This window comes from Amycolatopsis sp. WAC 01376 (genome assembly GCF_003947415.1).
Taxonomy (GTDB): Bacteria; Actinomycetota; Actinomycetes; order Mycobacteriales; family Pseudonocardiaceae; genus Amycolatopsis.
This window is the reverse complement of sequence record NZ_QHKL01000002.1, coordinates 958,945-1,414,557: the sequence shown is the minus strand read 5'-3', so window position 1 is coordinate 1,414,557 and position 455,613 is coordinate 958,945. Positions and strand designations below refer to the sequence as shown.

At 68.8% G+C, this 455,613-nt stretch carries 417 protein-coding genes, 2 tRNA genes, 3 pseudogenes and 1 riboswitch (2 of these 423 cut by a window edge); of the genes and pseudogenes, 181 read left to right on the top strand and 241 right to left on the bottom strand.

Features of this window, described 5'->3' with window-relative positions:
* A protein-coding gene (locus DMH03_RS15955) for an NAD(P)H-binding protein (RefSeq protein WP_125792725.1) crosses the window boundary here: on the top strand, positions 1-545 show its 3' portion. The gene continues 313 nt to the left of window position 1, outside the view; 545 of the gene's 858 nt are visible here — the last part of the coding sequence; its start codon lies off the left edge, out of view; the stop codon is at positions 543-545.
* 244 nt (positions 546-789) lie between these two features.
* Here the strand turns inward: DMH03_RS15955 and DMH03_RS15950 are convergent, their stop codons facing one another.
* From DMH03_RS15950 to DMH03_RS15925, 6 genes are all read right to left on the bottom strand, one after another.
* The gene (locus DMH03_RS15950; protein ID WP_125792724.1) at positions 790-1,650 is read right to left on the bottom strand and encodes a Ku protein; all 861 of its coding nucleotides are present in this window, start codon (positions 1,648-1,650) and stop codon (positions 790-792) included.
* Between the two features lie 50 nt (positions 1,651-1,700).
* Positions 1,701-2,093 carry a hypothetical protein gene (locus DMH03_RS15945; protein ID WP_125786515.1) on the bottom strand — a complete coding sequence of 131 codons (393 nt, stop codon included), beginning with the start codon at positions 2,091-2,093 and terminating at the stop codon, positions 1,701-1,703.
* 90 nt (positions 2,094-2,183) lie between these two features.
* Positions 2,184-3,026 (bottom strand): EamA family transporter, encoded by an 843-nt coding sequence (locus tag DMH03_RS15940; protein WP_125792723.1) that lies wholly within the window; start codon positions 3,024-3,026, stop codon positions 2,184-2,186.
* Positions 3,027-3,070: 44 nt separating this feature from the next.
* Positions 3,071-5,380, bottom strand: a complete 2,310-nt coding sequence (locus tag DMH03_RS15935; protein ID WP_125792722.1) for a [protein-PII] uridylyltransferase — start codon at positions 5,378-5,380, stop codon at positions 3,071-3,073.
* 9 nt (positions 5,381-5,389) lie between these two features.
* Positions 5,390-5,728, bottom strand: coding sequence for a P-II family nitrogen regulator (locus DMH03_RS15930; RefSeq protein ID WP_125786517.1), 339 nt, complete (start codon positions 5,726-5,728; stop codon positions 5,390-5,392).
* Positions 5,725-7,119, bottom strand: coding sequence for an ammonium transporter (locus tag DMH03_RS15925; protein ID WP_199748884.1), 1,395 nt, complete (start codon positions 7,117-7,119; stop codon positions 5,725-5,727). Before DMH03_RS15925 ends, DMH03_RS15930 begins: the two co-directional genes overlap by 4 nt.
* A gap of 175 nt (positions 7,120-7,294) precedes the next feature.
* On the opposite strand from DMH03_RS15925, the gene DMH03_RS15920 reads away from it, so the two are divergent.
* Together DMH03_RS15920 and DMH03_RS15915 are read left to right on the top strand one after the other, a co-directional pair.
* Positions 7,295-8,155: a putative RNA methyltransferase gene (locus tag DMH03_RS15920; protein WP_125792721.1), complete on the top strand. Its 861-nt coding sequence runs from the start codon at positions 7,295-7,297 to the stop codon at positions 8,153-8,155.
* Entirely contained in the window at positions 8,155-8,778 is a 624-nt protein-coding gene (locus DMH03_RS15915) for a (2Fe-2S)-binding protein (RefSeq protein ID WP_125792720.1), read from the top strand. Before DMH03_RS15920 ends, DMH03_RS15915 begins: the two co-directional genes overlap by 1 nt.
* Before the next feature lie 544 nt (positions 8,779-9,322).
* Here DMH03_RS15915 and DMH03_RS15910 read toward each other — a convergent pair.
* Complete coding sequence (locus DMH03_RS15910) at positions 9,323-9,748, bottom strand: LuxR family transcriptional regulator (RefSeq protein ID WP_125786520.1); 426 nt, start codon at positions 9,746-9,748, stop codon at positions 9,323-9,325.
* 223 nt (positions 9,749-9,971) lie between these two features.
* Here DMH03_RS15910 and DMH03_RS42060 point away from each other — a divergent pair, with 223 nt between their 5' ends.
* The 7 genes from DMH03_RS42060 to DMH03_RS15875 all read left to right on the top strand — a co-directional run bounded on the left by DMH03_RS42060 (position 9,972) and on the right by DMH03_RS15875 (position 17,079).
* Positions 9,972-10,874, top strand: a complete 903-nt coding sequence (locus DMH03_RS42060) for a hypothetical protein (protein WP_158633089.1) — start codon at positions 9,972-9,974, stop codon at positions 10,872-10,874.
* Positions 10,858-12,201 (top strand): hypothetical protein, encoded by a 1,344-nt coding sequence (locus DMH03_RS15900; RefSeq protein ID WP_125792719.1) that lies wholly within the window; start codon positions 10,858-10,860, stop codon positions 12,199-12,201. The genes DMH03_RS42060 and DMH03_RS15900 overlap by 17 nt, the downstream gene beginning before the upstream one ends.
* Positions 12,198-12,662, top strand: a complete 465-nt coding sequence (locus DMH03_RS15895; RefSeq protein WP_125792718.1) for a hypothetical protein — start codon at positions 12,198-12,200, stop codon at positions 12,660-12,662. The genes DMH03_RS15900 and DMH03_RS15895 overlap by 4 nt, the downstream gene beginning before the upstream one ends.
* A complete protein-coding gene (locus DMH03_RS15890) occupies positions 12,659-14,044 on the top strand; it encodes a hypothetical protein (RefSeq protein WP_125792717.1) in 1,386 nt (461 codons plus the stop codon). The genes DMH03_RS15895 and DMH03_RS15890 overlap by 4 nt, the downstream gene beginning before the upstream one ends.
* Positions 14,045-14,068: 24 nt before the next feature.
* The gene (locus DMH03_RS15885; RefSeq protein ID WP_125786524.1) at positions 14,069-15,253 is read left to right on the top strand and encodes a hypothetical protein; all 1,185 of its coding nucleotides are present in this window, start codon (positions 14,069-14,071) and stop codon (positions 15,251-15,253) included.
* Positions 15,254-15,316: 63 nt separating this feature from the next.
* The gene (locus DMH03_RS15880) at positions 15,317-16,606 is read left to right on the top strand and encodes an O-acetylhomoserine aminocarboxypropyltransferase/cysteine synthase family protein (RefSeq protein WP_125792716.1); all 1,290 of its coding nucleotides are present in this window, start codon (positions 15,317-15,319) and stop codon (positions 16,604-16,606) included.
* The gene (locus DMH03_RS15875) at positions 16,603-17,079 is read left to right on the top strand and encodes a CoA-binding protein (RefSeq protein ID WP_125792715.1); all 477 of its coding nucleotides are present in this window, start codon (positions 16,603-16,605) and stop codon (positions 17,077-17,079) included. Before DMH03_RS15880 ends, DMH03_RS15875 begins: the two co-directional genes overlap by 4 nt.
* 4 nt (positions 17,080-17,083) lie before the next feature.
* Here the strand turns inward: DMH03_RS15875 and DMH03_RS15870 are convergent, their stop codons facing one another.
* A complete protein-coding gene (locus tag DMH03_RS15870) occupies positions 17,084-19,201 on the bottom strand; it encodes an RICIN domain-containing protein (protein WP_125792714.1) in 2,118 nt (705 codons plus the stop codon).
* 107 nt (positions 19,202-19,308) lie between these two features.
* Between DMH03_RS15870 and DMH03_RS42315 the strand changes: the two genes are divergently transcribed.
* Positions 19,309-19,485 carry a hypothetical protein gene (locus tag DMH03_RS42315; protein ID WP_199746417.1) on the top strand — a complete coding sequence of 59 codons (177 nt, stop codon included), beginning with the start codon at positions 19,309-19,311 and terminating at the stop codon, positions 19,483-19,485.
* Here the strand turns inward: DMH03_RS42315 and alc are convergent.
* Positions 19,482-20,498 (bottom strand): allantoicase, encoded by a 1,017-nt coding sequence (alc, locus tag DMH03_RS15865; protein ID WP_125792713.1) that lies wholly within the window; start codon positions 20,496-20,498, stop codon positions 19,482-19,484. The genes DMH03_RS42315 and alc overlap by 4 nt on opposite strands.
* Before the next feature lies 1 nt (position 20,499).
* Positions 20,500-21,828 carry an allantoinase AllB gene (allB, locus tag DMH03_RS15860; protein WP_125792712.1) on the bottom strand — a complete coding sequence of 443 codons (1,329 nt, stop codon included), beginning with the start codon at positions 21,826-21,828 and terminating at the stop codon, positions 20,500-20,502.
* 104 nt (positions 21,829-21,932) lie between these two features.
* Between allB and DMH03_RS15855 the strand changes: the two genes are divergently transcribed.
* Genes DMH03_RS15855 through pucL form a run of 4 tightly spaced genes read left to right on the top strand, consistent with a single transcriptional unit; the run spans position 21,933 to position 24,158 of the window.
* Positions 21,933-22,409: a helix-turn-helix domain-containing protein gene (locus tag DMH03_RS15855; RefSeq protein ID WP_125792711.1), complete on the top strand. Its 477-nt coding sequence runs from the start codon at positions 21,933-21,935 to the stop codon at positions 22,407-22,409.
* A 58-nt stretch (positions 22,410-22,467) separates the two neighbouring features.
* Positions 22,468-22,959 carry a 2-oxo-4-hydroxy-4-carboxy-5-ureidoimidazoline decarboxylase gene (uraD, locus tag DMH03_RS15850; RefSeq protein ID WP_125792710.1) on the top strand — a complete coding sequence of 164 codons (492 nt, stop codon included), beginning with the start codon at positions 22,468-22,470 and terminating at the stop codon, positions 22,957-22,959.
* Positions 22,956-23,273, top strand: coding sequence for a hydroxyisourate hydrolase (gene uraH / locus DMH03_RS15845; RefSeq protein WP_125792709.1), 318 nt, complete (start codon positions 22,956-22,958; stop codon positions 23,271-23,273). The genes uraD and uraH overlap by 4 nt, the downstream gene beginning before the upstream one ends.
* A gap of 6 nt (positions 23,274-23,279) precedes the next feature.
* On the top strand, positions 23,280-24,158 hold the full coding sequence (pucL, locus tag DMH03_RS15840) for a factor-independent urate hydroxylase (RefSeq protein WP_125792708.1): 879 nt from the start codon (positions 23,280-23,282) through the stop codon (positions 24,156-24,158).
* Here pucL and DMH03_RS15835 read toward each other — a convergent pair.
* Positions 24,155-25,660: an alpha/beta hydrolase gene (locus DMH03_RS15835; RefSeq protein WP_125792707.1), complete on the bottom strand. Its 1,506-nt coding sequence runs from the start codon at positions 25,658-25,660 to the stop codon at positions 24,155-24,157. The genes pucL and DMH03_RS15835 overlap by 4 nt on opposite strands.
* Before the next feature lie 114 nt (positions 25,661-25,774).
* Complete coding sequence (locus DMH03_RS15830; protein WP_125792706.1) at positions 25,775-26,773, bottom strand: SGNH/GDSL hydrolase family protein; 999 nt, start codon at positions 26,771-26,773, stop codon at positions 25,775-25,777.
* Positions 26,774-26,919: 146 nt separating this feature from the next.
* On the opposite strand from DMH03_RS15830, the gene DMH03_RS15825 reads away from it, so the two are divergent.
* The gene (locus tag DMH03_RS15825; RefSeq protein WP_125792963.1) at positions 26,920-27,471 is read left to right on the top strand and encodes a TetR/AcrR family transcriptional regulator; all 552 of its coding nucleotides are present in this window, start codon (positions 26,920-26,922) and stop codon (positions 27,469-27,471) included.
* A gap of 102 nt (positions 27,472-27,573) precedes the next feature.
* Entirely contained in the window at positions 27,574-28,263 is a 690-nt protein-coding gene (locus DMH03_RS15820) for a hypothetical protein (RefSeq protein ID WP_125792705.1), read from the top strand.
* 304 nt (positions 28,264-28,567) lie between these two features.
* Here DMH03_RS15820 and DMH03_RS15815 read toward each other — a convergent pair whose 3' ends face one another.
* From DMH03_RS15815 to DMH03_RS15785, 7 genes are read right to left on the bottom strand one after another with little or no spacing between them, the layout of a single operon-like run.
* Positions 28,568-28,939 (bottom strand): gamma-glutamylcyclotransferase, encoded by a 372-nt coding sequence (locus DMH03_RS15815; RefSeq protein ID WP_125792704.1) that lies wholly within the window; start codon positions 28,937-28,939, stop codon positions 28,568-28,570.
* Positions 28,930-30,372 (bottom strand): NCS2 family permease, encoded by a 1,443-nt coding sequence (locus DMH03_RS15810; protein ID WP_125792703.1) that lies wholly within the window; start codon positions 30,370-30,372, stop codon positions 28,930-28,932. Before DMH03_RS15810 ends, DMH03_RS15815 begins: the two co-directional genes overlap by 10 nt.
* A gap of 36 nt (positions 30,373-30,408) precedes the next feature.
* Positions 30,409-30,903: a nucleoside deaminase gene (locus DMH03_RS15805; RefSeq protein ID WP_125792702.1), complete on the bottom strand. Its 495-nt coding sequence runs from the start codon at positions 30,901-30,903 to the stop codon at positions 30,409-30,411.
* 33 nt (positions 30,904-30,936) lie between these two features.
* Complete coding sequence (gene pucD, locus DMH03_RS15800; RefSeq protein WP_125792701.1) at positions 30,937-33,219, bottom strand: xanthine dehydrogenase subunit D; 2,283 nt, start codon at positions 33,217-33,219, stop codon at positions 30,937-30,939.
* Complete coding sequence (locus DMH03_RS15795; protein ID WP_125792700.1) at positions 33,216-34,565, bottom strand: 8-oxoguanine deaminase; 1,350 nt, start codon at positions 34,563-34,565, stop codon at positions 33,216-33,218. Before DMH03_RS15795 ends, pucD begins: the two co-directional genes overlap by 4 nt.
* A complete protein-coding gene (locus tag DMH03_RS15790) occupies positions 34,562-35,032 on the bottom strand; it encodes a (2Fe-2S)-binding protein (RefSeq protein WP_125792699.1) in 471 nt (156 codons plus the stop codon). Before DMH03_RS15790 ends, DMH03_RS15795 begins: the two co-directional genes overlap by 4 nt.
* Positions 35,023-35,892, bottom strand: coding sequence for a xanthine dehydrogenase family protein subunit M (locus DMH03_RS15785; RefSeq protein ID WP_125792698.1), 870 nt, complete (start codon positions 35,890-35,892; stop codon positions 35,023-35,025). The genes DMH03_RS15790 and DMH03_RS15785 overlap by 10 nt, the downstream gene beginning before the upstream one ends.
* A 136-nt stretch (positions 35,893-36,028) precedes the next feature.
* Between DMH03_RS15785 and DMH03_RS15780 the strand changes: the two genes are divergently transcribed.
* The 5 genes from DMH03_RS15780 to DMH03_RS15760 all read left to right on the top strand — a co-directional run bounded on the left by DMH03_RS15780 (position 36,029) and on the right by DMH03_RS15760 (position 40,462).
* A complete protein-coding gene (locus DMH03_RS15780; protein ID WP_125792697.1) occupies positions 36,029-37,450 on the top strand; it encodes a PucR family transcriptional regulator ligand-binding domain-containing protein in 1,422 nt (473 codons plus the stop codon).
* Position 37,451: 1 nt separating this feature from the next.
* On the top strand, positions 37,452-37,934 hold the full coding sequence (locus tag DMH03_RS15775) for a MarR family winged helix-turn-helix transcriptional regulator (protein WP_125792696.1): 483 nt from the start codon (positions 37,452-37,454) through the stop codon (positions 37,932-37,934).
* 36 nt (positions 37,935-37,970) lie between these two features.
* Positions 37,971-38,573 carry a DsbA family protein gene (locus tag DMH03_RS15770; RefSeq protein ID WP_125792695.1) on the top strand — a complete coding sequence of 201 codons (603 nt, stop codon included), beginning with the start codon at positions 37,971-37,973 and terminating at the stop codon, positions 38,571-38,573.
* A 10-nt stretch (positions 38,574-38,583) separates the two neighbouring features.
* Positions 38,584-39,063, top strand: coding sequence for a GNAT family N-acetyltransferase (locus DMH03_RS15765; protein ID WP_233611519.1), 480 nt, complete (start codon positions 38,584-38,586; stop codon positions 39,061-39,063).
* 145 nt (positions 39,064-39,208) lie between these two features.
* Positions 39,209-40,462, top strand: coding sequence for an HNH endonuclease signature motif containing protein (locus tag DMH03_RS15760; protein WP_125792694.1), 1,254 nt, complete (start codon positions 39,209-39,211; stop codon positions 40,460-40,462).
* A 471-nt stretch (positions 40,463-40,933) separates the two neighbouring features.
* On the opposite strand, the gene DMH03_RS15755 is transcribed toward DMH03_RS15760, so the two are convergent.
* Both DMH03_RS15755 and aceB (DMH03_RS15750) read right to left on the bottom strand, forming a co-directional pair.
* The gene (locus DMH03_RS15755) at positions 40,934-42,130 is read right to left on the bottom strand and encodes an aldolase/citrate lyase family protein (protein WP_125792693.1); all 1,197 of its coding nucleotides are present in this window, start codon (positions 42,128-42,130) and stop codon (positions 40,934-40,936) included.
* 4 nt (positions 42,131-42,134) lie between these two features.
* Complete coding sequence (gene aceB, locus DMH03_RS15750) at positions 42,135-43,712, bottom strand: malate synthase A (RefSeq protein ID WP_125792692.1); 1,578 nt, start codon at positions 43,710-43,712, stop codon at positions 42,135-42,137.
* Between the two features lie 103 nt (positions 43,713-43,815).
* Here aceB (DMH03_RS15750) and DMH03_RS15745 point away from each other — a divergent pair, with 103 nt between their 5' ends.
* Positions 43,816-44,592 (top strand): IclR family transcriptional regulator, encoded by a 777-nt coding sequence (locus DMH03_RS15745; protein ID WP_125786550.1) that lies wholly within the window; start codon positions 43,816-43,818, stop codon positions 44,590-44,592.
* On the opposite strand, the gene DMH03_RS15740 is transcribed toward DMH03_RS15745, so the two are convergent.
* A complete protein-coding gene (locus tag DMH03_RS15740) occupies positions 44,582-45,313 on the bottom strand; it encodes a TetR/AcrR family transcriptional regulator (protein ID WP_125792691.1) in 732 nt (243 codons plus the stop codon). The genes DMH03_RS15745 and DMH03_RS15740 overlap by 11 nt on opposite strands.
* A gap of 107 nt (positions 45,314-45,420) precedes the next feature.
* Here DMH03_RS15740 and DMH03_RS15735 point away from each other — a divergent pair, with 107 nt between their 5' ends.
* Complete coding sequence (locus DMH03_RS15735) at positions 45,421-46,920, top strand: MFS transporter (RefSeq protein ID WP_125792690.1); 1,500 nt, start codon at positions 45,421-45,423, stop codon at positions 46,918-46,920.
* Positions 46,921-46,983: 63 nt separating this feature from the next.
* On the opposite strand, the gene ftsY is transcribed toward DMH03_RS15735, so the two are convergent.
* Entirely contained in the window at positions 46,984-48,303 is a 1,320-nt protein-coding gene (gene ftsY / locus DMH03_RS15730; protein ID WP_125792689.1) for a signal recognition particle-docking protein FtsY, read from the bottom strand.
* A gap of 152 nt (positions 48,304-48,455) precedes the next feature.
* On the opposite strand from ftsY, the gene DMH03_RS15725 reads away from it, so the two are divergent.
* Positions 48,456-49,664 carry an anhydro-N-acetylmuramic acid kinase gene (locus DMH03_RS15725; protein WP_199748883.1) on the top strand — a complete coding sequence of 403 codons (1,209 nt, stop codon included), beginning with the start codon at positions 48,456-48,458 and terminating at the stop codon, positions 49,662-49,664.
* Positions 49,665-49,673: 9 nt separating this feature from the next.
* Complete coding sequence (locus tag DMH03_RS15720) at positions 49,674-51,257, top strand: sodium:solute symporter (protein WP_125792688.1); 1,584 nt, start codon at positions 49,674-49,676, stop codon at positions 51,255-51,257.
* Between the two features lie 72 nt (positions 51,258-51,329).
* Here the strand turns inward: DMH03_RS15720 and smc are convergent, their stop codons facing one another.
* Both smc and DMH03_RS15710 read right to left on the bottom strand, forming a co-directional pair.
* A complete protein-coding gene (gene smc, locus DMH03_RS15715) occupies positions 51,330-54,929 on the bottom strand; it encodes a chromosome segregation protein SMC (protein WP_125792687.1) in 3,600 nt (1,199 codons plus the stop codon).
* An 88-nt stretch (positions 54,930-55,017) separates the two neighbouring features.
* Positions 55,018-55,314, bottom strand: a complete 297-nt coding sequence (locus DMH03_RS15710; protein ID WP_199748882.1) for an acylphosphatase — start codon at positions 55,312-55,314, stop codon at positions 55,018-55,020.
* Between the two features lie 189 nt (positions 55,315-55,503).
* Between DMH03_RS15710 and DMH03_RS42055 the strand changes: the two genes are divergently transcribed.
* The gene (locus tag DMH03_RS42055; RefSeq protein ID WP_158633088.1) at positions 55,504-56,145 is read left to right on the top strand and encodes a hypothetical protein; all 642 of its coding nucleotides are present in this window, start codon (positions 55,504-55,506) and stop codon (positions 56,143-56,145) included.
* Positions 56,146-56,409: 264 nt separating this feature from the next.
* Here the strand turns inward: DMH03_RS42055 and DMH03_RS15700 are convergent, their stop codons facing one another.
* The 6 genes from DMH03_RS15700 to kdpF are packed head-to-tail and all read right to left on the bottom strand — an operon-like array spanning position 56,410 to position 64,166.
* Positions 56,410-57,111, bottom strand: coding sequence for a response regulator (locus DMH03_RS15700; RefSeq protein ID WP_125792684.1), 702 nt, complete (start codon positions 57,109-57,111; stop codon positions 56,410-56,412).
* Positions 57,108-59,693: a sensor histidine kinase KdpD gene (locus DMH03_RS15695; protein WP_125792683.1), complete on the bottom strand. Its 2,586-nt coding sequence runs from the start codon at positions 59,691-59,693 to the stop codon at positions 57,108-57,110. Before DMH03_RS15695 ends, DMH03_RS15700 begins: the two co-directional genes overlap by 4 nt.
* A 5-nt stretch (positions 59,694-59,698) precedes the next feature.
* A complete protein-coding gene (locus DMH03_RS15690; RefSeq protein WP_125792682.1) occupies positions 59,699-60,310 on the bottom strand; it encodes a potassium-transporting ATPase subunit C in 612 nt (203 codons plus the stop codon).
* Between the two features lie 3 nt (positions 60,311-60,313).
* Positions 60,314-62,407: a potassium-transporting ATPase subunit KdpB gene (kdpB, locus tag DMH03_RS15685; protein WP_125792681.1), complete on the bottom strand. Its 2,094-nt coding sequence runs from the start codon at positions 62,405-62,407 to the stop codon at positions 60,314-60,316.
* The gene (gene kdpA, locus DMH03_RS15680; RefSeq protein WP_125792680.1) at positions 62,404-64,065 is read right to left on the bottom strand and encodes a potassium-transporting ATPase subunit KdpA; all 1,662 of its coding nucleotides are present in this window, start codon (positions 64,063-64,065) and stop codon (positions 62,404-62,406) included. The genes kdpB and kdpA overlap by 4 nt, the downstream gene beginning before the upstream one ends.
* Complete coding sequence (gene kdpF / locus DMH03_RS15675) at positions 64,065-64,166, bottom strand: K(+)-transporting ATPase subunit F (protein WP_020630647.1); 102 nt, start codon at positions 64,164-64,166, stop codon at positions 64,065-64,067. The genes kdpA and kdpF overlap by 1 nt, the downstream gene beginning before the upstream one ends.
* Before the next feature lie 344 nt (positions 64,167-64,510).
* On the opposite strand from kdpF, the gene asnB reads away from it, so the two are divergent.
* On the top strand, positions 64,511-66,343 hold the full coding sequence (gene asnB, locus DMH03_RS15670; RefSeq protein ID WP_125792679.1) for an asparagine synthase (glutamine-hydrolyzing): 1,833 nt from the start codon (positions 64,511-64,513) through the stop codon (positions 66,341-66,343).
* Positions 66,344-66,364: 21 nt separating this feature from the next.
* On the opposite strand, the gene DMH03_RS15665 is transcribed toward asnB, so the two are convergent.
* Genes DMH03_RS15665 through DMH03_RS15650 form a run of 4 tightly spaced genes read right to left on the bottom strand, consistent with a single transcriptional unit; the run spans position 66,365 to position 69,362 of the window.
* The gene (locus DMH03_RS15665) at positions 66,365-67,285 is read right to left on the bottom strand and encodes an ABC transporter permease (RefSeq protein WP_125792678.1); all 921 of its coding nucleotides are present in this window, start codon (positions 67,283-67,285) and stop codon (positions 66,365-66,367) included.
* Between the two features lie 14 nt (positions 67,286-67,299).
* Positions 67,300-68,097, bottom strand: coding sequence for an ABC transporter permease (locus tag DMH03_RS15660; RefSeq protein ID WP_125792677.1), 798 nt, complete (start codon positions 68,095-68,097; stop codon positions 67,300-67,302).
* A 9-nt stretch (positions 68,098-68,106) separates the two neighbouring features.
* Entirely contained in the window at positions 68,107-68,970 is an 864-nt protein-coding gene (locus DMH03_RS15655; protein WP_125792676.1) for an ABC transporter ATP-binding protein, read from the bottom strand.
* Positions 68,967-69,362: a GntR family transcriptional regulator gene (locus tag DMH03_RS15650; RefSeq protein WP_125786566.1), complete on the bottom strand. Its 396-nt coding sequence runs from the start codon at positions 69,360-69,362 to the stop codon at positions 68,967-68,969. Before DMH03_RS15650 ends, DMH03_RS15655 begins: the two co-directional genes overlap by 4 nt.
* Before the next feature lie 430 nt (positions 69,363-69,792).
* Here DMH03_RS15650 and DMH03_RS15645 point away from each other — a divergent pair, with 430 nt between their 5' ends.
* Positions 69,793-72,771 (top strand): BTAD domain-containing putative transcriptional regulator, encoded by a 2,979-nt coding sequence (locus tag DMH03_RS15645; RefSeq protein ID WP_125792675.1) that lies wholly within the window; start codon positions 69,793-69,795, stop codon positions 72,769-72,771.
* Here the strand turns inward: DMH03_RS15645 and DMH03_RS15640 are convergent.
* The 3 genes from DMH03_RS15640 to DMH03_RS15630 form a co-directional block, all read right to left on the bottom strand.
* Entirely contained in the window at positions 72,768-73,304 is a 537-nt protein-coding gene (locus DMH03_RS15640) for a hypothetical protein (protein ID WP_233611518.1), read from the bottom strand. The two genes, DMH03_RS15645 and DMH03_RS15640, sit on opposite strands and share 4 nt — an antisense overlap.
* Before the next feature lie 618 nt (positions 73,305-73,922).
* Positions 73,923-74,924, bottom strand: a complete 1,002-nt coding sequence (locus DMH03_RS15635) for a Gfo/Idh/MocA family oxidoreductase (protein ID WP_125792674.1) — start codon at positions 74,922-74,924, stop codon at positions 73,923-73,925.
* A gap of 4 nt (positions 74,925-74,928) precedes the next feature.
* Positions 74,929-75,933: a LacI family DNA-binding transcriptional regulator gene (locus tag DMH03_RS15630; protein ID WP_125792673.1), complete on the bottom strand. Its 1,005-nt coding sequence runs from the start codon at positions 75,931-75,933 to the stop codon at positions 74,929-74,931.
* 117 nt (positions 75,934-76,050) lie between these two features.
* Between DMH03_RS15630 and DMH03_RS15625 the strand changes: the two genes are divergently transcribed.
* From DMH03_RS15625 to iolD, 7 genes are read left to right on the top strand one after another with little or no spacing between them, the layout of a single operon-like run.
* Complete coding sequence (locus DMH03_RS15625; RefSeq protein WP_125792672.1) at positions 76,051-76,950, top strand: sugar phosphate isomerase/epimerase; 900 nt, start codon at positions 76,051-76,053, stop codon at positions 76,948-76,950.
* A gap of 24 nt (positions 76,951-76,974) precedes the next feature.
* Complete coding sequence (locus tag DMH03_RS15620; protein ID WP_125792671.1) at positions 76,975-77,964, top strand: sugar ABC transporter substrate-binding protein; 990 nt, start codon at positions 76,975-76,977, stop codon at positions 77,962-77,964.
* On the top strand, positions 77,961-78,995 hold the full coding sequence (locus DMH03_RS15615) for an ABC transporter permease (protein ID WP_125792670.1): 1,035 nt from the start codon (positions 77,961-77,963) through the stop codon (positions 78,993-78,995). Before DMH03_RS15620 ends, DMH03_RS15615 begins: the two co-directional genes overlap by 4 nt.
* Entirely contained in the window at positions 78,992-79,777 is a 786-nt protein-coding gene (locus DMH03_RS15610; protein ID WP_125792669.1) for an ATP-binding cassette domain-containing protein, read from the top strand. The genes DMH03_RS15615 and DMH03_RS15610 overlap by 4 nt, the downstream gene beginning before the upstream one ends.
* The gene (iolC, locus tag DMH03_RS15605) at positions 79,774-80,706 is read left to right on the top strand and encodes a 5-dehydro-2-deoxygluconokinase (protein ID WP_125792668.1); all 933 of its coding nucleotides are present in this window, start codon (positions 79,774-79,776) and stop codon (positions 80,704-80,706) included. Before DMH03_RS15610 ends, iolC begins: the two co-directional genes overlap by 4 nt.
* Positions 80,703-81,593 (top strand): 5-deoxy-glucuronate isomerase, encoded by an 891-nt coding sequence (iolB, locus tag DMH03_RS15600; RefSeq protein ID WP_125792667.1) that lies wholly within the window; start codon positions 80,703-80,705, stop codon positions 81,591-81,593. Before iolC ends, iolB begins: the two co-directional genes overlap by 4 nt.
* A complete protein-coding gene (gene iolD, locus DMH03_RS15595) occupies positions 81,590-83,434 on the top strand; it encodes a 3D-(3,5/4)-trihydroxycyclohexane-1,2-dione acylhydrolase (decyclizing) (protein WP_199748881.1) in 1,845 nt (614 codons plus the stop codon). Before iolB ends, iolD begins: the two co-directional genes overlap by 4 nt.
* Positions 83,435-83,438: 4 nt before the next feature.
* Here the strand turns inward: iolD and DMH03_RS15590 are convergent, their stop codons facing one another.
* The 4 genes from DMH03_RS15590 to DMH03_RS15575 form a co-directional block, all read right to left on the bottom strand.
* Positions 83,439-84,305, bottom strand: coding sequence for an NAD(P)-dependent oxidoreductase (locus tag DMH03_RS15590; RefSeq protein WP_125792665.1), 867 nt, complete (start codon positions 84,303-84,305; stop codon positions 83,439-83,441).
* Positions 84,306-84,403: 98 nt separating this feature from the next.
* The gene (locus tag DMH03_RS15585; protein WP_125792664.1) at positions 84,404-84,982 is read right to left on the bottom strand and encodes a TetR/AcrR family transcriptional regulator; all 579 of its coding nucleotides are present in this window, start codon (positions 84,980-84,982) and stop codon (positions 84,404-84,406) included.
* A 47-nt stretch (positions 84,983-85,029) separates the two neighbouring features.
* Positions 85,030-85,776: an arylmalonate decarboxylase gene (locus DMH03_RS15580; protein WP_125792663.1), complete on the bottom strand. Its 747-nt coding sequence runs from the start codon at positions 85,774-85,776 to the stop codon at positions 85,030-85,032.
* Between the two features lie 20 nt (positions 85,777-85,796).
* Positions 85,797-89,573, bottom strand: a complete 3,777-nt coding sequence (locus tag DMH03_RS15575) for an amino acid adenylation domain-containing protein (protein ID WP_233611517.1) — start codon at positions 89,571-89,573, stop codon at positions 85,797-85,799.
* Positions 89,574-89,748: 175 nt separating this feature from the next.
* Between DMH03_RS15575 and DMH03_RS15570 the strand changes: the two genes are divergently transcribed.
* Positions 89,749-90,615, top strand: coding sequence for an alpha/beta fold hydrolase (locus DMH03_RS15570; RefSeq protein ID WP_125792661.1), 867 nt, complete (start codon positions 89,749-89,751; stop codon positions 90,613-90,615).
* On the opposite strand, the gene DMH03_RS15565 is transcribed toward DMH03_RS15570, so the two are convergent.
* The 6 genes from DMH03_RS15565 to DMH03_RS15540 all read right to left on the bottom strand — a co-directional run bounded on the left by DMH03_RS15565 (position 90,584) and on the right by DMH03_RS15540 (position 97,493).
* Entirely contained in the window at positions 90,584-91,642 is a 1,059-nt protein-coding gene (locus tag DMH03_RS15565) for an NAD(P)-binding domain-containing protein (protein WP_125792660.1), read from the bottom strand. The two genes, DMH03_RS15570 and DMH03_RS15565, sit on opposite strands and share 32 nt — an antisense overlap.
* Before the next feature lie 42 nt (positions 91,643-91,684).
* The gene (locus tag DMH03_RS15560; protein WP_125792659.1) at positions 91,685-92,323 is read right to left on the bottom strand and encodes an SRPBCC family protein; all 639 of its coding nucleotides are present in this window, start codon (positions 92,321-92,323) and stop codon (positions 91,685-91,687) included.
* Between the two features lie 21 nt (positions 92,324-92,344).
* Positions 92,345-93,199, bottom strand: a complete 855-nt coding sequence (locus DMH03_RS15555; protein WP_125792658.1) for a xanthine dehydrogenase family protein subunit M — start codon at positions 93,197-93,199, stop codon at positions 92,345-92,347.
* Positions 93,196-95,634, bottom strand: coding sequence for a xanthine dehydrogenase family protein molybdopterin-binding subunit (locus DMH03_RS15550; protein WP_125792657.1), 2,439 nt, complete (start codon positions 95,632-95,634; stop codon positions 93,196-93,198). Before DMH03_RS15550 ends, DMH03_RS15555 begins: the two co-directional genes overlap by 4 nt.
* Entirely contained in the window at positions 95,634-96,164 is a 531-nt protein-coding gene (locus tag DMH03_RS15545; RefSeq protein WP_125786585.1) for a (2Fe-2S)-binding protein, read from the bottom strand. The genes DMH03_RS15550 and DMH03_RS15545 overlap by 1 nt, the downstream gene beginning before the upstream one ends.
* 411 nt (positions 96,165-96,575) lie before the next feature.
* Positions 96,576-97,493, bottom strand: coding sequence for a threonine/serine dehydratase (locus DMH03_RS15540; RefSeq protein ID WP_125792656.1), 918 nt, complete (start codon positions 97,491-97,493; stop codon positions 96,576-96,578).
* 70 nt (positions 97,494-97,563) lie between these two features.
* Here DMH03_RS15540 and DMH03_RS15535 point away from each other — a divergent pair, with 70 nt between their 5' ends.
* The gene (locus tag DMH03_RS15535; RefSeq protein WP_125792655.1) at positions 97,564-98,043 is read left to right on the top strand and encodes an Lrp/AsnC family transcriptional regulator; all 480 of its coding nucleotides are present in this window, start codon (positions 97,564-97,566) and stop codon (positions 98,041-98,043) included.
* Here the strand turns inward: DMH03_RS15535 and DMH03_RS15530 are convergent.
* The 4 genes from DMH03_RS15530 to DMH03_RS15515 form a co-directional block, all read right to left on the bottom strand.
* Positions 98,021-99,133: an XdhC/CoxI family protein gene (locus DMH03_RS15530; protein ID WP_125792654.1), complete on the bottom strand. Its 1,113-nt coding sequence runs from the start codon at positions 99,131-99,133 to the stop codon at positions 98,021-98,023. The genes DMH03_RS15535 and DMH03_RS15530 overlap by 23 nt on opposite strands.
* Positions 99,126-100,229, bottom strand: a complete 1,104-nt coding sequence (locus tag DMH03_RS15525; protein WP_125792653.1) for a VWA domain-containing protein — start codon at positions 100,227-100,229, stop codon at positions 99,126-99,128. The genes DMH03_RS15530 and DMH03_RS15525 overlap by 8 nt, the downstream gene beginning before the upstream one ends.
* Before the next feature lie 81 nt (positions 100,230-100,310).
* Entirely contained in the window at positions 100,311-101,522 is a 1,212-nt protein-coding gene (locus DMH03_RS15520) for an FAD-dependent oxidoreductase (RefSeq protein WP_125792652.1), read from the bottom strand.
* A gap of 57 nt (positions 101,523-101,579) precedes the next feature.
* The gene (locus DMH03_RS15515; RefSeq protein WP_125792651.1) at positions 101,580-102,146 is read right to left on the bottom strand and encodes a TetR/AcrR family transcriptional regulator; all 567 of its coding nucleotides are present in this window, start codon (positions 102,144-102,146) and stop codon (positions 101,580-101,582) included.
* Positions 102,147-102,252: 106 nt separating this feature from the next.
* Here DMH03_RS15515 and DMH03_RS15510 point away from each other — a divergent pair, with 106 nt between their 5' ends.
* Complete coding sequence (locus DMH03_RS15510; RefSeq protein WP_125792959.1) at positions 102,253-103,272, top strand: aldo/keto reductase; 1,020 nt, start codon at positions 102,253-102,255, stop codon at positions 103,270-103,272.
* Between the two features lie 3 nt (positions 103,273-103,275).
* Here DMH03_RS15510 and DMH03_RS15505 read toward each other — a convergent pair whose 3' ends face one another.
* From DMH03_RS15505 to DMH03_RS15460, 10 genes are all read right to left on the bottom strand, one after another.
* Positions 103,276-104,148, bottom strand: a complete 873-nt coding sequence (locus tag DMH03_RS15505) for a MoxR family ATPase (protein ID WP_125792650.1) — start codon at positions 104,146-104,148, stop codon at positions 103,276-103,278.
* A 31-nt stretch (positions 104,149-104,179) separates the two neighbouring features.
* Positions 104,180-104,749, bottom strand: coding sequence for an NTP transferase domain-containing protein (locus DMH03_RS15500; RefSeq protein WP_125792649.1), 570 nt, complete (start codon positions 104,747-104,749; stop codon positions 104,180-104,182).
* Complete coding sequence (locus DMH03_RS15495) at positions 104,742-105,548, bottom strand: IclR family transcriptional regulator C-terminal domain-containing protein (RefSeq protein WP_125792648.1); 807 nt, start codon at positions 105,546-105,548, stop codon at positions 104,742-104,744. The genes DMH03_RS15500 and DMH03_RS15495 overlap by 8 nt, the downstream gene beginning before the upstream one ends.
* Before the next feature lie 172 nt (positions 105,549-105,720).
* Complete coding sequence (gene pcaC / locus DMH03_RS15490; protein WP_125792647.1) at positions 105,721-106,125, bottom strand: 4-carboxymuconolactone decarboxylase; 405 nt, start codon at positions 106,123-106,125, stop codon at positions 105,721-105,723.
* A complete protein-coding gene (gene pcaD / locus DMH03_RS15485) occupies positions 106,122-106,919 on the bottom strand; it encodes a 3-oxoadipate enol-lactonase (RefSeq protein WP_125792646.1) in 798 nt (265 codons plus the stop codon). Before pcaD ends, pcaC begins: the two co-directional genes overlap by 4 nt.
* Positions 106,912-107,460 carry a protocatechuate 3,4-dioxygenase subunit alpha gene (pcaG, locus tag DMH03_RS15480; RefSeq protein WP_125792645.1) on the bottom strand — a complete coding sequence of 183 codons (549 nt, stop codon included), beginning with the start codon at positions 107,458-107,460 and terminating at the stop codon, positions 106,912-106,914. Before pcaG ends, pcaD begins: the two co-directional genes overlap by 8 nt.
* The gene (gene pcaH / locus DMH03_RS15475) at positions 107,460-108,194 is read right to left on the bottom strand and encodes a protocatechuate 3,4-dioxygenase subunit beta (protein WP_125792644.1); all 735 of its coding nucleotides are present in this window, start codon (positions 108,192-108,194) and stop codon (positions 107,460-107,462) included. The genes pcaG and pcaH overlap by 1 nt, the downstream gene beginning before the upstream one ends.
* A 28-nt stretch (positions 108,195-108,222) precedes the next feature.
* Positions 108,223-109,401 carry a thiolase family protein gene (locus DMH03_RS15470; RefSeq protein ID WP_125792643.1) on the bottom strand — a complete coding sequence of 393 codons (1,179 nt, stop codon included), beginning with the start codon at positions 109,399-109,401 and terminating at the stop codon, positions 108,223-108,225.
* Positions 109,398-110,153: a CoA-transferase subunit beta gene (locus DMH03_RS15465; protein WP_125792642.1), complete on the bottom strand. Its 756-nt coding sequence runs from the start codon at positions 110,151-110,153 to the stop codon at positions 109,398-109,400. The genes DMH03_RS15470 and DMH03_RS15465 overlap by 4 nt, the downstream gene beginning before the upstream one ends.
* The gene (locus tag DMH03_RS15460) at positions 110,150-110,959 is read right to left on the bottom strand and encodes a CoA transferase subunit A (RefSeq protein WP_125792641.1); all 810 of its coding nucleotides are present in this window, start codon (positions 110,957-110,959) and stop codon (positions 110,150-110,152) included. Before DMH03_RS15460 ends, DMH03_RS15465 begins: the two co-directional genes overlap by 4 nt.
* A 282-nt stretch (positions 110,960-111,241) precedes the next feature.
* On the opposite strand from DMH03_RS15460, the gene DMH03_RS15455 reads away from it, so the two are divergent.
* Both DMH03_RS15455 and DMH03_RS15450 read left to right on the top strand, forming a co-directional pair.
* Entirely contained in the window at positions 111,242-112,207 is a 966-nt protein-coding gene (locus tag DMH03_RS15455; RefSeq protein WP_125792640.1) for a D-glycerate dehydrogenase, read from the top strand.
* The gene (locus DMH03_RS15450; protein ID WP_125792639.1) at positions 112,204-113,328 is read left to right on the top strand and encodes a glycerate kinase; all 1,125 of its coding nucleotides are present in this window, start codon (positions 112,204-112,206) and stop codon (positions 113,326-113,328) included. The genes DMH03_RS15455 and DMH03_RS15450 overlap by 4 nt, the downstream gene beginning before the upstream one ends.
* Positions 113,329-113,581: 253 nt before the next feature.
* Here the strand turns inward: DMH03_RS15450 and DMH03_RS15445 are convergent, their stop codons facing one another.
* The gene (locus DMH03_RS15445) at positions 113,582-113,893 is read right to left on the bottom strand and encodes a hypothetical protein (RefSeq protein ID WP_005153325.1); all 312 of its coding nucleotides are present in this window, start codon (positions 113,891-113,893) and stop codon (positions 113,582-113,584) included.
* Positions 113,894-113,974: 81 nt separating this feature from the next.
* On the bottom strand, positions 113,975-114,190 hold the full coding sequence (locus DMH03_RS15440; protein WP_125792638.1) for a hypothetical protein: 216 nt from the start codon (positions 114,188-114,190) through the stop codon (positions 113,975-113,977).
* Positions 114,191-114,362: 172 nt separating this feature from the next.
* On the opposite strand from DMH03_RS15440, the gene DMH03_RS15435 reads away from it, so the two are divergent.
* The 4 genes from DMH03_RS15435 (at position 114,363) to shbA (ending at position 116,385) form a co-directional block, all read left to right on the top strand.
* Positions 114,363-114,818 (top strand): GtrA family protein, encoded by a 456-nt coding sequence (locus DMH03_RS15435; protein WP_125792637.1) that lies wholly within the window; start codon positions 114,363-114,365, stop codon positions 114,816-114,818.
* A 10-nt stretch (positions 114,819-114,828) separates the two neighbouring features.
* Complete coding sequence (locus tag DMH03_RS15430; RefSeq protein WP_125792636.1) at positions 114,829-115,179, top strand: YidH family protein; 351 nt, start codon at positions 114,829-114,831, stop codon at positions 115,177-115,179.
* Positions 115,176-115,478, top strand: a complete 303-nt coding sequence (locus DMH03_RS15425; protein WP_125792635.1) for a DUF202 domain-containing protein — start codon at positions 115,176-115,178, stop codon at positions 115,476-115,478. Before DMH03_RS15430 ends, DMH03_RS15425 begins: the two co-directional genes overlap by 4 nt.
* 250 nt (positions 115,479-115,728) lie before the next feature.
* Positions 115,729-116,385 carry an RNA polymerase sigma factor ShbA gene (shbA, locus tag DMH03_RS15420; protein ID WP_233611516.1) on the top strand — a complete coding sequence of 219 codons (657 nt, stop codon included), beginning with the start codon at positions 115,729-115,731 and terminating at the stop codon, positions 116,383-116,385.
* A gap of 99 nt (positions 116,386-116,484) precedes the next feature.
* Here shbA and DMH03_RS15415 read toward each other — a convergent pair whose 3' ends face one another.
* The 4 genes from DMH03_RS15415 to DMH03_RS15400 all read right to left on the bottom strand — a co-directional run bounded on the left by DMH03_RS15415 (position 116,485) and on the right by DMH03_RS15400 (position 118,933).
* Positions 116,485-116,724 (bottom strand): hypothetical protein, encoded by a 240-nt coding sequence (locus tag DMH03_RS15415; RefSeq protein WP_125792634.1) that lies wholly within the window; start codon positions 116,722-116,724, stop codon positions 116,485-116,487.
* 102 nt (positions 116,725-116,826) lie between these two features.
* On the bottom strand, positions 116,827-117,666 hold the full coding sequence (locus DMH03_RS15410) for an amidohydrolase (RefSeq protein WP_125792633.1): 840 nt from the start codon (positions 117,664-117,666) through the stop codon (positions 116,827-116,829).
* Complete coding sequence (locus DMH03_RS15405; RefSeq protein WP_125792632.1) at positions 117,663-118,634, bottom strand: aldo/keto reductase; 972 nt, start codon at positions 118,632-118,634, stop codon at positions 117,663-117,665. The genes DMH03_RS15410 and DMH03_RS15405 overlap by 4 nt, the downstream gene beginning before the upstream one ends.
* Entirely contained in the window at positions 118,631-118,933 is a 303-nt protein-coding gene (locus DMH03_RS15400; RefSeq protein ID WP_125792958.1) for an L-rhamnose mutarotase, read from the bottom strand. The genes DMH03_RS15405 and DMH03_RS15400 overlap by 4 nt, the downstream gene beginning before the upstream one ends.
* A 106-nt stretch (positions 118,934-119,039) precedes the next feature.
* Between DMH03_RS15400 and DMH03_RS15395 the strand changes: the two genes are divergently transcribed.
* Positions 119,040-119,750: a FadR/GntR family transcriptional regulator gene (locus tag DMH03_RS15395; RefSeq protein ID WP_125792631.1), complete on the top strand. Its 711-nt coding sequence runs from the start codon at positions 119,040-119,042 to the stop codon at positions 119,748-119,750.
* Between the two features lie 102 nt (positions 119,751-119,852).
* Here DMH03_RS15395 and DMH03_RS15390 read toward each other — a convergent pair whose 3' ends face one another.
* Genes DMH03_RS15390 through DMH03_RS15365 form a run of 6 tightly spaced genes read right to left on the bottom strand, consistent with a single transcriptional unit; the run spans position 119,853 to position 126,367 of the window.
* On the bottom strand, positions 119,853-120,866 hold the full coding sequence (locus tag DMH03_RS15390) for an ABC transporter permease (RefSeq protein WP_125792630.1): 1,014 nt from the start codon (positions 120,864-120,866) through the stop codon (positions 119,853-119,855).
* Positions 120,863-122,383: a sugar ABC transporter ATP-binding protein gene (locus tag DMH03_RS15385; RefSeq protein WP_125792629.1), complete on the bottom strand. Its 1,521-nt coding sequence runs from the start codon at positions 122,381-122,383 to the stop codon at positions 120,863-120,865. The genes DMH03_RS15390 and DMH03_RS15385 overlap by 4 nt, the downstream gene beginning before the upstream one ends.
* Positions 122,380-123,423 (bottom strand): sugar ABC transporter substrate-binding protein, encoded by a 1,044-nt coding sequence (locus DMH03_RS15380; protein ID WP_233611515.1) that lies wholly within the window; start codon positions 123,421-123,423, stop codon positions 122,380-122,382. The genes DMH03_RS15385 and DMH03_RS15380 overlap by 4 nt, the downstream gene beginning before the upstream one ends.
* A gap of 27 nt (positions 123,424-123,450) precedes the next feature.
* Positions 123,451-124,209: an SDR family NAD(P)-dependent oxidoreductase gene (locus tag DMH03_RS15375; RefSeq protein ID WP_125792628.1), complete on the bottom strand. Its 759-nt coding sequence runs from the start codon at positions 124,207-124,209 to the stop codon at positions 123,451-123,453.
* The gene (locus DMH03_RS15370; protein ID WP_125792627.1) at positions 124,206-125,507 is read right to left on the bottom strand and encodes an enolase C-terminal domain-like protein; all 1,302 of its coding nucleotides are present in this window, start codon (positions 125,505-125,507) and stop codon (positions 124,206-124,208) included. The genes DMH03_RS15375 and DMH03_RS15370 overlap by 4 nt, the downstream gene beginning before the upstream one ends.
* Positions 125,507-126,367 carry a fumarylacetoacetate hydrolase family protein gene (locus tag DMH03_RS15365; protein ID WP_125792626.1) on the bottom strand — a complete coding sequence of 287 codons (861 nt, stop codon included), beginning with the start codon at positions 126,365-126,367 and terminating at the stop codon, positions 125,507-125,509. The genes DMH03_RS15370 and DMH03_RS15365 overlap by 1 nt, the downstream gene beginning before the upstream one ends.
* A 230-nt stretch (positions 126,368-126,597) precedes the next feature.
* On the opposite strand from DMH03_RS15365, the gene DMH03_RS15360 reads away from it, so the two are divergent.
* Complete coding sequence (locus DMH03_RS15360) at positions 126,598-127,851, top strand: Bcr/CflA family multidrug efflux MFS transporter (protein WP_125792625.1); 1,254 nt, start codon at positions 126,598-126,600, stop codon at positions 127,849-127,851.
* 77 nt (positions 127,852-127,928) lie between these two features.
* On the opposite strand, the gene DMH03_RS15355 is transcribed toward DMH03_RS15360, so the two are convergent.
* Positions 127,929-129,152 (bottom strand): NAD(P)/FAD-dependent oxidoreductase, encoded by a 1,224-nt coding sequence (locus DMH03_RS15355; protein ID WP_125792624.1) that lies wholly within the window; start codon positions 129,150-129,152, stop codon positions 127,929-127,931.
* 197 nt (positions 129,153-129,349) lie between these two features.
* On the opposite strand from DMH03_RS15355, the gene DMH03_RS15350 reads away from it, so the two are divergent.
* From DMH03_RS15350 to DMH03_RS15340, 3 genes are all read left to right on the top strand, one after another.
* Positions 129,350-129,568 carry a hypothetical protein gene (locus DMH03_RS15350; protein ID WP_039922712.1) on the top strand — a complete coding sequence of 73 codons (219 nt, stop codon included), beginning with the start codon at positions 129,350-129,352 and terminating at the stop codon, positions 129,566-129,568.
* A gap of 57 nt (positions 129,569-129,625) precedes the next feature.
* Entirely contained in the window at positions 129,626-131,599 is a 1,974-nt protein-coding gene (locus DMH03_RS15345) for an SDR family oxidoreductase (protein WP_125792623.1), read from the top strand.
* A 113-nt stretch (positions 131,600-131,712) separates the two neighbouring features.
* Positions 131,713-133,521, top strand: a complete 1,809-nt coding sequence (locus tag DMH03_RS15340) for a hypothetical protein (protein WP_125792622.1) — start codon at positions 131,713-131,715, stop codon at positions 133,519-133,521.
* A gap of 71 nt (positions 133,522-133,592) precedes the next feature.
* On the opposite strand, the gene DMH03_RS15335 is transcribed toward DMH03_RS15340, so the two are convergent.
* On the bottom strand, positions 133,593-134,909 hold the full coding sequence (locus DMH03_RS15335) for a PLP-dependent aminotransferase family protein (protein ID WP_125792956.1): 1,317 nt from the start codon (positions 134,907-134,909) through the stop codon (positions 133,593-133,595).
* A gap of 128 nt (positions 134,910-135,037) precedes the next feature.
* Between DMH03_RS15335 and DMH03_RS15330 the strand changes: the two genes are divergently transcribed.
* On the top strand, positions 135,038-135,865 hold the full coding sequence (locus DMH03_RS15330) for an ABC transporter ATP-binding protein (protein ID WP_125792621.1): 828 nt from the start codon (positions 135,038-135,040) through the stop codon (positions 135,863-135,865).
* Between the two features lie 75 nt (positions 135,866-135,940).
* Positions 135,941-136,597 carry an O-methyltransferase gene (locus tag DMH03_RS15325; RefSeq protein WP_125792620.1) on the top strand — a complete coding sequence of 219 codons (657 nt, stop codon included), beginning with the start codon at positions 135,941-135,943 and terminating at the stop codon, positions 136,595-136,597.
* Positions 136,598-136,670: 73 nt separating this feature from the next.
* On the opposite strand, the gene DMH03_RS15320 is transcribed toward DMH03_RS15325, so the two are convergent.
* The gene (locus tag DMH03_RS15320; protein ID WP_125792619.1) at positions 136,671-138,605 is read right to left on the bottom strand and encodes a transglycosylase domain-containing protein; all 1,935 of its coding nucleotides are present in this window, start codon (positions 138,603-138,605) and stop codon (positions 136,671-136,673) included.
* 146 nt (positions 138,606-138,751) lie between these two features.
* Between DMH03_RS15320 and DMH03_RS15315 the strand changes: the two genes are divergently transcribed.
* Both DMH03_RS15315 and DMH03_RS15310 read left to right on the top strand, forming a co-directional pair.
* Positions 138,752-139,081 carry a helix-turn-helix transcriptional regulator gene (locus tag DMH03_RS15315; protein ID WP_125792618.1) on the top strand — a complete coding sequence of 110 codons (330 nt, stop codon included), beginning with the start codon at positions 138,752-138,754 and terminating at the stop codon, positions 139,079-139,081.
* Between the two features lie 4 nt (positions 139,082-139,085).
* A complete protein-coding gene (locus DMH03_RS15310; protein WP_125792617.1) occupies positions 139,086-140,762 on the top strand; it encodes a SulP family inorganic anion transporter in 1,677 nt (558 codons plus the stop codon).
* Here the strand turns inward: DMH03_RS15310 and DMH03_RS15305 are convergent.
* The 12 genes from DMH03_RS15305 to DMH03_RS15250 form a co-directional block, all read right to left on the bottom strand.
* Positions 140,736-141,458 carry a FadR/GntR family transcriptional regulator gene (locus DMH03_RS15305; protein WP_125792616.1) on the bottom strand — a complete coding sequence of 241 codons (723 nt, stop codon included), beginning with the start codon at positions 141,456-141,458 and terminating at the stop codon, positions 140,736-140,738. The two genes, DMH03_RS15310 and DMH03_RS15305, sit on opposite strands and share 27 nt — an antisense overlap.
* A gap of 88 nt (positions 141,459-141,546) precedes the next feature.
* Positions 141,547-142,920 (bottom strand): L-serine ammonia-lyase, encoded by a 1,374-nt coding sequence (locus DMH03_RS15300; RefSeq protein WP_125792615.1) that lies wholly within the window; start codon positions 142,918-142,920, stop codon positions 141,547-141,549.
* A gap of 16 nt (positions 142,921-142,936) precedes the next feature.
* Positions 142,937-143,938: a lipoyl synthase gene (gene lipA, locus DMH03_RS15295; RefSeq protein WP_125792614.1), complete on the bottom strand. Its 1,002-nt coding sequence runs from the start codon at positions 143,936-143,938 to the stop codon at positions 142,937-142,939.
* Entirely contained in the window at positions 143,935-145,203 is a 1,269-nt protein-coding gene (gene glyA, locus DMH03_RS15290) for a serine hydroxymethyltransferase (protein WP_125792613.1), read from the bottom strand. The genes lipA and glyA overlap by 4 nt, the downstream gene beginning before the upstream one ends.
* A gap of 1 nt (position 145,204) precedes the next feature.
* Positions 145,205-145,582: a glycine cleavage system protein GcvH gene (gene gcvH, locus DMH03_RS15285; protein WP_016336369.1), complete on the bottom strand. Its 378-nt coding sequence runs from the start codon at positions 145,580-145,582 to the stop codon at positions 145,205-145,207.
* Between the two features lie 17 nt (positions 145,583-145,599).
* On the bottom strand, positions 145,600-146,691 hold the full coding sequence (gcvT, locus tag DMH03_RS15280; protein ID WP_125792612.1) for a glycine cleavage system aminomethyltransferase GcvT: 1,092 nt from the start codon (positions 146,689-146,691) through the stop codon (positions 145,600-145,602).
* A 7-nt stretch (positions 146,692-146,698) separates the two neighbouring features.
* Positions 146,699-149,530: an aminomethyl-transferring glycine dehydrogenase gene (gene gcvP, locus DMH03_RS15275; RefSeq protein WP_125792611.1), complete on the bottom strand. Its 2,832-nt coding sequence runs from the start codon at positions 149,528-149,530 to the stop codon at positions 146,699-146,701.
* A 43-nt stretch (positions 149,531-149,573) separates the two neighbouring features.
* A riboswitch (glycine riboswitch) is annotated at positions 149,574-149,674 on the bottom strand.
* A 257-nt stretch (positions 149,675-149,931) separates the two neighbouring features.
* Positions 149,932-150,306, bottom strand: a complete 375-nt coding sequence (locus tag DMH03_RS15270; RefSeq protein ID WP_125792610.1) for a hypothetical protein — start codon at positions 150,304-150,306, stop codon at positions 149,932-149,934.
* Between the two features lie 154 nt (positions 150,307-150,460).
* The gene (locus DMH03_RS15265) at positions 150,461-151,228 is read right to left on the bottom strand and encodes a 3-oxoacyl-ACP reductase (RefSeq protein ID WP_125792609.1); all 768 of its coding nucleotides are present in this window, start codon (positions 151,226-151,228) and stop codon (positions 150,461-150,463) included.
* Positions 151,229-152,593: an aldehyde dehydrogenase gene (locus DMH03_RS15260; protein ID WP_125792608.1), complete on the bottom strand. Its 1,365-nt coding sequence runs from the start codon at positions 152,591-152,593 to the stop codon at positions 151,229-151,231.
* The gene (locus tag DMH03_RS15255) at positions 152,590-153,303 is read right to left on the bottom strand and encodes a gamma-glutamyl-gamma-aminobutyrate hydrolase family protein (protein WP_125792607.1); all 714 of its coding nucleotides are present in this window, start codon (positions 153,301-153,303) and stop codon (positions 152,590-152,592) included. Before DMH03_RS15255 ends, DMH03_RS15260 begins: the two co-directional genes overlap by 4 nt.
* Complete coding sequence (locus tag DMH03_RS15250; protein WP_199748880.1) at positions 153,284-154,648, bottom strand: glutamine synthetase family protein; 1,365 nt, start codon at positions 154,646-154,648, stop codon at positions 153,284-153,286. The genes DMH03_RS15255 and DMH03_RS15250 overlap by 20 nt, the downstream gene beginning before the upstream one ends.
* Positions 154,649-154,875: 227 nt before the next feature.
* Between DMH03_RS15250 and DMH03_RS15245 the strand changes: the two genes are divergently transcribed.
* Positions 154,876-155,400 carry a general stress protein gene (locus DMH03_RS15245; RefSeq protein ID WP_125792606.1) on the top strand — a complete coding sequence of 175 codons (525 nt, stop codon included), beginning with the start codon at positions 154,876-154,878 and terminating at the stop codon, positions 155,398-155,400.
* Between the two features lie 76 nt (positions 155,401-155,476).
* Here DMH03_RS15245 and aspS read toward each other — a convergent pair whose 3' ends face one another.
* The 3 genes from aspS to DMH03_RS15230 form a co-directional block, all read right to left on the bottom strand.
* Complete coding sequence (gene aspS, locus DMH03_RS15240) at positions 155,477-156,730, bottom strand: aspartate--tRNA(Asn) ligase (protein WP_199748879.1); 1,254 nt, start codon at positions 156,728-156,730, stop codon at positions 155,477-155,479.
* Between the two features lie 1,168 nt (positions 156,731-157,898).
* Positions 157,899-159,128: a DUF1700 domain-containing protein gene (locus tag DMH03_RS15235; RefSeq protein WP_125792604.1), complete on the bottom strand. Its 1,230-nt coding sequence runs from the start codon at positions 159,126-159,128 to the stop codon at positions 157,899-157,901.
* The gene (locus tag DMH03_RS15230; RefSeq protein WP_005160429.1) at positions 159,125-159,448 is read right to left on the bottom strand and encodes a PadR family transcriptional regulator; all 324 of its coding nucleotides are present in this window, start codon (positions 159,446-159,448) and stop codon (positions 159,125-159,127) included. The genes DMH03_RS15235 and DMH03_RS15230 overlap by 4 nt, the downstream gene beginning before the upstream one ends.
* Positions 159,449-159,612: 164 nt before the next feature.
* On the opposite strand from DMH03_RS15230, the gene DMH03_RS15225 reads away from it, so the two are divergent.
* From DMH03_RS15225 to DMH03_RS15215, 3 genes are read left to right on the top strand one after another with little or no spacing between them, the layout of a single operon-like run.
* Entirely contained in the window at positions 159,613-159,990 is a 378-nt protein-coding gene (locus tag DMH03_RS15225; protein WP_125792603.1) for a GntR family transcriptional regulator, read from the top strand.
* Positions 159,987-160,880 carry an ABC transporter ATP-binding protein gene (locus DMH03_RS15220; RefSeq protein ID WP_125792602.1) on the top strand — a complete coding sequence of 298 codons (894 nt, stop codon included), beginning with the start codon at positions 159,987-159,989 and terminating at the stop codon, positions 160,878-160,880. Before DMH03_RS15225 ends, DMH03_RS15220 begins: the two co-directional genes overlap by 4 nt.
* Positions 160,877-161,566 (top strand): ABC transporter permease, encoded by a 690-nt coding sequence (locus DMH03_RS15215; RefSeq protein WP_125792601.1) that lies wholly within the window; start codon positions 160,877-160,879, stop codon positions 161,564-161,566. Before DMH03_RS15220 ends, DMH03_RS15215 begins: the two co-directional genes overlap by 4 nt.
* Before the next feature lie 30 nt (positions 161,567-161,596).
* Here DMH03_RS15215 and DMH03_RS15210 read toward each other — a convergent pair whose 3' ends face one another.
* From DMH03_RS15210 to rsmD, 13 genes are all read right to left on the bottom strand, one after another.
* Positions 161,597-162,781: an MAB_1171c family putative transporter gene (locus tag DMH03_RS15210; protein WP_125792600.1), complete on the bottom strand. Its 1,185-nt coding sequence runs from the start codon at positions 162,779-162,781 to the stop codon at positions 161,597-161,599.
* Positions 162,778-163,341 carry a hypothetical protein gene (locus DMH03_RS15205; RefSeq protein ID WP_125792599.1) on the bottom strand — a complete coding sequence of 188 codons (564 nt, stop codon included), beginning with the start codon at positions 163,339-163,341 and terminating at the stop codon, positions 162,778-162,780. Before DMH03_RS15205 ends, DMH03_RS15210 begins: the two co-directional genes overlap by 4 nt.
* On the bottom strand, positions 163,342-163,782 hold the full coding sequence (locus tag DMH03_RS15200) for a helix-turn-helix domain-containing protein (protein ID WP_125792598.1): 441 nt from the start codon (positions 163,780-163,782) through the stop codon (positions 163,342-163,344).
* 67 nt (positions 163,783-163,849) lie between these two features.
* On the bottom strand, positions 163,850-164,710 hold the full coding sequence (gene mutM, locus DMH03_RS15195; RefSeq protein ID WP_125792597.1) for a bifunctional DNA-formamidopyrimidine glycosylase/DNA-(apurinic or apyrimidinic site) lyase: 861 nt from the start codon (positions 164,708-164,710) through the stop codon (positions 163,850-163,852).
* Positions 164,711-164,790: 80 nt separating this feature from the next.
* Positions 164,791-165,537: a ribonuclease III gene (gene rnc, locus DMH03_RS15190; RefSeq protein ID WP_199748877.1), complete on the bottom strand. Its 747-nt coding sequence runs from the start codon at positions 165,535-165,537 to the stop codon at positions 164,791-164,793.
* Positions 165,538-165,552: 15 nt separating this feature from the next.
* Complete coding sequence (gene rpmF / locus DMH03_RS15185) at positions 165,553-165,735, bottom strand: 50S ribosomal protein L32 (RefSeq protein WP_005160412.1); 183 nt, start codon at positions 165,733-165,735, stop codon at positions 165,553-165,555.
* Positions 165,736-165,807: 72 nt separating this feature from the next.
* Positions 165,808-166,425: a DUF177 domain-containing protein gene (locus tag DMH03_RS15180; protein WP_125792596.1), complete on the bottom strand. Its 618-nt coding sequence runs from the start codon at positions 166,423-166,425 to the stop codon at positions 165,808-165,810.
* 740 nt (positions 166,426-167,165) lie between these two features.
* The gene (locus DMH03_RS15175) at positions 167,166-167,891 is read right to left on the bottom strand and encodes a DivIVA domain-containing protein (protein WP_125792595.1); all 726 of its coding nucleotides are present in this window, start codon (positions 167,889-167,891) and stop codon (positions 167,166-167,168) included.
* 126 nt (positions 167,892-168,017) lie between these two features.
* Positions 168,018-168,785 carry a hypothetical protein gene (locus DMH03_RS15170; RefSeq protein ID WP_125792594.1) on the bottom strand — a complete coding sequence of 256 codons (768 nt, stop codon included), beginning with the start codon at positions 168,783-168,785 and terminating at the stop codon, positions 168,018-168,020.
* Positions 168,785-169,300: an RNA polymerase sigma factor gene (locus DMH03_RS15165; protein ID WP_125792593.1), complete on the bottom strand. Its 516-nt coding sequence runs from the start codon at positions 169,298-169,300 to the stop codon at positions 168,785-168,787. Before DMH03_RS15165 ends, DMH03_RS15170 begins: the two co-directional genes overlap by 1 nt.
* Before the next feature lie 67 nt (positions 169,301-169,367).
* Positions 169,368-170,060, bottom strand: coding sequence for a ribonuclease domain-containing protein (locus DMH03_RS15160; RefSeq protein WP_125792592.1), 693 nt, complete (start codon positions 170,058-170,060; stop codon positions 169,368-169,370).
* 99 nt (positions 170,061-170,159) lie between these two features.
* Positions 170,160-170,642 (bottom strand): pantetheine-phosphate adenylyltransferase, encoded by a 483-nt coding sequence (gene coaD / locus DMH03_RS15155; protein ID WP_125792591.1) that lies wholly within the window; start codon positions 170,640-170,642, stop codon positions 170,160-170,162.
* Positions 170,643-170,695: 53 nt separating this feature from the next.
* Positions 170,696-171,250, bottom strand: coding sequence for a 16S rRNA (guanine(966)-N(2))-methyltransferase RsmD (gene rsmD / locus DMH03_RS15150; RefSeq protein ID WP_199748876.1), 555 nt, complete (start codon positions 171,248-171,250; stop codon positions 170,696-170,698).
* Positions 171,251-171,372: 122 nt separating this feature from the next.
* Between rsmD and DMH03_RS15145 the strand changes: the two genes are divergently transcribed.
* On the top strand, positions 171,373-173,487 hold the full coding sequence (locus tag DMH03_RS15145) for an AAA family ATPase (RefSeq protein ID WP_125792590.1): 2,115 nt from the start codon (positions 171,373-171,375) through the stop codon (positions 173,485-173,487).
* Between the two features lie 259 nt (positions 173,488-173,746).
* Here DMH03_RS15145 and DMH03_RS15140 read toward each other — a convergent pair whose 3' ends face one another.
* Positions 173,747-177,535, bottom strand: a complete 3,789-nt coding sequence (locus tag DMH03_RS15140; RefSeq protein ID WP_158633091.1) for a helix-turn-helix domain-containing protein — start codon at positions 177,533-177,535, stop codon at positions 173,747-173,749.
* A gap of 195 nt (positions 177,536-177,730) precedes the next feature.
* On the opposite strand from DMH03_RS15140, the gene DMH03_RS15135 reads away from it, so the two are divergent.
* The 12 genes from DMH03_RS15135 to DMH03_RS15080 all read left to right on the top strand — a co-directional run bounded on the left by DMH03_RS15135 (position 177,731) and on the right by DMH03_RS15080 (position 189,104).
* Positions 177,731-178,726, top strand: coding sequence for an LLM class flavin-dependent oxidoreductase (locus DMH03_RS15135; RefSeq protein WP_199746407.1), 996 nt, complete (start codon positions 177,731-177,733; stop codon positions 178,724-178,726).
* A 476-nt stretch (positions 178,727-179,202) separates the two neighbouring features.
* Positions 179,203-179,997 (top strand): ABC transporter permease, encoded by a 795-nt coding sequence (locus DMH03_RS15130; RefSeq protein WP_037311541.1) that lies wholly within the window; start codon positions 179,203-179,205, stop codon positions 179,995-179,997.
* Positions 179,997-180,851 carry an ABC transporter permease gene (locus tag DMH03_RS15125; RefSeq protein WP_125792589.1) on the top strand — a complete coding sequence of 285 codons (855 nt, stop codon included), beginning with the start codon at positions 179,997-179,999 and terminating at the stop codon, positions 180,849-180,851. Before DMH03_RS15130 ends, DMH03_RS15125 begins: the two co-directional genes overlap by 1 nt.
* Entirely contained in the window at positions 180,848-182,113 is a 1,266-nt protein-coding gene (locus DMH03_RS15120) for an MCE family protein (RefSeq protein WP_125792588.1), read from the top strand. The genes DMH03_RS15125 and DMH03_RS15120 overlap by 4 nt, the downstream gene beginning before the upstream one ends.
* Positions 182,110-183,117 carry an MCE family protein gene (locus DMH03_RS15115; RefSeq protein ID WP_125792587.1) on the top strand — a complete coding sequence of 336 codons (1,008 nt, stop codon included), beginning with the start codon at positions 182,110-182,112 and terminating at the stop codon, positions 183,115-183,117. Before DMH03_RS15120 ends, DMH03_RS15115 begins: the two co-directional genes overlap by 4 nt.
* Complete coding sequence (locus DMH03_RS15110) at positions 183,114-184,103, top strand: MCE family protein (protein WP_125792586.1); 990 nt, start codon at positions 183,114-183,116, stop codon at positions 184,101-184,103. Before DMH03_RS15115 ends, DMH03_RS15110 begins: the two co-directional genes overlap by 4 nt.
* Complete coding sequence (locus DMH03_RS15105) at positions 184,100-185,092, top strand: MCE family protein (protein WP_125792585.1); 993 nt, start codon at positions 184,100-184,102, stop codon at positions 185,090-185,092. Before DMH03_RS15110 ends, DMH03_RS15105 begins: the two co-directional genes overlap by 4 nt.
* Complete coding sequence (locus DMH03_RS15100) at positions 185,092-186,147, top strand: MCE family protein (protein ID WP_125792584.1); 1,056 nt, start codon at positions 185,092-185,094, stop codon at positions 186,145-186,147. The genes DMH03_RS15105 and DMH03_RS15100 overlap by 1 nt, the downstream gene beginning before the upstream one ends.
* Positions 186,147-187,340, top strand: coding sequence for an MCE family protein (locus tag DMH03_RS15095; RefSeq protein WP_125792583.1), 1,194 nt, complete (start codon positions 186,147-186,149; stop codon positions 187,338-187,340). The genes DMH03_RS15100 and DMH03_RS15095 overlap by 1 nt, the downstream gene beginning before the upstream one ends.
* Positions 187,325-187,828 carry a hypothetical protein gene (locus DMH03_RS15090; RefSeq protein ID WP_125792582.1) on the top strand — a complete coding sequence of 168 codons (504 nt, stop codon included), beginning with the start codon at positions 187,325-187,327 and terminating at the stop codon, positions 187,826-187,828. Before DMH03_RS15095 ends, DMH03_RS15090 begins: the two co-directional genes overlap by 16 nt.
* Positions 187,825-188,397, top strand: coding sequence for a hypothetical protein (locus tag DMH03_RS15085; protein WP_125792581.1), 573 nt, complete (start codon positions 187,825-187,827; stop codon positions 188,395-188,397). Before DMH03_RS15090 ends, DMH03_RS15085 begins: the two co-directional genes overlap by 4 nt.
* 50 nt (positions 188,398-188,447) lie before the next feature.
* Positions 188,448-189,104, top strand: coding sequence for a hypothetical protein (locus DMH03_RS15080; protein WP_125792580.1), 657 nt, complete (start codon positions 188,448-188,450; stop codon positions 189,102-189,104).
* A 180-nt stretch (positions 189,105-189,284) separates the two neighbouring features.
* On the opposite strand, the gene DMH03_RS15075 is transcribed toward DMH03_RS15080, so the two are convergent.
* On the bottom strand, positions 189,285-190,205 hold the full coding sequence (locus DMH03_RS15075; protein WP_125792579.1) for a hypothetical protein: 921 nt from the start codon (positions 190,203-190,205) through the stop codon (positions 189,285-189,287).
* Positions 190,206-190,550: 345 nt separating this feature from the next.
* On the opposite strand from DMH03_RS15075, the gene DMH03_RS15070 reads away from it, so the two are divergent.
* The 3 genes from DMH03_RS15070 (at position 190,551) to DMH03_RS15060 (ending at position 193,243) form a co-directional block, all read left to right on the top strand.
* A complete protein-coding gene (locus DMH03_RS15070) occupies positions 190,551-191,177 on the top strand; it encodes a DUF6801 domain-containing protein (protein ID WP_125792578.1) in 627 nt (208 codons plus the stop codon).
* 70 nt (positions 191,178-191,247) lie between these two features.
* Entirely contained in the window at positions 191,248-191,868 is a 621-nt protein-coding gene (locus tag DMH03_RS15065) for a DUF6801 domain-containing protein (protein ID WP_125792577.1), read from the top strand.
* A gap of 16 nt (positions 191,869-191,884) precedes the next feature.
* Entirely contained in the window at positions 191,885-193,243 is a 1,359-nt protein-coding gene (locus tag DMH03_RS15060; RefSeq protein ID WP_125792576.1) for a DUF6801 domain-containing protein, read from the top strand.
* A 76-nt stretch (positions 193,244-193,319) separates the two neighbouring features.
* Here the strand turns inward: DMH03_RS15060 and DMH03_RS15055 are convergent, their stop codons facing one another.
* The 5 genes from DMH03_RS15055 to DMH03_RS15035 all read right to left on the bottom strand — a co-directional run bounded on the left by DMH03_RS15055 (position 193,320) and on the right by DMH03_RS15035 (position 201,304).
* Positions 193,320-194,600: a CdaR family transcriptional regulator gene (locus DMH03_RS15055; RefSeq protein WP_125792575.1), complete on the bottom strand. Its 1,281-nt coding sequence runs from the start codon at positions 194,598-194,600 to the stop codon at positions 193,320-193,322.
* Positions 194,601-194,820: 220 nt separating this feature from the next.
* Positions 194,821-195,615, bottom strand: a complete 795-nt coding sequence (locus DMH03_RS15050) for an arginase family protein (protein WP_125792574.1) — start codon at positions 195,613-195,615, stop codon at positions 194,821-194,823.
* A 93-nt stretch (positions 195,616-195,708) separates the two neighbouring features.
* Complete coding sequence (locus DMH03_RS15045) at positions 195,709-199,086, bottom strand: pyruvate carboxylase (protein WP_125792573.1); 3,378 nt, start codon at positions 199,084-199,086, stop codon at positions 195,709-195,711.
* Between the two features lie 88 nt (positions 199,087-199,174).
* Positions 199,175-200,074, bottom strand: a complete 900-nt coding sequence (locus DMH03_RS15040; RefSeq protein ID WP_125792951.1) for a S8 family peptidase — start codon at positions 200,072-200,074, stop codon at positions 199,175-199,177.
* 69 nt (positions 200,075-200,143) lie between these two features.
* Positions 200,144-201,304: an erythromycin esterase family protein gene (locus DMH03_RS15035; RefSeq protein WP_125792572.1), complete on the bottom strand. Its 1,161-nt coding sequence runs from the start codon at positions 201,302-201,304 to the stop codon at positions 200,144-200,146.
* A 31-nt stretch (positions 201,305-201,335) separates the two neighbouring features.
* Here DMH03_RS15035 and DMH03_RS15030 point away from each other — a divergent pair, with 31 nt between their 5' ends.
* Complete coding sequence (locus tag DMH03_RS15030) at positions 201,336-201,944, top strand: TetR/AcrR family transcriptional regulator (protein WP_125792571.1); 609 nt, start codon at positions 201,336-201,338, stop codon at positions 201,942-201,944.
* A gap of 141 nt (positions 201,945-202,085) precedes the next feature.
* Complete coding sequence (locus DMH03_RS15025; RefSeq protein WP_148106383.1) at positions 202,086-202,271, top strand: hypothetical protein; 186 nt, start codon at positions 202,086-202,088, stop codon at positions 202,269-202,271.
* Positions 202,272-202,803: 532 nt separating this feature from the next.
* Here the strand turns inward: DMH03_RS15025 and DMH03_RS15020 are convergent.
* The gene (locus DMH03_RS15020) at positions 202,804-204,057 is read right to left on the bottom strand and encodes an HNH endonuclease signature motif containing protein (protein ID WP_125792569.1); all 1,254 of its coding nucleotides are present in this window, start codon (positions 204,055-204,057) and stop codon (positions 202,804-202,806) included.
* Between the two features lie 195 nt (positions 204,058-204,252).
* Between DMH03_RS15020 and DMH03_RS15015 the strand changes: the two genes are divergently transcribed.
* Positions 204,253-204,660, top strand: a complete 408-nt coding sequence (locus DMH03_RS15015; protein ID WP_125792568.1) for a hypothetical protein — start codon at positions 204,253-204,255, stop codon at positions 204,658-204,660.
* Here the strand turns inward: DMH03_RS15015 and DMH03_RS15010 are convergent.
* The 5 genes from DMH03_RS15010 to DMH03_RS14990 form a co-directional block, all read right to left on the bottom strand.
* A complete protein-coding gene (locus DMH03_RS15010; RefSeq protein ID WP_125792567.1) occupies positions 204,650-205,153 on the bottom strand; it encodes a GNAT family N-acetyltransferase in 504 nt (167 codons plus the stop codon). The genes DMH03_RS15015 and DMH03_RS15010 overlap by 11 nt on opposite strands.
* A 2-nt stretch (positions 205,154-205,155) precedes the next feature.
* Positions 205,156-207,231 (bottom strand): caspase family protein, encoded by a 2,076-nt coding sequence (locus tag DMH03_RS15005; protein ID WP_125792566.1) that lies wholly within the window; start codon positions 207,229-207,231, stop codon positions 205,156-205,158.
* The gene (locus DMH03_RS15000; protein WP_125792565.1) at positions 207,228-207,608 is read right to left on the bottom strand and encodes a hypothetical protein; all 381 of its coding nucleotides are present in this window, start codon (positions 207,606-207,608) and stop codon (positions 207,228-207,230) included. The genes DMH03_RS15005 and DMH03_RS15000 overlap by 4 nt, the downstream gene beginning before the upstream one ends.
* A 98-nt stretch (positions 207,609-207,706) precedes the next feature.
* Positions 207,707-209,860: an ATP-dependent DNA helicase RecG gene (gene recG, locus DMH03_RS14995; protein ID WP_125792564.1), complete on the bottom strand. Its 2,154-nt coding sequence runs from the start codon at positions 209,858-209,860 to the stop codon at positions 207,707-207,709.
* 4 nt (positions 209,861-209,864) lie between these two features.
* Positions 209,865-211,451, bottom strand: coding sequence for a DAK2 domain-containing protein (locus tag DMH03_RS14990; protein ID WP_125792563.1), 1,587 nt, complete (start codon positions 211,449-211,451; stop codon positions 209,865-209,867).
* 133 nt (positions 211,452-211,584) lie between these two features.
* On the opposite strand from DMH03_RS14990, the gene rpmB reads away from it, so the two are divergent.
* Positions 211,585-211,776 carry a 50S ribosomal protein L28 gene (gene rpmB, locus DMH03_RS14985; protein ID WP_007031450.1) on the top strand — a complete coding sequence of 64 codons (192 nt, stop codon included), beginning with the start codon at positions 211,585-211,587 and terminating at the stop codon, positions 211,774-211,776.
* Between the two features lie 271 nt (positions 211,777-212,047).
* Here the strand turns inward: rpmB and DMH03_RS14980 are convergent, their stop codons facing one another.
* Genes DMH03_RS14980 through DMH03_RS14970 form a run of 3 tightly spaced genes read right to left on the bottom strand, consistent with a single transcriptional unit; the run spans position 212,048 to position 213,746 of the window.
* Positions 212,048-212,725: a uracil-DNA glycosylase gene (locus tag DMH03_RS14980; protein WP_125792562.1), complete on the bottom strand. Its 678-nt coding sequence runs from the start codon at positions 212,723-212,725 to the stop codon at positions 212,048-212,050.
* 20 nt (positions 212,726-212,745) lie between these two features.
* Complete coding sequence (locus tag DMH03_RS14975) at positions 212,746-213,267, bottom strand: gamma carbonic anhydrase family protein (RefSeq protein WP_125792561.1); 522 nt, start codon at positions 213,265-213,267, stop codon at positions 212,746-212,748.
* 8 nt (positions 213,268-213,275) lie between these two features.
* A complete protein-coding gene (locus tag DMH03_RS14970; RefSeq protein WP_125792560.1) occupies positions 213,276-213,746 on the bottom strand; it encodes a GNAT family N-acetyltransferase in 471 nt (156 codons plus the stop codon).
* A 52-nt stretch (positions 213,747-213,798) separates the two neighbouring features.
* Between DMH03_RS14970 and DMH03_RS14965 the strand changes: the two genes are divergently transcribed.
* Entirely contained in the window at positions 213,799-214,545 is a 747-nt protein-coding gene (locus DMH03_RS14965; protein ID WP_125792559.1) for a GNAT family N-acetyltransferase, read from the top strand.
* On the opposite strand, the gene DMH03_RS14960 is transcribed toward DMH03_RS14965, so the two are convergent.
* On the bottom strand, positions 214,542-215,498 hold the full coding sequence (locus DMH03_RS14960) for a thiamine-phosphate kinase (protein WP_125786685.1): 957 nt from the start codon (positions 215,496-215,498) through the stop codon (positions 214,542-214,544). The genes DMH03_RS14965 and DMH03_RS14960 overlap by 4 nt on opposite strands.
* A 133-nt stretch (positions 215,499-215,631) precedes the next feature.
* On the opposite strand from DMH03_RS14960, the gene DMH03_RS14955 reads away from it, so the two are divergent.
* Positions 215,632-215,865, top strand: a complete 234-nt coding sequence (locus tag DMH03_RS14955) for an Lrp/AsnC ligand binding domain-containing protein (RefSeq protein ID WP_005160289.1) — start codon at positions 215,632-215,634, stop codon at positions 215,863-215,865.
* 19 nt (positions 215,866-215,884) lie between these two features.
* A complete protein-coding gene (locus tag DMH03_RS14950; protein ID WP_125792558.1) occupies positions 215,885-216,427 on the top strand; it encodes a DUF3515 domain-containing protein in 543 nt (180 codons plus the stop codon).
* 4 nt (positions 216,428-216,431) lie between these two features.
* Here the strand turns inward: DMH03_RS14950 and DMH03_RS14945 are convergent, their stop codons facing one another.
* On the bottom strand, positions 216,432-217,400 hold the full coding sequence (locus DMH03_RS14945) for a zinc-binding dehydrogenase (protein WP_125792557.1): 969 nt from the start codon (positions 217,398-217,400) through the stop codon (positions 216,432-216,434).
* A gap of 33 nt (positions 217,401-217,433) precedes the next feature.
* Positions 217,434-218,792, bottom strand: a complete 1,359-nt coding sequence (locus DMH03_RS14940; RefSeq protein WP_125792556.1) for a PLP-dependent aminotransferase family protein — start codon at positions 218,790-218,792, stop codon at positions 217,434-217,436.
* 89 nt (positions 218,793-218,881) lie between these two features.
* Between DMH03_RS14940 and DMH03_RS14935 the strand changes: the two genes are divergently transcribed.
* Positions 218,882-219,535, top strand: a complete 654-nt coding sequence (locus DMH03_RS14935; protein ID WP_125792555.1) for a pyridoxamine 5'-phosphate oxidase family protein — start codon at positions 218,882-218,884, stop codon at positions 219,533-219,535.
* A gap of 57 nt (positions 219,536-219,592) precedes the next feature.
* Here the strand turns inward: DMH03_RS14935 and DMH03_RS14930 are convergent, their stop codons facing one another.
* Positions 219,593-221,047: a cell wall metabolism sensor histidine kinase WalK gene (locus tag DMH03_RS14930; protein ID WP_125792554.1), complete on the bottom strand. Its 1,455-nt coding sequence runs from the start codon at positions 221,045-221,047 to the stop codon at positions 219,593-219,595.
* Positions 221,044-221,739, bottom strand: coding sequence for a response regulator transcription factor (locus DMH03_RS14925; RefSeq protein WP_125792553.1), 696 nt, complete (start codon positions 221,737-221,739; stop codon positions 221,044-221,046). Before DMH03_RS14925 ends, DMH03_RS14930 begins: the two co-directional genes overlap by 4 nt.
* Before the next feature lie 136 nt (positions 221,740-221,875).
* Between DMH03_RS14925 and DMH03_RS14920 the strand changes: the two genes are divergently transcribed.
* The 6 genes from DMH03_RS14920 (at position 221,876) to DMH03_RS14895 (ending at position 226,764) form a co-directional block, all read left to right on the top strand.
* Positions 221,876-223,231, top strand: coding sequence for a ferric reductase-like transmembrane domain-containing protein (locus DMH03_RS14920; protein ID WP_199748875.1), 1,356 nt, complete (start codon positions 221,876-221,878; stop codon positions 223,229-223,231).
* Positions 223,232-223,248: 17 nt separating this feature from the next.
* The gene (locus DMH03_RS14915) at positions 223,249-223,665 is read left to right on the top strand and encodes an FMN-binding protein (protein ID WP_125792552.1); all 417 of its coding nucleotides are present in this window, start codon (positions 223,249-223,251) and stop codon (positions 223,663-223,665) included.
* Entirely contained in the window at positions 223,662-224,399 is a 738-nt protein-coding gene (locus DMH03_RS14910) for an FAD:protein FMN transferase (RefSeq protein ID WP_125792551.1), read from the top strand. Before DMH03_RS14915 ends, DMH03_RS14910 begins: the two co-directional genes overlap by 4 nt.
* A gap of 42 nt (positions 224,400-224,441) precedes the next feature.
* Entirely contained in the window at positions 224,442-224,822 is a 381-nt protein-coding gene (locus DMH03_RS14905) for a VOC family protein (RefSeq protein ID WP_125792550.1), read from the top strand.
* Positions 224,819-225,643 carry a bifunctional 2-polyprenyl-6-hydroxyphenol methylase/3-demethylubiquinol 3-O-methyltransferase UbiG gene (locus tag DMH03_RS14900; protein WP_125792549.1) on the top strand — a complete coding sequence of 275 codons (825 nt, stop codon included), beginning with the start codon at positions 224,819-224,821 and terminating at the stop codon, positions 225,641-225,643. The genes DMH03_RS14905 and DMH03_RS14900 overlap by 4 nt, the downstream gene beginning before the upstream one ends.
* A gap of 107 nt (positions 225,644-225,750) precedes the next feature.
* On the top strand, positions 225,751-226,764 hold the full coding sequence (locus tag DMH03_RS14895; RefSeq protein WP_125792548.1) for an asparaginase: 1,014 nt from the start codon (positions 225,751-225,753) through the stop codon (positions 226,762-226,764).
* Positions 226,765-226,780: 16 nt separating this feature from the next.
* Here the strand turns inward: DMH03_RS14895 and DMH03_RS14890 are convergent, their stop codons facing one another.
* From DMH03_RS14890 to DMH03_RS14880, 3 genes are all read right to left on the bottom strand, one after another.
* The gene (locus tag DMH03_RS14890) at positions 226,781-227,260 is read right to left on the bottom strand and encodes a cysteine dioxygenase family protein (RefSeq protein ID WP_125792547.1); all 480 of its coding nucleotides are present in this window, start codon (positions 227,258-227,260) and stop codon (positions 226,781-226,783) included.
* 262 nt (positions 227,261-227,522) lie between these two features.
* Positions 227,523-228,536, bottom strand: coding sequence for an NAD(P)H-dependent glycerol-3-phosphate dehydrogenase (locus DMH03_RS14885; RefSeq protein ID WP_199748874.1), 1,014 nt, complete (start codon positions 228,534-228,536; stop codon positions 227,523-227,525).
* Positions 228,536-229,279: a 1-acyl-sn-glycerol-3-phosphate acyltransferase gene (locus DMH03_RS14880; protein ID WP_125792545.1), complete on the bottom strand. Its 744-nt coding sequence runs from the start codon at positions 229,277-229,279 to the stop codon at positions 228,536-228,538. The genes DMH03_RS14885 and DMH03_RS14880 overlap by 1 nt, the downstream gene beginning before the upstream one ends.
* A gap of 99 nt (positions 229,280-229,378) precedes the next feature.
* Between DMH03_RS14880 and cofC the strand changes: the two genes are divergently transcribed.
* The 3 genes from cofC to DMH03_RS14865 are packed head-to-tail and all read left to right on the top strand — an operon-like array spanning position 229,379 to position 233,296.
* Positions 229,379-229,984: a 2-phospho-L-lactate guanylyltransferase gene (cofC, locus tag DMH03_RS14875; protein ID WP_125792949.1), complete on the top strand. Its 606-nt coding sequence runs from the start codon at positions 229,379-229,381 to the stop codon at positions 229,982-229,984.
* Positions 229,985-230,042: 58 nt separating this feature from the next.
* On the top strand, positions 230,043-232,364 hold the full coding sequence (locus tag DMH03_RS14870) for an RNA degradosome polyphosphate kinase (protein WP_199748873.1): 2,322 nt from the start codon (positions 230,043-230,045) through the stop codon (positions 232,362-232,364).
* Positions 232,361-233,296, top strand: coding sequence for an NUDIX hydrolase (locus tag DMH03_RS14865; RefSeq protein ID WP_125792543.1), 936 nt, complete (start codon positions 232,361-232,363; stop codon positions 233,294-233,296). The genes DMH03_RS14870 and DMH03_RS14865 overlap by 4 nt, the downstream gene beginning before the upstream one ends.
* A 682-nt stretch (positions 233,297-233,978) precedes the next feature.
* Here the strand turns inward: DMH03_RS14865 and DMH03_RS14860 are convergent.
* The 3 genes from DMH03_RS14860 to leuC all read right to left on the bottom strand — a co-directional run bounded on the left by DMH03_RS14860 (position 233,979) and on the right by leuC (position 236,953).
* The gene (locus DMH03_RS14860; RefSeq protein ID WP_125792542.1) at positions 233,979-234,647 is read right to left on the bottom strand and encodes an HU family DNA-binding protein; all 669 of its coding nucleotides are present in this window, start codon (positions 234,645-234,647) and stop codon (positions 233,979-233,981) included.
* 253 nt (positions 234,648-234,900) lie between these two features.
* Positions 234,901-235,503, bottom strand: coding sequence for a 3-isopropylmalate dehydratase small subunit (gene leuD / locus DMH03_RS14855; RefSeq protein WP_125792541.1), 603 nt, complete (start codon positions 235,501-235,503; stop codon positions 234,901-234,903).
* 31 nt (positions 235,504-235,534) lie between these two features.
* Positions 235,535-236,953 carry a 3-isopropylmalate dehydratase large subunit gene (gene leuC, locus DMH03_RS14850; RefSeq protein ID WP_125792540.1) on the bottom strand — a complete coding sequence of 473 codons (1,419 nt, stop codon included), beginning with the start codon at positions 236,951-236,953 and terminating at the stop codon, positions 235,535-235,537.
* Positions 236,954-237,033: 80 nt separating this feature from the next.
* Here leuC and DMH03_RS14845 point away from each other — a divergent pair, with 80 nt between their 5' ends.
* Positions 237,034-237,735, top strand: coding sequence for an IclR family transcriptional regulator (locus DMH03_RS14845; RefSeq protein ID WP_007031477.1), 702 nt, complete (start codon positions 237,034-237,036; stop codon positions 237,733-237,735).
* Positions 237,736-237,808: 73 nt separating this feature from the next.
* On the opposite strand, the gene DMH03_RS14840 is transcribed toward DMH03_RS14845, so the two are convergent.
* The 4 genes from DMH03_RS14840 to DMH03_RS14825 all read right to left on the bottom strand — a co-directional run bounded on the left by DMH03_RS14840 (position 237,809) and on the right by DMH03_RS14825 (position 241,288).
* On the bottom strand, positions 237,809-238,201 hold the full coding sequence (locus DMH03_RS14840) for a hypothetical protein (protein WP_125792539.1): 393 nt from the start codon (positions 238,199-238,201) through the stop codon (positions 237,809-237,811).
* Positions 238,202-238,313: 112 nt separating this feature from the next.
* On the bottom strand, positions 238,314-238,976 hold the full coding sequence (locus DMH03_RS14835) for a response regulator transcription factor (RefSeq protein ID WP_125792538.1): 663 nt from the start codon (positions 238,974-238,976) through the stop codon (positions 238,314-238,316).
* 9 nt (positions 238,977-238,985) lie between these two features.
* Positions 238,986-240,635, bottom strand: a complete 1,650-nt coding sequence (locus tag DMH03_RS14830) for a right-handed parallel beta-helix repeat-containing protein (RefSeq protein ID WP_125792537.1) — start codon at positions 240,633-240,635, stop codon at positions 238,986-238,988.
* Positions 240,635-241,288: a helix-turn-helix transcriptional regulator gene (locus DMH03_RS14825; protein WP_125792536.1), complete on the bottom strand. Its 654-nt coding sequence runs from the start codon at positions 241,286-241,288 to the stop codon at positions 240,635-240,637. Before DMH03_RS14825 ends, DMH03_RS14830 begins: the two co-directional genes overlap by 1 nt.
* Positions 241,289-241,447: 159 nt before the next feature.
* Here DMH03_RS14825 and DMH03_RS14820 point away from each other — a divergent pair, with 159 nt between their 5' ends.
* The gene (locus DMH03_RS14820) at positions 241,448-242,113 is read left to right on the top strand and encodes a response regulator transcription factor (RefSeq protein WP_199748872.1); all 666 of its coding nucleotides are present in this window, start codon (positions 241,448-241,450) and stop codon (positions 242,111-242,113) included.
* Positions 242,110-243,363 (top strand): sensor histidine kinase KdpD, encoded by a 1,254-nt coding sequence (locus DMH03_RS14815; protein ID WP_125792535.1) that lies wholly within the window; start codon positions 242,110-242,112, stop codon positions 243,361-243,363. Before DMH03_RS14820 ends, DMH03_RS14815 begins: the two co-directional genes overlap by 4 nt.
* Before the next feature lie 11 nt (positions 243,364-243,374).
* On the opposite strand, the gene DMH03_RS14810 is transcribed toward DMH03_RS14815, so the two are convergent.
* From DMH03_RS14810 to DMH03_RS14785, 6 genes are all read right to left on the bottom strand, one after another.
* A complete protein-coding gene (locus DMH03_RS14810) occupies positions 243,375-243,947 on the bottom strand; it encodes a hypothetical protein (RefSeq protein WP_125792534.1) in 573 nt (190 codons plus the stop codon).
* A 142-nt stretch (positions 243,948-244,089) separates the two neighbouring features.
* Positions 244,090-258,852: a toxin glutamine deamidase domain-containing protein gene (locus DMH03_RS14805; RefSeq protein ID WP_125792533.1), complete on the bottom strand. Its 14,763-nt coding sequence runs from the start codon at positions 258,850-258,852 to the stop codon at positions 244,090-244,092.
* A gap of 15 nt (positions 258,853-258,867) precedes the next feature.
* On the bottom strand, positions 258,868-259,194 hold the full coding sequence (locus DMH03_RS14800; RefSeq protein WP_125792532.1) for a hypothetical protein: 327 nt from the start codon (positions 259,192-259,194) through the stop codon (positions 258,868-258,870).
* Positions 259,191-259,556, bottom strand: a complete 366-nt coding sequence (locus DMH03_RS14795; protein WP_233611514.1) for a YbaB/EbfC family nucleoid-associated protein — start codon at positions 259,554-259,556, stop codon at positions 259,191-259,193. The genes DMH03_RS14800 and DMH03_RS14795 overlap by 4 nt, the downstream gene beginning before the upstream one ends.
* Positions 259,557-260,549: 993 nt before the next feature.
* Positions 260,550-260,852, bottom strand: coding sequence for a hypothetical protein (locus tag DMH03_RS14790; RefSeq protein ID WP_125792531.1), 303 nt, complete (start codon positions 260,850-260,852; stop codon positions 260,550-260,552).
* 14 nt (positions 260,853-260,866) lie between these two features.
* Positions 260,867-261,187, bottom strand: coding sequence for a hypothetical protein (locus DMH03_RS14785; protein ID WP_125792530.1), 321 nt, complete (start codon positions 261,185-261,187; stop codon positions 260,867-260,869).
* Between the two features lie 127 nt (positions 261,188-261,314).
* Between DMH03_RS14785 and eccCa the strand changes: the two genes are divergently transcribed.
* From eccCa to mycP, 6 genes are all read left to right on the top strand, one after another.
* On the top strand, positions 261,315-265,277 hold the full coding sequence (eccCa, locus tag DMH03_RS14780; protein ID WP_125792529.1) for a type VII secretion protein EccCa: 3,963 nt from the start codon (positions 261,315-261,317) through the stop codon (positions 265,275-265,277).
* 99 nt (positions 265,278-265,376) lie between these two features.
* Positions 265,377-265,751 (top strand): hypothetical protein, encoded by a 375-nt coding sequence (locus tag DMH03_RS14775; protein ID WP_125792528.1) that lies wholly within the window; start codon positions 265,377-265,379, stop codon positions 265,749-265,751.
* Between the two features lie 41 nt (positions 265,752-265,792).
* Positions 265,793-267,160, top strand: a complete 1,368-nt coding sequence (locus DMH03_RS14770; protein WP_125792527.1) for a hypothetical protein — start codon at positions 265,793-265,795, stop codon at positions 267,158-267,160.
* A gap of 10 nt (positions 267,161-267,170) precedes the next feature.
* Positions 267,171-267,605, top strand: coding sequence for a hypothetical protein (locus DMH03_RS14765; RefSeq protein WP_125792526.1), 435 nt, complete (start codon positions 267,171-267,173; stop codon positions 267,603-267,605).
* Between the two features lie 10 nt (positions 267,606-267,615).
* Positions 267,616-268,839 (top strand): hypothetical protein, encoded by a 1,224-nt coding sequence (locus DMH03_RS14760; protein WP_233611513.1) that lies wholly within the window; start codon positions 267,616-267,618, stop codon positions 268,837-268,839.
* 131 nt (positions 268,840-268,970) lie between these two features.
* Positions 268,971-270,257 carry a type VII secretion-associated serine protease mycosin gene (gene mycP, locus DMH03_RS14755; RefSeq protein WP_233611512.1) on the top strand — a complete coding sequence of 429 codons (1,287 nt, stop codon included), beginning with the start codon at positions 268,971-268,973 and terminating at the stop codon, positions 270,255-270,257.
* A 353-nt stretch (positions 270,258-270,610) separates the two neighbouring features.
* On the opposite strand, the gene eccB is transcribed toward mycP, so the two are convergent.
* Both eccB and eccD read right to left on the bottom strand, forming a co-directional pair.
* Positions 270,611-272,044: a type VII secretion protein EccB gene (eccB, locus tag DMH03_RS14750; protein ID WP_125792525.1), complete on the bottom strand. Its 1,434-nt coding sequence runs from the start codon at positions 272,042-272,044 to the stop codon at positions 270,611-270,613.
* A 4-nt stretch (positions 272,045-272,048) separates the two neighbouring features.
* Positions 272,049-273,425, bottom strand: a complete 1,377-nt coding sequence (eccD, locus tag DMH03_RS14745; protein WP_125792524.1) for a type VII secretion integral membrane protein EccD — start codon at positions 273,423-273,425, stop codon at positions 272,049-272,051.
* A 102-nt stretch (positions 273,426-273,527) separates the two neighbouring features.
* Here eccD and DMH03_RS14740 point away from each other — a divergent pair, with 102 nt between their 5' ends.
* On the top strand, positions 273,528-274,946 hold the full coding sequence (locus DMH03_RS14740; RefSeq protein ID WP_125792523.1) for a protein kinase: 1,419 nt from the start codon (positions 273,528-273,530) through the stop codon (positions 274,944-274,946).
* A gap of 749 nt (positions 274,947-275,695) precedes the next feature.
* Here the strand turns inward: DMH03_RS14740 and DMH03_RS14735 are convergent.
* From DMH03_RS14735 to DMH03_RS14720, 4 genes are read right to left on the bottom strand one after another with little or no spacing between them, the layout of a single operon-like run.
* Positions 275,696-277,867, bottom strand: a complete 2,172-nt coding sequence (locus tag DMH03_RS14735) for a transglutaminaseTgpA domain-containing protein (protein ID WP_125792522.1) — start codon at positions 277,865-277,867, stop codon at positions 275,696-275,698.
* Entirely contained in the window at positions 277,864-278,991 is a 1,128-nt protein-coding gene (locus tag DMH03_RS14730; protein ID WP_125792521.1) for a DUF58 domain-containing protein, read from the bottom strand. The genes DMH03_RS14735 and DMH03_RS14730 overlap by 4 nt, the downstream gene beginning before the upstream one ends.
* A gap of 2 nt (positions 278,992-278,993) precedes the next feature.
* Positions 278,994-279,947 (bottom strand): MoxR family ATPase, encoded by a 954-nt coding sequence (locus DMH03_RS14725; protein WP_125786723.1) that lies wholly within the window; start codon positions 279,945-279,947, stop codon positions 278,994-278,996.
* Positions 279,944-282,076: a fibronectin type III domain-containing protein gene (locus tag DMH03_RS14720; RefSeq protein ID WP_125792520.1), complete on the bottom strand. Its 2,133-nt coding sequence runs from the start codon at positions 282,074-282,076 to the stop codon at positions 279,944-279,946. The genes DMH03_RS14725 and DMH03_RS14720 overlap by 4 nt, the downstream gene beginning before the upstream one ends.
* A gap of 301 nt (positions 282,077-282,377) precedes the next feature.
* Between DMH03_RS14720 and DMH03_RS14715 the strand changes: the two genes are divergently transcribed.
* Positions 282,378-283,694, top strand: a complete 1,317-nt coding sequence (locus DMH03_RS14715) for a type VII secretion protein EccE (protein WP_199748871.1) — start codon at positions 282,378-282,380, stop codon at positions 283,692-283,694.
* On the opposite strand, the gene DMH03_RS14710 is transcribed toward DMH03_RS14715, so the two are convergent.
* Positions 283,687-284,163, bottom strand: coding sequence for a TspO/MBR family protein (locus DMH03_RS14710; RefSeq protein ID WP_125792519.1), 477 nt, complete (start codon positions 284,161-284,163; stop codon positions 283,687-283,689). The two genes, DMH03_RS14715 and DMH03_RS14710, sit on opposite strands and share 8 nt — an antisense overlap.
* A 270-nt stretch (positions 284,164-284,433) precedes the next feature.
* Here DMH03_RS14710 and DMH03_RS14705 point away from each other — a divergent pair, with 270 nt between their 5' ends.
* Complete coding sequence (locus tag DMH03_RS14705) at positions 284,434-286,572, top strand: tetratricopeptide repeat protein (RefSeq protein ID WP_233611511.1); 2,139 nt, start codon at positions 284,434-284,436, stop codon at positions 286,570-286,572.
* Here DMH03_RS14705 and DMH03_RS14700 read toward each other — a convergent pair.
* Both DMH03_RS14700 and DMH03_RS14695 read right to left on the bottom strand, forming a co-directional pair.
* A complete protein-coding gene (locus tag DMH03_RS14700) occupies positions 286,473-286,850 on the bottom strand; it encodes a hypothetical protein (protein ID WP_125792518.1) in 378 nt (125 codons plus the stop codon). The two genes, DMH03_RS14705 and DMH03_RS14700, sit on opposite strands and share 100 nt — an antisense overlap.
* On the bottom strand, positions 286,835-288,037 hold the full coding sequence (locus tag DMH03_RS14695) for a hypothetical protein (protein ID WP_125792517.1): 1,203 nt from the start codon (positions 288,035-288,037) through the stop codon (positions 286,835-286,837). The genes DMH03_RS14700 and DMH03_RS14695 overlap by 16 nt, the downstream gene beginning before the upstream one ends.
* 270 nt (positions 288,038-288,307) lie before the next feature.
* Between DMH03_RS14695 and DMH03_RS14690 the strand changes: the two genes are divergently transcribed.
* The 4 genes from DMH03_RS14690 to DMH03_RS42865 all read left to right on the top strand — a co-directional run bounded on the left by DMH03_RS14690 (position 288,308) and on the right by DMH03_RS42865 (position 293,086).
* The gene (locus DMH03_RS14690) at positions 288,308-291,370 is read left to right on the top strand and encodes a tetratricopeptide repeat protein (protein ID WP_125792516.1); all 3,063 of its coding nucleotides are present in this window, start codon (positions 288,308-288,310) and stop codon (positions 291,368-291,370) included.
* A 334-nt stretch (positions 291,371-291,704) separates the two neighbouring features.
* Positions 291,705-292,049 (top strand): hypothetical protein, encoded by a 345-nt coding sequence (locus DMH03_RS14685; protein WP_125792515.1) that lies wholly within the window; start codon positions 291,705-291,707, stop codon positions 292,047-292,049.
* A 59-nt stretch (positions 292,050-292,108) separates the two neighbouring features.
* Positions 292,109-292,870, top strand: a complete 762-nt coding sequence (locus DMH03_RS14680; protein WP_125792514.1) for a nucleotidyltransferase domain-containing protein — start codon at positions 292,109-292,111, stop codon at positions 292,868-292,870.
* Between the two features lie 90 nt (positions 292,871-292,960).
* Positions 292,961-293,086: a hypothetical protein gene (locus DMH03_RS42865; RefSeq protein WP_007031507.1), complete on the top strand. Its 126-nt coding sequence runs from the start codon at positions 292,961-292,963 to the stop codon at positions 293,084-293,086.
* 342 nt (positions 293,087-293,428) lie between these two features.
* Here DMH03_RS42865 and DMH03_RS14675 read toward each other — a convergent pair whose 3' ends face one another.
* Both DMH03_RS14675 and DMH03_RS14670 read right to left on the bottom strand, forming a co-directional pair.
* Positions 293,429-293,608 carry a hypothetical protein gene (locus DMH03_RS14675; protein WP_125792513.1) on the bottom strand — a complete coding sequence of 60 codons (180 nt, stop codon included), beginning with the start codon at positions 293,606-293,608 and terminating at the stop codon, positions 293,429-293,431.
* 77 nt (positions 293,609-293,685) lie between these two features.
* Complete coding sequence (locus DMH03_RS14670) at positions 293,686-294,291, bottom strand: HSP18 transcriptional regulator (RefSeq protein ID WP_125792512.1); 606 nt, start codon at positions 294,289-294,291, stop codon at positions 293,686-293,688.
* Positions 294,292-294,408: 117 nt separating this feature from the next.
* Here DMH03_RS14670 and DMH03_RS14665 point away from each other — a divergent pair, with 117 nt between their 5' ends.
* The 3 genes from DMH03_RS14665 to DMH03_RS14655 all read left to right on the top strand — a co-directional run bounded on the left by DMH03_RS14665 (position 294,409) and on the right by DMH03_RS14655 (position 296,275).
* Positions 294,409-294,849: an Hsp20/alpha crystallin family protein gene (locus tag DMH03_RS14665; RefSeq protein ID WP_125792511.1), complete on the top strand. Its 441-nt coding sequence runs from the start codon at positions 294,409-294,411 to the stop codon at positions 294,847-294,849.
* A 79-nt stretch (positions 294,850-294,928) separates the two neighbouring features.
* The gene (locus tag DMH03_RS14660; protein ID WP_125792942.1) at positions 294,929-295,309 is read left to right on the top strand and encodes a DUF6292 family protein; all 381 of its coding nucleotides are present in this window, start codon (positions 294,929-294,931) and stop codon (positions 295,307-295,309) included.
* 216 nt (positions 295,310-295,525) lie between these two features.
* The gene (locus tag DMH03_RS14655) at positions 295,526-296,275 is read left to right on the top strand and encodes a decarboxylase (RefSeq protein ID WP_125792510.1); all 750 of its coding nucleotides are present in this window, start codon (positions 295,526-295,528) and stop codon (positions 296,273-296,275) included.
* Here DMH03_RS14655 and DMH03_RS14650 read toward each other — a convergent pair.
* Positions 296,265-297,122 (bottom strand): SigB/SigF/SigG family RNA polymerase sigma factor, encoded by an 858-nt coding sequence (locus tag DMH03_RS14650; RefSeq protein ID WP_125792509.1) that lies wholly within the window; start codon positions 297,120-297,122, stop codon positions 296,265-296,267. The two genes, DMH03_RS14655 and DMH03_RS14650, sit on opposite strands and share 11 nt — an antisense overlap.
* Positions 297,123-297,295: 173 nt before the next feature.
* Between DMH03_RS14650 and DMH03_RS14645 the strand changes: the two genes are divergently transcribed.
* Both DMH03_RS14645 and DMH03_RS14640 read left to right on the top strand, forming a co-directional pair.
* Positions 297,296-297,628 carry a plasmid stabilization protein gene (locus DMH03_RS14645; RefSeq protein ID WP_125792508.1) on the top strand — a complete coding sequence of 111 codons (333 nt, stop codon included), beginning with the start codon at positions 297,296-297,298 and terminating at the stop codon, positions 297,626-297,628.
* Positions 297,629-297,639: 11 nt separating this feature from the next.
* Positions 297,640-299,082, top strand: coding sequence for an aminotransferase class I/II-fold pyridoxal phosphate-dependent enzyme (locus DMH03_RS14640; protein WP_125792507.1), 1,443 nt, complete (start codon positions 297,640-297,642; stop codon positions 299,080-299,082).
* Between the two features lie 257 nt (positions 299,083-299,339).
* On the opposite strand, the gene DMH03_RS14635 is transcribed toward DMH03_RS14640, so the two are convergent.
* Positions 299,340-299,690 (bottom strand): STAS domain-containing protein, encoded by a 351-nt coding sequence (locus DMH03_RS14635; RefSeq protein ID WP_125792506.1) that lies wholly within the window; start codon positions 299,688-299,690, stop codon positions 299,340-299,342.
* Positions 299,691-299,739: 49 nt separating this feature from the next.
* Positions 299,740-300,291, bottom strand: a complete 552-nt coding sequence (locus DMH03_RS14630; RefSeq protein WP_125792505.1) for a hemerythrin domain-containing protein — start codon at positions 300,289-300,291, stop codon at positions 299,740-299,742.
* 91 nt (positions 300,292-300,382) lie between these two features.
* Between DMH03_RS14630 and DMH03_RS14625 the strand changes: the two genes are divergently transcribed.
* Both DMH03_RS14625 and DMH03_RS14620 read left to right on the top strand, forming a co-directional pair.
* On the top strand, positions 300,383-300,775 hold the full coding sequence (locus DMH03_RS14625; RefSeq protein WP_125792504.1) for a VOC family protein: 393 nt from the start codon (positions 300,383-300,385) through the stop codon (positions 300,773-300,775).
* 67 nt (positions 300,776-300,842) lie between these two features.
* Positions 300,843-301,625: a GAF and ANTAR domain-containing protein gene (locus DMH03_RS14620; RefSeq protein WP_125792503.1), complete on the top strand. Its 783-nt coding sequence runs from the start codon at positions 300,843-300,845 to the stop codon at positions 301,623-301,625.
* A gap of 337 nt (positions 301,626-301,962) precedes the next feature.
* On the opposite strand, the gene katG is transcribed toward DMH03_RS14620, so the two are convergent.
* Both katG and DMH03_RS14610 read right to left on the bottom strand, forming a co-directional pair.
* Positions 301,963-304,194, bottom strand: coding sequence for a catalase/peroxidase HPI (gene katG / locus DMH03_RS14615; protein WP_125792502.1), 2,232 nt, complete (start codon positions 304,192-304,194; stop codon positions 301,963-301,965).
* 25 nt (positions 304,195-304,219) lie between these two features.
* Positions 304,220-304,645 carry a Fur family transcriptional regulator gene (locus DMH03_RS14610; RefSeq protein WP_125792501.1) on the bottom strand — a complete coding sequence of 142 codons (426 nt, stop codon included), beginning with the start codon at positions 304,643-304,645 and terminating at the stop codon, positions 304,220-304,222.
* A gap of 126 nt (positions 304,646-304,771) precedes the next feature.
* Here DMH03_RS14610 and DMH03_RS14605 point away from each other — a divergent pair, with 126 nt between their 5' ends.
* Positions 304,772-305,827: a hypothetical protein gene (locus DMH03_RS14605; RefSeq protein WP_233611510.1), complete on the top strand. Its 1,056-nt coding sequence runs from the start codon at positions 304,772-304,774 to the stop codon at positions 305,825-305,827.
* Here the strand turns inward: DMH03_RS14605 and DMH03_RS14600 are convergent.
* The 4 genes from DMH03_RS14600 to DMH03_RS14585 are packed head-to-tail and all read right to left on the bottom strand — an operon-like array spanning position 305,710 to position 310,458.
* Positions 305,710-307,092, bottom strand: coding sequence for an MATE family efflux transporter (locus DMH03_RS14600; RefSeq protein ID WP_125792500.1), 1,383 nt, complete (start codon positions 307,090-307,092; stop codon positions 305,710-305,712). The genes DMH03_RS14605 and DMH03_RS14600 overlap by 118 nt on opposite strands.
* Positions 307,089-308,141 carry a cysteine synthase family protein gene (locus DMH03_RS14595; RefSeq protein WP_125792499.1) on the bottom strand — a complete coding sequence of 351 codons (1,053 nt, stop codon included), beginning with the start codon at positions 308,139-308,141 and terminating at the stop codon, positions 307,089-307,091. Before DMH03_RS14595 ends, DMH03_RS14600 begins: the two co-directional genes overlap by 4 nt.
* Positions 308,138-309,484: an alanine racemase gene (locus DMH03_RS14590; protein ID WP_125792498.1), complete on the bottom strand. Its 1,347-nt coding sequence runs from the start codon at positions 309,482-309,484 to the stop codon at positions 308,138-308,140. The genes DMH03_RS14595 and DMH03_RS14590 overlap by 4 nt, the downstream gene beginning before the upstream one ends.
* Positions 309,475-310,458, bottom strand: a complete 984-nt coding sequence (locus DMH03_RS14585; protein WP_125792497.1) for an ornithine cyclodeaminase — start codon at positions 310,456-310,458, stop codon at positions 309,475-309,477. Before DMH03_RS14585 ends, DMH03_RS14590 begins: the two co-directional genes overlap by 10 nt.
* A 289-nt stretch (positions 310,459-310,747) precedes the next feature.
* Between DMH03_RS14585 and DMH03_RS14580 the strand changes: the two genes are divergently transcribed.
* Positions 310,748-312,022 carry an amidase family protein gene (locus DMH03_RS14580; RefSeq protein WP_125792496.1) on the top strand — a complete coding sequence of 425 codons (1,275 nt, stop codon included), beginning with the start codon at positions 310,748-310,750 and terminating at the stop codon, positions 312,020-312,022.
* Between the two features lie 483 nt (positions 312,023-312,505).
* On the opposite strand, the gene DMH03_RS42310 is transcribed toward DMH03_RS14580, so the two are convergent.
* Positions 312,506-312,649 (bottom strand): hypothetical protein, encoded by a 144-nt coding sequence (locus DMH03_RS42310; protein ID WP_199748870.1) that lies wholly within the window; start codon positions 312,647-312,649, stop codon positions 312,506-312,508.
* 81 nt (positions 312,650-312,730) lie between these two features.
* Between DMH03_RS42310 and DMH03_RS14575 the strand changes: the two genes are divergently transcribed.
* A complete protein-coding gene (locus tag DMH03_RS14575; RefSeq protein WP_125792495.1) occupies positions 312,731-313,210 on the top strand; it encodes a hypothetical protein in 480 nt (159 codons plus the stop codon).
* 55 nt (positions 313,211-313,265) lie between these two features.
* Entirely contained in the window at positions 313,266-313,514 is a 249-nt protein-coding gene (locus DMH03_RS14565; protein ID WP_199748869.1) for a hypothetical protein, read from the top strand.
* Positions 313,515-313,526: 12 nt separating this feature from the next.
* Here the strand turns inward: DMH03_RS14565 and DMH03_RS14560 are convergent, their stop codons facing one another.
* On the bottom strand, positions 313,527-314,264 hold the full coding sequence (locus tag DMH03_RS14560; RefSeq protein WP_125792494.1) for a GAF and ANTAR domain-containing protein: 738 nt from the start codon (positions 314,262-314,264) through the stop codon (positions 313,527-313,529).
* A gap of 200 nt (positions 314,265-314,464) precedes the next feature.
* Here DMH03_RS14560 and DMH03_RS14555 point away from each other — a divergent pair, with 200 nt between their 5' ends.
* Together DMH03_RS14555 and DMH03_RS14550 are read left to right on the top strand one after the other, a co-directional pair.
* Positions 314,465-315,301, top strand: a complete 837-nt coding sequence (locus tag DMH03_RS14555; RefSeq protein ID WP_233611509.1) for an SDR family oxidoreductase — start codon at positions 314,465-314,467, stop codon at positions 315,299-315,301.
* 167 nt (positions 315,302-315,468) lie between these two features.
* The gene (locus tag DMH03_RS14550) at positions 315,469-315,969 is read left to right on the top strand and encodes a DUF4188 domain-containing protein (RefSeq protein ID WP_199748868.1); all 501 of its coding nucleotides are present in this window, start codon (positions 315,469-315,471) and stop codon (positions 315,967-315,969) included.
* Here the strand turns inward: DMH03_RS14550 and DMH03_RS14545 are convergent.
* Entirely contained in the window at positions 315,960-316,985 is a 1,026-nt protein-coding gene (locus DMH03_RS14545; protein ID WP_125792491.1) for an AraC family transcriptional regulator, read from the bottom strand. The genes DMH03_RS14550 and DMH03_RS14545 overlap by 10 nt on opposite strands.
* Before the next feature lie 647 nt (positions 316,986-317,632).
* Positions 317,633-319,066, bottom strand: a complete 1,434-nt coding sequence (locus tag DMH03_RS14540) for an MFS transporter (protein ID WP_125792490.1) — start codon at positions 319,064-319,066, stop codon at positions 317,633-317,635.
* Positions 319,067-319,277: 211 nt separating this feature from the next.
* Here DMH03_RS14540 and DMH03_RS14535 point away from each other — a divergent pair, with 211 nt between their 5' ends.
* Positions 319,278-320,186 carry a LysR family transcriptional regulator gene (locus DMH03_RS14535; protein ID WP_158633087.1) on the top strand — a complete coding sequence of 303 codons (909 nt, stop codon included), beginning with the start codon at positions 319,278-319,280 and terminating at the stop codon, positions 320,184-320,186.
* A gap of 9 nt (positions 320,187-320,195) precedes the next feature.
* Here DMH03_RS14535 and DMH03_RS14530 read toward each other — a convergent pair whose 3' ends face one another.
* Positions 320,196-320,834, bottom strand: coding sequence for an RNA polymerase sigma factor (locus DMH03_RS14530; protein ID WP_233611508.1), 639 nt, complete (start codon positions 320,832-320,834; stop codon positions 320,196-320,198).
* Positions 320,835-320,930: 96 nt separating this feature from the next.
* Here DMH03_RS14530 and DMH03_RS14525 point away from each other — a divergent pair, with 96 nt between their 5' ends.
* The 5 genes from DMH03_RS14525 to DMH03_RS14505 all read left to right on the top strand — a co-directional run bounded on the left by DMH03_RS14525 (position 320,931) and on the right by DMH03_RS14505 (position 324,893).
* The gene (locus DMH03_RS14525; protein WP_125792487.1) at positions 320,931-321,620 is read left to right on the top strand and encodes a TetR/AcrR family transcriptional regulator; all 690 of its coding nucleotides are present in this window, start codon (positions 320,931-320,933) and stop codon (positions 321,618-321,620) included.
* Positions 321,621-321,642: 22 nt separating this feature from the next.
* Positions 321,643-322,524 (top strand): LysR family transcriptional regulator, encoded by an 882-nt coding sequence (locus DMH03_RS14520; RefSeq protein ID WP_158633086.1) that lies wholly within the window; start codon positions 321,643-321,645, stop codon positions 322,522-322,524.
* A gap of 75 nt (positions 322,525-322,599) precedes the next feature.
* Positions 322,600-323,547: an alpha/beta hydrolase gene (locus DMH03_RS14515; RefSeq protein ID WP_125792485.1), complete on the top strand. Its 948-nt coding sequence runs from the start codon at positions 322,600-322,602 to the stop codon at positions 323,545-323,547.
* Entirely contained in the window at positions 323,544-324,587 is a 1,044-nt protein-coding gene (locus DMH03_RS14510; protein ID WP_199748867.1) for a quercetin 2,3-dioxygenase, read from the top strand. Before DMH03_RS14515 ends, DMH03_RS14510 begins: the two co-directional genes overlap by 4 nt.
* 45 nt (positions 324,588-324,632) lie before the next feature.
* The gene (locus DMH03_RS14505) at positions 324,633-324,893 is read left to right on the top strand and encodes a hypothetical protein (protein WP_125792484.1); all 261 of its coding nucleotides are present in this window, start codon (positions 324,633-324,635) and stop codon (positions 324,891-324,893) included.
* Here DMH03_RS14505 and DMH03_RS14500 read toward each other — a convergent pair.
* Positions 324,868-326,727 (bottom strand): P-loop NTPase fold protein, encoded by a 1,860-nt coding sequence (locus tag DMH03_RS14500; protein WP_233611535.1) that lies wholly within the window; start codon positions 326,725-326,727, stop codon positions 324,868-324,870. The genes DMH03_RS14505 and DMH03_RS14500 overlap by 26 nt on opposite strands.
* Before the next feature lie 86 nt (positions 326,728-326,813).
* On the opposite strand from DMH03_RS14500, the gene sigJ reads away from it, so the two are divergent.
* From sigJ to DMH03_RS14480, 4 genes are all read left to right on the top strand, one after another.
* Entirely contained in the window at positions 326,814-327,749 is a 936-nt protein-coding gene (gene sigJ, locus DMH03_RS14495; RefSeq protein ID WP_233611507.1) for an RNA polymerase sigma factor SigJ, read from the top strand.
* Between the two features lie 41 nt (positions 327,750-327,790).
* Positions 327,791-328,396 carry a DoxX family protein gene (locus DMH03_RS14490; RefSeq protein ID WP_125792482.1) on the top strand — a complete coding sequence of 202 codons (606 nt, stop codon included), beginning with the start codon at positions 327,791-327,793 and terminating at the stop codon, positions 328,394-328,396.
* Between the two features lie 59 nt (positions 328,397-328,455).
* Positions 328,456-328,953, top strand: coding sequence for a hypothetical protein (locus DMH03_RS14485; protein WP_125792481.1), 498 nt, complete (start codon positions 328,456-328,458; stop codon positions 328,951-328,953).
* Between the two features lie 96 nt (positions 328,954-329,049).
* Positions 329,050-329,457, top strand: a complete 408-nt coding sequence (locus DMH03_RS14480) for a hypothetical protein (RefSeq protein ID WP_199748866.1) — start codon at positions 329,050-329,052, stop codon at positions 329,455-329,457.
* Here the strand turns inward: DMH03_RS14480 and DMH03_RS42050 are convergent.
* Positions 329,423-329,698: a hypothetical protein gene (locus tag DMH03_RS42050; RefSeq protein WP_158633085.1), complete on the bottom strand. Its 276-nt coding sequence runs from the start codon at positions 329,696-329,698 to the stop codon at positions 329,423-329,425. The genes DMH03_RS14480 and DMH03_RS42050 overlap by 35 nt on opposite strands.
* 607 nt (positions 329,699-330,305) lie before the next feature.
* Between DMH03_RS42050 and DMH03_RS14470 the strand changes: the two genes are divergently transcribed.
* The 3 genes from DMH03_RS14470 to DMH03_RS14460 all read left to right on the top strand — a co-directional run bounded on the left by DMH03_RS14470 (position 330,306) and on the right by DMH03_RS14460 (position 332,858).
* Positions 330,306-330,506, top strand: a complete 201-nt coding sequence (locus tag DMH03_RS14470; RefSeq protein WP_125792479.1) for a cold-shock protein — start codon at positions 330,306-330,308, stop codon at positions 330,504-330,506.
* A 223-nt stretch (positions 330,507-330,729) separates the two neighbouring features.
* Positions 330,730-331,770, top strand: coding sequence for an acyl-CoA desaturase (locus DMH03_RS14465; protein WP_125792478.1), 1,041 nt, complete (start codon positions 330,730-330,732; stop codon positions 331,768-331,770).
* Positions 331,771-331,892: 122 nt separating this feature from the next.
* Positions 331,893-332,858: an acyl-CoA desaturase gene (locus DMH03_RS14460; protein WP_233611506.1), complete on the top strand. Its 966-nt coding sequence runs from the start codon at positions 331,893-331,895 to the stop codon at positions 332,856-332,858.
* A 6-nt stretch (positions 332,859-332,864) separates the two neighbouring features.
* On the opposite strand, the gene DMH03_RS14455 is transcribed toward DMH03_RS14460, so the two are convergent.
* The 3 genes from DMH03_RS14455 to DMH03_RS14445 all read right to left on the bottom strand — a co-directional run bounded on the left by DMH03_RS14455 (position 332,865) and on the right by DMH03_RS14445 (position 334,651).
* Positions 332,865-333,788, bottom strand: coding sequence for an NADP-dependent oxidoreductase (locus tag DMH03_RS14455; RefSeq protein ID WP_125792477.1), 924 nt, complete (start codon positions 333,786-333,788; stop codon positions 332,865-332,867).
* Between the two features lie 106 nt (positions 333,789-333,894).
* On the bottom strand, positions 333,895-334,290 hold the full coding sequence (locus tag DMH03_RS14450) for a MerR family transcriptional regulator (protein ID WP_125792476.1): 396 nt from the start codon (positions 334,288-334,290) through the stop codon (positions 333,895-333,897).
* A 22-nt stretch (positions 334,291-334,312) separates the two neighbouring features.
* On the bottom strand, positions 334,313-334,651 hold the full coding sequence (locus DMH03_RS14445; RefSeq protein ID WP_125792475.1) for a helix-turn-helix domain-containing protein: 339 nt from the start codon (positions 334,649-334,651) through the stop codon (positions 334,313-334,315).
* A gap of 118 nt (positions 334,652-334,769) precedes the next feature.
* On the opposite strand from DMH03_RS14445, the gene DMH03_RS14440 reads away from it, so the two are divergent.
* The 5 genes from DMH03_RS14440 to DMH03_RS14420 all read left to right on the top strand — a co-directional run bounded on the left by DMH03_RS14440 (position 334,770) and on the right by DMH03_RS14420 (position 338,755).
* Positions 334,770-335,468, top strand: coding sequence for an alpha/beta fold hydrolase (locus tag DMH03_RS14440; RefSeq protein ID WP_125792474.1), 699 nt, complete (start codon positions 334,770-334,772; stop codon positions 335,466-335,468).
* A 343-nt stretch (positions 335,469-335,811) separates the two neighbouring features.
* A complete protein-coding gene (locus tag DMH03_RS14435; RefSeq protein WP_125792473.1) occupies positions 335,812-336,207 on the top strand; it encodes a hypothetical protein in 396 nt (131 codons plus the stop codon).
* Positions 336,208-336,400: 193 nt separating this feature from the next.
* Positions 336,401-337,423 (top strand): C40 family peptidase, encoded by a 1,023-nt coding sequence (locus tag DMH03_RS14430; RefSeq protein ID WP_233611505.1) that lies wholly within the window; start codon positions 336,401-336,403, stop codon positions 337,421-337,423.
* 37 nt (positions 337,424-337,460) lie between these two features.
* Complete coding sequence (locus tag DMH03_RS14425) at positions 337,461-337,823, top strand: BlaI/MecI/CopY family transcriptional regulator (protein ID WP_125792471.1); 363 nt, start codon at positions 337,461-337,463, stop codon at positions 337,821-337,823.
* Positions 337,820-338,755 (top strand): M56 family metallopeptidase, encoded by a 936-nt coding sequence (locus DMH03_RS14420; RefSeq protein ID WP_125792470.1) that lies wholly within the window; start codon positions 337,820-337,822, stop codon positions 338,753-338,755. Before DMH03_RS14425 ends, DMH03_RS14420 begins: the two co-directional genes overlap by 4 nt.
* Before the next feature lie 179 nt (positions 338,756-338,934).
* Here DMH03_RS14420 and DMH03_RS14415 read toward each other — a convergent pair whose 3' ends face one another.
* Positions 338,935-340,371 carry an MFS transporter gene (locus DMH03_RS14415; RefSeq protein ID WP_125792469.1) on the bottom strand — a complete coding sequence of 479 codons (1,437 nt, stop codon included), beginning with the start codon at positions 340,369-340,371 and terminating at the stop codon, positions 338,935-338,937.
* A 299-nt stretch (positions 340,372-340,670) separates the two neighbouring features.
* Between DMH03_RS14415 and DMH03_RS14410 the strand changes: the two genes are divergently transcribed.
* The 3 genes from DMH03_RS14410 (at position 340,671) to DMH03_RS14400 (ending at position 342,478) form a co-directional block, all read left to right on the top strand.
* On the top strand, positions 340,671-341,228 hold the full coding sequence (locus DMH03_RS14410) for a carboxymuconolactone decarboxylase family protein (RefSeq protein WP_125792468.1): 558 nt from the start codon (positions 340,671-340,673) through the stop codon (positions 341,226-341,228).
* Entirely contained in the window at positions 341,218-341,754 is a 537-nt protein-coding gene (locus DMH03_RS14405; protein ID WP_125792467.1) for a DUF4396 domain-containing protein, read from the top strand. Before DMH03_RS14410 ends, DMH03_RS14405 begins: the two co-directional genes overlap by 11 nt.
* Positions 341,755-341,926: 172 nt before the next feature.
* Positions 341,927-342,478 carry an alpha/beta fold hydrolase gene (locus DMH03_RS14400; RefSeq protein WP_199748865.1) on the top strand — a complete coding sequence of 184 codons (552 nt, stop codon included), beginning with the start codon at positions 341,927-341,929 and terminating at the stop codon, positions 342,476-342,478.
* A gap of 449 nt (positions 342,479-342,927) precedes the next feature.
* Here DMH03_RS14400 and DMH03_RS14395 read toward each other — a convergent pair whose 3' ends face one another.
* The 4 genes from DMH03_RS14395 to DMH03_RS14380 are packed head-to-tail and all read right to left on the bottom strand — an operon-like array spanning position 342,928 to position 346,740.
* Positions 342,928-345,183 (bottom strand): cation-translocating P-type ATPase, encoded by a 2,256-nt coding sequence (locus DMH03_RS14395; RefSeq protein ID WP_125792466.1) that lies wholly within the window; start codon positions 345,181-345,183, stop codon positions 342,928-342,930.
* Between the two features lie 26 nt (positions 345,184-345,209).
* The gene (locus DMH03_RS14390; protein ID WP_125792465.1) at positions 345,210-346,178 is read right to left on the bottom strand and encodes a hypothetical protein; all 969 of its coding nucleotides are present in this window, start codon (positions 346,176-346,178) and stop codon (positions 345,210-345,212) included.
* 52 nt (positions 346,179-346,230) lie between these two features.
* Positions 346,231-346,437: a heavy-metal-associated domain-containing protein gene (locus tag DMH03_RS14385; RefSeq protein WP_125792464.1), complete on the bottom strand. Its 207-nt coding sequence runs from the start codon at positions 346,435-346,437 to the stop codon at positions 346,231-346,233.
* Positions 346,438-346,458: 21 nt separating this feature from the next.
* On the bottom strand, positions 346,459-346,740 hold the full coding sequence (locus DMH03_RS14380) for a metal-sensitive transcriptional regulator (RefSeq protein ID WP_125792463.1): 282 nt from the start codon (positions 346,738-346,740) through the stop codon (positions 346,459-346,461).
* Between the two features lie 186 nt (positions 346,741-346,926).
* On the opposite strand from DMH03_RS14380, the gene DMH03_RS14375 reads away from it, so the two are divergent.
* Positions 346,927-347,208 (top strand): metal-sensitive transcriptional regulator, encoded by a 282-nt coding sequence (locus DMH03_RS14375; protein WP_125792462.1) that lies wholly within the window; start codon positions 346,927-346,929, stop codon positions 347,206-347,208.
* Positions 347,209-347,259: 51 nt separating this feature from the next.
* Here the strand turns inward: DMH03_RS14375 and DMH03_RS14370 are convergent, their stop codons facing one another.
* From DMH03_RS14370 to DMH03_RS14350, 5 genes are all read right to left on the bottom strand, one after another.
* Positions 347,260-347,481, bottom strand: a complete 222-nt coding sequence (locus DMH03_RS14370) for a CDGSH iron-sulfur domain-containing protein (RefSeq protein ID WP_125792461.1) — start codon at positions 347,479-347,481, stop codon at positions 347,260-347,262.
* A gap of 5 nt (positions 347,482-347,486) precedes the next feature.
* Positions 347,487-347,693 carry a heavy-metal-associated domain-containing protein gene (locus tag DMH03_RS14365; RefSeq protein ID WP_125792460.1) on the bottom strand — a complete coding sequence of 69 codons (207 nt, stop codon included), beginning with the start codon at positions 347,691-347,693 and terminating at the stop codon, positions 347,487-347,489.
* A gap of 1,222 nt (positions 347,694-348,915) precedes the next feature.
* Positions 348,916-348,988 (bottom strand) — tRNA-Glu (locus DMH03_RS14360).
* Positions 348,989-349,119: 131 nt separating this feature from the next.
* Positions 349,120-349,191, bottom strand: a tRNA-Gln gene (locus DMH03_RS14355).
* Between the two features lie 51 nt (positions 349,192-349,242).
* Entirely contained in the window at positions 349,243-349,977 is a 735-nt protein-coding gene (locus DMH03_RS14350) for an HAD family hydrolase (protein WP_199748901.1), read from the bottom strand.
* A 555-nt stretch (positions 349,978-350,532) separates the two neighbouring features.
* Between DMH03_RS14350 and DMH03_RS14345 the strand changes: the two genes are divergently transcribed.
* Positions 350,533-351,771, top strand: coding sequence for an FAD-dependent oxidoreductase (locus DMH03_RS14345; protein ID WP_199748864.1), 1,239 nt, complete (start codon positions 350,533-350,535; stop codon positions 351,769-351,771).
* A 70-nt stretch (positions 351,772-351,841) separates the two neighbouring features.
* Here the strand turns inward: DMH03_RS14345 and DMH03_RS14340 are convergent, their stop codons facing one another.
* From DMH03_RS14340 to DMH03_RS14315, 6 genes are all read right to left on the bottom strand, one after another.
* Positions 351,842-352,612 (bottom strand): fumarylacetoacetate hydrolase family protein, encoded by a 771-nt coding sequence (locus DMH03_RS14340; RefSeq protein ID WP_125786767.1) that lies wholly within the window; start codon positions 352,610-352,612, stop codon positions 351,842-351,844.
* Positions 352,613-352,621: 9 nt separating this feature from the next.
* The gene (gene cimA / locus DMH03_RS14335; RefSeq protein WP_125792458.1) at positions 352,622-354,256 is read right to left on the bottom strand and encodes a citramalate synthase; all 1,635 of its coding nucleotides are present in this window, start codon (positions 354,254-354,256) and stop codon (positions 352,622-352,624) included.
* 289 nt (positions 354,257-354,545) lie between these two features.
* Positions 354,546-355,589 (bottom strand): 3-isopropylmalate dehydrogenase, encoded by a 1,044-nt coding sequence (locus tag DMH03_RS14330; RefSeq protein ID WP_125792457.1) that lies wholly within the window; start codon positions 355,587-355,589, stop codon positions 354,546-354,548.
* A 236-nt stretch (positions 355,590-355,825) separates the two neighbouring features.
* A complete protein-coding gene (locus DMH03_RS14325; RefSeq protein WP_125792456.1) occupies positions 355,826-359,230 on the bottom strand; it encodes a S8 family serine peptidase in 3,405 nt (1,134 codons plus the stop codon).
* 305 nt (positions 359,231-359,535) lie between these two features.
* Entirely contained in the window at positions 359,536-361,134 is a 1,599-nt protein-coding gene (gene serA / locus DMH03_RS14320; protein WP_125792455.1) for a phosphoglycerate dehydrogenase, read from the bottom strand.
* A gap of 101 nt (positions 361,135-361,235) precedes the next feature.
* The gene (locus tag DMH03_RS14315; protein WP_125792454.1) at positions 361,236-361,802 is read right to left on the bottom strand and encodes a TetR/AcrR family transcriptional regulator; all 567 of its coding nucleotides are present in this window, start codon (positions 361,800-361,802) and stop codon (positions 361,236-361,238) included.
* 96 nt (positions 361,803-361,898) lie between these two features.
* Between DMH03_RS14315 and DMH03_RS14310 the strand changes: the two genes are divergently transcribed.
* The 3 genes from DMH03_RS14310 to DMH03_RS14300 are packed head-to-tail and all read left to right on the top strand — an operon-like array spanning position 361,899 to position 364,580.
* Positions 361,899-362,807 carry a TIGR03620 family F420-dependent LLM class oxidoreductase gene (locus DMH03_RS14310; protein WP_125792453.1) on the top strand — a complete coding sequence of 303 codons (909 nt, stop codon included), beginning with the start codon at positions 361,899-361,901 and terminating at the stop codon, positions 362,805-362,807.
* Positions 362,804-363,640, top strand: coding sequence for a TIGR03620 family F420-dependent LLM class oxidoreductase (locus DMH03_RS14305; protein WP_125792452.1), 837 nt, complete (start codon positions 362,804-362,806; stop codon positions 363,638-363,640). Before DMH03_RS14310 ends, DMH03_RS14305 begins: the two co-directional genes overlap by 4 nt.
* Positions 363,624-364,580, top strand: coding sequence for an ankyrin repeat domain-containing protein (locus DMH03_RS14300; protein ID WP_125792451.1), 957 nt, complete (start codon positions 363,624-363,626; stop codon positions 364,578-364,580). The genes DMH03_RS14305 and DMH03_RS14300 overlap by 17 nt, the downstream gene beginning before the upstream one ends.
* An 84-nt stretch (positions 364,581-364,664) precedes the next feature.
* Here the strand turns inward: DMH03_RS14300 and DMH03_RS14295 are convergent, their stop codons facing one another.
* Both DMH03_RS14295 and DMH03_RS14290 read right to left on the bottom strand, forming a co-directional pair.
* Complete coding sequence (locus DMH03_RS14295) at positions 364,665-365,279, bottom strand: hypothetical protein (protein ID WP_125792450.1); 615 nt, start codon at positions 365,277-365,279, stop codon at positions 364,665-364,667.
* The gene (locus DMH03_RS14290; protein ID WP_158633084.1) at positions 365,243-366,736 is read right to left on the bottom strand and encodes a reverse transcriptase domain-containing protein; all 1,494 of its coding nucleotides are present in this window, start codon (positions 366,734-366,736) and stop codon (positions 365,243-365,245) included. Before DMH03_RS14290 ends, DMH03_RS14295 begins: the two co-directional genes overlap by 37 nt.
* A 362-nt stretch (positions 366,737-367,098) precedes the next feature.
* Here DMH03_RS14290 and DMH03_RS42305 point away from each other — a divergent pair.
* Positions 367,099-367,288 (top strand): annotated as a pseudogene (locus DMH03_RS42305) (NADP-dependent oxidoreductase); the annotation flags it as partial.
* 152 nt (positions 367,289-367,440) lie between these two features.
* On the opposite strand, the gene DMH03_RS14280 reads toward DMH03_RS42305, so the two are convergent.
* Positions 367,441-369,666 (bottom strand): AAA family ATPase, encoded by a 2,226-nt coding sequence (locus DMH03_RS14280; protein WP_125792448.1) that lies wholly within the window; start codon positions 369,664-369,666, stop codon positions 367,441-367,443.
* Entirely contained in the window at positions 369,663-370,493 is an 831-nt protein-coding gene (locus DMH03_RS14275; protein WP_125792447.1) for a hypothetical protein, read from the bottom strand. Before DMH03_RS14275 ends, DMH03_RS14280 begins: the two co-directional genes overlap by 4 nt.
* Before the next feature lie 920 nt (positions 370,494-371,413).
* Here DMH03_RS14275 and DMH03_RS14270 point away from each other — a divergent pair.
* Positions 371,414-372,281, top strand: a pseudogene (locus tag DMH03_RS14270) (IS5 family transposase).
* Between the two features lie 15 nt (positions 372,282-372,296).
* Here the strand turns inward: DMH03_RS14270 and DMH03_RS14265 are convergent.
* The 4 genes from DMH03_RS14265 to DMH03_RS14250 all read right to left on the bottom strand — a co-directional run bounded on the left by DMH03_RS14265 (position 372,297) and on the right by DMH03_RS14250 (position 376,069).
* Positions 372,297-372,560 (bottom strand): DUF397 domain-containing protein, encoded by a 264-nt coding sequence (locus DMH03_RS14265; RefSeq protein WP_125792446.1) that lies wholly within the window; start codon positions 372,558-372,560, stop codon positions 372,297-372,299.
* Between the two features lie 75 nt (positions 372,561-372,635).
* Complete coding sequence (gene ilvC / locus DMH03_RS14260) at positions 372,636-373,649, bottom strand: ketol-acid reductoisomerase (protein ID WP_125786780.1); 1,014 nt, start codon at positions 373,647-373,649, stop codon at positions 372,636-372,638.
* A gap of 42 nt (positions 373,650-373,691) precedes the next feature.
* Positions 373,692-374,198 carry an acetolactate synthase small subunit gene (ilvN, locus tag DMH03_RS14255; RefSeq protein WP_076162709.1) on the bottom strand — a complete coding sequence of 169 codons (507 nt, stop codon included), beginning with the start codon at positions 374,196-374,198 and terminating at the stop codon, positions 373,692-373,694.
* Positions 374,195-376,069 (bottom strand): acetolactate synthase large subunit, encoded by a 1,875-nt coding sequence (locus DMH03_RS14250; protein WP_125792445.1) that lies wholly within the window; start codon positions 376,067-376,069, stop codon positions 374,195-374,197. Before DMH03_RS14250 ends, ilvN begins: the two co-directional genes overlap by 4 nt.
* Before the next feature lie 322 nt (positions 376,070-376,391).
* On the opposite strand from DMH03_RS14250, the gene DMH03_RS14245 reads away from it, so the two are divergent.
* Positions 376,392-376,850 (top strand): PH domain-containing protein, encoded by a 459-nt coding sequence (locus DMH03_RS14245; protein WP_125792444.1) that lies wholly within the window; start codon positions 376,392-376,394, stop codon positions 376,848-376,850.
* 63 nt (positions 376,851-376,913) lie between these two features.
* Positions 376,914-378,758: pseudogene (ilvD, locus tag DMH03_RS14240) on the top strand (dihydroxy-acid dehydratase).
* Between the two features lie 112 nt (positions 378,759-378,870).
* Here the strand turns inward: ilvD and DMH03_RS14235 are convergent.
* The 3 genes from DMH03_RS14235 to DMH03_RS14225 form a co-directional block, all read right to left on the bottom strand.
* On the bottom strand, positions 378,871-379,413 hold the full coding sequence (locus DMH03_RS14235) for a DoxX family protein (RefSeq protein ID WP_125786961.1): 543 nt from the start codon (positions 379,411-379,413) through the stop codon (positions 378,871-378,873).
* Positions 379,414-379,501: 88 nt separating this feature from the next.
* Complete coding sequence (locus DMH03_RS14230) at positions 379,502-380,326, bottom strand: DUF72 domain-containing protein (protein WP_125792936.1); 825 nt, start codon at positions 380,324-380,326, stop codon at positions 379,502-379,504.
* A 32-nt stretch (positions 380,327-380,358) separates the two neighbouring features.
* Positions 380,359-381,264, bottom strand: a complete 906-nt coding sequence (locus tag DMH03_RS14225) for a 2-hydroxyacid dehydrogenase (RefSeq protein ID WP_125792443.1) — start codon at positions 381,262-381,264, stop codon at positions 380,359-380,361.
* 62 nt (positions 381,265-381,326) lie between these two features.
* Here DMH03_RS14225 and DMH03_RS14220 point away from each other — a divergent pair, with 62 nt between their 5' ends.
* Positions 381,327-382,553, top strand: a complete 1,227-nt coding sequence (locus tag DMH03_RS14220; RefSeq protein WP_125792442.1) for a sorbosone dehydrogenase family protein — start codon at positions 381,327-381,329, stop codon at positions 382,551-382,553.
* Positions 382,554-382,559: 6 nt separating this feature from the next.
* Here DMH03_RS14220 and DMH03_RS14215 read toward each other — a convergent pair whose 3' ends face one another.
* The 6 genes from DMH03_RS14215 to gatC are packed head-to-tail and all read right to left on the bottom strand — an operon-like array spanning position 382,560 to position 388,568.
* On the bottom strand, positions 382,560-383,957 hold the full coding sequence (locus DMH03_RS14215; RefSeq protein ID WP_125792441.1) for a S9 family peptidase: 1,398 nt from the start codon (positions 383,955-383,957) through the stop codon (positions 382,560-382,562).
* A 26-nt stretch (positions 383,958-383,983) separates the two neighbouring features.
* The gene (locus tag DMH03_RS14210; RefSeq protein WP_233611504.1) at positions 383,984-384,724 is read right to left on the bottom strand and encodes a cupin; all 741 of its coding nucleotides are present in this window, start codon (positions 384,722-384,724) and stop codon (positions 383,984-383,986) included.
* Between the two features lie 26 nt (positions 384,725-384,750).
* Positions 384,751-385,260: a hypothetical protein gene (locus DMH03_RS14205; RefSeq protein WP_125792440.1), complete on the bottom strand. Its 510-nt coding sequence runs from the start codon at positions 385,258-385,260 to the stop codon at positions 384,751-384,753.
* On the bottom strand, positions 385,253-386,758 hold the full coding sequence (gatB, locus tag DMH03_RS14200) for an Asp-tRNA(Asn)/Glu-tRNA(Gln) amidotransferase subunit GatB (RefSeq protein ID WP_125792439.1): 1,506 nt from the start codon (positions 386,756-386,758) through the stop codon (positions 385,253-385,255). Before gatB ends, DMH03_RS14205 begins: the two co-directional genes overlap by 8 nt.
* Entirely contained in the window at positions 386,755-388,272 is a 1,518-nt protein-coding gene (gene gatA / locus DMH03_RS14195; RefSeq protein WP_125792438.1) for an Asp-tRNA(Asn)/Glu-tRNA(Gln) amidotransferase subunit GatA, read from the bottom strand. Before gatA ends, gatB begins: the two co-directional genes overlap by 4 nt.
* Positions 388,269-388,568, bottom strand: a complete 300-nt coding sequence (gene gatC / locus DMH03_RS14190; RefSeq protein ID WP_005162012.1) for an Asp-tRNA(Asn)/Glu-tRNA(Gln) amidotransferase subunit GatC — start codon at positions 388,566-388,568, stop codon at positions 388,269-388,271. Before gatC ends, gatA begins: the two co-directional genes overlap by 4 nt.
* A 244-nt stretch (positions 388,569-388,812) precedes the next feature.
* Here gatC and DMH03_RS14185 point away from each other — a divergent pair, with 244 nt between their 5' ends.
* A complete protein-coding gene (locus DMH03_RS14185) occupies positions 388,813-389,466 on the top strand; it encodes an ACT domain-containing protein (RefSeq protein WP_007031618.1) in 654 nt (217 codons plus the stop codon).
* A gap of 178 nt (positions 389,467-389,644) precedes the next feature.
* On the opposite strand, the gene DMH03_RS14180 is transcribed toward DMH03_RS14185, so the two are convergent.
* The 4 genes from DMH03_RS14180 to DMH03_RS14165 are packed head-to-tail and all read right to left on the bottom strand — an operon-like array spanning position 389,645 to position 394,030.
* Positions 389,645-390,142, bottom strand: coding sequence for a GNAT family N-acetyltransferase (locus DMH03_RS14180; RefSeq protein WP_125792437.1), 498 nt, complete (start codon positions 390,140-390,142; stop codon positions 389,645-389,647).
* Positions 390,135-392,267 carry an NAD-dependent DNA ligase LigA gene (gene ligA, locus DMH03_RS14175; protein ID WP_125792436.1) on the bottom strand — a complete coding sequence of 711 codons (2,133 nt, stop codon included), beginning with the start codon at positions 392,265-392,267 and terminating at the stop codon, positions 390,135-390,137. The genes DMH03_RS14180 and ligA overlap by 8 nt, the downstream gene beginning before the upstream one ends.
* Positions 392,268-392,277: 10 nt before the next feature.
* On the bottom strand, positions 392,278-392,970 hold the full coding sequence (locus DMH03_RS14170) for a hypothetical protein (protein WP_125792435.1): 693 nt from the start codon (positions 392,968-392,970) through the stop codon (positions 392,278-392,280).
* A gap of 22 nt (positions 392,971-392,992) precedes the next feature.
* Positions 392,993-394,030, bottom strand: a complete 1,038-nt coding sequence (locus DMH03_RS14165; RefSeq protein WP_125792434.1) for a methionine synthase — start codon at positions 394,028-394,030, stop codon at positions 392,993-392,995.
* A 120-nt stretch (positions 394,031-394,150) separates the two neighbouring features.
* Between DMH03_RS14165 and DMH03_RS14160 the strand changes: the two genes are divergently transcribed.
* From DMH03_RS14160 to DMH03_RS14150, 3 genes are all read left to right on the top strand, one after another.
* A complete protein-coding gene (locus DMH03_RS14160) occupies positions 394,151-394,957 on the top strand; it encodes a phospholipid scramblase-related protein (RefSeq protein ID WP_125792433.1) in 807 nt (268 codons plus the stop codon).
* A gap of 722 nt (positions 394,958-395,679) precedes the next feature.
* A complete protein-coding gene (locus DMH03_RS14155) occupies positions 395,680-396,717 on the top strand; it encodes an MBL fold metallo-hydrolase (RefSeq protein WP_125792432.1) in 1,038 nt (345 codons plus the stop codon).
* A complete protein-coding gene (locus DMH03_RS14150; protein ID WP_125792431.1) occupies positions 396,714-397,157 on the top strand; it encodes a GNAT family N-acetyltransferase in 444 nt (147 codons plus the stop codon). The genes DMH03_RS14155 and DMH03_RS14150 overlap by 4 nt, the downstream gene beginning before the upstream one ends.
* 37 nt (positions 397,158-397,194) lie before the next feature.
* Here the strand turns inward: DMH03_RS14150 and mnmA are convergent, their stop codons facing one another.
* From mnmA to DMH03_RS14130, 4 genes are read right to left on the bottom strand one after another with little or no spacing between them, the layout of a single operon-like run.
* Positions 397,195-398,286 carry a tRNA 2-thiouridine(34) synthase MnmA gene (gene mnmA, locus DMH03_RS14145; RefSeq protein ID WP_125792430.1) on the bottom strand — a complete coding sequence of 364 codons (1,092 nt, stop codon included), beginning with the start codon at positions 398,284-398,286 and terminating at the stop codon, positions 397,195-397,197.
* A gap of 5 nt (positions 398,287-398,291) precedes the next feature.
* Positions 398,292-399,488: a cysteine desulfurase family protein gene (locus DMH03_RS14140; protein ID WP_125792429.1), complete on the bottom strand. Its 1,197-nt coding sequence runs from the start codon at positions 399,486-399,488 to the stop codon at positions 398,292-398,294.
* A 49-nt stretch (positions 399,489-399,537) separates the two neighbouring features.
* The gene (locus DMH03_RS14135) at positions 399,538-400,908 is read right to left on the bottom strand and encodes an MFS transporter (protein WP_125792428.1); all 1,371 of its coding nucleotides are present in this window, start codon (positions 400,906-400,908) and stop codon (positions 399,538-399,540) included.
* Positions 400,909-400,941: 33 nt separating this feature from the next.
* Positions 400,942-402,198 (bottom strand): LuxR C-terminal-related transcriptional regulator, encoded by a 1,257-nt coding sequence (locus DMH03_RS14130; RefSeq protein ID WP_125792427.1) that lies wholly within the window; start codon positions 402,196-402,198, stop codon positions 400,942-400,944.
* Between the two features lie 134 nt (positions 402,199-402,332).
* Here DMH03_RS14130 and DMH03_RS14125 point away from each other — a divergent pair, with 134 nt between their 5' ends.
* Entirely contained in the window at positions 402,333-403,223 is an 891-nt protein-coding gene (locus tag DMH03_RS14125) for an NADP-dependent oxidoreductase (protein ID WP_125792426.1), read from the top strand.
* Between the two features lie 176 nt (positions 403,224-403,399).
* Here DMH03_RS14125 and DMH03_RS14120 read toward each other — a convergent pair whose 3' ends face one another.
* The 4 genes from DMH03_RS14120 to DMH03_RS14105 all read right to left on the bottom strand — a co-directional run bounded on the left by DMH03_RS14120 (position 403,400) and on the right by DMH03_RS14105 (position 407,035).
* Positions 403,400-404,308, bottom strand: a complete 909-nt coding sequence (locus DMH03_RS14120; protein WP_125792425.1) for a 1-acyl-sn-glycerol-3-phosphate acyltransferase — start codon at positions 404,306-404,308, stop codon at positions 403,400-403,402.
* Positions 404,305-405,087 carry a GNAT family N-acetyltransferase gene (locus DMH03_RS14115; RefSeq protein WP_125792424.1) on the bottom strand — a complete coding sequence of 261 codons (783 nt, stop codon included), beginning with the start codon at positions 405,085-405,087 and terminating at the stop codon, positions 404,305-404,307. The genes DMH03_RS14120 and DMH03_RS14115 overlap by 4 nt, the downstream gene beginning before the upstream one ends.
* 176 nt (positions 405,088-405,263) lie before the next feature.
* The gene (locus DMH03_RS14110) at positions 405,264-406,223 is read right to left on the bottom strand and encodes an electron transfer flavoprotein subunit alpha/FixB family protein (RefSeq protein WP_125792423.1); all 960 of its coding nucleotides are present in this window, start codon (positions 406,221-406,223) and stop codon (positions 405,264-405,266) included.
* Positions 406,224-406,249: 26 nt separating this feature from the next.
* Positions 406,250-407,035 carry an electron transfer flavoprotein subunit beta/FixA family protein gene (locus tag DMH03_RS14105; RefSeq protein WP_016336566.1) on the bottom strand — a complete coding sequence of 262 codons (786 nt, stop codon included), beginning with the start codon at positions 407,033-407,035 and terminating at the stop codon, positions 406,250-406,252.
* Positions 407,036-407,278: 243 nt separating this feature from the next.
* Between DMH03_RS14105 and DMH03_RS14100 the strand changes: the two genes are divergently transcribed.
* Positions 407,279-408,130, top strand: coding sequence for a DegV family protein (locus tag DMH03_RS14100; protein ID WP_125792422.1), 852 nt, complete (start codon positions 407,279-407,281; stop codon positions 408,128-408,130).
* On the opposite strand, the gene DMH03_RS14095 is transcribed toward DMH03_RS14100, so the two are convergent.
* Positions 408,111-408,551: a hypothetical protein gene (locus DMH03_RS14095; RefSeq protein ID WP_125792421.1), complete on the bottom strand. Its 441-nt coding sequence runs from the start codon at positions 408,549-408,551 to the stop codon at positions 408,111-408,113. The genes DMH03_RS14100 and DMH03_RS14095 overlap by 20 nt on opposite strands.
* Positions 408,552-408,686: 135 nt before the next feature.
* Between DMH03_RS14095 and DMH03_RS14090 the strand changes: the two genes are divergently transcribed.
* The 5 genes from DMH03_RS14090 (at position 408,687) to DMH03_RS14070 (ending at position 413,041) form a co-directional block, all read left to right on the top strand.
* Positions 408,687-409,460 carry a class I SAM-dependent methyltransferase gene (locus DMH03_RS14090; RefSeq protein ID WP_125792420.1) on the top strand — a complete coding sequence of 258 codons (774 nt, stop codon included), beginning with the start codon at positions 408,687-408,689 and terminating at the stop codon, positions 409,458-409,460.
* Positions 409,457-410,968 carry a glycoside hydrolase family 57 protein gene (locus tag DMH03_RS14085; protein WP_125792419.1) on the top strand — a complete coding sequence of 504 codons (1,512 nt, stop codon included), beginning with the start codon at positions 409,457-409,459 and terminating at the stop codon, positions 410,966-410,968. The genes DMH03_RS14090 and DMH03_RS14085 overlap by 4 nt, the downstream gene beginning before the upstream one ends.
* 14 nt (positions 410,969-410,982) lie before the next feature.
* Positions 410,983-411,471: a glutathione peroxidase gene (locus DMH03_RS14080; RefSeq protein ID WP_125792418.1), complete on the top strand. Its 489-nt coding sequence runs from the start codon at positions 410,983-410,985 to the stop codon at positions 411,469-411,471.
* Between the two features lie 281 nt (positions 411,472-411,752).
* On the top strand, positions 411,753-412,814 hold the full coding sequence (locus DMH03_RS14075) for a serine protease (RefSeq protein ID WP_199748863.1): 1,062 nt from the start codon (positions 411,753-411,755) through the stop codon (positions 412,812-412,814).
* Positions 412,814-413,041: a hypothetical protein gene (locus DMH03_RS14070; RefSeq protein WP_125792417.1), complete on the top strand. Its 228-nt coding sequence runs from the start codon at positions 412,814-412,816 to the stop codon at positions 413,039-413,041. The genes DMH03_RS14075 and DMH03_RS14070 overlap by 1 nt, the downstream gene beginning before the upstream one ends.
* Here the strand turns inward: DMH03_RS14070 and DMH03_RS14065 are convergent.
* Positions 413,029-414,795: a glycoside hydrolase family 2 protein gene (locus DMH03_RS14065; protein ID WP_125792416.1), complete on the bottom strand. Its 1,767-nt coding sequence runs from the start codon at positions 414,793-414,795 to the stop codon at positions 413,029-413,031. The two genes, DMH03_RS14070 and DMH03_RS14065, sit on opposite strands and share 13 nt — an antisense overlap.
* Before the next feature lie 108 nt (positions 414,796-414,903).
* On the opposite strand from DMH03_RS14065, the gene DMH03_RS14060 reads away from it, so the two are divergent.
* Positions 414,904-416,157 (top strand): glycosyltransferase family 4 protein, encoded by a 1,254-nt coding sequence (locus DMH03_RS14060; protein ID WP_125792415.1) that lies wholly within the window; start codon positions 414,904-414,906, stop codon positions 416,155-416,157.
* A gap of 183 nt (positions 416,158-416,340) precedes the next feature.
* Here DMH03_RS14060 and DMH03_RS42860 read toward each other — a convergent pair whose 3' ends face one another.
* The 3 genes from DMH03_RS42860 to aceA all read right to left on the bottom strand — a co-directional run bounded on the left by DMH03_RS42860 (position 416,341) and on the right by aceA (position 419,930).
* Positions 416,341-416,472, bottom strand: coding sequence for a hypothetical protein (locus DMH03_RS42860; protein WP_255431241.1), 132 nt, complete (start codon positions 416,470-416,472; stop codon positions 416,341-416,343).
* A 467-nt stretch (positions 416,473-416,939) separates the two neighbouring features.
* A complete protein-coding gene (gene aceB, locus DMH03_RS14055) occupies positions 416,940-418,544 on the bottom strand; it encodes a malate synthase A (protein ID WP_125792414.1) in 1,605 nt (534 codons plus the stop codon).
* Between the two features lie 99 nt (positions 418,545-418,643).
* Positions 418,644-419,930, bottom strand: a complete 1,287-nt coding sequence (gene aceA, locus DMH03_RS14050) for an isocitrate lyase (protein WP_072030536.1) — start codon at positions 419,928-419,930, stop codon at positions 418,644-418,646.
* A gap of 227 nt (positions 419,931-420,157) precedes the next feature.
* On the opposite strand from aceA, the gene DMH03_RS14045 reads away from it, so the two are divergent.
* Complete coding sequence (locus tag DMH03_RS14045; protein WP_125792413.1) at positions 420,158-421,585, top strand: short-chain fatty acyl-CoA regulator family protein; 1,428 nt, start codon at positions 420,158-420,160, stop codon at positions 421,583-421,585.
* Between the two features lie 4 nt (positions 421,586-421,589).
* Here DMH03_RS14045 and ilvA read toward each other — a convergent pair whose 3' ends face one another.
* Positions 421,590-422,846 (bottom strand): threonine ammonia-lyase IlvA, encoded by a 1,257-nt coding sequence (gene ilvA, locus DMH03_RS14040; RefSeq protein ID WP_125792412.1) that lies wholly within the window; start codon positions 422,844-422,846, stop codon positions 421,590-421,592.
* A gap of 92 nt (positions 422,847-422,938) precedes the next feature.
* Here ilvA and DMH03_RS14035 point away from each other — a divergent pair, with 92 nt between their 5' ends.
* Complete coding sequence (locus DMH03_RS14035; protein WP_125792933.1) at positions 422,939-423,505, top strand: NADAR family protein; 567 nt, start codon at positions 422,939-422,941, stop codon at positions 423,503-423,505.
* A gap of 227 nt (positions 423,506-423,732) precedes the next feature.
* Here DMH03_RS14035 and DMH03_RS14030 read toward each other — a convergent pair whose 3' ends face one another.
* On the bottom strand, positions 423,733-424,491 hold the full coding sequence (locus DMH03_RS14030; RefSeq protein ID WP_125792411.1) for an acyltransferase: 759 nt from the start codon (positions 424,489-424,491) through the stop codon (positions 423,733-423,735).
* 53 nt (positions 424,492-424,544) lie between these two features.
* On the opposite strand from DMH03_RS14030, the gene DMH03_RS14025 reads away from it, so the two are divergent.
* Positions 424,545-425,504, top strand: a complete 960-nt coding sequence (locus DMH03_RS14025; RefSeq protein ID WP_125792410.1) for a nucleoside hydrolase — start codon at positions 424,545-424,547, stop codon at positions 425,502-425,504.
* Positions 425,504-426,631 carry an NlpC/P60 family protein gene (locus DMH03_RS14020; protein ID WP_125792409.1) on the top strand — a complete coding sequence of 376 codons (1,128 nt, stop codon included), beginning with the start codon at positions 425,504-425,506 and terminating at the stop codon, positions 426,629-426,631. The genes DMH03_RS14025 and DMH03_RS14020 overlap by 1 nt, the downstream gene beginning before the upstream one ends.
* Here DMH03_RS14020 and DMH03_RS14015 read toward each other — a convergent pair.
* On the bottom strand, positions 426,601-427,554 hold the full coding sequence (locus DMH03_RS14015) for a TetR/AcrR family transcriptional regulator C-terminal domain-containing protein (RefSeq protein ID WP_233611503.1): 954 nt from the start codon (positions 427,552-427,554) through the stop codon (positions 426,601-426,603). The genes DMH03_RS14020 and DMH03_RS14015 overlap by 31 nt on opposite strands.
* 104 nt (positions 427,555-427,658) lie before the next feature.
* Between DMH03_RS14015 and DMH03_RS14010 the strand changes: the two genes are divergently transcribed.
* Entirely contained in the window at positions 427,659-428,879 is a 1,221-nt protein-coding gene (locus DMH03_RS14010; protein WP_158633083.1) for an FAD-dependent monooxygenase, read from the top strand.
* Positions 428,880-428,888: 9 nt separating this feature from the next.
* Here DMH03_RS14010 and DMH03_RS14005 read toward each other — a convergent pair whose 3' ends face one another.
* The gene (locus DMH03_RS14005) at positions 428,889-430,025 is read right to left on the bottom strand and encodes an NAD(P)/FAD-dependent oxidoreductase (protein ID WP_125792407.1); all 1,137 of its coding nucleotides are present in this window, start codon (positions 430,023-430,025) and stop codon (positions 428,889-428,891) included.
* 129 nt (positions 430,026-430,154) lie between these two features.
* Here DMH03_RS14005 and DMH03_RS14000 point away from each other — a divergent pair, with 129 nt between their 5' ends.
* On the top strand, positions 430,155-430,598 hold the full coding sequence (locus DMH03_RS14000) for a MarR family winged helix-turn-helix transcriptional regulator (protein ID WP_125792406.1): 444 nt from the start codon (positions 430,155-430,157) through the stop codon (positions 430,596-430,598).
* Between the two features lies 1 nt (position 430,599).
* Here the strand turns inward: DMH03_RS14000 and DMH03_RS13995 are convergent, their stop codons facing one another.
* Complete coding sequence (locus tag DMH03_RS13995) at positions 430,600-431,034, bottom strand: hypothetical protein (RefSeq protein WP_125792405.1); 435 nt, start codon at positions 431,032-431,034, stop codon at positions 430,600-430,602.
* Between the two features lie 128 nt (positions 431,035-431,162).
* Here DMH03_RS13995 and DMH03_RS13990 point away from each other — a divergent pair, with 128 nt between their 5' ends.
* A complete protein-coding gene (locus tag DMH03_RS13990; RefSeq protein WP_233611502.1) occupies positions 431,163-431,624 on the top strand; it encodes a nuclear transport factor 2 family protein in 462 nt (153 codons plus the stop codon).
* Positions 431,602-432,258 carry a transcriptional repressor LexA gene (lexA, locus tag DMH03_RS13985; protein ID WP_125792404.1) on the top strand — a complete coding sequence of 219 codons (657 nt, stop codon included), beginning with the start codon at positions 431,602-431,604 and terminating at the stop codon, positions 432,256-432,258. The genes DMH03_RS13990 and lexA overlap by 23 nt, the downstream gene beginning before the upstream one ends.
* 41 nt (positions 432,259-432,299) lie before the next feature.
* Here lexA and DMH03_RS13980 read toward each other — a convergent pair whose 3' ends face one another.
* Complete coding sequence (locus tag DMH03_RS13980) at positions 432,300-432,647, bottom strand: DoxX family protein (RefSeq protein WP_125792403.1); 348 nt, start codon at positions 432,645-432,647, stop codon at positions 432,300-432,302.
* A gap of 173 nt (positions 432,648-432,820) precedes the next feature.
* Between DMH03_RS13980 and DMH03_RS13975 the strand changes: the two genes are divergently transcribed.
* Genes DMH03_RS13975 through DMH03_RS13960 form a run of 4 tightly spaced genes read left to right on the top strand, consistent with a single transcriptional unit; the run spans position 432,821 to position 435,883 of the window.
* Positions 432,821-433,429, top strand: coding sequence for a TetR/AcrR family transcriptional regulator (locus tag DMH03_RS13975; RefSeq protein ID WP_125792402.1), 609 nt, complete (start codon positions 432,821-432,823; stop codon positions 433,427-433,429).
* Between the two features lies 1 nt (position 433,430).
* Positions 433,431-434,087, top strand: a complete 657-nt coding sequence (locus DMH03_RS13970) for an enoyl-CoA hydratase-related protein (protein ID WP_125786831.1) — start codon at positions 433,431-433,433, stop codon at positions 434,085-434,087.
* Between the two features lie 18 nt (positions 434,088-434,105).
* A complete protein-coding gene (locus DMH03_RS13965) occupies positions 434,106-435,083 on the top strand; it encodes a sigma-70 family RNA polymerase sigma factor (protein WP_233611501.1) in 978 nt (325 codons plus the stop codon).
* A gap of 20 nt (positions 435,084-435,103) precedes the next feature.
* On the top strand, positions 435,104-435,883 hold the full coding sequence (locus DMH03_RS13960) for an alpha/beta hydrolase (protein WP_233611500.1): 780 nt from the start codon (positions 435,104-435,106) through the stop codon (positions 435,881-435,883).
* Between the two features lie 5 nt (positions 435,884-435,888).
* Here DMH03_RS13960 and DMH03_RS13955 read toward each other — a convergent pair whose 3' ends face one another.
* Both DMH03_RS13955 and DMH03_RS13950 read right to left on the bottom strand, forming a co-directional pair.
* Positions 435,889-436,875, bottom strand: a complete 987-nt coding sequence (locus DMH03_RS13955; protein WP_199748862.1) for an acyl-CoA desaturase — start codon at positions 436,873-436,875, stop codon at positions 435,889-435,891.
* A gap of 459 nt (positions 436,876-437,334) precedes the next feature.
* The gene (locus tag DMH03_RS13950) at positions 437,335-438,186 is read right to left on the bottom strand and encodes a nitroreductase/quinone reductase family protein (RefSeq protein WP_125792401.1); all 852 of its coding nucleotides are present in this window, start codon (positions 438,184-438,186) and stop codon (positions 437,335-437,337) included.
* 568 nt (positions 438,187-438,754) lie between these two features.
* On the opposite strand from DMH03_RS13950, the gene DMH03_RS13945 reads away from it, so the two are divergent.
* Positions 438,755-440,011, top strand: a complete 1,257-nt coding sequence (locus DMH03_RS13945) for an HNH endonuclease signature motif containing protein (protein WP_125792400.1) — start codon at positions 438,755-438,757, stop codon at positions 440,009-440,011.
* Positions 440,012-440,256: 245 nt separating this feature from the next.
* Here the strand turns inward: DMH03_RS13945 and DMH03_RS13940 are convergent, their stop codons facing one another.
* Complete coding sequence (locus tag DMH03_RS13940) at positions 440,257-441,129, bottom strand: aminoglycoside phosphotransferase family protein (protein WP_125792399.1); 873 nt, start codon at positions 441,127-441,129, stop codon at positions 440,257-440,259.
* Positions 441,130-441,157: 28 nt separating this feature from the next.
* Between DMH03_RS13940 and DMH03_RS13935 the strand changes: the two genes are divergently transcribed.
* A complete protein-coding gene (locus DMH03_RS13935; protein WP_125792398.1) occupies positions 441,158-441,679 on the top strand; it encodes an N-acetyltransferase in 522 nt (173 codons plus the stop codon).
* Here the strand turns inward: DMH03_RS13935 and DMH03_RS13930 are convergent, their stop codons facing one another.
* Positions 441,680-442,105, bottom strand: coding sequence for a thioesterase family protein (locus DMH03_RS13930; RefSeq protein ID WP_125792397.1), 426 nt, complete (start codon positions 442,103-442,105; stop codon positions 441,680-441,682).
* Positions 442,106-442,133: 28 nt separating this feature from the next.
* A complete protein-coding gene (locus tag DMH03_RS13925; RefSeq protein ID WP_125792396.1) occupies positions 442,134-442,910 on the bottom strand; it encodes an AraC family transcriptional regulator in 777 nt (258 codons plus the stop codon).
* Positions 442,911-442,976: 66 nt separating this feature from the next.
* Here DMH03_RS13925 and DMH03_RS13920 point away from each other — a divergent pair, with 66 nt between their 5' ends.
* Positions 442,977-443,696 (top strand): hypothetical protein, encoded by a 720-nt coding sequence (locus tag DMH03_RS13920; protein ID WP_125792395.1) that lies wholly within the window; start codon positions 442,977-442,979, stop codon positions 443,694-443,696.
* A gap of 6 nt (positions 443,697-443,702) precedes the next feature.
* Here the strand turns inward: DMH03_RS13920 and DMH03_RS13915 are convergent, their stop codons facing one another.
* The 5 genes from DMH03_RS13915 to DMH03_RS13895 form a co-directional block, all read right to left on the bottom strand.
* Entirely contained in the window at positions 443,703-444,077 is a 375-nt protein-coding gene (locus DMH03_RS13915; RefSeq protein ID WP_125792394.1) for a DUF427 domain-containing protein, read from the bottom strand.
* 179 nt (positions 444,078-444,256) lie between these two features.
* Positions 444,257-445,426 (bottom strand): class I SAM-dependent methyltransferase, encoded by a 1,170-nt coding sequence (locus tag DMH03_RS13910; RefSeq protein WP_125792393.1) that lies wholly within the window; start codon positions 445,424-445,426, stop codon positions 444,257-444,259.
* A gap of 1 nt (position 445,427) precedes the next feature.
* Positions 445,428-446,390, bottom strand: coding sequence for a class I SAM-dependent methyltransferase (locus tag DMH03_RS13905; RefSeq protein WP_125792392.1), 963 nt, complete (start codon positions 446,388-446,390; stop codon positions 445,428-445,430).
* A 5-nt stretch (positions 446,391-446,395) separates the two neighbouring features.
* Entirely contained in the window at positions 446,396-447,175 is a 780-nt protein-coding gene (locus DMH03_RS13900) for an enoyl-CoA hydratase/isomerase family protein (protein WP_037304671.1), read from the bottom strand.
* Between the two features lie 55 nt (positions 447,176-447,230).
* The gene (locus DMH03_RS13895; protein ID WP_125792391.1) at positions 447,231-448,043 is read right to left on the bottom strand and encodes an ABC transporter ATP-binding protein; all 813 of its coding nucleotides are present in this window, start codon (positions 448,041-448,043) and stop codon (positions 447,231-447,233) included.
* Positions 448,044-448,363: 320 nt separating this feature from the next.
* Here DMH03_RS13895 and DMH03_RS13890 point away from each other — a divergent pair, with 320 nt between their 5' ends.
* Entirely contained in the window at positions 448,364-448,912 is a 549-nt protein-coding gene (locus DMH03_RS13890) for a cysteine dioxygenase family protein (protein WP_125792390.1), read from the top strand.
* A 76-nt stretch (positions 448,913-448,988) separates the two neighbouring features.
* Positions 448,989-449,384, top strand: a complete 396-nt coding sequence (locus tag DMH03_RS13885; protein ID WP_125792389.1) for a rhodanese-like domain-containing protein — start codon at positions 448,989-448,991, stop codon at positions 449,382-449,384.
* Here DMH03_RS13885 and DMH03_RS13880 read toward each other — a convergent pair.
* Both DMH03_RS13880 and glgP read right to left on the bottom strand, forming a co-directional pair.
* Positions 449,381-450,214: a hypothetical protein gene (locus tag DMH03_RS13880; protein ID WP_125792388.1), complete on the bottom strand. Its 834-nt coding sequence runs from the start codon at positions 450,212-450,214 to the stop codon at positions 449,381-449,383. The genes DMH03_RS13885 and DMH03_RS13880 overlap by 4 nt on opposite strands.
* Positions 450,215-450,329: 115 nt before the next feature.
* Complete coding sequence (gene glgP / locus DMH03_RS13875; protein WP_125792387.1) at positions 450,330-452,870, bottom strand: alpha-glucan family phosphorylase; 2,541 nt, start codon at positions 452,868-452,870, stop codon at positions 450,330-450,332.
* Between the two features lie 144 nt (positions 452,871-453,014).
* On the opposite strand from glgP, the gene DMH03_RS13870 reads away from it, so the two are divergent.
* Positions 453,015-454,478, top strand: coding sequence for a neutral zinc metallopeptidase (locus DMH03_RS13870; protein WP_199748861.1), 1,464 nt, complete (start codon positions 453,015-453,017; stop codon positions 454,476-454,478).
* 175 nt (positions 454,479-454,653) lie between these two features.
* On the opposite strand, the gene DMH03_RS13865 is transcribed toward DMH03_RS13870, so the two are convergent.
* Positions 454,654-455,613, bottom strand: partial view of a tetratricopeptide repeat protein gene (locus DMH03_RS13865; protein WP_125792385.1) — the 3' portion only. It continues 12 nt past the right edge of the window; only the last 960 of its 972 coding nucleotides appear in the window; the start codon falls outside the window, past its right edge; the stop codon is at positions 454,654-454,656.

Here is a 455,613-nt window from a genome sequence, read left to right as displayed (position 1 = left end):
ACCACCAGCCGTCGCGTTTCCAGGGCGACCGGAACAAAGAGGTCGAAGAGGCCGCCGTCGCCAGCGGCCTGGAGTGGGTGAGCCTGCGGGCGTCCTTCTTCGCGGCCAACACCCGGCTGACCTGGGCAGGCCAGATCAGCGCGGGCGACGTCGTCTTCGGCCCGTTCGCGGACTTCGCCGAAGCGCCGCTGCACGAGCGGGACCTGGCAGACGTCGCGGCCCGCGCCCTGCTGAGCGACGAGTTCACCGGGCGCAAACTCGAACTGACCGGCCAACGGTCGCTCACCCACGCGGAAATGGTGGACGTGATCGGCACGGTGCTCGGCAAAACCTTGCGATACCAAGAAGTTCCGGCCGACGTGGCCGCGAAGACGATGATCGCGCGAGGCTTCCCCGAAGCGTTCGTCGAGGCGTTGATGAACAGGTATCGGCGGCTCGCCGGTCAGCCCGGCCTCGTCACCGACGGAGTGGCGGAGGTGCTCGGGCGCCCGCCGCGAAGCTACGCGGACTGGGTCGCGGACAACGCCTCGGCGTTCCGGGCCTGACGCAGAACAGGGCTCCGGGACCGGCCGCCCCTCGCAGACCGGTACCGGAGCCCCTACGGAAGGCTCGCTCCCCGCGAGCCGACCGTAAGCACACTTGGCGAGTTTCGCGGGACTTCGTATCGCCGGACCCCCAGTACCAGGCGATTCGCTGCCCGCGCTCTCTCCGCGCGATGACATGACAATGCCCGGTCACCGCGGGGTCACGGCAGCGTGAAGACCCCCAACTATCCCTGGGTAGAACTACTCAGCTGGTCTTGGCCGACGATGAGGCCTTCTTCGCCCGCGTCCGCGCCTGGCGCGCCTTCGCCGCCGCTTCCTTGGCCTTCTCGACCGGAGCGCGGTCTGCCTCGACGGCGCTCTGCTGCAAGGCAGCCAGCAGTCGCGTGACGCCCTCCGCCTGTTCGGCCGCGGTCGGTTGCAGGACGTCGTCCCCGTCAACCTTGGCCTGGATCAGCGCTTCGAGCGCCTCCCGGTAGCGATCGGTGTACCGGCCGGGTTCGAAATCCCGCGTGAGGTCCTCGATCAGCGAGACCGCGTTCCGCAGTTCCCCGCGCCGCAGGTCGACGTCCTCGTGCAGGAACGGGAAGTCGGGCCGCCGTATCTCGTCGGGCCACAGCATCGTCTCGAGCACGATCACCTGATCCCGTACTCGCAGCGCGGCCAGCGTTTCGCGTTGCCGCAACGTCACCTTCACGATCGCGATCCGCCCGGACTGCTGCAGCGCCTCGCTCAACAGCACGTACGGCTTGGTGCCCGCCGGCTCCGGTTCGAGGTGGTAACTGCGCGCGAAGTACGTCGAGTCGACCTGTTCGGCCGGGGTGAAACCGACGACGTCCATCGACTGGGTGGTCGGCGCGATCAGCGACGCGAAGTCCGCGGAGGTCAGCAGGACGACGTCACCGTTGGGGACGGGATGGCCTTTGACGATCTCGGCCGCGGGCACCTCGGCGCCGTCGACCTCGCAGACCCATTTCACCCGCACCCGGCCACCGTCGGGCTCGTGCACCTGGTGGAGGGGGATGTCGTGCTCTTCGGTCGCGCTGTACGCCTTCACCGGAATGGCATAGGTCCCGAAGCCGATCGTGCCTTTCCACACCGCTCGCATGGCCCACCTCCGCCTGGTCAGCGTATCCACGCGCCGAAGCGGCGGGACAGCTACAAACGGGTGTCAGGGGCGACTGAATCGCTCACACATTCGAATGACGGACGCGATTCGGCGAGTGCTTCGGCCGAACAGTCGACAGCGGTGGCCGCCGCCCGGAGTACTTCCGCGACGACCTCGACGTCGATCATCGGGGCGGTGGCCAGCGCACCCTGGCCGCCGCCTTCGACCCGGCCGGCCATCCCTTCGAGCGCGATGGCGAGCGCCTGCTGGCCCGCGACGAGGTGCCGGACCACTTTGAGCAGTTCGGGCACGGTCGCCGCGGTGCCCGACGCGGTCAGGCTGACGGCGAGGTCGTCAGCGCATGCGCGCAGGTGGGAGGCGACCACGGTCGGCGGCAGCGTGATCCGCTGTGGCCCGGGCGAATTCGGCTCGTGACCGAGCACGTGCTCACCGCCCTCCGGATCCTTCGGGTCTCGACGGCGGACATCCTGCCACCATTACCCTCCGCCACTCGCGCGACACCCTGGGAGAGGTCAGCCGAAGCCGAGCAGGACCACCGCGGCCGCCGCTCCGGCGAGTCCGGCGGCCTGGATCCTTGACGGCCGCTCACGCAACGCCACGATGCCGAGTACCACCGGCACGACCGGGTAGAACGACGCGAGGACGACGGCGATCGTGGTCAGTCCTTCCCGGGTGGCGAACAGATAGAGCATCAGCGAAAGCGCCGCGAAGCATCCGTTCAGCGCGGAAAGTGCCGCCAGGCGTGGAGGAAGGCGAAGGCTGCTTCCCGACGGCAGTGCCATGGGCAGGACCGTCAGCGTCGCGGCGAGCCTGCTCGCCACCAACGGCCAGAGACCGGCTTGCGGCGCCGCCTGCGCGAGGGCGAGGTACTGGACGGCGAAACCCACGCTCGCGATGAGCGCGACGCGAGCGGCGGGCGTCGCCCCCGGCCCGTCGCCGTGGCCGGAACGCGACACCGCCCACAGCGCGCAGATCGCCAGTCCGATTCCGAACCAGGCCGGCGCCGAGGGACGTTCGCCGAGTAACGCCACCCCGGCGATCACCGGCAGGGTCACGCTCCCCACGGCGCTGACCGGAACCACGATGCTCAACGCGCCACTGGCCATCGCCCGGAACAAGAAGACCATGCCGAAGCCCGTACCCACCCCGGAAGCCGCGCCCCAGCCGAGATCCGGGAGGGACGGGACTTCCGGCGTCAGCAGCAAAGCCGCGCCGAGCATGAAGACGAAACCGGCCGCCTGCCCCGCGAACGCGATGGCGACGGAGGCCGCCCTCCGCGCGAGCAGGCCGCCCGCGAAGTCGACCAACCCGTAGGACAGCGCGGACCCCAACGCGAGCAAGGTGGGATCCGGCATGCCACTGGCCTACCCGGCGGCCCTGGGTTCAAACGATCAGCGGGTCAGGACGCGGCGGCCAGCAACGCGGCTTCGATCTTCGACCGCCACGCCTGGTCGACGCGACCCGTCCGTGGCGCGATGGCGAACGAGTCGACGACCGCGCCACCGAGGGTGGCCACCTTCGCCCAGCGCACCTCGGCCTCACACCGCCGCAACGCGCCCGCGACCCGGTACAGCAACCCGATCCGGTTCGCGGCCCGCAGTTCGACGACGACCGTGTCGTGCCCGCTGGTCTCGTCGTCGAACCAGATCACCTTCACGTTCGCCGTGGGAGTCTCGCCGTAGTCCCGTTCCTTCGCCGCGAGCCGCTGGGTGAGCGGGAGCGTCCCGGCCACCGCCCGCGCGAACTGCTCACGCAGCAAGGTGACGTCGGGCAGCGAGCCGAACTTCGGCGACGCAGTGAACACACCCGCCCGTCCCCCGTCGTGCCCGCGCAGCACCGCCGCGTGGACCTCGAGCGAGTTCAGCGCGAGCACCCCGGCCGCGGGAGCCAGCAGTTCGGCGCGGGCCGGGACGGCGAGCACCACGGTCACGACCTTGCCGGCGGCCGTGATGCGCACCTCGCCACGGCCGGACGCGACGGCTTCGGCGACGAGCTCCCGTTGCTCGGCGCCCATCGGCTCCGGTGGTACGAAGCCTTTGCCGTGCAACGCTTCCTCGCAACCGGACACGAGTTCGGCGAGCAGGCGCGCCTTCCAGTCGGTCCACACGCCCGGCCCGGTGGCCAGCGAATCCGCCGTCGTCAACGCGTGCAGGAGTTCCAGGAGGACGAGATTGTCGTCGAGCGTCTTCGTCACCCGCTGGATCGTGGCGGGATCGCTGATGTCCCGCCGCGTCGCGGTATGCGGCAACAACAGGTGATGCCGGACCATCGCCGACACCAGCGCGGAATCCGCGGGCGACAACCCGAGCCGCGCCGCCACCTGGGCACTGATCTTCGCGCCGAGTTCGGAATGGTCCGCGTCGCGTCCCTTGCCGATGTCGTGCAGCAGCGCGCCGATCAGCAGCAGATCCGGCCGCGAAACGGTGGTCGTCAGTTTCGACGCCTCGACAGCGGCACGCACGAGATGCCGGTCGACGGTCCACGAATGCACCGGCGACCTCGGCGGGAGATCCCGCACCGCCCCCCATTCGGGGAACAGCCGCGCCCACAGCCCGGTGCGGTCCAGCGCCTCCACTGCGGCGACGAGCCCCTCGCCCGCGCCGAGCAGCTCCACCAGCGCCTTGAGGGCGTCGGCCGGCCATGGCGCACGCAGTTCCGGCGCGGTTTCGGCGAGCGCCCGCAAGGTCCCGTGCGAAATGGGCTTCCGGATCCGGGCCGAAGCCGCGGCGACCCTCAGCAGCAGCGCCGGATCCTTGGCCGGTACCGCGTCCCGCGCCAGCGCGACCTCGTTCCCGTGCAGGACGACACCTTCGTCGAGCGGGGAACGCACCGGCCGCCGCCCGAACCGCGCTTTGGGTGGCTCCACAGTGGACCGAAGTGCCACGTCGACCGCGTACGCGATCGTCCGCCCGGCGCCGGAAAGCTTGCGCGCCAAGGTGAACCGGTCACCGAAGCCGAGTTCACCCGCGACCGTCTCGGCCTCCGGCGCGCTCAGGATGTCCCGTTCCCGGCGCAGTTCGCGGCGTAACTCCGTCCGGACGTCCAGCAGCAGACTCTTCGCCGCCAGCAGTTCCTCGCCGGGCCTCGCCGTCAGCTGAGCCGCCGCCAACGCCTCCAGGATGGCGAAGTCGCGAAGCCCGCCTCGGCCGTGCTTGAGATCCGGCTCGGCGGACTGCGCGATCTCACCACTACGAGCCCAGCGCTGACGCACCGCGTCCGACAGTTCGCCGAGCCGTTTCCTGGCGGTCCGCCGCCACTGGTCCCGTGCCGCGGCTGCCAGCCTGGCGGTGATCTCGGCGTCCCCGGCGATAGGCCGGATGTCGAGCAGCCCCATCGCGGTCCGCAGATCCTCGGACGCCACCTTCAGCGCCTCACCCGGCGTGCGAACCGAGTGGTCGAGGCCGATCTTGGCGTCCCACAACGGATACCAGATCGCGTCGGCGATCTCGCCGACCTTCGAGTTGCCGTTGTGCAGCAACAAGAGGTCGAGGTCGGAGAAGGGCACCAGTTCGCTGCGCCCGAGGCCACCGACGGCGGCCAGCGCGACACCGGGTTCAGCGGTGTCGACGCCGGCCGCCGCGGCGCCCTTGCCCAACCAGAATTCGTAGAGGTCGACCAGGGCCGCCCGCAAAGCGGACGCCCCCAGCCTCCCGTGCCTGCCCTCGAGCAAACGCTCGGTGGCCTTGACCAGTTCACCCCCGTCGGCCATCCGTGGCGCCTATAGAGCGTCCGAGCCGCGTTCGCCGGTGCGTACCCGGATCACCGTCTCGACCGACGTCACCCAGATCTTGCCGTCGCCGATCTTGCCGGTGTGGGCGGCCGTGGTGATCGCGTCGAGGACCTTCTCCACGTTGGAATCGTCGGTGACGACCTCGACCCTCAGCTTGGCCACGAAGTCCACGGAGTACTCCGCGCCCCGGTAGACCTCGGTGTGGCCCTTCTGCCTGCCGTAGCCCTGTACCTCGCTGACCGTCATGCCGAGCACGCCCAGCTGCTCCAGCGCGGAACGGACGTCGTCGAGCGTGAACGGCTTGACGATCGCGGTGATCAGCTTCATGCCTTGCTCTCCTCGAGTTTCGTGGCCGCGTTGCCGGTGGACGACTTGACCGGGATGGAGCTCGGCTGGCCGAGGCCGCCGCCCGATCCGGTGAAGTCGTACGCGCTCTCCGCGTGCTGGGCCTCATCGATACCACTGACCTCGTCCTCCGCGCTGACGCGGAACCCGCCGAGCTTCTTGATCACCCAGCCGATGACGAAGGTGAGCACGAACGAGTACACGAGGACCGCGGCCGCCGCGAGCGCCTGCTTACCGAGCTGGCCGAGGCCGCCGCCGTAGAAGAGGCCGTCGACCCCGAGCGAGTTGACGCTGGTGGTGCCGAAGAAACCGATGAGCAGCGTACCGACGAGACCACCCACGAGGTGGACGCCGACGACGTCGAGGGAGTCGTCGAACCCGAAGCGGAACTTGAGGCCGATCGCCAGTGCGCACAGGGCACCGGCGATGAGACCGATGGCGATGGCACCCAGCGGGCTGACGAACCCGGCCGCCGGGGTGATCGCGACGAGACCCGCGACGGCACCGGAAGCGGCGCCGAGAGTCGTCGGTTTGCCGACCTTGATCTGCTCGATGATCAGCCAGCCGAGGATGGCGGCCGCGGTCGCGACGGTGGTGTTGGTGAACGCGACGGCGGCGAGGTCGTTGGCGGCCAGCGCCGAACCGGCGTTGAAGCCGTACCAGCCGAACCACAGCAACGCGGCGCCCAGCAGCACGAACGGCACGTTGTGCGGACGTCCGGTGCCCTTCGGCCAGCCCTTGCGCTTGCCGAGCACGATCGCGAGCGCCAGGCCCGCCGCGCCGGCGTTGATGTGGACCGCGGTACCACCGGCGAAGTCGAGCGCCTTGAGCTGGTTGGCGATCCAGCCGCCGACCGAATCGGCGCTGATGAAGCCGTTGAACGAGAACACCCAGTGCGCGACCGGGAAGTACACGACGGTCACCCACACCGCGACGAACAGCGTCCAGCCCCAGAACTTGGCGCGGTCGGCGATGGCACCGGAGATCAGCGCGGGCGTGATGATCGCGAACATCAGCTGGAACATCACGAAGGCGAACAGCGGCAGCGCGTCCGCGCCGGGCCACGCGACCTCGGGCGTACTACTGGTCGCGGCGGTCGCGAATCCGGCGAGTTTGCCGGAAATGGTCGAGAGACCCGCGAAGTCGAAATTACCGAGCAACCCGCCGCCCACGTCGTTGCCGAACGCCATCGTGAAGCCGTAAAGCGTCCAGAGGACGCCGACCACGGCGAGCGCGATGAAGTTCATCATCAACATGTTCAGGACGCTCTTCGCGCGGACCATGCCGCCGTAGAAGAACGCCAATCCCGGTGTCATGAGCATGACCAGCGCGGCGCTGATCAGTACCCATGCCGTGTCTCCTGCGTTCAGCACAATCTTCCTCCCGTGCCTGGGGTGTACTGCGCAGGAATTTTTGGACCGCGGTGTTTCCTCGGGCGGCGATTCAGGTTTCACCCGCGTGAACTGTCGGTGCGGCGTTGTTACGTCCAGGTTTCCGGAGACCTGGTGCGTTCTGTCCGGTTGCGAAACCTCGTGGTCGAATAGGGCCATGAACGCACGTGTATCCGGCCATGACCCGCTGCCACCGGAGATCGTCCGGTCGCTGCGGTGTTCGGTCTGCGGTGACCCGGTCGGGGCAATCGACCGCACGGTGCGTTGCGGGAGAGGCCACTCGTTCGACGTAGCGAAGCAGGGTTACGTCAACCTTCTGCACGCGCGCATCCCGGCCGGCACCGCGGACACGGCGCCGATGGTCGCGGCTCGCGTCGACCTCCTCTCTTCGGGTGCTTATCTACCTCTCGCCGACGCCCTCGCGAAGGTGGCTTCGGACCATGTCGAGAGCGGGATGGTCATCGACGCCGGCGCGGGCACGGGGTACTACCTCGCGCACGTGCTCGACGCCGTCCCCGCCGCGTACGGACTGGCGCTCGACGTCTCGGCCGTCGCCCTGCGCCGGGCCGCTCGCGCACACACACGCGCGGGCGCGGCCGTGTGGAACCTGTGGGAACCCTGGCCGGTGGCCGACTCGAGCACGTCACTGATCCTCAACGTCTTCGCGCCCCGCAACGCCCCGCAGTTCCACCGCGTCCTGACCGCGGACGGCCTGCTCGTCGTCGCGACGCCGAACCCGGGGCACCTCCGGGAACTGGGCGACCTGGTGATCTCCGTCGACGGCGGCAAGGACGCGCGGTTGGAAGACACTCTGGGCGAGCACTTCACCCGGGTAGATAGGCACGACGTCACCCAGCGGGTGACGTTGTCGCCCGCGCGGATCCGCCAGGTCGTCGAGATGGGCCCGAGCGCGCATCACCTCCACCGAGACGGACGCCGTGAACGGCTCGACGCGATCAGCGAACCGGTCGACGTCACCACGTCGTTCAGCGTCACGCTGTACCGGCCGGTGCCCTGATGGAGGCGCCCGCGACCCTGCTCGCCGACACCGCATGGGTCAGCGCCCGCATCGGCGGCGCGGCGAAGCTCTACGGCTGCTCCCGGCCCGAAGTGCTCGGCACGATCTGGTGGTACTCGCTGTCTTCGGTCCTCGTCGCCCCCTCCATCGAATCACTCGTCCGTGGTGAACCGCTGGATCCCTCGCTCGACGCCGTCACCATCGATCTCGTCCCGGATGGGCGCTTCACCGGTGCCCGATCGTCACGGGTCCTCCCCGGCGGTCTTGCCGAACTCGGCGCCGCGTTCGCCGGAACGCTGGACACGGCGATCGGCACGATCTCGGCCGTCACCGGGGCGAATCCGCGCGCGCTGGGCGCGATCGCGACGGATTCGATCGGCAACCGCCTGCTGTGGACCGGCGACACCGAACGGGCGGTCGCGCTGGCGGCACCGCTCGTGGCCGCGATCGGACTCGGCATGCCGGAGCCGCGGTTCACCCGGATCGGGCGGAACACCGTGGTGCGGCGTGCTTCCTGCTGCCTGATCTACGAGGCGGGCAACCCGAAGTGCACCAGTTGCCCCCGGCAGACCCCGGAAGAACGAGACCGGCGACTTCGCGGAGCCCTCGGCCAGGTGTCGTGAGATCAACCGCAGCGGAACCACGCAGGAACCTAAGACACCCGTGGCTCTATTGAGGGGAAGCCAAGGTGTCGTGGTGCGGGGCCGGTATCGCTTCTGCGTGGGCGTTCGCCTGGTAGTGAGGGCCTCCTTTCCTACTCTGACGGTAGCGAAGGAGGCTTTCGCTACCGTCAGATGTGGTCCCTGGTGGCAGTGGGCAAGGCGTGACTCGCGTGTTTGGGGACGTGACTCGCGTGTTTGTAGACGGAACTCGCGAGTGCGGAGTCTGAACACGCGAGTTACGTCTCTGAACACGCGAGATCCGGGTTTGAGCACGCGAGTGCGGTGTCGCGTCACCCAGACCGCCGTCTCGCCCGAGACACGACACGTTTGCCTTACCACTCACGACCACCCCGGAGAGCGGGCCTGGCCGCATCGCGGTCCAGACAGCGCCCCCACGCACTTCCTCGCACCGCGAAGGACGCCATTCCCGCATGCCATGCGACGAAAGCGCCCTTCACCACATCAGACGCGGGAAAGTCCCGTCCGGCCCGTGTCGCGGTCCCTTTCACACCGCCGCGAGATTCTCCCCCGTCAACGCGGCCACCATCGCCGCACGGGTGCCGACCCCCAATTTCGTGAAGATCCGCCGCATATGCGCGGAAACCGTGTTCAGGCTGATTTCCAGCACACCGGCGATCTGCTTGTTCGTATAGCCCCTGCTCACCATGCGCGCCACTTCGTGCTCGCGCGGGCTGAGCAGGTCGTGCGCCTCCGGCGTCACCGGTACGAGCAGGCATCTGACGCCGTGCTCGGTGAGGTCGAGCAACGGTCTCCGCATCGCGGCGTCCCCGTCGCACAGTTCCGTGACCCGCCGGACGAGTGATCTCGCCAGGCTTCGCACGGTTTCGTCGTCCGAAACGACCTTCCTCCGCTGCCGCGCGAGATCGTGTATCGGTGCCGCAGGAAATCCCACCGCCGGGCTCGTGGACATAGACCGGCCTCCCCCCTCTTGGTTTCCCTCCCTCTCTAGCAAACCCCTCCGACAGGAAAAGCGCATCGTCGATTTGTGTGACAAGTCCGAACTAGTCGATTCATGTCACACAGGAACGTGTGACTACCGGTGTGCCCCGGTGTGCGGGCAGTGTCGGGTCCGTGCTCACCGACGCACCGCGCCGGGGACCGCGGGATTTTCACCGGAGCAGAGGAGAACGGTTATGAGCCGTGGCTATGCGGCAGTGGACGGCGAGTTGGAAGACGAGCTGAGCCGTGAGTTCGAGGACGAGTTCGAGGACGAGCTGGAGGGCGCGCTCGGCGAACTGGCCTATGAGCTGGAGGACGAGCTCGAAGACGAGGACGAGGCGCTCTACGAGTTCGAGGACGAAGACGAACTGGGTGAACTGGCCCAGGAGCTCGAAGACGAACTCGAGGACGAGGACGAAGCGCTCTACGAGTTCGAGTTCGAGGACGAGGCCGAATTCGAAGCGGAGTTCGAGAACCTGGTCCGCGAGCTCGAGGCGGAGTTCGAGTTCGAGGACGAGTTCGAAGGAGAGGACTTCGTCAATCCGCTGCGTCGCCTCTATCCCGACGCCGATCAGCTGGCCAGGCTGGCCTTCCAGGCGGAACAGGCCGAGACCGAGGAGGAGGCCGAGGCGTTCATCGGACCGCTGGCGGCGCTGGCCGTCCGCGCGCTGCCCCGGCTCGCCCCGATCGTGCGCTCGGTGGCCCCGAAGATCATCCGCGGCGCCGCCGGCCTCGGCCGCAGGCTCTGGCGCAATCCCGGCACACGGCACCTCGTCCGGCGTATTCCGCAGATCGTCAAGCGCACCGCGAAGAAGGTCGGTGCCCGCCTCAAAAACCCCCTGCAGATGACGCCCGGCTGGCTGTCGAACGCGTTGATCGGTGGCGCTGTCAGCTTCGGTGCGGACAAGCTGCTGAAGCGGCCGAAGAAGAAGAGCACGCGCCGCAAGCAGCCCGCTCGACGGCGTGCGGCGGCACAGCGGCCGGGAGCACAGCGTCGCCGGACCGCGCGGCGTGTCCCGGCGCGGACCGCGGCACAGCGCAACCGGCGTCGTGCCGCACAGAGCAAGCGGGCGCGCGGCCGTGCGCGCCGCCGTTAGGGCGCTCCCCGCGGCATCCGGTGCCCCGGTCCCTCCCGCCGGAGCGCGGCGGGCGAGGCCATCCGGCGGGAGGGAACTGGAGGCATGGGTCCTCTCCCAGGCCACCAACGTGGAGCGGCATCTGGACGCGTTGCGGCCGTTCCGCTGGTCGGAGTTCGGCGATCCGGCGACCGGGCCGAGCCGGGCCCATCTGGCGGCGGTCAACCGCATGATGGCGACCCTGCGGGGACCGTTGTCCACCGCGACCCGCGTGGCCCGCAGGAGCGCGCAGGAGGCGGTGGAGCGGCCGGAACAGGCCGAGCTCGCCCGGCTCCTGCTGGCGAAGTCCCGCGCCCAGCGCTGGGTCCGGACCACCGAACGGGTCTGGGACTTCTACCTCGACCTGTTCAACCAGCGGCAGGGCGCGTTCGCCCCGTGGCTGGTGGCCTGCGACCGGGTGGCGCTCGACTGCTATCAGTACGCGTACCTCGGGATCGGGCACTGGCGGTCGATCCCGACTCCGCCACCGTTCTGCTACCTGCGCACCGGCTCCGGCCCGGCCACCTCGCGCCGCGGGATCCCCTTGCGGCGGCTGGGAAACCGGCTGAACCCGTTCCCGCTGATCCAGCTTCCGTACCACCGGCTGGTGAACCCGTGGACGCTCGGCGCGGTCCTGCACGAGGTGAGCCACAACCTGCAGAACGACCTTGGCCTCGCCAGGGCGATCCCGCTGCAGGTCGCGGCGAGACTCGTCGAGGCGGGGGTGCCACGGGCGGTGACCGGTACCTGGGTCAGGTGGAACCGCGAGACCTTCGCCGACCTGTCCGCGCTGTTGCTGGGCGGTCCGGCGGTCGTCGGTTCGCTGTTCGACGTCATCGGGCGCACCGAACTCGAAACGACGGTGTTCTCCCCACGCGCGGTGCACCCGGTGCCGTACCTGCGGGCGAAGATCTCGGTGGAGTTGTTGCGCCGCATGGGTTTCACCCAGCACGCGGAAGCATACGCGGCGCTGTGGCGGAAGCTGTACCCGAGGGCGAAGCTGATCAACGCACCGCCGGCACTGTTGAAAACGGCGGACAAGGCGATCCCCGTGGTGGTGGACGCGATGTGCTTCACCTCGTTCCCCTCGCTGGGCCATCGCCCCCTCGCGAAGGCGCTGCGGTTCGAAGCCAAGGAACAGGCGATGATCGAGGAAGCGGCGGAAAGGCTGGCCGACGGCGTGTCCCCGGGCGTGGTGCCGGAACGGTTCCTGATCGGCGCGGTCCGGTTCGCGCTCGAAGAGGGAATGGCCTCGCCGAAGCGGCTTTCCGGTTTCTTCATGGAAGAGCTCGGCAGGAGGTCGAGATGACCATCCACACCGAATTCTCCCGGCTGGGCAAGGAAGTGAACCAGGTGGCGGCGTGCTGGCGGGCGCTGGAGATCAGCGTCTCGGAGGACAGGCCCGACGGCGTCGGGCTCGCCGCGGCGGATCACCTCGCCGAGGTCGTCCTCGACGGTACCGGTGAGGTCGAAGCGGCCACACGTGCCACACAGCGCCCGGTGAGCGCCGAGTCGTTGCACACCACAGCGTCGTCGCTGCTGAAGCTGCGGCGCCGGGTGGACGGGCAGTGCCGTTCGCACCACGCGGTTTCCGGGCTGCTGCGCGCGGTGCACGGGCGGGAACAGGAATGGCGGGGCTGGGCGAAGAGCTTCCACGCCGGGGTGGACCAATGCGCCATCGCCTTGTCCTCGGCGGAGGACGTGATGGTGCGGTGCTGGCGTGAAGCAGTGGAACTGGCCGAATTCAAGGGATGTGGGGCGACCCGATGACGATCAACGACGACCGCGGCGCGACGTTGCCGCGTGCACAGGACATCGACAGCGCGTATCCGCTGTCGACCGGGCAGTACCCACCGCCGTCGGCGGCACCCGGCGCACTCGCCGCACAGACGATCAGCGACATGCTCGGCTGGAAGTGGCGCGAGGGTGACACGAAAGGGTTCGTGGCGGCGCTGACCGGCAGCTTCGAGCTGAAAGAAGTCCAAGGGCGAACCGAGGCCAAGTGGACACCGCGCGGGTACGCGATCCAAGCCGACCTCGGCGCCGTCACCGGCGGACAGGCCTCGCTCGCGGCGAGGGCCCGGAGCGCGGTCAAGGACTCGCTCGCACTGCTCGACTCGCTCCGTCCACTGAGGACGGATTCGGACCCCGAGAACGCCGAAGGCTTCCGTGCGCTCGTCCGGCACGATCTCGAACAGATCCGGCAGGAGCTGGAGAGCCCGCTGCTCCGCGTGGCACGGGTCGATCAGCTCTTCCTGCTGCTGCTCGGAGACGGGACGCGAGGGCACCTCGGCCAGTTGCGGGACGAGCTCGGCCTGGTCTCGGGCAAGGTCAACACGATCGAGGAAGAACGGATCCAGACCTCCTTCATCACGCTGACGGATTGGGTGGTCTCGTTGTTCAGGGGCTGGCAGGACGCACGCGACAAGATCGATCCGTTCTCGCAGCCGGCAGGCGGTCAGCCGTTCTTCGGTCCCGCCGTGGTCGCCCTTTCCCGGCTGCTGTCCGCGGCGGCGTCCCAGGTCGACGAGGTCGTCGCGATGCTGCGATCGGTGTTCATCCAGCAGGAAGACCTGGAAGTGCTCCGTGTCCCGGACCCGGAGGGCGGGACCATGTCGCTCGGCGGGCTGCTGCGCTGGATCCGTGAATTCGCCACCTTCGAGGGCGGCAAGCTGATCGAGTCGGCGGGCAAGGAAGGTGTCGGCACGTCGTTCATCCAGATCGCGAGGCGGCTTCAGCGGATCGTGGCCAACCTGCCCCGGCAGAGCACCGGCGGCCTCAACGGGGACATCCCCGGCAACTTCCGCGCGTCACTTCCCCCGGGCTTCTTCAGCTCCCGCGTGCAACGGGCCATCGACGAACTCGACGACCATCTGCAGGAGGTCGTCCGGATCGCCGAGCCGATCGGGCGGCCCGGCACGCCGTCGCCGTCGTCGTCCGACCCGAATCCACCGGCCCCGCCCACCCCGCAGCTCATGCCGCAGCCGACGCCCCCGCCGCCTCCGCTGCCCCCGCCGTCGTCCGGGCGGACGCCGGCGGTGCCGTCGGTCGCCGAGCTGCGCGAAGGGCACGCCGTCCAAGAAGAGCAGACACCACCCGAGGCGGAGGAACCGCCGAAACCCCGGACCACGCGCAAGCGGACCGGGCAGTAGCCGGACCCGTACGGGAGGAAGACGATGGGCACGGAAAAGGAATACCGGGAACTCTTCGACCGGGTCGCGGCACTGCGCGGCCAGGTCGCCGGGAAGCTCGCCAATGAACTGGGCAGCGATCCGAAGCTCGGCGACGCGGTCCTCAAACAGCTGGACGACATGCTCACCGCGGTCGAGGCCGAACAGCGGGGCAGGCCAGGTCCGGCGGACGGCGGGATCGCGCAGCTCGTCGGTCTCGGCGACAGTTCGGCCGCGGACCTCGGGGCGACGGCGATGCCGCCGGGCGTCGATGCCTACGACGAGACGGTCGCTTCGGAGCGGGTCATCGCGGTCGGCGACCTGTACTACCTGTATCAGCACGAGCGGATCGGCGTGTTCCGCGTGGTGCAGAAACTGCAGGAGCTGTTCCAGGGCGGCGCCATCCGGCTTTCCGACGGCCCCGGCGCCTTCGGCCTGTACCGGTTCGACCGGCGGGACGTGCTGCGCTACACCCGGCGGGACCGCATCAGCGCGTACCGGCGAGTGCTCGGCTACGGCAAGGGGCTCGGCTCGGCGAACTCGCGGCCGAACACCGACTTCCACCAGCTGTTCACGCAGTTCAGCAACCAGGTGGCGTTGTTCTGGCGGGACAAGCGGATCTCCGACGTCGTCCGGGAACGCGCGTACGACCCGAGCTTCGGCAGTGTCGCCGTCGTCCGGCGCAGCGGGCTGGACCTGCGGAACAACCTGAAGTTCACCTCGTACGGCCATCTGAACGTGCTGCGGGTCGAGGTCATGCAGCTGTTGACGGAGGCGTTCAAGATCCTCGGCTCGGAGGACGTGCTGGATCTGTTCGGCGCCGCCAACGCCTGGGACACCGTGGACGAGGTGCTGATCCGCCACTTCGACCAGCGGCTGGTGTCTTCGCCTCGGCAGCGGATGGCGGTCACCGGACGTCAGGTGCTGCGCTGGCTCGCGGCGCCGCACATCCTCGAAACCACCCGGTCGGAGTTCGAGGCTTTGCTGCTCGAGATCGCCGAGCCCGCCGAAGAGTGGCTGACCTCGGCGCAGTCCCTGCGGCTGGCGGACCGGACGAACTCGCGCGAGGTGCTGCCCGCCGACCGGCAACGGCCGGCCGGGGTCGCGGTGTCCCGCGCCGAATCGCGGCCGGTCACCCCGCGGCGGAACGGTCACCGCCCTGGCACGGTGATCACCCTCGACCGCCAGTAGGACGGGTGGCCACGGGATGGGAACGATGGTCACCGGGTGGGACGCGAGGTAGCGTCGGGCGCGATGAGTGAACGCACCTGGGGCTTCCGCACCCGCGCCCTGCACGCGGGCGGGACGCCCGACCCGGCGACCGGCGCCCGCGCCGTGCCCATCTACCAGACCACGAGCTTCGTCTTCGAGGACGCGGCCGACGCGGCGAACCTGTTCGCGTTGCAGAAGTACGGCAACATCTACAGCCGCATCGGCAATCCGACGGTCGCGGCCTTCGAGGAACGCTTGGCCAGCCTCGAAGGCGCGATCGGCGGGGTCGCGACCAGCAGTGGCCAGGCGGCCGAGTTCCTGACCTTCTCCGCGCTCGCCGAGGCGGGAGACCACATCGTCTCCGCCGGCGGGCTCTACGGCGGGACGGTCACGCAACTCACCGGGACGCTGCGCCGCTTCGGGATCGAGACCACCTTCGTCAGCGGTGACCGCATCGAGGACTACGCGGCCGCCATCACCGACCGGACGAAGCTGATCTTCACCGAGATCATCGGCAATCCCGGCGGCGGGATCGCCGACCTCGCCGGGCTGGCGGAGCTCGCGCACGCGCACGACATCCCGCTGGTCGTCGACGCCACCCTGGCGACGCCGTACCTGTGCCGCCCGATCGAGCACGGCACCGACATCGTGCTGCATTCGGCCACGAAATTCCTCGGCGGACACGGCACCACGCTGGGCGGGGTGGTCGTCGAATCCGGGAAGTTCGACTGGGGGAACGGGAAGTTCCCGCGGATGACGGAGACCGTCGAAAGCTACGGCGGCCTGAAGTACTGGGAGAACTTCGGCGAGTACGCCTTCTGCACCCGGCTCCGCGCCGAGCAGTTGCGCGACATCGGCGCCGTCCTCTCCCCGCACTCGGCCTTCCTCCTGCTGCAAGGCGTCGAGACGCTGCCGCAGCGGATGGACGCCCACGTCGCCAATGCGCGAGCCGTCGCGGAGTACCTCGCGAACGACAGCAGGGTGGCCTGGGTGAACTACGCGGGCCTGCCGGACCATCCGCACCACGACCGCGCGAAGAAGTACCTGCCCGCCGGGCCAGGCGCCGTGTTCTCCTTCGGTGTCGACGGCGGCCGCGCGGCCGGGGAGACGTTCGTGAACTCCGTCGAGCTGCTGTCGCATCTGGCGAATGTCGGGGACGCGCGGACGCTGGTCATCCATCCGGCGTCCACCACCCATCAGCAGCTTTCGGAGGACCAGTTGCGCGCGGCGGGTGCCGGCCCGGACCTGATCCGCCTGTCGGTCGGGCTGGAGGATGTCGACGACATCCTGTGGGATCTCGATCAGGCACTCGGCAAGGCGGTGGCGGGATGAGCCATGACGTCGGCGCGGTCGAGCGCCGCCGCATCCTTTCGCGGACGAAATCGGTGACCATCGTCGGCGCCTCGAACAATCCGGCGCGGCCGAGTTATTTCGTCGCGACGTACCTGCTCTCCTCCAGCAAGTACCAGGTCAACTTCGTGAACCCGCGGCTGGACGAACTCCTCGGACAGCCGGTGTACCCGTCACTGGCCGACGTTCCCGGCGAAGTCGACCTGGTCAGCGTGTTCCGCAAGCACGACGACCTCCCCGGCGTCGCCGAGGAGGTCGTCAGGGCCGGAGCGCGCACGCTCTGGCTGCAACTGGGCCTGTGGCACGAACCCGTCGCCGACAGGGCCCTGGAGGCCGGACTGGACGTGGTGATGAACCGCTGCGTCAAGATCGAGCACGCCCGGTTCGCCGGTGGGCTCCACCTCGCCGGTTTCAACACCGGCGTGATCAGCTCACGACGCCAGTCCGCCCCCTGAGGCGTTACTCCGCCGCGGTGTTCACCGTGAACGGCAGCCACTGCACGGTGACCCCGTTCGCCGGCGAGACCGGCATCCGCCAGTTCTGGCAGCCGCGACCGGGGATCCGGTCCCAGATGAACAGCGGTGCTCCCTGGCCCGCGGTGCAGCCCTGGTCCAGCAGCTTGCCCGCGTTCTGGACGGCGTACCGGTACACCCCCGTGCCGACCGTCTGCGGTTCGATCGTCCACTTCTGGCACGCGCCCGCGACGCGGTCGTAGGTGGTCACCGGGTTCCCGCTGGCCGTATGACAGCCGGTGTTGTCCAAGACCTGCCCGGAATGCTTGGCACGGAACTGGTAGTAGCCGTCACCGGTTCCCCACGGGAAGAACTTCTGGCAGTCCGCGCCGTTCGACGGCCACTGCTGCACCTTGGTCCCGTTGTTCCAGCCGCACGCGGCGACATCGGCGTAGAGCCCGCTCGACACCGCCTGCAGTGAGACCCAGGCGTCGTCGGCGAACTCTTCACCGGGGTCGAATGTGGTGGCCCGGAACCGGTAGCTGTGGTTGTCCTGCAACAGTCCTGGCGGCACCGTCCAGGTCGCGGCGGTGCCGGAGGGGACGTCCCACTTCCAGTAGTCCCCGATCATCGTTTCGCCTTCGTAGACGTAGAAGACCGCGGTGACGTTGCCGCCGTCGGGGTCTGTCGGCGTGAAGCGCAGCGTCGGGGTGAGGGACTTCGTGTGGGTGACGCCGCCGATGTCGACGCGGTCCGAGATGTCGTGCCCGGCGGCGGGATTCGGCCGCTGGTTCCGGTAGGTCACCTCGATGTACGGCGACTTGCCGCCCTCGCCGGACGAGAACTTCTTCCAGCCGAAGGAATCCGACTCGTTCTCCGCCTTCAGCACCATCGATCCGGTGGTGACCCCCGAACCGGCCCAGGCACCGACCAGGTTCCCGATCGGGGTCCGGACCCAGTCGGCCGCGCAGGCCGCGCTGTAGCCACGGGTCGCGTTCGTCGTCGCCCATCGCGTGCGGGGCGGCGGCTGGTTCGACCAGCGCGTGCCCGTGTCGGCGGGCAGGGAGTCCCAGATCTCCCAGTTACGCGGCGAGCAGGAGTAGGAATGGTTGCCCCACAACGACAACGTGGCCGAATCGATCGCGGCGCCGCGGAACCGCGCCACGTCGAAGTGGAGATACGACCGGGCCTTCGTGGCTCCGCCGTCATAGGTGCCGATGCGGAGTTCGGTGGCACCCGACTGGTCGGTGGTCGCGATGTTCGACTGCGTGAAGGTGTCGAAGTTCGTCCACACCGACACACCCGGATCGACGATGACCGGATAGGACCGCGCCGGGTCGGCGAAGTAGCCCGCGTCCGGCGTCACGTTCAAGCCGAGTGTTCCGCGTTCCTTGGCGGACACCACTTTCCCGACCTTCACCTTGGCGACGGGGTCGCCACTGCGCTGGTCGATCCGCGAGTCCCACATCTCGGCGGCGGGCACACTGCCCACCACCGCGCCGGACGCCGTGACCAGCTGCGTGTTCCCGTCCGCGTCGGTGCGCGGCGTGAGCCCGGTCGCCCGCAGCGGGAGAGCGAACGTCAGCGCGCGATCGGGACGCCGCTTGACGACGAAGAACTGCTCGAAACCGGTCCGCGTGGCCTTGACCTGCAGGTCGACGCCGGGCTGGATCTCCGGGTACGTGGCGGTCTCGCCGGTCAGCACCGGCTCGGGCAGCGCGCCCGGGTACTGCAGGGCGACCTTCCCGTCCCGGCTCTGCACGGTGGCGAGATCACCGCTCTTGGCGCTCGCGCCGGCCAGCACGAGTTCGCGTGGATGCGCCTTCGGCCGGACGAGCCCGTCGGCGCTCTTCTCAAGCGTCAAGTCGACAGGCACCCAGTCACCACCGCGGCGGACGTGGACCGGACCGCCGTGCACCTGGGTGGTGCGGGAACCGTCGGGATTGGCGAACGTGGACGAGTTCTCGGTGCGTTCCGAGCGCATCTCGACCGGCTTCTGCTGCGAACGCGCCACGGTTTCGGGCGACGTCGCTTGCGCGGGGGCGGCGAACACGGCGCTCCCGGCCAGGCAAGCGGCGAAAAGCGCGAGGCCCCGCCGCGGAATTCTTCGGGTTTCGGCTTGCACTTCGGTCTCCCCAGCAAGTGGATGAAGTTGACATGTCGGTTACGCATGTCACACCCGTGGGGTTGCCCGCCGCTCGAAAAAATCCGGACGCGTGAGAAGGTGGCGGTATGGCCAAACCGACGCCGCTGCAGATCAGGAACATCGTCATGGCACTGCTCATGGCGGGTGCCCTGGTGTGGAACCTGTCCATCGGCGGCGCTTGGTGGCTCACCGCGATCTTCTCGGTCGGGATCGTCCTCTCGCTGTTCTCCGCCTACCTGAACCGGCCGGGCGCCCGTCCTTAACCCCGCGTTTCTTCGAAGCGCGAAGCGAGGTCAGCGCGACCCCGATCGGTCAGCGCGCCGAAGAGACGCAGGCGCGCCATCCCGCCGTCGGGATAGATGTCGAGCCGCACTTCGGTCACCTCGGGTCCCTCGGCGAGCGCGAACCGGTGCCGGGTGTCCGGTTGCAGACGTGTCTTCGGCAGCAACTCGACCCACTCGCCGTCGCCGTCCCGGCCGCTCAGCGCCGCCCAGCCCGGCGCGTTGCCCTTGAGGTTGCTGTTGTCCAGTTCGGCGAACCGGACGACGCCCGCGCCGGCGAGCCGCACCGTGACCCAGTCGTTCCCGTCGTCCCGGCGCCGCGCGGTCTCCCAGCCTTCGGCCTGATGCGCGGCGAGCCCTGGCGAGAAGAGGTTGTTGGGCGAGGAATAGAACATGTCGCTGCATCCGGTGACCACCGCGCCGTTCTCCAGCGCGGCGAGGTCGAGCGCGCCGGGATCGAGCAGACGAGGGTCCGGGATCGGCGTGCCGTGCACGCGCAGCCGGGCAACGCCGCCGTCCGGATGCATGGTCAGCCGGACGTGCGTGTAGCGCTTGCTCCCGCCGATTTCGAAGAAGTTCTCCGTGTGCCCCGCCGCCGCGCCGCGTTTCACCAGCACGTCCCAGTCCAGTTCGGACAGTTCGGCGGCGTTGGGATAGCCGTCGACGGCGCACGCCTCCACCGAGACGAACGGCGGGTAGTTGCCCTTGAAGAACGCGGTGTCCACGATGATGCCGGTGATCGCGCCCGCCAGGCCGAGCCGGCCGACGGCCTGGTCGTCGCCGGGCTCACGGTGCCGCCGGGTCTCCCAGCCGTCGTAGACCTGCCCCTTGGGCCCGAAGGTCTCCGTCTGGTGCGCGGGCACCCAGGGGTTGACCAGGTTCTCCTTCTCGGCGAACAACTCGTCCGTCGCCCACATCACGGTCCCGCCGAACTTGCGCGAGGCCAGATCGGGCAAGGCTGTCCACTCAGGACGGTCGTTCACGGCATCCTCCATCTCAGCAGTCACCCCGGGTCAGCAGAACGCCTGCCGGGTCTTCGCCGGTGATCTCCTCGCCCCGCAGCCACGTGCTCCGGACGACACCGGCGAGCGGCCGTCCGTGGTAGGCGCTGACCGGGTTGCGGTGCTTCAACTTCGCGACGTCGACGACGAAGGCCTCGTCGGGTGCGAACACGCTGAAATCGGCGTCGTAACCCGGCGCGAGATGACCTTTGCGGCGCATGCCCGCCTGCGCGGCCGGATGTTCGGCCATCCAGCGGACGACATCGGTGAGGGCGAACCCGCGCTGCCGCGCCTGGGTCCAGACGGCGGGCAGGCCGAGTTGCAGACCGGCGATCCCGCCCCAGGCGAGCCCGAAATCGCCGCTGTCGAAGCGTTTCAGCTCCGGGGTGCACGGCGAATGGTCGGTCACCACGCAGTCGATGACGCCGTCCGCGAGGCCCTGCCACAACAGTTCACGGTTCCCCGCCTCGCGGATCGGCGGGCAGCACTTGAACTGCGTGGCGCCGTCGCCGATCTCCTCCGCGGTGAAACTCAAGTAGTGCGGGCAGGTCTCGGCGGTCAGCCGCACTCCGTCGCGCCGCGCGCTCTCGACCATCGGCAGCGCGTCCGAAGAGGACAGATGCAGGATGTGCGCGCGGACACCGGTCTTCCTCGCGAGCTCGATGACCTGCGCGATCGCCACGTTCTCCGCACCACGCGGACGCGAGTGCAGGAAGTCTTCGTACTTCTCGCCGTGGGGGTCTGGCGCGTGATCGATCGCGTCGGAGTCCTCCGCGTGCACGATGATCATGCCGTCGAAGGTCCGCAGTTCGGTCATCGCTTCTTCGAGTCCCCGCGCGTCCAGCGGCGGGAACTCGTCGACCCCGGAATGCAGCAGGAAGGACTTGAAACCGAACACCCCGGCCTCGTGCAGGCCGCGCAGCTCCGCGATGTTGCCGGGGATCGCGCCGCCCCAGAACCCGACGTCGACGTGCACCCGGCCCTCGGCGGTCTTGCGCTTCACCTCCAGCGCCGCGACGTCGACCGTCGGCGGCAGGCTGTTCAGCGGCATGTCCACGATCGTGGTGACCCCGCCCGCCGCGGCAGCGCGCGTCGCCGAAGCGAAACCCTCCCATTCGGTGCGGCCCGGGTCGTTGACGTGCACGTGGGTGTCCACGAGCCCCGGCAGCAGGACGACGTCCTCGCCGAGTTCGAGCACCCGATCGCCGTCCAGACCGGCTCCGGCGGGTTCGACCGCGACGATGCGGCCGTCGTCGACACCGATGGTCGCGGGTACCTCTCCGGCAGCCGTCACCGCTCGGGCAGCCTTGATCACCAGGTCCATCTAGAGCCTCCAATTTCCACTCAGTGGAATCGAGGTTTCGCACTTCGACATTAACTCCGGCCACCCTGCTCGTCAACGAGCTCCGGCGGCGCTACCTTCGCTGGGTGCAGTTAGAAGCCGAGTTCACCAGCGAACCGTTCCACGGCGAGGGCCCGCCACCCGAGCATGCCGTCAAAGCCCGCGACACGGCGGAAGACGCGGGCCTGTCGACCGACTTCGGCCCGCTCGGCACTCTCGTCCGCGGCGACGCCGACGCCCTCCTCGACGCGCTCCCCGCCATCGCCAGGGCGGCGCTGAACGGCGGCGCGACCCGCGTGACCCTCCAGCTCCGCCAGGTCGGCGACGACTCGACCGAACCCGCCGTCGAACTGCACAGCGCACTGTCCCGGCTCATCGGCGACGTCGAACGCGAACTCGGCGGCAAACTCGACACCCTCGACCGCGCCACCAAGCAGCGCGCGGTGCGGCTGCTCAAGGAACGCGGGGCGTTCGGCCTCCGCAAATCGGTGTCGACCGTCGCCGAGGCGCTGGGGGTCACGAGGTTCACGGTCTACAACTACCTCAACCGCGACCAAGAATGAAGAGCTGTTTCAACAAAATGTTGACGACACCGGAAGCGTCGCCGTACCGTCGGTTCCCGTGCCGCTCACCATTCGAGAGTTCAACCAGGCTCCCGCTCAGGACGTCCGGCCGGCGCTGACCGCCTGCCTCGACGTCCCGCGCTGGGTGGAAACCCTGCTGGCCAGGCGTCCGTACGCCGACCTCGCCGCGCTGCCCGCCGCGGCGGAGACGCTCACCCCGTTGCGTCCCGAAGAGGTCCGGCGCGCCATGGCCGCCCATCCCCGGATCGGGGAGAAAGCGGGGGGCGCGAGCACCGAGGCCGGCTGGTCACGCTCGGAACAGTCCGGTGTGGACGGTGCCGCGGCGCGCGAGTTCGCCGCGGCCAACGCCGAGTACGAGGCGACGTTCGGGCATGTCTTCCTGGTCTGCGCGAGCGGCCGGAGCGGCGCCGAACTGCTGGAAAACCTGCGTTCGAGGCTCTCGAACGACCCCGAAAAGGAACTCGAAGTGGCCGGCCAAGAGCTGGCAAGGATCGCCGCGCTGCGGCTGGAGAAGGCGGTGACGGCATGAGCCTCGTGACCACGCACATCCTCGACACCGCCGCGGGACGGCCCGCGGCAGGCGTCGCGGTCCGCCTCGAAACCGGCGCGGGCGACCCCGTCGCCGAAGGGCGGACCGACGCCGACGGCCGGATCCGCGACCTCGGCCCGGAAACCCTGGAACCCGGGGTGTACCGGCTGGTCTTCGACACCGGCGCCCACCTCGGCCCGGACTCCTTCTTCCCCGAAGTCACCCTGACCTTCCGCATCGCCGACGGGACCGAGCACCACCACGTGCCGTTGCTGCTGAGCCCGTTCGCCTATTCCACCTATCGAGGGAGCTGATCGCCCGTGGCCATCACCCTGGGCCCCAACCAGTACGGCAAGGCCGAAGTCCGGCTCGTCACCGTCCGGCGCGAAGGCACCGTCCACCACCTCAAAGACCTCACCGTTTCGACGTCGCTGCGCGGCGATCTCGCGGCCACGCACCTCACCGGCGACAACGCCGACGTCGTCGCGACCGACACCCAGAAGAACACCGTGTACGCCTTCGCCAAGGAGGCACCCGTCGGCGAGATCGAGGACTTCGCGCTGCGGCTCGGGCGGCATTTCGTCGGCTCGTTCGAGCACATCACCGGCGCCCGGATCCTGATCGACGAACACGGCTGGAACCGCATCTCCGGCCACGACCACGCGTTCTCCCAGGCGGGCAGCGAAAAGCGCACGACCGCGGTCACCGTTCAGGGTGACCAGGCCTGGGTGGTGTCCGGTTTGGACGATCTCGTGGTGCTCAAGTCGACCGGGTCGGAGTTCCACGGCTTCCCTCGCGACGAGTACACGACGCTGGCCGAGACGAACGACCGGATCCTCGCGACCGCCGTGACCGCGCGCTGGCGCTACCAGGGCGACGGGATCGACTGGGCCACGAGCCACGCCGAAGTGCGGCGGATCCTGCTGGAGACCTTCGCGGACAAGCACAGCCTCTCCCTGCAGCAAACGCTGTACGCGATGGGAGAGGCTGTGCTCAAGGAACGCGAAGAGGTCGCCGAAGTCCGGCTTTCACTGCCGAACAAGCACCACTTCCTGGTGGACCTGTCGCCGTTCGGGCTGAAGAACGACAACGAGGTCTTCTACGCCGCCGACCGCCCGTACGGCCTCATCGAGGGTGTCGTCCTCCGCGATGACGCGGAGGACGCAGGCCTGGCCTGGCACACCCTCGCCGCCTTCTAAGGCACCGGCAGCGGCATACCGGGGACGCTCTGGTCGGCGTCGACGACCCCGTCGACCAGGAAGGCGTTCACGATCTTGTCCACCGCGGGGTTCCCGTCCGCGTAGAGCCCGTGGTCGCCTTCACCGGTCACGGTCAGCATGCGCGAGTTCGCGAACCCCGCGTGCGCCTTCCGGGCGCCCTCGATCGCCGTGGCCGGGTCGTGCTCGGAGTGGACGATCAGCACCGGCGGGACCCCTTTGCCGTCCAGCTTCGGCAGCGGACGCGGTTCCTTGTCCCAGAACAGGCACACCGAGGCGTTCAACGTGCCGCCGCCCGCCAGGAGCAGACCGCGGTCGAGGTTCCGCTGCGAAGCGCGGATCAGCGACTCGCGGGTGCCGGTGAAACGCCCTTCGCCACAGACGGTGTTCCAGAAGGTGGCGTCCGCCGCGTCGGACTGGTCACCCGCGGCCTCGACGGCGGCTTTGGCCTCGGGCTTGGCCTGCTGGTTCTCCATCGCGTCCCGGACCTTGACCAGCAGATCGGCCAGCGCCGGGAAGGTCGCCTTTTTGTAGAGCAGGTAGATGATGGCGGTGTCGAGTTCCATCGGCCCGGTCCCGTCCATCGGGTTGCGGGACAAGGCATAACGGACCCGCTCGTAGGTCTGCCGGACCTCTTCGCCATTGGTGCCGAAGTGGTACTTGGCGTCGTACCGCGCCATCCACGGCAGGAAGTCCTGCCGCCAGCGCCGTTCGAAACCGACCGGCTGCCGGTCGAACGTCTTCTGCCAGTCCGTGGTGAACTCCGTCGAGGAATCCAGCACGAACCGCCCGGTCCGCTGCGGGAACTGCTGGGCGTAGTGCGCGCCCAGCCAGGTGCCGCCCGAGTACCCGACCCAGTTGATCTTCTCCCGGCCGAGCAGGGTCCGGAGCAGGTCGAAGTCCTTGATCGTCTGATACGTGGTGATCAGCGGCCCGAGTTCGCCGCCGGCGCTCTGGCAGGACTTGGCCGCGTACTCGGCGTTCGCCAGGATCTGGTCCAGATTGCGCGGATCCCGGTCGCGCGGATCCAGCTTCCGGATGCCGTCGACGGCTCCCCGGCAGGTCACGTTGGTGCTCTTGCCGGTCCCTCGTACGTCGATGCCGATGATGTCCTGGTGCTCGCGCAGTTTCTCCTGCCCGCGGAACATCGTCGGCTGCCAGCGGCCGGGTCCGCCCGGCCCACCGGGGTTGGTGAGCAGCGAGGCCGTCGACGGGCCGGTCGCCTTCAGCCTGCTGACCGCGATGGTCAGATCCTGCCGCTCCCCCGCCCGATCCCAGTCCCGGGGAGTACGGAACGTCGAGCATTCGAGCCCGCTGATGTCGGTGCCCGGCGGCAACGAGATCAGGTCCGATTCGGCGCAGGGATGCCAAACCAGCTTCTGATCGGCGTAGTGAGCCGGGACGCTCGCCGAAGCCGGTGTGGCTCCGGCGAGCAGCCCGCCCACGATCACCGGGAGCATCCCGGCGGCCAAGAGCCGTTTCATCTACTTCCCCCTTCTTCCTTGGATTCCCAACGGCTCACGACGCTAGGGCCGGGTGTACCAAGCGAACATCGACCGCAGGTAGCGCCGGAAGGTGAACCAAGGAACGAGGGACGGCTAGGACCGAGGCACAAGTCCCGCCGCGGCGGCCTTGCGCTGGAGTTCGTCCGCAGTGGTCGCGTTGCGTGCGTCCGGGGCCTTCGTGGACACCGCGGTGGTTCCGCCCAGTGCCTTGAAGATCAGGTCGGCTTCGGCCTTCATACCCGCCGCGTACGGGTGATAAGCCACCGCCCGGAACAGGTCGGTGGTCTTGCCGCTCACCCAGGCCGCGTCACCCGAACAGGCGTCGTGCCCGAGGCTCGGCCCATAGGTGTCGACGTAGCGGGCGCCCTGTTTGCGGGCGGCCGTCGACACGGCCTTGTTGAGCGCGCGCTCGACCTCGTCGGCCCAGGCGTAGTCACCGTCGGCGAACGGGACCACGCTGGGGCAGTAACCCGTCGGCGGCACGATCCGCGGGTAGCCGACCAGCACGATCGTGGCGGCGGGCGAACGCTCCCGGACTCCCTTGACGACGCGTTCGAGGTTCCGACGGGTGTTCTCGATCGCCGCGAGCAGGGTGTCGGTCCCGTTGATCGTGAAGTGGTCCTTGCACGGTGAGCCGGTCGGATCGCTGTCGCGCAGCTCGGGACAGGTGCCGATCAGGCTGCCGAAGACGCCGTAGTCGTTGCCGCCGATGCCGATGGTCACCAGGTCGGTGTCCAGCGTCAGCGCGTCGAACTGCGGCGGCGCGCTGGCCAGGGCCAGGCTCGGCGAGGGCACCGTCTGCGGTTTCGTCATGTTCGTGGTGTCCGCCGACGAGCAGCTGACGTCGGTGAAAGCGCCTGATTTGTAGTAAAGCCCGAGCTTGGTGGCGAGCCAGGCCGGATAGTTGTTGTTCGACCGGAAGCACCAGCTCGCCTGCTGCCACGGGATCAGCGGACCCGCGGTGTAGGAGTCGCCGAGGGCGACGTACTTGCGGAAGGACGGGGTCTCCGCGGCGTTCGCCGGTGTCCCCAAACTCGCTAGAGAGACGACAGCCACCAGGGTGGCGAGGACAAGTCGGGCGGTACGGCGCATGGCGACCTCGTGATCCGTCGTTGGACTACCCGCCGATCCTGGCAAGTTCCCACCGTGATCCACAATAGATGTGAGCATCTTTCACGTTTCAGGGGTTAGATAGAACGCTCTATCATGGAGACGTGACTGGAACGCGGGAACGCATCGTGAACGCCGGCGCCGAACTGCTCCGCCGGAACGGGTACACCGGCACCGGGGTGAAGCAGATCGTCGAAGCCGCGAAAGCGCCCTTCGGCTCGCTCTACCACTTCTTCCCCGGTGGCAAGGAACAGCTCGGCGAGGAGGTCATCCGCACCTCGGGGATGATGTACCTCGCGCTGTTCGAGATCTTCTTCGCCGACGAACCGGACCTCGTCCACGGCATCGAGGCATGCTTCGCCAGCGCGGCCGAGACGCTGAAAGCGACCGACTACGCCGACGCCTGCCCCATCGCGACGGTCGCGCTCGAGGTCGCCGGCACCAACGAGAAGCTGCGGATCGCGACGGCCGACGTGTTCACGGCGTGGATCGAGACCGGCGCCGAGAAGCTGGGCAAGTACGGCCTCGAACCCGCGGCCGCCCGGCAGCTCACGATCGCTTTGGTGAACAGTCTCGAAGGAGCGTTCGTGCTGAGCCGATCGCTGCGTAACACCGAAGCGCTCGAGGTCGCGGGGCTGTCGTCCGTCGCCTTGGCGCGCACACTGCTCCCGGCTGCGTGAAGCACCGACGGCGGACTGCTGAACACCGGGTTCTTCCCGCAACGGGCAACGACTTCCGGCCGACCTAGCGGTCACAGAAGCCGAAATCCGTTTGGGGAGCACATGATCATCAGGAAGCTCGTGATCGGCACCATCGCCGCCGCCGCACTGCTCACCGCGGGCGCCGTACCCGCGTCCGCCACCGAAGTCCAGCCGTCCACCCTCACCACGACCACCGGCAGCACGCGGATCGACGCCGGGCAGAGCGTCACGATCTCCGGCAAGCTCACGAAGGCCGACGCCACGCCGATCGCGGGCGCCGAGGTGGGGATCTCGTTCTGCTTCAACGGCTTCTGCGGCGAGGCTCAGGCCAAGCCGGTCACCGACGCCACCGGCGTCTACAGCGCGACGCTGACCCCGATCCGCACCGGCAACTACCACGCCGACTTCTTCTCCACCGACCCGTCGATCGCGAACTCGCGCGCCGACACCCCGAAGATCGTCGTGCTCCACCCCGCGGCGATCACGTCGTTCGCGGCGGGCCGCGGCACGGACAAGGCCGTGACCGCGTCCGGCACGATCGAGTTCCCCGGCCGCTACACCGCGAACCCGATCCCGGTCGACCTCCAGTACTTCTCGCTCGGCACCTACCGCTGGACCACGGCGGCGACGGTCGAGGCCACCTGGAACGGCACCACCTGGGCTTTCGCGGCTTCGGCCGAGCACCGCAAACCCGGTGTCTGGCGGGCCTTCTACGCGGGCGCGCCCGAGATGTTCCACCCGGCGGCGAGCAACCTCGTCTTCGTGCTCTGACACTTTCGGGACATCAGACGTTGCGAAAGTGGCTTTCGCAACCCGCCACCTTTGCCTTACCCCTTGATAAAGGCGACACTCGCGTGAGGGGAGACGGAACTCGCGAGGTCGCCGTTCAATCACGTGAGTGTCGCCAGTGTCCCGAGTCGGAAGTGCGGTGAAGATGCTGCCGGCTGAGGCCGTGAGCACTTCGCTGACTTCAAGGTAGCCAGGAGGCCTTCATGGGAGCCGGGTCGTGAGTGGTAAGTGTCGTTAGAACGACACTTACCACTCACGACCTTCCGCGAACTTCCGACCCGGGACACTAGCGGGACGCGAGATACGCCCGCCAGTCCCCCACCGCGGAGATGTCCGTCAGCTCGGCGGAGTCCACAAAGGACGATCGCAGGACGGTCGCGAGACAGGCCGCGCCGTCCTCCAGTTCGACGACGCCGAGCTCCAGTTCCGGTGGTTCGGCGGGGACCAGGTGGTCCCGCAACACCGAAAGCGGCAGGTCGTAGACCTCGCCGACCACGGAGGCGGAGCCGCCTTCGTACATCGCCGGGAACCGGTCGCCCACGGAGAAGTAGCGGTACTTGGGCGCGGATCGGGCCACGCAGCACAACGGTGCGCCCTGCAACTGTTCGTGCAGCGGTCCGCCGCGCATCCCGCCGCCGTTGAGGAACATCAGAACCACGACATGATCCCTTCGATCCCGAAGTACACCCCGAACACCGCGGCCAGGATCCCGAGGATCCAGCCGATCTCGCGGATCTTGCCCTTGCAGATCTTGATCAGCACGTACGCGACCAGTCCGGCGCCGATCCCGTTGGTGATCGAGTACGTGAACGGGATCAACGCGATGGTCAGGAACACCGGGATCGCGAAATCCAGATCCTGCCAAGGGATCCGGCGACATTGCGCCATCATCATGCCGCCGATGACCACCAGTGCGGGCGCCGCGGCCTGCGCCGGGACGACGGCCGCGATCGGGGTCAGGAACAGCGTGGCGGTGAACAGCCCGCCGGTGACGATGCTCGCCAGCCCGGTCCGCGCCCCCTCGCCGACACCGGCGGCCGATTCGAGGAACACCGTGTTCGGCGCCGATCCGGTGACACCGCCGGCGAGCGCGCCCGCGCCGTCGACCAGCAGGATGCGGCCCATCCCCTCGACCTTGCCGTCCTTGACCAGTCCCGCTTCCTCCGAGACGGAGGTGATCGTGCCCATCGCGTCGAAGAACCCGGAAAGCACCAGCGTGAACAGGAACACCGCCGCCGTCACCGCGCCCGCCGACCCGAAGCCGCCGAAGAGATCGATGTCCCCCAGCAGGCTGAAATCGGGATGCGCCACCACCTGGTCGGGCACCTTGGGTTCGACCAGTCCCCAGCCCTCGACATGGAACACGCTGTTGACCAGCACCGCGAGCCCGGTCGCGACCGCGATGCTGATCAGCACCGCGCCCGGCACCCCGCGGCTCACGAGCACGATCATCAGCAGCAGCCCGAGACAGAAGATCGCGATCGGCCAGCCCTCCAGATGGCCGGCGACGCCCATCCGCACCGGCACCGTCGACTGGGCGGAGTCCGGTGTCCTGGTCACGAAGCCGGCGCTGACCAGGCCGACCAGCGCGATGTAGAGCCCGATGCCGACGGTGATCGCGACCTTGAGCGCCATCGGGATCGCGTTGATGATCCGTTCCCGGATGCCGGAAACGGCCATCAACACGATGCAGAAGCCTTCGAGGACGACGAGCCCGAAGGCCTGCGCCCACGTCATGGCCGGAGCCATCTGGAACGCGACGACACCGTTGACGCCGAGGCCCGCAGCGAGGGCCAGCGGCGCGTTGCCGACGAGTCCCATCAGGATCGTGGTGACCCCCGCCGCCAGCGCGGTCGCGGTCGTGATCGCCTCGGTGCTCAGCCGGGCGCCGGTGATGTCGGCCGACGCGCCGAGGATGAGCGGGTTGAGCAACACGATGTAGCACATCGCGACGAAGGTGGTGATCCCGCCGCGCACCTCGCGGCCGATCGTGCTGCCGCGGTGGGAGATCTTGAACCAGCGGTCGAGCCCGGACAGCCGCCCCGGTTCGGGCGAGGGCAGCGGGGGACGCTCTGTACCTAATTGGGTCATGCCTACTCCACAACGTTGTGGGGCGGGAAGGAAGAACTAGTAGGCCTTCTTGTCGGGTTTCGACAGCCAGGCCTGGAAAGGCGCGAAAGAGTCCGCAAGGGACAGTTGGCCGACGGGTAGTGACCAGGTCTCGCGCGGGCGGGAAAAGAGCTCGTAGAACTCGCGGTCGTCGAAGCCCGCCTCGGCCGCATCGTGGCGGTCCGCGGCGTAGACGACCTTGCCGACACGCGCCCAGAGCGCGGCGGAAAGGCAGAGCGGGCAGGGCTCGCAGGAGGTCACGAGGACACAGCCGTCGAGTTTGTAGTCGCCGATCGCCTGGCAGGCCGCGCGGATCGCGACCACCTCGGCGTGTGCCGTCGGGTCCAGCGTCGGCGTCACCTGGTTGGTGCCGGTGGCCAGCACCGAACCGTCACGGACGATCATCGCGCCGAACGGGCCGCCGCCGCGTTCGACGTTCGTGGTGGCCAGCTGGACGGCTTCGGCGAGCCATTTCTGCTCGTCGGACTCCGAAATGGACAGACGGGTACCCACGGATGTGCTCCTAGCTCGAAAAAGTACGGATTGTCAGGTGCCGGTGAGGTGTTCCGGGCGCACCGGCACGCGGGGCAGCGCCAGTCCGGTGGCCGCGCGGATGGCCGCGACGATCGCCGGGGTGGACGAGATCGTCGGCGGTTCACCGACCCCGCGCAGACCATACGGTGCGTTGGGGTCTGGCCGTTCCAGCACGTCGATGTCCATCGGCGGCATGTCCAGCACGGTCGGGATCAGGTAGTCGGTGAACGACGGGTTGCGGATCTTCCCGCCGTCGATCTGGATCTCCTCCATCACCGCGAGCCCGAGCCCTTGTGCGGAGCCGCCCTGGATCTGGCCGAGCACCGCCTGCGGGTTGAGCGCCTTGCCGACGTCCTGCGCGCAGTCGAGCGCGACGACCTTGATCAGCCCGAGTTCGGTGTCGACGTCCACGACCGCGCGGTGTGCCGCGAAGCCGTACTGGACGTGCGCGTTCCCTTGTCCTGTCTCGGGATCGATGGGCACGGTCGGACGGTGGCGCCATTCCACGGTCTCGTCGAAGACCTCGTCGCCGAGGACGTCGGCGAGGTCCGCGAGCACACTGCCGTCGGCCGAGACGACCTTGTTCCCGACGACGTTCAGCTTCCCGTTCGCGTCGAGCTTGCCCGCGAGATGCTTGTACAGCCCGGATCGCACCGCGACGCAGGCGGCCTGGACGGCGCCGCCGGTGACGTAACTCTGCCGGGAGGCCGACGTCGAACCGCCGTTGCCGATGGTGGTGTCCATCGGCAGGATCGTCACCTGCTCGATGCCGAGTTCGGTCCGCACGATCTGCTGCATGATCGTGACCAGGCCCTGGCCGACCTCGCAGGCCGCGGTGTGCACGGTCGCCGCGGGTTCGCCGCCGACGAGTTGCAGCCGGACGCGGGCCGTCGAGTAGTCGTCGAATCCCTCGGAGAAGCAGATGTTCTTGATGCCGACCGCGTATCCGACGCCGCGGACGACGCCCTCGCCGTGGGTGGTGTTGGAGACGCCGCCGGGCATGCGGCGCAGGTCGAGCTCCTCGTGCGTGACCGGCAACGGCTTGGCGCGCAGGCGTTCCAGCAGTTCGGCGACCGGGGCGGCCGAGTCGACGATCTGACCGGTCGGCATGACGCTGCCTTCGGCCATCGCGTTGCGGATCCGGATGTCGACCGGGTCGAGGCCGCAGGCTTCGGCGAGCTTGTCCATCTGGGACTCGTAGGCGAAACCCGCCTGCACCGCGCCGAAACCACGCATCGCGCCACAGGGCGGGTTGTTGGTGTACACACCCCAGCAGTCGACCGAGGCACTGTCCACATTGTACGGACCGACGCCGAGCGTGGCGGCGTTCGCCACCACCGCGCCGGTGGACGAGGCGTACGCGCCGCCGTCCAGGTACAGCTTCGCCTTCACATAAACGAGACGGCCGTCCTTGTCCGCGCCGTGCTCGTAGTACATCTTCGCCGGGTGGCGGTGCACGTGGCCGTAGAAGGATTCCTCACGGTTGTAGACCATCTTGACCGGCTTGCCGGTGTGCAGCGCCAGCAGACACGCGTGGACCTGGATCGAGAGGTCCTCGCGGCCGCCGAACGCGCCGCCGACCCCGCCGAGCGTCAGCCGCACCTTGTCCTTTGGCAGCCCCAGCGCGGCGACGATCTGCTGCTGGTCGACGTGAAGCCATTGCGTGGCAACGTAAAGGTCGACGCCGCCTTCGGTGTCCGGGATCGCCATACCGGACTCGGGACCGAGGAAGGCCTGGTCCTGCATGCCGACCTCGTAGACCCCGGACACCACGACGTCGGCCTTCACCGACTGGTCGCCGTGCCGGATCTTCGCGTACCGCACGACGTTCCCGCCGGGGTGCAGCTCGGCGCCCTCGCCGGCGGCGGCCTTCTCGGAATCCGTCACCGGTTCGAGGACCTCGTAGGAGACCTTGATCCGCTTCATCGCTCGGCGAGCGGTCTCGGGGTGGTCGGCGGCGACGAGCGCGACAGGCTCGCCCTCATAGCGCACGACGTCGACGGCGAGCACCGGCTGGTCGGAGTGCTCCAGGCCGTACTTGTTCACGCCGGGTACGTCTTCATGGGTCAGCACCGCGTAGACACCTTGCACGGCAAGGGCTTCGGTGATGTCGATCCCGGTGATCCGCGCGTACGGATGCGGGCTGCGCAGTGTCGCGCCCCACAGCATGTCCTCATGCCACAGGTCCGAGGAGTAGGCGAATTCGCCGCGCACCTTGACCGTGCCGTCGGGCCGCTGCGGGCTCGTGCCCACTCCGTTGCCGGTGGTCTGCTTGGAGACTTCAGTGGTGGTCATACCGTCTCCCTCAGCCGCGCACTGGCCACGGCCAGCTCGCGGGCGATCTCGTCTTCGGATTCCTCGCGCAGCGTTCCGCCGTCGACGACGGTCGCGCCGCCGACGTACAGCCGCTCGATCGGCGGGGTCGTACCGAGCACCAAGGCGGCGACCGGGTCGGTGATCCCGGCGTAGTTCAGGCCGTTCAGGTTCCAGACAGCGAGGTCGGCGAGCTTGCCGGTCTCGATCGAGCCCAAATCCTTCTCGCGGCCCAGGCAGCGCGCGCCGCCCATCGTGCCCATCCACAGCGCCTCGCGTGTGGTCAGCGCCCGCGGTCCGCCGCGCTGGCGCGCCTGCAGCAGCGACTGGTGCAGTTCCTCGCCGAGGCCACCGGATTCGTTGGACGCGGCGCCGTCGACACCCAGCCCGACCGCGACCCCGGCGTCCAGCAGCTGGCGGACCGGGGCGATCCCGGCGCCGATCCGCCCGTTCGACGTCGGGCAGTGCGCCGCGCCGGTGCCGGTGGCGCCCAGCCTCCGGATCGCTTCCGGGGCGAGGTGGATGGAGTGCGCGAGCCAGACGTCGCTGGCGAGCCAGCCGAGTTTGTCGGCGTACTCCGCGGGCGTGCAGCCGACTTCGGCGAGACACTGGTTCTCCTCGTCGACCGTCTCGGCGAGGTGAGTGTGGAGCCGGACTCCCTTGCGGCGCGCCAATTCCGCCGCGCCGGTCATCAGCCGCTCGCTCACCGAGAACGGCGAGCACGGGCCGGCCGCGATCTGCAAATGGGCGCCCGTGGAGCTGTCGTGGAACCGGTCGATCGCGGCTTCGGTGCCGAGCAGCGCGGCCTCGGTCTCCTCGACGAGGTTGTCCGGCGGGAGCCCGCCCTGGGACTCGCCCCGGTCCATCGAGCCGCGCACGACGTGCAGCCGCACCCCGACGCGGATCCGGGCGGCGGCCAGGGCTTCGACCTGGTCGCCGCCGTCACGCGGGAAGACGTAGTGGTGGTCGGCGACGGTGGTGCAGCCGGTGGTCGCGAGCCGGGTGAGGCCAGCCGTGGCGGCGGCGTGCGTGATCTCGGCGTCGAGCCTGCCCCAGATCGGGTACAGCGCGACGAGCCATTCGAAGAGCGTGTGGTCGGCGGCGAGGCCGCGCGTGGCCCACTGGTAGAGGTGGTGATGGGTGTTGATCAGACCGGGCGTGACCAGGCATCCGGAGCCGTCGACGCGTTCGTCGTACTCGCCGTCGGGCGCCTTCCCCGCGCCGACCGCCGCGATGCGGTCGTTCTCGATGACGACGTGGCCAGAGGCATGCTCGGTGCCCGCTCCGTCGACCGTGGCGATCGCGGCGTTCTCGATGACGGTCTTCACGTGGTCTCTCCCCTGGTCGCGGCCAGCCGGACGGCGTCGAGGATCTTCTCGTAGCCGGTACACCGGCAGAGGTTCCCCGCCAGCGCCTCGCGAATCTCCTCGTCCGCGGGGTTGTCGACGCGGTTGAGCAGATCGTGCGCCGCGACCACGAGGCCGGGCGTGCAGAAACCACATTGGACCGCCCCCGCGTCCACAAAGGACTGCTGGACGCGGTCCAGCTTGTCGCCGTCGGCGAGCCCTTCGACCGTGCGGACGTCGCGGCCCTCGACCTGACCGGCCGCGACCAGGCACGAACACACCGGGACGTCGTCGAGGTACACCGTGCAGGAACCGCATTCGCCCTGTTCACAGGCGTTCTTGGAGCCCGGGAGGCCGAGCCGCTCGCGGAGGACGTAGAGCAGGCTCTCGCCCTCCCAGACGTCGTCGGCCTGGCGGGACTCACCGTTGATCGTCACGTTCACGCGCACTCGCGTTCACCCTTCTGGAAGTCGTTCCACGCCCAGGTCAGCGTTCGCCGCGCCAGGACGGACAGCGCGTGTTTGCGGTAGTCGGCGCTGCCGCGGACGTCGTCGATCGGCGACGACGCCCGCGAGACCAGCTCGCCGAACCGGCGTTTGACCGAATCCGTGAGGGAAGCCTTGGTGGACCAGGGAAGTTCGGCGGTGAGGAACTCCTCGGCGGCGGTCGCGCGGCGCGGCGTCGGCGCCGCCGAACCGACGGCGGCGCGGATCTCGCGGGAGTCGAGGTGCAGCGCCAGCGCGAACGAGCAGACCGCGATGACCATCGCGTTGCGCGTCCCGACCTTGGCGAACTGCTGCGGGCCTGCCTCGGCGGGCAGATGCACCGCGGTGATCAGCTCGTCGGGTTCGAGGGCGTTGCGTTTGACGCCGAGGTAGAACTCCTCCGCCGGGATCCTCCGCGTGCCGCGCACCGACGCGGCCTCGACCTCGGCGCCGAGCACGAGCAGCACGGGATGGGTGTCACCGGCGGGCGAAGCGGCGCCCAGGTTGCCGCCGACGGTGCCTCGGTTGCGGATCTGCGGCGAGCCGACGGTGCGCGAGGCCATGGCCAGCGCGGGCAGAACTTCACCCAGCTCAGCGATCACCCGGACGTAGGGCACCGAGGCGCCGAGGCGGATCCTGCCGTCGGTCTCGGTCCACTCGGCGAGTTCGGTGACGCGGTTGAGGTCGAGCAGCGCGCCGGGGCGGCGGTGGTCGAAGTTGAGCTCCACCATGACGTCCGTGCCGCCCGCGATGGGCACCGCGTCGGGTCGCTCGGCCTTGACGGCAAGCGCCTCGGTCAGCGAGCTGGGGCGCAGGAAATCCACTCTCGGGCTCCTCGGTTCGGCGGTGTGCTGTGACGGCTGCCTCAGTAGACGCCCTGCGCCCGTATGGCGGCAACGGTGCCGAAGCATGAAATCTCCCCTGCACACACCTGTCGTTTTGTGCTTTCCTACAAACCTGATGACGACCGTGAAAACTCTGCTCGCGCTCCCCGGGCTGCGCTTGCGCGTCCGCGCCGGGACGGCTTTGCTCGACCGTCCGGTGTCCCGGATCTACGTCACGGAACTGCCCGACCCCGGGCGGTACGTGTCGGCGGGCGAGTTCGTCCTGAGCGGGTTGCTGTGGTGGCGCGGGCCGGGTGATTCGGAGGCTTTCGTCGCCGCGCTGGCGAAGGCCGGAGCGGCGGCGCTCGCGGCTTCCGGAGCCGATTCCGATGGAATTCCCGAAGACCTCGTCGAAGCCTGTACGCGGCACGGGATTCCGTTGCTGGAGGTGCCGGCGGACCTGTCGTTCTCCGTGGTCACCGAACGGGTGGTGCTGGCGTTGGCCGCGGCCGCGGACGGTGCTCGCAAACGTTTGCTTTCAGCGGCGACGGAAGACGCGTCGGTGGAAACGCTGCTGGAACGGGCACACGCGGAGATCGGCCTCCCGTGCCGGGTGGTGCCCGCCGGGACGCCGTCGGATCTGGTGCGGCGGTTCGTCGCGGCGGGCGGACGCTCCCTGGAGGCGGACGACGTCACCGTGCGGCCGATCGGCGGCAGGCACGCGCTGCCGTGGCTGCTCGCGATCGGCGGGCCGCTGACCGCCGCGCAGGCGGAGATCGCCGAGGAACTCGCCGGGCTGATCGGGCTCGCGCGCACGCGGGCGGACGAGGTCCGCGCGGTCACCGACAGAGTGCTCGAACCGTTGCTGGCCGCACTCGACGAGGGAAGCGATCCGCACGCGGCGCTGACCGCGACCGGGCTGCGCGGCGATCTGCGCGTCGTCGTCGCACGCACCGAGGGATCCGAAGCGGCACGCGGGATCCTCACCGAACTACTGCCGCCGGGCGCCCTCGTCGGGCCCGCGGGGGAAACGACCTGGGCCGTGGCCGAGGACGACGGCGAATGGCCGGAGGACTGGCCCGCGACGGTGACGACCACCCTCGAAGGGGTGGCGTCGCTGCTGCCGTGCCGCCGGGTGCTGATCGGGATCAGCGACCGTTCCCCGGTCTCCGTGCTACGAGGCGCGAAGGAGGTCGCGCGCTACGCGTTGGCCGTCGCGACGGAACGCCCCGGCACGATCGAAGTCGTGCCCGGCGGCGAAATCGGCATGCACCGGCTGCTGCTGGCGGGCGCGCCCGACGACCTCCGGGCGGCGTTGCGGCGACGGGTACTGGGTCCGCTGCTGAGCTACGACGCCGAACAGGGCACCGATCTGGTGCACACCCTGCGCGTCTTCCTGGAATGCTCCGGCTCCCCGACGCGGGCCGCGCGGGCGCTGCACGTCCACGTCAACACCTTGCGGTACCGGATCGGCCGGGCGAGCGAACTGCTCGGCGCCGACCTGACCGAGTTCACCGAACAGCTCGACGTCTATTTGGCCTTGTCGGCAGGGAGCTGAAATGGGCATCACCACGGCGAAAGAAGCCGCCTACGACCCGCGTGTCGTCACCTTCGGGCGGATGATGGGCGCGGCGAACCGGCTCGAATACCTGCTCGGCCGCGCACTGGAGGCCGAATGCGGGATCTCGCACCTGATGTTCGAAGTCCTGCTGATCGTCGGCAGGTCGGGCGAGGCAGGGATGAGCATGCGCGCGATCGCGCAGGAGCAGGTGCTGACCACCGGCGGCGCGACCAGGCTGGTCGACCGGATGACGACGCTCGGCCTGGTCTTGCGCTCTTCCGATCCCCAGGACCGACGAGTGCAACTCGTTCGGCTGACCGCGCAAGGCGAGGAGACGACCGTGCGGGCCGCGCGGGTGCACGTCGAGAACATCCAGCGGCTCTTCCTCGACCCGCTGCCCGCGGACCACCGCGAACGGTTCGCGCAGGATCTCCGGACGCTGAGCCATTCGGCACGTGACGCACTCCCCAAGCTCCGGTAGGAATATCTGACTGGTCAGACATCGTTGGAGCTCGACATGAAGCTCATCTATGTCTTCGACGCGTACTGCGGCTGGTCCTACGGCTTCGCCAGGACCATGGCCGACGTCGCGCACCGGCATCCGGACCTGCCGGTCGAAGTGGTGTCCGGCGGCCTGTTCCTCGGCGGGCGCCGGGTACCGATCCGGCAGTTCGGTTACGTCCAAGGAGCCAACGCCGAAATCACCCGCCGGACCGGCGCGCCGTTCGGGGAAAACTACGAACGGCTCATCGCGGACGGCGACTTCGTCATGGACTCCGGGGCCGCCGCCTGCGGAATGGCGGCGCTGCGCGAGGTCGCGCCGGACCGCGCTGTGCGGCTCGCGGCCTTGCTACAGGAGGCTTTCTACCTCGACGGCCTGAGCCTGTCCGAAGTCTCGACCTACCGCGTGGTCGCACAGCGGGCGGGCCTGGACGGCGACGCCGTCGCGGCCGCGCTGGACCGGGTCTCCGCGGCGGACGATTTCCGGCGGGCGCGGGAACTGGGCGTCACCGGATACCCGACCTTGCTCGCCGCTGTGGGGGAACGGGTCGTGACGCTGGTCGCCGGAAACGCGAGCGCGGACGAGGTGGAGCAGCGAATCGGCGCGCTGGTTTCCTAAACTCGTCGCCATGTCCATGACGCTTCGACCGGCTACATCCGCGGACGCCGACGCCGTCGCGAAGATCTGGTACCACGGCTGGCAGGACGGCCACCTCGGCAACGTGCCCGATTCACTCGTCCGGATCCGCACCCGCGATTCGTTCTGGACCCGGGCCGCGGACCGCGTCGGCGACACGACCGTCGCCGTGCTGGACGGCGAGGTGGCGGGATTCGTGATGGTCGTCGGCGACGAGGTCGAACAGGTCTACGTTTCTTCGGATCATCGCGGAAGCGGCGTGGCCGGCGTGCTGCTCTTGGAGGCCGAACGGCTGGTGAACGCAGGTGGGCATTCGCGCGCTTGGCTCGCCGTTGCGCCGGGGAACGCGCGGGCGCGGCGGTTTTACGAGCGGTGCGGGTGGGTCGACGAGGGCGAGTTCGACAATCGAGTACCCGGCCCTGGCGGGCTGATTTCGGTGCCCTGTCGGCGTTACGTGAAGACGGTCGCTTGAGTTTCGCAATTAGGTGACTAATTGCGCCGCGGCGTGTAGTAGTGAAGACTTCTCGGCGATTCACCCTTCAGTGGTAAACGTGTCGCTTCGGCGGTTGCTTAAAATTACGAACGCTTGTTCGATTGTTTTGCGGTATTCTTGAGGGGTGTCCGAGACCTTTCTTCCCGAGTTGCCGCAGGAACTGTGGCGTGCTGGCAAGCTGGAGCTTGCCCAGGGCGTGCAGCAGTCCTTGCAGGTGATCAGGATGGCCACCGCCGGACTGGGGCAGTTCCTGGCGGAGATCGAGTCTCGGGGTGTCAAAGACTTATACGGCTATGGCCGCACGGCCAGCTGGTTCGCTGATATAGCGGGGTTGTCGGTCGGTGAGGCGGGTGCGGTGGTGAACCGGGCCATCGCCCTGAACCCGACCCGGGCCTTAGATGGCACCGAGGTTCCGCCTGTGGCTCCCGCCACCGCCGCTGTCGCCGCCGAGGGGCTGGTCGGGGATGAGCGGATCGACCAGATCCTGGACATCTTGAAGAAGCTCCCCGTCGACACCTCGACTGAGGATCGGGCGAGTGCGGAGAAGATTCTCGCCGACCTCGCCCGCGACGCCGGACCCCGCCAACTCTCCGACGCCGAGCAGAACCTTCTCGCCTGGCTCGACCCCGACGGCAATGAGCCGAAGGATCCTGAACCCAAGGAACCGCGCCGCGAGATCACCCTGGAGCGCCGCAAGGACGGGTTCTGGAAGCTCACCGGGCTCCTCGATGACGAGACCGGTGCCCGCACCGCAGCAGCGCTCGAGGCGTATGCGCAACCACGGCCGGTGGACGAGTTCGGCCAAGCCGATCTGCGGATGAAATGCGAACGCATGGGCGATGCCTGGGTCGACATCCTGGACCTCGCGATCGCCTGCCCCGACCAGCCCGGCACCAGCGGCTACCGCACCCTGCTGCATGTCACCATCGGACTCGACGAACTCAAGTCCGGTCTCGGGACCGCCTGCCTCGACTTTGTCGGAACGATGACCGCTCGCGAGGCCCGGCTCGCGGCCTGCGACTGCCTGATGCTGCCGGTCGTGATGAGCGCCGCCGGAGAACCCCTCGACGTGGGACGACTCAGGCGGTTCGTCACCCCAGGCCAGAGACGTGCGTTGAACATCCGGGACGGCGGCTGCGCGTTCCCCGGCTGTCATCGGCGGCCCAAGAACTGCCACGCACACCACATTCACCACTGGGCAGACGGAGGCCCCACCGATCTCCGGAATCTCGTGCTGCTGTGCGGCTTTCATCACCGCCTGATCCACCACGGCGACTGGCAAGTCCGGATGGCGGGCGATGGGTTACCGGAGTTCATCCCACCCCCATACCGAGATCCACTCCGAAAACCCCGCCGCAACACCCTCCACCACGTCTGACCCCGAGGAGCCCGCCCGCCAGCCACACCGGCGACGGGCCCCTCGCCATGCCCGGGGGACAACACCGGGTCAAGGGAGCGTGTTCCGGCGGCCTGCTTGGGCACCCGCGATGCCCTCATCTCACGACAGAACGCTCGCGAGCCCGACCTCGCCCGCTCGAAGTACATGAAGGACCCCTTCCTTGCGCCTAGCTACAGGAAGGGGTCCTTCACGTACCCGGGAGCGCGTGAAGGACCCCTTCCCTCGGCTCAGCCGAGGAAAGGACCCCTTCACGCGCTCAAGTTCCGACCCGCCGGTGCCACCAAGATTTCCCGTTCCGTAAAGGCCTCCTTGAGGGACCCATAGTCCCTCAAGGGGCCCTTCACGGAACGACGAACAGGAGCGCCCCGCATGACCGGACCGATCACCCACGACCGTGTGGATTTCTGGTCATCCAACGCACCGAAATCCACACAGTCCACTCACCTCCGCTCACACGGTTCGCCGCGCGTAACCGTCCAATTCGGACCGGGTGAACGAAAGCTCCCCCGCGTCCAAGGCTCCGCAATCCAGCCCGCGCAACAGGAAGCTCGCCAGAGCCTGCGCTGTCGCCGGTTCGTCCAGTACCCCGCGCCCGGTCTGGTCGGCGTAGTCCCGCAACCGGCCCAATGCCGCCGGGAAACCCTCGCGGAAGAACGCGTACGTGGCGGCGAATCGGGTCGGCAGCTGGTGCGGGTGCAGGTCCCAGCCCTGGTAGAAACCCCGCTCCAGCGAGCGCCGCACCAAGCGCAGATGTTCGCGCCAGGCGGGGAGGATCGCGTCGCCGACGGGCAGCTTGTTCGTCGAGCCGTCCGAGAGGCGGACGCCGGTCCCCGCGGCCGAAACCTGCATGAGCTGCTTGGCGAAATCGGCGGCCGGATGCTCCATGCTCTGGTACTCGGCGCTGATCCCGAGTCCGGCGCTGTAGTCGTAGGTCCCGTAGTGCAGGCCCGAACAGCGGCCGCGAGCGGCTTCGATGATCCGCGGCACCGCCACCGTCCCATCGAGGTCCACAATGGACTGCGCGGTCTCGATCTGGACTTCGAACCGCAGCGTGCCGTCGGGCAGGCCGTACGCGGATTCGAGGCGCTCCAAGATCTCCGCCGCCACTTCGACCTGCTCGACAGCGGTCACCTTCGGCAGCGTGACGACGAAACCGTCCGGTAGCGGCCCGCTTTCCAGCAATCCGGCCAGGAAGAGGTCTAGCGTGCGGATGCCACGGCGGCGGGTCGCCTGCTCGAAGCTCTTGAACCGGATGCCGACGAACGGCGTCCCGCCCGTGACGGCGAGGGTCCGCCCCGCGGCGAGCGCGGTGGCGTCCTCCTCGTCGTCGCCCGGCCTGCCGAGGCCGTCCTCGAAGTCGATCCGCAGATCCTCGATCGGCTCGGTCAGGAGTTTGGTCCGGACCCGGTCGGCGATGTCCGCGTCCAGGTTCAGTTGATCGGCATGCTCGCCGAAGACCCGCAGTGCCTGCTTGCCCCAGTCCGCCACAAGCCGCGTCTTGTACTGCGACGCCGGCACGTACACGGTGTGCACGGGCTGGCGGCCGGGCGGCTCACCAGGATATTTGGCCGCGACGCGCGCATCGGCCTCGGCCAGACGCGCGTCAGCGGCGGTGTAAACGTCCTCGGTGAGCCGCCCGTTCCCCATCTGTCTACTTGATCCGTTCGTAGGCGGGCAGGGTCAGGAAGTCCGGGAACTCGTCGGCGAGCGCGACCTGCTCGAACAGCTCGACGGCGGGCTCCAGCAGTTCCGGCTTGATCTCGGCGGCGAGTTCGCCCCGGACCTCGGCCAGCACGCCACGCACGAGTTCCTCGGTGACCTTGTCGCCGGTGTCGAGCTGGGTGCCGTTGCGCACCCACTGCCACACCTGCGAGCGCGAGATCTCCGCGGTCGCCGCGTCCTCCATCAGGTTGTGGATGGCCGCCGCGCCGTTCCCGCCGAGCCAGGAGGCGATGTAGCGGATGCCGACGTCGACGGCGGCACGCAGACCGGCCGCGGTGGCGCCACCCGGCGTCGAAGCCGCGTCGAGGAGCTGGTCGGCGGTGACGGACACCTCGTCGCGGGCGCGGTCGAGCTGGTTCGGCTTGTCGCCGAGGACCTTGTCGAACTCCTCGCGGCAGATGTCCACCATGCCGGGGTGCGCGACCCAGGAACCGTCGAAGCCGTCGCCCGCCTCACGGCTCTTGTCCGCGCGGACCTTGTCGAGCGCGGCCGCGGTGACCTCCGGGTCCTTGCGGTTCGGGATGAACGCGGCCATGCCGCCGATCGCGAACGCGCCCCGCTTGTGGCAGGTACGCACCAGCAGTTCGGTGTACGCGCGCATGAACGGCGCGGTCATGGTGACCGAGTTCCGGTCCGGCAGCACGAACTTCTCGCCCGCGTCGCGGAAGTACTTGATGACGCTGAACAGGTAGTCCCAGCGGCCGGCGTTCAGGCCGGAGGCGTGCTCGCGCAGTTCGTAGAGGATCTCCTCCATCTCGAACGCGGCCGGGATGGTCTCGATCAGCACGGTCGCGCGGACGGTGCCGTGTTCGATGCCGAGCGTCTTCTCCGCGTGGGTGAAGACGTCGTTCCAGAGCCGCGCTTCGAGGTGGCTCTCCATCTTCGGCAGGTAGAAGTACGGGCCCTTGCCGCGGTTGAGCAGCTCCTTCGCGTTGTGGAAGAAGTACAGGCCGAAGTCGACCAGCGCGCCGACGGCCTGGCGTCCGCCGAAGGACAGGCCACGCTCGTCGAGGTGCCAGCCGCGCGGGCGGACGACGATGGTCGCGTGCTCGACGTCATCCTTCAGCGCGTAGCTCTTGCCGCCACTCTCCAGCGTGATGGTCTCGCGGACCGCGTCGTACAGGTTGACCTGGCCGGAGACGACGTTCGCCCAGTGCGGCGTGTTGGCGTCCTCGAGGTCGGCGAGCCAGACCTTGGCGCCGGAGTTCAGCGCGTTGATGGTCATCTTGCGGTCGGTCGGACCGGTGATCTCGACACGGCGGTCGCGCAGCGCGGGCGGGGCCTCGGCCACCTTCCAGTCGCCCTCGCGGATCTCCTTGGTCTCGGGCAGGAAGTCGAGTTTGCCGGTGGTCCTGGCCTCCTCGCGGCGCTTGCCCCTGGCCTGCAGCAGCTCGTCGCGGCGGGCGGCGAAGGCCTCGTGCAGGCCGGCGAGGAAGGCGAGGGCCTCCGGCGTGAGGATTTCGTCCCCGCGCTCGACCGGATCGCCGAGCACCTGAGCTTCAGACATGAGTAACACCCCGAGTTCGGATAAATAACGTCCCTACGGTTTTACATGACGGACTATAGTTTCTGCATAGCGGAACATCAACGCAGACGTAAGGAGTACCACGGTGGCAGCGGAGAAGAACGGGCGCGACGGCGGCGTCCAGTCCCTTCAGCGGGCCTTCGAGCTCCTCGAGCATCTCGCGGACACCGGCGGCGAGGCCAGCCTTTCGGAGCTGGCGACGCTGTCCGGGCTGCCGATGCCGACCATCCACCGGCTGATCAGGACGCTGGTGGACCTGGGCTACGTCCGGCAGAACACCAACCGCCGGTACGCGCTGGGCGCCCGGCTCATCCGGCTGGGTGAAAACGCCAGCATGCAGTTCGGCTCGTGGGCACGGCCGCTGCTCGCGGAACTCGTCGACGAGGTCGGCGAGACCGCGAACCTCGCCGTCCTGGAGCGCGACGAGGTCGTTTACGTCGCCCAGGTGCCGTCGAAGCACTCGATGCGGATGTTCACCGAGGTCGGACGGCGTCTCCTGCCGCACGGCACCGGCGTCGGGAAGGCGATGCTCGCGCACCTGCCGTCCGACGACGTCACGGCGCTGCTCGCCAGGACCGGCATGCCCTCCTACACCGAGCACACCTTCACCGATCAGGACGCGCTCCTGCGCGAGCTGGCGAAAATCGCCCAGCAGGGTTACGCGCTCGACGAAGCGGAGCAGGAACTGGGCGTCCGTTGCGTGGCCGTCGCGGTCCCGGGCGCGCCGGTGCCGGCGGCGGTTTCGGTGTCCGGGCCTTCGGGGCGGCTCACGATGGAGGCCGTCGAGCGGATCGCGCCGGTCGTCCAGCGGATCGCGAACTCGCTCGGCTCGACCCTTTCGCGGGACGGGGTCACCGTTTGAGCCTGGTCTCCAAGCCGTCGAGCATCCTTTCCAGCCCGTAGCGGAACTTCTCGTCGCGAAGCCGCTCCGGGTCGGCCTCCGCGTCGTTCCGCACGAGCATCTCCCGCTGGCGCGGGTGATCCCGTGCCGCTTCCTCGACGGCGGGACGCAGTCGCCGCGCCCACTCTCGCTCGCTCTGGCCGCTCTTCGCGACCGTCGTGAGCCATGCCGCCTCGGTCGTCCCCATGCCGATGACGTACGAGATCACCGCGCTGATCGCCTGATCCGCCTCGTCGCCGGGGAATCCCGCGGCCACGAAGACGGCCAGCAGCCGCTCGTTGAGCCGCATGACGTTCGGCCCGAGGTACGACAGGCCGACCGAGCCGAGCAGTGAAGCGACCCACGGGTGCCGCAGGATCATCGCGCGGACGCTCTGTGCCCCGACGACGGCCGCTTCCCGCCACCGCGCCGGATCATCGACGTCCGGCACGGTGATCTCGCCGTAGACCTCGTCGACGACGAGCTCGATCAGCTCGTCGCGGTTCGCCACGTGCCGGTAAAGCGAGGTCGCGCCCGCGTTCAGCGCGGTGCCGAGCCTGCGCATGCTCAGCGCGTCGACGCCTTCGACATCCAGGAGCCGGACGGCCTCGGCCACGATCTGCGCCTGACTCAGCGCGGGTTGATCCCGCTTCCGGCGAGGACGGGTCCACACCGACTGGATCGACTGTTCATCGACTGACATGCCGCCACCCTAGCGCACGAAGTACCCCCTTGCGTACGCCGTTTCGTTCTGCGTACAGTGTGCGCATCGACGGAACAACGTACGCAAACTCTTCTGGGGGTATCCCGATGAACGCATCACCCGCACGCGATCCACGCCGCTGGTGGATCCTGATCGTGCTGTGCCTGAGCACGCTCGTGCTGGTCGTGGACAACATGGTGCTGACGGTCGCCGTGCCGCCGCTGGCCGAAGACCTCGGGGCGAGCGCCCAGGACACGCAGTGGATCCTGGACTCCTACATCCTCGTGTTCGCCGGCCTGCTGCTCACCTCGGGAAGCCTCGGGGACCGGTTCGGGCGCCGGAAGGTGATGCTCATCGGGCTCGTCCTGTTCGGGGTGGCCTCACTCGTCGCCGCGTTCGCCGCGAACCCGCTCGAACTGATCGTGTCGCGTGCGGTGATGGGTGTCGGCGGCGCGCTGATCATGCCGAGCACCCTGTCGATCCTGATCACGGTCTTCGACGACGAGGAGCGCCGCAAGGCGATGGCGGCGTGGAGCGCGGTCGCGATGCTCGGCATGATCGGCGGCCCGGTGCTGGGCGGTGTGCTGATCGCGTGGTTCTGGTGGGGCGCGGTGTTCCTGATCAACGTGCCGATCGTCGTCATCGCGGTGATCGCCGCGCTCACGCTGATGCCGGAGTCCAAGGGTCCGTGGCAGAAGCCGGATCCGCTCGGCGCGATCCTTTCCGCCGTCGGCATGACGGCGCTGGTCTGGACGATCATCGAACTGCCCAAGCACGGCATCACCGAGGCCGGAACCCTCGTCCCGCTGACGATCGCGGTGGTGAGCCTGATCGGCTTCGTGCTCTGGGAGCGGCACACGCCGTCGCCGATGGTCCCGCTCAAGCTGTTCCGCAAGCGCAACTTCAGTGGCGGCAGCCTGTCGCTCACGCTGGTGCAGATCGGCAACGGCGGGCTGCTGCTGCTCCTGACCCAGTACCTGCAGTTCGTGCTCGGCTACACCCCGACCCAGGCGGGCCTCGCCTTCATCCCGATGGCCATCGCGTCGCTGCTCTGCAACACCCTCGGCGCCACGCTGGGCCAGAAGATCGGCAACCGCGCGCTGGCCACCGTCGGGATGACCGTGATGGCCGCCGGATTCGGCATGCTCGCGACGCTGTCGGCGAACGAGGGCTTCCTGCTGCCGGGGGCCGCGCTCTTCCTGCTCGGCGCGGGCGGTGGGCTGGCGATGCCGGCGGCGATCGCGGCGCTGATGGGCGAGGTCCCGGAGGAGCAGGCGGGGGTCGGCTCCGCGCTCAACGACACCATCCAGCAACTGGGCGCCGCGCTCGGCATCGCGATCCTGGGCAGCGTCGTGGCCGGCCTGTTCACCGCGCAGATGCCCGAGTCCGCCCCCGCGCGGGCGCGGCTTTCGATCAGTGACGCCTTCGCCACCGGTGACGGCGGGCTCATCACCGCGGCCCGCGAGTCGTTCACCTCGGCGATGTCGACGACGTTCCTCGTGAGCGCCGTGGGCGTGCTGGCCGCGGCAGTGGTCGCGTTCCTGGTGATGCGGGACAAGAAGCCCGCCCCGGTTTCGACCGACGAGAACGTCCCTGTCACGGCCTGACGCGCGCTATGAACGGTCCGTTCCTTGCAAATTTTGCAAGGAACGGACCGTTCATAGCATTGACTAGTTGCTGAGCAGGGCCTCGACGAACGCGCCCGGCTCGAACGGCGCCAGGTCGTCCGGCCCCTCGCCGAGACCGACCAGCTTGACCGGCACGCCGAGTTCGCGCTGCACCTGGAAGACGATGCCGCCCTTCGCCGTGCCGTCCAGCTTGGTGAGCACGATGCCGGTGACGTCGATGACCTCCGAGAACACGCGGGCCTGCATCAACCCGTTCTGCCCGGTGGTGGCGTCGAGCACCAGCAGCACCTCGTCGACCTTCGCCTGCTTCTCGACGACTCGCTTGACCTTGCCGAGCTCGTCCATCAGGCCGGTCTTGGTGTGCAGACGGCCGGCGGTGTCGACCAGGACCGCGTCCACACCCGCTTCGATGCCGCGTTTGACGGCGTCGAACGCGACCGCCGCCGGGTCCGCGCCTTCCTTGCCGCGGACGACCTCGGCGCCCACGCGCTCGGCCCACGTCTGCAACTGGTCCGCCGCGGCGGCGCGGAAGGTGTCGGCCGCACCGAGCACCACGGTGCTCCCCTGCGCGACGAGCACGCGGGCGAGCTTGCCGGTGGTGGTGGTCTTGCCGGTGCCGTTGACGCCTGCGACCAGTACGACGGCGGGCTGCTTCACGCCGTCGACGGTGTGCGGCAGCGCGCGGACGGCCCGGACCGCGTCGGTCGACAGGGCGGCGGTCAGCACCTCCTGCAACACCGTGCGCGCTTCCTCGGAGGTCCGCACGGCGCGGCGCTTCAGCTCCTCACGGAGCCGCTCGACGATCTCGGTGGTCGTCGCGGCGCCCAGGTCCGCCATGAGCAGTGTGTCTTCGACGTCCTGCCAGGAGTCCTCGTCGAGATCACCGGCGCCCAGCAGGCCGAGCAGGCTCTGCCCGAACATCGACCGGGACTTGCCGAGCCTGCCGCGCAGCCGCTCCAGCCGTCCGGTGGCCGGGGCGATCTCCTCGGCGGGCACGGGGGCGGGAGCGGGCGCCGCTTCCTCGGCCGGTTCGGGAAGTTCGATGTCACGCACCGTGCGCTGCGCGGAATCCCTCGGCACCGCCGCGTCGTCCCCGACGGCGGGCTGGCCGTCGGTCTCCGGGCGATCCTCGACCGGGTGCTCGGGTTCCTCGGCTTCTTCGGTCTTCTCGCCGCCGGGGGCGAGCGCGATCCCGCCTGTCGCGGTATAGCCGCCGCCCTTCGGCTTCTCGACGACATCGGCAGCCTTGGACTCGTCCAGGCTGATCCGGCGGCGGCGCGCGATGAACAGCCCGGCCACCAGAACGGCGACCAGGACCACGACGGCAACGACAACGATCCAGAACCAGGGGGTACTCGACACGGCGCCATCCTCGCATCCGCATACCGTCGCGTTCAGACGCCCCACGGGAAGCGAGCCGATCTTGTCAAGCACCCACTGGATAGGACTCATTTCGGACAAGAAGAAACGGTGTCGCTTGCGCGGCCTCCGGATCGAGGGCTAGACCACTCCGAATGACGGTTTTCTCCGGCTCTGGGGTCCGGGTGATCGGACTCATCTCCGGCACGTCGATCGACGGGATCGACGTGGCGGCCGCCGAACTGCGCGCCGACGGGGACACTGTGGTGCTCTCCCCGCTCGGCAGGCTCGAAGTCCCGTATCCCGAAACGCTCCGCGACACCTTGCTCGACGCCCTGCCGCCGAATCCCTGCAGTGCCGAACAGCTCACGAAACTCGACACCCTGGTGGGCCAGGCCTTCGGTGAGGCGGCCGCCCGCGGCGTCGAGGAACTGGCAGGCGGTACCGCGGACGTCGTCGCCTCGCTGGGCCAGACGGTGTTCCACTGGGTCGAGGACGGCGCCGCCCGCGGCACGCTGCAACTGGGGAATCCGGCGTGGATCGCCGAGCGCACCGGACTGCCGGTGGTGGCCGACCTGCGCGTCCGCGACGTCGCCGCCGGCGGGCACGGCGCGCCGCTCGCCAGCACGCTGGACGCGCTGTGGTTACGGGACATGGCCGCCTCCGGCCCGGTCGCGGCGCTCAACATCGGCGGGATCGCGAACATCACCGTGGTGCCTGCGAACGGTGCCGTGCTGGCCTACGACACCGGCCCCGGCAACGCGCTGATGGACATCGCCGCGCACCGCGTCACCGGACTGCGTGCCGACATCGACGGAGCGCTCGCGCTGCGCGGGAACGTCCGGCCCGACCTGCTGGCGAAACTCCTGCTCGACCCGTACTACGCGGCCGCGCCGCCGAAGTCCACCGGCAAGGAACTGTTCCACGGCGCGTATCTCGACGCGGCGCTCGACGGGCTTCCGCCGGTCGACGCGGAAGACCTCCTGGCGACGCTGACCGAACTGACCGCGGTGACGATCGCCGCGGAATGCCGTCGCCACTCCATCGCCACGGTGATCGTCTCCGGCGGCGGTGCCGACAACCCGGCGCTGATGGCCTCGCTCGCCAGGAACCTGCCGGGTGCGGCGCTGAAGACCAGCGACGACCACGGGCTGCCACGCGCGGGCAAAGAGGCATACCTGACCATTCTGCTGGGCTGGCTGACCTGGTCCGGTGTGCCAGGGAACCTCCCGTCGGCGACCGGTGCCCGCGGCGACCGGCTGCTCGGCAGCATCACCCCGGGCGCGGGGCCCCTGCGACTCCCCGCCCCGCACAGCTCAACCGTGACCCGGCTACGGGTAGCGGCGACGACCGGCGAGCGATAGGAGATACGGATGCGCGCACTTGACCTCGCGATCATCGGGCTTTTTCTGGTCGGCATGCCCTTGCTGGGCGTCTGGATCGGCGGCAAACAGAAATCCGGCTCCGACTACTTCGTCGGCGAAGGCAAGATCTCCTGGTGGGTGGCCTGCCTCTCGGTGGTCTCCGCGGAGACGTCCACCCTCACCGTGCTCTCCGTGCCGACGGTGGCCTACATCGCCACCCCCGGCGACGGCGGGATGACCTACCTGGCACTGGCGATCGGGTACATCGCCGGCCGGATCGTGGTGTCGATGGTGCTGTTGCCGCGCTACGTGGCGGGCAACCTGGTCACCGCCTACGCCTTCCTCGGCAAACGCTTCGGCGGCGGGTTGCAGGGCACCGCGTCGGTGACGTTCCTGCTCACCCGCACGCTGGCCGACGGCATCCGGCTGTTCGCCACCGCGATCCCGATCAAGGTGGTGATGGCGGCCTACGGCCTGAACGTCTCGTACTGGACCATCGTGATCGGCCTCGGCATCGCGATGGTGCTCTACAGCTTCTTCGGCGGCGTCCGCGCGGTCGTCTGGGTCGACGCGATCCAGATGCTCTGGTACGTCCTCGGCGCGGTCGTGGTGATCTGGGCTATCTCCAGCAGGCTGCCGGACGGCTGGTTCGACAAGGCCGTCGACGCCAACAAGTTCCAGATCTTCGACTTCTCCTCGAACATGCTCACCGGGCAGTACGCGTTCTTCACCGCGTTGATCGGTGGCGCCGTGCTCTCGATGGCTTCGCACGGCTCGGACCAGCTGATCGTGCAGCGCCTCCAGTCCACCAACGACCTGCGTGCGGCGCGGAAGGCCTTGGTCGCCAGCGGTTTCGTGGTGTTCATCCAGTTCGCGCTGTTCCTGTTCATCGGCGTGCTGCTGTGGGCGCTCTACAACGGCCTGGCCCCGACGAAACCGAAGCCGGAAGGCCTCGGACTGGCCAACAAGGACGAACTGTTCGCGAACTTCATCGTGAACGACCTGCCGAGCGGCCTGTCCGGCTTCGTGATCGCCGGAATCCTCGCCGCCGCACTGAGTTCCTCGCTCGGCGCGCTGGCCTCCTCGACGGTGACCGATGTCTACGAACGGGTGATCGGCAGGCAGCTGCCGGAAGCCGACCGGCTGAAGCACGGCCGGATCTGGACCATCATCTGGGCGGGCGCGCTGATCCTGTGCGCGGGTTTCTTCGCCTCCTCCAACAAGACCTCGGCCGACCCGATCGTGGTGCAGGCGCTCGGCATCACCGGCTACACCTACGGCGCGCTGCTCGGCGCGTTCCTGCTGGGCCTGCTGTTCAAGCGGGCGAGGCAGGCGGACGCGATCGTGGCGTTCGTGTCGACGGTGATCGTGATGGCGTTCCTCATCCTCGGCGTCAAGTTCAACAAACCGGACGGCAGCCTGATCGGCGTCGACTTCAGCAAGTCTTCGGGGAACACGGTGGCGCTGGCGTGGCCCTGGTACACGCTGTGCGGTGTGGTGATCACGCTCGTGGTGGGCGGGTTGCTGTCGCTGCGGCACGGGAGTGTCGACCCGCTGGCGGAGCCGGACGTGAAGGAGTCGACGCCGGTTTAGCCCCTCCCCCGAACGCTATGAACGGACCGTTCCTTGCAAATTTCGCAAGGAACGGACCGTTCATTGCACGCGCTAAGCGGAAACCGGCTCGTCTTCGGCGGTACGCAGCCGCTGCGAGATCACCTTCGTGATGCCGTCGCCCTGCATCGAAACGCCGTACAGCGCGTCGGCGATCTCCATGGTCGGCTTCTGGTGGGTGATGATGATCAGCTGCGAAGAGTCCCGCAGCTGCTCCAGCAGCCCGATCAGCCGTCGCATGTTGGTGTCGTCGAGCGCGGCCTCGACCTCGTCCATGACGTAGAAGGGCGAAGGCCGGGCGCGGAAGATCGCCACGAGCATGCCGACGGCGACGAGAGACTTCTCGCCACCGGAGAGCAGCGAGAGCCGCTTGACCTTCTTGCCCGGCGGCCGCGCTTCGACGTCGACGCCGGTGGAAAGCAGGTCGTTGGGCTGCGTGAGCACCATGCGCCCCTCGCCACCCGGGAACAGCACGCTGAACACGGTCTCGAACTCGCGCGCGACGTCCTCGTACGCCGCCGCGAAGACCTCGAGGATCTTCTCGTCGACCTGCTTGATGACGGCTTCGAGGTCCTTGCGGGTGTCCTTGAGGTCTTCGAGCTGGGTCGAAAGGAACTTGTACCGCTCCTCCAGCGCCGCGAACTCCTCCAGCGCCAGCGGGTTGACCTTGCCCAGCAGGCTCAGGTCCTTCTCCGCGCGCTTCGCCCGGCGTGCCTGGGTGTCGCGGTCGAACGGCATGGGCGGCGGCGGGGTGACGTCCTCGCCGCGTTCCTTGGCGGCCTCGTACTCGGCCATCTCGCCCGCGCTCGGCGGCACGGGGACGTCCGGGCCGTATTCGGTGACGAGATCCTCGAGGCCGATGCCGAAGTCCTCGGCGATCTTGGTTTCGAGCTGTTCCAGCCGCAGCCGCTGCTCGGCGCGCAGCACCTCGTCGCGGTGGACGGCGTCGGTGAGCTTCTCCAGTTCGCCGGTCAGCTCGCGGACCTTGCTGCGGACCTGGGTCAGCGCGGTCTCCCGCGACTGCCGCTGCGCCTGCGCCTCGTCCCGTTCGTGGGCGGCGCGCTGCACGGAGACCTCGATGCGCTCCAGCGCGATCTCGCCGCCGTTGACCACCGCGTTGGCGATCTCGGCGCCGCGTTTCCGTGCGGCCCTGGACTTTTCGGCGCGTTCGCGTGCCTGACGCTCGGCATGCGCGGCCCGGCGGAGCGATTCGGCCTTGCCCTGGATGCTCCGCGCGCGCTCCTCGGCGGTGCGCAGCGCGAGCCGGGACTCCATCTCCTCCTGGCGGACCGTGCCGAGGTCTTCGGCGGCCTGATCACGCTCGGCGGTGTCCGGATCCTCGTCGATTTCCTGATCGGCGACGGCGGCCAGCCGCTCTTCGAGTTCGGCGAGCTGCCGCAGCGCCTCTTCGCGGCTCTGCTCGACTTTGGCGCGCTGGTTGCTCAGCCGGTCCATTTCGGCCTGCGCGGCACGCGCGGCCTGCTCCATCCGGTTCAAGCGCTCGGACGAGCGGGCCTTACGGACCTTCGCGTCCCCGAGCGCTTCCTTTGCCCTGCCGACCTCTTCGCGCCGGGCGGCCTGTCCCGCGCGGGCGCCTTCGAGTTCCGCGGCGGTGCGTTCCAGCGCGCGCTCGGCGGCGCTCAGCCGATCACCTGCCTCGTCGACCGCGGCCTGCACCTCGATGACGCTCTCGCTGCGCGCGGAACCGCCGACCGCCCAGCGCGACCCGAAAACGTCGCCCTCCGGCGTGACCGTGCTGACTTCGGGATACACCTCGACGAGACGTCGCGCGGATTCCAGACCGTCCACAATGGCCACCCGGTCGAGCGCGTGCTCGACGGCCGAGCGCAGCGCGGGCGGCGCCGTGACGACTTCACGTGCCCAGCGCGCCCCCTCGGGCAGCGACGGCCACGAGCTGGTGTCCACAGTGGACTCCATCCCGCCGAGCAGAATACCCGCGCGACCGGAGTCGTTGTCCTTCAAGAACTTCAGCGCGGCGAGCGCGTCTTCGCCGCCGTTGACCGCGACCGCGTCGGCGACCGGGCCGAGCGCGGCGGCCAGCGCGACCTCGTGGCCCGCTTCGACGGTGAGCAGCGCGGCCACCGAACCGAGCAGGCCCGGCAGTTCGTGCTGCGCGCCGAGCAGCGCGCCGGCGCCGTCTTTGCGCCGCAGGCCCATCGAGAGCGCCTCGACGCGGGCCTTCTCCGACGCGATCTCGCGTTCGGCGGTCCGCTCGGCCTTGACCAGCTCCTCGACCCGCGCCTTGGCGGCGTTGTTGGCCTCCACCGCGCGGTCGTGGTGAGCCTGCAGGTCGGAGTCGTCGGATTCCTCGACACCGCCCGCGGCCTTGGCCTCTTCGAGCTCCTCGACGGCGATCTCCGCCCGCTCGGCGGCCTCTTCGAGCGACACGGTGAGCCGGTCGATCTCGTCGGAGGTCGCGCCGTTCTTGCTGCGCAACGCCTCGACCTGGCCGGAGAGCTTCGCGAGCCCTTCCCGGCGGTCGGCGATCGCGCGGACCGCGGCCATATGCGCCCGCTCGGCAGCCTGGACGAGATGTTCGAGCTGCTCACGCCGCTGGACGGTCTCCGAAAGCAGCATGCGGGCCTCGGCGACGGCCTCGTTGAGCTCCTGCTCCCGCTCGGCGTCCTGCTCCGCCTCGGCGAGCAGCTCGTCGGGGTCGCGGCCGGTGCTCGCCTGCTGCACGTCGGACGACAGATGCCGCTGACGCTCCAGCGCGAGCCGCACGGTGCCGCGCAACCGCTCCGTCAAGGCGGAGAGCTTGTACCAAGTCTCCTGTGCGGCGGCCAGCTTCGGCGCGTCCTCGGCGAGCGACGCTTCGAGCTCGGCCTCCTCCGCGGCGACGATCTCCAGCGCCTGCTCGACCTCGGCGCGCCGCTGACGGGCGACGCGCTCGTCGGCCTCTTCCTTGGCGATGCCTTCGCGCTGGGAGACCAGGTCGTGGGCGAACAACCGCAGCCGCGCGTCGCGCAGCTCGGACTGCACCCACTGCGCCTTGCGGGCGATCTCGGCCTGCTTGCCCAGCGGTTTGAGCTGGCGGCGGAGTTCGGTGGTGAGGTCGCCGAGGCGGTCGAGGTTGCCCTGCATGTTCGCGAGCTTGCGCAGGGTCTGTTCCTTGCGCTTGCGGTGCTTGAGGACGCCGGCGGCCTCTTCGATGAAGGCGCGGCGCTCCTCGGGTTTGGATTCGAGGATCGCCGAAAGCTGACCCTGCCCGACGATGACGTGCATCTCGCGGCCGATACCGGAGTCCGACAGCAGTTCCTGCACGTCCATCAGGCGGCAGCGGTCGCCGTTGATCTCGTATTCGCTCGCGCCGTCACGGAACATCCGGCGGGTGATCGACACCTCGGAGTATTCGATGGGCAGCGCGCCGTCGGCGTTGTCGATGGTCAGGGTGACCTCGGCGCGCCCGAGCGGGGCACGGCCGGCGGTCCCGGCGAAGATGACGTCCTCCATCTTGCCGCCGCGCAGATCCTTCGCGCCCTGGGTGCCCATGACCCAGCGGAGCGCGTCGAGGACATTTGACTTGCCGGAGCCGTTCGGTCCGACCACACAGGTGATGCCCGGCTCGAAACGCAACGTCGTCGCCGAGGCGAAGGACTTGAAGCCCTTGAGCGTCAGGCTCTTCAGGTGCACGTCGTGCTGACCCCTCTGGCTGCGGGAACCGGTCTTTCAATCGACCCAGGCTACCTGTGTGCTCACGGTGATCGTGGGACGCGGGGCCTCAGCGCTCCACGAACCCGCGAAGCCCGCCTTTCGCGGGCGACCACCGCTCGACGACGTGATCCACACTTCCGGGTGATTCCCCGGAGCGCAAAGCCGTCAAAAGCCGCTCACAGTGTTCACGAACACCCTCCGCTATCACCTCGACACGCCCGTCGGCCAGATTGGCCGCGCTGCCTGCCAACCCCAGCTCAAGCGCCCTACTACGGGTCCACCAGCGGAAACCGACACCCTGCACGCGACCGTGCACCCACGCGGTCAGCCTGATGTGCGTTACTTCTTCACTCACGTTCCCCATCGTGCACCATGCGAATGAACGCGGAGGGTGAACACGACGTTCGCTGTGGTTCGCAGACGGTTGAGCAGCGGTGATAATCTCCGCGCCGGGTCCCCACTTGGGCTACCTCGCCCGGGTAGCCGGAGCCGGCTTGGCATACTTGTCTGCCGTCTCGAACTCCCCGAAGTCCCCCATCCGAGGAGCCAGCACATGCCCCGTCCCGACGGGTCTGATTCGAGCGCACGCGTGTCCGTGGCACCCCCACGCGGCGCCACCGGCAAGCTCAACCGCGCCGGCTACGCCGTACTCGGCGTCAGCGGCCTCGTGGTGGCGACCGCCTTCGCCGCGATCGCCGAACTCGCGGGTCCCGGCGTCTCCACCACCGCGGGCGGCACCGGCGTCCCCGGCGGCGGACAGGGCATCGCCCCCGCCGGCGTGCAGGTGGTCCCCGGCAACGCCGTCCCCGGCGGCCCGATGACCGTCAGCGGCTCGCCGATCCCCGGCGCGCCCTCCAGCTCGACGGCGCCGCCGACCACGGTGACCTCGGTCGGGGCGGACGGCAAGGAGACGACGAGCGTCGTCACGCCGCCTCCGCCGGTCGTGCCGCCGAATCCGGGTGGCGGTGAGCCGACGCGTACGGTCCTGCCGCCGTCGTCGCCCCCCAAGCCCACCTCGCCGACCACGACCACGCCGACGAAGACGACCCCTCCGACCACGACACCCCCGCCGGAGACCACGTCCACCACCACCACGGGTGGCGGCTCCAGCTCCAGCGGCGCCCCCAGCGAGTCGACCCCGGGCCGGTCCAGCACCTCCGGCGCCAGCGACACCTCCACGAGCAGCGCTCAGTAAGCCTTGGGTCCGTGAAGGCCTCCTTGCCTACCTTGAGGGTAGGCAAGGAGGCCTTCACTACTTCGCGGCGGTGAAACGAACCTCCGACGGCCCCACGCGCGCCATGAACGGTCCGTTCCTTGCAAATTTTGCAAGGAACGGACCGTTCATGGCGTTCCCGCAGGTTCGTGGCGGCCGGGTGCGCCGGATGTCATGAAAGGGTCGTTCAGGACGAAAAACGTCCTGAACGACCCTTTCATGACACTCGAGCCCAGACCGCGAGCCTCACATTTCGAAGCGGTATCCCATCCCCGGTTCCGTCAGCAGGTGCCGCGGCCGCGAGGGTTCCGGTTCCAGCTTCCGCCGCAGCTGCGCCAGGTACACCCGCAGGTAGTGCGATTCGGTCTCATACGTCGGTCCCCACACCTCGTGCAGCAGCTGTTTCTGCGCCACCAGACGGCCGCGGTTGCGCACCAGCAGTTCCAGCACGCCCCATTCGGTCTTGGTGAGGTGCACTTCCTTGCCGTCCCGGCGCACCTTCTTCGCCGCCAGGTCGATGCGGAAGGATCCCGTGTCCACCACCGCGTCCGCACCGTCCACACCGGACGACGCGGATCGGCGCACGGCGGCGCGGAGCCGCGCCAGCAGTTCGTCCATGCCGAAGGGTTTGGTGACGTAGTCGTCGGCGCCGGCGTCGAGGGCCTCGACCTTGTCGGCCGAGTCGCCGCGCGCGGACAGCACGATGATCGGCACGGTCGTCCAGCCGCGCAGGCCCGCGATCACCTCGGTGCCGTCGAGGTCGGGCAGGCCGAGGTCGAGGACGACGACGTCGGGTTTGGTCTCGGCGACGGCCTTCAGCGCGGCCGTCCCGTCGTGCGCGGTGATCACCTTGTAGCCGCGGGCGGACAGGTTGATCCGCAGGGCTCGCACGATCTGCGGTTCGTCGTCGACGACCAGGACGGTCGCCGACGCGGTGTCTGCGCTCATCGCACTCGCTCCTCCTCTTCGTTCTCCAGTCCCTCGTCGTCGAACGCGAGGAGGCTCTTTTCCGGATCCTGACCAACATAGGCGGGCAGCGAGACGACGACGGTGAGTCCGCCGCCGGGCGTGTCCTCCGCCCGGATCCGCCCGCCCATCGCCTCGGTGAACCCCTTGGCGACCGACAGTCCCAGTCCCACGCCTGGCACGCTGTCCCGGTCTCCCCCGAGCCGCTGGAACGGCGCGAACGCCGAGTCCGCGGTGCCTTTCTTGAGCCCGCGCCCGTGGTCGACGATGCGCAGTTCGACATGGTCCGAATGCGTGCTGGCGCGGGCCGAGACCGGTTCGCTCGACCTCCCGTGGCGCAGCGCGTTGTCGATCACGTTCGCCACGACCCGTTCCAGCAGGCCGGGATCGGCGCACACCGACGGCAGCCGCGAGTCGATCGCGACCACGACCGAATCAGAGTTGTCCACATTGGACAAAGCGTGCGAGACCACCTCGTCGTAGCCGACCGGGCGCAGGTGCGGGCGCACCGCGCCGGTCGCCAGCCGCGACGAGTCGAGCAGGTTGTCGATCAGCCCGGCGAGCCGGTCCGCCGATTCCTCGATCGCTTCGAGCAGCTCGTCGGTGTCCTCTTCGGACAGTGAGATGTCGGTCGCGCGCAGGCTGCCGATGGCTGCCTTGATCGACGTCAGCGGGGTACGGAGGTCGTGGCCGACGGCCGACAGGAGGGCCGTGCGCAGTTCGGTCGCCTCGGCCTTGCGTTCGGCGCGGATGGCCGCCTTCGCCGTCCGCTGCTGCCGGAGGGCCAGCAACGCCTGCCCCGCGACGGCTTCCAGCACTCCCCGGTCCGACGCGGGCAGCGCGCGGCCGCGCAGCGTCAGGTGGACGTCGGCGGTGACCGCGATGTCGGCGTCGGCCTGGTCGGGGTCGGCGCAGGGATCCGTGCCGGCGTTCGCCACCCGTTTCCACTTCCCGTCCCGCTTTTCCAGCAGCGACACCGAAGTCAGGCCGAAGTTCTCGCGGACCTTCTCCAGCAGCCGCTCGATCGGGTTGGTGTGCGTGAGCACCGTCCGCGCGTACGAAGCGAGCAGCGCCGCCTCGGTTCGCGCCCGTGCGGCCTGCGTCGCGCGCCGGGCGGCGGTGTCGACGACCGCCGCGACGAGGACCGCCACCAGCACCATCGCGACCAGCGTGATCACGTTGCGCGGCTCGTGGACGGTCAGGTTGTACAGCGGCGGGGTGAAGAAGAAGTTCAGCAGCCCGGCCGAGAACACCGCCGCGAGCAGCGCGGGCCCGAGCCCGCCCGCGAGCGCGACCAGCACCGTCGCGAGGACGTAGTCGATCACGTCGGTGGAGAAGTCGAGCTCGTCCCTCAGCAGGACACCGAACAGCGTCGCCAGCGCGGGCAGCACCAGCGAAAGCACCCAGCCGGTCAAACGCCGCGAAGGTGCGAGCGGGCTCCGGTTGAAGCGGGCGCGCAGCCGCCCGCCCGCTTCTGCGTGCGTGACCATGTGGACGTCGATCGGGCCCGACCGCTGGACGACGGCCGCGCCGATGCCCTCGTCGAACAACCGCGCCACGCGTGACCGCCGCGAGGTCCCGACCACCAGCTGGGTCGCGTTCACCCCGCGCGCGAAGTCGAGCAGCGCCGTCGGCACGTCGTCGCCGACGACGGTGTGGAAGGTCGCGCCGACCTCCTCGGCCAGCTTCCGGTACTTGCCGACCGCCGTCGGCCCCATCCCGGCGAGCCCGTCGCCACGCAGGATGTGCAGCACCTGCAGTTCGGCGCCCGCGCGGTTCGCGATCCGGCTCGCGCGGCGGATCAGCGTCTCGCTCTCGGGGCCGCCAGTGATGGACACGACCACCCGTTCGCGTGCTTCCCACGTGTCGGTGATCTTCTGCTCGGCCCGGTACCGCTGCAGCGCCACGTCGACCTGGTCGGCGACCCACAGCAGCGCGAGTTCCCGCAGCGCGGTGAGGTTGCCGGGCCGGAAGTAGTTGCCCAGCGCCGCGTCGATCCGCTCGGCCGGGTAGACGTTGCCGTGCGCCAGCCGCCTGCGCAGTGCCTCGGGCGTGATGTCGACCAGCTCCAGCTGCTCGGCCCGCCGCACGACCTCGTCGGGCACCGTCTCCTGCTGGGTGACGCCGGTGATCCGCTCGACGACGTCGTTGAGGCTCTGCAGATGCTGCACGTTGACCGTGGAGAGCACGTCGATCCCGGCGGCGAGCAGTTCGTCGATGTCCTGCCAGCGCTTTTCGTTGCGCGATCCCGGCACGTTGGTGTGCGCGAGTTCGTCGACCACGGCGACCTCGGGGGCGCGGGCGAGCAGCGCGTCGAGGTCCATCTCCTCGAACTCGTGGTCCCGGTGCGCGGACCGGCGGCGCGGCACCGTCTCGAGCCCGTCGACGAGCTCCGCGGTCTTCTTCCGCCCGTGCGTCTCGACCAGGCCGATGACCACGTCGGTGCCCCGGTCGAGGCGTCGCCGCGCCTCGCCGAGCATCGCGTAGGTCTTGCCGACGCCGGGGGCCGCGCCGAGGTAGATCCTCAGCTCACCCCGGCGCGGCTTGGTCGTGTTCTCGTCCACGTCTGTCAGTGTGCTCCTCCGGCCGCGTCGCGCACGGCCAAGTTGACCTTCAGCACATTGACACCCGGCACACCGATCCCGGCGCCGCTCGTGTTCTCCGCCACGAGCTGCCGGACCTTCTCCTCGGACAGGCCCGTGTTCCTGGCCACTCGCGGGATCTGGAGGTCGGCGTAGGCGACGCTGATCGCCGGATCCATCCCGGAGCCCGACGCCGTCACCGCGTCGGCGGGCACCCGCGACTCCTGGACACCCTCGCGGGCGGCGATGAGCTTCTTGCGCTCACCGATCGCGGAGACCAGGTCCTCGTTGTACGGGCCCTTGTTCGACGCGCCGGACGACGACGGGTCGCCGGGGCCGAGGGCGTCCTTCGAACCCGCGGACGGGCGGTTGTGGAACCACGGATCCTTGGCCGGGTCGGCCGCGACCGGGTCGATGCCGATCAGCGAAGACCCGACGGCCTGCCCGTCCTGGGTGACGATCGAGCCTTCCGCGTTGCCTTCGAGGCCGGGGATCCGGGAGACCGCCCAAACACCCAGTGGGTAGACCACACCCAGCAAGACCGTGAAGACGAGCAGGACACGCAGCCCGGCGAGGGTCTGTTTCAACAGTGCGTTCATGGTTTACCCGATTCCAGGGATGAGACGGACGAGCAGGTCGATCAGCCAGATCCCGATGAACGGGCTGACGATGCCGCCGAGGCCGTAGACCAGCAGGTTCCGGCGCAGCAGCGCCGAGGCCGAGGACGGTTTGTACCGGACGCCGCGCAGGGCGAGCGGGATCAGCCCGACGATGATCAGGGCGTTGAAGATGACCGCCGACAGGATCGCCGACTTCGGCGTCGCCAGCTGCATGACGTTGAGCGCGCCGAGCTGGGCGAAGATGCCGGTGAACATCGCGGGCAGGATGGCGAAGTACTTCGCGAGGTCGTTGGCGACGCTGAAGGTGGTCAGCGCGCCACGCGTGATCAGCAGCTGCTTGCCGATCTCGACGATCTCGATCAGCTTCGTCGGGTCGGAGTCGAGGTCCACCATGTTCCCCGCCTCCTTGGCGGCGGAGGTCCCGGTGTTCATCGCGACGCCGACGTCCGATTGCGCCAGCGCGGGGGCGTCGTTGGTGCCGTCGCCGGTCATCGCGACCAGCCGCCCGCCCTCCTGCTCCTTCTTGATCAGCGCCATCTTGTCTTCGGGTTTGGCTTCGGCGAGATAGTCGTCGACGCCCGCGTCCTTCGCGATGGCCTTGGCCGTCAGCGGGTTGTCGCCGGTGATCATGACGGTCTTGATCCCCATCGCGCGGAGCTGGACGAACCGCTCCTTCATGCCCGGTTTGACCACATCGGACAGCCGGATCACGCCGCGTACGAACGCTTTCGCGCCGTCGTACTCCGCGACCACCAGCGGGGTCCCGCCCTGCTGGCTGATCTCGTCGACGACGCGTTCGGTCTCGTCCGGCATGTCGCCGCCGCGTTCGCGGACCCATTCGCGCACGGCGGCGGTGGCGCCCTTGCGGACCTGCCGCTCGCCGACGTCGATGCCGCTCATCCGGGTCTGCGCGGTGAACTCGACGAAGTCCGCGCGCTTCTCGCCGTCGGAGGCGGTCTCCGCGAGCCCGTGTTCCCTCGCGACGAGTTCGACGATGCTGCGGCCTTCCGGCGTGCCGTCGGCGAGGCTCGACAACCGGGCGGCCTGGGCGATGTCGTCCATAGTGGACTGTCCGACCGGGATCAGCTCGGTGGCCTTGCGGTTGCCGAAGGTGATCGTTCCCGTCTTGTCCAGCAGCAGCGTCGAGACGTCGCCGGCGGCTTCCACCGCGCGACCGCTCGTCGCAAGGACGTTGCGCTGCACCAGCCGGTCCATCCCCGCGATGCCGATCGCCGACAGCAGCGCTCCGATCGTCGTCGGGATCAGGCACACCAGCAACGCGGTCAGCACGATCACGGACTGCTGGCTGCCGGAGTAGCCCGCCATCGGCTGCAACGCCACCACGGCGAGCAGGAAGATGATCGTCAGCGTCGAGAGCAGGATCGTCAACGCGATCTCGTTCGGCGTCTTCTGCCGGGAAGCGCCTTCCACCAAGGCGATCATGCGGTCCACAAAGGACTCGCCGGGTTTGGTGGTGATCTTCACGACGACACGGTCCGAGAGCACCGTGGTGCCGCCGGTGACCGCGCACCGGTCGCCGCCCGATTCGCGGATGACCGGAGCCGACTCGCCGGTGATGGCCGATTCGTCGACCGTCGCGATGCCCTCGACGACGTCGCCGTCGCCAGGGATGACCTGCCCGGCCTCGACGACCACGAGATCACCGACGCGCAGGTCGGCACCCGGCACGGTCTCCTCGTCGCCGTCCTCGGTGAGACGGCGGGCGACAGTCTCCTTCTTGCTGCGCCGCAGGGTTTCCGCCTGCGCCTTGCCCCGGCCCTCCGCGACGGCCTCGGCGAGGTTCGCGAACAGGACGGTGAACCACAGCCAGATCGTGATGAGGATGGTGAACACGCTCGGGTCGGTGATCGCGAAGACCGTGGTCAGCGCCGAGCCGATCCACACCACGAACATGACCGGGTTGGCGAGCTGGTGCTTGGGGTTCAGCTTGCGCAGCGCCTCGGGAAGGGAGGTCAGCAGCTGTCGTGGGCTGAAGATCCCGGCACCGACGCGGCCCGTGTTCTCCACGTGGTGCTGCGTTATCTCCTCGGGAGTGCGTTCTTGAGTCATGGTCATGCGAGTGCCTCTGCGATGGGCCCGAGCGCGAGCGCCGGGATGAAGGTGAGGGCCGCGACGAGCACGATCGTGCCCGCGAGCATCGTGCCGAAGAGCGGTCCGGTGGTGGGCAGCGTGCCGGCGGTCTCCGGGACCTTCCGTTGCGAGGCAAGGGATCCCGCCAGGCACAGCACGGCGAGGATCGGGATGAACCTGCCGAGCAGCATCGCCACCGACAACGACGCCTGGAACCAGTCGTTCGTCGCGGTGAGCCCGCCGAACGCGCTGCCGTTGTTGTTGCCCGCCGAAGCGTAGGCGTAGAGGACCTCGGAGAGGCCGTGCGCGCCCGAGTTGGTCATGGCGGCCGGGGTGTCGGCCAGCATCAGCGCGATACCGGAGCCGAGCAGCACCACCGTCGGCATGGCGAGCATCGACACCGCCGCGCAGGTGACCTCGCGTTTGCCGAGCTTCTTCCCCAGGTACTCCGGCGTCCGGCCGACCATCAGCCCGGCGAGGAACATCGCGATCACGGCCATCACGAGGATGCCGTAGAGACCGGTGCCCACCCCGCCCGGCGAGATCTCGCCCAGCAGCATGTTGAGCAGGGTTCCGCCGCCGCCGAGCCCGCTGTAGCTGTCGTGCATGCTGTTGACCGCGCCGGTCGACGTGCCGGTGGTGGCGTTGGCGAACAGCGAACTCAGGCCGATGCCGAACCGCTGTTCCTTGCCCTCCAGGTTCGCCCCGGCGGCCAGCGACGCCGGCCCGCTCGCGTGGGCTTCGGACAGCCAGGTCACCGTGAGCATCGCGGTGAAGAGCCCGGCCATCACCGAAAGCAGGACGTAACCCTGCCGCGTGTTGCCGACGAGTTTGCCGAACGTGCGGGTGAGCGAGACCGGGATGACCAGGATCAGGAAGATCTCGATCAGGTTGGTCCAGGCGTTCGGGTTCTCGAACGGATGCGAAGAGTTGGCGTTGAAGATGCCGCCGCCGTTGGTGCCGAGTTCCTTGATGGCCTCCTGGCTCGCCGCGGGCGCGAGCGCGATCTTGCTCGTGCTCCCGTCCGGGTTGAGGACGTCGACGCCGCTCTTGAGGCTCTGGACGACGCCGAGCGCGATCAGCACGATCGCGGCCACGAAGGCGATCGGCAACAGGATCCGCACCGTGCCGCGCGTCAGGTCCACCCAGAAGTTGCCGAGGCGGTCGGTCTTCGAGCGGACGAAGCCGCGGACGACCGCGATGGCGACCGAAAGCCCGACGGCCGCGGACAGGAAGTTCTGCACGGTTAGCCCGGCCATCTGGACGAAGTGACCCATGGTCGCTTCGGGGCTGTAGGACTGCCAGTTCGTGTTGGTCACGAAGCTGACGGCGGTGTTGAAGGCGACCGCCGGGGAGACAGGTTCCTTGTCGAGGCTCCACGGCAGGATCGCCTGAAGCCGCTGAAGCAGGTACAGGAGAACGACGGAGACGAACGATAAGCCGATCACGGCGGACGCGTAGGTCTTCCAGTGCTGTTCCGATCCGGGGTTCACCCGGAAGAGGCGGTATAGGCCGCGCTCGGCCTTGGTGTGCTTCTCGGTGGAGAAGACGCGCGCCATGTAATCGCCGAGTGGCCGGTAGACCACGGCGAGCGCGACGAGGAGGAGGCCGGCCTGCAGGAGGCCGGCCATGACGTCTGACATCAGAATTTCTCCGGCCTGACCAGTGCGATGAACAAATAGACGATCAGCCCCAGCGCCAGCAGTCCGCCGACGACGTTGGCCACGGTTCCCGTGCCGGTCACAGCTTCTCCAGACCACGCAGGGTCAGAGCGAGAACCACGAATACGCCGATCAGGAGCACGGCGTAGAGCAAGTCGGCCACTAGGCACCTCTCAGGACAGGTCACCCCATCGGTGACCAGGACCTCGCAACACTGCGCCTGGTACAGACCGGCGCGACCCCTGCCTGACGGCCTCTTGATGCCCCGATCGGGTGCCTTTACGACTTCTTGATGCCCGGTGACGTGGCCCACAGACCGTGACGTACTGCGGACGGAGCGTGCAATTCGGGCAGACAAGCCCGCCGAAGCGTGTTACACCAGTGTTACGGGTAGTTGTATGTGCTAACTAATCACCAGGAGGTAGCGATGTGCGGAATCGCAGGGTGGGTCTCCTTCGACACGGACCTCACCCAACGCCGCGAGGTCGTCGACGCGATGACCGCGACCATGGCGTGCCGCGGGCCGGACGACTCGGGCACCTGGGTCCGGCCGAACGTGGCGCTGGGTCACCGACGGCTCGCGATCATCGATCTGCCGGGCGGCAGGCAGCCGATGGCCGAAGCCGGGCTGGCCGCGATGGTCTACAGCGGTGAGGCGTACAACTTCACCGAGCTGCGCGAGGAGCTCGCCAAGCGGGGCCACAAATTCGAGACCGACAGCGACACCGAGGTCGTGCTCCACGGTTACCTGGAGTGGGGCGACGAGGTCGTCGATCACCTCAACGGCATGTACGCCTTCGCGATCTGGGACGAACGCGACGAGAAGCTCGTGATGATCCGCGACCGCATGGGCATCAAGCCGTTCTATTACTACCCGACCCCGGACGGCGTCCTCTTCGGCTCCGAACCGAAGGCGATCCTCGCGAACCCCTTGGCACGCAAGGTGGTCGACACCGACGGCCTGCGCGAGCTCATGTCCATGACCAAGACCCCCGGCTGGTCGCTGTGGAAGGGCATGCACGAGGTCGGGCCGGGCACGATCGTCACCGTCGACCGCTCCGGGATCCGCACGCGGACGTACTGGAAGCTCGACGCGAAGCAGCACACGGACGACCAGGAGACCACGGTCGAACGGGTGCGCGAGCTGATGACCGACATCGTGCACCGTCAGCTCATCGCCGACGTCCCCCGCTGCGTCCTGCTCTCCGGCGGCCTCGACTCCAGCGCCGTCACCGGTCTCGCCGCCGCGCGGCTGGCCGAACAGGGCGAGCGGCTGCGCACGTTCTCCGTCGACTTCCAGGGCCAGGAAGAGAACTTCCAGCCGGACGAGGTCCGCGACACCCCGGACTCGCCGTACATCCGCGATGTCGCGCGGCTGGTCGGCTCCGACCACAAGGACGTCGTGCTGAATCCGGCCGAGCTCAGCGACCCCGAGGTCCGCCGCAAGGTGCTGGCCGCGCGGGACATCCCGGCCGGGCTCGGGGATATGGACACCTCGCTGTACCTGCTGTTCAAGGCGATCCGCGCCGAGTCGACGGTGGCGCTGTCCGGTGAGTCCGCCGACGAGGTCTTCGGCGGGTACCGCTGGTTCCACGACGAAGCCGCGGTGAACTCGGGGACGTTCCCCTGGCTCGCCTTCCGGATGGGGCTCACCAGCGAACGGGGCGCGCTCCTGCGCGGCGACGTCCAGGAGAAGCTCGATCTGCCCGGCTATATCGCCGACCAGTACAGCACCGCCGTCGCCCAGGTCGAGCACCTCGACGGCGAAAGCGAGCAGGACCGCAAGATGCGCACGATCTGCAACCTGCACCTGACCCGGTTCGTGCGGATGCTGCTGGATCGCAAGGACCGGGCGTCGATGGCCGTCGGGCTCGAGGTGCGCGTGCCGTTCTGCGACCACCGCCTCGTCGAGTACGTCTACAACACGCCGTGGTCGCTGAAGACGTTCGACGGCAGGGAGAAGAGCCTGCTGCGGCACGCGACCGAGCACGTGCTGCCGACGTCGGTGCGGGACAGGGTCAAGAGCCCGTATCCGTCCACTCAGGACCCCGGCTACGCGGCGGCGTTGCAGCAGCAGGCCAAGGAGGCGCTGACCGAACGGGACAACCCGGTGTTCGAACTGGTCGACCGTGACTGGCTGCACCGAGTGTCCGAAGTGGACCCGGCCACGATGTCCTCGGCCCAGCGCTCCGGGATCGACCGGGCGCTGGACCTCTACCACTGGTTCGACCTGTACTCCCCCGAGCTCCAGCTCGACTGAAGTACCCGGTCCGCCGCCGTCTCAGCGACGGCGGCGGACCGTGCCCCCAACCGCGACTCCCCCGAGCACCGCGGTCGCGGCCAGCAGGATGCCCGCCTCGGTCCATTGGAACCGCCAGAACCGGTCGACGGGCTGGTAGACGGTGAAGTCCTGATACCCGGCCGCCTGAGCGCACGCGCTCTTCCCTATCCCCACCGGGCAACCGGGCACGTTGTCCAGCGAACTCATCTCACGGCCGTCGGGCGTGACCCTGCCCAACTTGACGATCAGCGCCCCTTTCGTGGCCGCATCCGGGCCGAGCGTGCGCACCGGCTCGGCGTAATGCGGCCTCAGCAGCAGCAAGGCGATCGCTGCCGCGAGGAACACCGCGACCGTGATCGCGATGGCGGGCAAGGTCTTGCGCACCAGCACCCCGGCCGCCGTACCGAGGGTGAAGGCGAACAGCCACCAGGCTGCGGGCGCGACCCCGAGCGCGCCGAAGTAGGACGTCTCGGCGAAGCTCTCCGCCTTGCCAGGAAACATTTCCAGCCACGCGCCGAACATCTGCCCCGAAGCGAGCCCGGCCAGCATCGCGCACCCGGCGAGGACACCGAACTTGACGGCCAGCCAGTGCCCGCGGCCGACCGACTGCGTCCACGCGAGCTGGTGTGTGTTGCGCTCGTACTCCCTGGCGAGCAGCGGCGCGCCCCAGAAGACGCCTGCCAGCAAGGGAATGAACGGCACCATCGCGACCAGTGGGTAGACCTTCTGGTAGAGATCCTCCAGCCCCGCGTCGTACTCACGGCACGGGACGCCGCCGCCGTGACAGTACAAGGAGATCTCGCCGTTCGCGGCGCCGACGGCGACCTGCACGGAGAGGAGCAGGACGCCGCCGAGCACGGCCAGGAATCCCAGGGTGACCAGCAGCTGGATACGGTGCTGCCGCCAGGTGAGCCAAAGCAAGAAGATGTGCCTTTCTAGGAACGACGCCGGACGGCGAAGGTCGCGGCGACGGCGAGCACGAGCGAGACACCCGCGAGGATCGCGGCTTCGGTCCATTGGAAACGCCAGTAGAAGTCCGCGGGCAGGACCTTGAGCGCGGTGACCTCGCCGGCCGCGTCCGTGACCATTTCGAGGACCCGGCCTCCGGGGCCTTGGTCGCCGAAGCCCATGGGGACGAGTTTCGGCTCCGCGTAGAGGTCACGGACATTGGCGATGCCGATCATCAGGCCGACGGTCACCGCGATGGTGACGGCGATGGCGGGCAGCATCTTGCGGATGAACGCTCCCGCGACGGTGCCGAGAACGAACCCGAAGAGCCACCACGCGCCGGGCGCGACGCCGGTCATCGCGAACAGGACCGGATTGTCGAAGCGGCTGGTGAAGGCGGTGTCGCCGCGATCGGTGGGGAAGACCTCCACCCAGCGCTGCATCATCGTGCCGAACGCGAGACCACCGAGGGTGGCGAGCACGGCGAGGACGCCCAGTTTCACGCCGAGCCACCGGAATCGGGAGATCGACTGGGTCCAGGCGAGTTTCGTGGTGCCGCGTTCGTATTCCGCCGCGACCAGCGGGGCACCCCAGAAGACCCCGATCGCCACCGGGACGACCTGCAACCAGGAGAGATAGGTGTACAGATCCGCGAACAGACCCGCCGGATCCGGACTGCCGGCCGCGGCGTTTCCGTTGACCAGCAACAGGATCCCGACGGCGACGAGCAGACCGGCGGTGATCAGCAACTGCATCCGGTGCTGACGGTAAGTGAGCCAGAGCATCGTTCCCCCTTACGCCGAAGCCAGTGTCGGACGAGGCAGGCTCGCGGATTCGGGCCGCCGCAGGTAGGCGAGCACCAGTTCCTCCAGGGTCGACGGCCGATCGGTCCACTGTGGACCCAGCGGGACCGGTTCGGTGCGGGCGAACACGGTCGCCTGCCTGCCCGCCCTCGCCTCGTCCACGATCGCGACACGTTTGGCCAGCGCGTCTGCCTCGTCCACCGGCCCGGAAAGGATCCGGTGCCCGGCGACGAGTTCGTCGATGTCGCCGCTGACCTGCACCCGGCCGCCGTTGAGGACGATCAGCCAGTCGCAGGTGTTCTCCAGATCGGAGACGACGTGGGACGAGAGCAGGACGGTCATCCCGGTCTCGGCGACGGCCTCCATCAGGCCGCGCATGACCTCGTGACGGGCCAGCGGGTCGAGGTTCGCGAGCGGCTCGTCGAGCACCAGGAGGTCCGGGCGTTTGGCGAGCGCGAGGGTGAGCGCGACCTGCGCCCGCTGGCCGCCGGAAAGCTTGCCGACCTTGTGCTTCAAGGGAAGTCCGAGCGAATCGATGCGCTTGAGCGCGAACTCGTCGTCCCAGCCGGGGTTGAGGCGTCTGCCGAATTTGAGCATCTCGGCGATGCTGAAACCCGGGTACAACGGCTTGTCCTGGGCGAGGAAGGCCGTGGTCCCCTGGATCGAGACCGAGCCGAGGGACGCGTCCAGCAGCCCGACGGCCAGGTGCAGGAAGGTCGTCTTGCCCGCGCCGTTGGGCCCGACAAGGGCGACGACACGGCCTTTCGGGACGGAGAGGGAACAGTCGCGCAGCGCCCACTTGCGGCGGTAGCGCTTGCCGAGTCCGGTCGCCTCGATGACGGGTTTATCGGTCATGCCGTCCGCTCCCCTCGAAAGCCATCGACCACCACCGAGGTGAACAACGCCTCGACGTCTTCCTGATCCAGCCCCGATTCCCGCGCGTCGCGGACCCAGATGCCGAGGCTCTTTCGCAAGCGCGTGCGCTCCGCGAACGAAGCGCCTCCGAGCGTCTTCTGGACGAAGGTGCCGAGGCCCGGCTTCCCCTCGACGAGCCCTTCGCGCTCCAGCTCGCGGTACGCCTTGAGGACGGTGTTGGGATTGATCGCCAGCTCGGCGACCACCTCCTTCGCCGTCGGCAGCCGGTCCCCCGGCTCCAGCAATCCCAGGCGCAGGGCGTTCTTGACCTGCTGGACGAGCTGGACGTACGTCGCGACGCCCGAGCCCTTGTCCAAGTGGAAGGTGACCACCGGCAACACCCTTTCACTAATTAAGTAGTGAAAGGGTGCAGGCAGAAGCCCGCCGCTGTCAAGTGATCAAGTGGTGGTCATGCCGAAAGCCGTGAAGGCCACCTTGAGGGACTCTGAGTCCCTCAAGGTGGCCTTCACGGAAAAACCCCAGCCCCAGTCAAGAAGAAGCGCCAGTCCGACGACACGGGGGGAAGACGTCGAGCTGGCACTACCCCCAACCCCCACCGCCACTGGAGAAGGCGGTGCCTGTGCAAGGTGTAGGTGCCCACCGTCGTACCGGAACCGAATGGGGGGTCCTGCCCGTCTTGTTGGTTGGGCACGGTTCCGGCGACGGGTCCTCGGTGGACACCCGGCAAGGATCACGCGGGCCGGATGCAGGGCGCTTGCACTACGCTTGCAGGCTCTGACGAGGGTGAGCGGAGGTGGCCGGGTGGAGTTCCGCGTCCTCGGCGCCGTCGAGGCGTGGGCCGGTGGCGATCCGGTCGATCTCGGCTCGCCCAAACAACGGCTCGTGCTGGCGGTTCTGCTGCTGGAGGCGGGCAAACCGGTACCGCGCGACCGGATCATCGACCTGCTCTGGCCCGAAGAACCGCCCGCCAGTGCACGAAACACCGTTCAAGCGCTGGTGTCCAGGCTGCGTGCGGTGTTCCGCGGCGCGGGCGGGCCGGAGATCGTCTCCGAGGGGACCCGGTACCTGCTCAAACTCGATCCGCGCCAGGTCGACCTGCACCGCTTCACCGAGCTGACCGCGCAGGCCCGCGACGCCGACGACGAAACCGCCGTGGAGCTCCTGGACGAGGCGCTCGGGCTGTGGCGTGGCGAGGCGTTGTCCGACGTGGTGAGCGGCGAGGTCGCCCAGCGCCTTCGCGGCGGCATCAATGAAGAACGCTGGACGGCGTTGGAGGATCGGGCCGAAGCGCAGCTGCGGCTCGGTCGCGGCAGGCAGGTCCTCGCGGAACTGACCGAACTGGTCGCCGCGCATCCCCTGCGGCAGCGGTTCGTCGGGCAGCTCATGCTCGCGCTGCACCGCGAAGGCCGCACCGACGACGCCCTCGAGGCTTTCCGCGCCTTGAGGGACCGGCTCGGTACCGAACTGGGTCTCGACCCGTCCCCCGAACTGCGACGGCTGGAATCCGCGATCCTCGGCGCCGATCCCGCCCTCGAACCCGCGACCAGGCCCGAGCCGGTCCGCCCCGCGCAGCTGCCGCACGACGTCCGGGGGTTCGCCGGACGGGCGAGCGAGCTGGAGCGGCTCGACGAGGCGACCCGCCATGCGGCCGAGGGCACCGACATCTGGGTCATCAGCGGCACCGCCGGTGTCGGCAAGACCGCGCTCGCGGTCCGCTGGGCCCACCGCGTCCGCGACGCTTTCCCCGACGGCCAGCTGTACCTCGACCTGCGTGGTTTCGACCCGGACCACGAACCGCTCACCCCGGCCGTCGCGCTCACTCAGCTCCTGCAGGCACTCGGCACCGCACCCAAGGCCATTCCGCCGGACACCGACACGCGGGCCGCGCTCCTCCGGTCCCTCCTCGCCGACAAGCGGGTCCTCCTCGTCCTCGACAACGTGCGCGACACCGGCCAGGTGCTGCCGCTGCTGCCGCCGTCCGGCACCGTCCTGGTCACCAGCCGCCAGCGGCTCGGCGACCTCATCGCCCGCACCGGCGCCCGCGCGCTCCCGCTGTCCGTGCTGCCCGCCGAAGACGCGCGGCATCTCCTGGAAGCCGTGCTCGGCAGCGAAACCGTCGCCGCCGAAGCCGTCGCGGCCGCGGAACTGGCCCGGCTGTGCGGGCATCTCCCGCTCGCGCTCCGGATCGCGGCGGCCAACCTCGGCGCGAGCGGCGAACCCGAGATCGCCGAACTCGCCCGCGAGCTCGCCGGCGGCGACCCGTTGGCGGAGCTGACCGTCGACGGTGCCGAGGAAAGTGCCGTGACCACGGCGTTCGGCGTCTCCTACCGGACGCTTCCCGAGGAGCACCGACAACTGTTCCGCCGGCTCGCGCTCGTGCCAGGCCAGACGTTCACCGCCCCCGCCGCCCAGGCGCTGACCGGCGTCCCGCATTCGAAGGCGAACCAACAGCTCAAGGCGCTCGCGGCGGCGCATCTCGTCGAGCGCTACACCCCGGGGCGCTACCGATTCCACGACCTTCTCCGCAGTTTCGCGGCGGGCCGCACGCTGGCGGAGGACACGAAACCCGAACGCGACGCCGCGGCGAGGCGGCTCTTCGAGAGCTACCTGACCACCGCCGACGCCGCGGGCCGCACCCTCATCCCGCACTTCCTGCGCCTGCCACGCGAGGAACCGGCGGACAAACCCTTCGCCGACACCGAAGAGGCGCTGGCGTGGCTGGACGCCGAGTGGCCGAACCTCGCCGCCGCCGTCGAGCACAGCGCCGAACACGGCCCGCCCGAGTTCTCCTGGCACCTCGCCGACGCGCTCCGCGCCTTCTTCCACCAGCGCGGTCATCACGCGGAATGGATCGACACCGCCTCGACCGCGCTCAAAGCCGCCCGCCGCAGCGGGGCCGGGCAGGCGCAGGCGGCGATGCACCTGAGCATCGCGCTCGCCTGTGTCAACAGCGGCCGCTACGACGAAGCACGCGAGCACCTCACCAGTGCCCTGCGCGGAGACCTCCTCGAAGGCTGGGACGCCGGCCGCGCGGCCGTGCTCAACAACCTGAGCGCGGTGCACCAGCGCCTCGGCGATCCGCAGGAGGCGATCCGCTGCGGGCTGGAATCCCTGCGGCTGTGCGAAGAACTGAACATGCCGGCCGTCTCGATGGCACTGGCGAACCTCGGTTTCCCGTACTGGCAGACAGGTCAGCTCGACGAGGCGCTCACCAACTTCACCCGCGCGCTGAAGGTCTCCGAACGGGACGGCGCCCGGTTCAGCGTCGCGGTGCTGCTGGTCGACCTCGGCAACGTGCACCGCGACCTCGGCCTCCTCGACGACGCCTACGACTTCTACACCCGCGCGCTCGCGGCCAACCGCGAACTGGGCTACACCTACGGCGAGGCGACCGCGCTGTCCGGCAGGGCCGTGCTCGAAAGCAGGCGAGACCCGAGCGAGCAGAACCGCGCGGACGCGCTCGAAGCCGTCGAACTGACGCGCAAGATCGGCGACCGGGGCACCGAGGCCTGGACCCTCGTCGGACTCGGCGAGGTCTGCCTGCGGCTCGACTTGCCCGACGAGGCCGCCGAGCACTATCGGCTCGCGTTGTCGATCGCGCGGACGACCAGCTTCTTCTGGTGCGAGGCCGCCGCCCGGACCGGACTCGCGGAAACCCTGCTGCGACTGGGAAAACACCCGGAAGCCCGGACACACGGCGAGCTGGCACAAGAGCTAGCGGCACGCTCCGGCTACCGGCTCGTCGAGGAACGCGCGAAACTGATCCTGGACGAGCTTTAGTTCTTGGTGTCGTTCGACTTCACACTGGCGGCGATCGCCGACGTGATCGCCGTCAGGACAGCGAGGAAGATCGTCAGCGCCATGGCGGTGCTGTCGCTGTCGTCGAAGCTGAAGAGCCACTTGACCTGCGCGCCGAAGGGCGTGCCCCACACCAGTGGCGTCCCCACGAAGACCGCGACCACGTAGAACACGCAAAGCCCGAACAGAGTCCACGCGCCGGCAATCTTGCGGGCGAACGTGAATCCCGCCGCGACCACCAGCACTACGGCGGAGATGACGCCGCTGGCCATGTTCTGCACCGTGATGCCCGGCGAGCGGCCCTCCGCCTCCGCGGCGACGACGACGTTGTAGAGCGCGAACCAGACGAGCATGCCGGCGGCGAGCAGCGCCAGGACGCCGGCGATCACCGCCGCCACGGCGTTCGCCCTCGGCTTGGGCGGCGCGCCGCCCCACTGCGCGGGTCCGCCCGGCGGCTGCCCGTATTGAGGGAAATCGGGCTGCGGTGGGTTCGGCTGCGGTGGGTTGGGCTGCATCCGCACTCCTCGCGCGTTCGGCGACACGAATCTGGCGCCTGTCATGGTTCGCGGTCACCGTAGCGAACGGTGGCTCATGGTGTCCGGTCTTTGGCAGCAAGCTGCCTTCGCGCGCCAGCGGCCTGGGGACGTGTCGGGCGGGGTGAAGGGGACTTTCTGGCTGCGGTCGGTCACCGACCGGTCCGTGAAGGCCTCCTTACCTACCCTGAAGGTAGGGAAGGAGGCCCTCACTACGTCGGTTGGCGCCACGGCCGCCCCAGATGCACCATCAGCCACGGCGGCTGCGCGTGAAGGACCCCTTTCCTCGGCTCAGCCGAGGAAAGGGGTCCTTCACACCTTCCCCAGTACATGAAGGACCCCTTCCTGTACCTAGGCGCAAGGAAGGAGACCTTCATGTACTGGGGGAAGGCCTTCGCGCGCCATCGTTGTGACTGATGGACTACTGGGGCTATAGACGTGTGTTCTAGTCCGTGAAGGACTCCTTGAGAGACTCTGGGTCCCTCAAGGAGTCCTTCACGGACCGCGGTCCCGCGATCAGCCGAAGCCAGAATGTAGGTAACGGAGCCACCCTTGGCTCTAACCCGAATCGCCACTCACGCCCGTCGTGGCAACGCCACTTCAGACGCGGACCTCGTCTACGCGGACCGGGCGGCGTTCGCGGCGGGAGAGCTCGCACGCCTCGGCGATGTAGAACGCCTCCAGCGCGTCCGCCGCTCCGCACGGGCTCGGCGCGCGACCGGCGGCGACGTCGAGGAAAGCCTTCAACTCACTGGTGTACGCGGGCCGGAAGCGTTCCATGAATCCGGGGTAGGCCGGGCCGGGCAACGGCTGGACGCCGGGTTCGACCGAGGTCAGCGGCGCACGGTCGTCCAGGCCCACCACGGCGTTGCCCGCCGAGCCGAGCACTTCGAGCCGGACGTCGTAGCCCGCGCCGTTGTAGCGTGTCAACGAGACCACCGCCAGCGTTCCGTCGTCCAGCGTCAGGGTCGCGGCCGCCGTGTCGACGTCACCGGCGTCGGCGAAGAACCGCTCGCCCTTGTTCGTCCCGACGGCGTAGACCTCGACGACCTCGCGGCCGCTGACGAACCGGACGACGTCGAAGTCGTGCACCCCGCAGTCGCGGAACAGACCGCCGGAATGCGCGACGTACTCGGCGGGCGGCGGTGCCGGGTCGAGCGTGGTCGCGCGCAACGTGTGCAGCCAGCCGAGCTCGCCCGAAGCCACCGCGGCCCGGGCGGCCGCGTAGCCCGCGTCGAACCTGCGTTGGAAGCCGATCTGAACCGGCACGTCCGAACCGGAGATCTTGTCGATCACCGCGAGCGTGCCGGGGATGTCGGCGGCGACCGGTTTCTCGCAGAACACCGGGATCCCCGCGTCGACGGCCTTGAGGATCAGTTCCGGATGGGCGTCCGTGGCCGCGGCGATCACGAGACCGTCCAAAGAGGACGCGAACAGCGCGGGGATGTCCGTCGCCGCTTCGACGCCGAGTTTGGCCGCGGCCGCCTGGGCGCGTGCGGCGTCCACGTCGGCGACGACCAGGGACGAGACCTCGTCGAAGCTCTTCAAGGTCTCGGCGTGCGAAGTGCCGATCCGGCCGGCGCCGGCGAGTCCCAACCTCATGTGGTTACCTTTCTGGAGCGGCGGTGGTCGAACGGACCACCAGCGACGGATGCAGCAGATGCCGGACCGGTTCGGCGCGTTCGCCCCGGACCCGTTCGAGCAGTGCCTCGACGGCCAGCCGCCCCATTTCGGTCCGCGGCTGGTCCACAGTGGTCAGTGAGAGATGGCGCAGCGCGGCGAGCGAGGTGTTGTCGTAGCCGACCACGGAAACGTCTTCGGGGACTCGCAGACCCGCATCCTCCAGCGCGGAGATCGCGCCGACGGCGTTGAAATCGTTGCCCGCCACCAATGCTGTCGGCAGTCCACCCTGCGGCGGGTCGCCGAGCAGTTCGAGCACGGCCTTCTCCCCAGCGGTGTCGGTGTGCTCGCTGCGCACGATGATCGGATGCAGCCGGTGCCGCCGCATGGCCTGCTGGTAACCCCGGCGCCGGGCCGCGGCACCGGCGGCCAGACCACCGTCCAGATGGGCGATCCTCCGGTGCCCCAAGGAAACCAGATGGTCGACGGCGAGCGCGGAACCCGCCTCGCCGTCGTCGTTCACCGTGTCCACTCCCGGCGCGCGCGAAGTGCGCGACACCAGGACGACGGGTCCCTGGGCGGCCGCTTCCTCGATCGCCGACGCGGGCACCACCGGCGACAGCAGGATCACCCCGGCCGGACGGAAGGACAACAGGCTCTTCAACGCGGCCCGCTCGCGCGCGGGACTGCGGCCGCCGGTGTTGAGGATCAAATGGAATCCGGCCGCTTCGGCCGCCGCGTCGAGCCCCTCGACGACGTCGGCGAAGAACGCGTTGCGGAGATCGGAGACCATCACGCCGAGGACGGTCGACGTCCGGCTCGCCAGCGACCTGGCCATCGCGTGCGGTTCGTACCCCAGTTCGTGCGCCGCGCAAAGCACGCGCGTCCGCCGTTCGTCGGACACGTTCGGCGCGTTGCGCATCACCAGTGACACGAGCGCACGGGACACTCCCGCTTTCGCGGCGACGTCCTCCATCGTCGGTCGCGCCATTTCCATCCTCCCCCTGCCCTTGACTTTACTGTGACGGACGCTACATGATTAGAGCGCTCTAATCAATAGAGCGCTCTAACCCGATCCCCGAACCCCCGAACCTTCAGGAGGCCGCCGATGCCCGTGACGACATCCCGGATCCGCGTCGCCGCCGCCCCGATCTCCTGGGGCGTGTGCGAAGTCCCCGGCTGGGGCCGCGTGCTCGACGCGGGGACCGTACTGGGCGAAATGGCGGAGCTGGGAGTGCGCGCCACCGAACTCGGCCCGCCTGGTTATCTGCCGCGAGACCCGGCCGAGCTGCGCGCATTGCTCGGCGGATACGAGCTCGACCTGGTCGGCGGGTTCCTCGCCGTCGTACTGCACGAGAACCCCGAAGCCGCGTTGGCGGCGGCCGAGGAGTCGGCGGCGCTGTTCGCCGCCTGCGGTGGCGACGTGCTCGTGCTCGCCGCCGCCACCGGTCTCGACGGCTACGACGACCGGCCGAAGCTGAGCGACACCGAATGGGCGACCCTCGTCGAAACCTCCGGCGCGATCGGGGAAATCGCCACACGCCACGGACTTCGCACCGTGCTGCATCCGCACGTCGGGACGCACGCGGAAACCGAGGAGGAGGTCGAGCGCTTCCTCGCCGATTCCACTCTGCCGCTGTGCCTGGACACCGGGCATCTCCTCATCGGCGGGACCGATCCGGTGGCGCTGGCCGAGCGGTACCCCGAACGGGTCGGGCACCTGCACCTCAAGGACGTGCGGGGCGAACTCGCCGAAGATGTCCGCGCCGGGAGGCTTCCCTATACCGAAGCGGTGGGCAAAGGTCTGTATGTCCCGCTCGGTGACGGGGACGTCGACATCGAAACGATGGTCAGGTCCGTCCACGAGGCGGGCTACGACGGGTGGTACGTGCTCGAACAGGACACCGCGCTGAGCGAGGGGAGCCCGGAGGATCTGCCGAAGCGGGATGTGGCCAGGAGCCTGGCGCATCTCGACGGAATCGTCAGCCGGCTCCCGGCTGCCAGGTAACGGAAGAAGCGAGGAGAGACGACGATGTCCCATCGCTTGAGGAAGGCTTTGGTGGTCGTGGCGGGACTATTGCTCCTGTCCGCGTGCACCGGGCCGAAGGCCGAGGAGAAACCCGCCGAGGGCGCGGGCCCGGCGACGACGGCACAGCCCACCGGTCCGCTGCGGGTCGCGGTCATCTCGCATGGCACGGCGGGTGACGCGTTCTGGAACGTGGTCAAGAACGGCGCCGAGGAGGCAGGCAGGCAGCTCGACGTCCAGGTCGAGTACAACTCCGACGGAGACCCCGGCAACCAGGCCAAGCTGATCGACAACGCGGTCGCCCAGCGGGTCGGCGGGCTGGTGGTGTCGATGGCGAATCCGGAGGCGCTCAAGACCTCGATCGAGAACGCGGTCCGCGCCGGGATCCCGGTCATCACCATCAACTCCGGCGAGGACAAGAGCGCGGGCTACGGCGCGCTCACCCATGTCGGGCAGAACGAGACCATCGCCGGCGAGGAAGCCGGGAAGAAATTCCGGGAACTCGGCAAGAAGAAGCTGCTCTGCGTGGTCCACGAGGCGGGCAACGTGGGGCAGGCGCAGCGGTGCGACGGCGCCAAGTCCGGTTTCGCGGGCGACGTGCGGACCCTGCAGGTCGACATCAGCAACCCCACCGACGCCGAATCCCGGATCAGGGGCGCGGTGCAGACCGACTCTTCGCTCGACGCCGTTCTGACGTTGAACTCGCAGGTCGCGGCGCGGGCGGTGAGCGCGATCAAGGCGGTCGGTTCGACGGCCCAGGTCGGCACCTTCGACCTGAACACCGACGTGGTCGGCGCGATCAAGGCGGGTGACGTGGTGTTCGCGGTCGATCAGCAGCAGTACCAGCAGGGCTATCTCCCGGTGCAGTTCCTCAAGCTCTACCGGGACAACGCGAACGTCGTCGGCGGCGGGAAGCCGGTGCTCACCGGGCCCGACCTGGTCGACAAATCCACTGTGGACACCGTCGGCCAGTACGTGCAAAGGGGCACGCGATGACAACCACCATGCTCGACGAACGGATCGCGAAACCCCGGCTGCTCGACCGGCTGGTCGTCCGCCCCGAGATCGGCGCGCTGCTCGGCGCCGTCGTCGTCTTCCTGTTCTTCACCCTCGTCACCGACCAGTTCTTCAGCGGCAGCGGCGTGGCGACCTGGCTGGACGACGCCTCGACGCTCGGCATCATGGCGGTCGCCGTTTCCCTGCTGATGATCGGCGGCGAGTTCGACCTCTCGGCCGGCGTGATGACCGCGTCCACCGCGCTCGTCACCGCGACACTGGCGACGGAGGCGGGCTGGAACGTCTGGCTCGCGCTGTTCGCGTCGCTGGTCTTCGCACTCGCTGTCGGAGCGTTCAACGGCTGGCTGGTGATGCGCACCGGCCTGCCCAGTTTCATCGTCACCCTGGGCACGTTCCTGGCGCTGCAAGGGCTCAACCTCGGCGTGACGCGGCTGGTCACCGGCACCGTCCAGGTGTCGGGGATGCGGTCGACCGACGGCTACGAGTCCGCCGGTTTCGTCTTCGCGTCCACAGTGGACATCGGCGGGACGGCGTTCCAGATCTCCATCGTGTGGTGGATCGGGTTCGCCGTGCTGGCGGCCTGGCTGCTGGTCCGGACCCGGTTCGGCAACTGGATCTTCGCCGTCGGCGGCTCCGCGCAGAGTTCGCGCGCGGTCGGAGTCCCGGTGGTGCGCACCAAGATCCTGCTGTTCATGACCACCGCGCTCGCCGCGTGGCTGGTCGGCTCGATCAACATCCTGCGGTTCGCGAGCGTCCAGGCGAACCAGGGCATCGGGCTGGAGTTCCAGTACATCATCGCGGCCGTGATCGGCGGCTGCCTGCTGACCGGCGGGTTCGGTTCGGCGATCGGCGCCGCGATCGGCGCGCTGATCTTCGGGATGGCGAGGCAGGGCATCGTATTCGCCCGCTGGGACAGCGACTGGTTCATGCTGTTCCTCGGGGTCATGCTGCTGTCCGCGGTCCTGGTCAACAACGCCTTCCGGCGGCGCGCGGAAAGGGTGCGGCGATGAGCCATCTTCTCGAGGTCAAGGAAGTCGGCAAGACCTACGGCAGCGTGATCGCGTTGCGCGACGTGTCCACGGTGGTCGACGCGGGCGAGGTGACCTGCGTGCTCGGCGACAACGGCGCCGGCAAGTCCACCCTGATCAAGATCCTGGCCGGGGTCCACCAGCACGACCGGGGCGAGTTCCTGGTCGAGGGCGAGCCGGTCAAGTTCGCTTCGCCGCGTGAGGCGCTCGATCGCGGCATCGCGACGGTGTACCAGGATCTCGCGGTCGTACCGCTGATGAGCGTATGGCGGAACTTCTTCCTCGGCTCCGAACCGACAGTCGGCTTCGGTCCGTTCCGCGCGCTCGACCGGAAGAAGGGCCGGGAGACGACCAAGAAGGCGTTGTCCGACATGGGCATCGACCTGCGCGACGTCGAACAGCCGGTCGGCACGCTGTCCGGCGGCGAGCGGCAGTGTGTGGCCATCGCGCGGGCCGTGTACTTCGGGGCGAAGGTGCTGATCCTCGACGAGCCGACGGCCGCGTTGGGTGTCAAGCAGGCCGGTGTCGTGCTCAAGTACGTCGCGCAGGCCCGTGACCGCGGGCTCGGCGTCGTGCTGATCACGCACAACCCGCATCACGCGTTCCCGGTGGCCGATCGCTTCCTGCTCCTCAAACGGGGCGTGTCCCTCGGCGCCTACGAGAAGTCCGAGATCGACCTGGCCGAACTGACCAGGCAGATGGCGGGCGGCGCGGAACTGGAAGCCCTCGAACACGAATTGCGAGCTGTGGAGTCCCCTTCATGACCGCTCTCGAAGCATTGACCGTCGGCCGGGTCGGGGTGGACCTCTACCCCGAGCAGAGCGGCGTGCCGCTGGCCGGGGTCAGCACCTTCGCCAAATCGCTCGGCGGCACCGCGACCAACGTCGCGGTCGCCGCCGCGCGGCTCGGCCGCTCGACCTCGGTGCTGACGAAGGTCGGCCCGGACGGCTTCGGTGACTACGTGCGGCAGGCGTTGCGGGAGTTCGGTGTGTCCCCGGATCACGTGGGGACGTCGGCTGGGTTGCAGACGCCGGTGGTGTTCTGCGCGCTGGACCCGCCCGCGGATCCGCCGCTGCTGTTCTACCGGTCCCCCATCGCGCCGGACCTGACCCTCACCGAGACCGACGTGCCCTGGGACGTCGTGGAAACGGTGCCGCTGCTGTGGGTCACCGGAACCGGCGTCTCCGTCGAACCGGCGCGCGGCACCCAGCGCAAGATGCTCGAGCGGCGCGGACGCCGGTCGCACACCGTGCTGGACCTCGACTTCCGGCCGATGTTCTGGCCCGACACCGGGACAGCGCGCGAAGAGATCGGCTGGATGCTCGACCACGTCACGGTCGCCGTCGGCAACCGCACCGAGGCGGAGGTCGCCGTCGGCACGGCGGACCCCGACGAAGCCGCGTCCCGCATGCTGGCCAGGGGCGTCGAACTGGCGGTGATCAAGAAAGGCGCGGACGGAGTGCTGGTGGCCACCGCCGAGGGCCGCTGGACCGTGCCACCCCAGCGGGTCGAGGTCGTGTGCGGGCTCGGCGCGGGTGACGGGTTCGGGGGCGCGCTGATCCACGGTCTGCTTTCCGGCTGGGATCCGGTGCGCATCGCCACGTACGCCAACGCGGCGGGCGCGCTCGTCGCCTCCCGGCTCGCCTGCGCCGACGCCATGCCCACCGCCGACGAGATCGAGGAGTTGCTGTGAGCAAGCTGCACCGTCCACTCGGGACGCTTTCGGAAGAGCGGGACCCCGTCCGGCTCACCCCGGACTCGGCGGGCTGGACGTACAGCGGCCTGCGGGTGCTCTCGCTGGCCGCCGGTGAGACGAGGCTGGTGCGCACCGGCGAGTTCGAAGCGTTCGTCCTGCCGCTGTCCGGCGGATGCACCGTCCGGGTCGACAAGCAGGTCTTCGAACTCGCGGGGCGGGACTCGGTGTTCACCCGTGTCACGGATTTCGCGTACGTGCCACGTGATGCCGAAGTCGAGTTGTCGACACGAGAAGGGATCGAAGTCGCGCTGCCGATGGCGCGCTGCACCCGTCGTCTCGAACCGCGCTACGGACCTGCCGAGAACGTGCCGGTGGAGGTGCGCGGCGCGGGGCAGGCGACGAGACAGGTCACCAATTTCGGGGTACCCGGCGTCTGGGACCACGCGGACAGGCTGAACGCGTGCGAGCTGATCACCCCCGGCGGCAACTGGTCCTCGTACCCGCCGCACAAACACGACGAGGCGTCCGAATGCGAGGTCGTCAACGAGGAGATCTACTACTTCCGCATCGCGGGCCGCGACGGAGTGACACCTTCGCGCGAAGGGTTCGGCCTCCATCGGACGTACACCGCCGACGGTGAACTGGACGAGGACGTCGCGGTCCGGGACGGCGACGTCTTCCTGATCCCGCGCGGCTACCACGGTCCCTGCGTCGCCGCGCCTGGTTACCCGATGTATTACCTGAACGTCCTGGCCGGGCCGGCCGATGAGCGGTCGATGGCGTTCTGCGACGACCCCGCGCACGGTTGGGTCCGCGAGACGTGGAACGACCAGGAACTCGACCCGCGTTGCCCGGTCACGAGCCACGAAGGACGGGTGTCATGAAGCTGACCACGGCACAGGCCCTGGTGCGCTGGCTGCTCGCGCAGCGGTCGGAAACCCTGGACGGCCGGGAAGTCCCCTTGTTCCCGGGTGTTTTCGCGATCTTCGGGCACGGCAACGTCCTCGGTCTCGGCACCGCGCTGGAGGAGCACCGCGATGAGCTCCCTCTGTGGCGCGGGCAGACCGAGCAGGGCATGGCGCTCGCGGCGGTCGGCTACGCCAAGGCGACACATCGGCGTCAGGTCGGCGTGGTGACGTCGTCGATCGGGCCCGGTGCGCTGAACATGGTCACCGCGGCCGGGGTCGCGCACGCGAACCGGCTGCCGATCCTGCTGCTCCCCGGTGACACCTTCACCAGCCGCGCGCCGGATCCGGTGCTTCAGCAGGTGGAGCATTTCGGCGATCCGACGGCCACGGTCAACGACGCGTTCCGCCCGGTGAGCCGGTATTTCGACCGGATCGTCCGGCCGGAGCAACTGCTCTCGACGCTGCCCCAGGTCGCCAGGGTGCTGACCGATCCGGCGGACGCGGGGCCGGTGACACTGGCGCTCCCTCAGGACGTCCAGGCGGAGACGTACGACTTCCCGGACGCGCTCTTCGCGCCGGTGACCCACCGCCCGCCGCGTCCGCGGCCCGATCGCCGGACGCTCACCGAAGCGGCCGGCGCGCTGCGGGCGTCTCGGAAACCGTTGCTGGTGCTGGGCGGCGGCGTCCGCTACTCCGGCGCCGGTGAACGTGCGCTGGCCTTCGCCGAGCGGCACGGCATCCCCATCACCGAAACCACGGCCGGGCGCACCCTGGTGCCGCACGGTCATCCGCTGCACGCCGGTCCGCTGGGCGTCACCGGTTCGACGTCGGCGAACGTCCTGGCCGCCGAGGCCGACGTCGTACTCGCCGTCGGCACCCGCTTGCAGGACTTCACCACGGCGTCCTGGACGGTGTTCTCCCCCGACGTCCGGCTGATCACCCTGAACGCCGCCCGGTTCGACGCGGTCAAGCACGGTGCGCTGGCCGTCGTGAGTGACGCCGACGCGGGTCTCACGGACCTGGCCGCCCAGCTGGAAAGCTGGCAGGTTGATCCTTTGTGGACAGAGCGGGCGGCGGCGGAACGCGGCCGATGGGACGCGCATATCGACGTGCTGCGCGGTGCCGCCGGCGAAGTGCCGACCTACGCCCAGGTCGTCGGCGCGGTCAACGACCTCTCCGAGCCGCACGACTACGTGATGACCGCGTCCGGCGGGATGCCGGGAGAACTGATCGGCGGCTGGCGCGGTTCGGGATCGATCAGCATGGACGTCGAGTACGGCTTCTCGTGCATGGGGTACGAGCTCGCGGGCGCGTGGGGCGCGGCGATGGCGCACACCGGAGGCCTCGTCACCACGATGCTCGGCGACGGTTCGTACCTGATGCTGAACTCGGAACTGTTCTCGGCGGCCTTCGCCGGACATCCCTTCGTGGCAGTGGTCTGCGACAACGACGGCTTCGCGGTCATCGCCCGGCTACAGGAGGGGCAAGGCGGCAAACCGTTCAACAACTTCCTCGCCGACTGCCGGAGCGCGCACGCCACTCCCCCTCGGGTCGACTTCGCGCGGCATGCGGAGTCACTGGGCTGCGCCGTGTTCACGGCGTCCACAGTGGACGATGTGCGCGCGGCGTACGCGAAGGCACGGGAAGCCGCGGTGGCCGAGAGCCGTCCGGCGGTGGTCGTGGTGCGGACCCAGCCGGACTCCTGGACCGAGGCCGGCGCCTGGTGGGAGGTCGGCGTCCCGGAGCACCTTTCGGGACGCGAAGGTTTCGAGGAGAACAAAACCACGCAAGTGAGGTACTTGAAGGGCCGCATCTAGAGGACTAAATGCTGGAGTCGAAGGAGGCGAAGTAACCGGCGGCCATGTCCTCGTCGCCGTGTCCGGCTTCGGACGCGCGAGCGAAGCGGGCCCGCCCGGCTTCGACGGCGTCCATCCGGACACCGGCGCGAGCCGCGGCTTCCAGCACCAGCCGAGCGTCCTTCTCGGCGTTGTCGACCGAGAACGCGGTGGTGTAGTCGTTCTTGAGGATCGCGGACGATTTCGCCTGGAAGTAGCCGTTGTCCATCGGGCCGCCGGTGACGACGTCGACGAAGTGCCGCGGGTCGACACCGAGTCCTTCGGCCAGCGCCAGCGCCTCGCCGACGCCGTGGGTCAGCGCGATCACCCAGGTGTTCAGCACCAGTTTGAGCCTGCTCGCCGCGCCCGAGCGGCCGTCTTCGCCGACCCACAGCGTGCGCTTGCCGATCGCGTCGAACAGCGGCTGGACGGTCTCGCGCGCCTCGGCCGTGCCCGCCGCGAGCACGACCAGCTGGCCTTGTTCGGCGGGCTGGCGGGTGCCCTGGACCGGTGCGTCGACAAAGACGAGACCCTGCTCGTCTGCGTACGCGGCCAGTTCGTCGACCGCGTCGCCGACGGTGCTGAGCTGCACCCAGATCGTGCCGGCGGCGGGGGCGGCCGCACGGATCGCCTCCAGCACCGCCGGGCCGTCGGTGAGGACCGTGATCACGACCGGCGCACCCTCGACGGCGTCCGCGGCACTCGCCGCGACCTGGACACCGTCCCCGGAGAGCGCTTCGGCCTTGGCCGCGGTGCGGTTCCAGGCCCGGACCGCGAACCCGGCCTTGCTCAGGTTCCGGGCGACCGGGGCGCCGATGATTCCGGTGCCGAGCACCGCGACGGTCTCCGTCATGACTGGCTTTCACCCCTCAAGGTAGTGGAATGGTCGTTAAAGAACGAGAACGGCGGAAAACCGCGCGAGCGCGGGGTGCTGTCACGAAACCTGGAACATCACAACGCCTGGATGGTGGTTTCGACTACTTGGGTGAGCGCCTGCCGGTCCGCGGTCTTTCCCAGCACCCGCAAGCCGTACATCGCGGCGAGGGTGAACCGCGCCAGCGCCCGTGGATCCCGGCTCTCGCCGATCTCGCCCTCCTGCCGCGCGACGGCGAACTCGGCGTGGAACGCGTTCTCCACCCGCTCGAAGTTGTGGCGGACGCGGGCGGTGACCTCGTCGTCGATCCCGCCGAGTTCGAGGGCGGCGTTGACCGCGAGACAGCCGCGATGTCCGGCCGAGGAATCCAGCTCGTCGTCGACCACGTCCATCAACACGCGTCTGATCCGCGCGCGGATGGTCCCCGGCGCGGCCAGCATCTCCTCGACCCGGGTGGCGGACGTCTCCTCGTAGCGGCGCAGCGCCTCGCTGAACAGCTGCTGCTTGCCGGAAAACGTGTTGTACAGGCTTCCCCGCCCCAGGCCGGTGCCGTCGACGAGGTCCTGTGCCGACGTGGCCGAGTACCCCTTGCGCCAGAACGTACCGACCGCGGCGTCGAGCACCTCGGTGGTATCGAATCCCTTGGGACGGGGCATGCCGCCAGCATCCCACGTTCTGTAACGACCAGTCAAATACCGGCCGTTCAGTGCTCCGACAGCAGGGAGCCGAAGCCGCGCACACGGTCGGCGATGCCGTTCTGGCGCAGGGCATGCCAGTACAGGACGACGTTGTTCGAAAGGACCGGTTTGCCGAGCCAGAATTCGGCGGCCGCCGCGAGCCGCGCCATGGCGACGTTGGTGCCGACCTGGACGATGGCTTCGACGTCGGCGCCGTCGACCTCCTTGACCGCGTCCCGGAGTTCCGTCTCGGAGACGTGCGCGATCCTGGCCGGGCTGGGCATGCCGAGGCCGTGGAGGTTCAGCAGGTCGTAGCCGCTGTCGTCGAAGAACCGCCGCACCGAGTCGTCGCCGACCGGCAGATACGGCGTGATGACCGCGATGCGGCGGGCGTCGTGCGCCGCGAGCGCGGCGTTGATCGCGTCCGGGCTCATGGTCACCGGACGGCCGCCCGCCGCCTCCCGCATCGCGGTGTGGACACGCCCGTGCGCGGGCGTTCCCTCCCAATAACTCTCCGGTGAGACTCCGATGATCACGCAGCCCGGGTCGCAGCCGATGACGCCGCGGATCGCCGGCCGTGTCGACCGCCGGATACCGGCCATGACGTGGCCGAAGCCGGGTTCGTCGACCATCGGGGCGTCGTCGATGACCATCCGGCCGGTGTGATTGGTGACGCCGTCGGGGCGCAGCGCGTCCAGTTCCGGCTGGGCCGAGGTATTGGTGGACGGGACGACGACGCCGACCTTGAGGCGGGGACCGAGAGAGTCGGGCACGGAGGGTTCTCCTTCGCTGGTCAGAGCCGGGCGCGGATCGCCGACACCAGTTCCGCGACCCCGTTCTCCTTGAGGACGCTGTAGTGATCGCCTTCGAGCGTGACCACCTCCGGTGGCGTGGCCGAATACCCGGAGCTGTTCTCGACGAACGAGTAGTCGTCGCCGTCGGCCTTGAACAGCGTCACCCTGGCGGCGATCCGCCGCCGCGCGAGTTCACGAAAGCTGTAGTCGAACTCGTAGGTCTCCTCGACGATCCGGACGATCCTCCGGATCAGCTGCTCGCCGAGGGCGGGCATCAGCTTCGCCACGAACGCCACGAAGCCGTCTTCGTCGCGGACGGTCTCCCGGCAGGCCAGCGGTTCCGGTCCGGAGATCGTCCCGAGGAACACCGACAGCAGGATCGTCAGATACGCCGGGTTCGTGTAGCTCGCCACCCGGTCCCCGTTGCCCCCGACCTCGGGGTTGCCCGGGCAGATCAACAGCAGGTCGTCCACCCGCTGCCCTTGCCGTTCCAGCTGCCACGCCGTTTCGAAGGCGACCCGCGCGCCGAACGAGTAGCCCCACAGCGTGTACGGCCCCTCCGGCTGGACGCGCCGGATCTCGGCGACGTCGGCCTTCGCCATTTCCTCGACAGTGGCGTACGGCGTCTCGCCGGCGTTGATCCCGTGAGCCTGCACGCCGTAGAACGGCCGTCCCAGGTCGCTTTCCGAAGCCAGCGGCCGCAGGTTCATCGGATAGCCGCCGAGTCCCGGCCAGCAGAACACCGGGCGGCCGCCGCCTGTGGCCAAGGGGACCAGCCGTGACGAGGGCCGAGCGGGGCCCTCGCCGATGCGGGCTGCCAGGTCGGCGAGCTTCGGGCATTCGAAGACGACCTGCAGCGGCAGCCGGGTGCCGTACTCGCGATTGATCCGGTTCACCAGCGAGACCGCGGTCAGCGAGTTGCCGCCCGCGGCGAAGAAGTCGTCGCGGGCCGAGACGTCGTCGTAGTTCAGCGCCTTGCCCCACACCTCGGCCAGCCACCGTTCATGGCTCGTCGAGGGCGCGACGTACGGCGCGCCACTGCTCGCGGAGCGGACGGCGTCGGTCTCCGCCAGCGCGTTCGCGTCGACCTTTCCGTTGGCGGTCAACGGCAACGTGTCCAGCACCAGCACCCGGTTGGGGAGCATGTAGTCGGGCAGGGTGGTCGCGAGTTCGTCGCGGATGATCTCCGCCGGGCCCTTCATGTGCACTGCGTCTTCCCGCATGCCCTCGCTGCGTGTCTGCTCCGGGCTCACCTTGCCGCCGAGGAAGAAGTACGACGGTCCGGGGGCGATGCCCTGCCCGGCGAGGATGTCGTCGATCCGCCGGGCGGCGGGTAGCGGGTGACCGCTCTTCGAACTGTAGCCCGCCGACATGAAGCCGAAGCCGAAACCGTTGCGCTGCAAGTGATGCAGCTTGGCGCCGAGACCGACGTACTCCAGTCGCTCGTCGGCGGTGCGGCTGACCGCGGTGATGCCGAAGGCCGCGCGCCCGTACACCTGCTGGTTGATCGCGATCACGTGCTTGGACTCGATCAGCTCGGCGGAGATCCGTTCGAAGTCGCCGTCCCGCCAGCGGTAGGTGCCGGCGACCAGTCCTTCGACACACCCCGGATGGGTTTGCACGAACAGCTCGATGTCGTCCCGTCGTGGCTCGCCGTCGTTGGCGTGCAAGGAGAACGTGCCGAGATAGTGGTCGTCGGCGGCGGCCTCGGCGCGGACGGCGACCGCGGGGTCGAACGCCGCCGGGCTGATCGTGAGGCCGTATCCGGGAAGGATCTCCTCGAACACCCCGACCATATGGCCTGCCTCGAATTCGAGAACCTCGCGGATGTTGTTCTTGTAGACCGGCTCGATGGCGCCGGTACGGCCGATGAAATGCACCGAATGCCCGCTGTCCGCGCTCGCGCCGATCCGGACCAGGGTGTGGTCGATCGGGTGGTAGTAGTACATCCCGGCGCCGAGGCCATCGAGACCACTGGTCTCCAGGTACAGCTGTGTCGCGTAAAGCGCACCTGGCGAGGCGTAGGAGTACTTCGGCAACAGCCGCTCGTCGCTATTGAACCGGCCGAACCACCGCAGGAGCTCGCCCAGTTCGGCGAACGCGAGCTCGCCGGGTTCACGGGAGTACGTGCCGACGGGGCCCGGTGTCAGGAGCGCGGCGAGGTCGTCGCGGGTGACGGCGCCGCCCTCATAGTGGCGATAAGTCTTGCGGGCGAACACCTCCCGGCGCTGATGCCCGGTCTCCCGCTTGCCCGGCAACGCGATCACCGGACGATCCCCGCCGTCGCGTACGCCTGGATTCGACAGCTGCGCCTTGACCTGCAGCTTGTCGGCCTTCGACTGGTGGTGCCCGCCGTGGTTGCCCTGATCCATCACCGCGGCCTCGCGCGGATTCAGCTCCACGCAAGCGACGAGCGCCTTCGACCCGGTCCGCGGGTCGTCGGTCACCGCCGCCGCGGCCCGGCGCACCCAGGTGTGCTCCTCGATCGCCACCGCGATCTCGTCGAGTTCCACGCGGTAACCGCGTAGCTTGACCTGGTTGTCAGCTCGGCCGACGAACTGGAGGGTGCCGTCCGCGTTCCAGCGGACGAGATCACCGGTGCGGTACAACCGTTCGGTCGGGATGAACGGGTTCGGCACGAACTTCTCGCTCGTCTGCTCGGGCCGGTTCAGGTAGCCACGGGCCAGCTGGACACCTCCGATGTACAGTTCGCCCGTCTCCCCGATGTCGACCGGGGCGAGGTCGGCGTCGAGCACGAAGCACTGGGTGTTGTCGACAGGCACGCCGATCGGGACCGTCCCGGCGCCGTCGTCGAGCGTGTCCGGGTCGACGACGTGGGCGGTCGCGTTGATCGTGCATTCGGTCGGCCCGTAGAGGTTGACCAGTCGCGCCGACGGCAGCTCGCGGGCGAGTTCCTTGGCGAGCCGACGCGAAAGCGCCTCACCGCCGGAGAACAGCTTCCGCAAGGAGGTGCAGCCGTCGAGGCGTTCCGTGTCGAGCAACGCCTGCAGCAATGTCGGGACGCACTGCAGAGTGGTGACGTCGTGCTTCACCACCGTGTCGATCAGGGCTTCGGGATCCCGGAAACTCCCCGGCGCGCCCAGCACCACGCGGGCACCCGCGGCGGGCGCCAGGATCTCCCATTGCGCGGCGTCGAAACTCATCGGTGTCTTCTGCAGCACCGTGACGTTCGTGTCCAGATGTCCGCAGGCCTGGAGCCAACGCAGCTGCGACACGACACTGTGGTGCTCGATCATCACGCCCTTCGGTTTCCCGGTGCTGCCGGAGGTGTAGATGACATAGGCGAGCGAGTCCGGCGAAGGACCGCGCGGAATCCCGCCTCCGGCCTCGGCCACCGACACGATCCGTGTCCCGTCGGGCACCCATCCGGCGAGCCGCCCGGCGAGATGCGGCTGCGTGACGACGACGCCGGTATGGCTGTCTTCGAGCATGTACCGCAACCGGTCTTCCGGATACTCCGGGGACAACGGCAGATAAGCCGCACCGGAAAAGAGAATGCCCCAGACGCCGACCATCAGGTCCGCGGAAGGCTCGACGTACAGGCCGACGGTGTCGTTCGCGCCGATTTCCAGCCCGGCGAGGTGCGCGGCGAGTCCCGTACTCGCTTCTTCGAGTCCGCGAAAAGTCATTTCGCGATCGCCGTCGACGACGGCGACCGCGTCCGGCCGCGTTCCCGACCAGTGCCCGAGCAGCTCCGGAAGGCAGGTACCGGAACGGACGCGATCAGGCGGTGCGGCGTGGTGAATCGAAGACATGTTCATCCCCCATGGCGAATATCGCGGTTTTGTTCCCGGTCGAAAGGTGTGGGTGTGACCTTCCGGAGATACCGGACGGCGAACAGGAGTCCGAACAACGCCCGGCCGACCATTCTTTGCCACCCTTTGGGGCGACCGAGCTCAGCGGGTGCCGGAATACGCCACACTCGAAGGCATGATTCCCACTTTCGTTTTCGTGCACGGTTCGGGAAGTTCGGGACACTCCTGGTCGGCCACCCAGCGGGAAATGGCGGCACGCGGGCATCGGACGCTCGCCGTCGATCTCCCCGGCCGCGGCGCGGGTATCACCAGGGCCTATTACGAACAGGACCTCGCAACCTTCGCCGCCGAGCCGTCAGCGATGAGCGACGTGACCGCGGACGACTTCGTCGGGCAGGTCGTCGACGCGGTACGGCTGGCGCGCCGCCACGGCCCGGTCGTGCTGGTCGCGCACAGTTTCGGCGGGCTCCCGGTCACCGCCGCCGCCAACGCGATCCCCGAACTGATCGACCGGGTCGTCTACGTCGCCGCGCAATGCCCGGTGGACCGCGCGCCCGGTGAGTACCCGGGGTTGCCCGCGTGGTCGTCCTCCGATCTCTTCACCGCGACCGCGCCACTTCTCGTCGGCGACCCGGCGCGCCAGGGTTTCGTCCGCGTCAACTGGCGCGGCGCCGACCGCGCCCAGCGTGACGCGCTGCGCAGGGCCATCTCCGGCGAACTCACCGAAGAGCAGTTCCTCCAGGTCATCGTGACGAGCCAGCCGGACGAGGTGTTCTGGCTGGCCGGGACCGAGTGGGACCATCGCGCCGGCAAGGACACCTGGGGGCGCATCCCGCATACGTTCGTCAGGCTGACCAAGGACCGCTCGATGCCGCCGGCCGCGCAGGACCTCTACATCGCCGAGGGCGACGCGCTCACCCCGGAGAACCCGTTCGACGTCCGCGATCTCGAAAGCAGTCACGCCGGCTTCTTCCGGCGGCCCGCCGGGCTGGCTCGGATTCTCGACGACGTCAGCGTCCGAGCAGGCGCCGGATCTCGGTGACGGCCGCTCGCCCCGCCCGGTTCGCGCCGACGGTGCTGGCGGACGGGCCATAGCCGACCAGGTGCAGCCGCGGCTCGGCGACGACCCGGGTGCCGTCCATCCGGATCCCGCCGCCCGGCGCGCGCAGGCGCAACGGCGCGAGATGGTCGATCGCGGCACGGAATCCGGTGGCCCACAGGATGATGTCGGCGGGTTCGAAGGTGCCGTCCGCCCACTCCACCCCGTCCGGCGTGATCCGCTGGAACATCGGACGCCGGTCGAGGATGCCCGCGTCGATCCCCGCGCGCACCTCGGGCGTCACCGCCAGATCGGTCACGCTCACGACGCTTTTCGGCGGCAGGCCCTCCCGGACCCGCCGGTCGACCTTGGCGACGGCCTCCCGGCCCCAGTCCTCACTGAACGGCTCGTCGCGCCAGACCGGCGGACGCCGCGTCACCCAGCGCGTCGAGCGCGTGAAGGGCGCCATCTCCAGCAGCAGCTGGACGGCCGACGCGCCACCGCCGACCACGACGACGCGTTTGCCGCGGAAGTCGCCGACGCCGGTGTAGTCCGCGGTGTGCAGCTGGCGGCCGCGGAAGGTCTCCTGCCCCGGGTAGTACGGCCAGAACGGGCGGTCCCAGGTGCCGGTCGCGCTGATCACCGCACGCGCGGCCCAGCTTTCCGCAGCGCTCGCCACGACCAGCCGATCGTCCTCGGCGCTCACCGACAGGACGTCGACGGGCCGATGGACCGGAAGGTCGTAGGTGCGCTCGAAACGGCCGAAGTACTCGGCGACGGCCTCGGCCGCGGGCTGTTTCGGATCCGGGGTGCCGAAGGACATACCCGGAAGGTCGTGGACGCCGTGGACCTTCTCCATCACCAGCGAAGGCCAGCGGTACTGCCAGGCGCCGCCGGGTCGTTTGCCGTGGTCGAGCACGACGAAGCCCGCCTCGTTGGCGAATCCCGCGCGGCGCAGGTGATACGCCGCCGACAGACCGGCCTGACCGGCCCCGACCACCACCACGTCGACTTCGTGATCCGCCTTCATACGGGGTTCAACGGTGGCGGGCCCCGGCTATTTCCTTCTATGTCACTGTGCGCGCCGCGTCACAGCCCGCACGATCGCGACCACCAGGAGCACCCCGGCGAGGGCCACCAGCACCGGCGCCGCGCGTTTGACCACGGATTCGCCCACATACTCCATCAGGTCGATGGCTTCGCCCTCGGTCACCGGCTTGACCGCTTGCAACGGCGGGCGTTCCCGGGGTTTCTCGGGCTCGGGCTCTGGCGTGCCGAGTTTGCCGGACAGGCACTCCGCGAACGAGTCGAGGATCTTGCCGCCGACCTCGGAGATCATCCCGCGCCCGAACTGCGCGGGTTTACCGGTGACGGCCAGCTCCGTGGCGACCGCGCCATGGGTGACGCCGTCCTTCTCGGTCAGGGTGAGCGTCACCGTCGCAGACGCCGTGCCCGCACCGCGGGCGTCCTTTCCGGCGGCCTTGATGACCACCTTCTTCGCGTCGGCGTCCTTCTCGACGAACTGGCCGGTTCCCTTGTAGAGCAGGGAGATCGGCCCGAGCTTGACCTTCACCGTGCCTTTGAAGGCGTCCCCTTCGACTTCGGTGAGGGTGGCGCCGGGCATGCACGGCGCCACCCGTTCCGGGTCGATGACGGCCTTCCAGACCTCGTCGACCGGGGCGGGAACGGTGAATTCGTGGTCGAGCCGCACGGGCCGACCTCCCTTCTCTTGTCAGGCGCCTGCCGCGGCGAGAACCGCCCGTCCGGTCAGCACCCTGGCGAGGTGCTGCCGGTACTCGACATCGGAATTGCCGTCGGCCGTGGGGTTCGTGCCCTCGGCCGCGCGTTCGGCCGCGCCGCGGATCGCTTCGGCGGTGGCCGCGCAGCCGACCAGTGCCTCCTCGACCCCGGCCGCCCGCACCGGTGTCGAGCCCATGTTGGTCAGCGCGACCCGCGCCTCCTCGATGGTGCCCGCCTCGGTGCGGACGCAGGCCGCGACCGCGACCATCGACCACGCCTGGGCGACCCGGTTGAACTTCTCGTAGTGGGCGCGCCAGCCGGTGTGCTTCGGCACGCGGACCTCGATCAGGAGCTCGTCCGCGGCGAGCGCGGTGGTGAACATGTCCTGGAAGAAGTCCGCCGCGGCGACCGTCCGCCGTCCACCCGGCCCGGCGACGACGAGTTCGCAGCCGAGCGCGAGCACGGGGGCGAGCAGGTCGCCGGCGGGATCGGCGTGCGCGATGGCGCCGCCGAACGTGCCTCGATGGCGGATCTGCGGATCGGCGACCGTGTCGGTGGCGGCCTTGAGCAACGCGGCGTGCTCGGCGACCAGCGCGTCCCGCTGGACGTCGTAATGCGTGGTCATCGAGCCGATGACCAGCGCGTCGCCGTCGTCGGCGCCACCACGCAGTTCGGCGACCTTCCCGAGGTCGACCAGCGTGGTCGGCGTGGCGAGCCGCATCCGCAGCACCGGAAGCAGGCTTTGCCCGCCCGCCAGCACCTTGGCGTCCTCGCCCGCTTCGGCGAGCGCGCTGATCGCTTCGTCCACTGTGGACGGAGCGACGTAGTCGAACGGGGCCGGGATCACTGGGCACCTCCGGTGGCGTCGATCGAACCGAGACCGCCACCGGCTTCGGAACCCAGTCCGCCCTCGGCGGCCGACCGGTGCTGGATGGCGTTCCAGACCCGCATCGGGGTCAGCGGCATTTCGATGTCGTTCACCCCGAAGTGCCGGACGGCGTCGACCACGGCGTTGACCACCGCCGGGGTCGAGGCGATCGTGCCCGCCTCACCGACTCCCTTGGCGCCCAACGGGTTCGTCGTCGATGGTGTCTCGGTGCGGTCGGTGGTGAAGCTGGGCAGGTCCGCCGCCGACGGGAGCAGGTAGTCGGCGAACGTCCCGGTGGTCAGCGTGCCGCCTTCGTCGTGGACGGCCTCCTCGAACAACGCCTGCGCGATGCCCTGCGCGAGTCCGCCGTGCACCTGGCCTTCGACGATCAGCGGATTGACGGCCACGCCGACGTCGTCGACGCAGACGTAGGAGCGCAACCGCACACGCCCGGTTTCGGTGTCGACCTCGGCCGCGCACAGATGCGTGCCGTGCGGGAAGGAGAAGTTCTCCGGATCGAACGTGTCCGACGAATCCAGCGAGGGTTCGACGCCGTCCGGCAGGTTGTGCGCCGAGAACACGGCCCACGCGATGTCCTGGATGGATGTCGAGGAATCCGTGCCCTTGACCGAGAACTTGCCCGCCGAGAATTCGAGGTCGTCCTCGGCGCACTCCATCAGATGCGCCGCGATCGGCTTGGCCTTGGCGAGCACCTTGTCCGCCGCGTTGACCACGGCGATCCCGCCGACCACCAGCGACCGCGAGCCGTAGGTGTCCATGCCCTTGTGCGAGGACTGGGTGTCGCCGTGGATGACCTCGATGTCCTCGAACGGGATGCCGAGTTTGTCGGCGACGATCTGGCTCCACGCCGTCTCGTGGCCCTGGCCGTGCGCGGAGGCGCCGGTGATGACCTCGATCTTGCCGGTCGGCAGCACCCGGATCTCCGCGTGCTCCCAGCCGCCCGCCGCGTAGTCCAGCGAGCCGAGCACCCGTGACGGCGCGAGACCGCACATCTCGGTGAACGTCGAGATGCCGATGCCGAGCTGGACCGGGTCGCCCGATTCCCGCCGTTCCTTCTGTTCGCGGCGGAGGCCGTCGTAGTCGAAGAGCTGCTTGGCCTTGGCGGTCGCGGCCTCGTAGTCGCCCGAGTCGTAGGTCAGCCCGGCCACCGTGGTGAACGGGAATTCCTCGTGTTTGATCCAGTTCTTCTCGCGGATCTCCAGCGGGTCCATGCCCAGCTCGACGGCGAGTTCGTCCATCATCCGCTCGATGCCGAACGTGGCCTCCGGCCGCCCGGCGCCGCGATACGCGTCGGTGAGCGTGGTGTTGGTGAACACGTTGGTGCAGGAGAAGTGGTACGCCGGGAACTTGTAGATGGCGTTGAACATGAACGCGCCGAGGATCGGCACGCCGGGGCCGACCAGCCCGAGGTATGCGCCCATGTCGGCGAGCAGTTCGACCTTGAGGCCGGTCACCGTGCCGTCGCGGTTCGCGGTGATGGTGAGATCCTGGATCTGGTCGCGGCCGTGGTGCGCGGCGACCATCGTCTCCGACCGGGACTCGGTCCACTTGACCGGTTTGCCGAGCCGCTGGGCGATGAGCGTCGACATCATCTCCTCGGGCAGCACGGCGATCTTGCCGCCGAACCCGCCGCCGACGTCCGGCGCGATCACCCGCACCTTGTGCTCGGGCAGGCCGAGCGTGGCCGCGGTCATCGTCTTGAGGATGTGCGGGACCTGGGTGGCCGACCACATGACCAGCTGGCTGCCCGTCGGGTCGACGACGCACGCCCGCGGTTCCATGAACGCCGGCACCAGCCGCTGCTGACGGAAGCGCCGTTTGAGCACGACCTCGGAGTTCGAGATCGCGTCCTCGACGCTGGAGCCGGTGCCCGCGTCGGCGGAGTCGAAGACCCAGACCGCGTTCTGGTTGGTGCCGAGGTCCTCGTGCACCAGTGGCGCGCCCTCGGCGAGCGCGTTCTCGAGCCCGAGAACGACCGGCAGTTCGTCGTACTCGACGTCGATCGACTCGAGCGCGTCGTGCGCTTCGGCCGACGTCCGGGCGACGACCACCGCGACACCCTCGCCGGCGAAGTTCACCGTGTCCGAAGCGAGGATGGGCCGCCTCGGCGACTTCATGTCCGGGGTGATCGGCCACGCGCACGGCATGCCGATGGCGCTCTCCGGGTCGAGGTCCTTCCCGGTGAACACCGCGACCACACCCGGCGCGGCCTTCGCCTCGGTGACGTCGATCGAGACGATCTTGGCGTGCGCGAACGGGCTGCGGAGCACCGCGAGATGCAGCATGCCGGGCAGGGTCAGGTTGTCGGTCCAGCGGGTCCTGCCGGTGATGAGGCGCTCGTCCTCCTTGCGGCGACGGGACTTGCCGACCTCCGGTTCGATCGTGGAGGTCATCACTCACCACCCGCGCCGACACGGGAAGCGGTGTCCGAGGCGAGCCGCTCGGCCTCGGGACCGGCACCGGGCCGCATCTGGTGGGCGGCGTCGCGGACCGCGCGGACGATGTTCTGATAACCCGTGCACCGGCACAGGTTGCCTTCGAGACCTTCCCGGACGGCCTTCTCGTCCGGATCGGGATTGTCGGCGAGCAGGTCGATCGACTGCATGATCATGCCGGGCGTGCAGAAACCGCACTGGAGCGCGTGATTCTCGTGGAAGGCCTTCTGCACCGGATGCAGTTCGCCGTCGCGGGCGAGTCCCTCGATCGTGGTGACCTCGCAGCCGTCGGCCTGGACGGCGAGTACCGAACAGGACTTCACGCTGTGCCCGTCGAGATGGACGGTGCAGGCTCCGCAGTTGCTGGTGTCGCAACCGACCACGGTGCCTACCTTCCCGACCCGTTCGCGCAGATGGTGCACGAGCAGGGTCCGGGGCTCGACGTCGTCTGTGTAGGTGGTTCCGTCGACGGTGACGGTGATGCGCATCAGGCCTCCAAAAGCAAGAGAAACCCCGCGCTGGTCCGGGGTCGTTCGGGAGCGGCCGGTCATTCGGTTGTCACGGACCGACCCCGGGGCGACCGTGATCGGACTCACAGTCGAGCGTGCTACTCAGGGCCGGTCAGGGCAACCCCCACCAGGGGGTGACTCCTTGGCGGTGGCGCAGATGCGTTCAAAGGGGAGGAATGGCGGCGCAGAAGCGGAAATACGGCGAGTGTCCATTCGGTACTGACTCGTGAGTGGTAAGGACAGTTATTGAGCCGAAGGTCGACCGTGTCTTGTCGGGCGGAGTGTCCGAGGACCGGGGGCCGCTGGGTGGTCGTGAGTGTTATGTGTCGTTCTAACGACCCGAAACACTCACGACCGCGCCACGCTTGCCTTACCCCTCAATAACCGTCCTCACCATTCCGGAGGCCAGACGGCGTTCGCCCCGGTGACCACGGTGGCGACCCGGTCGCCGGGGATGTCGTGCACGGTCAGCGCGGCCAGGCCGGCGGCTCCCGCGGGTTCCGGCAGGACGCCGAGGGTTTCCGCGCCCAGCCGCATGGCCGCGCGCAGATCGTCGTCCTCGACCAGCACGAAGTCGTCCACGAGCGACCGCAGGCGCCGGATGGATTCGGGTTCCGGGGTGCGGATGGAGATGCCACCGGCGAACGAGTTCACCCGGTCGACGGTGACCGGCTCACCGGCCTGCCAGCTCGTCGCCATGGCCCGCGCCGACGTGGTCCCGACGCCGACGATCCGGACGTCCGGCGTCTGTGCCTTGAGCCAGAGCGCGACGCCGGCAATCAGCGCGCCGTCGCCGACCGGCAGCACGACCGTGTCGATCCCGCCCGCTTCCGCCAGTTCCAAGCCGATCGTGCCCGCCCCTTCGGAGATCGCCGGCTCACGGCCGTCGACCACGAAGACGCGATCCGGGGCTTCGGCGGCGAAGATGGCCGCGGCGACCTTCGCCTCGCCGTCGACCCGGCGCACCCGTGCGCCCAAGGTCTTCATCCGCCGCAGTTTGACCGGGGAGATGTCAGCGGGGACGAACACCTCGGCCCGCAGACCGTGTTTGGCGGCAGCGAACGCGACGGCCTGCCCGAAGTTGCCGCTGGTGCCGCACACCATCGTGGCGCCGGGTTCCAGCCCGGCCGCGAAGTAGTCCGCGCCCCGGCCTTTGAAGCTGCGCAACGGATTCAGCGTCTCGATCTTCACCAGCACGTTTCTGCCGAGCCGTTCGTTCAGCTGTTCGTCGCTGTACTGCGGGGAATTCAGGAAAACGGGATCGATCACCTTCGCCGCCTCGGCGACGTTGTCCAGCTTCAGGTCCATGACGCTCAAGCTAGGCCGGGAGTCGATCATGGCGATTGTAAATTTTCCCGCCCGCGTGCAAAAATCTTGCGTGCCTCTCGACGAGATCGACCACCTGCTGCTCGACCTCGTCCAGGCCGACGCGGCCCGTCCCCTGCACGACCTGGGTGATGCCGTCGGCCTCTCCCCCAGCGCGGTCCAGCGACGGCTGACCCGGCTGCGCGTCACGGGCGTGATCCGCGTCGACGTCGCCGTGCTCGATCCGGACGAGCTCGGCGCGGGGATGACGTCGGTCGTCCTGGTGGCGCTGACCGACGACGACGAAAAGCACCACACGGCCTTCCGCAAGCGGATGCTGGCCGAACGTCGCGTCCAGCACTGCTACAGCATCGTCGGGCAGTGGGACTACGTCGTCGTCCTGCTCAGCCCGGACCTCAAGGCGAGCCGGCACCTGTCCAGGAAGCTGTTCGACCAGCACGTCAAACGGTTCGAGACGCTGCCCGCCTTCGAGGTGGTCAAATCGAGCCAGTCGGTGCCGGTGCCCGGCGTCAGCCGTGGATCCGGCCGCTGAGTTCGGCGAGCCGCGAGCCCGAACCGCTCCACCGCAGCGCGATGATCTCCGCCGCGATCGACACCGCGGTCTCTTCGGGCGTCCGCGCGCCGAGGTCGAGGCCGATCGGCGAGGACAGCCGTTCGAGTTCCGTCTCGGTGACCCCGGCCTCGCGCAGCCGCGCGAACCGGTCGTCGTGGGTCTTGCGCGAACCCATAGCGCCGACGTAGCCGACGTCGAGGCGCAACGCGACCTCCAGCAACGGCACGTCGAACTTCGGATCGTGGGTGAGCACGGCGATCGCGGTCCGGCCGTCGATCCGGCCCGCGTCGGCTTCGGCCTTGAGATAGCGATGCGGCCAGTCGACGACGACCTCGTCGGCGTCCGGGAAACGGCTCTTCGTCGCGAACACGGGCCGCGCGTCGCAGACCGTGACCTGGTAGCCGAGGTACGCGCCCATCTTCGCCATAGCGGCGGCGAAGTCGATCGCGCCGAAGACCAGCAGGCGCGCGGGCGGTTCGAAGGAGTTGACGAAGACCGTCATCCCTTCGCCGCGGCGCTGCCCGTCCGGCCCGTAGCGCAGGGTTCCGGTCCGGCCGCCGCCGAGCATGCCGCGCGCGTCGTCGACGACGGCGTCGTCCATCCGCGACGAACCGAGCGAACCGGCGACCCGGTCCGGCCAGACGATCAGATGCTCGCCGACCAGGCCTTCCCGTTCGTGCTCGGTCACCGTGACCACGGCGACCGGCTGTCCACTGTGGACCGATTCGACGACATCGCCGAGCTCCGGCATCGAGTCGCGGTCGATGTGCTGGACGTAGATGTCGATGATGCCGCCGCAGGTCAGCCCGACGGCGAACGCGTCGTCGTCGCTGACGCCGTAGCGCTGCAGCACGGGCGCGCGGTCGGCGACCACCTGCTGCGCGAGTTCGTAGACGGCGCCTTCGACGCAGCCGCCGGAGACACTGCCGGTGACCGTGCCGTCCGAGGCCACGAGCATCGCCGCGCCCGGGCTCCGCGGCGCCGACGAGAACGTCGCCACCACGGTGCCGACCCCCACCGTCTCGCCTGCCGCCCAGCGGCGGTGCAGTTCGTCCAGTACGTCACGCATCGGCGATCTCCACCAGCAGTCGTTCCAATGTGGCCAAGCTGTGCCCGGCGAGCAGCCGATCGAGGTACGGGAGCGCGGCCACGATGCCGGACTGCACGGGAGCGTAACCCGCCCGCCCCGCGTGCGGATTCACCCAGAATACGACGTGCGCGAGCCGCCGCAGCCTGGCGAGCTGATCGCCGAGCAGGCCGGGGTCGCCCCGTTCCCAGCCGTCCGAGAACACGGTGACCACGGATCGCCTGGCCACGCCGCGTTGTCCCCAGCGGTCGAGGAACGCCCGCAGGGTCTCGCCGAGCCTGGTCCCGCCCGCGAAATCGGGGACCGCGGCGGCCGCGGCGAGCATGGCGTGCTCGGGATCGCGCAGCCGGAGCTGGCGGGAGACCCTGGTGAGCCGGGTGCCCAGGGTGAACACCTCGACCCGGCCCGGAGCGCGCCGCGTCACGACGTGCGCGAACCGCAACAGGGAGTCGGCGTACGGCCCCATCGAGCCGGAGACGTCGATCAGGAAGACGACGCGGCGTGGTTTGACGCCCTTCCGCCGATACGCCAGGCGCACGGGCTCGCCGCCGCCTGCCAGCATCGCCCGGAGCGTGCGAGACGGATCGAGAGTGCCCCGCCGGGCGGCACGACGGCGCGGCGACGACCGCGACGGGAGCGCGGGGTGCAGTTTCGCGAGCAGTTCCCGCAGGTGAGCGCGTTCGGCGACGCTCAGTTCGGCGAGGTCGCGATGGCGCAGGATCTCTTCGTCACTCGCCGCCACGCGGAGTTCGTCGGGCTCCGCGCCGGACTCGCCCTGTCCCGCCGCCTGCGCGAGGGTGGCGATCCTGGCGCGCTTCGGGGCCGCTTCCCGGCCTCGCCGTCGCGGTCCGGCTTCCTTTTCGGTGAACCAGCCGTCGAACGCGGCGTCGTAGCGCGGGAGGTCGTCGGGGTCGGCGCACAACGTCAGCCGTCCGGCCCAGTAGAGCTGCTCGGGATCGGCGAGGTCGATCGCGTCGACGGCCCCGAGGTATGCCTGCACTCTGTGCGCGTCGCACGGCAAACCGGCTTCGCGCAATGCCTCCGCGAAGCCGACGAAGCCCGCCAGTGGATCGCTCACCCCTCCATTGTGCGCGCGTTTCGTCCTCTGGATGCGGTACTTGCGCGTGCAAGTACCGCATCCAGAGGACGAAACGCGAGGTCAGCGGCGGGCGAAGACCGGGGTTTTCTCGCGCAGGGGGCCGATGCCGCCCATGACGGCCCCGAGGGCGGTGAGCTGCGGGAAGCGGTCCGAAATCCGGAGCGGCAGCGGCATGGTCCGCTCGTTCAGGGTCCCGTCGAGGGCGGGCTCGATGAGCATCTTGTGCTCCACCAGTTGCTGCTTCTGGGCGAGCGTGACGGCCACCGACCGACGGCGCTGCACCCGGGCGAGATCCCGCGCGGTCAGCGTGCCGCGCAGCAGCGGGGCGGCGAGGATCCGCGCGGCCGCCACGGCGTCCTGCACCGCGATGTTGACGCCCATCCCGCCGACCGGCGACATCGCGTGCGCGGCGTCGCCGATGCAGAGCACCCGGCCGGAGTACCAGTGCGGGAGCTTCGACATCCGGACCTTCAGCAGTTTGACGTCGTCCCAGTCGCGGATCTCGCTCACCTGCTCGTCGTTCCAGCCGAACAGGCCGCCGATGCGGGCACGGAACTTGTCGATCCCTTCGGCCCGCCGCGCGGCGTCCTGTCCCTTCCGGATCAGGTACGAGGTCTGGAAGTAGTCGCCGCGGTCCATGGTCACGCCGGCGAGCCCGCCCTCGAACCGGCCGAACACCTGGGCCTCTTTGCCGGTGTCTTCGAGTTTGGGCACCCGGACCCACCAGACATCCATCGGCACCTCGTACTCCTTCGGCACGAGTCCCGCTTCCGCGCGGATCAAGGAATCCCGGCCGTCGCAGCCGACCACGAGCGGCGCCGCCAGTTCCCGCTCCTCACCGTCGGAATCGCGGTAGCGCACGCCGCCTCCGTCGCGCAGGCCGAGCACCTCGGCCCCCATCCGCAGGGTGAACGTCGGTTCCCCCGCCGCGGCTTCGGCGAGCAGATTCAGGAAATCCCATTGCGGGACCATGGCGATGTACTTGTGCCGCCCGGGAACGCGGCTGAAATCGGCGGCGACGATCGTCCTGTCGCCGATCAGCATCCGCATCTTCTCCAGCCGTTTCGACGGCAGTTCCGCGAACCGCTCGCCGAGGCCGAGTTCGTCGAGCAGCATCAGCGTCGGCGGATGCACCGTGTCGCCGCGGAAATCGCGGAAGAAATCCTTGTGCTTTTCGAGAACGGTGACCTCGACCCCGGCTCGCGCCAACAGGAGTCCGAGCACCATCCCCGCCGGACCGCCCCCCACCACACAACACCGCGTACGTTCCATAATCGAGTTTTAGCCTGCCTCGTGGACCATTACCACGTATTCGGCTGCAAAGAGGACCTAGGTCCTGAGGCCCGCGATGAGGACACCGACCATTTTGCGCGCGTTGTAGCGCGGATCGCTTTCGGCGCCGATGCAGAGGTTCCCGACGCCGCGCATGACTTCGAGCGCCTGCAGATCGGAGCGGATCTCGCCCGCCTCCGCGGCGGCGTCGAGCAAGCGGGCGCACACCGGCAAGAGGGTGTCGAGGAAGTAGGCGTGCAGCGTCTCGAATCCGGCGTTGTCCGACTGCAGGACCGCCGCCAGGCCGTGTTTGGTGACCAGGAAATCGACAAACAGGTCGATCCAGCGCCGCAACGCCTCGTACGGGGAATCGCTCGACGCCAGCAGTTCCGGCCCGGCTTCGGCACACGCGTCGACCTGGTGCCGGTAGACGGCGATGATGAGGTCGGCCCTGGTCGGGAAGTGCCGGTAGATCGTGCCCATCCCGACGCCCGCCTTGGCCGCGATGTCGCGGACCGGCGCCTCGACACCCGAGGTGACGAAGACGGCGGCGGCCGCGTCGAGCAACGTCTTCTCGTTGCGCCGGGCATCCGCGCGTTTGGCCTTGGTGCCTTCTTGAGCCATCACGCCACTCCTCCACCGCCGAGCCGGGGTTGCCAAACGGAACACTGCTCCGTATGGTTAGCGGAGCAAGGTTCCGCTTGCTCATCTTGCCATGGAGGACATCGTCATGCAGTACCGCACCTTGGGCAGGACCGGTGTGCAGGTCAGCACCCTCGCGCTGGGCGCGATGAACTTCGGCGCGATCGGGCGCACCACCCAGGACGAGGCCACCGCCCTCGTCGACGCCGCGCTGGCGGCCGGCGTCAACCTCATCGACACCGCCGACATGTACGGCGACGGCGAGTCGGAGAAGATGGTCGGGAAGGCCATCGCGGGCCGCCGTGAAGACGTCGTGCTGGCCACGAAGGCGAGCATGCCGATGGGCGACGAGCGCAACCATCAGGGTGCTTCACGTCGCTGGCTGGTCACCGAACTGGACAACAGCCTGCGCCGCCTCGAGGTCGACCACGTCGATCTCTACCAGATCCACCGCTGGGATCCGAAGACCGGCGACGAGGAGACGCTCTCGGCGCTGACCGATCTGCAGCGCGCGGGGAAGATCCGCTACTTCGGTTCGTCGACCTTCCCGGCGTACCGCATCGTGCAGGCCCAGTGGGCCGCCCGCGAACACCGGCTGAGCCGGTACGTCACCGAGCAGCCGAGCTATTCGATCCTGCAGCGCGGGATCGAAACCCATGTGCTGCCCGTGACCGAGGAATACGGGATGGGCGTGCTGGCGTGGAGCCCGCTGGCGTCCGGCTGGCTGTCCGGCGCGGTCCGGGAAGGCCGCGAGATCAGTACGAACCGTTCCGCGGTGCTGCCGCAGCGTTTCGATCTGACCCGGCCCGGCAACCGGGCCCGGCTGGAAGCCGTCGAGCGGCTGGCCAAGGTCGCCGACCAGGCGGGGTTGAGCCTCATCCAGCTCGCGCTCGGCTTCGTCGTCGCGCATCCGGGCGTGACGAGCGCGATCATCGGGCCGCGCACGCTGGAGCATCTGGAGTCTCAGCTCGCCGCCGCGGACACGGTGCTTTCCGCCGACGTCCTCGACGCGATCGACGAGATCGTCGCCCCCGGCACCGATCTCGCCCCGGAGGAAAAGCACGACACCCCGCCTTCCCTGCTCGACGCTTCGCTGCGGCGCCGCTGACGCTCAGGCGAGCAGGTTGTCCAGCTTGGCCCGGACACGGGCGAGGTCTTCGCTGTACTTGAGCACCGAGCCGAGCGTCCGCGCGGCGGCCGCGGCGTCCAATTCGGACATCCCGAGGGCGAGGAGCGCCTGAGCCCAGTCGAGGGATTCCGCCACGCCGGGCGGCTTCAGCAACTCCATCGCCCGGAGCCGCTGCACCGCCGTCGCGACCTGCGCGGCGAGCGCTTCGCCGAGGCCCGGGATCTTGCGGCGCAGGATCTCGATCTCACGGCCGAGGTCCGGATGTTCGAGCCAGTGATAGAGACAGCGGCGCTTCAGCGCGTCGTGCACCTCCCGCGTCCGGTTGGAGGTGAGCACCACGAGCGGCGGATGTTCGGCACGCACCTCGCCGAACTCGGGGATCGTCACCGCGTTCTCGTCGAGGAGTTGCAGCAGGAAGGCTTCGAACTCGTCGTCCGCCCGGTCGATCTCGTCGACCAGCAGCACGCACGGCGCGGTCTGCAACGCCTTCAGCAGCGGCCGGGCGAGCAGGAAACGTTCGGTGTAGAGGGACTGTTCGGCGGCCTCGACGTCGAGGCCGCCGTCACCGGAGGCTTCCAGCGCCCGCAAATGCAGCAGCTGACGGGGAAAGTCCCATTCGTACAGCGCCTGCGCCGCGTCGATCCCCTCGTGACACTGGAGCCGGATGAGCGGTATGCCGAGCGCTTCGGCCAGTCCCAAGGCGAGCGAGGTCTTGCCGGTACCCGGTTCGCCCTCGCAGAACAGCGGGCGGCCGAGTGCCACGGCGAGGAATCCGGCCGTGGCGACGCCGTCGTCGGCGAGATAGCCGACCGATTCGAGGGCTTCGGCCAGTTTCTCGGGCGATTCGACGGTCACTTGCCGATCGTAAGCCTCGGCGGGCCGGAGATCAGCCTGGAAGATCCTCGCGGCGGTCCACGTCGTGGCCGGTGCCGAGGTCGCCGCATTCGACGAGCCGCAGGTCCTGGCGTCCCTTCAGCCAGTCTCGGGCACCCTTGTCCCCGGAAGCGCTCGCCACGATCTCCGGCCACCAGCGGCGGCCGAGCACGACAGGATGACCGGGAACGCCTTCGTAGGCGGCACGCGCGACGGTGTCCTCACCGGCCCCGGCGGCGACCCGGCGGACCACTTCGGCGCCGACCCCGGGCAGGTCCACGAGGTGCACGACAGCGGCTTCGGCGTCGGTTCCGGTGAGCGCGCTCAGGCCCGCCCGCAGTGACGCGCCCATTCCGGACTCCCAGTCTTCGGCCACAACGGCGGCTTCGGGAGCGGGCAGGAGCGCGCGGACTTCCGCGGCCGAGGCACCCAGCACCACCCGGACAGGCGCGCAGCCCGCGTCGGCGAGCACCCGCAGGGCCCGGACGACGAACGGCTCGCCGTCGAGGACGGCCAGCGCCTTCGGCCCGCCGAAGCGGCGCCCGGCGTCCGCCGCCAGGAGCAGCCCAGCGACCTTAGCCATGCCGCGCTTTGGTCGGCGGCGCCGATGCCAGATCGGTCTCGATGGCGCGCGCCGCCGCGAGGAGGGGCGGCAGCAGTTCCTGTTCGACCGACTCGCGTGTGGTGCGGCTGGCGTGAGTGGAGAGGTTGACCGCGGCCACGGCCTTGCCGTTCCGGTCGCGGATCGGCGCGGCGATCGAGCGGAGGCCCTCTTCGAGTTCCTGGTCGACCATCGCGTAGCCCTGCTCGTGGACCCTGATCAGTTCGGCGAGCAGTTCCTCCGGCCGGCTTTTGGTGCGCGCGGTGAGCTTGTCGAGCTTCGCCCCGGCGAGGTAGTTCCGCAGGTCGGCGTCCTCGAGGCCGGCCAGCAGTACGTGTCCCATCGAGGTCGCGTGAGCCGGGAAGCGGGTGCCGACGTTGATGCTCACGGTCATGATCCGCGAAACGGCCACGCGTGCGACGTAGACGATGTCCATGCCTTCGAGCACGGAGACCGAACTCGACTCGTGCACCTCGGAGGAGAGCCGTTCCAGATGCGGCTGGGCGACCTCCGGCAGCGACAGGCTCGACAGATACGAGTAGCCGAGTTCGAGGACCCGCGCGGTCAGCGAGAAGTACTTGCCGTCGGTGCGCACGTAGCCGAGGTCGACGAGGGTGAGCAGGAACCGGCGGGCGGCCGCCCTGGTCAGCCCGGTGGACCGGGCGACGTCGCTCAGCGTGAGTTCCGCCGCGTCCGCGTTGAACGCCTTGATCACCGCCAGCCCGCGCTCGAGCGACTGGACATGATGCGCTCCGCGCTCGGTGACCTCGCCTTCGTCCATATGAGAACCCTAAGGCGTGTCTGGCAAGTCTGTTCGATGGGCTTCGTGATCCAGGTGGTTCCTGGCGGTGCGGGCGGATCGCCCTCGTACCGGGTCGTACTCGGCCGCATCCGCCCGTGCCGTCAGGGACCGCCTGGGCACGGAGACCGCGAACAGACTTGCCGGACACGCCTTAGCCGCCACCGTCTTCCTGGGCGGCAGGCTCACCGAGTTCGGCCAGTACCCGCTGGGCGACGGCGAACGCGGTGTTGGCGGCCGGGGCGCCCGTGTAGACGGCGGTGTGGAGCAGGACCTCGGAGATCTCCTGCGCGGTGAGTCCATTGTGGACAGCAGCGCGGACGTGCATCGCGAGCTCGTCGTGGGCGTGCAGCGCGGTGAGCGCGGCCAGGGTGACGCAGCTGCGGGTCTTTCGGTCGAGCCCGTCACGCGACCAGACCGATCCCCAAGCACCCTTGGTGATGTAGTCCTGGAACGGGCGGCTGAACTCGGTGGTGCGGGCGACCGCCCGGTCGACGTGCGCGTCTCCGAGGACTTCGCGGCGCACCTTCATGCCGGTCTCGTAGCTGTCGTCGGTCATCGGGCGGCCTCCAGGTGTTCGAGGATCAACGCGGTGAACCGCTCCGGCTGTTCGAAACTCCCCAGATGCGCGGCGCCTTCGACGATCTCCAGCCGCGCGTCCGGGATGCCGTCCGCGATCACCTCGGCGTGCTCGACCGGGGTGGCCGGATCCTCGGTCCCGGCGATGACCAGGGTCCGCGCCGCGATCTTGGGTAGTTCGTCGACGAGGTCCATCCGTTCGATGGCCCCACAGCACGCCGCGTATCCCTCGGCGGGAACGCTCGCGATCATCTCCCGCAGGTACTCGGCCTGCTCCGGGTGGGCGGCGGCGTGACCGGCGGTCAGCCAGCGGCCGACCCCGGCCTCGGCGATCGCGGCGGTGCCGTTCTCTCGGACCGTCTGCGCCCTGTCCGCCCACATGCTCGGCGGCCCGAGCTTCGCGGACGTGCAGCACAGCACGAGGCTCCGGATCCGGTCCGGCGCGTTCACGCCCAGCCACATCCCGGTCATCCCGCCGAGTGAGAGGCCGACGACGTGGGCGCGTTCGACGTCGTGCTCGTCGAGCAGTGCGAGCAGATCACCGCCGAGATCCGCGAGCGTGTACGGCCCCGGCGGGACCGGGGAGGCGCCGTGCCCGCGGGTGTCGAACCGGATCACCCGGAAACCCTGCTCCACCAACGGTTTCACCTGCGGTTCCCACATGCGGTGGTCGCTGCCGAGTGATCCGCTGAACACCACGGCAGGGCCGTCCGCGGGCCCTTCCGCGAAGCTGTGCACCTTCACTGAACTGTGCACCTTCACCGGCTCAGACATCGAAGAACACCGTCTCCCCCTCGCCCTGCAACCGGATGTCGAACCGGTAGCCGTCGCCGGCCTTGGTGGCGACCAAGGTGCTCTGGCGGGCTTCCGGGACGGAGGCCAGCACCGGATCCCCGGAGTTGTCGTTGTCCTCGAAGTAGATCCGGGTGACCACCCGGTGCAGGAGTCCTCGTGCGAGCACCGAGACGTCGATGTGCGGCGCCTGCGTGCTGCCCGCCGGACCGGGCAGCGGACCGGGCATGATCGTCCGGATCTCGTAGTTGCCGTCCAGATCGGTGGGACAGCGGCCGAAGCCCCGGAACCCGCTCGCGACCGCTCCGCGCGGGTCGTCGGGGTGGTCGAACCGGCCGTCGGCGTCGGCCTGCCACGTTTCGATCATCGCGTCCGGGACCGGTTCGCCCGCACCGTCGAGGACACGGCCGTGGACGCGGATCGCGGCCGGTTCGTCCGCGGGGACGACGTCCGGCCCGTCCGGCCAGGGCAGGCCGATGGACAGGTACGGGCCGACGGTCTGGGAAGGCGTCGTCTCCGGCATCAGTGCTCGTCCTCCTCGTCTTCGAAGACCGAAGCCTCGCGGCCGCGCACGACGATGTCGAACTGGAAGGCCAAGGCCCACTCGGCTTCCGTGCGGTCGAGATCGAAGCGGGCGATCATCCGCTGGCGCGCCTTCTCGTCCGGGATGGAGTTGAAGATCGGGTCCTGCGAGAACAGCGGGTCTTCCGGGAAGTACATCTGGGTGACCAGCCGCTGGGTGAACGCGGTGCCGAACACGGAGAAGTGGATGTGCGCCGGCCGCCAGGCGTTGTCGTGGTTCTTCCACGGGTACGCGCCCGGTTTGATGGTGGTGAAGGTGTAGCGCCCTTCGGAGTCGGTGAGCGTCCGGCCCGCGCCGTCGAAGTTCGGGTCGAGCGGCGACGGCCAGCGGTCGCCGGTGTGCCGGTACCGGCCGCCCGCGTTCGCCTGCCAGATCTCCACGAGCGAATCCCGGATCGGCCGTCCGTCGCCGTCGAGCAGCCGCCCGGTGACGATGATGCGCTGGCCCTGCGGCTCCCCCGCGTGCCCCTTGGTGAGGTCGTTGTCGAACTCGCCGATCCGACCCTGCCCCAGCGCCGGCCCGGTGACCTCGGTCAGCAGATGCGGGAGCACGATCAGCGGTTGCTTGGGGTGCCGCAACGCCGTCGACCGGTAGCCGGCGTAGTCGAGCGGCGGATGCGTGCCCTCCGGATCGCGCCGGTAGCGCGGGAGCCTCAGTTCTGCGGGTGCGGACATGACTGTTCCTCCAGCGCGGGTCAGTGGATCACTGGGCTTCGAGGACGACGGCCAGCCCCTGGCCGACGCCGATGCAGATGGCCGCCAGCCCCCACCGGCCACCGGTGCGGCGCAGGTGATGGGCCAGGGTGCCGAGGATGCGGCCGCCGGAGGCGCCCAGCGGATGCCCGATCGCGATCGCGCCGCCGTTCACGTTGACGATCTCCGGGTCGAGCTTCGACCAGTCCCGCAGGCAGGCCAGCGACTGCGCGGCGAAGGCCTCGTTCAGTTCGACGGCCGCCAAGTCTTCCCAGCCGATCCCGGCCCGTTCCAAGGCGATCTCGGCCGCGCGCACCGGGCCGATGCCGAAGACGTCGGGGTCGACGCCCGCCGCGCCACGGCCGGCGATCCGGGCCAGCGGCGCCTTGCCGAGCCGTTTCCCGGCCGCCTCGTCACCGAGCAGCAGCGCGGAGGCGCCGTCGTTCAGCGGCGACGCGTTCGCGGCCGTGACCGTCCCTTGTGGACGGAAGACGGGCTTGAGCTTCGCGAGCTTCTCCGGGCTGGACTCCGGCCGGATGCCTTCGTCGCGAGTGAGTTCGACACCCTCGACGGGGACGACGTGGTCGTCGTAGAACCCCTCGTCCCAGGCGCGGGCGGCGTTGACGTGACTGCGGACGGCGAACGCGTCCTGCTCGTCGCGGCCGATGCCGTAGCGCTCGGCGAGCTGTTCGGTGGACTCGCCGAGCGACACCGTCCACTGTCCGGGCATCTTCGGGTTGACCATGCGCCAGCCCAGCGCGGTGGAGTACAGCGTCTGATTGCCCGCCGGGAAGGCCTTCTCCGGCTTCTGCATGACCAGCGGCGAGCGGCTCATCGATTCCACCCCGCCGGCGACGGCGAGTGAGGCGTCGCCGACCTGGACCGACCGGCTGGCCTGCATGACCGCGTCGAGGCCGGAGCCGCACAACCGGTTGACCGTGGCGCCCGGCACCGTGGTCGGCCAGCCTGCCAGCAGCGCCGCCATCCGCGCGACGTTGCGGTTGTCCTCACCGGCGCCGTTGGCGTCGCCGAGCACGACCTCGTCGACGGTGGCCGGGTCGAGGTCGTTGCGTTCGGCCAGCGCCCGCAGCACGGTGGCGGCGAGGTCGTCCGGGCGGACCCCGGACAGGGCGCCGCCGTATTTGCCGAACGGGGTACGGATGGCGTCGAACAGGAAGACGTCGGTCATGCGCTCGCCCTTGTGAGGTCTCGGAGGATGCGGAGTTCTGCCTCGGTCGGCGCCGGGGTGGTCGCCAGGTCGCCGGACACCTTCAGTTTCCACCCGGTCGCCTCGACGGCCTGATCGACCTCGACGCCGGGGTGCAGTTCGGTGAGGGTGAGCTCGGCGGTCTCCGGGTCGGGCCGCAGCAGGCCGAGGTCGGTGACCACCAGCGTCGGCCCGGCGCCGGGGAGGCCGAGGCGCTCGCGGTCGCCCTTGCCGGTGCCGTGGCCGAACGAGGTCACGAAGTCGACCTTCTCGACGAAGGTGCGGGTGCTCTGCCTGAGCACCACGAACACCTCGCGGCAGGAGGCGGCGATCTCCGGCGCGCCGCCCGCTCCTGGCAGGCGCACCTTGGGGTTGGCGTAGTCGGGGCCGATCACGGTGGTGTTGATGTTGCCGAACTTGTCCAGCTGGGCGGCGCCGAGGAAGCCGACGTCGATCCGGCCGGGCTGGAGCCAGTAGTTGAAGACCTCGGGGACGCTGACCACGGCGTCCGCGGTGTCGGCGAGTTCGCCGTCGCCGATGGACAGCGGGAGCCTGGTCGGTTTGGCGCCGAGGCAGCCGGATTCGTAGATCAGCGTGAGGTTCGGCGCGTGCCCGCGGCGGGCGAGGTTTGCGGCCGTGCTGGGCAGGCCGATGCCCACGAAACAGGACATCCCGTCGCCGAGGGCGCGAGCGGCGGCGACGCTCATCATCTCGTCTGAGGTGTACTCGGTCATGCCTTCACTCCCGTCAGCTCGTCGAGCCAGCGGGTGAAGGTCTCCCTGTCCCGGCCGATCTCGTCCCATGCCTGGTAGGCGTCGTTGTCCCGTTCGTAGTACCCCGCCGCGTACGACGGCTTCGCGCCGCCGGGAACCTCGGCGACGGCGGTGACCGCCCACGACGGCAGCACGATCGCGCCCGGCCGGGGTTCCAGCTCGTCCACGATCTCCTCGACGGTGACCAGCGAACGCTTCGCCGCGAGCACCGCCTCCTTCTGTACGCCCGTGATACCCCAGATCTGGACGTTGCCGGACCTGTCGGCCCGCTGGGCGTGCACGATCGTGACGTCCGGGTTGAGCGCCGGGACGGCGGCGAGCCGCTCACCGGTGAACGGGCAGGTGATGGGCTTGATCGTGTCGGTCTGCGCGGGGAGATCGGTGCCGGTGTAGCCGCGCAGGACCGCGAACGGCAGGCCCGAGGCGCCGGCGACGTAGCGATTCGCCATGCCGGCGTGACTGTGTTCCTCTATTTCCAGTGGCACGGGCCAGGCGTGCTGGACCGCGTCACGGAAGCGGTGCAGCGAGCCGACACCGGGATTACCGCCCCACGAGAAGATCAGCTTGCTCGCGCAGCCCGCGCCGATGAGCTGGTCGTAGACGATGTCGGGGGTCATCCGGACCAGCCTCAGGCCGGTGCGGCGCTGACGGATGATCTCGTGGCCCGCGGCGACCGGGATGAGGTGCGTGAAGCCCTCGAGCGCGACGGTGTCCCCGTCGCGCACCAGCCGCGCCACGGCATCCTTCAACGACAGCAGCTCCGCCATCCCCACTCCCGGCTTGTTCGTATCGCGCACACATGTTCTGCATATGAACATAGCATGGTTTGACGGGGCCGCGCACTCCTTCTTCGGGCGGGGATCGCCGCCGGATGTCATGAAAGGGGCGTTCAGGACACTTTTCGTCCTGAACGCCCCTTTCATGACATCCGCGCTCTCCACCTTCGCGAGCCCTGGACCGTGACGGATCCCCCGCGCAGGGGAAGCGCCTCCCTCACTTCGGGGATTCTCGCGTTTGGGATACCAACCGCTGCCCACTAGGCTGAGGACGTGACCTCGACGATCGCGGTGACCCGGTGGATCCCCGACGAAGCGCTGAAAGTGCTCGCCGAAGCCGGGGAGGTGAAACTGTCGCGTGCCGACCGGCCGCTGACGGCGGACGAACTGCGCGAGTTCGTGCGGGGCGCGTCCGCGATCGTCGGCATGCTGCACGACCGGATCGACGGCGAGGTCGCCGACGCGGCGGGCCCGGATCTGCGGGTCGTCGCGAACGTGGCCGTCGGCTACGACAACATCGACGTCCCGGCGCTGGCCGGACGCGGGATCACCGTCACCAACACCCCCGGCGTGCTCACCGACGCCACCGCGGATCTGGCGTTCGGGCTGATCCTCGCGGCCACGCGGCGGCTCGGCGAGGGCGAACGGCTGATCCGCTCGCGCACCCCGTGGTCGTTCCATCTGGGTTTCCTGCTCGGCTCCTCCCTTCAGGACAAGACGCTCGGAATCGTCGGGCTGGGCCAGATCGGGCAGGCGGTCGCGCGGCGGGCGCTCGGTTTCGGCATGCGGATCGTCTACTCGGGACGGTCGCGGGCCGCCGAGGACGTCGAGAAGACCCTGGGCGCGAAGTACGTTCCCTTCGGCGAACTGCTGGAAAGCTCCGACGTCGTTTCGCTGCACTGCCCACTGACGCCCGAAACCCGGCACCTCATCGACGCGGCCGCGCTGAGGTCGATGAAACCGGGCGCGTACCTGATCAACACCACGCGCGGCCCCGTCGTCCACGAAGCCGCGCTGGCGGACGCGCTCGAAGCCGGGCAGATCGCCGGCGCGGGACTCGACGTGTTCGAAGCCGAACCCGAGGTCGAGCCGCGCCTGCTGGACCGCGAAAACGTCGTCTTGACGCCTCACCTCGGATCGGCGACGGTCGAAACCCGAACTGCCATGGCCGTGCTCGCGGCCGAAAACGTCGCGTCGGTGCTCGCCGGCGGGAATCCGCTGACGGAGGTTCGTCCATGACTCGTGTGGTCATCGCGCCCGACAAGTTCAAGGGAAGCTTGACCGCGGTCGAGGCCGGCGAGGCGATCGCCCACGGCGTCCGCGACGCGCTGCCCGAGGCCGAGGTCTCCTCCTGCCCGGTCGCCGACGGCGGCGAAGGAACGCTCGACGTCCTCGTCGCGGCGGGCGGGCGCCTGGTGGAACTCCCGGTCCGCGGGCCGCTCGACGAAACCGTCGACGCGCGCTACGTGACCCTCGACGGAACGGCCTACATCGAATCGGCCCGCGCGTGCGGGATCGAGTTCGTCGAGCCGAGCCCGAAGGTGGCGCTCGCCGCGCACACCTGGGGTGTCGGCGAACTTCTCGCGCACGCGCTCGACAACGGCGCGCGGCGGCTGGTGCTGACCGTCGGCGGAACGGCGAGCACCGACGGCGGCGCCGGGATGCTGGCGGCATCGGGCGCCGGGGTCTTCGACGCGTTCGGCGCGCCGGTCGGGCTCGGCGGCGGCACGCTGGGCCGCGTCGCGCTGGCCGAACTCGGCCCGGTGCGGGACAGGCTCGGCTCCGTCGAGGTCGCCGTCGCCACCGACGTGACGAACCCGTTGCTCGGCCCCCGTGGCGCGGCCGCGGTCTTCGGCCCGCAGAAAGGCGCGGGCCCGCGCGAGATCGAGCAACTGGACGAGGCCCTGTCCCGCTGGGCACAGGCGTTGCGGAACGCCGGGGCACAGGACGTCTCGGACCTGGCCGGCGCGGGGGCAGGCGGCGGAGTCGCCGCCGGCGCGATCGCGGGACTCGGCGCGAGCGTCGGATCCGGTTTCCAGCTCATCGCCGGGCTCACCGGCGTCGCCGACGCCATCGAACGCGCCGACCTGGTCATCACCGGCGAGGGGTCGCTGGACGAACAGAGTCTCGACGGCAAGGCCCCGGCGGGCATCGCGGCCCGCGCACAGGAACACGCGGTACCGCTGATGGTGCTGGCCGGACGGATCCAGCTGGACCAGAGCCAGCTCGCCGGCCTCGGAGTCGTGGGCAGCGCCGCCCTGATCGATCACGCGCCTTCGCTCGACCACGCGCGTGCGCATGCGGCGGAACTCCTGCGCGAGCGCGCCGGCGAACTGGTCCGCGCCTGGGCCCGCGGTTAAGCACGAGAAGGCCAAAGGTGTCGTGACCGGGTCTCTGTCGCGAGGTCAGCTTCGCTAGCTCGGTGACCGGGAGGCCTTCGCGGCGCGGGTCCGGACTGGCTGACGGAGCCCAGCCACTCCTGGACCGCGGTCACGCAAGCCATGTTCAGGCGTCGCGAAAGCCACTTTCGCGACGTCGGACGTCCCGAAAGTGGCTTTCGCGACATCATCGTCGGAGGGCGACCAGGCTCGGCAAAGCCTGAATCCGCCGGGCTCAGCTGCCAGGCTGAGGCTGAGCCTGCGGGAGTACGGCGAAGGCGACTTCGCCGGTTTCGTCCTGCTGGACGTCGAGCACCTTGTCGTCGAGCAACGCGGCCGCTTCCGGCTCCAGGAACACCTTCGGGCCGCCGTCGGCGCCGAGCACCTTGTCGCCGCTCTCGGGTTCGGGAGCGACGGAAACCGCGAGCTGGGGACTATCCCCCTGCTGGGAGTGCATCGCGAACCGCAGTCCGCCTCCGTCTTGCCCGTTCTCCTGCCCGGTCAGTGCCGTGATCGCCTCGGCGGCGGCTTCGGTGACTGTCAGCATCTCTGCCCTTCCTTCGTCGCGGTCTTGCACTTGACGGACCACGCTAGGGGGTCCCGGCACGGCCTGCCGTCTGAGTGAAGATCATTTTTCGCCGACGTCGGGCACCTCCTCGGCCAGCCGCATGGCATGCGACTCCCCCTCGCGGATTTCCGCGGGAGTGGTTCCGAACCGGTCGGCCCCGCTCCAGTGTTCGGGCGGCTCGACACCCTCTTCGAGCGGATCGACGCGGAGTTCGTCCTCGTCGAGGGCCTCGATGGGATCCAGCGTTTCCGGCTCCGCGCTCTCACGGTCGTTCATCGGCCGCTCCCTCCTGGTCGGACGTCGGCCGGGGCGTGCTGTACTCGACCCGGCTCCTGTGGCTTACCCGACGTCTCCGCAGGCCAAACAGCGGCGCTGTCGCGGGGATCACAGTTTCTCAGGTAGTTCATTAGCTTCACAAGTTTGTGAAACAAGGAGTAGCGTCGTCGGTATGACCACCACCAGGTGGGCGCCAGGGCACCGGATCATCCGGCGCGCGCCGGAGCGACACCACGAACTCGGCAACCATGCCGCTTGGTACGTCGTCGCCGGGGTGGCCGCCACCGGCCTGCAGGCCGTGCTGTTCCTTTTCCTCCAGTCGATCCTCGGCGCCCAGGTGGCCAACCTGGTCGCGCTCGCGGTCACCACCGTCGGGAACACCGAGTTCCATCGCCGGGTCACCTTCGCCGGCCGCAAGAGCAATGCGGGCAAGCGGCACTTCCAGGACCTGGTGACGTTCGCCTTCTACGCCGCGTACGGCTCGATCGTGCTCGCGTCCCTCGACGCGGTGATCACCGAGCCGACCGCGCTCGAGCAGACAGGCGCCCTGCTCGCGGCCAGCGTCGTGGGCGGCATCGCGCGCTTCGCGGTCCTTCGCTGGTGGGTCTTCGCGCGCCGGAGCGCCTAGGCTTCGCCGCGTGGCAGAGATCAACGGACCGCACGACGGCGGTTCGGAACCCGACTACCGATTCACGCTCGCCAACGAACGGACGTTCCTCGCCTGGCTCCGGACGGCACTGGGCCTGCTCGCGGGCGGCGTCGCCGTCCATCAACTGGTTCCCGACCCGAGCACGCTGAGCACCGTCCTCGCGGGAATGTGCGTCGTGCTGGCCGCCGTTCTCGCGGCGAGCGCGTATCCGCGCTGGCGGCAGGTGCAGGCAGCGATGCGCGCGGGACGGCCGCTGCCGAAGAGCGGCATGCTGATCCTGCTGAGTGCCGGAATCCTCGCGATCACGCTGACGGCCGCGGCGCTGGTGGTCTTCTCGTGAACGCCGGCGATCACGGAGCGCAAGCGGAACGGACCGGGCTGGCCTGGCGCCGGACCGCGCTCGCGGCTACTGCCTGCACACTCCTGCTCTTGCACAGCTCGGCCCGGCAAGGCTGGGGGACGACGGTCATCCCGGTCGCGTTCGGAGGTGCCATGGTGATCACCTTCCTCGCCGCGGGCGCGTTCCGTGAACGAGCACTGCGCCGTCCGGGAACCCCGAAATCTCTTAACCCAACCCTTGCTGTCACTACATCGGCACTCGTCGTAGCGACAGCGGTCGTCCTGATCGCGGTGCGCTAACCGGCGCGCACATCCTGCGATCCCGGGGCCCTTTTTCGCGACGCAGAGTCTCGGTTGTATTAAGCCGACTCCGGCGAATGGGCTATCTCTAGTTGAAATCTTTACTGCCGTCCGATCGGCGCCTACGATTACGCTGCGTCGCAACGGCGGCAGATGGACCTGATCTTACGGAGCATCTGCCGCCCTCAATCGTTACGGAGTGTTGACCCCTCGACTGCGACGGTCGCAGGGTCGGCCGGGGAGGACGACCATGCAAGCAATCTCCAGCGCGTCCAGAACCGTCACCCCCGATGCGGTCCCCGGATACACCACTCCGGAGAACCTGCCTCGACCGGGCGGACGGCTGACGAAGGAGGATCTCGATCCTCTCGTCAAGGACGCGGGCGACGGGAACCCCGCCGCCATCCAAGCATTGCTGCGGATGATCGGGCCGGTCGTGGTCCGGTACTGCCGCGCCAGGATGGGTGGGCGCGACCTGTCCTACCTGTCGGCGGACGACGTCGCGCAGGAAGTGTGCATGGCCGTATTGAAGGCGCTGCCCGGCTACCAGGATCGCGGCGGTTCGTTCCTCTACCTCGTGCACGCCATCGCGGCCAACAAGGTCGCCGACGCCTACCGCGCGGTCTCCCGCGACCGGTCGGAGCCGGTACCGGAACTGCCGGAACGGCCCATCGGCGACAACGAACCCGAAACGCACGCCCTGCACCTGGATCTCGGTGCCCGGCTCAGCCGCCTGCTCTCCACCCTGCCGCGGGTGCAGCAGGAGATCCTCGCCCTCCGTATCGCCGTCGGCCTCTCCGCCGCCGAAACCGCCGAGGCACTCGGAATCTCCGCCGGCAATGTGCGTGTGACGCAGCACCGCGCACTGGCCCGCCTCCGGACGATGGTCAAGCAGGACGAATTCTGAGCTTTTCTCTCCCTGCCGAAGGTCGTCGACCGGCGGCTATCAGGCGCCTGGACCCCGCGCCTCCCACCTTTCTTTTCTTTCTCCGAGCCGTCCGGCGGTTCAGCGCCGCGACTCGATGAGGCCGACCGCGCCGAGCACTTTCGCGACCACCGACGGATCCGGCTCCGGCCGGTGTATCTCGTCACGCAGCCGATCGCCGAGCGCGTCGGCGTGGGCCCGGGCCTGCCGAGCCTGAGCGCGCGACTCCACCGCCCTGCGGTTCGCGACGAAGGCGACGCGCACCGCCACCGCGGCGACCACGAGCGCTACCGAAGCGAGTACCAATGCCGCGATGATCATCCGCGTCCCCGGCTCTCCAAAGAGGAAGTCACGAGCATCCGATACCCGTCCTCGCACCGGCCAAACCGGTAGAGCACGTGGTGCTTGGCACACCCGACTGGCTCAAACTCCTCCGGCGGCGGGAAACCGGTAAGCGCGCTTCGCGGTGCCGTCGAAGAACTCGAGCCGCTCGGCGTCGCTCAGCGAGCCCGTCAGCGAGATCGCCGTGTCCACGACGACCTCGTACGCGGCCGCGAGTTCGCAAACCGGCCAGTCCGAGCCGAACATCAGCCGCGAAGCCTCGAAGGACTCCAGCACGTGCTCGGTCCAGCGCGCCAGCTGTCCGACCTTCCATCGCGCCCAGTCCGCCTCGGTCACGAGCCCGGAAAGCTTGCAGTACACGTTGTCCAGCTCCCCCAGCGCCGCGACTCCGTCCGCCCACGGCTGCCACTCGCCCGAGGCGATCGGCGGCTTCGCGGCGTGGTCGAGCACGAACACCTGATCAGGCAACGCCTTCGCGGCGGCGAGGGCAGCGGGAAGCTGCGGTGGCTTCACCAACAGGTCGTACGCCAGCCCGGCGTCTCCCAGAGCCGCGAGTCCGCGCAAGACCTCGGGTCGCGTCAGCCACGACGGGTCCGGCTCGTCCTCCACTTGATGCCGGATCCCCACCAGGGGCCCGGAAAACGAGGCCACGCGCTCGGCGACGCCGGGGGCGGTGAGGTCGGTCCAGCCGACGACGCCCGCGATGAGTGGTTCGGCCTGAGCCAGGGAAAGGAATTCGCGTGTCTCCTCCTCCGACGAGACCGTCTGCACCAGCACGGTCCCCTTCACCCCCGCCGCCTTCGTCACCGTGCGGAGATCGTCCACTGTGTACGGACGGCGGATCGGCTCCAGTGCCGGACCGGTCATCCACGGGTAGTCGCGCCGCGAGGGGTCCCACAGGTGATGGTGCGCGTCGATCACGACTGTCCTTCCGGTCGCAGCACGGTGTCCTCACGCAACAGTCCCGCACGGATCAGGTCCGTCCACAACTCGCGCGGCACCGGGCGCCGGAACCGTTCGGCGTTGAGCCGGACCTGACCGGGATCGTGCGCGCCGACGACGACGGACACCACCGACGGATGCGCGGCGGGCAACGCCAAGGCGGCCTGCGGGAGTTCGACGCCGTGCCGCGCGCACACCTCGGCGATCCGCTGGGCGCGCTCGACGAGTTCGGCCGGGGCCTCGGCGTAGTCGTACATCGTGCCGGGTGACGCGGTGGCGAGGATCCCGGCGTTGAACGCGCCGCCGGCCACCACGTCCACTTCGCGTTCGGTGCACAGCGGGAGGAGATCGTCGAGAGCGGGCTGGCTGAGCAGGGTGTACCGGCCGGCCAGCAGGATCACGTCGAGATCGAACCGGCGGACGAACTCCGTGAGCATCGGCGCCTGGTTCATCCCGGCCCCGATGGCGTCGATGACACCCTGCTCCCGCAATTCGAGCAGCGCGGGGAACGCGCCGTTGACGGTGTCCTCGAAATGCTCGTCCGGGTCGTGCACGTAGACGACGTCCACGCGGTCGAGCCCGAGCCGCTCCAGACTGTCCTCAAGCGACCGGAGGATCCCGTCGCGGCTGAAATCCCAGCGGCGTTTGTACGCGGCGGGAACGACGAAACCCTGCGAGTCGGTGCGCGAAGCCCCGGCGGGATCGGGTTCCAGCACGCGGCCGACCTTGGTCGACACCACGAAATCCGCGCGGTCGTACGCCGAAAGCGCCGCGCCCAGCCGCCGTTCCGACAGCCCGAGGCCGTAGTGCGGGGCGGTGTCGAAGTACCGGATGCCTTCGTCCCACGCCTGCCGGACGGTCGCTTCGGCCGTCTCGTCGGCGATGGCGTGGTACAGGTTGCCCAGCTGCGCGCAGCCGAGCCCCAGCGGGGACAGGGGGATCTTCACGGAAGCTCCCACACCAGGCCGAGGCCCGAATCGTTGCCCGAGTAGTCGTCTTCGACGTCGAGCAGCTCCGACATCCGCGCCTGCCACGGGATGTTGGCCGGATGATCACGCAGGACCGCGCGCATCTTCGCGTAGTCCTCGACCTCCACGACGTGGAAAAGGTCGAGACCGTCCCGCCAGATCCGCCACGAACGCACGCCCGCACCGCGCAGGGCTTCGTCCAGTTCAGGCGGGATGACGGCGTGGACGGACTCGTATTCGGCCTCCTTGCCCAGCTTCAGCCGGGTGTGGAGCGCCACTCTTTGTAGTGCGACACCGTGGGTCACCGCGCCTCCTCAGTTCGAAACATGGCACTCTGTCACTTGACACTCAAACATCCGAGGTCTTCGGGGAGGGCGGTGGAACATGCCGGTCACCGATGTCGCGATCGACAAGATCAAGGACATGATCATCTCCGGTGAGCTTGCTCCGGGCGACAGGCTGCCGAAGGAGGCCGAACTGGCCCAGCGGCTCGGCCTGTCCCGCAGCTCGCTGCGCGAAGCGGTGAAGGCGTTGTGCCTGATCCGCGTGCTCGACGTCCGCCAGGGCGACGGAACGTACGTCACCAGCCTCGAACCGAATCTCCTCCTCGACGCGATGACGTTCGTGGTGGACTTCCACCGGGACGACACCGTGCTGGACTTCCTCGCCGTCCGCCGGATCCTCGAACCGGCGGCGACGGCGATGGCCGCGATGCACATGAACGACGAGGACATCGCGGAACTAGGCCGCCTGCTCGACGAACTGGCCGACTCGCCGACGGTGGAGGCGCTGGTCGCGAACGACCTGCAGTTCCACCGCAAGATCGCCGACGGCTCGGGTAATCCGGTGCTGTGCTCGCTGCTGGACAGCCTGTCCGGCCCCACCGCGCGCGCCCGCATCTGGCGCGGCCTCACGCAGGAGGGCGCGGTCGCGAAGACCCGCGAGCAGCACACGGCGATCTACGAGGCCATCGCCGCCCGCGAACCCGAACTCGCGCGTTCGTGGGCGACCGTGCACGTGGCGGGGGTGGAGCAGTGGCTCCGCAACGCCCTCGGCACCGCCGACGACCCCACCACGGCCGCCGAAGCTTCCTGACACAGCACCCTCCCGAGGCTTCCGATAGCTCTTGCGGCGTGCAATGAAGGGGCCTTTCATCGCAAAATTTGCAATGAAAGGCCCCTTCATTGCATCGGTGTACTACGTCTGCGCCTTCCCGCCGGCGTAGCGGGAGATGATCAACGCGACCAGGATGATCACGCCGTAGATCGCCTTCAGCCATTCCGGCGGCACCTGCGCGACCTGCAGCAGGTTGGTGACCGTCTGCAGGAGCAGCACGCCGGTGAGCGCCCCGACCAGAGTGCCCTTCCCACCGTCGAGTGAGACACCGCCGATCACCGCAGCGGCGAACACCTGAAGGATCAATCCGTCGCCCTGATCGGCGCCGAGCGCGCCGACGTAGCCGGTGAACGCGAGCCCGCCGAGCGCGGCCAGCACCCCGGCCACGACGAAGACGCCCCACGAGATCCGGTCGACGCGGATACCGGCGGCCCGCGCGGCTTCCCGGTTGCCGCCGATGGCGTACAGCGACCGGCCGATCCGGTGATACCGCAGCCCCAGCCCGAACACGGTGAACAGCGCCGCGGCCAGCCACACCGACATCGGCAGCCCGATGAACGTCGTCGTGGCGAGCGCGGTGAACACGTCCAGCTGGTCGAACAGCGTCTTCCCCTGTGTGGAGCCGATCTGCGTGCCGCGCAGCACCGTCAGCATCGCCAGCGTGACGATGAAGGCGTTCAGCTTCAGCTTGACGATCAGGAAGCCGTTCACGAAACCGACCGCGGCACCGGCCACCAGCACGGCGAGGATGCCCGCGAAGCCGGGGATCTCGGTGCCGAAGCCCGAAGACGCCACCGGGATGACCAGCATCGCGCCCAGCGCGGGCGCCATGCCCATGGTGGATTCCAGCGACAGGTCGAACTTCCCGGTCAGCAGCACGAGCGATTCGCCCAGCACCACCATCGACAGCGCCGCCGAAGCGGACAGGATCCCGACGATGCTGCCGAAGGTCAGGAACGTGTCACTGATCAGCCCTCCGATGATCAGCACCACGATCAGCGCCGGCACGAGGGCGAGTTCACGCAGCCAGCGGAACTTCCGGCGCTTCGGCGCCGCGAGTGTCGAAGTCTTCGGATCGGTCATCAACTCGGTCACCGTTCGACTCCTTCGATGTCGGCCACCAGGTCGCCGTCCGACCAGCCCGCCCGGTGTTCGGCGACCACGGCACCGGCGCACAGCACCAGCACCCGGTCGCTCAGGCGGAGATCATCGAGCTCGTCGCTGACGATCAGCACCGCCTTGCCCTCCGCCCGCACCCGGTCGACGACCGCGAGCAGCGCTTCCTTCGATTTCACGTCCACTCCCGCGGTCGGATTGATCAGCACCACCAGGCGCGGATCCCCGGCCAGCGCGCGGGCGAGGACGACCTTCTGCTGGTTGCCACCGGAAAGGTCGGACACCGGCTGGTCCGCGTCGGCCGCGACGATGCCGTAATCCTGCAACGCCTGGGCGGCCCGGCCGTATCGCGCGCCCGGTGACGCCAGGCCACCCTTCCCCATGCGGTCCAAAATGGACAGTGTGGCGTTGTCCATGATCGAGTGTTCGAGCACCAGTCCTTCGTGGTGCCGGTCTCTCGGCACGCAGCCGATCCCGGCCCGGATCGCGGCCGGGATGTCGCCCGGTTTCAACGGTTTCCCGTCCACCCTGATCGTGCCGGAGGCCGGGGAACGCAGTCCGTACACGGTTTCGGCGACCTGGTGCTTTCCGCTGGCGTTGCTGCCCGCGAGGCCGATCACCTCACCGCGGTGGATCCGGAAGGTCACGTCACCGAACCCGTCACCGGAAAGCCCGTCGACGGTCAGCACCTCGTCGGCGTCCGGCGCCAGCGCCTCCCGCGTCGAAGCGTCGCGGACGGAAAGCCCGCCCTGCTCGCCGGTCATCGCGTCGATCAGCTCGGCGCGGCCGACCTCCGAAACCGGCGCGGTCAGGATGTGCTTCGCGTCGCGCAGCACGGTGACCGCCTGGCACACCTCGTACACCTCGTGGAGGTGGTGCGAGATGAACAGGAACGTCACCCCGCTGTCCTGCATCTGGCGCATCCGCGCGAAGAGCCGCTCGATCGCCTGGCTGTCCAGCTGCGCGGTCGGCTCGTCGAGCACGATGAACCGGGCACCGTAGGACAACGCCCGCGCGATCTCGACGAACTGCCGGTCCTCGACCGAAAGCTCGCCGGCCGGGGTGTCGACGTCGACGTGGACGTCCCACGAGTCGAGCAGTTCCCTGGCCTGGCGGCGCAACCGCTGCCAGCCGATCGCGAAACCCTTGCCGGACTGGCGGTTGAGGAACAGGTTCTCCGCGACGGTCAGCTGCGGGACGACCATCGCGTGCTGATAGACACAGGCGACCGCGCGTTTCCAGTCGTCCTGTTTGGACAACGGCGGCGCGGGAACGCCACCGAACTCGACGTGACCGGTGTCCGTTTTGGACAGTCCGGTGAGGATGGAGACGAGCGTCGACTTCCCCGCACCGTTGCGGCCGACGAGCGCGTGCGACTCGCCGGGATACACGGTGAGGCTGACGTCGGACAGCGCCACGGTCGGGCCGTAGCGTTTGCCGACGCCCTGTGCGCTGACCACCGGCACGGCGGCGGATCCGGCGGGCAGCGCGCTCACAGGTTGTTCCCCCAGAGGGCCTTGTCGTCCACGTTGTCCTTCGTGACGACGGGCGCGGGGAGCTGGTCTTCCAAGATTCCCGGCCGGACCTCGACGACGGTGCTGCCGTGATCGGTCGGCCCGGCCTGGAAGGTCTCCCCCGCCATCGCCTTCTTGATCCAGTACATGCCGTACTTGGCGTAGTCGTCGGCGGGCTGGGAGACGGTCGCGTCGAGTTCGCCCGCGCGGATCGCGGCGAGCTCCTGCGGGATGCCGTCGTTGCTGACCAGCACGACATGTTTCGGGTCGCCGACCGGGAAGTAGAGGTTCTTGCGCTTGAGCGCCTGCTGTGTCGGCGCCAGGTAGACGCCACCCGCCTGCATGTACACGGCCTTGATGTCCGGGTTCGCGGTCAGCAGACTGTCCAAACCGGACGAAGCCTTGTCCGCCTTCCATTCGGCGGCAACCTCCAGCACCTGGACCTGCGGGTACTTGGTCTTCATGCACTGCCGGAACGCCTCGGAGCGGTCGCGGCCGTTGACCGAAGCCAGGTCGCCCATGACCTGTACGACCTTGCCCGACGTGACTTTCGCGCCGATCGCCTCGCAGGCCTTGGTGCCGTACGCCTTGTTGTCCGCGCGCACCACCATCGCGACCTTGCCGCCTTCCGGCGCGACGTCGACCGCCACCACCGGGACACCCTTGTTCTCCGCCGCCTTGAGCCCGGCGACGACGGCGGCGGAGTCGAGCGGCGTCACGACCAGACCCTTGATGCCCTGGTTGAGCAGGGTGTTGATGTCGGTGATCTGCTTCGCCGGATCGCTGTCCGCGTTGACCGTCGGCAGCGCTTCGACACCCTGCTCCTTGGCCTTCAGCGGTACGTAGTTGTTGTAGGCCTGCCAGAACGGCGAGGTCAGCAACGGGATCGTCGCGCCGACCTTGCCGCCCTGCGCCCCGCCGGACCCCGGCTTCGGCGCGTTGTCCTTCGTGGATCCACAGGCCGACAGGGCCAGCCCGAGCGCGGTGGCCGCGGCGGCCACCTTGATCACCCTCGTACGCACCGCATCCTCCTTGATGACAGCGAAAACCTACTGCTGGACCGGACCGCGCGGACGCAGCCCGTACATCCCTCCGTCGACGGCGAGCGCCGTTCCGGTGGTCGAAGCCGACAGCGGACTGGCGAGGTACACGACCGCGTTCGCGACCTCGTCCGCGGTCACCAGCCTGCCCATCGGCTGGCGGGCGGCCAGCGCGGCCCGCTCGGCCTCCGGGTCGCCCGCGGCGTCGAGCAGCCTGCCGACCCACGGGGTGTCGGCGGTGCCGGGGCAGACGCAGTTGACCCGGATCCGGTCGGCGAGGTGGTCGGTCGCCATCGCCAGGGTCAGCGACAGCACCGCGCCCTTGCTGGCCGAGTACAGCGCGCGATTGGGCAGGCCGGCCCACGCGGCGATCGAACACGTGTTGACGATCGCGGCCGACGGCGAGTTCTTCAGATGCGGCAACGCAGCCCGCGCCAGCCGCACCATGCCGACGACGTTGATGTCGAGCACACGGTGCCATTCGTCGTCGCTGTTGGCGGTGACGTCACCTTGAGCGCCGATCCCCGCGTTGTTGACCAGGACGTCGAGCCTGCCGAAGCGTTCAGCGACCGCGTCGATCGCGGACCGGACCTCGTCGTCGGAACCGACGTCGCAGCGGAATCCGGTCAGGCCTTCGGGAAGGTCGCCGGGATTCAGGTCGAGCACCGCGACCTTCGCCCCGCGTGAGGCGAGCAGATCCGCGGTGGCCCTGCCGATTCCCGACGCGCCTCCGGTGACGGCCGCGACGAGGCCTTCGAACTCACTCACTTGCTTGTCTCCGTCCATTCAGGACCGTCGGGGAAGGTGAACCGGCGCAGCGTCGCGTCGTGCATCCGTGCCGAGAAGCCCGGCGCCGACGGTGCGACGTAGCGGCCGTCGATCACGGCGGCCGGATCGGTGAAATGCTCGTGGAGGTGGTCGACCCATTCGATGGACCGGTCCACGTCCGAAGCGGACACGGCGACGTAGTCGAACATCGACAGGTGCCGGACGAGTTCGCACAGCCCGACACCGCCGGCGTGCGGACACACCGGGACACCGAATTTGGCCGCCAGCAACAGGATCGCCAGGTTCTCGTTGAACCCGCCGACCCTGGCGGCGTCCAGCTGCAGCACCGAGATCGCGCCCGCCTGCAGCAGCTGCTTGAACATCACGCGGTTCTGGACGTGCTCACCGGTGGCCACCCGGATCGGGGCGAGCGCTTTGGCGATCGCGGCGTGCCCGAGCACGTCGTCCGGCGAAGTGGGCTCCTCGATCCAGTACGGGTCGTACTGCGCCAGCGCCGTCATCCAGGTGATCGCGGTCGAAACGTCCCAGCGCTGGTTCGCGTCGACGGCGACCCGGATGTCCGGGCCGACGGTCTCGCGGGCGAGTTTCATCCGGCGGACGTCGTCCTCGAGATTGCCGCCGACCTTCAGTTTGATCATCTCGAAGCCGTCCGCGACCGCCTGCTCGGCGAGCCGGACGAGTTTCGTGTCCGAGTAGCCGAGCCAGCCGGGGGAAGTGCTGTACGCGCGGTACCCGTCACGCTCGATCCGGGCGATCCGCTCCGCGCGGCCGGGTTCGGCGGCGCGAAGGATGTCGAGCGCTTCCTGCTCGGTCAGCGCGTCGGACAGGTAGCGGAAGTCGACGAGGGAGACGAGATCCTCGGGCGACATCTCGGCGGCGAACCGCCAGACCGGGAGCCCGGCGACGCGCGCGGCGAGGTCCCAGGCGGCGTTGACCACCGCGCCGATCGCCATATGCGCGACACCCTTTTCCGGGCCGAGCCACCGCAGTTGCGAGTCGCCGACCAGTGCCCTCGACAGGTCACCGAGCTCGGCGGCGCCGGTGGGCACGTCCCTGCCGACGACGTGCGATTCCAGCGCGCGGATCGCCGCCGCCTGGACGTCGTTGCCGCGGCCGATGGTGAAGGCGAGTCCGTAGCCGTCCGGGCCGCCGTCGGTGTGCAGCACGACGTACGCGGCCGAGTAGTCCGGGTCCGGGTTCATGGCGTCCGAACCGTCCAGCTCCCGAGAGGTCGGGAAGCGGACGTCGAGCACCTCCATGCCCACGATCTTCGCCATCACGCCTGCCTGACGGTCTGGCGCTGGCGGCCGAGGCCGTCGATCTCGAGCTCGATGACGTCCCCTTCGCGCAGGTACGGCTTGGGGTCCGGCTGACCGAGGGCGACACCCTGCGGAGTGCCGGTGTTGATGAGGTCGCCGGGGCGCAGCACCATGAACTGGCTCAGGTAGTGCACGATCTCGGCGACCGCGAAGATCATGTCCTTCGTCGACGAGTCCTGCTTCTTCTCGCCGTTGACCCACAGCCGCAGGCCGAGGGCCTGCGGGTCGGCCACCTCGTCGGCGGTGACCAGCCACGGCCCGAGCGGGTTGAAGTTCTCGCACGACTTGCCCTTGTCCCACTGGCCGCCGCGTTCGAGCTGGAACTCACGCTCGGAAACGTCGTTCGAGACGGTGTAGCCGGCGACGTGTTCGAGGGCTTCTTCGACGCTTTCGAGGTAGCGCGCGGTCTTGCCGATGACGACGCCGAGCTCGACCTCCCAGTCGGTCTTGGTCGAACCGCGCGGGACGAGCACGTCGTCCTCCGGGCCGACGACGACATCGGAAGCCTTCATGAAGACGACCGGCTCGGCCGGGACGGGGGCGCCGGACTCCTCGGCGTGCTGCCGGTAGTTGAGGCCGATGCAGACGACCTTGCCCGGTCGCGCGATCGGCGCGCCCACCCTGGCCCGCGTGGCTTCGGGACCGGCTTCGGGCAGCTCGCCGTCGGCCAGCGCGGGCGGGACCCTGGCGACGCCGTCACTCGCGAAGAAGCCGCCATCGATATCGGCGGTCAGCCCCGAGAGGTCGCGCAGCGTGCCGTCTCCAGCACGTACGAACGGACGCTCACTTCCCGGCTCCCCGAGACGCAACAGCTGCACGGATTTTCCCTTCCGGCCGAACCGCCAACAATCAACGGCTCCAACAGCAACGAACAGACATCCGATGTATACCCGACGACCTTCGACCAGATCTAGAGGTCGCCTCGATTTGTCTCGAAAATTGATCGGATCAGTCGCGACAACCCGGAGTGCCATGGGTCACAGCGGGAATAGTTACCTACTCTAAGCAAGTTGTTGTCCGCGGAACCATCCCTGGGGAGAGGAAGAGCATGACCATCGCGCCCGAGCGAGTGGAAGAGTCCGTCGCGCGACCGAACGTGACCGGCCGCGCCCGATTCGTCCTGATCCTCGGCGGCCTGTCCGCCTTCGGGCCCCTGTCCATCGACATGTACCTGCCCGCGCTGCCGCAGATGGCGGGAGAACTGCGCGCGGCGGACGCGACCGTCCAGCTGACGCTGAGCGCGTTCATCATCGGGCTCGCCCTCGGCCAGCTGGTCCTCGGACCGCTGTCCGACGCCATCGGCCGCCGCAAACCGCTCGTGGCCGGGCTCGCCCTCTACATCGTCGGCTCGATCCTGTGCGCCGTCGCCCCGACCGCCGACCTGCTCATCGCCGCCCGCGGTGTCCAGGCCTTCGGCGCGGCCGCGGGCATCGTGATCGCCAGGGCGACCGTGCGCGACCTCTACTCCGGCACCGCGATGACGAAGTTCTTCTCGCTGCTCATGCTGGTCAACGGGCTCGCCCCGATCCTGGCGCCGATCATCGGCGGCCAGATCCTGAACTGGACCTCGTGGCGCGGCGTGTTCGTCTGCCTGACCGTGTTCGGCGCGATCCTGCTCGCCGTCGTCTTCTTCCTGCTGCCGGAACCCCTGCCCGAGGAACGCCGCACGCCCGCGCGATTCGGCTCGGTGATGCGGAAGTACGCGAGCCTGCTCCGCGACCGCAGCTTCCTCGGTTACGCGCTGGCCTCGGGGCTGATGTTCGGCAGCCTGTTCGCCTACATCTCCGGTTCGTCCTTCGCCCTGCAAGGCGTCTACGGCCTTAGCCCGCAGGCGTACAGCCTGGTGTTCGGGCTCAACGGCATCGGCATCGTGGCCGTCGGCCAGCTGAACGGCCGCATCGTCGGCCGCTTCCCGGAACGGACCCTGCTGACCGTCGGCCTCGTCATCGCGGCGGTCGCCGGCTTCGGCGTACTGGCCGCGGCGATGCTGGACCTCGGCCTGATCGGGCTGCTGATCCCGCTGTTCATCCTGGTGTCGAGCATCGGCATGGTGGCACCGAACGCGAGTTCGCTCGCGCTGGCCGAGCAGGCACGGTCCGCCGGTTCGGCGTCGGCACTGCTGGGCGTGCTGCAGTTCGTCGTCGGCGGGCTGGCGACGCCGCTGGTCGGGCTGGGCGGCGCGGGCACCGCCGTCCCGATGGGGATCACGATGGCGGCCTTCGGCGTTCTCGCGCTGCTGGCCTTCGGGACCATGACGCGGCCTTCGCGTGCTTCGCGGGCCTTGGTCGCTCAGGAGGTCTAACCCGCTTTCAAACGCTAGGAAAGGACCGTTCCTTGCAAATTTTGCAAGGAACGGTCCTTTCCTAGCATCCCAAGGGGTCAAACGAGCGACTTGAGGTCGCCGGTCCTCAACTGTTCCGCCGTCACCGCCGCGCGTCCCTCGACGAGGGCCTTCAACGCGTCCCCGTCGTCCCATTGGTTGACGTTCATCGCGGCGGTCACCTGTCCGTCCCGCAGCCAGAACGCCGTGAAGTCCCGCGCCGCGAGGTCGCCCCGCACCACGAGCTCGTCGCTTTCGGGGTCGGCGAGGCCCCGGTATTCGCAGCCAAGGTCGTACTGATCCGAAAAGAAATAGGGACTCCGCAGGTACGGCTCGTTCTCTCCCAGCAGGTTCCCGGCGACGTGCTCGCCCTGCCACTTCGCGTTCGACCAGTGCTCGACGCGGACGCGTTTTCCGTAGCGGGGATGGAAATGCGCGGCGATGTCGCCGATCGCGTAGACGTCGGGCGCCGCCGTCCGCAGGCCGGCGTCGGCGCAGACACCGCCGTCGTCGGACAGTTCCAGCCCGGCGGCGTGCGCGAGGTCGACCCGCGGCGCGGCGCCGACGGCCACCAGCACGACGTCCGCGGGAAGCTCGTCACCGCTCTGCAAACGAACGCCGGTCACCCCGTCCGGGCCGCCGGTGAACCCGGCGACACCTTCACCCAGCCGCCAGTTCACGCCGTGTTCCGTGTGCAGCTCCTTGAAGACCCCGGACACCTGATCGCCCAGCACCGCGAGCAGCGGCGAGCCGACCTGGTCGACCACGGTCACTTCGGCGCCGTGTTCCCTGGCGGCCGCCGCGGCCTCGGTCCCGATCCAGCCCGCGCCGACGATCACCACCCGTCCGGCGTCCTTGAACGCCGAACGCAGCGCCAGCGCGTCGTCGAGGGTGCGCAGGGTCCGCAGTCCCGGCAGGTCCCCACCGGGCATCGGCAGCGATCGCGGCCGGGAGCCGGTCGCGAGCACGAGACGGTCGAAGCGGTGTTCGCCGCCCGCGTCGTCGAGCACGTGCCGCGCTCCGAGTTCGATCTTGGTCGCGGTCGCGCCGCTCTTGAACGCGATGTCCTTCTCTTCGTAGAAACCCGCGTCGTGCACCCAGTCGGGTTCGTCGGTGTTGCCCATCAGGAGCCCTTTGGACAAGGGCGGCAGTTCGTACGGGCGATGCGTGTCGGTACCCAGCAGCAGGATCTCGCCCGGGTAGCCGCGTTCTCGCAGTGTCCCGGCGGCCGTCGCTCCCGCGAGACCGGCCCCGACGATGACGATTTTCCTGGGTTCGGACATCCATGACCTCCCAAGCAGTCCCCTCCCCCGGACGCTACTCCCGTTCCTCCCCTTCCGGCCTAGCGAGAGCGGAAGTCGATCACGATACGGAGGATCGGTTAACCCATCAGTAGGAATGTCGGGTAATCCGCGTCACGGCCCCGAAACCGCCCCGTCCCAGCCTCGGACGAGAAAGGGAGATCATGGGATACGGGAGGATGAGGACGTTGGCACCGCGGGACGAATGGTCGGTCGGCTGCCGGGATCTCGCGGGCAGGCGCAGGGACGTGACGGTGTTCGTGAGCAGCGACAAGATCGTGCTCGTGGCGCCGCCCGGCGAGGCCGCCGTGCTCGGGCCGCTGGATGTGGGACGCCTGCGCGCCGCGCTCCGCGACGCCGTGGTCGCGGTGGCCGAACATCCGGATCACAGTGAATGACAACTACCGTTCCTACTTCTGAGTAGGTAGAGTCGGCCCCTTCGGAAGGAGCCGGCCATGACCACCTACTTCGTGACGGGCGCGACGGGTTTTCTGGGCAAACGCCTGGTCGCGCGCCTACTACGGCGACCTGAGACCGTAGCCGTCCATGTTCTCGTGAGGGAGACCTCACGCGAGAAGCTCCCGAGCCACGAGAGGCTCGTTCCCGTCACCGGCGATCTGACCGAACCCTCGCTGGGCATCGATCCCGCCCGCGTGGGGCCACTCGACCACGTCGTGCATCTCGGCGCGATCTACGACCTCACCGCGGACGAAGCGGCGAACCGCGCGGCCAACGTCGACGGCACCCGCAACGTCCTGGAGTTCGCCGCCGCCGCGAAGGCCGGGCTCTTCCACCACGTCTCGTCGATCGCGGTCGCCGGGAAGTACGCCGGGCGCTTCACCGAAGCCGACTTCGATCTCGGCCAGAGCTTCGTGTCGCCGTACCACGCGACGAAGTTCGAGGCCGAGAAACTCGTGCGACGGCACGGGAAAACGCCGTTCCGCGTGTACCGGCCGTCCGCCGTGGCCGGTGATTCGCGGACCGGCGAGATGGACAAGATCGACGGCCCGTACTACTTCCTCCCCGCGATCTCGCGGCTCGCCACGCTGCCCCGTCGTCTCCCGCTGGCCGCCCCGGATCTCGGCGCCACGAACATCGTGCCGGTCGACTACGTCGTCGAAGCGATGGAGCACCTTATGCACGTCGACGCGCCCAGTGGCAGCACGTACCACCTCGCATCGCCTCGACCTCAGCCACTGCACGAGGTCTACAACGCCTTCGCGCGGGCCGCGGGCGCGCCGAAGATCTCCGCTGTCCTTCCCCCTCGCCCGTCCGGAGCGCTGAAGCGCGCCGGAACCCGGCTGGCGAAATCCGCCGCGGCCGGTTTCGACCGCGTTCCCGGCGGGCGGCCTGCTCGCGCGGCGGTACTGACCGAACTCGGCATCCCGCTCGAAGTCCTGCCCCATCTGAGCATGGAGGTCGACTTCGACACGAGCGCGACCACGGCCGCGCTCGAAGGCAGCGGGATCACCTTGCCCCCGTTGAAGGAGTACGCCGGTCCGCTCTACCGATACTGGCTCGGGCACCTGGACCCCGATCGCGGCCGCCGCCGTCCGGGCCCGGAACCGCTCGACGGCCGCAAGGTCCTGATCACCGGCGCCTCGTCGGGCATCGGGCGCGCGTCCGCGCTGGCCGTCGCCGCGAAGGGCGGCGAAGTGATCCTCGTGGCCAGGCGCGCCGACGAACTCGAAGAGGTCCGCGAGCAGATCGTCGCGGCGGGCGGGAAGGCGTCGGCGTATCCGTGCGACCTCACCGACGGCGGCGCGGTCGACGCACTGGTCAAGGACGTGCTCGCCGCGCACGGCGCCGTCGACATGCTGGTCAACAACGCGGGCCGCTCGATCCGGCGCTCGCTTTCGCTGTCCACCGAACGGTTCCACGACTTCGAACGCACGATGGCGATCAACTACTTCGGCCCCGTGCGGCTGACGCTCGGCCTGCTGCCGTCGATGACCGCGCGCGGGTTCGGCCACGTCGTCAACGTGACCACCCAAGGACTCCAGACCGACACCCCGCGGTTTTCCGCTTACCTGGCCTCGAAGGCCGCGCTGGAGGAGTTCGGGCTGACCGCCGGCCGGGAAACGCTTTCCGACGGCGTCACCTTCACCTCGGTCCGGATGCCGCTGGTACGCACCGACATGATCACGCCGACCGGGTCCTATCGCGGTATGCCGTCGAGCTCTCCCGAACGCGCCGCCGCGCTCGTGGTGAAGGCGCTGGAGAAACGGCCCGAGATCCTGAACCTGCCCGAGGGCACGGCCGCCGAACTGGTGACGCTCGTCGCACCCAGGACGGCGCGGTTCTTCGCGCACCTCGTCTACCGCGCGATGCCCGAATCCGCGCCGGAAACCCGTGGCCTGCCCCGGAAGGCTCCGCTCGCCTCGGTGGCGGGCGCGGTCACCAGGCTGGTCTGGCGCCGCCGTCCCTGACGTCCTCGCCGCCGGGCTCGATCGGGGGACGCCCCCGGCCGCTACCATCGGTTTCCGATACGCCGGGGGGTCGGCGGACTCGGGCCGAGGCAAGACGACCGGGAAGGGGCAGTGTGGACGTCGCCAGTCCCCCGCTGACGACCGGACCGGACGCCGGGGTGGTACGTCCGTCCAGGACAGTGCTGCGGCTTTCCCTGCACGTGGCGTGGGTGCTCGCGCTCGCCGTCGCCACCGAACTCCGGGTGGGGCGCTTCGGTTTCCACCCGTCGGACCAGGGTTTCATCCTCGCCCAGGCCTGGCGTGTGCGGCACGGCGAGGTCCCGCACTCCGACATCATCTCCGCACGGCCACTGGGTTCGGCGTACCTGCACATCGTCGACTTCGTGCTGCCCGGCCCGCTGTTCTTCGTCTCCAGCGTGCTCAGCATGCTGGAGATCATCCTGGCGACCATCGCGTTCGCCGTACTGGTCACCCGCCGCCGCGTCCGTGACTGGGGACCGGGGCTCACCGGGCTGACGGCGGCCGCGTCGCTGCTGAACCTCAACGCCTTCCCGCTGATGGCCTGGCACACGATCGACGGGATCTTCCTGACCGCCTGCGGTGCCTGGGCGCTGGATTCGGGGCTGCGCAACGGGAAGGCGTGGCCGCGGCGGCTCGGCCTCGTGCTGCTGGGCACCGCGGTGTTCGTCAAACAGAGTTTCGCGCCGGTGCCGCTGATCGCGTTGTGCTGGTTGCTGCTGCACCCGTCGCTGCGGGAAGGCGCGTTCCGCACCGGCCGCTGGTGGGGGCGCCTGGCCTGGGATCTGCTGGCGCTGGGCGCTTTCTTGGTGTTCTACCTCGGAATCGTCACGCTCGACGGCGGTCTCGGCGCGATGGCCGAGCAGCTCACCGGCGGTCTGCCCGCGTACGGCGAGCGGCTTCTCGGTCTGTGGCTGGAAAATCCCGAGACCCTGCTACAGCCGCCGGTGCGGGGCCTGACCTTCTTCGCGATCGCCGGGGTGCTTCTGGCCCTGCTCGGGGTCTTCCGCGAACGCGCCGGATTCACCGGGGCGATCCTCGCACGGCTGCTGCTCCTGGCGGGGGTGGCGGTGGTGGTCGGCACCGTCGTGGATGGACACTTCACCGGTGCTTCGCGCTGGGCGGACGTCCTCTGGTGGATCCTCGGTGTCGCGCTGCTGGTGAACTGGGTGGCGAAACGGCGCTTCCCGCGAATGGGCGCGCTCGTCTTCGCGACCGGCTTCATGACCAGCCTGTCCTGGGGGAACGACACCCCGACGTTGTTCACCGGAACGCTGGCGCTGACGGCGATCCTGGAACTGTCGGACGCGCTGCCCCCGCTGCCGGATCCGCCTCGGCGGATCGCCTTGGCTGGCGCCACCGCGATGGGCCTGGTCGCGGTGCTGGCGTCGGGCTGGGCCGTGGTCGTGCACCACGACGAAGCCGCGTACCTCGACATGGCGCGCGAGAAACTGACCGGTGACCTCGGCACGGTGACGCCGTCGATGCGCGGCATCCGGACGAACCCCGGCACTTTCACCTACATCTCCCAGATCCAGGACTGCGTCACGCGCTACCCCGCGGGGCGCACGGCGGTCCTGCCCGACAACCCGTTCGCCTATCCCGCCTTCGGCCTGCGCAACCCGTTCCCGCTGGAATGGCCGCTGCCGCTGGAGATCGTCGCCGACGCACCGCAACGCATGCTCGCGAGGGCCGACGAACTCAACCGCGAAGGCGACTACCTGGTGCTGTTCCAGACCGTGAGCATGCCGGTCCTGGCCAAGGGCGGTCCGGTGCCCGCCGAGGTCGCGCGCGACGCGCCGATCTTCGACTATCTCGGGCTGGAGAACGCGCTGCGGTCGCGGCTCACCGGGCAGACCGTCACTTGCGGCAGCTTCGTCGGCAAGTGGGCTCCGCGCCCCTGACGCATTTCGTCCTCTGAATGCGGTCCTTGCGTGTGCAAGTACCGCATTCAGAGGACGAAATGCGAGGTCAGTTACTCGACGCCGGCGTCCTCAGGGCGGCCGGAAGCGAGACCGGCGAGGACGTCCAACGCGGCCCCGAGCGTCTCGAGCGGCGGCGACGAGACGGCGAGGCGGACCGCGTTCGGCGCGTGGCCGGGGACGACGGCGAACGCGGCCGCCGGGGTGACCGCGATCCCGCGCCGCGCGGCCGCGGCGACGAAGGTCTCGGCGCGCCAGTGTTCGGGGAGTTCCCACCAGCAGTGGTACGCCTGGGGATCGGCGCGCACCGTGAACCCGGCCAGCCGCGCCGCCGTCACCCGCTGGCGTTCGGCGGCGTCGAGCCGTTTCGCCCGTTCGACGGTTTCCAGGGTGCCGCCGGTGATCCACCGGGTGGCGGCTTCGACGGCGAACGTCGGCGCGACCCAGCCGCCCGAGCGCACGGCCGCGGCCAGCCGTTCCGTCCATTCCGCCGGGACGGCGAGGAATCCGGTGGTCAGCCCCGGGGCGAGCCGTTTCGACATGCTGTCGGCGAACACGGTGCGTTCCGGCGCGTACGCCGCGAAGGGGCGGATCTCGGGGCGGAGGAAGGTGTAGATCCCGTCCTCGATCACCGGGATGTCCATCCGCCGCACGGTTTCCGCCAGCTCGACGCGCCGCGCTTCGTCCATTGTGGACCCGAGCGGATTGTGCAGCGTCGGCTGGACGTACAACGCGCGGACGGACGCGGCTTCGAGAGCCTCGGGAACGATCCCCATGTCGTCGGTCTCGATGGGCACCAACTGGACACCGAGCCGTCCGGCGAGCGCCTTGACCACCGGATACGTGATGGCTTCGACGGCGAGCCGTTCCCCCATCGGCACGAAGGCGGCGATGGCGGCCGCGATGGCCTGACGCCCGCTGCCGGCGAAGAGGATTTCGGGCGCCCAGCCGTCCTTCGCGAACAGACCGGCGGCGGCGTCCCTCGCCTGCTTCGAGCCGGACACGGTCCCCGGCCGCAGCGCCGCTGTCAGGACGTCTTCACGCAGGAGCGACTCCAGCGCCTTCCCGACCAGCGCAGTTTGCTCAGGCAGGACGGCGAAGTTGAGTTCGAGGTCGACGGTCGCGCCGCCCGGTTCGGCGAGCGCGGTCTCCAGCGGCGGCCTCCCGGCGCGGACGAACGTGCCGCGGCCGACCTCGCCGACCACGACGCCCCTCCGGACGAGTTCGCCGTAGACCCTGGCGGCGGTCGAGTTGGCGATCCCGCGTTCGCGGGCGAACCGCCGCTGCGGGGGCAGCCGGTCACCAGGGCGGAGCCTGCCCGCCTCGACGTCGGCGGAGATCTCGTCCGCGACTATCCGGTAGTCCTCCATGCCGTCCTTCGATCGCACCGAGTGCATTCAGGGGATTGCACTGGGGATGATGCCATCGAAGACCGTTGTGAGCCGACTGCGACCTACGGAACACCACAACGGCAGAGTCCTAGGTTAGCCTAACCTGCGTGGAGACCGTGGAAACCCTCACCGAGCAGAGCACGACGTCCCGCCTGCACGCGGACGCGCTGACGCTCGCCTACGACGGCCGGACCGTGGCCCAGGACCTCGGGGTGGTCATCCCCGACCGGTCGTTCACCGTCATCGTCGGCCCGAACGCCTGTGGCAAGACGACCCTGCTGCGCGCGCTCGCGCGGATGCTCAAACCCCGCCAGGGTTCGGTGTTCCTCGACGGCCAGGTGATCAGCTCGTTCCCGGCCAAGGAGGTCGCCCGGCGGCTCGGCCTGCTGCCGCAGAGCTCGATCGCGCCCGACGGCATCACCGTCGCGGACCTCGTCGCGCGCGGCCGGTACCCGCATCAGCGGCTGCTGCGCCAGTGGTCCCGCGAGGACGCGACCGTGGTCGCGGACTCCATGTGCGCCACCGGGGTCGACGACCTCGCCGAGCGGCTGGTCGACGAGCTGTCGGGCGGCCAGCGGCAGCGCGTGTGGATGGCGATGGCGCTCGCGCAGGAGACCGATCTCCTCCTGCTCGACGAGCCGACGACCTATCTGGACATCGCGCATCAGATGGACATCCTCGACCTGTGCGCGCAACTGCACCAGGAGCAGGGCCGGACGCTGGTCGCGGTGCTGCACGACCTCAACCACGCCGCCCGGTACGCGACACACATGATCGCGATGCGGGACGGAGAGGTGCTGGCGACGGGCGCGCCCGAGGAGGTCGTCACTGCCGCAAACGTCGAAAAGATCTTCGAGCTGCCCTGCCGCGTCATGCCGTGCCCCGAGACCGGGACGCCGCTGGTGATCCCGAAAGCCGGGCGCCGCGCCGCCTGAGGTTCGTCCGGACGGTCGCCCCGATGGACGCTTTCGTGACCGGTGGGCGGCATTAGGTTGGCCCGGGGAGGTTCCATGACTCAGGAAATCTGGTCCAAGGTCGACGAATACATCTTCGACGCGCTCATCCCGGCCGACCGCACCCTCGACGAGGCTCTTCTCGCTTCGGACGAGGCCGGGATGCCGCCCATCGCCGTCGCCCCCAACCAGGGCAAACTGCTCCATCTGCTGGCGAAGATGATCGGTGCCCGCTCGATACTGGAGATCGGCACGCTCGGCGGCTACAGCACCATCTGGCTCGCCCGCGCCCTGCCACCCGAAGGGCGTCTCGTGACGCTCGAGTACTACCCGAAGTTCGCCGAGGTCGCGCGGAAGAGCATCGACGCCGCCGGTGTCGGCGAGCTCGTCGACATCCGGCTCGGGGAGGCGCTGGACCTGCTGCCCGGTGTCGAGGGTCCACTCGACCTGACGTTCATCGACGCGGACCGGGTCAACAACCCGGCCTACTTCGAGGCGGCGCTGAAGCTGACCAGGCCGGGCGGGGTGATCGTGATCGACAACGTCGTCCGCGCCGGAGCGGTGGCCGACCCGGCGAACACCTCCGACGAGATCGAAGGACTCCGGCGGATGCACGAACTGATCGCCGCCGAACCGCGGGTCGACGCGACCGCGTTGCAGACCGTCGGCAAGAAGGGGTACGACGGGCTGACGATCGTCCTCGTGACGTCCTAGCGGATGGCCGTCACGCGTGTCTGGACGGACGGCACGTGTGTCGTCCGTCCAATCACGTGAGATCGCCCTGGCGTCAGCGCGGACGGGGAGCCGCCGTGGTCGCGGGGACCGGCCATCGCACCGGCAGTCCCTGGTGGAAGCCGTTCATGAAGCGCTGCCACATCTCGGCCGGGATCGTCCTGCCGGTCAGCTTCTCCCCGGCGGCGTCCCGCATCCGGCGTGGTTCGTCGGAGCCGACCCAGACCGCGGTCGCGAGCTGGGGCGTGTACCCGACCGCCCAGCCGCCCGCGTTGTCGTCCGTCTCGTTGAACTGGAAGTCGCCGGTCTTCAGCGCCACCGGACGGTCTTTCAGCCCGGTGGTCAGCACCTGGCTGATCGTGCCCGCGACCCGGCGGCTCAGCGCCTCGTCGCCCTTGAACGCGGGCGTCTTGTCCGGAGGCCGTTCCCAGACGACCTCACCGTTCTCGTCCCGGATCTTCGACACCAGATGCGGGGTGGCGCGCATGCCGTCCGCGGCGAAGGTCGCGTAGGCACCGGCCATGTCGCTGGGCCGCAAGGGATACCGGCCGACCGCGATCCCGGGTCCGATCAGGAACCCGTCCTTCTCGCGCAGGGTGACCGCGCCGTCGATGGCCTCGGGGATCCCGGCCGCGCGGGCGCCGTTCCGGACCGTTTCCGCGCCGAGTTTCTTCGCCAGATCGACGAAGGGGCCCTGCGCGTCCCGGCTCATCGCCTCACGAAGCGTGCATTTGCCGGTCTCGCCGCACTGGTCCTGGAATTTGAAGGTCTCGCCGAGGAAATCGACCTGCGCGGGCGCCTTCAGCGGTTCGTCCACGTTGACGCCCTGTTCGAGTCCGGCGGCGAGGGTGAACGGCTGGAAGGCCGAGCCGGTGCCGTACGGGGTGCCGGCGTAGTCGTGCACGCTCCAGCCGCCGCCGTTGTAGGCGCGGATGGCGCCGGTCCCCGGTTCGACGGCGACCAGCGACGCGCGGAAGTGCTCCGGCTGCCCCTGCAACCGCTCCTTGACCGCTTTCTCGGCTTCGGCCTGGGCACGCGGATCGATGGTCGTCTCGACCTTCATCGCGCCGCCGCGGAGCCGGTCCAGCGGGTAGCCGACCTGCTCCAGCTCGGCCAGGACCTGTTGCTTGACGTGGTACTTCTCGTAGGTGACGCGACCGGCACGGGTCTCCGATGGCGCCTGGATCGCGTCCTCCGGATAGGTCATGCCGACCGCTTCGGCCTGACTGACGTAACCCCGCGCGACCAGCTTGTTCACCACGTAGGACCAGCGCTTCATGGCGTGCTCGTGGGTGGAGGCGTACGGGTCGTGCACCGACGGCGATTGGATCATGCCGGCGAGGAAGGCCGCCTCGCTCCAGGTCATCGAGTCGTCGAGTTTGCGGCCGAAGTAGGCGTTCATCGCCGACGCCGGGCCGTAGGTGCCGCGGCCGAACGAGATGATGTTGATGTAGCTCTCGAAGATCTCCTTCTTGGTCTGCTGCTGGGTGATCTTCGTGGCGAGCACCAGTTCGGAGAACTTGCGGGTGAGGGTGGCGTCCTCGTTGCCGGTGGACTTCTTGATGTACTGCTGCGTGATCCCCGAGCCGCCGCCGACGCCGGTCACCAGCGCGCGGCCGAGCCCGGTGAGATCGAAGCCCTCGTTGTCCCAGAAGGTCGGGTCCTCGGTCGCGACGATCGCGTCACGCAGCTTCGCGGGGATGGCGTCGTAGGGCACGAACAATCGGTCGCCGCCGGGCGGGATCACCTTGAGCAGTTCGGAACCGTCCGCGTTCTGCAGGACGACGGTCTTGTCGAGCCCGGCGAGCACCTCCTCCGGGCTGCGGACGTCGAGCAGGACGTACGCGATCCCGAACGTGACCACCGGGATGCCGACGAGCAGGCCGAGCGTCCAGGCGGCGATCCGGCGCCACCTGCGCTTCTTCCCTTTCGGCTCGGGGGTGGCCGTGGTCTCCGACTCGGGTGCGACTGACTCATCCGGGTTCTCCACGCCAGGTAAGACGCCCGAACGAGTGAAAAGGTTGTGGGAAAATCACCGAACCGTGTCCCGGCCTTCCGCACGGGCAAGGTTGCGACTTGAAAAATTCTTCATTTGATAAAGTAGTCGTATCGGCAAGTCGAGCAAAGGAAGCCGGTATGCCCGTCCCCCTGTACCAGGCCAAAGCGGAGTTCTTCCGCATGCTGGGCCATCCCGTCCGGATCCGCGTGCTGGAGCTGCTCGCGGACGGTCCGAAGGCGGTTCGCGAGCTGCTCACCGAGATCGAGGTCGAGGCCTCCAACCTCTCGCAGCAGCTGGCCGTCCTTCGCCGATCGGGAATCGTCACTTCGACCCGGGAAGGGTCCACGGTGGTGTACGCGCTCGCGGGCGGAGACGTCGTCGAGTTGCTGCGCGCGGCCCGGCGCATCCTCACCGAGCTCTTGGCCGACCAGAACGCCCTGCTGGCTCAATTGCGCGACGCCGACTGACGCCATGGCGGGACCGAGGTTTTCCGGACTGCGCTCGCTCCTGCCGGGGCGGGACGACCTGCGCACGCTCGCCCGCGCTCCCCGCCGCGATCTCACGGCGGGGTTGACCGTGGCGATCGTGGCCCTCCCACTGGCGCTGGGCTTCGGCATCTCGTCGGGTCTCGGTGCCGAGGCCGGGCTCGTCACCGCGATCGTCGCCGGTGCGCTGGCCGCGATCTTCGGCGGCTCCAACCTCCAGGTCTCCGGGCCGACCGGGGCGATGACCGTGGTGCTGGTCCCGATCATGGCCACGTACGGCGCCGGCGGGGTGCTGACGGTGGGCCTGCTCGCGGGCGTGCTGCTGCTCCTGCTCGCGGTCGCCAGGGCCGGCCGGTACATGCGCTATGTGCCGATCCCGGTGGTCGAAGGCTTCACGCTGGGCATCGCCGGTGTGATCGCGCTGCAGCAGATCCCCGCCGCGCTCGGGGTCGCCACCCCGGAGGGCGAAAAGGTCGCCGTCGTCGCGGCGAAGGCGGTGGCGGACTTCGCCGGGCATCCGTCCTGGCCGTCGATCGTGATCGCGGCCGGGGTCGCCGTCCTGATGCTGCTCGGCGCGCGGTGGCGGCCGTCGATCCCGTTCTCACTGGTCGCCGTGGCGGTCGCGACCCTCGTATGCCACTTCACGCAGCTGCCGGTCTCCCGCATCGGAGCCCTGCCCGCCGGTCTTCCCGCGCCCTCGCTGGCCTTCCTCGATCTGTCCACTTTGGGCGCGCTGGCACCCTCCGCCGTCGCGGTCGCGGCGCTGGCGGCGCTGGAAAGCCTCCTTTCGGCCACGGTCGCCGACGCGATGAGCGTCAACGAACGCCATGACCCCGACCGGGAACTCTTCGGGCAGGGCCTCGCGAATCTCGTCACCCCGCTGTTCGGGGGTGTGCCCGCCACCGCGGCGATCGCGCGCACCGCCGTCAACGTCCGAGCCGGGGCGAGGTCCCGTCTCGCCGCGCTCACCCACGCGCTGGTGCTGGCGGTGATCGTCTTCGCGGCGGCGCCGCTGGTGGCCGCGATCCCGATCGCGGCGCTCGCCGGGGTGCTGCTGGCCACTGCCGTCCGCATGGTCGAGGCGGGCTCGGTCCGCGCGTTGCTCCGCTCCACCCGGCGCGACGCGCTGGTCCTCGTGCTCACCGCGGCCGCGACCTTGATCCTGGACCTGGTCACCGCGGTCATCCTCGGTCTTGTCGTGGCCGGCGCCCTGGCGCTGCGGGCGATCGCGAAGGCGGCCCGCGCCGAAGAGGTCCCCCTCGACCACGCCGATCACGGCGCCGAGGAGCGGGCGCTGCTGGACGAGCACATCGTCGCGTTCCGGCTCGACGGCCCGCTGGTCTTCGCCGCGGCCCACCAGTTCCTGCTGGAGCTGTCCGAGGTCGCCGACGTCCGGGTGGTCATCCTTCGGATGTCACGGGTGTCGGCCATCGACGCCACCGGCGCCCTAGTCCTGCGAGACGCTGTCGATCGGCTTGAACATCGGGGGATCACGGTCCTGGTGTCGGGGATCAAACCCGGCCACGAAAAGGTGCTCGACGAGCTCGGCGTCGCGGACCGGCTTCGCGCCGAGGGCCGGGTCTTCCCTGACACACCGCATGCCATCGAGTTCGCGCACGCCCTGCTGACCTCACCCTCAAGCGAGGAAAGCGCGAAGCAGTGAAGCGGTCCCTTCGACGTGCTCCGTCATCGCGCGGCGGGCCGCCTCCGGATCACCGGCCAGGATCGCGTCGACGATGGCCTCGTGCTGGGCGTTGGAGTGCTCCAGATTCGGTTCGAGCAGCGGGATCATGTCGAGCAGCTGGTTGACCCGCATCCGCGCGTCGGCCATCGCCGTGGTCAGCGAGCCGGACGCGGTGACCTCGGCGATCGCCAGGTGCAGCCGCGAATCCTTGCGCCGGTAATCGCCGACGTCGGCCGCCGCCGCCTCGGCGAGCGTGCTGGTCAGATGCTGTCGGTCGGCCGGGCTGAGGGACCGTGAAGCCGCCATCTCGGCGGCACCGGTTTCCAGGACGTGCCGCAGGCCGAGCGCGTCCTCCAGGGTGGCGTTGTCGACCTTCCGCCCGTCGGCGGCGGGCGGGTCGGGCAGGACGTCGTTGACGAAAGTGCCGCCGTAACGGCCACGCCGCGACTCGACGTAACCCGCGTCGGACAGCGCGCGGATGGCCTCGCGCAGCGTCACCCGGCTGACCCCGAGCCGCTCGGCGAGCTCACGCTCCGACGGCAGCCGCTCTCCCGCGCCCACCACTCCGAGCCGGATCGCCTGGAGCAGCCGTTCGACGGTCTCCTCGAAGGCGTTGCCCGCGCGCACCGGGCGGAACAGCGCGTCACCCGCGTTCGCGACCGTGCTCGACTCCACCCTTCGAGTTTAGGCCGCCCGCAATTCGTCCTCTGGATGCGGTACTTGCACACGCAAGTACCGCATCCAGAGGACTAAATGCGAGGGATCAGCATTCGATGACGTTCACGGCGAGGCCGCCGCGCGAGGTCTCCTTGTACTTCACGCTCATGTCGGCGCCGGTCTCACGCATCGTCTTGATCGCCTTGTCCAGCGTCACGATGTGCGAACCGTCGCCGCGCATCGCCATCCGCGCGGCGTGGATCGCCTTGGACGCGCCGACGGCGTTGCGTTCGATGCACGGGATCTGGACCAGCCCGCCGACCGGGTCGCAGGTCAATCCCAGGTGGTGTTCGACGCCGATCTCGGCGGCGTTCTCCACCTGCGCGGGCGAGCCGCCGAGGACCTCCGTGAGCGCGGCGGCGGCCATCGCGCTGGCCGAACCGACCTCACCCTGACAGCCGACCTCGGCGCCCGAAATCGAGCCCGTCTGCTTGAGGATCGAGCCGATCGCGCCCGCGGTGAGCATGAACGTCACGATGCCGTCGTCCGAGGAGCCCCGGATGAACCGCTGGTAGTAGTGCAGAACGGCCGGGATGATCCCCGCCGCGCCGTTGGTCGGCGCGGTGACGACGCGGCCGCCCGCGGCGTTCTCCTCGTTGACCGCCAGCGCGTACAGGCTCACCCAGTCCATCGCGTACAGCGGGTCGCCGACGCCGTCCTCGGCGAGCAGCTTCTCGTGCAACGCCTTCGCGCGGCGCGGCACCTTCAGCCCGCCTGGCAGGACGCCCTCGTGCTCGCAGCCGTTGCGCACGCATTCCACCATGACCTGCCAGATCTCCAGCAGACCTTCGCGGACCTCCTCGCGCGTGCGCCAGGAGAGTTCGTTGCGCAGCATGATCTCGCTGATCGGCAGCCCGGTGTCCTCGCAGTGCTTCAGCAGGTCCGCGCCGGTGCGGAACGGGAATTCCAGCCGAGTCGAGTCCTCGACGACGACAGTGTCGGTCTCGTAGGACTCATCGCGCACGAATCCGCCGCCGACCGAGTAGTAGGTCCGCTCGCGCAGCACCTTCCCGTCGGCGTCGAACGCGCGGAAGATCATCCCGTTCGGATGCGCGGGCAACGACTTCCGCCGGTGCATGGTCAGATCGGTGTCCTCGGTGAACACGATCTCGTGTTCACCGCGCAGCTTCAGCAGACAGGATTCGCGGATCTCCGCGATCTTGCCTGCCACCGTGTCGGTGTCGATCTCCTCCGGACGCTCCCCGGACAGCCCGAGCAGCACGGCCTTGTCGCTGCCGTGCCCGAACCCGGTCGCGCCGAGCGAGCCGAAAAGCTCACTCTGGACACGCGTCGTGGCCGTCAGATCACCGTCCGCGGCCAGACCGTCCACAAAGGTCAGTGCCGCCCGCATCGGGCCCACCGTATGGGAGCTGGAGGGGCCTATGCCGATCGAAAACAGGTCGAAGACGCTGATCGCCATTGATCTGCCCTCCTTCCTATCTGGCCAGCAGTGAGCTGGCTTCTTGGGCCGCGGGCCCTTCGGCGGCGAGATGGGCCAAGTTCTCCGACAGCGGCTCGCCGCGGTGGGCCTTCGTCTGGGCGAAAAGGCGACCGGCCCGATACGACGAGCGTACGAGCGGCCCCGCCATCACGCCTGCGAAGCCCATCGCCTCGGCGGCGTTCGAGTGCTCGACGAACTCCTCCGGCTTCACCCACCGGTCCACCGGGTGATGCCGGGGCGAAGGACGCAGATACTGGGTGATCGTCAGGATCTCGCAGCCCGCGTCGACCAAGTCCTTCATCGCCGGAGCCACCTCCTCCGGAGTCTCGCCCATGCCCAGGATCAAGTTCGACTTCGTCACCAGACCCGCCTCACGGGCCCGCGTGATCACTTCGAGCGACCGCGCGTACCGGAAACCGGGCCGGATCCGCTTGAAGATCCGCGGCACCGTCTCCACGTTGTGCGCCAGCACCTCGGGCCGCGAACCGAACACCTCGGCCAGCTGATCCGGATCCGCGTTGAAATCCGGGATCAGCAACTCGACACCGGTACCCGGGTTCAGCGCGTGAATCTGCCGGACGGTTTCAGCGTACAGCCACGCGCCGCCGTCTTCGAGGTCGTCGCGCGCCACACCGGTCACCGTCGAGTAGCGCAACCCCATGGCCTGCACCGACTCCGCCACCTTGCGCGGCTCGGTCGTGTCCAGCGCCGCCGGCTTGCCGGTGTCGATCTGGCAGAAATCGCACCGACGGGTGCACTGGTCCCCACCGATCAGGAACGTGGCCTCACGGTCTTCCCAGCATTCGTAGATGTTGGGACAACCGGCCTCCTCGCACACGGTGTGGAGGCCTTCACGTTTGACCAGCCCCTTGAGCTCGGTGAACTCGGGGCCCATCCGCGCGCGGGTCTTGATCCACGGCGGCTTCTTCTCGATCGGGGTCTGCGCGTTGCGGACTTCGAGCCGGAGAAGTTTGCGCCCCTCGGGGACCGCGCTCATCGGTTGAGGTCCGCGTACAACGGGTGCTTCTTGGCCAGCAGTTCGACCCTGGCGGACAGCGACTGGCGCAGGTCCTCGTCGAAGTCGGGCCGCAGCGCCTCGGCGATGATGTCGCCGACCTCGGCGAAGTCCTCGGCGCCGAAGCCGCGGGTCGCCAGCGCCGGGGTGCCGATTCGCAGGCCCGAGGTGATCATCGGCGGGCGCGGGTCGAACGGGACGGCGTTGCGGTTGACCGTGATGCCGACCGAGTGCAGCCGGTCCTCGGCCTGCTGACCGTCCAAAGTGGAGTTGACCAGATCGACGAGCACCAGGTGCACGTCGGTGCCGCCGGTCAGCACGCGGACGCCAGCTTCGGCGCAGTCCGTGCGCGAGAGGCGGTCGGCCAGGATCTTCGCGCCTTCGAGCACACGCTGCTGACGCTCGCGGAACTCCTCGCTCGCGGCGATCTTGAGCGCGACGGCCTTGGCGGCGATGACGTGCTCCAGCGGACCGCCCTGCTGGCCGGGGAACACCGCCGAGTTGATCTTCTTGGCGAGTTCCTGGCGGCACAGGATGATGCCGCCGCGCGGGCCGCCGAGGGTCTTGTGCGTGGTCGTGGTGACGATGTCCGCGTACGGCACGGGGCTCGGGTGCAGCCCGGCCGCGACGAGACCGGCGAAGTGCGCCATGTCGACCATGACCTTCGCGCCGACCTCGTCGGCGATGCGGCGGAACTCGGCGAAGTCGAGCTGACGCGGGTACGCCGACCAGCCGGCGATGATCAGCTTCGGCTTGTGCTCCTTGGCGAGGCGCTCGATCTCCTCGACGTCGACGATCCCGGTCTCCTTGTCGACGTGGTAGGCGACGACGTTGTAGAGCTTGCCGGAAAAGTTGATCTTCATCCCGTGCGTCAGGTGCCCGCCGTGGGCGAGGTCGAGACCGAGGATGGTGTCGCCGGGGTTGAGCACCGCGACCATGGCGGCGGCGTTGGCCTGCGCGCCCGAATGCGGCTGGACGTTGGCGTGCTCGGCGCCGAACAGGGCCTTCGCACGGTCGATCGCCAGCTGCTCGATGACGTCGACGTGCTCGCAACCGCCGTAGTAGCGGCGGCCGGGGTACCCCTCGGCGTACTTGTTGGTCAGCACCGAACCCTGCGCCTCGAGCACGCCCACCGGGGCGAAGTTCTCCGAGGCGATCATTTCCAGGGTCGACTGCTGCCGGTCGAGTTCGGCCGCGACGGCGGTGGCGACCTCGGGGTCCACTTCGGACAGGGCAGCGTTGAACATCTCAGTTCTCCTGGGTCAGGACGGCGTACGCCTGGGCGTCGAGCAGGGCGGGCACGTCGCCGGACAGACGCACCTTCAGGAGCCATCCTTCGGCGTACGGGTCCGAGTTGATGAGCTCGGGGGTGTCCGTTGTGGCCTCGTTCACCTCGACGACCTCGCCGTCCACGGGCGCGTACAGCTCGCTGACCGACTTGGTCGACTCGACCTCGCCGAACACCTCGCCCGCGGTGACGGTGTCGCCGACCGAGGGAAGCTGGACGAACACGATGTCACCGAGCGACTCGGCGGCGAAGGCGGTGATGCCCACGGTGGCGACGCCGTCGGCGACGTTCAGCCACTCGTGTTCCTTCGTGTACTTCAGGTCCTGGGGGATGCTCATGGTTGCGAAAGGGCCTTTCAGGCGCGGGAGTAGAAGGGCAGGGCGACGACCTCGACGGGCTCGATGCGGCCCCGGATGTCGACGGAAAGCTCGGTGCCGGGCTCGGCGTGCTCCCGGTCCACATAGGCCATGGCGATCGGGTAACCCAGGGTCGGCGAGAGGGCACCGCTGGTGACCTCGCCGATCTCGGTCTCGCCCGCCAGGACGGTGTAGCCGTGGCGCGGGGCGCGGCGGCCGGAGCCCTTGAGCCCCACACGCACGCGGGGAACGTCCTTCTTGGACAGCTCCTCGAGCGCGGCCTTGCCGACGAAGTCGCCGGGCTTCTCGAACTTGACGACGCGGCCGAGACCGGCTTCGAACGGGCTCAGCTGGAGGCTGAGTTCGTTGCCGTACAACGGCATCCCGGCTTCGAGGCGCAGGGTGTCGCGGCAGGCGAGACCGGCCGGGAGCAGACCGTGCGGCTCACCCGCGTCGGTCAGGATGCGCCAGACGGCGGGGGCCTCACCGGCCGGGACGTACAGCTCGAAGCCGTCCTCGCCGGTGTAGCCGGTGCGGGCGAGCAGGACGTCGTGCCCCTTCACGACGGCCGGGACGCTCGCGTAGTACTTGAGCGCCCCGAGGTCTGCGTCAGTGACGGCGCCGAGGATCTCGACGGCCTTCGGGCCCTGGACGGCGATCAGCGCGACGTCCTCGGACTTGTTCTCGACGACCGCGTCGAATCCCGAGACCCGCTCGGCCAGTGCCTCCGCGACCACGGAGGCGTTGCCCGCGTTGGCCACGACCAGGAACTTCTCGTCGGCGAGGCGGTAGACGACCAGGTCGTCGAGCACGCCGCCGTTCTCGTCGCAGATCATCGTGTAGCGCGCCCGGCCCGGTTTGACGCCGGACAGGTTGCCGACCAGCGCGAAGTCGAGGGTGTCGGCGGCCTGCGGGCCGGTCACCTCGATCTCGGCCATGTGGGAGAGGTCGAACAGGCCCGCGGTCTCGCGGACGGCCTTGTGCTCCGCCAGTTCGCTGCTGTAGCGGATCGGCATCGACCAGCCCGCGAAGTCGGTGAACAACGCACCCAGTCCTTTGTGGACTCCGTGCAGGGACGTCTCTTTCGACATCAGTGCCTCAGTTCTCGTAGGCGTTGAGCGGCGGGCAGGAGCAGACGAGGTTACGGTCCCCGCGCGCACCGTCGATGCGGCGCACCGGAGGCCAGTACTTGGCCTTGCGATTCACTCCGGCGGGGTACACCGCCAGTTCGCGGTCATACGGCAGGTCCCAGTCGCCGACCAGCGTCTCGGCGGTGTGGGGGGCGTTGCGCAGCGGGCTGTTGTCCGCGGCCCAACGGCCCTGCGCGACGGCGTCGATCTCCGCGCGGATGGCGATCATCGCGTCGCAGAAACGGTCGATCTCGCCGAGGTCCTCGGATTCGGTCGGCTCGACCATCAGCGTGCCCGCGACCGGGAACGACATGGTCGGCGCGTGGAAGCCGTAGTCGATCAGGCGCTTCGCGACGTCGTCGACGCTGACGCCGGTCTCCTTGGTGAGCCCACGCAGGTCGAGGATGCACTCGTGCGCGACCAGGCCGTCCTGGCCGGTGTACAGCACCGGGTAGTGCTGGTTGAGGCGCTTGGCCACGTAGTTCGCGGCGAGGACCGCGACCTGCGTCGCGGCGGTGAGCCCGCCCGCACCCATCATGCGGACGTACGCCCACGAGATCGGCAGGATCGACGCCGAGCCGAACGGGGCCGCGCTGATCGGGCCGACACCGGTTTCGGGGCCCGCCTTCGCCAGCATCGGGTGGTTCGGCAGGTACGGCGCGAGGTGCGCGCGGACCGCGACCGGGCCGACGCCGGGGCCACCGCCGCCGTGCGGGATGCAGAAGGTCTTGTGCAGGTTCAGGTGCGAGACGTCGCCGCCGAACTCGCCCGGCTTCGCGAGACCCAGCAGGGCGTTGAGGTTCGCGCCGTCGACGTAGACCTGGCCGCCCGCGTCGTGCACGATCTTGGCCAGCTCGTCGATGCCGTGCTCGTACACGCCGTGCGTGGACGGGTACGTGACCATGATCGCGGACAGCGTCTCGCGGTTGGCCTCGACCTTGGCGCGCAGGTCGTCGAGGTCGACGTTGCCCTCGTCGGTGCACTTGACCACGACGACGCGCATGCCCGCCATGACCGCGGAGGCGGCGTTCGTGCCGTGCGCGGAGGACGGGATCAGGCAGACCTCACGCTCCTGCTGGCCGTTCGCGTGGTGGTACGCGCGGATCGCGAGCAGGCCGGCGAGCTCGCCCTGGCTGCCCGCGTTCGGCTGCAACGAGACCTTGTCGTAGCCGGTGACCTCGGCCAGCCATCCGGACAGCTGCTCGACGAGGACGTGGTAGCCCTCGGCCTGGTCAGCGGGGGCGAACGGGTGGATACCCGCGAACTCGCGCCAGCTGATCGGCTCCATCTCGGTGGTGGCGTTGAGCTTCATCGTGCAGGAGCCGAGCGGGATCATGCCGCGGTCGAGCGCGTAGTCGAGGTCGGACAGGCTGCGCAGGTACCGCAGCATCGCGGTCTCGGAGCGGTGCGAGTGGAAGACCTCGTGCGTGAGGTACTCGCTCTCGCGCTGCAAACCGGCGGGAAGCGCCTGGGCGCTTTCGGCCTCGTTCTCGACGCCGAACGCGTTGAGCACCTTCGCGATGATCGCGGGCGTGGTGACCTCGTCGACGGCGATACGGACGTGGTCGGCGTCGACCGGGCCGAGGTTGATCCCGTGCTCGCGCGCGACCGCGACGACCGCTTCGGCCTGTCCGGGCATGCGGGCGAGGACGGTGTCGAAGAAGCCCTCGTGGACGACCTCGACGCCGGCCGCGCGAAGGGCGCCCGCGAGTGCGGCGGCGAGTTCGTGGACGCGGGTCGCGATGCGCTTGAGGCCGTCGGGACCGTGGTAGACCGCGTACATCGCGGCGAGCACGGCGGGCAGCACCTGCGCGGTGCAGATGTTCGATGTCGCCTTCTCGCGGCGGATGTGCTGCTCGCGGGTCTGCAGGGCGAGTCGGTATGCGGGGTTGCCGTCAGCGTCGACCGAGACACCGACCAGGCGGCCCGGCAGCGAACGCTCGAGCCCGGCGCGGACGGCCATGTATCCGGCGTGCGGCCCGCCGTAACCGAGCGGAACGCCGAAGCGCTGGGTGGAACCGGCGGAGATGTCGGCGCCGAACTCACCCGGCGCGGTGATCAGCGTGAGGGCGAGCAGGTCGGCGGCGACGGTGTACAGCGCGCCGGCGGCCTTCGCGGTCTCGGAGATGGCGGAGTAGAAGCCCGCGCCGCGCAGCACGCCGGAAGCGCCCGGGTACTGGACGACGACGCCGAAGAACTCGTCCGGCAAGCCGGTGAGCAGGTCGCGGACCTCGACCTCGACACCCATCGCCTCGGCGCGGGTGCGGACGACGGCGATGGTCTGCGGCAGGCACTCGGCGTCGAGGACGACCTTGTTGGACTTCGCCTTCGACGCGCGGCGCATCAGCATGACGGCTTCGGCGACCGCGGTGGACTCGTCGAGCAGGGAGGCGTTCGCGGTCGCGAGACCGGCCAGCTCGGAGACCATGGTCTGGAAGTTGAGGAGGGCTTCGAGACGGCCCTGCGAGATCTCCGGCTGATACGGCGTGTACGCCGTGTACCAGGCCGGGTTCTCCAGCACGTTGCGGCGGATGACCGCCGGGGTGACCGTGTCGTGGAAGCCGAGGCCGATCATCTGCGTCATCGGCTTGTTGAGCGCGGCGAGCGCGCGAAGCTCCGCGATGGCGTCCTCTTCGGACGCGGCGGGGGGAAGTTCGAGGTCACGGGTGACCCGGATCGCGGACGGCACCGCGGCCTGCACCAAGGCGTCGAGGCTGCCGTAGCCGACCTCGGCGAGCATCTTGGCCTGCTCGGACTCCGAGGGGCCGATGTGCCGGTCGTCGAAGGACGTACTGGTCAAGGGAGCTCCTTGGGTCAGGCGCCGGATAGACCGGTGCGCTGGGAACTCCCCCTCTGTCATGGCACCTGAGAGTTTCACCGCACGTGATGCGGCTTTCACCTTGGGTGAGGCGCACTTGCGCGCCTGCTTTCCAGAGTGGCCTCGCGGAAGCGGTAGTGAGTACCTGAGAGATTCCGGGGAGTTTGCTCCTTCGGTGCCCCACCACGTTCGTGAGGGCTCTCCCGCTCCAGCTCAACGGCCCTGTCTGTAGTTGTGCGCACACCGTACCTGGCGTGTTCGACGCGCGTCTACTTCCACCCGACGACGTCACTTGCGTGTCTGGGGCCGTAACTCACGTGCTTGGAGCCGCAACTCGTGAGTTACGCCTCCGATCACGCGAGTTACGCCTCCAAGCACGCGAGTTACGCGTTCTCCATCATCATCTCGGCGGTGATCGTGCCGCAGAGCTCGGCGCACCGCATCATCATGTCGGCCGCGTCGGCGAGCTCGGCGTCACCGGTCCTGGCGCACTCCTGGGCGCACATGCGCATCATCTGGGAGGCGAGGCCGCACATCTTCGCGCACATGCGCATCATCTCGAGGTCGGCGACCATGGCGGAGCAGCGCATCATCATGTCGGCGCACATGCGGGACATGTCCGCGCAGGTCACCATCATCATCCCGAGTTTCGCGCCGCCCATCTCCATGCAGCGCGTCAACATCTCCTCGCACCTGACGTGGCACTCGTTGCACAGGTCGATGCAGTCACGCATGGCGGTGCTCATCTGCCGGGTCATTCTTCGGGCCTCCCGCGCTTTCGGATCGCGGAACCGTGCGGCTCCGCGTCTCAGGACTACAGCGCAGGTCAGCGGCCCGCCATCCCAGCCACCGGGACGAGTGACGGGGGTGGCGGACCAGGACGACCGCATTTAGAGGACTAAACGCGCGGGATCAGAGCGGAGTGACGTAGGCGCCCGAGATCCCACCGTCCACCAGGAACTGCGAAGCGGTGATGAACGAGGCGTCGTCGCTCGCCAGGAAGGCGACCGCGGCCGCGATCTCCTCCGGCTCGGCGAACCGCCCGACCGGCACGTGCACCAGCCGCCGCGCCGCCCGCTCGGGGTCCTTCGCGAACAGTTCCTTCAGCAGCGGGGTGTTCACCGGACCCGGGCACAGCGCGTTGACCCGGATGTTCTCGCGCGCGAACTGCACGCCCAGTTCCCGGCTCATCGCCAGCACCCCGCCCTTGGACGCGGTGTAGGAGATCTGCGACGTCGCCGCGCCCATCACCGCGACGAACGACGCCGTGTTGATGATCGAGCCCTTGCCCTGCCGTCGCATATGCGGCAGGGCCGCCTTGCAGCACAGGTACACCGAGGTCAGGTTGACCTTCTGCACCTTCTCCCACGCGTCGATGCCCGTGGTGAGGATCGAGTCGTCCTCGGGCGGGGAGATGCCGGCGTTGTTGAACGCGACGTCGACCGAGCCGAAAGTGTCCACAGTGGTCTGGAACAGGGCATCGACCTGTTCGGCGTCGGTGACGTCGGCCTGCACGAACAGGCCGCCGACCTCGTCGGCCGCGGCTTTGCCCGCCTCGGCGGAGATGTCGCCGATGACGACCTTCGCGCCCTCGCTCGCCAGCCGCCGCGCCGTGGCGAGGCCGATGCCGCTGCTGCCGCCGGTGATGACCGCGACGCGGCCTTCGAAACGCTGAACCATTTAATCCTCCGTGCTGATGAAGACGTTTTTGGTCTCGGTGAAGGCGTCGACGGCGTCCGGACCGAGTTCCCTGCCCAGCCCGGACTGCTTGAACCCGCCGAACGGCGTCCAGTAGCGGACGGACGAATGCGAGTTCACCGAAAGGTTCCCGGCCTCGACACCGCGGGCGACGCGGAAGGCGCGGCCGACGTCGCGCGTCCAGATCGAGCCGGACAGGCCGTACTCGGTGTCGTTGGCCATGGTCACCGCGTCCGCCTCGCCGTCGAACGGGACCACCGCGACGACCGGGCCGAAGATCTCCTCCGAGGCCAGCGGATGCCGCAGATCCGGCGGGGTGACGACGGTCGGCGCGAACCAGTACCCGGGGCCGACGGGCGCGTTGCCCCGGAAGGCCACCGGCACGGTGTCGTCCACATAGGACGACACCTTCGCGTGATGCCCCGCCGAGATCAGCGGCCCCATCTCGGTCACTTCCAGCCGCGGATCCCCCACGACCACACCGTTCACCGCGGGTTCCAGCAGTTCCATGAACTTCTCGTACACGCTCGACTGCACCAAGATCAGCGACCGCGCGCAGCAGTCCTGCCCGGCGTTGTCGAAGACGCCGTACGGCGCGGTCGCCGCGGCCTTCTCCAGGTCGGCGTCGGCGAAGACGATGTTCGCGTTCTTGCCGCCGAGTTCCAGCGTGACCCGCTTCACCTGCGCGGCGCAGCCCGCCATGATCTGCTTGCCGACCTGGGTCGAGCCGGTGAACACCACCTTCCGCACCGCGGGATGGTCCACGAACCGCTGTCCCACCACGGATCCCTTGCCGGGGAGCACCTGGAAGACGTCTTCGGGGATCCCCGCCTCACGGGCGAGTTCGCCGAGGCGGATCGCGGTCAGCGGGGTGAGCTCGGCGGGTTTGAGGACGACGGTGTTCCCGGCGGCGAGCGCGGGCGCGAACCCCCAGCCCGCGATGGGCATCGGGAAGTTCCACGGCACGATCACCCCGACCACGCCGAGCGGCTCGTGGAACGTCATGTTCACCCCGCCGGGTACCGGGATCTGCTTGCCGCTCAACCGTTCGGGCGACGCGGAGTAGTACGTCAGCACGTCGCGGACGTTGCCCGCTTCCCAGCGCGCGTTGCCGATCGTGTGGCCGGCGTTGGCGACCTCCAGCGCGGCGAGGTTCTCGATGTCGGCGTCGACGGCGTCGGCGAAGCGGCGTAACAACCGCGCCCTGTCGCCGGGGGCCACCGCGCGCCAGGCGGGGAACGCCGCGTGCGCGCGGGCGATCGCCGCGTCGGTCTCCTCGGCCGAGGTCAGCTCGACCGACCTCACCACCTCTTCGGTGGCGGGGTTGATCACCTCGAACGTGGTCATGCGCGCTCCTTAGCTGCTTCTACCAGCGCCTCGAAAAGCCTGATGTCGTCGGGATTCTGTTCGGGATGCCATTGGACGCCGAGGACGAACCCGTCGCCGGGCAGTTCGGCCGCCTCGATGGTCCCGTCCGCCGCCCAGCCGACCGGGATCAGCCCGTCACCGAGCTTGTCGATCGCCTGATGGTGGTAACACGGCACCTTGGTCTCGGTGCCGAGGATCGCCGCGACCCGGCTCCCCTCGGCAAGCGTCACCGTAGTGCTGCCGAAGGTCCCTGGCGCGGGCTGGTGATCCGCACTGTCCAAAGTGTCCGGCAGGTGCTGGGCGAGCGTGCCGCCCAGCGCGACGCTGAGCACCTGTAGCCCGCGACACACGCCGAGCACCGGTTTTCCCGTGTCCAAAGCGGACCGCAGCAGGCCGAACTCGAACGCGTCCCGGTTCGGCCTCGTGTACGTCGTCGCGTGTTGCTCCTGGCCGTAGCGAGCCGGGGCGACGTCGGCGCCGCCGACCAGTACGAGCCCGTCCACGGCGGACATCAGCCGATCGTGTGCCCCGCTCACCGGCGGCAACAGGACCGGGATCCCGCCCGCCGCGACGATCCCGTCGACGTAGACCCGGTGCAGCAGCGCGGCTTCGGTCTCCCAGACGAGGAACTTCGCGGGTTCCAGATAGGAGGTGAGACCGATGATGGGGTCACAGCCGTTCGAAGCCACGGATCCTCTCCCAGTCGGTGACGGCGGCGTCGTACGCGGTGAGTTCGACCTTCGCCGCGTTCAGGTAGTGGTCGACGACCTCGTCCCCGAACGCGGTCCTGGCGAGTTCGCTCTTGTCCAGCAGCGTCGCGGCTTCCCGCAGGGTCGTCGGCACGGTCGGCTTGTCGGAACCGTAGGCGTTGCCGTGGAACTCCGGCTCCAGCTCCAGTTCGTTCTCGATGCCGTGCAAACCGGCCGCGATCAGCGCGGCCACCGCGAGGTACGGGTTCACGTCGCCGCCGGGGACCCGGTTCTCGGTGCGCAGCGAGTCCCCGTGCCCGACGACGCGGAGCGCGCACGTGCGGTTGTCGGTGCCCCACGCGACGGCTGTCGGCGCGAAGCTGCCGGGGACGAAACGCTTGTAGGAGTTGATGTTCGGCGCGAGGAAGTAAGTCAGCTCACGCAGCCCGGCGAGCTGACCGGCGAGGAAGTGCTCCATCAGCGGCGAGAACCCGCCGGGGCCGTCGCCTGCCAGGACGGGCTCGCCCTCGGCGGAGCGCAGGCTGATGTGGATATGGCAGGAGTTGCCCTCGCGTTCGTTGTACTTCGCCATGAACGTGAGGCTCTTGCCCTCCTGCGCGGCGATCTCCTTGGACCCGGTCTTGTAGACGCTGTGGTTGTCGCAGGTGGTCAGCGCGTCGGCGTAGCGGAACGCGATCTCGTGCTGGCCGGGGTTGCACTCGCCCTTGGCCGACTCGACGTACAGTCCCGCCCCGCCCATGTCGTTCCGGATGCGGCGCAGCAGCGGCTCGATCCGCGAGGTGCCGAGCATCGAGTAGTCGACGTTGTACTGGTTGGCCGGGCGAAGGTCCTGATACCGCTTTTCCCATGCCGACTCGAAGGTGTCGTCGAAGACGATGAACTCCAGTTCGGTCCCGACGTACGCGGCGAGACCACGCGCGGCGAGCCGGTCGAGCTGACCGCGCAGGATCTGGCGCGGCGAAGGGGCCACGGCGCCGCCCTGCACCCGTTCGAGGTCGGCGAGGACGAGCGCGGTGCCCTCCTGCCACGGAAGCAGGCGAAGCGTGTCGAAGTCCGGGCGCATGACGAAGTCGCCGTAGCCGGTCTCCCAGGATGACATCGCGTAGCCGTCGACAGTGTTCATGTCGACGTCGACCGCGAGCAGGTAGTTGCACGCTTCGGTGGCGTGCTCGACGACCTCGTTGAGGAAGTACTCGGCGGCGCAGCGTTTGCCCTGCAGCCTGCCCTGCATGTCGGTGACCGCCACCAGCACCGTGTCGACCGTGCCGTCCTCGACCAGTTCCCGGAGCCGATCCAGCGTGAGCATGCCGCGCCTGTTCGCCATCAGCCTCACCTAAAGGTTCGAAGCGGTACCTTTGCGGCTTCTTCCTACCGGGTGGGCCCAACCTGGTCAACTCGGCCAATGGTCTGACTCGTTACCCATTGCGGACTGTAGTTGATCCCTGGGCGGATTGTCTGCGATGCCCGGCTGAGAAGATGCTGTGAATCCCGCCGGACGGGAGGAGATCCGCACACCCGGAACGTTGTACGGATCAAGAGAGGTGAGAAGGAATGACACAGGCATTCACGCAGCAGACCACGTTCACCGAGCCCCAGGGGCGGGCTCAGCTCCCGACGCTGCCCAGCGGGTGGCCGATCGGCTCCTACGAGTCGTACTCCGAAGCGCAGCGTGCCGTCGACCACCTCGCGGGAACGGACTTCCCGATCACGGACGTCACCATCGTCGGTGTCGAGCCGATCCTGGTCGAGCGGATCGCCGGGCGGATGGGCTGGAGCAAGGTGCTGACCAGCTCGGCACTGTCGGGCGCGATGTTCGGTATGTTCCTCGGCCTCGTGCTGAGCCTGCTGAACCCGGGCGCCGGACTGGTGCCGATCCTCGTCGGCCTCGTCGGCGGTATCGCGTTCAACCTGCTGTTCGGCGCGCTGGGGTACGCGACTTCAAAGAACAAGCGCGGGTTCATCTCGCAGAGCCAGCTGGTCGCCCGGCGTTACGACGTCCTGGCCCAGCCGCGCAACGCCGAGAAGGGCCGCGCCCTGCTGGCCGACCTGGCCGCCAGGAGCGCGTTCCTCCACTGAGCCTCACCGGCCTGATGTGTCATGAAAGGGTCGTTCAGGACGTTTTTCGTCCTGAACGACCCTTTCATGACATCCGCTACGGGGTCAGGCGGTGCAGGTCACGCGGGAACAGCGCCGCCTGGCGGACGTTGGGCAGCCCGAGCAACCGGGCCGTCCAGCGTTCGAGACCCAGCGCGAACCCGCCGTGCGGCGGCATCCCGTGCGCGAAGACGGACAGATAGTCCCGGTACGGCTCGGTGGACTCCCCGCGCGCCGCCAGTGCGGCGACGTAGTCGGCATGCCGATGCAGCCGCTGGCCGCCGGTCACCAGTTCCAGCCCGCGGAAAAGCAGGTCGAAACTGTTGGAGTACCCGGGCCGCTCCGGGTCCGGATGCGTGTAGAACGGCCGCTTCACCATCGGATAGCCGGTGACGAACAGGAATTCCGATCCGTGTTCGCGCAGCGCCCACTCCGAAAGCAGCCGCTCGTGCGCGGGCGCGAGGTCCGGCTCGCCACGCGGGTCTTCGCCGGACAGCCGCGCGATCAGGTCCTGCGCCTCCGCGAAGTGGATTTCCGGAATCTCCTCGGGCACCACGACTTCCACCTCCGGAACGGCGGCGGCCATCCCGGCGACGACCTCCCGCAGCACCGCCATCACGTCGTGGTGGTCGTCGATGAAGCCGAGTTCGACGTCGAGGCTGGTGTACTGCGCGAGATGCCGCGCCGTGTCGTGCGGTTCGGCGCGGAAGACCGGGCCGACCTCGTACACCCGCTCGAAGACCCCGACCAGCGCCTGTTTGCAGAACTGCGGCGACTGCGCCAAGAAGGCCCGCTTGCCGAAGTAGTCGATGCCGAAGACGTTCGCGCCGGATTCCGTGGCCGACGAGACGATCTTGGGCGTATGCGTTTCGGTGAACCCGAGTCCGTCCAGTGTCGACCGGAACCCGGCGACGCTCGCCGCCGCGACCGTGAACACCTTCTTCAGCCGCGGATGCCGGAGCGCGACGCCGGCGTTGTCCAGCACCGTGGGCAACGCCGCCGGAACCGACGGCCGGTAGAGGTCGAACGGCGGTGGTTCGGCGGGTTCGGAAAGCGGCTCGACCGACGGCTCGGTCAGTTCCACACCGTCGGGTGCTCGAGGGTTCGCCGTGACGAGGCCTTCGACCTCGACCACGGTCTCCTCCGGCGGGCCGCCGGGTTCGGCGAGCACGACCTGACCGAGTCCGGAGCGGTCCCGGATCACCAGGAAGGTGACGGATTTCAAGCGGCGCCGGCGGTGCACCCAGCCGGCGATGCGGACGCGGCCGCCGACGTGCCGGGGCAGGTCGGCGACGAGGACACGCGAGATCATCACAACTCCTGTACGGATATGCGCGACCCCTTGGGAGTGCGGGCGAGAAGGGAACTCGCGGTACCACCGCACTTTCGCCGCCGCCCTGGACGAGCGGCGGCCTCGAAGGCCCGATGACGAGGGCCGGACGGCGGGGCATGGGGCGCGGACGCCGTTCCTCCCCGCACTCGGGAGGGTCTTCACCGCAAGGGCGCGAGGCCGCCTTCGCAGCTACCGGCGGCTCTCTGGGTCTCGCGTGGTCCTTCGGCTACTCGTCTCCGTCAACGCGTTGCCCCGGAGGTTACGTCTCCCTGGACGATCCTCGCATCCGCATTTCGTCCTCTGGATGCGGTGGTTCGTAGTCCCAACCACCGGCGTTCGCGGTTCCGAACTGGCCAACAGGGGCCAGCCGCGTCCGGAGTGTCCACAAGGGACACTCGCTGGCGGGTAAATGTCCGCTTGATGGCTAGATGTGCGGGTTCGCTTGGGGGTCGTGAGTGGCAAGTGGGGGTTCTATTGAGAGGTAAGGCAAATATGGCGTAGCTGGGCACCGATGAAGGGCTTCTTCGATGATTTCAAGGTAGGCAGGAGGCTTCCGTGGCGTAGCTCTGGACTGACCACAGGAGCCGGCCGCGTCTTGAGTATCCACAGGGGACACTGTCGAGCGGTGAAATGTCCGGTTGATGCCTGCATGCACGGTCTCACGTGGGGGTCGTGAGTGGTAATGAGCGTTCTAACGCTCATTACCACTCACGACCCCCACGCGAAATCACGCAAATACCCTAAACCGGGCATCCGCGCCCCGAAAAGCGTCCTTTGTGGATAGTCAAGGAGTGTCGCGGGCTCACTCAGGAGTCGCTGCCGCCGTCCAACCAGGCCCGAAGGCGTCCTTCACCGCATCAGACGCAGCGAAGGGAGCCTTCGCCCCACCCCTGACCTCGCCCGGGAACGCGACACGTTTGCCTTACGGGTCAATAACCCTCATCGCCACTCACGACCCCCGCGCAAAGCCGTGCGAATCGCCCACGTCGGGCACCGCCATCTCGACTGGTGTCCATTAAGGACAAGGGGAAGGCGTCGGATCGCGGGATTCGCTCGCGGCCGTTGGGCTCCCGACGTTGCCTTACCCTCCCGATCACCCACGAAACCGGGTGGAGGCGCCCCCGACGGCCGCCTCCACCCGGACCACCTAGCGCGTCGGCGGCGCCACCGAGGTGGACGACGGCGGGGCGGCCTGAGAAGTCGGCGGCACCGGCGCCCCCTTCGGGATCGCCGCACTGAACGGGATGTCGGTCCGTTCCTGGCAGTAGCCGCGGGAACCGTTGTAGCCGTCCAGGTTTCCGTCGTTGTCCTGGACGCCTCGTTCGAGCCGCGGCCGCGGGTAGCGGTTGTCGTCACCGACCTTCCGCTTCTCGCCCGTGCTCCTCTCGCAGGCGTACCGCGTGGTGCTGAGCGGACGGCCGTTCTCGTCGTAGAGGTAGATCTCGGTCAGCGGCTTGCCTTCGGCGTCGAACGCGTAGATGTTCTCCACGTCCTGGCTGCCGTACATCAACTGCGGGTTGCCGTAGTTGTCGCTGTAGTTCGGCGTGTAGCCGCTGTTGTAGGAGCCGTTGCCGTAGGACCGTTTCGCGATCAGGTCGACCGCCGCGCCCGCGCCGCCGAGCATGCTGCCGACGACGAACGCCGAGATCGGCACGGCCAGCCACAGCAGCCGCCGGTCGGCCTTCAGCTTCGGGCCCGCCCACACCACGGCGACGGCCGCCAGCAGCATCAGCGGCAGCAGCAAAACGGCCTCGGTGTCGCGGACAACGAGCAGCAGGCCGAACACGACCAGCACCGCCGCGCACAGTATCCACCACGCCGGCTTGAGCGTGCGGAAGTAGTTCAGTCCCTTGCTGTTCCGGTCTTTCTGGAACGAGGCCGCGATCTCGCGGAGTTTGCCCACCTCGGGCAGTTCCGCGATCGGGGCGACGCCCTTGCGGACCACGTAGGCGACGCTGATCGCGAACACGGGGGCGACGAAGAGCAGGCCCACCAACGGTTCCACCCGGACCCACACCGCGGCGGCGAAGCCGAACAGCGCGAAGCCGCCGACGGAGAACACCAGGCCCCAGAACGCGAACCGCGCTCCGCCGATCCCGGTCTTCACCTTCAGCACGGTGGTCTTGTCACCCGCATCGGCCGGACGCGGCGGATAGCCGCCCGAAGCCCGCAGTTCGGCGGCGTAGCTCTCGGGGCTGCCCAGCCGCTCGATCAAGGCGTCGACCTTGGGGTTCTCCCCCAGTTCCGCCTCCATCTCGGCGAGATGGGGCCGGACGTCTTCGAGGATCTCCTCGACTTCGCTCTCGGGAAGGTCGGCGAGCGCGCTCCTGACCCTCGCCAGATACACCCGCACGGCGGTCGGATTCTGCGTGCTCATGCTGCCTCTCCCAACAGGCTGTTCATTGTCGTGGCGAAAGTCCGCCAGGTCTGCCCCGACTCTTCGAGGCGCTGGCGACCCGGTTCGTTGAGGCTGTAGTACTTGCGGTGCGGGCCTTCTTCACTCGGCACCACGTACGACGTCAGCAGGCCTGCCTTGTACAGCCGCCGAAGCGTTCCGTACACCGAAGCGTCGCCCACTTCCTGCAACCCCGCGACGCGAAGTCTTCGGAGCACGTCATAGCCGTAGCCGTCCTCTCCGCGAAGTACCGCGAGAACGGCGAGGTCCAGCACGCCTTTAAGTAGCTGACTGATCTCCACAGTCGCGTCCCTCCCAGTCTTACGCAACAGAAGGTACCACGCATTGCGCAGTAGTGTGCACGGCGGAACCCGCTTGCGTCGGACGGGTGGTTCATGGGTTACTTACTCCAGTAATGAACCACTGCACCCGGCACGGGTGCACGAAGACTGGGAACGGAGGTGTCGTGCTCGACGAAGGAACACCCCTGTTCGTGCAGATCGCCGAACAGATCGCCGACGACATCGCCGAGGGAAGCCTGGCCGAGGGGGAACGCGTGCCGTCAACCAACGAACTCGCCGCCTTCTACCGGATCAATCCGGCGACGGCGGCCAAGGGGATCAACGTGCTCGCCGATGACGGACTGCTCGAAAAGCGGCGCGGTATCGGCATGTTCGTCGCCGGCGGCGCACGGCAGAAGCTGCTCACCGACCGCCGGCAACGGTTCGCCGAGCAGTACCTCGACCCGATGCTCATCGAAGCGCGACGCCTCGGCATCGACGACGAAACCCTGATCTCGCTCATCCGCGGGAACGGACACCGGACCGGAGGACCCGCCGCATGACGCCGACCATCTCGACCACCGGCCTGACCCGGCGCTACGGCGACCACCTCGCACTCGGCGATGTCTCGGTCGACATCGAAGAAGGCAAGATCACCGGCCTGCTCGGCCGCAACGGCGCGGGCAAGAGCACCTTCCTGCGCATCGTCACCGCGCAGGAGTTCGCCAGCACGGGCTCGGTCCGCGTGTTCGGCGAGAACCCGGTGGAGAACGAACGGGTGCTTCAGCGCCTGGTGCTCGTCCGCGAAGACCAGCAGTTCCCGGACTTCAAGGTCCGGCACGCCCTTTCGGCGGCGTCGTGGTTCTACCCGAACTGGGACGCGGAACTGGCCGACACGCTGCTCCGCGACTTCGACCTGCCGACGAAGCGCCCGATCAAGAAGCTCTCGCGAGGAATGCGCTCGGCGCTGTCGATCACGATCGGACTGGCGGCACGGGCGGAGCTCACGCTGCTCGACGAGCCGTACGCGGGCCTCGACGCCGTCGCGCGCCAACTGTTCTACGACCGGTTGCTCGACGACTATTCGACTCATCCGCGCACGGTCCTGCTCTCCACACACCTGATCGACGAGGTGGCGGATCTGCTGGAGCACGTGGTGATGATCGACAAGGGCCGCGTCGTGCTCGACGCGCCCGCCGACGAACTGCGCGGCTCGGCCGCCACGGTCAGCGGACCCGCCACGGCGGTGGAATCCTTCGTCGCCGGCCGCCGCGTGCTGCACCGGCGCAAGATCGGTTCGCGGGCTTCGGTCACCGTCGTCGACGCGCTCGACGCCGCCGCGAAGGCGCGGGCACAGGCCCTGCACCTGAAGCTCGAACCGCTTTCCCTGCAGCAGTTGATGGTGCACACCTCCAACACCGGACAGACGACAGCGGAGGAGGCGTCCGCATGAACACCCTGGTCAAAGTCGCGCGCTACCACCTGGTGGACCGGCTCCAGTTCCTGATCCTGCCGGTCGGCGTCACGTTCTTCGCGTTCCTGGTGAATCTCACCATCTTCTCGGTGATTCCCGAGACGCCCGAGGAGAACTACTCCGGCGGCCTGTTCACGCTGTACGTCTTCATGTTCGTCTGCGGTGCCTTGAGCATGACGAAGTCGCTGCCGTTCGGGCTCGCGCTCGGCGTGTCGAGGCGGTCGTACTACCTGGGCACGATCCTCCTGGTGGCCGGGCTTTCCGCGCTGTACGCGGTGGGGATCGTCGTGTTCCAGGCGATCGAGGAAGCGACTGGAGGCTGGGGGCTCGGCCTCAACTACTTCCGGGTGCCCTGGCTGCTCGACGGCTCCTGGTATCTGACCCTGCTCACGTCGTTCGTCTTCCTGGCGCTGATGTTCGTCTATGGCATGTGGTACGGCCTGATCTACCGGCGTGCCGCGGTACTGGGCGTGGTCGTGTTCGGTGCCGCGCAGGTCCTGGTGCTGGTGGGCGGGGTGCTGCTGCTCAGCTGGACCGATTCCTGGCCGAAACTCGGCACGTTCTTCAGCACGCTGACCGTCGGCGGCGTGACCGGGGTGCTCGCCCTGCTGGTCTGCGTCGCGGGGGCCGGCGGTTTCGCCACGATGCGCCGCGTCACCGTCTGACAGTCAGTCCGTCACCGCGATCGTTTCGGCTTAAGCAGCAAGCGTTCCGCGGGCTCGGTCGCGGATGCGTCCGACCACAGTGGACCGTCGCCAGGCGCGCGTGACCTCCACCAGCCACGCCGCTTCGGTGGCGATGTCCGGCTCGTCGAGGTAGGTCGCCGGAACGTCGTCGGGGGCGTACCGGCGACCCGCCTCGGAGGCGACCAGCGCGGCGGCCAAGGCCGCGGCCTCGATCGTCGCGGGGACCCGGGATTCGGGGATCTTCGCCTTGCGTGCTTCGGCTTCCGCGACCGGCGGCACGTCCGGATCGAAGTAGGGACGCAGCGCGAGATGGCCGTCCCGGATCTCGATCACCCTGCGGTACAAGGCGAACTCGACGCCGCCCGGCATTCCGGGACCCGGGTCCAGCGCGATTCCCGGGACGGCTTCGCGCATCGCGGTCCACAACGGCTCGATCCGGCGATACGTCCGGTACGTGCCGATCAGGCGGAACGGGGTGGCCAGCGCGGGCCCCCACACGCTGAGCGTCGCGCCCGCCCCGGCGAGCCCGACGCTAAGCGCCGCAAGGATCGACGAGACGGTTTCCTCACCGGCGTTGACCTCGCCGGTGGTGGCGAGGATGTAGATGTCGTCGACGTCCCAGAAGGTCCAGCCCAGCGCGGCGACCCCGCCGCCGACGAGCAACCACAGCCCGGTGCGAAGCGGGCCCGGATCGGCATGGCGCGCGAAGCGGGCGAAGACGATCGAGAAGGTCAGCAGGCTGATCAGACCGTAGACGAGGAAAAGGACGTTGTACGCGACGAACCAGCCGAGCCTGCCCGGCCCGGCGGCGGTGTGCTCGCCGACGCGGTAACTGTCGGAGAGGAAGAAGAGCACGATCTCGGCGGCCACGACGATCCAGGACAGCAGCGCGTGCCAGCCGATCCGCTTGCCCTCCCCCAGTTTCAGCGAATGCGCGAACGCGACCGCGAAGGCCATCGCGCCGATCTTGAGCAGATCGGCCCCCAGATTCAGCAGGCTTCCGATGGGTTCCTCGACGCCGACGGCGTTTTCCATGGCCGGGGTGAGCAGCATGATGCCGCCCGCGATGCACATCCCGAACGCGCTGAGGAACCACATCCGCCGCAGCGGCTGGGTGTGCCGGGCCTGGATCAGCTTGTACCCGAAGCCCGCGAAGGCCACCACGCAGCAGAAGTACGCGATGGTCTCGGTCACGGCCGGCGCCGTTTCCGGCTGCCGAAGAGGTTGTCGACCCTGGCCATCCCGCCGGCGAGATCGCTCCCGCTCTCGTCGAGACGCGCCGCTCCGCGCGCCGTCGTCCGTGCGACGCGTTGCGCGAGCAGACTGGCGAGCAATTCGGCCTCCTGCTCCTCGACGGCGCTGTAACTCGTACGGCCGAGGACACGGCGGACGAGTTCTGGCGACAGGTTCGGCATGAGGGTCTTGCTGGCGGCGGCGTCGAGCGCGATCCCGTCGGCGCCGACGTCCGAACCGGTGTGGCCGCACAACAGGTGGCCGACCTCGTGCAGGAGGATATGCCGCCGGTGCAGGGCGGTGGTGTTGGTCGGATAAAGAATGTAGTCCGCGCGCTCGGTGCTCATCAGCAGCCCGCACGGGCCACTGGAAGGGACGCTGACCTGCATCAACTCGATCGGACGGCCACGTTCGGCGGCCAGTTCGGCGGTGAAGGCCTCGGCGTCGAAGGGTTCGGGAAGAGCGACGCCGTCGGCGAGACCCCGGCAGCGGCGCCACAGCTCTTTACGGCGGCGGTCCACTCACGTCTCCTTCTTCGTGCCGCCCCGTCCGGATTCCCTGCGGGCGATCGCGTCGATCATGTCGCTGATGGTGTCGAGTCCATCGGGGGAAAGTGTTACGGCCCGCAGCGCGACATCCCGGACACCGGCGTCGCGGAGGGCGCCGAGCAGCGCGAGCTCCTCGGCGATCTTGGCGGTCTGCTCGTCGTCGAAGAAGTACGCCGGCGAGACACCGAAGAATTGGGCGAGCGCCTCGAGGTGGCGTTTCGTGGGATTGTCGCGGCGACCTGTGCGCAACTGCCACAGGTACGTCGTCGAGAAGCTCTCACCGGTGGCTTCCCGGCACGCCTTGGCGACCTCTTCGTGGCTGTACGGCTCACGATCGGGTCTCAGCACGATCTGGAACAGCTTGTCGATCTTCTCGGCGAGCGTCGTCTTGCCGGGCTCGGTCGCGGCCACCATCCCACTCCCTCAATGTCGTGCCCGTTCATGCTAGTTGACGCGACACCCGCGCCGTACACGACAGTTTTCACCTCAAGCGAGGACGCGGCTGGCATCGGGGGCACGAAAAGGACGAGCGGTTCATGAAGGGATCACGCCGGATCGCGGTTCCGCACCGGCCACACGGCAGGCCTTCCTGGCCATAGGCGTCGAGCGACCGGTCGAAATACCCGGACTCGCCGTTGATGTTGACGTACAACGCGTCGAACGACGTCCCGCCCGCGACGAGCGCGGCGTCCATGACCTCGCCGGCGGCGGTGAGGACCGTCCGGCCCTGTGCCGCGGTGAGCTTTTCGGTGGGCCGGGCCCAGTGGAGTTTGGATCGCCAGAGGGCTTCGTCGGCGTAGATGTTGCCGATACCGGAGACGAGGGTCTGGTCGAGCAGGGCGCGTTTGATCTCCGTCCGCCTCGACCGCAGCGCGCGGACGGCCTGGTCGAGGTCGAAGCGCGGGTCCATCGGGTCGCGGGCGATATGTGCGATGGTGGACGGCAACGCAGTCCCGTCGACCTCGGTGAGTTCCGCGAGCGCGAGACCACCGAAAGTCCGCTGATCGACGAAGCGCAGCTCGGGCCCGTTGTCAGCGAAGCGGAATCGCACGCGAAGGTGCTTCTCGTCAGGCGCTTCTTCGGGCTGGACCAGCATCTGGCCGCTCATGCCGAGGTGCGCGAGCATGGCCTGGCCGTCGGAAAGCTCCAGCCACAGGTACTTGCCGCGACGGCGGGCGGCGGTGATCTTGGTGCCGGAAAGGCGTCCGGTGAAATCCTCGGCGCCGAGTTCGTGACGGCGAATCGCGCGGGCGTGGAGGACTTCGACCTCGGTGATCGTCCGGCCGGAGGCATGCGCCTCGAGCCCGGCTCGGACCACCTCGACCTCGGGGAGTTCGGGCATGACGTCGATTCTCCCACCGGCCCTCGTGAGTGGTAATGACGGCCAGAACCGTTATTACCACTCACGAGGGAGTGCGGGACTCAGGTGGTCTTCGGCGGCTGTTCGACGTCGAGTTCGGCCGAAAGCTGTCGCCAGGCCGTCTCGGCGGCCTTCTGCTCGGCTTCCTTCTTGGTCGTTCCCGAGCCGTAGCCGAGTTCACGCCCGCCGACGAGAACGGTCGCGGTGAACTCCTTGCGGTGATCGGGACCGGTGTCCTCGACCTTGTACTCGGGCACGCCGAGCCCGGCCGACGCGGTCAGCTCCTGGAGGCTGGTCTTCCAGTCCAGTCCGGCGCCACGCAGCGGCGCTTCGGCGAGCAGACCGTCGAACAGGTGATGCACGAGCTTGCGCGCGATGTCGATACCGTGCTGCTGGTACGCGGCGCCGATGACGGCTTCGAGACCGTCGGCGAGGATGCTCGCCTTGTCCCGGCCGCCGGTGAGCTCCTCGCCCTTGCCCAGCAACAGGTGCTTGCCGAGCCCACCTTCGCCGAGGCCGCGCGCGACCCTGGCCAGCGCGTGCATGTTGACCACGCTGGCACGAAGCTTCGCGAGCTGACCTTCGGCCAGGTCGGGATGGGTGTTGTAGAGGTGGTCGGTGACGACCAGACCCAGCACCGCGTCCCCGAGGAATTCCAGGCGCTCGTTCGGTGGCAACCCACCGTTCTCATACGCATAAGAACGGTGGGTCAACGACAACGTCAGCAGCTCGGGTTCGATCGTGATCCCGAGTGCTTCGAGCAGTGGTGCGGTGTCCACGGGTGGTCCACCGGCCGACTTGCCCCCCATGTCGTCAGCTGCCGATCAGGCGGGCTCGACGACCTGGCGACCGTTGTGCTGGCCGCAGGCCGGGCACGCGATGTGCTGGAGCTTCGGCTGCTTGCAGGCGCGGTTGGAGCAGGGCACCAGCTGAACCGGAGCCGCCTTCCACTGGCTGCGGCGCGCGCGGGTGTTGGATCGCGACATCTTCCGCTTCGGGACGGCCACGAGTAGATCTCCTTCAGACGGTCTGCCCGCGGTCGCGAGCGAACTTGCTTCTCCGGAACGAGCTGGTGCTCGTCAGGCTTGCTTTCCGGGGCCATCAGCCTGGTCATCGGCCGTTTCGTCGCCGAAACGCCTCACCAGCGTGGCCCACCGAGGGTCTATCTTCTCATGCCCGTGCCCGGGCTCGAGATCGGCCCACTTGACACCGCATTCGATGCACAGTCCCCGGCAGTCCTCGGTGCACAGCGGGGCCAGCGGCAGAGCCAGCACCACCGCGTCCCGGACCGTCGGCTCGAGGTCGATCCGGTCGTCCACCAGGCGAGGGATCTCGTCCTCGTCGGTGGTCTCCTCGGTCGCGGAGCCGGGGTAGGCGAAGAGCTCGGTCAGGTCGACCTCGACGTCTTCCGTGATCGGGTCGAGGCACCGCGAGCAGTGCCCCGTCGCGACGGCGGACGCCGTACCGCTGACGAGCACACCCTCGACGACGGATTCGAGCATCAGGTCGAGTTCCAGGCTGGAGCCGGCGTCGATGGTGATGACGTCGGGCACACCGAGCGCGGTCTCGACGGGAATGGTGCGTTGGACGGCCTTGCTCAGGCCGGCGTGACGGCCGAGTTCACGGGTGTCGAGCACCCACGGGTTCCGGCCGTCCAGTTGCGCAGGCCTGGCCTGCGGCGACTTGTTCTCAGACATCGGTGACCAGGGTACGCAGTCCCCGCCACTTCTTTACGGGCACGTCCGTGAAGGCCCCCTTGAGGGACCCAGAGTCCGTGAAGGCCTCCTTACCTACCCTCAAGGCAGTGAAGGAGGCCCTCACTACCTCCGTTGCCGAACGGACCAGCCGGCTTGGGCCTGGTCAGGCTCGGCCGCTCGCGAAATCAGGGGCTGACCTGCGAAGTGATAGCAAAGGTCCCTTGCTCTCCCTGCTCCCGGGAGCAACCGTGAAGTACATGAAGGCCCCCTTCCGGCAACGTCGAGATCTGCAGGTCAGGCGACTATTCCTGCACCGTCGCGGGGCCGCATGTGCCGGTAGTGGAGCTTGATCAAGGGCGAGCCGAGGTGGGGCAAGCCTGATTCTGGACGCCGTCGGACTTCAGTGTCCACAAGGGACACCGCCGAGCGTTTGAGTGTCTGATTGATGCCGCTATGTGCGGTTCTGCGGGGGGGTCGTGAGTGGCAATGAGGGTTAGAGCAACAAAAATCACTCACGACCCCCTCGCAAAACCGCGCAAGTCGCCCAAACCGGGCACCTTTATCTCGAAAAGTGTCCCTTATGGACAGTCAAGAGCCGCGTGAGGCTCCTTGCCGGGGAGCCCGCTCCTGTCGACACGTTCGCCTTGTCCCGCCATGACGGCGGGCCGACCAGCGGTTATACGACTTTGCCGGGACCCTGCGCCTAGCGCGGTGAAGAGGGCCTTCATGTACTTGAGGGATTAAGACTGGTAGTCGTACAGCGACGTCCGGCTGTTGCCCGGCAGGTTGACCGGGGACCGCAGGTGGTTGCGCCCGGAGTCGACCGTCCGCAGCGTGGTCGCCAGCAGTTCGGAGAACTCGGCCAGCTTGCCGTCGACGTAGGCGTCGCAGTCGCTGCGCTGCTTGTCGGCCTCGACGTGCGCTTCGTCGACGATGCGGGCCGCCTCGCCGTGCGCGGCCTGGACGACCTCGGTCTGGGCGACGAGCCGGGCCTGTTCGGCGCGGCCGTCCTCGATGGCGCGCTCGTAGGCGTCGCGGCCGGCCTGGATCATCCGCTCCGACTCCGCGCGGGAGCGGTCGGTGAGGCTCTGGAATTCGGCCTGTCCGGCGGCGACCATGCGCTCGGCCTCGCCGTGCGCGTCGCTCATCATCTGCTCGGCGCGGGCGCGGGCGTCGGCGAGGATGCGCTCGGCCTCGGCCTGGGCGTCGGCGACCGTGCGGTCGGCCTCGGTGTTCGCCGTCGAGACGGTCTCCGCCGCTTCGGTGCGGGCGGTCTGGATCAGCTGGTCGCGCTTGTCGAGGACGTCCTGCGCGTCGTCGACTTCACCCGGGAGGGCGTCGCGGATGTCGTCGAGCAACTCGAGGGTGTCCCCGCGTGGCACGACGCAACTGGAGGTCATCGGCACGCCGCGGGCTTCCTCCACGATGGTGACGAGCTCGTCGAGCGCCTCGAAAACCCGGTACACGGCCCACTCCCTACCTGCTGCTACAGCGATCCCCACATTCCCTGAGATCAGTTTGCCCTCATCGCCGCCGTAAGGGGTGAAAGCGCGCGGTACCGGGCGTGTCCCCGCCGGTACCGCGCGCCATGATCACCGGAACGTGAAGGCCGGGTCGGTGACGAGCTTGACCAGCTGTTCGTCGGTCAGCGAGGGTCCGGAGTCCGAGGAGCCGACGTCACCGAGGTCTCCGACGTTGACCGATCCGCCGTCCGGCTGCCAGGCGATCGCCTGACGGCCGATGACCTTGCCGGTCGAAAAGCCTTGACCGGTCACCACCGGCTCGCCCACCTGGTCCGGGTTCTTGGGCGTGGTCTCGGAAATCGCCACCGGTATCCCCGACGGCGTGACCAGCTCTTCACACCTCATCGGCTTCCGGTCGGGCCCGATGGCGTCGCCCCGCCGACCCGGGTCGCAGTAGCCCTGGCGGGGATAGCCCTCCTTCGTGGTCACCGGACCGCTGATGGTGAGGTTGAGCTGCCGTTTGATCCCGGTGGCGTCGGTGTACTCGATCTCCGAGGTCATCAGGTCCCAGTCGTTCACCTGGACGAAATCCCGGACGGAGATGTCCTGCGCGCCGACCAGGATGCCCGGCAGCACGTCCTTCAGGTGCCGGAGATCGCGTGCCTTCTGCTCGGCCCGGCTCGGGGGCGCCGCCGGTGCCACCTCCACCGTCCTCTCCCTTGGTGCCACGAACGCCACCGCGGCCGCGATCACCGCCAGCGTCACGGCCCCCGTCCCCGCGACCGCCCGCCGGTTTCGCACCTTTTTCGCCGCCGTCCCGGCGACTTCGTCCGGGTCGAAGCCGAGCGGCGGCTCGGCCAGTTCGATCCCGCGCAGCCTGTTTTCGAGTTCGTCCATCACGCGCTCCTCCCGGAGACAGCCTCGTCGTGCTGTCTCTGCAGGGCCGCGCGGAGGGCGTCGAGCCCTCGCGCGGCCTGGCTCCTGACCGTCCCTTCCGAACAGCGCAGCGCGACGGCGACCTCCGCGACCGGGAGATCGGCGCAGTAGCGCAGCACGACGGCGGCGCGCTGTTTCGGCGGAACTTCGGCGAGGGCGTGAAGCAGCGAATCCGAGACCCCGGTATCGGCCGGGATGGCAGGCTCTTCGGGGACGACGCCGTCGCGGTTCTCTCTGCTCCGCCAAGGTCGTCGCCGCTCGTCGAGCCAGCAGCGCATCAGGATCTGCCTCGTGTAGTTGTCGACGGGCCCTTTCCGGCGGACCTTCGGCCAGACCCGGTAGAGCTTGATGAGCGCGGTTTGGACCAGATCCTCCGCGAGATGCCAGTCGCCGCAGAGCAGATACGCCGTCCGCCTGAGCGGTAGCGCCTTGTCCCTGGCGAACTCCCTGAAGCTCGCATCGTCCCCAGACCGCATCGTGCCTCCTCGTCCGTGTTCCGGTGTATCTCACGGACGAGGAGGCACGAAATGTTGCATGAGCGGATCAGCCGTTGAGGTTCACCAGCTTGAAGGTCGCGTAACGGTCCGGGGTGTAGATGATCTCGCCACCCTTGCCGGAGATCACGCGGTCGCTCGTGCCCACCGGGAACAGCTGGTAGTAACCGGCGGCGCACGACGGCAGCACGGCTTCGCGGTTCTCGTAGACCGTGCCGGTCGCGCCGCCGCGGGCCTTGTCCACCACGGACTTCGCCGCGGAGGACAGCGTCGAGTAGCCGACCTTCGTCAGCTTCGAGGTGTCACCGCACTTCGGAGCGGGCGTGCCGTCGGCGTCGATCACGGAGAAGGTCTTGTAGTGGTCGGCGGTGTAGAAGTGCTCGCCGGCGTTACCGGTGACGATGCGGCGCGCACCGCGATCGGGCGAGCCCGGCGTCGGGACCGTGTACTCGCGGTAGTAGCCCGAAGCGCACTTCGGGAGGATGTTCTCGCGGTTGGAGAAGACCGTGCCGTCCTTGTCCGGGTACGGGAACGGGCCACCCTTCTGGATGAGGTTGTAGGTCGTCGTCGCCTCGGCGGGCAGCGACGAGAGCGACACGTGCTTGAACCCGGTGAGATCCCCGCACGGGTTCTGCTGGATCGAGACGGGGGCGGCCGTGGCCTGCGCGGCACTCAGCCCGCCGAAGAACGTGACAAGCAGAACGAGCAGCGCGGCGGCGATCCGCGATCGTTTGTTGGTCATTTTCGGACCGTAACCCGATCGTGTATTCACCAGAAGGCGCCGAGATGAACTCTTCACCGCCGTTCACCGTTGACCGACCAACGGCTTCGGCCGTTCGGGTCAACCTCGTTCGGAGTGCTTCTCCATGAGGCGTTTGAACACTATCGGCGGGACGAGGTGCTCGATGTCGCCCCCGAGCGCGGAGACCTCTTTGACCAGCGAGCTCGACACGAACCCGTACGCCGGGTTGTTCGCCATCAGCAGGGTTTCGAGCCCGGTCAGCTCACGGTTCATCTGCGCCATCTGGAGCTCGTAGTCGAAGTCGCTGACCGAACGCAGCCCCTTCGCGACCGCGATGATGTCGTTCTCGCGGCAGTAGTCGACCAGGAGGCCTTGCCACGAGTCGACGCGCACGTTCGGCAGCTTCGCGGTGATCTCGCGCAGCATGTCCATCCGCTCCTCGGTGGTGAACAGGCCTTTCTTGCTCTTGTTCACCCCCACCGCGACGACGACCTCGTCGAACAGCTTGGCCGCCCGCTCGATGATGTCGAGATGTCCATTGGTGGCCGGGTCGTAGGACCCGGGACAGACCGCACGCCGCATGCGCGGACGCTACCAAGGAGAAGGGACCCCTGCGCGTTCATCAGTGCGCCGTCTCACACCTGATACTCCGCCCAGTAGAGCGCGGTGTCGCCGTAGCGCTTCGTGCGCATCGGTTCGAAGCCGGGCGGCCAGTCCGGTTCGCCGTCCCGCGCGGCCCGTTCGATCACCACCAGCGCCCCGTCCACGACCCACCGGCCCGCCGCGAGCGCGGCCATGACCTCCCCCAGGCGGGTGGAATCGACAGCGTACGGCGGATCCGCGAGGACGATGTCGAACGTTTCCGGCGCCGGAGCGGCGACGACGGACTCGACGGTCCCGGCCCGGACCGTGCCGCCGAGCCCCAGCGTGGCGACGTTCCCCTTGAGCACTTCGACCGCGCGCCGGTCGTGTTCGACGAACAGCGCGCCCGACGCGCCGCGGGACAACGCCTCCAGCCCGAGCGCGCCCGAACCGGCGTAAAGGTCGAGGACCTGGGCCCCCTGCAGCTCGCTGGCGACCTCCAGCGCGTTGAACAGCGCCTCGCGCACGCGTTCCGACGTCGGCCGCGTGCCCTTCGGAGGGACCTTCAACCGCCTGCCGCCCGCGGTCCCCGCCACGATCCTGGTCATTGGAGCATCGTGCCTCAACGCCTTCGGCCGTGACGTTGGCCGGGACTTGGTGAAGCCGCCGCCCAGCTCGCGTAGAGTCGTCCTTCGCCCTCGGAGGCGATAGAAGCGTTTAGGAGCGTTGCGTGTCCGAACCTCGGGTCAGACGGGCCGAGATCGCCATCGAGCAAGCCCATGTGGACACGGTCTACACCCGGCTCGCCGAATTGCGAGCCCAGGCTGAGGCCATGCGTACCAAGGGCTATGAAATCGGCCATGGCGCCGGGCGGGAAGCGATCTTCGAGCAGGCGTCGATGCTGTTCGAACGGGACATGATGGTGTATCACGCCAATCAGACCCTGCAGACCCTCGACGCGGAGTACGAAGGCCTGGTCTTCGGCAGGCTCGACCATCTCGACAACGACCACATCTACGTCGGCCGTCTCGGCATCCGCGACGCCGAGTTCGACAACCTCGTCACCGACTGGCGCGCGCCCGCGGCGGCGGCGTTCTACCAGGCGACGGCCGAGGAGCCGATGGACGTCGTCCGGCGCCGGGTGATCCGGTGCTCCGGCCAGAACGTGCTCGACGTCGACGACGACGTCCTGATCGCCGACGCGGTCCCCGAGAACATGCAGATCGTCGGCGAAGGCGCGCTGATGGCCGCGCTCGGGCGCTCGCGCGGCGAGAAGATGCGGGACATCGTCGCCACCATCCAGAAGGAGCAGGACGAGGTCATCCGGGCGCCGTGGCGCGGGGTCACGGAGATCACCGGCGGCCCCGGCACCGGCAAGACCGCGGTCGCGCTGCACCGCGCGGCGTACCTGCTCTACCGCCACCGCCGCCAGCTCGGCGGCGCGGGCGTGCTGGTGATCGGCCCGTCCGGGGTGTTCACCAGCTACATCTCGCGGGTGCTGCCGTCGATGGGTGAGACGAACGTCGAGCTGCGCGCGCTCGGCGAGGTCCTCGACGGCCTCGAAGCCACCCGTCAGGATCCGGCGCCGCTGGCGGCGATCAAGGGATCGCTGCGGATGCGCAAGATCCTGCTGCGCGCGCTGCGGGACACGCCGGAGGATGCGCCCGAGGACATGAAGATGGTCTACCGCGGCGAGGTGCTGCGGCTGAACGCGCGCGAACTCGACAAGGTGCGCCGCAAGGTGCACACCGCGGGCGGGCCGCCGAACCGGTCACGGATCCGCGCCGCCGAACTGCTGCTCGACGCGCTCGCCGCGAAGGCCGACCAGCACGCGAAGGACGACGGCCGTCAGATCGACAAGGCCGAGCTGATCAGCGAACTCGGCGAGCGCATCGAGTTCCACCGGTTCCTGGTGGTCTGGTGGCCGGTCCTGTACCCGGCGCAGATCCTGCGGTGGCTCGGCGTGGAGAAGCGGCTCGCCGCCGCGGCGAAGGGCCTGCTCAACCGCAACGAGATCAGCCTGCTCGCGGCCGACTTCGCCGACCGTTCGCGCGGCTGGACCATCGCCGACGTCGCACTGCTCGACGAGCTGCGCGTCCTGATCGGCGAGCCGCCGAAGCGGCGCAAGGGCAGGCAGACCATCGAGGTCAACCCGGAACGCGGCGGCGCCCCGACCCGGCCCCAGCACTACGACGAGTACTCGCACGTGGTCGTCGACGAGTCGCAGGACCTCTCGCCGATGCAGTGGCGGATGGTCGGGCGGCGCGGGAAGTACGCGAGCTGGACCGTGGTCGGCGACCCGGTTCAGAGTTCGTGGCCGGATCCGGCCGAGGCCGCGATGGCGCGTGACCAGGCCTTCGGGCTCAAGACGACGCGGCGCCGGTTCACCCTGCGCACCAACTACCGGAACTCGGCGGAGATCTTCGACCTGGCCGCGAAGGTCGTCGCCGGGCACGCCGAGGCCGACGAGCTCCCGCGCGCGGTGCGGCAGACCGGCATCACGCCGGAGGTCCGGCCGGTCGAGGCCGCCGGGCTGGAGGCGGCGACGCAGGCCGCGGTGAAGGAGCTGATGGGGGCCGTCGAGGGCACCGTCGGCGTGATCACCGCCATGGACCGGGTGCCCGAGGTCGAAGGCTGGCTCGCCGAACTTTCGGACGAGCGGCTCAAGGTCGTCGGCAGCCTCGACTCCAAGGGCCTCGAATACGACGCCGTCGTCCTGGTGGAGCCCAACGACCTCATCACGGAGTCGACCACCGGACGCCGCGTGCTGTACGTCGCGCTGACCCGCGCGACCCAGCAGCTGACCGTCCTGGCCTCGAACCCGGACTGGATCCCGGCCGCCTGACCCCCTACGCGTTTAGTCCTCTGGATGCGGTAGTTGCGTGTGCAAGTACCGCATCCAGAGGACTAAACGCGTGCGTCACAAAAAGCTGAAGGGCTCCTTCAGGACACTGGTGAATGCCCTGAAGGAGCCCTTCAGACCCCCGGTGAGTGAACGATGTGGGGACGCATCGCACGTCCAGGGGTATTTCTAGCGCCTCTTCGTTGTTCGGTGTCACGGCCGTTCCACCGAACAACAACGCCGAACAACGAATCGGCCGTGGTCACGGGCACGGAGGCCGGTAATCGAGCCCCGGCAGGTGTTGTTCCCACTCTTCGGGCGTGATCCGCGGGTACACGGTCGCGCAGATGCGTTCGGCGGCCCGTTCGGGGCTGGTTTCCCACAACCGCACGCTGCCGTCCGCGACGGAGCCCGCGAGGGTGTGCCCGTCGGGAGCGAACGCCACCGCGTTGACCCGATCGACGTCGTCGTTCAGGTTCGCCGATTCCCGGACCGCTCCGGGATCGGAGACATCCCATAGTCGCACGGACCGGTCGTAGCTGCCGGTCGCGAGCGTCTTCCCGTCCCCGCCGAACGCGACCGAGATGACGTTGTCCGTGTGCCCGGACAGCAGCGCCGCCTGCCGGGGAGCCGCCGGATTCGTCACGTCCCACAGCCTGCCGGTGCGATCGGCGCTCCCGGTGGCGGCGAGTTTTCCGTCCGGGCTGTAGGCCACCGAGAACACCGTGTCGGAATGTCCCTCCAGCACCGAAAGCTGCTTCGGCGCCTTCGCCATCGAGACGTCCCACAGCCGCGCGGTGTGGTCCCAGCCGCCGCTCAGCACGGTGCGGCCGTCCGGACTGAACGCGATCGAATGGACGTCGTCCTCGTGCCCGGTGAGGGTCGCGAGTTCGACGGGCCGCCGGATGTCGGCCACGTCCCACAGTTTCACCGTGTGCCCGCTGCCCGCGGTCGCGAGCGTCCGGCCGTCCGGACTGAACGCGACCGGGTCGATCTCCTCCTCCGGCCGGTAGAAGACGCCGGTGTCGACCGGCTTCCGCGGATCGGTGACGTCGATCAGCCGCATCGTGTGGTCCCAGGAGCCGGCGGCGAGCGTCCGGCCGTCCGGACTGAACGCGAGACCGCAGACACCTTGGCCGAAGCCCGCGATCTTGCCGAGCTCACGCGGGTTCCGGGTGTCGGCGACGTCGACCAGGCGCACCGCGCCGTCCTGACTGCCGGTGGCCAGCAGTTTCCCGTCGGAGCTGTAGACCGCCCGGCAGGCCGACCTCGCCGGGCCGCTGATCGCGGGCCCCGGCAGATCCCACAGCCGCACCGTCTGGTCGTCGCTCGCGGTCACCAGTGTGCGGCCGTCCGGCGAGAACACCGCCCAGACCACGGCCGCGGTATGCCCGACGAGCGCCGGTTTCTCGCGCGGCTTCGCCGGATCGGTGATGTCCCACAGCCGCGCGGCGCGGTCGAAACCAGTGGTGACCAACGTCGTCCCGTCCGGGCTGAACGCCACGGACCGCACGATGGTCCTGTGCGCGGCCATCGTCCCCAGCGGCGTCGGCGCCATCGGGTCGGCGACGTTCCACAGCCGTGCCGTCTGGTCGATGCTCGCGGTGGCGAGTGTCCGGCCGTCCGGGCCGAACGTCGCGGAGTGGACCCCGGCCGTGTGCCCGTTCACCACGCCGAGTGGCTTGGTCTTGAGCGGGTCGGCGACGTCCCACAACCGCGCGGTCTTGTCGGCGCCGGTCGAGACGAGCGTTCGCCCGTCGGGGGCGTACGCGAGACCGTTGACGTTGCCGGTGTGGCCGGTGAGGGTGGCCGCGAGCACCGGTTTCGCGGGATCGCGGACGTCGAACAGGCGCACCGTGCCGCCGCCGTCCGCGGTGGCGAGCACCGCCGCCTTCGGGCTGAACGCCACCGCGTTGACCCGGCTCGGATGCTCCCCGGCCACCACGCCCGGCCCGGGTTTCGCCGGATCGGCGACGTTCCACAGCCGCACGGTCTTGTCCCAGCCCGCCGTCGCGACCACGGCGGCGCCGAACGCCACCGAGTTGACGTTCTCGGTGTGCCCGGACAAGGTGGCCAGTTCCCGCGGGCGATGGGGATCGCCGACGTCCCAGAGCTTGGCCGTGTGGTCCCAGCTGCCGGTCACCATCACCTGGCCGTCGCCGCGCAGGGCGGCCGCGTTGACGCGGTGGCCGTGGCCGCTGACCCGGGTCGAGTACGGCGACTCGAACATCCCGAGGACGCTGCCGCGGGTGTCCACACTCGGATCGACGCGGTATGCCGCCAGCGCGAGCTGCGCGGCCAGCGCCGGATTCGTCGGCCGCATCTCGATGGCCTGCCCGGCGACCTTCTGCGCGAGGGCGTTGTTGCGCTGGCTCGTCGCGGTCTGTTCGGCTCGCACGGCGTACGCCATCGCGGCCGTCGCCAGCACCAGCAGCACGGCCAGGAGTGCGACCAGCTGGCGCAACCTCCTGGTGCGTCGCCGCGCGACGGTCTGTTCGTGGTTCTCGATCGCCACGCTCGCGTCGAGGAACCGGCGTTCACGCTGGGAAAGCGCGCTGTCGTGCTCCCCCGCCCACTCCCTGGCGATGGACAGCCGAGCGCCGCGGTAGAGCCAGCCGTCGTCGTGGCCGACCGATTCCCACGCGTCGGTCGCCTCGGTGAGCTGACGGTGCACGCGCAGGCCTTCACGGTCTTCGGCGAGCCATTCACGGAGGCGCGGCCAGCCCCGGATCAGCGCCTCGTGCGCGATCTCGATGCCGTTGTCGTCGAGGGTGACCAGCCGCGACGACGCCAGCCTGTCCAGCACGACGGCGACGTCCGGGTCGTCCGCGTCCACCTCGTCGCGGGTGATGCGGCGTTTGGTGTCCTCGGTGCCTTCGCCGAGCGCGGTCATCCGCAGGAAGATCTGGTTCGCCAGCCGTTGCTGGTGCTCGCTCAGCGCGGTGAAGGTGTGCTCGGAGGTCTGCGCGACCGACCGTTCGATCCCGCCGCTGGATTCGTAGCCGGTGAGGGTGAGGGTGTTGCCGTGGCGGCGGCGCCAGGTCTCCAGCAACGCGTGCGAGAGCAGCGGCAGGACGCCGGGCTGCCCGGTCGCGTCGGCGACGAGCCGCGAGACCAGCGCGTTCTCGACGCGGTACCCGGCGTCGATGGCCGGCCGTGAGATCGCCTGCCGCAGCTCTTCGGTGCTCATCGGGCCGACGAGGATCTGCGCGTCCTGCATGGCCTCGACCAGCTCGGGATGCCGCGCGCAGTGCGTGTAGAAGTCGGTGCGGATGCCGAGGACGACCCTGGTCCGGCTCTCCGGTTCGGTCGTCGCGGTGACGAGCGCGGACAGGAAGGCGGCCCGCTCGTCGACGTCCTGGCACAGCGTGAAGACCTCTTCGAACTGGTCGACGACCAGCACAACGTCACCCTCGCGGTCGGCGACCAGCTGACGGGCGGCGAGGCCGAGGTTGCGCGGATGTCCGGTGAACTCGGCGAGCAGCCCGCCGGGCGCGAGCCCGAGCGGGGCGCCGAACTGGACGGCGCACTCCTGCAGCGGCCGTGAACCGGGAGTCATCAGCAGGGTCACGGACGTCTCGCCCGCCGCCGGGAGCAGACCCGCCCGGAGCAAGGACGACTTACCGGAACCGGAAGCGCCCAGAACCGCCAAGAATCGTTGGTCCGAAAGCCTAGTGACGAGTTTTCGGACGAGTCGTTCGCGACCGAAGAATCGGCTCGCGTCAGCCGCCCCGAATGCGGTCAGACCGATATAAGGGGCAGATTCCCCATTCAGTGGAGCAACCGGTGAATCGCTGACTCCGGTGCGCGTCCGCTCGGTCACGTCGTGCCAGCGGGCCTCCCACTCCTCCTCGGGGCCGTCGCACGCCCGGACATAGGCCAACGTCACCGCCAAGCTGGGCATCTTCTTCCCGCCGGCCGCTTCGGAGAGGGTGCCCGCGGAGTAATGGGCACGCCTGCCCAGCTCGCGGTACGTCGGATTTCCGGCCTTCTCCCGCAGACGCCGGAGATCGGCGGCGAACTCCAGTAACGGATCGTCCCCTGGGTCCAAAGGTCGCTCCGGACGCGGCACCCTTAATCCTTTCTTTTCAGTGGTTTTCCCACGGTCGCATTCGGGGGCAACCGTACCTTGGAAACGGGGGAACTCCGCCGAGTACCGGGTACATCGAGTCGGTTAATTTCGATCGATTGACAGGTGCTCGACGTCACGGGAAGGGATCGGGTGCCCGCCGCGTTGTACCGATGCGTGACCTCTTTGCCTGACATCCCGCTGTCCGTGCTCGACCTCTCGCCCGTCGTGGCCGGGGGCGGCGTGAGCGACTCACTGCGCAACACCCTCGACCTCGCGCGCCGGACCGAGGCGCTCGGCTATCACCGGTACTGGCTCGCCGAGCACCACAACATGCCCGGGATCGCCAGCTCCGCGACCGCCGTGATGATCGGCCAGGTCGCCGCCGCCACCGAACGCATCCGGGTCGGCTCCGGCGGGGTCATGCTGCCGAACCACGCGCCACTGGTGGTGGCCGAGCAGTTCGGCACCCTGGAGGCCTTCCACCCCGGCCGGATCGACCTCGGCATCGGGCGCGCGCCGGGCACCGACCAGCGGACCGCGCTGGCGCTGCGCGGCCCCGGCGGACTCTCCGCGGAGAACTTCCCGCAACAGTTCGCGGAACTGCTGGCCTACTTCGAGCACTCCGACCAGCGCGCGGTCAACGCCGTGACCGCCGAAGGCAACAAGCCGCCGGTGTGGCTGCTCGGGTCGAGCGGCTTCAGCGCGCGGATGGCGGGCGAACTCGGCCTGCCGTTCTCGTTCGCGCACCACTTCAGCGCCGAGAACACGCTTCCCGCCGTGGCGCTCTACCGCGACGCGTTCAAACCGTCGGACGTCCTGGACGAGCCGTACGTGATGCTCGGCGTCTCCGTGGTCGCCGCCGAGACCGACGAGCGCGCCCAGTACCTGGCCGCCCCCAGCGGACTGACCTTCCTCAGCCTGCGCAAGGGCCGCCCCATCCCGCTTCCGACGCCGGAAGAGGCCGCGGCCTACCCGTACACCGACATCGAGCGCGTGTTCATCGAGGACCGGGCCGCGAGCAGCATCATCGGCTCGCCCGAGACCGTCCACAAGGGACTCGAGACACTGCTCGCCGACACGGGCGCGAACGAGCTGATGATCACGACCATGGTGCACGACCAGGCGGACCGGGTGCGGTCTTACGAGTTGGTGGCCGACCTGGCGCGCTGACGGGCGGTCCCGGTGCCATGAACGGTCCTTTACTTGCAAAATTTGCAAGTAAAGGACCGTTCATGGCGTCCGCAGGCCCGCCGGCGGCGCGCCGTGAGGGCCTCCTTGCCTACCTTGAGGGTAGGGAAGGAGGCCCTCACGGACCTTCACGACACTTGGCACCCCAGGCTGGTTCCGTGAAGGCGGCATAGCGGGCCACGAATGGACCAACGCGCCGCCGAGCACGAAAGAACGGACAAGATCCCCGTTCGCCTTTGTCACAAAAGAACAAGAATTCACCGGTTACCAGGACGTGACGTCTTGATCACACCGAAGTTCTTGTCACCAGGCAGGCACGTGATTAGCGTACCGACCAGTAGCAAACAGCACGGTAACACCCCGTTGACCCTATTCAACGATTCCGTTCCGCCATTCGGAGCAAAGGAATTGCGCAAGCTGGGGTGTATTCGCCGTGCCCGGAAAACTGGAGGGTCGGCGTGGGCGTCCGGACTAACGCACCCTCATTCCCCGGCGCGGGTGCGCTCCGGGAGACCGGCAGGCTCTACTCACTCGGTCTCGACGTCGTCCGCCTGACCTTCCGGCGGCCGTTCCAGGCCCGCGAGCTGATCCAGCAGTTCTGGTTCATCGCGAGTGTGTCGATTTTGCCGACGGCGCTGGTCGCGATCCCGTTCGGCGCGGTGATCGCGTTGCACATCGGTTCGCTGACCGCGCAGATCGGCGCGCAGTCCTTCACCGGCGCGGCCAGTGTGCTGGCGATCATCCAGCAGGCCAGCCCGATCGTGACGGCGTTGCTGATCGCGGGGGCCGGCGGGTCGGCGATGTGCGCGGACCTCGGGTCGCGCACGATCCGTGAGGAGATCGACGCGATGGAGGTGCTCGGGGTCTCCCCGATCCAGCGCCTGATCGTGCCGAGGGTGCTCGCCGCGATGGGGGTCGCCGCATTCCTGAACGGAATGGTCAGCGTGGTCGGCGTCCTCGGCGGCTATTTTTTCAACGTCATCATGCAGAACGGGACACCGGGTGCGTATCTGGCCAGTTTCTCCGCTCTCGCGCAACTGCCGGACCTCTGGATCAGCGAGATCAAGGCGGTCATCTTCGGTTTCGTCGCGGCGATCGTCGCCTCTTATCGCGGGCTCAATCCGAAAGGCGGCCCGAAAGGCGTCGGTGACGCGGTGAACCAATCCGTGGTGATCACGTTCCTGCTCCTGTTCCTGTTGAACCTCGTGCTGACGACGCTTTACCTGCAGCTCGTCCCGGCGAAGGGCAGCTGATGGTCACGACGACTCCCCCCAAACGCGCGGAACGGGTCCGCGAGGCCGTGGACCGCCGGTTCGGGTTCCTGGACACGCTCGGCGACCAGATCCTCTTCTTCCTCAAGGCACTCGCCTGGGTGCCGCGCGCGCTGCGCCGCTATCTCCGCGAGATCACCCGCCTGCTGGCCGAAGTCAGCTTCGGCAGCGGCGCGCTGGCGGTCATCGGCGGCACGATCGGCGTGATGATCGGGATGACCGTGTTCACCGGCACGGTCGTCGGGCTCCAGGGTTACTCGGCGCTCAACCAGGTCGGCACGTCGGCGTTCGCCGGGTTCGTTTCCGCGTACTTCAACACCCGCGAGATCGCGCCGCTCGTGGCCGGGCTGGCCCTGTCGGCCACCGTGGGCTGCGGCTTCACCGCACAGCTGGGCGCGATGCGCATCTCCGAGGAGATCGACGCGCTGGAAGTGATGGGCATCCCCAGCGTCCCGTACCTGGTGACCACCCGGATCATCGCGGGGTTCCTCGCGGTCATCCCGTTGTACGCGATCGGCCTGCTGACCTCGTATCTCGCGTCACGCCAGATCACCGTCTGGTTCTACGGCCAGTCCGCGGGCACCTACGACCATTACTTCCTGCTGTTCCTGCCACCGGGCGACGTGCTGTGGTCGTTCGGCAAGGTGCTGGTGTTCAGTGTCGTGATCGTGCTCGCCCACTGTTATTACGGCTTCCGCGCGAGCGGCGGCCCGGCAGGGGTCGGTGTCGCCGTCGGGCGCGGGGTGCGGACCGCGATCGTGGCGGTCAGCGTGCTGGACTTCTTCCTCAGCCTCGCGATCTGGGGCGCGACCACGACGGTGCAGGTGGCCGGATGAGCCGGCGCGGGCTGCGCAAGGCCGGGGTCAGGACCGCCGGGGTGCTGTTCCTCGTGGTGATGTCCGCCTTCGTGCTGCTGTCGATCAAGATCTACCGGAAGGATTTCGTCGAATCCGTGCCGGTGACGCTGCAGGCGGACCGGGTCGGCAACCAGTTGCGCACGGGCGGGCAGGTCAAGGCACGCGGCGTGGTGGTCGGCGAGATCCGCGACGTCCGCGCGACGCCGGGTGGCGCGGAGATCGACCTGGCCATGGAGCCCGGCAAGGTTTCGCAGCTGCCGAAGAACGTGTCCGCGCTGCTCGTGCCGAAGACCCTGTTCGGTGAGCGGTACGTGCAACTGTCCATTCCGGACGGATCACCCGCCGGACCGTTGAGCGCGGGCGACGTGATCACCCAGGACCGCTCGGCCAACGCGATCGAACTCGAGCGCGTCTTCGACAATCTGTTGCCGCTGCTCAAGGCGGTGCAGCCGCAGAAGCTCGCCACCACGCTGACCACGGTCGCCACCGCGCTGGAAGGTCGCGGCGACCAGATCGGCGACACACTCGCCACCGCGGCCGCCTATCTGAAGGACTTCAACCCGAACCTCCCGAAGCTGAACGACAACATCCGCGACCTCGCCACGGTCACGAAGCTGTACGGCGACATCGCGCCGGACCTGCTCGACGCGCTGAGCGCCTCGGCGGTCACCCTCGACACCGTCAAGGAGAAACGTGCCGAACTGGCGACGGTGTACCAGCAGGTGACGGCGTCCTCCCAGCACGTCACGACGTTCCTCCTCAACAACCGCGCCAACATCATCGCGCTCGCCGCCGACAGCAGGGCACCGCTGGAGGTCGGCGCGAAGTACTCGCCGAGTTTCGCCTGCACGCTGGACGCGCTCGCCAAGCTCAAGCCGCAGATGGACAAGGTGCTGGGCGCCGGCACGGACGAACCCGGGCTGCACGCGGAGATCATCGTCAGCCAGCCCCGCGGCAAGTACGTGCCGGGCAAGGACGACCCGGTCTACAACGCCACCGGCGAACCGCGCTGTTATCCGACGAACGGCCTGATGGGCCAGGGGATCGTGGCGACCGGTGAGAAGACCGCGGGGCTCCCCGGCGCGCAGGGCGACCTCGGCCTGGCGAACTCGCCGCAGGAACGGGAACTGATCTCCACGCTGGTCGCGCCCTCGATCGGTGTCCCTGCCAACCAGGTCCCCGCATGGGGCAGCGTGCTCGTCGGGCCGCTCTACCGGGGTACGGAGGTGACCGTGCGATGAGGAACTTCGTGAGCCCGCTGATCAAGGGGCTGATCTTCGTCGTCGTCACGACGCTGGCCACGGTGCTGCTGGCGGTGTCCATCACGAACACCGGCCTAGGCGACACCAAGACCTACAGCGCCAAGTTCCTCGACGCGACGTCGCTGAACGTCGGCGACGACGTCCGGATCTCCGGGGTGCGGGTCGGCCAGATCGCGGAACTCGAGATCGCCGACCACAGCCTGGCCCGCGTCCGGTTCTCCCTCGACTCGCAGCGCAGTCTGCCCGCCGACGTGAACGCGGTGATCAAGTACCGCAACATGGTCGGCCAGCGCTACATCGCGCTCGAACGGGGCAAGGGCACCCGCGAGACCCTGGCGCCCGGAGCGGAGATCCCGCTGGAGCGCACGACGCCCGCGCTGGATCTCACGGAACTGTTCAACGGCTTCAAACCACTGTTCCAGGCCCTCTCCCCCAAGGACGTCAACCAGCTCTCCGGCGAGATCGTCCAGGTGCTTCAGGGCGAAGGCGGCACGGTGGAAAGCCTCCTGGCGCACACCGGTTCGCTGACCACCACGCTCGCCGGCCGTGACAAGGTGATCGGTGACGTGATCACGAATCTGGACACCGTGCTGAAGAGCATCAACGGCAAGGGTGACGCACTGTCCACTCTGGTCTCCACGCTGAAGGAGCTGGTGTCCGGCCTCGCCGGTGACCGCACCGAGATCGGGGAGGCCGTCTCCGGGCTCGCCGACCTCACCACCGCCACGGCCGGTCTGCTCGAACAGGGCAGGAAACCGCTCAAGGACAGCATCGAGGGGCTCGGCCTGCTGGCCGGTCAGCTGACCACCGACGAGGCCAAGGCCGAAGTCGACCGCGTCCTGACCGTGCTCCCGGGGAAACTGAACGAACTGGGCCGGATCGGCTCCTACGGATCGTGGATGAACTTCTACCTGTGCTCGTCCGTGCTGCAGACCAAACCTCCGCGCGGGGTCCCGGCGACGGCGGAGAGGTGCACGGCGTGAAACCCTTCAAGGAGCGGAATCCGATCGTCATCGGTGTCGTCGGCAGCGTCATCGCCGCCGGGCTGCTGACCGCGACGCTCAACTACGAGGCCCTGCCGATCGTCGGCTCGGGGACCACCTACCAAGCCGAATTCTCCGAAGCGGCGGGCTTGCAGGCCGACGACGAGGTCCGCATCGCCGGGATCAAGGTCGGCACGGTGAGCGACGTCCGGCTCGCCGAAGACCACGTGGTGGTCAGCTTCCGGGTCAAGGACGCCTGGGTCGGCGACAAGACCGCCGCCGAGATCAAGATCAAGACCCTGCTCGGCCGGAAGTTCCTCGCGCTCCGCCCGACCGGCGAGACGGTGCAGAACCCGAAGCAGGTCATCCCGCGCACCAGGACCGTGACGCCCTACGACGTCACCGAGGCGTTCAACGGGCTGGCCGACACTGCGGGCGCGATCGACACGGATCAGCTCGCGGAAAGCTTCACCACACTCAGCGACACGTTCAAGAACTCGCCCGAGCACATCAAGAAGGCGCTCGAAGGGCTGACGTCGCTGTCGAAGACGGTGTCCTCCAGGGACAACGAGCTCGCCAGCCTGCTGTCGAACGCGCACGGGCTCACCACGACGCTCGCGAACTCGAACGACGACTTCGCCAAACTCCTCTCGGACGGCAACCTGCTGCTGACCGAACTGGACAACCGGCGACAGGCGATCCACGACCTGCTGACCGGCTCGCAGGAGCTCGCCACCCAGCTTTCGGGCCTGGTGAAGGACAACAAGGACCAGCTCGGCGGCGCGCTCGCCCGGCTCGGAGAGGTGACCGACATCCTGCAGCGGCAGAACGACAATCTCGCCAAGAGCCTGGACCTCGCCGCGCCGTACTTCCGTGTGGTGAACAACTCGCTCGGCAACGGACGCTGGGTGGACAGCTACCTGTGCGGGCTCGTCCCGGAGAACCGGGACCCGTGCCTGCCGAAGATCCCGGGAGGTGGCCGATGACCAGCCGCTTCGTCACCCTGGCACTGGTACTCGCGCTGGCCGTCGTCGGCGGTCTCTGGTGGATCTTCTCCGGCAACGGGCTCGACCGCGTCACGGTGTACTTCTCGCGGGCGGTCGGTGTCTACAGTGGATCGGACGTGCGGGTGCTCGGCGTCCGGGTCGGCCAGGTCGAATCGGTGACCCCGGAAGGGGAACAGGTCAAGGTCGTCCTGACCGTCGACGGGTCGACGCCGATCGCGGCCGACACCAACGTGCTGGTCGTGGCGCCGAGCGTGGTGGCCGACCGGTACGTCCAGTTCACCAAGCTCACCCGCGCCGGGAACCGGCTGGACGACGGCGCGGTGATCCCGGTGGAGCGCACCGGCACGCCGGTGGAACTCGACCAGCTCTACTCCAGCCTCGACACTCTCGCCAAGGCGCTCGGCCCCAAGGGCGCGAACGCCGACGGTGCGCTTTCGGAATTGCTGCGCACCGGCGCGAAGAACCTGCAGGGCAACGGAAAGCCGTTCAACGATTCGGTGCGCAACTTCGCCGACCTCGCGAGGACCTTGTCCGGCAACTCGCAGAACCTGTTCGCCACCGTCGACGAGCTTCAGCGGTTCACCTCGATGCTGGCGACCAACGACCGGAACGTCAGCGAGGTCAACAAGCAGCTCGCTTCGGTGACCGGCACGTTGGCGCAGAACAAGGACGAACTCGCCCGCGCGCTCAACGGCCTCGGCGGCGCCCTGGCGGAGATCCAGCAGTTCATCAAGGACAACCGCGCGCTGATCAAGTCCAATGTGGACAAGCTCGCGGTGACAACGGGGACGCTGGTCGACAAACGCGCCGCGCTGGCCGAAACCCTCGACACGATCCCGCTGGCGGTGACGAACGTGCTCGGCGCCGTCGACCCGAAGACCGGGAAGCTGCAGAGCCGCGGCAACATGCTCGAATACGCCCCGCTCCCGCTGCCGGTCGCCGGCGACACCTACACCGGGGGGCGCTGATGGCCACGAAACGGTCGATCGCCGTACTCGCCGCGTGCTGTGTCGCGCTCACCGCCTGTTCCTCCGATTTCAAGGGCGTCTACGACCTGCCGCTGCCCGGCGGCGCGGATATCGGTGACCATCCGTACCGGGTGACCGTGCAGTTCGCCGACGTACTCGACCTGGTCCCGCAGGCCGCGGTGAAGGTGGGCGACGTACCGGTCGGCCGGGTCGAGAAGATCCAGCTCGGCGAGGACGGCTGGACGGCCGAGACCGTTTTGGCGCTCAACGGCGACGTCCACCTGCCCGCCAACGCCATCGCGCGGCTGCGGCAGTCCAGCCTGCTCGGCGAGAAGTTCATCGAGCTCGCCCCGAGCGCGGCGAGGGCCGAAGGCAGGCTGGGCGACGGTGGGGTGATCCCGGTCGCGAGCACGAACCGCAACCCGGAGTTCGAGGAGGTCTTCGGCGCGCTGTCCCTGCTGCTCAACGGCGGCGGGATCGGCCAGTTGCAGACCATCAACCGCGAGCTGTCGAAGGTGATGGACGGCAACGAGGAGGAGATCCGCTCCTTCCTGTCCACTGTGGAACAGCTGGTGTCCAATCTGGACTCGCATCGGTCGGAGATCACCTCGGCGCTCGACGGGCTCAACCAGCTCTCGGCGACACTGGCCAACCGGAAGAAGCAGGTCGAAGGCGCGCTCACCGACCTCACCCCCGGTCTTCAGAGCCTTTCCGACCAGCGCACACAGCTCGTCTCGATGCTGCAGGCGCTGGACCGGCTTTCCGGGGTCGGCGTCGACGTGATCAAGAAGAGCAAGGCCGACCTCGTCGCGGACCTCACCGCGCTCGCGCCGATCCTCAAACGGCTGGCCGACGCCGGCGAGAACCTGCCCAAATCGCTGGAGATCCTGCCGACGTTCCCGTTCACCGACGCCGTCCGCGACGGGATCAAGGGCGACTACCTGAACGTCTACGCCTCGATGATCCCCGCACCGGGCGTCGAACTCCCACCACCGGGCGAAGGCGTCCCGCCGGACCTCCCGACCCTGCCGCTGCCGTCCTCCGGAGGTAGCTGATGCTCACCGCCCGTGTCCGGATCCAGGTGATCGCGTTCGTCGTCCTCGCGCTGGCGACGACGGCGTTCGTCGGCGCCAACTACGCGGGGCTCGACCGGCTCTTCGGGGCGAGCGGGTACACCGTGAAGCTCGCGCTGACCGACGGCGGCGGCCTGTTCACCAACGGCGAGGTGACCTATCGCGGCGTCGCCGTCGGCCGGGTCGGCGAACTGCGGCTCACCGCCGGCGGCATGGAAGCGGATCTCCTGATCGACGACGACGCGCCGCGGATCCCGGCGAACTCGCGGGCGGTCGTGGCGAACCGGTCCGCGGTCGGCGAGCAGTTCGTCGACCTGCAGCCGCGGACCGGCGACGGGCCGTTCCTCGCCGAAGGTTCGGTCATCCCGCGCGAGGCGACGAGTGTGCCGCTACCGGTGCAGCATCTGCTGACCGATCTGGACTCGCTGACCGCGTCCGTGCCGACCGAGGATCTGCGGACCGTGGTCGACGAACTCGACAACGCCCTGCGCGGTTCCGGCGCGAACCTGCAGGTGCTGCTGGATTCCACCACCGACTTCACCAAACAGGCCGCCGATCACCTGCCGCAGACGGAGAGCCTGCTCACCGACGGCTCGACCGTGCTGAAGACCCAAGTCGACTCGTCACAGGCTTGGCGGCAGTTCAGCGGCAACGCCAAGCAGTTCGCCGAACAGCTGTCCCGTTCGGACGGTGACCTGCGACGGCTGATCACGACCGCGCCCGAAGCGGCGACCCAGCTCTCCGGGCTGTTGCGGGACAACGAGCCGGGCCTGCCGATCCTGCTGGCGAACCTGCTCACCACGTCGCAGGTGTTCTCCGCGCGCACCGACGGCCTCCGGCAGCTGCTGATCAACACCCCGAAGGCGGTGTCCGCGGTCGACGCCTCCGTCGACGAGCAGTCCGGGAAGATCGAACTGGTACTGACCTTCTTCGACCCGATGCCCTGCACCAAGGGCTACGAGGGCACGAAGACCCGCAGCAGCGCGGACCTCGCGCCGCTGCCGTTCAACACCGGTGCCGCGTGCACGCTCGACAAGGGCAACCCGAGTTCGGTCCGCGGCTCGCAGAACGCGCCGAAGGGCGGCGTCCCGCCCGCCGCGATCCCCGGCGGCTTCGGCGCCGACGGCCAGCCGACGTCCACCAGCCTCGAGGAGATGTTGTGGCTGCGCAACTGAAGATCGCGATCGCCGTGTTCGCCGCGGCCTGCGCGTTCGCGGGATGGGCCGGGTACACCTGGTTCACCGCGACGGGTTCGACGGCGGTGGCCTACGGGAACTCGCGTGACGAAGCGCTGAAGAGCGGACGTGAACTCGTCGCCCGGCTGACCAGCCTCGATCACCATCGGGTCGACCAGGGCATCGCCGACTGGCTCGCCGCGTCCACCGGCCCGCTGCGCGATCAGCTTGGCAAGACCGACGACGCGACCAAGCAGACCCTGACCAAGGACGCGACGGTCTCGACGGGCAAGGTGCTGGACGCGGCCATCAGCGAACTGGACGACCACGCCGGAACGGCCAAGATGCTGGCTTCGGTGGAGATCACCATGGCGAAGGAAGGCGCGGCGCCGACGACGAAGCGCAACCGGTTCGCCGCCGGGCTGACCAGGACCGGCGAGGGCTGGAAGCTCAGCGCGCTCGACCAGCTCCCGGTGGGTGCGCGATGACCGCCACGGCCGACGCTTCCGTCGAACCCGAAGCCGAACCCGAAGTCGTCGCCGAGAAGCCGTCGCGCCGCCCGAAGCCGCCGCTGATCCTGCTGGTCGCGGCGGCCGTACTGGTGGCGGCGGGCGCGTGGTTCACGCTGGAGGCGAGGTCGATCTCGGCGGCGCCGTCGGCGGCCAACACCGCGCTCACCGACGTCGGCGCGACGGCCGAGGTGAACTCCGCGGTGACGGTGGCGCTCAACAAGATCTTCTCCTATTCCTACGACCGGACCGACGTCACCGAAAAGGCGGCCGCTTCGGCGCTGAGAGGTAAGGCGCTGGAGTCGTACAACCAGTTGTTCGCCCAAGTCCGGGAAAAGGCACCGGCACAGAAACTCGTCCTCACGACCCGCGTCTCCTCATCCGCCGTCCAGGAACTCGGCGGCGGTAAAGCGAGGCTGCTGGTATTCCTCGATCAAGCGGCGACAAGGGCCGACAACAATTCGTCGACGACGGCCGCGGCGCAGCTTTCGGTCACCGCTGAACGCGAAGGCGAGAACTGGGTCATCACCGACCTCGTCCCCCGATGATCCCTCATTCGTCCGCTTTGTAAAACAGGAGAGAAAACGAGGAGAAACCCATGTTCGGTCGAACGCGCCCGAAAACCGCTCGTCGCCGTCTCGGCACGGTCGTCGCGCTCACTTCCGCGATCGCCGTGGCGGGCAGCCTCGCCGCGTCGCCCGCCCTCGCGGACGACCCGGTGGAGATCCCGGTGTCCTACACCGTCACCGGGAAGACCACGGTCAAGAAGACCGGCGGCACCCTCGACCTCGGCCCCGGTCAGCTCGACGGTGCCCTCGTCATCGACGGTGACAACGTCGGCATCCGAGGGAACCTGTCCCTGCCGCCCTCGACGGCGAACATCTCGCTGGTCTCGGGGGTCTTCAAGATCAAGGCCCGCGTGCGGATCGAGCCGACCGGCCCGGTCACCGGCACGCTCGCCAACGGCGACCTGACCACCCATTCGCAGGCGAACATGCTGATCGACAACATCGTGGTCGGCCTGTTCTGGCCGGTCATCCCGCTGCCGACGGTGCCGAACGCCTGCAAGACCGTCAAGCCGCTGGACCTGACGCTGGTGTCGAAGAACGTCGACCTGTTCGCCCCGTCGATCCCGTCTTCGGGGACGTTCACCATCCCGGAGTTCAAGGACTGCTTCATCAACGACCTCGCGCTGGGGGCGTTGATCTCCGGTCCGGACAACACCATCACCCTGAACATGAAGTCCAACGTCTGAGGCTCGAGTCCGGTCCGTGAAGGTCTCCTTGAGGGACTCTGGGTCCCTCAAGGAGACCTTCACGGACTCGCGAGAGTGACCGCGGTCGTGGGGATGTCGTGAAGGGCCCCTTTGAGACGTTGATCGTCTCAAAGGGGCCCTTCACGACATAAGAGCTCGACGCCGGGTCCGCCTCGCAGTTCAGCAGAACTGCGGCGCGGCAGGGTCGACCAACGCGACGCCGGTGCCGTCACCTGCGGAAACGGCGTAGACCGGAGCACAGACGCCCGAGAACTTCCACATGTCCATCGGCGGTTCCGAGCTGGTGTCCCGGCTCTCCTGTTTCAGGTTGCTGCCCCAGGCGAAGACGCTTCCGTCCGCCTTCAGAGCCACGTTGTGGTTGTAGCCGGCGTCGATGGCGACGACGTCCGATTGCGCCTCGGGCGGCACGGAAGCCTGGCCGTAGGTGTTATCGCCCCAGGCGAGGACGCCGCCGTTCTTCAGCGCGATGCTGTGGCGGAACCCGCCCGAGATCGCCGTCACCCCGGAGGTCGCCGCCGCCGGCACGGTGATCTGGCCCTTCGAGTTGCTGCCCCACCCGATCACGCCGCCGTTCTTGAGCGCGAGGCCGTGGTCGACACCCGCCGAGATCGCGGTGACCCCCGAAGTGACCGTCGCGGGGACGGTGGTCCGCGAACCCCAGCTCAGCACGCTGCCGTTCGTCTTGAGCGCGAGGTTGAAGTAGGCGCTGGTGGAGATGGCCTTGACGCCGGAGGTGGCGGCGGCGGGTACGACGTTCTGGCCGTAGAAACCGTTGCCCCAGGCGATCACACCGCCGTTCTTGAGGGCCAGTTCGTGCGCCCAGCCCGAGGCGATCGCCGACACACCGGACGTGGCCGCGGCCGGAACGGTGGCCTGGCCGTAGTTGTCATTACCCCAGGCGACCACGCCTCCGTCCTTCAGGGCCAGATGGGTGATCCCGCCCGCGGAGACCGCGCTCGCGCCGAACGCCGAGGCGGGCACTGTGCCCTGCCCCTGCCCGTAGTCGTTGCTCCCCCACGGCCGCGGTTCGCCGGTCGGCGCGGCGTCGGCGATACCGGAAAGGGAAACCGTGGCGATCATTACGGCTATCGTGGATGTCGTCACGCGCCGTGTCGTGGATCGTCGATTGACTGAAGCCATGCGGGAAATGTTAACCCGGCTCCACCGATCGACCCCGTCTTTGTCATCGGCGGACAAACTTCATAATCGCATTCAGCGCGGACTGACAAGAAAGAACGGTTTCCGCCCCCACTGCGAAACCTGTCGACATGGATACTTGTTACGTACATAACTCGCGGGTAACCTCGGTTTACCCCACCACCGAGAAAGCCGCTCAAGTCGAGCATATTTGATCAGAAAAATTCGCCGAAAGGCGCATGGGGAAAGCCGTCCGAGACGTAAACTGGATCAAAGGAGATGACAGGTATGTCCCGCAGACTTGGCAAGTTGTCAGCCGGTGTCGCCACCACCGCCGTCGTGATGGGTGCCGTCGCCGTGCTCACCGCCGGCACGGCCGCCGCCGCGACCACCTACGCCACCGGCACGGTCGCGTACATGTGCAACTTTCCCGCTATCGGCCAGCAGCAGCTGGACGTGAAGGCCCAGTTCACCGGGCCCGATTCGGTCGCATCGGGCGGCACCTTCACGCCGTCGAGCATCAGTGGCACCGCGACGATCAGCGCCACCATCAACGCGCTGCTCAACAGCGCCAACTACGACGGTGTCCGCGGCAAGGTGAACATGCCGGTCACGGTCACCAACGCCACCCCCGCCTCGGCGTCGGTGACGAACCTCGACGTCCCGACCCAGATCAACCCGTACGTGCCGGGGCCGCGGACGTTCAACATCCTCCAGGACGCGGGCACCGGCGTTCCCACGTTCACGGCAGGCACGCCCGGCTCCGCGACCGCCTCCCTCGGCACCACGATCAGCGCGCCGCTGGAGTTCCACAAGAAGGACGGTTCCTGGACCAAGTGGAGCTTCAACTGCACGGTGAAGAACACCAACCCGGCGCAGAACCGCGCGTTCAGCCCGGCCGTCCCCATCACCTGATGAACCATCCGTGCGGGGCGGGGACGCCCGCCCCGCACGGTCTCCATCATCGGCCATGAGAGGAACCCTTATGGGACAGCAGGTCCGCCGGGCAGGCGTCGTCTCCGTCATCATGCTCGGCGCGGCCTCCCTGCTCACCGTCGGGCAGGCTTCGGCCGCCACCTCTCACACGACCGGGACCGTCACGTACATGTGCGGCTTCCCGATGATCGGCCAGCAACCGCTCGACATCACGGCGAGGTTCGACATCCCGGGCCCGGTGTCCGCGGGCGGCGCCTTCACACCGGCCGCGATCGCCGGCACCGCGACCTTCAGCGCCATCCACAACGCGACGATCTTCAGCGCCGCCAACTACGACGGCCTCCGCGGCAAGGTGAAAGCGCCGGTGACCGCGACGAACGCCACCCCGGCTTCGGCGACCGTCACCGGGCTGGACCTGCCCGAGCAGATCACCCCGTACGTACCCGGGCCGCGCACGGTCGGCTTCACCCAGGACTCGGCCACCGCCGTTCCCGTTTTCACGGCGGGCGCTCCCGGCCAGGCGACCTTCGCGCTCGGCACCACGTTCCGACTCGAAGTCGAATTCCACAAGCGGGACAACACATGGACCCCGTGGACACTCGGCTGTACGGTCAAAAACACCAACCCGGCACAGAACCGCGCGTTCGCCCCGGCGATCCCCGTCGTTTGACGCGAGAGGAAACCAGATGACGCAGCAGGTTCGCCGGACACTCGGGAGGCTTCCCGTACTGGCGGGCGTGATCCTGCTCGCGGGTGTGAACGGCGCCTTGGCCTCCTCGGCGGCGACCGATCCGGCGACCCCGCCGAAAGCGCCCTTGCAGGGGGCTTCCCCCGCGCACCAGACCCTGGCGAACACCTGTGCCTTCCCGGATCCGGTCGGCGAACGTCCGGTCACCATGGACGTCCAGGCCACGCTGCCCAAGGTCGTCCAAACCGGAAAACCGGTGCAGGTCAAGGATTTCTCCGTCACCTTCACCCTCGGCGAGGGAACGCTGGGCGCGCTCACCGAGGTGGCAGGCACGGCGAAGATCGAGCTCACGGCCACGCGCGAGGACAAGAAGGCCCAGATCCCGGTGACCCTTGAGATCCCGGCGACCAAGGTGCCCGCCACCGGTGAGCTGAAGCTGGTCGCGACGGGCAAGGTTCCCGACATCATGGCGACCCGCCCCGGCGAACTCCGGCTCACCACGGGTGCCCCGTCCCTCGAGCTTTCCGCGGCGCAGGCGGAGGCGCCGCGGAATCCGATCACCTGCACGCAGACCCCGGATCAGGACACCAAGCTGGGCAGCGTCACGATGCTCGAGATGGGCATCGCCAAACCGAAGACCGTCAAACCCGGGCAGAAACCCGGCGCCGGAACGCACGCCACGAACGAAGAGCCACCGCCGGACGCCGTGTTCCCCTTGCAGCCCTTCGAATCGCAAGGCACGTCGTCGGTGAAGAAGCTCGGTGCCTTCGTCCGGTTGACCCCGTCGTTCATCTTCAACGCCTTCTACTACCTCTACCCGGCGCCTCCCCACCGCAGCACCGGCTCCACCATTTTGCCGCCGAGCAAGATGACCATCCTCGGCTTCGGTTTCGTCCCGATCAACGGGACGATGGAGCTCCTGCCCGCCGACTACAAAACGGGCAACACCGTCATCGACGTCGAGACCATGCTGCACGGGGACACCACGACGACGGCCACCTTGCGGCTCGAACTCTTCGGGAAACTGAAGGATCTCACCATCAACGGTGTCCCCCTCGACGTCGGCGACAACTGCATGACCAGCGAACCGATCGTGCTGAACCTGCGCGGGCCGAACTGGAACGCGTTCACCGGCGGCGTGCTGCGGACCGATCCGAACGACCCGGAACCCGCCTACAAGGGCTTCACCCTGCCCAAGTTCTCCGGCTGCGGGGTCAAGGAGAACCTCGACTCCCTGCTGAGCGGAATGGGGTCAGGGCCGGACAACCAGGCGTGTATCGGGGTCAATCAGGTCGGCTTGCCCTGGGAAGCGGAACGCAAATGCCCGAACACGGACCCGCCGGTGGGGCGCCGCTGACCGCTTCCGGAGTGTCATGAAAGGGTCGTTCAGGACGAAAAACGTCCTGAACGACCCTTTCATGACATCCAGGTGGCTACGAGCCGCTCGGCGTCCACTGTGGACTCTTGCGCGGCGACGGCAGCACCTCCGGCAGCGCGAACCCCGCTGACGCCGACGCACTGACACCGGCCCGCAGCGCGAGTTCCATCTCGAACCGCGCTCCCGGGTCGCGCAGGTGCTCGCCGAAGGTCGCCTGCAACTGCCGCATGCGGTACCGGACGGTCTGCGGGTGCACCTGGAGGCGCTCGGCGATGTCGACGACGTTGCCTTGGCTGTCGAGCCAGGCGCGAAGGGTTTCGAGCAGCCTTTCCTGCTGTTTCCCGGTCATTTCGGCGAGCGGGGCGAACAGGCGGTCACGCAGCCGGCAGGTGAGCGCCGCGTCGGCGTTCACGAGCAGGGTGGCGAGGTGGTCTTCGGCGCGGATCACCCGCCGCGCCTGGATGATGCCGCGTTCGGAGAGATGCAGGGCGTCGCGCGCCCAGCGAAGGGAATCGGCGACGGAGTCCAGCGGACGGCACGGTCCGATCGACAGCCGGTAGTCCGGCAGCGCGGCCTGCAAGGTGGCCAGGCGGGCGCCGGAGATCTCGCCGGGGACGAGCAGACGCGGCTCAGCGGAGTCGAGTTCGGCGAGGACGTCCGAATCGACGGCGTTGTGCCGCCGGGGTCTGACGTTGTCGCCGAGCGGGTGCAGCACCACCGGCGTCGCTCGCTCGGGCACCGTCCAGCCGGTCAGCTGCGCGAGTTCCGCGATCGCCTTGGACGGCGCGGGCGGCGTTTCCAGCACCAGGTGCAGCAGTTTGCGGCGCCACGTGTCCAGTGCCCCCGCGGTGCGCGCCTTCGCTTCGAGGTACCCGTCCAGCGCGACGGACGCGAGTTCGTCCATGAACGCGAGCATCGCGTCGGCCAGTTGCGACATCACCGCGGACGAAAGCCCGCTGCGGCGGCCGACGCGCATGATGCGCCGCCACGAGACGCGGGCACCGACCCGGTACGCCGACTGGAGGGTGTCGAGGCTGCGGCCTTCCCGCATCTCGTTCTGCCCGAGCCGATGGTGGACCTCGTGCGACTGTTCCTTGGAGACACTCGGATCCGCGATCTGCGCGACGAACAACGTGATCGCGTATTCGACGCCTGCCCGGATGGACTTGCCGTAGGGCCCGTCGAGCGGGCGCGCGTACGCGGGGATGGTCGCCCGGATCTCGTCGACGATCTCGTTGGCGAGACTGCCCAGTTCCGGTCGCAAAATGTCGGCGAGCTTACGCGGCAGTGCTGCAGGAGGCTGCGCAGCGTGTTCGATCCCGCGCTCCACCGACATCGCAGCTCCTTTGCTCCGCCCAGCGTCCTGACATCCCACGATCGTCGTGAGGTGACAACGAACACATCGCGCGGTCGCTCGTGAATGTGTCACCTTTCGCAGAAGAAACCGATTTCTTGTCATCATCGTGACAAAATCACGGGGCATCCCTGAATTTTGATGACAAGTGCCCGGCAAACGCCTCGCGCGGTACGTACGAACGGCCGATGAATACGGAGCGTCACTGCTTTCCGGTGAGCAATTCCCCGAGTACTTCGAGCACGGGCTCCAGCACGCGGACCTCGGTGCCGGCGCATTCGGTGATTCCCGCGCCGACGACTTCGAAGCCGCTAAGCCCGCGAAGCATCGCCACCAGACGCTCGATCGTCAAGCCACCGGGCTCCGGATAGTTCAGCCCGTCGAACTCCGCCGGGTCGAGCACGTCGAGGTCGAGATGGACGTAGACCTTGTCCGCGCCCGCCAGGCCGGCGGCGACGTCGGCCGTCTCGACGACGAGCCCGCGGTCGACCACGGCCCGCTCGGCGTCGTCGAAAGCCCTTGTCCCGGCGAGGACGACGCGTCCGGGTTCGACCGGCGGGTTCGCGGCGAACTCCGGGTCGCCCTCGCCGAGCAGCGACCGCAGCACCATGCCGTGGAACGCGCCCGACGGCGACGTCTCCGCGGTGTTGAGGTCGGAATGCGCGTCGAACCAGGCGACGCCGAGCCCGGGCCCGAAGCGGTAGCGCGCGACCCCGATCGGGATCAGCTCGACGCCGCAGTCACCGCCGATGGTGAGCACCGGCCCGCCCGGCGCTTCGAGGGCGGCGAGCTGCGCGGCGCGGTTCGCGCCGGTGAGCACCGCGCGGTTGGCGATGCCGTCGACCGCGGGCGACGTCTCGCGGGTCTGCAGGATGTGGTGCACCGGCGCGCCCAGCACGTGGCCCGCCAGCTCGGCGAGCGCGACGCAGCCTTCGGGCAACTCGGGCGCGCGCTCGGTCAGAGCGCCCTGGAACTGGGGTACGGCGTTGATCAGCACCGGTCCACGTTAGCGGCGGCCGCAAGTCCGTGAAGGCCTCCTTGAGGGACTCTGGGTCCCTCAAGGAGGCCTTCACGGCACTCCGGGGGAAGGTCATTCCAGGACGAGCAGCAGGTCTCCGCCTTCCACCTGCTGGACGGCGTTGATCGCGCGCCGCGACACCTTGCCGCCGGTCGACGCCGTGATCGACGCCTCCATCTTCATCGCCTCGATGGTCGCGACCGTCGCACCGGCCTCGACCTCGTCGCCCTCGGACACCTGCAGCGTGACCACGCCCGCGAACGGCGCGGCGATCTGCTTCGGGTCGCCCTTGGCGGCCTTCTCCGTCGCCGGGATGTCCGACGCGATCGAGGTGTCGCGCACCTGGATCGGGCGCAGCTGGCCGTTGAGCGTGGACATCACCGTGCGCAGGCCACGTTCGTCGGCCTCGCCGATGGCCTCCAGCTCGATCAGCAGCCGGACACCCTGTTCGAGGTCGACCGAGTACTCCTCGCCCGGGCGCAGACCGTAGAAGAAGTCCTTGGACGGCAGGACCGAGGTGTCACCGTACTGCTCGCGGTGCGCCTCGAAGTCCTTCGTGGGCCCGGGGAACAGCAGCCGGTTCAGCGTCGCGCGCCGGTTCTCGGCCAGCCCCTTCCGGTCCTCTTCGGACAGTTCCTGCACCGGCTTCGGCTGCGCGCGGCCTTCGAGCGCCTTGGTGCGGAACGGTTCCGGCCAGCCGCCGGGCGGGTCGCCCAGTTCGCCGCGCAGGAAGCCGATCACCGAGTCGGGGATGTCGAACTTGTTCGGCTCCGCCTCGAAGTCCGACGGCGAGACACCCGCGCCGACGAGGTGCAGCGCGAGGTCACCGACCACTTTGGACGAAGGCGTGACCTTGACCAGGTGCCCGAGGATCTTGTCCGCGGCCGCGTACATCGCCTCGATGTCCTCGAACCGCTCGCCGAGACCGAGCGAGATCGCCTGCGTGCGCAGGTTCGACAGCTGACCGCCCGGGATCTCGTGGTGGTACACCCGCCCGGTCGGCGAGGAGAGCCCCGCCTCGAACGGCGCGTAGATCTTGCGCACGCTCTCCCAGTACGGCTCCAGGTCGCCGATGGCCTGCAGATCCAGCCCGGTCGGCCGGTCCGAGTGGTCGGTGGCGGCGACGAGCGCCGAAAGCGACGGCTGCGACGTCGTGCCCGCCATGGACGCGACGGCACCGTCGACGGCGTCCGCCCCGGCCTGGATCGCGGCGAGGTACGTCGCCAGCTGGCCACCCGCGGTGTCATGCGTGTGGATATGCACCGGGAGGTCGAACTCCTTGCGCAGCGCGGAAACCAGCCGCGCCGCCGCCGGCGCCCGCAGCAGGCCCGCCATGTCCTTGATGGCAAGGACGTGCGCCCCCGCGCCGACGATCTGCTCCGCCAGCTTGAGGTAGTAGTCCAGCGTGTACAGCTTCTCTGCCGGGTCCGACAGGTCCGAGGTGTAGCAGAGCGCCACCTCGGCGACCGCGGATCCGGTCTCGCGCACGGCTTCGATCGCCGGGCGCATCTGCTCGACGTCGTTGAGCGCGTCGAAGATCCGGAAGATGTCGATGCCGGTCGCCGTCGCCTCCTCGACGAAGGCGTGGGTCACCTCGGTGGGGTACGGCGTGTAGCCGACGGTGTTGCGGCCGCGCAGCAGCATCTGCAGGCAGATGTTCGGCACCGCTTCCCGCAGCTTCGCCAGCCGCTCCCACGGATCCTCCGCCAGGAACCGGAGGGCGACGTCGTAGGTCGCGCCGCCCCAGCACTCCAGCGAAAGCAGCTGCGGTGTGGTCCGCGCGACGACCGGCGCGACCGCGAGCAGGTCCTTCGTCCGCACTCGGGTGGCGAGCAGCGACTGGTGCGCGTCACGGAAGGTGGTGTCGGTGACGCCGATGGTCGGCGACTCCCGCAGCCAGCGGGCGAAGCCTTCCGGGCCGAGTTCGGTGAGCTTCTGCTTCGAGCCGGGCGCCGGTTCGGGACCCTTGGGCAGCTTCGGCAGTTTGACCTGCGGGTCGAGGGTGCGCGGACGCTCGCCGTGCGGTTTGTTGACCGTCTTGTCGGCGAGGTAGGTCAGCAGCCTGGTCCCGCGGTCGGCCGAATGGCGCGCGGTGAGCAGATGCGGGCGCTCCTCGATAAACGACGTCGTGACGCGGCCTTCGCGGAAGTCCGGGTCGTCGAGGACGGCCTGCAGGAACGGGATGTTCGTGGCCACACCACGGATCCGGAACTCGGCGACGGCGCGGCGGGCGCGGCCGACGGCGGTCTTGAAGTCGCGGCCGCGGCAGCTGAGCTTCACCAGCAGCGAGTCGAAGTGCGCGCTGATCTCGGTGCCGGCGAACGCCGTCCCGCCGTCGAGGCGGATGCCGGAGCCGCCGGGCGAGCGGTAGGCGCTGATCATCCCGGTGTCCGGGCGGAAACCGTTGGCGGGATCCTCGGTGGTGATACGGCATTGCAGGGCGGCACCGCGCAGGTACACCTTGTCCTGCGACAGCCCGAGATCGTCGAGGGTCTCGCCGGAGGCGATGCGCAGCTGCGACTGGACGAGGTCGACGTCGGTGACCTCCTCGGTCACCGTGTGCTCGACCTGGATGCGCGGGTTCATCTCGATGAAGACGTGGTTGCCGTCCCGGTCGAGCAGGAACTCGACGGTGCCGGCGTTGCGGTAGCCGATCTGGCGGGCGAACTTCACCGCGTCGGCGCAGATCCGGTCCCGCAGTTCCGGCGGCAGGTTCGGCGCCGGGGCCAGCTCGATGACCTTCTGGTGCCGCCGCTGGACCGAACAGTCGCGCTCGTAGAGGTGGATCACGTTGCCCTCGCCGTCGGCGAGGATCTGGACCTCGATGTGGCGCGGCTCGACGACGGCCTTCTCGATGAACACCGTCGGGTCGCCGAAGGCCGACTCGGCCTCGCGCGCGGCGGCCTCGATGGACTCGCGCAGCTGTGCGGGGTCCTGGACGCGGCGCATACCGCGTCCGCCACCACCGGCGACGGCCTTGACGAAGACCGGGAAGCCGATCTCCTCGACCGCGGCGACCAGCGCGTCGATGTCGGAGGACGGCTCGGAAGAGCCCAGCACCGGAACGCCCGCCTCGCGCGCGGCCTTGACCGCGCGGGCCTTGTTGCCGGTCAGCTCGAGGATGTCCGCGCTCGGCCCGACGAAGGTGATGCCTTCGTCCTCGCACGCGCGCGCGAGGTCCGGGTTCTCGGAGAGGAAGCCGTAGCCGGGGTAAACGGCGTCCGCGCCCGCCTTCTTGGCGGCCGCGACGATCTCCTCGACCGACAGATAGGCCCGCACCGGGTGACCGGGTTCGCCGATCTCATAGGCCTCGTCGGCCTTCAGCCGGTGGAGCGAATTGCGGTCTTCGTGCGGGAACACAGCCACCGTGCCCGCGCCGAGCTCGAATCCGGCGCGGAACGCGCGGATGGCGATCTCACCCCGGTTGGCGACCAGTACCTTGCGGAACATGCCGGTCCTTCCCATCATCGGATCGGTAGGTGAGGCACGTTACCTGTTCGGTCCCGCAGGGCGGGAGTTGTCGTCCAGGTGATGGACGTCATCCCCGCTTGAGTTGCGCGCCAGAGCTCTGCAGCACCCGGTTCGCGGTGCCTTCGTGGACACCGGTCAGCACGTCGACCGCGGCGAGGTCCACGAGCGCCTTCGCGACGTCCGGCGCGGAGACCGCGGGATGCAGGGACCGGTACAGCGCGGCCACCCCGGCGACGTGCGCGGCGGCCGACGACGTCCCGCTGAGCACCCTGCCGCCGCTGCCCCCGGCGTTGGGTCCCGGCACGTCCACCCCTGGTGCGAACAGGTCGACGACCTCGCCGTAGTTCGACGTCGACCCGACCTGGTCGCTCGCGTCGGTCGAGCCGACGGTGAGCGCTTCGGTGACCCGGCCGGGTGAGAACTTCCCCGCGTCGGTGGCCTCGCCGCCCGCCGGGAGGGCGATCGGGACGACCGCCGCGAGCGCGCGGACGGCGGCGTCGAGCTGGTCGTTGGCCGTGCCGCCGATGCCGAGGACGGCCACGGCGGGCTGCTGTGCGTTCTGCGTCACCCAGTCGATCCCGGCGATGATCTTGTCCGTCGCGCCGCCGCCCTGTGCGTCGATCACCCGGACCGGGACGATCTGTGCGCCCTTCGCGACACCGAAGGTCCTCGACGCGGCGACACCGGCCAAGTACGTGCCGTGACCGTTGGTGTCGGCGGTGTCCGTGCCGCCGTTGAGGAAGTCCTTACCGGGCTTCACCCGGCCGCCGAAGTCCGGATGCGCCGCGTCGACCCCGCTGTCGATCACGTAGACCGTGACGTCCTTGGCCTCGGTCTCGTAGTGGTAGAGCTGGTCGAGGCCCGTTCGCTGGTCGATCCGGTCCAGCCCCCAGTTCGGCGGGTTCTGCTGGACTTCCGTCGCGGAGGCGGGCTGCGCCACGAAGACCAGGAGCGCGAGCGCGGCCATGACCCGTACCAGTCGAATGATCATGCCTTGGCTCTACGCCTGTACCCCGGGGGCGGCAACCCCGGAGTGTCACCCGTTCGACTGGTCTTGCCCGATGTGGCCGCTGACCGTCGACTTCGGGAGGCAGACCAGCGCGTCGAAGGCGTTGACGACGTCGACAGGGTTGAACAGATGCGCGTGCCGAATGCTCTGGGGTCCCGCGGTTCCGCGTCGCGGACGAAGATCCACCAACCCGGGGCCTTCGGCTTCGACGCTGCCTTCCGCCGGTGCGTCCAGTTCCTGGCGGTACACGGTGAACCCGAGTCGCGCGGCCGGATCCGGTTTGAGGCCGGTGGTCTCACCCTCGACCGCGGTGAGGCCCAGCGCGAAGTAGTCGTCGCCGAACTCGGTCGCCAGGTGCGTGCCGGCCGAAGGTGAGGTGAGGCCGGGGAACGGCGAGAACGGCACGCGCTGGAGGTGTCCGTTGTGGAGCATCACGACGATCTTCGTGCCGTCGCCGTGCAGCCGCCGGATCAGCCGGACGGTTTCGGCCATGTACGCGTCGCGCGAACCACTCTGCAGGGCGGGCGCGTCGCCGGACATCATCGCGGCGACCTCGGCGAGGTAGGCGTCGACACGCAAAGCGCCTTCGACGTGGTGTTCCGCGACAGCGGTGTTCCCGTAGACGGGACGCAACGAGGTGAGGTGCGTCTTGAGCCGGGTGAGCGCCGCGGTCGCCTTGTCCTTGGCCGCGTCGTCGAGCGCGGCGTACTTGGCGGGCGCCTCCGCGCTGCTGACCGACGCGTACCCCTTGGTCGCCTCGATCGCCGCGTCGACAAGGCCCACCGCGGCCTCGTCCACAGTGGACAGATACGCGCGGACCGCGTCGAGCGACGGCACGGGCGAGCCCGCCGAACTCGGCACGTCGAGACCGAAGTACCGGACGTCACCCCGTTCGCGGAGCCACGTCAGCATTTCGTGCGCCTCGGGCGACTCCCCGAGCGAGAACGTGAAGCCGTCACGGCCGATGTCCGCGACGTCGCCCGGGGCGCCGTTGAGCCAGTCTTCGACGAGTTTTCCCTCGGCGAAGCCGGATTCGAAGGCCACCACCCGGAAGCCGTGCTGCTCGACGAGGTGCTGGAGCAAACGCTTGCGCAGGTCGCCGAACTCGTGGATGTGGTGGTTGTTCTCACCGATGGCGACGATCTTCGCGTCACCGATGAGTTCGGCGATCTTCGCTGGGTCTGACATACTGGCCACACTAACGCAACAGGAGTAGCAATTGGCAACCTCCGGTACCCAACGGCCCGGCGGCCGGACGGAACGCACCCGCCAGGCCGTCCTGCACGCCACCCTCGACCTGCTGGCCGAACGCGGTTTCGGCGAACTGACCGTGGACGCGGTCGCCGAACGGTCCGGCGTGCACAAGACCACGGTGTACCGGCGTTGGTCCTCACCCGACGGCCTCGTCGCCGCCGCGCTCCAGATGGGCGCCGAGGACGACTGGACCGCGCCCGACACCGGGTCGCTCGAGGATGATCTATACGAAGTGGCGGCGGAGGTCGTGCGGTACTTCACCGAGCCCTCGCTGAAGGAACTGCCCACCGCGTCGGTGCTGGCGGCGTTCCAGTCACCGCCGGCGGCCGAGGCACTGCACGACTTCTACGCCGACCGGCACGTACGCATGGCGCCGATCACGGAGCGGGCCGTCGCGCGGGGCGAGATCCCTTCCGGCACGGACGGGGACGAACTGGTGCGGGCGGTGTGCGGGCCGATGTTCTATCGGCTCTTTCTGTCGCGGGAGAGTGTCACGGTGGCGGAGGCGCGGGCCGCGGCGCGGGCGGTGGCCATCGCGGCGCGTGAAGGTGCTTTCGTGCGGTCGCGTGATTAGTCGCGGGGTGGGTGGCAACCTGCCGTGGCCGGCGGGCGTACTTCGGGCATGACCAGGGATGAGTCGCCGCGGCCGATGAACCGCAGGCAACGGCAAGCCGCGCGGGAAGTCCGTCAAGACAGGACCGCGGTCCACGCCGTCATGATCGTTCTCGGCTCCTTCGCCGCGGTGATCTTCGTCGCGGTCGGAATCGCAGGTCTGGCGAAGGTGTCGGAAGCGGCAGACCGGGAGGAAGCGCTCGAAACGGTGTTCTACTGCTTCGTCCTCACGGCCCTCGGCGTGGGGTTTGCCGTCGATGGACTCAGAAGGCGTAAGAAGCGCGGTTGAGCCTTGGGGGAAGGTGGTCGCGGGACCCGCTTCGGTGGTGCCGCACCAGTCCTCTCGATGCGGGCCTGTGTGGATTTTGGTGCGTTGGATGACCGGAAATCCACACGGTGGGGCGTGAACGGTCCGGTCAGGGCATTCTGCCGGCTCCGGATCGTTGTTCCGTGAAGGACTCCTTGAGGGACTCTGGGTCCCTCAAGGAGTCCTTCACGGAACGGGAACATTCCCACGAGGCTCAGCGGTACCGGTAGTCACAACTTGAGCGCGTGAAGGGGTCCTTTCCTCGGCTGAGCCGAGGGAAGGGGGCCTTCACGCGCTCCCGGGTACGTGAAGGACCCCTTCCTGTAGCTAGGCGCAAGGAAGGGGTCCTTCATGTACTTCGAGCGGGCGAGGTCGGGCTCGCGAGCGTTCTGTCGTGAGATGAGGGCACCGCGGGTACCCAAGCAGGCCGCCGGAACACGCTCCCTTGACCCGGTGTTGTCCCCTGGGCATGGCGAGGGGCCCGTCGCCGGTGTGGCTGGCGGGCTCCTCGGGGTCAGCGGTGGTGGAGGGTGTTGCGGCGGGGTTTTCGGAGCGGATCTCGGTATTGGGGTGGGATGAACTCCGGTAACCCATCGGCGGCCATGCGGACTTGCCAGTCGCCGTGGTGGATCAGGCGGTGGTGGAAACCGCAGAGCAGCACCAGATTCCGGAGGTCCGTAGGGCCTCCGTCTGCCCAGTGATGAATATGGTGAGCGTGACAGTTCTTGGGCCGCCGATGACAGCCGGGGAACGCGCAGCCGCCATCCCGGATGTTCAACGCACGTCGCTGGCCAGGAGTGACGAACCGTCTCAACCGCCCCACATCCAGCGGCTCACCAGCGGCGCTCATCACGACCGGCAACATCAAACAGTCGCAGGCCGCCAGCCGAGCCTCGCGGGCGGTCATGGTCCCGACAAAGTCCAAGCAGGCAGTCCCGAGACCGGACTTCAACTCGTCGAGTCCGATGGTGACATGCAGCAGAGTGCGATAGCCGCTGGTACCCGGCTGGTCCGGGCACGCGATCGCCAAGTCCAGGATGTCGACCCAGGCGTCACCCATGCGCTCGCACTTCATCCGCAGATCGGCCTGGCCGAACTCGTCCACCGGCCGTGGTTGCGCATACGCCTCGAGCGCGGCCGCGGTGCGGGCACCGGTCTCGTCATCGAGGAGCCCGGTGAGTTTCCAGTAGCCGTCCTTGCGGCGCTCCAGCGTGATCTCGCGGCGCGGTTCCTTGGGTTCGGGATCCTTCGGCTCGTTCCCGTCCGGATCCAGCCAGGCGAGCAGGTTCGCTTCGGCGTCCGCGAGCTGCCGGGGACCGGCGTCGCGAGCGAGGTCGGCGAGGATCTTCTCCGCAGTCGCCCGATCCTCCGTCGAGGTGTCGACGGGGAGCTTCTTCAAGATCTCCAGGATCTGGTCGATCCGCTCATCCCCGACCAACCCCTCGGCAGCGACAGCAGCCGTAGCCGGGGCAACGGCCGGAACCTCCGTGCCGTCCAGGGCCCGCGTGGGGTTCAGGGCGATGGCCCGATTCACCACCGCACCCGCCTCACCAACCGACAACCCCGCTATATCGGCGAACCAGTTCGCCGTACGACCATAGCCGTATAAGTCTTTGACACCCCGAGACTCGATCTCCGCCAAGAACTGACCTAATCCGGCGGTGGCCATCCTGATCACCTGCAAGGACTGCTGCACGCCCTGGGCAAGCTCCAGCTTGCCAGCGCGCCACAGTTCCTGCGGCAACTCGGGAAGGAAAGTCTCGGACACCCCTCAAGAATACCGCAAAACAATCGAACAAGCGTTCGTAATTTTAAGCAACAATCAAATCGAACGAACAACACTGAAGAGTGAGCGAGCCCGAACCACGCGCTCAGCGCCGAAGGAATGAGGACAGTTTTACCGTCAACACCAACGACTTCCAGGCCCCACACTGGCATCTCCATGTCAAGAGAGGGAGCCGTCATGACCGAAGAGGTCCGGAACCGGCCGCTGGAGATGCCGCGCCAGCTCAAGTTCGTCCGTGTTTTCCTTTGGGTGCAGGCGGTCCTCAACATCCTCGTCAGCGCGCTGGTGACCGCGCTCGCGATCAACGAGCTCGACCACGGCAACGAGGAAGCGGGGCTCGCCCTGGCGTTGGCGCTCCTCGGTTTCGTCGTCGCTGTCGTGTTGATCGCTTGCGCGATAAGGATTTCCCGCGGTTCGGCCTGGGTGCGGCCGACGGTGATCGCCGTGGAGGGGCTGGCTGTGGTCATGGGGGTGATCAGCCTGGTCAACGGCGGGGCGATCACACAGCTGATCGGGATGGGCATCGCCATCGGCATCATCGTCACCCTCAACAAGCCCGAGGAACGTGCCTGGTTCACCCGCTGACGAGGTCGATCCGGTAGCGCACTTCGGACAGCGGGATGTCTTCGCCGGGCATGGTGTCGGTCTTCGTCGCCCCGTCCGGCAGCCATCCCGCGGCCGCGTAGAAGCGCTGGGCGCGATCGTTGGTGTCGAGCACCCAGAGTGTCGCCTCGCGGTGCCCCGAATCACGCAGCGCGGCGACGGCGGTGTCGAGCAGCTGCCTGCCCAGTCCCGTGCCCCAGCGGCCGGGTTCGAGGTAGATCGCGCGCAGTTCCCCGCGGATCCGGTCGACGGCGGTGAAGCCGAGGAGCGAAGCGTTCTCGACGAGGACCAGGATGTCGCCCTGGTCGGCGGGATCGGCGAGGGTCCGCTGCCAGCGGGCGGCCCGGCCTTCGACCGACAGATCGCGCAGGTACAGCTCGGGCAGCAGGCCTTGGTACGCCGCCTGCCATGACCGGACGTTCACCTCGGCGATGGGCCAGGCGTCGTCGACGGTCGCGGGGCGGATCGTGGCCATCGTCAGCCGTTCACCTTGCGGGCGGTGAGACCGGTCACGACGGCGAGCGCGAGCACCATCGTCAGCGCGATCCCCCAGCCCGCGCCGGTCACGCTCGAACTGCTCGGCATCGCGTAGAAGAGCATGCACACCATGACGATGCCGCCTCCGGCCACACCGCCGAGGAACGCGACCCCGAACGCCGCCGGCCGCAGGGAGACACCGAGCAGCGTCCCGATGAGGAGGGTCACCGAGACGACGAGGTAGACCGCGCCCTCGTCGGCCCGGCTCGACGAGTAGCCGACGAGTTCGATCGCCTCCACCACGAGTCCGACGGCGCCGCAGGTCCCGGTAACGAGCGCCGCCACGGTGAGGGCGCCTCGCGGTTTCCCCAGCCCGAGCCGGAAACTCCGGTCACGCCGCACCGACACCAGCGCGCAGACGGCCGCGGCCAGCAGACAGCCGTCGGCGAGGACGAGGACGACCGGCCCGGACGGCATCACCGAGAGCAGCGCCAGCCCGCACAGCGTTCCCGGCCCCGCCATCCGGCGTGTCTTCGGAAGGAACATCGCGATCCCAGCCCCGATCGCGAAGACGACGAGCGGCAAGACGGTCCAACCGCCGTCTTCGAAGAAATCCTCCACGCTGGTACTGAACTGGGACGCGATGACCACCAGGTACACCGCGGCCGCGAAGGCGAGCAGCCCGGCGGCGACGGTGAACGGGTCGCGTTTCGGTCGCGCGGGCACGGCAGGCCTGGGCTTCGGGAGTACGGGTGGATCAGGGTTCCTGGAGGGTTCCGGGGTCGGCGCGGGCGTGTGCACCGGCCGCGGTTCCGGCACCGGCTCGGGCTCGGGTTCCTGGACGACCTGCCCCTCGACCCGCACCACCACCTCGCCGGTCGGCCCGGTCACGGTCACCTGCGCCTCGAACGCCCCGAGCTCCGCCAGGTCCAGAGAGATTTCGGCCCCATCGCCGGTCTCGGTCACCCGCAACCAGGAATGCGACGACGCGAACCGGCAGGCCCGCGCGATCGGCGGCCCTTCCAATCTGATCCGTGCCACCGGTGCCGATCCCCGGACGACCTCGCCGAACCGCACCACGTCGGGCTCGGCCCGCACGCGCGCTTCCCGCCGCGCCAGGTCGGCGGCCTCGGCGACGAGGTGGATGTCGGTCTGCGCCATCGTGGTGAGGACTTCGTGCGCGCCGATGGCGACGGAGAGGTTCTCGCTCGTCAGCCGTCGCTGGAGTTCCGTCACCGCGCCGAGGCGGGTGAACATGTTCGGATCCTCGCTCGCGGCGCGCAGGTCGGCAGGGACCGGCGAAGGTTTGATCCGGCGGCGTCTGCTCCTGGCGAGGTACAGCTCGCCCTGCATCTCGATGTCGCGGCTGGGCGTCTGGTTCGGGTTCCGTTCGCGGACGCTGTCGAACAAGTAGTCGTAGAGCTCGCTGAGCGCGATCCAGCCGTCTTCGTCGCGATCCGCGTCACCCGTCCGGAGCCCGTCGACCAGCGCCGAGGTGAACACCGACGGCCGGGCGTGGTCGTCGGCGAGGTGATCGCCCTCGAAGGCGTATTCGATGGAGTTCGACGCGGTGATCACCGCACGGCCGCGGCCGCCGAAACCACCGCCGGGGAACGCGTCGAGCACGTTGGCCTCACCGGAGGCGCGCACCGCGACCCCCTGGCTGAAAGCGCCGCCGTAGCAGCAGTCCAGCAGGAGGACGATGCTTCGCGACCGGCTCATCCGCATGCAACGCTGGACGAAATCGGCGGGAACGGCACTCGACGCCAGCCGCTCCGGCCGGGTGTTGCGGGCGGCGAAGAACAGCTCGCCCGACTCGCTTTTCAAGCCGTGACAAGAGAAATGCACCAGCAGGACGTCGTCCGGCGCGCTGTCGGCGAACAGGTCCTCGACCCGGCTCGCGATCACGTGCGCGGTCTCGTCGCGCACCACCTGGACGTCGAACTCGCTGATGTTGCGATCGGCGAGGACCTCGGCGAGCGCTTCGGCGTCGGCCGCCGGGGACCGCAGCGCGCTCAACCCGGGGTTGTCGTACTCCCCGTTGGCGATGATCAAGGCACGCCGCTCGCCGGTCATGACCCCGAATGCCTGCCCACGAAGAGGTCGACGAGCTTGTCCTGATCGGTGATGCTCGCTTCGGACAGCTCCAGCACGTCGCCGTCGATCTCCAGCCGCACCGTGCGTTTGACCCGGCCGCCGCGCGAAAGCCATTCCCGCACGGCCGTGACGACCGAGCGCAGGCCTTCGGCGGACTGTCCCAGCGTGACCAGCAGTCCGCCCACCATCGCGACGTCGAAGGCACGTGAGCCGGGCGGCGGCGGACCGGCGGGCAGCGCCTTGACCTCGGCGACCCCTCGATCGATCAGGTCGCTTCGGAGATACCCGGTGAGCTGGTCGACGCGCTCGGCGTCGGCCCCGTCCTCACCGAGCTGGACACGAACCGCTGACGTCATCCCCGGCCTCCCTCGCCCGCACAGAACGAGGCTGTGCAGAACAAGGGAACCCCTCGGCCCGTCCGGCGGCAAGGTCCGATCGGGCAGAGATGTCCATGTCAGCTTTTTTCCAGATACTCCACACGATCTTCGTCGACGACGTCGGCGATCATATGCGCCAGCCCCAAGTAATTCCCCAGAGCCGGGTCCTTTTCGACGATTTCCAACGCGCGGGCCCTCGCCTCGGCGATGACGTCCTCGTCGCGCAGCAGCGACAGCAGTTTCAGCGTCGACTTCTTCCCCGACTGCGCGGCACCGAGGATGTCGCCCTCACGGCGCAGCTCCAGGTCCATTCTGGACAGTTCGAAACCGTCCGTCGTGGACTCGACGGCGGCCAGCCGCTCGCGGGTCGTCGTCCCGTCCAGGGTTTCGGTGACCAGCAGGCACAGCCCCGGCACGCTGCCCCGGCCGACCCGGCCGCGCAGCTGGTGCAGCTGGCTGATGCCGAACCGGTCGGCGTCCATGATCACCATCGCGGTCGCGTTCGGCACGTTCACGCCGACCTCGATCACGGTGGTGGCCACGAGCACGTCCAGGTCACCCCTGGAGAACGCCTGCATCACGGCGTCCTTGTCGTCACTGGGCATCCGGCCGTGCAGGACGCCGATCTTCAGCCCCTTCAACTGTCCTTCGGCCAGCTCGGGCGCCACGTCGAGGACGGCGAGCGCGGGCCGCTTGTCGCCCTTGTCCGACGCCGGTTCGTCGCCGATGCGCGGGCAGACGATGTAGGCCTGGTGGCCCTTGCCGCATTCCTCGCGGACCCGCTGCCACGCCCTGTCCAGCCAGGCGGGCCGCTCCGCGACCGGCACGACCGACGTCTTGATCGGCGACCGGCCGACCGGCATCTCGCGCAGCGCGGAGATCTCCAGATCGCCGTAGACGGTCATCGCGACCGTGCGCGGGATGGGCGTCGCGGTCATGACCAGCACGTGCGGGCTGGTCTCGTCGGAGCCGCGGGAACGCAGCGCGTCCCGCTGTTCCACCCCGAACCGGTGTTGTTCGTCGACCACGGCCAGGCCCAGATCCGCGAAGGAAACCGTGTCCTGGATGAGCGCGTGCGTGCCGACGATGATCCCGGCCTCGCCGCTGACCGTCTCCAGCAACGCCTTCTTGCGTTCCTTGGCACCCATCGAACCGGTCAGCAGGGTCACGCGCGTCGCGTTCTCCGCGGCGCCGAGCTCACCCGCCTGCCCGAGGTCGCCGAGCATCTCGCGCAGCGACCGGGCGTGCTGCGCGGCGAGGACCTCCGTCGGCGCGAGCATCGCCGCCTGCCGCCCGGAATCGACGACCTGCAGCATGGCGCGCAGCGCGACCACGGTCTTGCCGGAACCGACCTCGCCCTGCAGCAGCCGGTTCATCGGATGTTCGGTGGACAGATCCCCGGCGATCTCCTCGCCGATCTCCTGCTGGCCGGAGGTCAGCGCGAACGGGAGCCGTTTGTCGAAGGCGTCGAGGATGCCACCCTCGGTGTGCGGACAGGCTTTCGCGGGCCGCGAGACCAGGGAATGCCGCCGCTGCGCGAAAATCAGCTGCACCGCCATGGCTTCGTCCCATTTGAGCCTGTCCCGCGCGGAGTTCAGCGCCTGCCAGCTCGACGGCCGGTGGATACCGCGCAGCGCGCTTTCCAGGCTGGGCAGGCCGTACCGGGCCAGCAGCTCGATCGGCATCGGGTCCTCGTCGACCTCCAGCACGTCCAGCACCTGCCGGACGGCCTTGCCGATCACCCAGGTCGGGATCCCCTGCGCCGCCGGGTACACCGGGATGATCTCGGCGAGGAAGTCGTCCATCGCCTCGGCCTGGCGCTCGGCGTCGAAGAGTTCGTACTCGGGGTTCGCCAGTTGCAGGACGTCGCGGAACGCGGTGACCTTGCCCGCGAACAGGCCGTTCTTGCCGGGCACGAGTTCCTTTTCGCGCCAGGCCTGATTGAAGAAGGTGCACTGAAGACGACGTTTGCCGTCGGTGATCACCATTTCGAGCAGCGTGCCGCTGCGTGCCTTCATCCGGCGTTTGCTGACCCGCTCGATCCGCGCCATCACGGTCGCGTGCTCGCCGAGTTCGAGCCCGGCGATGTCGGTGAGCTGGCCGCGTTCGGCGTAGCGGCGCGGGTAGTGGCGCAGGAGGTCGCTGACCGTCTCGATCTTGAGGCCCTTGGCGAGTGCCTTCGCCGTCGCCGCGCCCACGACCAGTTTGAGGTCCGCGCGCAGGTTGGTCATGCGGTCACTCCACCCCCATCAGCAGCACGGCGTCGGATTGGCCGCCGGCGTAACTCGTCAGTTCGACCTCGGGATGTTCCAGGCGCAGCTGATCGGCCAGCTCACCGGGCAACCGGACCGGCACGTCCACCCCGGTCAGCACGGTGACCAGTTCGCCGCCGAGGGCCAGCATCCGGTTCAGCACGCCGACCGCGGCCGCGACCAGGCTCGTCTCCGAGGCGGGCGCGGGCTCGATCAGGACGACCTCGCCGTCGACGAGGCCGACGACGTCACCGCCCTGCGCCCGGCCCACCCAGGTTAGCGACTCCTCCTGCGCGATCCGCAGTTCGCCACGCCTCGTGGCGGCGGCCGCTTCGGCCATCGCGACCACGTCGTCGTTGGTGCGGCGGTCCTTGTCGTGGACGGCCAGCGCCGCGAGCACCTGGACGGGTGACACGCACGGGATGACCACGACATCGCGATCCGCGGCCATCGCGTGGCTCGCCGCCGCGTCGGCCGCCGCGGTCAGCTCCTGACCACCCGGAAGAACGGTGACGTGATGCCCGGCCGCCTCGTTGATCAGGCCCAGCATCTCCTCGACCGTCGGCGCGGCACCCGGCGCCACGGACAGCACCGCGACCCCCTCCGCCCGCAGTAGTTCGGCCAGCGGCCCGCCGTGGACCACGGCGACCACCGAACGGTCGATACCGCCGCCGACCTCGACCGGCGTGGGCGTGATCAGCGGCTCGACCCGGACCCGGCGGGGACGGCCGAGCTCGATCCCGGCCTCCAGCGCCGCGCCGATGTCCGCGCAGTGCACGTGGACGGCGTACGCGCCGGCGCCGTCCCCGGCGACCGTGACGCTGTCGCCGAGGCCGCTGAGGGTCTTGCGAAGCCCGGGGAGACTGCCTTCGTCGACGTCGTCGAGCAGGTACATGACCTCCCAGGCCGTCGGCGCGTCGACCGTGTGATGGTGATGATGTGCCTCGAGCGGGTGCTCCGGCTCGACGAGGCTGCCGGAGATCACGCCGGAAAGGGCGTCGAGGACCGCGACCAGGCCACGGGCGCCCGCGTCGACCACACCGGCCACCGCCAGGACGGGCAGCTGCTTCGGGGTCTCCTCGAGGGCTTCGGCGGCGACGCTGGCCGCTGCGGCGGCCACCTCTTCGAGTGACCCTGTCGCGTCACGGACGGACGCGGCGACGGTGTGGAGCACGGTCAGGATGGTCCCGGCCACCGGACGGCTCACCGCCCCCGTAGCGGCCCTGTCCGCGCATCCGAGCGCCTCAGCGAGCCCGGGCCCGTCGATTTCCCTGGCCGCCGCCGACTCGGCGATCCCGCGCACGACCTGCGACATGATCACGCCCGAGTTGCCCTTGGCCGCCGCGACCGCGCCCTTGGCGAACACCGACAGCGCCTCGGCGGCCGTCGCCGGCTCGGCCTCCGCCAGCGCGTCACGGGCCGCGGTCAGGGTGAACAGCAGGTTGGAACCGGTGTCGGAATCGGCGACCGGGTAGACGTTGATGCCGTCGATCGCCGGCCGGAGCACCGCCAAGCTGTGCACACAGGCCGCCGACCAGGCCGACACCGCCGCCACGTCCAGCACCCGCACGCCGTAACCTCCTAGCTGTTCCAGCGAGGGTATCGACCCGGTGCCGGAGGGCTCTGAGCCACTGGTTACTATGGTCGAGTTGCCCAGCATGCTGGGCGCATCATTCTTTGTCCCAGATCCAGAGGAGTTCGACGTGGCTGCCGTGTGCGACGTCTGTGGCAAGGGACCGGGCTTTGGCAAGTCGGTCTCGCACTCCCACCGGCGTACCAACCGCCGGTGGAACCCGAACATCCAGACCGTTCACGCCAAGATCGGTCTGTCCCAGCGCAAGCGCTTGAACGCCTGCACCTCGTGCATCAAGGCGGGCAAGGTCGTTCGCGGCTGAGCCAGGTTTTGGGGAATGGCGGGTGCTCTTCGGAGCACCCGCCATTTTTTATGGGCAGGTGGGCTTTCCTCAGTTCCCGCCTTCCCCAGTACATGAAGGACCCCATCCTTGCGTCTAGGTACAGGAAGGGGTCCTTCATGTACTCCGAAGCGCCCCACCCCGGCCAGGACGTAGTGAGGGCCTCCTTCCCTACCCTCAAGGTAGTGAAGGAGGCCCTCACGGACTTCGGCGTCATCTCAGGAGTCACACCGGTCACTGCTGCAACAAAGGGTCAGGGGAGCTTCCAGTCCACGGGACCGGCGCCTTGCTGCTCCAGCAGCTCGTTCGCCCGGCTGAAGGGGCGCGAGCCGAAGAAGCCGGCGTGCGCCGAAAGCGGGCTCGGGTGCGCCGACTCGATGCACGGCACCTTCCCCAGCATCGGCTTCAGGTTCCGCGCGTTGCGGCCCCACAGGATCGCCACCATCGGCTCGTCCCGTGCGGCGAGGGCCTTGATGGCCTGCTCGGTGACCGCTTCCCAGCCCTTGCCCTGGTGCGAGTTCGACTTGCCGGGCTGCACCGTCAGCGACCTGTTGAGCAGCAGCACACCCTGGTCGGCCCAGGGCGTCAGGTCGCCGTTCGACGGCAACGGGTGCCCGAGGTCTTCGCAGTACTCCTTGTAGATGTTGATCAGGCTCTTCGGGATCGGCCGGACCTCCGGCGCCACCGAGAAGCTCAGCCCGACGGCGTGCCCGGGCGTCGGGTACGGGTCCTGGCCGACGATCAGCACCCGCACGTCGTGGAACGGCTGCTGGAACGCCCGCAGCACGTGTTCACCCGCCGGGAGGTAGGTCCGGCCCGCGGCGATCTCCGCGCGGAGGAACTCTCCCATCGCGGCGACCTGCGGCGCCACCGGTTCGAGGGCTTGCGCCCAGCCTGCTTCGACGATGTCCTGCAGCGGTCGTGCGGTCACGGCGTGCGAGCTTACTCACGTCACCCGAGCCGGCGAAGTTCGACCCGGAACCGAGCCGCACGCTCGACATAACCATCGACGACGAGCTTGATCATGTCCGGTCCGAAAGAAGTGTTCGGCCGCGTCTTCGCTGGGACGCCGAGCGCGATGTGCCCACTGTCCACATGGGACCCGTAGGAGAGAACCGCGCCCGCGCCGACCATCCCTCCGTCCTCGACGACGGTTCCGTTCAGCACCACCGATCCCGACGCGATCAGGCAGCCCTCGCCGATCCGGGCGCCCTCGATGTGCACGGAATGCCCGACGGCGGAGGACTTCCCGATGATCGTCGGCTCCTTGCGGGTGCAGTGCAGGACGCAGCCGTCCTGGACGTTCGACCGCTCACCGATCTCGATGTGGCCGTGGTCGCCGCGCAGCACCGTCTGCGGCCACACCGACGCGAACGCCGCGATCCGGACGTCGCCGATCACGGTCGCGTCGGGGTGGACGTAGGCGTCGGGGTGGATCGACGGTTCGAGGTCACCCAGTGCGTAGATCGGCATGCGTTCTCCTAGACCAGCGACTTGCCGAAGCAGATGCTCTCCGGTTCGTCCTTGTAGTACCCGAAACCCGGGATTTCCCGGTACCCCGCCGACAGGTACAGCGCGATGGCTTCCGGCTGCTTGTCACCGGTCTCCAGCACCATACGCAGCCGTCCGGCCTCGGCGGCCGTCCGTTCCAGGTCGGCGAGGATCGCCCTCGCGAAGCCTCGTCCCCTCGCCGAAGCCAGCACGAACATGCGCTTGATCTCGGCGTCACCGGGCAGCAGGGGATCCGGCCCGTCGTGCGCGCGCCAGGCACCGCACGCGACCGGGGCGTCGTCCAGGTACGCGGCCAGGAACAGCCCCCTCGGCGAGGCGAACTGCGCCGCGTCCATCGGCGTCTCGTCTTCGCTGCCGTACCGGGCGGCCAGTTCGAGCTGGGCTTCGGCCAGCAGCTTCACCGCGTCGGGGTGGTCGTAGGGCAGCACGCGAAGGTCCATGAGCGCGAGATTAGCGAGTGGACGAGCCGTCTCCCAACGTAGATTCGCACTCATGTCGATCGAGACGTCCATCACCGGCCTCGCCGAGGCTCCACTGCGCCAGGCCCGCAACTCCGCCGCGTTCTGGGCCGCGACCGGCCGTTCCCGCGGCCACGAGGTGATCCGCCGTCGTGGCTTTCTCGCCGTCGCCGGTGACGAGCGCGCGGGGCTGCGCGTCCTGATCCAGGAGCCCGACCTCACCGCGGAAGAACTGGCGGAGATCACCGAGCTCGCGGCGCGGGCGACGGGGCCGGTGGAGGCCGAGGATCCTTTCAGTGTCACCGATCTGAACCATCTCGGGGATATGCGCAGCTGGCAGATGCCCGTCATGCTGCGTCCGCCCGCCCCGGTCGCCGAACCCGCCATGGAAGTGGTCCGGGTGCACGACGAGGCGGATCTGCGGGCGGCCGAACGCGCGGTGATCGAAGGTTTCGAACTCGCGCGGTTCCGGCAGGGCGAGATGTTCCCCATGGCCATCCTCGAACAACCGGGGGTCGCCGTGTTCGTCGCGCGGCTCGACGGCGAGGTCGCCGGCGCGTGCGTCACGGTCGTCGAAGAAGGCTTCGGCAGCCACTACTGGGTCGGCACGCCGGAGGCCTTCCGCTCTCGCGGCGTCGGACGGGCGGTGATGCTCGGCTCCCTCGCCCCGCTGGCGGAGCTGCCGATCACCCTCACCGCGTCCCGCCTCGGCAGGCCGCTGTACGAATCGCTCGGTTTCACCGCCGCCGCACCCTCGACCTGGTGGGCCCCACGCGCCTAGCGCCAGTGCTGCCAGCCGCTGTCGTGCCCGTACCGCTTCCCGTCCACCGTCACCCCCGAATCCGGCATGGTGACGACGCCGATCTCGGTCCAGCCCTCCGGCAGGTCGGCGAACGAGGGGAAGGTCGCCGCGAACGCGTGGTCCTCGCCGCCGGTGAGGACCCATTTCAGCGGGTCGGCGCCGAGCGCGGTGCCGACCTCGGTCAGCCTGCTCGACACGTCGAGATCCGCCGTGCGCACGTCGATCCCGACGCCGGAGGCCGCGGCGATGTGGCCGAGGTCGGACAGGAGCCCGTCGGACACGTCGATCATGGACGTCGCGCCGCCGTCGGCCGCGCGGATCCCCGCCTCGTAGTCCGGTTCGGGACAGCGTTGCGCGTTGACCACGCTGACCGGTGAGCGGAAACCCCGCCCGAGCACGGCGAGCCCGGCGGCGGCCCAGCCGAGCCGTCCGCAGACCGCGACGACGTCGCCGGGGCGGGCACCGGACCGCGTCACCGGTTCCCTGCCGCCGAGGTCGCCGAGGGCGGTGACACTGATCACGATCTGATCGGCGCGCACCATGTCGCCGCCGACGATCCCGACGCCCGCGCGGTCGGCTTCGAGCCACATGCCCCGCGTGAGTTCGGTGACGAGTGCCGTCTCGGTGTCCGGCGGGCAGGCGAATCCCATGAGGACGGACGTCGGGCGCGCGCCCATGGCGGCGATGTCGGTGAGGTTCACCGCGACCGCCTTGCGCCCCACCTGTTCGGCGCTGGACCAGTCGAGCCGGAAGTGGACGCCCTGCACGAGGACGTCGGTGGAGGCCACCGTCCGGCCGTCGGGGCTGGCCACGACGGCCGCGTCGTCCCCCGGTCCGAGCAGTGTCGTCTCCGGCTGTTTCCGGTCGGCGGTCACCGCCTCGATCAACCGGAATTCACCGGTCCCGGCGACCGTGCCGTCTTTCGGTGACACCCGTCACCTCCACTTTCCCTTGTCCGGACAAATGTCGATCACCGATAGTCGGATGCCCTAGGTTTTTCCCGGGGCTGGCGATACGTTGCTACAACGTTCCTACCTTGAGCCGACTTTTACGAAGGGGCGCGCCGTGGTCCACGCATACATCCTCATCCAGACCGAGGTCGGCAAAGCCGCCGCGGTCGCCGCGGAGATCTCCACCATCTCCGGTGTCACCAGTTCGGAGGATGTCACCGGCCCTTACGACGTCATCGTCAAGGCCGCCGCCGACACCGTCGACCAGCTCGGTCAGCTCGTGGTCGCCAAGGTGCAGAACGTGGAAGGCATCACGCGGACACTGACCTGCCCGGTCGTTCATCTCTGACAAGTGGTGTAGTGGTCCGGTGGCTGACACGGACACCGGCGCTCCCCCGAAACCCCTGCTGATCGCGGCCGCCTGCCTGGCGGTGCTGCTCGTCGCGGGCGTGGCCGTCTTCGGGCTGACCCGCGGCGCGGATCCCGTCGCCCCGGCCGCCGACGGCCCGCTCCCGCTCGTCCCGGTCCCGGCGCCGCAGTCGGGGTCGCCCGAATGCGCGAAACTCGTCGGCGCGCTCCCGCACGAGCTCACGTCGTCCGGGAACACGCTGGTCCGCCGGAAGCTGGCCGATCCCGCCCCCGAGGCGACGGTCGGCTGGGGCACCGGCGACCCGGTGGTCCTGCGATGCGGTCTCGGCAAGCCGCCGGAACTCACCCGGACCTCGCAGCTGCGGACGATCAACGGCGTCCAGTGGCTGCAGGTCGAGGGCGAGGGCACCGCGACGTGGTTCTCGGTGGACCGTCCCGTCTACACGGCGCTCACCGTGCCGGACACCGCGGGGACCGGGCCGCTCCAGACCGTTTCCGAGGTCATCGCCGCCAACCTCCCCGCGGTGCCGCTGCGGTTCTGAGCGCTCAGGGCAGGAGCAGGCTCTTGCCGGTGTACCGCCGCGCCTCGATGTCCGAGTGCGCGACGGACGCCTCCGCCAGCGGATACGTCCGGCCGATGATCGGCGTCAGCTTCCCGTCGGCCGCCTGCCGCAGCACTTCCCGCACCCGGCGCGGGTTGTCGGGCCAGAACCCGACCAGCTGCGCCATGTCCACAACGGACAGCCGGGCGCGGTCGGCGTCGCCGATCACGGTCTCCGCACCGCTGGACATGCCGTAGCCGGAGAAGCGGCCGCCGTTCTCCAGCAGTGCCAACGAGGCGGCACCGAGTTCACCGCCGACGCCGTCGAAGACCACGTCCAGGCGGTGACCGCCGGTGCGGGCGAGGACCTCGCCCGTCCAGTCCGCCGCCGAGTAGTCGACCGGCTCGGCCCCCAGTTTCCGCGCGATCGCCGCCTTTTCGTCGCCGCGGACCGCCGCGATGACCGTCGCGCCCGCCGCGCGGGCGAGCTGCACCAGCACGCTGCCGAGCCCGCCGACGCCGGGCGCCACCAGGATCCGCTCCCCGGCCTTGACCGGAGTCTTCTCCAGCAAGGCCAGTGCGGTGCTGCCGTCGTCGAAAAGCGCCACCGCGTGCTGGGGATCCAGCCCGTCCGGAATCGGGAAGGTGTCGTCCGGGAGCGCGACGACCGTGTCCGCGTATCCCCCGCCGTAGCCGCCGGGCGCGTGGCTGAGGACCTGCTTGCCCAGCCAGGCTTCGTCGACTCCGGCACCCACCGCGTCGACGGTGCCCGCCACCGACCCGCCCGGTACGTACGGCGGCTCGATCGCGAACACCTCGGGTCCGTCGCCTCGTCTGATGAGGGCGTCGAGCCAGCCGACTCCGGCCGCCGTCACCGCGACGCGGAGCTCACCCTCCGCCGGTTCGGGGGTCGGCACTTCGACCTGTTCGAGCACGCCGGGATCGCCGAATCGGGACACTCTGATCTCACGCATGATCGCAAGCTATGACCTCCAGTTCGCTGGAGGTCAACCGAGCACGGCGATCAGCGGTTTGAGCGCCGATCGCAGCGCCTCCCGCGAGCAGCCCGCGTAGCCGATGAGGTTCCCGAACACCGTCGGCGTCCCGGCGAAATGCCGGGCCAGCCCGTCGAGCCGGATCCCGGCGTGTTCCGCCGCCGCCATCCGCGCCGCCTCGTCGGCGGCCGAGCGGCACGGGACGACCAGATGCGCGCCCGCGTCGTCGCCGAGCACGGGGATCCCCGCCGACGTCAGTGCGGCCGAAACCAGGGACCGGCGTTCCGACAGTTCCCGCCGGAGTTTCCGCAGATGCCGCCCCAGATCACCGTGCCGCGCCAGCTCGGCGAGCACTCGCTGCCCCGCGGGCGAAGGGCGTGTCCCGGTCGCTTCGCGGTACTCCAGCACCGCGGCCGCGACCGGGGACGGCGCGACCATCCAGCCCGCGCCCAATGCCGGGGTGAGGATCTTGCTCGTGGTGCCCAGATGCGCGACGACGTCGGGCGCGAGCGCGGCCAGCAGCGGCAGTGGCGCGACGTCGAACCGCAGCTCGCCGTCGTAGTCGTCCTCGATCACCAGCATGCCCTCGGCGCGGGCGAGTTCGACGAGGTCGACCCGGCGGGACGCGCTCATCCTGCTGCCGAGCGGATACTGGTGCGCCGGAGAGCAGTACACGGCGCGGACGTCGGCGGGGACGGCGTCCGGGCGCAGTCCCTCTTCGTCGACCGGGACGGGCACGACCTCCATCCCAGCCCGCCGGAACGCCTGCACCGCGCGCTGGTAACCCGGCTCCTCGATCGCGACCCGGTCGCCGCGCGAGAGCACCGCTCCCGCGAGTTCGATCACCGCCGCCGTCGTCCCGCCGGTGGCCAGCACCGTCCCGGCGGCGAGGCCGCGGTGGCGCAGGAGATGTTCGGACACGGCGTCCCGGTACGCGGGCAGGCCCGCCCTGTCCTCGCGATAGGTCGGGCGCGGATCGGCGGCGGCCCGCCACGCCCGGCGCCAGGCGGCCTTCTCGATGCCGTCGGCCCACGGGACACCCGGGGTGAGGTCGACCAGCGTGGGCGGCGCGGCGGGCGTGCCGGGCGCGGGACCTTTCGACGGCCTGTCCGCGGGCGGCGTGGTGGTGACGTACGTGCCCGAGCCATGGCGGCCCGCGATCCAGCCCTCCGCGTGAAGCTGCTCGTACGCCGCCGACGTCACCGTGCGGCTGACGCCGAGCCTGCTCGCGAGCGCCCTGGTCGAGGGCAGCCTGTCGCCACCGCGCAGATGCCCGTCGCCGGCGGCCGCGCGCAACGCGTCGGCCAGCTGGACCGCGAGCGGGACGAGCGAATCGCGGTCGAGGCTGACCGGCAGGGCGGTGTCGGACATGCTGTACTCCACACTTCCAGAAGTGGCCTTCTCAAGTATAGGAGAATTGGCCGTTATTACAGGCCACTCTCGTGGGTGAGACTGCTCGCATGTCCACCCCGCTCTCACCCACCGACAGGACCACTCTCGGCCGCAAGAAGAACCGCGCGCTCAGCGACCGCTCGGCGCTGTACGCGGTGCTCGACGAAGGCCTGATCTGCCACCTCGGCGTCGTGCGCGACGGCGCCCCGGTGGTCATCCCGACCGGCTACGGCCGCGACGGGAACACGCTCTACCTGCACGGATCCACCGGGGCGAAGAGTATGCGCGATTCCGACGGCGTCGAGGTCTGCGTCACGGTGACCCTGCTCGACGGCATCGTCTACGCGCGCTCGATCAACAACCACTCGATGAACTACCGCAGCGCCGTGATCCTGGGCAAGGCCGCCGGCGTCACCGACGCCGACCGCAAGATGCACGCCCTCCACGTGCTGACCGACCACCTCGCGCCCGGTTCGTGGGAGCACGCGCGCGACGTCAACGCGAAGGAGTTCGCGTCCGTTTCGGTGCTGGAACTGGACCTCACCGAGGCGTCGGTGAAGATGCGCGGCGAGGGTCCCGACGATCCCGAGGACGAGGTCGCGGCCGACCTCTCGTGGGCGGGGGTGCTGCCGGTGCGGACCGTGTTCGGGGAACCGGAGCCGTCGGCGGACCTGGTTTCGGAGTGGACGGTGCCGGAGCATGTGAAGGGGCGGGTCGGGTAGCGCTCGCGGATGTCATGAAAGGGTCGTTCAGGACAAAAAATGTCCTGAACGACCCTTTCATGACATCCGGGAAGGGACCGGGCGGTGGCGCGGCAGCCGCACGGTGAACGTCGTCGCCCCCGGCACGCTCTCGACCTCGATCGTCCCGCCGTGCGCGGAGACCAGCGAGAGCACCACCGAAAGCCCGAGCCCGGTCCCGCCGTTGCCGCGCGTGCGAGCGGTGTCCACGCGGTAGAACCGGTCGAAGATCCGCTCCCGCGCTTCCGGCGGGATCCCCGGCCCGGCATCGCTCACCCGCAGCACGACCTCCGAGTCCGAAGCCGAAGCCGACAAAGCGACCGCCGTCCCGGGCGGCGTGTGCACCGCGGCGTTGGCGAGCAGGTTGTCCAGCACCTGCCGCAGGCGCACCGGATCCGCTTGCAGGACAACACCTTCCGGTAATGCGCCGAGGCTCAGCGGATGCTCCGGGCGGCCGGCGGCGAAGGCCTCCCCCGCGTCGGTGATCAGCTCGGCGATGTCGACGTCCACCAGCCGCAGCGGCGCCTCGGTCTCCGGCGCGTCGAGGCGCGCGAGGAGCAGGAGGTCGTCGACGAGCACGCTCATCCGCTCGGTCTCTTCCCGGATCTTCGACAGATGCGCGTCGCGTTCGGCGGGTTCGTTCGCCGCGGCGTAGCGGAAAAGCTCGGCGTAGCCCCGGATCGACGTCAGGGGCGTGCGCAGTTCGTGGGAGGCGTCGGCGATGAACCGCCGCAGCCGTTCGTTCGCCTCGCGGCGCGCGACGAGTGAGGAATCGAGGTGCGCCAGCATCAGGTTGAACGCCGTCCGCAGCTCCTCGACCTCCGCGCCGCCGCCGTTCGCCCGCGCGCGCACCGGGAGATCGGCGTTCGTGGTGAGGTCGTGTGACGCGATGTCGTGTGCCGTCCCGGCCATGTCGCTCAGCGGCCGCAGCCCGCGCCGCAGCACCAGCCGTCCCGCGATCACCAGCACCGCCAGCGCCAGCAGGAACGCGACGACCTCGACCATCACCAGCTGGCTCACCGTCCGGTCCAGATCGGCCTGCGGGGCGGCGCTGACCAGCACGATGTTCCGGTCCGGCTCGATCGGGCAGGCCCGGACCCGGTAGGTGCCCTTGTCCTCGATGTAGACGGTGCGCAGCACTTCGGTCCGCGTCGCGTCCTCGGCGACTTTTTCGAGCGCCTTCGTGTCCGGTGGAAGGGAACCGCCGGCCTGCGGCAGCGCGTCGCCGTCCTGCACCGCGAACACCGCGGAGAACCAGCCGTAGGCCTGCTGCGGTTTCCCGCCGTGCGTGGTGCGCAGCGACGGCACCTGGCTGATCTGGGTCTTGGCGAGCTGTTCGTCGAGCCGGTCGTTCAGATAGCCCTTCATGATGCCGACCATCACGGTGCCGACGACGGCGAACACGACCAGCGCCAGTACTCCCAGCCCGAGCGCCAGCCGAGTCCCGAGCCTCGATCGGCGCCAGGCGTCGTACCACCGGCGCAGCATGGTCATCTCGCCGCCTGCCGGACGACGTAGCCGACGCCGCGCACGGTGTGGATCAGCGGTTCGTTGCCCGCGTCGAGTTTGCGGCGCAGATGCGAGATGACGAGTTCGACCACATTGGACCGGCCGCCGAAGTCGTACTCCCAGACGTGGTCGAGGATCTGCGCCTTGGTCAGCACCGACGGCGAACGCCGCATGAGGTAGCGCAGCAGTTCGTACTCGGTCGGGGTCAGCTCCGCGGGTTCGCCGTCGCGGACGACCTCGCGGGTGTCCTCGTTCAGGGTCAGGTCGCCGACCCGCAGCACCGCTGCCTTGGCCTGGTTGGTGCTCCGCCGAAGGACCGCGCGCAGGCGCGCCATCAGTTCCTCGACGGAGAACGGCTTGACGAGGTAATCGTCGCCGCCCCGGGTGAGCCCGGCGACACGATCCGCCGTCGCGTCCTTCGCGGTGAGGAAGACGACGGGCACCGCCGTCCCGGATTCGCGCAGCTTGTCCAGCACGGTGAACCCGTCGATCCCCGGCAGCATCAGATCGAGCACGACGATGTCGGGCGCGAATTCGGCGGCGCGTTCGAGCGCGGCCTCGCCCGATCCGGCGGTGACGGCCTGCCAGCCCTCGTAGCGGGCGACGGTGGCCACGAGGTCGGCGATATGCGGCTCGTCGTCCACCACCAGCAGGCGGACGGGGTTCTCGGTGTTCACCACGCCATCCTCCGTCAACGCGCGCGCGAGGGCGAGGCGGGAGCGCATACGACAGGAAGCCGACAGCTTCCGCCAAGAAAGGTCACAGGTTGGCGCAGGAGGCTCGGTTCTTGAACCGGACCGGAAGGAACCACGTGTGACCACCATGACGCAGACCGCCGTGAGACCGCGCCCGGCGATCCGTCCCAGGATCGCCGCACGCGCCGGGCTCTTTCTCTTCCTCGGGGCCAACGTGGCCACCGTCACCATGCTCTTCTTCGCCGCCGGGCCATCGGACAACGTGTTCATCAGTATCGGCAGACTCGCCGGGCTGTACGGGGCGCTGACGATGGCGTTCCAGCTGCTGCTGGTCGCGCGGCTGCCGTGGTTCGACCGCCGTCTCGGGATGGACAAGCTCACCGGCTGGCACCGCTGGACCGGGTTCAGCCTGCTGTGGACGCTGCTCGCGCATTTCGTCTTCATCGTCTTCGGCTACGCGCAGGTCGAGGACAGCGGCGTGGTGGACGAGTTCGTCACGATGGTGACCAAACTGGAGGGGATCCTTCGCGCTGTCGTCGCGTTCGCGCTGATCTTGCTCGTCGGCGCCGTTTCCGCTCGCTTCGCCCGCCGCCGGCTGGCGTACGAGACCTGGCATTTCCTCCATCTCTACACCTATGCCGCGGTCGTGCTGGCGTTCAGCCATCAGATCGCGCTCGGCGGATCGTTCGCGTCGTCGCCGGGTGCTCAGGTCTACTGGTGGGCGGTGTGGGGTGTCGCGCTCGGCTCGGTCTTCGCCGGCCGCGTGGCGCTGCCGCTGGCACGGAACCTGCGTCACAAGTTGCGAGTCGTCGCCGTGGTCCCGGAATCCGACGACGTCGTCTCGGTGTACATCTCCGGTGCGCACCTCGACAAGATGCCCGCGCGGGCGGGCCAGTTCTTCCTGTGGCGCTTCATGACCAGGGATCGCTGGTGGCAAGGCAACCCGTTCTCGCTGTCGGCCGCGCCGGACGGCCGCACCCTGCGGCTGACCGCGAAAGCCGCCGGTGACGGCAGCGCGTCCTTGCGGTCGCTGAAGGTCGGCACCCGCGTGTTCGCCGAAGGCCCGTACGGCGCGTTCACCACGATGCACCAACAGAAACCGGACGCGCTGCTGGTCGCGGGCGGCGTCGGGATCACGCCGATCCGTGCTCTGCTGGAAGAGATCTCCGGACACGTCGTCGTCCTCTACCGGGTCCGCACCCAGTTCGACGCCGTCCTGCTGCCGGAGCTGATCGGGCTCGCGCGGGCGCGCGGCGCGGTCGTCCGGGTCCTCAGTGGACCGTCCGATCAGGCCGGTCCGCACGGTCCGGTGCTCGGCGCGCACAGCCTGCGGCAGCTGGTGCCGGACATCCGGGAACGGGACGTCTTCGTCTGCGGTCCGCCAGGGATGACGTCGGCGACGCTGCGCAGCCTGCGGGAACTACGGGTGCCGAACCAGCAGGTCCACGCCGAACGCTTCAGCCTCGCCGCCTGAGTCAGGGAGACCCGATCATGAAGAAGACCATCGTCGCCGCCACGGTCGCGCTTTCGGCCGCGGGCTTCCTCGGTGTCTGGCTGTACGAACCGGGCCCGCTCGGATCGGAGACCGTGGCCGTCGCCGCGCCCGCCCCGACATCGTCTACTTCGGACGGTGGCGCTTCCGAAGGCGCCGCACGCACCATCGACGGCTCGGTCGAGAGCAACCGCTACGGCACCGTGCAGGTGCGGCTGGTGATCTCGGCCGAGGACAAGATCTCCGAAGTCCGCCTGCTGCAACGGCCGACCAGCGGCCGCGGGGTCGCCGCGATCCCGATTCTGCAGGAGGAGACGCTGACCGCGCAGAGCGCCGACATCGACACCGTCTCCGGGGCGACGTCGACGAGCGAGTCGTACGTCAAATCACTGCAGGCGGCGCTGGACGCCAGATGAACCGCGTCGAACAGGTGATGGGGCTGCCGGTCTCGGTCGACGTCCGGGCGGGCGGCGCTCTGGTCGACCACGCCATCGACGGCGTCTTCGGCTGGTTGCGGGAGGTCGACGCGCGGTTCAGTCCGTTCAAGGCCGACAGCGAGGTGTGCCGTTACGACCGCGGCGAACTCGCGCCCTCGGAGCTGAGCGACGACCTCCTGGAAGTGCTTTCGCTGTGCGACCACTACGAACGGCTGTCCGGCGGGGCGTTCACCGCCCGGCTCCCCGGACGACGGCTCGACCCGAACGCGGTGGTCAAGGGCTGGGCGGTGCAACGGGCGGCGTCCCTTCTACTGGCCGAAGGGCTGGACGTCTTCTGCCTCAACGCGGGCGGGGACGTCGTCACCGCGGGCGAACCGGAACCCGGCCGCGCCTGGCGGGTCGGCATCCGGCATCCCGAACAGCCCGGCGCGGTGTGCGCCGTGGTGGAATCGTCCGGCGGCGCCGTCGCGACTTCGGCGGAATACGAGCGTGGCGCGCACATCCTGGACGGGCGGACCGGGCGCCCGCCCACCGGGCTGCTGAGCGTCACGGTCGCGGCCGACGACCTCGTCACCGCGGATTCCCTGGCCACGGCCGCTTTCGCGATGGGGACCGAAGGGATCGCTTGGGTCGCGTCGCAACCAGGGTGCCAGGTGCTGGTCATCGACGCGGAACGGCAGGTGCATCGGTCGCCCGGGCTTCGCCTCGCTTAAACCGTTGGCCGGGCTTCGCGGGCTCGGGCAGACTGCGGCGTCATGACCTCTGTCGTACAGAACTTCTTCTTCGACTGCGCCGACGCCTACGAACTGGGGCGATTTTGGAGCGGTGTCGTCGGCAAGCCGATGGCCGACGACGATCAACCCGGCGACCCCGAAGCGATCATCGAGCTGGGCAACGGCGTGACCCTGTTCTTCGGGGAAGTCCCGGAGCCGAAGACGGTGAAGAACCGGATCCACCTCTGCCTCACGCCGGACATCCCGCGCGACGAGGAAATGGAGCGTCTGCTGAAGCTCGGCGCGACCCTCGTGCACGACCGGCGCAACCCGGACGGCACCGGCTGGGTCGTCCTCGGCGACCCCGAGGGCAACGAATTCTGTGTGCTGCGCAGCGCCGCCGAAAAAGCCGCCACTTCATGACGGACTACGTGACCGTCAACCGCGCGAACTGGGACGAACGCGCCCCCGCGCACGCGGCGTCGGCGGATTACGGCTACGAGAAGTTCGTCGCGGACCCCACGCACCTCAGCGGCGTGGTCACCTTCGACCGGCCGCTGCTGGGCGACGTGTCCGGCGCGCGCGGCGTGCACCTGCAGTGTCATATCGGCACGGACACGCTTTCCCTGTCCCGCCTCGGCGCACGGATGACCGGCCTCGACTTCTCCACGCCCGCGCTGGAGATCGCGCGACGGCTGGCCGCCGAGACCGGTGCGGAGATCGACTACCACGAGTCCGATGTGTACGGTGCCGCCGACGTACTGGGCGCCGGGGAATTCGACCTCGTCTACACGGGAATCGGCGCGCTCTGCTGGCTGCCCGACATCACCCGCTGGGGACAGGTCGTCGGCGCGTTGCTGCGGCCGGGCGGGCGGCTGTTCATCCGGGACATGCACCCGATGCTGGGCACCCTCGACGAGACCCAGCCGATGATCACGCCGCGCTATCCGTACTTCGAGCAGGCCGAACCGCTGGTGTTCGACGAGCCGGGGACCTATGTGGACACCGACGTCTCGTTCCAGCACAACCGGACGCACGAGTGGAACCACGGGCTGGGCGAGATCGTCACGTCGCTGCTCGACGCGGGGCTGACACTGACGCGTCTCGTGGAGCACGACAGCGTGCCGTGGAACGCGCTGCCCGGGTTCATGACCCTGAACGAGGCGACCGAGGAATGGCGGCTGACCGAGGATCCGCAGCGACTGGCGGCCAGTTTCACCATTGAGGCCGTGAAGGCGCGGTGAGCGGTGGGCGGTGGGCGAAGGTGGCGGTGGGCGTCGGTACAGGTGGTCGTGAGTGGTAAGTGTCGTTAGAACGACACTTACCACTCACGAGTTTCTAGACTCTCCGCATGAGCGTCTCTCCCGTGAATCGGCCCCTTGTCGCCGTCGCCGCCCTGGGCGGCACCATCTCCATGGTCCCCGGCGACGGTGAAGACCACGCCGTTCCCCGCCTCACCGCCGCCGATCTGCTCGGCGACCTGGGCGACGACCTCGAGATGGACGTCCGCGCGGAGACGCTCGCGGGGATTTCCAGCGCGTCGATGGACTTCGCGACCCTGATCCGGACACGGGACTGGGCCGCCAAAGCCGTCGACGAAGGCGCTCGAGGTGTCGTCGTGATCCAGGGCACGGACACGCTCGAAGAGACTGCGTACTTCTTCGAACTGACGTGGGCTTCCGAGGCGCCGATCGTGATCACCGGCGCGATGCGCAATCCCAGTCTGCCCAGTGCCGACGGCGCGGGGAACGTGCTCGCCGCGTTGACCGTCGCGGCCGATCCCCGCAGCCGGGGCCGCGGCTCGCTGGTCGTGTTCAACGACGACGTCCACGCCGCGCGCTGGGTCCGCAAGACACATTCGAGCCATGTCGAGGCTTTCTCCTCGAATCCCGCCGGGCCGCTCGCGCTCGTCAGCGAGGGCTTGGTGCACTACTTCCACCCGGTCGCCGCCCGCCCGGCGGCGTTACCACTGGGGGACGCGGACTTCTCCGGGCTGGTGCCGATCGTCGAGAGCGGCGTCGAGGACACCGGCGAGCTCCTGGAAACGCTGGTCAAGGCCGGGGTCAAGGGAGTAGTGCTCGCCGCGAACGGCGCCGGGCACGTTTCGGCGGGGTCCGCCGACGTGATCGAGCGGGTGCTGCCGGAGGTGCCGATCGTGGTCGCCGGCCGCACCGGCGCCGGGCCGACGTTCCGCGGTACCTACGGCTTCCGCGGTTCCGAGTCGGATCTGATCGCGATGGGCGCGACCATGGCAGGCTGGCTGGATCCGCGTAAATCCCGGCTCTTGCTGCACACCTTGCTCGCCACCGGCGCTCCGCGAGACCGCATCGAAGCCGAATTCCGGCTCCGAGGCGACCTCGCCTGACCCGGCATTCAGAGGACTAAATGCGGGTCGGGCCCGAGATGGGGTCCAGGTGGTACGGGCGCATGGTGCGGGTCTGGTGCCGGTAGACGTGCACGCTGACGGCCGGGTCCGGCCCGTCGTTGCGCACTTCGTGGATGTACCCGGGGCCGAAGACGCGAGACTGGCCCTCCGACAGCGAATGCAGCTCCGTCACCGCCCGCCCGTCGACGGCGCGCCGGGCGACGGTCTCGCTCAGCTGCCCGCTGACCACGGTGAACGCGCCCGCGGCGAATTCGTGGTCGTGCAGGTCGGTGCGCTGGCCGGGCAGCCAGCTCATCAGCCAGATCTCCTGCAGTTCGTCGGCGTCGACGAGGGCGGAGAATCGTTCCTCGGGGTCGTAGCGCAGCAGGTGGCGCCAGCGGTCACGGTCCGCGGCGAACTCGAGCGCGACGCGCACCGGGTGGCGCAGGGCGGGGTTTTCGGGGATGACGAGCGTGTTGTCCGGGACGGCGAACATGAAGAAGTCCTCGCAAAGGAAAGAAGGTGTCGAGCTGGGCCGGGGCTGAGTTCACCGACAACAGCGACACGACGCACACGAGACGGCGCCAAGACCCGAGAGGCCCCGCGACACAGTCATCTCACGTGCGAACATGCCCTCAGCGAACCAGGGCGGAACCCGGCGGTCAACCGATCTCATACCGTGGACCGTGAGTCCCTCACCTGGATCCCATGCTCGCAGCACGGATCCGCCCTGGTCTGTCGCGATAGTGCGGTCTTCCTCAGGACCACTCGTGCTTCTGCGACCGGCCGAGCAGTTCGGCTCCGGCACGGCGGGGGTCGACCCCTTCATGGCAGACGCGGTGCATCGCGTCGGTGATCGGCATGTCGACGCCGAGGCTCTGCGCGAGTTCCCGGATCGACGTGCAGGACTTGACGCCCTCGGCGACCTGGCCGCCGGTGGCCGCCAGCGCCTGCTCCAGCGTCTCGCCCCGGCCGAGCCGCTCGCCGAAGGTCCGGTTGCGCGACAACGGCGACGAACAGGTCGCCACCAGGTCGCCGACGCCCGCCAGCCCGGCGAAGGTCAGCGGGTCGGCACCGAGTTTCGCGCCGAGCCTGGCCATCTCGGCCAGTCCGCGGGTGATCAGCGTGGCCACGGTGTTGGCGCCCAGTCCGAGCCCTGCCGCCATCCCGCAGCTGAGCGCGATGACGTTCTTGCACGCCCCGCCCAGCTCACAGCCGACGACGTCGGTGTTGGTGTACGGCCGGAAGTACTGGTTGAAGCTCGCCTGCTGGATCGCCTTGGCGTTGTCGTGGTCGGTGCAGGCCAGCACCGCCGCCGCCGGCTGCCCCAGTGCGATCTCCTTCGCCAGGTTCGGCCCGGACACGACCACGATCTGCCCGGCGTCGACGCGGGCGATCTCGGCGATGACCTCGCTCATCCGCTTGAGCGTGCCCAGTTCGACGCCCTTCGCGAGGCTCACCAGGATCGCGTCGGAAGGCAGCAGACCGGACCACTCCGACAGATTGGTCCGCAGCGTCTGGCTCGGCACCGCGAGGACCACGGCCTGCGCGCCGTCGAGGGCTTCGGCCGGATCCGCCGTCGCGGTGATCCGCTCCGGCAATTCGATACCGGGTAAATAGGACGAATTGAGATGCCGCTCCCGGATCTCTTCCGCGACCTCGGGCCGCCGCGCCCAGATGGTCACGTCCCGTCCCGCGTCGCCGAGCACCTTCGCGAACGCCGTGCCCCACGATCCGGCGCCGAGCACGGTCACCCGCTGGACCTGGGTCATCAGGCGTCGTCCTCCGGCTTCTTCGCGGGCGGCTCCTCCTCGCGGATCTCCGCGAGCAGTGCGGTGATCTCGGTCATCATCAGGTCGGTGACCTCGCGCAGCTTGGAGGCGCTGCGGGTGGAACCGTTCTTGTACGGCGAAAGATCCAACGGCTCGCCGACCAGGTGCGTGATCGTCTTGCGCGGGAACGGCCTGAACTTCTTCGTGTAGCCGTCGAAGATGTGGTTCGTGCCCCAGCGCGCGATCGGGATCACCGGCACGTCGGTCTCCAGCGCGAGCCGCGCGGCCCCGGTGAACGGCTTCTTCGGCCAGCCGTCCGGATCCTTCGTGATCGTCCCCTCCGGATAGATCACCACGACCTTGCCGTCACGCAACGCCTGGTGGGCGGCCTTGAGGCTGTCGCCGGCGGCGGCCGATCCGCGGGAGACCGGGATCTGACCCGCGCCCACGAAGATCTTGCCGAAGACCGGTGTCCTGGTCAGGCTCTCCTTGCCGAGGAAACGGGGCACCCGCCGCTGGCGGTGCACGAACACCGCGTCCACCGCCGGATCCATGTGGGACACGTGGTTGAGCAGGAGCAGCGCGCCGCCTTCGCGGGGGATCCGCTCGGCGTTGCGGTAGACCCGCTTGCCGATGGCCGTCGCCGGGTAGAACAGTGCGGCGGCGATGCCCACCCAGATGCCGCCCTTCTCACGCCGGGCCAATTCGTCCTCCTCGAAGTCACACGTGTCGTCCCAGGCCACTGATCCTGCCGCGCGCACGCGAGCGCGGTCCAGGGAGGGTCGGGTAAGAAGAGAGATGTGGACAGTGCAGGCAGTGCGGGCATCGACCTGATCGTGCCGATGAAACGCCCCGCCGAGGGCAAGTCGCGGCTTCGTGGCGCGGTCGTGCCCGGGCGGCACCCCGATCTGGTGCTGGCGCTGGCCTACGACACGCTGGCCGCGGCGACCTCGGCGGACGGCGTCCGCCGGGTGCTGGTGGTCGCCGCAGACCCGGCGTCGGTGGCGGAGCTCACCGAACTCGGCGTCGAAATCGTCACCGAGCCGTCACGCGGCGGGTTGAACGCGGCCCTGCGTCACGGCGAAGAGCTGCTGCGCCGGGACACGCCGTCCGGTCTCGTCGGTGCGCTGCAGGCCGACCTGCCCGCGCTGCGCACCGAAGACCTCACCGCCGCCCTCGCCGAGGCCGCCGGGCGACGGGCGTTCGTCGCGGACCGGCAGGGAACGGGGACGACCCTGCTGCTCGCGGGAGCGGGCCGTCGCCTGGAACCCCGGTTCGGCGAGGGTTCCGCGCGGGCGCACACCGATTCCGGTGCGACGCCGCTCACGATCGCCGCGGAATCGCTCCGGGCCGACGTCGACACCGCGGATGATCTCGCTCACGTCCGCACCCTGGGTGCCGGAAAGCGCACTTCAACGCTGTTGGGGACACCCTGCGTGGCGATGTGACGAGAGTTCACCCCGGCGTCCCGCGCGCGGTGCACATAATCGCGCCGAGTGGTGAACAATGAAGTCCGTGAGCACAAATGACGGCGGCACCCCGAACTCGGCAAGGAAGCGGAAGACCTCCGCCGCGAAACCGGAACCCGACCACGGCACGGGTAAACCCGTCCGGGCGAGGAAGAGCGCCTCCGCGGCGAAGACGAGCACCCCGACTCCACGCGTGGCCGTCCGGGCGACGCGCGGCGGTTCGGCGAGCCGTCCCGCACAGGAGTTCCGCGCGCTGCCCTCCGCGCCGCCCGCGGTGACGTCGGCGCCCACCGCCGTCGAAACCCTGCCCGACGACCGGTACTTCAACCGTGAGCTGTCATGGCAGGACTTCAACGCGCGCGTGCTCGCGCTGGCCGAGGACGAGTCGCAGCCGCTGCTCGAGCGGGCCAAGTTCCTGGCGATCTTCGCGTCCAATTTGGACGAGTTCTACATGGTGCGGGTCGCCGGGCTGAAACGCCGCGACGAGACCGGCCTCCCGGTGCGCAGCGCGGACGGGCTCACCCCGCGCGAGCAGCTGGCCTACATCGCCAAACGCAACCAGGACCTGGTCGAGCGGCACACCAACGCCTTCGAGCTGCACCTGCGGCCGCAGCTGGCCGACGAGGACATCCTCATCGTCGGCTGGAACGACCTGACCGGCGCCGACCAGCTCCGGCTGTCGAACTACTTCAGCGAGCAGATCTTCCCGGTGCTCACACCGCTGGCAGTGGATCCCGCGCACCCGTTCCCCTACATCTCCGGCCTTTCGCTCAACCTGGCCATCACCGTCCGGGACCCCGAAGCGGGCACGGAGCGGTTCGCGCGCGTCAAGGTGCCGAGCAACGTGCCGCGCCTGATGCGGATCGAGCAGCAACCGCGGGAGAGCCACACCGCGACGTTCCTTCCGTTGGAGGAGTTGATCGCCGCCCACCTCGGCGAGCTGTTCACCGGGATGGAGGTCACCGAGCACCACGCGTTCCGGGTCACCCGCAACGCGGACTTCGAAGTCGAAGAGGACCGGGACGAAGACCTTCTGCAGGCGCTGGAACGGGAACTGGCGCAGCGCCGGTTCGGCCCGCCGGTGCGGCTGGAGGTGGCGCAGGACATGAGCGAGCACATGCTCGAACTGCTGCTGCGTGAACTGGAGGTCGACCCGCGCGACGTCGTCGAGGTCCCCGGCCTGCTGGATCTGACCTGCCTGCACCAGTTGTCCGGTGTCGACCGGAAGGAACTCAAGGACCGCCCTTTCGTTCCCGCCACGCATCCGGCGTTCGGTGAGCGCGAGACGCCGAAGTCGGTGTTCGCGACGCTGCGCGAGGGCGACGTCCTCGTGCACCACCCGTACGACTCGTTCTCCACCAGCGTCCAGCGGTTCATCGAACAGGCCGCCGCGGACGACAAGGTGCTGGCGATCAAGCAGACGCTGTACCGCACCTCCGGCGACTCCCCCATCGTCGACGCGCTGATCGACGCCGCCGAGGCGGGCAAGCAGGTCGTCGCGCTGGTCGAGATCAAGGCACGGTTCGACGAACAGGCCAACATCACCTGGGCCCGCACCCTGGAACGCGCCGGCGTGCACGTGGTCTACGGGCTCGTCGGGCTCAAGACGCACTGCAAGGTGTCGATGGTGGTGCGCCAGGAGGGTTCGACCATCCGCCGCTACTGCCACATCGGCACCGGCAACTACAACCCGAAGACCGCGCGCCTGTACGAGGACCTCGGCATCCTGACCGCCGACCCGACGATCGGCGCGGATCTGACGGATCTGTTCAACGTGCTCACCGGGTACTCCCGTCAGGACACCTACCGCAACATCCTCACGTCGCCGCACGGGATCCGCCGCGGCATCGTGCGCGCGATCGGCGAGGAGATCGAACTCGCCCGCGCCGGCCAGACCGCCGGGATCCGGATCAAATGCAACTCGCTCGTCGACGAGCAGGTGATCGACGCGCTGTACCACGCCTCGCAGGCGGGAGTGCCGGTCGACATCGTGGTGCGCGGGATCTGCTCGCTGAAACCGGGTGTGGAGGGACTGAGCGAGAACATCCACGTGCGGTCCATCCTCGGCCGTTTCCTGGAGCACTCGCGCGTCTTCACCTTCCGCGCGGGCGGCACGCGGTGGATCGGCAGCGCGGACATGATGCACCGCAACCTGGACCGCCGGATCGAGGCGCTGGTGCGGGTCAAGGATCCGAAGCTGACGGCGCAGCTGGACTACATCTTCGAATCCGCGCTGCATCCGTCGACCCGGTGCTGGGTGCTGAACTCGACCGGCGAGTGGACCCCGTTCCCGGCTTCCGGCGACGACGTCCGCGACCACCAGGTCGAGCTGGCGAAACGGCACGGGGCCGCGGGATGAGCGGGACCATCCGGGCGGCGGGAGCCGTTCTGTGGCGTCGTGACGGAGACCGGATCGAGGTCGCGCTGGTCCACCGGCCGCGCTACGACGATTGGTCGCTGCCGAAGGGAAAGCTCGATCCGGGCGAGACCATCGCGCGGGCGGCGGTCCGGGAGATCGAAGAGGAGACCGGATTCGAGGCCGTGCTCGGCCGGTATCTGGTCCGGACCGAATACACCGTGGCGGGACTGCCGAAGACCGTCGACTACTTCTCCGCGCACGCGGTTTCCGGCGCCTTCGCGCCGAACGAGGAAGTCGACGAGCTGCGCTGGCTCGCCCCGGAAACGGCGGAGAAACTGCTGACGCGGACGGAGGACGTGCGGGTGCTGCGCGAGTTCTCCGCGCTGCCGCCCGAACTCACCACGGTGATCCTGGTGCGGCACGCCAAAGCGGGTAAACGCGACGAGTGGAACGGTGACGACGACCTGCGGCCGCTGTCGGACGCGGGCCAGCGTCAGGCCGAAGCACTGCGTTCGCTGCTGCGGCACTACGCGCCCGGCAGGGTGCTCTCGGCGCCGCGGCTTCGTTGCGTCCAGACGGTGAACGGGCTCGCCGAGGATCTCGGTGTCGAGATCCGGCACGAGCCGCTGCTGTCGGAAGAGGGTTACTGGCCGGACCCGGTGCTCGGCGTCGCCCGGCTGCTGGCCATCGCCGGAGACGGCGGGACGCCGGTGATCTCCAGCCAGGGCGGGGTGATCCCGGACGTCGTCAGCGCACTGGCCGACCGCGACGGTGTCGATGTGCCGGCCGCACGCGGCGGCGTGGTGCCGTCGAAGAAGGGTTCGTTCTGGGTGCTGTCCTTCCGGCCCCCGACCGAAGAGAACGGGCCGGTGCTGGTGGCCGCGGACTATTTCGCGTCGCCTTTGCCCACCCCGGCTCCCGCCCATCCCTGACGCGGTCGTGAGTGTTTTGGTCGTGGGGATGTCGTGAAGGGCCCCTTTGAGACGTTGAAGGTCTCAAAGGGGCCCTTCACGACACCTGACACCCGTGTGATCGGTCGGCCACTCGCGCGACTCCCGGCGATGACGTTGCGAAAGCCACTTTCGCAACGTTGAAGGTTGCGAAAGTGGCTTTCGCAACCCCCAGTGAGCGAGGACCGGGGCCTGCCCATCCCTGACGCTTCGCCTGCGCTTACACCGCACACGCGTGTCTGGAGCCGTAACTCGCGTGTCTGGAGTCGTATCACGCGTGCTTGGAGACGTAACTCACGAGTTCGCCTGTACTGACACGGGGAAATGTCGCGAGGCTCCCCCACGTGGGTGACGCAAGCTACTCCGGCGGTGTTCCTGTCCGTCGCTCCACTGTGGAGGGCGGCACCGAGAAATCGCGGTGATGCGTCCATCGGAGTGACGGTCGAAGCGGATTCTTTTCCGCGACTTCGCCCAGCGGCACGAGAATCGCAGCACAGTCGGCCCCTGAAGGGCCGCGGATCCCTTCCGGGACAAGATCCCCCGGACATCGCGCGCGGGCGCGTCGGGGGAAACCAGGCGGCCGCACGGCAGACGGCCGGAAAATGCGGCAGGGCCCCGCGCGGTGCGCGGGGCCCTGCCGTTGGCTCTCTCGTGAAGAGGGAGCTTACTTCTTCTTCGCCGCGGCCGAAGTCCGCTTGGCCGGAGCCTTCTTCGCGGGGGCCTTGGCAGCCGTCGCCTTGGCGGCCGGCTTCGCGGCGGCCTTGGTGGCGGTCGCCTTCTTGGCCGTGGTGGCGCGAGTCGTGGCCTTGGCCGCGGTCTTCGGCGCCGCCTTGGCAGCGGTCGTCTTGGCGGCGGCCTTGGTCGCGGTCGCCTTGGCGGCCGGCTTCGCAGCCGTACGCGTCGTGGCGGCGGCGGCGCGGGTCCGCGTGGTGGTGGAACGCGTCGCGGCCGGGCGGCTGGCGGCCGTCCGGGTCGTCGTCGCGCGGGTGGTGGTGGCGGCGCGAGTGGCGGTGCCGGCGGTCGCACGCTTCACAGCGGTGGCCTTCGGCAGCTTCTTCGAACCACTGATGACGTCCTTGAAGGTCGTGCCCGCGCGGAAAGCGGGCACGTTGGTCTTCTTGACGCGAACGGTCTCACCGGTGCGCGGGTTCCGCGCGGTGCGGGCGGCGCGGGCGCGCTTCTCGAACACACCGAAGCCGGTGATGTTCACCTTCTCGCCCTTGTTGACCGTCCGGATGATGATGTCGACAAGGCCATCGACGGCCTCCGACGCGACCTTCTTGTCGCCCAGGCGCTCCGACAGCGCCTCGATCAGCTGGGCCTTGTTGGCCATTCCAGTCCTCCAAGAAGAACTACTTGTACACGGCCCCGTCGGCCGACTTAGCGCACACGGTATTACCAATGCAGCACAAATTCCAAACGACGCGCGGAAATTTCCCTTGTCTCGGGGGCTGTTCCGCCTCCCGAGGGACCCCTTCAGGGCCTCTCGAGGTGCCGTTCGGTGTGGTTTCGGGGCTGTGTCGAGTACCCCCGGCCGGGGTGCGGATTCCCTGCTCAGCAAGGGAATCCGCCCCCTTTGACCGGCCCTAGGAGTGGGCAGCCGGGAGGGTCACCGGCTTCCAGGAGGGGCGCTGGGTCTCGAAAGTGTCGATCTCCTCCGCGTGGCGGAGTGTCAGGGCGATGTCGTCGAGCCCTTCGAGGAGCCGCCAGCGGGTGTAGTCGTCGATCTGGAAGGGCGCGGTGAAGTCCTTGGCTCGTACCGTCTTCGACTCGAGGTCCACCGTGACCTCCGTCCCCGGCTCGTTTTCGAGCAGCTTCCACAGCAGTTCGACGTCCGCCTGCTCGACCTGAGCGGCGACGAGGCCCTGCTTGCCGGAGTTGCCGCGGAAGATGTCCGCGAACCTGGCGGAGATCACGACCCGGAAGCCGTAGTCCATCAAGGCCCAGACGGCGTGCTCGCGGGAGGAACCGGTGCCGAAGTCCGGGCCCGCGACCAGGACCGACCCGCTTTTGAAGGGCTCCTGGTTGAGGATGAACGACTCCTCGGAGCGCCAGGCGGCGAAGAGTCCGTCTTCGAAGCCGGTGCGGCTCACACGCTTGAGGTAGACCGCCGGGATGATCTGATCAGTGTCCACGTTGGACCTGCGCAGCGGGACCCCGACGCCGGTGTGGTGGGTGAACGCGTCCATGGTGGGAACTCCTTCGCGGATGTCAGCGATGTCAGCGGACGGTGGCCGGCTGCAGGTCTTCGGGGCTGGACAGGGTTCCCCGCACGGCCGTGGCGGCCGCCACGAGCGGTGAGACCAGATGCGTCCGGCCGCCCTTGCCCTGCCTGCCTTCGAAGTTGCGGTTCGAGGTCGACGCGCTCCGCTCGCCCGGCTTCAGCTGGTCCGGGTTCATGCCGAGGCACATCGAACAGCCTGCCTGACGCCATTCCGCGCCGGCTTCGGTGAAGATCCGGTCCAGCCCTTCGGCTTCCGCCGCCTGGCGGACCCGCATCGAGCCGGGGACGACGAGCATCCGGACCGAATCGGCGACCTTGTGCCCGCGCAGGACGTCCGCTGCGGCCCTCAGATCCTCGATACGGCCGTTCGTGCACGAGCCGAGGAAGACGGTGTCCACCGCGATCTCCCGCAGCGGCGTGCCCGGCTTCAGGTCCATATAGGACAGGGCCTTCTCAGCGGCGATGCGCTCGTTCTCGTCGCCGATCCGCTCCGGGTCGGGCACCTCGGCGCCCAGCGGGAGCCCCTGGCCGGGGTTCGTGCCCCAGGTCACGAAAGGCGTGAGCTCGTCGGCGTTCAGGTGCACCTCGGCGTCGAAGACGGCGTCGTCGTCCGTGCGGAGCTCGCGCCAGTTTTCGACAGCGGCGTCCCAATCCGCGCCCTGCGGCGCGTGCGGACGGCCCTTCAGATACGCGAACGTCGTCTCGTCCGGTGCGATGAGCCCGGCGCGCGCGCCCGCTTCGATGGACATGTTGCACACCGTCATCCGGGCTTCCATCGACAGCTTTTCGATGGCCTCGCCGCGGTACTCGAGGACGTAGCCCTGCCCGCCGCCGGTGCCGATCTTCGCGATCACCGCGAGGATGACGTCCTTCGCGGTGACGCCGGGGCGCAGCGCGCCGTCGACCGTGATCGCCATCGTCTTGAATGGACGGAGCGGCAGGGTCTGGGTCGCCATCACGTGTTCGACCTCGGAGGTGCCGATACCGAAGGCCATCGCGCCGAAGGCACCGTGCGTCGAGGTGTGACTGTCACCGCACACCACGGTCATTCCCGGCTGGGTCAGGCCCAGCTGCGGGCCGATGACGTGCACGATGCCCTGTTCGGCGTCGCCCATCGGGTGCAGCCGGACACCGAACTCCTTGCAGTTGGCGCGAAGGGTGTCGACCTGGGTGCGGGACACGGGATCCGCGATCGGCAGCTCGATGTCGATCGTCGGGACGTTGTGGTCCTCGGTCGCGATGGTGAGGTCGGGGCGGCGCAGTTTCCTGCCCGCCAGGCGGAGTCCGTCGAACGCCTGCGGGCTGGTCACTTCGTGCAGCAGGTGCAGATCGATGTAGAGCAGGTCGGGCTCGGCCCCCTCGCCGCGCCGCACCAGGTGCGACTCCCACACTTTCTCGGCCAGTGTCCGGGGCATTTTCCGGCTCCTCACATGCGGTGAAATCGGTACTTCCCACCATCTGGACATCTCAAACTTCGGGAAGATAGTATCGGCTTGTGGGACAGCATAGCGGTATCGGAGTACTCGACAAGGCCGTGGCCGTGCTTCAGGCCGTGGCCGAAGATCCTTGTGGCCTGGCGGAACTGTGCACGCGGACCGGTCTGCCGCGCGCGACGGCGCACCGGCTCGCGGTCGGCCTCGAAGTGCATCGCCTGTTACGCCGCGGCCCCGACGGCCGCTGGCGGCCGGGTACCGCACTCGCGGAACTGGCGGGCGGTTCGACCGACCCGCTGCTCGACGCGGCGAGTTCGGTGCTGCCGAAATTGCGCGACATCACCGGCGAAAGCGTTCAGCTGTACCGCCGCGACGGCGTCCAGCGCGTCTGCGTTTCGACCGCGGAGCCGCCGAGCGGGCTCCGTGACACGGTGCCGATCGGTTCACGGCTGCCGATGACCGCGGGCTCCGGCGCGAAGGTGCTCGCCGCGTGGTCGGATCCGCACACGCAGCGGACGATCCTCACCGAGGCGGTGTACGGAGAGCGCACACTGCTCGAGGTCCGCCGCCGCGGCTGGGCCCAGAGCGTGGCGGAACGGGAGCCCGGTGTGGCGAGTGTCTCGGCGCCGGTACGGGATTCGACGGGCACCGTCGTCGCCGCGGTGTCGGTTTCCGGGCCCATCGAACGGATAGGGCGTAAACCGGGGGCACGCTGGGCCGCGGACCTGCTCGCCGCCGCGGACGCGCTCCAGGAGCGCCTCTGAGCTCAAAACGAGTGAAGGCCCCCTGCGGCGGCAGGGGGCCTTCATCGTTTCCGTCCTGAATGGACGAGAGGGCTCAGAACTCGTCGGCCTTGGTCAGCTCGTGTTCGAGGGCGTCGGCACGCGCGACGAGGGACTTCAGCGGGTGTTCGAACTCGTTGACCAGGTTCAGGTCGACCAGCGGGACCGTGTGCTTGAGCAGCGCCACACCGTCCACCACCGCCGCGCCGCCGACCGAATCGCCGCCCGCCAGTTCGAGCAGGCGCCGCAGATCGATCTTGTCGGCCCAGCCGACCGGAGACGAGATCTCCACCCACTCCGCGCCGTCGTGTTCGGGCAAGTGGTGCAAGGACACCTGCTGGCCGCGGCCGTCACCGGTGTCGACCCGGAACCGGAGCCAGCCGTCCCGCTCTTCGAGCACCTCGTACCGGCCCCGGACGAAATTGATCACGCCTGCCCAGATGGACACCCTCGTCACCTCTCGGTTTCGCCGCCTCGTGCGCTGTCGAGCATGGCACATCCGGGGCGGAGGAGTGTCGATGGTCTCGTTCAGCTCAGGTGCGGAGGGCCCGGCGCCGGGGTCAGAGCGGCGCCATCCGGTAGCCCGACCCCCGCACGGTGTGGATCAGCGGAGGATCCTTGAGCTTCCGCCGCAGCCGCGCGATCACGACGTCGAGCACGTTCGACGCCGGATCCGCCATCTCGTCCCACGCGTACCGGATGAGTTCCCGCCGTGAGACCGGGCGTCCGGTCGCGGCCATCAGCCGTTCCATGACGAGGTACTCCTTGCGGGTCACGGTGAGCAGCACCCCCGCCCGCGAGAGCTGGTGCCTGCCGGTGTCGAGTTCGACGTCGGCGCAGCGCAGGATCACCGCCTGCCCGGCCATGTCACGGCGGCACAGGCTGCGCACCCTGGCGATCAGTTCCGGCATCGCGAACGGCTTGACCAGGTAGTCACCGCCGCCGACGCGCAAGCCGTCGATCCGGTCGGCGACGCTGTCGCGCGCGGTCAGGAACAGCACCGGCAGCGGCCATCCGGCGCTGCGCCGGTTGCGGACGTACGCCAGCGCGTCGCCCGAAGGAAGCATCCGGTCGAACACCGCGCAGTCGTAGGCGTTCACCATCAGCGCCTCGTCGGCGCCGGGCAGATCGGCGGCGGTGTCCACCGCGAAGCCGTCGCCGCGCAGGGCGAATTCCAACGCCACCCGCAAGTTCTCGTCGTCCTCGGTCACCAGCACCCGCACCGGGCCACGCTATCGTGCGATGGCCGCCTCCACGTCGGCCACGTGCAACCCGCGCAGTTCTTCGAGCGCGGGCATCCGGCCCAGCAGCCGCAAGCGTTGTGACTGAGCCGTGCGCGCCTTCTCGAACAGCAGGCGCGCGTCGCGCGCGTTGCCGAAGTTGACGTCGCCGGAAACGCGCCGGAAGTGGCCGGTCAGCACGGGGCCGGCGTCGGGATCGAGTTCGTAGTCCCCGGCGGACGCCATCCGCCCGAAGATGGCGAGAAGTTCGGCGGGGCTGTAGTTCTTGAACTCGATCGTCTTGCCGAAGCGCGACGCGAGACCGGGGTTGGCGGCGAGGAAGTCGACCATCTCGTCGGTGTACCCGGCCACGATCACCGCCACCTCGTCACGATGTTCTTCCATCAGCGGGACCAGGGTGTCGATCGCCTCCTGGCCGAAGTCGCCGCCGGAGCCGGCGAGCCGCGTGAGCGTGTACGCCTCGTCGATGAACAAGACGCCGCCCTTGGCCTCTTCGAACACCGTCGCGGTCTTTTCCGCGGTGTGCCCGATGTACTGCCCGACGAGATCCCGGCGCGACACCTCCCGGAACTGGCCGACCGGCAGGACTCCCAGCGCCTTCAGCAGTTTGCCGTAGATCCGCGCGACCGTCGTCTTCCCCGTGCCGGGGGCGCCCGCGAAGATCAGATGATGCCCGGCCGCGCCGACCGGCAGCCCGGCCCGGCGGCGCCATTCGTTGACCTGCAACTCGTCGACCAGCGAACGGACCTCTTCCTTGACCCCGGGAAGGCCGATCATCGCGTCGAGTTCGGCGAGCATCTCGTCCAGCGCGTTGTCCCCCACGGTGCCGGGGTCCGCGGCCTCGGCGATCGTCGGCGTCGCCCCTTCGGCGATCGCGATCCCCGGTTCCGCGGTGTTCGAGACCCGGCATCCGGAGATCTCGCCGCCGCAGCCGGAGGCGAACGAGATCCCCGAACCCCTGGTGTCGGTGACCGTGCACCGCTTGAGGACGGGCACCCCGTGGTGCGCGACGGCGATGCCTTCGTGGCCGGTGTGCGAGACGGTGCAGCCTTCGATGACCGGCCTGGCGTACTGGTAGACGTAGATACCGCGCAGGCCGCAGCCGGTCACCGTGCAGCCGGTCACGACCGGATCGGCGCCCTGTCCGAGGGTGATCCCGTCCCCCGTCACGTCTTCGACGGTGGTGTCCTCGATCCGCCCTGGCGAACCGTCGACGACGATCCCCTGCTCCGTCCCCGAAATCACGCAACCGCTCACGGTGAACGCCGTCGCGCCGCGAATCGCGATCGCCGGGCCGCGTCCACCGGAGACGGTGCAGTTCCGGACCGCGAGTTCCGTGTCGTCGGCCTGGATCGCGGACGCGCCGCCCGCCAGGACTTCGATCCCTTCGAGGACGAGCGCTCCGCCGGTGCTGCGGAAAACGGGCCGGTCCGCGCCCCTGCCGTCGATGACGACCGTGGCGCCGTCGGACGCGGCCAAGGTCACCCGCAGACCGGTCAGTTCGACGGTTTCCGCGTATTCACCGCCCGCGATGGTGATGACGGCGCCGTCGGACGCTTCCGTCAAGGCGTCACCGATGGTCGGATACGCGCCTGGCCGCTGGGCCACCAGCAGGACACGGCCGGGAGTCGAGATCGTCATCAGCCTGCCTTCGCCATCAGCCAGCCGCGATCGACCGCTTTGGCGCCGGCCTGGAACCGGCTGCGGGCGCCGAGCCGGTTCATGATGTCGGCGACCATCCGGCGCACCGTGCGCACCGAGACGCCGAGCCGCGCGGCGGCGGATTCGTCGGTCGTACCGGAGAAGAGCAGCGTCAGCAGCTCCTGCTCGCGGCCGGTCAGGATCGAAGCGTTTTCGGCCTCCCGGAGGTCCAGCGGGACGAGCGGCGCGGCGCCCTGCCAGATCCGCTCGAAGAGGCCGACCGTCGCGGTGACCACGCCGGGCAGCCGGAACACCGCGGAACCGGCCTGCCTGCCCTCCGCGGGAAGGACGACCGAAGTCCGGTCGATCACCAGCGCGTCCATCGGGACCTCGGCGTCGGTCCGTACCTCGGCCCCGGCCCGCGAAAGCCGGTTGAGCGCGCCGGACATCCGGGCGGAGTCGGGGAAGAGCACCTTGTGGCGTACGCCGGGGCGCACGTTCGCGAGCGCGATCCGCTGAAAAGCGGTGTCCGTTCCCGTGCTCATCACGAGCACCTCGCCGGTCGCTTCCGCGAGCAGCTCGCCGAGCCCTGCCCGGTCGCCGCCCTGGCCCGTTCCCGTGACCAGGCTGAGCTGGCCGGTCTGCACGGTCATCGCAGGTACCTCCCTCTTCCCCCGGCGCGGTGCCGCCGACGACGTCCTGTTCATGCCAGTTCCCCGCCGTCCGGGCGGCCACGGGCACCCGACGCGTTAGCGTTCAGGGGCACCGGGAACTGCATGCGTCTACTTTCGCTGTCCGAACATGAGGTTTTGATGACACGGGTGTTGGTCGTCGAAGACGACGAGAATCTGCGGCTCGCGCTGGTCACGCAGCGTCGCGCGGCCGGCTTCGGCGTCGGCGAGGCCGGCGACATCACGACCGCGGACCGGCTGCTGCGCGAAACGCGCCACGACTGCGTGGTGTTCGACCGGATGCTGCCGGACGGCGACGCCATCGAATACGTCCACATGCGACGGCAGCTGGGCTGGCGGGCGCCGGTGCTGTTCCTGACCGCCCGCGACGCGCTCGCCGACCGGGTGGCAGGCTTCGAGCACGGCGGTGACGACTACCTCGTGAAGCCGTTCGTGATGGCCGAGCTGACCGAGCGGGTGACCAATCTGTGTCACCGTTCCGCGTTCGACCGGCCCTCGGTGCTGCAGCACGAAGACCTGGTGATGGACTGCGCGCGGCGTGAGGTGCGCCGGGCCGGGGTGCTGCTCACCTTGACCAACAAGGAGTACGCGGTGCTCGAATACCTGCTGACCAGGGCGGGCCTGCCGGTGCAGCGGGCGGATCTGATCGAGCACTGCTGGGACGCGCAGGCCGATCCGATGTCCAATGTGGTCGATGTGGTGGTGAAGCGGTTGCGCCGCAAGCTGAAGGAACCCGAGCTGATCCACGCCGTTCGCGGCCTCGGCTACCGGCTGGGCGCCCGGTGAACACCCACTCCTCAGCCGATCGGCTGCGCAGGCTGCGCTGGACGCTGACCGCGTTGTTCACCGTGATGAACACCCTCGGACTGGTGGTCTTCGCGTGGCTGCTCATCAACGAGGACGGCGACCAGGGCGAGGAACGGATCGACGCCGCGCTGACCCAGGTCACGTCGTCGGTCAGCAGGCTGGTCGAATTCGACGGCACCGTCGGCTTCGGTCTGGTCAACACCGACGTGCTGAACGACCGCTGCCCGCAGTTCGCGGTCCTGCCCGGCGGTGCGCCCGCGTTCGAGCCGCATCTTTCGCGGGCGAACTGCGTCCCGATGAGCATGCAGCTGTTGACCGGGCTCGCCACCGAAGCGGTGAAGACCGGCAAGCTGGTGCAGGGCCACCAAAAGGCGACCAACGGCGACGTGGTCAAGGTCCGCGCCGAACCGCTGCGCGACGGCGACGGCAAGACCTTCGCGGCCGTCGTCGCGGTGCAGTCCACGGAGACCGAAGACGCCGCGCACACCCAGTTCACGCTGCTGGTGATCGGCGGCACCGTGCTGCTGGTCGCGATACTGGGGTTCGCGGGCCACCTGCTGTCCGGCCGGTCGATCCGGCCCGCGGCCGCTGCCTTGCAGCAGCAGGAGGTCCTGCTCGCCGAAACCGCGCACGACCTCCGCACCCCGGTCGCCGCCCTGCGCGCGCTCGCCGAAACCGCGATGGCCAACCCCGCGCAGTCGGCGGAACTCCTGCCGCGGACCGTCCGCCTCGCCTCGAGAATGGGCGGCATCATCGACGACCTGCTCGTCGTCGCCCGGCTCGCCGCGGGGGTGGAACAGCTGAGCATCCAGCCGATCTGGCTCGACCAGCTGGTGGTGGGCATCGTCGAAGACACCGCGACCGACGGCGCCGAAGTCACCGTCACCGCCGCGCCCACCAAGGTCGACGCCGATCCCGCGCTGCTGCAACGGGCCATCGGCAACCTTCTCGACAACGCCGTGCGCTACGGCCGCCAACCGGGAGCGAAGGCTTTCGTGCACCTGACCGTCGCCGGCGGCACCGTGACCGTCGCGGACCACGGCCCGGGTATCGACACCGCGCTGGCGGGCGAGGCGTTCGACCGGTTCGCCAGCACCGGCGGCTCTTCCGGGCTCGGGCTGTCGATCGTGCGGTGGGTCGCGCAGGCGCACGGCGGCACGCTCGCGGTGTACAACGCCGACGAGGGCGGCGCGATCTTCGAACTGCGGTTCCCGGTCAGTCCGAACTGACCGGGCTTGCCCTAGCCGGGTTCCACTTCGATACCGGTCAGCTCACCGAACGCGGCCACAGTGGACACTGGATCGTCGTAAGTCACCAGGTCGACACCGGGCTCGGCGAAGGGACGCGAAGCACACAAGGCGATCTGTTGCCCGGTACGCAATCGCAGGATCAGCACCCGCACGTCGCCGATGCCCGGCGGCTCCTCGGCGAAGACGCGGTTCAGCGCGGCTCCGATTTCCCGGTCGGTCAGCGGAACGCGCGCGACCGCGGGCGCGTCCCGCAAGGCGGCCCACTCGCTGGTGCCGCTGGTCGAGTAGGGCGGTTCGGGCCACGGCCCGCGGTCGTCGAGGGCCCGCACCAGCCGAGCGAGGAAATCGCGGGTGGCGTCCTCGTCGTCCTGTTCGCCGGCTATCCGTTCGCCGGAGCCGAGGGCCTCCGTGGCCGCCCGGTGGTAGTCCGCCACGGGGAGCGTGAAGAACCGTTGACGGATCACCTCGTCCGCGACCCGCTCGACGAGCTCGTCGTCCGCCCGGTGCCGCAGGCCTGCCGCGTAGGTGAGCTGGTTGACGTATCCGCGCCACGGGAACTTCACTTGTCTGGTCTTCCTTCCGTCTATTTGAGGGGTAAGGCGAAGGTGGCGTGATGCCAAGGTCGTGAGTGTTTCGGGTCGTTAGAACGACACATAACACTCACGACCCCCGGCACCCACGAACACGACACCTTTGACCTTCTCCTCAAGAGAACTGGGGACCGGTGTCCACCTGGGAGACATCCACGCCTTGCTCGGCGAGGACGCTCAGCCCGGTCGCCAACTGTTCTTTCTCCGGCTGGTAGTGCCCGCTCTCGCGGGTCAGCTTGATCAGCCTCCCGTTCACCACCCCGATGTGGCCCGCCACGGCGACGGGCTGCCCGGCGAGGAAGCTGGAATGGTGCAACCGGCCCGAGACCCACGTCGGTGACACGTACAGGTTCCCCTGCGGATCCATCGCGAAGATCGCGTGATCGAACGGCCCCGTGGCGGCGGACGTGTCCACCGGGGATCCGTCCCGTGCCCAATAGAGTTTGCCGTCCCGCACGAAAACCCGGTGCTCCTCCCTGCGTTCGGGTGAAAAGTACTCGACGACGTCGGGTGCGAACGCCCGGTCCGGATCGTTCGGATCGTCCTCACCCCGGAAGGTCGCTCGAAGTTCCGAGGCAGGCAACGGTTCGTCCCGGTGCAGCGGGCCGGGAACGTCCTCGATCGGGATCCAGTCGGCCTCGGGTTCGGCGAGCGGTGGCTCCGGCTCCTGATTGATCACCGCGTCGATGCGGGGCGGGAGCGAATGGAAGGTCGTCGGCGGCAGGTTCAGGAAGTCGGGGGATGACCCGTCAGGATCGATCCCGGGGTCACCTGTTCCGCGTCCCGCCGGTCGATCCGGATCGTCCTCCGGTCGGTCCCCCGCTGGTTCGGGCCGTCGAATTCCAGGCCGAGGACCCGGATCCGCGCGTCCGTCGTCCGGTGCCGGAGGTCCGAACCGCTCTCCAGCGTCCCTTGCCGCAACCGGCCGACCACCAGGATCCCGTCCCGGCCCGCCAGGTCGAAGGTCTTCTCCACCTCGAACATCGTCGTCGTCATGATTCCGGAACCTTTCCAGGGCGGGCCCTTCGCTGGCCTCCGCCTCTTCTTCGAGACTTTCGCGTGTCTGCTCGGTCGGCGTGATCCCGGCTCGAAGCTGGCGCACGTGCGTCATCTCGTGTGCCAGCACCGCCACCAGCGTCTCGACGTCGGCGAAACTGGCCGGGCCGAGCCAAATGGTCTTGCCCGCCGACTCCGGCGGAGTGGACGCGCAGGCGCCCACTTCGTCGAGATACTCGATCACCTCGGGCGTCTCGACCAGCTGAACCTGGACGCCGGTCAGATCGATGCCGGCGGCTTCGGCCGTGCGGGCGACGGTCTCCTGGGTGCGCGGCAGGCCGTCGCCGCTGTCGAGGATGTCCCGGTTGCTCCGGGCGGCCCGGCGGCTGAACAAATCGGGCGCCGGGCCGGGATCCCTGGCCGCGACCACTTCGAAGTCCGTGGAGCCCGTCTGGCGCAGCACCACGTCCGCGCCGATCCCGACGAGCCCCTCGGCCAGTCGCGAAGTGAGCCCCTCGGCGAACAGGTACACCAGTTTGGTGCCGGGCGGGGCCGCCGCCCGGTCACTGGTGATCCGGCCGGGAAAGACATCGAAGCTCGGAACTCCGGGTGATCCGGCGTTCACCACATCGATCCGTACCGCCGTCCCGTCGGCCAGCGTGCCGTGCAGGACGGCTGGCCTGCCGGCGTCGACGCCCTCGATCACCAGCCCGGGCAACGCCAGCCCGGCCAGCCGCCCGCCGTCCAGTTCGCCCAGCGCCCAAGCGACCTGGCCGGGATCGGCGGGGCGAACGGGCACCGGCGGCGTTTCGACCGGGTGGCCGGGCCGTACCGGCAGGTTGTCCTTCGCCGCCTCGCCATAGGTGATCGGCAGCAGGGAGATCGAAAGTGGATGGGCCGGCAACAGCATCAAGGTTCCGGGCACCGGGGACAAGAACACGACCCCGCCGTCGGTCCACCGCACCAGGCCCCACTTCTCCACGACCTCCCCGGACGGGGGATGGACGTAGGTCAGCCGCAGCGCGGCGGTCGGCGGCAGTGGGGAGGGACTCGACGCGGCCCACCACGCGCCGTGGATTTCGTCGATGACGCTGTCGTAGCTGTCGTGGGCTTCCCAGGACCCGTGGAGTCGCTCGGCGACATAGGTTTCCCCGTCCATCCGCCACACGTCTTCGGGCCGGACCGGTTCGACCTTCATCTCCTGGCCGAGCATGCCGCGGAAATAGCCGACGACGGCCTGCGGGCCGTTGGTCTGCCAGCCTTCTCCATAGGCGTCGGGACTGGTGAAGTTCGGGTTGACCTCGCGCAGCAATGGATGATGGGTTTCGATCTGCCACGCCTGTTCGTCCGGCGTCACCACTCCCGCGTGGATCGACGGCAGGGCATTGACCTCGCTCGTCCGCGCCAGCGGCGAGAGCTCGGGCATCCGGAAGTACTTCAGGGCTTCCGGATGTTCCTGCGCCCACCGCACCAGTTCGGGATCGTAGGCCGCCCCGGCCGAGATCTGCCGCGCGCTGTGCATCATGCCGTACGCCGTCTCGAACAACGAGATCCAGCGCGTCAGGCCGGACGCCGGCCGCGGCGGACCGTTCACGATGTTCGTCGCCGCCGTCACGATCCCGCGGGTGTGCCGGTGCCACGCGGGCTCGACGCTGGGCGGAATCATCCCGCGGGTCAGCGCCGCGACGTCGCGATACACCTTCCAACGGCGGCCGCCCGTGGTGGTGCCGCGCGCGGGCGGGGCGCCGCTCGCCGGGTTCGGCGCGGGCACCGCCGCGTCCGCTCTCCTCGGACCGTCCTGTTCGGACGGCTCCGGGTTGATCACGTCGTCGATGCCCTTCGGCGCGGCGGGATCCTTGTGGAGCCGGGCGAACTGCTCACGGGCCGAGGCGATCGCCTGCGCGTAGGCGTTGCGCAGCAGGAAAGGCACCGGACGGCCGGCCCACCGGCGAGCCTCCTCACCGTTGTCCTCGGTGATGAGCACCCGGAATCCGTCGCGGTAGCCTGCCAGGTCGGCGAACAGGGTGATCTGCCCGTCGATGAAGTAGACCTCACCGTCCAGATTGGCCACGTTGAACAGATGCGTGACGCCGGCGCGCTCGCCGTGCACGATCGCGCGGGCGCCGGGGCCGAGATCACGCAGCCGTTGCGCCACATCGTTGGCCGACGCCATCGGGACGAACCGCGCCCCGGCGACCCTGGCCGCCATGGCGACCCGGTCGGCCCAGCCCTCCCGGCCGGTCAGCCCGGCCAGCGTGCGCGGCGGGACCGCCCGTCCCGGCGGCCTGCCCGCCGCCCGATCGGCGAGATGCCGGTCGGTGAGCACGGCCGCCACCTGACAGGGCACCACCTCGCCGGGTTCGCCGCCGACCGCGTCCTGCAGGCCGGGCACCAGCTGACGTACCTGCTGTGGGGTGCTGTTGCCCTGGTGAACCCCGTCGAAGACGTCATCGAGCCGCAGCGGGTTCTCGGCGAGCGCGTCGTACTGCTGGATCGCCTCGACGAGTTCGTTGCGCGCCACCACTTCCGGGCGGGTCTGCCCGGTCGTGGCCGCCCAGTCCCCGGCCCTGGTAAGCCGGTCCGCGGCGGCACCGACGGCCTCCAGCGCCACCAGCCGATCCGGCAGCGTGGTGAGCTCACCCGGTTGTTCCAGCAGGTCCAGGAAGGCCGCGTCGGCGGCGGCTTTGAGCTGTCCTGGCACCGAAAGCGGAGTGGCTTCGGACGGCGGTATGGCGGGCGCCATCTTCCTCGCCAGGTCGGCGATCTGCCTGGGATGCCACCACTGCCGCTGCTCGCCGGGCTGGTCCGGGGACTCGGCGAGACCACGGTCCAGCAGCCGGAACAGGTACCGCTCGAGCGCGTCGGCCCTGGCCCGCGCCTCGGCCCTCCGCAACTCGGCGGCAGGCCCGGCGGCGGCGTCCTCGGCGGCGAATTCCCGTTCCGTCAACGATCGGTGGAACAACGGGATCAGCGTTTCGGCCGCGGCGGCCACCGCGTACGGGCCGAGACCGCCGATACCGAACAACGTGAAGCCCGCGGTGGTGGCGCCGAGGGAGGCGGAGGCGATCACCATGTCGGCGGTCAGCCAGGTCTTCGACGCGAGCCACGGCGGCCGGTCCCCATCGGGCTCGGTGTCCGGCTCCGGCTCCGCTTCGGGCGCGGACAGCCCGTGCTCGTCCAGAAAGTGGCGAAGCCGGTCGCGATCCGCCTCGTGTGGCGCGGTTTCGGCGAGCCGGTTCAGCGCCGCACGCAGCACCCGGGTGCGCAGTTCGCTGTGCTCGTCCACCTCCGCCAGCAGGTCGTGCAGCCTGCGGTCGTGCTCGGCCTCCTGCGCGGCCCGGTACGCGCTGTGCCCGGTCACCCCGCCGGCGATGGTGCCGGCGATCGCCTGGAGCACCCCGAGCCCGAGGTATTCCAGGTAGCCGGTGAACACCGCGGACAGCCAGGTCGGGTCCGACGTGTCCGGCAGATTCCGGTCCGGAATGCGGTAGCCGATCGGCGACAGCGCCGAATCGTTGCCCACGCCGGTGAAGGTCGCCAGCGGGCTCGCCCGGTGCCGCGGTCCGCTCGCCTCCCCCGGTTCGGCCGCGGGTACCGGGGTGTCCGCCAGCCTTTCCTCGATCAGATCGAGGAAGGCGTGACCGAACTCGGCCAGCTCCCGTTCGTTGTCCGCGGTCGCCTGATCGGCCTCGTCCAGCCGTTCCGAGGCCCGTGCCACCCGCTCGTCCTGGCGGCGCCGTCCCCGGAACGCCTCGGCGAACGACCCGAACACGGCGGGCGCCCAGAGCGTCGCGAGAAGCGCGCTTGCCATCATCGGCTGCATGCCGATCGAGGCCATCGCGAGCGTGCCGAGCGATCCGGCGGAGACACCGGCCGCCCGGCGCACCGCGTACGGCGTCAGGCCGACGTACTCGGCATCCGGATGTTCGGTCCCTGGCGTTTCCGGTCGTGGCGCGGCAGGGACCTCCGGCGAGGGTGTTCCGCTCCGCAGCCGGCCGGAAATCCCGGTCCAGCGGTCGAAAAGCGGGCGGAAGAGGGCCTCCCGCCTGGCCGCGGCCCGCTCGGCGACCGCCCGCTCGACGGGTGCTTTCGCCGCTTTCTCCGCGTTGACCTCGCGGGCCACGACCGACCGGTCATAGAGGCCCGCGGCCAGCGAGCGCGCGGCCGCGCCGCTGATCATCGCGGCCGCGACCACCGGCGCGGTGGCCACGATGGCGCCGCCGAAAGCGACCGACGACGTGCTGCCGGCGAGCAGCCGGGTGATCGCGTAATCGAGTCTGCCCGCATAGCCATCGGGCGCCGGTGCGTACCGGCGCACCACCTCGCGCATCCGCTCGTCCGGCAGCGCGGCCAGCCGCCGTGCGGCGCCCGGGTCGCCCGGCCGCAAACCCATGTCCGCGATCAACGCCTGAAGTGCGGCGCTCAGCCCGGATCGCCGGAGTGGCAGCGGACCGCCTGCCAGCGCACTGCCGAACGCCAGCAGCTGCGCGGCCCGCCCGTGATCGGCCGGACTCAGCAACGGGTCCGCGGCGGGATCGGCGGTGGCGCTGAGGAAGTCCTCGCCGTGCGGCGTCCCGGACAGTTCGGCCGCCGCCGCACCCAGCGCCCTCGCGACCGCGTCGCGCGTCGCGTCCTCGGTGGCGAACTCGGAGATCTCGATCTCCAGCGAGTTCTGCGCGGTGTCCACTCTGTACTGGGCGACCTGGCCAGGGCTCGGCGTTCCCGCTCGCACGGTGACGTCGAACGTGTTCCCTGCCGGGCCGGTGACCACGTATCGGCGGCCGTTCGCGGAGCGCTCGACCGCCCTCATACCGGCGTCGGGCACCGCGCGCCCCACCGCGTGCCGCGCGTCGGCGCGCACCCCGATGGGATCGGAGTTCTTCTGCAGCGGCAACGAATCCGAGGCAGGCAGACCGACGGGTCCAGCGCCCGGTGGCGTCGTGCGAGGAGTGGTCTTCCCGCCCTGCGGATCCGTCCCGGGGTCCGGCCGGTTCGACGGACCGGCCGGACGTGGGGGCGTCGGTGGTGTCGGCCCCGGCGACGGCGCACCGCCGGGATCGTCGTCCGGCGTATCGGGATCGTCGGGGTTCTTGTCGGGATCGTTTTCGGGAGTACTGCCCGTCCCGATGAGCTTCGGTGCCGGTGGCGTGCGCGGCAGGCTCAGGTCGACGGCCGCGCCGACGCCGAGCACCGGGATGTTCGACGTGTACACGAGACCCCCAGGGGTCCGCGCCTCGTAGGCCTTGTGCACCCTGTTCAAGGCGGCTCGCACGACGTAGATCACCGGGCCGGACACGGCGAGCGCGGTGCCCGCGGTGGCGACCAGCGGCGCCGAGGACAGGCCCATCATGCCCAGCCCGACCAGCGAGGACGCGGTGACCCAGAGGGCCGCCGGGCCTTTGCGAGCGGCCTGGCGGCCGAGCCGGAGCTCCAGCTCGGCACCGAGTTTGGAGATGTAGAGGGTGGCGCCGGTCAGGGTCGTCGCGGCGAGCGCCTTCAGCCACTCCCCGTCGCTCACCGCGAGCGCGACCAGCATGCCGTTGGCCACGGTCAGCACCGGGAACGCGAGTGCGTTCTGAATCCTGCGGTACAGCGGCCTGAGCGCGTTGTCGTAACCGGCGATCCCCCCGATGGCGTTGGACAGCGCGGTGAAAAGGAACAGCCCGTCCGCGACCGCGTAGACCCCCGCGACCGCGGCGTCCAGCCCGCTCATACCGGCCGCCTGTGCGACGTGCACCGGCAGATTGACCAGGAAGGTGCCGGCGAGGCCGGCGGCCATCAGCTTGCCGAGCCTGCCCGCGTGCGGGTTCATCTTGTTCATCGACTCGGGTGCGGCGCCGTACGGCCTGCCGACCTCGTTCAGGTAGCGCGAAACCTCGAGGCTCACGTCTTCCTGGCGCTGCGACGGGCGTTCGCCGATCGCCAGCGGGGTGTGGATGATGGCCTGCAGGTTGATCAGGAACTGCCGGGTCCTCACGTCGACTTCGCCCCGCACCTCCTCCAAGACGGTGTCGAACCAGCCGAGCGGATTGACGTCGTACTCCAGGTAATCCCGGATCATCCTGGCGACCGCCTCGGCCGACCGCTGGTCGAGCCTGCCGCGTTCGAGCATCCCTTCCAGGCTCACCCGGTTGCTCTGGGCGTGCCCGGTCTTCGCGATGTTGAGCATCCCGCGGACGACGAAGGCCGCGTTGCCCGCCACGATGCTCACCCCCGCCGACAGCGCGAAGGGAACGCCCATCGTCGCGCCCACCCCGAGCATGGTCGCCGCGGCGGCCCCGGCCACCGCCCAGCCCTTCAGGTCACGGCCGAGCCAGGCCGAGCGCAGACTGGCGATCTTCTCCAGCGCCGTGAGCTGTTTTCGTTCGGTCCTCTCCACACTCTCGATCAGCGACGCGAGCATGGCGTCCCGTTCGGCGGGCGCCAACGGGAGCGTGGCGAGCCGTCCGGGGGTCATGGCCAGTCGCGCACGGGAGATCTCTCCCGCGGCCAGAGCCGCCCTGATGCGCTCGCCCGCCATCAGGGCCTGGGCGGTGACCGGGCGGCTGAGGAGCGCGTCGGCCCCGCTCACCGGTCGCAGCCCACCGCGTTCGGTCCAGCGCCGCTTCAGCTGCTCGAAGGCGGACTTGACCCCCGCCGCGGCTTCCGTGGCGGAGATCCTGGCCGCGGCCGCCTGCAGCCGCAGCGGATTGGCGTTCGCGTCGCGTCCGGGATCGGCGGCGGTGTACCAGAGCTTCATCGTCCGCAATTGCGGATTCGCCAGCCACGGCTGGTCTTTCGCGCGTTGTTCGTCGGTGAGGTCCAGCCCGGACAACGGCCCGCGCGGCTGATAGGCGGGATCCGCGACCCAGCCCTCGGCGATTCTCGCCTCGACCCATTCGTCCACCTTGCGCTGCCAGTGCGGGCCGAACGACTCGATGAACCCGTCCCAGGCTCCGGACAGGATCTCGTTGAACACGAACGCGGTGACCCGCTGCCCCGCCTCCTCGTGCATCCGGGCGAAGTTGCCGTGCAGGATCTTCGCGACCGCCGCTTCTCCGCCGGGCCTCCGAGCGGCCTCGGCGAACAATGGATCCATCTCGTTGCGGTGGCGGACGTAGTGCGCACCGGGTTGCGGATTCACCGTGTCGGTACCGAAGATGAGCCGATCCTGGTTCACGATCAGGAACCGGATCAACGCCTCCCTGACCTCGGGAGCCGCCTTCGCGTGCTGCGCGAGGACGTTCCAGGAGATGTCCATGGCGGTGTTCGTGGTGTCGAGCAGCCACTGCAACCGCTCGATGTGTTCGACGGTGAGCGTGGTCCAGTGCCCGAGGCCGAGATGCGCCCAGATCACCTTCGCGCCGGCGAGGCTCTCCTGCTGGAGGAGGTACGCCATCGGGCCGAGGTTGCGCCCGTCCGACGGGCTCGCCACGTACATCCCGTTGCCGCGCAACCTGGCCAGGCCCATGTCGTCGTGCAGGATCAGCACCTGTCCGGTGGCGGCGATGGTCTCCAGCAGTTCGACGGTGTTCGGGTTATACATCTCCGGCGGGCTGTCCGGCATGCTCCGCAGTTCGGTGCTCAGCCCGACGGCTTTCAGCAAGGCCTTGATCCGCCCGGCGTTCTCGATGAGCGAGTCGTAGAAGTCCAGTTCGGCCAGGTCGCTCTGGCTGCCGTCCACCGGGAACAGCTCCGCCATCGGCGAACCTTCCGCCAGGTACGCGGCGAAGAACTCCGGCCCGATCCGTCCCTTGTGGATCGATTCCTGGACGAGTTCCGCCGCGGCGAGCAGCTTCCCGAAGTAGTCGACCCACTCCGGGTTGATCACCTCGCTCGCCTGCCGCCCGAGCATCGACTGGACCATTTCCTTCACGAAAGTGGTCTCGGCGAGGTAGCGGGCCGCGTCGCCGAACAGGACCGCCATCGCCATCAGGTAGCCGCCGACCCCGGGAATGTCCACTCTGGCTCCGGAAACACCGGGGAACCAGTGGGACTTCTGCTCTTCCGACATCTTGTCGCGCGCGGAGAAGAACCGCAGGTCGGAGAGCTGGCCGTGCAGGCTCAGCATCTTCTTGCCGAAGACGGTGGCCATCCGGACCACGTTGGTGAGGGCGTAATAGAAGGAACCGCTGGAGCCACCGATCACGCCGAGCCCGCTCTGCGGAATCGGCGACGCCACCAGGATGTTCGGCAGTCCCTGACCGATCAGCCAGTTCACCAGGTCGCGATAGTCGACGTTGGCGGCGTCGTACCCCTTCGGGTGCATGTGGACGTCGTGGAAGAAGTGGACGGGGCGGGGCTTGCCGAGCCGAAGCGCGAGCTCCTCCTCGACGCCGAGTTCTTTGGCTTTCGCCACGTAGTCCGGGCTGTCCGGATCGAGTGCGGCGAACTGGGCGCCCCGGCTCGGGGCGAGGGCGTCACGGCCGGTGACCCGGTCGCCCACTCCGATCAGCCAGCCGCGGGCGTCGACGTAGGCGTCCACCACCGGCTTCCGGTTTCCCGGCAGGTTCTCCGCCCGCCGGGTGATGCCGGCGACCTCGCCGTCGAGGATCTTGGCGATCCTGCCTATCTCCACATTGGACAGTCCTTGATCGGCCGCCCGTTCGATCGCCGGAACCAGCGCCCGAACGTACTCGGCGTGCGCATCGGTGCGAGCGGCGTCGGCAAGGCGCATCCGTTCGATCGCCTGCTCCAGCCCGAGCTGCCGCGCGGCGACCTCGGCCCGCACCCTGGTCCGCACGTCCTCGGTGGTTCCGTCCAGCGAAAGACCGGGCTCGGCACCTGGCAGCAGCCGGTGTGTGGCCACGCTTTCGACCGGGAGGCCCAGCGCTTCGGCGACGTCGGCCCGGTCACCGGCGGCGAGCAGATGCGGCACCCACTCGGTCAGCGCGCGCATCTCTTCCCTCGCCGCCCGCAACTCGGCCATCGCGGCGTGGTAGGCGACTTCCGCCGCATACCGCGGTTCCTCCACCGCCCGCGCCGCGGCGGCGAGTGCGGCGCGGATCCCCGCGAGGTCCCGGACGCTCCGGCCACGCGGGCGCGCCGGTTCCGGTACCGCCGGATCGCCCTCCGGGTCGACCCGCGCCCTGGTGGCCACAGACCAGAGCTCGGCGACCTGCCCGGCGGCGGCGCGGCGGCGCGCCCATTCCGGTAGCCCGTTCGCGACCGCCTCGTCACCGATTCGCGTCATCTCGGCCAGTGCGGCGTCTCTGGCCCGCTGCCATTCCCGCTCCGCGAACTCCAGTTCCCTCGCCGTGTCCTCGGTCCGCCTCAGCAGCTCCTCGTAATGCGTTCGCGCCTCGCCGAGGATCTCGGAGAAGTCGTCCAGTTCCTGGATCGACGGCATCAGCTCGTACGGGACGCGCGAGCGCACCGAGGGATCGGTCACCATCGCGGCGACCATCGCCGGTGACATCCCGTAGGCCGCCGCCACGGCATCGATCAGCTGGTCCTGCCCGATGTTCGTGAGCTCGATTCCGCGCTGGACAAGCCATTTGACGTCCGGAAGCCGGTCGTCGAGGCGTGCCGCGGCCATGGCATACCGCTCCAGCGCGTGTGCCAGGGCCAGCTTCTGGGGGCGTGATGCGCGGCCCGCCTCGATCAGCGCGTCGATCAGCGCCAGGCCCTTGCGCAGGTGCAGACCGGTGAAGGTGATCCACGCGAAGGTGAGCCGGCCTTTGCGCTCGGCGGGCAGGTGCCGCGTTTCGATCGGCGGCAAAGCGGTGGTGGGGAGCAGGGTTTCCGGTTCGAACAACGCGCGGGTGAAAGTATCGTCGCGGTGTACGTCCAGCGCGGACGGTTCGGTGCCCGCGGCCAGGTGGTAGCTCTGCACCACCACCGGCGATCCCGGTTCGTCCGAGGGATTCAGCTCGAGGGTGAGGGCCGGGACCGTCGACCCCGCGTAGTGGGAGCGTCCACCGCCGTTCTCCCCGCGACCGTCGAGGCCGAACGGAACACCGGCGCGGAGCTGGTACCGGCCGAAGTGGTCACCGAGAATCTCTTGCTGCCGGGCGAGAACGTCGTCCGCGAAGATCTCACGGACGATCCGCTCGCGCCTGCCGGGAGTCATCGTGCCGTCGCGGAGCTCTTTCCGGACCTGCCAGGCCCGGTTCCGTGACGACTCCGAATTCACCGTGGGTGCTTCGCCACGGGCCAGCCGCTCGAACTCTTGGATCGCGTTGTCGAACGCTGTCCGCAGCGCGGGGGCGATCCGGGTCCGGACCCTGGCGCCGTCCAGGATGCGTTCCACGTCGCGCGGGCGCAGCGGCCGCGAGTCGGCGGGAAGCAGGCCGTGTTCGAGCAGCAGCAATCGGAGGTCGTTCCACGCCAGCCGCGACTTGCCCATCAACGCCCGCAGTGCGCGCTCGCTGTGCCTGCTCGAAGCCAGCTCGGCGTCGGTGAGGTCGCTGCCAGGGCTCGGATGGGTATCCCGAGCCGGGTTCTCCGGATGGTAGAAGCGTTGCGCCGCGGCCGACGGCGGTCCCGGCGCGGGCGGTCCCTCCTGGGGCCCCGGAGGTGTCCGGTCCGGCGGCGGCGTCGCGGGCGGCGTCGGCGTGCCCTCCGTTCCCCTGGCCGCGACCTCGATGAACACCTGGAAACCGTCGTACTGGATGACACTGTCGGCGCCGTTCGCCACGGCTTGCTCCGCGAACCCGGGATCGACCCGGTTGGTGGCGAGCAGGACGACCTTCGGGCCGGGCCCGGCCAGTTCCCGTTGTTTCGCGGTCTGTGCGAGATCGGACGCGAGGAGCGCGGTCCGGTCCTTGACCTCGAAGCGGACCTCGGTGCCGTCCCCGAGCTCACCGCGAATATCGATGTCGGTTCCGTCGCTGTTCCTTGCCTCCGTACCGGCCCGCCCGTCGTCGTCCACCGGCACCTCGAGACCGGTGATCCGCAGTCCGGGCAACCCGATCCGGGCCAGCAGGTGCCCGTCCAGCTTCGCGAGCGCCAGCGCGACGTCGGCAGCGGCGTACTTCGCGCGGACGTTCTCGTAGTTGGAATCGAGCGCGGTCTTCGGGACCTGGGTGTTGCCGTCCAGCACCCGTCGCGCCTTGCCCAGCTCTTCCCGCAGCCCCTCCTCGGCGGCCCGGACGTCCACGCCGAGCGCGGCGAGCTCGTTCAGCTTGGCCTGGACTGCCGCTGCCTCGAGCAGCATGCCCTTGCCCCTGTCCACCTTGGCCAGGTCGGCCGGAGTCGCCGCGCCTTCGACCGGTTTCCTGGCAGGGATCCGGTCGGCCAGTGCCGTCACCTGTTCGGCGAACGCGGCGAGCTGGTCGGCACTCATCGCGGAGACGCGCTCGGCGAACGAACGCCCCTTCGGTCCGGCGGACACCCGCGCGGCGAGATCGGTCAGCCGCTTCACCAGCTTGTCCGGGTTCATCTTGGCCGCGAGACCCGCGACCGCTTCCCGCGCCGAGGGCGACAACGTGTCCCATGCCTCGGCCAGTTCGGGCGGTCGGGCCAGCAGTGGTGCGAGGCGGGCAAGGGTGGCCGCGGCCTCCGCCGGGTGCAGACGGCCGAGCAGCTCGGACATCGCCTCCCTGGCGGCCGGAACCGCGCCCCACAACCGGTGAACCGCGGCCTCGGCGGCCAGCCGACTACCCAGCTCCTGCCCCGTGAGATCCGGCATCTCGCCGAGGATCTCGCCGAGCGAACGATCCATCCGGCCCGGCGAAAGGCGCGCCGCGAACTCCTGCACCTGATCGGCCAGCGCAGCCGGATCGACCGAGCTCATCAGCTCGGCGATCGCCTGCCTCGCGGTCGGCGACAGCAGGTCCCACACGGCGGCGAGCCGCGGCGGCACGCCGTCCGGGACATCCGGCGATTCGCCGGTGCCGGGCGGTGGGCCGGGCGGCCGCCGGGGCGGGTCGGCGGGCGGATCGCCCTGGGTGCGCTGTGGCTCGGCGGCACGGCGCATCGTCGTATGGGCGGGCGCCGGGACCGGTTTCGCGGGCTGGGCGGGATTCGGCAGGCTGGGCTGCTGCGCCTGCTGGGCCGCCGCGGCGGCCGGTGCGGCGGCGGCCAGGACCTGGCCGGGGCCCGTGCCGGGGCCGGGGCCGGTACTCCCGCCGGCCTCTTCGGCCGGACCGGCCACAGTGGACTCGGGAGCTTCCTCCGGCTCCTGCTGCCGCTCCTGTTCCGGGGTTTCGGATTCGGGCGGCCTCGGGCCGTCGTCGGGCTCCGGCGCGGCTTCCGGCTCACCCTTGCCGGGCTTCGCCGCGGTGCCCCGGCTCAGGACCGCGGGCGCCGAGCCCTGGTGCTGAGCCGAACCGGACTGAGGTGCAGTGGACTGAGGTGCAGTGGGCTGCGCCGAACCCGGTTGTGCCGCACCGGGTTGCGCGCCGGTCTGGGCCGCGGCGGCAGGCGTCGACGCGGTCGCGGCCGGAGTGCTCGCCGGTGCCGAGGCGGTCGACGTGGTGGCCGCCGCCGGTGCCGAAGTGGCCTGGGTCGCCGAAGGGGCCGGAGCCGACGTGGCGGTAGCCGACGGCGTCGCACTGTGAGCAGCGACCGCGGCCGGCGCCACATCGACGGCGGTCGCCTGCGGTACCGAACCGGCCCCCACCTGCGATACCGAAGAACCGATCGTGTGCTGGCTCGTCGACGAACCCACTCCGGCGTGCTGTCGCGCACCAGCCATCGACTCGTCCACTGTGGACGAAGCGGTCGACTTGCCGTGACCACCACCGTCCGCGCCCGATGTACCGGCCAGTTCCCCGGTGGAGCTGCCGGGCGCGGCCCCGGACTCGCCTTGCCCCAGCCCGACACCGCTGTCTCCTTGCCCCAATGCGGTGTCGGCGCCCTTCCCCGCTCCGACGTCGGCCGACTCCGGCGCTTTCACCTCGCCCGGCGGGTCGGTCGGTGGCGGACCGCCCGACGAGGTTCCCATATCCGTCACCGGGGCTGGTTTCTGCAGCCCGAGCTTCTCCCTTTCGAAGGCCATCACCTGCTCGCCGGCGAGATGCGCGTTCCCCCGGATCGGGCCGATCGCGGCCGAGGTGAGCCAGTTGTCCTTGATGGACTGCCCATAGCCGGCGAGGTCGGTGGGGACCCCGTTCCCGTCCATGATGCTTTGCGCGGCATAGCTGGAGATCGGCGAGGACACCGCGTTCGTGCTCGCCGAGCTGACCGCCGTGGTCGCGTGTTTGCCGAGCCCGCTGTCCAGCGCGTTCTTGACGCCCGGATTCTTCCTGGCGAGAGCGCCGATGGCCTTGCCGGGCGCGCCGACGATGCCGCTGACCGGGGCGCCGATGGCACCGCCGAGCGCGTTGGTGGCGCTTTCCTTCCAGCTGAACCCGTCCTGGTTGCCCTGCCAGATGTTCAGGCCCTGCTCGATACTGTTGGTGAAGACCTCATCGGCCGCCTCGCGCACGGGAATCGTGACAAGCTTGCCGAGCTTGCCGATTTTGTTCCCAGCCTGGGCGATCGACTTGGCGATCTCCACGATCCTGGCGACCCGCTTCGCCATCTTGGCGGCGAACAGCCACTGCCCGCCGGGGATCGCCGCCATGAGGGCGAAATCCAGGCTGGCGTGAATGATCTCCGACCAGATCTGGTTGCGCACCCGCCGGATCTGATCCGCGTAGTTGTGGCAGAACGTCGCCATCTTGCGCATGCTCACGACGAGATCCCGGTGGCCGGACCCGCCACCGCCGTACTCGCCGTCGTTGGCCTCCTTGATCCGCGCCTGGACGAAAGCGCCGTTCGCGTCCGGCCAGGTCTCGCGAAGCCGGTCGTGGACGGCCGACGATCGGAGGATGGCGCCTTCCAGCAACGTCGCGGCTTTGTCCCACGCGTCACCGAGGTCGTCGGCCGCGTTCGGGTTGTCCGGCGGCCAGATGTCGTCGACGACGCCGCCCATCCATTCCCACGCCGCGACCGTCATGCTCCACAGGTCAGCCATCGTCCGCGTACCCGCTCAGGATCCGAGCTGGTCGGTCGCCTCGGTCTGCGCGCTCTCGTAGATCTTGACGCCGCTCTCCCCGTTGGTGGCCAAGTTGCCGAAGTTGTCGTCGACCCCGTTCGCGCTCTCGACGAGGCCGGGGGTGTTGTCCGCGCAGTCCTGGAACGCCTCGCCCAGCTTCCCGAAACCCAGCAGCGGGGTGATGTCCTCGATGGCCTTGCGGCATTTCGCCCACTCGGTCTCGAAGTCGGTACCCGCGGCCCTCAGATTCGCCAGCTCCTGCCGGGTCGGCTGGAAGAAGATGTCGACCTTGCCATCGTTGTTCCCGTCCATCCCGCTCATCGGCCGTAACCCAGCTCCGGCCGATCCAACCGGCGCAGCACCGGATCGAACCGGAGATCGACGGCGTCGGCGTCCATACCGGGCGGCAGGAAACCCGCCGCGATCGCCAGTCCCTGTTCGGTCGACGACTCGACCGCCTCGTGGATGGTGTCGGTGATGTCCTTGGCCAGCGCGGCCGAGTCGGCGGTGCGGTAGATGCGCGGATCGAGCGTCAGTTCGAGAAGTTCGCCGGCGCCACCGACGGTCGCGCTGATCAACCCGTCGTCGGATTCGGCGGTGGCCCGGATCCCGGCCATGCGCCGTTGCATGGTCCGCACGTCTTCGGCCAGCTGTTCGTAGTCCGCGTACATGTCCGGCTCCACAGTTCCTCCCTTGACACGTAAGGCCAGTCTCACCCGGGTGCGGGGACCCTGGGCACGCCTGGCCGCTTCCGGCCAAGCACGAACCCTGCCGCCCAAAAGGAAACCCGCCGGGGTTTCGTCGTCTCGGCCGCGGGTGTCCTGCACCGGAAGTTCGCGCCGTGAATCCGTATCGATATCCGGCCGTTTCGCGACCGTCCGCAAGGGACACCGGGCAGGCAATAGTGTCCATTTTGGGTACATTGCGCGGGCGATCCGGGTTATTGAGGGGAACGTCAAATCTGTCGTGGCGTGGGGCCTGTGTCGCTTCTGCGTAGGCGTTCTCCTGGTAGTGAGGGCCTCCTTGCCTACTCTGAGGGTAGTGAAGGAGGCTTTCGCTACCGTCGGATGTGGTCCCTGGTGACGGTGGGGCGGTTGTGACTTCGGCGGCTGGTCGTGAAGTACAGGAAGGCCCCCTTCCTTGCGCCTAGGTCAGGGTGCCGGCAAAGTCGCATAACTGCTGGTCGGCTCCGCCGCTAGAGCGGGACTAGGCGAACGTGTCGTGGTGGACTCGACAGGAGCGAGCTTCACCCGGCTCTGGACTGTCCACAAGGGACACTTTACGAGACAATGGTGCCCGATTTGGGTGACTTGCACGGTTTCGCGAGGGGGTCGTGAGTGATTTTTGTCGTTCTAACCCTCATTGCCACTCACGACCCCGCGCAGAAACGTGCATAGCGGCATCAATCGGACACTCAATCGCCCGGCGGTGTCCCTTGTGGACACTGAAGCCCCGCCGGCGTCCAGAATCAAGCTCCACCACCGGCACATGCGGCCCCGCGACAGTGCAGGAATAGTCGCCTGACCTGCAAGGCACTGGAAGGGGGCCTTCATGTACTTCGGCAAGGCGTGACTCGCGTGTCTGGTCGTTAGAACCCGAATCTCCACCCACGCCCCCGCCGCCCAAAAGGAAACCCCGGCGGGCCGTGACCCGCCGGGGTTTCGTCGTCTCGGCCGCTAGATGCCGATGATGTTGCTGACCTGCGTCTCGCACGTCTGCCCGATGTTCACGACATTGCCGTACGAACCGGCGGTGCCGTGCGCGTCGTCCGCGTAGGAACCGGTGTTCTTGCACGTCTGCGCGTACTTGAGGCTCATTTCCTCACTGTTGCTGCCGTTCCAAGCGAAACCCGCGACGTTGCGCATGGCACTCAGATCGTCCTCGGCCGCCTGGCCGAGGTCGGTGGCCATCCTGTGCATGTCGTCTTGGGCCGCGCCGACGATGTGGTACACGGTCTTGTAGTGGTCGTCCATCGACATGGGATACCTCCTTGCTAAGACGGGTTGATGGCCTTGGCGATCATCGCCTGCTGGGCTTCGGCCGCGAACCCGCCCGAAACCTTGACGACCGAGTTCCCCGAGTCGACGAGTTGCTGGGCGAACGGATGAACCTGATTGGTGAAGAGATCCACACGGCCCATGTTTCCGGTGATACCTGCCTGCTTCACGGCACCGCCCAGCCCCTCATTGAGGGCATCGAGATCTCGCGCGGCGTGCGCGCGATGCGCGGCGAGCTGTTGCTGGATGCTTTGATCAGTCTTGTTGACCAGGTTCTGTACGACCGGTAATTGGATATCGACGCGACCGTCGCTCATACGTCCCTCTCTCTTCCGAAATGGACCCTTGCGCCTCAAGTTAGCCAGCGAACCGGCGCGATCGGCGGGTTCGGCACGTTCCTGCCATCACTCCCTGTCCACGCCATGACCGGCGGACGATCGCGGTGTGACGACCATCGTGGTGAAGAGACCGGCCAGGAGGCCCGCACCGGAGTTGCCGGCCGGCGAGCTGATCCTGCAAGCACCTCCGGAGATCCCGCCGCCGCCCGCGCGGCAATGGCTGCAGGTGCTGACGGTGATACCGATGGTGGCCATGATGGCCGCGATGATGCTGATGTTCTCCGGCAGCATGACCGGATCGATCCGGTTCGTCGTGTACGGCCTGATGGGCGTCGGCATGCTCGGCATGGTGGTGACCGGTTTCCTGCAGGGCGGCGGCCCGAGCAAGCGGGAGATGGGGCATGCCCGGCGCAAGTACCTTCGCCAGCTGGCCCAGCATCGGCTGCGACTGCGGCGCTCGGTGCGCGGGCAACGCGACGCGATGGAGTATCTGCACCCGGCTCCGGAATCGCTGTGGTCGCTGGCCGCCAGCTACCGGCTGTGGGAGCGGCGCAAGGACGACCCGGACTTCGGCATCGCCCGGATCGGCACCGGTCCGCAGGCTCCGGCGACCACCCTGGTCTCGCCGGACACCAAACCGCTCGAAGAGCTGGAACCTTTGTCCGCGTTGGCTTTACGCCGGTTCATCACCACGTATACGACGGTCGACGGGCTGCCGCTGGGGATCGCGATCAACGGCTTCAGCCGGATCTATCTGCGTGGTGACCGGGCGCGGCATCTCGGCATGCTGCGGGCGATGCTGGCTCAGCTGGCCACCTTCCACTCGCCCGACGACCTGCGGATCGCGGTGTGCGTCGGCGAGCGGGAGCGCGCGGAGTGGGAATGGATCAAGTGGCTGCCGCACGCGCTGCACCCGGAACGCACCGACGCGCTCGGTCCGCTTCGCCTTGTCGCACCGACGATCCCGGCTCTGGAGGCGATGCTTGAAGAGGAGCTGGCCAGGCGCCCGAGGTTCGATCCCGAGGTGGACACCCGGGTCTCCGGCCCGCAGCTCGTGGTCGTGCTGGACGGCGGCTCGATGGCCGGGTCGGACCATCTGATGACCGGCGGCGGCGTCGAGGGCGTGACGGTGGTCGACCTGACCACGATGCCGCCGAGGGCCCTGGACCGGACCACCGTGGTGCTGGCCGTGGCCGAGGACGGCGATCTGGTCAGCGAGACGATCGACGGCGAGATCCCGCTCGGCCGGGCGGACGCGCTCGGCGCGGTGGCCGCCGAAGGGCTCGCCCGGCAGCTCGCCCCGCTGCGGCTCACCGCGGGCGTGCGCGGTGACGCGCCGATGACCAGCGAACTCGGCCTCGCCGAACTGCTCGAACTCGGCGACCCGTACGAGTTCGATCCCGCCGACACCTGGACGCCCCGGCCGAACCGCGACCGGCTGCGGGTCAAGATCGGGATCCACCCGGACGGGGCGCCGATCGAGCTCGACCTCAAGGAATCCGCGCAGGACGGCATGGGCCCCCACGGTCTGCTGATCGGCGCGACCGGTGCGGGCAAGTCCGAACTGCTGAGGACGCTGGTGTTGGCGCTGGCCGCGACACATCCGCCGAGCTCGCTGAACTTCGCGCTGGTCGACTTCAAGGGCGGCGCCACCTTCACCCGGCTGGACTCGCTGCCGCACACCAGCGCGGTGATCACCAACCTCGCCGAGGAACTGCATCTCGTCGACCGGATGACCGACGCCATCAACGGCGAACTGATCCGCAGGCAGGAACTGCTGCGCGCGGCCGGGAACTTCGACTCGCTGCGCGACTACGAGAAGGCCCGCGCGGCGGGTGCGCCGCTGCCCGAGGTGCCGACCCTGCTGGTGATCTGCGACGAGTTCTCCGAATTGCTGTCCGCCAAACCGGATTTCATCGACATGTTCGTCCAGATAGGCCGGTTGGGCCGGTCGCTCGGGGTGCATCTGCTGCTCGCCTCGCAACGACTGGACGAGGGCAGGCTGCGCGGCCTCGAAGGACATCTCTCCTACCGGATCGGCCTGCGGACCTTCTCGGAGATGGAGAGCCGGACGGTGCTCGGCATGCCGGACGCGTTCCGGCTGCCGAGGGCGCCCGGCCACGGTTTCCTCAAAGTGGGCACCGATCAGCTCGACCGGTTCCGCTCGGCCTACGTTTCCGGCGTTTACCAGCGTCAGACCGGACGCGCGGCTTCCCTTACCTCACAAGAACAACTGGTATTGCGCGAGTACACCACGCACTATCTGGCCGCCGAGCTGGACACCGGCGACGAGCCGGAGACCCCCGAACCGGACCAGGACACCGCGGTCGGCGAAACCCTGCTGGACATCCTGGTGGACCGGTTGCAGGGCCAGGGCACACCGGCTCATCAAGTGTGGCTGCCGCCGCTGGACGAGTCGCCGACGCTCGACGCGCTGCTGCCCGCGCTCACCACCGACCCCGCGCGCGGGCTGACCACCGAGCGACCCGGCGGGCTTCGGCCGGTGATCGGCATCGTGGACCGGCCGTACGAGCAGCGCCGCGATCCGCTGCGGCTCGACCTGTCGGGCGCGGCCGGGCACGTGCTGGTGATCGGCGCGCCGCAGACCGGCAAGAGCACCACGCTGCGCACGCTGATCAGCAGCCTCGCGCTCACCCACACCCCGCGCGAGGTGCAGTTCTTCTGCCTCGACTTCGGTGGCGGCACGCTCGCCTCGATCGCCGGCCTCCCCCATGTCTCCGGGGTGTCCGGGCGGCTGGACACCGGCGCGGTGCGCCGTACCGTCGCCGAGGTGGCCACCGTGCTGGCGCAGCGGGAACGGCTGTTCGCCGAGCACGGGATCGACAGCATCGTCACCTATCGCAAGCTGCGTGCCGAGGGCCGGTTCGCCGACCAGCCCCACGGCGACGTGTTCCTGGTCGTCGACGGCTGGCAGACCCTGCGCGGCGAGTTCGACCAGTTGGAGGAGACGGTCGGGGACATCGCCGCCCGCGGCCTTTCCTACGGCGTGCACCTGCTGGTGAGCTGTTCCCGTTCGTTCGACCTGCGCATGAACGTGCGGGACCTGTTCGCCAGCAAGCTGGAACTGAAGGTCGGCGACCCGATCGACTCACTGATCGACCGCCGCGCCGCCATGGGGGTGCCCTCGGGTGCCCCCGGCCGGGGCATTTCGATGAGCAAGCACCAGATGCTGGTGGCGCTCCCCCGGATCGACGGGTCCGCGAGTACCGAGGACCTGGTCGGCGGGATCGGCGCTCTCGTCGACGCGGTCCGGTCGGCCTGGCCCGGCGAGTCCGCGCCACCGGTCCGGCTGCTGCCGGGAACGTTCCCGTTCGAGGAGCTGCCCGAAGCCGACGAGCTGACCGGCGCCGACGCCGGGCGCGCGGTCGGCATCCACGAGAAGGACCTTTCCCCGATGCGGCTGGACTTCACCGCCGACCCGCACTTCTTCCTGCTGGCCGACACCCAGTCCGGCAAGACGACGTTCCTGCGCACGCTGGCTCGCCGGATCGAGGGCGCGTACACGCCGAACGAAGCCCGGATCATCCTGATCGATCATCGGCGCGGGCTGCTCGGCGAGGTCGGCGAGGACTACTTGCTCGGGTACGGCACCAACGACGCGTACAGCGGCGAGCTGCTGGCCGAGGTGGCCGCGTCGATGGCGAAGCGGCTGCCGGGCGCGGACGTCACGCCGGAACAGCTGCGGGCGCGGAACTGGTGGCACGGACCGGAGATCTTCGTGCTCGTCGACGACTACGACATGGTGGCCACGCACGAGAAGCATCCGCTGATGCCGCTGCTGCCGCTGGCGGCGCAGGGCTCGGACATCGGCCTGCACGTGGTGCTCGCCCGCCGCTCCGGCGGCGCGGGACGAGGGCTGTTCGAGCCGTTCCTTTCCCGGCTGCGGGAGGTCGGAACGCCCGGGCTGATGATGTCCGGCGACCGGGACGAGGGACCGCTGCTCGGCGGCATGCGCGCCCAGGTGCTCCCGCCCGGCCGCGGCTGGCTGGTGGATCGCCGTGGCCACAAGGGTTTGGTCCAGCTCGCCTGGCTCCCGCCGAAGGCGTAGCCGTCCGTGGCCGGAAGCTGCCGGAGCCGCCATCGCGGCCGTCGTCGCTGGTTGGCTTGGGAAAACACAAGTATCCGAGGAACAGCACTGGAGGAGCACATGGGTGGCAAGGTCGACGCGTGGATTCCGGCGCTGGATTCCTTCGCGAGTGAGGTGCAGAGAATCAGGGCCGCTCCGAAGATCGATCGGGAGCCGATCAAGGAATGCGGTGGCATGCCGGAATGCGCGTCCCTGGCCGGCGCCGATCAGTACATCACCGACGCGCTGAAGTCTTTTCTGGAGAAGGCAAGTCCCGGCGTACAGATCTTCGGTGCCATGGCGGGGAAGAGCGCGAGCGCCTACCGGGCAGCGGGCGAAGCGGCGCAGTCGGCGGTGCTGGCGACCACCAGCCGTCCGCCTAAGGAGGAAACGGGCCCCGCGGTGGTACCGCCGGACATCCCGGGCCTGGGGAACCCGTCGGGACCACTCGTGTGACCGGACATGCCACCCCAAGACATCCTGACAGGACTTGAACGATGACCTACAAAGGCGTCGATTTCGACGCGCAAGTGAAAATGTTCCAAGCGGAGATGCAGAACACCTATCCCGCGCTGACCGCGGCCCGGGACATGTGGGCACAGGCACGGATGTGGGTCGACGACACGCACGCGACCCTGCGGGCGGCGACCAACAGCATCCGGGGACCTTCCTGGGACGACGAGGTGGGGCGGTCGTTCGTCAACTGGGTGGACGAGGTCTCCGAGGAAGGGCTCGGTTCCTGGGGAGGACAGGAACAGGGCCCGGAGGGCGCGCCGAAAAGGTCCACCGGCAGTATCGACGAATCCCATCTCTTCCAGCAGATAGGCATGCTGCTGGCCGAGATGGAGGCGACCCGATCGATCATGAACATGTGGGTCGGGATCGTCAACGCCAAGACCGACCCCGACGAGCGAAAGCAGGAAGCCAAGAGGGCACGGGAGAAGGTGGGTGAGCTGCTGGATCTGGTCGCGAAGCAATATCTGCGCACCGGGCACGCCATGCTCGCCGCTCGAGGCCGTCCCTGGAACGGGCCGACCCAGCTCGGCTCCGGACCGGGCTACAACCAGGATACCGGGCTCGGCAACGGCTCCGGTGCGCCGAACGCCGGCGCCCTTCCCGGGGAGGATCCGGGAACACCGGACCCGACAACGCCCGAGCAGCCGAGCGAACAGAATCCCACCACCAACCCGGTGGAAGACGCCACGGAAACCCTCAGCGCGCTGAGTGACGCGTTGTCGGCGGCCGAGCAGCTGCTCGGCGGATCGGGCGCCGGAACTCCCGAGCTCCCCGATCTTTCCGGCATCGACCCATCGAAACTGGGCGACTACGCCGACTATGCGGATTACGCCGGTTACGCCGACGGCGGCACGTCCGGCCTTCCCTCGCTGGCCGGGATGCCGGACACCGCAGGACTTTCCGGGGCGGGCGGCGCCGGTGTGAGCGGTGGAGCCGGTGGTGCCGGGGCGATTCCCGGCACGGGGAGCTCGATGCCCGGAGCCGGGCTGAACGCGGGTGCCGCGCCGATGGTGTCCGGACTGGGCCGCGGTTCGGCCTCCACCGCGGGAGCGGCGGGCGCGGGCGGGATGCCGCCACCGATGATGCCGAACAACGGGGCCGGGAAAGGCGAGAACGGCGGCATCAAACCCGGTGACGCGGAACGACCCGTCGGACGGCAACGCGGCAAACCCGCGGGAACGCCGGGGGTGCCGCTGCTCGGCCGGGCGGTCAACGGGAAACGGAAGTCGCCGCCCGCCGCGCCGCAACGCCAGTGGGACCCGGAGAGCACCACGGTGCAGCTGCTCGACGAGGAGCTGTGGCAAGTGAACCAACAGGACAGCGCGGCGAAATTCCGCTCCGGACACTGAGGAGGGGCACATGCCCGGAAAAGAGATCAACGGCGATCCCGTCGCGATGAGTGCGTTCTCCCAGCATCTCACCGCGCCCACGATGCCACCGTCACTGATGCAACGGCTGGGCACGATGCCCAGCCTGGCCGGTTTGTTCGAGGGCGTCGCCATGTCCTTGCTGGACAAGGCGGCGACCGCGAGCATGCTCGCGCTGCTGACCAAGATGACCGAGGAGATGGTGACCTACTCGGGAAAGGTCGGCGCGGCCGCGAGCGCCTACTCCGCCGCCGAGGTGGCCAGCGCGCTGGAACTGGCGAGCGCGACGGTCAAGGTCGCGAACCAGGGGATGTCGATCCTCAAGCAGACCGCGAGCTCACTCAACCAGGCGGACTCCGCCACCGGTGCCACCGATGACACCGGCGCGGCCGCGCAGCCGTCCACCGTCCAGCCCGACTCGGTCTGAGGAGCGAACCGTGATCCCCTACAACATGCTGCCCATCGAGATGCACGTGGAGATGATCAAGGCCGAGAACGGCAACATCTCGGTGCTCACCGACGCGGCGCGGATGTGGACCGAGGTGCGCGGCTGGATCGACGCGGCCCAAGTGGAGTTGCACACCAGAGTGGCCGAGCTTTCTCCACAGTGGACGGACGAGAACGGCCGCGCGATGGAGGAGAAGACACAGCGGACCCTTGCCGAGCTGAAGATGTGGGGCGAGCGGATCGACGCGGCGCAGCCCGCCGCGGCGCTGAACACCCTCGCCGCCTCGATCCCGGCGACCGCCGCGGCCGTCGCCGGTTTCTACAGCAGCTACCTCGCGGCGATCGGGGCCCCGTTCGGCCTCGGCGCCGCGGCCGCGGCGGGCTTCCAGCAGTTGTCGGCCACCGCGATGAACACGCTCGCCGCCGAATTCGACATGTCGATCGGACAGGTGGTCGCCGCGTCCGGCGTGCGGAACCCGGCCGAAGTGCTGCCCGCGCAGCAGGTCTCCACGGAGGGCAACTCGCCGGCCGATGTACTCAAGGCGGCCACCGCCGGCATGACGACGCTGCAGGAGCTGCAGGACCTCAGCTCGTCGCTGACCTCAGGCGGTTCCGGCGGGGCGACGGGACTCGATTCGTCGGCGCTGGGCCAGAACATTCCCGGCTGGTCCGCGGACGGTGGCCCGTCCCTGGCAGGCCTCACATCCACCCTGCCGCAGGTCACCCCCGGTCTTCCCGCCGGCCTTCCCGGCGGGGGCTTGCCGCCGGTCTCCGGCGCGCCGGTCGCCTCGGGGCTCGGCCTGCTGGGCGCCGCCGGGACGGGCGCCGGCGGCGTGCCCATGTCGAAAGCGGCCGTGACGAAACGCGCCACGCAGAGCATCGCCGAAGGTGCCCCCACCGCGGCCGGAACGAACACCGGCGCGACCGCCAAACCGGCCACCGGTGGCGGCACACCGCCGATGATGCCGCCCGCGTCCGGTCAAGCCTCCCCGCCCGGAACCCTCCAGCCCGGGTCCGCGAACCAGCCGACCGGCCGCGCCGGCTCGTCGAGGAAGACGGCCGAGGGAACCGAAGGCGTGCCTGCCGAACTCCGCGGCCGTTCCGGCAGCGGGGATCAGGCTTTCGGCCGCCTGGCCCCGAAACGCCCGCGCACCGGGGAATCGGAGTCCACCTCGGTGCAACTCCTCGACAAGGAGTTGTGGCACACCACGTGATGAGCTGATCGGCGACGGCCGAGGGACGACGGGGCACCGGAAACGCCCGTCGCCCTCGGCCGTCGTCGTTCGGGTGGCCGGTTGCGGCCAAGAACCTGTCTCCGAGCGGTATCCGCCCGGACGATGGCATCATGAGACGACACCGGATGTCCGCCGTCGCCGCCGTGATGGCCGCGGCGGCCGTTCAGGCCCTCAGCGGCGCGGGGGCGGCGCACGCGGCGCCGCCGCCCGGCGTCTGCCACGATCCGGACCCGGCGCGGCCACCGGTACGAGCACAGCCGTGGGCACAGCAATTGCTGAGCCCGCAACGGGTGTGGCCGTACGGCAAGGGTTCCGGGGTCCTGGTCGCGGTGGTCGACTCCGGCGTCGACGCCGATCACCCGCAGCTCGCCAGGCCGGGAAAGGTCCGCGCGGGCCGCGACTTCCATCAGGCGGGCTCCCTTCCCGGAGCGTTCGACTGTGTGTCGCACGGCACCGGCGTCGCCGGCATCATCGCCGCCGATCCGGCGGCCGGTATCGGTTTCCACGGGGTGGCCCCGGACGCGGAGATCCTCCCGGTACGGATCAGTGACCGCGACTTCGACGACCGGGGCGGATCCCTCCGGATCGATCCGCAGGTCGTGGCCAACGGCATCCGCTACGCGACTGATCAGGGGGCGAAGGTGATCAATCTTTCCCTCGCCGGTCAAGACGACTTCGCCGTCATCCGGGACGCGGTCGCCTACGCGGTGTCCAGGGACGCGTTGGTGATCGCCGCGGCAGGTAACACCCAGCGCGAATCGACCGCCGAACTTCCGTCCTACCCGGCCGCGTACGACGGGGTCCTCGGTGTCGGCGCCATCGACATCGACGGGGCGTTGATGCCCGGTTCCCAGATCGGCCGCTACGTGGACATCGTCGCTCCTGGCGCCAAGGTGCTGGCTCCGACGCGGGCGGGCGGGCACGTGTACACCGATGGCACCAGCTACGCCGCGCCGTTCGTTTCCGGCACCGCGGCACTGGTCCGGTCGGCTTGGCCGCGGCTGACCGCTCCGGAAGTGGCGCGCCGCTTGATGGCGACCGCGAACCCGGCACGCGGCGGTCTGCACAGTCAGGCGTTCGGGGCCGGTGTGGTCGACCCTTACCGGGCGGTGACCGACAGCATGGACACCGAGAGCCCTGGAGCGCTGCCCGCCCTCGTTCCCACCCCACCGGACCAGGGACAGCTCGATCGGGCCGCGGCCCGTGAAAACAGCGCGACGGCGGCGAAATGGCTCACCGCCGTCGCGGGCGTCGCGATCGTGTTCGCGCTGCTGGTGGCGGTGCTCCGGCCGCGGGGACGCAGGCGCGGCTGGCGCCCGGGCCGCGCGGCGGCGGTGGCCGCCGAACCGGCCGTCATCGAACCTCCCGAACAGATCTTCCTGCTCTCCAGGGAGTGACCGGACCGCCAGGTGTCGACGACGCCTGGCGTTTCGTGGCCGCACCGCGGTGCGCGAGTTACGCCTCCAAGCACGCGAGTCGCGCATTGGGGTCGTGAGTGACAAAGAGGGGTTAGCGCAAACGTGCCGGGTCGCAGGGGTTCGCTCGCAGCCGTGGGGCGGCCGTGTCGCGAAAGCCACTTTCGGGACCTCAGGCGTCGCGAAAGTGGCTTTCGCGACGCATCTCGACCATGGGTTTCAGCGGCGGCACCGGCGTAGCAATAGAACCCGAATCGCCACTCACGACCCCCGTCGAAAACCGCACATCCAACCACTTAGCCGACAGAAAATGTCCCTTGTGGACACTCGGGACCTCAACCGCCCAGGGTCTGGCGCCGAGCAGCGGCGGGGTCGAGGCTCGGGCCTTCGGGCAGCCGCGCGACCAGGCCGGCGGGAAGCCGCACCGGACGCGCCGACGGGTAGCCGAGCATCTTCAGTACGTCGGGTGAAGCCAGCGGATAGCGGCGCCCCATGTCGGTCACGACGGTCAGCGTCCCGGCGGGGGCCTGCGCCGAAGGCATCGCCTCGACGACGATCGCGCTGCCGGGCGGCACGTGGACGCGGTCCGCGAGCGGGGTCCCGGACGCGGTCCTGCGGGCGGTGGTCGACATCGGATCCGCGGGCGGCAGCGTGGGATCGACGGTCAGCGAAGGGGCCGTGGAACCGTCGCCGAAGGTGGCGCACACGGTGGTGTCCTGGTCGCGCAGGCGCGCGATGGCCGGTCGGGTGGCGGGTGCCGAGCCCGCTTCGGCCTGGACCGGGTCCAGTTGCCGGGACATGGTCGCCAGCGAAGGCGGCAGCGGCACGGTTTTCGGCTCCGTGCCGGGATAAGCGGCCATCATCTGAGCGCTCGCGCGCTGGACGTCGTACTGCAGTTCGGTGATGGGCCGCAGGGCGTCCCGTTCGGCGAGGTAGTGCTGCTGTCCGCCGCCGGAGGCCTGCACCATCAGCAGCATCCCGTTGCGGATGTCGGTCCGGCCCGGCACCGCGGTGGACACCTCGCCCGCCGCCGCCACCGGGAGCGGGCCGATCGGCGTTCCTTCCGGGAGTACGTCGAGCCACGCCCGCCCGACCCGTGCCCACGGCTCGGCGGTGAGCGCGAGGCCGGTGCCGACGGCGCCGTAGTCGTTGATCCGGTGCCGGTGCCCGCGCCATACGACGAAGCGGTCGCCGGTCGACGCCGATTCCACCAGCAGCGCCTGGTCTCCCAGTGCCGCGCCACCCGAAGGTGAAGCACCCGCCAGGAGTACCGATTCCTCGATCCGGCTGCCGGCCAGGTCGCTCGCGGGCGCGGAGCACAGCGACCACGATCCGGTGAGCAGCTTTCCTGGGCCGGGCAAGCCGTCCGGTGCGTCGGCGATGCCGATGCGGGGCCCTCGTGGGACTCCGGCGAGCGAGTCGCGCGAAACCCTTTCCGTGGTGCCGTGTTCGCCGAGCAGCAGCAGCGCGGACGCGTAGTTCGCGACAGGGTGCAGCCGTTCGTCCAGGTAGACGTAGCGGGTCCCGCTCTCCTTCTCCACGATGACGGCGGCGTTCTTACGCCAGGCGTTGTTGCCGCCGGGCACGATCATCCCGTAGACCCCGACGCAGGCCAGCGCCACGATCGCCAGCGCGACACCGGCGAAGGCGGCGCCGGACGGGCGGCGGAACGGCGGCTGCTCCGGATCGGTCTCCCTGGTCACGAGCGCGGAAATGGCTCGCTGCACCAGGAATTGGTACGCCTGCAGTTGATCTCGTTTGGACGCCATGGTTTCAGCCCCCCAGTCCGCGCACGTAGCCGTACAGGCCGAGCACCGAACACGCCACCGGGACGACGGCGATCGTCACCAGGATCTCGAAGTACTCGGCGATCCTGCCGAGGTACGGGTTGGCGGCGCGGGTGCTCAGCACGACGCCGGAGGCGATCACGCCCGCGGCCACCGCCAAGGACAGCGGACCGGCGAGGACGAGCAGCAGCGAACGATCCGCCATGAGCGGCCCCGCCAGCAGGCATCCGGCGCCGAAGATCCCGGTCACCAATAGCGGCACCCGCTGCCGCAGGATCGGGTACAACCGTGCCCGCACCAGAAAACCGGCCGCGAGCAGGGCGACGAGGACGACCGCGGCCTCGCTGTCGCTGCGGATCAACTGCACTTGGCAGTACACGACGACGATCGCCGCACCGCCCAGCATCCCGGTGAGCAACGCGTCCGCTCTGGCCACGGCGGCGTGCACGAGTTCGAGTGGCGGCTGGGGATCGTCTCGGACGAGGTCCGCGGTCGACCGCGGCAGCACCGGCATCGGCACCCGGCCGAGCCGCAGCGCCAGCGGAGCGAACGTGGTCGAGAGCATGAGCACGCCGCCGCCGATCACCGCCGCCGACCGGTAGCCCGCCAGATCGTCGAAGGTGGCCAGCCAGCCGCCGAGCACGCCGAGCAACCCGACCGTGGCCGCCCCCGTGAACAGTTCCGGCGCGGCGACCACCCCGAGCCTGCCGACGACGGCCGCGAGCAGCAGCGTCGCGCTTCCCAGCAGCAGATGACCGGCGGACAGCGCGCCGATCGGGTCGTCGCCCGCCAGCAGCAGACCGCCGCCGGCGAAGGCGAACGGCAACGCGACGGCGGCGACGACCGCCCCGGCCCCGGCGTCACGCAGTGCCCGCGCGAGCAGGACACCCGCGGTCAGGAGCAGCGCGGAAACGGCGAGGGCCCACGCCGCCGGCGTCGTCCACGGCGGTCCCGCGCGCACCACCGCGACCAACCCGAACAGGGCGGCCGCGGCACCGGCCGCCAGCCCCGCCCGGCGCGTATGCCGCGGCCCCCAGGCCCGGCCGCCGGATCCGGTGGCGATCGCGTCCACCAGGTCGTCGTACTCGAGCTCCGGCCATTCGGCACGGCGCGGCGTCAGATGGAGGATCTCCCCGTCCCGGACCCGGTGCGCGCCCAGCGTCCGATCCGGATCGAAGGCGGATCCGTCGGCGCGGCGCAACTGCCAGCCGCCGCCGGCGACCCCGTCGTCGGCCATCCCCTCGCCCGCCCGCGCGAGCAGGCCGGGGAGGATTTCGGCGACGGACGCGTGTTCCGGCAGCGCCATGTCGATGCGCCGGTGCGGAGTGGTGATGGTGACCCTGACCAGGCCGGCAGTCTGCATGGGAAAAGGGTCGGCCAGCGGGCGGGCCGCCGGGCCCCCGCGGCAGGAACCTGCCGCCGGGAAAGTACGCCGAATCGGGTCTTCTTGCGCGACAATGGGGTCATGAGCATCGAGACAGGCGTCGGCGGACCGCGGCTACTCGCCCAGGGTCCCATCGCCACCGTCTACGCGGGCCGGGATCCCGTCACGGGTAACGACTTCGCGGTCAAGATGTTCCCCGGCACCTTCGACCGCGAGACCTCCGCGTGGCTCGAGCGCGAGCGGAAGGCGCTGGCCGCCGTACGGGCGACGCGTTCGGTCCTGCAGATCGACGACGTCCTGACCCAGTCGGGCCGGTCCGGCATCCGCCGCGAACTGTGTCCCGGTTCACTCGCCGGTCTGCTGGATTCCGGTGCGCGGCTGGGTGTTCCCGACGTGCTCGCCCTCGGCGCCGCGATCGCGTCGGCACTCGCCGCGGCGCACGGAGCGGACGTCCTGCACGGCGGGGTGAGCCCGCACAACGTGCTGTACCGCGCGTCCGGCGAATTCGTGCTCGCCGACTTCGGCGTGGCTCTGCGGCGGCGATTCCCGCGCGATCCGATGTACGCGGTCGAGTACACCGCGCCGGAAACCCTGCGCGACGACACGCTTTCCCCCGCGTCCGACCTTTATGGACTCGGCGCGGTGCTCTACGCCGCGCTGACCGGAACGCCGCCTTTTCCCCGGCACACCGGGCAGCAGCCCGGCGAGCGGATCCTCCAGGTGCTGCGGGAACCGGTGGCGCCGATCAAGGAGACGGGTGTCCCGAGGGAACTCTCCGCGACGATCCTCCGGTTGCTGGCCAAGGAACCGGCCGACCGCCCGCGCGACGTCGCGTCGCTGGCACGGCTGTTCACGAAGCTGCGCTCGCCCGGCGGCGAGGTCGTCACCGGGGAATCCTTCGACGTACCAAGCGAAGAAGAACCCGTCGACGTCGAATTCGACGACTTCGCCGAGGTGCGCCGGCCCGTCGCCGCGCCGGTCCACGCGGCTCCGGCGCCGGTCCAGGTGGTGCAGGCGCCGCCGCCGGGTGGCCGCACCCTGATCCGGGAGTTCAGCGGTCCCCTCAAAACCGAGCGCAAGCTTCCCTGGAAAACCGTCGCGCTGGCGGGCGCGGGCGCGCTCGCCGCCGGGCTGGCCGTGGTGCCGCTGGTCCTCGGCCCGGCGGAGATCGGCGGGCAGGCCGTCCCCGTGGCGGCCGCGATCCCGCCGCCCTCACCGGTTTCCGCGCCGGCGCCGGACGTGAAGCTGGCCCTCGCGCCGCCGAAGGACCAGAGCGATCACGTGCAGCTGACCTGGACCGCGGAAGGCGAACTGGACTTCGTCGTGATCATGGCGGGCGAGCGCGTCGAGACGAAACAGCTCGTCGCCCACCGCCAGCGCAGCCTCGACGTCCCGGTCGACCCCGCGCGCCGGTACTGCTTCCAGCTCAGGGCGACCGACGGCCGCCACATCTACACCACCGAACCGGTCGCGATCCGCGGCGCCCGCTGCAACCCGTAGCGACCCGGCCAGTACATGAAGGACCCCTTCCTTGCGCCTAGTGTCCCGAGTCGGAAGTTCATGTGGCAGTTCGGCGTGGTGCCGAAGGATCTTGTTTCTTGTTTCGTGCGGTGAAGATGCTGTCGGCTGAGGCCGTGAGCACTTCGCTGACTTCAAGGTAGCCAGGAGGCCTTCATAGCGAGGTTCCGGACCGGCCATAGGAGCCGGCCCCGTCCCGAATGCCCATAAGGGACACTTTCGGGGGCGATGTGTCCGACTTGTGGATAAATTTGCGGTTTTCAGCGGGGGTCGTGAGTGGTAAGTGTCGTTAGAACGACACTTACCACTCACGACCTACCTGCCCGGCGTCCCTTGCGGACGGTCAAGAGCCTCATCTTCACCTCGTGCCCCCCGGACCAGGCGCGAAACGGCCGGATATCGATACGGATTTACGGCGCGAACTTCCGGTGCAGGACACTAGGTACAGGAAGGGGTCCTTCATGTACTTCGCCTGTACCGAACCGGCGGTTTCGCGTGATCGAGCGGACGACACACGTGATCAGACGGACGACACGCGTGTCGTCCGTCCAATCACGTGTGTCGTCCGTCCCGACACGTGTGTCGTCCGTCCCGACACGTGTGTCGTCCGTCCAATCACGCGAAACCGCCATCCGCGCTCGCCGGAACGACGGAACTCGCGTGATTGGAGGCGAAACTCGCGTGATTGGAGACGGAACTCGCGTGTTTGGGGGCGGAACTCGCGTGATCCTTCAGCGATCTTCGCGGGACTTGATCGGCACCAGGGTCCGCGGCTCGAGTGCCGCCAGCACCCGAGCCGCGAACGGTCTGGTGGCCAGGCCCCGGCGTACCTCGCCGACCTCCTGCCACGCCCGCCGGACGGCGCCGTCGCCCACCGGGACGCCGGACCACAGCGTCACGTCCAGCACCTTGGCCAGCCGGGCGACCGGCTCGCGGATCCCGTCCCCGGCAAGCGATCCGGCCGATTCGGCGAGGTCGCGCGGGGTCATCCCGATCCGGAACGGCACGCCGTGCGCGCGCAACCGGTCGCGGATCTCGTCCCAGGCACCGAGCACCCCCTCGGCGCCGGACCGGCGGCGTCGCCGTCGTGCACGGAAGACCTTCGCGGCCGGAACCCCGAAGAGCCACATGAGTCCGAAAAGGACGATCCCGGCGGCGACGGCGATCCACCAGCGGCCCGCACCCGCGTCGGCGGTCTGGTCCTCGGCGTTCTCCGACGGCGTGCCCGGCGGGAGCTGAGGCGGCCGCAGTTGCTGCTCGGCGGGCAGTTGCGCCCTCGCCTTGGCGACCGCTTTGCCTGGGCCTGCCGAACTCTGCCCGGCCTTGCCCGCCTTGGCGGTCGGGTCGAGCGCAACCCAGCCCGCCCCGGCGACCGCGACTTCGGGCCACGCCAGGACGTCGCGGTTGCGGACGACGTGCATCCCGCCGTCGGTCTCGGACGGACCGCGGAACCCGACGACGAGCCTGGCCGGGATGCCGTTCATCCGCGCCAGCGCCACATACGCGGCGGCGAACTGCTCGCTGGTCCCCCGCTTGCTCTCCAGCAGGAAGTGCCGCAGCTGCGGCCAGCCGTGCCCGGTCGGCAGCTCGTCGGTACCCGCCGCGACCTGATAGTTCGTGCTGAGGAAGCGTTCCAGCTGCAACGCGGTCTGGAACGTCGGGCGCAGACCGCGTACGGCGTCGTTGGCCACCTGCTCGATGTCCGGCGGCACCGCGCCGAGCCCGCCGAGACCGCCAGGGGCCCGCGCGTCGACCTCGGCCGAACCGAGATCGACCTCGGGCGAAGACCAGCTCAGCCGGTAGTTCCGTTCTTGAGCCGCCGACGGCGACTCCAGCATCAGGGTGCCCGCGGACTGGTCCACCAGCGGCGTCACACCGTCCACACCGGTCAGACCCTGATGACTCGGGAGCCAAGGCCCCGAGAGTCCGCGCACCTTCAGTTCAGCGGTGCCACCCGTGCCACCGGGAGCGCCGTCGAGGCCAGCGCCGAGCCGCTGGAACCGGGAATCGGGCAGCCAGTTCACGCCGTCGAAACCGTTCAGTACGATCAGCCGCCACTGCTCGACCGGGGTGTCACCGCGGTAGCGGAACACCTCCTCGTCCGGCCGGATGAGCCGCTGGGCGATCTCGTTCAGCGGGTTGCCGAGCCTGCCGCGTGGCGGCGGCGCGGCCTGGGTGTCCTTGAGCGTCAACGGGTCACGGCCGATCGGATCGAGCCCGGCGAACGCGACCGCCCCGGCGACGAGTGCGACCACAGTGGACAGTGCGGGCCAGATCGCCGATCCCGTCACGCGCCAGGACCGCGGCACGCCGGGTGCCCGGCTCACGGACCGGACGCGGCGCCCCGACCACAGCAGGAGTCCGGCGGCCAGCGCGTACCCGAGCGCCGCCGCCACCGCGACGACACCCGTCAACGCCTGATACGCCTGCGCGAGCCCGGCGACGGCCAGGCTCGGTACGAGCGCGACCAGTGGCTTCTTCAGTCGCAGCACCAGTTCCAGCCCGAGTACCACGGCGAGCAGCACCGACAGCGGGACGAACAGCAGCTGTTCGGGGATCGGCCGCGCGGGCCAGGTGGACTGCAGCGTGAGCTGCCAGCCTTCGGTGAAACCGCGCGCGATCCCCTGCAAAGAGGCGCCCGTGGGAAGGAACGCGAGCGTGGTCGAGGCCAGCACCGTCTCGATCAACCCGAGCAGGCCGAGCAGCGCGACGAGCAAGGGCCGGTAGGGCATGAGTTTCGGGAACTTCGCGGTCAGCTCCGCGCAGCCGTAACCGACGAGGACGACCACGAGCACCGGGACGAGCAGCGGCGCCCAGCCGAACACGGGCGCGAACAGCAGTCCGGCGACCGTCGTCGCGCCGAGCAGCCCGGCGACCGCGATCCGATCGAATCCGGCGCTCATGCCTTCCCCACCAAGGAATTCCATTGGGCGGCCGCACCGGCGGCGTCGACCGCGATGATCACGCCGCCGGACCCCGCCGACGGCCTGAGGTCACCGAGCCGGACCACGGTGTCGGGCCGCCAGCGGGCCGCGTGGCCGAGATCGGCGTCCGGACCGGTGATCACCCCCAGCACTCCGCCGGGGCGTTCGGCGGCCGCCAGCACCGAGGGCAGCAGCGGCGCGTCGTCCGCCGCGTCCTGGGTGACGAGCGCGAGTTCGTCCAGCAACGTCCTCGCCGCGCGCACGCCGCTGTCGGTCAGCGTGTCCGCACCGGCGGCGGTGATCAGGCGGCAGTGCTGTCCCGCCGACGCCGACGCGTAGAAAAGGGACGCCGCCACCTCGACGGCTTCTTCGAAAACGGCCGGGCTCATCGACGCGGGCCGCGTGTCGAGCACCGCGGTGAACCGGGGCTGGGCGGGGTCGGCGTACTCGCGCACCATGAGCCGTCCGGTCCTGGCGGTCGCCTTCCAATGCAGATGCCGGACTTCGTCTCCGACGACGTACTCCCGCACCGCGCGCAGATCCGCCGAACCGCGCAGCGGCGGGTCGGTGATCGGACCTTCGTGGTGGTGGCGTGGATGACCCGCCTGCGCCGCGCGCACCGAATGCCGTCGCGGATGCACCCACAACCACGCGGTACCGCCGACGGTCTGGTCGCCGCGGGCGAGGTCGAACAGGTCGGGCCGGTGCACCACGAGCGGGCCGACCCGCAGTTTCCCGCGCGTCGTCGTCGGCAGTTCGTAGTGGTACGTCGCTTCCGCGCCGGGCGCGAGCGGGCGGACCCGCAGGCGATGCGTTTCGCTCCCGATCCCGTCGCCGGCGGCGAAACCGCCGTGTCGCCGAGCGCCGGTGTTGCGCACGACGAGCGAGGCCAGCGCGGGTTTCCCGCGCTCGACCCTGTCCGGCTGGACGGTGCGGCCGATCTCCACCCGAGGCCGGAATCTGGTGGTGGCCAACGCGATCAGCACCGCGCCCGCCGCGATCCCCGCGAAGGCACGGAAAAACGTGTACCCGGCCAGTTCGCCGAGGGCGTAGAACCCGGCGGCGAAGGCCAGCACGATGACGCCGCGGCGGGTGAGCCGCACGCCTACCTCCCCATCGCGGCCATGGGAGCGGCCGTCGCACCCAGGAGTTCGTCGACGATGTCGGCGGTCCGGCGCTGGTTGAGTTCCGCGTCGGGGCTCAGCACGAGCCGGTGGTCGAGCACCGGATGCGCGACGTCCTTGACGTCGTCCGGGGTGACGAAGTCGCGGCCGAAGGTGGCGGCGAGCCCCTGTGCGGCCCGGATCAGCGCGATGCTGCCACGCGGGCTGGCGCCGTAGCGGACGTCCGGATGCGAACGGCTCGCCGCGGCGAGGCGCACCGCGTAGTTGACGATCTCCGGTGCCAGATGGGACTTCCGGACCTCGTCGATGACGGACTGGACGTCGGCGATGGTCAGCACCGGCTTCAGTTCGTCCGGTGTCACGCCCGCGCAGTCCCCCATCACCACGCGCATCTCGGATTCCAGATCCGGGTAGCCGACCGAAATGCGCATGAGGAACCGGTCCAGCTGCGCTTCGGGCAGCCGGTAGGTGCCCTCGAGTTCGATCGGGTTCTGCGTGGCCACCACGAGGAACGGCCGCGGCACCGCCTGGCCGACCGAATCCACGGTGACGCGGCGTTCGGCCATCACCTCCAGCAGCGCGGCCTGCGTCTTCGGCGTACCCCGGTTGATCTCGTCCGCCAGCACCACGTTGGCGAAGATCCCGCCGGGGTGGAACTGGAAGCGCTCGTTGTTCTGGTGGTAGACCATCACGCCGGTGATGTCGCCGGGGAGCAGGTCCGGGGTGAACTGGATGCGGTTCCACCGGCCGCCGATGCTGGCGGCGAGGCAGCGCGCGATCGTCGTCTTCCCGACGCCGGGCACGTCCTCCATCAGCAGGTGCCCTTCGGCGAACAGCGCCGCCACGGTGAGCCGGACGACCTCCGGTTTGCCGCGCACCACCGATTGCACGTTCTCGGCGATCTGCTCGAAGGCGACCCTGGGTGTGAGCGTCACAGAACTTCCTTTTCCTTTCGTCGGCGCAAGCCGACCAGTGCCAGCGGGCCGAGCCAGAACAGTGCGCCACCGGACACCGTCGGCACTCCCCGCCAGGTGTCCGTGGCGGTGCCCGCGGACGTCTTGATGGTCGCGGTGATCGTGATGGAGCCGACCCAGGCGACGCTGGGGATGGTCAAGGTCGTCGCTCCGGAACAGGCAGCAGGCTTCGTCTCGGCGAAGAACTCCGCCGTGCAGGTCGCCGGAGCACCCTTTCCGTTCGCGTTGACGGAGACGTACAGAGTGTTGCCCTGGCCCCGCACCTGGGTGATCGTGATCGTCGGCGGTCCCGAGACGACCGGCACCGTGACCTTCCTGCTGCCGGTGGCCCCGGTGAGGTTGGCTCCGGAACCGAACTTCGTGACCGCGCGGACCGTGACGGTCGCGGCGCCGGTGACGCCGGTGAATTCCGCGGACCTCGCCGTGACCGTGCGCTCGCCCTTGCCCGTCACGCTCACCAGGTAGTGCACCAGTGTGCCGCCGCGCAGGTCGGGCTGGGTCCAGCTGACCGACACCTTCCCGGCCGCGGTGGCGTTCGCGGTGATGACCGGCGCCCCGGCGGGCCGGTTCGCGGGCCCCGGGATGACCACCTTGGCGCTGACGCCCGGCCCGATCCCCGCCGAGTTCTCCGCGACCACGGTGATCACGTATGGGGTTCCATTGCGCAGCCCGGAAATCGTGGTCCCTCGTGACGATCCGCCGACTCGTGTGGACCCTCCGGTCCAGGTCAGCCGGTAGCCGGTGATCCGCGCGCCGTTGTCCGCGGCCGGGCTCCACGAGACCTTGATCGAGCCGTCCCCGGACGACGCGCTCACCTTCCTCGGCGCCCCGGGCGCAGTCGCCTTCGCCACCGGCGGGGGTGCCTGCTGGGTGTTCGGAGGTGCCTGCTGCCGTTGTTCCTGCTGCGGCGGGGGCTGGTCGCCGGACGGTTCCGGTTCGGCCGACGGCGCGCCCGCGGTCTGGCTGTTGGCCGCCTTGTCGACGTCGACGTCGACCACCGAGCCGTCGTCGCCGTTGACGACCAGCACGTGCGAGCCGTCGGAACTGTCGACGTAGATCCGGTTGTCCTCGCCCTTGGCGAGCCTCGGTGCCGGTCCCTGGCCCGGCACCTTCGCGGTGGACTTGAGCTTGCCGGCGACGTCGTAGGTCAGCACCTCGCCTCGGGTCTCGTCGACCATGGCGACGACGTTCGACGAGGAGAGCGGGCCGTTGAACCGGCTGCCCTTGGTCAGCTCGACCGAAATCGGCTTCGCGGAGGGGCGGTCCTGGTCGAGTCCGCTGATGTCGATGAGGTGCAGCTGGTTGCGCTCCGGGTCGGCGATGGCCAGCCGGTCGCCGACGGCGCTGTTGGCGACCTGCGCCGACGGCGAGAGCTTGATGCCGAGGGGAAGGGCTTCGCCGAGGCCGTCGAGGCCGACGCGGTGGAGGCTGTCGCCGGTGGTGTCGAGCACGACCGGCCGGTCGCCGACCAGGGTCAGCCCGCCGCCGTGCCCTGGCGGGAGCCGCGCGGGGCAGGTCATGACGGCGGCGCCCTTGGGCAGCTCGCAGATCGAGCCGTTGTCGACGCGATGCGCCCACACCGTGCCGTCGTTCATCGCGACCGGCCGGGACAGTGGCCCCCCTGCGGGCACCGTCGCGGCCGGGTCACCGAGCCGCACGATCTGGCCGGCGTTGCGGTAGACCAGGTACGGACCGCCCGCGATCTCCATCACGAACGGGGTTTCCGGCGCGGGCGGCGGCGTGGACTCCTCGACGCTCAGCGTCGCCTTGTCGAACTGCGTGATGCGGTTCCGCTCGACCACGTAACCGGAATCGTCGCCCTGCACGACCTGGCTGCCGTTCGCGGCGCCGGGCACGTCCGCGCGCGCGTCGACCCGGTTCGTCGAGCCGTCGACGTGGAACGCGGACTGGGCGGCGTCGTTGTAGACCCAGTGGCCGACCTGGACGAACTCCAGCCGTTCCGGGGTCGACGCCTGTCCGGTGACGGCAAGGCCGACCAGCGCCAGGCAGCCCGCGACCACCAGCGCCACGGCCATCCTCGTTCTGGCCACCACGCTGAACCGCTTCGTGCCGCGCTCATCGGTGTTCACGCGATCAAGCTAGAGAGCGACCATGAAATTTCGATGAAACAGCCTGTCTCGGGCTCGCGGCCGCTTGTCATCGAAACCTCATGTTCGCCCGGGAGGCTGAGGCGGACACGGCTTGAGTGCCGGTCGGCGGAGCTGAGATGGGGTCGAAAGACACCAGACGCGTGAACCCGCCCGGCCGCAGGCCCCGCTATCGCGGTGGCAGGGCGCCTCGACTGCCACCGCGGCGTGGAAGACCAGGCCGCGCCCTGCCGACGTCGATCGCGGACGCGGGTTCACCAACGGACTCTGAGGAGGCACGACGATGACCGATCTCGGCGCGGCCAGGACGGGCGGGCGGTACCAGGCGCCGCCTCCGCCGCTTCCCCAGGCGGGGCCTGCCGTACCGCGGGCAGTGGCCATTCCCGACTCGCTCGCCTACGCGGCGCCTGCCGCGCGGGCGGCCGCACGTGAGGCGGCGCTGGCCGCGCTCACCGCCGCTCGCCAGGCGGAGCAGCAGCCGCGTTGGTCCGCGGCGGTGCCCGTTCCCGCTCCGGCGCACGGTCCGCCGCGGCCGAATCCGCCGGTGCCCGTCACCGGACGCCGGCCCCGCCGGTTCGGCGGGATCGGGATGGCGCAGATCGTCTGCTGGCAACTCGTCCTCGTCGCGCTCGTCCTGGTGGCCGGGCGGCCCTGGCCGCTGGTGGCCGCGGTGCTCACCGTCGCCGTGGTGGTCCTCGCGCTGACCGCCGTGCGGATTCGCGGACGCTGGCTCTACTCCTGGCTCGGTTCGGCGTCGGGTTACCTGACGCGCGACCGCGACCGGGATCTCCGGCACGCGGGCGAGGCCGGCCGGGCGCTGCTGCGCCTGTTGTCGCCGGAAGCGACCGGGATCACCGGCGAGATCGGCGACGAGACGGTGTTCATGGTCAGCCGCGCCGACGGGATCACCGCTGTGCTGCAACCGAAGTCGGCCGCCCGTGAACAGCCGATGCCGTCACCGCTGACCTTGCTGCCGCCGTCGCGGGAACAGGCCTTGGACGTCGCCGCGCAGGTCATCCACCACGTCGGCGCGGACCGCTCACGGCCGCCGCGCGGCTGGGTCGCGCTGCAGGCGCTGCGCACCGTCGACGTCCACCGGGACGCCGACGTGCGGCAGGCACTCGGGAACACGATCCGGCGCGTACGGCGGCAGCTGCGGCGCGACGGGCTCCCGGTGCGGGCGCTCGCCGAAAACGAGGTCCTCGGCGCGCTCGCGTCGCTGGCGCACGTCACGGCGGGCCGGGCGCGGATCCGGGAGGACTGGCGGTTCTGGCACAGCGGCCCGATCTGCCAGGCGACCTTCCACCTCGACGGCTGGGACACGCTTTCACCGGCGCTCGCGGCGGATCTGACGCGCCGTCTGCTCGCCGCCGCGCCCGGCACCGCGGTGACACTCGCCGTGACCGCCCGTCGCGGTGCCGCCGATTCCGAACCCCGGGTCAGCGCGTCGATCCGGATCGCCGCCGCGGGTGCCCATCCGGTGGAACACGCGGTGCGGGACCTGGAACTCGCCGCACGCCGGGGCGGGGTGGCACTGGACCGGCTCGACGGCAGGCACGCCAAAGGGGTGGCCGCCACCCTGCCGATCGGCGTCAGTTGAGCACGACGATCGCGACGGTGAGCGCGGTCGCGTACAGCGTCCAGGCGAGGTACGGCAGCAGCAACGCGGCGGCGACCCGGGAAGAGCGGCGGAAGTACAGCGCGGTGACGACGATGGCGACGTCGAGCACGAGGATGTCGGCCAGTGCGAGGCCGTACGCGCCGGCGGCGAAGAACAACGGCGTCCAAGCGGCGTTGAGGACCAATTGTGCCGCGTACCAGACAAGCCCCCGGCGGTCGCCGCCGGATTTCCAGTACAGCCAGCCCGCCACCGCGATCCCGAGGTACAGGACCGTCCACACCGGACCGAACAGCCAGGCGGGCGGCGCGAACGGCGGCAAGTCCAGTCCACTGTAGACAGACCGGGCACCGGACGCGGCAAGGCCTCCGACGAGCGCGACCACCGCGACCGCGACCAGGAACGGAAGGAGCGCCAGCGGCGCGCGGAGTCGTCCTGGCATCGTGGTCATTCCCGGCTCCCGTCTTCGGCTCGTTCGAGCGTAAGTCAGGGAGCACGCCCTCGCAGCGCCGATCCGTGCCGCACCAGGCGATTACCTACACCGTTCGGGTAGCCCTTGGCACGGAGTGCAATACCCGCCGTGATTTGTACCCGGTTGATAGCTCGACAAAAACCCGATTCGCGCCGATCCAGTAGTGGACATCACATGCGGCTTAGCTGTGAAAGCGGTACCGCGGCGGGCCTCGTGTGACCAGACTCGGTGCAGGGGGTGCTGCTCGGAATGGACTCAGGTGACAGACGCGAGAACAGGATAACCGGAGACGTCTCCGGAACCGCGGTACAGGTCGGCGCCGTTCACGGCGACATCTTCCTCCAGCAGGGGGTCAAGCCGGTCGTTCCGCGTCAATTGCTTCCGGTGTCCTCGTCGTTCACCGACCGGGAACGGGAACTGACCGCGCTGACCCGGTTGCTCGACGACGACCAGCGGCAAGGGCCGGCGCTGGCGGTGATCACCGGATCCGGCGGAATGGGGAAGACGGCGCTCGCGTCACGCTGGATCACGAAGCACGTCGACCGTTTTCCCGATGGCCAGCTCTACGTGAATCTGGGGGCCTTCAGCGCCGACGGGCCGACGACTCCCGACGACGTGCTCGGTGGTTTTCTCCGCGCGCTCGGCGTGCCCGCGGAGCAGGTGCCCGCCGAGATGGCGGAGCAGGCGGCCATGTACCGGTCGGTCACCGCCGGGAAGAGGTTCGCCGTCCTCGCCGACGACGCGGATTCCGCCGCGCAGGTCCGGCCGCTGCTGCCCGCGTCGCCGGACAGTGTCGTCGTCGTGACCAGCCGATGGCGGCTCGGCGCGCTGGCCATGGACGGCGCGCGGGCGCTCGTCGTCTCGCCGCTCGACGAAGACGCGGGTTTGCGGCTGCTGGAAAGAACCGTCGGCACGCAACGTGTCACGACGGAACCCGAACGGGCCAGGGAGTTGGTCTCGCTCTGCGGTGGTATGCCGATCGCCCTGTGCGTGGCGGCCGCTCGGCTCTCGACCCGGCCCCAATGGCCGATTTCCCGGCTGGTGGGCGTGCTTTCCGACGAAAAACGCCGTCTGTCGGGCCTCAGAATCGCCGACGAAGCGGTCGTGCAGGCGAGTTTCGACCTTTCGTTCGACGAATTGGACGCGGAGACGGCGCGGGTCTACCGCCTGCTCGGTCTCCACCCCGGCCGCGAGTTCGATCTCGGTCTCGCCGCGGCCGCGATCGACCGGCCCGCGACCGAGACCGAGGACGCGCTGGACTCCCTGGTCGTTTCGAGTCTGCTGACCGACATCGGGCCCGACCGGTTCCAGTTCCACGATCTGACACGGGTGCACGCACGTCAGAAGGCGGCCAAGACAGAGGATCAGTCGACCCGATCCGAGGCGCTGCGGCGAATGCTGAACTGGTATCTCGACCACGTCGCCGAAGCCGATCTCGCCATCATCCCGCACCGCCATCGGCTCAGCCCGCGCCACGAACACGCGGAGCCATCACGGTTCTCCGATTCCCGGGGCGCCTTGGACTGGGTGGAACAGGAACTCGCGAACGTCGTCGCGACCATGCACACCGCCGTCGAAGAGGGCTGGTGGCAGGAAGTCTGGCAGTTCTGCGAGGGTCTGTGGGGTTTCTTCCTCTACCGCAAGCATTATCGCCAGTGGGAGAAGACACACAAATGGGCGGTGGACGCCGCGCGGCACTGCGCGGACCCCGCCGCGGAAGCGCGTATGCACATCCAGCTCGGCTACGCCTATCTCAACACCGAGAAGTTCGAAGACGCGCGGACACAGTTCGCGGCCTCCCTGGAAGCCTCTCGAACGATCGACGACCCGGCCGGTGAGGCGACCGCGTGGGAACACCTCGGCGTCGTCGCACAAAGCACCCGAGACCACCAGCGCGCGCTGGAGTACTTCACCCGTGCCCTGCGGCTCGCGGAGCGGGCGGGACAGCACCGCGGTGTGGTGCTGCATCTGAGACGGATAGGAGAAGCCAGCGCGGCTTTGGGGCGGACGCAGGAGGCGATCGGTCACCTGGAGCGCTCCGCCGCCGAAGCATTGGCGATCGGCGACGTCGTCCTCCACGCACGGGCACAGACACGGCTCGGCAACGCCCACCTCACCCTGGGGCAGGTCGGCGAAGCCTCCCGGCTGCTGGAAGAAGCGGCGGCGACGTTGCACCGTTCCGGCGCCGATCCGTACTACGCCGAAGCACTCGAAAGCCTCGCGGAATGCGGGCTGCGCGAGGGCGACACCCACGCGGCCCGCACTCATCTCCAGCGGGCGCTGGAGATCTACCGTCGTTCGAGGGATCTCAAGGCACATCGGGTGGAAGCGCGGATCGCGGCGATCGCGGACGACACCGAAAGCTCTTCCGGGCCACCGCCGGAATAGCGGGGCCAGCCGTCGATCCCGGACCCGGCCGGGCCAGGGACGAACCGGTGATCCCGGAACCGGATCAAATCCCCGGCGATGACCGCCAGCGCCCCTGGCAACGCGCTCAGGACGGCGTCCGGAGCGGCGGCGCAGATCACCAGATCCGCGCGGCGCAGCCAGGCTTCGGGCGTCTTGCCCGCCCAGGCGACCAGCACGTGGTCCGGCAGCCCGCGTTCGTCGGTCCACCGCACCTCGACGACGGCGCCGCGCGCCCGCGCCCTCAACTCTCCGGCCATTCTCTGGTGAGCAGCGGCACCGGCGTGACCTCGGCCGGGCGGTCCGGCTCGGGCATCGCGAGGATCCGATAGATCTCCTCGCGCAGCCGCGCCGCCGCCTCCCCCGGCATCGAGGTGATCCGTTTCCCGATGGCCGTACGCGGTGAACCCCCGGCGACGAGTTCGTCCACCTGCCCTCGCAAGGACCGCGCGGGGTCGAGAACGGACGCGGACTTCCAGAGCAGGTCGGCGAGACTCCCCTTCCGGACGTCGAGTACGGAGCCGGGATTGAGCAGAACCGGTTTCCCCAGCCCCGCCGCGTACTGCGTCACCGAGCCGTGGTCCCCGATCACGCAGTCCGACGCCACCAGCGCGGCCCGCCAGCCTTCCTCCGGCGGCAGGAGCCGGATCCCGGCTTCGAGCGCCTCGGCGAGCCACGCGCGCACCTGGCGCGTCCCGTGGGCCGACCACGTCAACGGGTGCAGGGCTACCATCACCCGGTACTCCGGACCTCGCAGTACCGAGGCCAGCCGGGTGATCAGGTCCAGGTTCCCGCCGAACAGGGAATGCGGGGACCAGGTCGAACTGATCACCACCAGTTTCCGGTGCGCCTCGATTCCGGCCGAGTCCCGATACCTCAGCCGCAGCGGCATGCTCGCCCGGATCCGGTCGTAGCAGACGTCGCCGGCGACGACGACCCGCGAAGCCGCCTCGGGAAAGGCCCGGCACATTCGCCTGGCGTCGTCCTCGTGGGCGAACACCATCGTTTCCGGGACCACCCGGCCGTCGCGGACGAGCAGATCCCTGGGATGTCCCGCGATCCCCGTCCCGTGCGGACTGACCCGCGACCGGATCCCGCCGGTGCCGTGCGGGAGCACCAGCACCGGCGCCTCCAGCTCGTCGATGCCCACGTGACTGGACGCGAGGGCCAGATCGAAGCGCATCCGCGATGCCTGGTGCCACGGCAGGACGAGGCCTCCCGAGCGACGCAGGTACTCGTCGACCCCTGGCCACGTGTCCGGGCCGTCGGGTGTGGTGAAGGCGATCTGCACCCGGGCGTCCGCCTCCATGAGCGGCAGTACGTCCGCCAACCGGGTACCCGCCGTCATATGCGGCACCACCGCGAGCACCCGGCGGCACCCCGTCCTGGTCAGCCATCGCTCCGCCGTCCTGCTTCCCGGCACACGCTCCCACGAGATCCCGGTCATCGCCGCCCCCGTCCCGCCGCCGACGAAATCCGCAGTCGTCCCGCCATTCCCGCCTCCACTCGTTTCAGTGATTCATCGTCACTGCGGAAAAGAGTGGCGGCCCGATCGTTCAGCCTCCTGTTCCGGGAATAACACCGCCCTTTCACGAGATGCCAGAGAGATGACAGATACCTGTCAGACGCGCCTTGACCTGGCCAGATCCGGATCCACCTGCGAAACTCGACCGTGGGAGCGCGGTCACTTCGGTGACACCTTGGGAGGGGAGGCGCCGTGGAGCAGCACATTTCGTTCGGATTTCTCGGCAAGACAATCGTCCGGATGCACGGTCGTTTGACCGTGCAATGGGGAAGAGCGCAAGAACACGCGGTCCTCGCCGTCCTGCTCGCTCAGGCGGGGCGGCACATTCCCATCCATACGCTCGTCAGGCAGGCATGGCCGGAGGACCGGACACCACGAAATCCCGCTGCCACACTGCATACCTACGCCAACCGGGTGCGCGCGATCCTTCAGGACAGCGGCACGGACGCGAGACTCGACAATACCGGCGGCGGTTACCAACTCCTTGTCGACCGTAAGGCGATCGACTACTTCCGGCTCGCCGAATCGATCACTTCCGCGCACCAGGCGTTCCGCGAACACGATCACGAACGAATACGCTCACTGCTCGAAGGCGCCCTTCCGCTCTGGCGCGACATTCCGCTCGCCGAAGTGCATACGGAATGGGCGGAGAACTGGCGGAATTCCGTCATCTTCGACGAATGGATACCCGCCAACGGCCTGCTGATCGACGCGTACATCGGCCTCGAAAAGTTCGATCCGGCGCTTCGCAGGCTCAACGATCTCCAACGCGAGCACGGTTTCATCACCGGTCTCGCCCGCCGCCGGCTGACCCTCCTGCACAAACTCCGGCGGCACAATGACGCCACCGAATACTATTTCGCCGCTCGGCGCCAGCTACTGGCCGACGGCGACGACCGAGGCGCCGAAGAACTCCGTCTTTTCCAGGATTCCCTCGCCGAAGCCGATCCGGCGCCGTCTGCCACCGGGCTCACGGCGCCCCGCCGAGAACCGAACGTCCCGCTGCTGCTGCGCCGATTGCCCCGCGACATCACCGACTTCACGGGCCGCGAAGCGATCCTGGCGTCGCTCGACCGGCTCACCGGAGCCCACGAAGGACCACCCCATCCCGCGGTGATCGCGCTCGTCGGCGCGGCCGGGGTCGGCAAGACGGCCACCGCGCTGAGATGGACCCATCGCACGAGCGCCCGGCATGCCTGGGGCACCTTCTTCATCGACCTCCACGGCGACGGCACCGCGCCGCGGGTGGAGACCACCCAGGTCATCGACGACCTCCTCGGCGCCTTGGGGTACGAGATCACCTCCATCACCGGCACCGCCGGACGTGAGACGAAACTCCGCGCACTGCTCGCCGAACGCCGGATGCTGATCGTCCTCGACAACGCGGCCGACAGCGCGCACGTCGGCCCGCTGCTCACCGCGCTGGCCGACTGCGTCGTCGTCATCACCTCACGCCGCCGCCTCACCGCGCTGTCGGTCCGCCACGACGTCCGGAACCTCACCCTCGGCACCTTGCCGCCGGACGATTCCGCCGCATTCCTCGCCCGGCGCATCGGCGCGCGGACGACGCGGGAGCCGGAGGCCGTGGCACAACTGGCGCAGATCGGTGCAGGACTTCCGCTCGCCCTCAGCCTCATCGCCGAACGCGCCGCCAACCGGGCAGGCGCCACCTTGACGACCCTCGTCGGCCAGTTGCGGGATTCCGACATCCTGCTGCACATCGGCGATGACGGCGACAGCTCGGATGCCAGCCTCAATTCGGCGTTTTCCTGGGTTTATCGCGCACTGCCTCCGGCCTGCGCCCGCGTCTTCCGGCTGCTGGGCATCCACCCCGGCGCGGAGATCAGCGTCGAAGCGCTGAGCGCGATGGTCGCCGCCGGCCGCCTGGAAACCCAGCGAGCCCTGGATTCGCTCGTTTCGGCGCATCTCGTCTCCCAGCCCGCCGACATCGACCGCTACCGCGTCCACGACCTCCTGCACCGGTTCGCGGCGGTCCTCGTCAGGGACGATCACGAATTCGTGCCCGCCAGGAACCGCATGTTCTCCTATTACCTGCACAGTGCGGACGCGGCGCAACGGACCGCTTCCCCGCATCGCCAGGGGCCGCCGATGCCACCGCTCGAACCGGGCTGCGTTCCCCACCGCTTCGACGACGTGTCCGAAGCGCTGCGCTGGACTCTCCTCGAACGTTCGAATCTCGTGTCCATGGTCCGCCGCGCGGCGGAGGACGGCCTGCACGGCTACGCCTGGCGGCTACCGCATTGCCTGATCGACACGCTGAAGCGCTATGGGCTGTACGAAGACTGCATCAGCACGATGACCACCGCGGTCTCGTCCGCCGCCGCGGACGGGAACATCCACGCGGAAGCGTCCTCCAGCAATGACCTCGGCGAGATCCACCTGATCACCGGCGCGTACGACCTCGCGGACCGTTATCTGGGCCGGGCGCTGGAACTGTCCCGGCGCCACGGGATCGCGGTGGGGGAATTGTCGGTGACGCTGAACCTCGCGCGCCGTCACCAGTACGCCGGGCGGCTCCCCGAGGCCGTCACCCGTTTCCGGGAATGCCTGCGGCTCGCGGAATCCCTCGGCGACCGGGAGCGGCAAGCCGTGGCCGCCCGCCGGCTGGGCGACGCGCTCGTCGAACTCGACCTCCACCACCAAGCGCTGCCCCACTATCAGCTCGCCCTCGACCTGCGCCGGAAGGCCAACGACGTGGCAGGCACGGTGGCCACCCACACGGCGCTTGTCGACGCCTACACGAAACTCGGGGACCTGGACGCCGCGGACGCGCACCAACGTCCCGCTCATGAACTCCTCGACCAGGTCGGACTGACGGTCGCGACACGGCTGTACACCGTGATGGCGGAACTGGCGCACGCCCGCCGCCAGGACCGCGACGCGCTCCGTCACGCGCAGCACGCCCTTGAGCTGGCCGAAAGGGCGAACCATGTCAACGGGAGGGCGCGGGCGTACGTCGCGCTTGGTTCGATACTGGCCGATCGCGGGAATCGCGAGGACGCGCGGTGGGTGTGGCGACAGGCCGCCGGGCTCTACCGGGATACGGGCAGGGACCGGAAAGCCGAGAAAATCGACGGGCTCCTCGCCGAGATCGACGAGCCCGATCCGGTCGTCCCGCTCGCGAGGTCGGGGGAAGAGGACACCGTGGCTCTCCCGGCACCTCCTCGCCCTATAGGTCCACGGAGCTCTCGAAAGAGTGATCACTTGCGTCACGGCACGCCACCGACTACTTGATTTCTCACGAATGCGCATGTCCGACGGGTATCACCCGGATGGCCGAACAACTCTGAGTAGAGGGCGATTTGCTGAAATGCAACTTGATCTTCTAGGCTGCGCGCGGGCTTGAACGATAAGCCCGTCATCTCCGCATTACCTAGGAGCAAGTTGAATACGATCCTGATTCTTCCCGTACTGGCGGACGTCCCCACGATTTTCGCGGTCGTCGCGAGTTGGTGGAACTGCTGAAGCACCCGGGTCGCCCGGACTTCGGTCCGGGCACCATCAAGCTCCCGAAATACCGGTACCGTGAGGTGACCGTGCCCGACCGGACCCGACGGGGAGCGATCCGATGCCAGAACCGGTCCTCATTTCTCTCGCCGCCGCACTCGCGGCCCGATCCGTGGTCGGTTTGTACAAACTGGTGAAGGAGAAATTCTCCGAAGACCTCGAGGCGACGGCGGCACTCGAAGCCGCCGAAGGCGCCGCGGAGGATTCCGCGGAAGTGCGCGCGCTCGCGACGCGGCTGTCCACGGCCGAAGCCGAAGACCCCGAATTCGCGGAGCGGCTCCACCGTGAGTGGGACAAGGCGGGCGGGAACAGAGCCGAGACAGGTGGCGTGGTGAACACGGTCTCGGGCACGGTTTCCGGGAAGGTCGTGCAGGCCCGCGACATCCACGGGAACATCTCGTTCTGAACCGGGGTCACGGAAAACGCGTCGCGTCCACCTTGGCGCGTCACTAAGATCATCGCGCGATGAACGACGAGACTTTCCTCGCCCACGTGGCGGACGGCCTGGCCGCGTTGCCCGCCGTGCACGCCGTCACGCTCGGCGGATCACGCGCCCAGGAGACCCACAACCCCGGCAGCGACTGGGATTTCGCCGTCTACTACCGCGGCGGTTTCGACCCGGCGGATCTACGCGCCCTCGACTGGGAGGGCGAGGTCTCCGAGATCGGCGCCTGGGGCGGCGGTGTGTTCAACGGCGGCGCCTGGCTCACGATCGACGGCAGGCAGGTCGACGTCCACTACCGCGATCTCGACGCCGTCGAGCGGCACCTCGCCGAAGCACGGGAAGGCCGGTTCCACTGGGAGCCGCTGATGTTCCACCTCGCGGGCGTCCCCAGTTACCTGCCGGTCGCCGAACTCGCCGTCAACCGCGTGCTGCGCGGCGATCTGCCGCGGCCGGGCTACCCGGAAGCGTTGCGGGAAACGGCTCCGGTGATGTGGCGGGGCCGCGCGGAACTGACCCTGCGCTACACCCGCGGCGCCTTCGTCCCGCGCGGGCAGGCCACGGAGGTCGCCGGCGCGCTGGCCACCGCCGCCATGGAGACGGCGCACGCGGTCCTCGCGGCCCGCGGCGAGTGGGTCACCAACGAGAAGCGGCTGTTGCGGCGGGCGGGACTGCGCGAGGCCGACGCGATCATCGCCGGTCTGCGGGCGGACGCGGATGTCCTCGCCAAGGCTGTCGACGACGCGGAGACGCTGTTCCGCGCGGTGGATTCCGCCGCCGGGTAGCCGGACCGCCCCTGTGGCGCGCGTCACGGAATGACCGGCGATCTTCAGCGCTACAGAGAGATGAGACCCGTTCCGTACCAAGGGAGTGACATGTCCGCCACAGCCACGCCGGAAGAGACCGCTCTGGCCGTCCCCGCCCTCGACGACTTCGACTTCCCGCTCACCGACGGCGCGGCCTGCCGCATCGACGACCCGGACTGCGAAGCCTGCCAGTAAGCCGCCAGTGTCCACAAGGGACACCGCCGGGCGATTGAGTGTCCGATTGATGCCGCTATGTGCGGTTTCGCGGGGGGTCGTGAGTGGCAATGAGGGTTAGAACAACAAAAATCACTCACGACCCCCTCGCGAAACCGTGCAAGTCACCCAAATCGGGCACCTTTACCTCGTAATGTGTCCCTTGTGGACAGTCAAGAGCCGGTGAGGCTCTTGTCGGAGCTCCTGTCGGGTCCACCGCGACACGTTCGCCTTGTCCCGCTCCAGCGGCGGAGCCGACCAGCAGTTATGCGACTTTGCCAGGACCCCGCATGCGACGCGAGGAAAGCATCCTTCGGCCCGGGCTCAGTTCACTCGCCCGTCGACGGCCGCCACGATGAGCGCGGCGCACCGCTTCACCGGCAGACGCCGTTCCCGCGCCATCGTCTCAAGGGCGGCGCGGGCGGCCGGCCCACGTAATCCTTGGGTGGCAAGCACTTTCAGCGCCAGGCTGATGACGTCGGCGGAAGGTGGCGCTTCAGGCATGAGGGACCTCCGGCTCGCTCGGCGGACTGGCGAACGGCTGCGGGTACCCGCCCTGGACAGAGTTCACACCTCCCGTTTCACCGTGAAGACCGCCGGTCGTCGACGGCGTCCCGCCGGACCTGCTCGGCGTGCACCCCGATCTCCCCGAGCCGTTCGGCGAATCCGGTGTGCTCGCGGGGAAGCTGCGCGCGCAGGTCGGTCAGCGGCGCCAGCAGACCCGTGACGTCGTCCTCGCCGAGCACCGCGCTCACCCGGTCCGCGCTTTCCCTCGCCCTGGCGTTCAGCCCGTCCAGCGCGCCGGCCTGACCGGCCAGCTGCCGCAGGATCGCCGAGTTGCGCCGGGCCCACTCCGCCACGGCGCGATCACCCGCCCGCCGATCACGTTCCGCGTCGACCCGCGCCTCCCCGGTGTGCTCGCCGCCGGTGGACGGCCGCAACCGCAGGAACCGCCGCTCCGCCGCCTGACGGCTCGCGACCCCGAGTGCCGGGGCGAGCGCCGTCCAGCTGGTGCCGCCCTCGCGAGCGGCCGCGATCAGCTCCGGTTCCCACGCGGCCAGCTGTTCGCGCACCGTCTTCAGCGCGATCAAGGCCTCCAGGACCCGCTCCGGTTTCGAAACGCCCGAGCGGGCCTCGGCCACGATGTCGTGCACGGAGCGCACTGTCCGAGCGGGGTCTTCGTCCATGCCTGTCATCCCGTCTGTCATCGGATCGACGACTTGGCGGTTGTCATCGTTTCGATGACATGCTACAACAGTGGTGCGTGTTGACACCAGAGACAACGAGCCAGGAGGTGGAACCCGATGTTGATGCGCACCGACCCGTTCCGTGAGCTGGACCGGTTCGCCCAGCAGATGTTCGGCGCCACGACGCCCGGAACGTGGTCCAAGCCGGCCACGATGCCGATGGACGCGTACCGCGACGGTGACGAATTCGTCGTCTGCTTCGACCTTCCCGGTGTCGCCGCCGACGCGATCGAGCTGGACGTCGAGCGCAACGTCCTGACGGTCAAGGCGGAGCGGCGGCCCGCCCCGGGTAAAGACGTCCAGATGCAGGTTTCCGAACGTCCGCTGGGGGTCTTCTCCCGTCAGTTGTTCCTCGGCGACGCCCTCGACACCGACCGCGTCGCCGCCGGGTACGAGGCCGGCGTGCTGACTTTGCGTATCCCGATCGCCGAGAAGGCCAAGCCGCGGCGCATCGAGATCAAGGGCGCCGAGTCCGACCGCAAGGAGATCCAGGCCTGAGTGTCCCTTCCGGTGCGGGGTCCGCTCGGGCCCCGCACCGGCGGAGACCGGGGAAGAAAGGAAGTCCTCGTTGCTCACCATGCCTGTCCGGCACCCCCACACCCGCGACGCCGTGTGGGGCTACCTCGCCGACGTCACGGAGGCCCTCGGCGTCGGCCTCGAATCCTGCACCGTCGACCACGACAGCCCGGTCTCGGCCTACGTCGCGCTCGACGGACGCCTCCCCACCCATCCGGAACGCGACGTGGCCCTGCTGTGGGACGAAATCCACGGCTGGGCCGTGGCGATCGAGACCCATTCCGGCGAAGACCTCATCGTGCTCCGTTATCTGGGCGGGAAGACCGCCACCCCGGAGCCCGCCAGGGTCGCACGCTTCGTCAAGGCCGTACGCGAAGACGACCACCGCTTCGGGCAACTCACCCCACCGGATTTCGGCACGCTGTCCGCCATCCACGAGTGACCGCGGCTCGCGTCGGGTACCTCTGAAGGGCTTAGGCGCTGTCCTGCAAGTCATGTTCGTGGTCTTCGCGCCCAGGCGGTCCCTGACGGCACGGACGGATGCGGCCGAGTACGACCCGGTACGAGGCCGATCCGCCCGCACCGTCAGGAACCACCTGGATCACGAAGCCCATCGAACAGACTCACAGGACAGCGCCTAGACCCGAAAGGAGCTGCCGTGACCAGGATCGGTCTGTTGTATCCGACGCGAAACTGCGGCGAGGACGATTTCCTCGCACTGGCGGCGAAACTGGATCCGGACCTCGTAGTGGACTTCGCGTACGTCCCGTGGGGAGAGAAGATCGGCCGGGTCGACGACCTCGACCCGGCCGGAAAACACGAAGCCGTCCGCGAACTCGGGGCCCCGGACCGGCTTTCGGCCGCCGCGCGGTTCGACACGGCGCCGCAGGTCGTCAGCTGGGCCTGCTCCAGTTGCAGTTTCACGCGCGGCCTCGAAGGTGCGCTCGAACAAAGTCGCGTACTTGGTGAACGGCTCGGCGTGCCCGCGCGCAGCACTTCCTTGGCATACCTCACCGCGCTCGCCCACCTTGGCGCCGACCGCGTCGCACTCGCCTCGGTCTATCACCGCGACACGACCGCGACTTTCGTCGACTTCCTCGCCGAAGTTGGGGTCACCACCGTTCACTCGGTCTCCGCCGACGCCCCCTCGGACCGCGCTCTCGCCACCTGGGATCGCGGGCAGATCACCGAACTCGTGATGGCGGCCGACCATGCCGAAGCCGAAGCGGTGCTGATCCCCGAAACCGCCCTGCATACGGCACCACTGCTCGAGGAACTCGAAACCGGACTCGGCAAACCCGTGCTGACGGCCACCGCGGTCACCCTCTGGGATTCCTTGCACGCACTGGGCACACCGCCGATCCGGCCGGGGCTCGGGAAGCTGTTCGCGGCGGCCTCTACGCCTTGAGCCTGCCGCGCAGCTCCTGCAGCGTCTTCGTGAGCAGACGGGAGACGTGCATTTGGGAGATCCCGACGCGCTCGGCGATCTGAGACTGGGTCAGCCCGTCGAAGAACCGCATCGCGAGGATCGCCCGTTCGCGTTCCGGCAGCTTTTCGAGCAGGGGGACCACGGTGTGCCGGTCCTCGATGTGCTCGAACCGTGAATCCAGCTCCCCCACCACGTCCGACAGGGGAAGTGAGCCCTCGCCGTCGTTGACCGGCCGGTCCAGTGACGAGGTCTGGTAGCTGTTCGCGGCGAGCAAGCCTTCTCGGACGGTATCGACGTCCAGGTCGAGGTGACCGGCGAGTTCGGTGGGGGTCGGCGCGCGGCCGAGGGTCTGAGTCAGCTCCGTGGTCGCGCGCGAAAGCCGGGTGCGCAGCTCCTGCATCCCGCGCGGGACGTGCACCGCCCAGCCGGTGTCGCGGAAGAACCGCCGCACTTCGCCCATGACCGTCGGCACCGCGAAGGCGAGGAAATCCCCGCCCATCCCGGGATCGAACCGGTCGACGGCCTTCATCAGCCCGATCCGCGCCACCTGGACCAGGTCTTCCCTCGGCTGGCCTCGTCCGCTGAAGCGAGCGGCGATGTGCTCGGCTATCGGCAGGAGTTCGAGGATCAGACGTTCGCGCAGACGGCGCCGGTCCGGGTGCCCGTCGGGCAAGGAGGCCATCTCGTCGAACAAGGGGCGGCAATGCGAATAGTCGTCCTTCCGCGCCCTGCCGCTTCGGCGGTCACGCGGGGACGGCACCACCTGTTCCCGCTCTTCCCGCAGGACGGAGTGGTCGAGGTCTTCCATGAGCGACGACGCGTTCATCAAAGTCACATTCGTCCCTGGTGAACTGGCATGGGTCCGCTCCCCTCGTCTCCACCGGATTACCCGGCAGGCGGATACGACAAACATCGGCCGCCCTGACCTGGACGGGTGATCTCACGATTCGTCCGTGATCCGAAGGGGTATTCGCAGGTCACGAACTTAAAGGAGGAGCCGTGCCCGAACAGAGCTGGAGCGACAAACGCGAACGTCAGTACTCGCACATCAAGTCCTCTCAGAAGAAACGCGGCGCGAGCACCGACCGCGCCGAGGAGATCGCCGCGCGCACGGTCAACAAGAACCGCGCGCAATCCGGTGAATCCAAGACCGCGAGCAAGAGTTCGACCAGGGACACCTCACCGCAGAAGCGTGGCGGCCAACGGTCCGGCAACCGGAAGGGCCCCGGCGGGCCGACCAAGGACCAGCTCTACAACGAGGCGAAGAAGCGCAACATCAAGGGCCGCTCGAGTATGAGCAAGAAGGAACTGCAGAACGCCCTCGGCCGCTGATCGGAGGCAGGATGGACCACTCGCGCGCACCGGTACTGGAAGCCATCGACGCCTACCGCCGCGCGGGTGGGCTGGCGTTCACCCCACCGGGGCACAAACAGGGGCGCGGCGCGGATCCGCGGGTGCTGGACCTGCTCGGCAGGGACGCGTTCGCGTCTGATCTGCTGACCCTCAACGGTTTGGACGACCGGAGGATGTCGCGCGGCATCCTCTCGAAGGCGCAGGCCCTGATGGCCGACGCGGTGGACGCGGAACACACTTTCTTCTCCACCTGCGGAAGTTCACTCTCGGTGAAGAGCGCCATGCTCGCCATCGCCGGCCCCGGCGAACGGATCCTGGTGTCCCGCAACGCCCACAAGTCGGTCGTGGCCGGGCTGGTGATCAGCGGCGTGCACCCGGTCTGGGTCCGGCCCCGGTACGACGAGGAGCACCACCTGGCGCATCCTCCCGGCCCGGAAGAGACCAGGGCCGCACTGGCGGACGCTCCCCAGGTCAAAGGCATGCTGCTGATCACCCCGACCGACTACGGCACCTGCGCCGACATCCGCGGTGTCGCCCGCGCCTGCCATGACGTGGACAAACCGCTGATCGTCGACGAGGCGTGGGGTGCGCACTACCCGTTCCACGACGACCTGCCGACCTGGGCGATGGACGGTGAAGCCGACCTGTGCGTCACGAGCACGCACAAGATGGGCGGCGGTCTCGAGCAGGCCTCGGTGTTCCACCTGCGGGGTGACCGGATTTCGCCGGACCTGCTCAAGTCGAGGGAAGATCTCCTCGGCACCACGAGCACTTCCGCCCTGCTGTACGCCTCCCTCGACGGTTGGCGCAGGCAGATGGTCGAGCACGGCGAAGAGCTCCTGAGCAAAGCGCTGGCCCTGGCCGCCCGGGTACGCGAGGAGATCGAACGCATCCCCCGCCTGCACGCGATGGCGGATGAGTTCTACCCGCTGGCTTTCGAACACGACCCGCTCAAGATCGTGATCGATGTCGCAGGCCTCGGCATCACCGGCTATCAGGCGGCCGACCATCTCGCCGAACGCCATCTGCACACCGGCCTGTCCGACCACCGGCGGATCGCCGTGCAGATCACCCACGCCGACGACGAAGACACGGTCTCCGCACTGCTGCACGGCTTACGCGGGCTGGTCGACCACGACTTCGAGCGGCGGCCGCCGGTCGACCTGCCCTCCGGCGCCGAACTGACGCTCGAAATGCGGATGCTGCCCCGCGACGCGTTCTTCGCCGAAGCCGAGCACGTGCCGCTGGACAAGGCCGAGGGGCGCGTGAGCGCGGAGATGATCAGCCCCTATCCGCCAGGGGTCCCGGCGATCGCTCCCGGCGAGGTGTTCACCGACGCGATCGTGGACTACCTCCACACCGGTGTCCGGACGGGCATGTTCATCTACGACGCCGCGGATCCGGAGCTGGGCACCGTGCGCGTCGTCACCTGAGGGCTCGGCGCTGACGATGGAGGATTGGGGACGTTCAGTGTCCTGAATCCTCCATCGTCGCGACCAGTCGAGTGGGGAGGATTCAGGACGTTCAACGTCCCAAATCCTCCCCACTCACTTCAACGAAACCCATCAGAACGACCCAAACACTCGCGAGTTGAGACTCGCTGATCGTCTCCCGCCTGACCAGGCGAGGAAAGTACAGGTCAGAGCGGTCACGAGTGGCGATTCGGGCGCACGGGAAGGACCCAAACCACTCACGCCCCGGGCGTGACCACCTTCAGGGTCGGCAGCAGCCCGGTGAGCTCAAGGGCGCGGAGCAGGACCTTGGACGGAGCCAAACTCAGGTCGATGCCGTCCTCCGCGCACTGACGGTTCGCCTGCACCAGCACGGAAAGGCCCGACGAGTCGCAGAAGCTGACTCTGGTCAGGTCGAGCACCACGGCTGCGGGACGGCGCTCCAGCAACGCCTCGAGCTCGGCCCGGAGCCGGGAGCTGGTCGCGATGTCGATATCACCCGCCACCTCGACGGTGATCGCGTCTTCCGAGCGCACAGTCTCGGCCATGACGAGAGGAGCGGCCTGCCCGGCTTCGGTGTCGATCGCCATGCATCGACGGTAAAAGGGCTCGGTCCGGACCGCAACCGTCGTCTCCCGCTCAGGACGACTGGACGACCTGCCGCGCGATCTCCTCCTTGCCCATCTTCGAAGCACCCGTCACACCGGCATTGCGCGCCTGGGTCAGGAGTTCTTCCTTCGTCGCCTCACCAGGACGGTCGCCGAGGTGAGAAGTGCGGCTCGTCACAAAGGCTTCACCGAGCTCGCGCCGTCGTGCCTCGTTCAGTTCGCGCCGCATCTTCGGCAGGACGGTGGTTTCCTCTTCCTTCACGTGATGCGTGACGGCCTCGACGAGGTCGGAAAGCACCTTGTCGAACTGCGTCGACCCGGGATCGGTGCCGTTCAGCTTCACCAGCAGTTGCTCGGCTTCGGCGTGTTCCTTCTGGCCGTGCGCGACCTCGTCGGACTCGTCGGCCTCGCCTTTGGCCGCCGGGTACACCTCGGCCTCCTCGGCCCGGCTGTGCGCGGTGAGCAGCGACGAAAGCACCGGGACGAGCAGCGGTCGTTTCTCCGGATGCCGTTCGAGTTCGCCGAACAGCCGCTCCACCTCGCGATGGTCCTGCATGATCAAGTCCACTACGTCGCCCGCCACAGCCGCCTCCTCGGTCCGGGATCACTTCGACGCCGTCGGGTACCCGCGCGGAGCCGATTCACTCCTCTCGGCGCCGGGATATCCTCACCGCATGGCTTGCCGTATCACCGAACTCATCCTCGACTGCGCCGATCCGGTCCGGATGGCGGCGTTCTGGTGCGAGGTACTCGGGTACGTCGAGATCGGCAAGGAAGGCGACGACATCGAGATCGGCCCGCCGGGAACCGGCTTCGGCGGCCCTCAGCCCACGTTGATCCTGAGTCGCAGCGACGATCCGAAACCCGGCAAGCTCCCCCTGCACCTCGACGTGAACCCCACCGACCGCGATCAGGACGCGGAACTGGAGCGGCTGCTCGCCGCCGGGGCGGTGCCCGCCGACGTCGGCCAGACGGGGGAAGAGTCGTGGCACGTGCTCGCCGACCCCGAAGGGAACGTGTTCTGTCTCCTCCGCAAGCGGGTCGACCCCTTAGCACCGTCCACATAGGACTCGATTGGCGGAAGACGCCGCGGGGTACCCGTGAAGGACACCGAACCCGACTGGATGATCAGTGATGGCGGACGAACGACTGTGGCAGCGCGACAGGGCCGGTTTCGGCTCCACCGAGGACATCTCGGCAGGCCCGCTGGCCGAGCAGTTCGTCGAGCTCACGCGCCTGTTGCTGACCGCGTCGACGCCCGCGCAGGTCCTCGAGCAGATCGTCGCCGCCGCGTACCGGGTGGTCCCGGGCGCGGATCTGGTGTCGGTCACGCTCCGTGCCCCGGACGGGACCTTCCACACGCCGGTCTCGACCGGTGAGGTGGCGATGGAACTCGACGAGGTGCAGTACCGCGCCGGGACCGGGCCCTGCGTCGACGCCGCGGACAGTGAATGCCCCGGTCACGTCCGCAGCGACGACCTGGCGGCGGAGAAGCGGTGGCCGGAGTTCTCGCGGGCCACCGTGGCGCACGGTTTCACCGCGATCCTGTCCACCGTGCTGGTTCCCCACGCGGCTCCGCCGAGGCTGCCGGGGGCGCTGAACATCTACAGCCGCCGCCCGGACGCCCTCGACACCGTCGCGGAGGACACCGCACTACTGCTGGCCACCCACGGCTCGCTCGCCTTGGCGAACACCAACGCCGTGAACCGGGCGGAACTGGAGGCGCACCACCTTCGCCGGGCCGTCGAATCGCGCGACGTCATCGGGCAGGCGAAAGGGATCCTCATGCAGCGACGCGGCCTGACCGCCGACGAGGCCTTCGACGTGCTGCGCCGCACCTCTCAGGACCTCAACGTGAAGCTCGCCGAACTCGCCCGCACCCTCGCCACCCGGCACAACGAACTAGACCTCCCCTGAAGCGCGTGAAGGCCCCTTCCCTCGGCTGAGCCCAGGGTCCCGGCAAAGTCGAGATCTTGCAGGTCAGGCGACCGGTGGTGGAGCTTGATTCTGGACGCCGGCGGGGCTTCAGTGTCCGCGGGGGGGGTCGTGAGTGGCAATGAGGGTTAGAACAACAAAAAGCACTCACGACCCCCTCGCGAAACCGTGCAAGTCACCCAAATCGGGCACCTTTGTCCCGCACAGCGTCCCTTGTGGACAGTCAAGAGCCGGGTGAGCCCCTGAAGCGCGTGAAGGCCCCTTCCCTCGGCTGAGCCGAGGGAAGGGGGCCTTCACGCGCAAAACGCAGGACCCGCGATCAGGCGAGGTCGAACCGGTCCAGCTCCATGACCTTGGTCCAGGCGGCGGCGAAGTCGGCGGCGAACCGCTCGCGCGCGGCCTGACCCGCGTAGACCTCGGACAGCGCCCGCAACTGGGAGTTGGAGCCGAAGACGAGGTCGACGGCGGTGGCCGTCCACTTCACCGCGTCCGTGGCGACGTCACGGATCTCGTAGACGTTCTCCTCCTCCGACACCTTCCACCGGGTGCCCGGCGAGAGGAGGTTGGTGAAGAAGTCGTTGGTGAGCACGCCGGGCCGGTCGGTGAGGACACCGTGCCGGGTGCCGCCGGTGTTGATCCCGAGTGAACGCAGGCCGCCGACGAGGACGGTCATCTCGGGGGCGGTCAGGTCGAGCATGTAGGCGCGCTCGACGAGCAGGACCTCCGGCTGCAACTTCTCCCCGGCACGCAGGTAGTTGCGGAAGCCGTCGGCGCGCGGCTCGAGCAGCGCGAACGAGTCGACGTCGGTGTCCTCCTGCGTGGCGTCGGTGCGGCCGGGGCGGAACGCCACGGTCACCTCGGTGCCGGCGTCGCGCGCGGCCTTCTCGACGGCGGCCGAGCCAGCCAGCACGATCAGGTCGGCCAGCGAGATCTTGGCGCCGCCGGCGTCGTTGAACTCGCGCTGGATGCCTTCCAGGGTCGCCAGCACGCCCGCGAGCTGTTCCGGCTGGTTGACCTCCCAGCCACGCTGGGGTTCCAGGCGGATGCGGGCACCGTTGGCGCCACCGCGCTTGTCGGTGGACCGGAAGCTCGCCGCGGCCGCCCAGGCGGTGCCGGCCAGCTGAGCGACCGTGAGGCCGGATTCGAGCACCTTCCGCTTGAGCGCGGCGATGTCGTCTTCGCCCACGAGTTCGTGGTCGACCTCCGGCACCGGGTCCTGCCACAGCTGCGGTTCGGGGACCCACGGTCCCAGGAAGCGGCTGACCGGGCCCATGTCACGGTGCAGCAGCTTGTACCAGGCCTTGGCGAAGGCGAGGGCGAACTCGTCCGGGTTCTCCAGGAAGCGGCGCGAGATCTTCTCGTACGCCGGGTCGACGCGCAGCGCCAGATCCGTGGTGAGCATGGTCGGCTTGTGCTTCTTGGTCGGGTCGTGGGCGTCCGGGATGATCGCCTCGGCGTCCTTGGCGACGTACTGCTTCGCTCCGCCGGGGCTCGTGGTGAGCTCCCATTCGTGGCCGAAGAGGATCTCGAAGAACCGGTTGCTCCACTGCGTGGGCTTGTCGGTCCACGTCACTTCGAGACCACTGGTGATCGTGTCGGCGCCCTTGCCGCTGCCGTGGTCGCTCAGCCAGCCGAGGCCCTGCGTCTCGATCGGGGCGGCTTCCGGCTCCGGGCCGACGTGGTCGTCGGCGATGCCCGCGCCGTGGGTCTTGCCGAAGGTGTGGCCACCGGCGATGAGCGCGACGGTCTCCTCGTCGTTCATCGCCATCCGGGCGAAGGTCTCCCGGATGAAATGGGCCGCCGCGGCCGGGTCCGCGCTACCGCGGGGTCCCTCCGGGTTGACGTAGATGAGGCCCATCTCGGTCGCGCCGACGTCGGGCACCATCTCGGTGTCGCCGGCGTAGCGCTCGTCACCCAGCCAGGTGTCTTCCGGACCCCAGAAGATCTCCTCGGGCTCCCAGGTGTCCTCGCGGCCGAAGCCGAAACCGAAGGTCTTGAAGCCCATCGACTCCAGCGCGACGTTGCCGGCGAGCACGAGCAGGTCGGCCCACGAGATCCGCTGGCCGTACTTCTCCTTGACCGGCCACAGCAGCCGCCGCGCCTTGTCGAGGTTGGCGTTGTCGGGCCAGCTGTTGAGCGGGGCGAACCGCTGCGCGCCGTCACCGGCCCCGCCGCGGCCGTCGTGGATGCGGTAGGTGCCCGCGGCGTGCCAGCTCATCCGGATCATCAGGCCGCCGTAGTGGCCGAAGTCGGCGGGCCACCAGTCCTGCGAGGTGGTGAGCACCTCGACGATGTCCCGTTTGAGGGCCTCGACATCGAGTGCGGCGAACTCGTCGGCGTAGCTGAAGTCCGCGCCGAGCGGGTTGGATTTGGACGAGTGGACGTGCAGCACCGAAAGGTCGAGCTGGTTGGGCCACCAGTCCTTGTTGGTGCGTGGACGGCCGCCGGACTTCGGCGTCGGCGAGTCGATCGCCGGGTTCTCGCTCTCGCTACCGTGCGCGGTCACGGAGTCGTGGGCCACCGGGCAGCCCTTCTCCGGGGTGTCACTCATTTCTTTCCTTCCAGGGCAGGCGATTTCATCGCTGGACGGGTTCGGCCGCGCAGTCGGGGCAGACGCCCCAGTAGACGACCTCCGCCTCGTCGATCACGAAACCGTGGTCTTCGGAGGCGGTGAGGCAAGGGGTATGGCCGACGGCGCAGTCGACATCCGCGATCGCGCCACAGGACCGGCACACGACGTGGTGATGGTTGTCCCCCACCCGGGTTTCGTAGCGGGCGAGCGCGCCCGCCGGCTGGATGCGGCGGATCAGACCGGTTTCGGTCAGCGCTCGCAGCACGTCGTAGACCGCCTGGTGCGAGACCGTCGGGAGGTCGGCCCGCACCAGCGCGATCACCGTTTCGGTGTCGACGTGCGGATGATCGCGCAGCGCGGCGAGCACGGCCAGCCGGGGCCGAGTCACGCGCAGCGAAACCGCTCGCAGCTGTGCCTCGAAGTCGGACATCACCTCCGACGATAAGAGCGTCTCTGGAACGGGTCAAATCAAGGCCACTGCGGAGTGACGGCCGGTTTCGGGGGGATCGACTCCGGGTAGCCGGGAAGCGGGCCATGACTTGCGTGAGGTGAGTTCATGACAACGACCGGAAAAGGCGAGCCGCCGGACCGCATCGGGACAGCCGACGTCGAATGCCTCGAAAACGCGGTCGACGTCCTGCGCGCACTGGATTACCGGCAGGGTGGCGCCTTTTCCCGTGACGCGGTGCACGTCGTGAAAAGAGTCAGCCTCCTGCTTCATTGGGGCGCGGTCCCCGGCGCGCTCCGGGCGCGGCTGCTGACCGTGCTCGCCGATCTGCACAATCTGCTCGGCTGGACGGAATTCGACATCGGCCGCCGGATTCCGGCACGGCTCCGGTTCGACCGCGCGCTCGCTCTCGCCACCGAGGCGGGGAACGACGGTCTCGTGGCCAACATCTGCTACCGCCTCGGAAGGCTGGAACTGCACCATGACGACGTCGAAGCCGGGCTGGACCATTTCCGCCGGGGGCAGGCCGCCGCCCACCGGTCCGGTTCCGGGCGGGCGCAGGCGATCCTGACCGTCAACGAGGCGTGGGCCTTGGCGAAGGCCGGGGACGAGCGTGCCGCCCTCGACCGCCTCGCGCGGGCGGAGTCCCGGTTCGAGGGAGCGGACACGTGGGCCGCCGCGCGGCCATGGGAAGCCTTCTTCGGCACCACGGACATGGAAGCGATGCGAGGCACCGTCCTCACCGAACTGGCTCAGACGGTCACCTCGCGGCACAGCGACGAGGCGATCGCGCTGCTTCGCGACGCGACCGGCCACTACGGCGCGGAAATGTCCCGCAGCCTGGCGCTCACGCTGATCATGCTCGCGCAGAACCACGCGCTCCAAGGCGATTTCGACGAGGCCGTGCGCATCGGCACCGAGGCGGTGGACCTCGCGCATGGTCTCGGTTCCGCCCGCACCAAGGACCGGCTCGCACCGCTGGCGGCGCTGCTGCGAACACACGCGGCCGACCCCGCCTCCCGCGCCCTGCTCGCCCGGATCGACGCCTATCGCGCCGAACCGGTCCCGGCTCCGGCGAACCGCCGCCCGAGCAGTGCCGCGGTCGCCGCGAAACCCACGCACAATCCGGCCCAGACACCCCAGCCGCCCCAAGCGAACACGTAGGCGCACAGGACCATGGCCGGTACACCGATCGCCCAGTACCCGACGAGGGTGCAGCGGAGCCCGGAAACGGTGTCGCCGAGCCCGCGCAGCAGGCCGACGAGGATGTTCTGCGTTCCCTTGCTGTACTGCTGCGCGATGGCGAACACCAGCAGGGTCGACGCGGTGCCGAGCACCACCGCGTCGGCCTCGTCGTGCAGGAACGGCCACAACAACACCTGCGGTATCACCAGATACGCCAGGCTCACCACCGCCATGAAGGACCACGAAAGGGTGAGCGCCTGCCGGGCGATCACCGGCGCCCGCCGTCGTTCGCCGTGGGCGACCGCGCGACTGACCAAAATGGACGATCCCTGCGACAGTCCGATGTTGACCTGGTAGACGATGTAGGCGAGCTGGTTCGCGACGTTCGACGCGGCGAGCATCGCCGGGCCGAAGGCTCCCATCAGCACGGTCGCGATCGAGGTGATCGCGGCCTCGGACCCGTAGGTGAAACAGATCGGCGTCCCGTGCCGGACGATATGCCGGACCACCGCCGGATCCGCGCGCCAGAGCGCGAGCGACACCATCGGGCGCAGCCGCGGATCCCGCCGGACGGCCGAGGCGAACACGGCGAGGGTGAAGAACTGGACCAGTGTCGTCGCGAGGCCGATCCCGGCGATGCCCAGTGACGGCAGGCCCGCCCAGCCGTAGACGAACGCGGCGTTGAGGGCGGCGTTGACCGCGATCGACACCAGCGTGACGGCGAGGAGGGAACCCGGGCGCCGCAGCCCGACGGCGAACTGGCGCAGCACGTTCAGCCACACCATGGGGAACAGCCCGCCCGCCAGCGCGAACATCATCGCCCTTGCGAGTGCGACGATCTCCGGTTTCTGGCCGAGCAAAGGCAAAGCGGACGCGAGTCCACAAAGGACCATCGCGCCGATCGCCGCGGTCATGGTCGCGACGAGCAGCGCCGACCGCAGGAGCGACCGGATCTCGTCCCGCGCGCGTTCGTCGAGTTCACCGGTGCCGGTGCGGAGTTCGCCCGCACCGGCGGCCGTGGCCACGAGGTTCCCGACGCCGGTGACCATGCCGACGCACATGGTGCGGATCTGGTTGTAGAGCAGGATCGCCAGCCCCAGCCCCGCCACCGCCGTGACCCCGAGCAGGCCGAGCATGGCCAGGTCGACGCTGGTGAGCGCCACCTGTGCCAGCTGGATTCCCGCGATCGGCGCGGCCAGCGCGACGAGTGCCCGGTATCCGCGCGTGGCCACCATCGTGGTCATACGCCCACCGCCACCGGACGGGCCGTCCTGTCGCGGATGGCCACTCGTACGGACTCGGCGTAGGCGGCGAACCAGTGATCCATCCGGCGGTGGGCGAGTTCGTCGAGCACTCCCCTGGCACGCAGCCATTCGTCGTCGTAGACCGAGTCGAGGTACTTCTCGCCCGCGTCGTTGCACAGCACCACGACGGTACTTCCGGCCGGATACGCGTAGAGCCGCCGGAGCGCGACCTGGATCGCGCCGCCGGTGGTCCCGCCGACCAGCACCCCGGTGCGCCGCCCGACGACGCGAGCCCCGGCGAAGGCGTCGCCGTCGGACACGCGGTGGGCTTCGTCGATCACCGATCGGTCCACGTTGTCCCCGACCGGGAAACCGGCCGGGCTGCCCGCCCCGGTCTGGTGGTAGATCCCCGGCGCGCCACCGAAGATGATCGAGCCGACGGGTTCGACCGCCACCGCGTGCGTGCCCGCTCCGGCCGCGCGCAGGGCGCGGGCCGTGCCGCACAGCGAACCGCCGGTGCCGATCGCCGCGACGAGCACGTCGACGGCGCCCAGCTGTTCGAGGAGTTCCCGCGCCAATCCGGTGTAGCCGTTGCCGTTCCCCGGATGGTTGTGCTGATCGGGATGGTAGGCACCGGTGTCCGCGGCGATCCGGGCCGCGACCCGCCTCCGCTGGACCGAACTGACGCCGCCGTCGGCCGGGGCCTCGACGAACACCAGTTCCGCGCCGAGCGCACGCAGCATCCGGAGCTTTTCGCGGGCGGCGTGATGGTCGACCACGGCGGTGAACCGGTAGCCGCGTTCCAGTGCCACCAGCGCGAGCCCGTTGCCGGTGTTGCCGGAGGTGGGCTCGACGATGTGCCCGCCAGGCCGCAGCCGTCCTTCGAGTTCCGCCTCGTCGATCATCTGCCTCGCCATGCGGACCTTGCACGAGCCGGTCGGGTTGAGGTGGTCGAGTTTGAGCAGGAGGCGCGTGCCGGTGCCGGTGCGCGCGAGCTCCAGCAGCGGCGTGTTCCCGATCAGATCGGACGCGCGCTGGACGATCGTCATCGGATCTCCTGGATCGGATAGTCGGTGTCGACGTGCCAGTGATCGCCGTCGACCACCACCTTCGGCGGCAGGGGAAGCTGGTGGAAACCGCTCTCGTTCTTGTCCATCTGGTAGCCGGCCGTGTTGGGGTACACGAGGAGATCGCCGGCCCTCGGCCGGGCGGGCAGTTCCACCGCGCGCCACGTGAGCACGTCGTACTCCATGCAGCTCGAACCCCCGACGACGGTGCGCACCGGCGTGCCGTCCGTGGCTTCCCTGCGCACGAGGAGCGGATCGGGCAGGAATTCGCTGCCTTTCCACTGCTCGGACAGGCTCATGGACAGGCCCGCGACCGTGGTGATCAGGTGGCCTTCGGCCGATTTGCAGCCCAGCACGGGGAACACCGAGAACCCGGCGCCGTCGACGAGCGCGCGGCCCGGTTCGAGCAGCAGCTCGATCCCGGCCGCGCGCAGGCGTTCCGCGAGCGGCTTCCCGGCGATCTCGTGCCGCAGGATGGCGGTGACCATGGCCGCACCGGTCGGCGACTGGTGGTACGGATAGGTCCGCCCCGGGTTGCGGCCGTTGTGGAACCAGCCGTCATGCCTGCCGGACTCGAACCGCGCCCAGGCCTCGGCGTCCACATAGGACACGGCGATCCCGCCGCCGATACTGATCTTCGACGCGGGATGCCCGAGCGCGCGGGCGTCCTGGCAGAGATCGATCAGGTGCGCGGCGAGTTCCGCCCGCGGCACCGGGTCGTAGCCGTCCAAGTGGAACGAGAAACCCCGCAGGACGACCGGTTCGGCACACTGCCGCACAGCCGCCTTCAAGGCATCGGGAGCGAAGCCGAACCGGCTCTCCGGCGCGGACGGCGGCCTCACCCGCAGCAGCACTTGGGCCGTCTCCCCGAGTTCGGCGGCCATGCGCGCGACGCGTTCCAGTTCATCGGCCGCGTCCACCGCGATGAGACAGCGGTGCCGAAGGGCGAGCCAGAGGAGGCCGTCCGGTTTGGCGGCGCCGGTCACCCCGATCGCCTCCCCTCGCAGGCCGTTGCCGAGGGCGTGCACCAGTTCGGGCACGCTCGCGACGTCGACGCCCGTGCCCGGCCGGGTGCATTCCCGCAGCCACGCCGCCGCCTTGTTGGCCTTCTTCCCGTAGTAGACGGTGCCCTCGACGCGCTCGGCCGCGAGCACCGCGACCATTCCCCCGAGGTTCTCGGCGAAAGTCGCCGGATGGATCACGTGGAAGGGACCGCCGCCGATCCCGCGGGCGATCTCCCACAAGGTCTCCGAGGCACGCAGCCGGTGCGCCCAGGGACGTTCGAGCGCGGGCAAGGGCGGGGACAGGGTGTCGATCAGGTCCACAGGGCCACCTCACGGCCGCGGCCCGCCGCGATGGCGCGGGCGGCCAGCGCGCGCGCCACCGGGATGTCGGTGATGATCATGCCGCTGCTGAAGGCGAACACCCGGTCTTCGTCGCCGCGGCGGCCGGGCGCGCGACCGGCGAGGATGTCGGGAAGTTCGGCGTCGATGCGGAACACGCCGTCCGGACCGGCCATCCGCTGCCCGGTCACCTCGACCTGCGCGCCGTTGGTGGCCACGGTGTAGTCGGCCTCGGCGAGCGTGCCCTCCTGGACTCCCTTGCTGGCGACCGAGATCAGCAGCCCGCCCGGCGGCAGCCAGCCGAGGCGGATCTTCGGATGCGCGGCCCGGCCCGACGCGGCGACCACGATGTCGGACTCGCGCGCCGCGGCCTCGACGTCGTCGACGAGTTCGACCGCGCGGTCCGGGAACCGCTCTTCGAGTGCGGCGACGCTGTCGCGCAGGCCGTCGGGATGCGTGCCGAACAACCGCAACCGTTCGAGGTCCGGCAACGCGGTGAGCAGGTACGGCAGCGTCCGGATCCCCTGCGCGCCGGTGCCGACCATGAGCGCGGATCGCGCCCCCGGCCGGGCGCACGAACGCGCGATCAGCGCGGTGCTGGCAGGCGTGCGGGTGGCGCCGACGCGGTGGCAGTCCATGAGCGCGAACGGCAGGCCGGTCGTGTCGTCGTAAAGGGTGATCGTCGTGTAGTACTTCTCGGCCGACGTGCTGCCCTGCCGGTAACTCGTCTTGAACGCGGCCTGCTCGAGGGAGCCGTCGTAGCCGAGCATCGAGTACGCGACGGCGTCCCGCGCGGGATCCGGCATCGGCACCATCAGCTTCGCCGGATTCCGCGAGGCTCCGGACGCGTAGGCCAGGTAACCGTCTTCGACCATGGTGATCGCCTCGTCCGGCGTGAGTTCGAGGTTGTGCAGATCCGTGCGCGTGAGAATGTGCAGCGAGGGACCGGAGCTCATGAACGTTCGGCCTTTCTGTGGACGGGGTGACAGGCGCGTCCCGGATCTCGGGAGCACGACAGGGGAAAGCCCGGCCGCAGCTTAATGAAAACGATTGTCTTTATCAGTAAGTGTGGCCTTTGTCACGCCTTGGGCGACATGTCGCGAAAGCCAGGTGTCGCCGCGAGTTACGCCTCCAATCACGCGAGTTACGCCTCCAAGCACGCGAGTCTCGTGTGCAGACACGCGAATCACGCCTTGGCTTCGCCTCCCTCGCTAAGCTGGCCGCCCTCGACCCCAGGAGTTGCCGGTGAGTGGAACTCGAAGTGCCGCCGAATGCCGCGCTCGCGCGGAAGAGGTCCAGGACCTCCACGCGCTCAGCCACCTCGCGCCGGAGCCGATCGGCCCGGCGTCGGGCTTTCCGCTGGTCGTCAAGGACAACATCCACGTCGCGGGCATGCCGAACGCCGCGGGCACCCCCGCACTGGCGCACCACGTCCCGCGTGAGCACGCGGGCGTGGTCCGGCGCCTGCTCGACGCGGGCGCCACCGTCATCGGCAAGGCGTCCATGCACGAGCTCGCGCTCGGCATCACCTGCGACACGACTCCGCTGGGTCCGGTGCGCAACGCCTGCGACCCGTCCCGCTTCGCCGGCGGCAGCAGCGGCGGGACCGCGGTGGCCGTCGCGGCGGGCATCGTCCCGGCGGGCCTCGGAACCGACACCGGAGGTTCGGTGCGCGTGCTGGCCGCGCTCAACGGGGTCTGTGGTTTCCGGCCGACCACGGGCCGCTACCCGTCCGACGGCATCACGCCGTTGAGCAGCACCCGGGACACGGTGGGGCCGATCGCCCGCACGGTCACCGATCTCGCGTTCCTCGACGCCGTCCTCGCGGCGGAGGAACCGGGACCCCTGCTCGAACTCCCGCCGATCCGGCTGGGCGTGCCGCACGGTTTCCTGACCGGCGACCTGGCCGACGACGTCGAAGAACTGTGGACGGCCGCGCTGGCCCGCCTGCGCGCGGCCGGGGTCACCCTGGTGCCGGTCGACGACACGCCCCTCGCCGAACTCGTCACCGATCAGGGCATGCCGCTGGTGATCCACGAAGCGGGCACCGGGTTACGGGCGTACCTCGCCGAGTACCTGCCCGAGACTTCGTTCGAGCGACTTGTCGACGAGATCGCCGCGGCCGACGTCCGGGTGATCTTCGCCGAGTCGGTCGTGCCGGGCGTCGCGCCGGCCATCTACGAAGCCGCCCTCGCCAACCGCTCGGCCTTACGCCGCGCCTACGCGAAGATCTTCGGCGAGACCGGCATCGACGCGCTCGGATTCCCCACGACACCGGCGACGGCCCAGGACTTCTCCGCCGTCGAGAAGTTCGTCCACCGTGGACGCGTGGTCCCGACCTTCCCCACCTTCATCCGCAACTGCCAGCCCGGCAGCATCGCGGGCGTCCCCGGCTTGACCGTCCCGATGGGACACGGCCACGGCGGCCTGCCCGCCGGGCTGGCGCTCGACGGGACCATCGGCGGAGACCGGAAACTGTTGGCGGCCGGGGCTTTCGTCGAACGAGTCCTGACCGCTTAGGCCGTGTCCTGCAAGTCATGTTCGCGGTCTTCTCGCCCAGGCGGTCCCTGACGGCACGGGCGATCCAGTCGACGAAGGTCTACCTGGCGATGCGGTGGACGGGCCGGGTGGACTGACCCGGAGGCGATAGCAAAGGTCCCTTGCTCTCCCCCTCCCGGTGACCGTGTGGATTTCGGGTCATCCAACGCAACAAAAATTCACACAGTCAGCGACGCCCCTGACAGCGAGTGAGCGGTGTGTGGAAATAGGGACGTTGAGCGTCCCTAATCCTCCGTTGATCAAGGTCGCCGATCGGTGTGCCGTTGAGTGGGGAAGATTTGGGACGTTCAACGTCCTAAATCTTCCCCACTCGGCGTCTACTAGTCGCCGGTCTGGGCCGATCCGGGCTCAACGTCCCTATATCCACACCCCTCCCGCGACACCAAAGGTCCCCCGCTCCCTTCACGCAGGTCAGCAGCCCCGGCGATACTCACAGGACACCGCCTAATCGCCTTCCTCGGTGTCGTTTCCGGCTTCGTTTTCGACGGTTTTCCGTTGCTGCTCCGGCGAGTTCGGGTCATCGCCTCGATCGGCGCCCTCGGCGGGGTCCGAGGGATGGCCGCCGCGTGTCTTGTCATCGTCCGTCATGCCGTCCGGTTACCCGATCGCCCACCGGACGATCACGTCTTCGCGGCGGTTGATGAAACGGTCAGCGGGTACGTGCTCAAGATGAACGAGGAGCGGAGGCCCGCGGCGGAGCCGGATGTCGGGTCGTTCACGGAGGAATTGCTGACCGCGGTGCGTGAAGAAGCACTCGATGACATCGCCGACGCGCTCGCGATCCTGGCGAACGCCGGTTCGGCGGCGACCTCGGCGGCGCTCTTGAACGAACTCGTCGACCGGTGTGCGGCGACGATCCGTGCCCGGTTCCCCGCCGAGCCCGAAGATCTTTACACCGTGGCTTTGACGGATCGATCGGGTTCCGAGGTCACCATCGACCGCATGCCGCCGGGCCCGCGTGCGGCGTTGCGCGCACTGCTCGCCGAGTTGGCCGGAGACAATGGCGGCCGAGCCATCCAGATGCGGCTGGCAGGAGGCGGCGGAGCGACCGACTTCGTGTTCGCGGTCTTCAACTTGCTCATGTGGCTGACGGAACTGTCCGACACCCCCGCGGGAACACCGCCGGTTTTGAGTTGCTTCACGCCCTGACGCGCCGGCTCGGCCGCCACTAGGTCATTCGTTCGCCGACCCGGGCTTCATCATCTTGCCCTGCATCCCGGCCTTCACCTCGTCCGGCGCCACACGTGAGCCTGCCGCCTGGATCCTGCTGGTCGCACTCCTGCAGAACACTGAGAAACGCGCCGACGACGCCGTACAGCACAAGCTCAACGCCATCGCCGACGCGCTGTCCGACCTGATGAGAACAGTCGGCGAAGACCACCCCGAGCTACGTCGCGATCGCGACGAACTGCGGCACGCCGTAGGCCTGGAGGACCGCGAAAGCGCGGCATGAACGAACCACCGGTCAAGCCGGGTCGGCGCCGGTGGTCTCGATGACGAACCGGATCGCGACGTCGCGAAGCTTGAGGTTGTCCCGCTGGGATTGTTCGACGAGCCGTCTGAAGGCCTCGTCGGCATCGATCTTGTGCACCACCATGAGAATGCCTTTGGCCTGGTCGATCACCGCGCGGTTCTGGAGCGCGGTACGGAGTTGCTCGGCGGTGTCGCGAGCGTGCTGGTACCGGGCGTAGACGCGCAGCAGGGCGGTGACGGCGCTGGTGTAGAGGTCGAGCAGTTTCTCGTCCAGTTCGGCGAAGCCGTGTCCGTGGCTGGAGTAGCAGTTGACCGCGGCGGCTTGGCCCTCGCCGACCACCAGTGGCGCGGAGAGGAAACTGCCGAACCCCGCCTTGTCCGCGCCATGGGCGAAGAGCGGCCACCGCTCGGCCGCGTCGGCGACGGAGACCCGCACCACCGTGCCGGTGCCGGCGGCATGGATGCAGGGGCCGTCACCGGCCTTGTACTGGTCGTGGTCGAGGCGGGTGACGACGTCGCTGGTGCTGGCGACGGTGGCCGGATGGTGGCCGCGCAGCAGCGTGATGGTGGCTTCGTCGACGCCGGGCACGGCGTGGATGGCCTGCTCACAGGTCCGGCGGAGAAGAACCGCGAAGTCGTCCTCGGTGTCGAGCGTCGCGGTCAGCGACTCCAGCGCCCCGGTGACCTCGTCGAGCACCGCGGGCCAGGTCTCGTCCGGCCGAAGGTCCATGATCGTCTCCTCCCACCCAGGCGCCGCTGGCGGAGGATGATCTTTCCATGCCCGGCGCCGGGCATGGGGAAAGGTCTGTCCGTATACCATATCCCGCCCGTCCACCAGCCGGAACGCGACTTTCCCGCATCGTTTCGTCGTCGGCGTACCGGGTACGGCCTGAGGAGGCGCCCAAGAGATCCGTGCTGGAGGAGATAGCCGTGAACGGTCATGAAGCCGCCCCCGCCCCGCTGCCCGCCGAGGCCGCACCACCGCGGCGCGCCGTCGTCACCGGCTCCGATTCGGGGATCGGCCGTGCGGGGGCCGTCGCCCTCGCCAAGGACGGCCTCGACGTCGGCATCACTTATCACTCCGACGCGGCCGGTGCGGAAGCCACCGCGGCCGAGGTGCGCGAACAAGGGGTGGCAGCGCACGTGCGAAGGCTCGACCTGACGGAACTGCCCGGCGCGGCCGGCGTCATCGACGCGTTCGCCGAGGATCTCGGCGGTATCGACGTCCTGGTCAACTGCGCGGGGACCGGCAGCACCGAACGGGCGGTCGACATGACCTACGACCGCTGGCGGCAGGTGCTCGACGTCGACCTCGACGGGGTGTTCCTCTGCTCGCAGCGCGCGGCACGGCAGATGGTCGACGCCGCGCACGGCGGCCGGATCATCACCATCACCAGCGTCCACGAGCACGTTCCGCGGGTGGGCGCGGCGCCGTACTGCGCGGCGAAGGCGGGCGCCGGCGCGCTCACCCAGGTGCTGGCGCTGGAACTGGCGGAACACGGGATCACGGTGAACTCCGTGGCGCCGGGTGAGATCTCCACCCCGATGACCGGGCAGACCGACGCGGACCCCCGCGACCAGGAACGGCCCGGCATCCCCCTCGGCCGGACCGGGCACGCCGACGACGTCGCGGCGGCCGTGGCGTTCCTCACCCGGCCCGCCGCCGGATACATCACCGGCGCCTCACTGGTCGTGGACGGCGGCCTGATGTTGATGGCCGCCCAGGCCGGGACGGCCTACCCCGCGCACGACTGGCGCTCGCCCTGAGCTTCCGGCGTCGGTTGTCCATTGTGGAACGTGGAGCTCATACTCCGGGGCCGGCGCGGAACATGTCCGGTTCGCCCCCCGTGGTGGCCGTCGCCGCCCTCCACGTGAAGCCCTGCCACACGGTGAACTGATCCCCGTTCGGAGCCATGTTCACAAAGGAGAAAACAGTGAAGATCACCCCAGGCAGGGTCACGCATCAGTACGACGGGGAGCTGGTGGTGTTCCACATCGGCATGACGTTCAACCAGTGGTGGCGGCCCGATCTCTATCTGCCGGTCTTCTTCGCCATGCCGGCGATGATGCGGGAACTCGCCGACGACCCGGACTCGGGACTGCTCGGCTACGAGTTCCTGTTCAACCGCAGAGGACCGTTCGCCGTGCAGTACTGGTCCTCGGCCGAAAAGCTCTACGCCTACGCGTCCGCCGGATCGCAGAGTCACCGGCCGGCATGGACCAGGTTCAACGCGATGGCGAGGAAACACCCCGAAGCCGTGGGAGTCTGGCACGAGACCTTCGTCGTCGAGCGTGCCGAGAGCATGTTCGTCGGGACGCCGGCCATGGGACTGCCCAAGGCGACGAAGACCGTCCCCGTCGACAAGCGGCACCACCGGGCCGCCACACGCCTGGCGGAGGGCGCCACCACGCTGCCCGCGAGCCTTCAGGCCTGAGACCCGTCGGCCGAGGCGCGGGCGGCAAGTGGGGTCCGGCCGGTCCACCGGCGATAAGCACGGCGGAACTCGCGTCCGTCGCTGAAGCCGACTTCGGCGGCTACAGCCGAGATCGCCAGGGTGGAGTGCCGGAGCAACGCGGTCGCGTGCCGCTCGCGGACGCGGTCGCGGATGGCGCCGAACTGGTCGCCCGCCTCGGCCAGTTGCCGGCGCAACGTGCGTTCGCTGATGTGCATCTGCGTGGCGACCTCGGCCATGGTGAGCGGGCGGTGGAGGTGCGCGTTCACCATGGCCTCCACCGCGGCGACGACTCCGGGCCTGGTCCGCGCCGGGGCGATCAGGCTCCGGCACACCGCGAGCGCCGTCCGCAGCGTCGGTTCGTGGTGAGTGGGAATCCGCGATCCCAGCACATCGGTACTGATCACGAGCCGGTCGGCGTCCGCGGCGAAGTGCACCGGGCAACGGAAGAACCGCTCGTACCGGGCGGCATACACCGGCGGCGGATAGGACAGGAAGAGCCGGGTGGGCGTCCAGGTCTCACCGAGGACGGAGCGCAGGAACGCGATGGTGCTGGCGAACGCCTCCTCCGCGAGGAAGGGAAGCAGAGCGGGATCCGGCCAGCGCTCCCGGAGATACAGTTCGATCTCGTCCCCGTCCAGCCCTTCCGCGATGAAGTCGGCGAGGCTGCCGGAAGCCCGATGCAGTTCGTCGAGGACCCCGAACGCGTCGCCGACGGTCGCGGACGATCTCATCGCGACGCCGACGAAGCCGAAGGACAGCAACGCGTCGCGGGCTCCGACCTCGATGCCGAGGGGCCGGTCGGGCAGCGCCGCGACGACTCTGCGGAGCACCGTCCTTGCTTGGTCCAACGACACGCGGACATCGACGTCGTCGAGGAGTCCGGGCTCGAGCCCCGTCCCCGAGAACCAGGCCGAGACCGGCAGCCCGGCCTGGCGGCCGATCGCCACGACCGCGCTCAGCAGTGTCGGTGGAATGGCCGCGTCAGCGGGTGTCATCGACGAAACCGAGCCATGATCCGATTGTACTGAGGGTAAGTCAAAGGTGGCGTGATAGGTGAGATGGCCCTGGGGTGACGCGGCACCGCACTCACGTGATCAGACGCCGGACACCCGAGTTACGGCTCCAAACACGTGAGTTACGTGCCCAAGCACGCGAGTCACGGCTTCGCTCCGCCCGCCACCCCGGGACGAACGGGCTCGCACCGCGGACCCAGGAGCGAAGGCGTCCTTCACTGCATCGGATGCGGCGAAGGGCCCCTTCAGCTCACCGCCGGCCCCAACCCACGACCACGACACCTTTGCCTTACCCCTCAAGAGAAGCGCGGCTTGACGCTTACCAGGTCTCGTACGCTCTCAACGGCGGACGGAAGGGCGGGATGCGGTCGGCGTCCCGCCCCGGAGCGAATGCGGCAGGTGGCGTGGTGCCTGCGCGAGCAGCGAGGCCGCCTGTGTGAAGTACGGCATCCCTGGGTATCCCCGTGGCACGCCGTGGTGCTGCCCGGGTATCACCATGGCGGAGGTTTCGCCGGTTGACGTCCACAGCCGGCGGAGCCGCATTACCCACCGCGGATCGTCGAAGCTCGGCCTCGCGCCGTCGAGAACGGAATGCCCGTCCCCGCACGACCGCGGGGACGGGCCGGAGCTCAGGCCGCGGTCTTCTTCCGCTGGAGCAGCAGGAGAAGCGCGGTCACCAAGCCGATCGCGGCGAAGACCGCGCAGGCGAGGAAGGCGGCGCTGAAACCGTCGGTGAGGGCTGCCTTGTCGGTGGAGCCGCCGGTCACCGCGAAGGCCACCGAGGAGGTGATCGCCACGCCCAGAGCCGCGCCGACCTGGAAGGTGGCGTTGTTGAGCCCCGAAACCAGGCCGGACTCCTCCGGCCGGGCGCCGGACAGCGAGGCGATGGACGCCGCCACGTTGGTGCTGCCGATGCCCGAGCCGAAGACCACGAGCCCGACGAACAGGTCGGTCCAGTAGCCGCCCTGCGGCGAGATGGCGGTCAGCAGCAGCAGGCCGGTGCCCAGCAGCGTCATGCCGACGATGGCGATCGCCTTGTAGCCGATCTTCGCCGCCAGGCGGGCCGCGACGTTGGCCCCGATGATGGACATGACCGCGTAGACGGCGGTGCTCAGCCCGAAGCGGACCGCGCTGTAGCCGAGGACCTGCTGCGCGTACAGCGAGGTCACGAAGGCTCCGCCGTAGACGCACATCGCCACGAGAAGCATCAGGATGTTCCCGCCGACCAGCGAGCCGGAACGGAAGATCCGCAGCGGCACCAGCGGTGACTTCCCCCGGCTCTCGACGACGACGAACAGGACCAGCAGGACCACCGCGCCCGCCAGCATCCACAGCGTGCGGCCGGACAGCCAGCCCGCCTCCGGCGCGACCACGACGGCGTACACCAGCAGCCCGATCGCGGCGGTGATCGTGAGCGCGCCCAGCGGGTCGAAGGACTTGCGACCGGGCCGGACCGGCGTCTCCCGCAGCAGGCGCGGACCGAGGAACAGCACCGCCAGCACGACGGGGATGTTGATGTAGAAGATCCACTCCCAGCCGAGGCCGTCGGTGATGGGGCCACCGATCAGCAGGGCGGCGGTGGCGCCGAACGCGCCGATGCCGGTCCAGATGCCCAGGGCCTTGTTGCGTTCGGCGCCCTCGCCGAAGGTGTTCATCAGGACGGCCATCGCCGTGGGCGTCATGATCGCCGACGAGAGGCCCTGGAGCAGGCGGGCACCGATGAGCACCTCACCGGACCAGGCGAGTCCGCAGAGGATGGACGCGACGCCGAAGAGTGCCGCACCGACCAGGAACATCCGGCGGCCGCCGAGCAGGTCGGCGGTCCGGCCGCCGAACATCAGCAGGCCACCGAAGGCCAGCAGGTAGGCGCTCATCACCCACTGGGCGTTGCCCGGGTCGAAACCGAACTCGGTCTCGATCGCCGGAAGCGCCAGCAGGACGATCTGAGAATCGACGATGACCATGAAGAAGGCCGCGCACAGCAGCGCGAGGGCCTTCCAGCGTCTGGGGTCGGGGGTGGCCGACGCCGGGGTCGAGGCGTCGGGGAGATGGGTGGTACTCATCGCTTCTCGCTTCGTTCAAGGATTCTGTGCTGGATCACCGGGGCATGACGGCATGGCCTCCACCACCGGGGTGCGGGTGATGGAGGCCCGTCGGATCACGGATTCGTGCAGGAGCCCCAGTGCTGCCGAGTCTTGGTCACCCGACGTGCGGGAACAACGGCGAAACCTGCAACAATCGGTAATCCGCGCTTACCGATCGGAGGACGCCGCCGTGGAGTGGAGGGAGCTCGAGTGCTTCCTGACCTTGGCCGAGGAGCTCCACTTCGGCCGCACCGCCGAGCGGCTGTACACCTCTCGCGCCCGGGTCAGCCAGAACATCCAGGCGTTCGAGCGACGCATCGGAGCCCGCCTGTTCGACCGCACCAGCCGCAAGGTCGTGCTGACCGCGATCGGACGCCGTCTGTCCGATGAGCTCGAGGCCCATCACCGGGCGATCGTGGAAGCGATCGAGGACGCCCGCGAGGCGGCACGGGGACGCGGGAAACCGCTGCGTGCCGGATTCTCCGGGCCCTGGTGCGCCGAGCTGCTGAACCTGGCGGGCGATGACCTGCACACCGAGCACCCCGGCACGTTCGTCGACGTCCGGGAGATCCACCTGTCCGACCCGCTGGGGCCGCTGCGCGCCAGGGAGGTCGAGGTGCAACTGACCGAGTTCCCGGTGTCCGAGCCGGATCTGCGCACGTCGGCGCCGCTGATCGCCCAAGAGCGCTTCCTGGCGGTTTCCACCCGGCACCGCTTCGCCGAACGCGCCGCGGTCACCCTGGAGGATCTGGCGGGCGAGGAGATGATCGTGTTCGGGGATCTGATGCCGGCCTATCAGCGCGAGCACTTCTTCCCGCATCGCACGCCCGAGGGCAGACCGATCCGCCACACCCACAGCGTCCGGTACTGGCAGGACGCGATGTCCCTGGTCGCCGCGGGCCGAGGAGTGTGCCTCGCCGGCGGCGACGCCCGCCGGTACTACTTCCGGCCCGACATCACCTACCTGCCCATCAGCGACGCCCCGCCGATCCGGTACGGCCTCGTCTGGCGCCTCGACGCGGAGAACGCCCGGCTGCTGGACTTCATCGCCGCCGTCGAGCGCCTCGGCGGCGAGGGCGGCGGCGATCCGCAGCCCTGAAGTCTGTGCTCACAGTAGCGACTTGACTGCACGGCTCGGGCACGCGCGCTTCTCGGTTTCGCCGTGCGCCTGAGCCTGGAGGTACGCCTGTCGCAGGCCTGCGCGGGCGCGGTGGGCCAAGGCGGCGACCCCGTTCGGCGACACCCCCAGAACCGGTGCCAGCTCGGCCGGTGTGCGGCCTTCGGCGACGGTGCTCCACAACACGGCACGCCACCGCACGGGCAACGTGTGAAAAGCGGATCTGACCAGTTGATCGGTCGATTCCTGCAGGGCCGGCCCGTCGGCTCCTTCGACGTCCTCGGTCGCCGGGACCACCGCGTGGGGCTGGACGCGAAGCCGGTGACGGCTCCACTGGGCGGCGACGTGCCGCATCGTGACGACCAGGTACGGCCGCAGCTCATCGCGCGGTCCACCGCCGTCGCGGACCGCGGCGAGCACCCGCGTGAACGCTTCGGCCACGAGATCCTCCCGTTCGGCGGGCTGGTCGACCCAGCAGGCGGCGATCCGGCGCAGCGGCCCGGCATGCCGCCGGAAGAGCAGATCACCCGCCTCGAGGTCCCCTTCCCGGAGCCTCCCGAGCAGTCTCGCGTCCGGTGGGGCGTCGTCCACGGCATCCCACATCGCCTTCTCCAGATTCCTGTTGATCAACAAGGGATTCGCGGCACGCACCCGCCGCCACGGAGTGACCGACAAAGTAACAGATACAACGGCGTATCCCCTACCCGTGACGGTAGGCTCGCGGAAGTGACCTCCCCTTCCGCGACCTCACGCTCCGGCGACGGCCGCGCGGCCCGCTGGGCGGGGCAGCGGGAGCGCCGTCGTCGTGAGTTCGTCGAGGCGGCCCTGCGTGCGATCGCCGAACACGGACCGCGAGCGTCGACGGCACACATCGCCGAGGAGGCCGGTGTCGCACGGCCACAGCTGTACAAGCACTTCGACGGCGCGACCGACCTGAACCAGGCCATCGCCGACGAAGCCGCGCTACTCGTCACCACCGCACTGCGGCCGGTATGGGAGCTGCGGGGAAGCGCGATGCAGCTGATCACCGTGGCGGTCGACGCGCACACCGGCTGGCTCGCCGAGAACGGCAACCTCTACCGGTACCTGAGCCTGCGTTCACACGGCGACCGGAACGCGGTCGCCGACGTCAGGACCGTCATCGCCCGGCAGCTCACCCAGCTGTTCGAGCACTACATGACGATGTTCGGAATGGACATCCGAATCGCGGAATCCGTCGCGTTCGGTGTCGTCGGGCTCGTCGATTCCTGCGCCGCGCAATGGCTCGAGAACCCCCGCGGCGTACCGAGAACCGAACTCGCCGCCCTGCTCATCCGCTGGATATGGCGGTTGCTCGACGACACCCTCCGCGCGGGCGGTGTCGAACTCGACCCCCACGTCACGCTGCCGCCGCCCCCGCCGCAACCCGCGCTCTGACCGGCCTGGACAGGCAGAAGACGTGGACCTCACCATTCATCACCTCCGGTGCTTCCTCGCGGTGGCGGAGGAACGTCATTTCGGCCGCGCCGCGGCCCGGCTGCACCTGAGCCCTTCCGCGATGAGCGAGCAGATCGCTTCACTCGAACGACGGCTCGCCCGCACGCTGTTCAAGCGCACCTCCCGCAGCGTCGAACTGACCGAGCACGGCCGGGAGCTCGCCCCGCGGGCCCGGCTCGCCGTCGCGGGTATGGACGAGGTCCTGGACTGGGCACGGAAAGCGGCCGACGAGCCGTGCATCCGGGTCGGGCTGATGGTCTCCAGTCCGCGGTTCCGCGAGATCATGGCGGCGGTGACGGACGAACTGCCGCAGGTCCGCTGGCAGATCCGGCAGCTGGGCTTCCTCGGCTGCCACAACGCGCTGACCGACGGCGAGGTGGATTGCGCCTTCGTCGCCGAACTCGGCCGGAACCCCGCTCCCGCGTTCGATTCGGTGCCGTTGTGGGAGGAGGGATGCGTGCTGGTGGTGTCCGACCGGCATCCGCTGGCGGCACGGGACTCGGTACGGCTGGCCGATCTGGCCGGGCAGACCTTCGTTTCGGTCGAGGACGAGGAGATCGCCGGGCACTGGTATTCGGCGCTCACCTCGGCCGGTGTCGCTCCCCGGCTGTTGCCGGTGTCGCGGAACTTCGAAGAGGTGCTCGAACTGTGCGGGGCCGGGCAGGGGCTCAACATCGCCGGTGAATCGGCGCCCGCCACCTACGCGCGACCAGGGCTTTCGTTCGTGCCCATCGTGGACTCCCCGCCGGCGACGACCTCCCTGTATCTGCGCCGGGAACGCCGATCCGACGCGCTGGACCGGTTCGTCCGGATCGCCGCCGGACTCGGTGACCCGATCCGCTGATCATCCGGATCCGCCGAACGATCGTGCGGACGATCGCGCTGGTGTGTCCCGGTCCCGGCGACCAAGCTTGACGACATGGCACACCGCTTCACCTCGCCGCCGGACGCGGTCCGGGTCGACGCCGACGTCGTCTTCGCCCGGCGGGAAACCGGGGATCTGCTGCTGGATCTCCATCGCCCGGTGACCGGCGGACCGGTCCCGGTGGTGCTGTGGCTGCACGGCGGCGGCTGGTTCACCGGCGACCGCACCCTGGCGCCCGACCTCGCACGGCACGTCATGGCCACCGGCTGCGCCATGGCGAGCATCGAATACCGGCTCTCATCGCAGGCGTTGTTCCCGGCCCAGCTGCACGACGTGCGCGCCGCGATCCGGTTTCTGCGCGGGCACGCCGAGCGGTATCGCCTCGTCCCCGGCGCGGTCGGGCTCTGGGGCGCGTCGGCCGGTGGCCACCTGGCGGCGCTCGCCGGGCTCACCGGGCACCTCGACGAAGTGCCGGGCGAGCGGGAGACAGGCGCCGCGCCGGTGCGGGCGGTCGCCGCGTCCTATCCACCTGTCGATCTCGCCGAAGTGGCCGGTCCCCTGCCGGGCGGGGCTTCCTCGCCGGAGGCACGGTTGCTCGGCGGGCATCCGGCGCGTCTGCCGGAGCTCGCCCGGCAGGCCGGTCCCCTGAACTGGGTCGGCGCCGAGGCGCCCCCGTTCCAGCTCTCCCACGGCACCGGGGACGTGCTGGTGCCGCACCGGCAGAGCGAACGCCTGCACGCGGCACTCGTGGCCGCCGGTGTGCCGAGCGAGCTGTACCTCCTGGACGGGTACCGGCACGGTTTCCTCAATCCGCCCGGCCGCCTCGACGTCACACTCGGCGGGGTGATGGACGACGGCAGGCTGGCGGCGGAAGGCACCGCGTCCGCCCTGCGGCGGACTTCGGCCGCCGACGGCGAACCGGCCGCGTTCGGGTTCTCCGACGTCCACGGCTTCTTCCGCAAGCACCTCAAGACCCGTTCCACGACAGGAGAAACCCGGTGACAACGCCCGATCCGGAGACCATGCACAGGCTCGCTCCGGTCGTCAACGCCCTGCCCGGCGAACCGGTCCCCTACTACCTCGCCACCGGTGAGGGCCTCCGGTACGAAACCGGCGGTCTACTGTGGACGGTCATCGCCCGGGCCGAGGACACCGGAGGCCTTTTCGACGCGGCGTTCGTACTCGGCCCGCGCGGCGCGGAGATCCCCTTCCACAGCTTCGCCGGCCACCAGCGGTCCTATTACGTCTTCGAGGGCAGCGCCCAGTTCTGGCTGCCGGGCGAGAGCCGGATCCTGGTGCCCGGCGACTCGGTGCACGTCCCGCCGGGCACGCCGGTGGCCTGCCGCATGCTGAGTCACCTGACCAAAGTGCTCCAGTACTCCGCCCCCGGCGGCACGCTCGACGGACTCCCCAAGGCGGCGAACGTCGAACAGCACATCTACGCCGCCGGAGCGGTGATCGCGGGCGAAGTGCCGCCGGGAGCGACGCCGCACGACCTGCCGCAGGTGGCCCCCGGTGACGTGTGGGACGACACTTTGCCCGCCGGCACCGAGGGTTACTTCCTGCGAGCCCGCACCGGCGACCGGCGGGGCTGGCCGGACGCGGTGAACTCGTTCCTGGCCAGGGGCCGCAACACCGGAGGCCGGTACTTCGCGGTGAACACCCTCGCCGCGCCGCAGCCGTACATCATCCGGCACTTCCACCAGCGGCACACCGAGAACTTCCTGTGCCTTTCCGGCCGGATCTGGCTGTGGGTCAACGGCGAGGAGATCCTCCTGACCCCAGGAGACTTCCTGCACGCCCCGCCCGGGACCGTGCACAGCTTCGCCGTCACCGCGCACAACACCCAGCTGCTCGGCCTGCTCACCTCGGACATCTTCGAACCGTTCTTCGACGTGACCGGCGTGCCGACCGAAGACCACGTGCACACCGAGGGACTCATCGACCCGTCGGTGGTGATGGGTGGCATACGAGCCAACCAGGACCTCGACGTCGTCGTGGCCGGTGGCCCGCCGCAGCGGGTGCAAGCGACCGGCATCTGAGACGCGGTAGCGTGTGCCGAACGAGCCGAAAGGATCCGGGGCACCGTGACTCGACGACTGTCAGCAGGCGACCGGCCCGGGTTCAAAGGCTTGCTCGGTCCCATCTGTCTCGTACTCAGCCTGCTCGGCTGGCTGCTCCCCTACGGCGAGGTGGCCTCGGCACTGGCCTTGGCCGCCGGAGCACTGTCGATACTGACAGACCGCCAATATCGGCTGGACGGCCTTGTCGTCGCAGGCGTCTGCATCGCCGCACTCCAGCTCTTCTTCGGGCTGCTGCTGTTCACGATGGACCTGGCCGGCCACTGACGCCTGACAATTCGAGGTAGGCGCCGCAGCTCCCGCAGAACGCGTCGCTGAGATGGACTGACGAGCCACAGGTGGAACACACGACGACGCGATCGTTGCCCGTCCCGCCTCCCGGCGGGCCTGACAACCCCATCGGCGCCAATGAGGGGAGGCGTTCGCGGGTGCGCCGCAGCAGGTCCGCGCGTTGGTGCGGAGCGCCGAGGCTCCAGGCGAGGGAGAACAGGCCGTTGTCACGGGACAAGGCGATCACGCCTTCGGGGACGTTCTTTTCCAGCCGGGTCAACACGTCCTCCGCCGACTCGCCGTCGACCGGCGCGGCGAGACCGGTGATCCGGCAGAGCCATTCGACTTGCTCACGGTCCATGTCGCTGCCGGCGCGAACGGCCGCCCGGAGGCGGGCGAGTTCGATGAGCTGGCCGAGCATGTCCTGTTCCGGCTCGACGAGGATCCGCCGGAACAGACTGGGAAAGTACATGCGCAGCAACAAGATCTTGATGTGCTCGTCCGAGCGTAGTCGCGAGGAGTGACCGTCGATCTGGTGGGAGAGCACGAAAGTGTTGAGGAACCGCTTGAGCCGCCGTGGATTGCGTTCACTGCGCTGGACGAGCAGAGACAGGTCTTCGTCGGCGAGCAGATGCGCGATACCGGAGGCGTGGGCGCAGGCACGCGCCAGGGCAAGCGACCGTTCGGGGTCCGGGACGGGAACGACGTAGTCGACCTGGATGATCTTTTCCAGGTAGGCACGGCTGAGGTCGGCGGAGGAGGCGTGTTCGCTTTGGGCTAGCGCGTCGCCGACGATCGCCGGGTCGTAGCCGATGACGAAGGTCAGTCCCGGCGCGTCGAGATAGAGACGGATCGCTTCGAAGACCTGGACGATGTTCTCCGGGGAGCACCGGTCGAGGTCGTCGATGAAGACCACGAGCATCCGCCGCTGGTCGAGGGGGCGGTTCTTGTCCGACCACGCGGCGACGGCGTCCTGGATCTCCTTGCGGATCCGGTTGCGCTGTGCGGCGTCGACCCGGAAGCGTTGCCACAGGTCGTCGGCCAGTGCCCGCAGGCCGACCCAGGAGGCCAGGACGACGAACGGCGTGGCGAGCCACGAGGAACGCCGGGTGCGGCGGAGGATCCGGCGGAGCACACTGGGGTCGAGCTGGTCGAGCACGGACCGGATGAGGCCGGTGAGCGCGTTGGTGCCTTCCGCGGTCCAGGCGTTGAACCAAGCGACGCGGACCCGCCCGCGATGTTCCTCGGCCCCGTCTTCGATGGCGTGGCGAAGCAACTGCATCAGACTGCTTTTGCCGACGCCCCAACCGCCCTGGATGCCGATCGTGAACGGCGTGACGGCGCGCGCGTCGAGAAGAAACCCGGCCATGCGTTCGGCGATGACGCGATGCTCGAACATGTCCTCATCCGGGTCGATCGGATGGTCGCTGAGCAACGCGAACGGTGGCGACGCCGGCTTCGAGGACTGGACGCGAGCAGCCCTGTCCTCACCGGAGTCGACCTCGGACTCGCTCGGGACGGTCAGCTCGATACGCCGATGTGATTTCGTGTGCTCGCCGCGGGCCTCGACCACCAACCGGGCCTGCGTCTGCTCGTCGAGCAGTACCGGGATCGTCCAGACGTGATCGCCGCGGGGATACACGATCTGGCTCACTCGCTGGAGTGACTCGGGGATCGAACCGCCGTCGGCGCGGAAGGTCACCTCGAACAGCTCCACGATGTCGCTCGTGTTGAGCAGCCGCACTTCGACCGGATACGGCTGGTCGTACTCCCGCGGGCCACCGGCCACCCGCGCGGTCAGCCGGGGCGGATTCGGATCTTCGGCACTCATCACGCCGCAAGAGTATCCGGGAGGCTGTGCTCCACATCACGTCGCGTGATGTCACGTTTCGCCGGTTCCGCGGTGTCTTGGGAGGCATGTCCGAACACAGCACACCGAACATCGAGGTCGTCGCCGTGACCACCGGCGAACACGCCGACCGGTTCACCCTGTTGCGACCGCTGCTGTTCACGATCGTCTACGAGATACTCGGCTCGGCGACCGAAGCCGACGACGTGCTGCAGGACGGCTACCTGCGGTGGGCCGCGGTGGACCTCGCGACGGTGCGGGACACCAAGTCGTACCTGGCGCGGCTGGTGACCCGTCAGGCTCTCAACGCGTTGAGAGCGAGCGCACGCCGCCGCGAGGACTACATCGGCCCGTGGCTGCCCGAGCCGTTGCTGCTCGACGAGAACGACGCGTCGGCCGACGTGGTGCTCGCCGAGTCCGTGTCCATGGCGATGCTGGTGGTGCTGGAAACACTCACTCCCGACGAGCGTGTGGTGTTCGTGCTGCGCGAGGTGTTCGGCTTCGAACACAGCGACATCGCCGCCGCGGTGGGCAAAACCGTGGCGACGGTGCGGCAGGCGGCGCACCGCGCCCGCAAGCACGTGCAGGCGCGACGCAAGCGCTTCGAGCCCGCTGACACCGCGACGACCGCACGGATCACCGAGCAGTTCATGACCGCCGCCACCACGGGTGACCTCCAAGGGCTGCTCTCTCTGCTCGCGAAGGACGCCGCCTTCACAGCGGACGGCGGCGGAAAAGCCTCCGCGGCGCGCATGCCGGTGGTGGGCGCGGAAATGGTGGCCGCACGCCTCGTGAGCCTCTTCCACAAGGGGCGAGGGATGCCAGACCTGCGGATCGAGACGGTCAACTGCAACAACGCGCCGGCGCTGATCGCCTACCGCGGCGATCACCTGGAGGGCGTGTTCCTCATCGAGATCACCAACGGCGAGATCACCGACATCTACGCCGTCCGCAACCCCGACAAACTCCTCACGGCGACGGTACGGCGCCGGATCAGCCGGTAGCTCCCGAACCTCGCCGACAATCGATTGACAGGAAACCCGAAATGCGAACTCAACCGAGCGACCGCCACCAGCATGCGACCGGTGGGAGCCGGATCCGCCCCATCGCCTTCTGGTTCACCACTTTCGTCATCGTCTTCGAGTTGATCGCCGGATCGACTTGGAACCTTTTCACGATCGACTGGATGGAAGCCCAGTTCGACCACCTCGGCTACCCGGACTACTTCGCCTACATTCTGGGCGTGTGTCATATCGGAGCGGCCGTCGCGATCGCCGTGCCCGGGTTCCGGCTGATCAAGGAATGGGCGTACGCGGGCATCTCTTTCCTGTGGTCGGGTGCAGTGGTGTCGCATCTGGCACTGGGCGACGGTTTTGTGTCGTGGGGGCCGCCGCTGATGTTCCTGGCGTTCGCCGTCGCGTCTTGGGCGCTGAGGCCTGCCGACCGTCGGCTCCCTGAGACGAGGCTCCGCCCTGCCGACACCGGCCAGGACAAGGTGGACAGGACGGAAAATCGTCCTCGCGCTTGGGCCGTTTCGATCGGACTCCTCGTCGTTCTGTCCGCCGTCTCGCTCCTCACGCTGCCCGCCGCGGAGGACGTCACACGCGAGTGGATCGTCGAGCGCGGCTGGGTCACCGAACAGCGGTCGTGAAGGTCTCTCGCCGTCACGAACCCGTCGTCCACCCGAACTCCGAAACACAGGGAATCCGAATGCGAACCACCGAAGCGCGCTTCAAGACAGCGTTCCTCCGGCTCGTCACCGTCGCGCTCATCACCGCCGCGGCCGGCGGCTGCGGCGCGGCCGGGAGCGAGCCGGAGATACCGGCGAGGGATCAGGTCGAAGTCCTCGAACTCAAGGTCGAGAACACCCAGTACCAGGCTCTCGATCTCGGCCGGGCCGGGGTGAGCTTGGGCGACATGGACGTCTACTCCGGCAACGCGATAAGGGACGGTCGCAAAGTCGGACAGGGCGGCGGCTCGTGCCAGACCCTTCATGTCGACGGCGACAAAGTCACGATGCAGTGCTTGATCACGATGGAACTCGGGCAGGGCTCCATCACCATGCAGTCCATCTGGACAAGGGGCACGAGTCCGCTCGACATGGCCATCTCCGGCGGTACAGGCGAGTACCGCACCGCGCGGGGCACCGTTCGTTTCTGGGACATCGCGACCCCGGACGAGCGAGTGCGTGCCGAGATCATCCGGTGAGGTCGCACTCCAGGATGCCGGCCGTGGGTCTGGCCCCACCAGCTGGTGGGGCCAGACCCATACCGGGCTGATCTTGGTCTTCGTAGCGTCACCGCCATGACGAATTCAAGGAACCAGGAAGTGGCGGCCGAGAGTGACGTCCGGCAGTCCTTCGATCAGGTGCGCAAGTGCGTCCTGCTCTTCGGTGTGGTCAGTGCGATCGTCCTGGCGACCGTCGCCGCGGTCGCGCTGACCGGGGGCTCGGTGAACACCTTCATGGGGGTCCGGGCCGTCATCCTGCTGCTCGCCGCTCCGCTGCTGCACGGGCTCGCGGCGCGGGAGGAGCGCAAAAGCCTGGAGCGCCTGCGCGTGGTGAGCACGATCCTGCCGATCGCGATCGTCGGGGTGGACCTGATCCCGGGAGTATGCCCCTCTTGGTACACGGTGATGCAGGCCGTGTCGGCGGTGCCGCTGATCGCCGTCGCCGTGATCACCCGGCGTCGCGTCGTGCGGGCTGCCCGGTGAGAATCGACCATGGACGGCGAAGGGGACGGCCGCGTGCGTGGCTGAGCGCGGTGGGCGGCGGATTCGCCAAGTCGGTGCTGCTCGCCGCCGCGGCTCTGCTCGTCCCCGCGCTGTCGCTGGTGCCCGCTCTGGTCTCCGCGCTGTCGGGTTTCGCCTGGTCGTGGACCAACCCGTGGTCGTGGGCAGGCCTGCTGGTGATCTTTCTCCCGCTCGCCCTGGTGTGCGCGCGTTGGCTCGGCACGCTGTTCCGCCGCCTCGCGGGCAGGTGGTGCGGTCTTGTGCTCCAGAACGACTACCGGCTGCCCGAAACCGCGCCAGAACCGGTGCTGCTGTCCACCGGGTACTGGTGGAACGGCCACTCCTACGAGCGCGATCGCCGCGACGCCGAGCTTGATCAGCGGTGGCGACGGCGGATGGGCGATCCGGCGGGACGTGCGTTGGTTGCTGCTCGCGGCCGTCCTGGTCTACCTCGGCGACAACCGGCACTGACCGTCGCGGGTCGCGGGACTCGAAGTGGCGGAACAGGCGGGTCAGGACGAGCGCGAAGACCCACAGCACCAGGGCGCCGCCGACGATCGCGATTCCCGTTGAACACCACACCGATGGGCTACGGGGTGGCAGGTGCGGTGCGACACGCCACCGTGTCCCCGGGAAGAAATCGGACGACGGCCGGGTTGTACAGGGTGGTCGTAGAGTTTTGTGTTCGTGTGTTCATCACGCTCGCGGAAACGATGTTGCGAGCGCTTCTTTCTTTCTTGCGGGACAGGCTGGAGAAGTCGCGATCTGACACCCGGCCACGGGCGCCGCACGGTGCGGCACCCGTCAAGTCACCGGTAAGGAATTAAGTTATGACACAGGGAATCGTGAAGTGGTTCAACGCTGAGAAGGGCTTCGGCTTCCTCGCCCAGGAAGACGGCCCGGACGTCTTCGTGCATTACTCGGAGATCGACGGCAACGGCTTCCGTAGCCTGGACGAGAACCAGCGCGTCGAGTTCGTGGTCTCCCAGGGCGCCAAGGGCCCGCAGGCCACCGGCGTTCGCGCCGTCTGAGGGCTGAAACAGCCCAGATCGTGCTCTGAGCAGCGGAGACGCTGACGGAGACACCAAGATCCCGGTGCCCTTCAACCGAGTCCCGGTTGGGGGGCATCGGCCTGTCCGGACCGAGGTACTCGCGTGCGGGTTTGAGTCCGTGTCGCGGCGGAAACCCGATCAGTGAGGTAGCCGTGCTCCCGAGGCACGGCATTGGACGCCTTCAGGGGAGAACGACCTCATCATGACTGGATCGGCTGTTTCGGCGACACAATCCTCAAAACCTGGCGGCGGCGGCTTCGTGGAGCTGGCCCGCTGGGTCAGGCACGCGGGGTTGCTGCGCCGGCGATACGGCTACTACGCGGCGCGGATCGCGGTCAACGCCTTGCTGCTGGCCGGCGGCGGGGTCGCGTTCGTGCTGCTGGGCGACTCGTGGTGGCAGTTGCTCACCGCGGCACTGTTCGCGGGTGTGTTCACGCAATTCGCGTTCATCGGCCACGACGCTGGCCATCGGCAGATCTTCGGTTCCCGGCGCCGCAACGACCTCGTCGGATACGTGCACGGTGCGGTCACCGGGATCAGCTACCAGTGGTGGGTCGGCAAACACAACCGGCATCACGCCAACCCGAACCACGAGGACGAGGACCCCGACATCGAGATCCCCGCACTCGCGTTCAGTGACGAGCAGGTCATGGCCAAACGAGGCCTGCTGCGGTGGATGGCCAAATACCAGGCGTTCCTGTTCTTCCCGCTGCTGATGGCCGAGGCGGTGATGCTGCGCGTCGCGAGCGTCCAGGCCGTCCTGCGACGCGAGGTCAAAGCCACCTGGCTGGAAGCGATCCTGATCGCCATCCACCTGGTGGGTTACCTGAGCGCCGTGTTCCTCGTGCTGTCCCCGTTCAAAGCGGTCCTGTTCATCCTGGTGCACCAGGGATTGATGGGTGTGTACCTGGGATGTTCGTTCGCCCCCAACCACAAGGGCATGCCCATCCTCGGCAAGGACGAACGAGTGGACTACCTGCGCAAGCAGGTGCTCACTTCCCGCGACGTCCTCGGCGGCCGCTGGGTGGACGAACTGCTGGGCGGGTTGAACTACCAGATCGAGCACCATCTGTTCCCCACCATGCCGCGCCCGAACCTGCGCCGGGCGCAACCGGTCGTGCGGGAATTCTGCCTGCGGCGAGGCATCTCCTACAGCCACTGCGGCCTCATGGCCTCGTACGCCCGAATCCTGCGCCACCTGCACGCCGTCGGCGCACCGCTTCGCCGTCCCCGCCGGACTTGATCGCCGCGTTTGCCGCGGCGTCGGCGGGGTATCCGACCGAAGTGAGGGGTAGCGGCTCCTGACGGGGCTACGCGTGACCCCGTCGGTTGAGCACCGTGTTCGTCATCCCGGAGGCAGGGACCGTGAGTTCGCCAGTCGACAACCGCATAAAGGACACTCGTCAGCGACCGCCGGAACCCGTGCTGGCGGGCAGTAAGAGCTCGGCCCAGATCTTTTTGGTCAAACTGTTCGCCATCGTGCCCGCCGTGACGTTGGCCGCGACGGTCCCGCTCGCGTGGGGCTGGGGTCTCGGCTGGCTCGATATCGGGCTGGCCGCGTTCTTCTACACGGTGACCAGCCTTGGCGTGACCATCGGCTTCCACCGCTATTTCACCCACGGCGCGTTCACCGCCACCCGCGGGCTGCGGATCGCGCTCGCCGTCGCCGGCAGCATGGCCTTGCAGGGCCCGATCATCGACTGGGTCGCGGATCACCGCCGCCATCACGCCTACGCCGACCGCGACGGCGACCCGCACTCCCCCTGGCGGTTCGGCACTTCGGCGCGGGCGCTCGTCAAGGGGTTCTGGTACGCGCACATGGGGTGGCTGTTCGAACGAGAACAGACCAACGCCAAACGGTTCGCGCCCGATCTGCTCGCCGACGCCGACATCCTCCGCGTCAACCGGTTGTTCCCCGCGCTGACCGTCGTGTCGCTGCTCTTGCCCGCGCTGGCGGGCGGGCTGATCACGCTGTCCTGGTGGGGTGCGCTGACCGCGTTCTTCTGGGCCGGGCTCGTGCGTGTCGCGCTCCTGCACCACGTGACCTGGTCGGTGAACTCGATCTGCCACATGATCGGCGACCGGCCCTTCACGTCGCGAGACAAGTCGGCGAACTTCTGGCCACTGGCGATCCTGTCGATTGGCGAGTCCTGGCACAACTCCCATCACGCCGACCCCACCTGCGCCCGCCACGGCGTGCGCCGCGGCCAGATCGACATCTCCGCCCGCCTCATCTGGATCTTCGAAAAACTCGGCTGGGCCACCAAAGTCCGCTGGCCAAGGTCAGAGCGGCTGGCCCGCAAACTCAAGACAGCCGAGGGCGCACCATGACGACCGTCATGCCACTTCGATGACGACCTTGCCCGAAGCGTGGCCGTTCTCGACGGTGGCGAGGGCGGCCGGGGCGTCGGAGAGCGAGTGGACCGCGGTGATCACGGGTGCGAGGAGTCCGTCGAGGGCCAGCCGGGCGGATCGTTCCAGGTTCCCGCGATCGAGGCGGCGCTCGACGAAACGCCCACCGAGCTCGGGCACCGACATGTCACCCACGGAGATGACAGTGCGGGGATCCCGGGCCAGCGGAGCGACCGTCCGCAATGAAGTACCCCCGACCAGGTCGACGATCCCGCCGAAGCCGTCCGGAACCAGCTCGCGTGCCACGGCGACGACGTCCTCGGCGGCGTAGTCGATGAACCGCACCCCGATGGCTTCGGCGTGCTCGCGTCTGGCGGCACTCCCGGTGCCGATCACCCGCAGCTCGCGCCCGATGGCCAGCCGCGCGACGGCGAGGCCGACGCCGCCCCCGACCCCGTTGACCAGGACCGTGGCACCGGACGGGAGGCCGAGCTGGTCGAGCACGTCCACCGCAGTCGTCCCGGCCACCGGCAGCGTCGCCGCGACGGTCGCGGACAGGCCCGCCGGGATGCGCGCGGTGTTCGGCGCGGACAGCACCGTCGTCTCGGCGTAGGTACCACCACCGGTGAGGGCGAAGCCGAAAACCGCGTCACCCACCTCGAGCCCGTCGACGTCCTCGCCCAGGGCAAGCACGGTTCCGGCCGCCTCCATGCCCAGCACGCGGGGGAACGGACGCCCGCCGTCGAGCCCGGGGACCAGACCCGAGCGCACCGCGTGGTCGAGAGGGTTCACGCCGGCGGCATCGACCCGGATCAGCACCTCGCCGCGACCGGGGACAGGATCGGGACGCTCGAAGAACTCCTGCACCTCGGGCCCGCCGTGCTTGCCGAAACCCCACACCTGTCCCATTTTTCGCCGTCTCCCGGGTGACCGGCCCGGTGGTTCCGGGCGCTGTCGCCATCCTCACCGCTGACATCGGTGTAAGGGGCAAGCGCCTGAGGTGCGGGTCACAGCGTCAGGTCGGCTGCACCACCGGTTCGGGGACCGTGGACAGCTTCGCCCGGTGCCGGCTGTTGGCTTTGATCAGCACGTCGAGGGCTTCCCGGCTTTCGATCAGGTGCGCGATGTCGGCGTCGATCCGGTCGCGCTGGAGCATCATCAGCGTGAACGTCTCCTCGGCGACGCCGAGGTCATCGGGGATGTCCACGCACGGCAGCACGGTCGCGATCACCTGGCTGGACATACCCGCGTCGAACAGTTGCCGGATGAGCGACACGCGCTGGACCTCCGCGTCGGAATAGTGACGCTGCCCCGTGCCGGAGCGCGTACTGGTCAGCAGGCCCTGCTCTTCGTAATACCGCAGTGAGCGCGGACTCACGCCCGTGCGCTGGGACACCTCGCCGATCCGCATTCCCGCGAGCCTACGACGTCCGTCAGCGGTTGTCGTATGCCGCGCGGGCGGCGTCGATACGCGGCAGGTGCGTGATGCTCCAGTCGAGCAACGGCGCGGTCGCCTCGCGCAGGGTCCGCCCCATCGTCGTCAGCTCGTAGCTGACGTGTGGCGGCATGACGTTGTGGACCGTGCGTGTCAGGATCCCGTCGCGTTCGAGGTCGCGCAGCGTCACGGTGAGCATGCGCTGACTGATGCCCTCGATGGCACGTTTGAGTTCGGTGAAGCGTCGCGGCCCGTCCTTGAGCATGCGCACGATCAGCAGCGCCCACTTGTCCCCGACGATCCCGAGCACTTCGCGGGCCTGACACGGGTCCTGCATGGTTACCTCCAGAGAACCGGGGCACCCGAAAGTGCCGTATTGCCCGGTGCTCGTCGTGGGGATCATGATGCTTCCGGTTACCAAAGGGTACCGAGGCACGAGGAGGAACCACACGCACATGGCCACATTCCTGCTGATACACGGCGCCTGGCACAGCGGACAGGTCTGGGACCGGGTGTCCCCACTGCTCGAGTCGGCAGGCCACCGGGTATTCGCGCCGACCCTGACCGGCTACGGCGACAAAGCACACCTACTGGGCCCCGAGGTCGGGCTCCACACCCACATCGACGACGTCACCGGCCTGATCGAACACGAGCGTCTCGACGACGTCGTGCTCGTCGGGCACAGCTACGCCGGGATGGTCATATCGGGAGTCGCCAACCGGCTCCCGGAGCGGATCGCGCATCTTGTGTTCCTCGACGCGATGGTGCCCGAGGACGGCGAAACAGCGGTCGATGTCCTTCCGGTCACCAAACAACTCGTCGACCTCGCCGTGGACGGCTGGCGGGTTCCGCCGATGCCGGAGCAACCACCGCCGCTGGGCTTGTTCGGGGTCACCGATCCCGACGACATCGCCTGGTTGCGCTCGATGCTGTCGGATCAACCGGTCCGCTGTCTCGTGGAGCCCGTCCGGCTGGACAACCCTGCCGCGCGCACGATCCCGCGCACGCACATCCACTGCGTCGGAGGTCGTCCGGCGGGCATCACCCGGAGACCGGTCCCCGCGGGTGAGCGGACCAGGGAACTGCCGACCGGCCACGACTGCATGGTCACGACACCCGTCGAGCTCGCCGGGCTGCTGCGCGACACAGCCTGACCGTACGTCCATTCCGGAAGCCAGACTGGCCACTGTGGACAATGCAGCCGCTACCCGGCCGCATGAGAAGCGACCGTCTTCCAGAATCCGGACGACAGCAACGTCATCGACCAACCGGCGCGTCCCAGGTTGATGCGCAGGAGGCCCGGCGGCCGCCCGCCGGGTCTCGACGGGATCCCCCGCCAGTAGTTACTATTACATCTAGTACTACTTGCCGTAGATCTCTTCCGACTCGGACCACAGGTGATCGATGTCGCGTCATGCGCTCCGGATCGTCACACCGACCCGAAGCCACCTCGTGCAGCTCCTGTACTCATGGACACAGGAGCCTCGCGTCCTGCACATGGGCGCAGCAGGCGAGGATATGAAGGCAGCTCTCGCGGATGCGGGATTTCTGGTGACCGTCACGACCAATGCGGACGATCTCGACATCACCTTGCCCGGCGAAACCTACTTCGACTCGATTCTGCTGAGCTCGGAAGCCTTGACCAGCCGGGAAAGTCTGCGCTCTCAGATTCACTTGCTGCGCAAGGCCGCCGAACACGTCACATCGGACGGCGTCGTTCTCGTGGAAGTGCGTCCCGGGCGAATCGAGCCACGGCACGGCGCGCACATCCACATCGCCGATGAGCTCGATCTGATCGCCGAGATGGCCGGACTGCGCCGCGTGCACCGTTCCGAGCTCAGCGAAGGCTCCCGCGAAACGACCTTGGTGAGCCTGTACCGGCGCAAGCAGTAGTGATCACCACATTCTGGCTTCTCACTACTGTATGCCACCTACTTAGTACTAAGTGAAATAGTGGACAAGTGCGGCTCGTTACCTTACGGTGACCGGCGGGCCTTCGGGGCGGTCCGTGACCAAGCTCGTAAACACGACAGGAGATCCAGCACCCGTGACACCGCACCGACGCCGGATGGCTTCACTGCGCGTCTTGACTGCCGCCGTTGTTCTCCCGCTCGGATTGAGCACGCTCCCCGCGAGTGCGCAGCCGGCGCTGCCACCCGCCGAGGCGCAGGATCCGATGTCTCGCTACCAGCGCCTCGGCGCCGACGCCGCGAAGGCCGAAGAGGATTTCTCCGCCGCTCAGGATGACCTGGCAGCGCGGAAAGCCACGAGCGCCAGGGCCGACGCCGACCTCGCGGCCGCCAACAAGGATTTGGCGGACGCGGAGGCCTCGATCACGAAGTTCCGCGGCGAGGTCGACAAACTCGTCGCCGCGAACTTCCAGGGAGCTTCTTCGGTCAATCAGCTCGCGGCGTTGCTCGACAGTGACAGCCGGACGGATTTCCTGCAGAAGTCCGCGGCCATCTCCCTCCTGTCCGGACAGAAGGCGGACGCGCTGGCCGGGCTGAGAACCGTACTCGATCAGGCCGCCCAAGGCCGGGCACAGGCGGCAGAAGCCCAGAAACGCGCGAGCGAGGCGACCGCGGCCGCGCAGTGGGCGGTGGACCAGGTCACCGACCGGAAGAACGACCTCGACCGGCAGATCAAGCAGGTTCGTCAGGCACTGGGGGCACTTCCGGCGCAGGACAAGGCAAAACTGGGCAAGGTCCAGGACAGTGGTTCTTATCTCGGTCCGCCCGGAGCGGCGAACGACGCGCTGCAAGCCGCACTGTCCAAAAGGGGCTCGCAATACGAATGGGGTGCCACCGGCCCCGCCGAGTTCGACTGCTCCGGTTTGACTTCCTGGGCCTACCGCCAGGCAGGCGTCAACATCCCCCGCACCAGCCGACAGCAGTACACAGCCGGAAAACCGGTCTCCCTCGACCAGTTGCAGCCTGGCGACCTGCTGTTCTACGACGACGGAACCGGCAATCCCGGCGCCATCCACCACGTCGGCATGTTCGTGGGCAGCGGGAAAATGGTCGACGCGCCGACCGAAGGACAGCTCGTCGACGTGCGCTCGATGAAGGGTGACGGGCACCTGATGGGCGCGAGGCGCATAGTCGGCTGAGCAGGGCAGGACGGTATCCTTCCTGCCAGGAGGTGCCATGCGTCGGTTGGGCGAACTTGAAGCCACGGTGATGGACGTGCTGTGGCGCGGTTCGGAACCCATGCTGGTCCGCGAGGTGCTTCAGGAGATCGCCAAAGAGCGGGACCTGGCGTACACCACGGTCATGACCGTGCTGGACAACCTGTACCGCAAGGAATGGGTCGTCCGCGAAATGGAAGGCCGCGCATACCGCTACCGGGCGATCACTTCACGCGAACAAGCGACCGCTCAGGCTCTTCGTGACGTGCTCGACACGGCAAGCGACCCGGAATCGGTGCTGCTGCACTTCGCACAGTCGGTCTCCGAGGAAGAGTCGGACATCCTGCGCCGCGCCTTACGCCGAAAGCAGCGAAAGCGGTGATCCCCGCCGCCGCGCTCCTCCTCGGCGTCCTGATCGTCGGCTGGTGTTCCCCACCGGTCCTGGCGAGATTCGGGACGCCACAGGGCAGCCCGGCGGCGGCGATCACCTGGTGGCTCATGACCTCGATCGGTCTGCTGGTGAGCACGGTCGGCGGCGTGCTCCTTCTCGCCCTGCCCGGTCATGGCCCCGCGGATCAGATCACCCGCTTGATCGACGCCTGTCTGTCCACGATCAGCCACGACGGGATTCCGTCGCTTGACCTGGTGGTCGGCGGTACGGCCGGAACCCTGCTGACGTTCGCGCTCATCCGCCTGCTCTCGTCGTCGATCAGGCGTCGACGGCGCCGCAACCAGCTGCATGAGCGGCATCTCGACGCACTGCGGCTGACCGGATCCCGCCCATCGGATCGCGTCCGCACCTTGTGGCTGCCGCACGAGCACCCGATCGCCTACAGCCTGGGCGGGCGCCACGCCATGATCGTCGCCAGCGACGGGTTACGTGTCCGGCTCACCCCTGCCGAACTGCAGGCGGTATTCGCCCACGAGAACGCTCACGTTCGCAGCCGTCACCACCTGCTCACCGGCTGTGCCGACGTGCTGGGCAGGACGCTGCGCTTCGTCCCGCTCATGCGCGAGCTCCCCAAAGCGATCAGCCTGTTCGTCGAGCTGGCCGCAGACCGGACGGCGGCCGCGGAATGTGGAGCCGGCCCGGTGCGGTCGGCGTTGCTGACCATCGGAGCCACCGGCGGTCCGAGGAAAGCGCTCGCGATGTCGGGTGGTGACACTTCGATCCGGATCAGCAGGCTCGAGGACCGTCAACGGCTGCCCTTGCGGTCCGGCATGACCAGCATCATCGGCGGCATCGCCTGCTTGACCGCCCCTGCAGCCGTCGCCGTCGCCCTCATGGGGGCGTTCAGCCTGGCCTTCTGCTGATAGCCGGCTCAGCCGATCGGCAACAGGCCCGACAGTCCAGTACGCAGCGACAACCGGCGGCTTTGAGAACGATCAGTGTCGACAGGCCGGTGGAATCACAGCAGTCCAAGACCAGGTGAAACACCGCGTGGAGGGCAGACCTGGAAATGGTCTCGCCCTCCACGCGGTGGTACAGCCGGTCATCGCAGCACCGCCGGTTCACCTCCGCCGGCGTCGCTGAGCTCGGGCTTCGGGGCGCGCAGGGTGGCCATGGCCAGGAAGCCACCCGCGATCGCGATGCCCGCGGCCCCGAGGAACGCCGCCGAGTAGCCGCCGGTCAACGCGACCGGGTCACCGACGCTTCCGGCGCCGAAGGACACGGCGACCGCGGACATCGCGGCCAGACCGAGCGCCGACCCGATCTGATACGAGGTGTTCACAATCCCCGACGCGAGCCCGCCTTCCTCCGGCTTCGCGCTGGAGATCGCGGTGCCCAGCGACGGGATGAACGCCAGCGCCTGACCGAGCGCCGCGACCAGCGACGCGGGCAGGACATCGACGACGAAGTTGCCGGTCGGGCTGACGAACGACAACCACACCAGACCCGCCGCGAGCGCCCACAGACCACCGATGATCATCTTCTTCGGCCCGAACCGGCCGATCAGCTTCGGCGCGACCGCGACCATCAACACCACGATCAGCACCGTCATCGGCAGCAACGCCGCACCGCTGGCGAAGGCCCCGTACCCGAGGACCTGCTGCAGGTACAGGTTCAGGAAATACCACATCGGGATCCACGCCGCACCGAGCAGGAACTGCGCCAGGTTCGCGCCACCAAGGTTCGGCGTGCGGAAGATACCGAGCCGCACCAACGGGACTTCCCGCTTGCGCTGGATCCCCACGAACACTCCGAGCAACGCGATACCGCCCGCCAGCGCGCCCCAGGTGCCCGCCGCCGCCCAGCCCGCTTCCGGCGCCCGCACGACACCGAACACGGTCAGCCCGAGACCCGCGGTCGCCGCGACAGCACCCGCCAGATCAACCGAACCACTCCTGGCAGGCGCGGACGGCATCAGCCTGCCCGTCGCCACGATCGCGACCAGCGAAATCGGGACATAGAGCCAGAAAATCCACGGCCACGACAACCACTCGGTGATCACACCACCGAGGAACACCCCAGCCGTACCACCAGCAGGAGCAGCCGCCCCATAAAGCGCGAGCGCCTTCGTCAGCTCACGGGGACGCGCGCCGAACAGCATCATCAACAAGGTCAGCGCCGACGGCGCGATCAGCGCCGCACCCGCGCCCTGCAGCACCCGGCCGAGCAGCTCGACCCACGCGGTGCCCGCGACCGCGGCGACCACCGAGCCGCCGAGGGTGACCACCCAGCCCGCGGTGAACATCCTCCGCGCGCCGAACAGGTCCGACAGGCGTCCGCCGAGCAGCAGCAGCCCGGCCAGCGCGATGACGTAGGCGTTGAACACCCACGACAGATCCCCCGGGGAAAACCCGAGATCCTGCTGCATCGCCGGCAGAGCGACACCAATGATCGAAGTATCCATGATGACCATGAACTGGGCCAACGCGATGAGTCCCAGCGCCCACCACCGTCGTGGGTCCGGGGTTGTCTCCGCCATGACGTCCGTCCTTTCAAGACCACTTACCCCTAGGGGGTATTGCGGACCTGAACGTAGACCGGTTCATGACGCCGCGCAAGTACCCTACGGGGGTATTGGTGTAGCGATCGTCACAGGCGACGTTTTGACAGCAAAACCCGTTGCACGGCAATGAGTCGTCACGTAGAACATCGAAGACCTCAATGGCGGTCGCCCAGAGGAAGTCGGCCCCGCATCGACAACTCGCACCATCGACGCTGGACAGATACCCCCTACGGGTATAAAGTTCCCGAGACCGACCGACAACATGAGGAGGAGCCGTGCAGCGTCTTCAGTCGCTTGATCCGGCCGACGCGCCGGCCAAGTCCGCCGAGCTGCTCGGCGACATCATCGAACGACGTGGCTCGGTAGGCCCGATGGTGTCCGCGATGGCCAACTCCCCCGCACTCCTTCAGGGCTATCTCGACTTCTCGCGGGCCATGAAGCGGGCCAAGCTTCCCCGGGCACTCAGCGAGAAGATCTCACTCGCCCTGCAGGAGTGGATCGGTTGCGCGCTGTGCCTGCAGGCACACAGCCGTGCCGCACAGGCCGCTGGGCTCAGTGACAACGACATCGCGCTGGCCCGGCAGGGCACCTCCACTGATCGGCGTGAGGCCACGCTGATCGCGTATGCCGTGCGGGTACTCGCCGAACCGTCTTCGCTCGGCGACGAGGACATCGCCGAGTTGCGAGAGCACGGCTGGAGCGATCAGATCATCGCCGACACGGTGGGACTGGTGTCGCTCAACCTGCTCACTGGTTCCTTCAATCTCGTCGCAGGACTCGAACCCGCACCTGCCGAGCAGTCCACAAAGGAGAAACACGACCATGTCGGTTGAGCACGACCACTCGCACCACGAACACCAGCACCACGGCGACCACGGGGGCCATGCGGGTCACGAGGGCCACGAACACCACCAACCGGGCAAGGTCTCCTGGGGCATGGCGGCATCGGCCACCCTGCACTGCCTCACCGGCTGCGCCATCGGCGAGGTGCTCGGCATGGTGATCGGCACCGCGCTGGGCTGGGGCAACGTCGCGACCATCGTGCTCGCCGTCGCGCTGGCGTTCGTCTTCGGCTACGCCCTGACCATGCGCGGCGTGCTCCGCGCGGGTGTCGGGTTCAAGCAGGCCCTCAAGGTCGCCCTCGCGGCGGACACCGTGTCGATCCTCGTCATGGAGATCATCGACAACGGAGTGATGCTCGTCGTCCCCGGCGCGATGGAAGCCGGCCTCGCCAGCTGGCTGTTCTGGGGCGCGCTCGCCTTCGCCCTCTTCGTCGCCTTCCTGCTCACCACCCCGGTCAACAAGTGGCTCATCGGCCGCGGCTCCGGACACGCGGTCGTGCACGCCTACCACCACTAAGAAAAGTCCACAATGGAATCACGTACCACGGCAGCGACGGCTGCCCGCTCCACGCGATCTCCATCGGATCAGGGCCGCCCCTTGTGCTTCTGCACGGGGCGGCCCTGACCATCACAGCCTCATCCCGCCGGCCGAGCGGCCGACGGACCGCCATACGGTCACCCTCCCCGACGTGCGCGGCCGAACCGTCGTCGCGGGAGGTCTCAAACAGGTGCTGCAGTTACAGACCGTCGTAGGTCGTGCCGTCTTCATCGGTGATCGACACCGAGCCAATGCGGCCGCTCGCCGAGCCACCGTCGAGGGCGACCAGCATGGATCCGACGATGTCGCGGCGCTTCTCGAGCACCTCGGCGAACAGCGCGCCGTCGTCGGCGGAACCGGGCTCGGCGCCACGATCACCCAGCGCACCTGCCTCGAACATCCCGGCAGGGTCCGCGCCGCCATCCTGATCAGCGTCGAAGACATCCCAGCAGCGGCCGCCATCGGCCACGACCGCTCGTTCCGGTCCGTCGACGAACTCGCCGCGATCACAGCCCCCACCTTGGTCTTCCCCGGCATGGACGAACGGCATCCGGCCGCGCTGGCGGAGAACGCCGCCCGCGTCATACCCGATGGGCGTCTCGCTCCGGCTTCCCTGTCGAGCACTCTGCGCACGGCCGAAGATCTCGCCGACGCCTTCGCGCCCGCCATCCGCCGATTCCTCGCCGAACAGCACGGTCATTGAGGAGCCGGCTGTGGGGTGGAGGCTCCCTTCGCCGCGTCCGACGCGACGAGGGGAGCCTTGGCACTGGTCAGGCGCGAGGGGGTAAGGCAAACGTGTCGTGTCTCGGGCGAGATGGTGGGCTGGGTGACGCGACACCGCACTCGCGTGCTCAGACCCGGACACCCGAGTGCGGGCATCCAGACACGCGAATCACGCCTTACCGAAGTACAGGAAGGCCCCTTTCCTTGCGCTAGACGCAAGGAAAGGGGCCTTCATGTACTTCACGACCGGCCGCCGAGGTCACAGCCGTCCCACCGTCACCAGGGACCACATCCGACGGTAGCGAAAGCCTCCTTCACTACCCTCAGAGTAGGCAAGGAGGCCCTCACTACCAGGAGAACGCCTGCGCAGGAGCGACACTGGCCCCCCGCACGTTCGACTTATCCCTCAGTAGAACGCTGAACCGGATGTCAGCCGGCTGTGCTGCGGAATCCCTTGAGCCGCAGGCTGTTCGTGACCACGAAGACCGAGCTGAACGCCATCGCGGCGCCGGCGATCATCGGGTTGAGCAGCCCTGCCGCGGCCAGTGGCAGCGCCGCGACGTTGTAGGCGAAGGCCCAGAACAGGTTGCCCTTGATGGTGCGCAGGGTCCGCCGGGAGAGCCGGATCGCGTCCACCGCCGCCCGCAGGTCACCGCGGACGAGGGTGATGTCCGATGCCTCGATGGCGACATCGGTGCCGGTGCCCATGGCCAGGCCGAGGTCGGCCTGTGCCAGCGCGGCCGCGTCGTTGACGCCGTCGCCCGCCATCGCGACCACCTTGCCCTCGGCCTGGAGCCGTTTGACCACGTCGACCTTGTCCTTGGGCAGGACCTCCGCGATCACCTCGGTGATCCCCACCTCCGCCGCCACCGCGCGCGCCACGGCCTCGTTGTCCCCGGTCAGCAGGACCGGCGTCAGCCCGAGCGCCCGCAACTGCGTGATGGCCTCGGCAGAGGTCGGCTTCACCGTGTCCGCCACCACCAGGACCGCGCGTGCCGCGCCGTCCCAGCCGACCACGATCGCGGTCCGGCCGTCCTTCTCCTCGGACGCCTTCGCCTCCGCGAGAGCCTCCGGCAGGTGGTGTGCCCAGTCCTCCAGCAGCGAGCTGCGTCCGGCCAGTACCGCCTTGCCGTCGACGATCCCTTGCACACCAAGGCCTTCGACGTTGGTGAAGTCCTCGACGGCCGGGAGTTCACCGACCCGGTCCCGCGCGCCGGCCACGATGGCTTGGGCGATCGGGTGTTCGGAAGCGTTCTCCAGCGCACCCGCGAGCCTCAGCGCCTCGTCGGCGTCGACGCCGTCGGCGACGTGGACCTCGACCAGCGCCATCCGTCCGGTGGTGACCGTGCCGGTCTTGTCGAGGACGACCGTGTCGACCGCGCGGGTGGATTCCAGCACTTCCGGGCCCTTGATCAGGATCCCGAGCTGCGCGCCCCGGCCGGTGCCGACCAGCAACGCGGTCGGCGTCGCGAGACCGAGCGCGCACGGGCAGGCGATGATCAGCACGGCGACCGCCGCGGTGAACGCCGCCGCGACCGAACCACCGGCCCCGAGCCAGAACATCAGCGTGCCGGCGGCGAGCGCGATCACGATCGGCACGAACACACCCGACACCCGGTCGGCCAGCCGTTGGACCTGCGCCTTCCCGGTCTGTGCGTCCTCCACCAGCTTCGCCATCTGCGCCAGCTGCGTGTCGGCGCCGACGCGGGTCGCCCGGACGACGAGCCTGCCGCCCGCGTTGACCGTCGCGCCGACCACGGCGTCGCCGGGCCCGACCTCGACGGGGACGCTTTCGCCGGTCAGCATGCTCGCGTCGACGGCGGAGCTGCCTTCGGTGATCACGCCGTCGGTGGCGATCTTCTCCCCCTCCCGCTCGACGAACTGGTCGCCGACGGCGAGCTGGTCGACCGGGATGCGTTCTTCCTTGCCGTTGCGGAGAACGGCGACGTCCTTCGCACCTAGTTCCAGCAACGCCCGCAGTGCGGCACCGGCCCGGCGCTTGGACCGCGCCTCGAAGTACCGCCCGGCGAGGATGAACGTCGTCACCCCGGCGGCGACCTCGAGGTAGATGTTGCCGTCCCCGGCCATCCGCTCCACGGTCAGCTCGAAGGCGTGCGTCATCCCCGGCGTTCCCGCGCTGCCGAACAGCAACGCGTACAACGACCACAGGAACGCCGCCAGCGTGCCCATCGAGATCAGCGTGTCCATGGTCGCCGCCCCGTGGCGCAGATTCGCCCACGCCGCCTTGTGGAACGGCCACGCCGCCCACACCAGCACCGGCGCCGCGAGCGTCAGCGAAATCCACTGCCAGTAGGTGAACTGGAACGCGGGCACCATCGCCAGCAGGATCACCGGCACCGACAGCACCGCCGAACCGATCAGCCGCTGCCGCAACGGCGCGATCGGATCGGCCTCCTCGACGGGCCCGTCCGGCTGTTCCTGCTTCGGCGGAGCGGGCAGGGCGGCGGTGTACCCGGCCGCTTCCACCTGCTCGATCAACTTCTGCGGCTCGACGTCGACCGGGAAGGTGACCTTCGCCTTCTCCGTGGCGTAATTGACCGTGGCGGTGACGCCGTCCAGCTTGTTCAGCTTCTTCTCGATGCGCATCGCGCACGACGCGCAGGTCATCCCGGTGATCGCGAGTTCGACCTCGGCCGTGGTGGCCTGGTCCAGATCGGAAGTCATCGTGGTCACTCCTTTCCGGCTCGCGGTCAGCCGTGTCCGCCGTGGCCGTCATCGGCCGCCGGAGGTGAGGTCTGGTTTGGGGTGGCCGAAGGGGCCGGGGCAGGGGTGCCCGCGGTGGCGACGGTGAACTCGGCCGTGCGGACCTTGCCCTGATGCTGGAAGTCCAGGAACAGCCGGTAAGTGCCGTTCGACGGGACTTCGGCGAAGAAGGTCACCGCGGGACCGGGCTTCGTACGGCCGTCACCGGGCTCACCGTCCGGATGGACATGCAGATACGCGAGGTCACCGCCGCGCAACGCCACCAGATGCCCGTAAGCGCCCAGGTACGGCTGGAGATCGGTCACCTCGCGGCCGTCCTTCGTCACCGTCAGGGTGACCTTCGACGACCGGCCCGGGGTCAGGTCCCCGTCCAGGCGGACCTGGTAACCATCGACGTCCGCGACGCGTGACGGCTGGTGCTCGACGGGTTTGAACTCCCCCGCCGCGGCGACGTCGACGCCCAAGGTCGTGGCGCTTCCGCCGGTCGGCTTGAAGTCCGCGAAGACGCGGTACGAACCCGCCTGCGGCAGCGCGAGCGGCACCGTCCAGAGGCCGTCCGCGCCCAGTTCGGGATGGATGTGCTGGAAGCCCGCCGTGTCGCGGCGGACGACGATGAGATGCATCCGCTTCTCGTGCTCGACGTCGTAGCCGGTGACCGGCTTGCCGTCGGGTCCGAGAACCTTGAAGGAGAAGCGCTGGTCGGTCCCCGGCGTGAGCGTCGTGCTGGTGGGCGTGAGGGTGTAGCCGCCCCTGGACGACGCGAGCCCGCCGGGCTCGTCGGTCGGCGCCGCCTCCGCGACGGTGCCGCTGTGAGCGTCCCCATGCCCGGCGTCCTCGCCACCGGGAAGGCCGGCAGCACCGGCGAAAGGACCGACAGCGGTGCCTGCGGCCCAGCCGCCACCGGCGACCAGGGCAAGCGCCACACCGTAGGCGGAGAGCTTCGCAACTGTGTTCATCGTGAAGTCCTTAGTGCGGGGTGGTCCCCGCGATCGGGAGCCGGACCGCGAATCAGGCGGTCAGCTCATATCCGGCTTCTTCGACGGCCGCACGCACATCCGCGACCGAGGGCTCCTCCGCGCTGACGACGGTCACCGCACCGGTCGGCAGATCCACCCGGACATCCGTGACGCCGCTGATCTTCCCGACCTCTTCGGTGACCGAGCTGACGCAGTGGCCGCAGGTCATGCCGGTGACGGTGTAGATGGTCTCGCTCATCGTGGTTCTCCTTGCGGGATATCAGGAACGGACGAGGCGGGCGATGACGTCGCTCGCCTCCTGGATCTTCTCGTCGGCCTCGGCGCCGCCCTTGGCGATGGCGTCGGACACACAGTGCCGGAGGTGCTCGTCCATCAACCCCAGCGACACCGACTGCAACGCCTTCGTGGCCGCGGACACCTGCGTGAGGATGTCGATGCAGTACTTGTCCTCCTCGACCATCCGCTGCAGGCCCCGGATCTGACCCTCGATCCGCCGTAGCCGGGTCAGGTATTCGTCTTTGCCTTGCGTGTATCCGTGCATCTCTCGACCTCCTGAAACCGACTCTACATACCCTAGGGGGGTAGGGCAACCGGCATACCCCCGTGACGTATGCCACGCCGGCTTCGGCCGCATCCGCCTCGCTGAATCCTCGAAACCCGCCTGCGCGAGCGACTCCCGACCGGGCATGATTGGGACGTACGCGGAATCCCGACTCGAGGAGTGAGCGTGGCCGATCACGGCGAGGACAAGGAGCGCCAGCTCAAACGCCTACGACGCGTCGAGGGGCAGATCCGCGGACTGCAGAAAATGGTCGAAGAGGACAAATACTGCATCGATGTCCTCACCCAGGTCTCCGCGGCCACCCGGGCCCTGCAGTCGTTCTCCCTCGAACTCCTCGAGCGACACATGGCCGGCTGCGTCATGGAAGCCGCCGCGAAAGGCGGCGCCGAGGCGGACAGGAAGATCCGCGAAGCCTCTGAAGCGATCGCACGCCTGGTTCGCTCCTGACTCCTTCAGCACAACGAGCGGGCGGGTGACCTCACGTCACCCGCCCGCTTCTCATTCCGCCCTGGTCGCCGTGAACCCGGTCCGGACATGGGCGCCGTCACAGAACGGTTTCTTCGCGGAATTCCCGCACCGGCACAGCAATTGCGTACGTCCGGTCAGTTCGTATTCCTCGCCGTCGTGGTCGACCAGCCGGACGGGCCCTTTCACCTGATACGGCCCGTTGTTCACGACCTTGATGACGACAGCCGGTTCAGTTCCGGTCTCCTCGGCCATCGACGTCAGCCGACCACCTCGTAGCCCGCCTCCTTGACCGCGGCTCGGACCAGCTGCGCGTCGACCGGCCCCTCGCTCACGACAGTCACTTCGCCGGTCGCGACGTCCGCGTCCACCTCATCGACCCCGGCGACACCGTTCACCGCCGTCGTCACCTTGGTCATGCAACCCGAGCAGGTCATGCCCTTGACCGCGTACACGGTGGTGTTCATCAGCTCTCACCCTTCGGTTCGACAACTCGTTTCACGGCGACCTCTTCGCCGCCACGCCGCCACACTAACATTACCCCCGTAGGGTATGCAAAGAAGCTGTTGTCCTTGTCCCCCAACAAGGATCGGCTGCGGTGGTCGTGCGCCGGCAGCGAACAACGTCTAGACCGCGCAGGTCCTCAGGCCATTTCCCACGAACATGGACGAGTACCGGACCGCACTCGACGAAGAAGACTGCTGCTCAAGACGGGACTGTGGCTCCGGCCGAGCGCCTGAACTGCGCCAGTGACCGCAGCCGTCGGACTTCCCACAGCGGTGCATGCCGCCCGTGGTGTCGTGCTGGCCGTCGCGTCTCTCGGATCACTGCTCATCGCGGACTCGTATGGCGAGCGCCGCGTTGGGTGATGGCACCGCCCAGCCCGCCACAGGGATCGTTCTCCGTCGCCCACAGCCACGCCGCGGGCCACCTGACACACCCCTTAACCGTCGCAGCTATCAGCGTGTCGGGACCGCACCCGCGAAAGGCGAAACCGGCACTCCACTGGCCGGAAACACGATCCTCGGCGGGCAGGCCACCATCGGCGGCGTAGGGATCCAGACGTGGTTCACGAGCCGGCGGGACCATCAATCCGCACCCGCAAGCCGAACGCACGTACTGGTCCACGGACGGGTCGTCCACAGCGCCTGGACGCCGTCGGACGCTTCCTCTCCGATCGCATCTTCGGACCTGACCGTACGTCCATTCTGGAAGCAGACCTGACCACTGTGGACGGCAACGCCGCGCAAGCAAGAAGCACTGCTCCGCCAAGCACAAGACGACGCACCCGACGGCCCCTTCGCAAAGGCACCGAGACAGAGCTACAACGAGCTGGCGGCGAACAAGAACACCGTTCAAGCTGAACTGGCTCAGCTGGACGCCCAAGACATCGAGACTCCCGCACCGCACACGCCCTCGGACCTGAGCCTGCTGGACGCGGTTCCCTACTTGCGGGTCAAGTTGGCCAGGGCGCCGCACCCCCTGCTTCAGGCACTGTTCGAGGTGACGCAGCTCACCGTGCAGTTGAACGGCCTCGGCGACGTCGTGACGATCAAAGTTAAACTGCCAGCAGATCAAGTGACCGCAATAGCCGAAGCAGCAGAAAGGATCACCAACGCGATGTCAGCTCCCGAAACAGCAAAAAGCGCCGATCAGAATGATCGGCGCTCTTTGCGTGGTAGCTGTACGTACCCCCGATGGGATTCGAACCCACGCTACCGGCGTGAGAGGCCGGCGTCCTAGGCCGCTAGACGACGGGGGCTAGGATCTTTCTCCTCCAGGAGGAGATTTTCAGTTGTTCACCTGCTGTGTTGCTGCGGAGAAACTTACCAGACCGGGTTTCCCTCCTTCGCAGGGGGGTCACTCTGTGTTTCACTCCGGAGAGTTCTCCAGCTGGGGTACCAGGACTCGAACCTAGACTAACTGGACCAGAACCAGTCGTGCTGCCAATTACACCATACCCCAGTGAGGTACCGTTCCGGCCTTGACCGGCTCGGTGCCGCACGAGAAAGAATACTAGAGCACGCTGTTCCGCACCGTGAAAGCGGGGGTCTCCGTAGCCCGCTGGGCCGGGACGCCGAGCTTGGCGAACTCGGAAACGAGCAGCTCAGGCAGCTCGTCGAGGCCGGAGATGGTGTGCACGCCCGCCGGGGCGCGCTCGGCGATGCCGTCCCGATCGAGCCAGACGGCGCCCAGTCCGGCGTCGCGTGCGCCGATGGCGTCGGTGTCGAGCTTGTCGCCGACGTGGACGGCCTGCGCCGGGTCGCAGCCGAGGCCGAGGCAGACCGAGTGGAACATCGCCGGGTCCGGTTTGGCTACTCCGAGTTCACCGGCGATGGCCACGTGGTCGAAGAACCGGGCGAGTCCGAGGTCGGCGATCTTCTTGCGCTGATGCGTGCCCGAGGCGTTCGTGACGGCCGCGACGAGGACACCGGCGGCCCGCAGCCATTCCAGGCATGGGAGGACATCTTCGAACAATTGCCACGAACGGGTGAGAATTTCACGGCGACGTCTTTCGAAGCCTTTGACCTGGTCTTCGTCGGCCAAAATGCCGATCTCGGCGAGGAAACATTCAGTACGCTTGTGATGCATGGTCGCGTAATCGATTTCGCCCGCGACCACCAGCGCGACGTGCTCTTCGGTGATGAGATCCCACAGTGGCCAGAGATCGTTTTGGCCGGTGAGCGCGCGGAGGCTGAGGCGGATCGCCGCCGTGCAGTCGATCAGCGTGTCATCGATGTCGAGGCACACCAACCGTAACTCCGGGGGCTCCCACGGGGCTCCCTCCGGAGCGTCCGGCGTGGTTCGTGACGGGGTCCGGGGCACGAGAGCGAAATCCACCAAGTGAGGCTAGGGCACTCAACGCGATCGCGACTCTGCCGATGAGGTGATTAAGGCTGGTCTGTTCCGGCGCGGGCACTCTACTCCCAGTTGGTGAGATGTCGTGTTTTAGTTACCGGACAACGAGTAACGCGGGCGGCCGGGTGAATTGCCGAGATCCGTGCTCCCGTCCGATTCGCGCCGCGCACACCCTGTGACGACAACGAAATCCTTACACCGCTTGAGACGCGGACCGTCCACAAGGGCATTCGCGCGATCGCCGTCCTTCCAGGACTGTCATGCGACCTTGTGAGTCCTTTTTGGACAATCATTGCCCGCGACCGGGAAGCTCGCGCGAACCGGTGAGACGCAGGCCATAGGCCGAACAGGGCATCCGCTCGGATGGCGCTTGACGCGCCCGTCGGACGGGTGCATGCTGAGCTTATTCAACAAGTGATGAATAAGGGTTTCGAAGGGGTGGGACGGATGAGCGAACGCACGAACTGCGTGGTCGTCGGCGGTGGCCCCGCGGGCATGGTCGCCGGATTGCTGCTGGCCAGGGCCGGGGTCGAGGTCACAGTGCTGGAGAAGCACAAGGACTTCCTGAGGGATTTCCGCGGCGACACCGTGCACCCGTCGACGTTGACGTTGCTCGACGAACTGGGCCTCGGGGAGAAGTTCCTCAGCCTGCCGCACAGCGAGATCTCCTACGCCGGTTTCCCCGCCGAGGACGGCACGATGATGCGCTTGGCCGATCTGACCAGGCTGAAGGTGGCGCATCCGTACATCGCGATGGTCCCGCAGTGGGACTTCCTGGACCTGCTCGCCGACGCCGGCGCGAAGGAGCCCACGTTCACGCTGCGGCAGAGCACCGAGATGACCGGGCTGATCCTGGAACGGGGCCGGGTGAGCGGGGTCCGCTACCGCGACGCCGACGGGAAGACCGGCGAACTACGCGCCGACCTGGTGATCGCCGCCGACGGCCGCTGGTCGCTGGCCCGGCGCGAGGCCGGGCTGATGACGAAGGATTACGCCATCCCGTTCGACGCGTGGTGGTTCCGGATCTCGCGCCGGGACGGCGAACTCGAAGGCGTGCTGACCCCGAAGATGCGGGACCGACGCTTCGCCGTGCCGCTGCCACGCAAGGGCTACTTCCAGATCGCCTACCTCAGCCCCAAGGGCGGCGACCTGCGCAAGGACGGCATCGAAGCGTTCCGGGAGAACGTGGCCGCGATCCTTCCCGAGCTGGCCGACCGCGTGGACGAGCTGAAGACGACCGACGACGTCAAGTTCCTCGACGTCAAGATGAACCTGCTGCGGAAGTGGCACCTCGACGGGCTGCTGTGCATCGGTGACGCGGCGCACGCGATGTCACCGGTCGGTGGCGTCGGCGTCAACCTCGCGGTGCAGGACGCGGTCGCGGCCGCCACCCTGCTCGCCGGACCGCTGCGCCGGGGCAGGCCGTCGGTGGCGGACCTGGCGAAGGTCCGCAGGCGCCGTCTCGCGCCCACGATGCTGGTGCAGGGGCTGCAACGGATGTTGCACAAGAACGTCATGGGGCCGGTCATGGCAGGCAGGCGCAACGGTCCGCCCGCGGTGATGGTGAAGCTGTTCAGCCGGTTCCCCGTGCTGTCCTACGTCCCCGCGCGGCTGCTGGGCCTGGGGCTGCGGCCCGAGCACGCCCCGGCCTTCGCGCGGCGGGCGATGGAGCCGGCCGGTGGCTAGGTCCCGAACGCTATGAAAGGTCCTTTCCTTGCAAATTTTGCAAGGAAAAGGACCTTTCATAGCACTGAGGTCAGATCTCCTGCACCGGGTTGGTCAGCGTGCCGATGCCTTCGATGGTGATCGAGACCGACTGGCCGTCCTCGATCGGGCCGACGCCCTCGGGCGTGCCGGTCAGGATGACGTCGCCGGGCAGCAGGGTCATCACGCCGGACACGAACTCGACCAGCTCGGGGATCTTGTGCACCAGGTCAGAGGTCCGGCCGTCCTGCTTGAGCACACCGTCCACCTCGGACCTGAGCGCGAGGTCGGCCGCGTCGAGCGAGGTCTCGATCCACGGGCCCAGCGGGCAGAAGGTGTCGAACCCCTTCGCCCTGCCCCACTGGCCGTCGGACTTCTGCAGGTCACGGGCGCTGACGTCGTTCGCCACGGTGTAGCCGAGGATCGCGCTCGCCGCGCGGGCGGCGGGCACGTTCTTGACCGGCTGGCCGATGACGATCGCCAGTTCGCCCTCGAAGTCGACGCGGCCGATGCCGCGCGGACTGCGGATGGGCGCGTTGGGGCCGATCACCGTGGTCGACGGCTTGATGAACAGCATCGGGTCCTGCGGGACCTCGTTGCCGAACTCGGCGGCGTGCTTGGCGTAGTTCCGGCCGACCGCGATCACCTTCGACGGCAGGATCGGCGCGAGCAGCCGGACGTCGGCGAGCGGCCAGCGCTTGCCGGTGAAGTTGGGGTTGCCGAAGGGGTGCTCGGCGATTTCCAGTACCTGGGCGTCGTCGCCGTCCCCTTCGATCGAAGCGAACGCGACACCACCGGGATGAGCAATTCGGGCTAGGCGCACTCCCCCACTCTACGACCTGTGCGCGGGCGCCTCGCTGAGGGACTTGTGGACGAGCGCGTCGCACAGCGCGAGCCAGCTCGCCTCGACGATGTTGCCGTGCACGCCGACGGTGGTCCATTCCCGTTCGCCGTCGCTGGTCTCGACGAGCACGCGGGTGACGGCGTCGGTGCCCGGATGGCCGGGCAGGATCCGCACCTTGTAGTCGGCCAGCTCGACACTGTCCAACCAGGACAGATGCGGGCTGAGGGCCTCGCGCAGCGCGGCGTCGAGCGCGTGCACGGGACCGTTGCCCTCGGCGGTCGCGATCACGCGCTGCCCCGCGACGTGCACCTTCACCGTCGCCTCGGAGACGACCTCGCCGTCGGACCGGTGGTCCAGCACGACCCGGTACGACTCGAGCTCGAACGGCGGTTCGTCGAGGACGTCGCTCTGCGGGCCGTCGACCTCCCGTCGCAGCAAAAGTTCCAGTGACGCGTCCGCGGCCTCGAAGGACCAGCCTTCGGATTCGAGGCGCTTCACCTTGCGGATGGCGCTCGTCAGCGCCTCGGGCTGGCCGGCAAGGTCGACCCCGAGCTCACGTCCCTTGAGCTCCAGGCTGGCCCTGCCGGCCATCTCGGTGACCAGTACCCGCATGTCATTGCCGACAGAAGCTGGATCGATGTGGTTGTACAGCAACGGATCCACCTTGATCGCGCTCGCGTGCAGTCCCGCCTTGTGGGCGAAAGCCGACGCCCCTACGTACGCCTGGTGGGTGTAGGGGGCGAGGTTGGCGATTTCGGCAAGAGCATGGGAGACCCGGGTGAGCTCGGCGGCGCCTCCGGTCGGGAGCACCTCCATACCGAGCTTGGTCACCAGATTTCCCGTCACGGCGAACAGATCGGCGTTACCCGCCCGTTCGCCGTATCCATTGGCGGTGCACTGGACGTGCGTCACGCCGGCCTGCACGGCGGCGACGGAATTCGCCACCGCGCAGGAAGTGTCGTCCTGGCAATGGATTCCGAGCCGGAATCCGGTCCTTTCCTTGACCTCGCGGACGGTTTCCGCGAGGCCGAGCGGCAGCTGGCCGCCGTTGGTGTCGCACAGCACGGCGACGTCGGCGCCCGCGTTCACTCCCGCGTCGAGCACCTTCAAAGCGGTGTCCGGGGAGAACGCGTAGCCGTCGAAAAAGTGTTCCGCGTCAAGGAAGACGCGACGTCCTTCGCCGACGAGGAACGCGACGGTGTCTCGCACCATCTCGCATGCTTCGTCGACATCGACCCGCAGTGCCCGCTCGATGTGCCGTAAGTCCGATTTGGCCACCAGCGTGACCACCGGCGCCTGCGACTCGAGCAAGGCCCGCACCTGCGGATCCTGCTCGGCCTTGGCCCCGGCCTTCCGCGTCGCGCCGAACGCGACGAGCGCGGCGTGGCGGAGTTTCAGTTCACCCGAAGCCGCGCGGGCGAAGAATTCCGTGTCCTTGGGCAGCGCGCCCGGCCATCCGCCTTCGATGAACCCGACCCCGAGATCGTCGAGCAGCCTCGCCACCGCCAGCTTGTCCGTGACGGAGTAGGAGATCCCCTCGCGCTGCGCACCGTCGCGCAACGTCGTGTCGTAGAGGTGGAAGGCGTCGCCGAGCGGCGTATCGGCGGGCTCCGTGCGAGTCACGGGGAACTCCTCATGGTGGTGGCAAAACGTGTTCAGGCAACAAAAAAACCTCCCGCATGGGTGCGAGAGGTTGCGCGCCGGGGGCTCTTGTGGAGCTGTTATCCGGCGCGCTCGGCGATAATGATGGTGCAGGAGGTCACGAACGCATCATGGCACACGCTCCGAGGGGCGTCCACAAGCCGGTCAGAACTTCCCACTTCCTGGGAGGCCGCAGCGGTCCCGAATGCTATGAAAGGTCCTTTCCTTGCGAAATTTGCAAGGAAAGGACCTTTCATAGCGCGCTTGAGAACTACTGAGTGACCGGGCGCACGTTCGACGACACCAGTGCCGCCAGCCGGTCACCGATCGCGTGCGTCGCACCCGGCGACGCCTGGTCGCGGGTCGCGAGGTCGAAGGCCACCGATGCCTCGATCCGCCGCGCCGATTCCTTCTGTCCCAGGTGGTCCAGCAGCAGCGCGACCGAGAGCACCGCGGCGGTCGGGTCGGCGAGACCCTGGCCCGCGATGTCCGGGGCGCTGCCGTGCACCGGCTCGAACATGCTCGGGTTCCGCCGGGTGATGTCGAGGTTCCCGCTCGCCGCCAGCCCGATGCCGCCGGTCACCGCCGCCGCGAGGTCGGTGATGATGTCGCCGAACAGGTTGTCGGTCACCACGACGTCGAAGCGGGACGGGTCGGTCACCAGGTGGATGGTCGCGGCGTCCACATGGGAGTACGCGACGGTCACCTCCGGGTGCTCCAACGAGACCTCTTCGACGATCCGCGACCACAGCGAGCCCGCGTACTCCAGCACGTTCGTCTTGTGCAGGAGCGTCAGGTGCTTGCGGGGCCGCGCCTCGGCCCGGTTGAACGCGTCGGTCACCACGCGCCGGACGCCGAACGCCGTGTTGACGCTGACCTCCGTCGCGATCTCGTGTTCGGTGTCCTTGCGCAGCAAGCCACCGTTGCCCGCGTACGGGCCTTCGGTGCCTTCACGCACGACGACCATGTCGATCTCGCTCGAATCGGCGAGTGGGCCGCGCACGCCCGGGTACAACCGGGCGGGCCGCAGGTTCACATGGTGGTCGAGCTCGAACCGGAGCCGCAGCAGAAGACCGCGCTCCAGAATGCCGCTCGGCACCGTCGGGTCGCCCACCGCGCCCAGCAGGATCGCGTCGTGCTGACGGAGTTCACCGAGTACCGACTCCGGAAGCAGCTCGCCGGTGGAGTGCCACCGGGCGGCGCCGAGGTCGTAGTTCGTGATCTCCGCCGTCGGTACGACCTCACCGAGCACCTTGAGCGCCTCGGAGACCACTTCGGGCCCGATCCCGTCTCCTGGGATCACCGCGAGCCGCATCCACACACCTCCGTAGACCAGGCCACCGGCAGTCCGGATGGCCCATCCGCAAGAAAACGCCAGCAGCGGAAGGTTACCGGCCGTAGCCCGGTAGCCGTAGCCGCACCACCCTTATGCCGGAATCTCCCACAGAGCGAGACAGCCGAAAGGGTGAATACGAGAAGGGACGCCCTGGCGGAAAGCTTGCCGCCAGGGCGTCCCTCACCTCATCGAACGCGGATCACCGCACTACCGCGTCAGCCCACACCGATCGGCTGACGCCCGGTGTGCCGCCCGCCGTTGCCCGGCCGGTCGACGTCGGCGTTGCCGCCACCGGCGTTCGTCTGGATCTTCACCACGTTCGCCCGGTTGCCCGAGGCGTTGTGGTGTTCGATCGCCAGCAGGCCCAGCACGGTGTCCTGCGCGGCCGTGTTGCGGTTGACCACCAGCGCCGTGCCCGGCTTCGCGACGTAGCCCAGCGCGGAGTCGCCGCCGCCCTGGACGGTGTACGCGGGAGCCAAGGCGTCGAACGAAAGCGGCGTGCCGACGTAGTCGATCGTCGACGAGTCCGCACCCGGCGCCGCGTAGAACCCGGAGGTCCCGACCGTGTAGCTGATCTTGTGCGACGCGGCGTTCGGGTCGATGCCCAGTGCCGCGATGCTCACCGGCAGCACGACGACGTTGGTGTCGTACACGTTCGTGTCGACGTCGCCGAGCTGGCCGTTGATCGGCTGGATGTCCACCTGCGGGAAGCCCGGCTTCAGCGCCACGGTGACCGCCACGAGGACGTCCGTGGCCGTCACCTTGGTGACATAGGTCTCGAAGTCCGGCTGTCCGTCGCCCGTGGTGTCGATGTCCACGAACGGCGAGGTGTTGCTGCCCAGGTTGGCCAGGTCGCTCCAGGTGGTGAGACCGAAGGCCAGCAACGCGTTCTCCGGCTCACCCTGCGCCTTGGCGAGCGGGGCCGTGGACGCCGCGCCGATGTAGCGCAGGTCGGCGCCCTTGGCGGTCTGGTTCAGGGTGCAGTCGGTGGTGACGTCGCCGTCGCACTCGGGCAGCTGCGGGGATTCCGCCTGCAGCTCGAGCACGCTGATCAGCGAGCGGTACCGCTGCGGACCGGTGCCCTGGTCCACGCCCTTGCCGGTCAGGTTCAGCACGGCCTGGTTCTGGCCGGCGCCGAAGTTGACGTTGCCCGGGGTGTTGATGGACGAGACGGGCTTCGGCGCGGAGTACACCGAGAGCCGCAGCGGAACGGTGGTGCCGCTCTTCGGGGTGAACGCGATCCGGCCGGAGGCGTCCGCCACGAACTGCCGGGCGAGCCCGACCTGCGAGGCCGCCATGGTCGGGTCCATGACCTTGCGGAGCGCCTTGGGGTCGGCGATCTTCAGGGTCACCTTCACCAGCGCGACACCGCGCGGGCTCAGCTTCACCGTCGGCTTGTCCACTGTGTACTCGACACCGGGGAGCGAGTTCACGGCTTCGTAGCCCACCGAGTACTCGACCGGCTTGATGCCCTTGTTGACCACCTTGACCGTCTTGGTCAGCGTGACCGGGCCGCCCGCTTCGACGACACCGAAGTTCACCGAGACGAAGCCGGGGTTGTCGACGACGTAGGCCAGGACCTGGTTGTCCAGCGCGGCCTTCGCGTCGATCCGGCCGCTGCCGACGCGCTGCGGGCCGTAGGTGCGGCCGGCGGCGTCGCGGATGTCGTGGCCGGCGGTGTTGATGACCGAGGCCTTGACCTCCTCGACCGACCAGTCGGGGTGCGCCTGACGGATCAGGGCGGTGATACCCGAGGTGTGCGGAGCCGCCATCGACGTCCCGGAGATGACCAGGCGACCGGATCCGCTTCCGCTCAGCGCGGACGAGATCGAGTCACCGGGCGCCGCGACGTCCGGCTTGACGGCCGGGCCGCGCCCGCCACGCGAGGTGAACGAGCTCGGGGTGTCCACAATGGACTGGTCGGTGGTCGGCACGGACACGCGGCCCTTGCCGGTCATGCGGACCTGCAGCGTGCCGGCGGCCAGCGCCGGGCGGACCGAGGCGGTCGCGCCGCCGGTCAGCTGGAACGTCGGCACGGCCGCGTTGCCCGCGATACCGGCCGAGAAGTGCTCCAGCGTGGACGAGAACAGCGCGCCCTTGGCACCGGCGGCCTGCGCGTTGTTCGAACGGGCGCCGGAACCGCAGGCGCGGGTCGCGTCGTTGTCGTCCCATTCGAGGAACACGATCTTGCCCGCGGCCTTGGCCTTGTCGGCTTCGGAGTACGGCTTGCAGCCGGCGGCGTTGCCTGCCGACAGCGTGACCACCGGCGCGGTGACGTCGAGCGTGTCGTAGGCCGCGTAGTTCTGGCTGAACTGCCCGGTCTTCGCACCCTTGACACCGTCGGGAGCGACGGCTTCGACGGCGTCGCGCAGGACGGACGCGTCACGGCTGCTGGCGACGGTCAGCGCCTCGGGCGTGTTGCCCGGCGCGCCGCCGACGTCGTTGAGGTCGCCGCCGTTGCCCGCGGAGAACACCGGCACGACGTTGTTCGCGGCGATCTTGCGCACGAACAGCGAGTCCGGGTCGTCCGGGGTGGCGAAGTCGCCGCCCAGCGACAGGTTGACCACGTCGAGGTGGTCGGTGAAGTCGCCGTCACCGTCCGGGTCGAGCGACCAGTCGAGTGCCTGCGAGGTGACGTTGGTCGAGCCGTCGCAGCCGAAGACCTTGATCGCGTACAGCAGGGCCTTGGGCGCGGTGCCCGGGCCGATCTGCATCGCTTCGATCTTCTTCTTGTTGAGCTTCTTGTAGTCGCCCGTGAAGGTCTTGCCCGCTTCGTCCACACCGAATCCGGCGACCGTGCCCGCGACGTGCGTGCCGTGGTGGCCGCAGGAGATCGGGTTGGGGTCGGGCTTCGGGGTCTTGAGGGCCGGGTCGTCGCTGCCCGAGTCGTAGGCGTCGCCGACCAGGTCGATACCGCCGACGACCTTGTCGGTCGGGAAGGCGGGGGTGGCCTGGTCGCGGTTGATCGCCTTGTACGCCTCGGCCGTACCCGGACCGCCGAAGGTGGCGTGGGTGTAGTCGATGCCGTCGTCGATCACGCCGACGCGGATGCCGTCGCCGTAGCGGCCGGTCTGCTGCCACGACGCGAGCGTGTTGGTCAGCTGGACCGCGCTGGAGTTCGTGCGGGTCTTCGGCACCACCTTCTTGACCGAGACGACGTCCGGCCGCTTCGCCAGCTCGCGGATCTTCGCCGCGTCGGCGGTGACGACCGCGCCGGCGACCGCGTTCGAGGTCTGGGTGACCAGCTGGGTGCCGGCGTCGGCGGCCTTGAGCTGCCCGACGACGGAGTCCACCGTCGCCGCGGCGGCCGCCTTGGCGTCCTTCGCGGCCTTCTTCGCCTTTTCCTTGCCTGCGCCCTTGTTCTGCTCGGCGTTGAAGGCGTCGACGGCGGGCTGCTTGGCCAGCTCGACGAAGGCGGTGATCTGGCCCTGTGCGGCCTTGAGCTTCGGCTCGACCTTCCCCTGGAATCCGTTACGGTCGATCTTCGCCGGCGTGACGCCGTCCGCGAGCGGGACATCCTGTGCGGCTGCCGTCGCCCCGGTCACGGACGTCGCGAGCAGTGCGGCGAAGACCGCGGCCGATGAGCGGATGGCCCATCGGGGTACGCGGGATCTGTTCATGAGTACGTGCCCTCACTCGAGGCCTTGACTTCGAACCTGCCTGCCTCTCGAACACACCCCCGACGGTGAGCCCCGGCGCCGCGCCGTGCCCTTGACGACGCGATGGTTCGGCCTCGCCGGAAAAACCTATCGGCCCATCCGCCCGACTTCAGTAGGCAATTTTCACCGTTATTGAATCTTGCTCTCGTTCTCGCGAACCCCGCACACACAACGATCGCAGTTGGTCGACTAATTGCGGGAATACGCGTGAAGGCCCCCTTCCCTCGGCTGATCAGAGGGAAGGGGGCCTTCACGCGCTTTGGGGGTCAGCCGAAGTTGACCGCGCGAATCGTGTGCGCGCCCACGGTGGCGCCGATCGGCTCCAGCAGGTGCGAATCCACGGAACGGTCCACCCGCAGCAACATGACGGCGTCCGCGCCGTCGGTGGTCTGGCTGATCTGCGCGGCCTCGATGTTCAGGCCCGCCTCGCCGAGCAGCGTGCCGACGCGGCCCATGATGCCCGGGCGGTCCGGGTACTCGAGGAGCAGCACGTTGCCCTCGGCACGCAGGTCGAAGTGGCGGCCGTTGACCTCGACCAGCTTCTCGACCTCGTCCTTGCCGGTGACCGAACCGGACACCGAAAGGGTCGTGCCGTCGGCGTGGACCGCGCGGAGGGTGACCAGGCTGCGGAACTTGGGGCTTTCCGGCTCGATGACCAGATCGACCTGGACACCCAGCTCTTCGGCCACGCGCGGCGCGTTCACGAAGGTGACCTGGTCTTCGACGACACCGGAGAACACGCCGCGTTCGGCCGCGAGCGGCAGCACGCTGACGTCCTCGTTGGACAGTTCGCCCTTGACCACGACGGTGACCGAGGCGGGCGCCTTCGGGTTGAGCGCGGTCAGCAAGGTGCCGAGCTTCTGGGTGAGCGAGAGGTACGGCCGCACGTGCTCGCCGACCGTGCCGCCACCGGCGACGTTCACCGCGTCCGGCACGAAGTCGCCGCGCAGCGCGAGCAGCACGGACTTCGCGACGTCGGTGCCCGCGCGGTCCTGCGCCTCGGCGGTCGACGCGCCGAGGTGCGGGGTGACGACGACGTTCGGCAGGCCGAACAGCGGGCTCTCGGTGGTGGGCTCGGTGACGAACACGTCGACACCGGCGCCGCCGACGTGGCCGGAGCTGACCGCGTCCGCCAGCGCCTGCTCGTCGATGAGGCCACCGCGCGCGGCGTTGACGATGATGACGCCCTGCTTGGTCTTCTTGAGTGCCTCGGCGCCGATCAGGCCCTTGGTCTCGGGGGTCTTCGGCAGGTGGATGGAGATCGCGTCGGCGCGCTCCAGCAGCTCGTCCAGCGTGACCAGCTCGATGCCGAGCTGCGCGGCGCGGGCGGCCGAGACGTAGGGGTCGTAGGCGATGAGCTTGGTGTCGAACGCGGCGAGCCGCTGCGCGAACAGCTGGCCGATCTTGCCGAGGCCGACCACACCGATGGTCTTGCCCTGGATCTCGACGCCGGAGTAGGCGCTGCGCTTCCACGCGCCGCCCTGGAGGCTCTGGTCCGCGGCCGGGACCCGGCGGGCGACCGCGAGCAGCAGCGCGACGGCGTGCTCGGCGGCGGAGACGATGTTCGAGGTCGGCGCGTTGACGACCAGCACACCGCGTTCGGTGGCGGCGGGGACCTCGACGTTGTCCAGTCCGACGCCGGCGCGGGCGACGACCTTGAGCGAGGTGGTGGCACCGAGGACCTCGGCGTCGACCTTGGTGGCGGACCGCACGAGCAGCGCGTCCGCCGTCTTCACGGCTTCGAGCAGCGCGGGGCGGTCCGTGCCGTCCACATGCTGGACCTCGACCTCGTCGGAGAAGACACTCAGCACGGAAGGCGCGAGCTTCTCGGCGATGAGGACGACGGGCTTGTTCGGCTTGGTCACGATACGGCTCCCACTATCTGGTCTGTGCCTGCGACTCACTGTTGACGGTCACGCCGTTGTGCCCGGTTGCGCCGCAGTTTAGACCTGGTGACAGGGGATTGTTAACTCGCCCGTAATCCGGCGAAAACGAGGTCGAGGAGCCGTTCGAGGCCCTTGTCACCCGAAAGGTGTTCACTGGCCCAGGAAAGCGCGTGCAGCAGCACCAGCAACTCGTGCACTGTGACGTCGGCCCGGAGCTCACCCGAGGCCTTCGCCCTTTCCACTAGGTGGGACACCTGGTCCCGCATCGCGTGACATGAGGCGTACAGCGGCGAGGTCTCGTCGTCGAGGACGTCGACCATCAGCTCGGGCAGCCCGCGGTAGCGCGCCGCCTGTTCACCCATCCCGGCGAACCAGGCCTTGAGCGCTTCCACCGGATCCGGGGAGTCGAGGAGTTCGCGGGCCACCGAGGCCTGCGCGTCGTAGCCCTCGCGAAGCACCGTCTCGACCAGAGCCTCCCGCGTCGGGAAGTGCCGGTAAAGCGTGCCGATGCCGACACCGGCCCGGCGCGCGATCTCTTCCAATGACGCCTCGACGCCGTGCGCGGCGAAGGCGCGCCTCGCCTCTTCGAGGAGGCGCTCGTAGTTGCGCCGGGCGTCCGCCCGCAGCGGCTTCTTCTCGGTGTCCATCGCGCTCCCAAGCCTAGTCTCGACAAATCGGAGGCAGCCTCCGTATAGTCTGACGGCGTAAGCGGAGGCTGCCTCATGTTAGCGGAGAGACTTGCGATGAACCTGATCGAAGAAACGCGGAACCGGCTGGGAGCGGTGGGTGTCTGGCTACCGGTCGACATGTTCGCGCCGACACCCGACGAGGAACGGCAGGCGATACAACGGCTGGAAGAGCTGGGTTACCGCACCGTGTGGGGTGGCGAAGGGCCGGGGAACCGGGAGCTGTTCGCGTACAGCGCCATCACGCTCGCTGCCACCGAACGGGTGGTGGTCGGCACCGGGATCGCCAACATGTGGTCCCGGCCCGCGTACACCGCCCAAAGCGGCGGGCGGACCCTCGCGCAGGCCTTTCCCGGCCGGTTCGTGCTCGGCGTCGGGATCGGGCACAGCCATCAGGCGGCGAAGACCGGCTCGGACTACCGGCCGCTCGAACAGACCCGTGACTACCTCGCGTCGATGAACGCGGCGGAGAAGGAATTCCCTTCACCGGTGCCGTTCCCTCGCGTCCTCGCCGCCGTCGGCCCGAAGATGCTCGAACTCGCACGGGAACTGGCGGACGGCGCGCATCCGTTCGCCCAGCCCTTCGAGCACACGCCGTACTCCCGCGAAATCCTCGGTGAGGACAAACTGCTCATTCCCACCCATTCGGTCCTGCTCGGCGATCGCGAGCAGGCGCGGGCGAGCGTGACCAGGGATATCGAAATGATGAAACGATACGACGTCCCGCATTACTTCAAGGGCTGGAAGCGGCTCGGCTACACCGACGCCGACATCGACGGCGTCAGCGACCGGCTCGTGGACGGGCTGACCGCGTGGGGCGACGAAGAGCGGATCGCCGGGCGGATCAAGGAACTCGTCGACGCCGGCGCGGACACCGTGCTCGTCAATCCGGTCGGGGACGATCTCCCGTCCATAGTGGACCAGCTGGAACGGCTCGCCCCGGCATTGGCGGAGGTGACCCGATGAGCGTCGGAGTCTGGACGTTCTCGTTCGACGGCAAGGAAATCGGCGAAGTCCGCGAGGCGGCCGCGGAAGTCGAGGAACTCGGCTTCGACACGTTGTGGTTCGGGGAGTATCTGGGGCGGGAGGCGTTCACGCAGGCGGGGCTGCTGCTGGCGGCGACGTCCCGGCTCACCATTGCCAGCGGCATCGCGCGGTTCTCCCACCGGGCACCGGTCGCCGCGGACGCCGCCGAACGGACCCTCGCCGAGGCCTATCCGGGCCGGTTCATCCTCGGGCTGGGCGGGCACTTGCCGGGCGCGAAACCGCTGGAGGCGATGCGCGGCTATCTCGACGAAATGGACGGGACCGAACTGTCCACACCAGACTCTCCGCGTCGGCGCGTGCTCGCCGCACTGGGGCCGAAGATGCTCGCCTTGGCCGCGGAACGCACCGATGGGGCGCATTCGTACTTCGTCCCCGTCGAGCACACCGCGCTGGCGCGGGAGACCATGGGGCCTTCGGCTTTCCTCGCCGTCGAGCAGGCCGTCGTCGTGGGGTCGGATCGGGAGATCGCGCGGCGGCACGTGTCGATGTACCTGGACCTGGCCGCCCACCATCGGGCGAATCTGCGGCGATTCGGGTTCACCGAGGAGGACTACGGCTCCGACCGGCTCGTGGACGCGCTGGTCGCTGTCGGCGAGGACGAGATCGACGCGCGAGTGCGAGCACATCTGGACGCGGGCGCGGATCACGTCTGCCTCCAGGTCCTGACCGGGGACGACCGGATCCCACTGGCCGAATGGCGGATTCTGTCGGGGGTCGGGGGTAACGTGCGGGAGCGTGACGTCACCGGCTGAACTCGCTTTCGAACGGGCACGGGAACTGATCGACGCGCGGGACCTCGCCGGGCTCGCGCGCCTGATCGGCGACCTGCCCACGCTCGTCCACGCGCACGGGAAGAACGGGAACGACCTGCTCGGCATGGCCGCCGCGACCTGCGACGAGCGGCTGTGCCGGATCCTGCTCGACCACGGCGCCGATCCGGCCTCGGCCAACGTCCACGGCTGGACGGCGTTGCACCAGGCCGGGTACGCCGGGCTGCCGCTGCTGGTCACGATGCTGCTCGACGCGGGCGCCCCGGTCGGCCTCCCCGCCCGTGGCGACGGCGGGACGCCGCTGGTGGTCGCGCTGTTCTGGGGCCATCGCGAGGCGGCGGAACTGCTGGCCGCACGTGCCCTCTCCCCCGGCAACCTCCGGGTGGCCGCGGGACTCGGCCGCGCCGACCTGCTCGATTCACTGCTCGCGCCGGACGGCACACTCTCCCCCGCGGCGGGCGCGCATCGCGAATTCCACCGGCCGCACAGCGGTTTCCCGGAATGGCTGCCGAGCGACGATCCCGCCGAGATCGTCGACGAGGCGCTTTCGTGGGCCGCGCGGAACGACCGCTCCGACGCGGTGCGGACCCTGGTGGCGAGGGGTGCGGACGTGGACGCCGACGTGTACCGCGGCACGGCGCTGACCTGGGCAGCCGCGCAGGGAAAGGCTTCGGTGATCAGGACCTTGGCGGAGCTCGGTGCTTCGGTGAACCGCCAGGGCACCTTCGGCGGGCTTTCCCACGGCGAGGGCGTCACGGCGCTGCACCTGGCCGTGCAGGGCGGGCACGTCGACGCGGTCCGGGCGTTGCTGGAGGTGGGGGCGGATCCCTCGGTGGAGGATTCGCTGTACTCGTCGTCGGCTTTGGGATGGGCGGAACACTTCGAGCAGGCGGAGATCTTGGCGGTGCTGCGGGAGACCTGAGTTACAGACATAGAACCGCCTGTTTCCCTAAGGCAACCTCAATAAATTAGAGATTTTACTCCAGTAGACTGGTCAATTGCAAGCTCACTCTTTAATCAGGAAATCTAATGCCTTCACAAAGTCGCGGCAATAAATTGCACAATTTCTAACACATCCATCCGTCACCACTAAGCGATCACCAGAGACCTCTACGCCGACCGAGTTCATCTTTTTTACTACAGCAGTCAAATTACCCCTCTGCCTCCTTGTAATCTTTCCGGCAGCATGCAAGGTTGAGTTACGCACCTCCACGCAGCCCTCAATTTTCTTATAAACTTCTATATTTCCAAAATCAACGTTGAGCCAGTTCGCCGCCGCCTTCTTAATTGAATCCCAAGACCCGTCGATTGACTTCTTCTTATCTTTGTAGAGAGAATAAAGGATTGGGTTACCAACATGCACTACCTGCGAATCTATGCATTCCATAACCCTGTCAAACGTGAATACTTCCACTGCGCTAACGCATCGACTTATTTGCGTCAGTGACGCCAGTGTAAGGTTTAAGATCGCTCCAACTGACAACGGTCCTTGTAAAGCCACGCCCACACGGTGGCCGCCGAAACTTCTCTCCCATTCGGCAGATACAAGCATTATCTCTCGAGTAGCCCGGTCTGCACTTTCACTCAAAAAGGGCATATCAGGAAATTCCCCTCCACCCATTCCGCAATCTTCCGATCAAGAGCACTGGCCGGCCTGAGAGACCGCGGAGCAGCTGGCAAAATCCCATTAAAGGCGGCCGCAAGGTACGGATAACCCAACCTGGTCGCCCGCAAGCTCGCGCTGCTCCAAAGGTCGATATCCAAATTACTATTTCGAGCCAGCGCCCAAACTGCTTCTGATCGGTTTATTTCTAGAGAGTTCCTAGTCTCACTTATAAGCCACTCATGAAAGCTATCCGGATAGCCCCTTGGAATATTCTCGCCCTTGGCCACAACATGTAGCAACCAAAGATTCTGCCACTTTGTCAAAGGCAAACTTGTGGTCGCCCTCCTAATCACATCTTGCACTTTTCCGGGATATAGCCGCGCCTGCGATATCATGTAACTAGCAACCGCAGGCGTTACCTGAGGCTCCCATCGAAGAACATCGTGACAAAATGTCAACCCAAATGAATCATTTTCGCTCTGCAGCACATCAAAGGCAAGCTTTACCAATCTAATTATTTCAATTTCCTTCCCTACGTCGATTCTATCAACTTCCTTTCTTTCAAGCTTCCAGTATTCGAGGATCTTTATTGCCACTTCCGAAGACACGCCAGATGTGTCGGCGATCAGGGTGCCATCCTCGTAGCCAAGCAGGGTCAAATCCTCTTCCACTTCGCCAGATATTTCCTGAAGGCGTTCGGCTGGAGCTTCGACTATGCTCTCATACCGATCGCGTCCCACGTAGAATGTCTTTCGCTCATTGACGAATAACCCTAGCGACCTGGCCTCTTCGTCAAATATATCAAGCGCCACCACGCAGTCGATTGCACTGGCAGCACCAATTCGAAAGTCATCGGCATATCGCCAAACACTCAACCCTCGAAGGAGCAGCCTTCGATGAAGCTCACTTGCATAGACTTCCGCGATTCGCGTACTTGGCGGGCTACCGTGAGGAATCCCATTGCGACCACCCGAGATACCCAAGTAGAAGCGCCTCAGCCATTCAACTGCCTCCCAACGCCCTGTCACTTGAACAAGCTCTTGCGCAATTCGATCAGTTGGTATGGAGCTGTGAAAGTTGGCCAAATCAGTGGACACGACAAATCGTGACTTTGAATCCAATAGCGGCGCCCTAAGGAATTGATCATAATGATCAGCGGTTCTATTGACCGGCACTAAATCAGCGTCAAGGTAACTAACCATCGCTCTATACAGCACTCGCTCGACCAAAGGGAGTAATGCCACAGGCCTTCTCCCGTAGCGCCACTTGCTCGCCGATATCTCACTCATTTGAGACAAGTCGATTCCAGCCTGTCCGATCTCCGAAACAAAGTCGGAAACAAAATCTGGCTGATCGCCCGCAAAATCGTTCACCAGCGGAGTTGGCACTAGATCCGACTTCCAAGTCGCTTCATCTAAAACCGCTTCTTTGATATTTAGATCTTGCAGAAGGCGGGAACCAAGCATAAGCATGGAGGTATGATACGCATCAGGATCGACAACATCTAGCAAATACCGGAAAATGTCAGATCGACGCTGGTCGCAACAAGTCCGGCGCCGCCCGGGCCCCAATGGTCGACTCATGCCGAACACATTTAGTGACAGCCTGCAAACTCTCCGCAGCGCCCTAGCAGGCTAGTTCACCAAGTAGATGCACGCCTCGGAACGCCTAACGCGCCAAACTGCCCTCTCCAATAGGATTACGTCCCGTTGGCGCCAGTGGAGTGCCATCGCCTCTGCATAGCCCGCCGCTTGTCCCGATCCTGACGCCCCTGACCCGCCCGCACCTCGCCGAAAGTACGACGCCCACCGAACAATGAGCCCATGCGAGCTATATCAGCCAAAACCGTCTGGGCGGCTCCGAAGTCCTCGAACTCGTCGACGTCGAAAGACCTGCCCCCGGTCCGACCCCAGATCCTAGTCCGGGTGCACGCCGCCGGCGTCAACCCGGTCGACTGGAAGACCCGGGAGACCGGCGGCATCGGCCCGATGGGCGATCCGCCGTTCATCCTCGGCTGGGACGTGTAACCTGAACTCCGCGTTCCAATACACTTGAGCTACACGTGCGACGACCTGGCCACCAAATCTCAAAACTATGCCAACCTTCTTGCCTCCGTCTCCGCCGAACGACTCAACGAACTGTTCACATACTCGCGTGAATTCTCCGATTCATTGAGTTAAACCAGGCTACCTTGCTCTTGTTTCATAATTCCATTGGCGACTGCGCGGGTAAGCACCTCGGCTGTGCCATCGTCATCTTCGTTCACGTAGACACGCACCTCTCGCTGAGCGCGACTCAAAGAGAGATAGAGTAGCGATAAGAGTCGCGTTCGTTCACTAGTCGACGTTCTGCTGATTTCCATGTCGGGGATACCTGCAACCAGAACCACATCAAACTGAAGCCCTGCCAGATACTCGGCAGGCCCGACGACCAGGCCACGACTGCGATAGCCAAGGCCTTCAATGTCGGTTCGGCCCGATATGGTCGAGACATGAAACTTCCCGGAGGTTCCGATACGAGACGCAAGCTCACTAAACCGACGCCATTGCCGACTATCCACAACAGCTAGGGCAATGCGCCCAGAATGATATAGTCGCTGAACCGCCTTCGCAATGTCATCCTCTTCTCCGACTCGCGATGCGGCGGTACTCAGAAGAGGCAGAGGACCTGGCTCTTGCACCGATTCGACCGTACTGAAATTGATCTGCCAATCTTTTCCGAGATCCAGAGTCGGAAATTCATGATGAACATGTTTAATTAGATTCAGAATCTGAGGCGTAAACCTGTGCACTGTCGTCAGCTCGAAATTAGCAATGTCGCCGATCTCGTCCTCAAATGCGACTGATGACGATCGCGTGCCATCCGCCGCTATTCCAATGAAGGCCTCGGACGGCGATTGCCTTGGATCAACAGCCATGAAAACCCGGGGGTAAATGCTGACGTCCCGCGAGAGATAGTGGAGCACTTGGCGCTCAAGGGGACTGAACAGGTGAAATTCGTCAACAAAAATCAGATCATATCCCTGCGACCTACGTGCACGATTCCATGCATGAGTCTCAAGATGACTCAATAAGTCGGCAAGCACTTGATCCGACGTTAGCGTGGATCGCGCCTCAAGGTTTTCCATATATTTGGTGTAAAGGGTAAAAATGACATGTTTTTCCTGTCGGCCTTGCAATGGAAGCATCCATGCAGCTCTCGGTAACTGGAAATACCGAGCCTCCGCACCAGCCCCGGGGAATATGGCAGCCGCCCCAATAACCGATCCGAATTCAACCAGAAGATCCCACGCAAGCGCATAACGTTCATCAGAATCAGGGGAGTCGAACCTGACACGCAGGCTGTCCGCTACACCTTCGCGATACGTGATCCAATCACCATTTATGAAGTCGCCCAGAACTTCAAGGATCTCGTCTAACTGGGCTTGCTTGCCACTAAAACTGTCGTTCCCGGCTAGACTGAATCCTGATTCATCGTTTGCGTACTGCGGCGAAATTGTCTTTGCAATTTCAAGAAGAGGGAAGACGTCAACCTCGTGAAGTAGCCCCATTCCCATCGAATCAAGCGAATCAGAGATGTCAGTGGCAAGAGACCAGCTGTGAGTCACTGTCAGTACGCGCAGTTCGTCGCCCTTGTCTCGAGCATTTAGAACCTCACGAGCCGCCTTGAGCGTCAAGGCCAGCGTCTTCCCGGAGCCCGCTGGGCCGCGTAGGCGAATCGACTTGGCGGTGCTAGCTTCAACAAACGACCGCTGATCATCGGTAATAACATCTAGCCATTGTTCATATGAGCGCCCCATCGTAATAGGCTGCTCTAACGGCGGCAGCAGCATCTCGACATCTGATGGCTGGGACCGCTTCGCCTGCTCGACCTGGTCCGCACACGCTTCGATCGCTGCTTGCCAGTCGGCTTTCCAACCGGTCGACAGACGCGGCTTGACCAGCTCGAATTCCTCCAGTGTCGAGGTTCGATCCGATGTCGTCATCCCCCAGAAGACGACATCCGGTGACTCGCCCGGCATGACTTCCGCGATCCATCGGCTAGCCTCGGCATCTCCACTTGGGGCAGCAAAAAACGCGATTAGATTGTTATGCTTGTATTGATGCCAGCCGCGGGGCAAAGTGAGCGGTCCATTCACTCTTGCGCGTTCTACGAATGACGCAGCACGACTGAGAACATGACCCCGAAGGTCGGCAGGATGCCCTGGCGTAATACGCTCTCTAGAATTCTTTTCTCGCATGAACACGACCCGCTGCTCATTTACTCTATCCTCCACCGCCAGAAGCACATCAACATTGGCCCCGGCGTACTCAAACAACAGCGGAGAGGACGGGATCGCCTCCTGCGACAAACCGGTGGCCAGCTCCCTAAGGGCTCGCACAGTGACAACGAACGGCTTCACTTGAAATTCTCTCCCAGATAGTCGGAGTGGAGCTCTCGAATTTCCTCGTACTCCGCAGGTAGACCGATCGACATAAAGACGAGCGCAAAACGCTGAACCAGAGCGTGTGCGTATCGGTCCTGCAGACGAGCGATACGCCGATAGTTCGCAGTACGCCTCGTCGGGCCGAGTGCAATATCCGCTTCCCGCACTTGCTCCAAATGTCGCAAGTAGACGAAGTAGCCGAGGTCACATTCTGGCGCAATCGCAGAGAGAAAAAGTGCGTCGCCCGGCGGCTGAGAGTATGGCCCCTTTAGCTTGGAAACGATTCCATTGACAATGTTATCTCGCTTCTGCGGCGCAGATGCAGCGAGGTACGAATCGATCAGAAATTCGACAGCTTGCCCCAGAGATTCCGCTGGTTGACTAGCGAGGCGAATCGACTCCAAGGCAGCCCTTGCGGTGGCAGTTTTACGAGCATCGAGCTCAAGGGAGGCAACGATATCGCCCGGAGCCGTTTCACATGGCCACGCCCTAAGGCGCTGGTCAGAAATATTGGCGGCACTGGTTGACGCCAGGGTGGCACGAAGAGTCGCCACAAACTTCTTTAAAGCCGCTTCACGGATGCGAGGTATCTGCATCTCCAGCAAGTACTCCTGGGCGGTAAGCACAGGAACACACGTCACGCGACCTTGATGCTTGGCATGTGCGAAGTCGCAGTCAGCAGTGATCACAAGTAGATGCCGTTGCCAGTGAGAGGCGGCTGGATCAGCTGCTTCCAGGATGTCGCCTTGTCTCAACGGGTCTGTAACGCTGATGTTTCGATACTCCGGGTACGGATCCGTCAACTGTACCTCCAGCGGCCAGCGGGGCCTGCCAATCTCTGGTTACGGTCTACGAGTAACGAGCTTAGCCTTGGCCCAAGGTCAGTGTGACCAATGCTCGACAGGACGCACCACCACAGCCCCCTTTCCCAGGTGTTCCACAGCCTGCGGTCTGATGTTGCCAGCCACCCACCGAGTTCCAGAAGGCGGCGCCTAATTGTTGCTTAGGGGCGGGCACACTGGGGCAGCCATCGCGGCGGGTCTGCACAGACGTCAGACGGCTAGCTTCGAGCTCTTGTCGGCCGACAGAGCGACAGAAGGCCAGCCTCTATCGCCGTTACTCCGATCAGACGCGTTGAACGCACATGCTGCGTGCTAGTTGTTAGCAAGCTGGGACGAGCCGAGTAGGCAAGTTGGCGGCAGCCCAACCATGAGCTGGACTCGACGCCCGCAGGCTGAAACCGACACCGGCATCGCGAACTTGTAGCCACAATCTCGGATCGCCATGCTGGACCTTGACGTGGAAGCTGATCATGAAATCGCGTGACTACGCCGACCATCTCGCATCGCGTCTGCTGCAACATTCGGCCGACAACGTGGAAAACCTGGTCGCCGAGGCGGTGTCTACACGTGTAGCGAGTGTGTGGTGTTGTGCGCTGAGGCGATCAAGAACGAGCCCGCCGGGTTGAACGCGCCACACTCGTCAGGGAAGGTGTCGACTACGCGGCCCTCCTGACACATCTACCGCGTATCGAGGCGATCCATCGTCTGATCGACACGACCAGCGCTCTTGGATCAGCGCGGCCCGTCGTCACGGCATCGCGTAGGACCCGAGTTTGCGAGGCACTGGGAATATGCCGTCAGTCGGTGCGGGAACGGTTCGACTGAGGCAACTAGGGCGTGTCCTGTATGTGGTTGAGCTGTGGGTCCGGTAATTGTGCCCGGTGGTTGGTCGGGGTGAGTTGACGGACAGGGCGTGGGCGGTGATCGAGCCACTGCTGCCGCCGCAGCAAGGTGGTGGACGGCGGTGGCGGGATCACCGTCAAGTGATCAACGCGATTCTGTGGAAGCTGCGCACTGGTGCGCCCTGGCGTGACCTGCCTGATCGTTACGGGCCCTGGAAGACCGCGCATGAACGGCTGCGGTTGTGGACCAAGACGGCACCTGGGACCGGATCATCGGCCGGGTGATCGTCAAAGACGACGCCGTCGGCGACCTCGAATGGGTCGTATCCGTCGACTCGAGTGTGGTCCGGGCGCATCAGCATGCCGCCGGTGCCCGGAAAAAAGGGGCTGCAGCGACGGAATCGAAGCCCTCGCCCTCGACGGGGAAGGACTCGGGCGGTCCCGCGGCGGGCTGAGCACCAAGATCCACCTCGCCGTGGACGGGCGTGGCCTGCCGATGCGCTTCCTGCTCAACCCGGGCCAAGCGGCGGACAACCCGCAGCTGGTTCCGCTGCTGGACGGCATCACCGTCGCCCGGGTCGGTCCAGGCCGGCCACGCTGCCGACCGGAGACGGTGATCGCGGACAAGGCGTATTCGCATCCGTCAACCCGCCGAGCGATGCGAGACCGGCGGATCAGGTTTGTCAGCCCGGAACGGGATGACCAGATCGCCCGCCGCACAGCCAAAGGCCGCAGCGGCGGACGACCACCAACCTTCGATGCCGAGGTCTATAAACAGCGCAACGTGGTCGAGCGGCGCTTCAACCGGCTCAAACAGTTCCGCGACCTGGCCACCCCCTACGCCAAACGCGCCGCCTACTACCAGGCCGAACTCACCACCGCCGCCATCATCCTCTGGCTCCAGTGACTTACAGGACACGCCCTAGGCGGGAAGGTCGAATTCGCCGTCCCGGACGCCTTTCAGGAACGCGTCCCATTCGGTCGGCGTGAACACGAGGACATGGCCGTCCGGATCCGACGCCTGGCGCATCGCGGTATAAGTGAGGCCGTCAGTGTGCGGGACCAGCGCGTACTCGGCGCGGTCTTGGAGGTTCGCACCCTCTGGTTCCGCCCGGATCCACACCGCGTCGCTCAAGTCCAGCTCTGGCCGGATGTGGGCCTTGTCGTCCACCGGCTGCTCACTCATGGTGTCCACGCTATCGCTTTCCGACACGCAAAACGAAGGGGCCCTTCACGAGGAAGGGCCCCTTCAGCCCAACAACTAGGCGGTCTCGGTGATCGGCCGGTCCACCCACGACATCAGGTCGCGCAGCTTCTTGCCGGTCTCCTCGATCGGGTGCTGGTTGCCCTGCTCCTCGAGCTTGGTGAAGTTCGGCCGCCCGGCCTCGTCCTCGGCGACCCATTCACGGGCGAAGGTGCCGTCCTGGATCTCGCCGAGGATCTTCTTCATCTCTTCCTTGACCGCCGGCGAGATGACGCGCGGGCCGCGGGTCAGGTCGCCGTACTCGGCGGTGTCGGAGATCGAGTAGCGCTGACGCGCGATGCCGCCCTCGTACATGAGGTCGACGATCAGCTTCAGCTCGTGCAGCACCTCGAAGTAGGCGATCTCCGGGGCGTAGCCGGCCTCGGTGAGCACCTCGAAACCGGTCTGCACCAGCGCGGAGGCGCCACCGCAGAGCACGGCCTGCTCGCCGAAGAGGTCGGTCTCGGTCTCCTCGGTGAAGGTCGTCTTGATGACACCGGCGCGGGCGCCACCGATGGCGGCCGCGTAGGAGAGCGCGAGCGCCTGCGCGTTGCCGGAAGCGTCCTGCTCGACCGCGATGAGCGCCGGGACGCCCTTGCCGTCGACGAACTGGCGGCGGACCAGGTGGCCCGGGCCCTTCGGCGCGACCATGGCGACGTCCACATTCGACGGCGGCTTGATCAGGTCGTAGCGGATGTTGAAGCCGTGGCCGAAGAACAGCGCGTCGCCGTCCTTGAGGTGCGGCTCGATGTCCTTCTCGTAGATGGCGCGCTGCTTGGTGTCCGGCGCGAGGATCATGATCAGGTCGGCTTCGGCGCTGGCCTCGGCCGGGGTGAGCACGCGGAGACCCTGCTCCTCGGCCTTGGCCCGCGACTTCGAGCCCTCGGGCAGACCGATGCGGACATCGACGCCGGAGTCGCGCAGGCTCAGCGAGTGCGCGTGACCCTGGCTGCCGTAGCCGATCACGGCGACCTTGCGACCCTGGATGATCGAAAGGTCCGCGTCGTCGTCGTAAAAGATTTCCACTGCCATGAGGGGTACTACTTCCTTTCCTGACTTACAGACAAAGATTCGTTATCGGGCGGAGGTGGCGGTAATGGACCGGGCGCCCCGGCCGACCGCGACCATTCCGGACTGGACCAGTTCGCGGATGCCATAGGGCTCCAGCATCCGCAACAGGGCACCGATCTTGTCGGAGGTCCCGGTGGCTTCGACGGTGAGCGCCTCGGGGGACACATCCACCACTTTCGCGCGGAAAAGCTGGACTGTCTCGAGGACCTGGCTGCGCACGGTGGCGTCGGCCCGGACCTTGACCAGCAGCAGTTCACGCTGCACGGCTGTGGACTTTTCCAATTCCACGATCTTGATGACGTTGACCAGCTTGTTGAGCTGTTTGGTCACCTGTTCGAGCGGTAGCTCTTCGACGGCGACCACGATCGTCATCCGGGACACCTCGGGATTCTCCGTGGGCCCGACGGCGAGGGATTCGATGTTGAAACCACGCCGGGAGAACAGTCCGGAAACCCGTGCGAGGACACCGGGCTTGTTCTCGACCAGAACGCTCAGGGTGTGCACGCTCATCGGGCGTCTCCTTCTGCCGCCGCATTGATCTCCGCCTCGGCGGCGACTTCGTCGTCGTCGAAGAGCGGGCGGATCCCGCGCACGGCCATGATTTCGTCGTTACCGGTGCCCGCGGCCACCATGGGCCACACCTGGGCATCCTTCCCCACCACGAAATCGATCACGACGGGGCGGTCGTTGATCTCCATGGCGCGCCGGATGGTGGCGTCGACGTCCTCCTTGGTCTCGCAGCGGAGCCCGGCGCAGCCGAGCGCCTCCGCGAGCAGGGTGAAGTCGGGGATGCGGTGCTTGTGCGTACCGAGATCGGTGTTGGAGTACCGCTCGGAGTAGAAGAGGTTCTGCCACTGGCGGACCATGCCCAGGTTGCCGTTGTTGATGACGGCCACCTTGATCGGCGCGCCTTCGATGGCGCAGGTGGCCAGTTCCTGGTTCGTCATCTGGAAACAGCCGTCGCCGTCGATGGCCCAGACCTGCTTGTCCGGCATGCCGAACTTGGCGCCCATCGCGGCGGGGACGGCGAAGCCCATCGTGCCGAGACCGCCGGAGTTGATCCAGGTGCGCGGGTTCTCGTACTTCACGAACTGCGCGGCCCACATCTGGTGCTGGCCGACGCCCGCGGTGTAGACCGCGTCCGGGCCGACCAGCGAACCGATCCGCTCGATGACGTACTGCGGCGAAAGCGTCCCGTCGTCGGGCCACTCGTAACCGGCCGGGTAGTCGTCACGCCAAGCGCTCGCCTGCGTCCACCAGTCCGTCAGATCCGGCTTCGCGGACTTGTCGGTCTCGGCGCGGACGGCCTCGATCAGTTCGGTGATGATCTCCGCGCAGTCGCCGACGATCGGCACGTCCGCCTTGCGGTTCTTGGAGATCTCGGCCGGGTCGATGTCGGCGTGGACGATGGCGGCGTCCGGCGCGAACGACGACAGCTGCCCGGTGACGCGGTCGTCGAAGCGGGCGCCGAGGGCGATCAGCAGATCCGCGCGCTGCATCGCGGCGACCGCGGCGACCGAACCGTGCATTCCCGGCATGCCGAGGTGCTGCGGGTGCGAGTCGGGGAAGGCGCCGCGGGCCATCAGCGTGGTGACGACCGGGATCCCGGTCAGCTCCGCCAGTTCCATCAGCTGGCGCGAGGCGTCGGCCTTGATCACGCCACCGCCGACGTAGAGGACCGGGCGGCGCGACTTGCTGATCAGGCGGGCGGCCTCGCGGACCTGCTTGCCGTGCGGGCGCAGCGTGGGCCGGTAGCCCGGCAGCCGCATCTCCGTCGGCCAGGAGAAGGAGGTCATCTCCTGCAGGACGTCCTTGGGGATGTCCACCAGGACCGGGCCGGGGCGGCCGGTCGAGGCGAGGTGGAAGGCCTCCGCGATGGTGCGCGGGATGTCCGCCGGGTCGGTGACCAGGAAGTTGTGCTTGGTGATCGGCATCGTGATGCCGCAGATGTCGGCTTCCTGGAAGGCGTCCGTGCCGATCAGCGCGCGGGACTGCTGACCGGTGATGGCGACCACCGGGACCGAGTCCATGTTCGCGTCGGCCAGCGGGGTGACCAGGTTGGTCGCGCCGGGACCCGAGGTGGCCATGCACACACCGACCTTGCCGGTCGCCTGCGCGTATCCGGTGGCGGCGTGCCCGGCGCCCTGTTCGTGGCGGACCAGGACGTGGCGGACCTTCGTCGAATCGAGCAACGGGTCGTACGCCGGGAGAATGGTGCCGCCGGGAATACCGAACACGACTTCCGCGCCCACCGCCTCGAGCGAGCGGACGAGCGACTGCGCGCCCGTGACCCGCACCGGGGTCCCGGCCGGCGGCGCCGGCTTGGGACGTGCTCCAGAGGTTCCGGCATTCGCTTCAGCTCGCGAGGTGGCACTAGTCATCGCTTGTCTGCCTCGTCTTGTCTAGTCACTCGTTCGGGTATTCATTGGCTGGTCGGGCAAGTGAAATTGTTCCAGGCAACAAAAAACCCCCGCCGACCGGAGTGGTCGCACGAGGGTCGCGCGTCGACGCAGCGGAGACTTCCCTAAGCGTCGACGCGCTTGGGAAGTACGAGGCCGGTCTGCGTTGTCACGAGAGTGAAGCTAGCCGGTCGCCGTCAAGAGTGTCAACTCTGCGGGATGGCGATTCCGCATGCTGGACACCATCGGCGGATGGCGCGACCCGCGTTCGGGGCTCCGAAGGCGGCGGTGCACCATCTTTGACGTGGCAGAAGAAAAGCAGCAGGAACAGGCGAACGAGGACCGCAAGGCCGTCTTCAAAATCCCGAACACGGCGTTGCTGGCGATCGCTTTCCTTGTCGTCTGTGTGACGCCTGTCGCGTTCGGCGACGTGCCGTACCTCCAGTGGCTCTATCTCTTCCCGATCGCGCTGGCGGTGTTCGTCATCCGGACCCGCACGACGGCGACGGCGACGGGACTGGAAGTCCGCACGATGTTCGGGCGGCGCGACCTGCCGTGGTCCTCGCTCAAGGGCCTCGCCATCACCGAGAAGGCGAAGGTGCAGGCGGTGCTGAAGGACGACACCAAGATCGCCCTTCCCGCCGTGCGTACTCGTCACCTTCCGGTGATCTCGCTGGTCAGCGCGGGCCGCGTGGCCGATCCTTCCGGGCTGACCGACGACGTGGCCGAGGCTCCGGAGAAGAGCGAGAATTCCGGGGAGTAGGATTGGTAGGACCAGTTTGGCGCCAGTTCGCCCTGGTCCTCATCCCGAACCTTGGAGTCCGCCGTGCCTCAACTCCGTTCCCGGACCACCACCCACGGCCGCAACGCGGCGGGCGCGCGCTCGCTCTGGCGCGCCACCGGAATGACCGACAGCGACTTCGGCAAGCCGATCGTCGCCATCGCGAACTCCTACACCCAGTTCGTGCCGGGACACGTGCACCTCAAGGACCTCGGCGAGATCGTGGCGGGCGCGGTGAAGGAGGCGGGCGGTGTCGCCCGCGAGTTCCACACGATCGCCGTGGACGACGGGATCGCCATGGGGCACAGCGGAATGCTGTACTCGCTACCCTCGCGCGAGATCATCGCCGACTCGGTCGAGTACATGGTCAACGCACACCAGGCCGACGCGCTCGTCTGCATCTCCAACTGCGACAAGATCACCCCCGGCATGCTGAACGCCGCCATGCGGCTGAACATCCCCGTGGTGTTCGTCTCCGGCGGGCCGATGGAGGCCGGGAAGGCCGTGGTCGTCGGCGGGGTCGCGCAGGCGCCGACCGACCTGATCACCGCGATCGCCGCGTCGGCCAGCAGCGAGGTCGACGAGGACGGTCTGTCCATTGTGGAGCGTTCGGCCTGCCCGACCTGCGGTTCGTGCTCGGGCATGTTCACCGCGAACTCGATGAACTGCCTCACCGAGGCCCTCGGGCTCTCCCTGCCGGGCAACGGTTCCACCCTCGCCACACACGCCGCCCGCAAGGCGCTCTTCGAGGACGCGGGCCGCACCGTCGTCGAACTGTGCAAGCGCTGGTACGAACAGGACGACGAGTCCGCGCTCCCGCGTTCGATCGCGTCGAAGAAGGCGTTCGAGAACGCGATGGCCCTCGACATGGCGATGGGCGGTTCGACCAACACGGTGCTGCACATCCTCGCCGCCGCGCAGGAGGGCGAGGTCGACTTCACCATCGACGACATCGACGCCATCGGCCGCCGCGTGCCGTGCCTGTCGAAGGTCGCGCCGAACTCGGACTACCACATGGAGGACGTCCACCGCGCGGGCGGAATCCCGGCCATCCTCGGCGAGCTGTACCGCGGCGGCCTGCTGAACACCGACGTCCACTCCGTGCACTCGCCGGATCTGGAATCCTGGCTGTCCACTTGGGACATACGCGCGAAGGAACCGTCGGAGCGCGCGATCGAACTGTTCCACGCCGCGCCGGGCGGGGTCCGCACCACGGAGGCGTTCTCCACCGAGAACCGCTGGTCCTCTTTGGACACCGACGCCGCGGGCGGCTGCATCCACGACGTCGAACACGCCTTCACCAAGGACGGCGGGCTCGCGATCCTGCGCGGCAACCTCGCCGAGAACGGCGCCGTCATCAAGTCGGCGGGCATCGACGAAGAACTCTGGCACTTCGAGGGCCCGGCCCGGGTGCTGGAAAGCCAGGAGGAGGCGGTTTCGGCCATCCTCAAGAAGGAGATCCAGCCCGGCGAGGTGCTGGTGATCCGCTACGAAGGCCCGGCGGGCGGCCCCGGTATGCAGGAGATGCTGCACCCGACCGCGTTCCTCAAGGGCTCCGGCCTCGGCAAGAAATGCGCGCTGATCACCGACGGCCGGTTCTCCGGCGGCTCGTCGGGCATCTCGGTCGGGCACATCTCGCCAGAGGCCGCCGCGGGCGGCGCGATCGGCCTGGTCCAGAACGGCGACCGGATCCTGCTCGACGTCCACGAACGCCGTCTCGAACTGCTCGTCGACGCGGACGTCCTCGCCGAGCGGCGCGCGAAGATGGAAGCGAGCGAGCGGCCGTGACCGCCGGTCTCGCGGGACCGGAAGGTGACCGCGGCGCTGCGGGCCTACGCGCGGATGGCGACTTCGGCCGACACCGGCGCGGTGCGGGACCCGAACAAGTAGGTCTCCTCAAGTGTCATGAAAGGGTCGTTCAGGACGAAAAACGTCCTGAACGACCCTTTCATGACATTCGCGGCACGAGGGCTCGCCGCAAGTAGGTGACGAAATGCGAGCGTCAGCGGCAGAGGACGAGCACCACGACCGAAGCGGCCGCCGTCAGCAGTAGTCCGATCAGCCCGAACGAGAGCGGCCGCTTCCGCCACGGGGTGTTGACGTCCAGCGCGATCCGCCCCGAGCCCGCGAGCAGGACGGTCAGCGAAGCCGCGGCCAGCAGGAGTTCGAATTCGAAGCCCTGTCCTTCCTTCTGGAAGAACCCGCCGCCGAACTTCACGTACACGATGTTCGCGCAGACACCCAGCAACGCGGCGGCGCCGACGGGGGTGAACAGGCCCACCAGCACGAGTGCGCCGCCGACCACCTCGCTGATCCCGGTGATCCACGAAAGCAGCGTGGTCTGGGTGGTGTAGCCGAAGTTGCCGAGCACCCTGGCGAAGCCGCCGACCCCGGGCCCGCCGAAGGCACCGAAGAGGTGCTGCAGCCCGTGCGCGCCCATGGTCACGCCGAGCACCACTCGCAGGACGAGCAGACCGAGGTCGATCCCGCCCCTGGTCTCCGCCGGGTTCGGGCCGCTGTCGGGCTCGGCCACGTCCGAGATCATGCTGGTCTGGTAGTCATCGCTCACGCGCGAAGGGTAGGCGAAACCGGCCCGTCAGGCGACCGAACCGCCGGACCGGTGGCGGAGCGGCTCAGAACAGGGTCGCCGGCTCGATCGGTTCGGGCTCGGGCAGCGGGGCGAGGCCGGGCACCAGGGCGCGCACGTCGTCGTGGAACCGGCGGGCGAGCGCCGGGGCGTCGTCGTTGTCGGGGGTGTGCACGAAGACCGTCGGCGACCGGCCCTCACGCAGCCACTCGGCGACCACCTCGGTCCACGGCCGCCATCCCTCGGCGGTCTCCTCGGCCGAGTCCCGGCCTAGGTAGCGGACGATCGGCCGGTCGGTCAGCGCCCGCGTCCGCCGCGGCAGCCGCGGTTTCTTGCCCCACGCGTCCTGCTCGGCCTCGCTGGCGGGCGGTCGCCGGAAGAAGACCGTGGTGTCGAACGGCACCCACTCCGCGTCCGCGTCGGCGAGTGTCCTCTCCAGCGACGACGTCGAGCGGGCGTCGGTGTGGAAGCCGGGATGCCGCACCTCCACGGCGCGACGGCGGCCGGCGGGGAGCCTGCGCAGGAAGCGGCCGAGGGCGTCGACGTCCGATGGGCCGAACGAGCCGGGCAGCTGCGTCCACAGGACCGCCCGGTCACCGAGCGGTTCGATCGCGTCCAGGAACGCCCGCATCTCGGTCTCGACCCCGGCGAGCCTTCGCTCGTGCGTGACGATCTTGGGCAGCTTCACCACGAACCGGAAGCCGGGATCGGTCTGCCGTGCCCACGTCGCGACGGTGTCCCGGGTCGGGATCGCGTAGAAGGTGGTGTTGCCTTCGACCGCGTTGCACCAGCCGGCGTAGGCCCGCAGCCGCTCCCCCGCGGGCAGCGACCGCGGCACGAACCGCCCGGCCCACGCCTTGTGCGTCCACATCGCGCAGCCGACATGAAGATTCGCCACGGTGCTCAGTATTCGCCGTGGACCAGGTTCTTCGGCAACTCCCCACCCAGATAGTGGCTCAGTTCCCTGGCCACCACCGCGTACGCGCGCTGCCGCCGCCCGCTCACCGCGCCCGCGACGTGCGGGGTGAGCAGCAGTCCCGGCACGTCCCACAGCGGATGCCCGGCGGGCAGCGGCTCGGGATCGGTGACGTCGAGGGCGGCACGCAACCGTCCGGACGCGAGTTCCGCGACGAGCGCGCCGGTGTCCACGACCGGCCCCCTCGAAACGTTGACGAGGATCGCGTCGTCCGGCATCGCGGCCAGGAACTCCGCGTCGACCATGCCGCGCGTGTGCTGCGTGAGCGGCACCATCAGGACCGCGACGTCGTGCTCGGGCAGCAGGGCGGGGAGTTCGTCGACGCCGTGGACGCCCTCACGGGCGCTCGCGCCGACCATCGTGCAGCGCACGTCGAACGTCTCCAGCCGGCGGCGCAGATGCCTGCCGAGGTCGCCCGCGCCGATGACGAGGACCCGTTTGCCCTGCAGGGTGTCGGTGGTCCGCCGTTCCCAATGCCTCCGTCGCAGGCCGTCGGCGAAGCCGTCGAGACCGCGGTAAATCGCCAGCAGGACCGCGACGACCCACTCGGCCGAGCTTCCGCCGTGCGCGCCGCGGCAGGTCGAGAGCAGGACTCCGTCCGGCACCTTGCCGATCCAGTCCTCGGCGCCTGCCAGCAGCAGCTGCACGAGTTTGACGTTCGGCAGTTCGCGCCAGAGTTCCTCGGTCGGCCGGTCACCGGTCACGAGGACCTCGGCCTCGGCGGCCTCGGCGGGCACCGGCTCGCCGTGGCGGTACACCACCGGACGCACGCCGTCGATCTCCGAAAGCGCGGCCACTCCCTCTTCGTCGGGCACGAGAACGGTCACAGTCATGATCTCCACGGTATCCACTACCGCTTACCCGTGGCTCACGCGCGCCCACCTAGGCTTGCCCCGTGCGTACCCGGTACCGGCGGAAATGGACCGCGCCGCTGGCCATCCTGGCCTGCGGTGCGCTGATGCTCTCCGGCTGCGCCGAATTCGACAACACCGCCGCGGGGCAGAAGTTCACCCCGGTCAACCCGCCGTCCCCCGAGGTCCCGCCGCAGATCGGGCCCGGCGGTGAAGCGGGCGACCCCGGTCCCGGCCGCGGCGGCAACGGGCGGAATCAGACGCCGACGCCGGTCCCGCCGCCGCAGGGCTGCAAGGACTTCGACAAGGCCGTCATCGCGACCTGCCTGGACACCGTCGCCGCCGTGGCCGCGATCCCCGGCGACGGCACCGCGCCCAGCGCGCTCGCGGGCGAACGCAAGAGCGGCCGGATCGTGCTCGCCGCCTCGGAGAAGGACCCGGCGGACTGGGCGACCATCCCCGTGGACGGCTCCGGCGACGGCGGCCTCACCTCGCTCGCCCTCTCCCCAGGTTTCGCCGAAGACCAGCTCGTCTTCGCCTACATCACCACGCCGACCGACAACCGGGTCGTCCGGCTGGCGAAGGGCCAGGCGCCGAAACCGGTGCTGACCGGCATCCCCAAGGGCGCCACCGGCAATCGCGGCGCGCTCGGCACCGACGCCAAGGGCGCCCTCCTGATCGCCACCGGCGACGCGGGCAACGCCGGGCTCGCCGCCGATCCCGCGTCGCTCGCCGGGAAGGTGCTGCGCATCGACACGTCGGGCAAACCGGCGGCGGGCAACCCCACACCGGGTTCGGCGGTCTTCTCGACCGGCGTGCACTCCCCCGGCGGGATCTGCCGTGACCAGACCGGTTCGCGGATGTGGCTGACCGACCGGCTGGCCGACAAGGACGTGCTGTACCGGCTCCGGGGTGGCCAGCCGCTGACCACCCCGGCGTGGAGCTGGACCGACAAACCCGGCGTGGCGGGCTGCGCGGACTTCGTCGGTGCCACCGGCTATCTCACCATCACGACCTCGATCGCGGGCAACCTGCAGAACCTCCCGGTCACCCCGGACGGCGCGGTGACCGGGAAACCCAGCGTCGCCATGGACGGCAAGGTCGGCAAGCCGCCGAAGACCTTCGGCAGGCTTTCCGCGATGAGCATGATCAACCCGCAGGTCGCGATCACCGGGACGATCAACAAGGACGGCGGCTCACCGGTTTCGAGCGACGACCGCGTCGTCATCATCACGCCGTCGGCCAGCGCCGGCGGGGGCGGCAAGGACTGAGCGGCCTTACCTCGACGGCCTCGGCTGGGCAGGCGGCGTGAACCGGGTGAACAACGGCGCCATGGCCTTCTCCTTGCCCAGCGGATCGAACAGCTCCGGCACGAGCCGATACGAGGATCCGAGCGCGGTCGCGGCGGCGGTGAGCAGGCGCGGATCGGTGGACGGCCAGTGTCCGGTGTCCACTCGGGACAGCAGGGTGCGGAGCAGGACGATCTCCTCGGCCGCGTTGAACGAACAGTGACCGCCCCGGCTGACGTAGGTCTGCCGCAGCAGAGCGGGATCACCGTTGCGCCGAACCTGGTCGCCGTACCACCGGGCCTGCCCCGCGACGGCGCCGCCGTCTCCGGTGGTGTGCGCGGTCAGCACGGGTGACGGCGTGGTCCCGCGCGCCACCGTGTAGCGGTGCATGTAGGCCTGCGCCTTCGGATCCGCCGAGATCCGCGGGGCCGCGGCGAGCCGGTCGAGGTCGGCTTGCAGATCCACGCCTCCCGCCCGGTACGCATGCCGCACCAGATCGAGCCCGGCCGAGCGGGCGAGCTGACTCCGGTAGTCGATCCCGGTGTTGAAGGAAGGGTTGCCACCGGCCCGGCGTTCGATTTCGGGGCGGGCGGACGGTCCGTAGCCGGGCAGGTAGGCCCCGGTGACCCACAGCGCCTGCTGCGCGAGGCGGTCGGCGGGCGCCGTCGGCTCCGGTTCGTGCGCGAGGGCCCAGCCCGGGATGGTGCCCAGCGCTCCGGCCAGCGCGATCCGCGCCCGGCCCGCCTCGGTCTTTTGGGCTTCGGCGACGACGGCTTCGAGTGCCGCCTGCGCGGCCTGCGGATCACGAGGCCGGACCAGGTCGATGTCCGCGTCCGGCGCCAGCAGGGTCTTGAGCGCGAAAAGCATGTCCAGAGCGCTGTTCCACGTGCCGTTGGTGTCGTACTCGCCGCACTGCGTCAGGACGCCGTCGAACCGGCCCGGGTTGTTCTCGGCCAGCTTCAGTGAGATCACGGCGCCCATGGACATCCCGCTGGTGATGGTCCGCCGCGGTTTCCCCACCTCGGCCTGGAACCAGTCCAGCAGCGCGATCTGGTCGGTCAAGGCCTCCTCGATCGCGTGCCCGAAAACGCCCTTGTAGTTCGACGCGGCCAGCGCGTAGCCCTGGTCGAGCAGCCAGGACTCGGTCTCGGGTCTGGTGGCCAGCATGATCTGTGCCGGCTTCCACGGGTCCACGTAGAGCCCGTGGCTGTAGAGCACCAGCGTGCCGTTCCAGCGTTTCGGCACTTTGACCAGGAAGTCCGCGCCGTCGATCGTTCCCTCGTGGACGTGCGGGCGTTCTTCGGCGGCCGCCGGCGCGGCGGTGAGCAGCGCGCCGAAGAGGAGCGCGACGAGCACGGTGACGAGTGTCCTGCGTGAGTGGGTCATACCGGGAAAAATAGGTGACTATATGGTCACATGTCAACCGGGTACTCCGTCCGGTGCCCGCACATGCCATAACCGTCCTCTTTGGACGGAGCGACCACCCGGACGCCGGACCGCTCCAGGTGGCTCACGTCGCCGTTCGCGAGCGCTTCCAGGTGTTCCCCGGTCAACTCGGCGGCGGCCAGCGCACCGGCGCGCCAGCGCGGGAACCAGGCGTCGACCTTCGGCGCGACCAGCGCGGCGGCCGCACGGTGGAAATCCCTCAGCGGGCCGGGGTTTCCCGACACGAGGGCGTCGCGGATCGGCAGATAGCCCTCGATCGCGAGATCGCGCGCGCCGAGGGCGGCGGCGTCGTCCGCGGGCATCGCGGCAGCATCCGCGTACGCGTCCGGGTCGGCGAGGATCGGCGGCGGGAAGGTGAAGACCGCGTCCCCCGCTTCGGGCAGCCCGCTGTTCTGCATGAGCACGGTGATCCGCAGGTCTTCGCGCTGCACCATCCGATGGACCGTGCCGGGCGCGAACCACGCGACGACGCCGGGCTCGAGTTCGGTCTCCCGGTAGCCGCCGACGTCGAGCGTCTGCACCGCGCCACGTCCGCCGGTGACGACGTAGGCCTCGGTGCAGGCCAGGTGCAGATGCGGGCTGCCGCCGCACACCCCGTCCGCCGCTTCCCATTCGTAGGCGCACAGATGGGAGAGGCCGATGCCTCCAGGAAGGGGGAACACGATGATCTCCTCGAAAGAAAGCGCTTTCTTCCTACTCGTTCGCATTCAGAGGACTAAATGCGAGAGGGGACTCAGGGGCGGCGGACGCGGGTTTCCGCGCGCAGGCGCCGGACGTCGACGAACGCGACGACCGCGGAGACGACGGCGGCGAACATGCCGAGGTAGCGGCCGAGGCCGGACCCGATCTCGATTCCGGCGGCGGAAAGGATCCCGCGCTGGTCGGCGTCGAACTGCCAGTCGAGGCTGATCCAGCCGAGCAGCATCAGCAGCAGCGCGCCGATGGCCGCCATCAGCCACAGATGCGGCAGGCCCGCGCGGCGGACGGCGTCGACGCGGCCGAACAGCACGACGGCGAGGCCGGGCAGGAAAAGCAGGAACACCGGCGCCCAGGAGAGGAAGCCCGACCGCCACGCGTCACGCGTGACGTCGTCGGCGGGCAACGTCGTCAGGACGTCCTCGATCTCCGGGCGCGACGCGGTCAGCGTCGTCCACGGCAGGAACAAGGCCACCAGCGCGAGCAGCCCGGCCGCGAGGCCGAGCCACTCACGCCAGGTGACCTTCTTCAAAGCGAGATCAGGCACCGACTCGCTCGACGATCAGTTCGCGCACGCGTTTGGCGTCGGCCTGGCCCTTGGTGGCCTTCATGACCGCGCCGACGATCGCCCCGGCCGCGGCCACCTTGCCGCCGCGGATCTTCTCGGCGACGTCGGGCTGCGCGGCCAGCGCCTCGTCGACCGCCGCGATGAGCGCGGAGTCGTCGGAGACGACCTTCAGGCCGCGCTTCTCGACGACCTCGGACGGCGAACCCTCGCCGGCGAGGACGCCCTGCACGACCTCCTTGGCCAGCTTGTTGGTCAGCTCACCGGAGTTGACCAGCGCGATGACCTCGGCCAGCTGCGCCGGGGAGATCGCCAGCTCCGCCAGTTCGATCTCGCGGGAGTTGGCCTCCTGCGCCAGCGTGTTGACCCACCAGCTGCGGGCCTCGTCCGGCGTCGCGCCCGCCTCGACGGTGGCGGCGACCAGATCGACCGCGCCGACGTTGAGCAGGTCGCGCAGTGCCTCGTCGGTCAGGTTCCACTCGCGCTGGATGCGCTTGCGGCGCTCCGACGGCATCTCGGGGAGCGTCTTGCGCAGCTCCTCGACCCATTCGCGCGACGGCGCGATCGGCACCAGGTCGGGCTCCGGGAAGTACCGGTAGTCCTCGGCGGTCTCCTTGGTGCGGCCGGGCGACGTGGTGCCGTCGGCCTCCTGGAAGTGCCGCGTCTCCTGCTTGATCGTGCCGCCGTCGGCGAGGATCGCCGCCTGGCGGGTCATCTCGTACCGCACGGCGCGCTCGACGCTGCGCAGCGAGTTGACGTTCTTTGTCTCGGTGCGCGTGCCGAATTCGGTCGCGTCCTTGGCCATCAGGGACACGTTCGCGTCGCAGCGCAGGGAACCTTGGTCCATGCGGACGTCGGAGACGTCCAGCGCGCTCAGCAGATCCCGCAGGGCGCTCACGTACGCGCGGGCGACCTCGGGGGCACGCTCGCCGGTGTGCTCGATCGTCTTGGTGACGATCTCGATCAGCGGAACGCCCGCGCGGTTGTAGTCGAGCAGCGAGTGCTCGGCGCCGTGGATCCGGCCGGTCGCGCCGCCGACGTGCAGCGACTTGCCGGTGTCCTCCTCCATATGCGCGCGCTCGATCTCGACGCGGACCCCCTCGCCGTCGTCCAGCGTCACGTCGAGGTAGCCGTTGAAGGCGATCGGCTCGTCGTACTGCGAGGTCTGGAAGTTCTTCGGCATGTCCGGATAGAAGTAGTTCTTCCGGGCGAACCGGCACCATTCGGCGATCTCGCAGTTGAGCGCGAGGCCGATGCGGATCGCACCTTCGATTGCCTTGGCGTTCACGACCGGCAGCGCACCGGGCATCCCGAGACAGGTCGGGCACACCTTGGTGTTCGGCTCGCCGCCGAACTCGTTGGCGCAGCCGCAGAACATCTTGGTGTTCGTGTTCAGCTCGACGTGCACCTCGAGGCCCAGCACCGGGTCGAACCGCTCGATGACGTCGGCGTAGTCCATCAACTCAACCACGGCGGTCACTTCTTTCCTCCCAGCTCCGGAACCTCGTGCACCAGCGAGCCACCGTTGGCAGCGTCGCGTGCGACCTCGTAGGCGGCGCCGACGCGGTACAGCCGGTCGTCGGCCATCGCGGGGGCCATGATCTGCAGGCCGACCGGCAGGCCGTCCTCGTGCGACAGTCCACTCGGGACGCTCATCGCGGCGTTGCCGGCGAGGTTCGACGGGATGGTGCAGAGGTCCGCCAGGTACATCGCCATCGGGTCGTCGACGCGCTCGCCGATCTTGAACGCGGTGGTCGGCGTGGTCGGCGAGACCAGCACGTCCACCTTTTCGTAGGCGGCTTCGAAGTCGCGCGTGATGAGCGTGCGGACCTTCTGCGCCGAGCCGTAGTAGGCGTCGTAGTAGCCGGAGGACAGCGCGTACGTGCCGAGCATGATGCGGCGTTTGACCTCGGGGCCGAAGCCCTTCTCGCGGGTCAGCGACATGACCTCTTCGGCGCTGTGGGCGCCGTCGTCGGACACGCGCAGGCCGTAGCGCATGGCGTCGAACCGGGCGAGGTTCGACGAGCACTCGCTCGGCGCGATCAGGTAGTACGCGGGCAGCGCGTAGGTGAAGTTCGGGCACGAGACCTCGACGACCTCGGCGCCGAGCGCGCGCAGCTGCTCGACGGCGGCTTCGAACGACCGCAACACGCCCGGCTGGTAGCCGTCGCCGGCGAATTCCTTCACCACGCCGACCCGGACGCCCTTGAGGTCACCGGTGAGGCCCTGGCGGGCCGCGGCGACCACCGGCGGGACCGGCGCGTCGATCGAGGTCGAGTCCATCGGGTCGTACCCGGCGATGACCTCGTGCAGCAGGGCGGCGTCGAGCACCGTCCGCGCGCAGGGACCTGCCTGGTCGAGCGACGACGAGAAGGCGACGAGACCGTAGCGGGAGACACCGCCGTACGTCGGCTTCACGCCGACGGTGCCGGTGACCGCGCCGGGCTGGCGGATCGAACCGCCGGTGTCGGTGCCGATCGCGATCGCGGCCTCGAACGCCGCGATGGACGCCGAGGAGCCACCGCCGGAACCGCCGGGGATACGGGCGTGGTCCCACGGGTTGTGCGTCGGGCCGAACGCGGAGTTCTCCGTGGAGGAGCCCATCGCGAACTCGTCCATGTTGGTCTTGCCGAGCACCACGACACCGGCTTCGCGCAGCTTGCGCGTCACGGTGGCGTCGTACGGCGGGATCCAGTTCTCCAGGGTCTTCGAACCGACCGTGGTCGGGATGCCCTTGGTGGTCAGCACGTCCTTGAGCGCCAGCGGCACACCGGCGAGCGGCGACTTCGGCGCCTTGCCCTCGGCGACGTCGGCGTCCACCGCGCGGGCCGCTTCGAGCGCGCCCTCGGTGTCCACGTGCAGGAACGCGTGGATGTGGTCGTCGACCTCGGCGATCCGGTCCAGGTGGGCCTTGGCGACCTCGACGGCCGACACCTCACGGGACTGGATCTTCTCCGCCAGCTCGGCGGCGGTCAGCTTGATGAGTTCGGTCACTGTTCTTCTCCCAGAATCCGCGGCACCCGGAAACGACCCTCTTCGCTGGCGGGCGCACCGGCCAGCGCCTGCTGCTGGGTCAGCCCCGGTCGGACCGTGTCCTCACGGAACACGTTGGTCAGCGGCACGGCGTGCGAAGTGGGCGGGACATCCTCGCCTGCGACCTCGCTCACCTTGGCCACCGAGTCCAGGATCTGGTCGAGCTGGCCTGCGAAGACGTCCAGCTCCTCTTCGGTGACGGCAAGCCTGGCCAGCTTGGCGAGGTGTGCGACCTCGTCGCGGGAAATGTTGGGCACGCGGGTGACTCCCGGGGTGTGCTGTGCGGGTTCTGTCGGAAGCTGCAAGTCTATGGTGGCGGCGTCGGCTGACTCGACTGGGTTATGCCGCGGCCTGCGCTCCCATGTCGGGTAAGGAGTGCTTGGTTCGTTATCCCGCGCCCCGGACGTCGGTCCCCATTACCTCGTCCGGTCTGTCACAATCGGCGCCCGGCGTAGCGCGTTCCACGGCGAGGCTGGGACGCCTGAGGCGAGAGGGGCGCGTGTGTCGTTCCTGATCCGGGTCCAATTACCGGACACCCCGGGGACCCTCGGCGCGGTCGCCACCGCGCTCGGCACCGTCGGCGCCGACATCCTGAGCGTGGACGTGGTCGAACGAGGCGGCGGTGTCGCCATCGACGACCTCGTCGTCGAGATCCCCTCCGGCAGGCTGCCGGACGCGCTCATCACCGCCGCCGAAAGCGTCGACGGTGTCGAGGTCGACGCCGTCCGCCCGTACGCCGGGGTGCTCGACACGCACCGCGAACTCGAACTGGTCGAGGAGATCGCCGCGAAGCCCGCTTCGGGGCTGGAGATCCTCGCCGAGGGTGTGCCGCGGATCATCCGCGCGGGCTGGGCCGTCGTCGTCGAGCACGCGGAGTCCGGCGCGGTGCGCCTGGCGTCGTCCAACGCCGCGCCCGAGACGCCGATCACCGACCTGCCGTGGCTGCCGCTGGAACGCGCCACCATCCTCGACGCCGAGGAGGCGTGGGTGCCGGAGACGTGGAAGGAACTGGGGACCGAACTCGCGGCCACGCCGCTGGGGAAGCCCGGGAAGGCGCTGTTGGTCGCGCGGCCGGGCGGGCCGAACTTCCGGGCCGCCGAGGTGGCGCGGTTGGCGCACTTCGCGGGCATCGTCGCCGTCGTGTTGGACAGCTGACCGCTCGCTCGCACCTCTCACGGATGTCATGAAAGGGTCGTTCAGGACATTTTTTGTCCTGAACGACCCTTTCATGACATCCGGAGCACGCGTGACTGACCCTTCACGCGCGCTATGAACGGTCCGTTACTTGCAAATTTTGCAAGTAACGGACCGTTCATAGCATTGGCGGAGGGGCTTAGGTGAGCTCCAGGCCGTAGGCGATCAGGGTCACCCCGGGATGCGGCTCCCAGTCCCGGTCGGGCAGCCGCACAAAGCCGAGCCGCTCGTAGAGCCGGTGTGCCCGCGTCATCGTGACCAGGCTGCACAGCACCACCCTCGCCACGGCCAGTTCCCGCGCCCGCGCGAGGACCGCCCTGGTCAGGGCCTCGCCGATGCCGCGTCCGGTCGCCGAGGGCAGCACCCCGAGCATCCGGAACTCCAGTTCGCCCTCGCGGGACAGTTCGGCGAACGGCGTGCCCGGCCGGGCGATGGTGACCGTGCCGACCGGCGTGCCGTCGCCGTCCACCGCGACCAGGAGTTCCGCCAGCTCCGCGCGGCGGGCGGCGTCGAGGAGTTCGGTGGCGTAGCCCACGCCGTCGACGAGGCTCCGTTCCGCGGAATACGCGGCCAGGGTGAGTTCCCCGACCGCCGTCAGCTCGTCGGGGCGGGCGGGCCGGATCTCCAGGTCACTCACCGTTTTCCTCCTCTGTCGGCAGCGCGAGTTCGGCGGCGGCCTCGGGGCCGCTTTCGAGCAGCACGCGGAAGCCGTTCTCGTCGAGCACCGGCACCTTCAGCTGGACCGCCTTGTCGTACTTCGTGCCCGGCGCGTCGCCGACGACCACGAACGCCGTCTTCTTCGACACCGAACCGGCCGCCTTCCCGCCGCGGGCCATGATGTATTCCTTGGCCTCGTCGCGGGAGTAGTCGTTCAGCGAACCGGTGACGACGATCGACAGGCCTTCGAGGTTGCGCGGGATGGACTCGTCGCGTTCCTCCTCCATCCGCACGCCGGCCGCGCGCCACTTCTCGACGATCTCGCGGTGCCAATCGACCTCGAACCACTCTTTCGCCGCACGCGCGATGGTCGGGCCGACGCCGTCGACGCTGGAGAGCTCCTCCTCCAAGGCGTTCTCGATCCGTTCGAGTGAGCCGAATTCCCGCGCGAGCGCCTGCGCCGCCGTCGGGCCGACGTGCCGGATCGACAGGCCGACGATGACCTTCCACAGTGGACGGTCCTTCACCGTTTCCAGGTTGTCCAGCAGCTTGCGCCCGTTGGCCGACAGCTCCCCCGCCTTGGTGCGGAACAGCTCCACCTGGAGCAGCTTTTCCTCGTCCAGATCGAAGATGTCGCCCTCGTCGTGCACGACACCGGCGTCCAGGATCGCGACCGCGGCCTCGTAGCCGAGCACCTCGATGTCGAACGCGCCCCGGCCACCGAGATGGAACAGCCGCTCCCGCAGCTGCGCCGGGCACGACCGCGAATTCGGGCAACGGATGTCGATGTCGCCCTCCTTCTGGTACGCCAGTTCGGTGTCGCAGTTGGGGCAGCGCAACGGCATGACGAACTCGCGCTCTTCGCCGGTGCGCGCGTCGGCGACCGGGCCGAGCACCTCGGGGATGACGTCGCCCGCCTTGCGGATGACGACCTTGTCCCCGATCAGCACGCCCTTGCGTTTGACCTCTTCCTGGTTGTGCAGCGTCGCCATCGCCACCGTGGACCCGGCCACCTTCACCGGCTCCATCACCGCGAACGGGGTGACCCGCCCGGTGCGGCCGACGTTGACCTGGATGTCCAGCAGGGTGGTGATCGCCTCTTCCGGCGGGTACTTGTAGGCGATCGCCCAGCGCGGCGCCCGCGAGGTCGTCCCGAGACGGCGTTGCAGCGCGACCTCGTCGACCTTGATGACGACGCCGTCGATCTCGTGCTCGGCGTCGTGCCGGTGCTCGCCCCAGTATTCGATGTGCGCCAGCAGTTCCTTGCCAGAACCGAGCACCTTGCTGTGCGGCGAGACCGGCAGGCCCCACGCGGCCAGCGCGTCGTATGCCTCGGACTGCCGCTTCGGTTCGAAGCCCGCACGTTTGCCGAGACCGTGGCAGATCAGCCGCAGATTGCGGGACTTCGTGATCTTGGGGTCCTTCTGCCGCAACGATCCGGCGGCGGTGTTGCGCGGGTTCGCGTACGGATCCTTTCCGGCCTCGACCATTTTCGCGTTGAGCGCCAGGAAATCTTCGACGCGGAAGTACACCTCGCCGCGGATCTCGACCAGCGCGGGCACCGGGAACTCGTCCGTCCCCGTCAGCCGCTCGGGCACCTGCTCCAGCGTGCGGACGTTGAGCGTGACGTCCTCGCCGGTGCGGCCGTCGCCCCTGGTCAGCGCGCGGGTCAGGCGGCCGTTCTCGTACAGCAGGTTGATCGCGAGCCCGTCGATCTTCAGTTCGGCGAGGTACTTCGTCGCGCCGATCTCCTTCTGGACCCGCTCGACCCAGGCTTCGAACTCCTCGGTGTCGAAGACGTTGTCCAAGCTGAGCATGCGCTCGAGGTGGTCGTGCGCGACGAACTCGGTGGAGAACGTGCCGCCGACGTTCTGCGTCGGCGACTCCGGCGTCACCAGCCCGGGATGCTCGTCCTCGATGGCCTGGAGTTCGTTGAGCAGCTCGTCGAACTGGCCGTCGGACACGATCGGTGAATCCAGCACGTAGTACCGGAACTGGTGACCGCGGATCTCCTCCGCCAGTTCGGCATGCCTTTCACGGACGTCGGCGGGTACGTCCGTGACATCCTGCGCGGGCTCGAGGTTTTCGGGAAGTTCGCTGCTCACGGGGGTGACTCTAGTCGGGGGTACCGACATTTCCGGACAGCCTGCCGACCACCTCACGCAGTTCCAGCAGGGTCAGCTGCCCGTCCTGGGCCTCGGTCACCAGCTCGACCTTGCGCAGCCGTTCGGCCGCGACCCGCTCACCCAGCGTGGCATCCAGCGGGAGGAAGGTCATGGTCGTCCGGGTCTCCGGCGCGAGCTCGTCGATCAGCGGATGGAACACGGTCACGTCCACCCGTCCGGCTGATTCGTCCACCTTCGCGGTCACCCGCACGTCGGCGAGCGCGATGCGGGTCTCGCCGAGGTTGACGGTGACCTCATTCGGATCGGGGACCGGCGGCACGGAGTCGTGGTACTCCCAGATCGCGTCCTCCGGCGGTGCCGCGGCCTTCCACGCGTCGGTGTACGGGCGCAGTTCCGGATCCTCCTGGCCGGTCAGCACCAGCGAGTAGATCGCCCGGTGCCCCCGGTCGAGGGAGAAGTGCAGCCGGGGGTGCAGCGCCTCGACGATGGTGCAGAGGTCGTGTTCCACCCGGTGCGGTTCACGGTCGCCGAGGGCGGCGCTGACCTCGGGCAGGAGCGCGAACCACGCCTCCCAGAAGGTCGCCGCCGCGGCGGCCGCGTCCTCGGGGACCGGCTGCTCCGGCCAGGCGGTGCGGGGGTCGGGAACGTCCTCGGACTTACGAGGTCGGCGGAACAAACGCATGAGAGGCACGCTACCGCGCCGTTCACCAGCCTTCAGGCGGTTCGGTGAAAGCCTTGCCCGCCTCGCGGCTGAGCGTGAGCGCGCGGCGCATCCAGTCGGGAGTGGCCCCCGCGAGACCGCACGCCGGGGTCGGCACGATCCGTTCGGCGAGGATCTCGCGGCGGAAACCCAGCCGGTCGACGAGTTTGAACACGGGCGTGACCAGGCCACGCAGCTCCACCGGCACGCCGGGATCGGTCGTGGGGACGAGCCCGAGCATCAACGTCGTACCGGAGTCCAGCGTCTCTCCGATCTCGTCGAGCTGCGCGGGCGAAGCACCTTTCAGCAGGGTGAAGTCGAAGGCGATCGCCTGCGCCCCCGCCGCGCGCAGCAACGAGATCGGCGGCTTCGGCGCGCAGCAGTGCACCGCGACCGGCTGTCCGGTGATGCGCTCCGCACCGGAGATCACCGTCGAAAGCAGGTCGCGTGCCTCCGGCGCGGGCACGGCGGCAACGGTGCCGTATCCGGACGCCGTCGGGAGATCGCCGGCGAGGACGTCGGGCAGCGACGGTTCGTCGAACTGGATCACCACCGGCGCACCGATGCGTGACTTCAGTTCCGCGACGTGCTCGACCAGTCCGTCGAGCAGCGACGCGGCGAAATCGCGCAGCGCGCCCTTGTCGGTGAGGATCCGGTGCCCGCGCGGGAGTTCGACGTTCGCGGCGAGTGTCCACGGCCCGGCGACCTGGATCTTGAAGGCGGGCGGCGCGGCGCCTGCCTTCTCCCTCGCCTCCTGGACGGCGTCGAGGTCCCAGTTCATCAGGTCGACGGCCCGGCGGTGGTCGTGCCCAGGACGGGCGGCGACCCGGTACCCGCTCGGTACCACCTCGACGGCGAGGTCGACCAGCAGCGCCGCCGTCCGGCCGATCATGTCGGCCCCGACACCGCGGGCGGGAAGTTCGGGCATACAGGGGAATTCGGGCAGTTCGCCGAACACGATCGAAGCGGCCTCGACCGGGTCGGTACCGGGCAGGGAACCGATCGCGGTGGCCGCGCCGAGAGGCCAAGGTCGTTCGTTCACACCCGGATTCTCCCCTTGGTCCGGCCTGAGAGCACGGCGGGGCGGGGGAGGACACGGACATTCGGCGCAATTGCCGTCGGCGAGCCCGTGACGGCGCCGAGCGGATTACTCTGACCTGCCATGACGAGCTCTCCACAGCCCGCCGGCTGGTATCCCGACCAGCAGAACCCCCGGATGTACCGGTGGTGGGACGGGCAGGCCTGGACCGCGAACACGCGACCTTCGCACGACGCCGAGATGATCGAGCTGGACATCGAAGGCGCACACGACCCGGCGAAGGTCCGGGCGCAGGCGGTGAGGGGGACCCAAGGCAGGAGCGGCGGGGCCACCGGCGGCGGCACGCTGTTCTCCGAACCCGTGCTGGTGGTCAACCAGCGCGCGAAACTCATCGAGATGTCGAATGAGTTCGGGGTGTTCGACCAGCACGGCAACCGCCTCGGCGGCGTCGTCCAGGTCGGGCAGAGCACGTTGAAGAAGGCCATCCGGCTGCTCACTAACTACGACCAGTTCCTCACCCACCGCTTCGAAATCCGCGACGCGAACCACAGCACCGTGCTGAAGGTGACGCGACCGGCGAAGGTGTTCAAATCCCGCTTCCTGGTGACGAAGGCCGACGACTCCCCGATCGGCGAAATCGTGCAGGAAAACGTCTTCGGCAAGATCCGGCTGGGGTTCGTGGTCGACGGCCGGAAGATCGGCGGCATCTTCGCCGAGAACTGGCGGGCGTGGAACTTCGTCGTCAAGGACGAAGCCGACGTCGAGATCGCGCGGATCACCAAGACCTGGGGCGGTTTCGTGAAGGCCGCCTTCACCACCGCCGACAACTACGTCGTCGAGATCCACCGGCCGCTGCGGGATCCGCTGGCTTCGATGGTGGTCGCCTCGGCGCTGACCATCGACACCGCGCTGAAGCAGGACACGAACTGACGCGGCCTTCCGGATAGCCGTCGATGCCCCCAATGTGGCATTGGGGACGGTCAGCGTCTCCAATGCCACATTGGGGGCATCACCCGACGGAGCTCGCTTCTGTTTTGGACTTGCACGAGCGCAATAATCCGGCCTCAGACGAGTCCCGCGTGTCGAGCCGAACATGTCTCGCCAGCCTCCTACGCTGCATCGCGAAGCTCGTCCACTTTCCTCCTCGTACGGCCGTCGAGGAGGAACCCCTGGCTTCTTGGCGCTGCCGAGCACAAGCCCGCGCGGTACTTCAGGGGGTGGAGGTGAAGGCCCATGGCACGAAAGGGCCGTAGTAACCGGTTCACCGTCAGAGTCAGATTCGAACTGACACTGACGGCGAACCATGTGGTAACCCTGGGCGTGCTGGCGCTGTTAGGCCTAGCAACCTTGTACCAGCACTAACCTGGGCAACTCATCGCCGGGGCTGTCCGGCCGGATGGCTCCGGCGATGGTTTGTAAGGTCGAAAGATTCGACCTTATCCACGTCACTGTAACCCCGTTGGTCTGCGTATACGCAACACATCGCCCGGCATGTTCTGCACTGATCTGCACTGATCTGCATCGCGGACCATCGCGGCACTGAACAACACGTGACCGGGGTCTCACCCGCACAAGTGGACACTCGGCTTCCGGCGGCTCAAGGTGGAGGGACTGGGGCGGCACGCTGGAGTGCGTCCGGGACGGAGGTCACCATGGAGCCGTTGCCCGAAGACGGCGAGCGGGACTGGGCCGAGCCAGGCGTCTACACGGTTTCGCCAGGGGTCCACCGGATCCCGCTGCCCCTGCCGCAGGACGCGCTGCGCGCGGTCAACGTCTACGTCGTCACCGACGGCACCCGGCTGGTCCTCGTCGACTCGGGCTGGGCGCTGGAGTCCGCCCGTGAGCGGCTTTCGCGCGGGTTGAAGGCGCTCGGCGCCGACCTCGGTGACATCGACGAATTCCTGATCACCCACGTGCATCGCGATCACTACACCCTCGCCGTGGAACTGCGCCGCGAATTCGGCGGCAAACTCGGGCTCGGGAAGCTGGAAGAGCCGTCGCTGACGCGTTCCGGCGATCCGGACCGGTTCCCGATGGAGGCGCAGGTCGGCCTGCTCGAACGCTGTGGCGCGGAGCCTGTCGTCGAGGAGCTGGCCAGGGCCTTCGGCGGTATCCGGCACACCGAGGCGCATCTGTGGGAGCAGCCGGACGAATGGCTCACCGCCGGCAAACGCGAGATCGTGCCCGGCCGCGAGTTCGACGTCGTGCACACGCCGGGCCATACGGCGGGGCACGTCGTCTTCGTCGACGACGAGGCGGGGCTGGTGTTCTCCGGCGACCACGTCCTGCCGCACATCACGCCGTCCATCGGATTCCAGCCGGTGCCCGCCGAACTGCCGCTGCGCGACTACCTCGACTCCCTGCGTCTGGTGCGCGGGATGCCGGACCGGCGCATGCTCCCCGCGCACGGCCCCGTCACCGACAGCGTCCACGCCCGCGTCGACGCGCTGCTGGAGCACCACCGCGACCGGCTCGAGGTCATGGGCGCCGAGATCACCGCGGACGTCACGACGGCGTACGAGGTCGCGCTGCGCCTCGGCTGGACGCGAAGGCGGCGCAAGCTCGGCGAAATGGACCCGTTCAACCAGATGCTCGCCGTCCTCGAGACCGGCTCGCATCTGGATCTGCTGGTGGCCCAAGGAAAACTGACCGAGAACGAGACCGACGGGGTGCGACACTACGCCTCATGATCATCCGTCAAGCGCGCCGGGAAGACGTCGCGGCGATCGTCGGGATGCTCGCCGACGACCAGATCGGCAGCACCCGTGATTCCACCGATGACCTCACGCCGTATCTGAAGGCCTTCGAGGAGATCGACGCCGATCCGGCGCAGCTGCTGATCGTCGCCGACGACGGCGGGGAGGCCGTCGGCACGCTCCAGCTGTCGATCATTCCGGGCCTGGCCAGGAAAGGCGCGCTGCGCGGGCAGATCGAGGCCGTCCGGGTGCGGGCGAGCCATCGCGGCTCCGGCCTCGGCGGCGATCTGATGAGGTGGGCCATCGACGAATCCCGGCGGCGGGGCTGCGCCCTCGTGCAGCTGACGTCGGACGTGAAACGCGAGGACGCGCACCGGTTCTACGAGCGCCTCGGTTTCGAAGCCACGCACACCGGCTTCAAGCTGAAGTTCTGAACTCTTCCCGCATTTAGTCCTCTGAATGCGGGAAGAGTCAGCGGGTACCTGAGATCTTCGCGCTGCCGAGCACGAGGTCGCCTTCGGTCGCGTCGGTGCGGTACAGCACGACGACCTGCCCGGGCGCGACGCCGCGCAGCGGCTCACGAAGCTGAATGGTCACCTCGTCACCCGAAACCTCAGCGACGGCCTCGACGATCCCGCCGTGCGCGCGCACCTGCACGACACACTCGGTCGGGCCGTCCAGCGGCCGCTCGCTCGGCCAGATCGGGCGGTCCGCCTCGATCACGTTCACGCCGAGGTCCCGCGCGGAACCGACCTTCACGGTGCCCGAAACCGGCTCCAGCGAAAGCACGTAGCGCGGCCGTCCGTCCGGCGCCGGCGCCTCGATGCCGAGCCCCTTGCGCTGGCCGACGGTGAAGCCGTGCACGCCGGTGTGCTCACCGAGCACGGCGCCGGTCTCGGCGTCGACGAGCTGGCCGGGACGCTGACCGAGCCGTTTCTCCAGGAAGCTCTTGGTGTCGCCGTCCGGGATGAAGCAGATGTCGTGGCTGTCCGGCTTCTTCGCGACCGAAAGGCCACGGCTCGCGGCCTCGGCACGCACGTCGGTCTTCCACGAATCCCCCAGCGGGAACAGCGAATGCCGCAGCTGTTCCGGGGTGAGCGAGGCCAGCACGTAGGACTGGTCCTTGCCGGAGTCGACGCTGCGCCGCAGTTCCGGCACACCATCCACAAGGGACAGACGGGCGTAGTGCCCGGTGGCGACCGCGTCGAAGCCGAGCGCCATCGCCTTGTCCAGCAACGCTTCGAACTTGATCTTCTCGTTGCAGGTGACACACGGGTTGGGCGTCCGGCCCGCGGCGTATTCGCCGACGAAGGTTTCGATGACCTCTTCGGTGAACCGCTCGGCGAAGTCCCAGATGTAGAACGGGATGCCGAGGATGTCCGCGGCGCGTCGCGCGTCGCCCGAGTCCTCGATCGTGCAGCAGCCCCGGGATCCGGTGCGCAGCGTGCCGGGCTTCGCCGACAGCGCCAGGTGCACGCCGACGACCTCGTGCCCGGCGTCCACGGCGCGCGCGGCGGCCACCGCCGAGTCCACTCCCCCGCTCATCGCGGCCAGTACGCGCATCTTCCTCACACCTCTTGCTTCTGCGTCTGCTTGCGCATTCCGGCGAGTCCCGCCTGCCTCGCCCTGTCGACGACGCCCGCGATCTCCTTCGAAACCGCTTCAACGTCTTCCGGCGCCGAGGTATGCCCGAACGAGAACCGCAGCGATCCGCGCGCGGCCGCGGGTTCGGCGCCCATGGCCAGCAGCACGTGGCTCGGCTGCGCGACACCCGCCGTGCACGCCGAACCGGTGGAACATTCGATGCCCTTGGCGTCCAAGAGCATCAACAGGCTGTCACCCGCGCAACCCGGAAAGGTGAAATGGGCGTGGGTGGGCAGGCGCTCGCCCTCGCCGCCGTTGAGCACCGCGTCCGGCACCTCGCGCCGGACGGCCTCGATCAGGTCGTCCCGCAGTTCGGCGACGCGTTTGGCGTATTCCTCGCGGCCGTCGACCGTGGCCTTCACCGCTGTCGCGAACGCGATCACCGCGGGGACGTCGAGCGTGCCCGAACGCACGGCTCGCTCCTGGCCGCCGCCGTGCAGGACCGGCACGCACGCGGTGTCGCGGCCGAGCAGCAGCGCGCCGACGCCGTACGGGCCGCCCAGTTTGTGCGCGGTCAGGGTCAGCGCGGCCGCTCCGCTCTCGGCGAAGTCGACCGGGACCGCGCCGACGGCCTGCACTGCGTCGGTGTGCAGCGGGATGTCGTGTTCGGCGCAGACGGCGGCGAGTCCGGCGATCGGGTTGACCGTGCCGACCTCGTTGTTCGCCCACATCACGGTGGCCAGCGCGACCGTCTCGGGGCTGTCGCCGATGGCGGTGCGCAGCGACTCCGGCGTCACCCGGCCCGCCTGATCGACCTCGACCCAGACGATCTCGGCGTCCGCGTGCTGCTCCAGCCACTCGACGGACTCGAGGACGGCGTGATGCTCGACGGTGCTGCACAGCACCCGGTTCCGCTGCGGGTCCTCGCCGTTGCGGGCCCAGAAGATGCCCTTGACCGCGAGGTTGTCGCTCTCCGTGCCGCCGGCGGTGAAGATCACCTCGGACGGCCGGGCGCCCAGCGCCTCCGCGATCACTTCGCGGGCTTCGGCGGCGCGGCGGCGGGCCCGGCGCCCCGAGGAATGCAGCGCGGAGGCGTTGCCCACTGTGGACAGCGCCTCTGACATCGCCGCTACGGCTTCGGGCAACATCGGGGTGGTCGCCGCGTGGTCGAGATAGGTCATCGCACCCTTCAGGGTAGCCCGCTCCGGGGCGTGACCAAGCCCACCCTGCTCAGCGGGTGGCGCCGCTCATACCGGACGGCCACCGGCCGGTCACCCGCACCCCGAGCAACGCGATGCCGGTCAGCACGATCGAAAGCACCACGATCGCGACCGAAGGCTCCTTCGCCGACGCCAAGGAAGCGAGCAGAACTCCACCCAAACCGATGGTCAGAGCCGATCCGACCCAGTCACCGAGCTGCAGCGCCGAGGTGTTGAAGCCGCGTTCGGCCTCCGGCGAGTAGCGGAGCAGCAGCACCGAGATCGCGGGCATCGCGATACCCATCCCGGCGCCGCCGACGGCCGACGCCACGAACGCCATCCAGCTGGGGAACGAGGGCAGCGGCACGAAGACGAAGATCGCCAAACCGGCCGCGACCAGCGCGAACCCGGTCCGCAGGGACGCTTCGCGCGACCAGTCCAGCATGCGGCCCTGCAGCATCGAGCCCGCCGACCAACCCAGCGCGGTCACCGTGAGCGGCAGCCCGGCCAGCGCGGGGCTGTAGCCGTGGACCTCGGTCATCGTGAGCGGCAGGTACGCCTCCATCCCGGCGTACGCGCCCGCGATCAGCGCGCGCGAGGCGATCACTGTCGGCAACCCCGGCCGCGACGTCAGCGTGCCGACGGGCAGGAGTTTGCGGAGGGCGTACGCGAGGGCGAAGAGACCTGCGCCGCCGTAGGCCAGGGCCGCGAGGGACGGGTGCTGTGCCGCCCAGGTGAGCGCGGCGACGCCGAGGGCGGCGACCACCGCGGGCACGACCCCGGCCCGGCTGGCGGATTCGCCGGGTACGTGGGCGGGCAGCTTGCGCGTGACCAGGACCAGCAACGCGAGCCCGATCCCGGTGAGCGGGATCAGTCCCAGGAACACCCAGCGCCAGCCGACGCTCACGGTCACCACTCCCGCGATCGAAGGGCCGATCACCGCGGGCAGCACCCACGCGGCGGCGTTGGCGGCGTAGATCACCGGACGTTCGCGATCGCTGAAGGTGAGCGCGATCAGCAGCGACACAGAGACCAGCAGGAGACCGGAACCGAAGCCCTGCAATCCCCTGCCGAGCAGGAGCAGCGGCATGTCGTGCGCGAGCCCCGCGACCAGCAGCCCGGCGGCGAACAGCGCGGTACCGGCGAGCAGCGCGGGCGCCGGGCCCTTGCGGTCGCCGAGGCGTCCGGAAAGGACGGTCGCGACCACGCTGGCGACCAGGAAGGTGGTGAAGGGCCAGGCGTACAGCGCGAGGCCGTCGAGATCGGCGACCATCGTCGGCATCGCGGTGGCGACGCCCATGCTCTCGAACGCGATGAGGGTGACCATGAGCAGCAACCCGATGGTGGTCACGCGGTGCTCAGGTGTCCACAGCACACCCTTCTTTTCCCCAGTGATCGTCATACGACGAGCCTGCAACCTCCAGCTGGGTGGAGGTCAAGCGCTGACGGACTCCAGGCGCAGCTCCCGCGCCAGCACGGCGGCCTCGCCGCGCGAGGTGACTTCCAGCTTCCCGAGGATCTTCCGCACGTGGAACTTCACCGTGTGTTCGGTCAGCGCCAGCTCTTCGGCGATCTGCCGGTTCCGCTTCCCGCGCGCGATCCCGGCGAGGACTTCGAGTTCACGCGGGTTCAGCCGGTCGAGCGGGCGCAGTTCCGGCGTTTCCCGGACACCCAACGGCAGGACGGCGGTGATCGTGGCACCCCAATCGGGTACCGCGTCGACCTCCCAGCGACCGCCGAGCGGGGTGATCCGCTCGGTGAGACCGGTGGCGGGCACGGCGCGGGCGATGTCCGGGCCGTCGTCCCGCACGGTGACCCGGAGCGTCTCCCCGTCGATCCGCCAGGACGCCCGGACCCGGGTGCTGCCCCGCTCCAGCGCGGAGAGCACGAGGCCGCGAGAGACCGTGCGCGCGGTGTGCGCGATGTCCTGCGGGAGCGGCCGTCCGTCACCGGGCCCGGCGAGCTCGACGGTCACGTCGTTGTGGCGCACCAAGGGATCCAGCTGCGTGACAAGGGTGTCGAACGCCTCCGACGCCGGCTCCGCCGAGAGTTCCTGATCGCGGTCCGCGATCGAGCGCAGTTCGACCAGCGCGGTCGCGGCGAGGTCGGTCGCGGCCTGCCGGGCGGCGGCGTCGCCGAGCCGCCGTGATCGCAGCACCGAGAGCAACGACGTCAACGCGGTCGCGTGGGTCTGCCCCAGATCGGTGATCGCCCGCGCCCGCGCGGTCGCGGCCGCGATGTTGCTCTCCAGGACCGCGGGCTCGGGGGCGGTGGGGCGCTGGGCGGCGTTCACGCTGACGATGTCCCACAGTTTGGCGACGAACTCGAGCGCGCCGTCCGCGGGCGCGTCCTCGGCAGGGACGAGCGCGATCATCGCGCCCTTGCCGATCACCGGGGCCGAGGTCAGGACGACCAGTTTCCGGCGTTTCCCGCCGAGTGTCTCCTCGGTGACCACCGCCTGGCCCGGAACGCCGAACGAGGCGAGCCGCTGGAGCTCCGCACTCGTGACCGCGCCGGTGATCTCAGGATCGCCGTGGACCTTGATCGGGAGGCGGGAGCAGTCACCGGTCTCCATGGCCGCCGCGCGATGCGGCAGGAACGCGGCGGCGGTCGCGGAGAAACGCGGCAAGAGTTCGGGGCGCGGAGCGGCGAGCATGTACTCGACCTGGCTCAACACGTGCAGCGGGTCCATGAGTCCACAGTAGGCGCGTCCCGGCGCGGGCACGCTGCTCTCCCGGCTAGCGAACACTGCTCGTCCGAGCGGTTCGGGCGGTGTCCGGGCGCCGGTTGACTGATCGCAGCGAAGAAATCCCGATAGGAGTGAACATGCGAGCGATCACCATCACCCAGTACGGCGAAGCGGACGTCCTGGGGCTTGCCGAGGTCCCGCTGCCGGAGCCCGGTCCTGGCCAGGTGCGGGTCGCGGTCAAGGCGGCCGGCGTGAACCCGATCGACTGGAAGATCCGGTCCGGTGCCATGGCGGAGATCCGCCCGGTCGAGTTCCCGCACATCCTCGGCCTCGAACTGGCGGGCGTGGTGGACGCGGTGGGCGAAGGCGCCGGTTTCGCCGTCGGGGACGAGGTCTTCGGCTGGTCCGACACCGGCACGTACGCGGAGTACGCGCTGGCGACCAACGTCATCCGCAAACCCGCCGGGCTTTCGTGGTCCGAGGCCGCCGCGCTGCCCATCGCCGGTGAGACGGCGTTGCGAGTACTGGGCGAACTCGAAGTCAAGCCGGGCGAGACGGTGGTGCTCCACGGCGCGAGCGGCCAGGTCGGCCGGATCGCCACGCAGGCCGCGGTCGCACTCGGCGCCACGGTCATCGGGCTCGCCGGTGCTTCGTCGCTGGACGAGGTGAAGGCGCTGGGCGCTCTCGCGGTCCAGTACGGCGACGGCTGGGTGTCGCGGGTCCGCTCGGTGGCGCCGGACGGCGTCGACGCGGTGTTCGACGCGGCGGGCTTCGGTGTGCTGGGTGAGTCCGTCGAACTGCTCGGATCACCCGCCCGGCTGATCACCATCGCCGACCCGTCCGCGTACGCGCAGGGGCTGAAGTTCTCGGCGGGCGGCTCGGAAAGCGCTGCGGTGCTCGAGGATCTGGTCGCGCGGGGGTTGAAGCTGAAGCTGGGCTCCAGCTATGGGCTCGCCGATGCGGCCGAGGCGCATCGGGAGAGCGCTACCGGTCACGCGGGCGGGAAGATCACGCTGACCTTCGACTGACGGCCGCGTGAGCCCACCGGCGGCTGCTATGAACGGACCGTTCCTTGCAAATTTTGCAAGGAACGGTCCTTTCATTGCACGGGGGCCGCCCCACCGGCCACTGCCCCCAGCAAAGTGTCATGAAAGGGTCGTTCAGGACGAAATATGTCCTGAACGACCCTTTCATGACACTCGCGCTACGGAGAGACCGTCTCGGAAGCCGAGGGCACCGAAGGCGCGGCCGGAGCCAAGACCGGAGCCGCAACACGCCGCCGCCGCTGCACCGGGATCTGCACCCGCCCGAGCGCCGCCTGCACCGCGGATTCCGCCAGCAGGGCCAGTTCCCGCCGATCCGAAGCGCGGCCCGGCGCGATCTCCGGGCACACGTGCACCTCCAGCACCAGACCGCGCAGCGCCGCGACCCGCCGCAGTGAGGCGATGAGCGACTCCGGTCCGATGAACGCCGGCTGGGTCGTCTCCCGCCCGTCGGCGAGCCGGAAGCGCAGCGCGAGCGGCCGCACCGGGACCCCGCCGTCGATCGCGGCCTGGAAGGTCGCCGGGCGGAACCGGCCCGAACCCAGACCGCACCAGGTGGTGCCCTCCGGCGTCACGCTGACGAGTGATCCGCCGCGCATCGCGTCGGCGAGTTCGTCCATCGTCGCGGGCAGGCTGCGCAGGTTCTCCCGGTCGAGGAAGATGCTGCCGCCGCGGCGCACCAGCAGGCCGAGCACCGGCCAGGTGCCGACCTCCTTCTTGGCGAGCGCCCGCATCGGCTGGACGGCGTTGACCGCGATGATGTCCAGCCACGAGATGTGGTTGTTCACCACGAGCGCGCCGCGGCCGGGCACGGCGCGGAACCGCTCGTCGCCGAGCACGCGCAGCTTCACCCCGAACGAGCGGAGGATCCCCACGAAAAGCAGGCGCACCAACCGTTCCCGGGGCATGCCACGCAGCACGAGCACCAGCGGCGCCGACAGGAAAGCGCCGAAGATGACGCCGATCGCCGCGGTGAATCGCAGAACGCGCCGGGGGAACGCCACCGTCGGCGCCCCTTCGCTCAGGCAGCCGTCGCCGCACGGCGACTTCGGCATCCAGGCGTGAGTCATCCCTGCACTCCCAGGAAGAACTTGAGATATCGCTCGTCGACGTTGTGCAGATCCAGCAGGACGAAGAAGTCCGCGACACCGAAATCCGCGTCGAGCGCGGGCGGGCCGTAGATTTTCGCGCCGAGGCGTGTGTAGCCCTTGATGAGCGGCGGGAGGATCGCGCGGCTCGGCCGTTCGAGATCCTCGGTCCGCCAAGGGTTCAACGGCGTCACGCGCAAGGATTCGTCCGCGTAGTGCTTGGCGCGCAGGACATCCCAGACGCCCGCCGCGTACACCCCGCCGTCGGTCAGCGGCACGGAGGCGCAGCCCGCGAGGTACCGGTGTCCGGCCAGCAGCATGTAGCGCCCGATCCCCGCCCAGACGAGGCTCACCACGGCACCGCTGCGGTGGTCGGGGTGCACGCACGAGCGGCCCGTCTCGACCAGCGAGGGACGCAGCGAATCGAGCGCGGTGAGATCGAATTCGCTGTCGGAGTAAAGCTTTCCCGCCAGCGTCGCCCGATCGGGCGGCAGCATCCGGTACGTGCCCACGATCTCGCCGGTGTTGTCGTCCCGCACCACGAGGTGATCGCAGAACTCGTCGAAGTAGTCGACGTCGAGGCCGGGTTCGAGCGAATTGAGCGTCGCGCCCATTTCCTCGGCGAACACCTGATATCGAAGGCGTTGCGCGGCAACGACTTCTTCGTTCCCGTTGGCCACGAAGAGGGAGTAACGCGGCGCGTCGGCCGGGAGTTCGACACCTGCCTGGTCAGTACTGACGAGGAGCTGTGACGTCGTCATAACCAAGGTCTACCCCTCGGGGGGTACCAACGACAATGCGCCTGATGGCCGATTAGTGCACGTTCAGTTAATTGCGGGTTCTCAGGGTTCTCTCAGGCTGGAAGATCACTTTCGGATCACAGAAAAGGGGCCGCCCGGGAAAGAAATCCCGGACGGCCCCGCTTCGAACGAGGGACTCAGCCCTTGCGCTTCCGGACCTCTTCGGTCAGCTGCGGCGCGACGTTGAACAGGTCGCCCACCACACCGAAGTCGGCGATCTCGAAGATCGGCGCCTCGGCGTCCTTGTTGACCGCGATGATGGTCTTCGAGGTCTGCATACCGGCCCGGTGCTGGATCGCACCGGAGATGCCCAGCGCGATGTACAGCTGCGGCGAAACCGTCTTACCGGTCTGGCCGACCTGGAACTGCGCCGGGTAGTAGCCGGAGTCGACGGCGGCGCGGGAAGCACCGACGGCGGCACCGAGCGAGTCGGCGAGCGTCTCGACGACGTCGAACTTGTCGGCCGAGCCGACACCGCGGCCACCGGAGACGACGACCGAGGCCTCGGTCAGCTCCGGCCGGTCGCCGCCGACGATCGGCTCGACGCCGGTGATCTTGGCGGACTTCGCCGGGTCACCCGCGGGGACCTCGACGGTCTCCTCGGCTGCCGCACCTTCGGCCGGGGCGGCCTCGACCGCGCCGGGGCGGACCGAGATGACCGGGACACCCTTGGTGGACTTGGACTTCACCGAGAACGCGCCACCGAAGATGGACTGGTCCACGGTGCCGTCGCCGTTCACGCCGACGGCGTCGTACAGCAGACCGGAGCCGAGGCGGACCGCGACACGGGCGGACACCTCCTTGCCCTCGGCGGTGGCCGCGACGAGCACGGCGGCCGGGGAGGTCCGCTCCGCGAGCGCGGCGAGGACGTCCACCTTCGGGGTGACCAGGAAGCCGGTGGCGTTGTCGCCCTCGGCGACGTACACCTTGGCGGCGCCGTGCGCGGCGAGGGCTTCCTTCGCCTTGGCGGCGGTGCCGGTCGGGCCGACGACGACCGCGGACGGCTCACCCAGTTCACGAGCGGCGGTCAGCAGCTCGAGCGTGACCTTCTTGACTTCACCGTCGACGTGGTCGACGAGGACGAGTACTTCAGCCATTTCCCTATTCCTCCTCGAAACCTGTCTCAGATGAGCTTCTGCGCGACCAGGTAGGCGGCCACCTTGCTGCCGCCGTCACCCTCGTCCTCGACGCGCTCACCGGCGGTGCGCGGCGGCTTCGGGGAGGCTTCGAGCACGGACGACCAGGCGTTGCCGAGGCCGACCTCGCCGGCGTCGACGCCAAGGTCCGCGACGGTCAGCGTCTCGACCGGCTTCTTCTTCGCGGCCATGATGCCCTTGAAGGAGGGGTAGCGCGGCTCGTTGATCTTCTCGCCGACGCTCACCACCGCGGGCAGGTTCGCCTCGAGGTGCGTGACGCCGTCCTCGGTGTAGCGGTCGGCCTTGATCGAGGTGCCGTCGACGGTCAGCTCGTTCACGTGGGTCAGCTGCGGCAGGCCGAGCAGCTCGGCGATGATCGCCGGCACGGCGCCACCGCGGCCGTCGGAGGCCTCGTTACCGGTGATGACCAGGTCGAAGCCTTCGACCTTCGAGATCGCGGCGGCCAGCACCTTGGCGGTGGCGATCGCGTCGGAGCCGTGAAGGGCCTCGTCGGAGACGTGGATGGCCTTGTCGGCACCCATGGAAAGCGCCTTGCGGATCGCGTCGGTCGCGCGGTCGGGACCCACCGAGACGACGGTGACCTCGCCCTCGCCCGCTTCCTTGATCTTCAGGGCTTCTTCGACGGCCTTCTCGTTGATCTCGTCGAGCACGGCGTCGGCGGATTCGCGGTCAAGAGTGTTGTCGGCACCGGAGAGCTTGCGCTCCGAGTAGGTGTCCGGTACCTGCTTGACCAGGACAACGATGTTCGTCATGGGTCTACTTCGACCTCCCGTTAGTGGCCGGCGTCGGCCACGGGGCAACAGCTCTACTGGCCGGTAGATTAGGGCCATTTCAGCGCCGCGGCCCGCCGAGGTGACCTCATTCACCTGGATGCACGTTTTAGTGGGACCATCGTCCAGGTAATTCACCCGGAAGTGAGTGTAACCGGGCGACTAACCCGAACGGCCGTATTCCGGGGTACTCCCGGTGTGTGCGACGGGCTAACCTGCCCCACCATGCGTTCCATGCCCGGCCCCGTCGCCGTGATCACGGACTCGACCGCCTGCCTTCCCGTCCCGGTCGCCGAACGCTGGGGAATCGGCGTCGTTCAGGTCCAATTGCAGGTCGGAGAGCAGTTCGACGAAGAGAACCGCTACGACCGCGAGGAAATCATCGGCCATCTGCGGGCGGGCACGCCGGTGAAGACGGCACCGCCCGAGGTCGCCGCGTTCTTCTGGGCGTTCCAGGACGCCGCGAGCAAGGGCGCCTCGGCGATCGTCAGCATCCACATCTCGGGCCGGATGTCGGAGACGGTGAACGCCGCCCGCGAGGCCGCCCAGCAGGTGAGCGTCCCGGTCCACGTCCTCGACAGCGGGACCACCGGGATGAGCCTCGGCTTCGCGGCCACCTCGGCGGCCAAGGTCGCCGCCGCCGGCGGGCAGGCCACCCGGGTCATCGACGCCGCCGAACGCCGGTTCCGCGGCAGCCGGGAGATCCTCTACGTCGACACGCTGGAGTTCCTGCGGCGTGGCGGCCGGATCGGCGCCGCGCAGGCGTTCCTCGGTTCGGCGTTCTCGATCAAACCCCTGCTCACACTGAAGAACGGCGAGGTCGCGCAGCTGACCCGGGTGCCGGGCCAGCGACGCGCGCTCAACAAACTCGTCGACCTCGCGGTGGAATGCGCGGGCGACCGGGACGTCGAGGTGGCCATCACCAGGTTCGGCCCCGACGAACGCGACCTCGAGATCGGCGGGCGGCTGCGGGCGCGGCTGCCCCGGATGGTCGACAGCACCCTGGTCGACGCCAGCATGATCCTCGGCGCACACCTCGGCCCCGGCGCCATCGGCATCACGGTGTCGCCGGTGTAGCCCCTTCTTTGGGAATCGACACCCGCGAAGGGATCAGTGCCAGCACCACCGGGAGCACCGCGCCCAGCGCCGTCGTCGCGACGATCAGCACCTGGTCCACCGGCTCGAAATGCGAGACGTGGCCGAGGTGGTAGAGGAAGTGCGGCAGTCCGAAGAGGAAGGTCGCGAGCGCCGCGAGCCTGGCCACGGCGGTCGTCCCGATCACGGCGGCGCCGATCAGGATGGCGGCGAGCGCCAGGTTGAGGCCGCCGAAGTCGCGGATCAGGTGTTCGTTGAAGGGGCCGTCCATCGCCACCCAGCCGGTGCGGAATCCCGGGAAGTCCCGGTAGAAGCCGTCCGGGCTGAACAGCGGCCACAGCCCGACGGGCAGTTCGATGAGACCGAAGACGACGAGCAGTACGCGGGTGAATGTCCTTTGCATACCTCCTGGACTGGACAGCGCCGCGAAACGTGACACGCAGTTAGTCCTCTCGATGCGGTCCTTGCGCGTGCAAGGACCGCATCGAGAGGACTAACTGCGGAGGGGTTGGAAGTGACCGGCCGGTAGGGTCGCGGCGTGACCACCCCAGCCACCAGGGCCGAAGCGCTGCACCTCACCGGTGAACGCACCGTGCCGGGCATCGCCGAGGAAAACTACTGGTACCGCCGTCACGAGGCCGCGTACCAAAGGCTCCTGCCGCTGTGCGAAGGCAAGACCGTCCTGGAGGCCGGCTGTGGCGAGGGCTACGGCGCCGGACTCATCGCCACCGTCGCCGAGCGGGTGCTCGCGCTCGACTACGACGCCCCCACCACCGAGCACGTCGCCCGCCGCTACCCCGGCATCGGCGTGACCAGGGCGAACCTGGTGTTCCTGCCGCTACGGGACGCCTCGGTCGACGTCGTCGCCAACTTCCAGGTGATCGAGCACCTCTGGGACCAAGGTGCTTTCCTCGCCGAATGCCACCGCGTGCTCTCCCCCGGCGGACGGCTGATCGTCACCACACCCAACCGGCTGACCTTCACGCCGGACAGCGACACCCCGCTCAACCCGTTCCACACCAGGGAACTCGCACCGTCCGAATTGGACGAACTGCTGCGTGACGCCGGTTTCGAGGTCGAGACGCTGCACGGCCTCCACCACGGCGAGGGCGTCGCGAAGCTCGACGCCAAGTACGGCGGCTCGATCATCGACGCCCAGCTCGACGTCGTCATGGGGCAGCTTCCGGGGCAGGCGACCTGGCCCGCGGAACTGCTCGCCGACGTCGAAGCCATCCAGGCCGCGGATTTCGACGTCCACGGTGAGGACCTCGACGCCAGCCTCGACCTCGTCGCCGTGGCGGTGCGCCGATGACCGAATACGAGGGCACGTTCTGCCTCGTCGTGCACAGCCATCTGCCGTGGCTGCCGCACCACGGTTCCTGGCCGGTCGGCGAAGAATGGCTCTACCAGGCGTGGGCGCATTCCTACCTGCCGATGGTCGATCTCCTGCGCCGCTTCGCCGACGAGGGCCGCGAAGACGTCCTCACGCTCGGCATGACGCCGATCCTCGCCGCCCAGCTAGACGACCCGTACTGCATCGACGCCTTCCACGACTGGCTCGGGCATTGGCAGCTGCGCGCCTGGCACGCGTCCACGCTCTGGCGTGGCGACCCACTGCTGCGCGACCTCGCGGCGAGCGAGTACCGGACCGCCACCAAGGCGTCGGAAGAACTCGAAACCCAATGGCGTCACGGTTTCTCTCCGATTCTCCGGTCCTTTGTGGACAACCGGACGATCGAACTGCTCGGCGGCCCGCTGGCGCATCCGTTCCAGCCGCTGCTCGACCCGGCCGTCCGCGACTTCATGCTGCGCGGCGGCCTCGCCGACACCGCACTGCGGATCGGACGGCGTCCCGAAGGCATTTGGGCACCTGAGTGCGGTTACGAACCCGGCATGGAAGCCGGTTACACCGCCGCGGGTGTCCAGCGCTTCATGGTCGACGGCCCGTCCCTGCACGGCGACACGTCGGCGGCGCGGACCGTCGGCGATTCCGACGTCGTCTGCTTCGGCCGCGATCTCGAAGTCACGTACCGCGTCTGGTCGCCGAAGGCCGGCTACCCCGGCCACGCCGCCTATCGCGATTTCCACACCTGGGCACACGAAGTCGGCCTCAAGCCGTCCAGGGTGACCGGCAAGACCGTCGAGCCGCCGGACAAGGCGCCGTACGACCCGGCGATGGCGGCGGCCACCCTCGGCGGCCACGTCCAGGACTTCGTCGACACCGTCGTCGCCCGGTTGCGCTCACTCAAGGCCGAGCACGGCCGCGAATCGCTCGTCGTCGCCGCGTACGACACCGAACTGTTCGGGCATTGGTGGCACGAGGGCCCCGCCTGGCTCGAAGGAGTCCTGCGCGCGCTGCCCGAGGCGGGCGTCCGCGTCACCACGCTCAAGGGCGCGCTCGAAGCCGGCCACCTCGGCGGGAAGGTCGACCTCCCGGCGTCGTCGTGGGGATCGGGCAAGGATTGGCGGGTCTGGGACGGCGAGCAGGTCGCCGACATGGTGCGGGACAACACCGCGCTGCAGCACCGGATGCTCGACCTGGTCACCGGGATGGACACGACGACGCGGGACGCCGTCCGCGATCAGGCCGTCGCCGAAGCGATGCTGGCGCTTTCGAGCGACTGGGCGTTCATGGTCACCAAGGATTCCGCCGCCGACTACGCGCGGCGGCGGGCGAAAGTGCACACCGAACGGTTCGACACGCTCGCCGGACTGCTCCGCGAGGGAGCGCTCGACCGCGCGCGGGAGACCGCGGCCGCTTTCCGGCGCGACGACGGACCCTTCGGCCATGTCGACGCGCGTGACCTGCTGAGGAAATGACGAAAGGGGCAACCATGGGTATCCACGACATCCCGCTGAAGACGCTCGCGGGCGAGGACACCACGCTCGGCGCGCTCGAAGGCAAGACGCTGCTGGTGGTGAACGTGGCGTCGAAATGCGGGCTGACGCCGCAGTACACCGGGCTGGAGAAGCTGCAGGAACGCTACGCGGACAAGGGTTTCTCCGTCGTCGGGTTCCCGTGCAACCAGTTCGCCGGGCAGGAGCCGGGCACCGCCGAGGAGATCCAGACCTTCTGCTCGACGACGTACGGCGTTTCGTTCCCGCTGTTCGAAAAGCTGGACGTGAACGGCGAAACCCGTCACCCGCTCTACGCCGAACTGACCAAGGCTGCCGACGCGGAAGGCGCCGGCGGCGACGTGCAGTGGAACTTCGAGAAGTTCCTCGTCGCCCCGTCCGGTGAAGTGGTGGGACGTTTCCGCCCGCGCACCGAACCCGAAGACGACACGATCACCAAGGCGATCGAGGCGACCGTCGGCGCCTGAATCACGCTTTTCCCGGCAACGGGCGGTTCACCGGAATGATCCGGTGAACCGCCCGTTTCTTTTTCCGCGAAAGAAGGGACCAAAGTCCCTAAAATGCGACGTCGCTTCGCGCGATGTCCGGTGGGTCGATCACAAACCCTTGCCCTACAAGGAAAACCCTGCCGTTCCACAGTGAACCGGTCTACCCGATTGCCCTATGGCGCCACCACGGGCACCGGAGAAGACTCGCACGTCGGGACTCCCTGCAAGCCATCCGAAAATAGCGGGAAAGTGTGGCCGACGTGATCGAAAACAATATGATCCCGGATGAATTCCTCTCACTGGCGAGCGTACAAGCGGCCGAGCAGGACGCACTGCTCGCGAGACAGAACGTCGTGGGTGTCGCGCTCGGCACCAAATGGTCGGGCGGGCAGGACACCGGCGAGAAGGTGATCACGGTCCTGGTCGACACGAAGATGCCTCTCGAGATGCTCCGCGAGGACGACCTCGTCCCGGCGACGCTGGCCGGAGTGCACACCGACGTCCAGGAAGTCGGCGTCCTGCAAGCGGGCCGGAGCATCGCACCGTCGAAGGCGAACGGTGCCGCCACGATGCTCGACGAGCCGCCTGCTCCGACGCTCGCCCGCCCCGACGAACTTGCCCGCGAGCAGGTCGGCCCGTTCACGCTGGCCAAACGGTTCCGCCCGGCGTTCGGCGGGCTGAGCGTCGGCCACTTCAAGATCACCGCCGGCACCTACGGCACCGCCGTCTACGACGCCACCGCGTTGCCGGGGAAGCCGCCGAGGTACTACATCCTGAGCAACAACCACGTGCTGGCGAACTCGAACGCCGCCGCCATCGGCGACCCGATCCTGCAGCCCGGCCCGTTCGACGGCGGCGTCGTCCCCACCGACGTCATCGCCAGGCTGAGCCGGTTCGTGCCGATCAAGTTCATCCAGCCGGGGCAGCCGGTGCCGTTGAACTTCGTCGACGCCGCGATCGCCGAAGGCCAGTTCCACGACCTCGACCGGCGGATCTTCTGGGTCGGCGACCTCAAGGGCACCAACGTGGCGCCCGCGGTCGGCACGTTGGTGCAGAAGACCGGCCGGACCACGAACTGGACGACCGGCCGGATCACGAACATCAACGCCACCGTCGACGTGAACTACGGCGGCGGCCGGGTGGCCCGGTTCGCGCAGCAGCTGCTGACCACCGACATGTCGGCCGGTGGCGACTCGGGCAGCATCGTGGCGGACCTGAACGAGAACGCCGTCGGCCTGCTGTTCGCGGGGTCACCGGTGGTCACCGTGATCAACCGGATCACGCTGGTCGAAGCGTCGCTCGGGATCAGGGTGCATCCGTAGTGACCGACGAAGCTCCGGATGTCGACGCCGCGCTCGTCTCGGCGTCACGCTGGCTCGACGACGTACCGGGAGTGGTCGGCGTCGGACAGGGCGAGGCCGAGGGGACACCCACGATCGACGTGTGGATGACCCCCGGCCACGACCACGGGCAGCTGCCTTCTCAGCTGCTCGGGGTGCCCGTCCGGGTCCGGGACCCGGGCGGGCCGGTGGAGGCTCAGCCGGACTGACCCGCCGCGATGACCGCGCGGTTGCGGGCGGCCACGGTCGCGAGATCGGCCTTCAGCACCCGCCTGTCATAGGTGAGCAGGCCGTTGACCTCGTTTTCGACGTCGGTGGTCTGGGTGTAGATCGCGCCGGAGAGCCCGGTTTCGGGGATGAACCGTTCGAGGCGCTCGCTGACCTCGGCATAGCGTTCCGTGAGCTGTGCCGAGGTCAGCGTCATCTCGTAGGCCTGCGGCTCCCCCGGCCAGCGATGCTCGTCGAGGACAAGGCCGAGGCCGCCGTACTCGCCGTCGACGATCACCCGGTGGTCCTTCACAGCGGGTTTCCCCGGCCCCACATAGGTGTGGTCGTCGTAGACGTCGCCGGCACCGGCGTCCGGCCGCGAGAAACAGCAGTTCACGCCACTGTTCGAGACGACGAGCCTGGTCGGGTCGAGGCGTTTCACCAGTTCCGCGACGCGCGCGGTGTCGAACTCGCCCCAGCCCTCGTTGAACGGCACCCAGCCGACGATCGAGGACACCCCGCGCAGCTGCTCCACCATCTCGGTCAGCTCCGCTTCGAACCGCGCCTTCGCCTCCGGCACCGGATCGGGCGCCGTCCCGGGCGGACCGTCGAAGGAGACGGTGAGCGACGGCATGTCCTGCCAGACCAGCAGGCCCAGCCTGTCCGCCCAGGAATACCAGCGCTCCGGCTCGACCTTGACGTGCTTGCGGACGAAGTTGAAGCCGAGCTCCTTGGTCTTCTCCAGGTCGAACCGCAACGCCTCGTCGGTGGGCGCGGTGTAGACGCCGTCCGGCCAGTAGCCCTGGTCGAGTGGGCCGTGCAGGAAGGTGATCCGGCCGTTGAGCGCGATCCGCGGCCTGCCTTCGGCGTCGGTGACCGTCCCGATCGTGCGGAGCCCGGTGTAGGACTCGACGGCGTCGAGCACGTTGCCGCTCTCGTCGAGCAAGCGGACTTCGAGGTCGTAGAGATACGGATCGTCCGGCGTCCACAGACGCGGCGAAGGCACCTCCGCGCGCAACCGCCGTCCCACTTCCCCCAGGACGCGTGCCACCTCCGCGCCACCGGGCTCACTGACGATCGCTTCCACCTGGGCGCCGCCTGTGACCTTGGGCACAACCGTCACCCCGTCGAGGTCCGGCGTCACCTGGAGATCCCGGACGTACGCGGACGGCACCGGCTCCAGCCAGACGGTCTGCCAGATGCCGGAAGCGGCGGTGTAGAAGATCCCTTTCGCGTCGTTCCGCTGCTTGCCGACGGTGTGCGTCGAGGCGTCGGTCCGGTCCGTCGCGCGGACGGTCAGTTCCTGCGATCCCGACGGGCGCAGCACGTCGGTGATGTCCGCGCTGAACGCCGTGTACCCGCCTTCGTGGACGGCGACCTGCTGGTTGTTGACCCAGACCGTCGCGGACTGGTCGACGGCGCCGAAATGGAGCAGCACCCGCTGACCGTCCCATTCGGACGGGACCCGGAACACCTTGCGGTACCACAGGGTTTCGTCGCGCCGCCCGATACCGGAGAGCGCCGACTCCGGCGGGTACGGCACCAGGATCCGCTCGCCGTATCCGCTCCCGCCGGGCGAGCCGCTGCCCGCGTACTCCCATACTCCGTTGAGGTTCAGCCAGCGCCGCCGGACCAGCCGCGGGCGCGGGTACTCCGGCAGCGCGTTGCCGGGTCCGACCTGCGCGGACCACGGGGTCGACAGCACCGGTTCGACGGATTCGAAGGCCGGTTCGGCCGCGTTCACCGAGGACGTCATCAACCCGATGGTGGCAAAGATCGCCGCCCCTGTCGTCCGCCATCGGCTTCACCTGTGGGGGTGATCGCCCCGTCCCGGTGGCGACCGACTCACGAGTAACCTCCACCCATGCGCGTGCTGATGTTGTCGTGGGAGTACCCACCCGTGGTCGTCGGCGGACTCGCACGGCACGTCCACGCCCTGGCCAGACACCTCGCCGGGCAGGGGCACGACGTGGTCGTCCTGTGCCGTCACACGGCGGGCACCGACGCCGAGACCCATCCGAGGACCGATCGCGTGGTCGAAGGCGTCCGGATCATCCGGGTCGCCGAAGACCCGATGCACGTGACCTTCGAACGGGACCTCGTCGCGTGGACGCTGGCCATGGGGCACGCGATGGTCCGCGCCGCCACCGACCTGCTGCGCACCTGGCAGCCGGACGTCGTCCACGCGCACGACTGGCTGGTCACCCATCCCGCGATCGCGATCGCGGAGGCCGCGCGGGTGCCGCTGGTCGGCACGATCCACGCCACCGAGGCCGGACGGCACTCCGGCTGGCTCTCGCATCCGCTGAACCAGCAGGTTCACTCGGTCGAATGGTGGCTCGCGAACCGCTCGGACGCGCTGATCACCTGCTCGCAGGCCATGCGCCGCGAGGTGGCGCAGCTGTTCGAGGTCGACGGCGACGCGGTCACCGTGATCCACAACGGCATCGAGGAACGCACCTGGCAGGTGCCCGCGGACGAGGTCGCGCACGCTCGCGAGGTCTACAGCCCCTCCGGGGCGCCGCTGCTGCTCTACTTCGGCCGGCTGGAATGGGAGAAGGGCGTGCAGGACCTGCTCGCCGCGCTCCCCCGGATCCGCCGCGCCAAACCGGGGACACGGCTGGTCATCGCCGGCAAGGGACGGCATCTGGAGGAACTGGTCGATCAGGCACGCAAACTGCGCGTGCGCCGCGCGGTGGACTTCGTCGGGCATCTCTCCGACCGCGAACTGCGCGCCGTGCTGGCCGCGGCCGACGCGGTCGTGCTGCCCAGCCGGTACGAACCGTTCGGGATCGTCGCGCTGGAAGCGGCCGCCGCGAAGGCGCCGTTGGTCGCTTCGACCGCCGGAGGACTCGGCGAGGTCGTCGTCGACGGCGAGACCGGCCTGGCGTTCAGCCCCGGCGACGTCGACGCCCTCGGGGACGCCGTCGAAGCTGTGCTGGACGACGAGGTCGCCGCGGCGCGGCGGGCACTGACCGCGCAGTCGCGCCTGGCCGCGGACTTCGACTGGGGCCGCATCGCCGAAGCGACCGCCGCCGTCTACCGGCGGGCCCGCGTCGCGGAGCCCGTGGAACTGGGGCGCCCGAAGATCGCGACGGGCAACGCCTTCGAACCCTGATCCGCCTGGCCCGGATGTCATGAAAGGGTCGTTCAGGACATTTTTCGTCCTGAACGACCCTTTCATGACACTTAGGAGTGGGGCGGAGGGAAGACCCGGATGTCGGGGAACCCGGGTCCGCCCTCCACGAGCGTCGCGGGTCGCGAGGGGCGCGACCCCCGTGTCTGCTCTAGGTGACGAAGATCAGAAGTGGCAGGGCCGCACACAGTCCGGCTGCACCGAAACCCCGGCCGAAGCGGACACCGCCGGGGCGGCGAGGGCGACGGCGAGGACGGCGAAAGTCGCGGCCAAGAGGGTCCTCAACTGCTTCTTCATGGTGGCTCCTCGGGGGAACGGGCGGAATTCCCACCCGGCGCCGAGCATCCGCGCGCCCCGCCGCCGAAACAACGGGGGCTTCAGTAGGTACCCCTACCTATTCGCGGTCCGTGACCGATTCGTCCGGTCCCGTGAGTGTGATCAGAGCCGTATCACGCGTGTCTGAAGCCGTAACTCACGTGATTGGAGCCGGATCATCGTGTTACGCCTCCAATCACGCGAGTTACGCCTTCAATCACGCGAGTTCGGCAGAAGAAAGCCGCGGAGACCCCGCCCAACCACGGTGTGGGAGGTGAGCGGGGTCTCCGCGGCGAGGCGCACGCCCGACAGGCGCTACCGGAGGGGCGCGCGCGTGAAGCGGGTCCGGTGGCGGGGAGCCTCCGCCACCGGACCCGTTGGGCCACACCGTCCCAAACCGGTGTGGAACCCGGCCGCCCCGCGTCAGGTAGGGGCGGCCGGAGCCTGCGTCACCGCGCGGTCAGGTACCGCGCGTACGCGCCGGTGGTGAGGAAGCTCGGCAGCTTCTCGCCCAGCGCGGTCTCGGTGAAGATCTCGTAGGCGTCGCCGAGGCGGTTGCCTTCGCCGAGTTCTGTGCGCACCGACGCCAGCTCTTCGTCCAAATAGGACACGGCGAGTTCGTGGGTGAGCGCGGTGCCGTCTTCGAGCTTCGTGCCGTTGCGAATCCACTGCCACACCTGGCAGCGGGCGATCTCGGCGGTGGCGGCGTCCTCCATCAGGTTGTGGATCGCCGCCGCGCCGGTGCCGCGCAGCCACGCGTCGATGTAGCGCAGCGCGACGTTGATGTTGGCGCGGACACCCGCTTCGGTGACCTCGCCGCCGGCACTGGCGACGTCGAGCAGATCCTCGGCAGTGACGACGACGTCCTCACGGAGCTTGCCGAGCTGGTTGGGCCAGCCGCCGAGCACGCCGTCGAACACCTCGCGGCAGACCGGGACGAGGCCGGGGTGCGCGACCCACGAGCCGTCGAAGCCGTCGTTCGCCTCGCGTTCCTTGTCCTGGCGGACCTTTTCGAGCGCGGTCGCGTTGATCTCCGGGTCCTTGCTCGGGATGAACGCGGCCATGCCGCCGATGGCGTGCGCCCCGCGCTTGTGGCAGGTGCGCACCAGCAGTTCGGTATAGGCCCGCATGAACGGGACGGTCATCGTCACCTGTGCGCGGTCCGGCAGCACGAAGTCCGCGCCGTGCGAGGAGAAGTTCTTGATGACGCTGAAGATGTAGTCCCAGCGGCCGGCGTTCAGCCCGGAGACGTGCTCACGCAGTTCGTAGAGGATCTCCTCCATCTCGAACGCGGCGGTGATCGTCTCGATCAGCACGGTGGCCCGGACGGAGCCGCGCGGGATGCCGAGTTCCCGTTGCGCCAGCAGGAAGACGTCGTTCCACAGCCGCGCTTCGAGGTGGTTCTCCAGCTTCGGCAGGTAGAAGTACGGGCCGCTGCCACGGGCCAGCAGCTGGCGCGCGTTGTGGAAGAAGTAGAGGCCGAAGTCGACCAGGCTCGCCGAAACCGGGCGGCCGTCGATGCGGATGTGCTTCTCCACCAGGTGCCAGCCGCGGGGGCGGGCGACGATCGTCGCGGGCTCGTCGCCGATCGTGTAGCGCTTGCCGGCCTCGGTGGTGAAGTCGATGTTGCGGCGGATCGCGTCGAACAGGTTGATCTGGCCGTCGATGACGTTGTGCCAGGTCGGCGAGGTCGCGTCCTCGAAGTCGGCGAGCCAGACCTTCGCGCCGGAGTTCAGCGCGTTGACCGTCATCTTGCGGTCGGTCGGGCCGGTGATCTCGACGCGGCGGTCTTCGAGACCGGGCGCGGCCGGGGCGACCGACCAGCTGCTGTCGTCGCGGACGGAATGCGTCTCGGGCAGGAAGCCCAGCGGCTCCTCGCCGGACTGGAGCTTCTCGCGGCGCAGACGGCGGGCGTCGAGCAGCTCGCGGCGGCGCCCGGCGAACGCGTTGTCCAGTTTGGCCACGAAGTCCAGCGCGGCCGGGGTGAGGATCTCGTCGAACCGGTCACCGGCAGGTCCGCAGACGTCGATCCGGTAGTTCAGCTTCTCAACCATGGTGTGCCTCCGCTGGGCTTCGCGAGGGGATAGAAGGGGGGCGGTGGCGGTCTCCCCTGGGAGTCGAGAGACCGCCACCTGGCACCTAATTGCGGGTGATCAGAACTGCTCGGCCTCGGTGGAGCCGGCGAGCGCGGTGGTCGAGCTCTCCGGGTTCAGCGCGGTCGCGACGTTGTCGAACCAGCCGGTGCCGACCTCGCGCTGGTGCTTCGTGGCGGTGTAGCCGCGGTCCTCCGAAGCGAACTCGCGCTCCTGCAGGTCGACGTAGGCGGTCATGCCTTCACGGGCGTAACCGTGCGCCAGGTCGAACATCGAGTAGTTCAGGGCGTGGAAGCCTGCCAGGGTGATGAACTGGAACTTGTAGCCCATGTGGCCGAGTTCGCGCTGGAACTTCGCGATCGTCGCGTCGTCCAGGTGCTTCTTCCAGTTGAACGACGGCGAGCAGTTGTAGGCCAGCATCTGGTCCGGATACTTCGCCTTGATCGCCTCGGCGAACTGGCGGGCGACCTCGAGGTCCGGCTTGGAGGTCTCCATCCACAGCAGGTCGGCGTACTCGGCGTAGGCGAGACCGCGGTCGATGCAGGGGTCGATACCGTTGGTGACGTTGTAGAAGCCCTCGGCGGTGCGCTCGCCGGTGACGTACTTGCGGTCACGCTCGTCGACGTCGCTGGTGATCAGCGTGGCGGCCTGGGCGTCGGTGCGGGCGACGATCAGCGACGGCACGTTCAGCACGTCCGCGGCGAGGCGGGCGGCGTTCAGCGTGCGCTCGTGCTGCTTGGTCGGGATGAGCACCTTGCCACCGAGGTGACCACACTTCTTCTCGGAAGCGAGCTGGTCCTCCCAGTGCACACCCGCGGCACCGGCGGCGATCATGCCCTTCATCAGCTCGAAGGCGTTGAGCGGGCCACCGAAGCCGGCCTCGGCGTCGGCGACGATCGGGGCGTACCAGTCGATGTCGGTGTTGCCCTCGGCCCAGTTGATCTGGTCGGCGCGGCCCAGCGCGTTGTTGATGCGGCGGACGACGGCAGGCACCGAGTTGGCCGGGTAGAGGCTCTGGTCCGGGTAGGTCTGGCCGGAGAGGTTGGCGTCGGCGGCGACCTGCCAGCCCGACAGGTAGATGGCCTTGAGGCCGGCGCGGACCTGCTGCACCGCCTGGTTACCGGTCAGTGCGCCCAGCGAGTGGACGTAGTCCTCGTTGTGCAGGAGGTCCCAAAGCTTCTCGGCGCCGCGGCGAGCGAGCGTGTGCTCCTCGACCACGCTGCCGCGCAGCTTGACCACGTCAGCCGCGGAGTACGAACGCTTCACGCCCGCCCAGCGGGGGTCGGTCTCCCACTGCTTGGCCAGTTCGGCGGCCGCCTGCTCCAGCTGCTGCGCGTGCTGAGTCATCGGATTCTCCCGTGTTGCGAAGTTTGCGAGTGATCGCCTTTCCTGACCTGACCCTGACATGACAGGGGAAACCCGATCCAGGCCTCCAATTTGCCAATTTCTGCGAAGCTTCCGTAGCATCTTGCAAAGATTGCGAATCGCAGGTTCGCAAGTACCGGCAAAATCCACGGGCTTGACCGTTCACTGAATCGTTCAGGCCCGGAAACCTTGCGGACAGAGAGGCCTCAGTGGACAAAACCTTCGCCGGAGCGAAGCTGCGGCATCTGCGCGAAAGCCGGTCGATGAGCCAGGCCGACCTGGCTCGTGTGCTGGAGATCTCACCCAGTTATCTCAATCAGATCGAGCACAACTCGCGTCCGCTGACCGTCCCGGTGCTCCTTCGCATCACGCAAGCGTTCGGAGTGGACACCGAGTTCTTCGCGAACAACGACACCGCGCGGCTGGTGGCGGATGTCAAAGAGGCACTGCTCGACGAGGTACTCGGGGTGGACGTCACCACCAGCGAGCTGAACGACCTCGCCACGAACCTGCCGACGATCGCCCAGGCCCTGGTCAAACTGCATCGCAGCTATCGCAACTCGGTCGAGAACACCGCCGTGCTGACCACGGAAAACGGGCTGGGCATGCACGGCAGCGCGGCAGGCTCGTTGCCGCACGAAGAGGTCCGCGACTTCTTCTACGAGCGGGAGAACTACGTCGCCGAGCTGGACGAACGCGCCGAACGGATGGCCCACGACATCCCCCTGCAGCGTGGCCAGGTGCTCGCGGCGCTGAAGGAGACCCTGACCCAGCGCTACGGCGTCGACGTCACGAACGAAGGCATCGACGAGTCCAACGGCGAACAGCACCGGTACGAACCCGGGCCGCGCGTGCTGCGGCTGGCGCCGAGCCTGCGCGTCGGGCAGCAGGCGTTCCGGATGGCTTCGCAGATCGCGCTGCTGGAATACGACGACCTGATCACCGAACTCGCCGATTCGTGGGCGTTCTCCGGCCCCGCCGCGCGTTCGCTGGCCAGGGTCGGGCTCGCGAACTACTTCGCGGGCGCGCTGATCCTCCCCTATGGACCGTTCCTGGCATGCGCGGAACGGTTCCGCTACGACATCGAGCGGCTCTGCGACCACTTCGGCGTGGGTTTCGAGACGGTCTGTCACCGGCTCTCGACGTTGCAGCGCCCCAAGAACCGCGGCGTGCCGTTCTCGTTCGTCCGGGTCGACCGGGCGGGAAACATGTCGAAACGCCAGTCCGCGGCCGGTTTCCACTTCTCCCGCGTCGGCGGCGCGTGTCCACTGTGGAACATCTACGAGGCGTTCACCCAGCCCGGCAAGATCCTCACCCAGATCGCCACCCTGCCCGACGGCAAGAGCTACTTCTGGGTCGCGCGGACGGTGTCGCGCAACATCGGCGGCTACGGCAGCCCCGGCAAGACGTTCACCGTCGGCCTCGGCTGCGAACTGCGGCACGCGAAACGGCTCATCTATTCGACCGGGCTCGATCTCGACGACCGCGCCGCGGCCACCCCGATCGGGATGGGGTGCAAAGTCTGCGAACGACCGGCCTGCTCGCAGCGCGCGTTCCCCACGATCGGCAAACAGCTGACCGTGGACGAGAACACCAGCACCTTCGTCCCGTACCCGGCGGTGCCGAAGGCGCCTTGAGCCCTCAGACCAGGAAGTGGAAGAGCGGGCTGCCCGGCTCCACCCGCTCCACCTGCAGCGGGCTCACGTCCATCCGGTGCAGCAGGCCTTCCAGGTCACCGGCGCGCGCGAGTTCGACGCCGATCAGCGCCGGACCGGTTTCGCGGCTGTTGCGCTTCACGTACTCGAACCGCGTGATGTCGTCGTCCGGCCCGAGGACCTCGTCGAGGAACCGCCGCAGCGCGCCGGGCTCCTGCGGGAACCCCACCAGGAAGTAGTGCTTCAGTCCTTCGTGGACCAGCGACCGTTCGAGCACTTCGCCGTAGCGGCTGACGTCGTTGTTGCCGCCGGAGACGACGCACACCACGATCTGCCCGGGGTCGATCTTCACCGTCGTGCCCAGCGCCGCGGTCGCGAGCGCGCCCGCGGGTTCGGCGATCACGCCGTCGGACTGGTACATCGCGAGCATTTCCGTGCAGATCGCGCCCTCGGCGACTTCGGTGAGTTCGACGCCGCCGTCGCGGACCAGCGGATACGTCACCGATCCGGCCAGCGCGACCGCCGCTCCGTCGACGAAGGTGTCGACGGTTTCGAGCCGCACCGGCTCACCGGCGGCCAGCGCGGCCGCCATGCAGGTCGCCCCCGCCGGTTCGACGCCGACGATCCGCATCTCCGGCGCCCGTTCCGCGGCCCACGCGGCGATGCCCGCGAGCAGGCCGCCACCGCCGACCGGCACCACCATGACGTCCGGGATGAACCCGAGCTGCGCGACGACCTCCATCGCGACCGTGCCCTGTCCGGCGACCGTCTCCGGCGCGTCGAACGCGGGGACCAGCGTCGCGCCGGTGGTCTCCGCGTCGTGCTTCGCGGCGCTGAAGGCGTCTTCGTAGGTCTCGCCGACGACGATGACCTCGATATGCGAGCCGCCCAGCGTCGCGATCCGCTCGCGCTTCTGCCGGGGAGTCGTGCCGGGAACGTAGACCCGGCCGTTCGCGCCGAGGCGGCGGCACGCGTACGCGACACCCTGCGCGTGGTTGCCCGCGCTCGCGCAGACGACGCCGCGCTCCCGGTGCTCCGCGTCGAGCTGGACGATGAAGTTGTAGGCGCCGCGGATCTTGTACGAGCGCACGGTCTGGAGGTCTTCGCGTTTGAGCCAGACCCGGGCGTCGACCCTGGCCGAAAGCCGTTCGTTCGGTTCGAGCGGCGTCCGGGTCACCACCCCGGCCAATCGCTTGGCGGCCTCTTCGACCGTTCGGGCGCTCACCGTTTCGATCCGTTGCACGAATGCTGAATGTACTGACCGCCTCCGGCCACGACGGAGAGTGGTCCGATCCAGTTCACCGGTTGTCGGTGGTCTGTGGTCCACTGGTCGCCATGGTGAGCAAGGTCGACGGAGTCCGGAGTCTCGATGCGTTGCGCGAGCTGGTCCACAGCGGCGCGGAGCCCGAGTACCAGCTCTTCTACGGCCACACCCCGCTCAAGAGCGGCCGGATCAACGCGGCCTGCCTGAGCCAGTGGTGGCACGCGCCGTTCGTCGCGGGCGGCGAGCAGTACCCGACGGCCGAGCACTACATGATGGCGAGCAAGGCGGAACTGTTCGGTGACCACGAGGCCGCGGTGGCCATCCGTCAGGCGCCGGACCCGAAGACCGCCAAGATCCTCGGCCGCGAGGTCTCCGGTTTCGACGCCGAACTGTGGGAGCGGCACCGCTTCGACATCGTCATCGACGGCAACCTGGAGAAGTTCCGCCAGCACGCCGAGGAGCGCGAGTTCCTGCTGGCCACGGGCGACAAGGTGATCGTCGAGGCGTCGAGGATGGACCTGGTCTGGGGCAGCGGCGTCGCCCGCGACGACAAGAACGCCACGCGCCCCGACTACTGGCGCGGGCAGAACCTGCTGGGCTTCGCGCTCATGGAGGTCCGGGAGCAGCTGCGCGGCTGATCCCGCTCGATGGGCGGTGTCGTCCACCTGATCACGCGTGTCGTCCGCTGGATCACGCGTGTCGTCCGTTGAGTATCACCGCATGGGCCGGATCCACCGGACGGCTTCCCAACGCTGTCCGGCTGACCGGGCTAGTGGGCGTGATCAGACGGACGGCATGTGTGTTTTAACGGACGACACGCGTGATCAGATGGACGACACCTGTGATCCAGCGGACGACACGCGAGTTACGAGTCGACGCCCAGGGTTTTCTGGAGTGCCTTGTTCGCCTTGCGCGCCATGTCCGCGACAGCCTCGCGGCGGGCGGCGTCGGCGGCGTAGTCGTCCTGCCGGTTCCGCACCACGCGCGCCGGCGAGCCGACGGCGATCGAGTAGTCCGGGATCTCGCCCCGCACCACGGCGTGCGCGCCGAGGACGCAACCACGGCCGACCCGGGTGCCCTTGAGCACGGAGACCTTGGTGCCGATCCAGGTGTCCGGCCCGATCCGCACCGGCGACTTCACGATGCCCTGATCCTTGATCGGGACGGTGATGTCGGTGGTGACGTGGTCGAAGTCGCAGATGTACACCCAGTCCGCGACGAGGGTGGCCGCGCCGAGTTCGATGTCGAGGTAGCCGTTGAGGACGTTCTGCCGTCCGAACACCGCCTTGTCGCCGATGCGCAGCGAACCCTCGTGGCAGCGGATCGCGTTGCCGTCGCCGATGTGCACCCAGCGGCCGATCTCCAGCCGCCCGTAGCCGGGGCGGCAATGGATCTCGACGTCCTTGCCGAGGAACACCATTCCCCGCAGGATGATGTGCGGGTTCGCGACGCGGAACTTCAGCAGCCGCCAGTATCGGACCAGGTACCAAGGGCTGTACGCGCGGTTTCGGAGCACCCAGCGCAGCGAATCCTTGGTCAGGAACTTCGCCTGACGCGGATCACGACGGGCCTGGCCCCAAGCGCGGAGCCGCGACAGCGCGGGCGCACCCCACATGGACGTCATACCGGTGACCGTAACCTGTGATCAGGCCGTCGACCGCAAAGGGGAGCACGCGCATGGGCACCAAGCTGATCATCGACACCGACCCGGGGGTCGACGACGCCTTCGCGCTGGCGCTGGCCACACAGTGCGAGGACGTCGAACTGCTCGGCGTGACCACGGTGTTCGGCAACGTGCCGCTGAGCCACACCACCGCCAACGCACGCCGCCTGCTGCAGCTCTTCGGCCGCGACGACGTCCCTGTCGCGGCCGGCGCCGCGCGGCCGCTGGTGTACGACAACGCCAAACCCGCCGGGTTCGTCCATGGTCAGGACGGTCTTTCCGGCCACGCCGGGACGCTGCCGGAGGCGAAGCGCCCGCTCGACGAACGCGGTGCCGTCCGTCTGCTGGTGGATCTGCTGGAGGCCGCCGACGAGCCGGTGACCATCGCCCCGATCGGCCCGCTCACGAATATCGCGTTGCTGCTGGCGGCCCATCCGGACGTCCGCGAGAAGATCGGCCGGATCGTCGTCATGGGCGGCGGGGTGACCAAGGGGAACTCCACCACCGCGGCGGAGTTCAACATCTGGAGCGACCCCGAGGCCGCGCGCCGCGTGCTGGTCGACGAGGACATCCCGACGGTGCTGGTCCCGCTGGACATCACGCATCAGTGCTCGGTCGACACGACATGGCTCGGCAAGCTCGCCGCTTCCGGCCCGCTCGGCGCGGCGCTCGAAGCGCTGACACCCACCTACGTCGAGCACTACACCCCGATCCTCGGTTTCCCCGGGATGGTCATGCACGACGCGGTCGCGGTGGCCGAGGCGATCCGGCCGGGCATCCTCGACGTCGAGTCCTACCCCGTGGACGTCGAGTGCGGCTTCGGCCCCGCGCGCGGCGCGACGCTCGTAGACCGGCGAAGGCTGCGAAGCACCGATCCGCAGGCCGTGCCGGGCCGCACCATCGACGTCGCGCTGACCACCGATGTCGACGCCTTCCGCGAGTTCGTCCTGAGCCGCATCGTCGGAGGGCTCTGATGGAGCAGCAGACTTCCCGCCGCCGCAGACTTCCGGTGATCGTCGCCGCCGTCGTCGTCGCGGGCGCCGCCTTGGTCGCCGCCATCACCTTCGCCCCCAAGGACGAGCCGAAACCGGAAGCCGCCGCCGTCCAGTCCTCGGCCCCGCCCGCGCCGCCCGTGTCGTCGTCCGCCCCCGCGGAGATGCCCAAGGAGCAGCCGAAGGTGCCGCAACAGATGGGGCAGGAGTTCGACGCCTGGGTGTCGAAGACCAGCGGCTGGCTCGACATCCCGCTGCGAGCGATGACCGGCTACGCGAAGACCACCGTGGCTCTGAGTAAGGAAACGCCGGGCTGCCGCCTTTCCTGGGTGACGCTGGCCGCGCTCGGGAAGATCGCTTCCGACCACGGCCGCGCGACCGGTTCGAACCTGAACGCCGACGGCGTGATGACCGCGCCGCTCGGCGCGGTCGAGGTCCGCGACTTCTACAACAAGGTCGTCTCGTCCGCGAACGCCAGCGGTCCGTTGCAGCTGACACCGTCGGTGTGGAACCAGTTCCAGGCCTCGGCCACCGGCGGGAAACCGAATCCGCAGAACATCGACGACGCCACGCTCACCGCCGGACGCGCCCTGTGCGCGGGCGGGCGTGACCTCGGCCAGGGCCAGACGTGGTGGAACGCGGTGAGCACGTTGCAGCCCGCGCCGCTGCTGATGCACCGCACGCTCGCGACCGTGAACGTCTACGGCACGGTCGGCCAGAGCCCGCAGCCGCCGAACGCGGCGGCGCTGAGCGCGGTCAACTTCGCCATCGACAAGATCGGGCTGCCCTACGTCTGGGGCGGCAACGGCACCGGCGGCGGCGACCCCGGCTTCGACTGCTCCGGCCTGACGACGGCCGCGTACGCCAGCGCCGGCGTCAAGCTCATGCGCACCGCCCACACGCAGTACCACAGCGTGGACAAGGTGACCGATCCTCAGCTGGGCGACCTGATCTTCTACGGCGAGCCGAACACGAAGATCCACCACGTCGGGCTGTACATCGGGAACCAGCAGATGATCGACGCCCCGCAGACCGGGCAGGCGGTGCAGGTGCACACCTACCGGAAGCAGGGCGACGACTACGCCGGGGCGGGCCGCCCGACGGCCTGACCGCGCGCTAGCCGCCGCTCGACGCCGTCGAGCAACAACCGCAGGCCGTATTCGAACATCGTGTCCATGTCCTGCTCGAATTCCTGTGTCACCACGTATTCCATGGTCGGGTACCGGCCGGTGGCGACGACTTCCCGGAACTCCGCGACCTGGGTGTCCATCCATTCGTCGCTGGTCATGCCGGTGTCCTGCCGGGCCCGCGCCTCCGACTGGAGGGACAGGGCCAGGCCGCGGATGTGGCTGAAGAGGTTCAGGTGGATGTACATCATGTCGTCCATGCCCAGCCCCAGACCGCGCAACGCGGTCAGGACCCATTCGGCGTAGAACATCAGGTTCGGGGTGATGGCCCGGGGCCTGGTCATGGACAGCACCTCGGCCACCCAGGGATGACCGCGGCAGATCGTCCACAGTAGACGGGACGAGAACTCCAGTCGTTCGCGCCAGTGCGCCGGAGGCCGGGCGTGCGCGGTCTTCTCGGCGGTCACCAGGTCCACCATGTACAGCATCAGATCGTCCTTGCCGGACACGTGGCGGTACAGCGACATGGTCGCCACGCCGAGGTCGGTGGCGACTCGGCGCATCGACACCGCGGCCATGCCTTCCGCGTCGGCGATCGCTATCGCCGTGCGGACGATCCGGTCCCGGTCCAGCTCCTGGCGACGGGAAGCCGCCGGGGTGTACGCGCGATCCCGTGACCGCACGACCGTTCCCGAGCCCGGTTTGGTGTCCACCAGGCCTTCGTCGCGCAGGACGGCGATCACCTTGCTCGCGGTGGCCATCGCGACTCCCCAGTCCCGGGTGATCTGCCGGGTCGGCGGGATCCGGTCGCCCGGGCGCAGCCGTCCGCTCGTGATGTTGTCGCGGATCTCCGCGGCGATCTTCCGGTAGGGCGCCCCGTTGTCCACACTGTCCACGCTGTCCACCAAGCCTCCTAGCGTACTAGTGCGCTCAAGCCACTAGGTTCGACATGAGCAGCAGCGCACTAGAACAAATATACACCGTACCGAACCGGCTGTACGTTGCCGTCATGCGCACTGTTCTGGTCTCCGGCGCGAGCATCGCCGGACTTTCCCTGGCGTACTGGCTACGCCGCTACGGCTTCCGAACCACCTTGGTCGAACGCTCCCCCGCCCTGCGATCCGGCGGGCAGGCGATCGACATCCGCGGCGCGGCCCGCGACGCGGTGGAGCGGATGGGCGTCATGGACGCCGTCAAGGCCCATCACACCGGCACGCACGGAATCGCCTGGCTCGACGAGCAAGGGAACCGCGTGGCGGCCATGGGAGGTGACGACTTCGGCGATTCGGGCGGGATCGTCGCCGAGATCGAACTCCTGCGCGGCGACCTCGTGCGGATCCTGCACGAGGCGGCGGGCACGGACCTGGAAATCCTGTACGACACCGTGATCACCGAGATCGCCGAGAGTGCAGAAGGCGTCAAGGTCACCTTCGACAACGCGCCGCCGCGCTCCTTCGACCTCGTGGTCGGCGCGGACGGGCTGCGTTCCGGCGTGCGAGCGCTGACCTTCGGGCAGGACAAGGAATTCGTCCGGGACCTCGGCTACTACACCTCGTACTTCCCCGCCCGCACCGAACTCGACCTGGACGGCTGGGAGGTGATGTACAACCTGCCCGCGGGCAACGGCGTCGACGGCCGGGTCGCGGTGCTGTACCCGCTGGGGAACACCGGGGAGGTCCGGGCGCTGCTCGGATTCGTTTCGCCGGAGCTGGCCTATGACCGGCGGGATTCGCGGGCCCAGAAGAAGTTGCTGGCCGACGTGTTCGCCGGGGCGGGCTGGGAGATCCCCGCGCTGCTCGATCAGCTGCGGCAGACCGACGACCTGTACTTCGCACGGGTCGGGGAGGTCCGGGTCGACCACTGGTACCGCGGCCGCACCGTGCTTCTCGGCGACTCGGCCTTCGGCGGCTCACTCGGGATGGGCACGAGCATGGCGCTGGTCGGCGCGTACGTGCTCGCGGGTGAGCTCGCCGAGGCCGAGGGCGACCATCTTGTCGCGTTTCCCCGATATGACAGTGAAATGCGCGAGTACGTGGCGGCGAACATGAAGCGGCCGCCCGGTGGCGCCGGCGGTTTCGCCCCGCGCACCCGCCGCGGGATCCGCATGCGCAACCGGTTCATGCGGATGCTTCCGCACGTGCCCGGCGGCGGCAAGATGCTGGGCGGGATTCAGAAAGCGGCCAACTCCATCACCCTCAAGCCGTACGCGGGGGCGCGATCGCCCGAGTGAGCGACCCGCTCAGGCCTTCCGCTGCTCGATCCCGAACAGGTCGAGCAGCCGCTCGGGGATGTCCTCACCGAAGACGCTTTCGAGCAGGAAATCCTCCTCCATCGGCGTTTCACCGCGCACGAACATGGCCTGTTCGTAGTCGGCGAGTGCGGTCTCGACGTCGTCCGGACGCGCGGCGAGGGCCTTGCCGAGTTCGGCGCCGTCGAGCATCGCCAGGTTGGCGCCCTCACCGTTCGCCAGCGCGAGGTGCGCGGCGTCGCCGAGCAGGGTCACGCCCGGAACGCGGGCCCACCGCAGCCCGGACGGCAAGGCGTAGGCAGGACGATGGATCGGCGCGACGTCGCTTTCGGTGATCAGCGCGGTGAGCTCCGGCGACCAGTCGCGGAACTCCGCCGCGATCCGCGCCTTGGCCGCTTCGGCGTCGCTGAAGTCGATGTCGTCGAACCACTCCAGCGGCTTCGTGAGCTCCACGTAGCCGTGCAAGGTGTCGCCCCTTTCGCGGTGGCCGTGGATGCTCATCCCCGGCGTGGGCCCGATCCCGAACATCGATCCGCCGCCGACCGTCTTCGCCGCGGCGGGATGCCGGGTGAGCGCGTCGTACAGGTAGGTCTCGACGATCGACGTGCCGCTGTAGTCCGGGCCGGCACCGGTGAGCAGCGGCCGGACGCGTGACCACGCACCGTCCGCGCCGACCAGGAGACCCGTGACGACGGTGGTGCCGCCCTCGAACGTCACCTCGTGGCGGCCGTCGTCGAGGGTACGGACGACGACGACCTTGTGTCCCCAGTGGACGGTGCCATCGGGGAGCGAATCGAGCAGCATCCGCCGCAGGTCCCCGCGCTGCGCCTCGGGGCGGCCGCCCGTGCCGTCGTCGGCCCGCTCGAACAGGACCGACCCGTCCGAGTCGAGGACCCGCATCGCCTGGCGGCCCTCCAGGACGATGCCGCGGAACTCGTCGAGCAGCCCGGCCGCCTCGAGGGCGAGCTGGCCGTTGTAGTCGTGGATGTCGAGCATCCCGCCCTGCGTCCGCGCCGACGGCGAGGCCTCGGCTTCGTACACCGCGGACGGGATGCCGTGGACGTGCAGGACCCTGGCCAGGGTGAGCCCGCCGAGTCCGGCGCCGATGATCGTGACAGGTGTGTACATGGTGACCCCTCGGTTCGCTTCTGGAATGACATTCCAGAGAGTGCCGGGGGCCGCTGGCAGGCGGCGCACACGACGCTGGCACCGGCCTGGCAGGCACTGTCAGCCTAAGGGCCGTGTCATGATGCTGACATGAGCCGAGGAGAGCCGGTCGGACCGCTGGACCTGGCGGTGGGGTACATGCTGAAACGAGCGGCGACGGCGCTCCGGACGGCGATGGACACCGCTTTGCGCCCCCTCGACCTCACCGTGCCGCAGTACTCCTGCCTCGAAGTGCTCTCGCAGCGACCAGGGCTGTCGAACGCGGAACTGGCCAGGGCGGTGTTCGTCACCCGGCAGTCGATGAACCTGGTGCTGCGCGGCCTGCAGGACCGCGGCCTGGTCACCCGTCCGACGTCGGCGCCGCAGGGCCGCGCCCTGCCCAGCACCCTGACTCCCGCCGGAAAGGCCCAGCTCCGCGCCGCCAGCGGCGTCGTGCGCGCCGTGCAGGATCGGATGCTCGAACCGTTTTCGACGGCCGAGCAGGAGCGGCTGTTACGTGATCTCGCCGCCTGCGCGGACGCGCTCTCCGAGTGACTCAGGATCTCGTGCTCACCAGGGTTTCCGGTTTGAACGCGAACACGTCGACGCCTTGGACGAGCACATGCCATTCACCGCAGACCTTGTCCGTCTTGCTTTCCTGCCCCTGCGGCCACCAGTTCGCGGCGAGGGTGGCGGCCTGCGTCGCGGCCGGACCCGGCACGCAAACGGCGGGCAACGTCCCGCCGGTGAACCGCAGGAGCCGCTCCGAACCCGTCGTCCGGATGACCTCGGTGACCGCCGCCGCCCCGTCCGGCACCCACTCCGGCAGCCGGGCGTCCGTGTCGCGCTTGCCTTCCGCGCCGGTCGCGTAACCGACCGTTTTGACGTGCCCGTTGGCCTTTTCGGTCAAGCCTTCCTTGAGACCGCAACCGGTGAGGGCGACCGTGGCCGTCGCGGCGGCGAGAAGCGCCGCGGTGATCTTCGTGTTCATACGATCGAGTCAACCTCGCGGAACCGCGCACGGGATCGGACTTTCGGTCCGGCCGGGCCGCCATCCGGCCGATCTCGACGACGGATAACCGCCAGCGCCCGGACCCGCCGCGCACCACAGTGGTCGTCGTGACATCGACAACGGACGCCCTGTCCGTACTCAAAGGCATGTACGCGGCGGAAGCCGGCTACTTCGCGGCAGGCGGTCCCGGCAAGGCGACCTTCGCACCGCTCGCCCCGTTCTTCTCCCCCGACGTAGTGCTGCACCAGGCCGATGCCCTGCCCTACGGCGGAATCTGGCACGGCCACGAAGGCCTGGAACGGTTCTTCGCCGCCATGAGCGACACCTGGGCGGTCTTCGACATGGTGGAGCAGAGCTTCCTGAGCGAAACCAGCCCACTGGTCGTCCTGACCCAGGTGCACGTCCGCGCGAGGACCACCGGACGCGAGCTGGATTTCCCGATCCTGCAGACGATCACCGTCGAGGACGGGCGCATCACCGAGGTGCGGCCGTTCTACTGGGACACCGCGGCGATCGCGGCGGCCTGCACGAACTACCATTCCGCTGATGACCGCCTACCACGATCCTGAGCTGTTCGAGGAAGCCGCTTCCCTGCCGGAGCGCCAGCAGAAGATCCTGCTGACCATCCGCGAATGGGTGGTGGAGCACGGGTACTCGCCGAGCACTCGGGAGATCGGTGAAGCGGTCGGGTTGCGTTCGACGTCCTCGGTGTCGAAGCATCTGGCGGCCTTGGAGGAGAAGGGTTTCCTTCGCCGCAGCGGCTCGATCTCCCGCCCCATGGACGTCCGCGCGTTCCTGCACGGCACCACGTCACGGGACTCCACAGAGGACTCGGTGCCGGTCCCCGTCGTCGGCGACATCGCCGCGGGAACGCCGATCTCGGCCGTCGAGCACGTCGACGACGTGATGACCCTTCCGCGTGAACTCACCGGCCGGGGCAACGTCTTCGGCCTGCGGGTGCGCGGCGACTCGATGATCGACGCGGCGATCTGCGACGGCGACATCGTCGTGGTGAAGCAGCAGCAGGAAGCGCACTCCGGCCAGATCGTCGCCGCGATGATCGACGAGGAGGCCACCGTCAAGGTGTACCGCCGCCGCGACGGCCACGTGTACCTCGAACCGCGCAACCCCGCCTACGACGTCATCGACGGGGACCGCGCGACCGTGCTGGGCGTCGTGGTTTCCGTGCTGCGCAGCGTCTGAGCGATTCCTGTCGGTGGTCCGGAGCAGCTTCCGGCCCGGCTTCAGGCGGCGAAGCCCAGCACCAAGGAGGCGGCGACGGGCGCCAGGTACATCAGCGGGAACGCGACGTGCGACGGCCAGTGCGCACGCAGCACGGTGATCACGGCACCGGTGAAGTAGAGCACCAGTCCGATCCCGGCCGCGACGCCGAGCGCGGGCACCCACAGTCCGGCGATGAGGCCGAGGGCACCCGCGGCCTTGGCGACGCCGAGCGGCGTCCACCAGCCGCGGGGGACGCCGTAGTCGGCCAGCGGCTGAACGACCCACTTGGCGCGGAAGAAGATCGAGGCTGCAGAGAAGGCGGCCATGAACGCTCCGACGACGGTGACGATGACATAAGCGGTGGTCATATCGGTTTCTCCTCGGCTTCTCGGTGATTCGACCGGTTGACCCCGGCCGCCGGGCCGATGTGACGACTTCGCGGTGAAGACGTTCGTGAACCAGGTCACAGCCCACCTCCGACCCATAGTGGAGCAGCCGCTCTCTTATTGTTTTAGAGCACGTGCTCTGTTACCGTCGCCCCATGCCCCGCCCCCGTGTGCACGACTTGGGAAGGCTGCTCGACGCGGCCGAACGCCTCGTCGTCGAGACGGGCGCCCACGGCGTCACCGTCCGGTCCCTCGCGGCCGCCGCGGGCGTGTCCAACGGGACGATCTACCACGCTTTCGGCTCGCTCGGCGCCTTGCTGGCCCACGTCTGGCTCCGCGCGGCCGGCGAGTTCCTCGACCTCCAGACCGCTCTCGCGGCCGAGGCGGAAGACCCGCTCCCGGCGGTCGTGGCCGCGGCGGGCACCCCGGCCGCGTTCGCCGACCGCCGGCCGGAGGCGGCCCGCCTGCTCATCACCGTCAAGAAGGAACAGGTCCTCGGCCCGCAGGTCCCCGAAAACCTCGCCGCCGACTTCCTGGCCCTCGACAAACGCCTGATCGCATTCCTGGTCAAACTGGCCATCCGACTCTGGGACCGGCGCGACGCGCAGGCCGTCGAAGTGCTGACGACCTGCGTGGTCGATCTGCCGACGGCCCTGTTCCGCCGCGCGTTCACCGCGGGCGAACCGATCTCCGAAGACTCCCGGGCCCGGCTTGCCGCCGCGGTCCGCGCAATACTCCTGCTCCCACCCCCACGGAAGGACTGACATGCCCACACTGCGTCAAGACGCCCCGGTGTTCCTGCTGGACCTCGGAGACGACGAGAACCGTTTCTCGCCGTCCTGGCTGGAAACCGTCCATTCCCAGCTCGACACCGTCGTCGCCTATCCGGATCCGGCGGTGCTGGTCACCGTGGGGTCCGGCAAGTTCTACTCCAACGGCCTCGACCTCGAATGGCTCACCAGCAACCCCACCCAGGCCGCACAGTACGTCGCCGACGTCCACGAACTGCTGGCCCGTGTGCTCACCCTCGGCGTGCACACGGTCGCCGCGATCAACGGGCACGCCTTCGGCGCCGGGGCCATGCTCGCGATGGCGCACGACTTCCGGGTGATGCGCGCCGACCGCGGGTACTTCTGCTTCCCCGAAGCGGATATCAACATCCCGTTCACGCCGGGGATGGCTGCGTTGATCCAGGGCAAGCTCACCCCCGCCGCCGCGATCGCGTCGATGACCACGGGACGGCGATTCGGCGGCACGGACGCTCGCGACCTGGGTCTCGTGGACGCCGTCGCCGAGAAACCCGCGCTGCTGGAGTACGCGACGGACCTCGTCCGCCCGCTGGCCGGGAAGGACCGCGGCACGCTGTCCGCGATCAAGACGACGATGTTCACCCCTGCCGTCACCGCGCTTCGCGCCAAGTAAAGGGCACAATCGTCGACTGTGAGCGAAGACGTCCTGCGCACCGACGAGGCGGAGTTCAACCGCGTGGTGGAGCCACTGCGCCGCGAACTGCACGCCCACTGCTACCGCATGCTCGGCTCGACCCACGACGCCGACGACGCGTTGCAGGACGCGCTTCTGCGGGCTTGGCGGGGGTTGGCACGCTTCGAGGGGCGCAGCTCGATGCGGACCTGGCTCTACACCGTCGCCACCCGCACCTGCCTCGACGTCGCGGCCGCGCGCGGGAAGCGCGCCCTGCCGATGGACCTCGGCCCGTCGAGCGAGCGAGTGGTGCTCGGAGAAGCCCCGGTGACCGAAGTGGCGTGGCTCGGCCCGTACCCCGGCGGGAGCAGGCCGGACGTCCGGTACGAGCAGCGCGAGGCCGTCGAGCTGGCGTTCATCGCCGCGCTGCAGCATCTGCCGGGCAACCAGCGGGCCGCCCTGCTGCTCTTCGACGTCCTCGGCTTCTCCGCCGCCGAAATCGCGTCCACAATGGACACTTCGGTGGCGGCGGTGACCAGCGCGCTGCAACGCGCGCGGGCGATCGTCGCCGAGAAGGTCCCGCCGTCCGACCGGCAGCAGACGCTGCGGAAGCTCGATGATCCCCGGGTCCGCGAGATCGCCGCGGGCTTCGCCTCCGCACTGGACCGCGGCGACGCCGACGCGCTCGTGGCGTTGCTGACCGAGGACGTCACCTGGTCCATGCCGCCGTTCGCGCACTGGTACCGCGGCATCGAGGCCGTGTCCCGCTTCGCCGTCGAGGTCCCGATCGGCCGGTGCCCGAGCTGGCGCACCGAGGTCGTCACCGCCAACGGGCAGCCGGCCGTCGCCTGCTACCTCGGCGAAGCGGCCGACGCCGTCCACCATGGCTGGTCGATCAACGTGCTGTCTTTCCGCGGCGATCGGATCCGCGAGATCACCTCGTTCATCGACGCGGACCTGTTCGCGAAATTCGACCTACCCCCGACGAAGCCCTGAGTACCGCACGGGGAAAGGCGTTGATCGCACTGGCGGTGGCCGTCACCATCGTCGGTGTGGTCTTCGGTGGCGCGTTCGCCTTCCAGCGCAAGCTGATCTACCTCCCCGAGGCAGGTCCGCCGCCTGGCGCCGCCGGCGTCCTGTCCGGCGGCAGGGACGTCACGCTCACCACCTCGGACGGGCTGAGCCTCGCGAGCTGGTACTTCCCGGTCGCCGGCGCGAAGGCGGCCGTGCTGGTCGCACCGGGCAACGCCGGGAACCGGGTGTACCGCGCGCCGATGGCCCGCGCGCTGACCGCACGCGGGCTCTCGGTGCTGCTACTGGAGTATCGCGGCTACGGGGGCAATCCCGGCGAGCCGTCCGAGGACGGGCTCAAGCTGGACGTCCGCGCCGCACAGGACTTCCTGGCCCGCGAGGCCGACGTGCCGCTGATCTACTTCGGCGAGAGCCTGGGCTCCGCGGTCGTCACCGAACTGGCCGTCGAACGTCCGCCGTCCGCGCTCGTGCTGCGCTCGCCGTTCGTCGACCTCGCGTCGGTCGGACAGCTGCACTATCCGTTCCTGCCGGTCCGGTGGCTGCTGCGGGACGAGTTCCCGACCAGGGACAACGTCGCGCGTGTGAAGGCGCCGGTGACCGTCGTCTTCGGCGCCGTGGACTCGATCGTCCCGGCACAGCAGAGCCGTGACGTGGCACGGGCCGCCGGCGCGAGGACGATCGAAGTCCCCGGCGCCGATCACAACGATCCGGCGTTATCCGACGGACCGGAGCTGATCGACGCCATCGCGAGCGCTATCCGCTGACGGGCTCAGGCCCGCTTCGCGGTCCGGCGCAGTGACAGGGAGTGACCGGGGTTGAGCTTGCGGCCGAGTCGATCGGCCTTCGGCCAGCGGACTTCCGTCGCCCAGCCCGCCTTCTCGAACAGCCAGATCAGCCGCGCCGAGATGTCGAGCTGACCTCGGCGGACACCGTGCCGGGCGCCGGTGGGGTCGGCGTGGTGGGAGTTGTGCCAGGACTCGCCCATGGAGGCGATGGCGAGCGGCCAGAAGTTCGCGGATTTGTCGCGGGCGGCGAACGGGCGGTCACCGATCATGTGACACAGCGAGTTCACCGACCAGGTGACGTGGTGCAGCAGCGCCACGCGGACCAGGCTCGCCCAGAAGAACGCGGTGACCGCGCCCCACCACGACATCGTGATCACGCCGCCGAGGACGGCGGGCGCGAGCAGCGTCACGACGGTGAGCAGCGGGAACAAGCGATCGATCCGGGCGATGTCACGGTCGGCGAGCAGATCGGGGGCGAACCGCTGCGCGTTGGTCTTCTCGCGGTCGAACAGCCAGCCCATATGGGCGTGCCAGAAGCCGCGGGCAAGCGCGGCAGGGGTGCTGCCGAACCGCCACGGGGAGTGCGGGTCGCCCTCACGGTCGGCGAAGGCGTGATGGCGCCGGTGGTCGGCGACCCAGCCGATGACCGGGCCCTGCATGGCCATGCTGCCGGCGACCGCGAGGGCGATCCGCAGGCCACGGTTGGCCTTGAAGGCGCCGTGGGTGAAGTAACGGTGGAAACCGATGGTCACGCCGAGGCCGGTGAGGAAGTAGAACCCGGCGGCCAGGCCGAGGTCCACCCAGCCGAGCCCCCAGCCCCACGCGAACGGGACGGAAGCGGCCAGTGCCAGCAGGGGCACCACCGCGAACAGCTTGACGAGAAAGTTTTCGGTGTTGGTCTGTTCCCCGGACAACAGGGGCTGTGGCGCCTGCCGCTCTGCGCTGTCCGGGTGGTTGAGAACTGAAGTCATATCGTCGCTTCTTGTCGAGTGCCAGGACTGTTACCGGCTGTGTCAGCCGGTGTCACGGCGCGACGCAAGAGAAGGCGACGCCCGCGACGAATTCTGCGCGAGCGTGCTTGGACAACACGACACCCAAAACGTTGGTCTGCTCCGTCAACGAACGGCGTCGGCCGAAGGTTCCGGTGTGGGATAGGAAGGTTCGCGAAAAAGATCCATGTATCGCTCCCCTTGAGGGGTCGCGGGGTCCTGTCGCTCGACCTCGGAGTCGAGCGGGTGGCTGAACAGCGCACTGTCGGTGCTGTGAGTTTTGACGGTGAAACCTTTCGGAGGGACCGCTGGTTCGCGGTCTTCGGCGAGGCCGGGGGCGAATTCCACCCGCCTCGTGCCGGATCGGCGTCGCGCTGTGAAGGCGCCGCCACCTACTACGATACACGCCCCGGGGCCGAAACCCCAGGGCGTCCGCACCGATCAGCCGGGCGCCGTCACGTTGAGTGCCGTCACGACCGTTCGCTCTTCGTGCGCGAAATGCGCTTCGAGCTTCCCCGCGAGCTCGTCGAAGTCGTCGCGCAGGCGAACGGGGTCACTCTCACCGTGGACGTAGCCCTCCACGAGCTCGCGGATCCGCTTCTGCAACGTCGCGACGACGACGTGGTCCTCCCCGAGCTTCGTCAGCGTCGGCGCGAGCGCGGGAAACCGTTGGGCCAGCATGGGAAACGCTCCCATGTCCTCGCCGGTATGATGCTTGGTCAGCGCCTCGCAGAACGAAACACAGTGCGCCCGCAAGGATTCCTCCATGGTGAGCGAATCCGCGCGGCCCGCCACGAGGTCGTCCACCCCGGCGCGCAGCGTCTTGAGTTCCTCCCGCAGCCAGTCGTGGACCTCCACCAGGAAGTCCCCCATCCCCCGCACCCGGTCGTCGATCCGGTGCAAGATCACAACAGGCAGCTCGCGCGACGTTTTCGCCTGATACTCGGCAAAACCCGGTTCCTCGGCGACAACCCGCGCGAACAACGCGTCACGTTCCGCCGGCGGCGGAACGGCCGCGATCGCCTCGTAGGTCTCGACACCTGTCTCGATCGTGACCCGATGGTCGCGCCGGATGTTGTGGTACCACGCAGGGCGGGCAGGAGATCCCATGCTGGAAGCGACGACGACGGTCTTGCCATCGATTTCGATGTACCCCAACGGATTCGTCCGCCGCTTGCCACTCTTGGCGCCCGTGGTGGTGAGCAGGATCAGCTTCCACCCCTCGAACATGCCGCCGAGCTTTCCCTTGTTACGCCTGAATTCCTCGATCACCTGGTCGTTGAAGCCGGTCAATGCGGTCCTTTCCCGTCGATGTGTCGACAGGAGGCGCGGAACCAGCACCGGAAAAGAGCACACGGGCCTTGGCACGCCCGGGTTTCGGGCGCACCGCATGGAGGCGTCATCCCACGACGCGGGGATGACTGAATGCGAGAGACGGTGTGTGCCGATCTCTGGTGGCTGAGTAGCCGCTACCTCCATGCGTAGGCCCATACGGGGCTCGGGGACAACGTTAGCACAGGGCCCCACTGCCGCGCACCGGCCTTGCTCGCCTTCGCACCTTTAATGCGCTTCGCTGCTTTCTCTGCATGTGCATTTCGGATTCTTTCCCGCTAGGCCGTTCCGGGCGCGCACGCCTGACGGGGCACAACCTGACCGTGGACGAAGGCGTGTCGACTCACCCCACGCGGTGATCGGCACATGCCTTCCGACGCCGGCACGCCGCTATTCCCGCTTTCTCCGAAGCGCCACTTAAGCACCTTCGCGTTCTTAAACCGCTTCGCTGCACGTGCATTTTGCGGACTTTCGAATGCTAGGCCGTTCGCGCTCGCACGCCTGTTCGATTCGGTGTATTGTTGAGGGCGTGGCCAGCAACGACGCAACCCCGAAGACGCCCACCGAGTGGTGGCGCGTCGACACCGCGACGCTGCACGCCCGCAAACAAGAACTCGAAATCATCAAACGCCAGGCGGATGCGGAACAGAACGCGATCCTCGCGGAAATCAATTCCCGCGGCGTGCGCGGATGCTCGGGCCATTCGACGTTGGCGGCGCTGATCTTCGAGGACTTTCATGTGACGGACAAGGAAGCCGGCGCCCGCGCCGACCGCGTCCTCGCCCTGCACCCCGGCGTCGAAGTCGGCGGCGGCACCGTGCCACCACTCGCACCCTTAACCGCTCACGCCGCCGCGGAAGGCGCGATCGGCGGTAGCCAGATCGACGCCATCATCCGCACCCTCGCCCGCATCCCCTCAACTGTGCCCGAGGAAGACGTGCGAGCCGGGGAGAAGATCCTCGTCGACCTTGCTCGTCATGCGGGACCGCGGCAGATCGCTCGCGCCGGACGCCGCCTGCTGGACGAACTCGACCCCGACGGCAAAGAACCCCGCAACGAGGATCCGAAGGACACCCGACCAGAGATGCGGTTCGTCAAACACCGCGACGGCACCCTCGGCCTCAAAGCCAGACTTGACCTGGAAACGTATGCCCGCCTGAAATCCGACCTCGATCCCATGGCCAAACCCCACAAAGCCATCGACGGTGTCCGGGACTCCCGGACTCAGGACGAACGCTACGGCGACGCCTTCACCGACTACGTCCGCCTGAAAACCACCAGCCGCAACCTCCCCGGCCAGGCGGGCGAGGCGACCCACATTTTGGTCACCATGTCCTACGACGACCTGATCCGCGACATCGGTGAGGCTCACCTCGATCTCGTCGGGCCGATCAGCGCCACCGACGCGAGGATCCTCGCCTGCGATGCCCGCGTCCGGCCCGGTGTTCTCGGCACCGCAGGCGAACCACTCGACATCGGCCGCTCCAAACGCACCGTCTCCCTCGCCCAGAAATATGCGTTAACCCTCCGTGATGGCGGCTGTGCCTTCCCCGGCTGCGACATGCCCGTACCGCGCTGCACCGCCCATCACATTGTTTTCTGGCAACACCACGGCGAAACCAAGATCGACAACCTCGTGCTGCTCTGCACCCGGCACCATCGGCTGATCCATCGCAGCGAATGGAAAGTCCAGATCGCCCAAGACGGACTCCCCGAATTCACCGCCCCCACCTACCTCGACCCCACCGGAACACCACGGAGAAACACCATGCACCTCAGGATCTAGGCCGACCACCCGATCTATCCACCCCCTGGGACATAAGGACAACGTGCCGACACCGCGACGCTTTCGATATAGCGGCCAACCCTGCGTGCCCACGGTGCGCCAAACACGGTGATCCCAATGTGGCATTGGGGACACTCCCCGTCCCCAATGCCACATTGGGAGCATCCCTCCGCCGGATACGGGCTACCGCAACGGAAAGGCGTGCACCCATGAGCTAGCAGGCCGTATGCACCTACCTCAAGAGATCAAGCCACCTCGTCCAGCACCGTCCGGATCACGTATCGCGCGTTGCGTGCCATCGCCGGGTTGGTCATCCGGTAGTACGGCAGTGCGATCAGCGCCTGCGAAAGCGTCCGCCCGCGGCCGCGGTTCCAGGTCGCGTCGTCCACGTCCAGCGTCTCCCGGAAGGCTTCTCGTGCGTCGGCGGGCAACAGGTTCCACGCCGGGAACAGGTCGCAGGCCGGATCGCCCACGCCCATGCAGCCGAAATCGATCACCGCGGAAAGGCGGTCACCGTCCACCAGCAGGTTGCCCGGCATCAGGTCGGCGTGCAGCCACACCGGCGGTCCTTCCCATGCCGGCGCACGCAACGCCTCCTCCCATAGAGCGAGGACGGCGTCGCAGTCGACCTTCTCCTCCGGGATCGCGCGCAGTCGCTCGATCGCCGACCGGGTCTCGGCGTCGAGCCTTGCGAGCGGTCCGCCGCGGTGGGCCTGCGGCGCCTGCGGGGTCAGCGGCAGGCCTCGCATCGCCAGCACGAATTCGGCCAGGGCCGAGGCCGGCGGCATGGGTGTGCCCTCCCGCGGGTTCTCGCCGGGCAACCAGCGGTACACCGACCACGGCCACGGATAACCGTCGGCGGGGCGGCCGGCCCCGAGCACTTCGGGGATGGACGTGGGCAAGTGGGACGCGATGCGGGGCAGCCACTCCTGCTCCAGCAGCACGTCTTTCGCGCCGCCCGCGGTCAGAGGCAACCGTACGACCATGTCGTCGCCCAGCCGGAACATGGCGTTGACCGTGCCGCCGGACGGCCACCGTGTGATCGTCCGCCCGTCCCATCGAGGGAATTGTGCCGCGATCAGCTTCCGTACGAGGTTCTCGTCGACCACGCCAGACATCCAACCACCGCCGGGGCATCATCGAGGCATGCCGATCATCACCGGCCCCGAGCCACTCACGCCGGGCACCACCATCCGCCCGGTCCGCCCGGGCGAGGAGGACGTCGTACTCGACCTACTGGCCGAGGCCGCCGCTTGGCTGGCGGGGCGCGGAATCCGTCAATGGCCACCACGCTTCCCGCGGGAATCGGTGCGCGACCAGATCGAGGCGGGCGAAGTGTTGCTGGTCATCGGATTCGGCAAGCCGATCGCGACCTGCGTGGTGACCGAGGCGGAGCCTGAGCTCTGGGGCGAGACCACGGAACCGGCCTATTACGCGGGCCGCCTCGCGGTCGCGCGGGAGGCGGCCGGAGCCGGGCTCGGCGTCCGGATCATCGACTGGGTCGGCGAGAAAGCCGCAGTACGAGGCAAAGCGTTCGTCCGCGTGGCGACCACGAGGGACAACCCGGCCTTGCGCGGGCTCTACGAGCGCGCGGGCTTCGAGCATGTGGCCGACCCGCCCGAGGCGAAATGGCCGACCAGCCTCTACGAAAAGCGGGCGGCCATCTGATCACGGCAGACCGAGGATTTCCGGCCGCACCGCGTACTTTCGCCAGTGCAGTCCAGGATCCGGGACCAGCCGCCGTCGTTCGAGATCCAGCAGGCCGGAGAGACTTTCCACCTCCGCGACCACGGCGCCGTCCGGCGTCACGAATTCCTGGACGACCCGTGACACCTTCCCCGGTTCCCAGATGAACCGGGTCAGGACGTCGATCCGTGCGCGGGCACGGAGCTCGCGGCGGAACCGGATCGTCGTTTCGAGGTTGACCGGGCCGAGGTTCCCGGCCTTGAGCGCCAACGGGTCCACGCCGGCCGCCCACACGCATTCCCAGCGCGCGTGATCGGCGTACGCGAGATAGGCGGGGCCGCGGACATGCCCGTTGAGGTCGAGGTCGTCCGTGCGGATGTCGATGGTGACGCGGAAAGGTTCGAGCACTTCACGATCTTCGCCTCGGCGGGCCGTCTCAGTCTGGAACGTTTCGGCCAGTCCAGGATCGTACGAGTGCGCCGGGCGAAACGCCGGACAGCCGACGGCACTCCCGTCCCAGATGGGACTGATCCGCGTAACCCACCTCGGCGGCGACGTCGGCAAGCGACGAGCCGTCCCGTACGACGACCTCGAGCCGCGTGAGGAACCGATGGAACCGCAGCACCCGCTGCAGCTCCTTCGGGCCGACACCGACGTCGTGCCGTACATGCCGCCGGAGGCCGCGCTCGCTCACTCCCAGCTCCGCCGCCACCTTGTCGGCGCGAGCGCCGGGCGCACGCAACGCGCGAGCGGCCGCGACGGACAGGCCGTCCGGCTCGATGTCCCGGAGCCTGCCGGTGACCAGTGCTTCCAGCACCGACCGCGCCTCACCAGGTGTCCCACACTCGGCCAGTCTGGATTCCGCGCGGCGCGCCCTCGCGGGCCACAGGTCGCGCAACGGGGTGGCACCCGCCGCCAGCTCCGTCATCGGCAGGCCCAGCACCGCGCCTCCGGCACCGCATCGCAGGCGGAGCCCGACGGTCCAGGCCGCCGAAGGCAGCTCGTGCCGCAGCACTCCGCGCACGGTAGTGACCGCGTCGAGCCTTCGCCCGTCCCAGACCAGGTCCACGCAGCCGTCCGGAAACACCCTCAGCGGACGGCGACCGCCCACCACACCCGTCCAGACGCTCTCGACCACGCCTGCCACGGCCGCGACCGGCGTGCTTTCGCGGTACACCGAACGGCCCGAACGGCGACGCAGCGGAACACCCACGCCGGCAGTATGCCCCCGCCCACCGACAAGATGCGCCGCACATGATCTTGCTGGAGACTTGCCGCCGTGCTGCGACCGGTACTCGACCCGTCCCCCGCCGACTGGATCCTCTCCAGGCTCGGCGGCGCGTTCGGCGCGGCCGGCCGCACGGTCCCCCGTGGTTACGCCGCCTACGCCCGCGTCTGCCACCCCGCCGAGCGTGACCGCGGCGGCTGGTCGAGCTGGAGCGAAGCCGCGGCCGAGACGGGGCGGCGTGCCCATGGCGCCATGCAGTGGCACGCGCTGGTCGGCTCCCCGGATCCGGTGAATCTCACCGGCTCGCGCTGGCGCGGCTCCCCGCCGGGACGCGGCACGCTGCCTTCACACAGCCTCACCGCTCTGCTGGCCGTTCTCGGCGACCACACAGCCGCGTCGGAAGCCTGGTTCTGCGTTTGGGACGGCTACGGCTGGGCCGACGAGGCGACGTTGTCCCGCGAGCACCTCGACGCGCCGCGCGTGCGACACCCCGGCCGGGACTACCTGCTCTTCCGCGGACCGCTGACGTCCGCGACGGAACTCGGCTGGCGGCCCCGGCCGAACTGGTTCGAGGCGCAGTCGCCCAACCTGTTCTGGCCGGACGACCGCGCCTGGTGCGTGGCCACCGAGGTCGACTTCGATTCGACCCTCGTCGCGGGCGAGGAGGCCCTCATCGACGCCCTGGTCAAGGCGCCGGGGCTGGAGGTCTGGCGGATCGAATCCGACACCTCGCTCGCGGCCGACGGGGACCGGATCAACCAGCTGCCGTGAAGCGGTTCAGCGCTCTTCGATCGCGTCCACCTTCGACGGGTAGAACGCCACGTGGTCCTTGATCTCGGCGACCGCGTCGTGCGGCGCCTCGTAGGTCCAGACGGCGTTCTCGGCGACGCCGTCGCCGGTGCGGACGCTGTAGTACGCCGCGTCGCCCTTGAACGGGCAGTACGTCGAGTGTTCCGTCCGCTCCAGCACGCCGAAGTCGACGTCGGCACGCGGGATGTATTGCGCGGGCGGGTAGTTCGCCTCCCGCAGCGTGAGCGCGTTCGCGCTGTCCGCCACGACCTTCCCGCCGACCGTGACGACCACGCGCGCCTTGTTCGGCTCCACCGTGATCGGGTGGGCCGCGCTGGGCTTCAACACCTTCTTGTCAGACATACCGGGCACAGCGACGGCGGGCACGGGGATATTCCCCATCAGGGCAGGTAGTCGCGCCGGTGGAGGCGATATGCTTCCTCGTGCCCGCTTTGTACTGGACGGTGGTGCAGGTCAGCCTGTACGGCACGCGGCGGCGGCCAGTTTCAGCGGACCGGTGAACCGGCTCAGGGAAATGCTCCTCACGTCAGCTGTGCGCGGCAAAGGAACGCTACTCCAGAACGACCGATTCTGGTCAGTACCAAAGTCGCTTCTTCACCACCGCGAGGTTTCAGCTTGCGCCGCAACGCATCCGGGTCTATGTCGAGACCGCGGACGAGGATTTCCACTCGGCCGATATCGTGTTTTTTCAGTAATACGCGCAGATTCTTCTCGCTGTACGGTCCGTGCTCGAACACCCGGAACGCCCGGATTCCCGGCGGCGGGACGTCGCCGGTCAGATACGCGATGCGTTCGTCGAGTTGCCACAGGCCGTGCCGCGCCGCGTAATGCCGTACGAGTCCGGCCCGGACGACGGCGCCGTCGGGGTCGACGATCCATTCACCCGGCTCACGCAGGGGTATTTCGTCGGGATCCGCGTCGGTGACCGTCCACTGTGTACCGTCCGAACGCAACACCGTCGCGCGGCGCGACACCGTCGAGCCCACACCGCGCCACAGGCAGGCCTCACGGACTTGACCGTCCAAAGAGACCAGTTCGACCTCGTCCGCCCACGGCGCGATGGAGAAATCGAGACCCGGCGCGCATTTCACCGAAAGCTCGCGGCCGGCATACGACTCGACCAGCCCGTCCAACGGCGGCAGGAAATCGGCGGGCTTCCACGCCCGGCGTCCGGCGGAGTCGCGGCGGGCGGGATCGGCGACGACGACCGAATCCCGGCTGATCGGCCGCAGCGCGTCGGCACGCACCAGAGCGGGCGAAACCCCGGCTTCGAGAGCGTTGTGGCGCGCCATCGCCAGCCGGACCTCGTCCAGATCCGAGCCCAGTGCCCGGGAAGCGACGCGGGCGATCTCGATCAGGTCCGCGCCGACGGAACACGTCACGTCGTGGACGTCGCGACCGGCCAGCCGTGAAGCCCGGTGCCGGGCGACCAGTGTGGCGCTGGCCTGCTGGAGGGCGTCGCCGGTGAAGAGCCACGAGTCCGCGGAGTCCAATTTGGACGACGACTTCCGCCGCAGCACCACCGTTTCCAGTACCGCGGCCGCGTGCTCGGGGGCGATCCGGCGCACGGCGGCGACGTCGGCGATGCGGGTCTTGTCGGTCAGCGGCAGGGACGAGCATTCGGCGAGCGCCGCGCTTCCCGCGCCGGAGCGCAGGAAGGCGACGTCGTCGAGGCTGAACTGATACGGCAACCTACGATCGCTTGGTACCGGTGATCATCACGTTGTAGAACAGTTCGCGCGGCAGCACCTTGGCGAGCAGCTTCTTGTCCAAAGCGGACAGTCGCAGCCAGAGCCGGTACGCGAACAGACGCCAGCGCAGGGTCAGTTTCTCCTGCGGCACGGCGGCTTCGAAGGTCCGGATCGGCCAGCCCGCCAGCGCGGCGGCGAACTCTTCGGTGACCGCGCGGACGTCCTGCGCGCCCGCGCCGCGGGCCATCGACTCGAGGTCGGACGGGTCGAAGGTGTGGATGTCGACCACGGCCTCCAGCGCGGCCGCGCGGGAGGACTCGTCGAGTTCCTCCTGCGGACGGCGCCAGCCGTTCAGCACCGGGAGCTTGGTCAGGTTGGTGGTGAGGTACCACGTGACCTGGCCGAGCTTGCGCGCGTAGAAGTCGCCGACCTTCGTCGGCTCGCCCGCGAAGACGAACCGCCCGCCCGGCTTCAGCACCCGCAGCACCTCGGCGAACGCCGCGCGGACGTCCGGAATGTGGTGCAGCACGGCGTGTCCGACGACGAGGTCGAAACTGTTGTCCTCGTACGGGATCCGCTCCGCGTCGGCGACCCGGCCGTCGACGTCGAGCCCGAGGTTCTCGGCGTTGCGCAGCGCGACCTGGACCATGCCCGGCGAGAGGTCGGTGACCGAACCCTTCTTGATCACCCCGCCCTGCATCAGGTTCAGCAGGAAGAAACCGGTGCCGCTGCCCAGTTCCATCGCGGTCGGGTACGGCTGGCCGTCCTCACCGGCGGCGGCGTTGAACACGTCCGTCGCGTAGGAGATGCAGCGCTCGTCGTAGGAGATGGACCATTTCTCGTCGTAGGTCCCGGCTTCCCAGTCGTGGTAGAGCACGTTGGCGAGCTTGGGGTCGTCGAAGGCGGCCTTGACCTCTTCGGCGGTGGCGTGCGGATTCGGCGCCGGATCGTTCACCTGCGTCATGGCGCTTACTTCCCCTCGAAGGTGGCCTTGCCAGGGCCGTTTTCGATGAACGACTTCATGCCGTTGCGCTGGTCCTCGGTCGCCCAGAGCGCGGCGAAGAGGTGGGATTCGAGCTTGAGACCGTTCGCGAGGTCGGTGTCGAGACCGCCGTCGATGGCGGCCTTCGCGGCGCGCAGCGCCACAGCGGGACCGTTCGCGAACTGCGAGGCCCACTTGTGCGCGGCGGCGTAGACGTCGTCCGGCGCGACGACCTCGTCGAGGATGCCCAGCGCGAGGGCCTCCTCGGCCTTCACGAAACGGCCGGTGAACACGAGGTCCTTGGTCTTGCTCGGGCCGATGAGCCGCGCCAGGCGCTGCGTGCCACCCGCGCCGGGGATGACGCCGAGCTGGATCTCCGGCTGGCCGACCTTGACGTTGTCACCGGCGATCCGGCGGTCGGCGGTCAGCGCGAGTTCGAGTCCGCCACCCAGCGCGTAGCCGGTGATGGCCGCGACGACCGGCTTCGGGATGTTCGCGATGGTGGCCAGCGACGCCGTCAGCGCCGCGCCGAACTTCGCGATCTCCGGGTAGGTGCGCTCGGCCATCTCCTTGATGTCCGCGCCGCCCGCGAAGGTCTTCTCACCGCCGTAAAGGATCACGGCGCGCACGTCGTCGCGCTCGGAGGCCTCACGGGCCGCTTCGGCCAGCTCGGCCTGCACCTGGTTGTTCAGCGCGTTGACCGGCGGGCGGTCCAGCCGGATCGTGCCGACCCCGCCTTCGACCTCGAGACTTACGAACTCTCCCACGCCGTCCTCCTTAACCGTCCAAGACAGATTGCAGGCTACCGGTCAGTACGACCCGTCAGCGGCGACGGGCGAAGAAGCGATCACCGGACCGTTCGAGCAGCAGGTCCTGATCGAACGTCTTGGACAGATTGTCGCTGGTCACGACGTCGTCCACGAGACCGGAGGCGACCGCGCGGCCGTCGCGCAGCAGCAGCGCGTGGGTGAATCCCGGCGGGATTTCTTCCACGTGATGGGTGACGAGCACCATGGCGGGGGCCTCGGGGTCGAGGGCCAGCTCCGAAAGGCGCGCGACGAGGTCCTCGCGGCCGCCGAGGTCGAGTCCGGCGGCGGGCTCGTCGAGCAGCAGCATCTCCGGGTCGGTCATCAGCGACCGGGCGATCAGCGTCCGCTTGCGCTCGCCCTCCGACAGCGTCCCGAAGGTGCGGTCGGCCAGGTGCGCGATGCCGAGGGCGCCGAGGAGCTCCACGGCGCGGTCGGTGTCGAGGCTGTCGTATTCCTCACGCCAGCGGCCGACGACGGCGTAACCGGCGCTCACCACGACGTCGACGACGCGTTCCTCACCCGGCACGCGCTGCGCGATCGCGGCCGAGGTGAACCCGATCCGCGGGCGCAGCTCGAAGATGTTGACCTTGCCGATGCGGTCGCCGAGCAGGTCGACCGTTCCCGAGGTCGGGTGGAGTTCGGCCGCGGCCAGCCGGAGCAGGGTGGTCTTGCCCGCGCCGTTCGGGCCGAGCACCACCCAGCGTTCGTCCAGTTCCACGGTCCAGTCGAGGTCGGCGAGGAGGTCGTTGCCTGTTCGGCGGACCCCGACACCGGTCATCCTCACCACGAGGTCGTCAAGTTCGCTGGGCTGGATCGGCTCGCTCACGCGCCCATTGTGTCCGCACACGCGCGCGCGTGTGCACCGGGCCGCCGGTCGGGAGAAAGCGGCTGGTCCAGGAAGTGGGACGAAGCGACCCTCGGCAGGCAGCTGTGGCACCATCGGCGGTGTGATCAGGTCCGTGTCCGCCGCCTTCCCCGTCATCGGGGGCTCTTTCTGGCGCCGCCGGGCCATCGACCTGCTCCTCGTCGCCTCGTGCGGATGTACCACCGCGCGACACGGCTGAGTCCCCCTCTTCCGACGGCACCCCGTGTCGCGCCGCGTTCGGCCATGCTTCCGCGCCCGCGAACTTCACGAGGAGCCTCACCGTGACCACGTCCATCACTCCCGACCAGGACTTCGAGATCCACCCCCAGTTGATCGACCCGCTGCTGCCGGAGCTGCTGCACCCCGAGCGCCTGCTCTGGACACCCCGTGAACTGGCCGAGCTGACCTCCACGGTCACCACCGAGCTGACCTCGGGCCTGCGCGGCCTGCTGCGCTTCGACGAGGAACAGCGCTGGTGGGCGCGGCTCGCGCTGACGGACGGCGTCGAACTGTGGCTGCTGTCGTGGCTGCCCGGTCAGCGGACCAAACCGCACGACCACGGCGGCGCGTCCGGCTCGTTCACCGTGCTGCAGGGCGAGATCGGCGAGGAGTACCGCTATCCCGGCGGCCCGATCCGGCGCCGCACGCACGTCGCGGGCGAGGGCATCGGCTTCGGCGCGGGGCGCGCGCACCAGGTGACCGGCATCGGCTCCGAGCCCGCCGCCAGCGTCCACGCCTACTCGCCGCCGCTGGTGGCGACCCGCGAGTACGGCACGCTCGCCGAAGTCCCCGCCGAGATCCCCTCGCTCGCCCCGATACTGGGCCCATGAGCGAGCGTGCGAGCGAATCGATCAACACAGTGCGCCTGCTCATGCGACGCAGAGCGACCCACTACGAGGAGCAGGCATGAGTTCTATCGACAGCCTCCTGGTGGCCGCCCGGTCCGGACTGGACCGGGCGGAACCCGAGCAGGCCCTGCGGCTGCAACGCGACGGCGCCCTGATCGTGGACATCCGCCCGCACGTCAACCGGGCCGAAGAGGGTGAGATCCCGGACTCGGTGGTCGTCGAGCGCATCCACCTCGAATGGCGGCTCGCGCCGGACAGCGAGTGGCGGCTGCCGCAGGTGAAACCGGACTCGACGGTGATCGTCGTGTGCAACGAGGGGTACTCGTCGAGCCTGGCCGCCGCCGATCTGCAGCGGCTCGGCCTGCCGGGCGCGACCGACCTCGAAGGCGGGTTCCGTGCCTGGCGTTCGGCGGGCCTCCCGATCCGGGAAGGCGGCACCCCCGCCGTTCCCTAACGACGGATCGCCAGCCGGGCGATCGAGTCCGGGGAGAGCGGGAGCGCGGCGTGGATCCCGGCGGATCGCGTCGGCCTGGGGTTGACCAGCACCCCGGTCGCCACGTCACGGCCGGCGGCCGCGAGCACGACATCGCGGCCGGTCCGGTGCCGGATCCGGGACCAGCCCGCGCCGGTGACCGCGCGGTACTCGGCCAGCAGGCGCTCGTCGGTGAAGACGCAGAACCAGTCGCCGTGCACGCCGAGGCGGGCCGGGACCGGGGCGCCCGCCTCGTCCGCCGGGCCGCACACCGTCCCGTCGAGGAACATCCGCAGGACCGAGGGGACGGGGTCGCGCAGACCGCCATCGGCCTGCTCCCGCTCCGGCCGGACGTTGCCGGAAATCCACCGTGAAGCGAGCCGGAAGTCTTCACCGGTGAGGTCTTCCTGGAAACCGTCCAGGCTGTTCTTGACGCTCCCCAGGAAGTCGTAGAACCGCCGGGTGCAGGTCCGCTCGGAGACCGCGACGCGGCCGCTGTCGACCATCGTCCTGATCCGGCCGACCATGCCCGCCCCGCCGTCCACCGGATCCACGCCGAGGTTGTAGGCGGTCCAGACGATTTCGGGCATGAGCGGATCGGCGAACCGTTCGAGAACGCGGTTCAGCCGCAGAAGGACGATCTCGCGCACCCTGCCGGGCTCGGCGTCCTCGGCGATACCCCAGATCTCCCGCAGTTCCGGTCCCAGCGCGCGACCCAGCTCGTCCTGCCGGATCCCGGCGCGGGCGTGGATATGGTGCAGCCGGTCCTTGGCCCTGCGCGACGTTCTCGTTTCCTTAGCCGAAGCCACCATTCCTCCGCCATTCAGGATCGGCCCGGCAAAGTGTATTTCACCGGGCCGTTCCGTAGTGTTCGGCGGAAATCGAGAATCGGCGGTTTCTTTTGTTCGGTACCGGCTTGACGAGGGCTTAAGCGTGAACGACGCGAGCCAGTTCCGCCGGCGTGGCCAGCAGACGGTGTTTCGGCAGCACGCGAACCGTATAACCGATCGAGCCCGGATGCGGCAGCTTCAGCCGCGCCGCGAACGCGCCGATCCCGTCGCCCGACATCGGAACGGTGACGGGGTCGCTCAGTTCGTCCCCGTCGCCCACCTTCCCGACGACGGCCTGAACGTCCACTTCGGACGGTTCGAGGCCGGCGAGGTCGATCCGGGCCCGGATGGTCACCTCGGTGCCGGTGACCATCGGCGCGGCGTCCTCGACGAGCAGTTCGGTGTCGAAGATCCGCACCCGCGGCCACGAGACGTCGAGTTTGGTCCGGTAGTCGGCCAGCGACAACGCGCCGCGATAGCCGTCGTCCGTGGCCTCCGCGACCATCCGTGAAGCGGGCAGATAACCCGATTCGACGTACTCCCGCACCATCCGCGAGGCCTGCACGCGCGGCCCGAGGGTCTCCAGCGTGTGCCACACCATCGACAGCCAGCCGCCGGGCACACCGCCCGCGTCACGGTCGTAGAACAGCGGCGCGATCTGGTGGCCGAGCAGGTCGTAGAGCGCCGCGGCCTCCAGTTCGTCGCGGCGCAGCGGATCGGTGACGCCGTCCGCGGTCGGGATCGCCCAGCCGTTGCTGCCGTCGTAGCACTCGTCCCACCAGCCGTCGCGGATGGACAGGTTGAGGCCGCCGTTGAGCGCGGACTTCATCCCCGAGGTGCCGCACGCCTCCAGCTGCCGCACCGGCGTGTTCAGCCAGACGTCGCAGCCGCGGTAGAGGTAGCGCGCCATGGACATGTCGTAGTCCGGCAGGAAGACGATCCGGCGCCGGACCTCGGGATCGTCGACGAACCGGACGATCTGCTGGATCAGCTGCTTGCCGCCCTCGTCGGCCGGATGCGATTTGCCCGCGACGACGAGCTGGATCGGGCGCCGCTCGTCGAGCAGCAGCGCGCGCAGGCGCTCCGGGTCGCGCAGCATCAGCGTCAGCCGTTTGTACGTCGGCACGCGGCGCGCGAAGCCGACGGTCAGCACGTCCGGGTCGAAGACCGTGTCGGTCCACCCGAGTTCGAGCGCGGAAGCGCCGCGCTGCATCCACGCGGCGCGCACCCGGCGCCGCACCTCGGCGACCAGCTTCTCGCGCAGCTCACGACGCAACCCCCACAGCTGCTCGTCGCTGACGCCGTCCCGCAGCGGCTTGCCAGGAACGCCGTCGAGGCCCAGCTCCTCGTGGTTGCGCCCGAGCAGCGCGCTCAGTTCACGCGCGACCCAGGTCGGCCCGTGGACGCCGTTGGTGACCGAGGAGACCGGCACCTCGTCGAAGTCGAACCCTGGCCACAGCCGGGAGAACATCCGCCGCGACACCCGGCCGTGCAGCGCCGAGACGCCGTTCGCGCGCTGCGCGAGCCGCAGTCCCATATGCGCCATGTTGAAGAGGCCGGGGTTGTCCTCCGCGCCGAGCGCGAGCACACGGCGCGGGTCGACGTCCGGGACCAGCCTGCCGTCGGTGAAGTACCGCTGGACGAGGTCGACGGGGAACCGGTCGATCCCGGCGCTGACCGGGGTGTGCGTGGTGAACACGGTGCCGGCGCGGACGGCGGGCAGTGCCTCGTCGAACGCCAGCCCGTCGGTCTGGATGATCTCGCGGGCCCGTTCGAGCCCGAGGAAACCGGCGTGGCCTTCGTTGGTGTGGAACACTTTCGGCTGCGGATGCCCGGTCAGCTCGCAGTACCGCCGCACGGCGCGGAAACCGCCGATCCCGGCCAGGATCTCCTGCCGGATGCGATGGTCGGCGTCGCCGCCGTACAGCCGGTCGGTGACCGCGCGCAGATCCTCGTCGTTGGCCTCGGTGTCGGTGTCCAGCAACAGAAGCGGGATCCGGCCGACGCGGGCCTTCCAGATCTGCGCGTGCAGCGTGCGCCCGGCGGGCATCGCGACGTCGACCAGCACCGGCTTGCCGCCGTCGGTCAGCAGCTCCAGCGGGAACGCGTTGGGGTCGATGACCGGGTAGTGCTCGACCTGCCAGCCGTCGAGCGACAGCGCCTGCCGGAAGTACCCGGCGCGGTAGAGCAGCCCCACGCCGATCATCGGCACGCCGAGATCCGAAGCCGCCTTCAGATGGTCCCCGGCGAGCACGCCGAGGCCGCCGGAGTAGTTCGGCAGTGCCTCGGTGACGCCGAACTCCATCGAGAAGTACGCGACGGCCGGCGGAAGGTCGGCGTCGTCCTGCTTCTGGTACCAGCGCGGCTCGGCGAGGTACCGGTCCAGATCGGCGACCTCCTCGCGCGCGTGGGCGAGGAAGGCGTCGTCGACGGCGAGCTCGTCGAGCCGGGCCGGTGGCAGCGCGGTGAGCATCCGCAGCGGGTCGCGGACGCGGTTGAACAACTCCGCGTCCATCGACGCGAACAGGTCGCGCGTGGGCGGATGCCAGGTCCAGCGCAAATTCGTGGCGAGGTCACCGAGGCCGGAGAGCGACTCCGGCAGGCTCGCGCGGACGGTGAACCGGCGGACTGCTCTCATGAGGAGCGACCATATCGGCAGGAACCCCGCCCTGCACGAGACCCACTTCGGGGATTACCTGCACGCGGGCCATAAGCGCTGGGTAGGGTCCCTGCTTGCCGGAGTACGCGGCCCGGTCGGGGCCCTGACGACAAGCGAGTGAACATGTTCCAAGGGGGAGCGCGGGGCTTTCGCCGCCCGGCTCTGATCGCGGTCGTGACGGTGCTGGCCCTCGGGCTGAGCGCCTGCAGCGACAAGGGAAGCTCGACCGGCAAGGAAGGCAGCCAGCCGGGCGCCGGTGACATCGCCGGACTTCCGGTCACGCATTTCGAGAGCGGTCTGAAGCCGGGCGCGCCCAAACCGGATCTGCAGGTCCGCAACGAGGACGGCTCCGAGGACGACCAGCTCGCCATCGCCGCGATCGCCGACGCGCAGGCCTACTGGACCGAGGTCATGCCGCGCGACTTCGGCCAGCCGTACGAGCCGCTGAAGGCGCTGCTGTCCTACAGCGCGAAGACCGACGACGAAGAGACCGAATGCGGCAGCGTCAAGAAGCTCGTCAACGCGTTCTACTGCCCGCCGGGTGACCTGGTGGCGTGGGACCGCGGCGTGCTGCTACCCATGCTGCGCGAACGGTTCGGGAAGATGGCGGGCGCCGTCGTGCTCTCGCACGAACTCGGGCACGCCGTGCAGTACCGGCTCGCCGAGAAGGCCAACATCAAGAAGAACACCCCGTCGATCGTCAAGGAGCAGCAGGCCGACTGCTTCGCCGGCGGCTACTTCCGCTGGGTCGCCGAGGACAAGAGCAAGTTCTACCGCGTCTCCACCTCCGAAGGCCTCAACCAGGTCATGGCGTCGCTGTTCCTGATCCGCGACCAGGCGGGCACCAGCGCGACCAAACAGGGCGCGCACGGCACGGCGTTCGACCGCACGTACGCGTTCCAGGTCGGCTTCGAGAAGGGCCCGAAGGAATGCGCGCAGATGAACGAGGAGAACATCAAGGCGCGGATCACCGAGCGCCCGTTCGACAAGGGTGACAAGGGCAAGGGCGACGCGAAGCTCAACGCCGAGATCATCGCGATCCTCAAGAAGAGCCTCGACGACGCCTTCAAGGGCGCCGGAGTCCCGGGCCCGGAGATCACCGAGGACGGCAACGGCAGCTGCTCCGGCGGCCCCAGCACCCCGCCCGCGTCGTACTGCCCGTCGAACAACACCGTCAGCATCGACATGGCCAAGCTGCGTGAACTCGCCCAGCCGGTCGACCAGCAGGCGGAATGGGAGAGCGGGCACAGCGAGGGCAAGGGCGACTTCGCCGCGTTCTCGGAAATCGCGTCCCGGTACGCGATGGGCATCCAGAAGGGTGTCGGCGCGTCGATCGACAACGCGAACGCGGGACTCCGCACCGCCTGCCTGGTCGGCGCGTGGGCGAAGGCCAGCTCGGTGCCCGGCGCGACGCTGCGGCTTTCCGCCGGTGACCTCGACGAGGCCATCTCGGATCTGCTGAGCCCGGAGAGCCTGGTCTCCGCCGACGTCAACGGCAAGCGCGTGGACAACGGTTTCGAGCGGGTCGAGGCGCTGCGGAAGGGCTACCTGGAGAGCTCCTCGGTGTGCTCGACGCAGTACGGCTGATCGGTCCGGTCACGGCCTCTGAAGTGCTAGGAACGGTCCTTTCCTTGCGAAATTTGCAAGGAAAGGACCGTTCCTAGCGTTCGGGGGTTGCGGACTCGCCAAACCGCCACCCAAGTACATGAAGGCCCCCTTCCTTGCGCCTAGCGCAAGCAAGGGGGCCTTCATGTACAGAACCTCAGTACAGGGCGCTCGCCAGATCCCGTCGCGCCTTCATGACGCGCTCGTCCGCCGAGTCGAACAAATCGAACAGCGCCACCAGGTGTTCCCGCACCTTGTTGCGCTCGTCGCCCGCGGTACGCCGCACGACGGCGATCAGCCGCGCGAAGCCCGCCTCGGGCTGCTGCCCGGCGACCTCGAGGTCGGCGGCGGCGAGCTGCGCGTCGAGGTCGGCCGGGTTCGCGTCGGCCTTCGCGATGGCGTCCGGGCCGGCGGCCTCGGCGCGGGCGGTGAACTTGACCTGCGCGAGGGCGGTCTTGGCCTCCTCGTTCGCCGGCTCGACGTCGAGGATGCGCTCGTAGGCCGCCTGCGCCGCCTCGAAGTCACCGCGTTCGAAGGCCTCCTCGGCCTCGGTGAACCGCGGGTCCTCCGGCACCTCGACGCCGCCGCCGTTCTCCTCGGCGGCCTTGATGCCGGGGAGGCGGTCGCGCAGCGCGTCGAGCAGCGAACCGAGCCACTTGCGGATCTCGGGTTCGGGCAGCGCACCCGAGAACGCGTCGACCGGCTGGCCGCCGCCGATGGCGATGACCGTCGGGATCGACTGCGCGCCGAAGAGCTGCGCGATACGCGGGTTCGCGTCGACGTCCACCTTCGCGAGCACCCAGGCGCCACCGGACTCGGCGGCGAGGCGCTCCAGTACCGGGCTGAGCTGTTTGCACGGGCCGCACCATTCGGCCCACAGGTCGACGACGACCAGCTGCTGCATGGATCGTTCGACGACCTCGGACTGGAAGGTCGCTTCGGTGACGTCGATCACGGCGCCACCCGCGGCGGGGGCGCCTGGTGCGGCACCGTCCGCCGGGCGCGGAGGGGGCGGGGGCTGTTTCTGCGGCGCTTCGGCACGCGCCTTGAGCGCGGAAAGGTCGACCGCGCCGGAAAGCGCGGCGGAAAGGGCCGCCGTCTTCGATGCTGATCCGCG

What these genes read in the sequence shown, in the direction of transcription:
- DMH03_RS15610 (WP_125792669.1), top strand. Translation starts at nt 78,992, where the DNA reads ATGAGCCATCTTCTCGAGGTCAAGGAAGTCGGCAAGACCTACGGCAGC.
- DMH03_RS15300 (WP_125792615.1), bottom strand. Translation starts at nt 142,920, where the DNA reads ATGGCGATCAGCGTCTTCGACCTGTTTTCGATCGGCATAGGCCCCTCC.
- DMH03_RS14975 (WP_125792561.1), bottom strand. Translation starts at nt 213,267, where the DNA reads ATGCCGATCTACGCACTGGGTGACCTCGAACCGTCGATCCACCCCGAC.
- DMH03_RS15585 (WP_125792664.1), bottom strand. Translation starts at nt 84,982, where the DNA reads ATGCCCCGTCCCAAGGGATTCGATACCACCGAGGTGCTCGACGCCGCG.
- DMH03_RS15440 (WP_125792638.1), bottom strand. Translation starts at nt 114,190, where the DNA reads ATGAACGACCGTGAGAGCGCGGAGCCGGAAACGCTGGATCCCATCGAG.
- DMH03_RS15765 (WP_233611519.1), top strand. Translation starts at nt 38,584, where the DNA reads ATGTCCATGACGCTTCGACCGGCTACATCCGCGGACGCCGACGCCGTC.
- DMH03_RS15890 (WP_125792717.1), top strand. Translation starts at nt 12,659, where the DNA reads ATGACGATCAACGACGACCGCGGCGCGACGTTGCCGCGTGCACAGGAC.
- DMH03_RS14650 (WP_125792509.1), bottom strand. Translation starts at nt 297,122, where the DNA reads ATGAACGCGTCGTCGCTCATGGAAGACCTCGACCACTCCGTCCTGCGG.
- aceB (WP_125792692.1), bottom strand. Translation starts at nt 43,712, where the DNA reads ATGTCTGAAGCTCAGGTGCTCGGCGATCCGGTCGAGCGCGGGGACGAA.
- DMH03_RS14345 (WP_199748864.1), top strand. Translation starts at nt 350,533, where the DNA reads ATGAGCGAACGCACGAACTGCGTGGTCGTCGGCGGTGGCCCCGCGGGC.
- DMH03_RS14020 (WP_125792409.1), top strand. Translation starts at nt 425,504, where the DNA reads ATGGAGCAGCAGACTTCCCGCCGCCGCAGACTTCCGGTGATCGTCGCC.
- DMH03_RS15950 (WP_125792724.1), bottom strand. Translation starts at nt 1,650, where the DNA reads ATGCGAGCGGTGTGGAAAGGCACGATCGGCTTCGGGACCTATGCCATT.
- DMH03_RS42310 (WP_199748870.1), bottom strand. Translation starts at nt 312,649, where the DNA reads ATGACGGACGATGACAAGACACGCGGCGGCCATCCCTCGGACCCCGCC.
- DMH03_RS14680 (WP_125792514.1), top strand. Translation starts at nt 292,109, where the DNA reads ATGAACGACGAGACTTTCCTCGCCCACGTGGCGGACGGCCTGGCCGCG.
- leuD (WP_125792541.1), bottom strand. Translation starts at nt 235,503, where the DNA reads ATGGACGCGTTCACCCACCACACCGGCGTCGGGGTCCCGCTGCGCAGG.
- iolC (WP_125792668.1), top strand. Translation starts at nt 79,774, where the DNA reads ATGACCGCTCTCGAAGCATTGACCGTCGGCCGGGTCGGGGTGGACCTC.
- pcaH (WP_125792644.1), bottom strand. Translation starts at nt 108,194, where the DNA reads ATGTCCGCACCCGCAGAACTGAGGCTCCCGCGCTACCGGCGCGATCCG.
- cofC (WP_125792949.1), top strand. Translation starts at nt 229,379, where the DNA reads ATGAAACGCCCCGCCGAGGGCAAGTCGCGGCTTCGTGGCGCGGTCGTG.
- DMH03_RS15780 (WP_125792697.1), top strand. Translation starts at nt 36,029, where the DNA reads ATGACGACCGTGAAAACTCTGCTCGCGCTCCCCGGGCTGCGCTTGCGC.
- DMH03_RS15530 (WP_125792654.1), bottom strand. Translation starts at nt 99,133, where the DNA reads ATGCGTGACGTACTGGACGAACTGCACCGCCGCTGGGCGGCAGGCGAG.
- lexA (WP_125792404.1), top strand. Translation starts at nt 431,602, where the DNA reads ATGACCGCCTACCACGATCCTGAGCTGTTCGAGGAAGCCGCTTCCCTG.
- DMH03_RS14455 (WP_125792477.1), bottom strand. Translation starts at nt 333,788, where the DNA reads ATGGGACAGGTGTGGGGTTTCGGCAAGCACGGCGGGCCCGAGGTGCAG.
- DMH03_RS15065 (WP_125792577.1), top strand. Translation starts at nt 191,248, where the DNA reads ATGGGACAGCAGGTCCGCCGGGCAGGCGTCGTCTCCGTCATCATGCTC.
- DMH03_RS13975 (WP_125792402.1), top strand. Translation starts at nt 432,821, where the DNA reads ATGCCCCGCCCCCGTGTGCACGACTTGGGAAGGCTGCTCGACGCGGCC.
- pcaD (WP_125792646.1), bottom strand. Translation starts at nt 106,919, where the DNA reads ATGTCTGAGCCGGTGAAGGTGCACAGTTCAGTGAAGGTGCACAGCTTC.
- DMH03_RS15435 (WP_125792637.1), top strand. Translation starts at nt 114,363, where the DNA reads ATGACCACCACCAGGTGGGCGCCAGGGCACCGGATCATCCGGCGCGCG.
- DMH03_RS14790 (WP_125792531.1), bottom strand. Translation starts at nt 260,852, where the DNA reads ATGTCGATGGACGACCACTACAAGACCGTGTACCACATCGTCGGCGCG.
- DMH03_RS15350 (WP_039922712.1), top strand. Translation starts at nt 129,350, where the DNA reads ATGAGGACGTTGGCACCGCGGGACGAATGGTCGGTCGGCTGCCGGGAT.
- DMH03_RS14740 (WP_125792523.1), top strand. Translation starts at nt 273,528, where the DNA reads ATGAGCATCGAGACAGGCGTCGGCGGACCGCGGCTACTCGCCCAGGGT.
- DMH03_RS15260 (WP_125792608.1), bottom strand. Translation starts at nt 152,593, where the DNA reads ATGACCACGTTCGAGGTGATCAACCCCGCCACCGAAGAGGTGGTGAGG.
- DMH03_RS14005 (WP_125792407.1), bottom strand. Translation starts at nt 430,025, where the DNA reads ATGTACACACCTGTCACGATCATCGGCGCCGGACTCGGCGGGCTCACC.
- DMH03_RS15325 (WP_125792620.1), top strand. Translation starts at nt 135,941, where the DNA reads ATGACTCAGGAAATCTGGTCCAAGGTCGACGAATACATCTTCGACGCG.
- DMH03_RS15360 (WP_125792625.1), top strand. Translation starts at nt 126,598, where the DNA reads ATGACCATCGCGCCCGAGCGAGTGGAAGAGTCCGTCGCGCGACCGAAC.
- ilvN (WP_076162709.1), bottom strand. Translation starts at nt 374,198, where the DNA reads ATGAGCGTGCACACCCTGAGCGTTCTGGTCGAGAACAAGCCCGGTGTC.
- mycP (WP_233611512.1), top strand. Translation starts at nt 268,971, where the DNA reads ATGAGACGACACCGGATGTCCGCCGTCGCCGCCGTGATGGCCGCGGCG.
- DMH03_RS15465 (WP_125792642.1), bottom strand. Translation starts at nt 110,153, where the DNA reads ATGACCGAGTACACCTCAGACGAGATGATGAGCGTCGCCGCCGCTCGC.
- DMH03_RS15500 (WP_125792649.1), bottom strand. Translation starts at nt 104,749, where the DNA reads ATGGCTAAGGTCGCTGGGCTGCTCCTGGCGGCGGACGCCGGGCGCCGC.
- ilvC (WP_125786780.1), bottom strand. Translation starts at nt 373,649, where the DNA reads ATGGCAGTGGAAATCTTTTACGACGACGACGCGGACCTTTCGATCATC.
- DMH03_RS15415 (WP_125792634.1), bottom strand. Translation starts at nt 116,724, where the DNA reads ATGATCATCGCGGCATTGGTACTCGCTTCGGTAGCGCTCGTGGTCGCC.
- DMH03_RS13980 (WP_125792403.1), bottom strand. Translation starts at nt 432,647, where the DNA reads ATGACCACCGCTTATGTCATCGTCACCGTCGTCGGAGCGTTCATGGCC.
- DMH03_RS15000 (WP_125792565.1), bottom strand. Translation starts at nt 207,608, where the DNA reads ATGACGTCAGCGGTTCGTGTCCAGCTCGGTGAGGACGGGGCCGACGCC.
- DMH03_RS15720 (WP_125792688.1), top strand. Translation starts at nt 49,674, where the DNA reads ATGCGCGCACTTGACCTCGCGATCATCGGGCTTTTTCTGGTCGGCATG.
- DMH03_RS14935 (WP_125792555.1), top strand. Translation starts at nt 218,882, where the DNA reads ATGTCCACCCCGCTCTCACCCACCGACAGGACCACTCTCGGCCGCAAG.
- DMH03_RS14290 (WP_158633084.1), bottom strand. Translation starts at nt 366,736, where the DNA reads ATGCTTATGCTTGGTTCCCGCCTTCTGCAAGATCTAAATATCAAAGAA.
- DMH03_RS15635 (WP_125792674.1), bottom strand. Translation starts at nt 74,924, where the DNA reads ATGAGGTTGGGACTCGCCGGCGCCGGCCGGATCGGCACTTCGCACGCC.
- DMH03_RS14805 (WP_125792533.1), bottom strand. Translation starts at nt 258,852, where the DNA reads ATGGCTGACCTGTGGAGCATGACGGTCGCGGCGTGGGAATGGATGGGC.
- DMH03_RS15005 (WP_125792566.1), bottom strand. Translation starts at nt 207,231, where the DNA reads ATGACCGGCGAGCGGCGTGCCTTGATCATCGCCAACGGGGAGTACGAC.
- DMH03_RS14250 (WP_125792445.1), bottom strand. Translation starts at nt 376,069, where the DNA reads ATGACTAGTGCCACCTCGCGAGCTGAAGCGAATGCCGGAACCTCTGGA.
- DMH03_RS15495 (WP_125792648.1), bottom strand. Translation starts at nt 105,548, where the DNA reads ATGGACGAAGGCGAGGTCACCGAGCGCGGAGCGCATCATGTCCAGTCG.
- DMH03_RS14380 (WP_125792463.1), bottom strand. Translation starts at nt 346,740, where the DNA reads ATGCACGGATACACGCAAGGCAAAGACGAATACCTGACCCGGCTACGG.
- DMH03_RS14085 (WP_125792419.1), top strand. Translation starts at nt 409,457, where the DNA reads ATGACCGAATACGAGGGCACGTTCTGCCTCGTCGTGCACAGCCATCTG.
- DMH03_RS14405 (WP_125792467.1), top strand. Translation starts at nt 341,218, where the DNA reads ATGTCGGTTGAGCACGACCACTCGCACCACGAACACCAGCACCACGGC.
- DMH03_RS13940 (WP_125792399.1), bottom strand. Translation starts at nt 441,129, where the DNA reads ATGTCTGGCGTGGTCGACGAGAACCTCGTACGGAAGCTGATCGCGGCA.
- DMH03_RS14065 (WP_125792416.1), bottom strand. Translation starts at nt 414,795, where the DNA reads ATGACGTCCTCGGTGAACGCGGCCGAACCGGCCTTCGAATCCGTCGAA.
- DMH03_RS14940 (WP_125792556.1), bottom strand. Translation starts at nt 218,792, where the DNA reads ATGTCCGACACCGCCCTGCCGGTCAGCCTCGACCGCGATTCGCTCGTC.
- DMH03_RS14450 (WP_125792476.1), bottom strand. Translation starts at nt 334,290, where the DNA reads ATGCGGATCGGCGAGGTGTCCCAGCGCACGGGCGTGAGTCCGCGCTCA.
- recG (WP_125792564.1), bottom strand. Translation starts at nt 209,860, where the DNA reads ATGACCAACCTGCGCGCGGACCTCAAACTGGTCGTGGGCGCGGCGACG.
- DMH03_RS15510 (WP_125792959.1), top strand. Translation starts at nt 102,253, where the DNA reads ATGCAGTACCGCACCTTGGGCAGGACCGGTGTGCAGGTCAGCACCCTC.
- DMH03_RS14625 (WP_125792504.1), top strand. Translation starts at nt 300,383, where the DNA reads ATGGCTTGCCGTATCACCGAACTCATCCTCGACTGCGCCGATCCGGTC.
- rsmD (WP_199748876.1), bottom strand. Translation starts at nt 171,250, where the DNA reads ATGACCAGGATCGTGGCGGGGACCGCGGGCGGCAGGCGGTTGAAGGTC.
- DMH03_RS15470 (WP_125792643.1), bottom strand. Translation starts at nt 109,401, where the DNA reads ATGACCGACGTCTTCCTGTTCGACGCCATCCGTACCCCGTTCGGCAAA.
- DMH03_RS14540 (WP_125792490.1), bottom strand. Translation starts at nt 319,066, where the DNA reads ATGAGTACCACCCATCTCCCCGACGCCTCGACCCCGGCGTCGGCCACC.
- DMH03_RS14600 (WP_125792500.1), bottom strand. Translation starts at nt 307,092, where the DNA reads ATGACCACGATGGTGGCCACGCGCGGATACCGGGCACTCGTCGCGCTG.
- DMH03_RS15930 (WP_125786517.1), bottom strand. Translation starts at nt 5,728, where the DNA reads ATGAAGCTGATCACCGCGATCGTCAAGCCGTTCACGCTCGACGACGTC.
- rnc (WP_199748877.1), bottom strand. Translation starts at nt 165,537, where the DNA reads ATGGGGGGCAAGTCGGCCGGTGGACCACCCGTGGACACCGCACCACTG.
- DMH03_RS14105 (WP_016336566.1), bottom strand. Translation starts at nt 407,035, where the DNA reads ATGACGAACATCGTTGTCCTGGTCAAGCAGGTACCGGACACCTACTCG.
- DMH03_RS14560 (WP_125792494.1), bottom strand. Translation starts at nt 314,264, where the DNA reads ATGGACCTTCGGCCGGACGAGACCTGGCCCGCGGTGCTCGACGAGGTC.
- DMH03_RS15910 (WP_125786520.1), bottom strand. Translation starts at nt 9,748, where the DNA reads ATGTCCACGAGCCCGGCGGTGGGATTTCCTGCGGCACCGATACACGAT.
- DMH03_RS14870 (WP_199748873.1), top strand. Translation starts at nt 230,043, where the DNA reads ATGAAGTCCGTGAGCACAAATGACGGCGGCACCCCGAACTCGGCAAGG.
- DMH03_RS14775 (WP_125792528.1), top strand. Translation starts at nt 265,377, where the DNA reads ATGGGTGGCAAGGTCGACGCGTGGATTCCGGCGCTGGATTCCTTCGCG.
- DMH03_RS15075 (WP_125792579.1), bottom strand. Translation starts at nt 190,205, where the DNA reads ATGATCGCCACGGTTTCCCTTTCCGGTATCGCCGACGCCGCGCCGACC.
- DMH03_RS15920 (WP_125792721.1), top strand. Translation starts at nt 7,295, where the DNA reads ATGAACGCACGTGTATCCGGCCATGACCCGCTGCCACCGGAGATCGTC.
- DMH03_RS15565 (WP_125792660.1), bottom strand. Translation starts at nt 91,642, where the DNA reads ATGAAGGCGGATCACGAAGTCGACGTGGTGGTGGTCGGGGCCGGTCAG.
- DMH03_RS14095 (WP_125792421.1), bottom strand. Translation starts at nt 408,551, where the DNA reads ATGCAAAGGACATTCACCCGCGTACTGCTCGTCGTCTTCGGTCTCATC.
- DMH03_RS15940 (WP_125792723.1), bottom strand. Translation starts at nt 3,026, where the DNA reads ATGCCGGATCCCACCTTGCTCGCGTTGGGGTCCGCGCTGTCCTACGGG.
- DMH03_RS14155 (WP_125792432.1), top strand. Translation starts at nt 395,680, where the DNA reads ATGGAGCCGTTGCCCGAAGACGGCGAGCGGGACTGGGCCGAGCCAGGC.
- DMH03_RS42860 (WP_255431241.1), bottom strand. Translation starts at nt 416,472, where the DNA reads ATGAAGAAGCAGTTGAGGACCCTCTTGGCCGCGACTTTCGCCGTCCTC.
- DMH03_RS15080 (WP_125792580.1), top strand. Translation starts at nt 188,448, where the DNA reads ATGTTCGGTCGAACGCGCCCGAAAACCGCTCGTCGCCGTCTCGGCACG.
- DMH03_RS14215 (WP_125792441.1), bottom strand. Translation starts at nt 383,957, where the DNA reads ATGACCCACTCACGCAGGACACTCGTCACCGTGCTCGTCGCGCTCCTC.
- iolD (WP_199748881.1), top strand. Translation starts at nt 81,590, where the DNA reads ATGAAGCTGACCACGGCACAGGCCCTGGTGCGCTGGCTGCTCGCGCAG.
- DMH03_RS15620 (WP_125792671.1), top strand. Translation starts at nt 76,975, where the DNA reads ATGTCCCATCGCTTGAGGAAGGCTTTGGTGGTCGTGGCGGGACTATTG.
- DMH03_RS15085 (WP_125792581.1), top strand. Translation starts at nt 187,825, where the DNA reads ATGACCGCCACGGCCGACGCTTCCGTCGAACCCGAAGCCGAACCCGAA.
- DMH03_RS13880 (WP_125792388.1), bottom strand. Translation starts at nt 450,214, where the DNA reads ATGGTGGCTTCGGCTAAGGAAACGAGAACGTCGCGCAGGGCCAAGGAC.
- DMH03_RS15895 (WP_125792718.1), top strand. Translation starts at nt 12,198, where the DNA reads ATGACCATCCACACCGAATTCTCCCGGCTGGGCAAGGAAGTGAACCAG.
- DMH03_RS14025 (WP_125792410.1), top strand. Translation starts at nt 424,545, where the DNA reads ATGGGCACCAAGCTGATCATCGACACCGACCCGGGGGTCGACGACGCC.
- DMH03_RS14485 (WP_125792481.1), top strand. Translation starts at nt 328,456, where the DNA reads ATGCGAACCACCGAAGCGCGCTTCAAGACAGCGTTCCTCCGGCTCGTC.
- DMH03_RS15710 (WP_199748882.1), bottom strand. Translation starts at nt 55,314, where the DNA reads ATGGGGAACGTGAGTGAAGAAGTAACGCACATCAGGCTGACCGCGTGG.
- DMH03_RS42865 (WP_007031507.1), top strand. Translation starts at nt 292,961, where the DNA reads ATGTCCGCCACAGCCACGCCGGAAGAGACCGCTCTGGCCGTCCCCGCC.
- DMH03_RS14710 (WP_125792519.1), bottom strand. Translation starts at nt 284,163, where the DNA reads ATGACCACGATGCCAGGACGACTCCGCGCGCCGCTGGCGCTCCTTCCG.
- DMH03_RS14305 (WP_125792452.1), top strand. Translation starts at nt 362,804, where the DNA reads ATGAGCGTCGGAGTCTGGACGTTCTCGTTCGACGGCAAGGAAATCGGC.
- DMH03_RS15025 (WP_148106383.1), top strand. Translation starts at nt 202,086, where the DNA reads ATGATCGTTCTCGGCTCCTTCGCCGCGGTGATCTTCGTCGCGGTCGGA.
- DMH03_RS14595 (WP_125792499.1), bottom strand. Translation starts at nt 308,141, where the DNA reads ATGACGATCGTCCAGCGCGCGTCCGATCTGATCGGGAACACGCCGCTG.
- DMH03_RS14080 (WP_125792418.1), top strand. Translation starts at nt 410,983, where the DNA reads ATGGGTATCCACGACATCCCGCTGAAGACGCTCGCGGGCGAGGACACC.
- DMH03_RS13935 (WP_125792398.1), top strand. Translation starts at nt 441,158, where the DNA reads ATGCCGATCATCACCGGCCCCGAGCCACTCACGCCGGGCACCACCATC.
- DMH03_RS14900 (WP_125792549.1), top strand. Translation starts at nt 224,819, where the DNA reads ATGACGGACTACGTGACCGTCAACCGCGCGAACTGGGACGAACGCGCC.
- DMH03_RS15165 (WP_125792593.1), bottom strand. Translation starts at nt 169,300, where the DNA reads ATGCGGTCTGGGGACGATGCGAGCTTCAGGGAGTTCGCCAGGGACAAG.
- DMH03_RS14140 (WP_125792429.1), bottom strand. Translation starts at nt 399,488, where the DNA reads ATGACCTATCTCGACCACGCGGCGACCACCCCGATGTTGCCCGAAGCC.
- DMH03_RS14435 (WP_125792473.1), top strand. Translation starts at nt 335,812, where the DNA reads ATGGGCGCAGCAGGCGAGGATATGAAGGCAGCTCTCGCGGATGCGGGA.
- DMH03_RS14210 (WP_233611504.1), bottom strand. Translation starts at nt 384,724, where the DNA reads ATGCGAACGAGTAGGAAGAAAGCGCTTTCTTTCGAGGAGATCATCGTG.
- DMH03_RS14910 (WP_125792551.1), top strand. Translation starts at nt 223,662, where the DNA reads ATGAACCGCGTCGAACAGGTGATGGGGCTGCCGGTCTCGGTCGACGTC.
- DMH03_RS13915 (WP_125792394.1), bottom strand. Translation starts at nt 444,077, where the DNA reads ATGTCTGACAAGAAGGTGTTGAAGCCCAGCGCGGCCCACCCGATCACG.
- DMH03_RS15660 (WP_125792677.1), bottom strand. Translation starts at nt 68,097, where the DNA reads ATGCTCTGGCTCACTTACCGTCAGCACCGGATGCAGTTGCTGATCACC.
- DMH03_RS14160 (WP_125792433.1), top strand. Translation starts at nt 394,151, where the DNA reads ATGACGAGCTCTCCACAGCCCGCCGGCTGGTATCCCGACCAGCAGAAC.
- DMH03_RS15250 (WP_199748880.1), bottom strand. Translation starts at nt 154,648, where the DNA reads ATGGCGAACAGGCGCGGCATGCTCACGCTGGATCGGCTCCGGGAACTG.
- DMH03_RS14930 (WP_125792554.1), bottom strand. Translation starts at nt 221,047, where the DNA reads ATGACCATGCTGCGCCGGTGGTACGACGCCTGGCGCCGATCGAGGCTC.
- DMH03_RS14470 (WP_125792479.1), top strand. Translation starts at nt 330,306, where the DNA reads ATGACACAGGGAATCGTGAAGTGGTTCAACGCTGAGAAGGGCTTCGGC.
- DMH03_RS15055 (WP_125792575.1), bottom strand. Translation starts at nt 194,600, where the DNA reads ATGTCGGTGGAGCGCGGGATCGAACACGCTGCGCAGCCTCCTGCAGCA.
- DMH03_RS15220 (WP_125792602.1), top strand. Translation starts at nt 159,987, where the DNA reads ATGACGCCGACCATCTCGACCACCGGCCTGACCCGGCGCTACGGCGAC.
- DMH03_RS14325 (WP_125792456.1), bottom strand. Translation starts at nt 359,230, where the DNA reads ATGAACAGATCCCGCGTACCCCGATGGGCCATCCGCTCATCGGCCGCG.
- DMH03_RS14310 (WP_125792453.1), top strand. Translation starts at nt 361,899, where the DNA reads ATGAACCTGATCGAAGAAACGCGGAACCGGCTGGGAGCGGTGGGTGTC.
- DMH03_RS14660 (WP_125792942.1), top strand. Translation starts at nt 294,929, where the DNA reads ATGCCTGTCCGGCACCCCCACACCCGCGACGCCGTGTGGGGCTACCTC.
- DMH03_RS15270 (WP_125792610.1), bottom strand. Translation starts at nt 150,306, where the DNA reads ATGACCCGGCAGATGAGCACCGCCATGCGTGACTGCATCGACCTGTGC.
- DMH03_RS14735 (WP_125792522.1), bottom strand. Translation starts at nt 277,867, where the DNA reads ATGAGCGCCGGATTCGATCGGATCGCGGTCGCCGGGCTGCTCGGCGCG.
- DMH03_RS15100 (WP_125792584.1), top strand. Translation starts at nt 185,092, where the DNA reads ATGGCCACGAAACGGTCGATCGCCGTACTCGCCGCGTGCTGTGTCGCG.
- DMH03_RS15355 (WP_125792624.1), bottom strand. Translation starts at nt 129,152, where the DNA reads ATGTCCGAACCCAGGAAAATCGTCATCGTCGGGGCCGGTCTCGCGGGA.
- DMH03_RS14515 (WP_125792485.1), top strand. Translation starts at nt 322,600, where the DNA reads ATGGCACACCGCTTCACCTCGCCGCCGGACGCGGTCCGGGTCGACGCC.
- DMH03_RS14705 (WP_233611511.1), top strand. Translation starts at nt 284,434, where the DNA reads ATGGACTCAGGTGACAGACGCGAGAACAGGATAACCGGAGACGTCTCC.
- gcvH (WP_016336369.1), bottom strand. Translation starts at nt 145,582, where the DNA reads ATGAGCATCCCCCAGGACCTGAAGTACACGAAGGAACACGAGTGGCTG.
- kdpA (WP_125792680.1), bottom strand. Translation starts at nt 64,065, where the DNA reads ATGTCAGACGTCATGGCCGGCCTCCTGCAGGCCGGCCTCCTCCTCGTC.
- DMH03_RS14785 (WP_125792530.1), bottom strand. Translation starts at nt 261,187, where the DNA reads ATGAGCGACGGTCGCGTCGATATCCAATTACCGGTCGTACAGAACCTG.
- DMH03_RS15370 (WP_125792627.1), bottom strand. Translation starts at nt 125,507, where the DNA reads ATGGCGAAGATCGTGGGCATGGAGGTGCTCGACGTCCGCTTCCCGACC.
- DMH03_RS14480 (WP_199748866.1), top strand. Translation starts at nt 329,050, where the DNA reads ATGACGAATTCAAGGAACCAGGAAGTGGCGGCCGAGAGTGACGTCCGG.
- DMH03_RS15550 (WP_125792657.1), bottom strand. Translation starts at nt 95,634, where the DNA reads ATGACCTCCACGATCGAACCGGAGGTCGGCAAGTCCCGTCGCCGCAAG.
- glgP (WP_125792387.1), bottom strand. Translation starts at nt 452,870, where the DNA reads ATGAGAGCAGTCCGCCGGTTCACCGTCCGCGCGAGCCTGCCGGAGTCG.
- alc (WP_125792713.1), bottom strand. Translation starts at nt 20,498, where the DNA reads ATGGAGGATGCCGTGAACGACCGTCCTGAGTGGACAGCCTTGCCCGAT.
- DMH03_RS14830 (WP_125792537.1), bottom strand. Translation starts at nt 240,635, where the DNA reads ATGACGATCTCGACTCCCGGCCGTGTCCTGCTGGTGGCCCAGCGGCCA.
- mnmA (WP_125792430.1), bottom strand. Translation starts at nt 398,286, where the DNA reads ATGCGCGTACTGGCCGCGATGAGCGGGGGAGTGGACTCGGCGGTGGCC.
- DMH03_RS15180 (WP_125792596.1), bottom strand. Translation starts at nt 166,425, where the DNA reads ATGTCTGAGAACAAGTCGCCGCAGGCCAGGCCTGCGCAACTGGACGGC.
- DMH03_RS15120 (WP_125792588.1), top strand. Translation starts at nt 180,848, where the DNA reads ATGAGCCGGCGCGGGCTGCGCAAGGCCGGGGTCAGGACCGCCGGGGTG.
- DMH03_RS14370 (WP_125792461.1), bottom strand. Translation starts at nt 347,481, where the DNA reads ATGGCCGAGGAGACCGGAACTGAACCGGCTGTCGTCATCAAGGTCGTG.
- DMH03_RS15160 (WP_125792592.1), bottom strand. Translation starts at nt 170,060, where the DNA reads ATGACCAACAAACGATCGCGGATCGCCGCCGCGCTGCTCGTTCTGCTT.
- DMH03_RS14390 (WP_125792465.1), bottom strand. Translation starts at nt 346,178, where the DNA reads ATGAACACAGTTGCGAAGCTCTCCGCCTACGGTGTGGCGCTTGCCCTG.
- DMH03_RS14800 (WP_125792532.1), bottom strand. Translation starts at nt 259,194, where the DNA reads ATGAGCGGGATGGACGGGAACAACGATGGCAAGGTCGACATCTTCTTC.
- DMH03_RS15770 (WP_125792695.1), top strand. Translation starts at nt 37,971, where the DNA reads ATGAAGCTCATCTATGTCTTCGACGCGTACTGCGGCTGGTCCTACGGC.
- DMH03_RS14445 (WP_125792475.1), bottom strand. Translation starts at nt 334,651, where the DNA reads ATGCAGGACCCGTGTCAGGCCCGCGAAGTGCTCGGGATCGTCGGGGAC.
- DMH03_RS15630 (WP_125792673.1), bottom strand. Translation starts at nt 75,933, where the DNA reads ATGGCGCGACCGACGATGGAGGACGTCGCCGCGAAAGCGGGAGTGTCC.
- sigJ (WP_233611507.1), top strand. Translation starts at nt 326,814, where the DNA reads ATGTCCGAACACAGCACACCGAACATCGAGGTCGTCGCCGTGACCACC.
- aceA (WP_072030536.1), bottom strand. Translation starts at nt 419,930, where the DNA reads ATGACTCAGCACGCGCAGCAGCTGGAGCAGGCGGCCGCCGAACTGGCC.
- asnB (WP_125792679.1), top strand. Translation starts at nt 64,511, where the DNA reads ATGTGCGGAATCGCAGGGTGGGTCTCCTTCGACACGGACCTCACCCAA.
- DMH03_RS14230 (WP_125792936.1), bottom strand. Translation starts at nt 380,326, where the DNA reads ATGTGGACGCACAAGGCGTGGGCCGGGCGGTTCGTGCCGCGGTCGCTG.
- DMH03_RS14640 (WP_125792507.1), top strand. Translation starts at nt 297,640, where the DNA reads ATGGACCACTCGCGCGCACCGGTACTGGAAGCCATCGACGCCTACCGC.
- DMH03_RS15915 (WP_125792720.1), top strand. Translation starts at nt 8,155, where the DNA reads ATGGAGGCGCCCGCGACCCTGCTCGCCGACACCGCATGGGTCAGCGCC.
- DMH03_RS14915 (WP_125792552.1), top strand. Translation starts at nt 223,249, where the DNA reads ATGAAGAAGACCATCGTCGCCGCCACGGTCGCGCTTTCGGCCGCGGGC.
- DMH03_RS15880 (WP_125792716.1), top strand. Translation starts at nt 15,317, where the DNA reads ATGAGTGAACGCACCTGGGGCTTCCGCACCCGCGCCCTGCACGCGGGC.
- DMH03_RS15590 (WP_125792665.1), bottom strand. Translation starts at nt 84,305, where the DNA reads ATGACGGAGACCGTCGCGGTGCTCGGCACCGGAATCATCGGCGCCCCG.
- DMH03_RS15830 (WP_125792706.1), bottom strand. Translation starts at nt 26,773, where the DNA reads ATGCGCCGTACCGCCCGACTTGTCCTCGCCACCCTGGTGGCTGTCGTC.
- DMH03_RS15335 (WP_125792956.1), bottom strand. Translation starts at nt 134,909, where the DNA reads ATGGAGGACTACCGGATAGTCGCGGACGAGATCTCCGCCGACGTCGAG.
- DMH03_RS15235 (WP_125792604.1), bottom strand. Translation starts at nt 159,128, where the DNA reads ATGAGCACGCAGAATCCGACCGCCGTGCGGGTGTATCTGGCGAGGGTC.
- DMH03_RS14425 (WP_125792471.1), top strand. Translation starts at nt 337,461, where the DNA reads ATGCGTCGGTTGGGCGAACTTGAAGCCACGGTGATGGACGTGCTGTGG.
- DMH03_RS15015 (WP_125792568.1), top strand. Translation starts at nt 204,253, where the DNA reads ATGACCGAAGAGGTCCGGAACCGGCCGCTGGAGATGCCGCGCCAGCTC.
- DMH03_RS14395 (WP_125792466.1), bottom strand. Translation starts at nt 345,183, where the DNA reads ATGACTTCCGATCTGGACCAGGCCACCACGGCCGAGGTCGAACTCGCG.
- DMH03_RS14675 (WP_125792513.1), bottom strand. Translation starts at nt 293,608, where the DNA reads ATGCCTGAAGCGCCACCTTCCGCCGACGTCATCAGCCTGGCGCTGAAA.
- DMH03_RS14100 (WP_125792422.1), top strand. Translation starts at nt 407,279, where the DNA reads ATGCGTTCCATGCCCGGCCCCGTCGCCGTGATCACGGACTCGACCGCC.
- DMH03_RS15010 (WP_125792567.1), bottom strand. Translation starts at nt 205,153, where the DNA reads ATGGCCACGATCCGCCCCGCGACCGTCGACGACGCCTGGCCCATCGCC.
- DMH03_RS15070 (WP_125792578.1), top strand. Translation starts at nt 190,551, where the DNA reads ATGTCCCGCAGACTTGGCAAGTTGTCAGCCGGTGTCGCCACCACCGCC.
- DMH03_RS15885 (WP_125786524.1), top strand. Translation starts at nt 14,069, where the DNA reads ATGGGCACGGAAAAGGAATACCGGGAACTCTTCGACCGGGTCGCGGCA.
- DMH03_RS15835 (WP_125792707.1), bottom strand. Translation starts at nt 25,660, where the DNA reads ATGAAACGGCTCTTGGCCGCCGGGATGCTCCCGGTGATCGTGGGCGGG.
- DMH03_RS13955 (WP_199748862.1), bottom strand. Translation starts at nt 436,875, where the DNA reads ATGACTTCAGTTCTCAACCACCCGGACAGCGCAGAGCGGCAGGCGCCA.
- DMH03_RS15515 (WP_125792651.1), bottom strand. Translation starts at nt 102,146, where the DNA reads ATGGCTCAAGAAGGCACCAAGGCCAAACGCGCGGATGCCCGGCGCAAC.
- DMH03_RS14575 (WP_125792495.1), top strand. Translation starts at nt 312,731, where the DNA reads ATGAACGAGGAGCGGAGGCCCGCGGCGGAGCCGGATGTCGGGTCGTTC.
- DMH03_RS13870 (WP_199748861.1), top strand. Translation starts at nt 453,015, where the DNA reads ATGTTCCAAGGGGGAGCGCGGGGCTTTCGCCGCCCGGCTCTGATCGCG.
- DMH03_RS14670 (WP_125792512.1), bottom strand. Translation starts at nt 294,291, where the DNA reads ATGGACGAAGACCCCGCTCGGACAGTGCGCTCCGTGCACGACATCGTG.
- DMH03_RS13905 (WP_125792392.1), bottom strand. Translation starts at nt 446,390, where the DNA reads ATGACGCAGGTGAACGATCCGGCGCCGAATCCGCACGCCACCGCCGAA.
- DMH03_RS15735 (WP_125792690.1), top strand. Translation starts at nt 45,421, where the DNA reads ATGAACGCATCACCCGCACGCGATCCACGCCGCTGGTGGATCCTGATC.
- DMH03_RS14665 (WP_125792511.1), top strand. Translation starts at nt 294,409, where the DNA reads ATGTTGATGCGCACCGACCCGTTCCGTGAGCTGGACCGGTTCGCCCAG.
- DMH03_RS14770 (WP_125792527.1), top strand. Translation starts at nt 265,793, where the DNA reads ATGACCTACAAAGGCGTCGATTTCGACGCGCAAGTGAAAATGTTCCAA.
- DMH03_RS14000 (WP_125792406.1), top strand. Translation starts at nt 430,155, where the DNA reads ATGAGCCGAGGAGAGCCGGTCGGACCGCTGGACCTGGCGGTGGGGTAC.
- DMH03_RS15575 (WP_233611517.1), bottom strand. Translation starts at nt 89,573, where the DNA reads ATGTCTTCGATTCACCACGCCGCACCGCCTGATCGCGTCCGTTCCGGT.
- DMH03_RS15935 (WP_125792722.1), bottom strand. Translation starts at nt 5,380, where the DNA reads ATGGCCGACGGGGGTGAACTGGTCAAGGCCACCGAGCGTTTGCTCGAG.
- DMH03_RS15725 (WP_199748883.1), top strand. Translation starts at nt 48,456, where the DNA reads ATGACGGTTTTCTCCGGCTCTGGGGTCCGGGTGATCGGACTCATCTCC.
- DMH03_RS14620 (WP_125792503.1), top strand. Translation starts at nt 300,843, where the DNA reads ATGGCGGACGAACGACTGTGGCAGCGCGACAGGGCCGGTTTCGGCTCC.
- DMH03_RS15570 (WP_125792661.1), top strand. Translation starts at nt 89,749, where the DNA reads ATGATTCCCACTTTCGTTTTCGTGCACGGTTCGGGAAGTTCGGGACAC.
- DMH03_RS13885 (WP_125792389.1), top strand. Translation starts at nt 448,989, where the DNA reads ATGAGTTCTATCGACAGCCTCCTGGTGGCCGCCCGGTCCGGACTGGAC.
- DMH03_RS15105 (WP_125792585.1), top strand. Translation starts at nt 184,100, where the DNA reads ATGACCAGCCGCTTCGTCACCCTGGCACTGGTACTCGCGCTGGCCGTC.
- DMH03_RS15810 (WP_125792703.1), bottom strand. Translation starts at nt 30,372, where the DNA reads ATGACCCAATTAGGTACAGAGCGTCCCCCGCTGCCCTCGCCCGAACCG.
- DMH03_RS15740 (WP_125792691.1), bottom strand. Translation starts at nt 45,313, where the DNA reads ATGTCAGTCGATGAACAGTCGATCCAGTCGGTGTGGACCCGTCCTCGC.
- DMH03_RS14235 (WP_125786961.1), bottom strand. Translation starts at nt 379,413, where the DNA reads ATGATCTCGGACGTGGCCGAGCCCGACAGCGGCCCGAACCCGGCGGAG.
- aceB (WP_125792414.1), bottom strand. Translation starts at nt 418,544, where the DNA reads ATGGTTGAGAAGCTGAACTACCGGATCGACGTCTGCGGACCTGCCGGT.
- DMH03_RS14125 (WP_125792426.1), top strand. Translation starts at nt 402,333, where the DNA reads ATGCGAGCGATCACCATCACCCAGTACGGCGAAGCGGACGTCCTGGGG.
- DMH03_RS14060 (WP_125792415.1), top strand. Translation starts at nt 414,904, where the DNA reads ATGCGCGTGCTGATGTTGTCGTGGGAGTACCCACCCGTGGTCGTCGGC.
- DMH03_RS14440 (WP_125792474.1), top strand. Translation starts at nt 334,770, where the DNA reads ATGGCCACATTCCTGCTGATACACGGCGCCTGGCACAGCGGACAGGTC.
- shbA (WP_233611516.1), top strand. Translation starts at nt 115,729, where the DNA reads ATGCAAGCAATCTCCAGCGCGTCCAGAACCGTCACCCCCGATGCGGTC.
- DMH03_RS15045 (WP_125792573.1), bottom strand. Translation starts at nt 199,086, where the DNA reads ATGTTCCGCAAGGTACTGGTCGCCAACCGGGGTGAGATCGCCATCCGC.
- DMH03_RS14150 (WP_125792431.1), top strand. Translation starts at nt 396,714, where the DNA reads ATGATCATCCGTCAAGCGCGCCGGGAAGACGTCGCGGCGATCGTCGGG.
- DMH03_RS14700 (WP_125792518.1), bottom strand. Translation starts at nt 286,850, where the DNA reads ATGGCCGGAGAGTTGAGGGCGCGGGCGCGCGGCGCCGTCGTCGAGGTG.
- DMH03_RS15035 (WP_125792572.1), bottom strand. Translation starts at nt 201,304, where the DNA reads ATGTCAGACCCAGCGAAGATCGCCGAACTCATCGGTGACGCGAAGATC.
- DMH03_RS14035 (WP_125792933.1), top strand. Translation starts at nt 422,939, where the DNA reads ATGGTGAGCAAGGTCGACGGAGTCCGGAGTCTCGATGCGTTGCGCGAG.
- DMH03_RS14695 (WP_125792517.1), bottom strand. Translation starts at nt 288,037, where the DNA reads ATGACCGGGATCTCGTGGGAGCGTGTGCCGGGAAGCAGGACGGCGGAG.
- DMH03_RS15545 (WP_125786585.1), bottom strand. Translation starts at nt 96,164, where the DNA reads ATGCGCATCACCGTCACCGTCGACGGAACCACCTACACAGACGACGTC.
- DMH03_RS14605 (WP_233611510.1), top strand. Translation starts at nt 304,772, where the DNA reads ATGACAACGACCGGAAAAGGCGAGCCGCCGGACCGCATCGGGACAGCC.
- DMH03_RS14885 (WP_199748874.1), bottom strand. Translation starts at nt 228,536, where the DNA reads ATGACCCAGGTCCAGCGGGTGACCGTGCTCGGCGCCGGATCGTGGGGC.
- DMH03_RS14860 (WP_125792542.1), bottom strand. Translation starts at nt 234,647, where the DNA reads ATGGCCAACAAGGCCCAGCTGATCGAGGCGCTGTCGGAGCGCCTGGGC.
- DMH03_RS14385 (WP_125792464.1), bottom strand. Translation starts at nt 346,437, where the DNA reads ATGAGCGAGACCATCTACACCGTCACCGGCATGACCTGCGGCCACTGC.
- mutM (WP_125792597.1), bottom strand. Translation starts at nt 164,710, where the DNA reads ATGCCCGAACTCCCCGAGGTCGAGGTGGTCCGAGCCGGGCTCGAGGCG.
- DMH03_RS15115 (WP_125792587.1), top strand. Translation starts at nt 182,110, where the DNA reads ATGAGGAACTTCGTGAGCCCGCTGATCAAGGGGCTGATCTTCGTCGTC.
- DMH03_RS14465 (WP_125792478.1), top strand. Translation starts at nt 330,730, where the DNA reads ATGACTGGATCGGCTGTTTCGGCGACACAATCCTCAAAACCTGGCGGC.
- DMH03_RS15690 (WP_125792682.1), bottom strand. Translation starts at nt 60,310, where the DNA reads ATGAACGCACTGTTGAAACAGACCCTCGCCGGGCTGCGTGTCCTGCTC.
- pcaG (WP_125792645.1), bottom strand. Translation starts at nt 107,460, where the DNA reads ATGCCGGAGACGACGCCTTCCCAGACCGTCGGCCCGTACCTGTCCATC.
- aspS (WP_199748879.1), bottom strand. Translation starts at nt 156,730, where the DNA reads ATGATCTCGCGTGTCCTCGTCGCCGACCTGCCCCGGCACGTCGGCGGC.
- DMH03_RS15345 (WP_125792623.1), top strand. Translation starts at nt 129,626, where the DNA reads ATGACCACCTACTTCGTGACGGGCGCGACGGGTTTTCTGGGCAAACGC.
- DMH03_RS15445 (WP_005153325.1), bottom strand. Translation starts at nt 113,893, where the DNA reads ATGCTGACAGTCACCGAAGCCGCCGCCGAGGCGATCACGGCACTGACC.
- glyA (WP_125792613.1), bottom strand. Translation starts at nt 145,203, where the DNA reads ATGTTCAACGCTGCCCTGTCCGAAGTGGACCCCGAGGTCGCCACCGCC.
- allB (WP_125792712.1), bottom strand. Translation starts at nt 21,828, where the DNA reads ATGGACCTGGTGATCAAGGCTGCCCGAGCGGTGACGGCTGCCGGAGAG.
- DMH03_RS15265 (WP_125792609.1), bottom strand. Translation starts at nt 151,228, where the DNA reads ATGGTTCAGCGTTTCGAAGGCCGCGTCGCGGTCATCACCGGCGGCAGC.
- DMH03_RS15775 (WP_125792696.1), top strand. Translation starts at nt 37,452, where the DNA reads ATGGGCATCACCACGGCGAAAGAAGCCGCCTACGACCCGCGTGTCGTC.
- DMH03_RS14765 (WP_125792526.1), top strand. Translation starts at nt 267,171, where the DNA reads ATGCCCGGAAAAGAGATCAACGGCGATCCCGTCGCGATGAGTGCGTTC.
- DMH03_RS14120 (WP_125792425.1), bottom strand. Translation starts at nt 404,308, where the DNA reads ATGACTCACGCCTGGATGCCGAAGTCGCCGTGCGGCGACGGCTGCCTG.
- DMH03_RS15125 (WP_125792589.1), top strand. Translation starts at nt 179,997, where the DNA reads ATGGTCACGACGACTCCCCCCAAACGCGCGGAACGGGTCCGCGAGGCC.
- DMH03_RS15215 (WP_125792601.1), top strand. Translation starts at nt 160,877, where the DNA reads ATGAACACCCTGGTCAAAGTCGCGCGCTACCACCTGGTGGACCGGCTC.
- lipA (WP_125792614.1), bottom strand. Translation starts at nt 143,938, where the DNA reads ATGAGCGCGGTCCCCGAGGGGCGCAAACTTCTCCGGCTCGAAGTCCGC.
- katG (WP_125792502.1), bottom strand. Translation starts at nt 304,194, where the DNA reads ATGAGTGACACCCCGGAGAAGGGCTGCCCGGTGGCCCACGACTCCGTG.
- DMH03_RS14820 (WP_199748872.1), top strand. Translation starts at nt 241,448, where the DNA reads ATGACACGGGTGTTGGTCGTCGAAGACGACGAGAATCTGCGGCTCGCG.
- DMH03_RS14490 (WP_125792482.1), top strand. Translation starts at nt 327,791, where the DNA reads ATGCGAACTCAACCGAGCGACCGCCACCAGCATGCGACCGGTGGGAGC.
- DMH03_RS15315 (WP_125792618.1), top strand. Translation starts at nt 138,752, where the DNA reads ATGCCCGTCCCCCTGTACCAGGCCAAAGCGGAGTTCTTCCGCATGCTG.
- DMH03_RS14970 (WP_125792560.1), bottom strand. Translation starts at nt 213,746, where the DNA reads ATGGACCTTCGCGTGCTGCCCTACGACCACCCCGACGCGGTGAAGCTG.
- DMH03_RS15700 (WP_125792684.1), bottom strand. Translation starts at nt 57,111, where the DNA reads ATGAGCGCAGACACCGCGTCGGCGACCGTCCTGGTCGTCGACGACGAA.
- DMH03_RS15060 (WP_125792576.1), top strand. Translation starts at nt 191,885, where the DNA reads ATGACGCAGCAGGTTCGCCGGACACTCGGGAGGCTTCCCGTACTGGCG.
- DMH03_RS14890 (WP_125792547.1), bottom strand. Translation starts at nt 227,260, where the DNA reads ATGTTCGCCGTCCCGGACAACACGCTCGTCATCCCCGAAAACCCCGCC.
- DMH03_RS15875 (WP_125792715.1), top strand. Translation starts at nt 16,603, where the DNA reads ATGAGCCATGACGTCGGCGCGGTCGAGCGCCGCCGCATCCTTTCGCGG.
- DMH03_RS14130 (WP_125792427.1), bottom strand. Translation starts at nt 402,198, where the DNA reads ATGGACCCGCTGCACGTGTTGAGCCAGGTCGAGTACATGCTCGCCGCT.
- DMH03_RS14895 (WP_125792548.1), top strand. Translation starts at nt 225,751, where the DNA reads ATGAGCGTCTCTCCCGTGAATCGGCCCCTTGTCGCCGTCGCCGCCCTG.
- DMH03_RS15395 (WP_125792631.1), top strand. Translation starts at nt 119,040, where the DNA reads ATGCCGGTCACCGATGTCGCGATCGACAAGATCAAGGACATGATCATC.
- DMH03_RS42060 (WP_158633089.1), top strand. Translation starts at nt 9,972, where the DNA reads ATGAGCCGTGGCTATGCGGCAGTGGACGGCGAGTTGGAAGACGAGCTG.
- eccD (WP_125792524.1), bottom strand. Translation starts at nt 273,425, where the DNA reads ATGCAGACTGCCGGCCTGGTCAGGGTCACCATCACCACTCCGCACCGG.
- DMH03_RS14685 (WP_125792515.1), top strand. Translation starts at nt 291,705, where the DNA reads ATGCCAGAACCGGTCCTCATTTCTCTCGCCGCCGCACTCGCGGCCCGA.
- DMH03_RS15040 (WP_125792951.1), bottom strand. Translation starts at nt 200,074, where the DNA reads ATGGCCGCGCTCGCGCTCCTGGTCTTCGTGGCGCAGCCCGCCTCCGCG.
- DMH03_RS14825 (WP_125792536.1), bottom strand. Translation starts at nt 241,288, where the DNA reads ATGACCGTGCAGACCGGCCAGCTCAGCCTGGTCACGGGAACGGGCCAG.
- DMH03_RS42315 (WP_199746417.1), top strand. Translation starts at nt 19,309, where the DNA reads ATGGCCAAACCGACGCCGCTGCAGATCAGGAACATCGTCATGGCACTG.
- DMH03_RS15615 (WP_125792670.1), top strand. Translation starts at nt 77,961, where the DNA reads ATGACAACCACCATGCTCGACGAACGGATCGCGAAACCCCGGCTGCTC.
- DMH03_RS15460 (WP_125792641.1), bottom strand. Translation starts at nt 110,959, where the DNA reads ATGGCGGAGCTGCTGTCGTTGAAGGATGCCGTGGCGCGGCTGGTGCGC.
- DMH03_RS14865 (WP_125792543.1), top strand. Translation starts at nt 232,361, where the DNA reads ATGAGCGGGACCATCCGGGCGGCGGGAGCCGTTCTGTGGCGTCGTGAC.
- pcaC (WP_125792647.1), bottom strand. Translation starts at nt 106,125, where the DNA reads ATGACCGACGACAGCTACGAGACCGGCATGAAGGTGCGCCGCGAAGTC.
- DMH03_RS14030 (WP_125792411.1), bottom strand. Translation starts at nt 424,491, where the DNA reads ATGACGTCCATGTGGGGTGCGCCCGCGCTGTCGCGGCTCCGCGCTTGG.
- DMH03_RS15200 (WP_125792598.1), bottom strand. Translation starts at nt 163,782, where the DNA reads ATGGTGGCCGCGACCGAGCCCGGCAAGACGACGCTCGCCGAGAAGATC.
- DMH03_RS14415 (WP_125792469.1), bottom strand. Translation starts at nt 340,371, where the DNA reads ATGGCGGAGACAACCCCGGACCCACGACGGTGGTGGGCGCTGGGACTC.
- DMH03_RS15245 (WP_125792606.1), top strand. Translation starts at nt 154,876, where the DNA reads ATGACACAGGCATTCACGCAGCAGACCACGTTCACCGAGCCCCAGGGG.
- DMH03_RS15625 (WP_125792672.1), top strand. Translation starts at nt 76,051, where the DNA reads ATGCCCGTGACGACATCCCGGATCCGCGTCGCCGCCGCCCCGATCTCC.
- uraH (WP_125792709.1), top strand. Translation starts at nt 22,956, where the DNA reads ATGAGCCTCGTGACCACGCACATCCTCGACACCGCCGCGGGACGGCCC.
- DMH03_RS42055 (WP_158633088.1), top strand. Translation starts at nt 55,504, where the DNA reads ATGCCCCGTCCCGACGGGTCTGATTCGAGCGCACGCGTGTCCGTGGCA.
- DMH03_RS14585 (WP_125792497.1), bottom strand. Translation starts at nt 310,458, where the DNA reads ATGAGCTCCGGTCCCTCGCTGCACATTCTCACGCGCACGGATCTGCAC.
- DMH03_RS15170 (WP_125792594.1), bottom strand. Translation starts at nt 168,785, where the DNA reads ATGGACGAACTCGAAAACAGGCTGCGCGGGATCGAACTGGCCGAGCCG.
- DMH03_RS14330 (WP_125792457.1), bottom strand. Translation starts at nt 355,589, where the DNA reads ATGCGGCTCGCGGTGATCCCAGGAGACGGGATCGGGCCCGAAGTGGTC.
- DMH03_RS14610 (WP_125792501.1), bottom strand. Translation starts at nt 304,645, where the DNA reads ATGTCCGACTTCGAGGCACAGCTGCGAGCGGTTTCGCTGCGCGTGACT.
- DMH03_RS14225 (WP_125792443.1), bottom strand. Translation starts at nt 381,264, where the DNA reads ATGACTGTGACCGTTCTCGTGCCCGACGAAGAGGGAGTGGCCGCGCTT.
- DMH03_RS14170 (WP_125792435.1), bottom strand. Translation starts at nt 392,970, where the DNA reads ATGCGTTTGTTCCGCCGACCTCGTAAGTCCGAGGACGTTCCCGACCCC.
- DMH03_RS15640 (WP_233611518.1), bottom strand. Translation starts at nt 73,304, where the DNA reads ATGCAGCCCAACCCACCGCAGCCGAACCCACCGCAGCCCGATTTCCCT.
- DMH03_RS14295 (WP_125792450.1), bottom strand. Translation starts at nt 365,279, where the DNA reads ATGGGTGGAGGGGAATTTCCTGATATGCCCTTTTTGAGTGAAAGTGCA.
- leuC (WP_125792540.1), bottom strand. Translation starts at nt 236,953, where the DNA reads ATGCCCCGGACACTGGCCGAGAAAGTGTGGGAGTCGCACCTGGTGCGG.
- DMH03_RS15095 (WP_125792583.1), top strand. Translation starts at nt 186,147, where the DNA reads ATGCTCACCGCCCGTGTCCGGATCCAGGTGATCGCGTTCGTCGTCCTC.
- DMH03_RS14500 (WP_233611535.1), bottom strand. Translation starts at nt 326,727, where the DNA reads ATGAGTGCCGAAGATCCGAATCCGCCCCGGCTGACCGCGCGGGTGGCC.
- DMH03_RS14715 (WP_199748871.1), top strand. Translation starts at nt 282,378, where the DNA reads ATGACCGATCTCGGCGCGGCCAGGACGGGCGGGCGGTACCAGGCGCCG.
- DMH03_RS14365 (WP_125792460.1), bottom strand. Translation starts at nt 347,693, where the DNA reads ATGAACACCACCGTGTACGCGGTCAAGGGCATGACCTGCTCGGGTTGC.
- DMH03_RS14135 (WP_125792428.1), bottom strand. Translation starts at nt 400,908, where the DNA reads ATGACGATCACTGGGGAAAAGAAGGGTGTGCTGTGGACACCTGAGCAC.
- DMH03_RS14115 (WP_125792424.1), bottom strand. Translation starts at nt 405,087, where the DNA reads ATGACGACGTCACAGCTCCTCGTCAGTACTGACCAGGCAGGTGTCGAA.
- DMH03_RS14945 (WP_125792557.1), bottom strand. Translation starts at nt 217,400, where the DNA reads ATGCGTGAGATCAGAGTGTCCCGATTCGGCGATCCCGGCGTGCTCGAA.
- DMH03_RS14545 (WP_125792491.1), bottom strand. Translation starts at nt 316,985, where the DNA reads ATGACACCCGCTGACGCGGCCATTCCACCGACACTGCTGAGCGCGGTC.
- pucD (WP_125792701.1), bottom strand. Translation starts at nt 33,219, where the DNA reads ATGACCACCACTGAAGTCTCCAAGCAGACCACCGGCAACGGAGTGGGC.
- DMH03_RS14110 (WP_125792423.1), bottom strand. Translation starts at nt 406,223, where the DNA reads ATGGCTGAAGTACTCGTCCTCGTCGACCACGTCGACGGTGAAGTCAAG.
- DMH03_RS15520 (WP_125792652.1), bottom strand. Translation starts at nt 101,522, where the DNA reads ATGGAACGTACGCGGTGTTGTGTGGTGGGGGGCGGTCCGGCGGGGATG.
- eccB (WP_125792525.1), bottom strand. Translation starts at nt 272,044, where the DNA reads ATGGCGTCCAAACGAGATCAACTGCAGGCGTACCAATTCCTGGTGCAG.
- DMH03_RS14635 (WP_125792506.1), bottom strand. Translation starts at nt 299,690, where the DNA reads ATGGCGATCGACACCGAAGCCGGGCAGGCCGCTCCTCTCGTCATGGCC.
- DMH03_RS13970 (WP_125786831.1), top strand. Translation starts at nt 433,431, where the DNA reads ATGCCCACACTGCGTCAAGACGCCCCGGTGTTCCTGCTGGACCTCGGA.
- DMH03_RS15820 (WP_125792705.1), top strand. Translation starts at nt 27,574, where the DNA reads ATGATCATCAGGAAGCTCGTGATCGGCACCATCGCCGCCGCCGCACTG.
- DMH03_RS14905 (WP_125792550.1), top strand. Translation starts at nt 224,442, where the DNA reads ATGACCTCTGTCGTACAGAACTTCTTCTTCGACTGCGCCGACGCCTAC.
- DMH03_RS15450 (WP_125792639.1), top strand. Translation starts at nt 112,204, where the DNA reads ATGACTCGTGTGGTCATCGCGCCCGACAAGTTCAAGGGAAGCTTGACC.
- DMH03_RS15755 (WP_125792693.1), bottom strand. Translation starts at nt 42,130, where the DNA reads ATGGGGAACGGGCGGCTCACCGAGGACGTTTACACCGCCGCTGACGCG.
- DMH03_RS14010 (WP_158633083.1), top strand. Translation starts at nt 427,659, where the DNA reads ATGCGCACTGTTCTGGTCTCCGGCGCGAGCATCGCCGGACTTTCCCTG.
- DMH03_RS13995 (WP_125792405.1), bottom strand. Translation starts at nt 431,034, where the DNA reads ATGAACACGAAGATCACCGCGGCGCTTCTCGCCGCCGCGACGGCCACG.
- DMH03_RS15540 (WP_125792656.1), bottom strand. Translation starts at nt 97,493, where the DNA reads ATGGACCTGAAGCTGGACAACGTCGCCGAGGCGGCGAAGGTGATCGAT.
- DMH03_RS14965 (WP_125792559.1), top strand. Translation starts at nt 213,799, where the DNA reads ATGTCGATCGAGACGTCCATCACCGGCCTCGCCGAGGCTCCACTGCGC.
- DMH03_RS14265 (WP_125792446.1), bottom strand. Translation starts at nt 372,560, where the DNA reads ATGAGTGAGCAGCCGGTGGACGACAAGGCCCACATCCGGCCAGAGCTG.
- DMH03_RS14315 (WP_125792454.1), bottom strand. Translation starts at nt 361,802, where the DNA reads ATGGACACCGAGAAGAAGCCGCTGCGGGCGGACGCCCGGCGCAACTAC.
- coaD (WP_125792591.1), bottom strand. Translation starts at nt 170,642, where the DNA reads ATGCGGCGTGCGGTCTGTCCCGGGTCCTACGACCCGGCCACCAATGGA.
- DMH03_RS15310 (WP_125792617.1), top strand. Translation starts at nt 139,086, where the DNA reads ATGGCGGGACCGAGGTTTTCCGGACTGCGCTCGCTCCTGCCGGGGCGG.
- DMH03_RS15655 (WP_125792676.1), bottom strand. Translation starts at nt 68,970, where the DNA reads ATGACCGATAAACCCGTCATCGAGGCGACCGGACTCGGCAAGCGCTAC.
- kdpB (WP_125792681.1), bottom strand. Translation starts at nt 62,407, where the DNA reads ATGACCATGACTCAAGAACGCACTCCCGAGGAGATAACGCAGCACCAC.
- gcvT (WP_125792612.1), bottom strand. Translation starts at nt 146,691, where the DNA reads ATGTCGAAAGAGACGTCCCTGCACGGAGTCCACAAAGGACTGGGTGCG.